This window comes from Bacillus sp. 1NLA3E (genome assembly GCF_000242895.2).
Taxonomy (GTDB): Bacteria; Bacillota; Bacilli; order Bacillales; family Cytobacillaceae; genus Bacillus_BU.
Genome location: NC_021171.1, coordinates 749,728 through 1,211,100, shown reverse-complemented (window position 1 = coordinate 1,211,100; position 461,373 = coordinate 749,728). Strand labels below are relative to the sequence as shown.

Genomic DNA, 461,373 nt, shown 5'->3' with positions numbered 1-461,373 from the left:
TGTATTTAATGGCATTGGATAGGAGGTTATCCCAAACTGTATTGAGCAAGGATGGATCACCGATCATCTCTATATCCGGCAAAGAGTAGCCGAGCATAATCTCCTTGTCACTTACTGCCCATTGATAGTTTCGCACCAATTTGGTCAATTGCTGGCCGAGGTTAAATGGTACTTTCTTAAGAATATCCTCGTTTCTATCTAATGAAGCCAGAAGCAGCAATTGTTTTGTTAAGGTGGAAAGCCGTCTAATTTCACCGTTAATGATGGATACATATTGGGATCTTTCTTCTTTACTTAAAGAATCAGTTTCTAATAGGTTTGTATATCCTTTTATGTTAGATAGCGGGGACTGTATATCATGAGAAATATTCGAAATAAATTCCTTCCTCATCTCATCCATTTGTTCCAACTTTCGTGCCATCCGTAAAAAGCTATGGGAGAGTTCCCCTAACTCGTCATGGCGGGTCACATCCAATTTTACATTAAAATCACCATTTGCCAGTGATTTTGTCGCTTTTGTCAGGTTAGAAATCGGTTTTACTAAATATTTTGTATTAATAACAACCATAATGATGGTCAACGTAATCGCTATTCCAATAATCCATCCAAATAAAATGTGCATCTCGTTGAAGAGGAATTTGATGTCTGGCCTGATAAAAAGAGCAAAAGTTTTTCTGTTATATTTTAATGGCACGCCAATAGTATTATTTAGTTCATTGGCAAAAAAGCCTGTAACAAATGTTCCCCGTGGAAAATGAAGCATACCGTGAAAAATATGGCCGTTTATTACATCCTGTTGAGTTGAAATAGAAAGACTTTTGTTCCTGAAAGGTTCGCCAAAAAAAGTTCTGTTTCCGCCGGTTTCAACCAAGCATATTTGATATCCAACTTTAGTAATGCTGGCCAAATACTCTGTTAAGCTTATTTCTGGATGACTTTCAGCAAAAGCAGCAATATCTAATGCGACTTTTGTATTTTTATTGTCATTATAAGGTTTTAGCTTCTGTTGATAATAGGTATTTGAAATGACAAAAGCTAAGAGAAAGCTAATAAACATCATTCCAATCGTTATGACAATAAATTTCACATATAGTGTTTTCATTTACGTTGGACCTCCAATGAATATCCAACCCCGCGTACTGTTTTTATTTGAAAATCATCCGTTAAGTTAGAAAAACGTTCCCTTAATCTTTTTATATGAACATCTACCGTTCTCGCATCTCCTTCATAATCCAAGCCCCAGATTTGTTCTATCAGGTGTTCTCTGGAAAACACAAGTTTAGGATTAGAAGTTAGATAAGATAAAAGCTCGAATTCTTTTAACGGTAAGAGCAAGGTACGCTTCCCTACCTGAACTTCATAGCTTTTTTTGTTTATCGTGGTATTGCCAATTTGTAGTATGGATTCATCCTGCTGGTAGTCATATCGTCGCAGCAATGCCTTAATCCGAAAGATTAATTCTTTTGTTTCAAATGGTTTTACCAGATAATCATCCGTTCCGGCTTGAAATCCTTGCTCCTTATCCTCAATTTCGCTTTTAGCTGTTAAAAGGATCACTGGAATATCATACAGTGTTCGAATCTCCTTCGTTAGGGTGTAGCCATCCATAAATGGCATCATCACATCCACTATGGCTAAATCGCAGGTAGCCTTCTTGAGTATTTCTAATGCTTCCATCCCGTCTTTAGCCTGGAATACATTATATCCTTGTTCAGATAAGTGAATATCTACAAGTTTTAAAATATTGATATCGTCATCCACAATTAAAATATTTGTCATATAATTTTCTTTCTCCTACACTTTTTTAAAAATCTGCCCATCACTCATTTTAATGATATGGTCAGCAAATGAAAGCATTTCTTCGTCATGTGTTACTATTAATGTGGCAATATTGAGTGTCTTTGTTAAATTACTGATTAATGTCATCACATCTTTTGACCTTTTTGAATCCAAACTTGCAGTTGGTTCATCTGCAAAGAGAACTTTGGGTTTATGGATAATGGCACGGGCAATAGCAACCCGCTGCTTTTCACCGCCTGATAATGAAGAGGGATAGGCATTTTTTCGATGGTCCATTTCAACCAATTTTAGGATTTTATCAATTTCTTTTTTTTGTTCCCGTTTTTTCATTTTCGATTCAGATACATCCAACATGAGTAACAGCTGCTCCTCTACTGTAAGAAAAGGCACCAGGTGAGCAAATTGAAAGACGAAGCCAAATTTGCTTGCTCGGATTTTTCGAACTTGTTCTGAATTCATAGAAGTCAAGTTTTTCCCTTCGAAGATTATCTGTCCATCTGATGCAGGCTGGAGTCCTGCAGCTATAGTAAGGAGCGTGCTTTTACCGGAGCCTGATGCCCCCACTAAAGCGGTTACCTCACCTTCTCGAAGAAAAAGGTTCACTCCTTTTAGGATTTCTTCGGTCACTTCTCCATTTTTATAAGATTTTTTAACATTATCTATTTTAAATATCATGTTAAACCTCTCCTTGTTGAATAGCTTGTAATGGTTGAATTGTTTTAACTTGTAAGCCGGAAAGCGTTGCGCCAACAAATCCTATAATTAGGAAGACGATCGACAATTGAGCTGTTGTTTCAGTGGTTAAACTAAACGGTATTCCTTTAGGTGCTACCTTATTAAAAATTTGACTGAGGGAAATGGATATACTGAGTGCAATGACGGTGATAAACACCATTTGCGCCCACATTATTTTAAACAGCGTACTTGTTTTTACACCTATCGCCTTGAGAATACCGTATAAACCAATCTTTTGAACATTCATCATGTAAAAAAAGATGGCAAACAACATTCCACTAATGACAACTAAAAACCAAATAATCATATTAAGGGACATCTGTTCTGATTTATAACTCGAAATGGTATTAAGGAATTGATTATTCGAAAAGGATTCCATACCAGAGAATGTTGGGACTGTACCCCCTTCAGGTATAAAAATCAACTGCATTTCGTCGGTTCCATAAATTTCTTTATAGTCCTCCATACTGATATAAGCTACAGCTGCATGGCTGTATTTACTGTTGTTTACAAAGCCTTTTACAACAAACTTGCCTTTGTATTGATTATTGGTTAAAGAATCTCCAATTTTGATACCATCGTCTTCCATTGACTTGTCGAGTACAACTTCCCCTTTTTCTACATTTTTAAACCACGTAGATTTGGTCGCTGTCACGAAAGCGAAACTTCGCTGCTTACCATCACGATCATTTAAAAACCCCATTTGAATGGAAAATGCCGCGGCATCCTTTTGTTTGCTTAAAATTTGATTTTGAATACTGTGGTCTATTCTTGACATGCTATAGGTCTGATTGGCTTCCTTCGTCATATAAAATTGTCCATCCGGCAAATCCTTTATTAAACCAGCACTGTCAAGTGATAATCCATTTGCCAAACCGGATATAATAAACGTTAATAAACTAACGAGAAAAACAATGGAGCCTAAAATCAAAAATCTTGCTTTACTTTTCTTCATTTCTTTCCATGCAATGTTCATCTTCATTCCTCCAATCTTTATTACACCCTTAGTTTAAGATCGGTATATGAACAGAAGATGAACGGAAAATTACATTTAAGCAATAGGTAAGCCTTTGATGTTATCTCCAGCTTTTCCCTTGCCCCACACGGAACGTGATAGTTTCCTATCATTCCGCGTTCCATCTAGCGATTTGTACTAGATTATAAGTTCCTTGTTACCCATCAATTAAGAGATTGGTTCTATTCCGCATTTTTCGCGGTAAGTATTAATCTTCTGGACCGTCGGTCCAGAAATACCAAGGTTCGATATGAGTATAGTTATCGTCGTTTTTTCCGTCATATGAATTAATTTATGTACATCTTTATGGAGAATGCGAAGGTTTTTGAATTGGTCGCTTCCATCGAGATGTACTGGGAAATAATGATGACAGTGAACTTCGTTAGCATAAAGGAAGTTGCCTGTGATTTCACATTCCCCCATTGTCATACTGTATCGACTTATCCGATTATCCATGTATTCAACACTTCGTGTTAGAATCTTTGATTTCAAACAGTATTTTTATATCACTTATAGTTTTACCATCTATTCCCGCAGTTTTTGAATCTTTATTAGATTTTATAATTCGATAGGACAGTAGAATATTTTCTCTTGAAGTAATAATGTCATATAATCGGTTAAAAGATTCTTTGCGAGTGGCTCTATCGTATAAATCTGTAATAGTTTCTGTCATACCGTAGTAATCCCAATATCGTAGAGCTTGCACTGTGGCACCCCTCCTCTCCGAGGTGATGTTCCCACGTTCATACCCGATCGGTGCAATGCACTTTAGGAAAATAATCGTTTGATTTCGCTAGACTCGGACTGTTCCTCCACTCCCATTACAGAAGTTTCATAGGTCGTGCCCCTACCCTCACAAGGATAAATGTATTTCGGCTTAACCTTAGAACAACCATTTCAGGTGACAGCTCTTGTTTCAATGTTCCTTGCTTTCCGCGTTCCTTACAACCTAGCTATCCTTCCTAGACGTAGGTGCTTTCTATAAGCCTGTGAGCTGGATATCGCCATAGTTCGATATAGCGTGTTTCAGAGGGCGCATTTTTACTCCACACCACTCACACCATCGCTAGATGGTTCATAGGTTTCCGTATGTTCAATCTTTAGACCCTTACTTTCGAAAGTTCGTCAGTCCCTATTGGTGGAACGATTCTCACCATATCTAGTTTTTCAGCCGCCCGGCATATCCATTGGCATGGCATCACTAAAAAAAAAGTAAGGCTTTAGCCTCTGTTCTGCCGACTCCACCTGGCTTCATACCCCATAATCTATAAATTATAACGCATGCAGGAGTATTGTCGGGATGGTTTAAGGAGACATGGTTCCGTCATTCCCATCCTCAGTTGTAAAGTTGAGATTTAATAAACAATAAATCTCCGGTTTTTCACACTATAGTGCTTATGACAGAACACGTCGCACGCGCCCGATTGTTGAATATAAAAATACAAAAGAGATATAAACATGGTTTCTCGGTAATTGTACTTAAGCCCCCTTTACTCTTCACTATTTTCACAATCTACTCTTAGTTTAGCAATTCTAAAGAGGCTTGATAACATTGGCTTAATATTCTTTGCTATAATAAACACAGATAATTGTGGTAGGACTGAGGTGAATCAAAATGTTTTGGACTCCATTATTTGAAAATGATGTACCAGTAGCACTCTTCTGCTCTTAATGGAGTGAAGGTGACTACATCTCTCCGTTAGGGGCATTCTCGACCTAAACAAAAGACGGAGGGTACAAAAAAATGAAAAACACCTTATTAGGTTCTTTATATTTAATTTTAGCTTCAAGCATTTGGGGTGGTATGTACGTTGTTGTTAAAGTTGTAGTATCGGTCATACCTCCACTAGAACTTGTTTGGATGCGTTATTTAGTGGCGTTTGTCGCACTTCTCGTGATCGGTTTCATAACAAGACAAAAATGGCGTATTGAAAAACGTTTTGTCTTTATAATCATAGCCATTGGAATCATAGGTAATACCATTTCAATTGTTGCTCAGGAAACTGGTACTATGCTATCCACAGCACAAATGGGAGCCATTATAACTTCTTCAACACCAGCATTTATGGTTATTTTTGCTCGCTTAATCCTTAAAGAACGGAAGAGTTTAAAAAAGGGAATCTCTGTTTGTTTAGCGACAATTGGAGTGCTTCTCATTGTTGGAATTAGTGATGTGAATATGTCCAGTTCACTTGGAGGTATAGCACTACTTATTGCAGCTTTAACTTGGGCACTCATGTCAGTACTTGTAAAGCTTTTGCCGAGTGATTATTCACAAATTGTGGTAACTACCTATTCCATCTTGGTAGCATTAATCGTGTTAACTCCTTTTGTATTGCCACGCTTACACGAAGTTAATTTCTCTCAACTGACTCACCCGACCATTTGGGGAGGAATATTGTATTTGGGTATTGTCTCAACGGCAAGTGGATTTCTACTATGGAATCGTGGATTACAAATGCTTAACGCCTCAAGTGGGGGGATATTTTTCTTCTTTCAACCCGTGGTTGGAACATTACTTGGATGGCTTATTCTAGGAGAGACCATAGGTGTAATGTTTTGGATAGGTTCTATTCTAATTTTCACTGGTGTTTTATTCGTAATCAACGAGAAAGAATAGTATTTAAAAACCCCTTCAGCAGTAACTGAAGGGGTTTGCTTGTGAAACAGGATTTTTTTCATATTTATTTCTTATCACTACTCATTATTCATGAATAAATAAACTTGCCTTTATTCAATAAATGGCCCATAACAAAATAAGCGTATCTCTTGTTTGAGAAATGCGCCCGATTACTGAGTATCCTACAACAATAATTTTAGTAGATAGCTGCATATGATATTGCACAAAAACCCCCGATAGAATAAGAAATATTACACAGTTGAACCCAACTTTGATTCAAAAGGGCAAGCATATTATATGCTTGCCCTTCAGATTGTCGAGAAAGAGTATTTTTCTCGGCAATTTTTTATTTAGCCTGCTAATTGGCCGGTTGATTTCCGCTCCAAGTGCTCGCTTTCCGCGGGGCGGGCGCTGAGCCTCCTCGGCGTTACACGCCTGCGGGGTCTCACCTGTCCCGCTGCTCCCGCAGGAGTCGAGCACCTTCCGCTCCAATCAACCTAAAGTAAATCAACTTGAGGTATTGCCACACACTTTTTCTAGCCTAGACAAGTGTGTGGCAATCTTTTTCATATTTTGGCAAGCTGCAGTAAGCAACACCTGCTCGCTCGCATTCCTCAACCCTCGCAACCTACAATAGCGAAGCCCATGCAGTTCTTTTGAATCTGCAAAGCTTCGCTCAATTTTTTCTTTCCTAAATTTATAAAGCATTTTTCCTGATTTTGATAGACGATTGAGCCGCACCTTCTCCTTATATTCTTCCCATACATGTCGGGTGACGACCTTCGTCTTGTTTTTTGATCTCGTACATTCCTTCAACAGAGGACATTCTGCACATTTCTTTGGGTTTGACTTATATTCACGATATCCTTCTCTTGTAGTCGTGCGATACACTAATTCCTGTTCATTTGGGCAAGTATATAGATCTCTTTTTTTGTCATATTGAAATTTCCATTTTGGAAATAAACCTTTAGTTGGATGATATCTTCTATGCGCAATAACCCCAAAAATATTTCGATCATGGAGCCCTTTACAAATAGGATTTGTAAGAAAACCAGAGTCTAATCCGACTGCTTCTACTTTTAATCCAAATCTTTCGATTTGACGGTCCAAGCGAGAGAGGTAAGGGACAGAGTCATGGACATTTCCTGGAGTTACGTAGGCATCCGTTATAATATTAAACTTCATGTCTGTTGTACGGTGGTCCAGATAACAGAACATTTCCTGCTTATTTTCCCTGGACATGAATCCACACTCAGGATCCGTTGTACTTTTTCGGATCACTTTTGTCTCTGTCACCTCCTCTCGTTCTTTTAAAGCTTTTTTCCGTGATTTAGTCTATCATCCTCAATTGCTTTATTCAGCTCATCTATGTACTCGCGAGTTTCCACTTCAACTTCCTCACGAGTGAATTTATTCTTATTGGCGTTCGCTTTAAGATGAGTCGAGTCCGAAAATAAAACACGCCCACCAACCATCTTATGGTTTATGGCTTTATGGACAATTTCATCAAATATTTCTTGAAAGATGTTTGTTTCCTTAAAACGTGTTCTTCGATTCCAACTGATAGTTGAATGATGAGGAACTGGGTCATTTAGCTTCAATCCTAAGAACCATCGATAAGCAACGTTAGTTTGAATTTCTCGTTCCAATTGACGTTCCGAACGAATGCCATAAAAATATCCAATAAACATCATCTTGAAAAGCAGAATTGGATCAGTTGGACGACCGTTATCTTCTGAGTAATAGGGCCGAACCTTTTCTCCAACAAATGAAAAATCAATATATTTATCCACCTTTCTTAAAAGGTGATTTTGAGGCACCAAATCTTCGATAAAAACAAATTCAGCTTCATTTTGAACAGCTTTTTTGGGTTTGAACATTCTATTCACCGTCCTATTCTTGATAAGAATATTATACTATATTACCGCGGTAAATTGTTAAAGTAATTAAACAAAATAATAGGCTGTCGAGAGTTTCTCGACAGCCTGAAGGGCAAGCATATTATATGCTTGCCCTTACTCTTTTATCAAATGAGAAGTAGATTTTACTTTAAAAATACTTATTACTTATGTCAAAAGAAGATGTTCTTAATAAGCTAAAAGCCAAAAATTATTTGAACTTATTAAGAACACTTTTCTAGCTATAAAAAGTAAAGTTTGAAATACGAGAATAAGATTATTCAAAGTACATCCCTCCACATTAAGTTTAGTGTTAAATACAACACTAAACTTACTTTTTACAAATCAGCAAAAATTATTTATAAAGTGTATTAATTATTCAATTCTTTTTTATTTGTAAGTTTGTCTTTATCAAGTGTTCCTGGTGGTTGTTCTAACCATTCATTACTAATCATGATATCTGCCCCATCCTTAGCAAATTGAGCAATTTCAAGTGATAATCGTTCATAATTTAGAAGAAGGTCACTTCTTTGACTTGCAGCTGCTGCAGTTGCATAATTTCCTGTTCCTGCTGCACTCATAAAGCTCATATGAAACATGGTTAACTTATCCGAAAATGGTGGCGTTGTTGAGTCAGTAATTGCAATATCCGATGATGCAGGTGCCTGTATATCGTTTTTAACAAGGATATTTGTAAATATTTGAATATGCTTTTTTGAAATATCTCCTCCCCTTAACATCCATTTTTGAATATCTTCTCTTGGAGATATTTGGGCAAAACTTTGTGCAAGTTTACTTCCTATAATATTTGTTTGAATATTCATGAATAAATGTGATATTTCAACGGCGTTTAATGGTCTTTGTTTGCTAAAAGGAGAAAGTCCACTTAAATACCTTTTACTGTCTATATAGTCCGTTTTGGTTGGATATGCAATATAAGGAGCCCTAATAAATAATCCTTTTGAAAGAAGAACTTTTGAACTGCGCTCAAACAATTCCGATGTTTCTGTCAGACCTTCTCTGTAAAATGCTCTTATATCATCTCTAGCACTCATAGAAACAAATCCACTATATCCAAACAGTCCAAGCTTTGCCATATGGTTTAAATAGGTTAGCATAAAAGGATCTGTAAAGAGACAGGAAGCATTTAAATTCACATCATTATCATAAGTAAATCCTGTTGGCGTTGGAATCTGTTCTTCTTGGAATATGGTTGTTAATTTTTCGATATGAGTAGCTGAAAGGTCATATGTATATTGAACAACAGCTTTTATTTCTTCATCTTCTACGGTTTTCAGAAAATAGCCTAAGACACATTTGGACATACTATCATTCATATAGCTAGTCCAAATTGAAGCTATTTCAGCCGAAGTAAGTTGAGTGTAATGTTCAGTCATAATTCGTTACCTCCAAAGAATATTTTCTAGGCATAGATATATTCTTTGCAAATAACCGTACATTATGAAAAGGTCAAGGAAATAGTTTCTTGGCTTTTCTATTAATTCTTGTTTTACTTACCCGTAAGTTAGAGCAAATCTTCATAATCCCTTCAAACTTTAATATAATATCTGATTTTTTTAAAAGGTTTTGTACAACAATCTGGCCCTAAAATGAAAATAGACGCTAATCCTTATTAAAGGAGTCGAGTAGAAGGGAGCCTTTCTACCTTACGATAAATTGTACTCCATCCCCTCACAGAACCGTGCTTGCACTATTAATGCACACGGCTCCTCCTAGTCATCATTCACAGAATGTAGCTAATCTCTTTTCTTAAATCATATATATTCACTTTAATTCTTGGTGAAGGTAGTGGATATTTATCAAGAAATAGTCTGAATTTATCCCATGTAAAGGATTTCCTTTGACTTCTTCTATTGAGCCATTTAAATAGTAAGTTCTCGATTTTGTCTTTGAAGTTGCAAACATTTTTGGTATTATCAGTGATGCAATAATAGTTGTAATAACCTATAAGCGATCGTCGAAATCTATCCATGATCATATGAATATCTCTATTTCTATTCTTCTTCAGCCATTCTTTAGACTCTTTTAATTTACCTTGGACTTTCTTGCTACTCGATTTCCGTTTCACCCGAAATTTCCCTTGTTTACTTTTCCCACAATAGTGTGTAAAGCCTAGGAAATCAAAGGTTGCTGGTTTACTATTTCCCTTTTGCTTTTCATATTTCTCGGCAAACCGCCCGAAGGGAATAATTTTGGTTTTATCCTCGGAAATTTCCAAGTTAAATTTCTTTAATCTACATTTCAATGATTGGAAGAATTCCTGAGCTTCGCTCTGATATTGAAAACAGCACACAAAATCATCTGCATACCTTACTATATATGCCTGTCCCTTGCATTGTTTCTTAACCTTTTTCTCAAACCATAAGTCAAGGACATAATGGAGATACACATTGGCTAATACCGGAGATATAACTCCACCTTGCGGTGTGCCATTGTCTGTTTTGTATTTCTTACCTTCCTCCATGTATCCACCTTTAAGAAACCTACCAATTATTCTTAGTAGATTAGGGTCAGCAATTCGCAGTTTTAAGAACTCCACCATCCATTTGTGGTCAACGTTGTCAAAGAATCCCTTAATATCGACATCTACTACATAATTTACTGATCTCTTTTCAATATAAAAGTTCAGTATTTTCAAAGCATCATGACAACCACGATTAGGTCGAAACCCAAAGGAACAATCTAGAAAATCATTTTCATAGATGGTATTTAGTATCTTTGTAATGCCTTTTTGAACAATCTTGTCTTCATGTTCCGGTATTCCTAATGGTCTTTTCTTGTTTGAATTGAGCTTCGGAATATACATTCTCCTTACAGGAACAGGACGATAGCTTTTGCTTTTAAGCCGACTTACTAACTCCTCTATGTTTTCTTCTAAATTTTCACCGTATTGCTCTTTAGTTGTACCGTTAATCCCGGTTGCTTTCCTATTGGGTAGTTCATGATGACATTGAGCTAGTGCTTGCTTATTTAGTAAATGTGCAAGTGATGTGAATTTCATTTTAGGATTAGACTTTGTTAATTCTGCTATCCTTAGTAGTTTTGTTTCCATTTAGTATACCTACCTCTGTGTGTAGTAAATGTGTCTCTAGTAAGGGCGATAACTAGGTAGCAGCCTTTCCTCCATCGGCATTACCCAATTTCATTGGTACTACGCTGCTATCCGACTCCCTACAACGGCATTTGGTTTCCTTGCTTTTTATCGCTTGTAAACCATACTCTTCTAAAAAAAAGAAAAGACCGGTAGGGTCTCCTGAGTTGCCGTATCATATCAATGTATAACGTGCCAAGGTCTATGACTCCAGAGAGGTTTTATCTTTCTTGCCTTTAACGAAAGATAAAATGTAGCTTTCTGCAGCGCTTAAAGCATCAGCCCTCTCAAATTACAAACATTATGGAGCTCAATCCCTTCAACCATTTGGCTTTCGGCCCGCCACCTAACTGTCTACGCTTAAAAACTAAAGTTACCTTTAGTCCTCCAAGACTCGCTACGAGTGAATGGCTAGTTCTTACTCGACGGGAATCCCACCCGTTATATGATACGACCTAGCTCAGCCGCACAAGCACCCGTTTGTTTAAGTACATTCCTTCACAATCTCGTTTTTGGTATAAAAAAATGCGACCTTCATCTTAAAGAATCGCACCTTTCGATTTAATATTAATTTAGGAAGCTCCTATTAGAAAAATTGATTAACTACAGATACCTTTTCTTAAACTTAAAGCACAAATACTCAATCCCATTCCTACTAACAGGAAAAGAAAGTTAAAAGAAATAATCTTAGGATTTTGAGCAAATTCACTTCAAAAATAATTGTAGTTGAACCAGAAGACGGATGTTAGTCAGATTGAGATAACATTTTAATAAAGTATTTGGGGGATTCAATAAACCCTTGTCGCAGTTTTTAGTAATCCTGTTGATTAAGCAGTTACACTTACATTACTTAATCATATGTATATTGGGAAAGCCACTTTATTCGGAAAATTGTGCGTGGTAGTCCAATTTTGAGAGGGGTCATAGGGTGTCAAAAAATACTTTCGATTTTATCGTGATTGGGGCCGGAACTGCAGGCGGAGTAATTGCAAAAAAATTATCGGATGACGAAAGTACATCTGTACTTGTCCTTGAACCAGGAACAAATATGGTTAAAGAACTAAGCAGTCCTTCTGGTGCAGTTTCAGGTATTTTAGCATCTGATAATAGGCATTCCTTTAATATATTTACAAATGCAGAGCCAAGTATTGGGGGTCAGCAGCTTAGAATATCAAGCGGCAGAGCGATCGGGGGAAGCTCAGAGCATAATGCCATGTATGCAGTACGGGGAAGCAGTAAACTTTATGATGAGTGGGCAGACACTGTTGGATCTCAATGGAGTTATAACAATGTCAGTTCTTTATTCATAAAAAATGAAACTTATACAGGAAAGACGCAAGAACCCGAAGAACGCGGAAGAAAGGGCCCCATTTTTGTCAGGCAGCAAACCATTCCCAAGGATGGGCTTTCCGTTACGTTGGCAAAAGCAGCATCAGATGTATTAAATATTCCCATTGTTGAGGATTACAATACTGGTATAAGGGATTGTACATTTTTCAAATCACAATTTTTAAATAAGGAAGTGAATGGACAGTTCGTTCGCTCCTCTACTGCCACAGGATATTTAAACAGAAAAATTGTGACACAAGGAAATGAGTTCCATCCAGATGAAGTTGGAGTTGGCAGCAGAAATTTAATTATATTGGCTAAAACAACAGTGAATAAAATTCTATTTGAACAAGATAGAAAAATTCAAGTTGCCGTGGGCGTTGAATTTGTCAGAAACGGTAAATCAAATAGAGCATTCGCCAAAAAGGGGATCATAGTTAGTGCAGGTAATTTTTCCTCAGTTATTTTGCAACGTTCTGGAATTGGAAATCCGGCAGATTTAGCGAAAGCAGGTATTGAAACACTTATAAACAGCCCAAATGTGGGGCACAACTTTCAAGCCCATTTTACGATTGGAATGGGAGTAGAAGTAAAAACTAAGCGGATTTTAGAACTCATGTCTGCAGACCCAGACAATCCATTTCCACTGGGTGCTTTTAAAGGAGACGGTAGAAGTGGAGGCCGCCGCCTTCAAATATATGGATCCCCAACACCAACGTTTCTCCCCACTCAAGATGCACTGGCCAATAATTGGGGGTTCGATCCTAAAAAGCAGAGCAATATTATGAGCATTGGCCTTTTCGACCTAAACCCAAAAAGCAGGGGTACTATATTGGCCGCACACAGCGATCCTGAGGCCTATCCTTCCATCGACCTTAATCCGCTTGGAGATCCTGATGATCTGGATTTCATGGTTGATCAGTATATTGAGACCTTCCACATTATGAAGAAAGCACGTGAACTCGACCCTGAAGGCATTTACAAGGTCGTATACCCACCTGAAAAAATCTTTGAGATAAGCAATGAGGAAGAACAGCGTAAAAAAATAGAAAGTTACGTAAGGGCTTCTTATCGCAATATCTTCCACTTTGGAGGTCAATGCAAGATGGCCAGGAGTATTCGTGACGGCGTTGTAGATGGATATCTGAATGTCTTTGGCACCAAGAACCTGAAAGTCGCCGATCTTTCCATCTCCCCCATTTTACCAGATGGCAACACTTCCATGCCTTCTCAAATGATCGGTTTAAATGCAGTTCGATTTATTCGTGAAGAGTCTTCCTAATAATTAATGATACATTAGGTCATAAGTTTGGCGATATTCTTTTAATAATAGAAATAAGTAAACGATCACAAAATTCTTTAAATACTCAAGATATCCTTCGCTGATTATGCACGTTGCCGTTCTAAATCGAGCGAAGCCCAATAACTTAGGGGCAGGTGAGTAGCGTTTTTTGTTTACTTACTGCCCCTTAGCCTACTTGGCTTTGCCAATTTTGTTTGCCTGTCGCCCACCCTTCACGCTGTCAAAAATTAAAATTGAGAGAACAAAGAAGGCTAAGTTATGATAGCAACAATGATATTCCATTCCTTCATATATACTGCTCCTTAGTAGAATAAGAAATAAAAAAAGAGCTGCCCCAGCACCGCTTGTCATGAATTCAGCCCCTATATTGTTATCAGAAATTTAAGTTTACTTATTACTATTACTTAAATTCTATGTCCAAACCATTTTTCCTTCTTCAACTAACCTGTCCTTATATTCAGTATGATTTTTTACCGTATTCATCGTAAATAAAGAAACAAAAACAGCCTATTTTCTATCATTGTTTACTTATTATCTTCAGTAAGTAATTATAGTTTTCAACGTAAACAAAGATAGGACTTTACTTGGAGTGGTGGGTATGATAGGCTCGTTTGCCTGGTAAAACCTTGGCTTCATCCTTTTAAGACAAATCTTACCCACAGAGGCTCCAAGTCAAGTCCTTAACCACTTATCTATGCTTTCATGTAAACAAAGATAAAAGGTGCATTCTATCAATCTTTTTAGGATGATACTGTATATAAGGATCAGGTTAGTTGAAGTGAAAATCCTCACAATCACTTCACCCATCACGATTTTCTTTAAATATGTTATTCAAGAATATGGCCCTAAAATGGAAAAAATCACTTTCCTTATTATAGGAAAGCGCCCTTTTCTTGAATAAGAAAGAAATCAGGCCCTGCCCCTAACTGACAATCTTATAATATTCTCTTGCTGTTAATCTATAAACCAATGCGTAAAATGCGGCAAAGATGAGAATGGTTGCTGCTGTACATAGGACGAAGAGTCCGATGTTTGTTAAGTTTAACAGCGCCAATAGTTTCGTAATGACTTTGAAGGCAAAGGCGATGTGAATAACGGCTGAAACAAGCGGTAGGAAAAATACAATCAGTACTTGGCTCTTTATCGACTTTTTAATTTCGTCTTTACTCAAGCCTACTTTTTGCATAATCGCGAATCGTTCTTTGTCATCATAGCCTTCTGATATTTGTTTATAGTACATAATTAAGACGGTGGCCATGATGAATAACGTGCCAAGGAAAAGACCGAGGAAGAAAAGGCCTCCGTATAAGGAATAAAATGATTCTCTTGATGCCTCTTTCCCTTCCGCAAGTGCATCGATGGACAATTCATTCAACTTTTGTGATAAAGCTTTTGTTAAGGCAATCTCATTTTCAGGGCTTCCTTCAGCGTCAAAGCCGTAATAAAAAGATAAATCCTTCCATTCAATCGCATTCATTTCTTCAACAGGGTATAAAGCTGTAATCGTTTCTTCATCTTTTACAACGACGACATAACTGTCTGTCATCATAGCCGATGCATCGCCATTGATGGTAAAGTCTTTTAACTGTTCTTTAATTTGGAATTCCTGGCTTGCGATTGTCATCGTTTTTTTAACCGGGTCTCCCCTAAAGGTGTATAAGAGTACCTCATTGTCTTCTAGGGTAACCGAAAGATTCTCCAGCTGGTTGAACTCATCAAGCGGGATTAGTTCTATCATGGAAATATTTATAAATTTCTTCGTGGTTGTGCGATCTGTTTTAAATGTGTTTCCCACCCTTAGTGTTGGAAAGGCTGCCGAGCGATAAGACACTTGGCCCTTTAATTTGATTTGGTATTTTCCTGCTTCTTCATGGACCATTTTTTCCACTATTTGTGCCTGTTCTTCTGATAGATTACTGGCTGAAATATTAATCTCTTTTGGAAAGCGATTTTTCAACAAATCTTCCATCCCAATATACAGGGACACTGTGGTTGACAACATGACCAATACCATGGTTGAAAGAATACAAATATTGGCTAAGCCTATTGCGTTTTGTTTCATCCGATAAATCATGCCGGATACACTGATGAAATGCTTTGTTTGATAATAAAATACTTTGTTTTTTCGTAATAATTTTAACAAGGCAATCGTGCCGGAGGTAAACAAGGCGTATGTCCCGATAATGACGAGCAACACGGCAAAGAAAAATTTATTTAACACAGCTAATGGTGATTCGGTTACCAGTGCGATATAGTATCCGGAAGAGAGTGTTGCCACTCCGATTAAGACGAGAACCCATTTCGTTTTTGGTTCTTTTTCACCGGCCTGACCGCCTCGCAGCAATTCAATCGGTTTTGCTAGGTGGATATGCCGTAAATTATTGAGAAGCGTTAGGGTAAAAATGCCAAAAAAAAGGACCAAGGTAATTCCGATTGATTTTACCGAAACAAAATACGAAAGCGGCACTTCGAAACGTAAAATGTTATTTAAAAGCAAAAACATTAACTTGCTTAAGACCATTCCGCTTACTGCCCCCGTGATCATACTGATGACAGTGACGAAAAAAGTCTCCCATATAATCACTCTGGCAATGTGCTTTTTCTCCATTCCAAGTATGTTAAATAACCCAAATTCCATTTTCCGTCGTTTGATTAAAAAGCTGTTGGTGTAAAACAAGAATATAACTGAAAAGATCCCAATGACAATGTTGCCTAAATTTAAAATCTGGATTAAAGACTCTCCGCCGGACATTTCTTTCAGCCCCGGATTTCCGGACATAAAATGCATGATATAAAACATCGCAATCGTACAGATACAGGTAAGAATATAAGGGATATACGTTTTCCGGTGTTTATTAATATTAGTTAGGGCCAGTTTTGGATAGAAAAATTTACTCATTTCTGCCACCGCCCGTTGCAATGATATTTAATGTATCCGAGATTTTTTGATACATCGCTTCATTGGATAAGGACCCTTTATAAATTTGATGGAACACGGCTCCATCTTTGATAAACAGAACGCGGCTGGCGTGGCTTGCAGCCTTTGTACTGTGGGTAACCATTAGAACCGTTTGGCCTTCATGATTGATTTGTGAAAAAATCTGCAGTAGGTCATCAGAGGCACGCGAATCCAAGGCACCGGTCGGCTCATCGGCTAGAACGAGCTTCGGATTCGTAATTAAAGCTCTCGCAACTGCTGCCCGCTGTTTTTGACCGCCGGATACTTCATACGGGAATTTTGTTAAGATATCCATAATCCTTAATTTTTCCGCAAGGGGCTTTAAGCGCTTGCTCATTTCACTGTAGGATGTACCGGATAATACGAGCGGTAGAAAGATATTGTCCTGCATTGAAAAGGTATCGAGTAAGTTAAAGTCTTGAAAAACAAAACCGAGATTCTGCCGGCGAAAGGCAGAAATATCTTTTTCGCTGATGGATACGATATCTTTACCATTAAGTAAAACTTCGCCGTTGGTCGGTTTGTCAAGTGCTGCTAAAATATTTAATAGCGTTGTCTTTCCGGAACCGGATTCGCCCATAATCGCAACATATTCCCCTGCTTCAACTGAAAAGCAAACATCTGTAAGTGCCTGAACATGATTGCCGCCGAAACGGGTTGTGTACACTTTTTTTAGATTTTTCACCTCTAGTAATGTCATGAAAAATTCCTCCGTCTCTCGTTTATTTCCATGTTTAGTATAGCAATGGAGTAATAAACGCAGACATCGTTTTGGCTTACAAATAAGCACTCAAACTTACATTATTGTAAGATTGAATAATTTCCGGTCTCATTCCACCCCGATTTCCTTCGTCTCCAAATCAATGATGACCTTTGTTCCTTTTCCCACTACTGATTCAATGGCGATGCCGTGGGATAATTTGGTCAATATTTGTTTGCATAGATACAAGCCAATCCCCGTCGATTGTTTTAAAGCGCGACCGTTGTAGCCGGTAAAACCTTTATCAAATACCCGTGGCAAGTCTTCTGCGCGAATGCCGATGCCAGTATCTTCCATGATCAGTCGTTTATTCTCCATATAAATCGAAATAGAGCCTGTGTTTGTATACTTCAACGCATTGGAAAGAATCTGCTCAATTACAATGAGCAGCCATTTTTCATCTGTTAACACGGTACAGTTTACATCCGAATAGTTTAGGGCAATTTTTTTTCGGATAAACATTTTGGCATTTTTTCGGATTGCTTGTTTGACGATCTCATCAACTTCATATTTTTTAAAAACAAGATCATTGGACATATTTTCTAAACGAAGATATTGCAGGACAAATTGAACATATTGTTCTATTTTAAACAATTCCATTTCCAACTCGGCAGTTTGGTCATTTTGTTCCGATTGGAGAAGCAGGCGAGTCGCAGCAATCGGTGTTTTGATTTGATGGGTCCATTGGGTAAAATAATCCACTAAATCCTTCTGTTTATTGTCAGCTTGAACGGTCAATTCGTTCTTATTTTTCGTTACAATTAGCAGCAGTTCTTGATATAGTCGTTCAATTGCATTCTTTGGGGCAGGCAATTGGCCGATTTGCACCATAATGGTCTTTTTTGCGTATTTTAGCATTTTGTATCGCTTTTTAAATTTAATAAAATCAACAATAAAAAAGATGAGGGCAACATACAGACATAAAAGGGTGCTGTAGAGGATAGGCTCGAGGGGAAGATGACTAAGCAAAAAAACAATCGCAAACATAAGGACAAAAAGGTTGAACAAGACTATCGGTTTCCAGTTTTTATATAAATATAGAAGAAATAAGTTTTCGTTACCATTTTTCATATCAGTCCACCAAATAGCCGAGTCCTTTCTTTGTTTTAATAAAATCATTCAGCCCGATTGCTTCTAATTTTTTTCGGAGTCGATTGATATTCACCGTCAGTGTATTATCATCAATAAAACTGTCCGTTTCCCACAGCCGGGTCATCAGGGCATCTCTTGACACAGCCTTGCCCTTATTTTCAAGAAGAACGTGCAAGATTTTTTGATCGTTTTTGGTTAAATCAATCTTTTGCCCATTAAAGGTAAGCGTCGCGTCACTTGTGTTCAGAATAGCCCCCCGGTGTTCCAGCAAATTGGTTTGTCCGGTAAAATCATAGGTGCGTCGAAGTAAAGCTTGTACTTTCGAAGTTAGAACGTTTAAGTCAAAAGGTTTGGCAATAAAGTCATCTCCGCCCATATTAATCGCCATGACTATATTCATATTATCGGAAGCAGAAGAGATAAAAATAATCGGCACCTTGGATACTTTGCGAATCTCATTGCACAAAGTAAACCCATTCACAAAGGGGAGGGAGATATCCAATAAAACCAATTGCGGATCAAACGAAACAAATTGAATCATAACATTTTGGAAATCCGAAACGTATTCCACCTCAAATCCCCACGACTGAAGGTGGTTCTTTACCGTTCTGGCAATGACCATATCATCTTCTACAATGAATATTTTGTACATAATCTTAGCTCCACTCGTAAGTAAGTTTTAATTGAATCCTTATTGCTAAATCAATCCAGTTACAATATACTTTGACGTGATATAAAGGGATCTGTGCTCTTCTTCACTACTATTTGATTAATAAATATTTTGGTTATAACCAAAAAGGTCAAAGTATAGGATGCCTCTGTTCTTATTAACAATGAACTTCCCATTTAACTGGTGCTATTTCGCAACTTTAATTATTTTAATTTTACAATCAATGCCACATTTATTCTACAAAATGGCCCAAAAATGCAAAATAACGAAAGTCCTTGCTGAAGGATTGCGCCCGATTGTGGAAGATTAAGGTATATTATTGCCTTAGCTTGAATAACCATGCTGAATTGATATTCAAGAAATGCACCCAAATATTAATTATTTAAAGCTTGTTCAATATGTGCCAAATGGTGATTACCATGCCATGCGTAAAGTGCGATACTTTGTTCAATTCGCATTTTACTACCATCAGGATACTGATATGTACGCTGTAATTGAGTAGCTGTTAGATTTTTAAGTAAATATGTCCAGCGTTCATGTAGACTATCTAATAGCTGTAATGAAACTTTAATAGGTAACTCATAATCTATTAGCTTTGCCCATTCACTTTCTTCATACGTTTTGACCACTGGATTTTCTTCTGTCAAAGCTAATTTCATTCGTATATAACCATTTAAATGGCTATCGATAATATGGTGAATAACTTGACGTACATTCCAGCTATTTTCTCTATACGTTTTTGTTAATTTCAATTCATCAAGGGATACAGTTAACGCATTTAAACGACTAGGTAGTGTGGTCATTTCTTTAATCCACATTTTAATATCTTTTTCTTGTACTTCATTAGGACAATCGAATTGTCCAATTGGGTATCTTTTATCCATTATAAATCCCCCTCACTTTTCTGCCCCTTTAGCTTAATAACAATTATTTCAAATTACCATCATTTTTACAATAGGCTACTCAATTATATGGTCCAATACAAACAGACACCTTCTTTTTAAAGAAAGGCGCCCGATTGTGGAATAAGAGAATTCATTTCTTACTCTAAATACTCATCACTTAGGCTAGGATGTAAAACCTTTGTCATTCTCCTGTATTAAGCCTTTTTAAGCCAAGGTATCAGATAGGGAAGCATCTGTGGCTATTAAGAATTGTTTCGCCGATAATTCCGTGTTGTTACGCGGAATCTTTTATTATTTCCGACAATCTTTTGATCAATTACCTTTGCTTCAAGAACATTCGTACCAATTAAACAGTTTTTTGATACGATAAATCCTTTAAAACCAGAGAAAGGCGTGTGAGACCGAGATCTCACACGGCTTAATCAGTATTTGTTTTGACAAGATGATGAAATTATTATATTCACACAAAATTATTTGCTTGTAACAGTTACCGTATTTCCTTGAGATAGCGAACGGTACCTAACAATGTTCGCTATCAATACTTCCTTAGTTCTTGATAAGATCCATGACATCTCGTCTCATGGTTTGCTGAGCCACTTCGGTTGGTTTCCCCATACGAACTAGCATTTGAATGACTTTTCCACCTGGTGCATATTCCTTATGGATTTTCGTATACGGTTCCTTCATTTCTGGGTACTCTTCCAACACTTGACTTGGCGGCTGCATCACAAAGCCCATATTATGTGCTTCCAATATGAGACGACTGTAGAGCATACCTGCTTTTACCTGATTACTACGGCTATTATCTTTCGTAATAATCATCGCATAGGTTGGTGTATGTTCCACGGCAATCTGTGTGGACTTCTCAAACAAATCAGCTGATGCTTTCTCATTGTTGATGGAAGGAAACATGGTGATCATTCCTTGCATCACATTTTTCTTCAATCCTGTAATTCCTTCCCCTTCCAATGAAAATCCATATCTGTACTTGTTCTTTTCATACTCATTCGCCCGAAAAATATTTGCAGATTCTTCATTAATTCGATGTACAGCAGACTCAATTTTAGCCCCTTCCATAGCGTATTGACCAAGTCTATCTAAATTCTCTTCATCTTGAAAAATTCCTAATGTCACACCTTTTGCATCAGAGATATCTTGTAGCTTATTTACTTGGGCTTTCGTTAATGGCGTTGTCTCATAGGCTCCTCTGTTTGTATCTGGAAGAAATATGTATGGATAAAGTTCATTATTTATTGGTTCCACTTTTGTCAGAGAAATTTTTGCAACTGGTTTTGTATCCATGCTTTCTTTTAGGTTCGCTTCATCATAATTGCCGTTTGGAAAAAGAACGATGTCTGTGTGAAAGCCTATTTGATCACCTGCCTCTTTCACATATTCTAAAAAAGCCCCTTGTGTCACCATCGTTTGACGAGCATAAGGATCCACTTGTGGAGCTAACCGATTTGAATCGGCATACAGGTAAAAGACATTCGCATCTTTATGATCCAGACGTACAATCCATGGCTGCATATTATGTCCATTCGCAGCTAGTACACCATGGGCAGCAAGGCGTACTCTTATATCCTTAAATTGTTGTGAATAGGTAGTCTTCCATGGATCTAAATATTGTGTAGTCGAAAAAATGCCACTTTTTATCATTAAAACAGAGAAAATACCTACGATGATCACGGCAAAAGTTAAGAAAAACATAGTCATCATCTTTAACCCTTTCTTTTTCATTTTTCACAATCACATCCTTAATTTTTAATAGATGTAAGTAGTAATTCAAACGCTTCAGGTATTAGCTCTTCGGAATTTCTATGGTGATAATGTTTGATATAATTAGCTTTCTTCTTCGCTACATTAAAGACTCCAATTGTAGATGACCATAAAATCAAAGCCGTATTTAAAAGATCCAAGTCTTTACGTATGGAACCTTCCTCCACTCCCTGTTGTAATGTCGTCATCAAAAACCTGAAAATTTTCTCTCCTTCGGCATAGCATTCTTCTCTCGATTGATCGGTGATCCCTTTTTCAAAATCTCGTTCACTCGTTTCATATTCCACAATTGCCTCAAAATAGTTTGGTTGTAACTGGCTAAATGTTAAAAGAGTTGTTCCGATTTGTCTTAATCGTTGCAATGAATTCCCACCCAGTAATGTGTTGAGTTCTTCTTCTAACATGGTATTTAATAATTTCCATCCTCTAATCATAATTTCAAAATAGAGTTGCTCTTTGCTTTTAAAATAAACGTACACCGTTCGTTTGCTAAACTCTGCTTCTTTCGCTACATCGTCCATGGTCGATGTAGCATATCCCTTTGTAAAAAACACTCGTTCTGCCGCTTCAATAATATCGTTCCTTCGAATTTCCTTTTCCTTTTGTTTTCGTTCAGATACTCCCATTTACACAGCCCTTTCACCAGAATGATATAAAGTATACTATCAGTTTACTTTATATCATTATAGTGCATACAACAATACATATCACCAAAATTACACATTTTTTAATCCATTTTTTAGTAGACTATGTTCTTTAACTCTGTTTATTAGGGCTAATTACGGGATTTTACACGAATGAGCCCTAATCAACAATATTGTTTAACATAGCCTTTTAATTAAAGAAATATATAACCTTTATTTAACTTTCCTGAGATGTTAATTTAAGTACAAAACTCCACAATCTACGATCATCATAAATTTCCATTTGTTTTCGCTAGTTCCTCAATAATTTGGCCCTAAAATGTAAATAAGCGCTTCTCCTTGTTAAAGATTAGCGCCCGAATGTTGAAGACTGATGAATTTATTTCAACTGGTGTTTATACAGAACTTTTTAGAATCAGATGTTTAAAACACGTTTTACTCTATGTAAGCCACTAACTCACATACCCTAGGCTCTTATTTTTTCAACGAAATAATCCTTGAATGATTACTCATAAACTACATATGCATAAATTAGCACCAAATGTAAAAGAGGTGGTATATATGAGTAATTCTCAACAACCTGAAGTAAGACCCTACCTGATTACAAAGACGTTAGTTCCTGAAAATCAGGAAACACCTATACATTTTATTAATGGCGATATTGTTAGTAAAAGACTGTTTTATAGAAGAAATCATTTTCCTTATCCCAGCTTTGCGTCTTCCTTTTATTTTCTTCCAATTGAGGGGCTAGTGCATAATCCAAAAGTCTTTTCATTACAGGAAATTTACTCATTGCCATCTAAAACGATAAAAGTGGTTTTAGAATGTTCTGGTGATAAGCGTGAGTTATTTAAACCAAAAGTTTATGGAGAGCAATGGGGAAAAGGTGCAATAAGCCAAGGGATTTGGAAAGGTGTACCTTTAAGATCCTTATTGGAGTACACAGGATTACTTGATACAGCCAAAGAAATTGTTTTTGAGGGGCATGATTATGGAGAAAGACCTGATTCTAACCAACTATTTAGTTTTTCAAGGAGTTTACCCATAGAAAAAGCCCTTGATCCAGATACCATTATTGCTTATGAATATAATAATCACCCCATCCCCTTCAAGCATGGTTTTCCGCTTAGATTAATTGTTCCTGGATGGTATGCAATGGCATCTGTAAAATGGGTTAAAAAAATTATTGTGATTGATAAGGAATTTAAAAGACCTTTTCAAGCTGTTGATTACGTTTACTATCCGAACAAAGAGAACGATAGTGGAAAATTCCCTGTTACGACTATCAATGTTAACTCAACTATAAAATATCCTTTAAATAGGCAATTATTGCCTTCAGGGGTGTATGATATTAATGGAATTGCATGGACAGGTAAAGGTCATATAGCAAAGGTGGAAATTAGTTTTGATGGAGGCCAAACTTGGGATACATGTCAACTAACTTCATCATCCGAGAAATATGCTTGGGTATGTTGGATTTATAAATGGGAGGCACTTAAAAAAGGCGAATATACCATACTTTCCAAAGCGACTGATTCTAAAGGCAATGTTCAACCATTAGAGCCGATGTGGAACAGAAAAGGTTATGGTTACAACGCCTTAGATAGTATAAAAGTTAAAATTGAGTAACACACATGTTTCGCTTAATAATAATGAGTCATACTCTATTCACTGTAAACTCTTCTCTATAGGGGTTTTAATGCCTATAAAGGGTTAGCAAAAACGCCAATCCCTTATCTATCATGGGTTTGGCGTTTGTTCTTTTTTATCGTTTATGCTTGATTTTATACATCGTTGATGAATCAACGTTTTCGGCTTCTGAAGAAGCCTGGCAGCTGCATAAAAAAGTGGGGTTTTATGCAATCTTTTCGTTCGCTAAACCTCCCTATTAGTTCAATGGGAAGGAATTATTTATTCAACAATCGTATTCGAATGCGAAAAACTAGTAATATGCCAAACGTTGCTGCTGTAACAGAGTTTGCGAAAGAATTAGTACTAATATAAAAAATTTAACAAACAAATAAATGGCTCTTCACCTAAAAATGCCCACATATGATGGGCATTTTTTAGGCGAAGAAATTAGAAACAGTAAAATCCGAAACAAATTTTTCTGTTGATACTTTAATAATAGAAATAGTGATTATACATGAAATTAGTTAAATTATAGTTGCTATTGACGGACAAAATAATTAACACTGCTAGAGATTTTTTCTAATATGGTGCTGGTCATGGTGGCGATAAAGGCACTTCCGATAATATCAGATGGATAATGATGCCCTACCCAAATACGGGAGAAGCCCGTCAATACTGATAATACCCACATGACTGAACCGAGGACACGGTCATAAAGAAAGATAGAAGTAGATATAGCAAATACTAGCAAAGTATGTTTACTTGGAAATGTAGAATCCATTTTTGAAGGAATAAGTATGCCGACACGATGTTTCACAAAAGGACGTGGTTTAAAATAAAACAATTTAATTAAAGTATGAATAAACAATGTAATCCCCATAGATTTCACCGCATTATAAGACACTTTTTTGTAGGAATCATTTCTAAACCACATGAAAATCAATACAAAAATAAATACATAACGAATTTTATTTGAAATCAATATCATCAGCAAATCCATTGGAGAACAACGTCCAGAAAACCGATTGATTAACTTAAATACTTTATTGTTCATAAAAAATATCTCCTAACTTTATAGATACAAATAAAATTCCCAACTATGAAAGAAAGTATGTAAAAATCAAAGAATGGGAATTAGCTGTAATAAGCCCGTACTAATGTATTCCTAAGATCAAATTGCTAATACCAAAGCATTCTAAGGTATTCCACAATCTGGCCCTTTAACGGAACAACCGCTTTTTTTGTTTCTCTATAAACATCTCTACAGATTGTATCTAAAGGGGTAGAACATCACATCTTTTTTATTACCATCTCGACATAATTCAAAATATCGCGTCTTTTTTTTAAACATCGTAACTTTATTTAATTAACAGAAATAAGAACGAACATCGCCTAACACGGGATTTTGGATGTTTGAAACACAATGACTCAGTTCCACATCACTCTACGATTAGTTGGAATCGTCATCACCGTTTTAAGGATACAAATATGTTTCAGGAGCTTTTTGATGAGATTGTTCATCTGCCCATAAATCATAAGATGGTTGGCGGCCGTGTGTTATTTACAGATTCTACACATTTAAAGGCAAACGCAAATAAACACAAGTTTAGAACAAGAAGTAGAAATGGTACTTGGGAATATTTTGATGACTTAAGCAAGGCAAAAGAAGAGGATAGAATCAAACACGGAAAATGCATTTAAAAGAAAAGGAGAATCGCTTATCTAAATCTGGAAAAATGCTTTATAAATTTAGAAAAGAAAAAATTGAGCGCGGCTTCGAGACCCAAAAGAGCTAAATGGGCTCGGCTACTGCCGTTTGCGGGAATTGAAGAATGTTAGTGAACTGGCTCTCCCTACTACAGCCTGCAAAAACAAAAAAAATTGCAACACATTTAGCCAGTTTGATAAGGTGTGTTGCAATTCTTTAGGTTGATCTGCCCCTTGTTAATAGGAGCGGAAGGTGCGAAGACCCCTGCGGGAGCAGCGGGACAGGTGAGACTCCGCAGGAGTGGAAGCGACGATGAGGCTCACCGCCCACCCCTAAGGTCCGCGAAGCACCTGGAGCGGATATCAACAGGTCCGTTAGCATAGACAATCTCATATTAAAAATCGGCATTTAATGTCTAACAAACTGAAATATTGCCGAGAAAATAAACTTTCTCGACAATATTAAGATGGAAAGGCCCCATCTTTTTATATTTGCTTTATTTTTTCAAAAAGCTCTGATTTTTCTTCATTAGTTAGCATTCTTTCAGCCATCGGAAACAGGACATTTTCTTCTTTAGAGAAATGGTCAACAAGTGTTAAGTAGGCATTTTTCACCAGACTGCTATATTCCTTCATTTGCTGCAAGCTTAATTGCTCCGATTGAATGCTTGTCTTCTTTAAAAATCTTCCAATCAAAGATTTTGCCTGTTCATGTTCATATTCCATAACTGCAACAGGTCCCATTCCGACTCCTAAATAAGTTTCCATCATTCTAAAGAGGACTTTTTCTTCTCTTTCTGAATGTGGACCAAGCTCTGCCATAAATATCTCCACTGCAGGTGTTAATTTTGAAAAATTCTCTTCTGCATTTTCATTCTGATCTATTTTTGAACATAAATGGTTTAGTCCGTGTAGTTTTTCTAAAAGTGGAATATGCTCCCCTTTTAGTTGAGTAAGCCCCTCACAAAGTGACTCTGCCCCATTGCTATTAAATGAACTCATACATCCTTCCATTCTCTCGTACCCCTTTCATTTATCATAATTAAAAGTATAAACAAGTTTGAAATTATACGTTGTGATTGTCATCACAAAACAATTTTATCCTTGAACGAAACGATTATTTTTATTCATGACAATTTTTCAGAAAGGTTAGATTTGGAATTTTTGTATTTACAGAAAAATTTAACGATTTTTGATTTAACTTATTCCCTGCGCTCATATAATATAAAATATCAAACTAAATAAGGGGGAAACCGAATGCATTTTGGCGCTTATCGAGAGTTTTATCCAAAATCATTAATATCCATGGGGGAAAAAGATCGTTCGAAAATAAATGATCATGAATTAAGATTAACGCACTGGCTCGTTTCACTCGAAGGGTACCCGAGAACCGAAGATGAATATTATTTATGGGAGGTATCCATCTATCCTTCTGACTTTGAAGGGACCTTTAATTGGAATACCCCCCTATATAGATCTTCCCTGTACGAAAATTTCGACGAAGCATACGAAGCGGCAGTATGTTTAGAGCAAAATTGTCAAAATTCTGAAGTATCCATGATTGACTACATAGAAAAAATAAACTAATAACTGCCTTACTTCCCTTCTTTTTCACCTCACTTGTGAAATTTCATACATACTTTTGAACAAAAAAAACTAACTCCCCTGACTGCCAATGCAGTGTAGAAAGCTAGTTTCAGAAGCTTTGATTATCCTTTTACAGAACCTGCCAATAACCCTTTTACAAAAAACTTCCCTAAAAAGATATAAACAAGCAGTGTTGGTAGTGCTGCAAGCAGTGCACCAGCCATCTGGACATTCCATTGAACAATTTGTGATCCAGATAAATTTTGGAGGGCCACCATAATTGGTTGTTGATCCGATGTAGTGATGGTAACCGCAAACAAAAATTCATTCCAAATATTTGTAAACTGCCAAATGGCCACCACCACAAATCCTGTAGCTGAAAGTGGCATCATAATATGACGGAAAATTCGAAGGAAACCAGCACCATCGATTTTTGACGATTCAATCATCTCATCTGGAATCGAAGCGTAAAAATTCCTGAACATTAATGTGGTGATTGGAATTCCATACACAACGTGTACAAAAACAAGTCCTGTAATCGAATTATACAACCCAACATTTCTTAAAAATTGAATCATCGGAATTAATATACTCTGATAAGGAATGAACATCCCAAACAATAAAAAGGTAAAGATCGTATCTGAGCCCTTAAACTTCCATTTTGAAAGGACATAACCATTTAAAGAGCCTAATAAAGCAGACAAGAGTGTCGCTGGAATCACTAAGTAAAAAGAGTTTAATAGATTTGGTGCAAGCTTAGTAAAGGCCATTGAATAGCTACTGAAATCTAGAGTTGATGGAAGCTTCCACATTTCCGCTAGTGTAACTTCATCAAGCGACTTAAGACTAGTCACTACAATTACATAGATGGGCATTAAATAGAACAAACTCAAACCGATTAAAAGTACGTATAAAATGGATCTTGAAACGGTTCGAAGTGCCATTATGATTCCCCCTTCCTGCTTGAGATAAGGTACGGAACAATGAAGATGGCAACTGAAAGAAGCATGATGATGGCGATGGCCGCTCCATTCGCATAATAATTACCACGGAAGGTGGTTTCAAACATATAAACCCCTGGAACATCTGTAACAAAGTTTGCTCCTGGTCCCGTCATGGCATATATTAAATCGAAAATCTTTAATGATATATGGGCCATGATAATAATTACACTAACAGTGATCGGACGTAGTAAAGGAAAAATAATTTTCCGGTAAATTTGAAACTCCGATGCCCCATCCATACGTGCAGCTTCTCTCACTTCATCGGGAATTCCTCTTAATCCTGCTAAATACATAGCTACAGAAAAACCGGTCATTTGCCATACTGCAGCAATCACAACTGCAATAATGGCCACTGGAATCCCAAATTCAATTTTTCCCCATTTTAATCCAGCAAGGATAGTCGTATCTGTATACCATCTTGAATCAAGTCCGAATTTGGACAAAAATAGGTTAACACCTGTTGAGGGATTCAGAATCCATTGCCAAACGACCCCTGTCACAACGAATGATAAAGCCATAGGGAAAAAGAAGATATTACGGAATAAGGACTCTGCCCGTATTTTTTGATCTAATAGTATGGCCAGTAATTGTCCGACAACAATGACCGTCCCGATAAATAGAATCGTAAAGATTAGCGTATTCCTCAAATCAGCCTGAAATCTAAAGTCTTGAAATAAATATAGATAATTTTTAAAGCCTGCAAATGAAAAATCAGGAACAAGTGAGTTCCAGTTACTTAATGACACATATCCTGTCCAACCGATAAAGCCGTAGACAAAAATTGCAATTAATATAATCGAAGGTAATATGAATACAAAGGCGAGAGCTTGGTCAAGCGAAAGCTTTCGCTTTTTTTGGGGGATTTCGTTTGAGGTGTGGACCTTTTCTGATCGACTAGTTTGAATTTGTTCCATCTGCTACCCCTCCACTTATTAGAAAAGCGCAAGCGCCCTGGTTTGCGCACGACAGGACTGGAGCACACCGACTGAGATAAAGGAAACACGAAGAGCTAAAGCGATTCGATGTTGACTTATCGTAGGGAGGTGGGTGAAGTCCACTAGTCGCTGGGCGATGGAGCTAGACACTCATCTAAGTTCAAAATTTTATACTTTTTTACCTTATTAGAAAAGCGCAAGCGCCCTTTTGAGCTAGACAATCCTCTAAGTTTAAAGTTAAACTTTCATAATTAATGAAAAAGAGGAAGAGAGTTTTCTCATCCTCTTTTTCCAATCATTACTTCAACTCTTGTGCTGCTAGTTTTAAAGAATCAATAAATTGACTTGAATCTTTTTGAGTAACAAAGATATTAACCGCTTGGTTTACTTTTGTTAAGAATCCTTCTGGAGCTGCTGAGCCATGAGCTAAGCTTGGTGCTAATTCAGCTACTTTGAAGTCTTCAATTGTATCTTTTCCGTATTGATCATACTTAGAAACATCAGCATCAACACGTGCAGGAATAGATCCTTTTAGTGGGTTAAATGCATCTTGTCCTTCAACAGAACCTAATACTCCAAGGAATTTTTTGACGTCTGCTGAATTTTTGATTCCTTTTGGTAATCCAAAAGTATCAGTAATAACCATGAACATTCCGTCAGTACCAGGAGTGGTAATATACCCGAAATCTTCATTTACTTTTAATTTCAAGTCGTTAACCAAATATCCTTTAGCCCAGTCGCCCATTTCAGTCATAGCAGCATCACCGTTGGCTACTAGCTGAGTAGCATCCTGCCAGTTACGTGAGCTATGGTCTTCATTGATATAGCCAAGCATTTTTTTATAAGTTTCAACTGCTGATTTAACCTTTGCATCATCGAATGCTAATTCACCTGTCCATAATTGCTTGTAACCATCGGCTCCAAGCGTACCTAAAAGGACATTTTCAAATAACATTGTTGCAGTCCATGGCTCTTTATCACCAAGTGCTAATGGAGTTACACCTTTTGCCTTAAGGGCATCAGCAGCTTTGAAAAATTCTTCAAAATTTGTTGGTGGAGTTACACCATTATCCGCAAAAACTTTTTTGTTGTACCATAGCACGTTGCCACGGTGGATGTTTACCGGTACGGAATAAATGTTTCCATCTTTACTTACCATATCAATTAAAGATTGAGGGAACTTGTCCATCCAACCTTCTTTTTCATATAAATCGTTTAGTGGTTGCATTTTGCCAGCTGCCACCCAACCTGCGTTCAATTCTGCTCCACCATGTACTTGGAATGTTGCTGGAGGATCGTTCCCTTGCATTCTGCTAGCTAATACGGCTTTCGCATTTGTACCAGCGCCACCAGCTACTGCAGCATTTTCAATCGGAATGTCAGGATATTTTTCCTTAAATAATGCTAGTAAAGCTTTTAGCCCATCTTCTTCACCGGCGCCTGTCCACCAGCTAAAAATATCTAATTTCGTTTTTTCGCTGTCCTTCGTGTCCTTTTTGTCTGAAGAACTCGAATCTGACTTAGAATTACAAGCCGCTAAAGAAAAAATAAGCATTAACACAAGTCCTAATAGTATCGCTTTTTTCTTCACACTTCGTTCCCCCTATTTTCCTATTTAAGCGCTTTCTTATAAAATTTAACATATTATCTCATCTAACTTACTAAGATCTTCCTGTACTATTTTGTGATTACCTGCATTATATTGCGAAAAGGAAAATAATAGGGGATATTATATTTGATTATTCTTTCGGTAATCACTTGGAGATAAACCTGCATACTTTTTGAAAACACGACTAAAGTAATTTGGGTCTTTATAACCCACTTCAAAACATATTTCCTTTAACGATTTTTCAGGGTCAAGCATATGTCGTTTTGCATGGTCAATTCGAATTTCTGTCAAAAAATCAATAAAGTTTAAACCAAAATGCTCTTTAAATAGCTTACTAAAATAATAGGGGCTTAGTTTAATATTTTCGGCAACCCCTTCAAGTGAAAGTGCCTCCTGATAATGTTCTTCAATATACTCCTTTGCTTTATAAAGAAGCCCTTTTTCATGATGGTGTTGGTGATTGTGGACTTCCTCTTGGTTGACTCCTTTTTCTCTATTCACCAAAAGATTAGCGATATGGTTAGCCCTAATAAGCTGATCTTCTAGCATTTTCTGTTCCTGCTGTTTTAGTTTTTCGTCAATAATTTCTTCTTTTAATCTACAAAATGCATCTAAAACATCCATTTGTCTACTTGGTTTTAAGATATATTCCTTCACGCCTTGGCGCATGACTTCTCTTGCGTATTCAAACGTATCAAATGCTGAAACCATAATGAACTTTGTCTTAGGTGCAAATCTTTTTATTTGTTTGACGGCTTCAACTCCATCAATCCCTGGCATTTTTATATCCATAAAGATTATATCTGGTCTAATCTCCCGTGCTAACTCAATGGCAATGCGACCATTTTGTGCTTCTTCAACCATTAAAACATCCGTATCATGCAAGTAAATCATTTTCTTAAGTGCTTTCCGTTCTAAGCTTTCATCGTCAACAATTAACACCTTTAACAATTGGCTTCCCCCGTTCTGAGATTATTCGGGGCATTTGGTATGAATATCCGAAATGTAGTCCCTATGCCTACACTTGACTCAATTTCCATTATATCCATCCGTTGATAAAACAACTGTAATCGTTTTATAACGTTTTTAACACCAATGCCAGTTGAATGCCCTGTCCCTTGTATTGGCTGAACAAATTCTTCCTTTTCGATTCCTTCTATATACTGAACCAGGCGCGCTTTTATATTTTCATCCATTCCAACCCCATTATCCGTTACCTCAATGACAATTCGATCATTCTGACTTACTATCTTTAAATGAAGTTTTCCGCCTTGTTCATATGATTCCACACCATGGATAAAGGCGTTTTCGATTAATGGCTGGAGAATTAAACAAGGTATTTCACGATCTAAGCATCTTTCATCAGCAGCAATTTTAAAATCAATCCTGTCAAAAAAACGTGCTTGCTGAATATAGAAATACTCCTTCACAATTTTCATTTCATCTCGAATGGTTGATGGCCTGTTTAAATCACTAAGGTTATATCGAAGTAAGGTAGAAACTGATTCAATTAATCTAGATGTTTGTGTCGCTTCTTCCAAGTATGCTGTCTTTGAAACAGTGTTGAGTACATTAAATAAAAAGTGAGGATTAACTTGACTTTGTAGACTCTTAAGCTCTAACTCTTTCAAAAGGGTATCAAGTTTAGATTTTTGTTGAATTTCTGAAACCAGTACTCTAATATTTCCTCTCATTGTATTAAAGGTTTCTGTCAATAGTTTCAATTCATCGTTTGAAGTATGATGAACATCTTCTCCGTCAAGCCTTCCGTTAGCGATTTCTTTGGCGGCATTTGAAAGCCGTCTAATCGGCATGGTTATTCCACCTGATATCCACAAAGCAAGCATGGCACTAAAAATTAAGGTGGCCGAAAATAAGGCAATCCCTATTAAACTCTGATAATGGTTTCTTTCTTTCATTTTTTGATAAAAATCTTGATAGTTTGAAAACTCGGTATTGATCAATGATAGAGTGGTCTCTTGAATAAACCCAGAAATCTTCATCGCCTCACTTAAGTGAAGGGAGTAATGAATGATATCGTCCTGATGAAGAGCTACAATCGTTTGATCACATTCTTCAATAAAGCTATCAATGGTGTTTTGATAATTTCTTACGGTAATCTTACTCGTGTGCTGATTTAACTCCATTAAGTTTTGTTTCTCTTTCAGAAGTTGCTTTTTCTCTCGGTAATAATCATGTAAAAATGACTGATCCTTTTCAATGACATAACCATTTAATTTTTCAATGACTAAATTTGTTTGTTGCGAAATATCATTTAGGATGAGGAACCTAGAAAAGCTGTTATCATATTCAGCAATGATTTTTTCACTGCTTTTGTACATAAACAAGGTAATACCACTTAACAATACGACTAGTATTATAAAATATAGAAGGAGCTTGGTTTGGATTCGAACTATTTTCATATGTTATCAACTTTTCCCAGGTATTAACGGAAGGTCTTCTTTATGAATCACTTTCGTTTCAGTTAAATTGACTTTTGGGATTTCCTTTCCTTCTAATTGCTGGACCATCATTTTTACTGCCCTATACCCCATTTCATAGGGTTCTTGAACAATTGTTGCATCAATGACTCCTTTATCCAGATAGGTAATGGTTTCAGGTAATGCATCAAAGCTGATTATGTATATTTGATTTAATAGTCCAAGTTGATCAACCGCTTTTTCAATCCCGATTCCATCAAGGGCACTTGTTCCAAAGAAAGCATTGATTTCGGGGTGTTCCTTCAAAAGTTTGAAAGATTTATCTGCAGCTTCTACTCTTGTAATATTTGATTCTTCTATCGCAATAATTTTGATTCCTTTGTTGTATTCAACAGCATCCCTGAATCCTTGCACTCTAAGCTTCTGGTTAGCAGCAGTAAAACTCCCAGTAACGATTCCTACTTTTGCTTTTCCACCAGTACCCTCAATTAAAGCTTTTCCAGCTAAGAAACCGGAATAATAATTGTCGGTGCCAATATAGGCTACTCGGTTGCTTTGTGCAGCATCAGTATCTACGGTAATGACAGGTATACCTTTGTCCATAATTTTATTAATTAGCGGTGTTGAGAGCTCTTCACTCAATCCTTGCATCATAATTCCATCCACCTTGGAGGCAGCCGCCATTTCAATTAATTTGATATGTTCCTCCAAGTTTGCTTGTTTTGGGCCTTGATATTCTAGTAAAACGTTAGATTCCTTTGCTGCCTTTTTTGCACCTCTTTCGATTAACTTCCAATAATCATTATCGAGCTCCTCTGGTACAAGAACGATATGATGCAGGTATGTTTTTTTGTCTTTATCTTTTACTTGTTTTTCCGCATGAAATTCCAGCTTATAGGCAAAGTAACCTGAATAAATGAAAAGGATGAGACAAAGAAAAATGCCGAGTGTGTAAAAGAACTTTGCATACATATATATGTCCTCCGAATATATGAAAGCGTTATATTACTATTATATAGAAGTAACACAAAAAAATGGAATAAAAAAACATCATTGAGAGGTGAGCATATATTCATCCCGAAAGTCGGGTATTTTACCCTGTAATTTTGATTTTCGGGGTAAAATGTTGAAACATTTATAAGAAAAAAACGCTCGGAGCTTCCGAGCGTTTCTCTTTATCGATTATTGCGTGTAAACCTATTATGCTAATCTGAAAATAATTCCGTGGCCACCCTTTGGGTATTCCCATTTAATATTTTGATAGGGACAACCAATTCTACAGCTTCCACACTCATGACATCCCTCATAACCAACATGCATCCTGATATCTTCCCATTTATATACCTCTGCTGGGCAAAACACTGTACAATACTTTTCAGGGCACTTTGTTAAACAAGTATCATGATCCAGAACGGTTAAATGAGATTTTGTATCCGCCTTAAACCGAACCAAATATTGTTTCTCTTCAATCGTCTTCGTGGACATTATTTCACCGCCTTCCAAGCGCGATATATGTCTTGCATTACTTTAAAGCGGCCTCGTTCCTTCGTCATACTGCGAAGGATTTCTTTTTGTTTATCCCGTTTTGGCGTACCATCCACTGTAAAGAATTTACTTGCAGCTTGATTCATCATGGGAAGATATTCACGGAAGTATTGCGGGTAATTTTCAAATGTATGAGCAGCATCTTTATATTTTTCTAAATCCTTCATAATGAAGCTTTCATACAAAGCTTCTTTATAGCTACTTAGCCCTGCTTCACTGAAATCATTTTCGTGTTTAGCTTTAACAATCGCATGTGCCGCCATCTTCCCAGACGACATGGCCATATTAGATCCCTCACGATGAATCGCGTTTACTAGTTGCGCAGCATCTCCGACAACCAGCACACCATTACCAATGACTTTTGGAACTGAATGATACCCACCTTCAGGGATTAAGTGAGCCAAATATTCTGCTGACTCTCCTCCTTCTAGGAACGGTTTTACCATTGGGTGAGTCTTTAAATAGTCGAGCAAATCATAAGGTTTTAGTTTTGCTTTAATCATGCTTGACAGGGTTGTTCCTACCCCGATATTTAAACTCTCCTTATTTGTATACAAAAAGGCCGTTCCTAAATTCCCTTTGGTGGAATCTCCAAAAATTTCGATTGTACAGCCCTGATTTTCTTCCAAATTGAACCGATCATTTATTTTTTCCTTAGGGAGGTTGACCACTTCCATTACTGTTAATGCAACTTCGTCTGGTCGGAATTCTTTATGAAAACCAAGCTGTTTACCTAATAGAGAATTGACCCCATCTGCTAGTACCACAACGTCTGCTAATATTTCCCCGTTAGGGCGATCTGTCTTAACACCAATAACCTGACCATTTTCCACAATACATTCTGTGACGACCGTTTCACATATTAGCAATGAGCCAACTTTTACTGCTTGGGCAGCAAACCATTGATCAAAGTGGGCACGCAACACCGTAAAATTGTTGTATGGTTCTTGCGCCCATTCAAGCCCTTTATATCCAAAGGAAAGCACGGATTCCTTATCCATCATCCAAAACTTTTGTTCGACAACAGGCCGTTCTAATGGGGCTTCCTTCCAAAACTCTGGAATGATTTCCTCCATTTGTTTACGATAAAGGACCCCACCCATTACATTTTTACTCCCTGGGTATTCTCCACGCTCAATATGCAATACTTTTAAGCCATTCTTAGCACATGTATAGGCACATGAGGTCCCAGCAGGTCCAGCCCCAACAACGATGACATCAAATTTTTCAGACATAACTCATCTCGCCACCCTTTTCAGTCCGAATTTGCTTAAACTGTTTAATCAACTGAGGGACAATTTCTAGGGCATCGCCAACAATTCCATAGGTGGCCACTTCAAAAATTGGCGCATTCGGATCTTTATTAATGGCAATAATTAATTCGGAATTTTTCATCCCAACAATATGCTGAATTGCACCTGATATCCCAATTGCAAAATAAATTTTGGGAGTAACCGTCTCTCCTGTCTGTCCTACCTGCTGCTCATGCGGAAGCCATCCCGCCTCTACCACATCCCGTGATCCACCTACAGATGCTCCAATTGTATTCGCTAATTCATGGATAAGCTCGAAATGTTGCGCGTCAACTAAACCTTTTCCACCCGCAACAATCACATGAGCATCGGCCAGATTTGCCTTATTTGTGACTTCCTTCACAATTTCTAGCACCTTTGTCCGCATTTCATTTTCAGTTATTGAAATATTCTCTTCGATAATCTTTCCCTGTCTTTTAGCATCAGGGTCTAACGCCTTCATCACTTTCGGTCGAACGGTCGCCATTTGTGGACGATGTTTTTTACACAAAATCGTTGCCATGATATTACCACCAAATGCCGGGCGGCTTGCTTCCAGTAATCGTTTTTCCAAATCGACATCTAAAATGGTTGTGTCCGCGGTCAATCCTGTTGATAAATCAGTGGCCACAGCGCTTGCAAGGTCCTTCCCATTTGCAGTTGCCCCATATAAAAATATTTCAGGCTTATATTTTTCGGCGAGTAGTATAACTCCCTTCATATAAGATTCTGTACGATAGTCCTTTAAAACAGGATTATCTATGATATATACTTGATCAGCACCATAAGTGATTACTTTATTAGCTAACGTCTTTACCCCTGATCCCAATAAAATACCACTTAGCGGAACCTCCAACTTATCAGCAAGAGTCCTTCCAGCCCCTAATAGCTCTAGTGATACCCCTTCTATAACTCTATTACTATGTTCAATAAATACCCAAACACCTCGATAATCATTCATCCCTTAACCCCCTCCTTTCAAAAAACCATTTATTTATTTTTAGCTGTATTTAATTGTAATAAATCCTTCTTTTCCATTAATAAAGTCATTAAGGCAGTCACTTGTTCATCAACTGTACCTTCTAACATTTTCCCTCCTTCAAGTCGGGGTGGAGTAAACATTTTTCCAACAATTGTAGGTGATCCCTTTAAACCTAACTGGGCTTTATCAACATCTTTCAAATCATTTACAGTCCATATAATCGCTTCATACCTAGCAGCATTAATCATATTTTGCATCGGAGCATAATCAATATCATTTATTTGTTTTTCCACGGTTAGTAGGCAAGGGAGGCTAGTTTTAATAACCTCATACCCGGTGGTTACTTTTCTTTTTACTATGACCGTTTTAGTCTCGGGATTTACTTCCGAAACTTCAATGACATTCGTAATTGGTGGTATGTCAATCCGGCGGGCTATGCCTGGACCCACCTGTCCCGTATCCCCGTCAATAGCATGTTTGCCACAAATCACAAGATCTACTGGTAGTTCCTCTGATATCCGTTCAATTGCTTTTGATAAAGCATAGCTGGTTGCGAGTGTATCAGCACCAGCAAAAGCTCGATCAGAAATTAAATAGCCCCTATCCGCACCAATTTCAATACTTTTCTTGATTACTGCTGTTGCTTGAGGGGGGCCCATTGATAAAACAGAGATTGTCCCACCAATGTTGTTTTTTATCTGGACCGCTTCTTGGACCGCATGGGCGTCATATGGATTTAAAATAGCTGGTGCACTTCTGCGGTCTAGCGTATTCGTCTTAGGGTTAATCTTAATAATTTTCGTATCTGGTACTTGTTTGACACAAACCAAAATATGCATGAAAAAGTGTCCCTCCTTTTGAACAAAGCGGTTTATACGATATATGATTCAAAATAAAAGGATAGTACAAACTTTTTCATTATCTGATAAATAATCAAAAGGAAGAATCGAAGGGAAGTATGTCTATAAGGTTTTAATCGAGGGGGGCATTCCTTATAAGGGGCATATTAACGGAAGAATTTTAACAATAATAGACTTTGTTCTACTCAATCAAGGAAGACATATTTCCCATGCCTTCCTTGATATACTACCAACATTTTGGGATTCATCAGGATGTGTTTGGATTCAAAATGTCCCATCATTACTGTATCGGAATTTCTTAGAATCTTGTTTCTAAAATGGCAAAATTCTATTTTTTAAAAAATACCACCATTTCAAACTTCGACCAATACGCTCGGCAACAGCATCATCATCGTTCGAAGTACTAATTTTTTCCCCTCCTGTCGTTTTGGACTTTTGTGGATTAACTTTTGATATTGGAAGATTAATTGGTCTAGCTCTTGACTACGTTTAACCGTTTCTTCATCCCTTAGTCCATTTTTCTGTGCAGAATCTAACAACTTCGAGCGTCTTTCATTGATTTCATCTAATAAATTCTTATTCTCCTGGTACAACTCCTATTTCCTCCTAATCCAATCCCATATCGAATCATTAAAAAATCTCTTTGACACGATGAATTATCACAATAATTCGAATGTTTGTAAATAGAATCGCAAAACTAGACATTTTTTTCTCGTAAATTTTTTTTTCGACATTTTTCCGATGTCCATTAGGAGGTTTTTCTCCCAAAAAAGAATATAAAAACTCAATCCCCTTTTTAAAAAATATTTATATCAAAAATATAGTGGAAAATCTAGTCACTAATGATATAACTTTAATAACAGCATATAAAAGGAAAATTCAAATTATTAGGCTCTGTTATACTAGAATGTTGATTTCTGCTCCAGGCGCTACGCTTTCCGCGGGGCGGGCGGTGAGCCTCCTCGGCGCTTAGCGCCTGTGGGGTCTCACCTGTCCCGCTGCTCCCGCAGGAGTCTTCGCGCCTTCCACTCCAATCAACATTGTGCAAAAAATCAACATTGAGCTTTAACACAGCCAATTATTAAAGGGGGTTCATTTTTTTTGAAATTAAAAGTGGCGATGCTACAAATGAATATCGAGTTTGGAGACATCGATAAAAATTACCATAAAGCCGAACAAATGATTAATGAAGCTTGCGAAATGTACCAACCAAATGTAATCGTTTTACCAGAGTTATGGACAACTGGTTATGATTTAATCAACATAAACGAGCTTGCTGATCCAAATGTTGAAAACACAAGCCATTTTCTCAAAGAATTAGCAAAAAAATATAATGTTAGTTTTGTCGGGGGCTCCATTGCAAATAAAACTGAATCTGGAATTGAAAATACCTTGCTCGTAATTGATCACAGAGGTCATTTTATTCATAAATATAGCAAGTTGCATCTATTTAGGCTGATGGATGAACATCAATATCTTTCTCCAGGTCGCTATATGGGGCTGTTTAGATTATTCGGGCACCAGTTAGCAGGAGTAATTTGTTATGATATTCGCTTTCCTGAATGGATTCGTTCTCATACGGCACGAGGAGCGGAGGCACTTTTTGTTGTGGCGGAATGGCCAATGCCACGCCTTGCCCATTGGCGTGCCCTATTGATAGCCCGCGCAATTGAAAATCAATGCTATGTGATTGCCTGTAATAGATCTGGAGACGATCCAAATAATCACTTTGCTGGACATTCTATCGTCATTGATCCATGGGGAGAAATTGTAGCAGAGGCTGATGACACGGAGTCCGTATTAATTGCAGAAATTGATTTGCGGAAAACAAGAGAAGTCAGGGAAATGATCCCTGTTTTCTCCGATCGTAGGCCTGAATATTATCAATAATACTCTTAAGAAATGTTGATATGATCAAAATTGAAAGCAGCCTTTTAAAAAAATGAAGCTACCATTTTCTGGTAGCTTCATTCCTATTTTTTATTCCAGGAGTTTCAATTTATCTTAGCCCATAATTTGTTTATCATCCTGGAGTTAAACGGCCAAAAACCGATAGCATCGATGGCTACCTGCTTAAAATATAAATATTAATAGAATCTTTATAAAGCCCCTTCAAGTTTAAGAAGTTTCTCTTTCAAATCCACTCTCGTACCTGCATATCCAGTTAGTGAATTATTTTTGCCTATTACTCTGTGACACGGAATTATGATTGGGTATTTATTGGCCCTGTTAGCTTGTCCAATTGCTCGAACAGCTTTGGGATTATCAATTGAAACTGCAATGTCCAGATAGCTTCTTGTCTCACCAAAGGGGATTAAACACAATTGCTCCCAAACAGCCTTTTGGAAATTAGTGCCCTCAACTTCAAGGGGTAAATCAAACTCTTTTCGGTTACCAGCAAAGTATTCGTGCAATTGCTTTGAAGTTTCAAGCAAAGCTGGATGGTCAGGTTGGTAAGTGATGTTATTGATATCCTCATTCTGATGAAAGTCCTCTTCGCCCATATGAATAACGGTTAGCACATTCTTTTCGGCAACCATAAATAATTTACCAATAATGGAATCGATGTATGAATATGTTCGCAAAACGTTCTCCTCCTTACTTTCTCTATGATTATACTTCTTCGAATGGCTACTAAAAAGGGGTAATTTTTTTATACTTCATCCTCAATAATTAAAAAACTGGTCCATTCGCAATGAGCAAATGGACCAGTTAGGTTATACTGTTCTATTATAATAATGGAGTTTCATGTTTAGCCTTTAATTTTTGCCATCTTCTATCCACTTCTACTTCAAACTCTTCAAGCAGATGCTTATTATCTTCTTTTAAAAGATGCTTTGTTTTACCCATGTATTTTAACCATTCTGAAACTGGAATTTTTTTCTTCTTAGCCTCAGGATCATAGGTAATTGTCGTTTCTCCCTGCTCCACTTCATAAAGCGGGAAGAAGTTGGAGTTAACAGCTGCTTCAACAATAACATTTCCATAACGATCGTCTGATTTCCAGTTTAACGGACAAGCAATTAAAATCTTGCCATAAACAGTACCAACATTTTGGGCGTACCATTGAGCTTTAGCCGCTTTTTTGAGTAAATCTTGTGGGAATGCTTCAACACCAGTAAATACGTACGGGATATTAGTTGAGGCCATAATTTGCGCCGTATCCTTATGGTGGAAGGTTTTCCCTTTTTGGGTTTTCCCAATTGAAGAAGTACTAGTCATATGACCTAAAGGTGTTGAGTAAGACATTTGTGATCCTGTGTTCATATAGCCTTCATTATCATACTCAAGCATAATCAAATGGTGGCCTCGAAGTGCTGTACCAATCGCTGAACCCATACCGATATCCATACCACCATCGCCTGTAATCATAACGAAGGTCGCATCTTCAGCTACTTCTATTTCACCGCGACGTTTTAATTCCAAAAATGCTTCAACTGTACCCGACAATGTTGCTGCACCATTTTGGAACAAGTTGTGAATCATCGTTTGTTTATGAGAAGAATATGGATAGGCAGTCGTTGTTACATAAGCACAGCCTGTTTGATAAAGAACGACAACATCGCCTTCAATTCCTTTGAAGAACAATTCAAGTCCACCGAAAATTCCACAACCTGGGCAAGCACCATGACCTGAAGCTAGTCGCTTAGGTTTAGCAGTAAGTGCTCTTAAAGGAGGAATCTTGACCTTTAATTTATGTGTCTCTTCATCTTGTGTAACCTGAATAAGTCCTGTTTTATAAGCATCGCCATGTTGTGGCTCGATAACCGGCTTTAGAACTTTTTCTGGCGTACCTGGAACATGTCCATAATAATCAAAAGGCTTTTCAGCATAACCTTTATCCTTTGCCTCAATTGCCATGTTGAAAAAGGCTTCAGCATCATCTGCATAAAAATCTTTTCCACCAAGTCCAAATACTCTGCTTAGGACAACTGTTTGATTTTGTTTATCTTCTTGAAGTGCTGATTTCACTTCATGTGTTAAGTTAGGACCATTAGCACCATAAGAATCGGCACGTTCACCTACAAGTAATGCTTTCACATTCTTTAATGCTTCACGAATTTCCTTAGCTGGAAATGGCCTGATAATGTTCGGGCTGATAACCCCTGCCTTGATGCCTTGTTTTCTAAGTTTATCGGCAACATCCTTTGCAGATTCACCAGCAGAGTTTAATAGGAACAACGCTACATCGGCGTCTTCCATTTTGTATAAATCAAGGACGCTATATTCACGACCTGAAAGTTTCGCATATTCAGCAGCTACTTCTTGGTAGACTTCTCCTGCACGATAAATCGCTTCCGACTGTTGGAAGTGATTGCTCATTAAGTCGTTCCCATCCATATGGGCACCTATTGTAACAGGCTTTTTAGGATCTCTAGCAAAACTATAATCTGTTGGACATTCCCCAACAAACTCTTGGACTACTTTACGGTCTTTAAAGAACTCAACTTTACGCTTTTGATGTGAAGTGAAGAAACCATCATAAGCTACAATTACTGGTAGTCTCACTTTTGAGTGTTCAGCAATTTTTAATGCCATAATATTCATATCATAAACAGCTTGAGGTGTTTTAGCTGTTAAAATTACCCAACCAGTGTTAAGGGCATAGTATAAATCTGAATGATCACCACGGATATCTAGCGGACCGCTGACCGAACGTGTAACTAGATTCATAACCATTGGAAAACGAGTTCCCGCTTGAACTGGAAGTTGTTCTATCATGTATAATAATCCGTTGGCACTAGTCGCATTGAAAACACGTGCACCGGTTGCAGCTGCACCATAACAAATCCCCGCAGAACCGTGTTCACCATCGGCAGGAATAAGTTTGATGTCGTGTTCCCCACGTGCTTTCATCATATCAAGGTATTGGGCGACCTCAGTTGATGGGGTAATTGGAAAATAGCCCATAATATGATAATTAATTTGTGCTGCAGCCATCGCTGCCATTTCATTTCCTGATTCAAAAGTTACTACTTGTTCCTTCACCATATCTGTTGTTACATTTGCTTTTGATTTATTATCTTCAAGAATAGCCATTATCTCACCCCTCCAGCAACGTAAGGAAAGTTTTGTTTCACACGATTTTCGTCTGCATATCCAATCATTTCACGAAGATCACCTAATGCAGTGGTAGGACAAGCTTCCACACATTTTAAGCAGCCTTTACAATATTGATAATCAATACCTTTTAGGAACATTTGTTTACGGCCACGCTTGTCTTCGCCTTCTTCCCAGACAAAGCAATAATCAGGACAAACAGTGTCACAAGCTGCACAATGAATGCATTCTTCAAGTTCAAACTTAGGCAGGAACCCTTGACGTGATCCACTTAGATCCTTAAAAATGCTATTAGCTTGTGAAACCATCACTCCGCCAATTTCCTGAGTCATATACCCTAATAATGGTAAAGGACGTTCAAACTTCTTCCCTGTCACATCTTCAGGAGCCTCAAGAGTTTTAAATTCCACTTCGTTGTAACCGCGATCAAAAGTTCGAATATTAGGTTCCACCAAATGTGGATATTTCTTCTCAAATGTTTTTCGGATAACCTTGCGCATTGATTCAGGATCTAAAAAGTCGCAGATTCTGAACATCGCACCAAGCATTGCCGTATTAACTTTCGTTTTTTCCTCTACTGCAATCGTAAGTGCGTCAACAATAGCTAAAGTACCGTATTGGAGATGCAAATCAGTTTTAATATCCTCAAAATCTCTTGTTGAGTTAACCAACACGATTCCGTCTGGTGTTAACCCGCTTACTACATTAACAGTTTTATATAATGCTTCATGGAAAACTCCAATTATATGTGGTTGTTCGATAGGACTATGGTCTCTAATTTCGACATCAGAATCACAAAAACGCACAAAACTTTTAACAGGTGAGCCCTTCTTTTCGGATCCATATGAAGAAAAGTTAGAACCATTTAACCCAAGACCCAAAACACCAGCCTCAGCTAACATTTTCCCCGCTAAATTTGCACCTAAACCCCCAATTGATTCTAAGCGAATTTCAAAAAATCCAAGATCATTTTTTTTCGGTAAGATTGACATGTTCTCCCTCCCAATATTCATAAAGCATATAGAAATATTTTCACAAATTACAATATTTCTATTAGTATTGTATTGCAGTATTTATATTTTAGCTGTGACAAAGATAACATCTATAAAAAAATTATAACACACGTTTTTGTATAATGGAATAAGTCGTTATTTATTACGGTAAAAACGATAGAAATTCATTATATAACAGCAGTTACTTTGTGGTATAACAGGTAGAAAAATGCATTATTTTGTTGAATTATTTATTCCCATTTCATTTTTTCATTTTTTTACCAGATTAAATTGTTATGATAGAAGAAGAACGGAAACATCCGGTTAGCCACGGATAGATAAAAATAAACTTTTTTTCGAAGTAGAGGTGGTTTTACTTGAATATTTTACTTGCAGAAGATGATGAGCGGCTTGGGAAATTAGTCCACCATATGTTAAAAAAGAGCTACACCTTGTTGATTGGGTAAAAAATGGGAACGACGCTTACGACTATGCTTGTTTATCCGTTTATGATGTCCTTATCCTAGATTGGATGATGCCAGGTAAAACAGGAATTGAAGTTTGCAAATTGGTTCGCAAAAATGGCTATCAAGGGGGAATTCTATTTATTACTGCAAAAGATACCATTGAGGATATGGTAGTAGGGCTGGATTCGGGTGCGGACGACTATATTATTAAACCCTTTCAATTTGAAGAATTACTTGCCCGCTTAAGAGCGGTATCGAGGAGAAAAGACAAGATTATTGAAGATATCTTCGAGGTGGGTGACCTTACACTAAATCTAACTACCCATATTGTGACTAGACAATACGATGTCATCGACCTTTCAAAAAAGGAATATCACCTACTTGAATTGTTACTTAGAAATAAAAATCAAGTCATTTCCCGTGAGATTTTATTTGAAAAAGTATGGGGATTTGAGACGTTCGTTTCAGAAAATGCCTTAGATACATTAGTGAAACTATTACGAAAAAAGATTGATTTACCTGGGGAACCCTCAGTGATCCAAACCATAAGAGGAATTGGGTATTTAGTGAGGGATCCTCATGTTTAAGGATGTAAAAAAGAAATTAACTCTCCTTTATACTTTTTCCTTGCTATTTTTACTAATTTTATTTATTACTGCCCTTTACTTTTTCATTTCGCATGAAATTGAATCGAAGGAACAAGAAGAACTTAGGCACTACCTCGATAAGGAGAGAGGGGATTTCCTCGATGATGATGATTATCATCACGATGAAAATCACAAACTAGAATTCGATCCTGATAAAAAAATATTTTTCTACGTCTATACGGACTCTAACAAATTTCTTTCAGGAGAAGAAACAATAGCGGGCCTTTCTTCAAAAATCAAAAAAATTAACTCAGAGGAAAAGGGTTCTCCTTCTCTAGTCATCACTGACAAGTGGCAGGATACGCATTATATAGTAATTAAAGAATCTCTTCAGCTCAAGCATGACTTGAACGCGAATGTTTATATTGGTATGGATATCACCAACGAAAAACACTTAATTCAAAATATTACCTGGCTCTTAATTGCCTTAACCATATTATTTAGTATCCTTTTTGGATTTCTAGGTTATTATCTTGCGGGCCAAGCGATGAAACCAATTAGGCAAGCTTTTGAAACTCAAAAAAAATTCGTATCCGACGCATCTCATGAGTTACGAACACCATTAAGTATTTTTTATAGTTCAATTGATTTATTAATGAGGGAAGAGAAAAATAATTTAAGCCCTTTCGGTCAAGAAGTACTCCATGATGTTAAATCGGAAACGGAAATGATGAATAAGCTGATTAGTGATTTGTTGTTTTTAGCAAGAAGTGATAATCGACATTTTCATATTGAAACTGAAGAAATGAACCTATCCCTGCTGCTTCAGTCGCTTTGTCGAAAGATTTCTTTAACGGTACCGCCTCATATTGATTTTAAAGAACAAATACAAGAAGACATCCATTTTCTTGGGGATGAGGTGAGAATTCACCAACTAATCTATATATTACTAGATAATGCGTTTAGATATACCGTACAGGGGCATGTCATACTTGCTTTAAAAAAACAAGCAGATTCTATTATCATAACGATTGAAGACTCTGGCAATGGTATTCACAAAAACGATCTTCCACACATATTTGACCGTTTTTACCGTGGTGACACTTCAAGGGTGAGAGATGGATCGGGATTAGGGCTTTCGATTGCAAAATCGATTGTTTTAGCACATGGGGGGAATATTACCGTTAAAAGTGAACTAGGAGTTGGGACAATTTTCACAATTGTTTTTAATACAACAAACTTAAAATGATCATCCTAAAAAACAAAAAAACGCAGATCCTACTGCGTTTTTTTAGTTACGCTATTATTTTGATTGATTGACGCTGATTCCATTCCTTTACCTATTCCGAGTAACATAATCATGATAACCGAACCGATATATATGCTTGCTGCCCATATCTCCGAAGAATCAGTGCCAATCATTAATCCGTGAAAGGCCATTAATATCCAAGCAGGGATAGCCAACAGATGTACTTTTTTCCAAACTGTTCTCCCTAATTTTTTTATAAAGAAATCTGAGGATCCAATTACAATTAAAAACAGATAGAACGACAGGGTTCCTAATCCTGAATAAAAGGGTTCATTTTTCGAATAAAACGGAATGATGATACTTAAGATGGGATACTGCACATATTGATCCCAAAAAAGCATCATCATATGAAACACGATACCAAGCAATCCTATCCATCCGCTCGTTTGGTGAAGTAGTAACAAGTCACCTTTTCTTTTTTTAAGCGAAGAGAACGATTGTAAAAAGCCCAAGGCAAGCGAGACAGTCAATAAAAAGTAACTCAATAATCCAGAAACCCTAATTAGGTTCCATGTTGAAAAATATTCATTAAACACGGCTTTTCCCCCTTAAGTTATGATTAAGTTCCCATCACGTTGAATAAGAACAGCTTTATAGTTAGAGTTGATATCAGATAGTAGTTTCTCTAAAGCAGGACCATTTTCCATAAAACACAGCTTTGCACAAACCTCAGCATCTAAACAATTCGAAGTGACAACTGTCGCCTGAACGATTCCCGTGTCTACTGGTAAACCTGTTCGCCCATTTAAAATATGATGTTTCATTTCATTTCCTTGTTTCCAACTCCGGTAGACAATATTAGAGGTAGCCACACTGCCATTTTTTAAGTTGATTTGTTTGATTTCCTTGTTTTGATCATAAGGATCCGCAATTCCAATTTCCCAGTCCTTTTCACCGTTTGACCAAACCGATATATCTCCTCCCCCATCTACGATTCCATAGGTAGCATCCGCAAATCGTTGTAGCCAGTTAGCCGCCGATTCGACCGCATATCCTTTGCCAATTCCACCTAAATCCACCTTTCCTTTAGCTACTCTGGTAACAGATAATTCAGCTTTGTTAAATTCAAATGGGGTTGGTTGGTTAGCATCGGATTGAAAGCCGGTCCGTTCCTTTGTTTCAGCCTTTTCAAACGGAAATGAGCGATCATATCCATGAAGCTGAATTTGCTCCATTAAGTAAGGTGAAAAAAAGCCCCTTGTTTTCTGGTGATAATCATCTGACTTTACTAAAATATCAAAGAGAGGAGGAGATAAAACCAACGTTTCGCCTATCTTTGTATCGTTAAGAAGTGACAATTCGTTATCTCCTTGAAATCTGGACCATTCTTTCTCAACATACTCGAACCAATTAATGATGTGATCTTTCCAATTCATCATGAGACTATTGGAAATTGATACGAAAAAATTTGTATTCATCGCTTGAAATGCTAGCTCGTTTCCTGATTTAAGATCTGCTTGATTGACGATCACTTTGTACAGCTCCTGTCCCTTGTGTTCCGTCACTTATCGTAAAATCAGACCAATCTAACTTAACTAGTTCTTTTTCCTTGTCATTCATTGATGCATACACCTTGGACTCAACATTAAAAGCATTCCCGTTTTTCGTCCCATTGTTTGCATCACCACTCCCGATTTGGCCTAATACAAAAGCAGAAAATGCTGTTCCGGCTAATCCAACAATCCATTTTGATTTCGTTGTTTTTTTCATTTTTATTCCACCTTTATTTTTAAATTTTTTCCAAAACAAGAATTTGTTCAGCTTCATTCCATAACACACGATAACCCATGGCATTTCCAACTACACTAATGGGAATATACAATGATTTTTCAATATACTGCGTCTTAATCGGCATTGGTGTTTTATTTTGATTTTCGTAAGCTGCATTGGATCCTGCTCTGACAATTAACTCAGTATCCGTATTTTTTAATACCAAAATTCGGCTTTTTGGATAATAAGAGGTCTTAGCTGAAATTAGTTTTGCTAGTTTTTCACCTGAAACTAAAAGTTGACCATCCTGTGGAATGACGTGAATACTATTGGCAACACCATCAATCGTTACTTTTACATCAGCAGGTGTTGAAATTGGAAGTTGAGTGTCTTGGGTTGATACCGCCTCTCTCATCCAAAAGTTCCAATACCCTGTTTGTGCAGGTGTCTGCTGAACTTCTCCACTAGTTCCACCCTCATAGCCATCTTCGTTTTCGTAATCTCCATCGTCATCTTCATCATCACCATAATGGTCATTTTCTTGATACCGTTCTTCATAGGATTTTGAATGGTCCCCTTTTTCATCATCATCATGATCTGCCAATACTCCGACCCCTGATGAAAAGGCTCCTAACATGAGGATGGTAAAAAAGGAAAACCATTTAACTTTGTTCTTTTTCATTTTTCTCCCACCTTTTTCTGGTTTATGTTGTCAGTTTAGACACCTTTTCTGGTAAAAATCTGAAAAGGATTCGGGAAAAGGACATTTTTATAAAAAAAGCTCATTACTAAAAGATTAAGCCATTCTCATTTGAGGTATAAGCAAAGGAGAAAGTGGTTATTAAAACAACCATAAAAGCAGTGCGTTTCTCATACGGAATCACACTGCTTTCTATCTCAGTTTTAAGTAGATTATGTTTATATTAATAGTATTGGTTTTCTTCAAATACCGGGTCCAGCTGGATTAACAAGAAGTGCCGTGACAATTTTCATATATGCGGACATCCTTTCCGTTATTTTGACAAAAAGTGTTGTTTTGATAGGCTAACCAGACATTAGATTCCCTATTTGTTGATAAGTGAGCATTATTCATTTGTTTTTATGTAAATAAGATATCCCATGGAGCTCTGTCAAGAAAGTGGACACCTAAATAACGAAACTTAATTAATATAGTGTTGCAGTAGCCTCTTCTTCACTTTTCAAATGATAGATGATTCCGTGAAAGCATCAAGCCAAAACCGCTTGACCCTTTCACGGAATCATCTGGCTAGTCGCTAAGTGAAGAAAAGGCAGCTTACTGCTTTTGATTGGTGTTCTACCCTTTATTAAGCCTTCCCCTGCAGTATTGTTGTGAATACTGCACTGGTGATACATATCCAATTGAACTATGAATTCTTTTACGGTTATAGAAAAATTCAATGTAACGATAAATCTCGGTGTAAGCTTGATCTTTAGTTTGAAATTTTCTACCTCTTAATAATTCTTTTTTAACCAGACTAAAGAAGGATTCTGCACAAGCATTATCATAACAGTTTCCTGTACGACTCATGCTCGCCTCCATTTTATATTCCTCAAGTCTTTCCCGGTAATCCTTAGATGCATACTGAGACCCACGGTCTGAGTGGTGAAGCAAACCTTTTTCTGGATTTCTTAACTTATAAGCGTCTTCTAAAGCATCAAGAACTAATTGAGTTTCCAGATGTCCATAAAGGCGCCAACCTACTATTTCTCGAGTGTACAGGTCAAGTACAGTAGCTAAATATAAGCGTCCTTCCCGACAAGGAATATAAGTGATATCTACTACCCATACCTTGTTTGGTGCTGTTGTAGTGAATTCTTGATTTAATCTATTAGGTGCTACAGGGTATTCATGATTCGAATTTGTTGTACAAACTTTAAATTTCTTGGAAACACAAGATCGTAAACCTAGTTCCTTCATGTAAATACTAACTGTTCTTTCCGTGATATTATATCCTTCTTTTAGTAATAACTTAGTAATTTTCGGACTACCATATACACTGTCGGAATCATTATAATAGTGTACAATACGTTCTTTAATCCGTTCCCTTTGTACTCCTTGTTGACTCGGTTTATGATTTCTCCATTTGAAATAACCGCTCGTGGATACCTCTAACACTTTACACATCTTCACCACCGAGAACTCCGAGCGATGGTCTTCAATGAATTGAAACCTCATGTTCTTGGTCTGCTGAAGATGTGCACCGCCTTTTTTACAATGGCCAATTCTTCTTCTGTGACAGCTAACTTTTTGTCTTTTTCCTTTAATTCACGTTCTTTTTCTTTCAATTCTTGTTCTAGCTTTTTTATTCGTTCTTCAACCGCCAAAGGTTCATATTCAAATTGACGATATTTTGTCATCCAGTCATGTAGGCAGCTAAGCGGAACTTTTAACTCATCCGCAATATCTCTCATAGTCTTTTTTTGTTGTTGTTCTTGTGCAAACTTAACTGTTTCTTTTTTAAATTGTTCACTATAACTCTGACGTTGGTCACCCATGGAAACCCCTCCTGGTAAATATCATTATTGCCACAAATGATTTCCGTTAAAGGGGTGTCCACTTTTTATTCTAGTTCCACCATGTCCGCTAAAGTAGAAAAAAGGGGAATAAATCAAAAATAAGGTCACTTATGTCCGCTAAAACTTATTTAGTGAACTTCAAACGAAGTTCCCTATTTTTATGCATTGGCGTATGAAATCACACACAAAGACCACAAGACATAAATTTTTATTATGGTGTATGCTAATTGATATTTGATTTAAGGTGCTATTTTACACTTATTTACGTAAATCGAGCTTATTAAATCAATTAAAAGGCAGAGCAAATTTAACTGTTAATTGCTCTGTGAAATAGGCCACTTTTGTATATATTTTTGGTGTTGCGGGTACCCCAAAAGAGAGCGGCTTACTTAAGGAATGTTGTTTTTTAAATAGGTTTTGTGGAAAGAAAACAACTAAAAACAAAGTTGATTGGAATGGAAGGCGCGAAGACTCCTGCGGGAGCAGCGGGACAGGTGAGACCCCGCAGGCGCTTAGGCGCCGAGGAGGCTCACCGCCCGCCCCGCGGAAAGCGAAGCGCCTGTAACGGAAATCAACATTCTAGTTTAACAGAGCCAAAAAAAAAGAGCCTTCAGTTATCGTGCCTCTGCACGATAACTGAATAGCTCTTTAGCTCTTAATTATTTATTAAATATCCTCAACGACAATATAAGTTGCTCTTACCGGTCCATGAACCCCAACAACAAGATTCAACTCAATATCTGCTGAGTTACTAGGTCCTGAAATGAAGTTAATGCATGAAGCGATATGTTCCCCGTTCTTAACTTTTTCACGTAAAATTCTTGCCGCCTGCGTCATACGTGGAACAATACTGCTTTTTGGCACGATTATAATTGAATTAATAGGCAGGAAGCTAACGTTCCTTCCTTTTCCTTTATCACTTAACAATACAACAGTACCAGACTCTGCGAGAGTAATATCACTTACTGTAAGCCCAATATTAGCTTTTTCAACAAACTCAATGTTTGCTTTTCCTTTTGCAGGGTCCCAAGTTTGGATGTCAATCTTTTCGTTTGGCCATTCCTGCTTCATTAAAGGATCTAAACCATACTCTGAAAAACGCACATCATCCCAAGCTGAAATAGGTCCGCCACCGTAGGCTTTCACTGTTTCTTTAAGTGTAGAAGCTAGTTCTTTTTTATTGGTAGTTACAAAAGTTGTATGGATGTTTTTGCATTGCTCTCTTAATACATCAACTAATTCCTCTTGAGTTGCGTCTCGTAACACTTCATTCTGAGGACTAAACTTATATTTTGGAATTTCGACTTCTGATTTCACTGTTTGCCGACCTAGACGTTTTGCGATAGTTTGTAAAAAAGCATCACGATTTTGAATTGTCCCCTGCATTATGCTTTTCCTCCTTTTTCCCTAGTTTTCCACCAATCCCGGAATCTCTCTTTATTTGGTGCAGGGAAATCACGCATCTCCGTCCATGCCTTTAAAGGTCCTGGACCTTTGGTAATTTTTTCACCAACCGTGAAGGGATTCATGGCAGCAGGTGCGAACTTAGTTCCAAATTTGTATAGTGCTGGGGTGGCTGCTCCAAAACCAAATGCTTTCATCAGTAGTTTTTCAGCAATAGGAGCTCTCCCATCCCGCTCTACTATAATTTGACGATGCTTATGAAGGAGCGTATGCAGCGGAATCTTCACTGGGCATACATCTGAACATGCTCCACAAAGTGTTGTCATATATGGAAGTTCTTTAAATTCATCATATCCTCCAATTAGCGGAGTTAATACTGCTCCAATTGGTCCTGAATAAATGGAATTGTATGAATGTCCACCTACATGACGGTATACTGGACATACATTGATACAAGCAGCACAGCGAATGCATTGTAGTACTGATTGGAAATCTCCACCAAGGATGTCTGAACGACCATTATCAACAATAACTAAGTGGAATTCCTCTGGTCCATCGATATCACCTTCATCACGAGGACCTGTTTGAACTGTGATATAACTGGTCAGCTTTTGACCAACTGCACTACGCGTTAACATTCCTACAAGGACTTCCATCTCTTCAAAAGTTGGGACAAGGCGTTCCATCCCCATTACAGTAATTTGCGTTTTTGGAAGTGATGTAACTAAATCTGCATTTCCTTCGTTTGTTACTAAGCTAATCGAGCCTGTTTCCGCCACTGCAAAATTACATCCAGTAATTCCGATATCCGCAGTTAAATACTCTTGGCGCAACATTTTACGAGCGTGAGCTGCAAGTTCCTCTGGTACTTCTGTCCCCGTGTACCCGAGTTTTTCAGTAAATACGTCCCGAATTTGTTCTTTGTTTTTATGCAAAGCAGGGACAACAATATGGGATGGTGGATCATGATCATCTACTTGGAGTATATACTCGCCAAGATCTGTCTCTACTACGGAACAACCGGCATCCTCCAAGGTTTTATTTAAACTAATTTCCTCCGTTACCATTGATTTTGCTTTTACTACTTTTTTAGCATTTTTGCTCACCACGACATTGCGGATATAATCATTGGCTTCTTTAGCGGTCTGTGCAAAAAAAACATGTCCACCTCTTTTGGCAACATTCTCACTTAATTGGAGTAAGTAATAATCCAAGTTTTCCAATACATGTTGACGTATTTCCTCACCATGGGAGCGCCACTCTTCCCAATTCCCTAGTTCTTCGGTAGCATTTCTACGGCGAACACCCATACTATTCTGGGCATTCGAAACTGCTCCACGCATAAAGGAATCATTGATTCCCTTATCTAGGCGCTCTTTTAATTTTTCCTCGCCAATTTTCATTGCCATGTTTTTTGCCTCCTTCTGTTACAAAGTCTGTGTCATTCTCACTAACAAAAATTAATTGTGTTTGTTATCTCATATTTAACAATTCGGCAATATGCATGACCTTAATTTGCTTCCCTTTACGATCAACTCTACCCCTAATATTCAATAAGCACCCTTCATCTGCGCCAATTAGATACTCTGCTCCAGTTTCTTCAACATGCTGTACCTTTTCATCTACCATTTGCTCGGAAATATGTTGCATTTTTACAGCAAATGTACCACCAAACCCACAGCATTGCTCCTTACCTGGAAGTTCAGTAAATTTAAGTCCCTTCACATTTTCTAAAAGAACCATTGGAGGACGCTTTACCCCAAGAAGTCTCGTCATGTGACAAGATGTGTGATATGTAACGGTTGCATCAAATCGAGCTCCAACATCCTCTATTTTTAATACTTCAACGATAAATTGTGTTAATTCGTATGTCTTTGCTGCAAGTTTTTTCGCTCTTGGCTCCCAAACCGGATCCCCTTTGAAAATATGTGGGTATTCTTGGAACATATATGCACATGAGCCAGATGGGGATACGACAACCTCTGCATTTTCAAAGGTTTCAATCATCTTTTTCATTGCACCTTTTGTTTGTTCTACATAGCCGCTATTATAAGATGGCTGACCACAGCAGACTTGCGATTCTGGGAAATCAATTTCACACCCTAAACGTTCAAGTAGTTCTACAGTTGCTTTTCCAACATTACTTCGGAAAAGATCCACTAAGCAAGTGGCAAAAAGGGTTACCTTCATTTTTTCACTCCTCTAAAAATAAATATTAAATTTCCTTACTCAACGATATCAACAGGTCATCCGACGACCTTATTAATGCATGTACTATTAACACTAATAATACTATATTAACATAAGCATTTGAAAGGGCTTTCATTAAAAAAGATAAAAAAACCCGAAAGACTCCCCTTTTCCAAAAGAGCTTTTTTCGAGTAAATTAGATACAAGTCATTTTGCTGCCACACTAAAAAATTCTTTTAGTATGACCTCCACCCTTTCTAGATGGAACATCATTGCCAATCTTGCCTTTTCCTCATCCTGACTCAAGATTGCTCTATATATTGCCAAGTGCTCTTCGTATAAATTCTCAATGGTAGATTGATCTTTATATAGCAATAAACGTCTAGTTTCTCGCATGGTTTCAACCATTAAGCCAGATACATTATTTATTAAGCTTACCAATAACGGATTTCTAGTTGCTGATGCCAATGCAAAATGAAACTGGAAATCTGCTTTTTCCCCAAGCTCTTCATTCCCATTTGCATTTTCCATATCTTGAAGTGCTTGCAACATGGCTTCTAAGTCTGCTTCACTTCTCTTTTTCGCTGCGGCAACAACAATACCGTCCTCAAGGATTTTACGTACCTCCACAAGATTCCTGACATCATCCTCATTCATCAAGATAGCGGATGTTAAAGGAGAAGAAATTAAAGTTGGTTCAAATTCGCGTATATACGTCCCTTCACCCTGTTTCATTTCAATAAGACCCATTGCTTTTAATGCAGTTAATGCCTCTCTAACTGCCGATCTACTAACACAAAAATTTTCTGCAAGTTGTTGCACAGAATCTAGCTTGTCTCCTGGTTTTAATTCACCCGATTTAATCTTATCATGGACAGCATCTGCAACCTCTTCATAAATTTTTGTTTGTTTTATTTGTCTATACTTCATAAATCCCCCTTCTCTCTGAATAAAACTTACTAAAATATCTATAAAAATATGTAAATATATTTTTCTGATAATAGACTCCAAATCAAATTATACTGGAGAAAAGACGAGTGGTCCAAAAATACCCTTTAAAAAAAATAAAAAAATATGTTGTTTTTTCGACAAATACACCCTATAATTCGACTTAAATAGTCATCATCTAATCATCCGATGACCAAACATCTTAGATTTTGCATAATGTTGAAAGCGTTTACCACTATTTACTGAAAGGAGATAAGTTTTAAGTTATTGGGGATTAATGGAAAACCATTTTAACTACTGGGGGAATACCATGTTCACACAAAATTTTACTGCTGTTGGAGATAATCTATTATTATCTGCTTTGGTTGCTCTTATTCCAATACTTTATTTCTTCTGGGCATTAGCCATTAAGAGAATGAAAGGGTATGTTGCAGGTCTAACAACTCTTTTAGTAGCAATAATCGTTGCCGTATTAGCATTTAAAATGCCAGTTGGTATGGCCGTTATGTCCGCTTCACAAGGGGCAGTTTACGGAATTATACCAATCGGCTGGATTATCGTAACATCAGTTTTCCTTTATAAAATCACAGTAAAAACAGGTCAATTCGATATCATTCGTAGCTCTGTACTTTCAATTACTGAAGACCGTCGTTTACAAGTATTATTGGTAGCGTTCTCATTCGGAGCATTCCTTGAAGGTGCTGCTGGATTCGGTGCACCGGTTGCAATTTCTGCTGCACTACTTGTAGGACTTGGCTTTAACCCACTTTATGCTGCAGGAATGTGTTTAATTGCCAACACAGCTCCAGTAGCGTTTGGTGCGATTGGTATTCCGATCATTGCAATGGAAGGTCCTACTGGTATTGCAGCTATGGAAATTTCAAAAATGGTAGGACGCCAATTACCTTTCCTTTCTGCTTTTATTCCTTTGTTCATTGTTATCATAATGGCTGGCTTTAAACGTGCACTAGAAGTTTTACCAGCAATTCTAGTTTCTGGATTCTCTTTTGCAATAACACAATATGTAACTTCAAACTTTATCGGACCAGAACTTCCAGATATTTTATCAGCACTAGTATCCCTATTTGCTTTAGCAATCTTCTTAAAATTTTGGAAACCAAAAACAATCTTCCGCTTTGCAGCTGAGCAAGAAATGGCAGCTACATCGGCTACTGCTAAAAAGGTACAAGAAACAACTCAAACCTATACTGGCGGACAAGTTTTTAAGGCTTGGTCACCATTCTTAGTATTAACTGCTATTATATCTGTATGGGGTATTCCAACTATTAAACTAGCATTAGCTGGTCACTATGAAGGGACAAATGCAGTTCTTAAAGCTGTAAATTCAATTGGTCATGCTTTAACATTTATGCCTGAAGTACCAGGATTAAATAACAAAATTATGAACGCTACTGGCGTACCAATTGCTGCAGTTTATAAGATTGAAGTATTAGCAGCTGCTGGTACAGCAATCCTAATTGCATGTATCATTACAAAATATATTACAAGTATTTCTTGGAACAACTGGTTTGTAACTTTCGGGGAAACTTTAAATGAATTAAAGTACCCAATCATTACAATTGCATCTGTTGTTGGATTCGCTTATGTAACCAACGCTTCTGGAATGAGTACAACACTTGGTATGTCATTAGCTAAGACTGGAAAATTGTTCCCATTCTTCTCGCCTTTACTTGGCTGGCTCGGCGTATTTATTACTGGATCAGACACATCTGCAAACCTTTTATTCGGAAATCTACAAAAGATTACTGCAGAGTCAGTAGGTATGCACCCAGTATTAGCACTTGCAGCCAACTCTTCTGGTGGTGTAACAGGAAAAATGATTTCTCCACAATCAATTGCTGTTGCATGTGCTGCTGTAGGATTAGCAGGTAAAGAAAGTGAACTATTACGATTCACGCTAAAATATAGCTTCATGCTTGTCTTGATAATATGTGTAATGACTTTCTTACAAAGTACTGTTCTTACTTGGATGATTCCTTAAGCAACAACATTTATTAAAAGCGTTCCCTTTCCTAGGGAATGCTTTTTTCTTTTGGAGTGGGTTTCAATATATCAATATCGTTTATAATAATCTATAATAGCAGGAGTTTAAAAATGTTTTAAAAAGGGGCACCAGCTTTTATGAAAATTATTTGTACCACTCTTAATGCGAAATATATTCACACCAATTTGGCTATTCGATACTTAAAAGCCTACTGTGAACCCGATTTCAATGTTGAGTTAACTGAATACACGATTAAAGATCCAACATTGAGTATCGTAACAGATTTAATCCAAAAGAATCCCGATATCATTGGTTTTAGTTGTTATATTTGGAACATCGAAGAAACGATAAAGGTTATTCAAATGATTAAGAAAATCAAGCCAAGTCTCCGGATCGTCGTTGGTGGACCTGAGGTATCCTATGATGTTGATGAATGGATGAACCATGTATCTGTCTTTGACTTTATTGTTATGGGTGAAGGAGAAGCAACGTTTAAACAATTGCTCTCACATATTCATAACTCTATTGGATTTGAAACCGTTCCTGGTCTAGCCTATCGTGAAGACAATATTGTAAAAATAAACAGAAATCTTAATAAAATTGACCTAAGCGAGATTCCATCTCCTTTCCGCTTCGAAGAAGACCGCCCAAATCTTTCAAAACGGGTGGCATATATCGAAACAAGTCGTGGCTGTCCATTCAGTTGTCAATTTTGCTTATCGTCAATCGAGGTAGGCGTTCGTTACTTTAACCGTGAAAAAATTAAAGAGGACCTCCGTTATTTAATGAAACACGGAGCGAAAACAATCAAGTTCCTCGACCGTACCTTTAACATAAGCAGAAGCTATGCCATGGACATATTCCAATTTTTAATTGATGAACATCTTCCTGGTACTGTGTTTCAGTTTGAGATTACCGCCGATATTATGCGCCCAGAAGTTATCCAATTTCTTAACGAGTCTGCACCTCCGGGTTTATTTAGATTTGAAATTGGTGTTCAATCAACAAATGATCTGACTAATGAACTGGTAAATCGAAAACAAAATTTTGACAAGCTTACAAGAACGGTCACGATGATCAAAGAAGGTGGAAAAATCGATCAACATCTTGATTTAATTGCCGGACTTCCTGAGGAAAATTATGAAAGCTTCCGGAAAACCTTTAATGATGTGTTTGCCCTTCGCCCTGAGGAGCTTCAACTTGGTTTTTTAAAAATGCTGCACGGTACTGGTGTTAAACGTAATGCTAGTGAACATCAATATATTTATATGGACTTTCCTCCATATGAAATTCTTGGAAATAATGTCCTCCCCTTTGAAGATATCATTCGAATTAAACAAGTAGAGGACGTACTTGAAAAATATTGGAACGACCATCGCATGGATTTAACGATGGAGTATCTGGTATCAAAGGTTTTTCCATCACCATTTGATTTCTTCCAACAGTTTGGTTCCTATTGGGATCAACAAGGATGGTCTCGGATTGGACACCAATTAGAGGACCTATTTAAAAGATTGTACCAGTTTCTCAAAGATCAACAGCTTAAAGATTTAAAGATTATTGAGGGATTAATGAAGTATGATTATTTAAGCAAGCAAAAATATAAACCTAGAAAACCATGGTGGGAAGAACGGCTGTCAAAGCAGGATAGGACGCAGGTTTACCAATCAATCCTTACTACTCCAGAATTATTTGGACAGGAATTTATTAAATTGAATCTACCTGAAAAAGATCTCTATAAACTTACTGTCATTGAAGAACTGAACTTTAATTTACATGAGTATCTAATCTCTGGTGATATTCACGAAGGACATTTCACATTAATGGCCTATTTTCAACCAGAAACTGCAAAATCATACCTTTTCACAGGTAAAGTATTGAATTAAACATGAGGGTCTGAATCCAACCAATTCATTATTGGGGGTCAGACCCTTTTTTTCGCATTATTTTATTCGATTGGCCTAGTGTTGTGTTTCCCCTTGCCTTGCAGGCCTTTTTTAGAATTTCGATTGGCGCCTTTCATTGGTTCCTCACCACCTGAAAACTCAGCGGAAAATTCAGCTTCCTGATTATTTTTATGGGGGGTTTTGCTATATTTTTCAACTGCATTTACTTCAGCTTTTCGTTTTGCCATGTCTATTCCTCCTTAAATTTTTACTCAAGCTTATTTTCCACTCTTAAAATAAATAAATGCATTGTAAGTTTTCTACTTTTATCCAACAAAGCTCAGTAATAAATTTGTTTAAATAACAAAAAATAATTTAAAAAGGATGGTGAAAGATGAAAAAGAAAATAGAAAACGAAAAAGCACTTAAAAGCCTTTGTATTGATGAAACCATGCCACACCAAATCAATGCACCAAGCTTTAAGAACACAGGAATAAAAATGCAACCTCCCTTCGTTAATTCTTTTGGTGTCATAATCGGTGATAGCCTCTATTCCTCTCCAAATTCACCGTTAGAAAACTGGAGTGAAAATGTAGACCCAGAAATTATGTCAGGGGACGAATGGGTTCACCCAACCAATGATATTGGTTGGAATACAGCAGAAAATCGGGAATTACTTGAAAGCAAACAAAAACCACAAGCATCTCCTTTTATGCACCCCACCAAAGATGTTAGTCATGGGAAGGACTAAATCAGTTGTAAATTACTAAAACTGCCCGTAGGTATTTACCTACGGGTATAAATATGGGGTATCTGTTTTTCTTTTTGGCTCTTTTCTAAAAGATTGTTGTTTTTTAATAGGTTTTTGGAAAGAAAACGGTTGATAAAGAAGTTGATTGGAGCGGAAGGTGCGAGACTCCTGCGGGAGCAGCGGGACAGGTGAGACCCCACAGGCGCTTAAGCGCCGAGGAGGCTCACCGCCCGCCCCGCGGTTTGCTGAGCATCCTGGAGCGGAAATCAACCACACTTCTCTTTTAATAAATAGCAACAAAGTTTACGAAAACAGGCTTCTTTTTAGAAATTAAAAGCAATCGCAAAATAATTCTTATATAATGATTGTAAGTGAATAGACATTAGGGGGGAGACTATGTTATTCCCGGAGATTGCTGAAAAAATTGTTAAGGATGTAAAAAGACTCATTAATGAAGATATCATTGTTGTCAATACGGAAGGGATTATCATTGCTAGTACCGAACATAAAAGGATCGGAGCGTTTCATCAAGGAGCCCTCCTAGCTGCAGAACGGAAAGAAAAAATAGTGATAACAGAGGAAGACCAAAAAACTCTTATTGGGGTCAAAGCAGGAATCAACCTACCTGTCTTTTTTCTTCGGGATGTAATCGGCGTAATTGGAATCACTGGCGATCCCGCCAAAGTTTCACCCTTTGGTGAACTTATCAGGAAAATGACCGAAATGATTGTAAGTGAAAATTATTATTCAGAACAACTTGAGCTTCAATCGCGAACACTTGAAGCATTTGTTTTTGATTGGATTCAAAAACGGGAATGGGATTCCGTCTTTTTACATCGAGCAAAACTGTTAAACGTGAATCTTACTTTTAATAGACAAGCGATTATGATTGAGTTACATAAGTATGAACACCTTAACCATCGTTACATTTACAGTTCTTTTTCAAAGTGGCATAGTACAAATGCGGATGACATTTTCATCCGGTGGGGCAACAATCGGGTTTTAATCCTTCGGGGATCTCCAGATAAAGAAACAAGGGACCAAGTTATGAGTTACATTACTGCTTTTCAAACCTTTTTTGAAGAACATCTGCATACTCCAATGTCGATAGGAATTGGACAGAAAGTGTCTTCTCATGAGATAAAAATTTCTTATGATCAAGCTGAACGTGCGTTAAGATCCACTAGTAAGCAAAACAATATCGTTTTCGATGAAGATTTAACAATAGAAATGATTCTCGATGAAGTTAGGTATGATACAAAAACAATCTTTGTAAAACGAACAATTGGACCAATTGTAGGTGATGAAGAATTGTTATTAACAGTACAAACACTTTTTGAACAAAATCATTCCTTGAAAAGAACGGCTTCTGCCCTTCATATTCATATCAATACGCTTCATTATCGTTTAAGGAAAGTATATGAATTAACTAAACTTGACCCATCTAACATACATGATTTACTAATTTTATTTTTAAGTTTGCAGTTACTAGATGAAACAACAAAAAAAAGGCCTATCTAAGCCTTTTTTTTGTTGTTTCATCCATAGCAGAGCCAGTTTCTTTTTTCTATACTTATTATAGTAAAAACATTTATTAACACAGGCATATTTGTAAGCGCTTAAATAACAATTGGGGGAATTTAAATGATTTCTAAAGATGTGGCACAGAAATTAGCTACGATCGTAGGAGCAGAAAACTACGATGATTCAAATGTTGGAAGGCTCTCTTATTCTTACGATTCAACGCCAAACAGACAGGCAATGCCTGATGCGGTAGTTAGTCCCCGTAACACAAAAGAAGTTTCAGAAATTGTGAAAATTTGTAATGCGCATTCCATTCCCATCTACGCTCGTGGCACAGGCACCAATCTTTGTGGTGATTGCACGCCAACCCAAGGCGGAATTGTTATGCTATTTAAACATATGAATAAAATTATTGATTTTGATTTAGAGAATCTAACGATTACGGTTCAGCCTGGAGTTATAACAATGGATATTATTAAAACAGTCGAAGCAAAAGGCTTATTCTATCCACCAGATCCAGGTACGGTAAAAGTTTCGACTATCGTAGGAAACATTGCTGAAAATGCCGGCGGACTTCGCGGTTTAAAATACGGTGTTACACGTGATTATGTGATTGGACTGGAAATTGTATTAGCAAACGGTGATATTATCCGCACAGGTGGTAAATTAGCAAAAGACGTTGCCGGATACGATTTCACACGTCTTATGGTTGGGTCTGAAGGAACTCTGGGTATCATTACAGAAGCAATTCTAAAGGTTGTTCCAAAACCAGAAACGAAAAAGACTGCTTTAGCGTTGTATCAAGACGTTGAATCTGCCGCAAAGACCGTTTCAAAAATTATTGCAGCAAAAATTATCCCAACTACCTTGGAATTCCTTGACAAAGCAACTTTAGAAGTTGTTGAAGATTATGTAAAAATCGGACTTCCAACCGATGTCGAAGCCGTACTTCTAATCGAGCAAGACGGACCAGCAGAGGTTGTGGCTAGAGATATGGAAAAAATCGCCGAGATTTGTAAAAACCAAAATGCAACATCGGTACAGGTGGCAAAAGATGACGTAGAAGCAGATAAGCTTGCTACTGCCCGTCGGACAGCATTATCGGCATTAGCTCGGTTAAAGCCAACAACCATCCTTGAAGATGCAACTGTACCAAGATCTGAAGTAGCAAACTTAGTTAAAGCCATTAATGAAATCGCTAAGAAATATAATTTAAAGATTTGTACGTTCGGTCACGCCGGTGATGGAAATTTACACCCAACCTGCCCAACTGATGCTCGTAACCATGAGGAAATGGAACGTGTGGAAAAAGCCTTTGCAGAAATCTTTGAAGCAGCTGTTAAACTTGGTGGCACTATTTCCGGTGAGCATGGGATCGGCACTGAAAAAGCTCCTTTCTTAGAGTTAAAAGTAGGAAAAGCAGGACTCGCTGCAATGAAGGCAGTTAAGGATGCACTTGATCCGAACAACATTTTAAATCCTGGAAAAATCTTCTTAGAACAAAGTCGAAATCGAGTGGTGATCTCAAAATGACAACAAAACAAGAACAAGAAGTCATCCAGAAAAAATTCAAAGAGAGTATGAATGAAGATGATCTCTTAAATTGTATGAGATGTGGGTTTTGCTTACCATCTTGCCCAACCTATATAGATTCAGGATTCCAAGAATCTCATTCTCCACGTGGAAGAATTGCACTAATGAAAGCCGTTGTAGATGGACTCATTGAACCTGATGAGGACTTCGAAAAATCAATGAACATGTGTCTCGGCTGTCGAGCTTGTGAACCTGTTTGTCCTTCTGGAGTAAATTACAGTCACTTACTAGAAGAAGCACGCGATATCATTGCTCAAAATAAAAAGTTCTCCATGCCTGTTCGTGTGGTTCGCAAAATAGTATTTGATAACCTATTTCCAAAACGAAACTATATGAGAAACTTTGTTACTTTAATCGGATTATATCAACGCACTGGACTTCAAACAGTGGCAAGATCGATTGGTGTGATGAAATTATTTCCTGATACGATTGCAACAATGGAAAGAGTCTTACCTAAAATTGCAACGCGTAAGGAAATGCTAAGTCGCCCTAATCTGCATCCCGCTATTGGAACACAAAAGAAACGTGTAGCATTTTTCACCGGCTGCTTAATGGATACAATGTTTTATGAGACAAACAAATCAACTATTGAGCTTCTCCAGCATGCAGGATGTGAAATCGTTATCCCTGATGATCAGACATGCTGTGGTGCTTTACATGGCCACTACGGAGAGAAGACTGGCTCTAAAGATTTAGCTAGACAAAATATTAAATCATTTGAAGATCTTAATGTAGATTATATTATTACCAATGCAGGCGGTTGTGGTGCCTTTCTCATCGAATATGCTCATGTATTACATGATGATCCTGATTTTAGTGAACGTGCAAAAGATTTTGTCGCAAAATTAAAGGATGTATCTGAAGTTTTAGTTGCACTTGATTTCCATAAAAAGGAACTAAGATTACCATATCAAATCATCACCTATCAAGATTCTTGTCATTTAAAAAATGTTATGAAGGCCTCTGAGTATCCACGCATATTGTTAAAAGCGATCAAAGGGGTAGATTATCACGAAATGGAAGATGCAGGTCGTTGCTGTGGATCGGCTGGTATCTATAACATTATCCAATCGGAAGTTTCGATGAAGTTCCTTGATTATAAAATGGATAAAGTTAGGGATACACAGGCAACAACAATTGTAACCTCAAACCCTGGTTGCCTTCTACAAATGAAGCTTGGTATTGAAAGAGAAGGACTAAGCAAAACATCTCAAGGTGTTCATATCGTTGATTTATTACTTGAGGCATTTGAGTATAACCCAAAAAACTAAAAGTTCATAAAATATTGGAAGATTCTAGCCATATCAGATAACCTTTTCCACACATGGATTTGATTGATTAAATCAAACTATGGATACAGAGATTTAGTCTCTGCACTATGCGTAAGGAGTTGAAGACTATGGCTAGAAGCAGCAATAAACTATTAGTTCCTGGAATTGAACAGTATTTAGATCAGGTTAAATATGAAATTGCCCAGGAATTTGGCGTCACATTGGGGTCAGATACTGTTTCAAGAGCAAATGGTTCAGTTGGAGGAGAAATTACGAAACGTCTTGTTCAACAAGCTCAAGCACAATTATCTGGGGGCAACAAATAGGATTTACCAATATAATGGCAAAAAAGTCCGGATCTGATCCGGACTTTTTATTTTCATTTATCTTTTTTTTCATTTCCACCATTCCACTGTTCATTCTTTTTGAAGGATTTTGTTTCCACATTATTGCCCTGATTCTGTTTTATTTGATTGTTTACAGCGGAATTACCAATTGATTTGTTTCTACCTTCATCTTTTTCAAAATTCCCTTTGTTCCTTGTATCAGAATGATTCATTTGATTAGAATCATTAGATAGGTTTGGTGTTTCTTGTCGATTTTTCAATTGTTCCTGTATTGGATTTTGCGTTTGTTCTTGTTTTTGATTTTCCATTTGTTCTTTTTCGGTTTCTTGAGTATTTACTTGCTGATTCTGTTTCGTTTCTTTCTTTTTTTCTTTCTTAATAGGGGCAGGTTGTTTGAATTCGCCTAGAGTAACTCCGTGTTCTTTCGCCTTTTGCCTCTCTTCATTTGTCCCATTAACGACTACTACGGTCGTCTCATTTTTGACAGCCTGCTTTCTTACCTCGGTTATTTCTTCTTTTAATTGCTGCTCGGATTCTTTGTCTTTTTTCAATTTTATTGTAGAACTAATAACAACTTCACCATCGCTAACGCCCTGCTTTTCCATTTCTTTTAAAATGTGACCAGAGACCGAAGCTAAGTCCTGTTTCTTCCAATTAGTTATTTGATTGGCAATCTTTTCACCCTGTTTATTATATGGAGTGATTTCAATAACTTGTAGTTCTTTATTAACCGCTAACTCGATGCTTGATCCATCATCGATAGACATGTAGGCATATACTTGATTGCTTTTATATACTGGGAACAAGCTGGCGCCTCCAACCAAAATGGCCATAACAGCTGCCGTTAATGCTTTTCCTTTAAAGGATGTTAATGGTCTAAAAAGTGGCAATGATTTTCTGGACTTTTCAACAAATGGCAGAAACTGAATTTCTTGACCAATCTGATAGGGATAATCTTTATTTTGGGCACGTAGAAACTGTCCGTCGGGTGTTAATAAAGTTAAAAAACGCTCATCTATTTCTAATATAATTCCTGTTTTCACTCCTCTATCACCCCTTTGATATAGTCCCGTAAATAATGAAAATCCCCAGTTAGAATAATCGCCATAGCGATGATATATTTTCGATTCCGTTCGATGGTTTTTCTACTTGTATGAACAAGATTTTCCAATTCCTTAATCGGCAGTCTTTTTTTCTCCCATAAAATCATTGATAGGTCCTTGCTTTCAACCAAGATTTTTGCAATTGTCATTGCATTTTTCCTAGCATCCGCATGCTTTGGCGATTGTTCCATTATTTCTAGAAATGAAAGATCAAAGGACTGGAGTTTCTGCTGAAATTGGACTATTTCTTCTCGACGCAGAAGTTCATCATTTTTTTTGTTGTGATGTTCAATCGAAAGTTCATTTTCAATTGAAGTTCCACCTACTGTTTCCTCATTTAGGGAATCTTGTCCAAAATCTAATCGCAAATTGTTTTCTTTAGAGTTTTTCCTTATATAGTCAATGATTCTTCGCTTTATGATTACTTCAGCAAAACTGAGTAACGATCGCCCTTTTTCAGGGCTAAATTTCTCAATCGCTTCATTAAATGCTATTAACCCAATACTAAACTCATCATCTGATTCACGAATATATCTTTTACAAACAGATGATACAATTTTCGCAATAAAGGGTTTATAAGAGTCAATCAGTTCATTCTGCAGAGTGCAATCACCTTGTTGAATTAAACAAACGGTCTCTTCTAATGTCCTTCTGGGATTCTTCTTGATGAATAATAAACCAAGCACACAACTCACCTCTCTGACCCAAACAATTATACCATACGATTCTTTTTTCAAAATAAATAGGGTCAAAGATCGAATTTTTCCTGTCCTCTACTCGGGACCTTCGTTAATAAATTTCGTGTTGTGTTTAAACGGTTATGGGGGTATCAGAAAGTAATTTTTTTAGAAATATATACCACAAAATTTTTTAAGTGCGTTTTTCTGAGCTTTTAATGATCAATCTTCTTAATATGAATCCGATTAGTAAACCTGGTATGAGAAAAAGGATTGGCAGAAATACTGGTCCAAGTAAAATCCCGAAAATTTTTAAACGTGGAGACAACATCAGTCCGACCGTTATAAAAAAAGCACTGCATACAAAGGGCAAAAATGACCATTTTTCCATATCAGGCATAGAATACCGATACGCATCCCAGAGAGAAAACATATAAAAACACGGATAAAACATTAACCACTGATAATTTGCCATAGATATTGCCCTATCAATTTCCCATAAGAAACTAGACATGATTACCACGTTAAAATTGCTTTTCATATTGATTAACATTTCTGATACAATAAAAAACAACCCTTTTATCAGTTGCCCTGAGAGAAGCTGGCTGAATCCAGGCATCGCAATGTTCCATAAAATAGCTTCTACTTTCCCTTGATTTTTCATAATGTTCGGAAGTCATGAATCAATTTATGTTGATAAAACATGGGCAGAGAAATTTTGTATACATGGATGTGCGTTCTTTCCATCTAATTACTACCTCCATATCTCGATAAAGATAGAATGTACAAAAAGAGATGAATGTATAAGTAAAATTTTTACATTTTTTCTCAAAGTTAATAAAAAAAGGCTCAGTCCGCTCATAAACCTATTCTAAGGTTTATAAAGCATTCTGAACCCTTTTTCGTGACTATTGTTGCATATCCATTGGATTATATAGTTTTACAGCTGGATTTTTATCTTGGAACCATCTAAGTGCAAAGTCATTTTCAAACAAAAATACCTTATTGTCAAAACGATCTACACATAGAAGACTTCGAGAACTTGAAAGATTCTCATTGATATCTTCATTTTCGATCCAACGCGTAATTTTTGAACCCAATCGTTCCATGATAACTTCAGCGTTATACTCATTGCGCATCCGATGTTCAAACACTTCAAATTGCAATTGTCCGACAGCTCCAAGCAAGTAATCATCAGTTTTTACAGTTTTAAATAACTGAATTGCCCCTTCTTGAACAAGTTGCGCAATCCCTTTATGGAAGCTCTTCTGTTTCATGACGTTTTTGGCAGAAACTCGAACAAAAAGCTCCGGAGTAAATTGTGGAAGTCGTTCATATTGAAACGACGTTTTACCTTCTGTTAACGTGTCCCCAATTTGATAGATTCCTGTATCATATAAACCAATGATATCACCACTAACTGCCTCATCCACTGTACTACGGTCATCAGCCATGAACTGAGTTGATTGGGATAGTTTAATCTGTTTTCCTGTCCGAGATAATTGAACAGCCATCCCTCTTTCAAACTTTCCTGAACAAATTCTTAGGAAGGCAATACGATCCCGATGAGCAGGGTTCATGTTGGCTTGAATTTTAAAAACAAATCCAGAAAATTCATCCGTTAGAGGATCGACTTCTCCTACTGTTGATTGTCGAGGCTGAGGTGATGGTGCAAATTTCAAATATGTTTCCAAAAAAGTTTGGACTCCAAAATTGGTTAAAGCACTTCCGAAAAAGACCGGAGTTAGTGTTCCGTCTTTAACTCGTTCTTGTGAAAAATCATTTCCTGCTTCATTTAAAAGCATAATCTCTTCGAGCGTTTGATCGTATAATCCAGACTGTTTTAATGGGTGATCTCCGGCTATTTCGCCATCGTCATTCAAACTAATATATCGATCTTTGTCGTCAACACGGAATTGTTCAACGCGATTATAAAAGCGATCATAGATTCCAAGAAATTCTTTCCCCATGCCAATCGGCCAGTTCATCGGGTAAGACTCAATTCCGAGCACTTCTTCAAGCTCTGCTAAAAGCTCAAGTGGCATCTTACCTTGACGGTCTAATTTATTAATAAATGTGAAAATCGGAATTCCCCGCATGCGACAAACTTTAAAAAGTTTGATGGTTTGATCCTCAATCCCTTTTGCTGAATCGATAATCATCACAGCACTATCAACAGCTGTTAGGGTCCGATAGGTGTCTTCACTAAAATCTTGGTGTCCAGGTGTATCAAGAATATTGACTCTAAATCCTAAATAATCAAATTGCATTACACTGGATGTAACGGAAATTCCTCTTTGCTTCTCAATTTCCATCCAATCACTGGTTGCAAATTTTCCAGTCTTCTTCGCCTTAACAGTTCCTGCATCACGAATTGCTCCGCCGAACAATAATAGTTGCTCCGTTAACGTTGTTTTCCCGGCATCAGGGTGAGAAATAATCGCAAATGTCCGGCGTGATAAAACTTCTTCCTTTAATTTCTTATTCATTGTATATGTCCTCTCTTTTAACCATCAAAATCTTAGCCATTATTTCAATCTTAACGTTGATATGGAAAGTTTGCAATCTCACAACCCATAGCTTTTACCTGTTTGTTTCTATATTATATTATAATTTATTAATCCCTATATCCTCAAGCCAAGAAAGGCACCGATAAATGCAACCAAAACAGAACAAATGATATAGAATAATGCTAAGCCGGCCCGCCTTTCTATAAATAACAATACTACCTCATTTGTAAAAGTAGAGAACGTCGTAAACGCACCACAAAACCCAATTCCAAATATATAATAGCCGGAATTCCCCAAAACTCCAGCGTTATGTAAATTCACGAGCAAACCTAATAGAAAAGATCCTAAAATATTGATGATCCAAGTTGCTATTGGAAAGAGGGTGTTTGTTTTTTTGTTTATCGTATTCCCTAATATAAATCTTGCTCCTGCACCGATTGAGCCACCTATGCCGATAAGCCACATCATGCCAATCTTCCTTTCCTTGCCAAAGCAAGTAGACCAAGTTTATATCCAATTAGGGCAAAGCAAATTCCAGCAACCAAACTAATGAATCCATATCCAAGTGCTAATCCAAGCTTTCCTTTTTCAAGAAGATTCAGCGTTTCAACAGAGAATGTTGAAAACGTTGTAAAGGAGCCGATAAATCCTGTACCAAAAAACAAAAATATTCTCGGATATTGGTCTCGATAGTTTGCAACTAACCAACCTAATAAGAGACTGCCAACGAGGTTTATGATTAAGGTTCCAGTGGGAAAACCGTAGGTACTATGTAAAAAACTCCAATTTCCAAGCAAAAATCTGCTAATAGCTCCCAAAAACCCACCAAACATCACTAAGATTACGTTCATAGCACTCACACTTCCTTAAACACAAATAGGTGCCTGACTCTCCCTTTAAGTTTCAGGGGTGTCAGGCACCGTTTTATGTGTATTTTAAAGGGATTTCCAACCATCTGGAAACGCCAAACAATGTTAATTGCTCTTTATAAATAGGGTCACAATCTTCTAGTAAACAGATTCGAAAGACCTCGAAGCCTTCAGTTTCTCGCACCTTTTCCTCTATCTTTCGTTTTGCAGAGGAAGTAGTAAGCTCACGGACTTTCTTGGGTTCTAACGGAATCACTACCACCCCATTATTCACCTTTTGTTTTAAATTTGCTTTAGAGAGAGCCAGCTTATTGAAAACTCGGTTGACCTTCCAAAGGTTAATACCTTCAATTTTTTTCCAAAACATATTTCTTACATCTCTCCATTCTCATTCACCTAACTAGTTGTCACATATATAATTCGGAGTTGCGCTCGGTTTTATGTCGGTTTTTTTGATGTTATTTGTCGCTTTATAACTCAATTTGTCACTCTAATTTCATATTTTAGTACATTTATCAAATGAATGATACCCTTTTTTTGATTAATCATGAATTCCTAAAGCAATTTTTGCATACCGTGACATTTTTTCTTTTGACCAAGGTGGATTCCAAACAATTTGCACCTCTATACCTCTTAGCTCTTTTATTGATAAAGACAGTTTCATCTTTACATCACTAATAATTTGTCCCGCCATTGGACAGCCCATTGAAGTCATCGTCATTTCTATTTCAACATCATTTTCTTCACTTACCCGAACATCATAAACGAGTCCTAAATTTACGATGTCTATCCCCAGTTCAGGGTCTAAAACCTCTTCCAGCTTTTCATATATTTGTTCAATCAGCTTTTCACTCATGTGTTTTACCTCCAATAATCATGAATCAGTTTTTATTTTTGGCGTAACTTTGTTGCTATACACCAACAGGGAAGTGCGGTTGATTTCCGCCCAGGATGCTCGCGCACCTTAGGGGCGGGCGGTGAGCCTCCTCGGCGCTTAAGCGCCTGTGGGGTCTCACCTGTCCCGCTGCTCCCGCAGGAGTCTCGCACCTTCCGCTCCAATCAACTTCTTTATCAACGGTTTGCTTTTCACAAAACCTATTAAAAAAACAACAGTCTTTTAGAAAAGAACCTTATTTTTAAATTGTCTTCTAAGGCTATTAATTTGTTTAAGAACTATTATCATCATAATCTCCTTAGCGCTGCGGAGGAGTGACTAAAATCACTATTTTCATTTTATACAAAATACAAAACAAATAGGCTGACGAGTTTCTCCGTCAGCCCATACGTTTATTATTTAATTAATTTTTAAAACAATAATTCTTTGATCGCTTTAACAGGCATTTCTTCACCTGTCCAAATTTCAAATGCTCTTGCACCTTGCCATAACATCATGCCAAGACCATTAATTGTGCGACAGCCCTGTTCTTCAGCCATTTCCAGCAGTCTACTCTTTTTGGGAATATAGACAACGTCGGATACAATCAGGTCTTGATGTAACATGGATGGGTCCTGAATGACTGACAGCCCCTCCAAAGGTTTCATCCCGACTGACGTAGCGTTAGTAAATATACTGCTAGTAGCGATTTCTTCGCGTAATTTAGCTGCATCATCTATATCGAATATTTGTACTTTACAGTTTGTCTTGTTAGTAATATCTCTCGCAGTTTGTTCTGCTCTGATGAAAAATTCATCCTTTTTGTTAAAAATCGAGATTTCTTTCACTCCATCTAAAGCAGCTTGAATGCAAATCGCAGTGGCCGCACCACCAGCACCGGCAATCGTCATTTTTTTCCCGATTATATCAATATTGGCTTCGGTTAAAGCCTTCATATAACCTATTCCATCAGTAATATGACCTGTTAGAACACCACCATCATTAACCACCGTATTTACAGAACCAGCAAGCTCTGCAGCAGGCGACAACTGGTCTAGGTACTTACACACTAATGTCTTATTTGGCATCGTAACGTTAAATCCACGGATATTCAAAACGCGAAATCCTTTTATAACGTCTGGCAATTGTTCATTCTCAACATCAAATGCCAAATAAACATAATCTAAACCAAGTTTAGCAAAGGCTTCGTTATGCATCGCAGGTGACAAACTATGTGAAATCGGTGTTCCTAATAATCCTATTAATTTTGTTTTACCAGTAATTCGTGCTGTCATCATAATCATTCCTTTGAGTGCAACTAAAAATTGGCAGGAGAATAATTCCTCCTACCAATTTTTCATAAAAGTTTATTGGATGTCAAGTGTGTTGAAAACTCCTGATTTAAAAAACCTCTGCAAACACTGGTGTTTCAGCACTACTCTCTCTACTTGGAGTGGTTTCTTCCTTAAAGGCACCAATTTTTTCTAGTGTTGTTAGGATGTTTCTTCCTTCACGAACTCCATCCATGATTTTTCTCGTTGCCCAACTGTCGCCAATATTAACAACCTCTACATTTTTATCCGCATAGTAGGCTTGTAATTCATTTAATCCAGGGTTTTCTGGCTTCATTCCTAAGCAAACAAATCCATAATCAAAATCAATCATTGAATCCTGACCTTCGAATTTAACTTTAAAATGATCCTCAGCTACTTCAGTTAAGGCAGTTTTGGTATGAACACTGACATTCTTCTCTTCTAACATCGTCATCATCGAAAGTCTTGTAATGACATCTAAATCTTTTCCTAACAATGGCATCATTTCGACGATAGAGACAATTGCACCTCTTTCAGCGAAGAATTCAACCACATCTAGACCAACAGCGCCACCACCAATAACAGCAACCTTTTTACCTTCAACATTTGGGAATTGATCTATTTTATTTAACAGTCCAAAGATTGAGTGTACATTGCCACCCTTATCAATAATTTCTAACAAGCCTTTGATTGGAGGAAGTAATGGTTTTGATCCAGTCGCATTGACTACAACATCAGGGTTGAAACTTTCCACTAAGTCAATATCTGCTTTCGTATTCATAAAAGTTACCAAGTTATCAAGTTTTTCACTTCTTTTAACAAGGTAGTTAGGGAAGTCTTCAATTCTTTTTTTATCAGGAAGTCTGGAAATTTCTCTCGCTAGTCCACCTAAATATGATTTTTGTTCGACTAAGAATGTTTTACAGCCTACTTCAGCTGCCGTACAAGCGGCTTCCAAACCTGCTGTTCCACCACCAATGACGACAACAGTTGTTGGTCTCTTTACTTTTCTTTCTTTGTATACTTCCCCATAAAACAAATCAGGATTGATGGTACATCTAAGTGGCCGATTTAAACCGATCCGGTGACCGGCACAACCTATATTACAAGACACGCACTTTCTAATCATGTCTTCTTGGCCCTTTTCAACCTTCGCTACCCAATTTGGATCAGCTATTAAACCACGACCCATTCCGATTAAATCAGCTGAACCTTCTGCTAAAATAGCCTCGGCGATTTTAGGATTACGGATGTTCCCCGTTGCAATTGTTGGCTTATTAAATTTTTCTTTTACTGCCTTTGCCATATACGAACGCCAACCATCTGGAAAATTCATTTGATCAATTTGATATTGTAATGTGTCATTTAAAGCCGCTGATACGTTAAAAATATCTACTTCATCATTTAGAAACTCCAAAATGTTTAGCGTGTCTTCTAATGTGTTTCCACCCTTTACAAAGTCATCTGCACTAAATCTTAAGCTAATTGGGAAAAACGGTCCAACCTCTGCTCTGACCCGATCGATTACCATCCTTGTAAATCTAGCCCGGTTTTCGTAGCTGCCACCAAATTCATCAGTCCGATTGTTATAGACCGGTGATAAGAATTGGCATAGTAAGTAAGAGTGTCCTGCATGGATCTCAATAGCATCAAAGCCTGCAGCTACTACTCTTTTCGCGGCCTTACCATATTGCTCAACGATTTCGAGAATTTCTTCCTTCTCTAGAGGTCTTGGAATGGCACCGCCAGATTTTGAAGGAATATTTGAAGCTGAAACGGGCTGTCCACCGATTCTTTCAGGAACTGCAGATGCACCTGAATGATTAATTTGGATCGCTACTCTTACACCGTGGTTGTGTAATTTTTCTGTCAACCGATACATAGCTGGGATAAACTTATCTTGATCAATTCGAATCTGAGTTGTCCCATTAGAACCCTGTGGAAAGGCAACGCATGCATTTTCGATAATGATTAAGCCTGTCCCACCCTTTGCTCTTTGCTCATAATATTTTATATGTTGGTCATTAAATTCACCATCTGCTCCAGCAAAATTGGTTCCCATTGGCGGCATTACAATACGGTTTTTAATTGTCATTCTTTTAACTGTTAGTGGCGATAAAATAGTCTGATACTCAGTCATTATTTTTCTCCTCCAAATGGATTATTTTGAATAAAGGTTTGTCAATATTGTGAACTAATTCACAAATAGAAACGTAATTTGTTACCCTTTTCACATATAAATACACGAATAATATTTTCTTTTATAAAGAGACTGAAAATATGAAAATAGTCCATGTTAATCTCTTCACAAAGCTTCTATAGATTTATTATATTTCCTCTGTTATCATAAATCTAATTCATATTTTAAGCTTTATTAATAGAAATTAACTATGCTTTTGCATCCACGAAAATACAGGCCAATCATGAAAAGAAGGGACTTTGAAAAGATGAATTTAAGACAACTTCAATATTTTAGGGTACTTGCCAAAATGGAGCATATTACGCAAGCAGCAGCTTCGCTATCGATTACCCAGCCGAGCTTAAGTCATGCTATTTCTGAAATGGAAAAAGAATTGGGAACCTATTTATTTGAAAAACAAGGTCGGAATATTCGCTTGACCAAATATGGCCGTTTTTATCTCACCTATGTAACTCGAGCATTGGACGAGCTTGAAAAGGGCGAAAAGAAATTACGAGAATTGACAAGTCCGTCGCTCGGCATGATTGATTTAGCCTTTATTTATACATTAGGACCCGGTTTTGTTCCAACCTTGATCCAGTCCTTTTCCGCTCAAGCAGACTTTAAAGATATTTCTTTCTCATTTCATCAAGGGACCACAAAAACCATTATTAAAGACTTAAAAGATGAAAAATTCGATATAGCCTTTTGCTCGTTTGTTGAAAATGAGCCAGACGTCGACTTCGTTCCGCTTGTTGAACAGGAGCTCGTTGTCATTGTCCCACTCAATCATCCACTTGCGGCCAATGAAAGTATTGATTTAAGTGAAACTGCACCATACCCTTTTGTGTTCTTTAATGAAGAAAGTGGTATTCGGCCAATTATTGATAGTCTATTTGCTAAAGTCGGCTTCACACCCAAAATTGCGTGTAAAGTCGAAGAAGATAATGCGATGGCAGGCCTTGTATCAGTTAATTATGGAATTGCTGTTATTCCCCGTATTTCATCGTTGAAATATTTCGATGTTAAGGTTTTACCAATCACAAACCCGGCTCATCAGCGCTTTATTTATATTGCCAGCATCAAGAATCGCTATCTATCCCCCGCCACTTCACAGTTTCGCAATTATGCGATCAACTACGGCAAAGAGGTATACTTACAGATGGGCAAACACGTTTAAGAACAAAAGCAGAAACGCCTTGCCCAGGGGCTTATGACCCTAGGCGCTGAAGCTGGACGAATGGAAAAAATCCGGTGCCTAAGTTGGGCGCCGGATTTTTTCCATTACAACGGTCGAAAACCGCAAATTGATCATTCTTTTCCTTGAATAGCCGATTAAGCCACATCACCAACTGTTACATTTTTGCGATAAAATACCTTAATAAAACGATATTTAACCAATACGGCTAAACAAATGCCAATGAAATTAATAAGGATAGCAAACAAAAAGATTCCTGATACATTCCCATTTTTCAAAATGAAGCCGGTAATTAAAGGGATTATGGTATATGCAATGGATGTTGATGTATAGATGAAACCTGTTATTTGGCCCTTCCTTTCTCCGAAGAATTCACTCATAACGGTAAGTGCTAGTTGCAAAACTCCGGAAATAGAAAAACCAATTGTAAACGAACTAATGATTACACCTATAGGTGACTGAAAAAAGAATAAAGAAATTAAAGCTAATATGGATATAACGGGATAGATAAGTACTACGGTTACAGGCTTTACGATTTTGTGTAAAATCAGTGTTAATGTAAAAACAGAAACTAGTGAACCAATGCTATAGTAGGTAAGCAATTTCAACGAAGCTGCCTCATTCAGGCCGATTACTTGTTGACCAAAGGTTGGCAACCAAAGTTGGACAATATATAATAACGCAGGTCCAGTAAACCCGATTAAAATTAAGCAAAGTCCCTCTAACCAAAATCTTGGTTTGCTCACATATTCTTTACCGTGATCCTGAACATTCTTCTTTTTTATAACTTGGCTAGTAAGACACGGAAACTTCTTTTTAGAAAGATAAAAAATATTAATGAAATAAATAAGGGCTGGTATGAAAAAAGAAACTCCATAAAAAATACCATGGTTCATAAAATAAACGACCATTAGTGGTAATATAATTGCTCCGATTGAAATAAATCCTCTAACTAAGACAGTTGCAGCACCTGCAGACTTTGGAAAAATCTCCATTAAAGCAGGATAGGTTCCTGAATCCATGCATGCATTTGCTACTCCAGCTAATGCGGCGAATATTGCCGCAACTGTTACATTAGGACTAAAAGGAATGCCAACCAAGAAAATGACCATTAAAGCACATGAGGTAATAACAAATGGTTTCCTCCCAAATTTATCTGATAAAACTCCGGAAATGTACAATGTTAATAAACGGCCCATTCCAATGGCTGCGACTAGAAAACTCACACCCGATTTATCTGTATTTAATTGCTCAGTCAAAAAAGACATATGAGAAGCTAAAATTATATTAACCATACCGTAAACAAAATAATTAAGGTACAGACTTGAAACAGTGCCGATATATTTATTTCCCCTCATAGCCACGTTCTCCTTTAAGTCCAATTTAATTACTACCACCATCTTAGGATTAGTTTTACTACAAATCATTCAAATTTATATACAATATTATGTGATAAAAACCACAATACTATATATAACATATCAAGCATTTTATATCATAATCCTTGTTAAAATAATCATCAAAATTACATCTCTGTGAATTTAGCTAGCCCAGACACAGAATAGCAATAAAGTTCTTTTTGAAAATCCAACATTATCATTTTTAGATTCATTTTGTGAATAAGTGAGCAAGGTTATGTAAAAGCTAATGAGGCACTTTTGGTCTGACCCATCTCGTAGACTAAAAGTGCCTCACCTAACCTAATATTCTTAAGTTAATTAGGAAAATATTAAGCGCTCATCTTAACTTGGTTAGTTTCCTTTTTAAAAACTTTACGATATCTCACGTTTACTACAATCGCTAATAATGTCCCTACAAAGGCAATTCCTGCATCAAAAACAATGATGTTTTCAACACTAGTTCTTGAAATGATACCTGTAACAACAGGAATTGTAAAAGATGCTAAACTTGATGCTGTATAAACGATACCCGTAATTTTACCCTTGCTTTGATTAAAGAATTCAGTCATAACAGTTAATGCTAATTGAAGAACTCCACCTGCTGCAGAGAAACCAATAACTGCCGCACCAATCACAACCATTGTTGGTGTTTGGATTTGCCAAATAGCAATCAAAGTAATAAATGAAATTAATGGATAGATGAACACGATTGTCACTGGTTTAACTAGGCTCTTTACAAGATAAGAGGTAAGGAAAACAGATGCTAGTGATCCTAAGCTGTAATAACTAATCAATTTAAGCGCCGTTACTTCGGCCATACCAACTACATCTTGTCCGTAGGTTGGTAACCAAACTTGGATGAGATAGAATGTTGCTGTTGCAGTATAACCAATTAGAATGATGCACAAGCCTTCTATCCAAAATTTTGGTTTGGATGCAAAAATAGTTTCAGTGCTTGCACTGTCCTTACTATTGCCATCTTTTATATGACTTGGGAAAGGCATCTTAGTAAGGAAAATCCCATTTAGGATAAATATAGCCACTGGGATTAAGAACGAAATACCATAATACATATCATGGTTAATGATAAAACCGATAATCATCGGAAGCGCAAATTGTCCTCCTGAAATAAAGGCTTTGATGATGACGTTAGCTGTTCCTGCTGTCTTAGGGAATGACTCCATTAGTGCCGGATATGTTCCTGAATCTAAGAGAGAGTTGGCGATACCAGCCATAATCGCAAAGATGAAGGCCACTTCAACACTAGGGCTGAATAAAATTCCAACAAAGAAAACTGCATATACACCCATACCTATAGCAACAAACGGCTTTCGACCGAATTTATCAGATAATGCACCTGATACAAACAATGCAATTAAGCGGCCGATCCCTAAAGCGGAGATGACGTAAGCTACTCCTGCATTATCTGTGTGTAACTGACCCGTTAAAAATTTCATATTTTGGGCTAAGATAATGGCGCCCATTCCATGTACAAAATAGTTTATATAAAGAACGATTGCCGTTGGTAAGTACCTGTTTTTCATGGTGGTACAACTCCCTTTTCATTTTTTATTAGGATAAAATAGTTATAATTGCAGACTAGCTTTAATCCAGAGGGAAGTATGGCTCCCCTCTAAATCGGGGTGTTGCGAATAAATTACTCTATAATTTCAAATTCCCTCGTGATACTTTTCACAAGAAAATTTTGCAAAAAAACCTTATTGTTTAGGCTGTGTTAAAGCTTAATGTTGATTTTTTGAACAATGTTGATTGGAGTGGAAGGCGCGAAGACTCCTGCGGGAGCAGCGGGACAGGTGAGACCCCGCAGGCGCTTTAGCGCCGAGGAGGCTCACCGCCCGCCCCTAAGGTGCGCGAAGCGCCTGGAACGGAAATCAACATTCTAGTTTAACAGAGCCATTGTTTAAAACATTTGCTCTTTGACATATTCAACTGGCATTTCTTGTCCTGTCCAAATCTCGAACGCTTTAGCTCCCTGCCACAGCATCATACCTAGGCCGTTAAGTGTTTGGCAGCCAACTGTTTCAGCCATTGCTAACAACTTAGTTTTACGTGGGATATACACAACATCTGATACGATTAATTCAGGTCTAAGCCATGATGCGTCTTGAATCAGGCTTTCACCCTCTAAAGGTTTCATGCCAACACCTGTTGCATTCGTTAAGATATCACTGCTGGCAATTTCTGCTTTTAATGTTTCAACGTCTTCAAGGCGATAAACAGTTGCCTTACAATTAATTCCTTTTATTTCTTCATTGATGATCTGGACATTTTTTTCTGCTCTTGCAAAAAATTCATCATCACGGTTAAAGATCGAAATCTCAGCTACGCCGTCTAGTGCAGCTTGGATGGCAATGGCTGTTGCTGCTCCGCCTGCTCCAAGTAAGGTGATTTTCTTCCCTATTACATCAATGCCAGCTTCTTTTAAACCACGCATATACCCAGTACCATCTGTAATGTGACCAATTAACTTGCCGTCTTCGTTTACTACTGTGTTAACTGCGCCTGCAAACTGAGCAGCCGGTGAAAGTTCATCCAGTAGTGGAAGAATTTTTGTTTTGTTTGGCATGGAAACGTTAAATCCTCTTACATTTAGAGCCCGCATTCCCGTTACTACATCGGCAAGTTGCGCATTACCAACCTCGAAAGCCATGTATGCGTAATTTAGACCTAATTTTCTTAGAGACATGTTATGCATTGCCGGTGATAAAGAGTGTCCAATCGGTGTAGCAAGAAGTCCTAGTAATTTTGTTCTTCCATCAATACGTCCAAGATCTGCCATGATAGTTCCTCCTAGTTTTCTTAAGTTAAGCATGTTTTGTGAATGATTTCACATTCATATCCAAAGTGAATTATTTTTCTATCACTCACTATGGGGGGGAATTTAAGTAATTCTGATTGTTGTCGTCTTGACACCTTGAGTATAAGGGATAGAAATCTATAATGTCTAATCGAATAAAACATATTTATTGATAGTTTTTATCTATGGATTATAGAGGATTATATAAGACAACAACCGAGAATTCGACCTTATCATTTCCAGCTATTAAAGAGAGGATAGCCGCTTTTTTAATAGATTCCACTGTCCTCCCTCATCAAAAATTACATACTTTTGTGTAAAATTTCGAGAACCGTTCTTAAATCTGAAACTGGAATTTGACCTGGAGCTGAAGCTGACTTACCTGCTCCAAACGTGAATGCCGAACCAAAAAATTCGCCAGCCAAACGACTAATTACACCAGTACCTGCCATCGACATCGTAATGATTGGGCGATCAGCATATTGTGTTTTCATTGTGTTTGTTGCGTCCATTAATGTAATCACATCTTCTACACTAGTTGGCATTACTGCAATTTTCGGAATATCTGCTCCATACTCTTGCATTTTGCGTAGTCTACTTACAATTTCATCCTTTGCCGGGGTCTTGAAAAAGTCGTGATTTGACATAATGACAAAAACACCGTTTTCTTTAGCAGCCGAAACAAGCGATATAACATTCTTTTCTTCATTAAATAATTCAACATCAACTAGATCAATATTTTTCGTTTGGATTGCTGTTTGATTTAACTCTACATAAAACTGATCGCTTATTTCTTTGTTTCCGCCTTCTTTATGACTTCTGAAAGTAAATAATATGAGTGTTTCAGAAAATACTTCGCGAAGCTTAGTTATCATATTTGTAACGGCTTCTAAGCTTTCAACGTGTTCATAAATATCGACACGCCATTCCACAACGTCGGGCTGAAGAGACTTCACTAATTCTGCCTCTTGGATAATTTCTGCTTCTGATACTCCAACAAGTGGCACGATAATTTTGGGGATTCCTTCGCCAATCGTCATATTTTTTATTGTTAATGTACCCGTCATGATATTCACCCTTTGCGATTTAAATAAAAAAAACATTATTTTGCATCCAATAAAATACTTTGTGAAATATATTACAATCTCATTATGCAATGACTTAATTTCAAAGTCTAATTAATATTTTACGTTAAATTCATAGAAAAAAACTATATATATAAAAAAAGAAATAATCATCCTACCTAATGACTGTAGTGACAATTATTCCTTAAAAAGATAGCGTTTATGGTGATTTTTTTGTTCACATCTTATCCAAAGCTTTTTGAACAATTTTCAATATGTTACGTTTTATGTGCACATATGGTTATAACATATGTATGATGTTTAATTTAACTCCCAGGCCAACTTTAAGGAATCGACTATAAATTGTGCTACTTCTTCAACATCATGGTTATCAGTTTCCACTTTTGAATGGTGTACCGCATAGATTTCTTGTCTTTTATTAAAAAGCTCTTCAATTTCATCAATAGATTTCCCCTGTAATACTGGACGGCTATCAATAATCAAGCTGATCCGGTCCTTCCAACTCTCCCAAGACAAATCCAAAAAGAAAACAATACATTTAGACAAACATACTTTTTTGATTTCTTCTTGTAAAAATGCACCACCACCTAGTGATAGGATTTTCAATTTTTGGTCACACAAACTTGTGATGAGACTCTTTTCTCTTTCCCGAAAAGCCTTTTCACCGATCTTTTCAAAAATTTGTGAAACCGGCATATTATATTCTTTTTGAATTTCTTCATCGATATCGATAAAATCTCGATAAAGTTTTTTGGCTACCAGTTTGCCTATAGTGGTTTTTCCAACCCCCATGAACCCTATAAATACAATACTTCTTTCTCTCAAAGGTACTTCACGATTTACCAAGATCAACCAACCCTCCTAATATAACAACCAATCTACTACTGTTTCTCCTCAAGCAGTTGATTCGCATTAAAATCTTTAACATCCTTCTATTTTCTGCCTTTATTATACATCAGTCTTTTAGTCACTTGTTCAATAATTATGATTTATTTGTCGATTTATTGGAAATATGCAGTTATTTTAGAATATAATCCTCAAATTCACTCAATAAGGAATTTTTGGACCTTATTTTTTTGATTTTCAAAAATAAAAGCACTTAAATTATTTCAAGTGCTTGACGATGCTAGGTTGTGCCTATGTCATTTCGATCCGCTGCTTTTGGTGGTTGTTCAAACCAGCCGTTATCAATCATTAATTGTGCTCCTTCATTAACATATAACCCTACTTCCAATAGAAATTTACCGTACATAGCCCCGATGTCATGTCTTCCGTTAACAGCCATTGAATTTCCATAGGCACTGATCCGTATTGAGAACATGTCTACTTTATGAAACAACATTAATTTATCTGAAAAGGGAGAAAATGTTGAAGTTGTCACGAGTGTATCCAAAAGGGGCGAAGAGGGTAAATCCTCTTTCGTCAGTTTCTGCGAGCAAAGCTCAATGTGGTTGGCAGTCATATCTTTTCCCTTCCATAAATATTTTCGTAACTTTTCCGATTTGGCTACTTGACCAAATCCAATTAATAAAGCCTTGCTAGTGGTATTGTTTTCGATATTATCGTACAAATGGGCAATTTCCAAAGCATGGAGTGATCTCACATTCCCCAAAAATCCGGTTAAATAACTTTGTTTTTTTACAAAATCCACCTTATCCTGGATCGGGATATTCGGTGGTTTTGATAAGAAGCCCTTGGTGATTAATAAATCGTTTATTTGATTTCCCAGTGTTACAGTCGCTTCAATTACATAGGTAAAAAAATCTCTAATATCTACTCTCGCCATTAACGGGACGGCTATTGCATAGAGGCTGAGCCCTGCTTTTCCCGCATATTTTAAATAATGAAGGTAAAATTCATCAGAAAATAACCTCGGAGCATCCAGATTTACATCTCCTTCAGTAAATCCAAATGGAATTGGATGTTGGTCATTAACTAGTATTTCTTCAATTGTTTTTAGAAAATCTTCACTTAAATTGAGCGCGTTTTCTAAAACCTTTTTTATTTCTTCATCATCGACATGCTGAAGAAAATACCTTAAGACGTATTTGGACATACTATTCCCCATGTAAGTAGCCCAAAGTTTACCGATTTCTGCTGAATTTATCACTTCATTTGTATCTGGATGGGTTGTTCTTCTCGTCACTATTTTTTTTGGTCTTATAGTATCCATATGCTAAAATCCCCCTGTGTAGGTTTCATTTAGCTTTTGCCATTTAAGAATCGTTCATTCATAAATACTACAGCCATTAAATAAAACAAGCCACAGACTCTTGTCAAACAAGAGTCTGTGGCTTGTTCTCTATATGAATTGGATTGTAACTTACACCCTTTTTGTGCGTTAAACTTCCGATTGTTCCCTGTAAGAACAGTCCACGTGAATCACCTATTTTGCTTTCACATCTGGTTGATGAATCCCAAATGTATTTCCTTCGGTATCTAAATAGTATCCTTGCCACGCCATTCCAGGCAGGGCATATTTATGCATTGCTACCTTGCCACCATTCTCAATAATTTTAGCTTCAGTGACATCGTAATTTTCCACTCCCATTGTACAGGCAAATGCATTTAAGGCTTGGTTTGTTTCCGGCGGAGCACTTTGACGCTGCATCAATGCACCATTGATTCCAGGTTCATTTTCATTGCCAGTCACTGCGCCAAAGTAAGGCATACCTGCATAATCGCTCCAATCTTGAAATGACCACCCGAATACTTCTCCATAAAACTTTTTGGCCCGTTCCATATCATTCACATGAATTTCGAAATGAATTAGTCTTCCCATAATGACCTCCTAATTTTTCACAAGAATGAACTATTCCCATAATTCATCTAGTGTATTTGCTTCTTTATGAAGTGACATCTTGATAAAAAGCAGACAATTTCCAAAATAAAGAAACACTTGCTGATATCTATCATGAAGAAACTTTTCAACTTGAGCCCTAGTCTTATATATATCCTATTATAGGGATATTTATGGAAACTTATCAATTTTTTAGATGCTGATGATTTTGCATACTTTTATAAGGTCAGGTCATTATCAAATGCCAGGAACGGTTTCAGAACCTTGCCGAAAGTTCTAATCCTGCAATCCCGAAGCCACCAGGTCCAGAGTGAGTAGAAATCATAGCACCTGCTTGAATCCATTTTACATTTTTGAATCCAGTTTCTTTGGCGACTTCATCCATCCGCTGTTTAATCCTTTCATCGAGGCCGATTGAGTAAAGAAAATAAAGATGTTCTCTATCAATGTCGTAATCATTTAAATAATCGCGCATGAGCTTTTCGGCAACTCCGCTCATTTTCCCACGATATTTTTTAGTTGAAACAAGCTTTCCTTCAATTAATTCGATGCATGGCTTTATTTTTAACAAAGCCCCTCCAAGATAGGCAATATTACTTACACGTCCACCCGCTCTTAAAAATTCTAAACTGCCTGGAATGAAAGCTAGCCTTGATTTAGGAACCGTTGACTCTATTTTTTCTACTAAGCGAACTGGTTCAATCGTAGGTTCTTTCTCTAACAAAGTAGCAGCATACATCACAATGGCTGTTAATCCACCTGTAACGTTCAAAGCGTCAATTAGAAAAAGGTCTTCAAAATCTTCTGCTGCGATTATCGCATTTTGAAAGGAAGAAGATGCCTTTGACGTATAACCAATATGTATAATGATGCAATCGGGAAAATCAACTTTTATCTTATTAAAAAACTCATGATATTCATGAGCATTTGTGGACGTTGTAGAGGGTATTTTTTTTGTACGATCATAATAGTCATAAATATCAGTTACCGGTAAAGAGCCATCTAAATAATCCTTTCCATCCATGATGATGTGCATCGGAACTACTTGAACAGCATATTTGTCAGCTAACTCACCTGGTAAATCCGCTCCACTCTCTGTCGATAAAATAATCCTTCTCATTGTACGCCCTCCATTCATATAACTCAGCATTACTGTTCGTGCTTCATTATTATGACCTATCCTTACTATACATTAAAAAGAAAAAAGGTGTCAGGCACCGTCCATTAAAATGGAAAGTACCTAACACCTTTTTCAAGCGTAAAACTTCAGATTGTCACCTATAAGAACCGTCCTGATGAATCCTGTGAATCCTTTCTTGTGAATAGATTCTTAACTGCATCTGGAAGAGCCATCATTGCTGGAACAAAGACAGGAAGTAATACAAAACAAAGGATGACCAGGCCAGTAATAACCGCAACCGCCAGTTCAGATAAAAGCACGATACCAGCAGGCATAAGTGTTGCGAAGGTACCTCCTAGGATGATCACTGCTGAAATAATCACACCACCTATATTCCTTGAAGCCAGCACGATCGCCTCTGTAGCCGACATGTGAGGATATTCCTTAAACCGCATCATTAAGAAAATACTATAGTCCACTCCCAAGGCGACAATGATGATAAAGGAGAAGAATGGCACGAAGGAAGAAATACCTTCCAGCCCCTTCAAATCTAAGAAAATATAATTGATGATGAACATCGCCGCATAGTATGCCCCGACAAGGGATGCCGTGATGAAAACAGGTGTCCAGAAAGATCCTATGACAAAGAACAATACAAGCAAGACACCGATAATGACAATCGCGGTTGTTTTATTCAGATCTCTGGTCAATATATCATTCATATCGTTTGTTGTCGCACTTGGTCCTGATGTCCCACTCTTAGCATTCGAGAGAACGGTACCCTTAAGTCCATTGGAAACCGTTTTATTGATTTTTTCTATCGTCTTTAAAGACTTCTCAGAATAAGGGTCATTATTCAAAACAATCGTCATTTTTGTGATTGTTCTATCCTTGGACATGAACATGTCGAAGGATTTTTTAAAGTCCTTGTTCGTCAACGCTTCCTTTGGCATAAAGAAGGTTTTATTTGAATTAAGTTGAGTTAAGTAACCATTCGTTTGTCCCAGTCCGTCAGAGATTTGCTTTAACCCGGTGTTGACATCTGACAGTTTTTCTCCAAAAACACCGAATCCATTAAGTCCGTCTGCAAGCTGTTGCTGACCCGATTTCATCTTGCCTAGCCCATCATTGACACTGTTCATATTCGTTACGATGGTGCCAATTCCTGAAGAGGCTTGACCGAGACCAGATTCAAGTTTTTTCAATCCATCTGCCATTTGCGCTAAACCGCTGCTCATGGCGGTCAGATTTATATTTGCTGTACCAAAACCAGCCGTTACGGCATTATAATTCGCATTTAATATTTGGATACCTTCAGGTGTAATTTGACTTAATGAATCTGTTAACTGCACGATAGTTTGCTTTAATGCCAAATAATTAGCATCACCCTCTGAATTTGGATAACTGCTGCCTAAGGCTGTTACCATTGATTGCATTTGTGACAGCGCACTTTTCACTCCAAGAAGGGCCTGTGCCGCATCTTGGTAGTGAGTCCCCATCACTAAATACCCAGCCTGCATCTTCCCATAATTTTCAGCTAATAAGCTAACACCACTGCTCATCTTGGAGAGATTCGTTTCAATGGTCGCAATCCCGTTAGTAATCGTTTGTGAATGACTAGACCCATCATCGATACCCGTTTGGATTTGTTTCAATCCATTGGTTAATGGCTACCATACCACCTTGTAGCTTTTCCATTCCATCAACCATTTGGCTGACTTTGGAAAAGTCTGCTGATTGGAGTCCGTCTTGTGCTTGTTTTAAACCATCATGAATTTGATCCACACCATCTTGTGTTTGGGATATCCCATCCGTAACAGACCCCATTTGATTGTCGATGTAAAAACCATCAATTTGCTTACCTTGAGGTTGAGTAACAGAAGAAACCAGCTTAACCCCATAAATATTCTTCAATCTTTCCGTTACATCATCAATGACTGCAAGTGATTGATTATTATCAAGTGCTTTGCTAGTTTCAATCACTACAGTAGCAGGCATTGCCTGGCCTTTGCCGAAATGGTCCGAAACTAAATTAATCGCTTTGGAAGATGGATATTTATTTCCAAGTTCCCCAACAGTATCAAAATTAAGCTTTTCCTGTTGCATAAACACCACTGGACCTATGATCAAAAGGATGATGACCGTAGATATAATCGGATGCTTGACAGCAAAGGAGGAGGTTGTTCCCCAGAACTTATTTTCTTTATAACCTGTTACATTCTTTGAAGGCCAGAAAAGTTTTTTGCCCAACACCTTCATCATAAACGGAGTTAGGGTCAAAATTTCAAGCAATAATATACTTACCCCAATGACAACCACAACACCGGAACGATAAATTGGTGATTCTGCGAAAACGAGAGCAAGGAAAGCAATAAATACAGTCAGTATGCTGTATGCAATGGTTTTACCTGCCGTTTTATAAGTATTTAAAATTGATTCATCTACCGAATGACCATGGGATAGTTCTTCCTTAAATCGATTAAAAAGTAGGATGTTGTAATCAGTACCGATCCCAAAGAGGATAAGGATTAGGAGCATTTGGGTAAGACTGGTTATAGGAAACCCAGCTTTATCAATTAATTGAGCGGCAATTCCCATCGAACAAAGATAAGCAATGGCTACCGTCACCAAGGATATCAAAGGTGTTAAAACTGATCTGAAAGTAAGGATAAGAACGACTAAAATAAATATTACGGTTAAGGCCGCACTCTTTTCGACACCCGCTTGTGTTGCCTTCAAATAATCATTATTGATAAACTCTTCCCCGCTAAGATAGTATTCAGCAGGTACTTTTTTTAGCTTGCTGTCGAACCTTTTCTCGATATCGTCAACTTCTCTTCCTTTTTTATCAAGCTTATAGCTCACCATAAGGGTGGTACCATCTTTCGAAACTAAAGAGCTTTTTGCATCAGGCATACTGAAAGGATCAATGATGCCCGCAATACCAATCTCTTTGCTGCTATCGCTAATTGCTTTTACAGCATCACCGATTTTTACCATATCGTCATCTGAAATCTTGTTTTTATCATAAAAAACGATAAGGCTGTTGATCCCCTTCGTTGTATCCATCTTTTTCAAGATGTTATCTGCAATGGCTGAGGGGCTGTCATTACTCGTTCCTTGCTGTCCTTTAAGCCGTAGTATGGCATTGATATCTGGCTGAATTACGGTTAGCACGATTGTTGCAATCAGCCATATTGATAGGATGGCCCAACGGCCTTTTATAATCTTTCTCACCTTACATCCTCCGTTTTCATATTATCTGTTATTTTTGCTTGTTTGTTTTTTCAGGAAAGTACACAACATCAAAGAAGTCAAAATGGTCCATTCCATCTGTCTCCATTTTTTCCTTAACAGCAGAAACCAACAATTGCATTCCTTGTTCGACAGTCTCCTGTTCGGTAGGGGTTAATAGACTTAAAACACCTACGAATGACTTATTTGCAATTTCTGATATGCTCTCATGTATTCCTTCGGATAATTCGTTAGAAAGTGAAATCTCCACTGAACGCTTATCCTTTGGGTTAGTCGTTTTCACGAGAAGACCTTTCGCAGTAAGTCGTTCAACGATATCTGAAACTGTACTTTGGGTCATTTTTAAGTTTTGAGAGAGCAGTTTGATACTGATTGCCTTATGAGAAAACACTTCCCCAATTACTCTCGCTTGAGGAATTGTAACGCCATGCTCCTCGGAATGTTTCTGAATACTTTTCATCATAAAACGTTGTAAAAATTCAATGGATTCTCGAATTAATTCCGCTTTTTCCATCTTCTTGGTCAACCCCTTTCACAAAACATCGAATACGATACATTCAACACGATACATCGCATACGATCTATATTATGATTTAGGGACGGTTCCACTGATTCTATAAGCCATTTCAAAAACAAGCATTCTAAAAATTCATTAGCAAAAAGGACATAGTCAATTGTGAAAAAAATACAAAAAAAGGTGTCAGACCCACCCAGAAAATTGGATGGTGCCTGACACCTTATTTTGCTTTATGCTGCTTTTTGGATATCTATTTTTTTACCTTTTTTACGCCATTCCTTAAATTCAGCTGCTGCTGTGAAAAGTACGTCTGTGGATGAGTTAAGTGCGGTTTCAAATGAGTCTTGTAAAACGCCTATAATAAAGCCGACACCAACAACCTTCATTGCAACATCATCTGGGATTCCGAATAAACTGCATGCTAGAGGAATCAGTAAAAGAGAACCACCAGCAACCCCTGAAGCACCGCAAGCACAGACAGCTGACAGTACACTGAGGATTATTGCAGTAGGAATATCCACTTGAATGCCTAGTGTATGAACTGCAGCAAGGGTCAAAACAGAAATAGTAACAGCGGCACCAGCCATATTGATGGTTGCGCCTAATGGAATGGATACTGAATAAGCATCCTTATTCAAACCTAGTTTTTCACATAATCTCATATTTACAGGAATGTTGGCTGCAGAACTTCGTGTAAAGAACGCTGTAATACCGCTTTCCCTTATGCATTTAAATACAAGTGGGAATGGATTTTGACGTATAGTTGCGAACACAATAATAGGATTTACTACAAGTGCTACAAAGAACATACATCCAATTAATACTGCAAGTAATTTACCATAACTTAGTAAAGACTCTATTCCATTTGTCGTAATAGATTCAAATACTAGACCCATGATTCCTAAAGGGGCAAATCTGATCACCCATGTAACCATTTTGGATACAGCATCTGAAAAATTCGCAATTAGAGTTTTTGTAGAATCAGCGGCATTTTTTAGAGCAAAACCTAGAAGTACCGCCCAAGCTAAAATACCGATATAGTTAGCATTATAAATAGCTTTAACTGGGTTATCGACAACGTTTAACAGTAATGTTTTGAGTACCTCTACCACACCGCTTGGAGCCGTCACATCACCTGCACCCGTTGCAAGTGTTAAGGTTACAGGAAACATAAAGCTTACAATAACTGCAATTAAGCCAGCTAAAAAGGTGCCTAAAAGATAAAGGCCGATAATCGTTGACATATTCGTTTTCTTACCACTCTTGTGTTGGGCAATGGCCGACATAACCAAGAACAGCACTAATACAGGTGCAATTGCTTTCAAAGCCCCTACAAATAAAGAGCCAAAAATCACAACTGGTTTTGCAGCAGCTGGGATCGTTATAGCCAGGATAATTCCAATAATCAACCCTACAATGATTTGTTTAACCAAACTCACTTGATTCCACTTTTTCATTAGTACTTTCATTGATCGTTCCCCCACTAGTTTTTATCTAACTTTTATTCGATTTGTCCACGTTCCATTTATCTAGACTAGCGATTTTCTCCTTCGAGGCTCCTAAGAGTCTTTCCAAAGGTTCATCCAATAACCATCATGAATTCAATAGGGATTTGGAATTTGTTCGGTTGATGACCATTTTCATCAAATTCCATTCCATAAACACAACTGTCTTTCTAAAGCATTATAATGAGTTTTTAGATATATTACAATATTAATATTTTTATTGTTTAATGTTGGAAGCGTTAGAATATTCCCATAAATATTAATATTTGTTGAGGATTGAGATATTTCAGAACGAGTAATTATTATTCAAAAATAATTTATCACTCTCGGAAACAAAGGGATTTTTATACACTTGGTAAAAGGGAAAGGTGTCAGTACATGTACCTGAACATAATATTCCACCAACTTACTAGTAATGAGCAAAAAAGCAGTCCCTCTTTAAAGAGAAACTGCCTTTTTTAATATATGTTGAACTAGTACCCTGTTCCAAGAAAATGTTACACATTCTGACAAGGAATCCTATTTTTGATTAATTTTAATTCTCTGTTTGAGAAATTTGGCTAACAACTTGTTTCAAAGCCGTGCTGATTGTGGTTGCTCGATGACCAAGAAGTTTTTCGAAATCATTGCTCTCAAAATCTAGTGTGCCTTCCCGAATGCTTCTTTGGATGTCAACAAGTATAGAAATAACGAAATCTGGTAATCCAACATTTTTCATAATACCAGCATATATGGTATCATCAACCTGTTCCACAGGTACTTCTTTCCCCAGTACAATGCCAAGAGCGGATGCCAGTTCTTCTTGAGTCAATGACTTACCTGATAGTTCGTAGATTGTATTTTCATGTCCATTACCAGATAATACCGTTGCCGCAGCTTCTGCATAATCTTGTTGCAGTGCCCAGCCTACCTTGCCGTTTCCTGCTGATGTTACCCAAGGAGCTCCTCCAATGACACCTTGAATGCTTGGAATTTCATTCTCCATGTACCAGTTATTACGTAAAAAGGAGTAAGGGATACCTGTTTTTAAGATTGCCTCTTCTGTTGCCTTATGGGTTGGGGCGAATAAGTTTTTACTTTCCTGTGCATTCGCTATGCTGGTATATGCTATGAATTTAACTCCAGCACGCTCTGCCGCGGCCACTGCGTTGGAATGCTGACGAATTCGTGTTTCATTGTCTCCATCCGCAGATATAATTAATAAGCGATCAATACCTGCAAAGGCAGAATCCAATGTTTCGGGATAATCAAAATCTCCGTGTCGAACATCTACTCCACGAGCCCGAAACCCTTCCGCTTTCTCTGGTTTACGAACACTAACCGCCAATTGACTGGCTGATACAGTCTTCAATAACGTTTCTACAACTTTAGTGCCAAATTTCCCTGTTGCTCCTGTTACTAACATTTTCATTGTCTAATTCCTCCCTAAACGATTTATTGAAAATTAATAAAGTTTTAATTAAGTTATAACCATTTTGATTACCTGTAATCATTTTAGTTACAATTAGAGTTTTTGTCAATACATTTAAATAACAATTTTTTGATAGTATACCCAAGCTTTAGAGAATAATAAGGTTATCCCTTTTTAATTTGGCTCTGTTAAACTAGAATGTTGATTTCCGTTCCAGGCGCTTCGCTTTCCGCGGGGCGGTGAGCCTCTCGCTAAAGCTCATGCGGGGTCTCACCTGTCCCGCTGCTCCTGCAGGAGTCACGCGTCTTCCACTCCAATCAACATTGAGCATTAACAAAGCCTTGAATTTAATAATGACGGGTTAGTTCATCTGACTATTTAAACTATATTGTCAAATGCTCAATTAGCGTTAGATAACCAAAATCTTCTTCAGGGACATCACCGGGTATAAAGGAGATTCTAATACAATAGGTATAACTTTGAATTAGAATAATGGGGGAAAAATGATAACTGGCAACGTGTGCAGTTTTTTACATATCTAGTGATTCTTTTAGAAAGGTTGTTAAATATTCAATATTGGTTATTTTTTTATTGCATTCGCTGCTATCAGCACATATAAGATTGCCGATGGCCTTGTAATAATCCGGGTTATTAGCTTGTTTCGCTTTTGTTATTGTGGAAAAAAACGCTACCTCGCCAAATTGATTACAGAAGGAACAAAGATTTTTTTTACTAGTTGGTGTGAATTTACATTCAATTCCGGACATTTTTCCATCCATCTCATATACAATAAATTTTCTATTGGATCTTAGATCGTTCCAGCTTAAATAGGTCAGTTGGCTGTGGTCTATTTGTGAAAAATCAGGCAGTCTTAGTTTTTTATTCTTTGGAAACATTTTTTTCAGTTGCTGCTCGGTGATTTTTGGAAAGGGAAGCAAAAAGTCCGAAAGATGCTGGATATATTGCTCATACTCATCATCTGTTTTCAATCTAGAAAGATCCACCATTTCTTGTTGTTCAGGTGATGCATTTGGAAAGAGGTCCAAGATTTGGCATTGGCTAAGTCGATCACAGCAGCCAAAACATTTGGAGGTACATGCTTTTGGGCGCTGTCCTTAATAAACGCAATCTGTTTTTTTATAAAATTTAACTATTCATTTTTAATAAATTTTTCGATCATTACCTGGCTCTCCTAACATTTTGCTGACATCTCTTATTCTTATTTTTTACAATATAGCAAGCTTTTAAAATGGAGAAAATGACTTAGAAACGATTTTTACATAAAAAAGCACTGATGAAGAAATTTTTCATCAGTGCTTATGTCTATTTTTTATGTGAATAAACAATTTTCTTAATGGTTTGGGTTGATAGGTAATACTCATTAGCTATTTGCTGGATACTGCTGCCACTAATATAAGAGTTTCTAATGGTGGCATTTCGGCGATCCAGCTGCCGTCTCCCACCACTAGATGTACCCCATTTCCGATACTCCGTTTCCGGTTTCGGAATGTATGGGGTTTCCCCCACGCAAAGCTTATCATTATAGCGGAATTCCCTTTTTGGTTAAATCGTTAGCCTTTTTTTATTAGTATATTTCCTCCAGGGTTCATCAATTCAACATCCTTGGACTCATCACGCTAGCGGGGAGAATTTATTCAAACAAACTAATCTGCTCCACCTCTTTCGCCCTAAACACAGCCTTTTCTAACATTTCATCTTTCTCGACCTTTGCATCCTCTTTGATTTGCTGCTCTAGCTGAATGTATTCATTCGTTCCAAAAACATTTTGCCTGATTTTTATCATGTAGATTAAATTAAAGCAGTTCAGGATTGAATTCTGTTTTAAGTCAGTCAAACAAATCAATTGGGTATGATACTTTTGGGCAATTTTAAACAGTGGTTTCAGCAAATGCTCTGACGAGATCGGTCCATACGGGTTATCCATAATCAATACCTTCATATCGGTATTCCGCTGGTAATCATCTTCAAACTTCATACTGATCCGAGTATATGACATAAGCGCAACAAGGACTGCAAAAAAAGAAACAAATCGCTCGCCCCCGGAGTTTTCCTTCATTACCTGTTCCCATGACTTGTAGCCACTGTTATTTACGTTAATATCAATTTTGTAGGCCATTATTTTCAATCTCCCAAGGTCTGAGAGAACGTTCAACAACTCTTTTGTGGACATATATTTACTAATTGCATAAGAAGCATAACGATTTCTTTCAATATGGCTTTTCGTAAGGTTTTTTCCATAAGTTAGGTAAATTCAGCAACTTTTTCATGAGATCATTGGACAGCAGAATTTTTCAGGACCGATACTTCTGCAGATAATTTGTTTATTTTGTTGAATGAGTAGTTGCCAATAAAATTACAATAAAACAACCTTACCAAAGTGCTTTTTACTTTTTATTGCATTCCTTGTGTCAATGATTAGATTCGATTCTTCTAAAATCATGTCATAATCAATATATGAATGATCAGTCAAGATCAATATGCAATCAGCTGCTTTAAGTTTTTCGGAAGATAAGGGAGTCGATTGGAGTTCTGCATTCTTAACATATAATTGGGGGATAAATGGGTCGTGGTAATCAACATTCGCTCCTAGTTCCATTAAGCTTGTAAGAATATCTAGTGCTTTTGATTCTCGTATATCATTTACGTCTTTTTTATAAGTGACGCCAATTACAAATAAATTGGCGGTTGATAATGGTTTTTTTATGTGTTTTGCAATTTTCTCCAAAACAAATTGGGGCATTCTTTGATTTATTTCATGAGCAACTTTAATTGATGCCAATTCGGAATGATGTTTTTCTGCTTTCCATAATAAATAGAGTGGATCTACTGGAATACAATGCCCGCCAATTCCTGGTCCCGGGAAATATGGAGTGAAACCAAATGGTTTTGTACTGCATGCTTCTATTACTTCCCAAAGATTGATCTCCATTTTATCGCAAAACATTGCTAACTCATTCATTAAAGAAATATTTAACAGTCTCTGGGTATTCTCAACGAGCTTACTCATTTCCGCAACTTTAGGGGATGAAACTGTTACAACACTTTTAAAAATAGTTTCATAGATACTTTTGGCTCTTTCAGTACATTTTTGGGTGACGCCACCAACAATTTTAGGAATTTGATGTAAACCGAATTGCTTCTGCCCGGGATCAATTCGTTCTGGTGAGTAAGCAACAAAAAAATCATTTCCTATAGTAAATTTCTTATTTTGGCTGATTAAAGGCACAATGATTTCTTCGGTAGTGCCGGGATAAGTTGAGCTTTCAAGGATGACTAATTGTTCATTTTTTAAAAAAGGTAATGACTTTGAAATGGCATTTTCGATGTATGAAATATCTGGTGTATCATCCTCTGATAAAGGAGTAGGAACGCAAAGAATAATCGCTTCAGCATTTGAAATGGCCTCATATGAATTGCTTACAAAAAAGTTTCCGGTTTGTACCATTTTTTCTATATCTTTATCTTTGAAATCACTTAAATAACTTTTGCCATTATTAATGGCTGCAACTTTTTTTACATCATAATCTATACCGTAAACAACGTGTTGATTTTGTAAAAATAATTGGGCGAGGGGAAGACCCACATACCCCAAACCAATAATAGCAATTTTACTCAAAATTAAGATCACCTTCTTCAATTTTTAATTGCTCCAGCAATTTACGGTTTTTCCCGCCATCATTAAAGCCACCCCTTATGCCTGCTTTTGATAGGTAAAAGTGAATAGCCTCCAGATGATCACCGAATACTAAATCATCATCCAATTGAATTCCTTCTTCCCTTATCGCATAAGGCGTTGAAATTGTATAACCTGCAGTTATTGCCTTTGTATAAGCCAACGCCGGAATCATAAGAGATTCAGTTCCAATATGTTCGAGAACTTTTCTGTTCAAAACATGAGGTGTGCTGTATAGAGAAATATTTAATAAGGAAGGCTTTTTTAAAACCGTATTTAGAAAACTTTTAATGATGGTTTGTTGACATATAGGATACATCGATTCAAGGAAATGGGAGTCTTTATTTAAAACAATGCCGTCACCTTTTTCTGCTTCAGAATAAAAGTTCAATACTTCCCCGGTTGTTAAAGACTTATCGCCTTCTATGAAAAGGATGTTTTCACCAAAGGTGTTATTGGCACCTATTGCCCTTGACATAAACGGCTGGTATTTTTCAGGAAGTTCAACCAGAGTAACTTGTTCTATTTCTTTATACTTATTTATTGAATACAGATCATTCTTTTCAATAAGCAGGACAATGTCTTCCACATTAGCATGAAGTAATTGCCGGATGTTTGTCTCTAAGTTTTTCTTTTTCGATTCTGCTGAGATAACTGCACTTCGTTTTACTTTAGATTGTTTCTTAAATTGGAATGGATCATAATTTTTAATGGCAGAAAAGTCTCTTTCTCCTGTAAAACCGCCCCTTCTTCCTCTCTTGTTAATAAGCAGGTTCAGAGCGGATAAGTGATCTCCTACAATCCGGCTTGTTGTTTTTGCATAGGGTGAATTTTTTTCTCTTGTTTTATGTGCTTTTCTGACTGGGTTAAGACCGACTACATTTACTTTGATTGGGACTGTTATTTTTAAATTTTGCAGGACAGCCATCGCTTGAGCTGTTGGCGGGTCGGTTAAATTCCACCAGCCAATTTTATGAAGGGCTGACTTACTTATTGCATTGGGTATAGCAACAAAGGAGTTCACAAGCAAGTCTTTCTTTTTCATTAAACTATTTAAGGCAACTTTACAAAGAGAGGTTGTAAAAATTCTCTTTTTTTTAATAAGGATGTTTAAATCGTTTAAGGCAACATCATAACCATTTTCTATAGCGGTAATAAAGGGTTTTAATTTTTCAGCCTTTATAACCATGTCACCATCCAAAAAAAGCAGAATGTCTCCTTCCGCTTTTAAAGCGCCTATTGACTTGCCTACATTGATCCCTAATGATTCAGAAAAATGAATGACCTTACAATGAAGATTTTTTGCAATTTTTCCTGTATCGTCGGTTGAGCCGTTCACCACAACAATAGTTTCATGAGGGTTTAGTTTTTTGATTTCATTGATTAGTCCACCAATTGTTTCTTGTTCGTTTTGGGCTTGAATAATAACAGATACTTTTGAGTTTTTTTTGGGAACACCCATTTCAATCTCCTTTCTGTTCTTTCAGAAATATAATATGGACAAAAGTGAAATTGGAAACGGCTTTCGCGGAGGGAATATGCTATTGAGTTTCTTTTTTTAACAAAAGAAATAACCTCTCCTAAATTTCGGAGAGGTTATGATTTAAAATTGAACATTAAACCGTTTCATATACCAATCATCATCATACTTGCGTTTTTTTAAGTAACGTTCCCGCTGTTCCAAAACATCGCTTTTTAACACTTCTTCTACGATTTTAACTGCGTTCGAATGTTTTATCAGCTTTTTACATTTTTCAATTCTTTCTTCGTTAAAATGGCTGTAAGCCATTCGCATGAAGTTATAATTGACATCATTCCATGTAAACTTAAAGGGTGATTTCTTTCTAAAAATATGGCGAATTTTTACTTCAGGTAAAACGAAACATTTATAACCAAATAACCATAGTTTTAAAGAGATATCATCATCGTTCCTTCCCCACACCCGAAATCCTCTTTCATATCCTTCAATGTCATCAAACACTTTCTTACTCATCGCCAAACATCCTGAAGCTATAAGAGGGGATGCAAATAGTCCTCTTTTTCCAATATTCCACTTGGGGTCTAAATTTTCATTCCATGTATAACCATATCCAACTTTGTTAGGACTATCGGCGCTGGCAATGCCTGGATTTATGGCATCAGCGATTCCTGCCCTTAAAGGTTCTAATAATCTATCCATCCAGTAATCTTCAAAAAACAAATGAGCATCGCAAAATATAACATACTCTCCTGTGGCTTGCTCACCACCGATGTTTCTGGCTAAAGCAGCTCCTGCATTATTGGCATGAACCAGTTTGATTTTTTTATCCTGGGATTGTATTAAATAATCACAACAACCATCTTCTGAGTTGTCATCAACAACAATGATTTCGTAAGGGTAGTCTGTTTTAGTTTTATATAAGGAGTTGATTGTATTTTTAATATTTTCTCCTTCATTTTTCACTGGAAATACAATAGAAACAAGCGGCTTTTCTTCATCTATACCCATGATAACACTCCTTTTACCATCGTCTTGAATATATATATGTGCCCGAAATAACAGTGGTGTGAAAAAAAGTCCATAATTTGCTAAAAGTAGATATATATGCCTATTCAAATTTTTTGTTATTACATATGGTAAATGGACAGAGTATTGAGAAAAAGTCCCTGAAAAGATAGGCAAAGGAGAGTGAAAATATATGGTGTGTGATATTAAGTTATCAGGAATGGTTGGCAGTAGGGAAATCCTTGCAAAAATTGAAGCTACAGTTAATGATGACGGTTCATGTATCAAATTTGTGGTAACGAATAATACTTTAAAACTGAATTCAAATGATCCAAACGAACCAAGCCCCCTAATTGACCAATTTTTCTTTGATTTTTATGGGCCGTTTATTTCAGTTGCCGAATCAAGTGTCAGTCCGGCTTCATGGGCTTTCGGTTATAAAAATGGCGGGTTTATATCTCCAATGGATTGTGGAGATTATAGATATAAATTTTTTACTAATGACAATGATCATAAACTACGAATAAACGAATCCGGAACGTTTGAAATCTGTGTATCAGCCGGAACTTTCTCAGAAAAATTGTTAAATGGTAAACGTGTTTGTGCTCGGTTTCAAAGAGTATTAGGTGGAGGGCAGTGTGCATGTACTAGTGGCTGTGCTTGGGGTGTGTGGGAATGCCTTGAAGTGACAACAATCGCCGCGACGACAACAACCGCCGCACCGACGACAACGGCTGCACCAACAACAACCGCCGCACCGACAACAACCGCCGCACCGACGACAACGGCTGCACCAACAACAACCGCCGCACCGACAACAACCGCCGCACCGACGACAACAGCTGCGCCAACAACAACAGCTGCACCAACGACAACCGCTGCACCGACAACAACCGCCGCACCAACGACAACCGCTGCACCGACGACAACGGCCGCACCGACGACAACAGCCGCACCGACGACAACAGCCGCACCGACGACAACAGCCGCACCGACGACAACAGCCGCACCAACGACAACAGCAGCGCCGACGACAACAGCCGCACCGACGACAACGGCCGCACCGACGACAACGGCTGCACCAACAACAACCGCCGCACCGACAACAACCGCTGCACCAACGACAACCGCTGCACCGACGACAACGGCCGCACCGACGACAACGGCCGCACCGACGACAACAGCCGCACCGACGACAACAGCCGCACCGACGACAACAGCAGCACCAACGACAACAGCAGCGCCGACGACAACAGCAGCGCCGACGACAACGGCCGCACCGACGACAACGGCCGCACCAACTACATCAGCCGCACCGACAACAACAGCAGCACCAACGACAACAGCCGCACCGACAACAACGGCAGCGCCGACGACAACAGTCGCACCAACGACAACAGCCGCACCGACAACAACGGCAGCGCCGACGACAACAGTCGCACCGACGACAACAGTCGCACCGACGACAACAGCCGTACCGACAACAACAGCGGCACCAACTACAACAGCCGTACCGACAACAACCGTGGCACCAACTACAACAGCGGCACCGACAACAACGGCCGCACCAACAACAACAGCGGCTCCAACTACAACAGCGGCACCGACAACAACCGTGGCACCGACAACAACCGCTGCACCAACGACAACCGCAGCGCCGACAACGACAGCAGCACCGACAACAACAGCGGCACCAACTACAACAGCGGCACCGACAACAACGGCCGCACCGACAACAACAGCGGCACCAACTACAACGGCAGCGCCGACAACAACAGCAGCACCAACAACAACAGCGGCACCGACAACAACGGCCGCACCGACAACAACAGCCGCACCAACTACAACGGCAGCGCCGACAACAACAGCAGCACCAACAACAACAGCGGCACCGACGACAACAGCGGCACCGACAACAACGGCCGCACCGACAACAACAGCCGCACCAACTACAACGGCAGCGCCGACAACAACAGCAGCACCAACTACAACGGCAGCGCCGACAACAACAGCGGCACCGACGACAACAGCCGCACCAACGACAACAGCGGCACCGACGACAACAGCGGCACCGACGACAACGGCAGCACCGACAACAACCGCAGCACCGACAACAACCGCTGCACCGACAACAACCGCCGCACCGACGACAACGGCAGCACCGACGACAACAGCGGCACCAACGACAACAACGGCACCAACAACAACCGCTGCGCCACCACAACCGCCGCACAAACCAAAGCCGCCGCACAAACCAAAGCCGCCACACAAACCAAAGCCGCCACACAAACCAAAGCCGCCACACAAACCAAAGCCGCCACACAAACCAAAGCCGCCACACAAACCAAAGCCGCCACACAAACCAAAGCCGCACTAACGACGACCGCAGTTCCGACAACAACTGCCGCACCTAAAGAAGAGTGTTCGGAAAATAACGAATAAGATCAAACTATCTTAATAGAAGGTAATCAACCACATCTAGGACTGGAGATTAATAATTATGACAAAATGCTTTGCTTTTGCAAAGTGTTTTGTTACTTCTTTAAAATTGCATTTTATAACGAAATTCAGATTTAGGTAGTAAAGTATAATAAATTTTTAGACAAGTAATTGGAGGGAAATATATTGATATTAATTACCGGATGTGCAGGTTTTATTGGTTTCCATCTAACAAAAAGACTTCTCGAGGATGGCTTCGAGGTCATCGGTATTGATAATTTAAATGACTATTATGATGTCTCTTTAAAAAAATCGCGTCTCAACCTATTATTGCCTTTTAGGAGTTTCACTTTTAAAAAAGTAAATTTGGAGGATAAACAAGAAATATTCGAAATATTCAAACACCATCAGCCTTCAGTGGTTATTAATCTAGGCGCCCAGGCTGGAGTACGATACAGCCTGATAAATCCCCATGCTTATGTAGACTCTAACATTACTGGATTTTTAAATATTTTAGAAGAGTGCAAGCGCATAAAGGTTAAGCATCTTATTTACGCTTCAACAAGCTCAGTTTATGGAATAAACGACAAATTGCCATTTGCCACGGAACAACCTGTGGACCATCCTATCAGTGTATATGCAGCCACCAAGAGAGCAAATGAACTATTTGCTCATACTTATAGCCATTTATTTGGACTGCCTACTACTGGACTGAGATTCTTCACAGTATATGGACCATGGGGAAGACCGGATATGGCATTGTTTTTATTTACAAAATCAATTTTAAACAATGAGCCAATAAAAATTTTTAATTATGGACTTATGAAACGTGATTTTACTTATGTTGATGATATTATTGAAAGCATCGTTAGGTTGATCCCACTCCCACCTGTTCCAAATAGCAGCTGTAATTTACAACCTAACCAAAGTAAAGCGCCGTTTCAAATTTTTAATATCGGAAATAACAGTCCTGTAAATTTAATTAAATTTATTGACGCTATAGAGGAAAAATTGGGCATGAAAGCCAAGAAAGAATTTTTACCCCTTCAGGAAGGGGATGTTCCTGAAACATTTGCAGATGTTGAGGATCTATATAGTAAAATCAATTTTCGTCCAAAAACATCGGTGGAAGAAGGAATTGGAAAATTTATTGATTGGTATAAAGATTATTATTAAGTAGTTTAGATTTTCAAGATTCCAATGAAAATGCGGACAATAATTATTAACATAATTACTTTAAAAAATGCTTTACCTCTCTCCATTCGATTATTTCTGAATATAAATAAGTAAATAATCATCCCAGGAGTGAAATAATTGAAAAGAGCAGTTATTGTTTTTTTAGAAAATAGAAAGAGATTGTTGCTGCAGTTTAGCTGGCTTTATACTTCACTTAAATACATTCATTCAGTGATGCTGAATTGGTCGTATTTGGGACAAAGGATGCTCTTCTAAATATTCCAGATGATTGTATTAAAATTGAAGTTAAAAAAGCCAGTGAACCTCCAGAAGTTGCAAAATACCAGCGAATTAATTCGATTCACTACTATATTGACCCGCAAATAGATATTTTAAATCAATATGACTATATTTTAAGAACCGATGCCGACACATTCCTGACACCAGCCTGGAATCAGTATTATCCTGAACTTTACACAACCGGAAAAGGCGGCTATGTTTCTACAAGTGAAGTAAAAGAGAACATAAAACGAGTTGCTGAAATTCGTGGCTTAATACACAAAGGACGCCATAATATTGGAGCAGCTCATTACGGTCCGCCTCATGAGGTTATCAGGGTATCGCAACAGGCCGTTAAGATAGCAAAGTATTTACTAACCCATGACTTTAAAGATCAAAAGGGGAAATGGCCAGGGTGGTATGGCGGCGTTATCAATATGTACAGTAATGAAATTGCGATGAATCACTACATTCCAAATTTCAAAATAGATAAAATGAATTTGGTTTTTCTCAACACTTCATCTGATTCGGTGCATAATCATGCTCACATCCATTGTTGGCATACGAAAGACATTTTTTCTAAATTTCGATTTGAACGCGGTGAATACGATCGTATCAGGAATGAAGAATTTAGATATTGATAAAGTGAAAGATTATTGCCTCTATCTTGCTTTCAAAGCAAGGAAAAACAAAATTTGATTAACTTAGTTTTTTCAAAAGAAAAAAGCTTCTGCTTACAGTGAAAAACTGTAAATCAGAAGCTTTTTATTCATTAGATCATTTGGGATAAAAATAACTTTAAACAACAGGGAATTATTAACATTCTTCTAGACTGATAATATTTCTTCAATCATTTTTAAAAGCTCCTTAGCGCGTACTGCAGAAGAATGCCTGTCATGCACTAACTTGTAACCATTCTCAGCTATTCTTTCTCGCTCTTCATCATTAAGCAAATAGTATTTAGCTTTCGCAACAAAATCATGTTCGTTAATTGCTACAAAATTTTCACCAGAACGGAAACCTAAATCATAAAGGTCAGGGGAGTCTGGTGCAAGTAAGAGAGTCTTACAGGCAGGAACTTCAAAATACTTTGCTACTACATATTGAGTTATCGAATCACATGTAAAAAAAACTTTAGCTCTGTTTATTTCCCTTGCATATCTCTCCCTTACAAAAAACTTTTTATTGTCATTTACTATTCTTTGTTTTGGGGGTGAATGATAGATGAAATTCGGATGATTTGATAAGGTTTTTAGTATTGTATTTCTTAATGGATACCATTTTTTCGATGTATTCCCCATCATAAGCATATCAATATCTTTAGGATGATTATAATCTTTAAATATCTCAGTATTAACATGGTTGGGTAACCATTTCGTCATATTTTTTAATTGTGGAAACTTTTTGCGGAAATTATCTTTAAAACATGTAAAGATATGTTTAACATTGTCATCAATTACATACTTTGGTAGGTTGTTAAGGTTATGAAGGTCCCTAATAAATATACCATAAGGTATTTTTAATGAACTTAATCCAGTAATAGGAGGAGATATTTGTGAACTTGACTTATAATTCAGTATTAGAATAAAATCTGGAACGAATCTTATTTTATTAAGAATATCATGTATATTTCCAGGTTCATGCCAAATTTCTAAATCAGTTATTTTAGACAATTCTACCCCAAGGAAATATTGTTTAGGGTTGCCCCATTGGCTAAAATCCCCCATTATTAGTAATACTTTAAGCTTATTCATTATAAAATAAACCCTTCCTTCAAAGTTTATAAATAGTTAAAAAAACTCTTCCCATTCTTTCCAGCAAACACCCCATGTCCATTCTTGAAGGATACTTTCTCAAATTGATTGTCCCATCTTTTTTCGTTTGTCAGGATTGTTCATTTGTCCTCTCAAGTTACTTGATCGCGAAATTTCAAATCAAATTGCAGGTTTTTTGTTGGTAATTTCATCATATCTTTCGCGCGATGGTGAAATGCCTAGCCAGGTTTGTCAGGAACTAATAATACCTTTCGAACATTTTTTTTTTCTGATTCAAAAAAATTACTCCCTTCAATAGAAAAGGTTACGCAAATATTTATGGTATGATATTTTATTCATTTAACCTTCAATAAGTACTAGGAGAAACATACAAATCCTTTTATTTAGATTAAAAAAGCGGCTGTCAATAAGTTATTAACAGTCGCTAGTTCCTAGTTTGATAATTTGTTTAAAAATAAAATATATTATTCTCATAAAGTCGGTAAAGCCTGGGGATCAAGCTTTTGTTAAAACATGGGTTGAAACAAACCAAGGATTAAAAACGGTCTATGGTTTTCAAATTGTAAACGGTGGAGATGAAATATACACAGAAGGGACAAGTCACTCATATTGTTGTAAAAAAAGACCAGGACAATTTCAAACCTGTTAAATTTAAAAAGGCTTTCCCCGAATGGTTTCAAAAATATGAAGAGATAAAGAGGAAATGAACTAAATCATTTAAGAAAAAAAGCGATTGCTTTAAAAGGCAATTGCTTTTTTTCTTAATGAACGACAAATGCCATTTGCACCGGACCACTCTGTGGACCATCCTATAAGTGTTTATGCAGCTACTAAGAGAGCAAATGAACTTTTTGCTCATACTTATAGCCACTTATATGGGCTGCCTACTACTGGGCTAAGATTCTTCACAGTATATGGACCATGGGGATTACAAAATCAATTTTAAACAAAGAGCCAATCAAGATTTTTAATAATGGGATTATGAAACGTGATTTTACTTATGTTGATGATGTGGTTGAAAGCATCGTAAGATATAAAGTAAATTAATTTTCCAATATTCACATAAATGTAGAAAATATTTGCAAACAAATTTTTTTTAAAAAACCGCTTTTTTCTTTCGCGATTCGTTTAATTCTGAATATAAATAAGTAAATAATCATCCCAGGAGTGAAATAATTGAAAAGAGCAGTCGTTGTTTTTTTAGAAAATAGAAAGAGATTGTTGCTGCAGTTTAGCTGGCTTTATACTTCACTTAAATATATTCAGTCTAATGATACCGAATTGGTTGTATTTGGGACCAGGGATGCTCTTCTAAATATTCCAGATGATTGTATTAAAATTGAAGTTAAAAAAGCCAGTGAACCTCCAGAAGTTGCAAAATACCCGCGAATTAATTCGATTCACTACTATCTTGACCCGCAAATAGATATTTTAAATCAATATGACTACATTTTAAGAACCGATGCCGACACATTTCTAACACCTGCCTGGAATCATTATTTTCCTGAACAATACACAACCGGAAAAGGCGGCTATGTTTCTACAAGTGAAGTAAAAGAGAACATAAAACGAGTTACTGAAATTCATGGCTTAAAACACAAAGGACTCCATAATATTGGAGCAACTCATTACGGTCCGCCGCATGAGGTTATCAGGGTATCCCAACAGGCGGTTAAGATAGCAAAGTATTTACTAACCCATGACTTTAAAGATCAAAAGGGTAAATGGCCGGGGTGGTATGGCGGTGTTATCAATATGTATAGTAATGAAATTGCAGTGAATCACTATATTCCAAATTTTAAAATAGATAAAAAGAATTTGGATTTTCTCAGCACTTCATCTGATTCGGTACATGATCATGCGCACATCCATTGTTGGCATACGAAAAACATTTTTTCAAAATTCCGATTTGAACGCGGTGAATACGATCATATCAGGATTGAAGATTTAGATGTTGATAAAGTGAAAGATTATTGCCTCTATCTTGCTTTTAATGCAAGGGAAAGCCAAATCTAATTGCGACAGGAATGAGAATAAGATTATGAATGAAACAAAGACACCTGTTAGAAAGATTTTATTGGTACCCGACAATCCTGGATGGGCATTTGATAATCGAGCTAAGAAAATTATTAGCTTACCGACAAATAACCTACAATTTGAAATAAAATATTATAAACAAGTAACGAAAAAGGACATTAATGAATATGATCTAATTTATCCGATGTCAGTTGGGAAAGCCAAAGGTCTCCATCAAAAAGGGATTCCTGCCAATAAGATGGCTGCGGGCCTTACATCTGTTCGGCAATTTAAGCGGCATATGACGAGCAAAGGTACCTTTAAAAATGATTTTATTACCTTTTTAAAAGGGTTAAGGGGGGTTAATTCTCTTTCAGATGAATTATTCCAACATTTTACACCTTACCGCAAAATTATTCATACTAAAGTAGGTGTTGATGAAAACCAATTTACACCATCTAAACTCCCAATTTCTAATTCTTCGTTTACTGTGGGATGGGTGGGGCGAATTGACGGACCCGGACATCGCGAATTTGAAGGCTATGATATTGTTACTTCCGCAATACATGGATTAGACATAAAGCTTGATATAAGAACATTTACTGAAAATTATGTCCCGTTAGAAAAAATGACGGAATTTTATCAGGGATTGGACTGTTTTATTTGTTCGAGTAAATCGGAGGGCCATCCTAACCCGGTTTTTGAGGCTGCTGCGTGCGGAGTTCCGATTATTTCAACGAAAGTCGGGTCTGTTCCCGAGCTTATTAAATCACATGATAACGGAATTATCGTTAAAAGAGACCCTCAATCAATCCGAGAAGCAATTCAATATTTAATGAATCATCCTGATAAACAGAAATCGATGGGACAATCTATTCGGAAAACAATTCTAAAGGAATGGACATGGAAAACGTGCTGGAAGGAATGGGAAGATTTTTTTACATCCATTTAGAGTTTTAAAAAATTTGAGAACGGTTCATTATACTGAAAAAAGATGGCTGTTTACAATTCTAAAGACAGCCTTATTTTATTTACTCAACTTTCGCAGACTGAAATAGGCAGGTATGCCTTGATATAGTTAGGTAAGCCCGCGATCCATTGTTGAAGTTGACTTTTAATTAACTTTTGAATTTTTTTGTTACTCTCTTTAAGGGTATCTTCAAGAAGCTCGATTAATTGCTGAAGCGCAATTGCCCAATCGAGGTCACTGATTTCATCACAAAGTTCATAAAACATACCGCCTAATGTTCTTTGGTCCGTACTACATCTGTTTTGCCAGGACAGAACAATACATCGTGCAAAAACTATCGTTGTATGACTAATTAAGGAATCATAGGAACGACCTTGAAACTCCTTTTGGAGTTTTAATAGGGATTTCGTTGTTTTGAAAAACACTTCAATGTCCCATCTCATTCCATAAATTCTGATGATTTCTTGGTCACTTAGCGTGCAGTCTGTACTCAGAATCGCTAACCATTCGCTCTTTTTATTACGGTTTTGAACGAATACCATTTTAACTACAACTCCATTGGCTTGGGTAGTATGAATGGAGCGAAGAATCCCTTTTTTTCCTTGAATAGGTGCTGCCAAACGATAGAGTTCCTTTAAGCTGACACGCTTATCATCTACAAGGTAACGTTGTTTTAAATTCTTAACCATGCCAATTACATCAAGCCCCTGCTCTTTGATGTTCTTAATAAGTGGTTGATGGGTAAACCAAGTATCCATCAACACATATGAAGCATCAATCCCAGCGTTCAATGCACGTTGAATCATATAAGGAATTTGTTCTGGAGCAGTTTGTTAGGCTTCAAGACGGCGTTTGTAGCCGGTGCTTCGCTTGTCGATTTTACTTGATATTCCGTTAATTTGGCTTGTTTTAGAGCTCAATAAAGAAAAGTCCACAGGAATGAACGTTGCACCATCTGACCAACCAAGGGTAAGCATACGGAAGCCTTTATAAAAGCGCATTTTTTGAGAGGCATGATCAAAACAACGAGCTAGTAATTCGACGGATTTACTACGATTTCGATCATAAGAAGAATCATCTAATACTAGGACCTTCGGTCTTTCATGATTCGAGAGTTTAGTTACTTTTCCAATTGTGTGAACACTAAGAAACAGTAAAAATCTACGCCACGCAAAGGTGGACTGATTCAAGAAACGATAGACGGAGTCCTTAGCAAGAAAATCTGCAGATTTTCTACTTTCAAGCGTCCGATACCAATTCTTATTTTCAAAGATCAAACAAAAAATTAATTGAAAAAGATAACCACAAGAAAAGCCCAGAGACTTTGTAATACCAGCTTTTCTTAGATGCTTTAGTACCTGTAATCCTTTAAATGTGGATGTTAGTTCATTTGGTAGTTGCTTATTTTGACCATTATTCGATATCATATAGGAGGCACCTCTTCTGTATGGTATTGTGATTCTCGACAAATCAACTATACCAAACGAAGAGGTGCTTTTTCATGCCTATATTTAAGGGCAAGTACTATATTTCAACAACTCCGACTTTACAGACATTTAAGCTTAGCACATTTTTCTAGGTGCGAAAGTTGAGTTATTTAAAAACCTATTTTTTCTAATTAATTCAAGACAAAGTTTTTCTTTCTCTGACAAGTGATCCATACAACAGACCATTAATTTGAATTTCAAATTTTTGCTATGATATAGAAAGGTCCATATAAAAACATACTATTCCAATAATTCGCGAACGTTAGTCCTACACTTTGTTATTAAATCGTGCATAGAATAAAAGTAATTATATTTCCAATGAGGTGTAATACCTTTGAAAATAGAATTAAAGCATAATGCTGCTTTGCTGAGTTTTAAAAAAAGGCTGGTGAACAATAAATGGTAAAAATTCTATATGTTATTAATCAATCAAGTGATGGCGGCTCACAGACTACGACACGGAATCGCATCAATGCATTCAGAAGCAGAGGATTTGAGGCAGAAGTATTTTTTACGGTCCGTGGTGACGGCGCAAAAATGTTTAGAGAAATTGATCATTATTATATTGAAAATACTAGCCATTTTCAACAAATGATTGAAAAAGGAGGTTATGATTGTATTATTTTCGTTTTATCTCTTGACTATCTTAAATACCTGCCAAAAAACTATAAAGGAAAGATAATTTATGAAATTCGCGGTTGGAGCAATGGTGTAATAAAACGTCTTAAGAAAAACAATATAAGCAAATCTGTTGATGCAATTGTGTGCATTGCCAAATATTTGGAACCATTAGTGAAACCATACTTGAGTGAGGATGTTCCGATATTTATAGATGGAAATACGGTTGATCCAATGTTTCATTATCTAGAGGCTTCTAAAAGAAGCTGGACAAAACCACCAAAGCCTATTGAGGGACATCCCGTTATTGCTTTTGTTGGAAGAGTAGAATTCACAAAGAACTGGAGAGAATTCGTCAAGATTTATAGGAAATTAGAGAAAAAATATCCGGTCGAAGCTTGGTTTTTAAGTAATCCAAAATATTCAAACAGTATAAAAGATTTGCATAAGGAATGTTCAAAGCATCAATTAAAATATAAAGTGATCCATGTTTTTAATGAAAATATGCCTGAAATTTACTCAATAATAGCTGACTCAGGCGGCTGTGTCCTTTCAACATCTTTGCGAGAAGGGTTAGGAAATTCGATATTAGAACCGATGGCATGCCAATGTCCAGTTGTAAGCTCAGACAGACCAGGGAAAAATGAAATTATTATAAATGAGCATAATGGCATGCTATATAAACTAGGTGATATTGATATGGGTGTAGACTGTACAGAAAAAATTTTAAAAGATATTCCGCTTCGAAATAAAATTATTCAAAACGCACTAGTCACTATTCAAAATGATTATAATCCAAATGATTATGTTGACCGTTATGTAAATATACTTTCAAAAATATAATGGACAAAAAATGATCATTAATTTATACAGTGCTTTGTAATATTAGGCAGCCTTATATCCGAATTTTTTTTGGATTATAGGCAGCCTAATTTTTTTGAATTCTTTCTTCATTGTGTAAGATAGATAATGGTCAATGTCTTTACTAAAAATTATTCAACAGTTGCTTAATCATCTTCTAGGGGAAATGCATGGATACTGCAATCATTGGTCGTACATTTTCCAGAATTATTTAAATCAAATACCCACCGATGCCTTGGACAAATGATTTGTTTACCAGCAATCCATCCTTGTGAAAGATCTCCTCCATCATGTGGACAATAGCGATTAATTGCATACCGGGTTCCATTTGCCTCAACCACAATACGTTCTTTATTGAATTCATTAGCTAACACCTTTTCACAAAAAGGATTAATATCCTCTGCTTCATTTATTAAAAATCCATGCATTAGTGCTTGAAATATATCAGGCTCCCGATTTAATTTCATACGGAAAGACAGCATAAAATCTTCCCAAGTTAATTTACTGTCAAAAATACGGGCTATGTCCCAGGAATTTATTCGGATAGAATAATATTGTTTATCTTGAATATCTTTTACAAATTCAAGTTTTTTTTCAGGGAAATTGACTCGCAGAACTTTGTCTGGCTGGTCATTTAAACAAAAATAAAGGGGTACGGTTATACGCTTATGCAAATGTAAATGTTTTAATTTTTCTTCCAATTCTTTTTGGAGTTTACTCCATATAACTTGGGGATCTATTGTTGAATAAGTTTTTTTCCTTGCTTCAAAAAAACTTTCAAACTTGGCTGCATATTCCTTTATGTAGCTTTCAACATTGGCTTCATCAACCCGTTCTTTTGAAAGATGGATGAAGTTTCCTGATTTTACATCTAAAATATCGCCAGGCATAATATTAGGTGTTTCGAGGGTCATAGTCTTTAATCGTTTCTTTAAAAATCCAATCACTTCAGGAGCACGAGGGAAAATATTAATCGGTTCAAAATTCAATTGGAATAAAGTTGGATCAAGGAAACACGGCGGCCCTGCGGATGGCAGCCACAAACGAGGTTTTACTGTTTCAATCGACCGGGCAACAGCTTCAAACTTACTGCGGACCTTTTTTTTAGAAATTTTCCCATATTGTTCTTTGGAATATTCATAGCAGGTTGGATGCCAGATTGCCCCTGAAAACTGGGTGGTAAATACATCAACTTTTCCTTCGTTTTTTATAATTTCAGGAAGTCTATCCATTATTTTACAGTCATTGAGATTAAGAAAAGAACTTGTGTTTGTTTTTACTAAAATGGATGAGTCGCGATTGACTTCCGTATCAATTAAGTACACTTTTATAGACCCGTCTTTAATTAAGACTTCTTCTTCATTGGCACAACTTATGACTTTTTTACAATTGTAATCTTTAAAAATTCGACGTAATTCAGCTCTTCGAAATTTTGCAATAATAAGTGTAAAATCCCGATTTTCAATACTATTTAAAAATTTTAGATCAAAATGATCCTTATGTTCATGGCTAACATAAATATAGCGATCTTTATTTGTATTATTTAACTTTTCCTGAACATAGGCCGCAAGGTGATGATTTTGCGGAAATTGGAACCAGGACCCTTCAAAAGCACCCGTCGGTGAAAGCCATGGATCCATTATAATGATTGTTTTCTCCGTCTCAACACAGAAGCCTGCATGTCCTAAATACGTTATTTCCAAAAGAACGACCCCCTTCTATTTACAAATATACAAATCATTTATATGCGTATAAAAGAGAATATATTAATGATATCAAATAATCTGGCATTATTTTTAGTCTGAGGTTGTTAGTACTTTTAGTTAGTATCCGCTTTTCCGACTGTTAAGTGTTTCAATTTTGTCTGCCCCCCCATACGTTAAAGCGTTAATATATTTCCTTTATTCCAGACAAACGGATGGAGTAAATAATTCCAACCGATTTCTCAGGCTGCTCTTTAATAATTTTCTTCAATAATTGGACTACCTCAATTGCCTCAATTAAGTTACATTGATTAATCCATTTCCCATCGCATTTTTCATTCTCTAATATAGGAACTGCCTTAGTTACACCTTCTGAACTTCCCGGAAAGCCTCGTTTGTTTAATTGCACGTAAATTAAATAAAAGGCGAATATAGAATAATAGAATAATAAACTTATTACCTTATCAATATTTCACCATGTACCCAGTAGTGGCAAAACAAAAAATGAGTTCCAAACCCATTAATAAGGATTTAGAACTCATAATTTTATAGTTTATAAATCAGATACAATGATATAAGTTAAACGAATAGGTCCATGTACACCCCATACCTTGTTTAACTCAATGTCAGAGGAACTACTTGAACCACAAATAAAGTTAATGGCTGCAGGATTTATTCCTTGTTTTGACATTTCATGAAGTTTTTGCATTCCTTGTGTTAAACGAGGAACAATTGTACTTTGCGGTACAATACAAACATAATTTAAAGGCAGGAAGTTTGACGATCTTCCTTTTCCCAACTTATCAATGACAGTGTAAGAAGCAGTTTCAGCAAGTGAAAGATCACTAATACACACGCCATAAGACGCATTCAATGCCTTATCTATATTTTCACGGCCTTTTTCATCAGTCCAAACATACGCATCTTTCAACACATCATTTAGACCCCATTCTGCAAAACGTTCATCGTTCCAAGCGATAATTGGGCCCGTTCCATGTTCAACTAGTTTCTCAGCCACAGTTTTTGCAAGATCTTTTTTCTCGATAATAAAAGAATCAATCTTACCACCCGACCCAGCTTTGTTAACTTGAGCATTCTTATGGAATTCTTCAGCTAATTGTGCTTGAGTAAAGCCTTTATAAATTTCAAGTTGAGGTTTGCTTGAAAATTCAGGATGTACAACATCTTTCGGCATTTCTCGACCAAGTATGTTTGAAAGGTTAGAAATAAATGACTCTCTATTTAAAATTTGTCCTTTTATCATTATTTATTTCCTCCTTTACTTCTAGATTCATACCAATCTCTGAAACGTGTTTTTTCCAATGCTGGCAGGTCACGTTTGTCTGTCCAACCTTTAAGAATACTTACACCTTTTTTAATTTTTCCATCTACCATCAATGGTTTTGTCATGAATGGCGCAACACTTGTTCCTAGCTTGTACATCCAAGGACGGCTTAGAACCATACCTGCTCCAGACATACTCGCACCCCAGAATGCAGAAGCCTTCTTTTCTTCAGCTAGTACACGCTTGTGCTCATGAATTAATGAATGCAACGGGATATTAGATGGACAAACTTCTGTACACTCACCACAAAGTGAACACATATATGGTAGTTCTTTGAAGTCATCATAGCCGGCAAGTAGTGGCGTTAATACAACACCAAGTGGTCCAGAATAGATAGCATTATAAGAGTGTCCACCAACTTGTCGATATACTGGACAGGCATTTAAACATGCAGCACAGCGCATACATTGTAATACTTCTTTGAATTGAGACTTTAATACTTCAGAACGTCCATTATCAACGATCACCACATGAAATTCTTTAGCACCATCCGCAGCACCTTCTTCAGTAATCCCGTTTACAAATGTCGTATAGCTTGTACTTTTTGCCCCTACTGCACTTCTAGCTAATAAGCTAATACAGATATCTGCATCTTCATAGGTAGCGACGATACGTTCCATACCCATTACAGCTACCTGTAACTCAGGTGCTGATGTACAAAGATCGATATTTCCTTCATTACTGATTAATGTAATCGCTCCAGATTCAGCAATAGCAAAGTTACATCCGTAAATTCCCATATCAGCCGTTACATACTCATTACGCAGTTGAGCACGAGCGAATGCAGCTAAGTCTTCTGGCATATCTTTGCCAGTATATCCATTCTTGGCAAAAACATCACGAATTTGGGTTTTGTTTAAATGTAAAGATGGCACTACCATATGTGAAGGTGGATTCCAGTCATCTAATTGCAAAATGTATTCAGCTAAGTCAGTTTCTTTTACATCTACCCCAGCATCAATCAATTCGTGGTTAAGTCCAATTTCCTCTGTAACCATCGATTTAGCTTTTACAACTTTTTTAACGCCTCTTTCTATTGCTAGATTAGTAACATACTGAGAGGCTTCCTTAGCATCCTTTGCAAAAAATACGTTACCTCCATTTTTGATAACGTTTTCAGAAAATTGATTTAGGTAGAAATCTAAGTTTTCAAGAACGTGGGCACGAACTTCTCCTGATAGTTTTTGCCACTCACGGAAATTACCATCTCCCAATTGTGACAGCACGTTCTTTCTATTATTATTAATTAAATCTTGAGCTTTCACCATTGCAGCACGCATGAAATCATCGTTTAGATTCTTTTCAAGATTTTTCTCAAAACTTTGGTTATTAATCTTAATTCCCATTTTGGCTCTCCTTACTATTTAGAATTTAGCACTTCAGCAATATGCATTACTTTGATATTTGATCCAAGTCTACTTAAACGTCCACCAATATTCATTAGACAAGCGAAGTCTGCACCTATCAAATAATCAGGGTTAGCTTCTTGGATGTACCTTGCTTTTTCATCAGCAACTTCAGCTGAAATATCCCCCATTTTAACAGAGAAGGTACCACCAAACCCGCAACACTTGTGCGAATTGTGGAAATCCACTAATTCTAGACCTTCTACTTTCGAAAGAAGTGTTAATGGCTGTTCTTTCACTTTTAAAAATCTTGCTGTATGGCAGTTGTGGTGGTAAACAGCCTTTCCAGGAAGTTTCGCAGAAAAGTCATCTAGATTAATAACTTCAATTAGAAATTGCGATAATTCATATGTTTTTGCTGCAACTTTTTCCGCTCTTTCTTTCCATTCTTTATCATCAGCAAAAATATGTGGATATTCTTTTACAAATGAAACACAAGAACCTGAAGGTGAAACAATCACCTCAGCATGTTCAAACGTTTCGATAAAGTGCTTAATTGTGTTTTTTGTTTTCTCTACGTATCCAGTGTTGTACGTAGGTTGCCCGCAACATGTTTGGTTCTTAGGATAATCGATCTCATGCCCCAGACCTTCAAGTAATTCAACAGTAGCTTTACCGACATTCATTGCCATAAAATCAACAATACAGGTTGTAAATAATGTTACTTTCATATCAAATCTCCCTTTGATTTAATAACTATCTTCATTTATTCACCTGTTAATAAGGTCATCTGATGACCTGGTAAAAAAATAAGAAAACCTTATTATACAACGTTATTATACAATATAAATAACTTTTCTGTATATCAAAATTCGACAATCTTCGTAAAAGCTCTAGATAATTAATTAATAGAGAAACCTCGCCAAATATGTGGTGAGGTTTCTTTGTTAATATGCTCTTTTCAGCAACCGGACGGTTCTAATGTGCACATTATATTTACAGATAGAATTAGACTTCAGTCATCATTTTCAAAAAACAAATGATTGACCCTTTGGTTTGATCCTTCTCATTTGTAAATCTATTCCTTCACCTTTTTTTAAAATTGAATAGTATTAAGCAAAGGCTTTTTTACACCACAGTGGAGGAGATAAACTTGAAGGCTGGGAGTCAAAATGGAATGGAAATTGGAATATATTCCTTAGCGGATTTATACCCGGATCCACAAACAGGTAAAACCAGCAGTGCAAAGCAGAGAATTGAAGAAATAATAAAAGCAGCAAAAATGGCAGATGAAGCTGGACTGGATGTATTTGGTGTGGGAGAACATCACCGTTTAGATTACGCAGTGTCCGCACCGGCAATCGTCTTGTCGGCCATTTCACAAGTCACAAAACAAATTAAATTGACAAGTGCGACGACAGTATTAAACACGATAGACCCTATTCGTTTATTCGAGGATTTTGCAACACTTGATCTTTTATCAAATGGCCGTGCTGAAATCATTGCTGGGCGTGGGGCTTTTTTAGACTCATTCCCACTTTTCGGTTATGATACAAAAAATTATGATGAATTGTTTGAAGAACACATTGAGCTTTTACTAAATCTAAATGCAAAGGAAATGGTTACCTGGAATGGTCGCTATCGTTCTTCATTAAAGGATGCGGAAATTGCACCGCGACCTGTTCAACCAAAAATTCCAATATGGGTAGGTGTTGGTGGGTCTTTGGAAAGTGCAGAACGAGCAGGGAGATTAGGCACTGGCTTAGCAATAGTGTTACTTGGCGGTGATCCAAGCTTATATAAGCCGCTTGTTGATCAATACCGAGTAACAGCTGCTCAAACTGGTCATGCTCTAGAAAATTTGAAGGTGGGAGTTACGGGGCACGCTTATATTTCAAAAACGAATCAGCAGGCAATAGAAGAATATTACCCGTATCATTCAAATTATTGGTTCCACCTTAATCGTGGGCATGTGAAAAATACTACTTTTTCAAGAGCTGATTTTGAACTGCTATCTAGAAAAGAAACAGCCCTTTTTGTTGGAAGCTCTCAGCAAATCATCGAAAAAATTATGTGCCAATACGAGTTGTTTGGTCACCAGCGGTTTATGGCGCAAATGGACATAGGTGGTATGCCCTTTAAAAAAGTTGCCGAAAACATTGAGCGATTGGCAACAGAAGTAGCGCCCGTTATACGAAAAGAAACAAGGAAATAGTATTTCAACTATGTCGCTTATGTAAATAACCCTACAGCAATAATATATTTATGGATGTCTGGAGCGTATTCAGATAAGAATCTCTCGCATTTTTCTCATAAATTGCAGATATCTAGAAATTAGGCTTAATAAGGATAATCGCTGATTAGGTTATTTCAACACTAAATTCGTAACGCACTCCACATGTCTCGAATGCGGAACTATGTTAACTTCTTGTATTGCTAATCGCTTTATCTGTACTACATCCATAAAGATCACTTTAACAACAAAAACTTTGACCCTTTACTGTCACCAAAGCTTTTGTTTGTCATCAATAGAATAAATACCACAAAAAAAATCCTAACATCAAATTGATGTTAGGATTTTTTTTGATGACCTGTGAGGGATTCGAACCCACGACCCCTTCCCTGTCAAGGAAGTGCTCTCCCACTGAGCTAACAAGTCATAATATAAGGTACACCTTTTTCAAAGGTACATTTCTTATTATAAGGAAATTAGGGATTATGTCAACATTTTTCAGGACGAACAATGGGGACATTTGAACCTTTAGTAAACTCCCTTGGTTGTGGTAAAATCTCTTGATCTATTTGCCCCATTCTTTCTCACATTTATTTATATATCATGTATTAATCGCTCAAGACAGTGCAGACTATTTTCAGCTTGGAAAAATCGGGAAGTTCGCCGATGAACTCCATCAAAATTAGCGAAATTTAATTATCGATTCTTGGGTCCTGTAACAGGACTACCGCGATATGATTTATTTTAAAAATTTGATATAATGTTTTCCATAATACAATCAAAGCTTCCGCTTTATTTCGCTCTTTCAAAAGCTTTTTAGAAAGTAACTTAGCCCTGCTGCATAAGAGTTCACTAACTGGAGGTAATGTTATGAAATTTGGTGTCGTTATTTATCCATCGAAAAAATTGCAGGACTTAGCAAATTCTTATCGTAAAAGATATGACCCGCATTATGCATTAATTTCTCCTCATCTAACCTTAAAAGAACCTTTCGAATCAACCGAAGAACAAATTAAGGAATTAGCCCTAAGGTTAAAACAGATTGCCGAGGGCACAACACCTTTTCCACTAAAAGTGTTAAAAACAAGCTCATTCAAACCTGTAAATAATGTCATCTATTTTAAAATTAACCCGAATCCCGAATTAGAAAAGTTGCATACAGAGCTCCATACCGATTTTGTTGGTGAAAAGCCTGAATACAACTTTGTCCCACATATTACGATTGGCCAAAATCTGTCCGATGATGAACATTATGATGTATTTGGTTCACTTAGAATGCTACAAATAAATCACGAGGAAATGATAGACCGCTTCCACCTACTTTATCAACTTGAAGATGGTTTTTGGACTGTCTATGAAACATTTCGTTTTGGAAAGGAATAAAGTGTATGACTGTTAAAGTTGTCGCAACTGAACAAGAATTAAATGATGCTTACTCGATAAGAAAAAAAGTATTTATTGAAGAACAACAAGTTCCACCTGAAGAAGAAATTGATCAGAATGAAGCAGAAGCAACGCACTTTGTCCTTTATGAAAATGATCAACCAGTTGGTGCTGGACGGTTCCGCGTCCTAGCAGGCATCGGAAAGGTTGAACGAATTTGTGTTTTGAAGGGCCAACGCAATACTGGTGCCGGGAAAGAACTCATGAATTTTATTGAGAAATATGCGCAAACAAATGGCATATCAAACTTAAAACTAAATGCCCAAACCCATGCGATCCCTTTTTATAGCCGCTTAGGCTATAAAACTATTTCTGAAGAATTTTTGGATGCTGGTATTCCTCATAAAAGCATGAAAAAGATCTTATAATCCGCTACAAATTCCGGCCCTATCTTAGCAGGGCTTTTTTGTTTGCCAACTTTTCACCCTTTTGATTCCAGTAAAATTTTGATATGATTACCTTTGTGTTTAAAATTTTATGTTTTTTTATTTAATAAGAGGCTGTGTTAAAGCTCAATGTTGATTTTTTTGAACAAAGTTGATTGGAGTGGAAGGCGCGAAGACTCCTGCGGGAGCAGCGGGACAGGTGAGACCCCGCAGGCGCTTAAGCGCCGAGGAGGCTCACCGCCCGCCCCGCGGAAAGCGAAGCGCCTGGAACGGAAATCAACATTTTATTTTAACAGAGCCTATTTTATAAGAAAAGCTCAAGCGCCCGTTTAGCGACTTTGTATGCAAAAGAGGTAACCTCCTATGAAAACTGCCATTTTCCTTAAAGATAAAATCCATTTAAATAAAACAAACCGTGAAGAATATCAAAAGATTTATGATGCCGGAAAAAAGGGCTCACTAACTTGTCCAAGTTGTGGGGACAAAGTGCGGCTCTATTTGGGAATTATGGAAGAACCTCACTTCTTTCACGTTCTTCCTGATCATAAAAGCTGCGCTGACCAACCTATTATCGAGGAGGTAGCACCTGTAAAAGTAGAATCAGTCTATACTGAACAAAATGGATTTAGAATACCTGTTTCCCGCTCCATTCAGACTACTGCAACGGCCACGCGTGAGGTTATTTTAAAAAAATCCCGTGCCTTGAAAATAGACAAACCATTTGTTTCATCCCCACCATTTAGAATAGAACATGACCACTCCTATATACACGCGCTTGCCAAAAGTGGCTTCAGTCTCGACAGGAGCCAAGCAAAGGCTGTCTCCTATTCAGACGGGCCCATCCTCGTTCTTGCCGGGGCAGGGAGTGGGAAAACACGAGTGTTGACGGCTCGTACTGCCTTTATGTTAGAAGAGAAAAAGCTCAATCCTAGTTCGATTATGCTGGTAACCTTTACGGCAAAGGCTGCTGCTGAAATGAAAGCTAGACTCCATCACTATCCAAATATTTCTGGAAGACAGATTCAACAACTAGTAACTGGTACTTTTCATAGTATCTTTTACCGAATTCTCTCATTCCATGCTCGTGAAAGATGGGATGCTCGGAATCTATTAAAACGAGATTGGCAACGGGAACAAATGCTTAAGGAAGCTGGTCGGACCCTCAATCTAGACGAAAAGGAGTTTTCTTATGACTTGGCGCTTCAGAAAATTAGTTATTGGAAAAACAATCTAGAATTTCCTGATACAGTGAAACCTGAGGGCGATTGGGAAGAAAAAGTGGCCTTCTTGTATAAACAATACGAATTAAATAAGCAAAATCACCAGCTGTTTGATTTTGATGATATGCTTATCGGCTGTTTTCAATTATTCCAAGCAGATTCTTCCTTACTAGAAACCTATCAAAATCGTTTTCAATACTTTCTGATTGACGAGTTTCAAGATATTAATAAAGTTCAATACGAACTGATTAAATTGCTGTCGGCAAAATCAAAGAATGTCTGTGCTGTTGGTGATGATGATCAATCCATTTATGCTTTTCGTGGAAGCGATCCATCTTACCTCTTAGAGTTTGAACGAGATTTTCCAAACGCAAAGTTAGTTGTTCTTGATCAAAACTACCGTTCTAGTCATGAAATCGTGTCTGTAGCCAATCAGATCATTAGTCAAAATAAACGCCGAAGAGCAAAATCGATGGCAGCTCAATACTCGCATACCCAGACTCCTGTTAGCTTCTTTCCTTACGATGAGGAAGAAGAGGCTACCATGATCCTGACTGATATTTTAGAAAAAATAGCCCATGGAAAACGGCCCAGTGATTTTGCGATACTATTCCGGACCAACACCGGAAGCCGTGCCATGTTTGAACGGCTTGTCTCTTCCAGTCTTCCCTTTAAAATTGACCAGGATATTGAGTCCTTTTATGACCGCTTTATTGTAAAAGGGATGCTGGCATTTTTAAAGTTAAGCCTGAACGAAGATGATCAAAATGCCATTAAAGCGGTCCTTCCAGCCCTGTTTATCAAACAAACCGTATTCCAAGATATTAAGGCAGAAAGTATTTTACAAGATTGCTCTATGCTAGAATCATTGTCCCATTTGAAAACTGCCTACGCATTTCAAGCAAAAAAATTAAAAAAGCTTATCCCTATTCTTCGTGGTTTATCTTCACTTTCACCGACTGTGGCGATTGAAATGGTAGAAAAAGAGCTAGGTTTTCAGGACTTTGTAAAGAAACGAGGCAATGAAGGCAACCAACTCGACAAAGGCTCCGATGACATTCGTGATTTGAAAGTTGCTGCAAAGAACTTTTCTAGTATTCTCGATTTTCTAGAACACACCGACCATATGAAGGCTATGAACAAGGAAATGAAACAAATCTCAAAGCAAGTCCAAGATGCCGTCACCTTAAGTACGATCCATCGAGCCAAAGGATTAGAGTACAATACTGTGTATGTTTTAGGTACTGTTGATGGTTCGCTCCCACATGATTACTCGTTAGAGTCACTTCGAAATGGGGATTCATCAGCTTTGGAAGAGGAAAGACGGTTGTTATATGTAGCTGTTACAAGGGCAATGGAAGCTTTGTATTTGTCTATTCCCGAAAGGTTACGAGGAAAAAAAGCTAATCCTTCCAGGTTTTTATCAACACTTAGATAAGTAAGGGGTCTGACTCCCACCAATATTCAGGTACCTTTTTATTTGAAGGTATCTGATATTTTTTTGTCATCAGTTGTGGGGTCTGACCCCTTTAATTTACTACTTTTTATTGATCATTTTTGAAATGGTATTAAAATCTAATGATTTACCATCTTTAATAATCGATTGAACAATTTTATCTTCCATATCTCTTGAAACTGATTTTCCAGCGATTTGAGAGACCTTCCGGATTACGCCTCTAACCGTCTTTTCATCTTTAAAATTAGCATGCTGCAAAGAGTTGGCAAGATCCAAAATATCCTTCATATTGACGCCTGTTTTCTTTTCAACGTTTTTAAAGAAACCATTATCCATGCTGAAACCTACGCCTCCTTCTTAAAACTCCTTTATATACTATGAAGGAAGGCAACGAATGGTGATTTTCAAAATAGATCAATTTGTTATTTCAATATAATAAAACCAATAATCGGTGTAACCAACCAATACTTTCAAAACCATCTGCTTATCCAAAAAAAAAAGGCTGGCTTAAAACATCGATCTCCCTAAAGTACTACCGTTGCCTCATCACATAAGGCACATAAGTGCTTTAATAAAGGAAATAACCAGTTTAAAAGCCAACCTCTTCCCTATTGCGGTCTAGCCTCTACATATTAATAGAAGCTTGCTCCAACAATGATTAACAAGATGAACAATACGACGATTAGAACGAAAGTCGAACCACCGTAACCGCCTCCGTATCCGTATCCGCCATATCCGCCATAGCCACAGTAACCAAAGCCCATAGATTGTCACCTCACTTTACTTTGCTCACTTATAACATATGTAAATAATTCAAAAGTGATATAGGCGAGCTCCTTAAAATGAGCCTTTTTAGAGATGAAAAGTATTTTAGCCCTTTGGTTTGAAGAACAGAGCACCGATGAAACCAAATACGATTGCAGCTGAAATTCCTGAGCTTGTTACTTCAAACATTCCTGTTAAAACACCAACAATACCATGCTTCTCTGCCTCTTGAAGGGCACCAAGCACTAAGGAATTACCAAAACTGGTAATCGGAATGGTCGCGCCAGCCCCCGCAAAATCGGCTATTGGATCATAAAGACCAAACCCACCTAATACAGATCCAATAACCACTAATAAACTTAAAGTATGGCCAGGCGTCAATTTTGCAACATCAAATAAAAGCTGACCAAATACACAAATGAGACCTCCAATCACAAAAGCCCAAAAAAACATTGCCAGCATCTAGGTTCCTCCTTTTGAACTTAGTTTCCTATTTCAATTGACACCGCATGTGCTATGCATGGGATTGTTTCATTCTGTTGAAAAGATATCGGAGATAATAGTGCACCGGTTGCTACGACTAATATTTTCTTATAGATACCTTTTTTCATTTCATTCAACAGATGACCATAAAATACAGTCGCTGAACAACCTGCACCACTGCCACCAGACATCACAGGCTGATTATCTTTATAAATCATTAAACCGCAATCCCTAAATTGTTCCTTTGAGAGCATAACTCCATTTTTGGTCAGCAAGTCGAAAGCCGTTTCATGCCCTATTCTGCCAAGATCACCCGTTACAATTAAGTCATAATAAGAGGGGGATAACTGTAAATCTCTAAAATGAGCTGCAATCGTATCTGCCGCAGCCGGTGCCATCGCTCCCCCCATGTTAAAGGGATCTGTCAGCCCCATATCTACCACTTTGCCAATCGTTGCCGATGTCGTCACTGGATGATCATTCTTATTTTCATCTAAATTTTTTGCAAGAATTGCTACACCGGCACCCGTAACGGTCCACTGGGCAGTCGGTGGCTTTTGGCCACCATATTCAGTTGGATAGCGGAACTGTTTTTCCACTGCAGCATTATGACTAGATGCACCAGTTAATATGTAATCTGCTCCTTGATAATTTACGAGAAAAGAAGCCAGTGCAAGCCCTTCCATTGAGGTGGAACATGCTCCAAATATCCCCATGTAAGGTACCTGAAAAGTTCTCGCGGCAAAACTTGTTGGAGTAATTTGATTAATTAAGTCCCCACCAATAAAAAACTGCAGCTTATCCTTTTCTAAATTGCATTTTTGTAATGACCTATTGATTGCTTCCTCGATTAAAAGGCGATGTGCCTTTTCATAAGAATCCTGTCCCATCCAAAGATCTTCGTGAAGGTAATCGAAATCATTGGCCAAATTCCCATTTGCTTCAAATGGACCTCCAGAAACGCCGGTGGAGATAATCGCTGGTCTATTTTTAAAAATCCAACTTTGTTTTCCTTTTAACATTTAAAAAACCCCCAAAATGTCCAGAAGAGTTTTAATTAAAGCGACAACAAAAGCAGAAAATACCCCAAATAAAATTACCGATCCCGCCAGTTTGAACATATTACCACCAACCCCAAGTACATACCCTTCTGTCCGGTGCTCTATCGCTGCTGAAATAACAGCATTACCAAACCCAGTCACGGGTACAGCACTGCCCGCCCCTCCAAATTGAGCAAGGTGATCGTAAACTCCAAACCCTGTTAATAACATTGCTAAGAAAACCATTGTCGCAACAGTAGGGTTTCCTGCCGTTTGCTCGGTAAAGTTAAAGAAATAGATATAGAAGTAGCTAATTGCCTGTCCAATCACACAAATGATTCCACCAATTAAAAATGCTTTTAGACAATTTTTTAATACTGGCCGTTTTAATTCATGCTTTTTTTGTAGCTGCTGATATTGCAGCTGCTGTGGTGTAAGTTTTTTTTGTTTTTTTCCCAAAACCTGTCTCCCCTTTTTATGTTAATTCCTTTTTCAAAGTAATGATTTCTTGGATTCTTTTATTCGCTTTCTTATCGGAAAAATCCGGTTTTTTCTCATCATTGATGAGTTCAATCACTTCAAGAAAAATCTTATAATCACTCGAAATGGTGAAATCCTCTTTAGGAAACTTTTTTTCGAGCTTTTGATTAATCTCTTTTTCAATTTGCTTCATTTTAAACCTGTGAAGATGTTTGACTTTGTAAGCAACAATTGTATCTTTTCCTCCCTTAATAACGGCTACATCATAAATAGGCTCAATCGATATAATCTCTTTCCTCACTTTCTTTAGTGTTTTCAGGTCCTTTGTGTTTTTTTCATCTACTACTGTTGGTGTAGGATGGATTGTTTTAAACAGGGCTAATTTTGTTTCCTTGCTTTTGTAATGACTGCAACCCACTAAAGAAAGGTTTATGATGATAACTGCTACGAGAATCTTATAGCTACAATTCAATTTTTTTCCCATAAAGCGTCCCTTCCTATTTTGAAATAATTGCTTTTACTATTTTCCACGACTTAAAGGAAATTTATGAAAGTATTTACAATCGATTTGCACTTTCTTTTATAAAATAAAGGATCGTTAAACTAGAATGTTGATTTCCGTTCCAGGCACTCGCTTTCCTCGGGCGGGCGGTGAGCCTCCTCGGCGCTAAAGCGGAGGCCACTGAAAAACATACGATTTTTACGTCTGTAAATAAATTTTGGTACAAAAAAGGCAATTTATCGTCTGTTTTTGGACGAAAAATTGCCCTTTTCCTTATCTTTTTTTATTCTTTTTCATTGAGGAGTTTTAGTATTCGTTTAAGGTTGACAGCGAATATCGCTGTAGCTCCCTGAATCTTCATGCCTAATAGACCCGCAGATGATGCAATATCATACCCGTGTCTATGTTTCAACTCACTATTTTTCGCTTCAATTTTATAGCGAGATTTCGCTAACTCTTTAAATTCTTCTGTGTTTTGAAATGCCTCCTGATCGGCATGTTCTGTTGATTTGATTGTCACAGAATAAGATTTACTTTTCGCTCCTTCTTTATAACAGCCATCATGAAAAGGGCACACTTTACATTTTTCAATATCAAAAAAGTATTTGATTCTAGGGTTTTTATCTTGTCCCTTTCGTCCTTCATATTTCCTTCTATTAGCCATATGCCCTGCTTTACATACATACATTCCTGCATCTTTATTAAATTCAAACTCTTCTTCTTTTGTGCGTCTGCCATGTGTAATATGCGGATGTAATTTGGAAACAAGTGCTAATTCATTTTCTTTCGCGAATCGAATATTATCTTTCTCAGAGTAGGCTGTATCTCCAATGATTTTGTCAATTTTCATTCCAGTTGCTTGGCTTTTTTTTGTTAAATCCCGCAGATATTTTCCATCACTTTTTTCACCTGTTGTCATAACTGCCGCTGTAATAATCCGTTCATTAGCCATCGCGTAATGCGTTTTGAACCCAAAAAAAGAAGAGTCCTCTGTTTTGTGTCCGACCCGTGCGTCTGGATCATTTGAATAGCTAAGTTGTTCTGTATAATCTTCTACGATCTCTTTTAGAACATTTAATTTTTCTTTGACCGCAGGTACCTTAGCGATTTGTGGTTCTTTTTCGACAACAGTAATGATTCGACGACAATAATCTAATTCATCGGTTACTTCAACAGAAGTTGTTTTCGCAGGGAATTTTTCCTTCATGGATTCATCAATTCGATACACGGCTTTTCGAACATTTTTCGCTTTCTCTTGTAAAAATTCCTTCGGAGATTTTTGGTTATAACGCGCTTTCGTATGTGTGGAATCCACGATAATGGTTTTACTTTTTATGATTTCTTTTTCCAGAGCAATCTCAACTGTTTTGCCAATGAGCAAATCTAATAAATCCTCATCTTGAAGACGGAGTTTACGAAATTTCGTTAAGGAACTAGGATCAATCACGGAATCTTCTGGTGCCATATCCAGGAAATATTTAAACGACATATCATATATTGAACGTTCTACTACATCCACATCAGATAGATCAAATATCGATTTTAGTAATAAATATTTGAACATGCGAATCGGTGAAATGGCATTTCGACCGTTATCAAGACAATATTTCGTTTTTAATTCTTCGAGAATAAATGAAAAGTCCACTAGTTCATTGATTTGGCGAAGCATATTACTTTTTGGCACAACTATTTCGTAGATTGCCATGAATGGGCTAAGATTAAGTGTTTCTTGATTGGAAATCATCGGGATACCACCTACATACATTTAATATCGTTATTATAAGGCAAAAAGGCAGTTGAAAGTTTGGTTTAATCAAACTTTCAACTGCCTAAATTAAAAACTTGGACTTTTTCAGTGGCCTCGCTAAAGCGCCTGTGGGGTCTCACCTGTCCCGCTGCTCCCTCAGGAGTCTTCGCGCCTTCCACTCCAATCAACATTGTGCAAAAAATGAACATTGAGCTTTAACATAGCCAAAATAAAAAAAACCGGTTAATCCGGTTTCCAATCAATTTTTCGAGGACTTTTTCACCTTTGTGCAGCCACAGCCCTTTTTCTTTTCTTTATTATTTTTACTTTGCTTCAAGCTATTGTTATTAATGAAAGATGTTTTCTTTGCTTGCATTCTATGTCCCCCTACTATTTGATTCCTACTACAATTAGACTATGTGAAGAATGATTGTCCATGTAATTCATTTGCCTTTATTAAACAAAAAAAACCAAGCCATTGGCTGGCTTGGTTTTCATTATTATTTTTATAAAGCGACAATATGGTAACCGGAATCTACATGGATGTTTTCGCCAGTAATCCCGCGTGACATGTTACTGAATAAGAATACCGCAGTATCTCCAACTTCTTCAGGAGATGTTGCCCGGCGAAGTGGTGCACGCTCTTCAATATGATTTAAGATCAAGTTAAAGTCACCAATTCCTTTAGCAGAAAGCGTGCGGATTGGTCCAGCGGAAATCGAATTGACTCGGATTCCATTTTTCCCTAAATCACTTGCTAAATAACGGACACTTGCATCAAGAGACGCTTTCGCAACTCCCATAACATTATAGTTTGGCAATACTCGCTCTCCACCAAGATAAGTAAGAGTGACAATACTTCCGCCCTCAGTCATTAAGCCTTTTGCTTCTTTAGCAACAGCAGTTAATGAATAAGCGCTGATGTTATGAGCTAATAGGAACCCTTCCCGAGTGGTGTTCATATAGTCACCCTCGAGCTCTTCCTTGTTAGCATAAGCGATACAATGAGCCACACCATGAATGGTACCGACTTGTTCTTTTATCGACGCAAAGCATTTTGCAATTTCTTCATCAGCCGTTACATCACATGATAAAAGCAGTGAATTAGCCCCTTCAAGAGTATCAGCTAATTCTCTTACACCTTTTTCAAATCTTTCGCCTGCATATGTAAAAATTAATCTGGCTCCCGCTTCATGTAAAGAACGAGCGATCCCCCAGGCAATACTTCTTTTGTTAGCCACTCCCATAACTACATACGTTTTACCGGATAAAGAAAGAGACATTTATTATCCTCCTATTAATACATGATATTAGTACCTAGTACTAATTCTACTATATACTGTTAAAAAAGAAAAGAGATATTTCTATTTCCGCTCCTTTTTCATAGTTTTCATGATACTCCTTATTAACACTATTCACAAAACTCTAGCTCACGCTTAAGTTGATCAACATACTTCTTAGAGCCTGTTACAACCAGATGATCATTAATTTGAAGTTCGGTATCACCGTGTGGAACTAAAGAATCCTTCCCACGGAAAATACGAACGAAAATAACATCCCCGGTAAATGGGAACATTCTGAGCTCTATACCAGCAAACTCCTCATTTAACATCGAAATTTCGTATAAAGAGGTATCTTGGTTTGTAAGGATTTTCATGACACTTGGCGATTCTATTGTTGCCCGTAACAGGGTTTGTTGTGCAAGCAATACCGAAAAGAATTCAATCTCGAAGTCTTTTAATTCTTCCTGCACATTAGGGCTTTGAATGCTAGCAATAACGCGGTTGATTCCTGTTTGCTTCAATGCTTTTGCCAAGGTGGCGTTTGTTCCTTGATCACTTGTTAAAATCACAACCGTATCAGACTGAAAAATATCAGTTTTGGCTAATGTCTCCAAGGAATAGTCATCAATCTCAATGATTTCAAATAAAGAATCTGCAATTTGCCTACTTGCACCCTTCTCTTGCATTGTGTGATACAAAACTGGAGCATATAAGGAGGATTCAAGTTCCCTTGATACTTGAAGTGTTAATTGGTTTGCACCGATAAAGCTTACTTTAATTTTTTTCCTTTGTACCGCTTCCTTTGGAAACAATTTTTTAAAAACCATTGGAGTGAAAATGGCTGTTATCACGGCTACTAAAATTAAGGTACCACTCATTTCAGACGTGATTGCTCCCAATCTCTCGCCAATTGTAGCGGCTGCAATCACTAAGGAAAGCGTGGAAGTTAATAGAAAACCTGAAGCCATTAAAGTTCTGGTATCGTACCAAAACTTTAAAAAAAGCACCGGGATAATCTTTGAAAATAACAAAGCTAATAGGAGTAAAGGAACCATTAAAAGCATTTTTGGGTCACCCAGCAATAACCAAAGATTCAGCTTTACTCCAACCATTACAAAGAAAATAGGAATTAAAAATCCATAGCCAAACGAATCTAGTTTATGAACCATTTCCTGGTTAGGCGATAGTAAAGAAACAAGTACTCCCGCAAGAAAGGCTCCGAGAATATTTTCTGCTCCAACTGTTTCAGAGAGTGCCACCAAAAAAATAATCAGTGCGAAAACTGCACGGGTACCAATCTGTGTTGTTCCCTTCGACATCTTCTCAAGAAGCTTATTATTTTTAAATCTTTTCCCAATAAAAAAGAGAACAACTCCAGCTCCGAATAATACAAGCAACAACCATGTATTGCCCTTACCACTATCATAAATAGATGCAAACACCGCAAGCAATATCATCGTAACTAAATCAGCGATTACCGCGACTAGAAGGATTATCTGTCCAATTACCGTTTTCATAAGATGGGCTTCTTTTAGCGTTGGAACGACAACACCTAATGAGATCGTTGAAATTATTAATGTCATTAAAAAGGCATTTTTAATAAATCCGGCTATTACAAAGAGATAAGATAAAACAAATGAAACAATAAAAATTCCGATAAAGATGATAGAGGCCACCAAAAAACTATTTGGTTCCTTTTTTCCACTAGGAAGGATAACGCGTGCCTTCTTACCTGAAAAAGCCGTGAAATCAATCTCCAGACCACTTAGGAACATTAAAAATATAAAGCCAAGCGTTGATAAAGTTTCAAGCCACATATCCTCGTGAACAATATTGAAGCCACTCTTCCCAATTATTAAACCAATCAAAATCTCTGCAACCACGACTGGAATGATGATTAGCTTCAAGCGGTGCTGCATGATTGGCGTCAAAAAAGCAAATATAATCACTATAAAAAGTGAAATAAAAGATGCCTGATTTTCCAAATCCCATCCCTCCTAAATTTGGTAAACTTAAAATTGACGCTACCATCTTATTATTTAATATAATTATGCAAATAATGAATATTATTATGGTTAATTATTCTTCTTACTATTTAAAATGGATACGTTTTTCAACATTCTCTTAGAACGATTTAGAAGGAGTAATACAAAATGAAATTAGATATTATCGGAGATATACACGGCTGTTTCATGGAATTTAAAAAGCTAACAGGATTACTTGGTTATGATTGGGATAAAGGGATTCCAATCCATAACCAGGGGCGAAAGCTGGCATTTGTAGGTGACTTGACGGACCGAGGACCTCAATCATTAAAAATAATTGAAATTGTTTGGGAACTAGTTGTTAAAAGAGACGAAGCCTTTTATGTCCCAGGTAACCATTGCAACAAATTATATCGTTACTTTTTAGGAAACAAAGTACAAATCACCCATGGTCTTGAAACCACAGTTGCAGAGTACAGCGATCTAGACTCCAGTCAACAACGGGAAATTCGTAAAATGTTTATCGACCTATATGAAAAAGCTCCATTATATCAGGTATTAGATGAGAAAAGATTAGTGATTGCCCATGCTGGAATCAGGCAGGATTACATTGGTAAAATCAATTCAAAGGTCCAATCCTTTGTGTTGTATGGAGATATAACTGGGGAGAAAAATCCTGACGGTTCCCCTGTACGACTTGATTGGGCAAAGCACTATACAGGCCCAGCCAGCATCGTTTATGGGCACACTCCGGTACGAGAAGTGAGAAGCATCAATAATACGTTTAATATTGATACTGGTGCTGTTTTTGGTGGAAAGCTGACTGCATTGAGGTATCCGGAAAAAGAAGTGGTATCAGTACCGTCTTCTTTACCCTTTTTTCCTGAGAAATTTAAGAGTTTTGAATAAGTACTATTTGGAACGACTCAGCCAAATGTACTTCAGCCGAGTCGTATTTTTCCAATTATTAATTATAGAAGTGCTTTCATATCGTTTGGCAGTGGTGAAACGAATTGATACTCTCGCTCGAAAAAGGGGTGGTAAAAAGACACTTCTCGGCAATGGAGAGCTTGTCTTTTGATGAGATTGGTAGGTCCACCGTAAAGGTCATCTCCTAAAAGCGGATGACCGAGATAGGACAAATGAACTCGAATCTGGTGAGTCCTGCCTGTTTCTAGCTGAAGCTGTAAATGGGTAAAAAGCTTGTTGCTATTTAAAACCTTAAAATTAGTGCAGGCATACTGACCATCTGGATGCACTTCACGCTCGATAATACTATCTTTTTTTCTAGCTATTGGCTCAATAATCGTTCCGGAATCTTCACTAAAGGTTCCAGCGACAAAGGCTTCGTATATCCGCTTTACCCCACCTTTTCGCTGCTGTTGGCTAAACAGATGGTGAACATGACGATGCTTCGCAATCAAAACGAGGCCTGACGTATCACGATCAAGCCGCGTCACAATATGTGCAGTCGCATTGATTCCTATCTGCTCGTAATAACCTATTAGAGCATTTGCCAAGCTACCAGAAGGATGTTCTCGGGAAGGAATAGAGCTCATTCCGGCAGGCTTATTGACAACTAAAACATATTGATCCTCATAACAAATAGAAAGGGGAATATTTTCTCCCCTTATCCCTTCACTAGGTTCTTCTTTTGGAAAAATTACCTGTAGGACATCGCCAGAATTCAATCGATATCGTACATTCATATTTTCTCCGTTCACAAGAATATTTCCGCCCTTAAATTTAATATCTGTTAAAGACGTTTTCGAAATATCTTGATCCTTTAAATAATCTTTAATGATGACCCCAGCAGTCTCAGGGGTAATGTGCCAAATGATGCTAAATCTTTCATCCATGGTGTGTCCTATCTTTCTTCTTGAATATTAGTCAGATACAAAAGAATCATGGACTCTTTTCCAAAATGGAAATGGTCTGAATCTTGCAAAACGAATTTTTTCGTCAGCGACGCGATATTGAATCGATTTGACATCTTTGTGTAACAGCGTCAGGTGATCAACAGTTATTTCAAAATCAGGCCCATTTACTGGCTTTAATCTACAAGTATGATGTGCCGGTAAAATAAGTGGTGAACCGATTGTCCGGAAAACCCGATTATTTATGGAAGCCATTTCGGTTAGTTGTAGAGCCGATATAGATGGATGCAAGATAGCCCCGCCTAAAGCCTTGTTATACGCTGTACTACCTGATGGCGTTGAAACACATAACCCATCCCCACGGAAACGTTCAAACTGCTGCCCACGAATCTCAACGTCCATGACCAGTGTCCCTTCAACACTCTTTACTGTTGATTCATTTAACGCTAAATAACGTGTTTCCTTTCCACCATGCTGATACCTGATGATAGCCTCAAGCAAAGGGTACTCCACTACTTGGTACGGAGTTTTAGCAATCGCAATCACTAGCTTTTCTATTTCTTCTGGCACCCAATCAGCATAAAAACCTAAATGTCCGGTATGAATCCCCACAAAAGCTGTTTTATCAAGGCGGCTACTGTACCGATGGAACGCATATAAAAGGGTTCCATCTCCCCCGATTGAGACGACAATGTCAGGTTCATCTTCATCATAAATCAAATCAAAATCCTGTAAATAGGTCCTCATTTTATGCTTTAATGTATCTGACCTTGAATCCCCTTTTGAAGTAACCGCAAATTTCATCCTAAACCCCTCATTTACTATACTTTGACTGTTTTAAGTTAACTGCCTTTTCCCTCTTGATGGAGGTCTTTCTTAAAAGTAAAAAATACTTGTGCTTCCTGAATTTCTCCTCGAATCAGAGACATTTCTTCATCTAGGCGAAATGCGGCCTCAGCTGCTCTTTGTAACCTCATTCTAATATCCTTAGGAAACTGACCTTTATATTTATAATTTAATGAGTGCTCTACCGTTGCCCAGAAATTCATCGCTAGTGTCCGAATTTGGATTTCAACTAATATTTTTTTCTCACCTGAAATAGTTTGAACGGGGTAGCTAATCACAACATGATAAGAACGGTATCCACTTACCTTTTTGTGTGAGATATAATCTCTTTCTTCGATAATTTCAAAATCATTTCTTTGCCGCAAAAGCTCTACCACTTTTTTTATATCATCGACAAATTGGCACATCATTCTTAAGCCAGCAATGTCCTGCATCTCCTGTTCAAGTTTGTCTAAAGGAATGCCTTTTTGATTCGCCTTATCCAATATACTAGCAAGCGGCTTTACTCTTCCTGTAACAAACTCAATCGGGGAATGGGATGTATTAAGTTCAAATTGACTTCTCATTCCACGAAGCTTAACTTTCAATTCTTCGACTGCTTGCTTGTATGGAGCTAAAAAGTGGTCCCAATATTCCAAAAAGCCTCACCTCACCACGTTATAATCCTTGGTTTTATTTTTATTTCGATATGTAAATTCCCCAAAAAGCTTATTAAAGTTATGTCATATTGTAAGGATGTAATTTGTCTATCAAGCACTAACCTTACCACTTTCATATTTTATCATATTTTTTTGATGAATCCCAAAATTGAACTCATCTTAAAAAGAGGAGATAATAAAATAATCAACTAGTGAAAGGAAGAGAGACTTGTCACAGCATTTAGAAATTGAATTTAAGAACCTCCTGACTAAGCAGGAATATAATCACTTAATTGAATTTTTTAAGGTGGATAAAATAAACATTAAGAAACAAATAAATCATTACTTTGACACTGCATCTTTTCTGTTAAAAGATGCCCAATCAGCTTTACGGATCCGTGAAAGAGGAGATTGGTACGAAATGACCTTAAAGCAGCCAGCACCAATTGGGCTACTGGAGACGAATCAAATCCTCCAAAAGCAAGAGGCCGCTAAACTGTTAGATCACCATATATTTCCGGATGGGCCGATTAAAGACAAGCTTTTATCGATAAAAGTACCCGTAGAACTCCTCCAATATTTTGGTTCTTTAACAACAAACAGGATAGAGTTCGCTTATAAAGATGGATTACTCGTATTAGACCATAGTTATTATTTGAATGCAGAGGATTTTGAAATTGAATATGAGGTAACCAATCCCGATATTGGCGAGATGGTTTTTAACGAGCTATTGCATACTATGAAAATCCCCAGACGCAAAACAGAGAATAAGGTTCAGCGTTTTTACAATCAAAAATATCAGTCCTAAGAGTACACCATTTTTCCAAATCAAATGATCAAATTCATTTTTTAAATGTATCTCCGACCTGATTACTGGAAACATGCCGAGTTTTTGTGTAAATTAAATAGGTAGGTAATACCCAACACATAAAAAAACATGACAAAGCTATTTGTTTGAGATATAAAAACAGCGTTGATACAATGTAGGTAGTAAAAACTCGCAAAAGGAGCCAAACATTATGGTCGAAAAATTGCCCACTCCCTTTGAGGCCATCGGTCAAGAAAAGCTCCATCAATTGATTGATGCATTTTATCACCGTGTCAGAAAACACTCTGATCTTATACCTATTTTCCCAAATGACCTAACAGAAGTAGCAAGGAAACAAAAGCAGTTTCAAACTCAATATTTAGGCGGTCCCTCCTTATATTCAAATGAACATGGGCACCCTATGATGCGTGCACGTCACATACCATTTGAAATTACTCCAAAAAGAGCTAAAGCTTGGCTCTCTTGCATGAGTGAGGCCATGGATGAAGTTGGTTTAGAGGGCCCTTTACGACAAGAGTATTATTCTAGACTTGTTCTTACGGCTCAGCACATGATAAATGCGCCAGACTCTGAAAGTATGAAAGGTGAGGAAATGTGAATCAACAAGGTCCATTCCATAATAACTACGCTCCTTCCCACTTCTGCTTGAACGGCGAGAAGAAACCGATAGAGATCTATATGTTTGTTGACCCACTTTGTCCAGAGTGCTGGGCTCTTGAGCCAATAACGAAAAAACTGCAAATTGAGTATGGAAGATACTTCTCAATCAAGCATGTTTTGAGTGGTCGGCTAGCTTCTTTAAATTTAGGAAAAAAGAGTAAATATGAAAACATTGCTGATCTTTGGGAAAAAACAGCCAGTCGTTTCGGAATGTCTTGTGATGGTAGCTTATGGCTAGAAAATCCGATATCATCCCCTTATTTAACTTCGATTGCTATAAAGGCAGCTGAATTACAGGGGCGGAGATTCGGTAATCGTTTTTTACGGAAAGTCCAAGAGGTCTTATTTTTAGAAAAGCAAAATGTTTCGGATTTTGATGTCCTTATCGAATGCGCACGCAGTGTTGAATTAGATGTGGAAGAGTTTATTAGCGATATCCATTCTGACATTGCTTCAAAGGCATTCCAATGTGACTTAAAGATTACGTCTGAAATGGAGGTTTCTGAAATCCCCACACTCGTTTTCTTTAACCAAAACATTGAAGAAGAAGGCATCAAAATATCTGGATATTATCCATACGAAATCTATGTTCAAATTCTTGAGGAAATGCTTCAACATACTCCCGTCCCTGCTAATCCTCCGAGTATCGAAAGTTTTTTGAGATATTTCAAATTGGTTGCTACAAAGGAAATTGCCGTTGTTTATAATATGACGATTAGTGAAGTTAATCGGGAAATGAAGAAACTGCAATTAAAGCAAAAGGCTGAAAAGTTTCCCGCAAAATACGGAACCTTCTGGAGATCAATCGAAGAGTGAATGAAGAAAGACAGCCTGACTGTTTTTCTTTTCACGGAAGAGATATTTCTATTAAAAAGAAAAAAACCTTACAGTCTTGGGCTGCAAGGTTTTTTCTGTTATTTTACGAACAAAGGGGATGGGAGAAATTTTTTCACGGTCAAACAAAGGGGTATATGTTTGCTTGTGATCAACTTCATGTTAAAAATATATCACGAAACAAACACACCCTCAATAGGTGTAAGCCTCATTTCACAGGATTGTCAAAAACTAAGAATGAATCTGTCACAGCCGCATAAGTTCATAAGAAAAGCGGAAGGCCCCTTGCGTCTCAACTTGATTATCATTAATTATGGGGGGGTGGCAAAATTGAGGAAACTAACTGTCTCAATCTTGGTTGTGTTTATCTCTTTTGCATTCGGTTATAATCTGCTTGGTCTAATGGGGCTAGTTCCACTTTTGTTAAGCTGTCCGCTACTATTTCTTTCATTATTCTTATTGCTTGCCTACATTAATGATCGAAAAAAATTCAGGGGGTTCTAAGTAAAGACTTTGTTAATCCTGGGATTTTCTTACAATAGGCTCTTTTAGTAACTATGGAAGGGGGCTGTCGTTTTGTCTTTTAGGTTTAGTTACTCTAGGCTAGTGTCGAACCCTTTTTCTCACTCTTCCGTCACTACACCCCTGTTTCTGTTACCGGTCCGGCCCTTTTTCCAGTGAAGTAGCGACCGAAAAAATGAAAAGAACGTCAAATGGTAACTACTCTAGTACAGTAGTGCCCGAAAAAATGAAAAGAGCGTCAATTGGGTAACTACTCTTGTGCAGTAGCGACCGAAAAGATGAAAAGAGCGTCAATTGGGTAACTACTCTAGGGCAGTAGCGACCGAAAAGATGAAAAGAGCGTCAATTGGGTAACCACTCCATCTTCGGTCACTTACTCCCCTGTTTCTGTGATCGTTCTGGCTCTTTTTCCCTCTCTTTGGTCACTACAATACAACCCAGTCGAGTGATGAAGGTGAGAACTGTTAACCTTTTTAGTCACTTTAAAATAGTAATAAAAAGGGATGAGCCCAAAAACAAGCTCATCCCCCTTCATTTTTATTAGCGTTTTAACAATAAATTTTCCATCTCTGTCAACTTTTCTTCAAATACTTTGCATGCTTCGGCAATTGGTGTTTTACTTGTCATATCAACACCGGCCTTTTTCAATACCTCAATCGGGTAATCAGAGCTACCTGACTTTAGAAAATCCAGATAACGAGTGACAGCTGGTTCGCCCTCTTCAAGAATTTGTTTACTCAAAGCAGTTGCCGCACTGAAACCAGTAGCATATTGGTAAACATAATAGTTGTAATAAAAATGTGGAATCCTTGCCCACTCTAAGCCGATTTCTTCATCAATTACGATATTTTCTTCACCATAATATTTTTTATTTAATTGATAATATTCTTTTGTTAACAGATCGGGTGTTAACGGCTCGTTATTCTGAGCCTTTTGATGAATCAAATGCTCAAATTCAGCAAACATCGTTTGACGGAAAACAGTTCCCCTGAACCCTTCCAAATAATGATTGAGAAGATATAGGCGTTTTTGCTCATCTTCTGTTGTTTTTATTAAAAATTCATTCAACAATGCTTCATTACAGGTCGAGGCAACCTCCGCCACGAAAATAGAATAACTACCATAAGGATATGGTTGAGTTTTCCTTGTATAATAACTATGAACAGAATGACCAAACTCGTGGACAAGTGTAAATAGATTGTTCACATTATCTTGCCAGTTCATTAAAATATAAGGATTTGTTCCATAGGCACCAGAAGAATAGGCGCCACTGCGTTTCCCTTTATTCTCATGGACATCGACCCAACGATTCTCAAAACCTTCTTTTAAAACATTCAGATATTCTTCACCTAATGGTGCCAACCCTTTTAAAATCAGATCCTTAGCCTCATTATAACTAATTTCCATTTTCACATTTTTCACAAGTGGCGTATACAAATCATACATATGCAGCTCGTCTAATCCCAAGGCTTCCTTACGAAGCTTAATATAGCGATGTAACAATGGCAAATATTCATGGATCGTCTCAACTAGGTTTTCATATACTGATTCTGGAATGTTATTAGCAGAAAGCGCTGCATGTCGTGCTGATTCATACTTGTGCACTCTTGCGTTAAAATTATCCTTTTTCACTGTACCACTAAGTGTACTAGCAAATGTATTTTGGAAATCCCCATATGTTTTGTACACAGCTTTAAAAGCATCCTGGCGAACACGACGGTCCTCGCTTTCAAGGAAACGACTGTAACGTCCATGAGTGACTTCTACCTCTTCGCCATTTTCATCCTTAATACTAGGGAATTCGATATCCGCATTATTTAAGACACCAAAAGTTGTACTAGAGGAGTCTAACACTTCCCCTGCTTCAGCTAATAGCGCTTCTTGATCTGCTGAAAGAATATGGGGACGCTGAAGATTGATTTCTTCTAAAGCATGTTCATACAGTTTTAACTCTGGCTTTTCCTCTAAAAAACCCTTCACCGTCTTTTCATCAATTGATAAAATTTCCGGAACAATATAGGCTAGTGCACTTCCTGCCTGAGAATATAGATTTTTCATGCGATCATCTAGACCCTGATAAAAGGAATTTGTTGTATCTTGATCATAGCGCATGTGAGAATAGGCATATAATTTGCCTAAGCGTTGTAATAATTGGTCTTGTAACGATAGCGCCTTATATAATTGTTCAGCACTTTCATGAAGTTTTCCAGCAAATTCCTTAACACCTGGAATCAGACCCTTTACCTCTTGAAACTCTTTTTCCCATTCCTCATCGGATGTAAAAATGTCCTCTAACTTCCAGGTATCATCAATCGCGATTTCACTTCGTGCAGGTAGTTTGGTTACCTTTGTGTCTTGTTCCATCCTTCAACCTCCATTCAAATGTCAAATTAACGTATGAACCCTCTTGTCTTTATTCTATTTCCTTTAGGCAATTCCTTCCAAGCAATCAAAATTACTCCTGTTTATTGTATGTTTTCTATATAAATCATAATCATTGACTGTTAAAATTGAAAAAATATTTGTATTTTTTATAGAAAGAAAACTCGAGCTTTTCCTGTTCCATTACGTTGGTGGCTATTTTCAACTCGTTATTGATCTTAAATGTTGTATCATTTACTCTTGTCAAATATTCACAGTTAACCAGTAGATTTAAATATTCTAAGACCGCGTTTGAAGCAGTCCCCTTTCCGATTGGCAGGGTTCTAAGGCAAATTTGCTTCTTCCATATTCTTTTTTTGAAGGCTTGATTAATCGAGTAAAAAGAAATGGTATCACCCTTAGAGTGCCCTTGTAATCCGTCAAGATAGACAAAGCCTTGCCAGATTACAGGAGGTGTCCTAATAAAGGTACTGTGGGAAACGGGAAGTCCAATTTCTGGAGGTAAAAGAGAGATATAAAGGTGATTAGAATAAAGTTCCTTGAGAAATGGATCACGAAAGGCTTGAGGGTTTTGAGAGTAATAAAGTTTGAAGTTTTTTATTTCCTTTTGCCAAGTATCTGATGAAGGAGAGGAATGTATTTGAGGCATAAGGAATTGATCAAGATCTACATAATCTAGTCTGGGCATCCATATAGAGGATAAAGCATTTCGGACGGTAGTAGGGATGATTTGATTTAAAAAGATAAATTGATTAACATTCGGACAATAATATCTCATCAATGATTGTCCATCTGTAGCAACTGTAGCTAAATATTGAAAGTCTGAGAGGGATACAATTGAGGAGCTCTTACGGGAGAAAAAATTACCACCAAGAATCCAAAGAGGAGAATAATGATTCTGTTGGTAGGCTTTTGTCCTTTTAATAAATAGATCTTCAGGAATGACTGAGCATTGATACTCAAGTGCATATCTTTTCTGCTGATAGATAAATCTTATATCTGGCCTTTGTTGAATACTTTCATCATATACCTCAAGCTCTGGTTCAAGTCCGTTTGCCTTTAACCAATGGTAAAGTTTCTGTTTCCCAGCAAGATGATAGTCTGATTCGTTTTCATACCTCAAACAACAAGCGCTATCCCGGTAGTGTGCAAAATGAGAGATTTTTTTCATCCCTATTTTTAAAATAACCTTTTCCTTACAAGTAGGACAAAAAAAATATCCCTTTTCCCTTAGTGTACGTAATCCCTGCTGATATTTGAAATCTGCCAAACAAATCAAGCTACCGTTTTCATCCAAAGCGGTCAGCAATTTGACCAACCTCCTTTCATAACTATCCAGTTCGACAAAATTTACGTAATCCCTTTTGGAAAGTAATCAAAAAAAAATAAGACTGACACAAAATATATGTGGTGTCAGCCTTATTTTTTATCTGTATTAAAGTAAGGGCGAAAGGAGCCTTGAAGTAGATTCAAGCAATTTTAAGCCAAAATTTCTATTAATAAAGGCTGCATAATCGATCTGCTCGGATTCCTCTATGTCTTTAATATAATCATCAACAAGCTTCTGAATACTACTAGTCCGAAATAGAAAGGCATTTACCTCGAAATTCAGATGAAAGCTCCTCATATCCATGTTCGAGGTTCCAATCGAAGCAAGCTCGTTGTCTACGATTACTATTTTGCTATGCATAAATCCTTTTTCATATTCAAATATTTTCACCCCTGCTTCTAACAGCTCTGGAAAATAGGACCGAGAAGCATAAAATACAAGACGTTTATCTGGTTTTTTAGGCATCAAAATTCGAACATCAATCCCACTCAAAGCAGCAATTTTAAGCGCAGAAAAGATATCCTCGTCAGGGATAAAATAAGGTGTTGATATCCAAACCGCTTTCTTTGCGGAGGTAATCATTGAAAAATAGATATTTTTGATGACACTTACTTCATTATCTGGTCCACCTGCAATTAATTGAACACCACCATGGTTATTTTCCTGAAGCCTTGGTGATAGATATTCAGCAGTTAAAAAGCTTCTGTTGGTCATATAATACCAATCCTGTAAAAAGATTAATTGAAGAGTTCTAACGGCTTCTCCTATGACCATCAAATGGGTGTCACGCCAAAAACCAAAGTTTTGATCACGCCCTAGGTATTCATCCCCAATATTCAAACCTCCGACAAAACCGACTGTACCATCAATTACAATGATTTTCCGGTGGTTCCGAAAATTAAACTTACTGTTTAGAAAGGGTAATCTCACCGGCCCAAACGCTATCATCTCGACTCCAGCAGCTCTTAATTCTTTTACATAGTGCTTTGAGAGCATCCAAGAACCAACTGCGTCGTATAAAAAGCGAACTTTAACCCCTTGTTTTGCTTTTTCAATTAACAAGTTCTTAAGTTGATTTCCAATGAGATCATCTCGAACAATATAGTATTCAAGGTGAATGTGGTGAGTTGCAACCTTCAATGCCTCAATCATCCGTTCAAAGGTATTTGAACCATTTGTTAATACTTCTGTTTCAGTTGAAAATGAAATAGGGCTATTCCCTAATTTTTGCGCTAAAGAAAAAAGCTTTTGCTGGTGATCCCCCATAAGCCGAATTTTTCTTTCACTAGCAGGATCAATGTCTCCTTCAACTTTTAAAAATGCCTGTTTATCTTGGAAATATTTTTTTCTAAACATTTTTTCCTTGTGATAATTTCTCCCAAACAACAAATAAAAAACAAACCCTACTAAAGGAAAGCTACCCAAAACCACCAGCCACGTTAAAGTTTGTGCCGGATGGCGATTTTCTAAAAAGATAACAAATCCGATAAAAACAACCGATAGTGTAATGATCACACTAAAATACTGAACAACTAAATCCTGAAAATGCTTATGTAATAGCAACCAAATACTAGACAAAATTATGATGAAAAAAGTGACTCTCACTGTATTTTTCATTTGTATCACCTACCAGATTTCCCATACTCCCTTTAGTTAAAACCAAACTCTTTCTTATTATAAAAAAAAAACCGATTCCAATACTGAAATCGGCAGGTTATTTAAGAGAAGTGTTCTCTTAATACTTGAAAAACATTTTCACCAATAATAAGTCGACCGTATTCCTCAACCCGATGGATGGTCAAAGCGGATTCATTGGCAAATTCAAGGAGGATACTTAACTTGTCATCAATATCTTCTTCTTCAAATTGATCTTCAGGAAATTCAACAAATAAGTAATATTTATTTTCAAAAGAATAGAGCTTTGTAGGTAAGTCATCAATTCCAGGACTTTTAGAAAGCGAGATGACATCCTCAAAATCAGCAAAAGTGAGTAAGAACTCCAAATCCCCTTCGAATGATTCATCTTCCTCATCTGCATCACTTTTTGGATTAAAATGTTGGTCAAGCAACTCCTCGATTCGATCGTCAACCGGAATGTCTTTTAGCTTTTCGCCTACAGGTACTTCCAGCTTTTGCCCGTCTTTAGAAAGATGAGCTCTAGTCACCAACACTTCCAAACCCTTATCTAATGCCTGTACCTGAATCCATAAAGGACCCTCTACACTAAACTCCTCTTCTTGATGAACTTCATCCATCATTTCCCAAAAGAGTTCTTCGCTCCGCTCGCGATTATACCAAATTTCTTCACGGTCAAAGCCTCTTTCCTCTATATCAACATAAGAAATATAAAATTTTACGGTATTCTCATTAATTCGCTCTATTTCCATCATTACGTCTCTCCCTTCTGTTAAAGGAATGAAGGGAATGAATACCCCCATATAACGATTATGCACCCTTCCTTGCCTTTTTAAAAAAGGCTGATAACAAATCGTTTACATATGAATTAATTTTTCACCTTGTACTTATATTTTATGATAAAAATTAAGATTAGGGAAATAAAAACTATAGTTTTTCAAAAAACCATTATTAGCCTATAGCATCATATATATATTGTTTATATATTAACAAAAAAACAAGGCAATCACAATTTTGAAATCCTAATAGTTTTGTTGAACAAAAAAAGGCTGACAGTGTCAGCCTTTTCGATTTAATTTACAAGACGTTGAGCTTCGCGCAATTGAAAGGTGCGAACCTTTCTTGGAAGGAATCGACGGATTTCATCTTCATTATAACCAACTTGAAGACGTTTTTCGTCAATGATGATTGGTCGACGAAGTAGACCTGGATTATGTTTAATCAATTCAAATAAATCCTGAAGTGGCATATTTTCAACATTTACATTTAACTTTTGAAATGTTTTAGATCTGGTTGAGATGATTTCATCTGTTCCATCTTCAGTCATTCTTAAAATCTCTTTTATCTCATCAATTGACAAAGGTTCAGAAAAAATATTTCTTTCCCGATAAGGGATTTCATGTTCTTCTAGCCATGATTTTGCTTTTCTACATGATGTACAACTTGGTGAAGTGTATAATGTTACCATACAAATTCACACTCCCTTTATATTTGACATATCTTGTTAATTGTATGTTAAAATTACTTTATAGAAAATCCCAGATAAAAATTACTTTAAATAAGAAATTTATAATGAAATTATACACCAATCAAGTCAAATTGAATACCCCTTTTTCAAAAATCATTTATTATAGAATATAAATAGAGCCTTCTATTATAGTTAACGTATATAATACGAAAAGGTTTCATTTTTTTTGAATTATTTTTGATATTTTTTATCAAATGCGATTTTCCTCATAGACATATCATTAAACATATAAATGATTCATCTGATTATTATTGTATTCATTTTCGTGTTTTTTTACCCAATGCTCACTAACAAGTGGGAAATTTACGTTTTGATTCTCAATTACAATTTCGCATTGAAAATAAGACTACATAAAAAATAAAATTAAATTATTAAGTATTTCCTGCTATCTTTATAATCCAGCTTCTTTTACAATAATAGTAAAGACTAATAAAACTACGCATCCTAATTAGGGGAATAAAAATGGGGGTTTATCATGGTAGCTTACATAATTGATTTCACAATTGTTGCGATCCTGGTTATCGGCATAACTGCAGTGATGGGTGTCGTTACCAATGGTATTGGAATTAAATTGTTCAGCAAGAAGCAAAAATCCCAGTTTGTTGATCAATCTAACAAAGTTCAAATTGGTTGGAAACAAGTTGGTGGAGGTAAATAAGAAAAGCGCAAGCAACCACTTATTGGCTCGAGCTAGACACTTTTTTATGGACATAATTACATGATATTATCTAAAGAAAAACGATCTCAATAATTGAGATCGTTTTTCTTATTGCTTATAATTCGCTTTGAAATCTACAAATTCCTTCTCAGAGCAGTATACAAAGTGGCCTGAGTGGACTTCCCGCATTTCCACCTTTTCGTTATCTCCATAATGGTGAGTACTAGGATCATATGAATGTCGACGCCGTGTACGCTCCGTCTCTGGATCTGGTAGCGGAATCGCAGATAATAACGATAACGTATAAGGATGAAGCGGATTTTTATAAAGTTCTTCCGCGGTAGCTAATTCTACTAATTTCCCATAATACATGACACCAATTCGGTCACTAATGTATTTTACCATCGACAAGTCATGAGCAATGAATAAATAGGTCAACCCTTTTTCACGTTGAAGTTTTTTCATAAGATTTACAACTTGTGCCTGGATCGACACGTCTAGAGCGGAGATCGGTTCATCAGCAATAATGAATTCTGGTTCAACAGCCAACGCTCTAGCGATGCCGATCCGTTGTCTTTGTCCACCAGAGAACTCATGTGGATAGCGATTTGCGTGTTCTTTATTTAATCCAACTGTTTCTAATAGTTCATACACCCTTTCCATCCGTTTCTGTTTGTTATCCGCTAAGCCATGGATGTCTATCCCCTCAGCGATGATATCAGAAACAGTCATCCGTGGATTTAGTGATGCATATGGGTCCTGGAAAATCATTTGCATTTTCCGATTAAAAAGCTTCAATTCTTTATGATTCTTCTTACCATGAACGTCTTTTCCATCAAATAAGACTTGTCCACCAGTTGCATCATAAAGGCGGATAATGGAACGTCCTGTTGTCGATTTACCACAACCTGATTCCCCAACTAACCCCAAAGTTTCGCCTTTGTATATATCAAAAGAAACATCGTCAACTGCTTTGACAAGATCTGGTTTACCTATATTGAAATATTGCTTTAAATTTTTAATCTCTACTAGTTTTTCTGCCATATTATTTTACCTCCCCTACCAAAATCGGTTTATCAAAATTGGAGGCCATCTGGCGAATCCGTTTTTTCACCGTTTCTGGTGGTTCAACCTTTGGCGCATCTGGATGAAGAAGCCATGTACTAGCGAAATGTGTTTCAGAAATTTGATACAACGGTGGTTCTTCTTCAAAATCTATTGCGAGTGCATAAGGATTTCTAGCTGCAAAAGCATCTCCTATTGGTGGATTTGTTAAATCCGGAGGTGTTCCTGGTATCGCCGCAAGCTCTGTTTTCTCATGATTATCAAGGCTAGGCATAGATGCTAATAAGCCCCATGTGTACGGATGGCGAGGATCGTAGAAAATTTCATCTACCGTGCCCAATTCGACTATTTTTCCTGCATACATGACCGCAACCCGATCTGCCACGTTTGCGACAACTCCGAGGTCATGAGTAATGAAGATAATAGATGTCTCCATTTTATTTTGTAAATCTTTCATTAACTCTAATATTTGAGCTTGAATCGTAACATCTAGTGCAGTTGTTGGTTCATCAGCAATTAACAGCTTCGGACTAGCGGCAAGTGCAATCGCGATCATCGCCCGTTGTCTCATTCCACCCGAGAATTCATGTGGGTATTGATTTACCCGTCTTTCAGCCATGGGGATTCCTACTAAATGAAGTAACTCAACTGCACGTTGCTTTGCAGCAGCGGTTGACATATTCTGATGTTTTAATAGGACCTCCATAATCTGACGTCCTACCTTCATCGTCGGATTTAAAGATGTCATCGGGTCTTGGAATATCATACTGATTTCCTTACCGCGTATTTTTTCCATTTGTTTATCTGTTTTAGGTACAATGTCGTCACCATTAAATAGAATTTGCCCACCTTTAATTTTACCAGGCGGCATCGGAATCAACTTCATGATGGTTTGCGTCATAACTGACTTTCCTGACCCTGATTCCCCAACAATTGCAAGTGTTTCGCCTTTAATAAGGTCAAAGCTAACACCGCGAACAGCTTTCACTTCTCCTCCATATGTTTGGAATGAGACCTCTAGATTTTTTACTTCCAATATTTTTTCCATATTCTCACTCCTTATTTCCGTAATCTTGGATCAAGCGCATCACGTAATCCGTCCCCAATAACGTTAAAAGCAAAGATTGTTAAGCAGATAAATGTCGCTGGGAAGAATAAGCGCCATGGGTAGTATTTAATTGCGGGTAATCCATCTGAAGCCATAGTTCCCCAACTCGCTAACGGTGGAGTTAAACCTAAACCTAAATAACTTAAGAAAGACTCTGTAAAAATTGCCGAAGGAATAGATAATGTCATCGTAACCAAGATTGGACCCATTGTATTAGGAATTAAGTGTCGGCGCATAATACGTGGTAACCCTGCACCAAGTGTTCGTGCTGCAAGAACATATTCCTGACTTTTTAAAGACAGGACTTGCCCCCTAACAATCCGTGCCATGTTAATCCATCCTGTAATGGTCATTGCTAGTATCATTGTCGATAAGGATTGACCAAGAACTACCATTAATAATATGACAAGAAGTAAATAAGGTACTCCATAAAGAATATCCGCTGTTCGCATCATAAATTCGTCAACACGACCGCCTTTATACCCAGAGAAGCCCCCCCAAAAAACGCCAATTGTGAAATCTACTAACGCTGCTGCGATACCAATAAATAGGGAAATCCGTGCCCCTTCCCACGTTCGGGTGAACATATCTCGTCCAAGATCATCAGTTCCAAACCAATGCGCTGCTGATGGGGCTTTGTTGGTATTCATTAAATCAGTGGTTCTGTAGTCAAATCCAGTCATATATGGTCCAAAAGCAGCCATGAATAGGAGTATGATTAGTAACACAACTCCAAACAAAGCCAACTTGTTTTTTCGAAAACGAATAAAAACATCTTTCCAAAAGGAAAGGCTTGGTTTTGAGATTTTCTCTGCATCAGATATTCTACTGCCCACTAATTGAAATTTATCTTTTGATAGTTGTTGCATCGTTATTCTCCTTTCTTCCCGCCAGTCAATTTAATCCGCGGATCTATGAATCCATAGGCAATGTCGACAAGAAGAATAGACATTAGTAATAAAATGCTATAGAAAACTGTGACTCCCATGATAACGGTATAATCACGGTTAGCAATGCTTAAAACAAAGTGAGAGCCTAACCCGGGAATCCCAAATATTTTTTCAATTACAAAACTTCCTGTGATAATTCCTGCTGATAACGGACCCATATAAGATACTACCGGTAAAAGAGCATTACGGATGGTATGCTTAATTGTTATTACACCTTGGCTCAATCCTTTTGCTTTTGCTGTTTTTATATAATCATTGCTCAATACCTCTAACATGCTAGACCGTGTTAAACGGGCGATAAAGGCCATTGGTGTTGATGCTAATGCCAACGCAGGAAGAATAGAATGCATAAAGGTCTCCCATCGAGCGACTGGAAAAAGACCTAATTTAATTGCTAAGAAATATTGTAAAATGGTTGCCATGATAAATGATGGCACAGAAATCCCCATTACAGCCACAATCATTGCCGCATAGTCCTGCCACTTATTATGTTTTAGCGCTGCGATAACTCCAAGTAAAACACCAAATGCAAGCGCAATGAAAATTGCTTCTGCCCCAAGTGTTAATGAAACTGGAAAACCGTCATTTATCAAATCATTTACTGTTCGTGCCTTGTATTTAAAGGAAGGCCCCAAATCCCAATGAGCAATTTTGACTAAATAATCTCCGTATTGAACATACCATGGCTTATCAAGGCCATAATGAGCATTAAGGCTTGCTTCAATTTCAGGAGGCAATTGTTTTTCTGATGTAAAAGGATTACCTGGTGCTATTCTCATAAAGAAAAACGTTGCTGTAATAATGAGGTATAAGGAAATAATCATATACAACAATCGTTTTGATATATATTTTGCCACTAGATACACCTCCATTATTTTCTATATATCTGTAATCAGAAAACGAAGGTATATGGGAAAAACCCATATACCTTGTTTTAACTCTTTGATTTTTGGCTATTTGTTTATTCGAAATAAGCCCATTTTAATTGGATATCACCAAGTCCAGAAATAACGACACCTTTTAGGTGGTCATTTTGAACCCAAGTATCTGTATAGAAGTAGATTGGCGCAACTGGCATATCATCGATAAATATTTTTTCAGCATCTTTTAACAATTGAAAACGCTTGTCAGGATCTGCTTCTTTCGAAGATTTATTAAGTAGCTCTTTAAAATCTGCATTTTCCCAGAATGTATCGTTATTACCACCGTTTTTATCTTTGTATAATTCAAGGAAGTTAATCGGATCATTGAAGTCACCTAACCAACCCATACGACCAATTTGATAATCCCCAGAATGAAGTTTGTCAATATAAACCTTCCACTCTTGGTTATCAAGAGTGACATTAACTCCAAGATTTTGCTTCCACATATCTTGAATTGCTTGAGCAATTTTTTGATGTCCTTCATTTGTGTTGTAAGATAGAGAAATTGCAGGTAAATCAGCTGCACTCTTAAGGTTAAGTTCTTTTAATCCTTTTTCTAAGTACTCCTTAGCCTTTTTCACATCGTTATCTTTAAAATACCCTTTTGTGTTTTCTTTAAACATGGATGGAGGTACTGCCGCCATTGCTGGGATTTCTCCACCAAGAGAAACATTTTCAACAATTGCTTTACGATTAATCGCATAAGCGAAAGCTTTACGAATGTTTTTGTTATTAAAAGGAGCTTTTTCTGTGTTGAATTTGTACCAGTAAGTACCAGCTATTGGTTGGGATTTTAACTTCTTATCTGCTTTTAATTGCGGAAGCACATCGGTTGGAAGATACCCTAATGGTTTTCCTGCCCAATCCAACTCGCCGTTATCAAACATTGAAAGCTCAGTGTTTGCATCAGTAATCATCGTCATTTCAACTTTTGTAAGCTTAACATTTTTGGCATCCCAATAGTTTTCATTTGGCTCAAGGACAATTTTGTCACTGTGAGACCATTCAACCATTTTGAATGGGCCGTTTGATGTATATTTATCACCAGCATCAACATGCCAGTTTGGATTATCTATTGCAATTTTACTGTTAACTGGGAAATATGTGTAAAATGCAGTTAACTCTAAGAAGTAAGGAGTTGGATTTTCAAGTGTAACTTCCAAAGTTTTGCTATCTATTGCTTTAACCCCAACAGCGTCAGCAGTTCCAGTACCTTCGTTAAAAGCTTGTGCGCCTTTAACGTAATACAACTGATAGGCATATTGAGATTCGTTTTTAGGATCTAAAGCCCATTTCCAGGCATAAACGAAGTCTTCTGCAGTAACAGGGTCTCCATTAGACCATTTTGTATCACGTAGTTTAAACGTATAGGTAGTTAAATCTTTACTTGTTGTGATTTTTTCAGCCATAGCTGGTTGTGGTTTTCCTTTAGCATCAAGGCGAGTTAAACCTTCGAATGTTTGGTGTAAAACACCGCCTGATGTTGAATCGTTTGCCAATCCTGGGTTTAAGGAGAATGGCTCTGTTGAAATGTTTAAATGCAATTCTTGTGGAACATCCGATTTAGTTCCATTAGAATCTTTTTTGCTGTCAGCATTATCTTTCCCACCACATGCAGCAAGGAACATGCTGAGTACTAATAACATACTAAAAAAGACTAATAATCTTTTCTTCACGTTTTGACCCCCTCTTTTTTTATAGGCAAACGGTCCTCACACTGTCCTTTCCTCTATAAACAATTGTACGCCTCAGGTATATTTATATAATAATCTGTCAATTTTAGTTAAAAAAGAGACAATAAAAAAATAAGTTTATACTCTTTTATGAAGAGACCCTATTGATGTCTGAAAATACTTCCTCAGACCCTCTCTACAACTACATTAGTTATAAACTCATTTTATTAAAAATACTTGATATATACAGTTTTGACAGAAATGTGACAGGCTTGGTATGTACCCATTTGTTAGGTTTATTATAAATAGTTTGAATTCTGATTGCAAGTCCGATTTCAGTGAACACTTTGCTAATTTCTACAAAACATGCAAAAAAACCAAGATTAGTCATCAAAATTCGACAGAAATATTTATTATTCCAACAAAATAAAATTATTTGCCGTTTAATTTTTCACTACCAATAAATTTTGTATTCCGAAATTTATTGGTAGCCTCTATTGATTTTAATAAAAAATTGTTATAATTATTATTAGTAATGAATAGTCAAATGTGGAGAAATGGACCATTTGTCCTTATTCAGATAGGATGAATGGTTTTTTATTGTTAGAAGGAGGAATATCTTAATGAAAACGATTTTTTCTGGGATTCAACCAAGTGGCACAATTACCCTTGGAAACTATATTGGTGCAATGAAGCAGTTTATTGAGCTTCAAAACGAATACAATTGCTTCTTTTGTATTGTTGACCAACATGCTATTACCGTCCCGCAAGATCGATTAGAACTAAGAAAAAACATTCGGAGCCTAGCTGCCTTATATATTGCATGTGGAATAGATCCTGATAAAGTAACATTGTTTATTCAATCAGAGGTTCCAGCACATGCACAGGCTGGTTGGATGATGCAATGCATATCCTATATCGGTGAGTTAGAGAGAATGACACAATTCAAAGATAAATCAGCTGGGAAGGATGCTGTTTCTGCGGCATTACTTACATACCCACCACTTATGGTGGCGGATATTTTATTGTATAGCACGGATATTGTCCCTGTTGGTGACGATCAAAAGCAGCATATAGAATTAACTCGTGATTTAGCCGAGCGTTTCAATAAAAAATATAATGAAATCTTTACCATCCCGGAAATACGGCTTCCTCAGGTTGGTGCAAGAGTCATGTCGTTACAAGAGCCAAACAAAAAAATGAGTAAATCCGATCCAAACAAAAAAGCGACGATCACCATGCTTGACGATCCTAAGCAAATTGAGAAGAAAATAAAAAGCGCCGTTACAGATTCTGAGGGAATCGTGAAATACGATAAAGAAAACAAACCAGGTTTATCCAACCTGTTATCGATTTATTCAATTCTTTCAAAGCGGTCTATTTCTGATTTAGAAGCCGCATATGAAGATAAAGGATATGGTGAATTCAAAGCAGATTTAGCTGAAGTCGTTGTCAGTGAAATCGAACCCATTCAACGTAAATATCACGCTTTAATGGAGTCATCAGAGCTAGATGAAATTTTAGACCGTGGCGCAGAAAAGGCAAATTTTGTTGCCGGAAAAATGTTAAAAAAGATGGAAAATGCAATGGGACTTGGGAGAAAAAGAAAATAGTAGCAATAAAAAGCAAGAAACTGTCTGCGCTTTTGGCTGGACAATAACTAAAAAAATTGAGGAGCTGTTTTTAACAGCTCCTCAATTTACTTTTGGGCCATGCTCCATTTCCCATAACTTTTCAAAAAATGGTTGGCCTTTGACGATATTTTCACAAAACTTTTGATGTTTGCTTGTCCAACCGTATTTAGTCTCTTCAAATAGTTGAACCCAGGCTTCTTCAAAGGTTAGCATTTGGATCTCAGAATATTGCTCAGGGCGCCACTCTGTAAACCAATACCGGATTTCAGCAACATTTTTCGATGAATATAAATGATCCAATGCCATAAATAACAATTGCTTTAGCTGACGTTCCTTTCTCGTTAATCCCCTCATTAATTCTGGCTCTGGAGATAGAATGTGGAAATCCTTATTAAATTCTTTTTGATCAAATGAATAGTTAATTACATCTTGATTTTCTAGCATTTCATAGGCAAGCTGTTCTTGTCTTGGAATAATTCTGCTTTTCCTAATTGGAATATTATACCCCATTGTATCAACTGCTAAGATTCCAGACCCATCTGAAATAACAAAACAGTGGTCAAGCTGAATGCGTTCATGATTTTTTCGTAAATAGGCTTTTTGATAAACATCATGAAGAAGCTGTTGCGGAAGCTCTGACAAATCGTTTTCGATAAAAAGAAAAAGAACTGGATCAATTTTTAGCAATGGTACTTGGTCGAGCAGTTCAACTGCATCGTCTTTGCGCCATTCGTGGAAATGACAGATATTATAACCGTTTTCTTCCCCTTCGAACCAGTTCACCCAAACATCATGAAGATACAACATGAATTTACCCCTCTCTTCAAGAAACTGTTTGTCAATCAGTATGGTCAGAAAACAGTTAAATTATTCCTTATTCCCTAGGGTTTTACAGAATGATCTTGCCCATTTATAAAATATATGATGGATGTTTATTTATATGAAGGCTGTGTTAAAGCTCAATGTTGATTTTTTACACAATGTTGATTGGAGTGGAAGGCGCGAAGACTCCTGCGGGAGCAGCGGGACAGGTGAGACCCCGCAGGCGCCTAAGCGCCGAGGAGGCTCACCGCCCGCCCCGCGGAAAGCGAAGCGCCTGGAGCGGAAATCAACATTCTAGTTTAACAGAGCCTATATGAAAAGAAACACCAAATAATGGTGTTTCAGAAATCCTTGAAGTTAAACAAATGTCGAACTTAAAAAATCATCAAAATTTAGTGTAAAGGATGATCCTGTTTTCATGTTTCTACTTTGTTTGTATTTAGCAATCATCGAGTATCCTGAAGCATATCCTAACATTTCTGGTACTCCTCTTCCCCCGAAAAGCAAATGATCGTGTTGGGAATGGTCTTTTTTCACTGATAAATTCTTTGCTAAAAAACGTTTCCAATAACTAATAATTTGTTCATCCGAATACAATTTGCACCACTTTGCAAGGTACTCTTTACCGCAGTTTTCCTCAACTGCATGTTCGGCAAGTCCTTCAAGGACAATTGAATCCAAAAGGGTGTAATCCTTTATATCCTTTTTAATATAATTCATCCGACATGCATGGTGATATTCATGAACAAAAATAGCTTCGATTTCTTTATTATCAAGTTCTGGGGTTAGAAAAAGAAACAACTTATCAGGAAAGGTTAGACCAGACTTCCTGTTTCCATTATCATTGCGGTTGCCAATTTGACCGAATGAACGATAACGATCACCTAGTGGGAATATATAGATAGGGATATTAGGTCCTCGCCACTTGAGCCGATATTTTTTATAGATTCCTTCAACAATGCCCCAAACATCATGTTCTTTCAGTTCTTCAAAATTTCTTTTACTTTGTTTAGTCGGCTTGTACATTCCATATTCTATTAGATACCGATAAAACGAACGTGGGTCTTCATCACTTTTTTCATTTAGTGTTTTTTTGCACATTTCAATGGGATTTGCAAAGTACTCCTCTATCCATTCGTCAGTTCTGATTACCCCCATTTATATCTCCTCCATCATTGATTTTATTAATCAGCTTATGATGGCAAGGAAAATTGCGTGCAAAGACCCATTCGTTCTTTATTCGAATATTCCTATTTAGTTACAATAACAAAAAATAGGCTGGTGAAGGAAATCCCTTCAGCCAGCCTATTTTTTTCGATTTTTAAGAAAGGACTTTATTAGCCTTGATACTTTTTAAATACAATCGATGCGTTATGTCCGCCAAAACCTAGTGAATTACTCATAGCAGTATTAATTTCTTTTTGTCTTGCCTGATTTGGTACATAATCGAGATCACATTCTGGATCAGGAGTTTCTAAATTAATTGTTGGAGGAATCGTTCCCTCTTTAATGGCTAAAACAGAAAAAATAGCTTCAATACCACCAGCCGCTCCTAATAAGTGACCAGTCATCGATTTTGTCGAGCTCACTGGAACATTGTAAGCATTCTCTCCGAATACCTCTTTTATTGCCGCTGTTTCATACTTATCATTGTACCCAGTGCTTGTACCATGAGCATTGATATACTCAATATCTTCTGGAACTAATCCACCGTCGGCAATAGCCATTTTCATCGCACGTGCACCGCCTTCTCCACCAGGAGCAGGCGCTGTAATATGATAAGCATCACCAGTTGCACCATAGCCAATTATTTCCGCATATATTTTTGCACCTCTAGCAAGAGCGTGGTCAAGCTCCTCCAATACGACAATTCCAGCACCTTCGCCAACAACGAAACCATCACGATTTTGATCAAATGGTCGACTAGCTGTTTTCGGATCTGGGTTTGTAGAAAGTGCAGTGTTGGCACAAAAACCAGCAACCGACATTCTGGTAATTGGTGCTTCTGCCCCACCAGTTACCATTACATCTGCATCCCCTCGTTGGATTACCTTAAATGCATCCCCAATCGAGTTAGTTCCTGTTGCACACGCAGTAACCGTACAGGAATTAATCCCTTTAGCACCGAGCATAATCGAAACCTGTCCGGCAGCCATGTCCGGAATAATCATCGGTACAAAGAACGGACTTACTCGTTTGTAGCCACGATTAAGAAACGTTTCAAACTGATTTTCGAATGTTTCCATTCCACCAATTCCTGAGCCAATCCAAACACCTACGCGTGGGGCATTTTCGTCAGTAATTGTTAAGTTGGCATCCTTTACGGCCATCGTCGATGCAGCCACTGCATAATGGGTAAAGCGATCCATCTTTCGTGCATCCTTCTTATCCATATATGCTTCTATATTAAAATCCTTTAACTCTGCAGCTACTTTAGCTGGATACTCATCTGCATTTAATCTTGTTAGCGGGCCAACTCCCGAAACTCCTGCAATAAGATTTTCCCATGTCGTTTCTACGTCATTTCCTAGCGGAGTAACCGCTCCGATGCCTGTAACGACAACCCTTCGTTTTTCCATTCCTGTAGCATCTCCTTTTCTAAGTATATTGCAGAATAAATGGTATGATTTTAGTTAGTTCTTATTTTCCCCAACGTAGAGTAATTGCTCCCCAAGTCAAACCACCACCAAAGCCGACCATTACAAGTAAATCGTCATCTTTGATTTTTCCGTTTTCAAGTTCCTCTACAATCGAAATAGGAATCGAAGCTGCAGAAGTATTGCCATATTTATGAACAGTTTTCGACATTTTTTCTTCTGGAAGATCCAACCGCTGTCTTGATGCTTCCATGATCCGAATGTTTGCTTGATGTGGAACAAGCAAATCAACATCCTCTTTGGTTAATCCAGCTTTCTCCAATACATTTGCTGCACTTTCACCCATTTGTCGAACAGCGAATTTAAAAACCTCACGGCCATTCATGATGATATATTCGTCTTGATATAAATGTTTTGCTCCTGTTCCATCTGCACCAAGCTCAAATGATAGGATTCCTCTTCCTTCAGAAACAGGTCCCATAACGACTGCACCAGCGCCATCACCAAATAATACTGCAGTGTTTCGGTCATTCCAATCGGTAATTTTCGAAAGCTTCTCGACACCAACAACTAGAATGTTCTTATACACACCGCTTTCAATGAACTGCTTCGCCGTAACCATCCCGTACATAAATCCGGCACAGGCTGCACTGATATCCATCGCAGCGGCTTTTTTTGCACCCAAACGCTCTTGCAGAATGCAAGAAACCGTAGGAAACGGTTGATCAGGGGTAACGGTTGCCACTAAAATTAGGTCAATCTCTTCCGGTGAAATATTAGCATCCTCAATCGCTTTTAGAGCTGCTTCATATCCCATGTCTGATGTGTTGACAGAATCATCAGCGATTCTCCGTTCTTCAATCCCCGTCATGGTACGGATCCATTCATCTGTTGTATCCATTCTTCGTTCTAGTTCCTTATTGGTCAAGATTCTATCTGGCAAATATCGACCTATTCCCTTTATCCCTGCGTTCATGGAAACAACTCCTTTTTTGATACATTTATAATGATATTAAATAGTATTTTTTATTATCAATTATTATGACTTGGTACTAATTTTATCAAAACTGAAACTTCTTTTGCAACTTTTTTTTACTTAGCCCCCGTACTCAGCCATTCTTCTCAGTTTTTATCAGCACATAACCATACAAAATAATCCTTTATTCATAAATTAATAATAAACCTTTTTAAAGGGAGGTACCATTTTTTATGGAAAACAACCATCAAGAAAGAAAAAGTCAGCTTCAGGGTGACCCTTTTTCCAAGCTAATGTTTGGAGAACGGAAGATAAAAGAAGAAACAGATTTGAAAGAAGAAACTAGTTTGGAAAATACCATTGAAAAAGCCATCGCAAAATATTTGGATGGTGTAAATGTTGATGAGTTATTTAAAACCATCGATTTATTTATGACATCAACAACACAGCTCAAACCTCTATTCAATAAAGTTAGCCCCCATATCATGAAATTAATTAAGAAAAAGTGAAGAGGCGAAGATTCATCACTAGGCTGGCGAGAAACTCTCGACAGTATATCACCTAAATTTTTATGAATAATTATTAATAAATAGGCTGTTCAATAGGTCTGTTGATTTCCGTTCCAGACGCTTCGCTTTCCGCGGGGCGGGCGGTGAGCCTCCTCGGCGCTTAAGCGCCTGCGGGGTCTCACCTGTCCCGCTGCTCCCGTAGGAGTCTTCGCGCCTTCCACTCCAATCAACAGGGCGGTCCCAATATAGACCTTCCACTCAACCGATAAACAATAAAAATAAATGGTAAAATCAAAGTTTAAGCCAAAGTGAATATGAATTTGTGTCTATTGATGAATTAGTTCCAGACGATCACCTTCTTCGTTTGATTGACTAATATATTTATTTTTCGTTTCTTCTTGAAAAGGTCCTCCTTATTATAGCGATGATAACGCCCCCTACTGTTCGATCCCCTTATTCTTTTTAAAATGATGTTTATTAGTTATCTTTATGGCATGACTTAAACAAGACAATAGAAGAGGATAGAATCAAACACGGAAAAAAGCCATTAAAAGAAAAAGGGAAAGTGACAAGGAAATTCGAGATAGTAAATGGCTTTATATATTTGGAAAGAAAAAATAGAGCGAAGCTTTGCAGACTCAAATGAGATGCATGGGCTTCGCTACTGCCGGTTACGGGGATTGAAGAATGATAGTGAACAGACTTTCCTTACTGCAGCCTGCCAAAATATAAAAAAATTGCAATACATTGAGGGAGGCTGGATAAGGTGTGTTGCAATTCTTTAGGTTGATTGAAGCGAAGCACCTGGAGCGGAGATCAACAGTTCCCTTAGCATAGACAATCTCATATAAAAAAAATGGCATTTAATGTTCTAACAAAATGAAAAATTGCCGAGAAAATTACCTTTTTCTACAATCTGAGGCTGAAGAGTCAGCCCCTTTCTTTTTTTATTACTCTCATACTCCAGATAAAAGCCGCATTAAATGTAATTGTTGTTGGGTTAAACCTTGCTCAAATCCGATACTTTCACACACCTCAACCTTTATAATATCAGAGGATATAATTTCCCTACCAAGTTCACCCTTTTCATAAATATCGGGATTAATTTCCAGAAAATCCGCGCATTTTTTCCAGTGACTCGTAACTGCACTTTTTAGCAAACACGTTTGAATCTCGTCATCTTCTACAATCTTCATTATTTCGTCGACCGCGTCTGTAATATAGATTGCGTCAAACACCCATTCATTTTCACTTAATTGAAGACCCTGTCTCTCCCCCACTTCATTTAAAAAAACCTGCTGAAAAACATTTTCCATTGGCTGCCAAGGTCCATATAAAGTGGGCAAATAAATGGTTTTCGAACTTAGGTGACTTCTGTCAATTTCTTCTAAAATCCGCATGATAACCTGTTCTTCTATTTCCAAGTATTGGACTGGTAAAATAACAACGATTTGTGTATTTTCCATTTCTCGTTTCGCATGAACTTGTGCAAATGCTAATTCAATTTGAGCTTTTATATTCTTTGGTTCATTTTTTAAAAATAAATCAAACAGAGAAATAATGATTATTCCGCCCTCACCATTTTGAGATGACTGAGCCCATTCCTCAAAACTTAATTCTTCAAAATTAGCATTCCTGCCAACCGTAAACCGCTTTTCTTCTATAAAACGGTCTTGACCACTGTCAAAGGGAATACATTGAACAGTATTCCCTTTATCCAGAAAAGCTGTGCAAAGGTAAAAACCTAAAAACCCGTATCCTCCAAAAATCACTGCCTTGTCCATCGCATAGCCTCCCTGAACAATCTCATAGTATCCTATGCGCAAGGAGAATTATTTATATCATTTCTTATCATTTGGTTCTTCTGCCTATAGAATAATTTCATAAGCCTTAAACAAGTTAATTAGATATTTATTTAGTTCCGACTTTTTTTCTGGAAGCATATAGCATATAGAAACTGATTTCCCCTCTTCTTCCCATCTTGTGCTGAGTTGGCTTGAAAGTTCAGATTGTTTATAGGAACGATTTCCCGACAAAATATGAATGATGTTAAGCGGACAATTTAAAGGAACATTCGGTTGAATATCCATGTTAAGAAATCTTTTTTCAACCTCTTTAACATCCAACCCATATGAAATGGCAATTTCTTTGAGTATTTTTTTGTAAAAAAACTTGTTTTCTTTTTCGTGTTCCAATTGATCTTTTAATGTGAAGACTGGGTTAAGCAACTCAACAGAACGAATTCCCTGTCCCATTTCCTTAACTAATTTTAACGCAACAAGTGCGCCCATTCCTTCAGCTAAAATATGGATTTTCCCATTTAATATCTCAGTCCTCATCATGTAATCATAAAGTTGCTTTGCTAATCTTACAGCTTTATCGCTCCCCCAATTTTTCCCATACAGATTAGAATAAAATACCGTGTATCCAGCTTGCTTAAAATGATTGATTAATGCTAGTCTTCCTTCATTTTGTGTCCAAAAGCTGTTTTCTTTATCTACAAAGCTTCGTTCATCACCAATTATAAGGATACCGAAACCAGTAGGCTGTTGAGGATAATGAACAACATTCCATTCGGTATCCAATTGAAAGTTTCGGTTCTCCATTAAAAAAACCCCTTTATCCATTTGTACATAATAATGTATGAATTTTCAAAGGAATTGATAAGGAGGTTCGCCTATCTTTCCTTTATTGTCGTTAAGGCCAAAGTGTCAGAAAAATTGCGTTTATTATTTTGGATGGATATGGTAAGATGTAATGAGGAATACATATAGTTAGAGGTGATTTCTTTGAGATATTTTTGGACTTTTTTCTGGACAGCCATTCTTGTTCAAATGGTCGTGTATGTGGGTAGCTCCATGATTGGCACAGAATTCGATTTTATGACTGGTGTTATCTTAGCTATTCCAGTCACTGTATTACTAATTGTGATCCCAATGATTATTCCTAACGATCCAGTTGGAAAAGAAGGAACACATTAAACACAACGCTCTTTATTTTTGAGCTTGTTTGAATTATTTTTCCAAAAGAAAAAGCTGACCCTAGAGTCAGCTTTTTCTTTTATTTTTCAATTTCTAATGATCCATTCTTTAGAACAATTTTGGCTTCTTTACTACTAAATAAATCTCCAGCAATAATCAGCTTCGCTAGCTTGGTTTCAACTTCGCGCTGAATAAATCGTTTTAATGGTCTTGCACCATAAACTGGATCAAACCCGTTTTCGGCAATAAACGTTTTGGCTTCATCAGTAAGCCGTAAGTTTATTTGTTGATCAGATAATCGTTTTTGTAAATCAATAACGAGCTTGCTAACGATTCCTTTTATTTCACCCAATCCTAACGGTTTAAACAGTAAAGTTTCATCTACACGATTTAGAAATTCTGGGCGGAAATGATTTCTAAGCGTCGCCATCACTTTTCCCCTAGTCTCTTCAGAAATATTTCCGTCTTTCATGGCTTCGTCGATTAATAAATGGGAACCAAGATTACTTGTCATGATGATTACTGTATTTTTGAAATCAACTGTTCTGCCATGTGAATCCGTAATTCTTCCATCATCAAGCATTTGCAGTAGAATATTAAATACCTCTGGATGTGCTTTTTCAATTTCATCTAGCAAAATGACTGAGTATGGTTTGCGCCGCACTGCCTCAGTCAATTGTCCACCTTCCTCGTAACCGACATATCCAGGAGGTGCCCCAATTAACCTAGAAACAGCGTGTTTTTCCATATATTCCGACATATCAATTCGGATCATTTGTTCCTCGCTATCAAACAATGCATTAGCAAGCGTTTTGGCTAGTTCTGTTTTACCGACTCCAGTTGGTCCAAGGAAAATAAATGAACCAATTGGTCGATTAGGATCCTTGATTCCGGCACGTGCTCTTAGTACGGCATTTGCAACAAGTTCAATCGCTTCATCCTGGCCAATCACCCGTTCATGAAGAATGCTCTCAAGGCGTAACAGCTTTTCCCGTTCTCCCTCAACAAGCCTCGTTACTGGAATACCTGTCCAGCGTGCCACAATTGAGGCGATTTCTTCTTCGGTTACTTCTTCTCTTAAGAGTTTTGATCCTTTATGGTCATTTAATTGCAATTCAAGCTGTTTTAATTCCTTCTCAGTTTGCGGTATTTTCCCATACCGCAATTCAGATGCTTTATTTAAGTCATAATCGTTTTCTGCTTCCTCAAGTTCTCGACGCAACTTTTCGAGCAACGCCCGCTGGTCACGGACCTTCTGAATTCCGTCCTTTTCAATTTGCCATTGGGCCTTCATACTATTAGCCCTGTCCTTTAAGTCAGCCAACTCTTTCTTTAAAATTTCTAAGCGATTTTGACTTTGAGGATCATTTTCCTTTTGGAGTGCAGCCTCCTCAATTTCAAGTTGCATCACCCTACGTACCACTTCGTCAAGTTCAGTCGGCATCGAATCAATTTCCGTACGGATCATAGCACACGCTTCATCAATTAGGTCTATTGCTTTATCCGGAAGAAACCGATCGGTAATATAGCGGTCTGATAAGGTCGCAGCGGCTACAATGGCTCGGTCGTGAATATTCACGCCATGGTGAATTTCAAATCGTTCCTTTAACCCTCTAAGGATTGAAATGGTATTTTCAACATCTGGCTCTTGAACGATGACTTGTTGGAAACGACGCTCAAGGGCTGGGTCTTTTTCAATATATTTTCGGTGCTCATCTAAGGTTGTTGCTCCAATACAGTGAAGCTCACCTCGTGCAAGCATCGGTTTCAGCATATTACCTGCATCCATGGCTCCTTCTGTTTTACCTGCTCCAACGATGGTGTGAAGTTCATCAATAAATAATAGGATTCTTCCTTCACTTTTTTCCACTTCATTTAAAACAGCTTTCAAGCGCTCTTCAAACTCACCTCGGAATTTGGCACCAGCAATGAGCGCACTCATATCTAGAGCAAATATGGTTTTATCCTTTAGCCCTTCTGGAACATCCTTGCGAACAATCCGTTGCGCAAGCCCTTCTACAATGGCCGTTTTCCCTACCCCAGGTTCACCAATCAACACTGGATTGTTTTTCGTTTTCCGGGAAAGAATTCTGATCACATGACGAATTTCATTGTCACGCCCAATGACTGGATCCATTTTCCCTGTTTTTACTTCTTCTACTAAGTCTCTACCGTATTTTTTTAATGCTTCATAGGTTGATTCAGGATTTTGTGAGGTCACCCTTTGATTCCCCCTTATCTCTTTTATTGCTACTAATAGCTTTTCCTTTGTTACTCCAAGCCCCGCTAAAATTTTTCCTACTTCACCGCGAACAGTCATGGCACCAAGTAAAACATGTTCAATCGATAAAAAGTCATCCTGGAATTGTTTCATTTCCTTTTCAGCTTCAGTTAGGATTTTTTGCAAGTTTGCGGTAATATACAGATTCCCTTGAGCAACACCGGTACCTGTTACCTTTGGCTTTTTTTCTAGTGCTTTTGCTAATTGGCTCTTAAATGCTTCCACTGGACATTGTATTTTTTCCAGTACTGACGATACTAAATTATTCTCCTGCTCGGTGATGGCCAAAAATAAATGAAGATCATCTACTTCTTGATGTTCATTTTGACGGGCAAGTGATTGGCCTGACAATATTGCTTCTTGTAATCGTTCTGTCATTTTGTTAATATCCATATCAGTTTCCTCCTCGACTTTGACCTTTCCTGACCTTTGACTTTATTATATTCCTTTTTTTCATATAAGAAAAGCCATCCGCTGCCGGATGGCTTAAAATTTTTTCAACATAGATAGATGTTTAGCGCTAGGGCGCCTGCGCTTTTCTTATGGTCGGCGCTGGTAGGACCAGATGCGATCGTCATTCGAGTTTTCTGGGAACTTATCCCCTGCTTTTAATCTGACTCTTTTTGGATTGTTTACAGTACTTCCTGAATCACCAATTTCAATATAAATCCCATTATTCGGTGCTTTTTGCCCCGACTTAAATTGTCTATTTTGCCCCATCTTCCTAACCTCCTTGAAAATGTTTCACTCACTATTATCTCCTAAGTTAAATTGAACATTACTTGTTGTTTTTATCCAAAAAAAAAGCTATCCGCCAAATTTGAGTTTCTATCCGCGAAATTTGGGCTCTAATCCGCGAAAAAGTTTTGCCAATCCGCGAAATTTGGACTCCAATCCGCGAAAAAGGCTTGCCAATCCGCCAAACCTCAATTTCCAAACTGCCGTCAAAATAAAAAACGAGGCCACCTCCACAACAATGGAGGTAGCCTCGTTTTATCTAATTAGTCTTTTAGGATTTCTAATAACAAAGCTTTTTGAGCATGTAGTCTATTGCCTGCTTGCTCAAATACTACAGAGTTAGGTCCGTCAATCACGCTTGCGGTCACTTCTTCTTCTCTATGAGCCGGTAAGCAGTGCAAGAAAATATAATCTGATTTTGCATTTTGAACTAACGCATCATTTACTTGGAAGCCAGTAAATGCTTTTAGTCTTATTTCATTTTCTTTCTCCTGTCCCATGCTAGTCCATACATCGGAATACACTACATCTGCATCAGTGATAGCTGCTACAGGGTCGGTGGTAATAACAACCTTCGCGCCACTTTCAGCTGCAAATTGGTTTACCGCTGCAGTTACCTCAGCATTTGGTTCGTAACCTTTCGGAGAAGCAACCGAAATATCCATTCCCATTTTTGCACAGGCAATCATTAATGAATGAGCCATATTATTACCATCGCCGATATAGGCTAACTTCAGTCCTGCAAGCGTCCCTTTTTGTTCATAAATTGTTTGCAAATCAGCCAAGGCCTGACAAGGATGATATAGGTCAGTTAGACCATTTATTACCGGAATGGAAGCATGTTCAGCTAATTCCTCAATGATAGAATGGGAAAAAGTACGAATCATTATGGCATCCAAATAGTGCGATAACACTTTAGCTGTATCAGAAATTGGCTCTCCTCTTCCGATCTGCAAGTCCTTACTATTCATTACAATTGCTTGACCGCCTAATTGAAGCATTCCCGCCTCAAAGGAAACTCTCGTTCTTGTCGATGACTTTTCAAAAATCATTCCCAAAATTTTTCCTGCCAACGGCTTACCATGATCAGACCCAGCAAGCTTTTCGCTTTTTAACTGAATTGCTTTATCCAATAATAATTTAATGGTCTCTGACGAGAAATCCATTAAAGTTAAAAAATCATTCCCTTTTAGCTTATTATTTATTACATCCGTTTGAATCATCCTACGGTCACGTCCTTATTAATAGTTTGATGCCAATGGCCAATCGGTTGAACATTCCAGTCCTCAACAGCTACGGCAGTAAGAAAAGCTTTCATTGTTTCTTTTTCAGTGAAGGTTGGAATTCTGTTTCTTGTTGCTTTTTGTCTTGCTAAAATATCAATAGCCTGCTTTTGGGTATCGTAGAAAGCGACTGTATTTTTATCAGTCAACATTTCTTCTAACATATCGGTTTGGACCACCTCAATATTTACCTTTTCTGCAAGGGCTTTTAATTCAGTGATATCATCCAGGTTGCTACATATTAACTTTCCACCTTGAATTTTCTTTCCAACATTAACATGAAGCCATTTAGCTAATCCTTCTTCGAGGTTCTCAGCAATACTAATACCTTCGCCAGTTGATTTCATTTCCGGCCCAACTTTGGAATCTAATCCTCTTAGAGCGTAGTTTGAAAACACTGGGTACTTAATACAAGTGAAAGGCAGCTTAACCGTCTTATACTGTTCAGAACTATTCGACAATAATAATTTCCCAAGCAATATTTTTGTTGCAATTTGGACTAAAGGTTGACCAGTCACTTTACTAACAATTGGCACCGTTCTGCTTGCACGTGGATTCACTTCTAATACCAATACATTTTCTCCATCAACGATAAATTGGATATTCATTAATCCTTTGTATTGCAGCTTCTTCACCATTTTTCCTGCGTAGGAAATCATCAACTGTTCAACTGCTGTTGAGAAACTTTGTGCAGGAAGAATTGCCAAACTATCCCCAGAGTGAACTCCAGTTTTTTCAATATGTTCGACAATCGTTGGAACGAAAATATCCACTCCATCCGCTGCTAAATCAAGTTCCGCTTCCTGAGCGTAAATGTATTGATCGACCAGAATCGGATAAACTACACTTCCACTAGCCAAGGTGCTTTCCAATTCTTGCTGATTTTTAATGACTTCCATTCCTTTACCACCAATGACGTAAGAAGGTCTAAGCAAGATTGGGTAGCCAAGATTTTGGACTGCTTCAAGCAATTCAACTTCGTTGTTAGCTATGTCTCCTCGAACATGTGGTATTTCCAATTCATCAAGTAGACTATAGAACCGTTCACGGTCCTCTAAGAAGTCAATCATTTCTGAGCTTGTTCCTAGTAAATTTACCCCAAAATCCTCAAGTTCCTTTGCTAAATTTAAGGATGTTTGGCCACCTAATTGAACAATTACATCGGTAATTCCTTCTGCATCCACTACATTTAAGATCGATTCAATCGTCAATGGTTCAAAATAAAGCTTATCTGCTGTCGCAAAATCCGTACTCACTGTTTCTGGATTGTTATTAATCATGATTGTCTCGATATTTTCATCTTTTAATGCTAACACTCCATGAACGGAACAATAATCAAATTCAATTCCCTGCCCAATTCGTATCGGACCACTCCCAATAATAAGAACCTTTTGTTTGTTTGAAGGAGTTTGTTCATTTTCACCATCGTAGCTTGAATAATAATAGTTAGAAATAGAGTGGAATTCAGCTGCACAAGTATCCACCATCTTATAAGCAGGAAGGATTCCCACCTCTTTTCTTAATTTTCTAACCTGAGCTTCGGTTATTCCCCATTGTCTAGCTAAGTAGTGATCACTGAAGCCCTTTTTCTTATATAGTTGCAATGCTTTCTTCGTAATCGACTGGGAGTCTGTATTGATAATTTCGCTTTCAAGGTCTATTAGCTTTTTAAAGCGAATCAAATAGAACAAATCGATTTTCGTCATAGCATGCAAATCATGAATATCTACTCCACGGCGTAGTAGTTCAAAGATGATAAATAATCTTTCATCTGTTTGCTCCTTCAACATTTGGGTTAGTTCCTCTAGTGATTTTTCGCCTAATATTGGAAGCGCTAAATCATCATTATCTATTTCCAGCGAATGAATCGCTTTAAACAAGGCTCTTTCTAAATTTCGATCGATTCCCATCACTTCTCCGGTTGCTTTCATTTGTGTTCCAAGCTTACGGTCTACTTGCGGAAATTTATCAAAGGCCCATTTAGGAAACTTAACAACAACATAATCAAGTGCAGGTTCAAAGCTGGCAAACGTTTCTCCTGTTACTGGATTAATTAATTCTGAAAGAGAATAACCAACTGCTAATTTTGCCGCCATTCTGGCAATCGGATATCCAGTTGCTTTCGATGCAAGTGCTGAGGAACGACTTACCCTAGGATTGACCTCAATTAAATAATACTGTTTGCTATTTGGGTCTAAGGCAAATTGGATATTACAACCACCAACGATTTTTAGTGCCGAAATGATTTTTATTGATGCTGAACGGAGCATTTGATACTCATCATCTGTCAACGTTTGAGATGGAGCCACGACAATCGAATCCCCAGTGTGAATTCCTACTGGATCGATGTTTTCCATATTACATACTGTAATACATGTATTCATCGAATCTCTCATCACTTCATATTCTACCTCTTTATAGCCAGCAATGCTCTTTTCAATTAAACATTGGTGTATAGCACTTTCCTGCAAACCACTCGTAACAAGGCCGATAAGTTCTTCGTGATTGTTTGCAATTCCTCCACCTGTTCCACCAAGTGTGTAGGCAGGACGAATGATAATAGGAAAGCCAATTTCCTCTGCGAAGGAAACTGCTTCTTCATGACTATGAACGATAGTACTATCTGGAACAGGCTCCCCTAATTCGTTCATGAGCGTACGAAACGCTTCACGGTCTTCACCTTTTTTTATAGAATCTATTGAAGTACCAAGCAAATTAACTCCATATTTCTCAATAATCCCCGCTTCACTAAGTGCGAAGGCTAAATTCAAGCCTACTTGCCCGCCGATTGTCGCCAACATTCCGTCAGGACGTTCCTTGGCAATAATTTTTTCCAAACTTTCTACTGTGAGCGGTTCAAAATATACGGAGTCCGCACAAAACTCGTCAGTCATGATGGTAGCTGGATTATTATTAACTAGGATTACTCGATATCCTTCTTCTTTTAGGGCCATGCATGCTTGGGTTCCTGCATAGTCAAATTCTGCAGCCTGCCCAATAACAATTGGGCCGGAACCAATTACTAGGATTGATTGAATGCTTGTATCTTTAGGCATAAGTCACAACTCTCCCGTTATTTGCTTTCACAATTTCTATAAATTCATCAAAGATGTATTCGCTGTCGCTTGGACCCGGGTTAGCCTCAGGGTGAAACTGAACGGTCTGAAGTGGTAGAGTTTCGTGTACCATTCCTTCGATAGAGCGGTCATGCAGATTATAAAAACGAGTTGATAGACCTGTTCCTAATAAACTTTGTTCATCCACGACATAACTATGGTTTTGTGAGGACATGAACACTTCATTTTTGTTTAGATCACAAACTGGGTGATTTGCTCCACGATGACCGAAAGCAAGCTTGGTTGTGTCTGCACCTAAGGCTAATGCCGATAACTGATGCCCTAAACAAATTCCTAATGTTGGAAAAGCTGAAACAAGTATTTTTATTTTTTCCAGTTCATCGATTAAATCCTTTGGATCACCAGGCCCATTTGATAATAAAACCCCATCAGGTTTAAGTGATAATATTTTGTTATAGGTTGTGTTGTACGGGACAACGGTTACTTGGCAATTTCTCGCTAATAGCGCTTTAATAATTGACTGTTTACATCCAAAATCAACAAGGACAATGTGATGTTGACCTTGGCCAAAAGTTTTGATTTGTTTAGTTGATACTTCCTGAACCTTGTTTTTTGCAGGTAATCCCAACTCTAATTTCATACCCTTTTGTTTAGAGAGGATTGCAGGCATGGATCCTTTGTCACGGATGTTTTTCACAAGCGCCCTTGTGTCAATATTATCCAATAATGGAACATCCCATTTTTCCAAGTATTGCTTTAATGTAAACTTTGCTTGATAGTGAAATACATCGTCATTTGCTTCGTATACGATGACACCAGCAACATGAGGTTTTTCACTTTCAAAATCGGCTTCATTGATACCGTAGTTACCGATAAGTGGATACGTAAAGACAACAATTTGATCTTTATATGAAGGGTCTGTTAACACTTCTTGAAACCCTGTCATTCCTGTATAAAAAACAACTTCACCACTAATTTCATTTGACGAAATATCAGTAATCCAATTTCCCTCAAAAATTTCCCCGCTTGCTAATTTTAAAAAACCGCTCATATTGTGCACCTCGAAGATTTTTGTATAAATATATCATAAAAATTAATATTTATACATTAAATTTTAAAGAAAACTCGCCGTCTTCCATCCAAAATAGCGGCATGGCAGGGGCGAAGTCGTGAATAAACTAAAAATTTTTATTTTACTAATTTTATGCTTTAACAGTACTTTCAGCCACTTTTTTCATAAAAGTAGCTAAACACTTAACAGCTTCGTCCATTTCAGCTACTGTAGCCGTTAATGGTGGTAATAAACGAATTACTTTTTCACCTGCTTGTAATACAATCAGTCCGTTATTTCGAAGTTCTGCGAGTAACGGCGCTACACTAAAGTTGCACTCAATCCCGATTATGAGTCCAAGTCCGCGAATGTCATTTACGATTGGTAATTTACCAAGCTTCTCTTTTAATTGATTTTGTAAGTACTGACCTTTTTCATTAACTTCTATTAAGAATTCCTCTTGAAAAATCGTGTCCATTGTGGCGATTGCAGCGGCAATGGAAACTGGGTTCCCGCCAAAGGTAGAACCATGACTACCTGGTCCAAAATGTGTCCCGAGGTCTTTCTTACCAATTACAGCGCCAATTGGGAAGCCACTTCCTAAACCTTTAGCTGAAGTTACGATATCAGGTTGAAGTCCAAAATGTTGAAAAGCAAACGGTTTGCCAGTTCGACCAAGTCCAGTTTGAATTTCATCAATCACTAACAATGCACCGTATTGCTTGCAAAGGTTCTCGACATCCTTAAAGAACTGTTGATCACCTACATGTATGCCGCCTTCTCCTTGAACTACTTCTAGCATGATTGCTGCGACATCATCACCCATAACGCTTTTTACAGCTTCTATATCATTATATGGAACATAAACAAATGTTTCGAGCATTGGCCCATAACCATGCTTAATTTTTTCTTGACCAGTTGCTGACATCGTAGCAAAAGTGCGCCCATGGAAAGAATTTAAGAAGGTAATGATTTTTGTTCTACCTGTTGCTTTTCTTGCAAGTTTAATGGCTCCTTCATTTGCTTCCGCCCCACTGTTTGAGAAGAAAACGAGATCCATTCCTGCACCCTGTGCTAAAGCAGTAGCCGCTTTTTCTTGGTTAGAATTTGCAAAGAGATTCGAGACATGCCAAAAATGGTCCAATTGTTGTAAAACAGCATCTTGAACATTTTTCGGTCTATGCCCTAAATTGCACACACCAATTCCAGAGGTAAAATCCAAATATTCCTTGCCATTAATATCGGTCATCCAGCAACCTGCAGCAGATGCAGGCTCTATTTCCCAACGGCCGTATGTTTGAAATAAATTGCTCATTTTATCATCGGCTCCTTTTTCGAAATACTTGTACCACGCCATTCACCATTAAAGTAAAATTGGTTTTTCCCGGATACAATCATCACGCTTTCGACCCCTTTTTCGACAGCTGCAAGAGCAGACTGAACCTTTGGAATCATTCCACCGCTAATTTCTTCACTCTTTATATATGCGTTTATTTCATTCTCAGTTAGTTTCGGAACGAGCGATCCTTCAATCAATACTCCATCTACATTCGTTACAAATAGACATTGCTCAGCATCTAGAGCTTTAGCCACTGCCGCTGCTGCGTAATCAGCATTGATATTTAATTTTTCACCCTGAGCTGATATCCCAACTGGAGTAATCACAGGGATGAAATCTTCATTTATTAAAATTTTTAAAAGATCAACATTCACATTGATAATCTCACCAACGAATCCAAGTTCTTCTTGATTAATGAAAGTTGCCATAAGTAGTTTTGCATCACTTCCATTAATTCCTATCGCGTTGAACTGATTCATCTCCAGCAATGAGACTAGCTTTCTATTTGTTTGACCTGAGAGAGTCATTTCAACAATTCTCATTGTATCTAATCCAGTTTTCCTCAGTCCATTACAAAACTCGGGTTTAACGTGATATAAGGCCAACATGTCGTTTATATCAGGTCCACCACCATGAACAAAAACAAGTTTGTACCCCTGTTTTTGTAGCTCAGCTAGACTTTCAAAAAAGGATGCAGACAATTCATCTAATACACTTCCACCGCATTTCACAACGACAATCTTCATTCTACTCTCTCCCTAGCATTACGATCGATAACTGGCATTAATTTTGACGTAATCATAGGATAAATCACAACCCCATGCTTTCCCATTTCCATCTCCATAATGGAGGTCAACAAATATTTGAATAAAATCCCCACTTAAATATTCCTGAGCCTCTGCCTCGGAAAATTTACAAGGTTCACTATTTTCTAACATTTTAATCGATCCAAGTGCTATATCAACTGTGTCCGGGTTAAGACTTGCATGAGTCTGACCGATTGCACAGATAATTCTTCCCCAATTGGCATCCGCACCAAAAATAGCTGTTTTTACCAAATTAGAGCCAATTATTTGTTTGGCTACCCAACGTGCTTCATCGTTGCTTATAGCCCCGTTCACGACAACTTCAACCAATTTAGTTGCCCCTTCTCCATCCTTAGCGATTTGTTTAGCTAAGCTTTCACAGCCCATTGCTAACAGCTGCACAAATGTCCCCCACTCTGGATGTTCAGGAGTTAACGGATAATTTTCTGCCATTCCGTTGGCCATGACAAGAACTGTATCGTTGGTTGATGTATCCCCATCAACAGTTATTTGATTAAAGGTTTGATCTGTTACTGATTTTAAGGCAAGTGATAAATACTCTGAAGAAATAGCCGCATCTGTCGTTACAAATGCTAACATAGTTGCCATATTTGGGTGAATCATGCCTGATCCCTTTGCAGTTCCGCCAACATGGACCGTCTTTCCATCAATAACAGCTGCGTAACCGCATGTTTTCATGACCAAATCTGTTGTTAAAATCGCCGTTTGAAAAGCCTCAGCATCCTGAATCGTTTTTCCAGGCGTGACAAGTGCCATCCCTTTTGCTACTTTCTCCATATCTAAATATTCACCAATGACACCAGTAGAGGCTACAGCAACATGCTGTTCTTTTACCCCTAATTTCTCAGCGGCCAAGGCTCTCATCTTTATGGCATCCGCATAGCCTTGTTTACCTGTACAAGCATTTGCACAGCCACTATTTACGACAACTGCTTGCAGAATCCCTTCGCTTGCGATGCTTTCCTGAGTCACCTTAATAGGCGCTGCTTGAAATTGATTGGTTGTATATACAGCTGCACAACTAGCCATTTTTTCACTATAGATGACACCTAAATCTAACTTGGTATAACGAATTCCAGCGGCTACCGCTGCTGTTTTGAATCCAAGTGGTGTAAGAATATTTCCGTCTTCAACTTTTTTGATTTTATCTATTTCAGATAAAATTTGCATTTGTGTTACTCCTCCTTAAGGGAACAAGGGGATAAACTCTAATCCCATTCTCTCATCTAATCCGTTCATTAAATTTGCGTTTTGAATCGCCTGGCCCGCTGCACCTTTAATCAAATTATCTATCACTGATACAATTGTTAATCTACCAGTTCGTTCATCTACATCTAAACCAATATCACAATAATTTGAACCGCTCACATCATTTATCGCCGGGAAATTCCCTTTTGGCCTTACTCTTACAAATGGACTATCCTTATATATCTCTTGATATATTTCAATAACATTTTCAGTACTTATCGCTTTAGTTAGTTTTACGTAAATCGTTGACATAATCCCCCTTGTAATCGGTAACAAGTGAGTACTAAAACTAATAGGTGCTACAGAATGATTCCATTCCTTTAATTGCTGCTCTATTTCAGGGATATGCTGGTGTTGATTCACTTTATAAATTTTTAGATTTTCATTAATTTCTGAGAATAAAAGATTCTTCGAAGCCGATCTACCCGCTCCTGAAGCACCAGATTTTGCATCAATGATAATTATGTTTGGATCAATGATATTTTCCTGTACAGCAGGTGCAAGACCAAGTAAAGTTGCTGTTGGAAAACAACCTGGATTTGATAATAATCTAGTTTCCTTTATTTTTGACCTATTCCATTCAGTTAAACCGTACACTGCTTTAGAAAGTAAGTCATCATTTACAGGCTCGTGTTTATACCATTTTCGGTATTCATCACCATCAGTTAACCTCAAATCTCCAGATAAATCAATAATTTGAATCCCTGTTTCCACAAAGGCTGAAACAAGTTTGCTAGAAACTCCAGATGGAGTTGCAAGAAACACAATGTCTGAATGCTTGGCAATGTCTTCAGGGTCAATATTTTTCAGTGTTATATCTGTTAGTCCATTAAGGTTGGGAAATTCCTCAACTAATGGAATTTCGTCTCGTGTCGTATGAACTGAATGTATATTGAATACAGGATGTTGATACAATAGACGAAACAGTTCACCACCGCCATATCCTGTTGCCCCTATAATAGATACATTCATTTTACTCCTCCTAAAATCATGCATAAATAATCATATCTTTTTATAATTATAAGTTATTGATTCTACTATTATAAAAACTTAACAAGATAAAATCAATAACTTTTTAATATTGTGTGAACGTATATCAGATAGATTGATTATTTATTACCGTTTACAATATAATTATGTTAAAATAGCACAAAATTTTTTTATGAATTGTAATCTGTAAAAGTCTCCTGTTGCAGCTACGTTCATTACTATTTGGGTATAAAAGAATTCCTGCCATACAACAAGTAGTTGAATCGCGATTTAATTCGCATTTAAAAGGTGGTCATTACATGCAAACAATTTTAGATATGTCCGCAGGTCTAACAGAATTGTTTCAATCTATACATCATATACAAAGAATGGAAAAAGGGTCGCTACTTTTTCAAGAGGACTCCTTCACAAATGAGCTTTACATTGTTCAAAGTGGTTTGGTTCAAGTTAGTAAGGTTATTCCTGACGGTCGTGAGCTTACTTTACGCATGTGTTCAAAAGGTGATTTAGTCGGAGAGCTCGCTTTATTTAATTCAACTCAACGGTATTTGTTGAATGGAAAAGTAATCGAACAAGGAGAGGTTGCGGTCATATCTAAGGATCAATTAGAGGAAAATCTTTCAAAAAACCACAATCTTGCCCTTGAATTTATTAAATGGATGAGCCTTCAACATCAAAAAACACAAACAAAATTTCGTGATTTAATTTTACATGGTAAAAAAGGGGCCATGTACTCAACCTTAATCCGCCTTGCCAACACCTACGGTAACAAAAACTCGGACGGTATTACCATTAATATTCCTTTAACTAATCAAGAATTAGCTAACTTTTGTGCTACATCCCGTGAGGTAGTCAATCGCTTGTTAAGTGAACTTAGGAAAAATCGAATTATTTCTGTTGAAAAAGGGCTGATTACGATTTTCGATTTGAACTATTTAAAAGGAGAAATTGATTGCGAAAATTGCCCAATCGAAATTTGTAACATTTCGTAATTATAACAAAGGAGGATGAACCAAGCGTTCATCCTCCTTTGTTGTATACATTAGATTATTTATTCACTTAGAGAAGAATGGCGACAACAATTACCATAAAGAAAATGGCGGCATTCACGATTTCATATATCCCGACTTGCTTTGCAGAGTATGGTTTTCCATACATATAGAGGGCTCGAAATAAGCTAGGGATAAAGGCGATTGCCACTACCCATTCACCAAGTAGTACCCATAGCAATGGCACGACAATATGAAAGATCCAGGAAATCCATTTGAAGGCTTGATTTTTCTTTTCTCGGATCATCGTTTTTACATAAAAGGTGCACCCGGTGAAAAATAACACCGATGCCGCAAATACAAGAATCGTATCTTTACTAATACTTCCAGCGTAAAAATAACTACTTGCTAACCCAGCTATTGAAAAAACAAGGATGGCACTTACATCATTTAAAAAGGCCCGATCCTGATTTTTGCTCGAAAAATAGGCATTAACCATAAAAAACGGAATCATTAGCAGACCAAAATAAATCATGGCTGGTCTTGAATACAAGACAATAAGTAATAAAAGAATGGCAGGAACTATATAAATAACAGCCCATTTTGTATAAAAGGGAATCCTTTTCTTTTTAAATAACAAGAGCAATGGATACGTGGCCAGATATAAAAACAACCAACCAAAAAAGAAAGGAATATGTTGCCATAAAAAACCGGTTGCCGCTACACCAAGCCAAAATGGAATAATCAACATTGCCCATGCACCATGCTGCTTTGGTAAAAATAACTGCATGTTACCCACTCCTTCATCTTTCCTGACTTAACTATATGAAAATACCCATTTTCAATAAGTGAACCTCGTCACACCAAAATAAAAAAATGAAGGCAAAATCCTACATCGCCTTCATTTTGTAATAATTCACTTTGATTGATTTTTTGTTTTTGATAAGGAAATTGTTAAATACTCCAGCAACCACTTTTGACCTTTTTCATCATTAATATGGAAATATGGAATATTTCTTTTTAGATCTGGGATAATTGCTGAATCCCAATAATAGGCCACCACAACATTGTTGATTTTATCCACAAGTTCATGGTCCTTTGGATCTCGTAGCAACAACACCTTGGGAAAATCAGCATGCTTATAACCTTCAATTAAAATAAAGTCGGGCCCGAATGAGGAAAGAAGTCCAATTTGTTCTTCAAGGGGCCAAAATGGTTGCTCAGCATGTAGAATCACACGCCCTTCTCCCTCAACAATGGATGCTACGGCACCCGCGTTAATATGCCGACTGGAATCTTTCCCAGTTAATAAATCAGGCTGACCTCCATGCCCATGGTGTTTTATCGTGACAACCTTCCATTTTTCAGAAGATAATTTCTCTATAAGCTTGGTCAGAAAAGTCGTTTTTCCACTGTTTGAATAACCTACAACTTGGAAAATGACTGGATTACCATGGCCATTTACTTCCGATTGTGTCTTCAAGAAATAAGACCTCCACTTCTGTGCCGGCCTCATAACCCCTCGTTCCCCCCGGTAAGATCATTAATGAATTAGCTCCCGCTAGACTCATCACAATATTTGATTTATCTAAACCGCTCGGTACGACTGTTAAACGACCATTTTTGATCGTTACGGCACTTCTAACAAAGCGCGTAAATGGATTTGCTTTTGGAAAATCCGCCTCTAAAATGGCCATTTCTTTGCGAAGATGTGGTTTTTCTGAGCATAACATCGTGCGAACGATCGGACGAGCAAATAATTCAAAACCGACATAACAAGCAGATGGGTTACCAGATAGTCCAAATAGAAGCTTCCCATTAAATTGGGCCACTGTTGTCACACTTCCAGGTCTCATCGCTACCTTGTTGAAGAGAACCTCGGCACCTAATTTTTCATAAATGGCTGGCATAAAATCGAAATCGCCGACGGAAACTCCACCGGTTGTCATTAGCATATCCACTTTATTTAAAGCTTCCGAAACGGCATTAAAACATGTATCAAAATCATCAGGGAGTTTTCCAAAATAAGCCACTTCAGCCCCTGATCGGTCAATTTGTGCTGAAATCATAAAAGAATTACTATTACGAATCTTACCAGGAACTAAGGGCTCATCCACTTCAAGTAACTCTGTACCTGTCGCAAACAGTCCAATGACAGGCTTTTTGGCAACTGGAACTTTTGCATATCCAAAAGTGGCAAGCATCGCTTGTATCCCTGGATTGATGAGAGTTCCTTTTTTAACGAGGACCTCACCCTCCTTGGCATCTTCCCCCCGGTAAGATACATTATCACCTTTTTTATATGAACGCTTAACAGACATAAATTTTTTCTCTTCCCGCTCAATGTCCTTTGCAAGCTCTAACATTACCACCGCATCACAGTCAGCAGGCATCTGTGCTCCAGTCATTATTCTGACAGCTTGGAATGGCCCTACATGCATAGAGGATATACTCCCTGCCCCAATATGATCGATGACCTCAAATTCAACCGGATTCGTTAAGGAGGCTTCTTTTGAATCCTCAGAGCGAATGGCAAAACCATCATATGGTGCGCGATCAAAATGCGGAACATCGGTTGTTGCTGTTAAATCTTCCGATAAATAGCGATTATGACTTTCAAAAATCGAAACGTATTCTGTTTTACCTTTAATATTAAAATTCATCACTAGCTTAACCGCTTCCGCAATTGGAATCGGGATTCGTCTATCTAACATTCATTTCAGCTCCTATGTATGAGAGTTCACTATTATGTATCAAAAAAAGCTTGTATTACTCAATCTGCCTTTTCATTATAATCTTATCCAAATTGACTGCAACATAAAAAACATCACAAACCTCTAAATCTTAACGTGATAACCTTCAAATTTTTTTCATATCGCCACATGTTTTTTAAAACACTCTTTGAGTGTGATTTATGTCACCAACTCACTTCTTCGTTTCCTTTATGCTAATGATAGAAATAAAAACATTAAACCGATGGAACAAATAAGGGGGAACCAATAATGAGTATGCCTTTCACAGAAGCTTCATTAGTAAGAGATGTTGTCAACGAGATTCCAAAATCAGCTGACCTTTTTAAACGTTATCGAATTGATTTCTGTTGTGGAGGAAATCGTCCTATTTTAGACGCAGCAGCTGAATTTAATATTGATATGGAAACATTAATGGCGGAGTTAGCAGTAGTTTACGAAAAAAGCCAAAACGAACCAACCGACTTAGAGGTATGGACAAATAGTGATTCTAGCACCGTAATAAATCATGTAATTGAACAGTACCACCGCCCGTTACAAGAAGAACTTACCATGTTAAGCCCTTACGTAACAAAAGTGGCTAAAGTGCATGGTGACTCCCACCCAGAACTCCTTAAAGTGTATGAACTCTTTTATGAGTTTAAGAAGGAGCTACTTGAACATACTGCAAAAGAGGAAGCGACCGTTTTCCCAATGCTTTTAAAGCTCGATGAAGCAGAAGGTGAAGAGCGCCAAGCGATGATAAACGAAATAGTAGAACTAGAAAAAGAGCATGATCATGCTGGCAATATCTTAAGAGAATTACGTGAAGTCACTTCAGACTATATCCTTCCAATGGATGCTTGCGGAACCTATACTCTTGTTTACAAACGCCTTGAAACGCTAGAATCTGAAACTTTCATGCATGTTCATTTAGAAAATAATATTTTATTTCCTAGATACCTGTAAATCAACCTATCAAAAGGGCTGCGAATCATATTCGCAGCCCTTTTTTTTGATCTATATTTTTTTAAAATAGGCTCTGTTAAACAAAAATGTTGATTTCCGTTCCCGTCACTCGCTTTCCGCGGGGCGGGCGGTGAGCCTCCTCGGCGCTTAAGCGCCTGTGGGGTCTCACCTGTCCCGCTGCTCCCGCAGGAGTCTTCGTGCCTTCCACTCCAATCAACATTGTGCAAAAAATCAACATTGAGTTTAAACACAACCTTAAAGTAAAAACAATTAACCGCCAATATATGACATTTCGATTTTTTTTCGTGATTTTCGCGTTTCTTCTGTACGTTCATCAGAATAACGATCAGAACGATGATTCCAAATATCCTTGATTCGTGCTTCTAAGTCCTCATCGCTTACTCCGGCTCTCATGAAATCTTTAATATCATGACCGTTACCATTAAATAAACAAGTGAAAACTTGTCCATTTGCAGATAATCTGGCACGAGTGCAAGTTGAGCAGAAGGACTCAGAAACAGAAGTAATAAAACCTACATAAACGTCCGTGCCTTTATAGCGATACCGTTTCGCTACTTCGCCATAATATGCCGCGTCTAACGGTTCAAACTCAAAATGTTCATCTAATATCTCAAAAATTTGTTTTTTGGTAACAACGTCATCCATCTTCCAACCATTTGTGCTACCAACATCCATAAATTCAATGAAGCGCAGCTCTAAGCCTTGTTCCTTACAGAATGTAGCCATAGGAATGATTTCAGAATCGTTTAATCCTTTTTTAACAACCATGTTGATCTTTACGCCAAGACCAGCGTTTTTAGCAGCCTCAATTCCCTTAAGAACCGGACCCACACCAACATTTCTACCATTAATCGAACCAAATAGTTCGTCATTTAAACTATCTAAACTGATATTTACCCTTTTAAGACCAGCTTTCTTTAGCAAAACTGCATACTTGGGTAATAAAACACCATTCGTTGTCAAAGCAATATCCTTAAGTCCACCGATATTGGATAGCATTTCAACCAGTACAGGCAAATCTTTTCGAAGGAGAGGTTCCCCTCCTGTTAAGCGAATCTTTTCAACACCTAATTTGATAAAGATGCTAGCAAGACGATTAATCTCCTCGTATGTCAGCAACTCTGATCTAGGTAAAAAGGCAAAATCCGGACCGAACAACTCTGCGGGCATACAATATTGGCAGCGGAAATTACAGCGATCGATAACGGAAATTCGAATATCACGTAGCGGCCTATCAAATTGATCTTTTACTTGTTGTTTGGTCATATTTTTCAACTCCATATACATAGAAGTCCTTAAAAATATTGTAACAGTGCTAACGATTATTGGACTGTTAATTATCTCACAAAAATAACGTTTCGTATATATTATATTTCTTACATTACATTAGGGACAAATGTTTTCATATTACAATTAACGCTGTTAATATTTTGAATATAATTGTCGAATCTGTGAATTTCCAGTAAAAAAAACCTGAATTAACACGAATTACGACTTGGAAATCTTTCATTTACACTATCTCGATGCTAGAATTAGGGGAAAATAATCGATTTTTTCTAGGTGAATCTCTTTATATAAGGGTGATAATGATGACTAATTCTGTTAAAGCTACCCATTCCATTCAAATAAAAGAATTACTACTTTTTGCAGACCGTACCATCCAAACTAAAAAAGGAACTTATCTGTTCCAAGAAGGGATGCAGGCCGAGGAACTATATGTTGTCATTTCAGGGAAAATTCAAATAAGCAAGATTACCACCGATGGACGTGAGCTTTCATTAAGAATCTGTGGCGAAAATGATTTATGTGGAGAATTAACTTTGTTTACTGACACACCTAAATATCTACTCAGTGCTCTGATTCTTGAAGAAGGAAAAGTTGCAGCCATTAAGAAAGCTGTACTCGAAAAAGAAATTTTTCAAAACAGTGCCCTTGCATTTGAATTTATGAAATGGATGAGTGACCATTTTCGTAAAACCCAAACTAAATTTCGTGACCTTGTGTTGAACGGTAAAAAAGGGGCACTATATTCTACCCTCATCAGAATGACCAATAGTTATGGAATAGAAAAACAAGATGGAATCCTTATTGATTTACCATTAACAAATCAAGAGCTTGCTAATTTTTGCGGAACATCCCGGGAAAGTACAAATAGAATCTTAAATGATTTGAAGCGACATGACATTATCTCTGTAAAAAAAGGGAAAATCTTAGTTCAAGACCTTCAGTATTTGAAGAAAGAAATCGGCTGTGAAAACTGTTCGGCTGTTTACTGTAGTATAGAATAAGAAAAGCACAAGGCACCTTGCGCTATACAATAAATCGCAATTTAATCTTATATAGTTGAAAGAGGTTGGGCTAAGCCCAGCCTCTTTTTATTTTTCTAATACTTCTTCCTTTTTACGCATTGCCTTCGGGATATAAACACAGAATGGTTCACTCTCTAAATAGTCGCCAGTCATCGCATAGGCCCGTGAACGTGAGCCACCACAAACGTGTCGGAATTCACACTGACCACATTTTCCTTTATATTGGTCTGGGTCCCTTAAAGCTTTCATGACTGGAGAATCACGATAGATTTCGGCTAATGGCTGCTCACGAACATTCCCAACTTTAATTGGTAATAAACCACTTGGGTAAACATCTCCAATATGAGAGATAAACATAAAGCCGTTCCCATCATTCACTCCTTTTGGTGCTCTACCTAAACCATCAATAGATCCAGTTAAACCTTGCTGTGTTAATGCATCTAAATATTCGATTTCTTGTGGTTTTTCTTTTGCTTCTTTCATTTTCTGCTGGATCACAACACGGCGATAATGTTGCGCTGCCGTTGTTTTTATATCAAAAGGTACTCGTTTACTTAATTGATATAACCATTGGAATACTTTTTCGTGTTGAACAGGAGAAATCATATCGCTCGTTTGTCCTCTTCCAGTTGGAACAAGGAAAAATACACTCCATAGCACGCACTCAAGGCTTTCCACGACTTTCGCCATTTCTTCCAAATGATCAATATTATATCGTGAAATAACCGTATTGATTTGTACTGGAATTTCTAATTCATGCAAATATTTAATTCGTTCAATCGTTAAATCATATGATCCTGCTGTTCCTCGGAAATGGTCATGGATTTCTGCAGTCGGTCCGTCCAAGCTGAATGCCCAACGAGCAAGACCAACTTCCTTGGCCTTTTCAATTGCTTCCTTTGTGACGTTAGGGGTAGCACTTGGAGTCATTGAAACACGAACACCTTTTTTAACTGCATAGTCTGCAATGTCAAAAACATCTTCTCTCTCCAAGGGATCTCCACCCGTAAATACTAGCATTGGATTATTCATTTCTTTTATTTGGTCAATCAAAGCTTTGCCCTCTTCAAAGGATAACTCCCGTGGATCTCGTCTATATTGTGCTTCTGCACGACAATGTAAACATTTTAATTGGCACGCTCTAGTTAATTCCCATATAACAATAAAAGGATCACGATTAAAATCACGATTAAATCCCATAATTTAGCGCCTCCTAATTTCCAATTCAATCAACTCGCAAATGTATTATATGTCACTTTGAAACTAACAAAAGTGAACTACCTCACATAAATTGATGAAATCCAAGAGACGCTTTATTTTATGGCTAAAATGTGACGGATTATTCGTATTTAACTAGTCGCAATCCTATTAAAAAGAAGAACGCGGTAAAACTTAATAGGGCTAAGGAATCCTTTATTAACGTTTCTGTATGCAAACTCCCACTAATAATTTCTTTAAAGCCCGACATCGCCCAGCTCTGTGGAACTCCTAATGAAATTTTCCGCATAAGCTCCGGCACAATATCAAGTGGCCAATATAAGCCTCCAAGCATACACGTGCTAACAATTAACACAGCGCCAATTGCAGCCGCCTGTTGTTTTGTCTTGACTAGCCCTGCAATCATTAAACCAAAACCAACCACACATAAAATTACGAGGGAAGCGAACGGAATCATATAAGATAAATCTCCCCATGTTGAGTCAAACAAAAGGCTCATCGCTACCATCAGCGTGGCAAACTGAACCCAACCCATCAAAAAATATGAGACTAAATATCCCAGGATGATTTGAAGTTTACTTGCTGGGGTAGTCAAAAGCCTCGACCATGTTCCCCCTTTTCGCTCGTCTAATATGGTTGAAGAAGCCCCTGACAGTCCAAACATCATAAACATAATCGCAAAGCCAACAAACATTAAATTTACCGATTGTTTCAATTCATCATTTTTTTGGACGATTTCCTGGTCGATTTTCACACCTTTACTGCCCGCGACAGCTTTAAGTAAAACTGGGACAGCCTTCTCATCCATCCCTTTTACAGCTTGATAAGAGTTGTTCACCATCCGTGCTGTTCCTTCCAAATGCGGAACCAATCCAAGGTAAGCTTCCGATTTTCTTTGAACGATGGTATCCAACACAGGTTTATTCTCAGTTAATCTTTTTCCAATATCGTCTGGAATGATAATTGCCGCAACAGCATCCTGATTGAGGACATTCTGCTTCGCCTGTTTTTCCGAAACCTTCTTCCATTGATAGTTGTCATTCTTTTCTAACAGGTTTACCACTTGAGAATTTACCTCGCCTTTATTTGTAACAATGTTGACAAGGGGTTTAGTTGTTTCTGAATTTGTCGCCATTCCTCCAAAAATAATGCCAAATACGATTGGTAAAACGAACATAAGCACAATGGAAGATGGGGTCTTAAAGAACTCTTTTAAATGGATCGAAGCAATCGCAAAAATACTACGCATAACTACCTCTCCTTTCGGTTGAAAGGCGTATCAAACCAATAGCAAAAAAGATGAAACCAAGACCAAATGATAAAGCTATAGAAGGAAGAACTTCCAAGAACGAGGACCCCGACATCAGATCCAAATAAGTTTGTAATGCCAGACCATTTGGTAGAATCTTCGTCACCGTTGCCACCCAATCTGGGAAAACATATATTGGGACCATACTTCCCCCTAGTGCTGCCATTATTTGAGTACCTAGACTTCCGGCAACATTGAAGGCCTTTTCTTTCTTGATGAAGGAACCAACTAATACTCCTAGTCCGCAAGCACTTATCACGAAGCTAAAGGTCATTAACATAATCCCAGCAATAGAGTCTCCCCAATCTACTCCGTAAATGAGCTTAGTTCCAATGATAATGATCGTGGCCTGGACTAAACAAACGATAATTAACCCGACCATTTTACCGGCTAGATAATTGCTATAGCTAAGCTTAGAAACAAGTAACCGTTTATATACTTCTTGTTCTTTCTCCAGAATCATCGCCGAAACCCCTTGAACCACGGTCATTAATAAAAACATGACCCCCATGGCTGCTGCATAATATTGAAACGAACCAACTGGTTTTACATCGGCACTGATGGATTGTTCATGAATAAAAGACTTATTTATTTGTTCTTCGGCATTAGGCTGGTTTTTATTTTGGTTTCCGTTAGGTGTAGTACCAGCTTGGGATTGAACTGATTGTGCTAATTTACCTGCCTCGGTTTGAAATGCTACTGTCTGGGTGAACTGATTGATCACACTTTCCACGATTGTTGCTTTTATCCCTGGATTTGGGATGGTAATGAGGTTGACTTTCGATTGTTGTCCCGACATCAATGTGTCCGTGAAATTAGAATCGATCACCATTCCAACAGAAATTTTGTGGTTTTTTATTTGTTCTATCATTTTGTCTTTTTCTAAATATTTAATGCGAACCTGCTTTGATAAACCTTTGGCAAAAACGTCATCAGCTAATACTTTTCCAAGTTGACCTTCGTCTAAATTTACAACACCAAGGGTAAACTTTTCGATGGTAACATCTTCATCACTCATTAAATTCCCAAAGGCTGCCCCTAAAATCGAAATCAACAGAAGTGGCATCATGATGAGGGTCAAAAAAGCCTTTTTATCACGTCCAACTAGCAACAAATCCTTAACAGCAAGCCACCAGAAACCCATGATCATCCCTCCTAATCTCTAAGGCTTCGGCCGGTTAAATGCAAAAAAACACTTTCAAGGTTTGGCTCTACAATATCAACTGAATTAATCTTTGCACCAATTTTTGTCACTGCCTGAATAAAATCGCTTAATATGATTTGAGGTTCTTTATGAAAGACCATTAATTGATTACCCTGAATGCTTATATCTTTTTCAGAAAAAATGTTAGTTAATGGTTGAAGTAATTGATCCGATTTCGCTGTTTCTTTATTTAAGGTTAAAATAATTCGCGAACGGTCCCCAATTGTTTCTCTTAGCTCTGGAATTGTCCCACATGCAATCAGTTCGCCATGGTCAATAATACCAATGCGTTTACAAAGGTATTCAACTTCCTCCATATAATGACTCGTATAAATAATCGTCATTCCTTTATTGTTTAAACTCTTAATTGTTTCTAAAATATGATTCCTCGACTGTGGATCAATTCCAACCGTTGGTTCATCCATAATCAGTAACTCGGGATGATGTAAAATGGCTGCGCCAATATTAACCCGTCGCTTCATTCCGCCTGAAAAAGTTTCCACTTTATCCTTCGCGCGGTCAGAGAGCCCAATAATCTCAAGGACTTCCTCTACCCTCTTATCCAATTCTTTTCCCGATAATCCGTACATTCGTCCCCAAAACTTCAAATTTTCCTTTGCCGACATGGTCTGGTAGAGGGCAATATCCTGCGGAACAATCCCAATCCATTTCTGAGCTTGCTTGGCATTTTTAATCACATCAATATCTTTTAGCTTGATCATTCCTGAGGTGGGAGAAAACAAACCTGTGATCATATTGATAATCGTTGATTTTCCGGCGCCATTTGGACCAAGCAAACTAAAAGATTCTCCTTTTTCGACGGTAAAAGAAACCCCTTTTACCGCTTCAAAGTCTCCAAAGTTCTTTCGTAAATCACTTACGGTCAGCATGTTCACTCATTTTCACTCCTTACTCCATTCATCATTCCTTACCCTATTACCATACCGAATCGGTACAAGTAAATATATAGTTTATTGAAAAAAGTATGAACATTTTGCAAATTACCCCTAATTTTAAAAGCAAAAAAGGGACTCTAAAATTAGAGATCCCTTCCATTACTACTATTACTGTTGTTTTCTTTTATGAAATCGTTATAACTTCATATTTAGCTGCCAGCTCAATAAAATGTCCCATACCGCTTATCTTACCGGCCACTAACTTTTCTTCAAGTTGATAGTGATCGACACACGTTTTACATGCAAGAATATCTACCCCTCTTGCTTCAAGTTCTTGTAAATGTACCGACACCAAGGATTCGTCCGTAAGTGTAAAAACACCACTATTCATAAAGAACACTGCTACAGGAACATCATCCCGTTGTTTCAGTAGTGTAAAAAATGTCTCAAGTATTCCCTCACCCAGTTCTTCGTCACCTTTGCCAAGTTGATCAGAACTAACTAATATAATTTTGTTGTTCATGCTAATCTCGTACACCTAAAGCTATTTTTGCATACCGTGACATCCGATCCTTTGACCAAGGAGGATTAAACACAATATTAACCTCAGTTTCCTTAACTTCTGGGATATCAGCTAGTGAGCTCTTTACTTGATCAACAATCGTCCCAGCAAGTGGACACCCCATTGCCGTAAGCGTCATCGTTACCGTCGCTTTTCCGCTTTCATCCAGTTCTATATCATAAACAAGTCCTAAATTAACGATGTCTATACCTAACTCAGGATCAATTACTAATTCTAAAGCACCCATCAAATTTTCTTTTAACGCTTCATCCATTATGTTCACTCCTCGCATATAATAACAAACTGCAAAAATGGCAAGTCAAAAAATTTATTATACGCGGATTGTATTTTTTTACAAACCAGTCGTAAAACTGATAACATAAACAAAAACATATCCACGTTTATAAAACATAAAATTAGTTTACCATGTTAACAATTTTTTCCCAAGCTTAACACTCAGATCACAACAATGTAAAAGAACTAGGTTACACTTTATAATACGGAAAATACATCCTGGATAAAAAGAAGGAGAATGTATGACAAACAAACATCTAATTGCATTAGATCTCGATGGAACTTTATTAACCGATGATAAGAGAATTTCTCTTAATACAAAAGAAGTCATTCGCAAGGCTCGTGAACAGGGGCATATTGTGATGATTGCAACAGGAAGACCATATCGATCAAGCGAAATGTTTTACAGGGAGTTAGAACTCGATAGCCCTATCGTTAACTTTAATGGGGCATTTATTCATCATCCTAATGATTATCGCTGGGGGATTTACCACTCACCAATGGATATTAAGGTGGTAAAGGAGATCGTTGATGCGCTTGATTCCTTTTCATTTCATAATATTATTGCTGAAGTCATTGATGAAGTCTATATTCACTATCATGATGAAAAAATACTGGAGATTTTCCAACTGGGAAATCCAAACATTACCACGGGAGACTTGCGGACATTTTTAACTGACTCCCCAACTAGTTTGTTAATTCATACTGAAGAAGACCAACTTAAGCAGATTCGTCACCACCTGTCTACCGTTCACGCAGAGGTGATTGACCACAGAAGCTGGGCCGCTCCATGGCATGTTATTGAAATTATTAAATCTGGCTTGAATAAAGCGGCAGGGCTTAAAGTGGCCTGCGATTATTATAATATTCCACAAGATCGAGTTATTGCTTTTGGTGATGAGGATAACGATTTAGAAATGTTGGAATTTGCAGGACGTGGAATTGCTATGGGAAATGGTATTGATGCTGTAAAAAATATTGCCAATGAAGAAACCCTATCGAATGAAGAAGACGGGGTAGCAATTTATTTAAACGAATTATTGAATTTAAAGGCTTTATAGACGATTACCTTCCCTATTTTTTCCTTTTTAATCTTACCTCTTGAGGAGATACTATGAAAGAAGCATAATGAATGCTTCAAATCAAGCTCGGTTGGAGGGATTCTAATGGGTAAACGGAATAAATCACGACGATTTGTGCAACAAGGGGCAACAACAGTCTCCCAGCATGCAAACCGTATCCCTTATCACACCACCTACGCTGAAGCTGAAGCTCAAAAAATGGCAAATGTACATGATTCTTCACTTGGAGGAATATAAACATGGGTAACCGACTATTTCAAGAAGCGAGGAAATTTGTAAGTTTAGCCAAGTCAGCGGATCCAAATGATCAGCAAACTGCAATACCTAGAGCAAAAAATGCTTTAGAATCTGCCTATGCTAATTCCACGGTTGCTGAACAAGCGCAGCTTCACGTATTACAAAACGAGCTTGAAAACCTAACATAATCATGGGGAAGGAGAGGCTAACAAATGGCAACTGCCACTTCGTTAGCCTCTTTTTTCGTTAATAGAATTGCTGTAATATAACGGGAAAAACATGAATCAGTTCTCCACTCTTTTTTTCTTTTTCAAATAAATACATCGCGACCGTACCATTGTCAGGAAGTACGTTTGCTGGAATGGTCACTTTTATTTCGAATCTTGACCACTTTGGAAATGCCTTTCTGGAAACAACACGAGTTTCTGAAATAAACTCACGATGACCATCTTCGACTACGTAATAAAAGTATCCTTTTGTTGTTCGTGCTTCCCCTTTAACAACATAAGTCCCGTCACGTCCGCTCACTTTTACATGACGAAAAATAGGGTTATTTTTAGAAAAATAAAGATCGTCTAGTGTTTTAACAACCCCTTGTCCGCCACCATTTTCATTTTGCCCGTCAACATTAAGTACTGGAACCAGCATGAAAAGAATAAGCATATATAAAATCCGTCTAATCATTCGATCACCTCTCAATTAATCTTTTCGGAAAAATCCATAAATCCCAGTGGTTTGCATAATATTCGTAAATGCACCCGGGTCTACCTCTTTAATTATCTTTTCCAAATCAAACAGTTCATATCTTGTAATGACGATCATTAACATTTCCTTAGGTTCGTTCGTATACCCCCCTCTTGCTGAGACAGTGGTCATACCACGAACGAGCTTGGAATGAATGGCTTTTTTTAGCTGGTCAGCATTCTTGGTAATGATTAAAGCTGTAAGCTTCTCATGTCTTGTATGAATCGTATCGATTACCCTTGTTGATACATACAAAGATACAAGGGTGTATAAAGCTTTTTCCCATCCGAAAAGATAACCTGCCGTTCCTATAATGATGGCATTTAAGGTGAAATAATATGTACCCACAGGTTTATCCTTCATTCTCGATAGGATCATGGCGATGATGTCCATCCCCCCCGTTGATGCACCCATTCTCAGGGTAATACCAACACCAACAGCAGAGATCACTCCGCCAAAAGCAGCATTTAATAAAATATCAGAAGAAACCTTCTTAACAGGGATAAAATCTAGAAACAAAGACATCAGCACCACACTGATGAAGCTATAGATTGTGAAGGAGCGCCCAACCTTTTTCCACCCAAGGATTGTTACAGGAATATTCAAGAGCAGCAATAAAAATCCCATCGATAAAGGATACGGAGTGAAATGTCTTGAAATCTTTGAGATTAGTTGGGCAGCCCCGCTAAAACCGCCAGAATAAACATTAGCGGGGATTAAAAAATAGTTCATAGCAACGGCATTTAATAAGGCACCCATACACACGGCAATGATTTTTTTCAATTGACTTAAAGCCATTACATTACCCCTATCTGTTTATCGTGAGATTGTTGTTTTTTTCCTACAAAACCGATACACTAAATATAAATATCTAAGATGAAAAGCAGGTGAAAAGATGTCGTTAACCATCATAACTGACAGCGTCTCTGATTTACCGATCACCTTTTATGAAGATAATGATGTTGTCCTTCTTCCATTAAAAGTTGAACTAGAAGACAAAGAATACGATGATCAAATAGAGATTGACCCTAACACAGTTTATCAAGCCATTCGTGCCGGCAAGATTCCAAAAACCTCTCAGGTTCCGCCACAACGTTTCAAGGATTTGTTTACGGAAATGGCGATAAACAAGCAAGATGGGATCTATATTGCCTTCTCCTCCCAACTATCTGGTACCTATCAAACAGCTGTTATGATTCTTAATCAAGTCAAAGAGGAGTATCCTGATTTTAATTTAACGATTATTGATTCAAAATGCGCCTCCCTCGGGTTAGGCTTAGTTGCCGTTGAGGCAGTCCGTTTAGCTAACGAAAATGTCTCAAAAGACGAACTGGTAAAAAGGCTTCAGTTCCACGCCTTTCATATGGAGCACTTGTTTACGGTTGAGGATCTAGACTATTTAGCTAGAGGCGGCCGAGTCTCAAAAGCAGCTGCTTTTGTTGGTGGACTCCTAAATATAAAGCCATTATTAAATGTTGAAGATGGAAAACTTGTCCCGTTAGAAAAACTTCGCGGCAAGAAAAAATTATTACACCGTGTCATCGAACTAATGAAAGTGCGCGGAAAAGGCTTTGAGCAACAAATCGTTGGGATTAGCCATGCAGATAATGCTGAAGGCGCCCAGGAAATCCAAGCCATGATCCAAGAAGAATTACATCCAAAACAAATCATGGTATCTTCGATTGGTTCTGTGATTGGAGCACATACTGGTCCAGGAACCATTGCAATCTTCTTTCTAAATAACATTCCATCTTAATGACATTTACATACTCTTTTCATATCTGACGAAAACTAAGGTGATTGAATTTATTTGAAAGGAGTATGAATATGTCTCATACATCTGATAACGACAAAAAGGCGAAGGATAATCAAGCCTTACGCCACGAAAAGAATATGATGCGTGAAAAAAACCGCAAAGCCGGAAAAAATCAATATTCCAAAACAACAGACCACCTATAAAAGATCCTTTTTCAAAAAAAAGAAGAGGCGACTCAGTTCGAGTCTTCCTCTTCTTTTTTAATATAGGTCCAGTTATCTTCTTGGTACACTCTGCCAGCCTTCATCAATTTCCCCAATGCCCGTTTAAACGCTGCTTTGCTTAAATTGAAACGCTCAGTAATTTCTTCTGGCAAGCTTTTATCACTATATGGCATAGCCCCGTTCCGTGACTCAAGGTATTGGAAGATGGCTTCAGAGTCCTTATCCAACAGATCTTGTTTTCTAGGTAACAAGGAAACATTGATGGTCCCATCCATTTTGACGTCGATGACTCTTCCCTCAACTTTTTCACCAAGACGTGGTTCCCTTTCCCGCTGTGATTCATGGATAAACCCTTTATAACCTTCTGCCGTAAACAACCAGCTGGCTACCTTCGCTGTTCGGTAAATATAGCCATGAACATTTTTATTAAAGGCGGTTTCCGTCGCCTCAACCGCTTTTTCTTCCATGATTGGGTCGGTTGCAAGTTTTGCATAAAGTCGCTGATTTCGATTAACCCTGATTGTCACATATAGTAAATCACCAACCATCGGCCATACATCCTTGTGAGCAGGTAAATCCTCTTCCCCCAGTAAAAGGTCCTTTTGGATTCCAATATCCAAAAACATCCCAATTCCAGGCTGAACATCCACTACTTTAACCCATTCATAATTCCCCACTGTTACTAAAGGAATTTTATCAGTTGCCGTAAGTCGTCCCCTTGAATCTGAATAAAGGAATACTTTTACAGTCTCATCAATAAAATATTGACGACTCGTTTCTTTTCTATGCAATAAAACATCTTCAGTGCCATCAGTTAAAAAATAACCAAATTCTGATTCGCGTGCAACTGTTAGTTCCAATACATGACCTACATTTTCTGCTAAAGGCATGTCTTTTCCTCCAATATGTTCACTTTAATATAATTCCTTAAGTTGTTTGAACTGCTATATTTTACTATAATGTAGACGTAAAGAAAAATGTTTTCGGAGGTTTTTATGGCAAAAGAGAGCTCTTTTGATATTGTGTCCCAAGTTGAATTTTCTGAAGTAACAAATGCAATAAGTTTAACGATGAAGGAAATCACAACCCGTTATGATTTTAAAGGCAGTAAAAGTACTGTATCTCTCGACAAAGAAGAGCTAGTTCTTGTTTCCGATGATGAATATAAACTTGACCAGCTCAAAGATGTTTTACTTGGAAAATTGATCAAGCGAGGCATTCCGATTAAAAACCTTGATTACGGAAAATTAGAAGGTGCTTCGGGCGGAACGGTTCGTCAACGGGCCAAACTCGTCCAAGGAATCGATAGAGAAAATGCCAAAAAGATTAATACCATTATTAAAAACAGTGGTGTCAAAGTTAAAAGTCAAGTCCAAGATGACCAAATTCGCGTCACTGGGAAAAACCGTGATGACCTGCAACAAATCATTGCCGCCGTTCGCGCTGCGGATCTTACAGTAGAAGTACAATTTGTTAATTATCGCTAATTAGCAACAAGACCGGGCACAATATGCCCGGTCCTTTTTGTTATTTAGTTTGACGTTTTTTTCTGGACCTTTTTATTAAAATAAACAAAAATCCAATAAATAAGAGATAAACAATTCCCATGGCGATAAGATAGGGAATATTGAGACCACTTTTTTCAGCTAGCTCATAAACCTCTGCCACATCTCGGTCAATGATAATTTGATATTTTCCATTTTTACTTTTTACTAAATCACCGTTCAAATAGCCACGCAATTCTTTGTCCTTCGGAAGTTGGTCGGTATCAAGAATGACTTTTTGTGACTTGGAAGTATTATTGATGGCTACGACAGTCACTTCACCTTTATATTCACGTTTATAAACCGTCATCCCATTTTTAGTATAAAGAGGCTCGATCCTCCCTTTTGTTAGCGAAGGAAATTTATTCCTTACCTCACCAAGCTTCGTAATATACTCAACTAGATCCTGATCAGTTCTAAAATCCATTTGGCCACGATTATCGTCGTTTTTACCCCCTTCAAGGGCAATTTCACTACCATAATAGACAATAGGAATCCCTGGTGTGGTAAAAAGGTATGTTAGTGCAAGCTTCCACCTTGAACCAGGATGGATGTTATTTAGGACTGCATCGTGGGTAAATCGCGTACTTCTTTGATTGTCCATGAAAGTACCCATCAAATTCGGTGAATCATAAAGCTGTTTATTTTTTTCTAATATGTTAAAAAGCTCTTCTGTTGATTGGTCTGGCTTGGCGAAAGAATTCCTTAACACTCCATTTGAGGCGTAGTCAAGAAAACCGTCGATGCCTGTTTTGCTGTACGCACCAACTTCACCTGCGTTTGGAGCTTCAATATCACCAAGGAGAAATAGATCAGGTTTTACTTTTTTTGTTTCTTTAGAAAAATTTGTCCAGAAACTAGTGGGGACATTTGCAGCATGGTCTAGTTTATACCCATCTATGCTTGTCTCTTTCACCCACCATTTGGCCACATCAATTAAATAAGCTTGTACAGCAGGGTTTTCCTGATTTAAATCTGGTAATCCATCAATCCAGTCAGTTTCAATATTTTTACCTTCTTGTTTTTCATGAAACCAATCTTGCTTAGTAGGGTCTTGTAACCACGGGTTGTGAGGACCAACTGAATTGGCTGGAAACTCGACAATCACCTTCATATCCCGCTTATGCGCTTCCTTAACGAGCTTCTTAAAAGAAGCTAATGTGCCAAATTGCTCTTCTGGCTTATAAAAATCCTTAACCCAATACCCATGATATCCGTTTTCCTCATTATCAAAAATCGGCGAAAGACATATGGCCGTAAACCCCATGTCTTTTATGTAATCAAGTTGCAGGGTAACCCCTTTAAAATCACCGCCGTGGTACGCTAATGGATCTTTGGCATTCACCGCTTCATCATTGCTTGAATCCCCATTATTGAAGCGATCAATCATCAAATAATAAATTGTTTCTGCTTGCCAGTTATCTTCTTTTTTTTCAACCGCTCCCACTTGAAGGCCGTAAAAAAGAAGAAACGGGATTAAAATGAAAGGAAATACTCTCTTTTTCAACTAACTCCGCTCCCCCTTGAAATAAATTAGATTTATGATTTATTCATCATTCATCTGAATCTTCTCAATTTTTACATACGCCTTTAGATTATCTGTTTGTTTGCGGACAGTCAAACAAGATGCAACAATGGATGAAAATGTCGACGGTTGCTGTTTATTTTTTCAAAAAAAGAGGGAAAGTGAAGGAATTTCCTTGTACTGTGCCGAAGGTCTTTTATGTCCAAAGAAAGGAGAATGATGTTATTTGATACATAAAAAACGGAAAAAACCTCGAAAACTCGAATTTAATGAAGCTTGCTTGTGCCGAACCCCCGTTGGTCATCCCCAAATTCCAGTCATTTTAAAAGACATTGCCCGGAAAGAAGCCGGATACTATGGTGAGCAAAGGTTAGATACCATTTTAGAATATCTCCCTGATAAAGATTACCACATATTTCAAGGCATTCGGTTAGCCAACGAAAAAGGATTCCAGTTTCAAATCGATGATTTAATCCTAACTCCAACCTATATACTAATAATTGAAGCGAAAAACATGGCCGGAAAATTGGATTTTGACCAAACTTGTGATCAGTTGGTTCAAAATGATGAAATTGGTTATGAGGATCCCATTTTGCAGGCCCAGTTTCAACTTCGTGAATTTAAAAACTGGCTTAGAAAGCATCAATTTCCGGATTTGCCCATGGAATATCTAGTCATGATGAGCAATAAAAACTGTGTGTTAAAGATAGAACCCGGGAGTGAAGCCCAATATCGAGTTTGCCGTGGCCGGAGTGTTATCCATCGGATTGAGGCGTTCACAAGGAGATATCAAACGGTTAAGTACCCTCCAGAAATGATTAGAAAGCTGTGCAAGCTATTGCTGAAAAAAGATATTGAACCATATTATGACATTGAAAAAATTTATAAAATATCGAGGTCCTCGCTGCCTACAGGTGTTCAATGCCCCTCATGTAAGTGTTTTGCGATGGAGTATAAGCGCGGTTTGTGGCACTGCTCGACATGTGGTGTGACATCTCGAAATGCTCACATTAAGGCGTTAAGGGATTATTACCTTCTTATCGGTCCAATGATCACAAATCAACAATTGCGGGAGTTTTTGCACCTGAATTCACCAGATATAGCACAAAAAAAGTTTAAAAAATTGAATTTGCCTTCTTCGGGTAAAAATAGACATCTTGTTTATCAGCTTTCTTTGGAAAAATTACACTAATTTTTATTCTATCCGCCAAGTTTTGGGGCCAATCCGCCAAGTTCGTGGTCCTATCCGCCAAAATCAGCCGCCAATCCGCGAAATTCGGGCTCCAATCCGCGAAAAAGGCTTGCCAATCCGCCAAAGCATTTTTTCAAGTCCAAAACCCGCTAGCAAGCCACAGCCAAACAAAAAAAGCAGGGCCAGACATAGACCCCAGTTAACTTTCCACAATATTAATCCCATAATCTTTAAACCACACATGAATTTGAAATAAATGCGCCAACAACTGCGGCCCTGTCATCAATTGTCCGAACCACGGAACCGTAAAGGCAGAACCTTTCGTCTCAATAATCTCCTTCAGGACTTTCGGATCAAAAAACTCATGCAACGCAGAACTTTTATCACTTAATGCATCTGCCAGTAATAGATTGACCTGTTTTGTATATTCTGGATGATGTGTTTTCGGGTACGGACTCTTCTTTCGATACAAAACTTCATCTGGCAATAATCCCTCTAGTGCTTTGCGTAAAATTCCCTTTTCGCGATGACCAAACGTCTTCATCTCCCAAGGAATATTCCAAACATACTCGACTAAACGATGATCAGCAAACGGCACACGAACCTCTAAGCTGGCTCCCATACTCATGCGGTCCTTACGGTCAAGCAACGTCGTCATAAACCAAATCATATTCAAATAAAACAGCTCACGCCGCTTGGCATCCTGTTCATTTTCATTGTCTAATCTTGGCGTTTCAGCAATTGTCTCAGAATACCTATCCATGATATATTCAGGCAACATCAGCCTCGACTGCCATTTTCCTCTCAAAATTCCTTGTCTCTGGTTAGCTGAGCGCATCCACGGAAAACCTTGACGATTTAAATCATCATCTCGATAAAACCATGGGTAGCCGCCAAATATTTCATCTGCACATTCGCCTGAAAGACTGACAACGAAATCCTTCTTAATTTCCCGACAAAACCATAACAATGAAGAATCAATATCAGCCATCCCCGGCAAATCTCGAACATGAACAGCTTCAGTCAGGTGATTTGCCAAATCAATTTGTGAAATGATGTTGCTATGATGTTTCGTGCCGTAAGACTTCACCATTTTTTGAATAAATGCAGAGTCCGAATTTGGCTGAAATTCATTTTCTTTAAAAAATAAATCATTTCCCTCATAATCAATCGAATACGTGGAAAGCTGCCCTTTGCCATCCTGTTCAAATTGCTTTGCAGCAATGGCTGTTATGGCGCTGGAATCCACCCCACCTGATAAAAATGTACACAGGGGAACATCTGAAACTAACTGACGTGTCACCGCATCTGTCACGAGAAAGCGGACCTTTTCAATCGTCTCTCCTAAGCTATCACCATGTTCTTCACTTTTGACATTCCAGTAGCGCCACACCTTCAAGCCATTTACTGTTAACAAAAGGGCGTGACCTGGTCGCAGTTCTTTCACACCTTTAAAAACTCCAACCCCTGGTGAACGAGATGGACCCAACCCAAAAACCTCCGAGAGTCCCTCACGATCTACTTCAGTTTTCAAATCCGGATGAGCCAGCACAGCTTTTAACTCGGAACCAAACACAATCCCACTACCGATTTCAGCAAAAAACAGTGGTTTTACTCCTAAGCGGTCTCTGCCTATAAATAATTGCTGCCTGTTTTCGTCCCACACCGCAAAGGCAAAAATTCCATTTAAGTATTGAACACATTCTTCTTGCCACTCTATATATGCTGAAAGTAAAACTTCAGTGTCCGAATGCCCCTTAAAAGAATATCCTTTTATAAGTAGCTCTCTACGTATTTCCTCAGTGTTGTATAGCTCTCCATTGTAACAAATGGTGTAACGGTTTCCGGATTTCTCCTTGGTCATAGGTTGCTTTCCGCCCTCAGGGTCGACAACAACTAATCGCTTGTGACCAAACCCGGCATGAATATCTGTCCAAACATTCGTATCATCCGGTCCTCTTTTTGCCAGTGTTTCAGCCATTTTCGAAATAGTTGTTGTCTGTTTTCGAATGTCTTGATGATAGTCAATCCAACCTGTTATCCCGCACATTATTTTTTCATCCTCTCTTCCCATTTAAGGCTTTGTTATTGGAATGGTTTTATCTTATGCAAACCTAAAGAAATGGTTATTTTTCAAAAATAGCCTTTGTTGTTATAAAAAGTGGGTAAAGTGTCTAGACAGTAAAGTGAGGTGCTATTCACGGAGGTTAATCATGAATCGACAACAACGAATAATTTTATTAGAAGGGCAACCTAGAGCCTTTACAATGGGAAGTATTGAATATATTAACGATCAATGGGTTTTCTTTGATGATGAGACAGAAGAAGCCTCATTACTAGATGACAATCTTCACCAAGAAATTGAAATATTCCAAAACAAAGTCTGGAGAAAAGGAATTTTATTTGAGGAAGGGAAAGTAGGATTTGCCGATGATGTCCTCACACTCAAAAATCATGATAAAATTAGGGTGAGAAGGCATCTTGTTTATTCACTGGAAAGATTGTTAGAGGAGCTACATGATGAAGCTTTGATCCATTTTGTGACAACACTTAACTCATTAAAGTTTTCTATTTATGATTGCATCTATTGCTATAACCATTTGACATTTCTAAATAAGGAGCAGCCTAATAGTGGTGTTAATTTCATCGTTTTTGATAATCAAGAACACATCTGCACCGTCCAGCACCATTTTAGCTACTTTGAAAAGATTAGTGACAGGTTTGAATTCACCTTAAACAGTGGCAAACGGTTAATTATCGAAAAAATTTCCTAACAAAATACATGTTACGTGTCTCGGGTTTCACCAATAGAAAAACAGGCTGTCCACAAAGGGAACAGCCTGTTTTTCTATTATTATAGGAAGTTAAAACCTAACGGCAATGAAAATCCTAAATATAATACTAGCAAAAAGGCAACCACAAATTGAATCCAGAATGGTGACGTTTTTACCTGCTTCGCTGATTTAATTAGGATTAATTCTAAACTAGCAATAATCCAAAGGCCACCTGCTGCTTTTAAAATATATAGTCCACTAATGTTAGTGATACTAAATAAAAGCATGAACCCAGTTAATAAAATTAAAACATAGAACAATCTTAATACCATATGAACGATTTTGGCGCCTTTTTGTTTTCCATTTTTTTGTAGGCTTAACGCGACAAAAAATAATATGATTGATAAAAACCAGGCAGTAATATGTGCGTGTATCATAATTTTCCTCCTTATATCCTAAATAATGACACCATCATATCATATTTTTGACAAAATAACTAAATTAAGGTGTTTATATTGTTTACTTCTTTCCTATTTTCTTAGTTTTATAACCTTCATATAGGTGAAACAGCGCCAGATCCATTCCACGGGTCCGACAGAGAATCTCTTTAGCCACAAATTGCTTGTTATTATCTGCCCGATAAAAATAATAATCACGAGAATGGTACCACTAAATAATGAAATCTTCCCATAAAAACCAAACCCATAGCTATAAAAAATACATGTTGAAATGATCGACTGAAATAAATAGTTGCTGATCGACATTCTCCCTACTGCGGCAATAGGACTGAGCCATTTTGTCATTTTCTCATGTTGGGTTATTTTGATGATGGCAGCTCCATAGAAAATGGCTAAACAAAGACCTCCAATACTTTCTTGTGTATATTGTGCCCATGGATTCCCTTCAAACAAGTAGGGAACAAACTTAAACATCAGTCCAAGACTAAGCATCAAATACATCATTTGCGATATTCTTTTAAACGATCTTTCCAGCAACTTCTGTTTAGCGAACCCGGCTCCGATTAAAAACAATGGGAAGATTGATACAAGCAAAAATGGGATATTCCCAGTGTTATTTGTCACCATCCAGTCAGTTATTCGCATCTTTGTTATTTCGCTAATAGTTCCTTGTTGGTAAATATGAAGAGAATGTTGGACTGCCCTCGGGTCAAATTGATTGGTCATGTCCTTGTTCATGAACCAAGTACTGACAAATAGCCATATTTGTAGAAATAATACCGGAACCCCATACAAATAAAGTCCACTAGAGAGCAAGGATCGTTCAGGTAAGGTTACAAAAAAAATAAAAATAAAACCTAAAATCGAATATTGAATGAGAATATCCCCATGCCAAATGAAAAATGCATGGATGATCCCCACAACTAATAAAAAGAATAATCTCCGTAATGCCAAGACGGTAAAATTCATACCTTGTCCTACTACTTTTTCTCGAAACAGTACAAAGCTATATCCGAATAGCAGCGCAAATAATGGATAAAAGCTCCCCTCTGCAAACACATCTATGAACCTATAAGTATACTTTTCTAGCCCCTGGTGCCACCTAGTATGAGGATCGACGTAAAGAAGCGGTGAGTGGAATGACATCATATTGACTAAAAATATACCAAAAATTGAAATTCCTCTGATGATATCTATAGCAACAATTCGATCCCTTTGTTCCGTTTTGCAACCTGAATTTTGAGACATCGCCGCCCTCCTTATCTAGAGTGATATATGCCTATATCATTATATCAAAAAACAGGATGGCCCCGCAGTTACCGCGGGCCATCCTGTTTTTTTCATTAGTTTACAAATCGAGTTGGGCTTTCATTCCCATTACTTTTCCAGTAGTCATCACGTAAATGAACCTTTTGAATTTTTCCAGAAGCAGTTTTAGGCAATTCTGTCACAAACGTAACTCCTGTAACCGCTTTAAAATGTGCGAGCTTTTCTCTAGAGAAGGCAATGATCTCCTGCTCTGTCAAACTAGTATTCTCCCTTAATACAACAAATGCATGAGGAGTTTCGCCCCATTTCTCATGTGGAACCGCAATAACAGCTGCTTCAACAATAGATGGATGCTCGTAAAGGACGCCTTCTACTTCAATAGAAGAAATGTTTTCTCCACCGCTGATGATAACATCTTTTTTCCGGTCAACGATGTCAATATTGCCATACTCATCAACATTCCCCATATCACCAGTATAAAGGTAACCATTACGAATCGTTTTCATTGTTTCCTCTTCATTTTTCCAATATCCTAACATAACCCCATTACTTCTAATTACAACCTCGCCAATTTCTTTTCCATCGTGAGCAACCTCTTCACCATCTTCGTTGACGATTTTTACCTCGCAACCAATCATGGAATGACCAGCTTTTGCTTTCATCCGGTACTGATCTTTAACAGGAAGATCCTTTAGGTGTGAACGAATGGTTGATACGGTGCTTAATGGTGAGGATTCTGTCATTCCATATACTTGAATGAATTCCCAGCCAAGTTCTTTTTCTACTCTTGTGATAAATGCAGGTGGTGGAGCAGATCCGGCAATCACAACACGGACAGCTTGGTCAATTTGTGGAACATTTTTTTCATAGAATTGAAGAAGAGAATTTAAAACAGTTGGTGCCATATGCATTATTGAAACTTTATGCTTTTGCAATGCAGCAAAAATAGTTTCAGCCGTAGTCTTTCTTGAGCATACTTGAGTAGCACCATTAGCAGTGTAATAAAACGGTGAGCCCCATCCATTCACATGGAACATTGGTAATACATGTAATAATACATCTTGATCGGATACCCGTAAATGATGCATTGATGTTAAGGCGTGAATATAATTATTACGATGTGTTAACATAACACCTTTTGGATTCCCCGTTGTTCCGCTTGTATACAATAAGCTACAAACATCATCCTCATCCAGTACTTCCCTCTTAAATGGCAGTTCAGATTGGTTAGACAACCATGCGTCGTAATCAAGTTCTGGAGTGTCCTTTTCTTTATAATGAACAACGATTGCTTCGACAGTAGTCAATTTATCTTTAATCGGCTTAATTAAAGAATAAAGATCCTCATCGACAAACAATATTTTTGACTCACTATGGTTTAAAATAAACAAATAATCATCTGGCTTTAAGCGAATATTCAATGGGACCATAATCGCACCTAATTGGAAAACCCCATAAAAACCTTCTAACATCTCTGCTGAATTTGGTGCTAAATACGCAACCCTGTCCCCTTTTTGAACACCGAATTCCCTTAATCCATGTGATAATTGATTTACTCTACTGTTTAACTCTTCATATGTAAATACTCTTTCGTCACTTATAATAGCTGGTTTTGGTCCGTATAAAGATACGGCACGGTCAAGAAATTGTGTTAATACTAATGGTACATTCATCCATTCCACCTCAATTGATTAAATTTTCAAAATATAATTTATTTTAACACAATTCTGTCTTTATTGACAACGTGTTTTAACATATTTTTTCTGTTATCCAACATTTTTCTGTAACGATAAGAAAAAATAGGCATTTTAATCACAATCCCTCACTTTGAAACATACGATATAAAAGAAAGGGTGTTATGTATGCCAGCAATAGTTGGAGTGGTTCAAGTAGCTTCAATCGGAAGTAGTGCCGTGTTGCATATTGGAGATGTCTATAAAATTATGCCGATTACATCCGCAAAGACGTTCTCTGGTGCCGGTTCCTTTAATACTGGTGAAGCATTACATGTTAATAACCATTACAGTTCTACAAATACGTTTGATCAGGATTTACTTGATCAAGGTAATTTCTTTAACATGTAGGTGATGATATGAACTTTTACATCCAACAGAACATCAATATTAATTTTTTGAAAATAGATGGAATAACCAACTCATCCGTCTTGCAAATTGGCAGCGCCGGTATCATAAAAGCTTCGTCACACCTTTACAATACTGGCGGTTTTACTGGGCCTGCCCCTACAGGTCAAAAAATCTCAGAGAGTTTAATCCAATCCCCTTCTGTCCCATTACATTCTGCAGGAAGATAGGGTAGCATTTCACCAAAAATAGGAATCTGTAGGTGCGAGGTGGTTTCATGTATCAACAGTTTTACTATTATCTACAACAGCTGCATTCATCAATGACGAGACAAGAAGGAAGAATTCAATATCTTGAAGGATTGGTTACTGAATTAAAAAAAGAGTTGGATGAACTGAAAAAAAAGCCTGCCATCTGTGTTGATAAAATCGAATATAAATTTGATCAATTAAAAGTAGAGTCATTAGCAGGAACATTAAATATTGGGCTAAATCCTTCAGATCTTCAAGGGATAGAAAGCTTCGAAGTTCCCAATGGTACGGGGCCTAGTACCGGGGGTGTTGACCCAAAAAATCAATTTAGGAATACAATGGAAATTGAAGACGAAATTTACCAGCATTTAGAAACAGATTTACCCCAATTAATTCAAAATGCAGAAACAAGAGTGAACAGAAAGCTAGGAGAAGATTACACCGATTTTATTAAAGAAGATATAAAAAAGCAGATCCCTGCAAGGATCCAACATTACCTGCAGCATGCGCCTTTTAGAGGAAATGAGCAGGAAAAAGAGGCCTGGAAACAAAACATCATTGGGCAAATTCTTAAGGAAATGGAAAATGGAATATGTACATTTTTAACGAATCTACCCACTAAATGAAGGGGGAATAGTAATTGGACTTTCATGTATACAACCGAGATGTATGTGTCCAAAACATTAGAGTCATTGGGGTTTCGAGTTCCTCCCTGTTAATGGTTGGAGATGCCGACACGATTCAATTAGCTTCAATATTTGACACACCGGCCGAATCATTAATTATCGGACCTTTAGTTCCGCTCGCCAAGGGAGCAAGGTAGCATGGTCGGGCGGTCTTCTTATGTCGATTCCCTCAAGATTATCACAGCTTTATTTTCTTCTGTCATTCAGCTTGGAGATTCATGCTATATCCAAGGTTTCACACGGGCAATTGCAGTTCAGCGCCAAGAAGAGCTTTTTTTTGGAAATGAAGGGGATTTCGCGGCATTCCCAATTTTTTTCGATCCCATTCCTTTTCAACCGATTACTGAAAATCTTGCGATGCAAACCTATAATCCACTAAGTTCTATAATAAAAGTGAATAATATCCATGTCATCGGGGTTTCGGCTTCTTCTTTCGTTCATGTTGGAAATAGTAAGACCATTCAAATGGAATCAAGAGTTAAACATATTCGCCAGCTTTTGAGTGAACAAGGTTCTGGAAATACCCAGGTTAATAAATTGGGGGTCAGGTAAAATTATCGATTTAATTCGATGATAAACAGCGTTTTTTTTAAAGGAGTTTTAATATGCCATCTTTCGTAGGACCAGTTCAGATTGTAAATGTAGGTGGAGGAATCGTTCAATTTGGTGATACGGCGATCATTTCCCCAAAAAGTAATTCAAAATCAAATTCGGGATCTGGAGCAGCAAACACGGGAGGATTTATAATCACCAATAACGGGATTAGTGGAAGTAACGTCCTTGACACCAATCTCATTGATCAACCGACAATTGGAAATAACTAAATAAACTTAATTAAAGGGATCAGACACCACTTCTCCATGTTTACAGATGTCATCTCGACATGGATTTTGTGGAGTCAGACCCCTTTATTACTCTTAATCGATCTTCAACAAATGGCCGCCGTCAAAGAAAAATAAGAACTTCTCCTCGACAGGTTTCTTTAATATTTGTTCAACCGCTTTGGCGTATAAGTTGATTTGAACTCTGTACCGCTCTGCTAACACTGGCATCGCTTCTTCAAAGCCACCCTTGAATCGGTCAGTAATCGCATCTGTTTTATAATCAAGCAACACAACGCCTTGCTCATCCTCAAATAAACAGTCGATAATCCCTTGGACGAGCACCTGTTCATCATCTTTCCCATTCCAATCGGCATAAACCCGAGATGCAGGAATGGACAAGCTGAACGGAACTTCGCGTTTAATCCTACTAGCATTTGCAAGACGATTACCTAACTCAGTTTGGAAAAAAGCAACAATACGGTCGGCATCAATCACTTCTTTTTGCTCAATTGATAAAAGTTCATTTTCAACCATTCGATCCAATAATGCATGAATTGCAAAATCATTAATCGCTTTGGTAAAATCTACATGCTGCATCACCATATGCATCGCCGTTCCCCGTTCGGCAGGCGTCAAGGCTTTATCCTGCATGAATCTAGGCCTCTTAAACAGCGGTTTTGAAAATTTATGCTGCAACTCAGTGCCACTACCATGATTAAAAATCTCCTGTTGCCGCTTTATTTCCGATACTGATTGTTTAGAAAGATGTTTGGATGCTTCGATATGCTCATATTTCCAGGAAAGCTGTTCCTTCACAATTTGGTAAGCATCAGTTGAGATCGGCGTTCGGATCCCTTTTTGAACAAAGTCCATCACAGTTTGCTCTTCCTCATTGCTTTTCTCTTCAATAGCCGCTACCTCATCTGCTGCTATATTAACAATCTTCCAATGTGAAGCGTGCTCACAAATCTCACTTGAGACTAATGCAGGCGGGCTTTCTTGGTCAGCTGAGGTGGTTAAAGCTTCACAATCATGATGACGAATAAGTGCTGGGCCGACCCAATCTAAGAATGCTGAGGCTGTTGCCCGATCGTACTCAGGTAAAAGCCAGTCTTGGTGTTCTTTCAGTTGCATCCACTTGTCAATCGATTTCTGTAAATCCTTTACAGACGCTAACAAATAAAGCTTTTCCTTCGCTCGTGTCAACGCAACATAAAGGACACGCATTTCCTCAGCTAACATTTCCATTTTCTTTTTTCGTTTAAATACCAACTGTGGTAATGAAGGATAGGAAATTCGTTTTTCAATATCGACGTATTTTGCGGCAAATCCAAATTCCTTATCTAGCATATACGGTTTTCTTATATCCATCATATTAAATTTGCGATTGAGCCCAGCCATGAAAACCACTGGGAATTCCAACCCTTTACTGCTGTGAATCGTCATGATGCGGACAACGTCCTCTTGTTCACCAAGAGCATGGGCAGCACCAAGGTCATTACCACGATCCCTCATCCGCTCGATGAAACGTAAAAACCGAAACAGTCCTCTAAATGACGTTGCTTCATATACTCTGGCTCGGTCAAACAAGGCCCGCAGGTTGGCTTGCCGTTGTTTGCCTCCTGGCATGCCGCTAACGAATTCATAAAATCTTGTTTCACGTAATAACTGCCAAATGAACTGGGACAAGGCTCCTTGCCGTGCCCTCGTTCTCCAGTCTGTCAATCGCTCAAAAAATGGCCGAATTTTTTCAAACAGCTCCTCCTGATTTTCCGAAGGCTTCTGCTGACAAAATAAGGCGAAGGCTTCATAAAATGTCCCGCTTTTCTGATTGATTCGAATTTCAGCTAGCTCAGCCTCAGTTAAGCCGACGATTGGCGACCGTAATACAGCTGCTAGCGGGATGTCTTGATATGGATTGTCAATGATTTTTAATAAAGACATCATAATCGCCACTTCTGTCGCCTCAAAATATCCCGATGATAATTTAGCATAGACCGGAATTCCTTGCCGTTTTAATTCCTCAAGCATATGTGGAGCCCATGTCATCGAGCGTAGCAAAATAACGATATCCCTGAACATCACTGGTTTTGAAGAATTGGTTTTTGCATTATAAACTTGCTTTCGTTCCGCGAACATTGTTTTTATTTTTATAGCGATCATCCTAGCTTCGAGTTCCGATTGTTCAAGATCATTAAGATCAAATCCCGAATCGCTACTACCTTCTTCTGGTGGTTCTAAACTTTCGCTCTTGTCCACCTTGTCCGCTTGATCGATTAAGATGAGTTCAATAGGAAAATCTCCCTCAACTGGATAGTTTGCACCAAGCTTCAATTCAGCGGCGTCATCATATTTGATTTCTCCAACCTTTTCACCCATTAGCTGTTTAAATAAATAATTAGTGCCGTCGAGAATTTCCTTACGGCTTCTGAAGTTCTGGGCTAGATCGATTCGAAAACCACCATCCGTTCCATCCATAGAAAACCGCTGGTACTTTCCAAGAAATAAATTGGGTTCAGCTAGGCGGAAACGGTATATCGACTGCTTCACGTCACCAACCATAAATAAATTCCCTGATTCCTCTTTGCCTTTTGTCACGAGCTGTAGTATCGCTTCTTGAACCATATTCGTATCTTGGTATTCATCAACCAAAACCTCTTTAAAGCGATTTTGGTAAAATAAAGCAGCCTCCGATGGCATTCTTGAGCCATCTTCCGCAAATTTTTCGGTTAGTAAATCCAAACAGTAATGCTCTAAATCAGAAAAATCAACCAGTCCCTTTTCCTTTTTCACCGCCGAAAAACGGGTCGAAAAAGAATGAACAAGCTTTACAATCGTTTCGATATAATGCCTTACTTCCTGCATATCGTTCAGAAAGCTTTGAGGCCTCCTGGAAAAAAGTTCTGCTTGAATATCGGTAATAATTTTTTTAGCCCTTTTACGTAAGTTTTGGGCATTTTCCATTAAAATCGGATCATATTGATCCCCTTTACAAGTTTTTGCTCTTGAAAAAGGGACCGTTTGAATCAATGAATATAGTGCATCCCATGATTTACTTTTTGCAGCTAACAAAGTATCAACATATTGGATATCAGCGGTAAAGTTTTCTGCCCTTGGCGCCGGACCCGCTGGTAGCATGGTGAGATTCAGCCCTTGCTGGAGCAATTGCTTCGAACCTTGGAGCTGTAATTCGATATCTTCAAGCAACACCTGAATAAACGGGAGGTTCTCGATTTGAGACGTCTCATCAACCTCATACATCGTTATCATCGATTTCAAGTAGTTTGTAGGTGATGAATTGGCCATGGCAAAATCATATACATCGTGAATGATAGTTTGTAGTGCTTGATCACTGCGATCGTTTGTAAATGAATCCACTAAAGCGAAAAAAGCCTCATTGTCGGCATTGGCATACTCTTCCTCAAATAACTCATCGATCACTTCATCACGCAGCAGTTGCGCCTCGGTTTCATCGGCAATACGAAAACTGGGATCTATATCAATTAAATAATAGTATTTTCGAATGACATCTAAACAGAAGGAATGCAAGGTTGAAATGGATGCCCGATTTAATAACGTTAATTGTTTTCTAAGATTAACTGATTTTGGATCAGCCTGAATTGCTTTCTCCAAGGCCTCCCCAATTCGATGCCTCATCTCCGCAGCCGAGGCATTGGTAAACGTCACGACCAAAAGTTCATCCACATTTACCGGATTCTCTGCCGAAAGAATTCTCTGAATCATTCGTTCTACTAAAACCGCCGTTTTTCCCGACCCAGCTGCTGCGGCAACGAGGATATCTTGGTTTTTTGCATAAATTGCTTTCCACTGGTCATCTGTCCAATTCACTTCATCAGGTTTTGGAGGTATGATCGATTGAACCAAGTGATGAATCCTCCTTTTGAATGGATTCGAGTATCTCTTCTTTAGACATATTTGGCAAATTCCGATACTCGTTATTTTTTATCGAAGGATCAAAGTGACAAATCGATTTGAATGAACAAAAAGTGCAGGCTGATTTATTAGTTGTTTTATACGGAGAAATAGACACTGCCCCATCAAGCATTTGGTTACCTGATTTCACATAAGTATCTCTCACATACTTTGTTAACTGTTCGAATTCGCCACGATTTACTACCTTTGATTGCTTCCTCAAGGTCCCGTCCTTATTTATCCCCACCGGAATCATGTTTGACTCTCCTGATTCCAATGTTTGATCCATTAAATGAATGACATTTTGTTCACCAAGTATGAGTCCATTCATTTTAAATCGTTTAAACATTTCTCGTTCGATATCATCTAAAGACAGCATTTTCGTCGTTTGAATAATCGGATTGTGAACATGAAAATATAACACTCCCGCTGGTGATGCATCCGTACCAACTAATTGCTGGGAATGAGTAATAATGATATCTAGGTACGTTAACATTTGCAGCGATAACCCATAATACACTTCACTTATATTCAATTCCCGTTCACTTGATTTATAATCGATTACTCTTAAAAAGACGTTTTCACCGTCATTAGCTTTATCTACACGGTCAATCCGTCCGACTAGCTCCATCTTCGTTCCATTCTTCAATGAAAAACTGATCGGTGGAAGGTCACCCTTTGGTCCGAAACCAAGCTCAAGACCAACTGGAGAAAATCCACTGACTTTCGCATGCTCGCTCAAGACATAGGTCGCTCTACTGATAATTTTTTCAAGCTTTCGTTTCAAATACACATTTCGATTTGAACTAAGCAGAATTTCATTTTGTAGCCTAGGTGCCAACATTTCCACTGCTTGCCCAGCCATCGCCTCACACTGGGTCCTCGTGATTTGCGACCACGATAAATTTTGTTGATTAACAGTATCGGAAATTTGCTTTAAAGCTGCATGAAATAGTTCACCGATATCAGGGGCATCCAAACGGAATATTTGGCGATCCCGCAACTTTAACCCATGGTGTGCAAAATGGGAAAACGGACAGCTATGAAACATTTCCATCCGCGACACGCTCGCTTGAATTAGGTCACCGTAGAGTTCATGGCTGACTTGCTCTGGAAGCTTGCTTGTCTTATTATCATAAAATAAACTCGATAAGACCTTGGTTGCCGTTGTTCGCCATTGATCATTTTCCATATAATAGTTATATACGTCCCACCAAAAATCGTAAATCGGATAATGTTGCTGCTTTAATTGCAACTGCGCCGTCAAATAGGTAAGCGTTGTATTTTCATTGCTTACATACGCAAGTTGCTCCATTTCGGACAATTCAGCGGGATCTGCGACAAATAAATGTCCAATTGCCTGTGGAAACAATTCATGCATTCTTTTTATATAAGGAGAGGGCATTAACGCTTTTCCTTCTTCATTAGCGACCGGATAACTTAAGAACAGCACTTCCGATGGCAAGGTAAACGCCTTATAAGCAAGGAAATTTTCATCGAGTAAGCGGGTCCGGCTCGATGGAGCAATTTTCAAACCATTTGCTAACAAAGCTTCTCGATCTTCATCTCCAAAAATTCCCTCATCAGTTAACTTTGCCGGCAAAACACCTTCATTTAAGCCAATGATAAAGGCGGCCTTAATGTCTTCAAGCCTTGACTTCTCCAGATCAGCTACCACTACTTGATCCATTGCCGGTGGTACAAGGGAAAAGCGTAGCGATTCAATCCCTGATTCGATAATCACTGCAAATTGTTTAGCCGCTATTTTTTCATTACCTAGCATTTCGACAAATTGATCGATTAACTCGATTACCGCATCCCAAACCTGATCATGCTCTCGCGCCTTAACCAGATTCCCTTTTGCCTCTTCATCCTGTTTCCAGCGTTCAAGCTTGCGCGGAATCTCTAATTCTTCTAAAAATAAATATAATGCCTCGCTTAACTCCATTCCGGTTTTAGCCTTTTTCAATCTTCGGGAGAGACGCAACAATGGGCTCGTAATCATTCCCCTTAACTCATTTAACTCGTCCTCGATTTTCTTCTCGGAGTCCGTTTGCGGTAGACTTTCAAGCTCTAAACCTCTAAATCTTCGGTATGTCCATTGCTGCTTTCGCGTCCATTTATCGCCTTGAATCCCATAGGCTAATACATAGTTCTCCAATTTGTCCATTTTTTCACGAAGTTTTAATAGATTCATATCAAATGGGAAAAGGAGTTCGGTTTTAACGGCACGAAAAATTGGCTCATAGCGCCAATTCCCATTGAGGATTTCCAGACTTGAGCGGAGAAGTTCGATTACAGGATGATGCTGCATCGATGTCTTTTGATCGATGTAAAATGGAATTCCACAGTCAGCAAAAATGACTTCCAAAACATCATGATATTCATGACTGTTTCTCGATAATATTGCAATTTCGCGGTAACGATAGCCATGTTTACGAACGAGTTCGGTTATTTTTCGAGCGACTCCTTCCATTTCTGCTCTTCTGTTCACCGCTTGTGCGATGTGAATCGCTGTTTCACCCCTGTATTCCTGTACAGGCAACAAATCAAAATATTTTTCAAGATGGAAAAAAGAGTGATTTTTCCAGCGTAATAGCTCTGTTAACAATATCGGGTCTTCATAAGGGATTCCCTCGGCTCTAACCATGTCGTGCAGAGTTTGACACGTGTCACCCGTCATGCGAAAAAGATGAAGCTCCTCAGGAAGGGATTTCGTAAAGGGTTGATCCAACGTTAACGAAATGGTCACCCGTTTGCAATGCTTCATCAATTGCTCAATCACCATATATTCAATCGGTGTAAAGCTGTAAAAGCCATCTATATAGATTTCCGCCTCTTGCAAAAATTTTGATGAAGCTGCCTTCTCTGCTAGGAGACGAAAATAATCTTCGGAATCAATATATTTATCCTGTAAAGCCTCTTCAAAGTGTTGATAAATCAATTCAAGGTCGCCTAGCTTGTCATGAAGTGATTTTTGCTGGGCCATTTGTCCGGATTTTTCGGCAAGCTCTTCCGGTTGAATGCAATAACGCTTAAATTCTGTTAACAATTGCTCCATTTGCTCGATAAAACCATTTTTATCGGCAGCTCGTTTAAACAGTGTAAGTTCGTCCTTCTTTTCTTCAATAATCTTTCGAATCAGCATGCTGATTCCGGTGCTATTCAAATGGTAACGATTAAACCCGCCCGTCTCTTGGAGAACTCGCCATGCTAAACGGGTAAAACTATATACTTGGGCGCGAATCATTCCGCCAAGCTGAGGTGAAGTTGACAGCCGATGCTCGGATAAAAAAGTCATTTGCTCTGGCACTAAATAAATAATTGGAGGACCACCGGGATCAACCGTCAGCCTCTCCCTCATTTCGTTTAGGCATTTTTGAGTCTTACCGCTACCTGACCGCCCAATAATAAATCGAACAGACATTGTTTGAACCTCCTTTGCCTAACGATTTCTAAATTCTATCTGTTATTTTACCATAGTTAAGTTGAATGATAGATAGATTGGATCGCGTTAAATAATGTAAGAATTAGAAAAGCGCAAGCGCACGGTTAGCGACTTTTGGACACAGAGCACACCGACTGAGATTTCTTTTTTTAGAAGAAAAGATCGCGTGATATTATTTTTATGCTTGGTAGAGGGATTTGATGAGTTAATAGCGAATACTCGCTTTATAAAAGGGGGGAATGAAATGAATAGCCTAACATCAATACCCAATATCGGGGAAGTATTGGCTCAAAAATTGATAGATGTGGGGATAAATAGCCCAGAAAACTTAATTGAAGTAGGGAGTAAAGAGGCTTTTATTCGCATAAAACATGCTGACGATTCAGCATGTATCAACATGTTATATGCTTTAGAAGGTGCGATACAGGGCGTTCGTTGGCATAGCTTATCTGATGAAACGAAACGAGAGTTGAAACAATTCTTCAAGGCACTTTAATTAAACGGCTTTCCCGTTAATGAGAGAGCCATTTTCACAAAAAAGGGTCCATTTTAGAAGAAAATAAACTTGAGAATCAATCGAAAAATACTAAATATCTCTTATAGTTCCAAAATTGTTTGCGAGTATAGCTAGTCTGAAGTCTCTTCTGTTCCATCATAGGAGTCCATGAAATTAGTATTGAAAGCATTTTTCAAATTAATATAATTACCTAATATGATCGAAGTAAACGGCAGCAAAAGAATGGTCTTTCCCCAGAGCCCCATAGGAAGATCGGCCATCCAGACCTTTTTATCCACCTTTTTTATAAATGCTAGCTTCCCAATGATCTGTTCTTCAGTAACGGGTTGATCAAAACTAAAATTTGTATCACCTTTAAATAGATAGTGTCGTTGTTCCTTGACTAGTTTTGTATGGAAAAACCGATGGGCAACCAATTGTCCAGTCTCCGAATAGTATAAAACGATGTCACCCTTGATTAATTTAAACGGTTCACAGTAGACAAAACGGCAAATATTCCCCTTTTGGATCAATGGAAACATGCTGTTTCCTTCAAATTCCCAATCGATGAACCCATGGTTCCTGATATTTTTTTTGAATAAAATAATGTTTTCTTTATCAAACAACATTTTTTATTAATCCATATTCCATTAATTTTAATAAAAATACTTCGATATTGCTTTTTTTATTTATAGTATCAGAACCATACTTTTGTTGTATTGCTTTACTCAAAGACTCAACCGTTTGTACCTCACCGAGCAATGACCAACAATATCCACCCTGCTCATTTAATTTTGTCACGGTGGATTCATCCGTATTTAATACAATCAACTCATCATCAGAATGAGTAGTTTCATAATCGCTTTTTCGAATAAACTGCTTCATTATGATATCAGCTCCTAGAATGTTCATCTATTGGAATGTAGCCCATATGATATAACAAAATTATATAGTCCATCTTTCCCATATTATAATGGAGTGGTTGTTCTTTTTAAAGAATTACTCTTCGACAATAGAACTGATATTTTGGATTTTGAACGGATTTTTTGTCTTATTAGAGCGGATTTTATCAATTGAAGGAAATCACACATAAATCGTGGGAATTGGAGAATTAAACAGAAAAGCCCCTTTTATTTAGGGCTTTCTAGAGAGCAAATGATCTCTTTTTAGAGAGAAACTTCATTTTTATCCTTGTTAGGTAGTTGAGCTACTTTTCTTAATAATTCACCAAACCGAGAGTCTTTCTTGGTGAAATAATTGTTACGAATTAGCCACCAGATAAAGAAAATCCCAATTGCATCTTTCAGAAGATCATCTAATGAGAATGATCTAAACGGAACGTAAATTTGATGAATTTCATCAACTAAACTATAAAGGAGTGCTACGGTTATAGCCAAACGATTCTGCCACTTCCCTATCTTACCAAAACTAAGGAACGCAAGAAAAATAAAAAGGTAGAGCAAACCAAATTCAAACAAGTGAGCAAATTCTAAACTAACCCCAATGATCAAAACGACCGCCTTATTTAAGGTATCGGAAAGTCCAGCAACTGTTTCAGGGTTAAAATAGCTCGACTGCAGCCATATGAAAACTATATAGACTATCGGAAAAGCTCTTAAAAAAACACGTAAAATTGATGTGTACATAAGAAAATCAATCCAATCTTTATTATCCATAGTATTCTTAATCGGTAAGTTACATCTTCCGATTGAAAAGGAAACAACTTTATTATTAGATGATTAACAAATAAATCATTTTATAATCATCCTTGATTACAAGAGATTATATTTTCGCATTAACTAAGATTAATTACCAGTTGCATTTCCATGAATATCTGAAATAAAGGCAAGTTTCAATTTTAGGACCCCTTTGTTATTTACTTTAACATTATAATTCTCCGACAATACGGCGTTTGTGTCATTATAATGTAGCTTTAATTTGGTTGTTTAGCAATTGACCAAATATACTTTTCTTTTCTTTTGCAAGTTGAGCATATTCTCCTTTTTGAATTACTTCCCCTTCCTCCAAAACAATAACTTGATCTGCATTCCTTATGGTAGATAAACGATGGGCAATAACAATAATCGTCATCTTGCCTTTAAGCCTTTCTAGTGCTTCCTGAATTTTCGCTTCATTTTCAGTGTCTAGTGCACTTGTTGCTTCATCTAAAACAAGAATGGATGGATCCCGAAGAATCGCTCGAGCTAAAACAAGTCGTTGCCTTTCACCCCCAGAAAGTCTAATACCACGATCCCCTATTAAAGTATCAAGTCCTTCCGGCATCTTCTTAACAAATTCCGCGGCAGAGGAAAACTTCAATGCATCCCACATTTGCTCCTCATTTGAATTTGGTTTAACAATCTGCAAGTTTTCCCTTATACTCGCATTAAATAAAAAAGGATCTTGTGGGACATAACTAATGGCCTGCCTTAATGACAAAAGCCTATCACTCGATAGAGGTTTTCCGTCAATTAAGACTTCCCCTTTTTCTGGCATGTTTAAACCCATTAATAAGTCAATTAAAGTACTTTTCCCTGCACCTGAACGTCCTACAATTGCTGTCATTTGATGTGATGGAAGGAATAGATTTATGCTCTTTAAAGCATATACGGACACGTTTTGGCTATAACGGAAATCTACATTTCTGCATTCAATCCCCTTATTTATATAAAGGGGTTTTATTCCCTTTATATCCGCTGAGGAGAACTCTCTTGCTGTATTACATTCATTTTGTAAATCAGCGACAGCCTTATAAGAAGGAATTTTCGCAGCTATTTGCTCTAAAAATGCTTGAATTCCAGCAACCCTTGGCCACAATCTTGAAAAAATAATAATAATTAACATTAATTGACTTGGTTGAGCATTAAATATTTTTACAGAAATATATATAAAGACTGCAATGAAAATCGCAGAAGCAAATTTATAGTAAAGTTGGGATTTTGTATTCATCTTTGCAAATTGAACTTGTTCCTGCTGCATACTTAGGGTAACAGAGCGATACCAATTCATTCGAGATTCTTCTAGGGAATTACTTTTTATATCTTTAATACCATTTATCTGGTCAGTAATTCCTGCTAGATAGTTTTTTCCCAATTCAAAATTTCTGCCTCCTAACGCCATCGACCTTTTAAGGAAATTACGTGAAAATAAGATCAAAACTAATCCGCTAATTAATACAAAAATGGTGATTTTAGGAGAGAGCCAAAAGGCAAGACCTATTTGGATAAAAGTAAAAATAAGAGCAGCAATAAATTGTAAAAATGAGTTTGTTCCTGCACTTGCACTAGCAATTTCTGCAGTTAATAAATTAATAAGATCAGACTTCCTTTTCTTCACAAAAAAATCCCAATTTGCATGGAGCATGGCATCATATGTCTCTACCCGCAAATGTCGAAAAAAACCATGCTGAATAATGGTATTTCGAATGGTTATTTGACGTTGCAATATATTTTGTCCTATCACCAACAATACATAAATACCTAAAATCAATGGTAATCCCAAATAATTAGGAACCAATTTAAGTAATTCGAAAAGTTTCGAAACCGGTGTTCCAACAATATCAAAGCTTAACATCCCACTCATATTTACCATTGGAACTAAAAATAGGATTCCAATCCCCTCTAGTAAACTAATGATGATCATTCCAACAAGATTGATATATAGCATTTTTCCTGAATACGTATGTAGTTTCTTTACAAAGAATAATATTTCCTTCATAACAACCTCCTTTGAAGACTAGTTTCCTCATTTAATTCAATAAAAGTAATGTCCTAGGAAAGTATTAAGATTGTTGATTGATTTTTATCCGCTATTACTTTCTGTTTGGAGTATATTCAAAATAACTGATGGCAACTCATGAGCTGTAAAGTGCGAAACAGGTCGAATTAGTTGGTGAAGTTTAATTTGGTTAGCTATTTGGGTAGACATTTCAAAATGCCAATTCATAAGCCGTAAAGGGGCGAGCAAAAAATTTCGATACGTATGATAATACAAGGTATGTAATCTCCCAAGTCCTTTAATGGGACGAAGATCGATCTCCTCACTCTCTGTTTTAACTAATTCAAATACACCTGCAAGAGGAAAAGTGTCAGAAGTAAATTGCGAAGACACAGGTACTGCGAATTTAGTTTCTCGCTCAAATAAAGGGCGATACTGATGAATTTGCTTACCAAATTCATTTAAACTTTCTTGCCAAAGTTTTTGTTGTGGATAGGATGGAGCAACCATCGGCATCCCATCCTGCGACAGCGAAACAGCAATCACATCGTCCGTTAGGAGCTGGTACCCTCTATGTAAAAATGCAGAAGCAAGCGTTGATTTCCCTGCACCTGAATCACCAACAAACGCATATGCCAGTCCATCAATAACGATTGCACTGCCATGCAAGGGAAGAATTTTCTTTTGCAATAATATCGCCCCCATACATGTACCAAGAATAAATAACCTAATTTCATCCTCGTTTGAACTAGCCATTGGTGAGACAATAACCTTACTCCCATTTTGAACAGAAAAGATAGCAATATCCGGAATTTGAAACAAGACAAAGTTTTCTTTCATGACGAAGGTCTCATTTGGTACATCAAATTCCGCCCATAGAACAGATAAATCACCTATCTCAATCTCAACATCTGCTAAACCCTTTTCTATCTGTTCACCCAATAATGGTAATTCAGGTAAAAGAATTTCACTAGTAATACTTAATCCAAAAGCTTTGTACATGACTTTTTCTAATGTATTTATCATACTCCCCCCCCAATTTACTGTTAAAATATTTGTTTAAAAACCCTTATACAAAATAGTTCGTATAAGGGCAGGAATTTTTAAAAATTAGGAACACATATTTGATTTGTTTGATCTTCCATCATGTGTCTCAAAGTTTTGGTTATTCGTACAATAACTATCATTTATTGCATTTCCTGGCCCACCCATTGTTAAATTTACGTCAAGAATTTCAAGTTCTGGCTTTTTCCACTCCTTTTTCATGATCATCACCTCCTCTCAATTATATTTTTTAATAAACCGATACACGATTAAACTGTTGGTCACAATTCTAAAATTGTCATCAAATAACAATTCAGAACTGGGATGTTTACTTATCCTTGTAATGGCATGCTTTAACACATCTATATTTAGAAATTCCGAAACTATAGGGTCCCTAGTAATCTCATGTAGTTCTTCAATAAAAATATCCCAATTTGAAGCCATACGATGGATAACATCAGCACCTTGTAACCCTCGACTTTGTTGGTTTAATCTAACTTTATCCGGAAGAAGATTTTTGGTAGCTCTTCGAATAAATGATCTTTCCAAACCACTATTAACATATTGATCTTCCGGTAGGGATAAACAAAACTGTATGACTCGTAAATCGTTTGTAGGGTCACGATCCCATAGACCATATCGTAGAGATAATTTTGTTCCGACTGTTCCACTTTTACTCCAATAAAATAGTTGTTCAAAATGCCTTCTTCTAGCTTCATTAGGATTTTCAGCAGATGCCCCTGTTATATCTATATGAAATTCGGTTAGCTTTTCAAAAATATTCGTTCTTTCTGCTAGTGATGGGTTCACTAAGGACTTAAATTGAATATCATTTTTAGTTGTCCTCGACAACAACTGGTATATGTTTGGGAATGCTTTTTTTACAACTATGGGAAGAATGTGAGATTTTCCAGTATTAAAGTTTTCACAGAACATACCTAAATCACGATAAAAATGAATCCATTTCAGCTTTTTTAAAAGAGAAGCATAGTAGTTTAGTGTCAATGTTTGAGAACCCCAGGAAATAGAATAATTCCCCCTTGCACCGTTTAACATAACTTTTATTCCTTGTTGGTTCGCTTTTTCATTGATTCCTTTTAACCAAAAAGAGTTACTAAAAAATTTATAAGGCATTTCCATTATTGAAAGGAAATCATCTACATCAGTTAGGGGGCTTTTTCCTTCAAAGCTCAAGTATTGGTCTGAAATATTCCCAACATGATTTACAGTTTCTTTTATAAAAGGTCTTTCATCAGGAATATAATAATACGGTGTCCAATCTACAAAACTAGCTTCTGGAATGTAGCTAAAGGTATGTAGTTTCTTCTTTTCCTTTTGAAGTTCTTTTGCAGCAAAGCTAACGACTGAACCTGAATCCATGCCTCCACTTAATTGAGCTCCAACCTCACCATTGGTACGGATCCTTGACTTTACCGCTTTTTGAAACACTTCGTGAAATGCTTCTTCATATTCTGAATCAGAGTTGAGTTTTATTTTCGATTGGCTTGTAATGGTGCTATATCTTGAAAGGACTACCCTATTTTTCTGGATAGTAATGCTATGTGATGGAGGAATTTGTTTGATCCCTTTATAAACTGTGGAAATAGTATCAACTGAATCCACCATTCCTGGAATTGTAAGGAACTCAGCTAACCAGCTTTCATTCAGTTTTTTATCTATATAAGGTAACTTCAACAAAGGTTCAATTGTCGTAGAAAATGCAAAACGGCTTTCGTCTCGGTAGAAATATAAAGTCCTAGTACCCGAGAAATCTCTGACACCAAAGAGCTTCTGTTCTTTCTCATCCCATATCATAAAGGCAAAATCACCGATTAAATGCTTCGCAACAGCTTCTCCCCACTTGCTGTATGCTAATAAAATTATTTGGCTATCAGGTATTTCTTTTCTTTGTGATTGATCTACTAGTAATTTATCCAGAAGTTCATCTCGGTTATCTATGATCGCATCAGCTGTAATGGCTAGCTTTCTTTCATAATCAAAATAAGGTAATTTCTCACCAATCGATTCAGGAGTAATCCATTGGGCATGGCAGCCCAGAAAAATATTTCTATGATTCCAAGTATGAATATAATCTGAAGGATATTGATGAAGTGCATTCATTAAATCCCTGGTTTGTTCTGTTGAGATTGGCTCCCCATTAAAATGATATATACCAGTTATTGCACTCATATGGTCCTCCGATTGTTCGTTCAATAATTCATTACATTAATGTAATTACGCCTTTAAGTCCCTAAAAAGAACAAAACTTGTACATATTCCTTATTATACTTAATATCAAGTTCTTAATAAAGAACATTTAAGAATAAAATACCTGCTTTTTTCTTAAGTGTCAATCCTAAAAAATTAAAAATCCACTTTAAAAGTTGAGATAACAAATGTCATCCAAAGTAACCACGCTATCTACATTACTTTTTTGGTAAGCGTAAAATAATCCCCACCTACAAAGGTGGAGATTACGTTGTTATTATTTAGTTAACTTGTTAAAGACTATGCAAGTGATAGGAAGTGTCGTTGACCAAGGAAGTAATTGATCTAAGGCATTTTCGTCTGTCGTAACCAAATTGGGAAGTTGCTCAAATAGATAGCGAAGATAGTAATATGGATTTAATCCATTTGCTTTAGCGGTCTCCACAATACTGTAAATAATGGCGCTTGCCCGTGCACCTCTCGGTGTATTACTGAAAATCCAGTTCTTCCTTCCAATCACAACGGGCTTGATTGAGCGTTCACTACGATTATTATCTATCTCCAATCGTCCATCTTCTAAAAAGGCAACTAATTTATCCCATTGATTGAGACAGTATGTAATGGCTTGTCCAAGTAGACTTTTAGGCAGTACTTTCTGTTCTTGTATTTTTAACCATGACAAAAAACCATCCAGTAATGGCTTACTTTGCTTTAAACGCTCATCAAAACGATTTTCTGGTGTTGAATCCTTTAGTTTTTTCTCAATAGCAAAAAGTTGGTTACAGAATTTTAGACCTTCTTCTGTAGCTACCGGTTTCACACTTTTGGCTGGCAATGCTTTTAATGCCTCATCGAACTTGCGCCGCGCATGGGCCCAACATCCTACAAGAATATCTATTTTCAGAAGAAGATCATGCATCCGATCAGTCAATTTACTTAACCATTGACCTGCTCCATAAAGCATCCAATTAGCCATCGTTTGGCGAGACAAAGAAATGTTGGGTTAAAATCCGGGTTCACTTCAATGAGGGCCTGACCCACTCTTACCTTTAAGGTTTCATTTTTATTATTGGATAATTCATCTTCAATAATCATAGAAACCCATTTTGAATTAGTTTCTTGAGATTTACTTGGATTATCGATTTTCTTTAACCAATATTTTAACTGATGGTAATTTACATTGTTGGTTTCGCACCACTTGGTATGGGTCTGTCCACTAGCTTTTAAATTAGCGATCCGTCGTTCCCATTCCTTTCGCAATTCTGTATCTGCCATTTTGGGCACAAAAAAACCTCCTCAAACTTTGATTTGAAGAGATTATCTCATAATCTAGAATTGGATAGTATGTGGGTATGTTTTGACGCTTACGTAGCAACGAACATATAGGCCTTTATCTTTTCCCCGGTATCCCTATCGATAATAAAGGCTGTGGATCCTGCCCAGTCGACTTCCATGATTTCACCTGGTTTTCTACGAATGCGCAAAGTAGCTTTGTACTTATCTGCGTAATTGCTATAATGACGCAAAAAACTACGATAAGAGTAAGGGATTTTTTGATTCGCCCTACATTCGGCCTCATACTCATAGTGAAGAAGCGAAAGTGTCACATTAGGCTTTGCCAATTCTTCATGGATGTATTCAAAATTCAAAGGATGTCGACCTGAAGCTTCTAGCGTCTTCTCAGGAAAGAGAAATTCCTCTATCCATTTATCCGTCATTTCATCCTCTAACGGACAGATTAATCCCTTCTTTTCTGCAAGGCCGATGACCTCTGTTACTTTTTGACGAGAGTTTCCAGTACTTACAGAAATGCCTCTTAAGCTGATCCCCTCATCATGTAATTCCAATATCCTACGATAATGGATCATAAAAAAAATACCTCCCATATAAATAGTGTCATACCGTTGGTATGCACACTAATCATACAGGAAGTACTTACTGGTAAACGCCTTGTCACAAAGTGGTAAATTTCTTGTCACTAATTGGTACAAACAATGTCACTAGTGGTACATTTCGTTGGCGGTAATCAGGCAACAAAATACCATTCTTTTTAGGAACAATAATTATTAAGGAATTTTTCTATTACTTTTATAATTTCTTCCTTCTGAGAAAACCCTACAGTTTTATAAATGTACATTTTTTTAAATGTACAAAACCCGTCCAATCAGCCAAATGAAACAAGCCATATAATATTTAATAAACTAATATAGGGAGTGGTTAACTTGTATCATATTGAGCTTGATCGGTGGAACATCAAGCAAGGAATACCTTCTAAACCTTACACTAATGCAGATTATACAAATGCTGATGCAAACATCCAAGGGATAAATAATGCGATCCAATATGCTTCTGCCAATGGTTTTACTACAATTGTTTTACCGAGAGGAAAGTATGCAATTTGTTACCCAAGAGAGATAAAAATGGTTAGTAATGTAACCTTTGATTTAAACGGTTCCACACTTAAAGTAATTTATGACTCTGATCATAAATCTCCATTTGATAACAGAACAACTACAGATTTTTATAATTTTAAAGGTAATAGCATTGTTTTTGATAACGTTACTAACACCCACCTAGTTGGCGGAACAATCATAGGATGCAGAGATGACCGAAGTTTTCAAAATCCTGGAGAGGCAAAAATGGAGCATACTTATGGTGTTGTATTTCAAAAAAGCACAAGATATTCCTCCATTAAAAATTGTATTGTTAGAGACTATATGGGAGATAATATTACTTTTTCAAGTTCAGCTATTCGAGAGATAGCCGTATTAAATGCTTCATTAAATGCTCTAGACTACATGACAGGTCAAGTAAGTCCTTCAACCAATTCATTAGTAACAGATTTCATTAATATACCAACTGGTGCTGAATTTTCCTCTTTCGAGATTGCAGGATTTGGTTATACTAGATTGACAGCATTAAATTCAAAAGAAGTAGATGTTTTCTTTTATAGGGCCGATAACAGTTTTATTGGTGTTGTCAAAAAAAGGAAAATATATACAGGTATTTCGATCCCTCTGGGTACTACGAAAATCAGAATGCTTTTTTCAAAAGAAACAAATTCATCTAAAAATTTACAAATCACATTAAAATTCGGATTAATTCCCCACCACAATTTAGTAGAATATAATGAAGTATTTAATGGTCACAGAGGTGGCATTACACTTGGAGGAAGTTATAATATTGTTCAACATAATGTTGTAAGGGACAATGGAAAGGGTAATAATAGTTTCCTAGATGGAAAACCTGTATTTCCTTATTCGACTAGGTATGCTATAAACCAAGAAGATTCATATGGAGATAATTGTGTTATTAGAAATAACTTTATCTATGGCAGTAATCATGGAATATTAGTTGGATGTTACTCCATTCAAATAGAAAATAATCACATTTATAATATAGAGTCCATTGGGATAAACCTATATAGCTTACTTTACGCAAACATTAGGGGGAACATAATATATAACTGTTCATATCCACTTGGATTTATGACTTCTAACTTCAACAATGCATATGTGAATATTAGTGAGAACAGTATAAATGGAGGCAATTTATCTTATCTAAATACCAATAACTCTTATACGATAAATGTTTCAAACAATAACTTTGTAGACATAATATATATCAATTCAGGAAATAGCAACGAAAATAATATATTCAGAAATAACCGATTCAAATTCGAGAACATATCCAGTACTCCGATTTTAAATGTAAATAACATGGATACTTGTTTTTTTGATTCAACATCAGTTAGAGAATTGATATTTAGAGGGTATCAACTTAGGGATTCTATTTTTAATAATATAAAAGTTAATATTCAAACTCGTAATGGAGCAGCCAAGAGTGAAAAGGTTTCAATAGAAAATTGTGAGTTTAATAATAGTATTTTAATAAATCATATTTATGGTACAAAAGATAGAGAAGTAAATATTACTAATTCGATATTTATAGACTCAATTATTAAAGTTGGAAATATAAACACTGCAGGGTCATCTGCAACAACAATATTAGAGAATTGTCATCTAGTAGCAAACACAGTGGGAAATCTATTTGCAACAGACTCAAACCAACCAAGTGCCATGATTAAATTAAACAAATGTAATATTGAGATTTTTAATCCGAATTTCTCTTATCTAATTGATCACGACAAACATGTAAATGATGTAGTTACATTCTTTATAAAAGAATGTAACTTTAAATATACTGGTACTTCTCCATTAAGTCTTGTTTATTATGATAGTGTCAGTCCTATGATTAAATTTATATCTGTAGATAATGTGTTTACTAACACCATTCTCCCATCTAAAGATCCTGAAACTTATGTTGATTATGATATTAGTACCACATACAAAACCAACGTAGCATTGCAGTTAAATGGTGATATGTACTCTACAATAGTTAATCATAATTTAAGTACACTTGAACCTTTTGTATTAACTGTATCCGACTCTGGAAATATCGAAAATTTAATCATATCCATAATTGATAACAATTCGATCGAAATAAAACATAAAGTAAATATTAATTTATTAGTTATAATAAAAAAATTGTAGTAGAATTCTAATCTTAAACAAATATGCACACTATTCAAAGTGATTATAACTCTGCTTTTTAAAAAACCTGTTCCTTTTATAATCAAGAACAGGTTTTACTGTCATTAGTTTCGTATTCCTGAAAATTTTTAATTACATAAAAATGTAATTAAATTCCTAAAATGGTCAAAATAATAAATAAATAGTAGGGATAACTTATCCATTTAAATCTCGCCATATTATTTTCTTATCCACTGAACATCAAACAATAATTTACCTAGTAATTTACTTAACTAATAATTTAATAGTATATTTTTAAGAACATTGTATCCCTTCAAATAATGCAAAGGATTTTGATAACACAGAAAAATATGTTAATTAAATATATTAATAATTTTTCTACAAAATTGCGTTACCTCTTTAAGTTTTAAATAAAACTCTTTAAAATTATTAAATCAAACTGTTATCATAACTAATAGTTAGAAACAATCTTTGTCAATTATTTTAACCTTTTCACTAACTGGCTGAGTTTATTTTTATTTTTAACCTAGGAATTACTCTACTTAACATTGTTTTTATATAAATAAACTCTTGACTCTTATAAAAGAGTACGACATATATTATATTTGGTACAACAATACAGATAATTCCTTTTCCAACTAAAGATAATAAATTTCCATTAGGTATAAGTGATTTACATATGAATGTTGTAACAAATCCAACCACAATTGTAAGCACCAGATAATAAACATATTTTTTAAAATATAGCCATACTGAAACATTAAAAACATATTTATATACAAGACGAGGTACATTCCAAAAAACAATACACAAAGTACTTAATAGCGTTCCAATAAAAATTCCCGGTAAGCCTATAAAATTAACTAAAATTATTGACGCAGCTAGATTTATGACAGCTTCAATAAGTGGAACATATTTGTCCTGAACAAATATTCCTGCCTTATTTTTAAAAGTTGATATTGATCCCCTCAGGCCAATTAGATAAAAGTTAATTAAAATAATAATAAATGTTAATGAATCTAATAAATATTCCTCACCAAGCCACCATCTAATAAAAGGGTTTAGTAAATTATATAAAAAAATAACACTAATTGAATAAATCCAAAAGTTAACCAAATAAGTTATATTAAATATTGAGAAACTCTTTTCTTTACTTTCAACCGCAATTAAATTCCCCACACTCGCACCAATTCCACCTAATATTGATGCTATTAAAGCTGTAACCTGGCCTAAAATCATAGTATAGTTGGAATATTGCCCCACAGTAACAATTCCAACATACATTGAAATAAGTATATAGTCCGTTCCATTTACACAAAATGAACCAATGTTGTGTAAAAATAAAGCTTTAATATTTTTCACTAGATTTTGTTTCTCTCTATTATTTAAATAGTGTTTTTCTGTAGTCTTAATATAAGAATATCTTTTACCAACAAGACGGCCATAAATAATTGTTTGTATTCCAAAAATAGTTAAATCTATTAATAAAAAAAGAAGGTAATTTTTTGTTAGGATTAATACCACTATTTTTGCTATAGTCATAACTATCTGAAATATTGTGTTAATATTTGTTAGAATATATCCCTTTTGATCAGCATTTATTAAAGACACTCTATGTGCATTCAAGTAGGTAAACAAATTTTTGCTAACAAATATAAAATATGCAACACTTAAATAGGGAATAGTTTCACTTTCTCTAATAAAAAAGTCTAAAAATGGAAACAAAATTAGACTAAGAATAAGAATGATTAAAGCCAAAATACTATATGCTTTTTTGTATAATTGAATAAGTGCAATAATACGAGGTCGATCATTTTCCGCTAGGGGCTTATATAGATTATAAACAATGCTAGTTCCAATTCCGCTTTCTACCAATGCTAGCATTGCCAATATATTTGTAAGTAATCCATTAATCCCTAAATATTCTGCTCCTAAACTATCTAAAAAAATCTTTCTTGAGATAAAACCCAAAATAGCAATTATTATTGATGCTAGAATACCAGTGGATATATTCTTCAAGGAGTTTGATAATCTCATTTTAATACAATTCCCTTACATAAATTTTTTATACTAACTTTAAGTTTTACCACTCCTGTAAATAACTTCTCACTTTTAAATTTACAAATACTTATTAAAAATCTGTAATATATACTTGGAAAATTAGAACTGGTTAAGTGCTTTTTAAATTCATTATCATTAATTATTTTAATTAATAAATCATCCTTTTTAGACTGTGATAAATTACTGTTTACAATATCCTGCATGAAGTTTAAAGTAGTTATAATAAATTCACTATTTAAATTATCGACTACGTTAACTATATTGTATTTATCACACAAAGATAGGCCAAAATTTTTATTATCCAAAATATAGTCATAATAATCCTCTCTAAATTTCCGTGTTAAGGAATTTCCTTTTCTAATAAAGTAGTTGTAAAGAGGTTCTTTTACAAAAACTAACCTATTTATATGAGTTAATAATATTAAATTTAATCTTGCATCTTCACCATGATTTTTGTTTTCATCGAATCTAAGTTCATATTGATCAAAGAATTTTTTTTGGTATAATTTATTAACAACAGAAAGAATACTATAATATTTTTTACGTAGAATTGATGGTATAATTTTTTCTTCTATATTTTTTTTATCAAGAATATTTCCTTCCAGCCAAACAGTTGAAATTGAAATAGTGCCCTCAACCTCATTAAAAGATCTAATAGGACAAACAACAATATCTGCCGAATATTTAATAGCATGCTCAAACAAAACCTGGTACATATTTTGTTCTATAATATCGTCTGGATCAATAAAGGTAATGTATTCACCTAAAGCGGTATCTATACCTACATTACGAGCAGACGATACTCCCCCATTTTCTTTATGAATCACTTTTACTCTACTATCTTTTTGTGCATATTCATCACAAATTTGCCCACAATTATCAGGTGACCCATCGTCAACAAGGATTAGCTCAAAGTCCTTAAATGTCTGTGCGAGTATGGAATCTACACACTTATGAATATATGGTTCCACTTTATATACTGGAACAATAATACTTATTTTAAGGCTCATACTTTTAAATCCTTTCTAGTTAATAAAATCATAGAGTTTTTTTATCTCCTCTTTTGTATCGAAATTACTATTTGATAAGTTTTCATGCAACATATCTTGTACTATTTTATTATCTAAAAGATATTTAATTTTTATATACACTTCTTCTTCATTACAACCAACTATAAAACCAGTATTGCCGTCCTCAATCTGTTCATAAGCTCCTATAAAATTGGTTGTAACAATGGGCTTAGCTAAACACTTGGCTTCCGCTAAAGTAAGACAATACCCTTCATGTCTTGATGTCTGGACATATATATCTGCTTCAGCCATATATGGGTAGGGATTGGATTTTGCTCCCAATAAAATAAAGTCTTCTTTTAAACCATACTCTTCTATTAAAGTTTCAAATTTTTTTCTGTAGTTTCCGTCACCAACACAATACCACCTTACATCGTATCCATCTTTACGCAACCTAGATAAAACTTTAATTGCAATATCCTGACCCTTTTCCCTTGAAAGCCTTCCAACTGTTACAATCTTTGTCCCTTTATAGCCCTCATCGAACTCCATCGTTTCTTTGGACATATAATTTATTAAATCATTTGGAACTATGTTTAAAAGAACCTCTACTTTTCTTTCAACTGTTGGTACCTTTTCGATTAAGCATTTCCTAGCCTCTTTTGAAACGACAAATATTTTATTAAAGCTTTTATACAGTCTGTTATATAATTTCTCGTTAATAAAATGCTTTGAAACATCAAAATGAACCCACGATATTTTTTTCGTTGCTTTGACTTTATTGGCTATATAATAATCAATCATATCTGTTGGCCCTTGAAACGCTATAGCTACATCATAAGTGTTCGTATTGATCGGAACATTTTTAAAAACTTCCTTATAGTAAAGATATCTATTATTGAATTGCTTAGATATAAAATAAGAACATAGAAATGTTAGAATTTTTGTATAGCTCTTATTGATGTAATAATCTTTAATCGTTTGCTGAGGAGGTTGCATGATTATCGGTTTAACATCTTTAAACCAAGCTGTTTCCTCCATTTTTACCCAATTAGGTATATACTCTAAAAACCCACCTTTTTTTTCTAAAACTAAAATAGTAATATCATATTTTTCTTTTGGTATAACTGATAGCAGGGAAAGTAGTGATTTTTCTACGCCACCTATATTTATGCTGCTCAGCATAAATAAAACTTTCTTTTTCAATTTCACCACTCCTATCTGCTGTATATCGAAAACCCTTATGTTTAAGCATCAAAAAATAAGACTCATTCTATCAAATTACCATTTGAGTAATTTTTTGCATGTCATTATTTGTTATAACATGTTCATTTTCTATATTACTTTTTATTGTATTTCTTAAACTTTGATCAATAATTATTTGTTTTATAGCTTCATAGATTTGTATCTTGTCACCTTCTACAACTAAACCATTATGTTTATGCAAAATCTGCTCATTTGCCCCTGTAAAATTTGTACTGATAATTGGGCAGTTAAAACATCTAGCTTCTGCAAGAGTTATACAGTATCCTTCATGACGTGATGGCTGAACATATATGTCACATTGTTTCATGAAGGGATATGGGTTTGCCTGAGAACCTAATAAAATAAAGTCAGCCTCAACCTTATAATTTTTTATCAGTTGCTCATAGTCACTTCTTGCATTCCCTTCCCCAACACAGTACCAGCGGACATTAAATCCTTCCTGTTTCAGTCTTGCTAATACAGGAATTGTTAAATCCTGACCCTTTTCTTTACTTAATCTACCAACTGTTAGGATTCTTAACCCTTCATAATTATCTTCAAAACCATTTCCCTCTTCAGCCATTTGAATAACATTTTTATAAGAAACTATATTATAAAATGTTTCGGTTTTATGTTTTAGTGACGGTAATATTTTGTTCAGTTTCTCTTTTCCTTCTTTAGAAACAACAAAGATTTTATCAAATTGACTGTATATTTTTTCAGCAAATTTTACATTAAATCCTATTTTATTAACATCAAAATGAATCCATTGTATTTTCTTCTTTGCACGTATTTTAACTGCAATAAAAAAGCTTATGAAATCCATCGGACCTGCATAAGCTACTGCAACATCATATTCAGTACTAGTTTTTGGATTGTTTCGTAAAATATAATTAAAGAAAATACTTCTGTTATTTTGAACTTTAGATATCAGATAAAGTAGTATGTACATGCAAGCTTTGACTATTTTCCACTGCTTAAGCAGATCTTTAAATACTATTTTTGGAGGATCATTAAGAAACCTTTTAATATCTCTATAACCATTTACATATTCAACCTGAACCCAATCAGGTATAGAATTCAAAAATCCTCCATATTTTTCTAACATTAAGATTGTAACGTCAAATTTTTCTCGTGGCATTTCAGAAATCATATTGAGTAGGGCCTTTTCCGTTCCACCAACATTCATATTGATTACCATGAATAATATGCTTTTTTTCATTGGCAATCCTCTCTTTCTCTTACCTTATATTTAAATCTTAAATTGCCTCTAATAAAGAATAAACTTTTAATAACTCTTCCTCAGTACCTTTTTTTTCGCTACGTAAATTATTATAAATTTTATTTCTTAAATCCTTATCTTCTATTATTTTCTTTATGCCTTCATAGATACTGTTTGGATTCATATTAACTATCACACCATTTTCATTTTCCTTAAGTTGGTTATATACCACTGTAAAATTGGTTGCCACAACCGGCTTTTCTAATATTTTAGCTTCGGCAATTGCTAATCCGTATCCTTCATATCTTGAAGGTTGAACATAAATATCACAGTTTCTTATATAAGGATAAGGGTTATGATGGACACCCAGAAAAATAAAAGTATCTTGTAAACCATACTTTCTTACCATATTTTCATATGTCGCCTTCTTTTCTCCTTCCCCTAATACATACCATTTAAATTTATATCCCTCCTCTTTTAATCTTTTACAAGCTTCAATAGCTAAATCATAACCTTTGACGTCAACTAACCTACCAATTGTTAAAATCCTTAGGCCATTATAGTTATCCTTGAAACTAGATTCTTCTAAAGCCAATGATTTAATTATTGTGGGAGAAATAATATCATAAATAACTAAAGTTTTTCGCCCGGCACTAGGCATTTCTTTAATAAATACTTCTCTGTTATAGTCTGATACAGCAATTACCTTATCGAATTGATCGTAATATCTTTTATCAAACTTCTTATTATATGATGCGACCTTATAATCCGTATTCACCCAACAGTATTTCTTTTTTGCTATAACTTTTTCTGCTACAAAATAGGTGGGGACTCCTTGACTATAAGCAATTGCACAATCATATTCATTATTAACTATATCTATTCGTTTCGATAGATTTTTCCAAATTATTTGAGCGCTATGCATTTTTCTATTTTTAATTGGATTTCTAAGAGACAACGATGTTCTTAATCTTGATGATAACTGTTTAAATTGTTTATTTATGATTAAATGTTTTATACCTTTTTTTTGTTTTTTTATATAATCAGGAACATCAACAATATTTACTTGTTCCGGTAATAAAGGTAAATATAGTCCTTCAACAGAAAGCATTAATATATCAACCTGATATTTTTCATAGTCAAATAATGTTAACAGTGACAATAAACTTTTCTCTGCTCCTCCACTATTTAAAGAATCAATGACAAAGAGTATTTTTTTCATTTGAAATTCCTCTCATTATTCTTTTAGTACTATAATTTTATCCAGATACTCTTTTGAAATCCTAATTTTATTATTTAATATATTTCTACATTCATTAAAATTAACGTTTTCAATTATATTAACAAATTCATTATCAGTTTCCTTAACTAGCCTATCACTTAATTTTAAATCATCTAATAAATCCCTCATCCTTGTGTTTATGGATTCCTTTCTATTCACTATTGCAAAGTTCTTTTTAAATATAATTGAGAAAACTGCTGCGTGAAAAGAATTGGATAAAACAAAATTTGCATTTTTCACTAGTGAAATAAATGTTTCAGGGCCAACAAATTTAAAATATTTATCTGCATACTTCAAATTATTTGGATTTATGGAGTATATTTTAAATCCCTTTTCTTTTTTCAACTTTATTGCTATTTCCTTAATTAGTTCACTATTATCAAAATCATAAATTAAGATATACTGTTCATTAAATTTTTCTGTTCCCATTTTATCCCATTCATCTCTATCTAATAAAAATACAGGGTCAACAACATTAACCCCCCTGTTAATTTTTAGTTCTCTAATAATATTAACTCCACTTTTTTCCCTAACACCTATGCCATCAAGCTTTTCTATTCTTTCTTTTAATATTGACTTTAATTCTTCTGATACAGTATCTGTTGCAAAACTTGCTGCATAAGACGCTTTTATTTTACCTTCAGGTACGAAGTCTAAGTAAAATGCTGGGTCTTTTCCATTCTTATGAAGAGTGTTCCAAATTTGATCACTTCCACAAAGATAAGCATTTGCTTCAGGTAAACTTTTCTTTAAATCCTCGTTAGAACTATAACGAGTACTTGTTAGATTTAAATATTTAGATTTAAATTGATCAAAAGCTTTTTTTCTTTTTAACTCCGGTAATCGAATTGGTATTTTAATAGCTAGATAAATCCATTTTGTAAGAATATTTTTTTCCCATTTTGGATTACTAACATTAAACAGGTTATAATGATTATTTAAATAATCTGGTTTATAGTCAATTATCTCAACATCATGGCCACACCTCATCAAGTACTTCATTAATGCAAATGCCTGTAATGAGGCTCCATGATTGTACACATCATGACACGTGATAGTACAAACTTTCATTTATTTATATCCCCACTTATGTTTCATTTATTAAGAGTAAATTCACTATCGTTAAGAGTCTACTTAAGAGACTAAAAAGATTTAAAAAGTATGCGGTTTTGTATTTTAAATAGAAATGATTACCTAATTAATAAAACAAAATAATGTTGATCCTATAAGCTGATGACACTATATAATTTTTTTAGTTCATAGTCATTACTAAAATTATAATTTTTATTATAATTAATTAGTTTCCTTCTTAAATCTTCATTCATATATATTTCTTCAACTTCAGAAGCAATTGACTCCACACTCAAATCTTTACAAATAACCCCGTCTACACCTTTTGCTACTTGGCTTCCCGCTGTTGAATAATTCGTAATAATTATAGGCTTTGCTAGGATTTTAGCTTCTGTAACTGTCACTGCTTTTCCTTCATAACGTGAAGGTTGTATATACAGATCACATGCTTTAATAAACGGATAGGGGTTAGTTCTCTTCCCCAATAAAATAAAACTTTCTTCTAAATCATTTTGTCTGATTAATTCTTTTATTTTTGTTTCATCTCCACCATATCCTACAACATACCAGGCAATATCGTCATAACCTTTTTCCTTTATGAGCTTCATGGCTTTTACAGCTTTATCGATTCCTTTTGCATGTGTCAATCTCGCGACTGTTAAAAGTTTAAATCGATTATCACTTTCCATTGGGTTATCCAATCTTTCTTTTCCCATTTTTCTAATAAATTCAGGAGAAGTAATATTTTCTACAACAAAAACTTTTGATTCTAACTCTTTATATTTTGCAAGAAAGGCATTTTTGCATGCTTCAGAGACGGCTATTATATGGTCAAATTGATGCCACATTTTTAAATCCATGTCTATATCAGTTTGAATTGTGGAATAGTCCGTATGAATCCAAGCAATTTTTTTCTTTGCCTTTACCTTTTCAGCCACAAAATAATGCGGCCATAAATAGCTAATAGCAACATCATACTCTTTTTCCATTCTTGGTAGGAAAGGGAGAGCATACTTCCACATAATTTGCATTTGATAATATCCAGGTTCATCAATCTTTTTTCTTTTTTGATAAAAATTAGTATTTATTTTTGAAAAAATTCTTGATATTCCTAAACCAATATGGCCATCTTTAAATATTTCCCTTATCGATTTTCTAAAAGTTGTGTATTGAGGCATTTCCTCTAATAAATTTGGGTTACTTGGTAACAATTTCATAAAGTCTCCTTGATGTCGATAGAGCATCAAGTCTACCTTATATTTAGTGTAGTCAAAACTCTCCAACATATTAATCAGACTTCTTTCAACTCCCCCAACTTCCATATCAAATGATGCAACTAATACGTCCTTCATCATAATCACCTATGTTCTTGAAACTATGTTTCTTAACCTTGCAATATTTTCTCCACCAATGGTTTTAGCTACAATCATTTTAAAATTACTTTTTAACCTTGATTTTAACGGAAGCCAACTTTTATAAAAATGATGCATGGCATAAGTATTCTCTGTAATAAAATTTCGGCAGTTAATATAATCATAGGGCGAAAAGTAGGGCTGTGGAAAAAATGTTGCTATTCCTGGCATTTCTTGAAATGTTCCATCCATTTTCAGACCTTTGTTTTTTAGAATTTCAGTGATGATGGCGACATTTGTTAATTCATTGTTCGTACCATTCTCATTAAACTTTTTCCCATTATATGAATCTAGAAAAATCTTTATTAACGAATTCCCTTTTGAAGCCCCAATTGTACTTGTTGCAATGAAGTTCTCTTGCTCAAACCCCCAAAATGAATCATGGTGCAAAAGAGGATCAAAGCTTTTAAAGACTTCAACATCGGTATCCAAATAAATACCACCATAGTAATATAATGCATGGACTCTTACGTAATCACTTACAAAGGCAAATTTACCAGAACGGTAAGCCTCTTTTATATATGAATTTACATTAATATCAAAATTCTCTTCACTCCACTCAACTAATTCATAGTCAGGGAGATTTTTTTTCCAGCTTGCTATACACTTATTCACAATTTTAGGTTTCTCATTTCTTCCAAACCAGCAATAATGAATCACCTTGGGAATTTTAACAGTCTTCATTTCGTCTTCCCCTTAAAAAATAAACTGGGTTATTTTTAATAGCTATTCCAACTTCTAATTATTTCTTAGCTGAGTACTCTTTCTTCCATCTAATAAATTCAACAAAACTTCTAAATTCTTTAATCTGTTCTTTTTCAATACCAGACTCTTTTAATTCATAAATAAAATCAATCCACTCTTTTTCTAAACCCTGTTTTGTATCATATTTTGAATCTGCCTTTATTAGTGTTTTTAAATCTACATTCAACACTGCTGCAATTTTGTTCATAACTTGTATAGATGGATTTTTATTTAAATCTCGTTCAATATTACTTAAATAAGATTTTGAAATGTTAGCTCGTTCTGCCAGTTCAGTTAGTGATAATGCTCTTTTTTTTCGGATTTCTAAAATGTTTTTCCCAATCATGAATTAATACCTCATTTATCATAAGAACTTGAACTTGAAATTTAATTTATTATATTAGTTTTGATTAGATGCTTTTCTTATACAATGAATGACCCGTTGCTGTTCTTCTTCAGACATATTGGAACCTGATGGAAGACAAATTCCTGATTGGAATATTTCCTCAGACACATTTTGAAAATCTCTGTGAGGGTAATATTTTGCACCCCTAAATAATGGCTGCATATGCAATGGTTTCCATACAGGACGTGCTTCGATATTTTCTATAGCTAAATATTTAATCAATGAATTCACAGATATGCCCGATTCATTTTCATCAATTGTAAGAGCTGTTAACCAGCGATTGGAATAGGTGTTTTTTAGTTCTGGCATAAAGTTGAATCCCGGTAGATGAGCGAGTTCTTGATAGTAGCAATTAAATTTACTTCTTCTTGCTTTAACTCTTTCATTTAGAACTTCTAATTGCGCTCTTCCAATTCCGGCCAATATATTACTCATTCTGTAATTAAAACCTGTCTTGCTATGTTGATAATGAAGCGCCGGATCTTTAGCTTGTGTAGCTAAAAAACGTGCCTTTTTCAATGCTTCAATATCATTTGAAACCAACATACCACCACCGGAAGTAGTGATAATTTTATTGCCATTGAAAGAGTAAATCCCATATTTACCAAATGATCCACTAGCTATTCCCCTGTAAGTGGAACCAAGTGATTCCGCAGCATCCTCTATAATCGGTACATCGTAGTGATTACAGATAGACAAGAGCTCATCCATTTTTGCACTTTGGCCATATAAATTTACAACAATAACTGCTTTAGGCAAATTCCCTTCTGTATTTGCTTCTTCTAATGCGAGCTTCAAAGAATTAGGAGACATATTCCAGGTTTCAGGTTCTGAATCAATAAATACCGGTTCAGCTCCTTGATAAACGATAGGGTTTGCACTCGCTATAAACGTAAGACTGGAGCAGAATACTGTATCACCTTTTCTCACATCTAATAAAGAAAGAGCCAAATGGATCGCTGCAGTTCCCGAACTTACCGCAACAGCTCCTTTGGCTCCTATATAACTAGCTATTTCATTTTCAAATGCATCCACATTGGGTCCTAACGGGGCGATCCAATTTGTTTCAAAAGCTTCATTAATATATTTTTGTTCATTTCCACTCATATGAGGCGACGAAAGATAGATTTTTTTTGTTGAAATAAGATTGCCCATTTATACACCCCCTGAAGTTTTTTTCAATTTTACCTTAGCAGGAACACCAACGGCTGTACAAAACGACGGGATACAATTTATGACCGTCGCACCTGCTCCAATTACCGACCATTCTCCTATAGATAAATTAGGAATTATAGAAGCCCCTGCTCCAATATGGACGCCCTCTTCAATTTGGACAGCGCCTGTAAGAGTAACATTTGGGGATACGTGAACAAAATCCCCAATTACATTATCATGTTCGATGACAGTACTTGTATTAATAATTGAATGTCTTCCTATCTCGGTATCTGCTTGAACAACAGAATATGCCATAATGACAGTTCCAGTTCCAATTTTTGCACTTGGACTAATTATTGCTGAGGGATGTATCAGTGTAATATATGATTCCTCTGAAAAGCCAAGTCTTTCTACGATTTTCTTTCTTATCTTGTTATCCCCTATTGCAATGATAACTTTTATGTCTTTAAAATAATCTAGTAGTTTTTTTACCATTATCACTGGTCCAAAAAACGTATTATCCTTTACCGTTAAATCTATGTGCCTATCATCAAAATATCCAATAATTGAGTGTTTTTTTGATAAAGAAAGCAAATCTGTGATAACTTTACTGTGACCCCCTTGACCGATGATTGCAATATTCATCCCCCGCCTCCTTTTGCAATATTTTTAGACCCTTTGTAGGCATCAATCGTTGCTTTTCCAGGCTGATTAATTCCATCCGATTTTATTACCTTATAAACTGTTAAAAATAATATCTTGAGGTCTAGTAATAATGATTGATTTTGAACATACCAAACATCCAATATAAATTTTTCTTCCCATGTAATTGCATTTCTTCCATTAACTTGTGCCCATCCTGTTATTCCAGGTCGGATATGATGCCTTGTTGCTTGTTCCTTTGTATACAATGGAAGATACTCCATTAACAACGGTCTAGGTCCGACAAGACTAATATCCCCTTTGATTACATTAATTAGTTGAGGCAATTCGTCCAAACTCCATTTTCTTAGGAACCTACCAAATGGTGTAAGCCTCAAATGGTCTGGCAACAAATTCCCACCACTATCACTTTGGTCAGTCATGGTTCGGAATTTATAAAAATTAAAAGGTATTCCGTTTAAGCCGGGGCGTTGTTGTTTAAAAATTACTGGATTCCCAAGTTTCAATCTCACTAAAATTCCAATCAAAAGTATTATTGGTGAAAAAAGCGTAATTAATAATAAGGAACAAATGAAATCTAACAAACGTTTCATTTTTCGCATCTCCAAAACCTAAATTTCTTAATTTCAATATATCTCTTCTTAAACTAAAATCTCCCCGCTTTGTATTAGGCGAGGAACTTCTTTAGTTTCATATTCATTTGGATTATTTGATTGCCAGGCCATAAATCCTCACACATTTCTTCAATCCCTTTTTCAGCTACCTATCCTAATTTACGCTTTACCTTTGTTGAATCAGCGTACCAGATTTCCTTATCAAATTGTTTTTAAAAATTAATATAATTACTTTCGTATATAATGCTCAATGAAACTATTTGTTCGTAAGCATAATAAATGAGATAAGAAAATATTATTCCGTAATAAACTAACTTTTGATTTGATTCATGGAACAGTTTTACGATCCATGAAACTAATATCAGATTGTATAGTCCAAAATAGATATTAAACCTTGCAAAGATCCAGTTCTGTGAAGAAATAATCATAAATACAATACTTATTATTGACATATTTACAATAAAATCACTTTTGGGCCAGAGTTCTCTTAATTTATCTCTTCCTAAGAAAGCAACAATAACCGGCGCAGCGTTAACAATTACCCTTATTGTGCTAGCTCCACCTTCATCAAAATCACTATAATGCCCATATTGTGTATTACCTAATGCTGAAAAAAGCATCTCCGAAAATACGTTAAATCCCAGAACAATCAATATTGACAAGGCTAATATTGAAAATGTTACCTTGGTCCATGCCTCTCTCCTCACAATAAAATATATAGGAAGCAGGACTAATGCACTTTTATGAATAGTTGATGCTAATAAAATGATTAAGGCATATTTCCCGAAGTTACCATTTAGGATATATTTTGTTGCCATAAATGCAATAGCTGCTGCTAGGTATTGCCGTATGCCATTCATAGATGTTGTGAACATTCCAGACGTTATAAATACAAAGGAGCTTAATTCAAAAAACCTAGAATATTTATATAGAACACAAATGATTAAAAAGTTGGTTATTAACGCTGTAGTAAAAATGAGAATTTGTGGATCAGGTGATATTTTTTGTAAATACATTTGTAGTAGGTTAAATCCAAAGTCACCAGCAGGATCAATATCCTTCCATGAAAAATGAGTAATTTCATAGGAATGCATATAAAAAAAAGTATCACCAATATTTTTACGAAGACCTGAAACAATGACTAATGAAGTAATCACAAAAAATGCAAAGAGTTTATTTGGTCTAATTGTCCTCAAATCATCTATTGCTTGTGTAGAAAAATACCTTGATAAAAAAGAAAAGACATACACAATTGAAAGATTAATCCACATAATGGTCATGGGCTTTTCCTTTCAAAATAAACTTAATCATTTTTCATTACAGTTGTTTTATTAGTTCTTTGAATATAAAAAAACAATCCTATTCCAAATGGGATTGAAAATAAAGTGGTAATAAATCTAGGTGACTCAAGTAAAAATTTTTTATTTCTAATCATGATATTACTTGATACATAATGAATAGACTCCCGGAATCTGTCCTTTAATGTAGGGGCATGCTTCATTGCTTCTTTTCTAAAAAAAGAAAACCCTTTTGGATTCTTTTTATATTGATTGATAATATTCATACTCGAACCATCTTCCAAATACTCGACGTGGCAAAGAACTTCATTCATTATAAGCAAGGGGACCTCTTGATCAATTAAGATATATTTATAACTCAATGGACAGTACTTTTCCCCAGGAAATACTGGGTAAGGAGGGACTTTCTTAGTTAGTTCTGTTCTATATACCAATTTTTTATCACCTTTAACTTTGTAGATCTCATATAAATTAGTTAATGTCGTTTTCAATAAGTTATCCGGCATTTTTGTACCAATAATTTCACCATTTGGTTTTGCATCCAATCCAACGATTCCTGCAAACTCCTTGCAACCATACCTCTTCCAAAACGAAACGATTTTATTAACTGCATCATCAGGCATATAATCATCTGAATCAATACAGACATTCAGCTCTGTTTCAATAAGTTCGTAAGCCTTATTATGTGCACCATGCATACCCTGATTTTCCTGAAAACAATATTGAATCGGAATTGAACCTTCTAATATCCATTTCTCCACTAACTCTTTTGTATAATCAGTTGAACCATCATCAATTATTAACCAAATAAAATCCTTACTTGTCTGCCTTTTCAAGCTTTCAAAACACAAATGTAGTGTATACGCGCGGTTATACGTTGGCGTAAAAACAGTTAAAGTAGGCTTCACTCCCTCACCCCATTAAAAAATAATTTATTCTATCTCTAAAGTGTAATATTTTGAATAATATTCTGAAAGCCAACTTGACATTGCAATTGAATCATAACCTGATTCTCTAATTTTCCCAGAAGTATCTTCATGTTCAAAAGAAGATGATAGTATATGTGACGCCCACTCCTCCGGGGGTTTTCTTAAACTTAAAAAGTCTATTCTACCGGTGATGTCACATTCTTGTGTAATTGTATTTGACACAATGCATTTTAATCCAGCCGCTTGCGCTTCTATTAACACAACTGGTAAACCCTCAAATAATGATGGGAAAAGAAACAGGTCCATTCCTTGTAATAGATTAGGGATATCACTTCTAATTCCTAAGAATTTTACACTTTCGGATAACCCTAAACCTTCTACTTTATCTTCAATCTGTTTCCTTAGGTCTCCATCACCTATTAAGATTAGTACAGCATCAGACCGCTTTTGATGTACTGCCCTAAAAATATCTATTAGGAATTCATGATTTTTTTGCTTATTAAACCTTCCAATATGTCCTATTACTAGTTTGTTAAGAAGACCAAGATCTTCCCTAATTTTTCTTCTTGTTGAATCTTTCAAAACAAACTCTTTGGTATTTACCGCATTATTTAATACAAACATATTTTTTGATTTTGCTATTTTATTACCAAAAAGCCACTGTCCTGCTTTGTTTGAACAAGCAAAATAGTGGGTTGGATTATTTTTCATATGGTACCTAGCGTATATACGAAATGGAAATTTATAATCTATTTCTAAATCACTTAAATGACTATGTGCAATTCGACACGTTATGCCTGCTTTTTTCGCTGCTCTTAACACAAAACTACTATTTTCGTTAATATGGGAATGAACCACTTTGTATTCAGAGTGACTAGCAAAAAAATCTTCAAGCCTTTTGAAATATAACCGGTAATTTCCTGGTTTAATTTGAGGCATTTTATAAATTTTCCCGCCAAGCTTTATTATTTCCTTATCATAATGACCTTCATCATCACGGTGAACCATGAAGTCAAACTGTATTTTTTCACGATCAATCTGTCTATAATAATTCATTAACATCGTTTCAAGACCGCCACGATTCATAACCGTTACAACTTGAAGTATTCGAATGGGACTCAATAATCTACCTCCTATCTGACAGTCCTTCTCATCAACTCAACTGCATTTAGTAAAATATAAAAGCCTATAGAAAATCTATACTTTGCAAAACTAAAAAAAACTTTCCAAATCATCGGAAAGTGTGATAAATCAAAGTGACGGAAACTTTTTTTGATTTTTTCATTATTAAGTATGGTATCAATTTTTTTTATTTTCTCATATTGGTTTGACTTATTATTTTTACTTATTGTATTTAACCCTAATCCCATAGTATTAAGGCAAATCCTATTATTTAATGCTAATTTATACTCTTGAGGTAAATTTTTTTCATTTAAAAAATTGGTAATTCTCTTATATAAGCTAAACCATTGGCTCAGTAATTCTGGCTTATAGTTTGAGGTTAATGAACTACTATTTTCACGCCAATAGTGATAAAAGGGCTTATTAATAAAAACAAATGAGTTAGAATAATAAAATGCTTCAATATTAAATAATGAATCCTCATTTGTACCAATTTCTTTTAAATCTATAAACGATAGCTCATTATTTTTAAGTAAATCAGTCTTATATATTTTTGACCAGACTGTACCCCATGCATCTAATAATTCAGGGTTGGCAACTTCATTTTCTAGCGGACCAATTAAACGTCTCATTAGTTTCGATTTTACTTCTTCATTATTGTAGATTACCTTTTCAGGAAGATTAAAATTCTTCTCTTTAGAGTGATTTCCAAATTCACGGAGATATGAGCACATAACGATATCCACTTTTTCAGCAATTGCGGAATTATACATAGTTTTGTACATATCCGTTTCTACCCAGTCATCAGGGTCAACAAATCCGATATATTCCCCACTCGCCAAGGACATCCCAACATTTCGAGCAGAGGATACTCCGCCATTAAACTTATTAATTATCTTTATTCGATCATCTTTTTCAGCATACTGCTCAAGGATAGTTACACTTGAATCGGTAGACCCATCATTTACCGCAATGATTTCAATTTCAGGTAAAGTTTGAGTGAGCAAACTATTTAGGCATCTGCTTAAATACCTTTCAATATTATATATAGGCACGATTATACTTACTTTTGGCTTCATTCATTTCCTCCAACATGTAGCTAGTGTATATTTTTACTAACTCCAAGCCGACTTGATCTAAAGAAAATATCTTTATTCTTTTTTCACTTTCAATCCCCATTTTTTTACATAAATCTTTTGATTGATACAATTCAATTAATTTATTTCCAAAATCAATCATATTATTTTTGGGTATTTGAAACCCATTATCGCTATCTTTAATTAGCTCATTATGTCCTCTATTATCACTTGCCACAACCGGAAGACCACAAGCCATCGCTTCCATTATGTTTACCGGAAGACCTTCTCTTAAGCTTGAAGCAACTGCAATATCACACATATTGAGGAGCTCTCCAATGTCCTTTCGAAACCCAAGAAAATCAACCATTTCTTTAACATCCAATGTTTTAGCTAGGTCTCTACACGTTTCTAATAATGGGCCTTCACCAGCTAACAAAAGTTTTGCGTTTGGTGTTTCTTCTTTTATGAATGCTAAAGCTTCAATTAATAATTTTTGATTTTTATTGTGATTAAATTCAGCAGCATAAAACATCAAAAAATCATCAGGTTTAAAACCGTGTTTTTCCTTTAATTCGTACTTTTCCTTATTGGTCACAGGTTTGAATTGTTCAGTATTTACCCCAACTCCATGAACATGTTTTATCATTCCCGCCTTAAATCCCCTGTTTATCGCGCGCTGATAATCCTCTTGATTGATCGTGATTAAACAATCCGTAAAACGGGACATAACTTTTTCAATCGGATAATAAATAAGCCAATTGATAAGTGGAGCTCCTTTACAAAAATGAAACCCATGAGCGGTATAAATCACTTTCGTACCATGCTTCCTTGAAGTCCGTGCAGCCAGTCGTGCCAGCAATCCTCCCATTGGAGTATGGCAGTGAATAATTGAATACTAGTTTTGATTTATTATAGTCTTCAAGCTTTTATAGGCAAAAAGATTCTTTTTCTTGAATGGCGATCTTTGAATCGGAATATTGTACTTTTCATCAACAAAAGGGAGCTCCATGTCACCATTAGCAGCAACATGAACCTCCCAGCCTTGTTCTTTAAACCATTTTAAATATGGCAAATGAAAAGCATGAAAATGATAATCAACTGTAGCACAGAACAGTACCCTATTTTTCATTATTCATCATCCATCCTCAGCTATTTAATTAGTTCTTTATTGACAACTGAAGAAAGGTATTCTAATAATTTATTTCTTAAATCCTCACGCTGTAATGCAAATTCAATTGTGGTTTGAATGAATCCCATTTTTTCACCAACATCATATCTGATTCCTTCAAAATCGTAGGCAAAAACTGCTTCATATTTGTTTAGTTCAGCAATCGCATCTGTCAGTTGGATTTCTCCACCTGCTCCTGGTTCTTGTTCACCTAATATTTCGAATATTCTTGGGTTAAGGATATATCGTCCTAAAATAGCAAGATTTGATGGTGCTTCTTCCTGGTTTGGCTTTTCAACCAAGCTCCTAACACGATGGAAACGGTCTTCAATGACATTTCCATCGACAATCCCATACCTAGAAACTTCATGGTCGGCAACGGTTTGAACTCCCAGGATGGATGCATTATATCTTTCGTATTGGTCAATTAACTGTTTTAAACACGGCTTTTCTGCCTTGACAATATCATCGCCTAATAATACTGCAAACGGTTCGTCTCCGATGAATTTCCGAGCACACCAGATTGCGTGCCCAAGCCCCTTAGGTTCCTTCTGGCGGATATAATGAATGTCGACAAGCTTAGAAGATTTTTGAACTTCATTCAACAGTTCAAATTTTCCCTTTTCATACAGGTTTTGTTCTAATTCAAAGGAATGATCAAAATGATCTTCTATTGCCCTTTTTCCTTTCCCAGTAACGATAATGATGTCTTCAATTCCCGATTCGATCGCCTCTTCAACGATATACTGGATCGTTGGTTTATCGACGATTGGAAGCATTTCTTTTGGCATCGCCTTTGTAGCAGGGAGAAATCTTGTTCCAAGTCCTGCCGCTGGTATAATCGCTTTCCTTACTTTCACTAATTTTCACTCCTTTTAACTAGGAATTGTCATGATTGGTTGCGACTGAGTAGCAACTCTGTTATTTGCTAAATTCAACAGTTTCTCCCTCAATGCTTCTTTATCCATGTTTGAATAATTGGCGATCAATTCTTCAATTTCATTGAAGAACAGCTCTGCTGTCTTTCCTATATAGATTTTTGGGTAAACTTGTTTATCATGAACTTCATCATCCTTTAGAAGCTCTTCAAACAACTTTTCACCAGGGCGAATTCCTGTAAATTCTATTCCGATTTCTTCAATATTATTCCCCGATAGCTTGATTAAGTTTTTGGCCAAATCAACTATTTTTACGGGCTCACCCATATCCAAGATGAAAACTTCCCCACCTCTTGCCAAGGATCCTGCTTGAATAACAAGTCGCGACGCTTCCGGAATTGTCATAAAGTAGCGAACCATTTCTGGGTCTGTAACCGTTATTGGTCCACCCTTTTCGATTTGTTTTTTAAATAGTGGAATAACACTTCCCCGGCTTCCTAGAACGTTTCCAAACCGTACTGCAACAAATTTTGTTTTACTATTCTTGTCCATGTGTTGAATAATCATTTCAGCTAACTTTTTCGTAGAGCCCATTACACTTGTTGGGTTTACTGCTTTATCTGTAGAAATCATCACAAATGTTTCCACTCCGTGCCAACTTGCCGCATTAGCAATGTTCATCGTTCCGATAACATTATTCTTGACGGCTTCTTCTGGATTTCGTTCCATTAACGGTACATGCTTGTGAGCAGCTGCATGGTAAACAACATGGGGCTGATATGTACCCATCACATCCATCATTTTTTTTGCATCTTGAAGATCGGCAATTTCAGTAATAAATTCAATTTTTGTAATACCGAAAGTTTCTTTTAGTTCCATCTCAATAGAGTAAATACTATTTTCTCCATGTCCTAGTAACACTAATTTTCTTGGAGTGAAATTTGATATTTGCCTACAAATCTCTGACCCAATTGATCCTCCTGCCCCTGTAACTAATACAACCTTATCGGTGATATATTCCGAAATACTCTCAATATTTAGATCTACCGGGTCTCTTCCTAAAAGGTCCTCTACTTGGACATCTCGAAATTGATTAACTGATATTTTCCCAGTTACCAAATCTTCAAGCATTGGTAGAATTTTCGTTTTTGCCTTTGTCTTTGCACATTCTTGAAAAATAGAATTTAACTCTTTTCGATTTAGAGAAGGAATGGCAATAATAATATTATCGATTTCTAGCTTTTTAACTGTTTTCTCAATCTCATTTACACCACCAACAACTGTTATCCCAAGTATTTCTAGTTGGTGTTTCTTTTCATTATCATCAATAAATGCTACAGGTATTAGATTTGCTTCAGAATTTTTTATTAACTGCCGTGCAACCATGGTTCCAGCAGAACCAGCACCAATAATCAAAGTACGTTTTTTATTTTGATGTGTATCAATAATTGTATCTCTCATGATTCGCCAACAAAATCTGGATCCACCAATTAAGAGAATATGTAGAGACCAAGTAACTGTTAATAAACGAAAGTATATTTCTCCTACCATCACTTGTTGAACAATAGCTGCTACCATAATAGAAAAAGTTACTACTTTAAAAATAATCAATAATTCCCCTACACTGGCATACTCCCAGGCCTTTTTATAAAGTTTATATACTAATGAAAAAAGATGATGACTCAGTAAAATGGCTATTGAACTAGCGATTATTGGAATAGTAATCACATTCAATGTTGCATTTACCAAAAATCTCCCAACAAAAATTGCAGTTATGACAATACATGAATCTATAATCATAAACAGTGATAATCTTTTTTTATATGTCATACTCTCCCCCTCATATGTGATCTATCTGTAATGTCCGGATTTCCCTACTGCCTCTTCCTTTTCAGATATCACCATATTTTTGTAAAAAAACCTTTAATAAAATGTTCTCTAGTGAAAACACATTATTAAAGGTTTTAATTAATAATTAGGGCATTTAACCCCGCCTCACATCACACTCTTGACGACCTGCGTCTAAGGTTTGTTAAACCCACAGCATGACCGAGTACCTCCATTGATAACGATAAGGAGACATCACCAGTTACACCTCTTAGTTCTTAATTAAGAACAAAAAGACTGTTAATTACCTAGTTTTTGGTTTGTCAGTACTTAAATATTTCTATTATCTATTTACTCATTCAAAATCACACCTATTATTTTTGCTTTGGCAAATGCTAACTCTTTTTTTGCTTCCAAAGCATCTTCAAGTTGTGTCCTTCCACGATTAATCACAAGAATGACTCCATCACAATGATCCGCTAATAGCTTAGAATCGGTTACTTCGAGAACTGAAGGTGAATCTATAATGACAAGATCATAGGATTGATGGGCCATTTCTAATAGTTCCTGCATCATATATGAACCTAATAATTCAACAGGATTAAGTGGTAGCGGGCCACTTGTTAACACCTCTAATCTATCGATATCAGTGGTGGTTACAGCTTCCTCTAATGGTACTCTACCTGAAAGTACATTCGTCAAACCCAATTTATTTTGACTTCTAAAGAAGATATGTGCGCTTGGGTTTCTTAAGTTTGCATCAATAAGAAGCACTTTTCTCTTCTGGGATGCTAACGAGATCGCCAAGTTCACTGCTGTGGTTGATTTACCTTCTCCACTATTTGGCGAAGTGATTAAAAAAATGCGATTTCCACCACTTGCTGATGATAAAGTAATATTGGTTTGAATTGTCCTAAACTGTTCAGAAATAATAGATTCCGGATGAGTATGGGCAACCAAATTTCGTTTATTTCCCGCATCTATGGTTCTTCGTTTATTTAAGGCCAATGGTTTCACCTCTTATCTCTAATTCCGAATAACTATTGTTTTTTTTTTTAACATTTTTATTATTCATTTTCGAAACTGTTCCTATTACCGGCAACCCCAATAGTTCTTCAACCTCATATTCTGACTTGATTGAATCATCCAAGGAATCCAATAAAAGTACCAAACCAATTCCGATAATTAATCCCAGAACAAAAGAAATCATAATGGTTCTATTTTGATTCTCATTTATAGGAAATGGAAAAACCTTTGCATCCGATAAAATAGTTACTTTATTGAAGTCAATAATATTAGGTATTTCATCCTTAAAAACCTTTGCTGTGGTATTAGCTATTTTTGCTGCTTGATTAGGGTCCGAGTCTACAACTGAAATACTCACTACCTGTGAGTTATCAATACTTGCTACCGTAATTTGTCCAGCAAGCGCTTCTGATGATCTTTCAATACCCAGTTCTTTAACAACTTTTTCCAAAACCGTTGAATCCTTAATAATTACCTGTAATGTCTTCCGATATTCGGCATCTGCATCAATAATAATCTTCGTAGATGATTGATATAAAGGTGTGGTGAAAAAGGTACTATAAATGGCACCGGCACTTGTAGCAAGAAGGGTGATAAGTATAACGATCCAGAATCTACCTTTGATCACATGATATAGTTCTTTTAAATTAATTTCCTTGGCTACTTGTTTTTGTGAGTAATTAGTTGGATTTCCCCTCATCGAACCACCCTTTTGGCTAGACTTTGATTTAACATATTTTAATTGATTTAATTTACCGTTAAGTTCTAAATAATGAACAGTCACAAGAAAAAAATAAGAATTGCGTTAATTTATAGTAGCTCATTATTTTCACAGTAATAACCCTCAAAATAGTTATAAATGTAAATATATAACATACCTAATTTTAGTTCTTTATAAAGAACGTGTCAACGATATATTATGATTTATCCGCCTATATATTTTATGACAAATTCTCTATGAAACTAGCAGGTTTTTCATAGACCAACTTCATATTGTTTATCGAGTAGATTTCGAAATACGCCTTTTTTTTCTTTAGCAAGCTGACTGAATCCACCACTTTGGATTACTTTCCCCTTATCCAACACGATCACTTGGTCTGCATTTCGTACCGTGGACAATCGATGCGCGATGACAATGATAGTCATCGACCCCTTAAGCTTTTCTAATACTTTTTGTATTCTTTTTTCGTTTTCTGTATCGAGTGCGCTTGTGGCTTCATCTAAAACAAGAATTGATGGTTTCCGTAATAATGCTCTTGCCAATACAAGACGTTGACGTTCCCCACCCGACAGCCTTATTCCTCTATCACCAATCATTGTATTTAACCCTTGAGGTAGTCTTCTTACAAAATCATCGGCAGCTGACTTTTCTAGCGCTTCCCAAATCATAGCTTCACTTGCTTTGGGTTCCATCATCAGTAAATTTTCTTTAATACTCGCATTAAATAGAAAGGGATCCTGCGGAACATAGCTGATTATTCTTCTAAACGAAAGTAAATTCCCACCTGAAAGTGGCGAATTATCAACAATAACTTCTCCTTGTTCTGGTTGATTAAGTCCCATCAATATATCAATTATGGTGCTTTTCCCAGCCCCAGAACGACCAACAATTGCTGTCATTTCATTTGCTGGAATTGTTATGTTTATATTTTCGACAGCATAAGTTAAATTATTTTTATTGTACCTAAAAGATACATTTTGACATTCTATACCCTTTATAATTTTTAAAGAGTCAGCATTTCTGTAACTTGCCTCATTTTTTATTTCAGTAGCTTCCTTACTTTCATTTTGTAAATCTAATAATGCATTGAAAGCTGGTAAGGTTGAAGCCAATTGTTCCAAACTGGACTGTAGCCCAGTTATCCTCGGCCATAGCCGAGAAAAGACGACAAGTATTAAAAGAAATTGCCCTGGTTGAGAGTTAAATATTTTCACCGAAAAAAAAATAAACACGGTTATTAATATAGTTGATGCCATTTTATAAAACACTTGTGAATTAGTTTTCAATTTAATATATTCAATCTGTTCATCAAACATACCTCGGACCACAGTACCAAGCCATGTCAAACGAGAATCTTCGAGAGTATTACTTTTTATATCTTTAATCCCATTCAGTTGATCTGTTATTCCTGCAAGATATTCTTGCGCTAACAAGGAAGTTTTCTTACCAAGATTTTGGGATTGTTTTATAAATTTACGTGAAAACAATGCCAATACAAGACCACTTATTAGAACAAAAAGTGTCATTTTTACTGATATCAAAAACGCAATAAATATTTGAATAGAGGTAAATATTATCGATGATAGAAGTAATATAAATTGGTAAGTTCCACCGGCTACACGAGCAAGTTCAATAGTCATAATGTTTACTAAATCGGATTTTCTCTTTTTTGTGTAAAAGCCCCAATTAGCATGTAATAGAGAACTATAAGTCTCCAATCTCATTTTGCCAATAAAACCTTGGCAGATTTTAGCATTCCTTATTGTTAATTTTTGATCAATCAGGTTCTGAAAAAAAATCAATAAAATATAGGAACCCAATATCATAGGTAACCCAAACTTTAACGGGAACATATCGAGGATACCAAAGAGTTTATTTAATGGAGTCTTGCCAATATTAATATCTACGATTCCAACGAAACCCAGCATTGGGACTAATAAGAAAATACCAAAACCTTCAAAAAAACTTATTAATCCCATTCCTAATATATTCCAGACCATTACTCGCCCCGAATAGGAATGAAATTTTTTTATAAAATAGAGAAACGCTGTCATGATATTTTATCCTCCCTATGATAAAACCTGTTTCCTTCTTTTTCTCCATGCCCATAAGAATGGACGCAAAGGAAAGTATAAAAAATGGAGGAGCTTTGGCAATGGTAATGTTTGGGCATCTTCAGGATATGGGAAAAGAAAACTCAATAAAAATAAAATCTTTTGCTCAAGCGACATTACTAAGAATAAATATTTTTTGTGATAAAGGGATACTTCATCAGGAAGAGGCTCGTTATGCAAATTCACAATATTCCTTACGTAAAATAATGCACTTTTCGCCAACTGATTTGACCTTCTTCGCTCCGCCAAATATTTCATCTCTACTGGGATTTTCGTAAAAAATAACCGTGAACATAGATTAAGAGCCTGACCTCCAAGATGCGAGTAATTATACCTTCTAAGTAGAATTTTTTCTTTCTTCCAATCCATTTCTTTTTTTAATAACATATCAATATCTTCTAACCACCGTAATCTTGACCAGCCGTGACGTGCTCCATGTGATACAAGGAATAAAAATAAATCCATATTTCCTAAAATATAAATTGGCTGATTGGTTGTAATAGAGCTTATTGCTTTTCTTTCCCATAATTCATTAAAGCTTGGTTCCCTTCCAGGGCCAGGATTTAATCTCCAATGTATTTCAACCTTAATTTTTTTCTGGGGATGAAAAAAGGTAAAATGATGATGTCTCCATTTCCAATCATTCAGAACCGATAAGATGTACTCATCCTTTATGTAGCCAAGTGTCGAAAGCATTTCTTCAGCTATTCCTAAATCTTTTATTGGTATGAGAATATCTAAATCTGATGATGTTCTAAGGGAAATATCCCCATATAAATGGGTAGCAAGTACGGGGCCTTTTAAAAAGAGAGTTTTAATGTTTTGGTCAGTAAATACTCTGGATAGTTGCTCTGTTTCGCCACTAAGCTGGAGCATCCTAAAGACATTCTTCTGATATTGAAAACGTAAAGCATTAATCACTTGTTTAGGAATATATTCCGGATTTATTTTACGTACTCTGTTGTAAATAATTGGAAATACTCGATGGTGAATAGTAAGTTGGATAAAATCATTCCAATTTATATCAGAAAATACACTTCTATTTTCATCGATTTTAATCTCGTCATCGGAGGTATGCAATAAAAACAGGAGTAAGCTTAATTCATTAGAAATTTGATCTATATCTTTTTGATTATTGATTTTCATCGTTATTTCCTCTTATTTCTTTGTCAATAATTCGATTAGCAAATTTGGTGACAACTGTAAATTTCTCCATTCCCTCAACTCCAGTAACATAAAACGCCCCACTTCTAAGCCAAGCATGTGCGATCATTTTTCCTTCTTCATCCTTTGCTGTCCCAAAATAAAGTGTACTTTCAATTCTACGCTTTTGTAACATCTTCATTCCGGCAATTGCTTTAACAAGGCATTGGCTTTCCCAAAAAGTGTAAATACTCATTATATGTATAACGTCTGAAACATTTTGTAGTGTCTCTCGGTTTTCTCGTATATTTTCTAAAGTAGTTTCCTCCATTTGAATTCCCAATGAAGGAGCTAATTTTTTAAATGGTATTATTTTAAGAATTCGGGCCCAGGCAAGATAAAAGAATGCTTCATTAAGCATTTTTCTTTTTCTACTATCTAAAGAAACTAAAGTTTTCACCTTTTGCAAAATAAGCACCATCCCTCCTCCTTAACTACCCTAATTCTTATTCAACTATTTGCACTAAACCCTCTTTATATAAGGTGTTAACAAAAGAAAGAACTTGTTGTTCACATTCATTGGGTTCAACTTCATATACTGAAAGTAAATTCGCTATCAAAATATCAATTTTAATTTCACTTTCCATTAAACCCCAAATATTCCCACCCAATTCCCCAAGATTATAGTACTTCCCATTTTCAATATTAAGCATTACCTTTTCTCCATCCATGTCACTTACTAAATTCCCAGGGCTTTGTACAACCCTGCTTGTTAATATAACTTCCTTTGATAAGAGCATATTTATCCTTCCTTTTCGATCAAGTGTAATATGTTTGTTACAAGTTCATCTGCTGTAAACCGTACATTTGGCCGTTGCAATTGATATAAATGTATCCTTTTTAGAATGTTTGCTGATTCTCTAAAATGCCATTCAATTAGGTCAAGGCGAGGAATTAATGTCTGTCGGAATGTATGGTTGAATAGAGTACTGAAGCGTGCAAGAGACTCTATTCGGTTTAGAGAAATATTGCTATTTTCTGTTATTACTAATTCAAATACCCCTGCAAGTGGCAAAGCCTCATCCAAAAAGCTAGATTTGACTGGCACAGCAAATTTAGTTTCTCTTTCAAATAAAGGACGATATTCTGTTGTCTTCATTCCAAATTCCTGTAAACTTTCCTGCCATAATTTTTGTTGAGGATAAGATGGAAATACGTAAGGGATCCCTTCTTTTGATAGTGAAACTGCAATAACATCATCGCTTAGAAACTGATATCCTTTTCTTATGAAAACAGAAGCGAGAGTTGATTTACCTGCACCAGATTCACCTATAAAAGCATATACCTTACCATCAATTGCAATTGCACTCCCATGTAATGTCAAAACCTTCCTCTGCATTAAGAGAATTCCCATACATGTGCCAAGGATATATAAACGAATTTTATCTTCCTCATATCCTTTTATAGGTGAAACAATTACTTTATTCCCTTCTTTTATGCAAAATATAGCAGTATCTGGAACATGGAACATCACCAAGTTATTGTTATTATCAACAAAATATCCACCTTTTTTTAATATTGACCATTTTGAGGAAAGATCTGAAACCTCCACACTTACATCATGTTTATCTTCATCTGTACTGAGTGGAATTAATTCAGGTAAAGGAATTTCACTCCTTATTGCAAGACCGAAAGATTTATAGAAAAAACATTTTAAAGTTTCAATCATCTTCTTCCTCCATCTATCTACTGAAAAAAATTTAAAAAAGCCCTTATACTATGTAAAATAAAATGTATAAGGGCCGCAGTGATTAATAAACGAAATTAACTATAATGCACCACATCATTAAGTGGAGCATCTGGATCTGGTTGAACTGCATCAGGAATTCTAATTCCTGGTCCTGCCATTGTCATACTGACATCTAACACCTCTAGAACTGGTTGTTTCCATTGCTTTTTCATGAAATCACCTCCCTTCAAGCAGATTTTTTTATAAAACGGTAAAAGATAATACTGCGCATTAAAATTCTAAAGTCTGCTTCGTAAACATCACTTGGGTTAGGATTATCCCTTAGCCTTTCTAACGCATTCTCTATGATGGACAAATTTAAAAACTGTCCAACAACTTTATCTTTACAGAGCTGTTGAATCTCCTCTACAAATATATTCCACGAAGGCAGCATACGATTAATTCCATCAGCCCCCTGTAGACCTCTCTTCTTTTGATTTAACCTTATATTATTTGGTAAGTAATTCTTCGTTGACCTACGAATCAAGGAACGATCTTGACCATCCTGGACGTATTGATCTTCAGGCACAGATAAACAGAACTGGATGACACGGAGATCATTTGTCGGGTCTCTTTCCCATACCCCGTGCTTTAAAGACAACTTAGTTGCATAAGTTCCATTAATAGCCCAGTAATATAATTGTTCGAACTGTGTTTTTTTCATATCAAAAGCGTTTGGCAGAGCAGTACCTGTTATATCAACTTTTTGTTCATGAAGTTTTTCTAACACCTTCATTTTTTTTGCAAAGTCTGGATTAATGAGCATTGGATAAGAATAATCACCCGCCATTGATTGGTGGAGAAATGGAAATGCCTTTTTTCCAACGACAGAAATGATTCGTGATTTCTTCCCCCCTAACCTCTGACTAAAATAATAGATTTCCCGAGAAAGTTTAATTAGTTTTAGCCTTTTTAAAAGCAGAGCTTGGTATTCTAATGCGTGTCCCCAAGAGATCGTCCAATTTCCCCGTTGGCCATTAAGCAGTACACCTATTCCTTGCTTTGATGCTTCTTCATAAATTCCTTTAAGCCAGTAACTGTTTTCATAATACTTATAAGGCATCTCCAAAGCATCAATCCAATCATCCACTTCTGAGAGTGAACTTTTCTCATTGAAATCTAGATAATTAGGTTTTATATTACCTACAAAATCGACCGTCGATTGAATAAAGGGTCTTTCATCTGGTATTCTACTAATATCCGTCCAATCTTCAAATCCTTCAACAGGCACATAACTAAACGAATGCAACTCCTTATTCTCACTTCGTAATGCATTTGCCGCAAAACTAGCTACCGAGCCCGAATCCAACCCACCACTTAGATGGGCTCCAACTTTTCGGTGGGTACGCAAGCGGTCGGTTACCGCACGTTGAAATACTTCACGGAAGGCTTCTTCATATTCTTCATTCGAGTTTAATTTTAGTTTCTTGCCTTCTTTGAGCAAACTATATCTTGTAAATATTACTCTGCCATCTTTCACCCTCATTGAATGTGAAGGTGGGATTTGTTTAATATTTTTGTACACCGTCGAAAAAACATCTACCGATTCAAAATTAAGGGGTATTGCTAAAAACTCTGCCAACCACTCCTCATTTAGCTCCTTTTTTATAAAAGGAAGTGTTAATAGGGGTAACATAACTGTACAGAAGGCAATCCGGTTTTGCTCTTGATAATAATAAAGCGTCCTAGTCCCAGAGAAATCCCTGGCCCCAAACAGTTTCTGCTCCCTCTTATCCCAAATCATAAAAGCAAAATCGCCGACTAAATATTTGGGGCTGTCTTCCCCCCATTTATAGTAAGCCAATAAAATCAGTTGACTATCGGTCATGGTTTTCCTTTTTGTTCGATCTACATTTAGTAAATCGAACAACTCATTACGATTGTCGATAATTGCATCCGCAGTAATAGCAACTTGTCGTTCTGAGTCGTAAAGCGGTAATCTTTCGCCTATGGATTCAGGTGTGATCCACTGGGCATGGCAGCCAAGGAATACATTATCCTTATACCACGTCTGAATGTCATCAGCAGGAAACTTCTGCAACTCCTTCATCATGCAAAGGCCATGTTCATGTGGTACTGGTTCTCCATTTACATGATAAATACCGGTGATGGCGCTCATTTTTTTCCTCCTGTAAAATCGCAACGGTCCGCAACTTATTATTAAAAATTTTATTTATATGTATTTATAACAATCACTTATATAAGAATTAACTCCAAGTTAATAATATTAACCGTTCTTTTTTAAGAACATTTATAACAAAAAAATAGTAAAGAACTCATAGGAAGAGGATTCCTATGTATCATTTACTGATGATCTAATTAAATAGCTTTACAATGTATTAATCATTAATCTGATAGTCACTTATTCTATATAAAGAACATATCCTAAAAATAAAATATCATCTATCCTTTTGAGTGTCAATAATTTCTGGTACTTTTGGACCCTTATATAATCCTACAAAATGTGCAAGGCTGTCGAGACTCCTCGACAGCCTTAAAATAAACATATTCTATTAAGCTTCTTCTCATTTCTCTAACAACCCATACTTCCGCTTAAAACGTGATAAACTCTTAAACCAAACTTTCCCAAACAACAGAATAAAGAACACATTTGAGATTGAATGCATGAAATCAAATAAAGCACTTCCAGCAAAGTAAGCAATGGCCGCCTTCAAACTCAATTCATTACCGTATTGACTTAGGGAAAGTAGACCCCAAATATTCATAATCCAGCCGAATAAAAATCCCCATACTGCTCCAAAAAGAATTCTTCCCCAGGTGGAATTCAAAAATTTTGTTTTCCCCAGTAAACCGGCCGACCAGCCCACCAAACCCCAGGCCACCATTTGCCAAGGTGTCCATGGGCCTTGACCGAGGATCATATTGGAAGCAAGCGCGGCCACTGCACCAATCATAAAACCACTTTCAGCTCCAAATACCAAACCTGACATCATGATAACAAAGGTTGTCGGTTGCACACTTGGAATACTTGCAAACGGTATCCGGCCAACTGCTGCAATGGATGCCAAAACGGCTAGAAGGACTAGTTCTCTTGCATCTACTTTCCTACTTTCAAATCGAGAAAACAAAAGAAGAAACGCAGATAAGATCATTCCCACACTAATCCATAAATAGCTGTCACCCCACCAAATAGTTAAGACTAAAAATAGGATAACCACCAAGGGGAAGCCAACCTTTTTCAATGCACTTTTGTTTTGCATGCCGAAACGGCCTCCTCTAGTGTCATAATCTGACTTTCGGGGATATGGCGAAATAGTCTTTGGATCATAGTCGTATAAAAGAAATTCCCTTTGAAAAACTCGCTTGGCGAACCCTCAGAGGTAATCTTCCCTTGAAACATCATTCCACATTTCGTCGCATGCTGTGCTGCAAATTCTACATCATGCGTTGACATTAATATCGTTGTGCCGCCCTCCTGTAAACCTTTGAGAATTTCGGCTAGGTTGGCCTTGGAAACTGGATCGAGGCCCTTTGTCGGCTCATCAAGTAGCAACACTTCTGGATTTCTTATCAACAAACAGGCAAGGGCAGCTTTTTGTAATTCTCCCCCACTTAAATCATATGGATGCTGATTTCGTAGATGAGCGATCCCTAATAAATTTAGCAGACGTTCAACCTCAAAGAAATCCGTTATTCCCCATTGCTTCAACGTCTCGTTAATTTCTTTTTCGACAGTGTCTTGAATGAAAAATATTTTTGGATTTTGCGGTAAATATCCTATTTTTTTTATGAGATCATTTTTCGACCAAGTTTTTAAGGGTTTTTCATGAAAAAACACTTTCCCTTGAGATGGCTTAAGAATGCCACCAATTAGTTTGAGGAGCGTTGATTTTCCTGATCCATTCCCTCCAAGGAGGGCATATGTTTCTCCCTTTTGTATTGAAAAGTCTAATTCCTTTAAAACCATTTCATCATCTTTGCTATAAAGAAATGCCAGATTTTTAGCTCGAATCAACTCTTCCTTCGCATCTGCCACAACAGATGAATCGGAAGTACTCAAATCAATTAGAGCATTTTGTTGGAACCACCTTTTCCCCTCTTTAACAGTAAGCGGTGGATTTTTTCTATTCTCATTCTTTTCGATGCTCAAATAAAGAGATGGAATGCTTGGTACATAGACACGATTAGAGGAATTCCAAAGCATTTCCATCATCTGCTTTGGTGCGCCCTCATGGGTAATTTTACCTTGTTCCATCATGACGATTTTATCAGAAACCGTGAACAACTCTTCTAACCTGTGCTCAGCTACCACAATCGTCATCCCAAACTCATCATTCAGTCGAACGAGCATATCAAGTAATTCTCTTGCACTAACCGGATCAAGCTGTGCCGTTGGTTCGTCTAAAAGAAGAATGTTTGGTTGCATTAACAAAACTGATGCTAAATTAATCTGTTGCTTCTTTCCTCCCGAAAGCTCATGAGTTTTACGATCTAAAAGGGATTCCGCACCGAAGAAATGGACCATTTCAGCTACTCGGCTTCTCATTTCTGTTGTAGACAATCCCATGTTTTCAAGCCCGAACACGATTTCTTGGAGGACATTCTCAGCTACAACCTGGTTCTCTGGATCTTGAAAAACAAAGCCAATTTCATTTGCCCCAGCATCAGACTCTTGTCTTGATCGTCCATTAATAATAATGTCCCCTTTTAACTCACCGTGGGGTCTTATTTCTTTTTTCAATAGCCGCAGTAGTGTGCTTTTCCCACTACCTGAAGCTCCAAAAAGAACAACAAATTGACCCTTTTCAATTTGGAGGGATAGATTTTTAAGGGCTGGAGTTTCCGTTTCTGGATATGTAAAAGTTATATTGTTTAATTCAATTTGCGCCATCGAATGATCCCTCCTATATCAACAAAAAGTGGAAATCCTAAAAACAATAGAAATTCACCCATCAAAATCAAATCCATAACCGAAAGACGAACCGACTCCATCATTGGATATATCGTTAAAAAGCCGTGACCAGAAAAACGCCCATGTAACGTAAAAATAAAGATCATCAGTAAATAAATCATAGCGACCGCATCCGTCTTTTTAAATCTGAAATATTCATAGGTTGAGCGACTGCCCTGCCCGTACCCTCTGGCATTCATCGAATCGGCAGTTTGAATGGCTTCTTCTAGTGAATATGTTAATAACACTTGAACATATAATAAGCCGGATTTTGCTCGATTTTTCCATGAACCGTTCAAAACAGAAATCCCTTTACTCGTTTGAATCGCTGAAATTTCTGCAAGCCTTCTTCTCATCAGCGGGATAAACCGCAGCGTTAACATCAGTAAAACAGCAAATTGCGGCAGAAACTTGGAAAATAAATAAAATATTTTATTAGGGGTCATGATCTCATTGTAGGATACAAATAAAGCTACAACACCAATTATTGATAAAGCTGTCGTAACACCATACATAACGGCCTCTAAGGTAAACCGGTGTTGAAAAATCTCGAACAATACATGACGGCCTCTTTCAATAAAAAAAGGATTAAAAACAATAATAATCAGGCCGCTTGCTATCATAAAAAAAAACCATCGCTGCAAGCTTCTGCAGCGATCTTGAATAAAATGAATAGCAAAGATCATAACCAATCCCATCGATAGGATGATTGGATGAAAAAGTAGCATAATGAGAGAAAGAGCACCCACGTAATAACTGATTGCGACAAGTGGATGAACATGTGTAAAACTCTTTGTTAGGTTGTTCCTTCGCTTAACCTCCAACGTACGCCCAAACAATTTGGTCACCGTCTTTCACTGCTGCTTTTCCAGCACTTTCTTGAACCATTATGCCATTAAGTTTATAGGTCCAACCGCTTTGACCAGGATAGTCACCTTCATAAATACCATCAATTGCCTCAACATAAGTTGAACCATAATCATTTCTAGATTCAACTGATATATTTTCACTTTTTTCAATCTTAAGAAGCACGTCCATTACAGTATCACCTGTATTAATATCCACTTTTGTGGCACCTAAAATATTTCTCCGGTCTTTCGGGCCAATAATAGATATCGTAACAGTATGTGTAGGTTCCGGATTACTTACGGCTGCAGGTGCTGCAGGTACTGGATTAGCAGCTTTTGGTGTTGGTACAGGTGCTGTTTGAGCATTGTTTGTTACAGTTTGATTATTGGTAACTGTCTTCTGAGATGGTGTATTTGTTGTAGTTGGTTGGGAAGTATCCGAAGTATTTCCACTCCCAGCAACATTTTGCTCATTACTTGAATCTGTTCCTGTTGAAACTGCTTCTGTTTGAGCAACTTCGGCTTCAGCAGGATCCCTCTTCTCTTCTTTTGCTTTTTTTTCGGTTTTCTCTATCTTCTTTTCTGAAGCTTTCTGAGTAGAATCAGCTGCCGTTCCACAGCCAGCTAAACTGAAGGCAAGAACAAATGCTAGAAAAAACAAAGCGACTCTATAATAGCGATTCATCAAAGCTCGCCTCCCTTGTTTTTTGTATAAAAAATGTTTAAGCGCTCTTTCTTTTTCCCATAACAATAACTGCTACCATGCCTACCATTAAGATTAGCATCCCGTAGAAAATAGTGTTGTACATATTGGTTGCCGTGTTCGGTAGAAGCTTCCCTTCTGGAGATTCTGTTTTTGCATCCTGATTAAGCGCTACTGTTGTCGGTTGTACTGCTGCAGGACTTTCGGGAGCTAAAGTAAAATTATATAATGACCCTTTTCCATTTCTATATAGCTGATATGCAACTAAAGCCTGAAGGCTTTGGCTTGAAGCAAGCATGTTTATTCCTTTGCCATGTTTCCATTCAAATCCATTATCTCCAACTTTAAATGATAAAAGGTATGATACTATGCTAGTACCACCTTTAGTAAATGTTTCTCCATTTGGATCTATACCTAAAGCTGATAAAGCAATAATCACTTGAGCTGCAGTATTGCTGTTGTCAATTTTTCCGCTCAGATAAACGGATGATAGATTTTCAACACCCTTATTCACTGCTTCGCTAACACCAGCTTGATCCTTGTATGGAGAAAGGGCTTGTAATACCATTGCTGTAATATCAATATCTGCATTTGCTCCTGACCAGCTACCATCCTTATTTTGACTGTCTAATAAATAGTTCACTAATTTTTCTCTTGTCCATGTAGCAGTAGCAGGAATTTCAAAATTCATACTATCTAACGCAATCAGTGCATAGGCAACTCCGTTCAATCCAGGTTTTACAACGTCACCAGTATAAATTGAAGAGATTAAATTGTAGCCGCCTATATTGGTTGGGTCTCCACCTGCTGCAACAATTCCTAAAATATAACCTTCTGTATCTAAAATATTTCTAATGACACCTTTCTTGTCTATAACAAGTTTTGTCACATTATCTAAATAATTTGTTGGAATACTTTTTCCTAATTGCCTTAAGACAACCGCTTCTTTTTCACCAACATATTCATCAGGGAACAAAGTCAAAGTGGTATCAATTGCATTTTGAAGCGTTTCGGATGCAATCGGTTCACTAGGTGGTTGATTATTTTCATTTCCCGTGTTTTCATTCGGTACTCCGTCCCCATCACCTTCATTATCGGATGGTTGCTCCCATGATTCATATTGAAAGGTTATTTGGTCATTAGGTTGAAGAAAATAGCTATCTGCTCCTGTAGAAGCGTATTCATCATTCACATAAAAAGCCCAGTAATATGTACCTTCTGCATTTATATTATTAATAGAAAGAAAACCATCTTTATCAAAAGACACTCTCTCTTTGCCCATTAACTTCTGTAATAATTGTAATGCGCTTACTTTACCTACGAATGAATTATATTTAGATTCGTTAATTACTTCTTTATTTTTACCAATTACTTTAATGGAAGCACTGACAGGTTTATTCCAATCCTCATAGCGGAAAGTATAATGATCTCCATTTTGAGCAGTATAACTTCCTGCACCTAAATCAGAAGAAAAACCATTTACATAAAAAGCCCAAAAATAAGTATCCTCTGGACCAGGAGCTAAACCTTTAATTTCGTCGAGCGATTTTCCCCAAGCTGTATCTGAAGTTACCAAGTCCCCACCAACAGCGCTACTCAAAATATCCAAAGCCGTTGCATTTTCCGCAATTGGAACTGGTTGATTATCCACCATAGTTCCGGCTGCCTCGTCCCCAATAACCGTTACAGACGCTTTATTCTCTCCTTCAGCCGCAAAAACTGGTGCTTGAAAGCCGCCAGCTATTAAAGAAAATAAAAACACTGCAACCAATAATACGTTCATCTTTCTACTAACCAACATATCCGCTTCTCTCCATTCTCTAAATATAAAAAATCCATAAAAAAATCCTCCCTATATTAAGGAGGAGGTTTGTTTTAGTTAAGCAGCAAACAAAATAAATGTTCCTGACTTAACACCCTCCTATCCACGTAGGCCGCTGGTGTAAAAAACAGGCAGGTTTCCTGGCTCATGATCATCACTCCCTATGCCTTCCCATCAAAAAACGACAGTGACATTTTATAGGTTGCTCCCATTTACAGTGGCGGGACCGCGTTGGCTTTCACCAAACTTCCCTATTAAGCACAAAATCTATTTTTCAATAGACCATTGCACCTGTTTATACCAATATTAATTTTATGTCACTCATCATTATACAAATTGTCCAATCATTTGTATATGTATTTGGACTTTCATTGTAATATTTTCTGATTTTTTAAAAAGTAAGTCAGTTTATGGTACAGTCCTAATTTTTCCAAAAGTAATAAAAATTTCACAAATCAACTAGCTTAATAGAGGTAAGATATAGGCAAACTAGGACTTTTAATAATAGGAGGGACATGGGATGAAAAAGGTCTATCCCTTATTCGGAATTTTAGCCCCTTTATTGTATTTAGTTGCTGTCATTATTGGTGGGTCTCAGCTCGAAAGTTACAGTCACCTTTACAATACAATTAGTGAAATAACTGCTTCTAATGTTGAATCGATTCCGAGTGTACAAATTCTTTTCGCTATCTATAATCTATTCATTATTGCATTTAGCGTTGGCATGTTTTTATGTTTAAAAACGCCAAACATGAAGAAAATAAAAACGGCTGCCCTAGCTCTTTTCTTTGTTGGATTGACAGGTGGCGGAATGTATTTTTTCCCCCAAGACCCTCGTTTTGTTGAAATGACCTTTGGAGGAAAAGTGCATTTAGGTTTGGCAAGTATTTGTTCCTTATTAACCATGTTATCAATTATTCTATTTGGGATGGGTGTGAAAAAGGAAGCAGCCCTATCCAAATTGCGGACATACTCCTACATATCCTTCTTTATCGTGTTTATTACTGGGGGGACAGCGGCAATCAGTGTAGCCAATGATTCAGATTTCGGCGGATTATTCGAGCGGCTTACGATCGGGAGTTATCTGCAGTGGGTGCTAGTCGTGTCGATCCAACTCTTTTTTCTTAACTGGAAAACCCGTAAAAGTACAAAAACCTCTAGTTTAAATAAACTTAATATATAAGCATTCAGCCGAAGAAGTTTTCGGCTGATTTTTATGTTCCTACCACTATATATGTCAACCTTTTGATTTTTTTAGTTGACAAAAAATAAACTTTCGCATTATTCTTTATCTATAAATAGATTTTGGGGGATATAGAAATGAATAAAAAACTTAGAGCAATTGATTTAACTATGGTAGGAGTTTTTGTTGCCTTAATGGCTATCGGCGCAAACATTACATCGTTTGTTCCGTTCATGGTTATTGGCGGGGTGCCTATAACTTTACAAACTTTCTTTGCGATTTTAGCTGGAGTCATACTTGGGAGCCGCCTTGGAGCGATTGCCTTAACAGTGTATACATTTGTTGGACTTGTAGGTGTTCCTGTCTTTGCTCAATTCGGGGGTGGTTTTGCTACGATTGTTAAGCCAACTTTCGGATTTATTGTTTCATATATTTTAGTTGCTTATGTTTGCGGTAAAATTGTTGAAAAGAAACAAAGTTTACCTACATTTATCACTGCAGCATTAGTTGGATTAGTCATCAACTATGTTCTTGGAACAAATTTAATGTATTATGCATACAAGTTTTGGGCTTCTGCCCCAGAAGGATTCACATATAAAATGGCTTGGATGTGGATGGTCGTTCCATTGCCTAAAGATATTATCCTAGCAGTTTTCGCCGGTATACTAGCTCATCGCCTTGAGAAAACAGTTCTTTCAAAAGGACAATTTAAACATATGAAAAGGGTCTCCTAAGATACTATCTTAGTTTGAATCCCTTCATCATACCAAAACCGCATCCCCTACCCGATGCGGTTTTTTTATAACTTCTTCGGTTCATTCATCGTTTAATACTCTAACATCTACCTCAACTGATAATGTTTGTTTCGAGGTACCGCTATACACTCCTTTAACAGGGACGATATCGTTATAATCTCTTCCGTGCCCGATTTTCACATAGCGCCAATCCATTAATCCATTATTAGTAGGGTCAAAACCTAACCAACCAACTCCTGGTACGTAAGCTTCTACCCAAGCATGAGAGGCTTGGGTAAAATCAGCGTGCCCTCCTTGCAGATCACCAATAAAATGGTAACCACTTATATATCTTGCTGGAATACCTTTCATTCGGCAAACAGCAATCATTAAATGAGCAAAGTCCTGGCAAACTCCTCTTTTCAGCTTTATTGTTTCTACTACTGTTGTATGTACGTCTGTTGCTGTAGGGTCATATGTAAAGGTTGAGTATATCGTAACCATAATATCCCTTAAAAGTTGATACACACTTCCAGAAGATTCAAGGTCCGGCAGGGTGTTTGCGAATTCCTTCATCTCAGGTGTTGGAAGTGTATATGAAGTACCTAGCAGGTATTCTGCAAAAGTATTTTCAAATAGCTCACTATAGATGATTTCTATTTCTTTTTCGAGCGGTAAAAGACTACCCTCCGTTTGAGCGATTTCATGTGTCACGACAATTGATTGTGCTTTTATGACCAACTCACGATGTGGTTTGTTAACGGTAAAGGAATGAACTATATTCCCAAAATAATCCTCATGGGAAAATAGTTCCGCTTCTGGTATGACTGAGATTATTTGCTTCACACGGGATTGCCGCGAATCGGTTCTCGGCGTTAACCGAATCTCATTGACACTGTCCTCCACTGATTCCTTGTATGTATATCTTGTTAGATGAAATATTTCTAGTCTCATACCATTTCAGCCACCCTGTTGGGAAAGCAGTCTACGACTTCCTCCCCTCTATCATAAAAAAAACATTTTTCAAGTTCCTGGCCGATGTGATTGCAGCTAGCGAGAAGTTCCGTCAGAAACGCCCGGTGCATCGGTTTTTCCTTATTGCCTAGGCAATTAAACAGCAACACTCTTTGGCGTTTGACGAGACGAATCACTTTGGTAATGTGTTCTAATTGATGCTCAACTTGAATTTCCTTTAAATACCGTTCAAGTTCTGAAAGCGAAAAAGAAATTGAACGAGGAAAAACAGTATTTAAAACAAGGAATTCAATGACCGTTTCTAGCTCCACTTGGTTTGCGTGAAATTTACGGAAGGCTTCAAAACCATCTACGCTTTCTAACACAGAATTCAAATGATAATATGCATAATCACTTTCGTTTGAATTCTCTTCTTCTAATGACAAAAATAACTTCTGGATAATCCGAACAGTATTTTCGGTTCTTTCGAGGAGCTTGCCAGCTTGGAGAAATCTCCATTCAACTTCGTGCAACATTGATGAATCTGTAACTCCATTAAAGAGTGATACCTCATTGCGAACTCGCTCCAAAAACAGAAATGGCGATTGTTCCAAGTCCTTCTTTTGTTTTTGCTCCAACAACCAAAGGTAAAAGGAGTTAATGGTATCCCACATTTTAGCCGAAGTTTGCTGTCTTACTACTCTCACATTAAATCTTGCTTGGTTTAAGGAATTGAAAATCGAGTTGATATTTTCTTGATCAATCGTCACATATTCAAGGATTTTATTGACATTTAAACACATATCATTAACTTGCTCTGAAGCAACATCACTTAGAATAGTAGAAAACCGTTCTTGAAGGTCATTCCTATTTGTCTCTTTCCCTAGGTGATTATGATGAGCATAAAGGGTAACATCCATTAAACGCGCAGTGTAATCTATTCGTTCAGTGTAACGACCAATCCAATAAAATGATTCAACCACTCTATTTAACATGTCAATTCCTTCTTCCTTTAAAGTTTAGTATAAAACCCAAGTATCTTTACTTCCTCCACCTTGAGATGAATTTACCACGAGGCACCCTTCCTTTAATGCCACTCTTGTGAGACCACCAGGAACAACCTCTATATTTTTTTCTCCCATAAATGCAAATGGTCGAAGATCAACATGTCTACCTTCAATTTTTCCGTTTATGAGTGACGGGACACAAGAGAGATTAATAGTTGGTTGAGCAATATATTTTTCTGGAGATTGAATAATTTTATCCCTAAATTCGTCTATTTCTTTATTAGTAGATCTTGGACCAATCAACATCCCATACCCGCCAGATAGGGAAGTTTCCTTTACCACCATTTCAGATAAATGATCTAATACATACTCCATATCCTTTTTTCGTGATAAAACAAAGGTCGGAATGTTATTTAGGATTGGTTCTTCGTTCAAATAAAAACGGATCATCTCGGGAACATAGGAGTATATCGCTTTGTCATCTGCTACACCGGTACCTGGTGCATTTGCAATTGTTACATTGCCAGCACGATAAGCATTCATAATTCCAGGAACACCTAATACAGAATCAGTACGAAAACTTAGAGGATCAAGGAAATCATCATCAACACGACGATATACAACATCCACCTGTTGAAGTCCTTTCATTGTTTTCAAATAGACTTTTTGATTGATGACTTTTAAATCCTTGCCTTCAACAAGAGGAATGCCCATCTGTTGTGCCAAAAAGGAATGCTCAAAATAGGCGGAGTTAAAACAACCAGGCGTTAACAGTACAACAAACGGGTCTTTTTTATCGTTTGCAGATATGCTGCGTAAACCCGATAGGAGGGAATCTAAACTGCGATCAATGGGACGGATATGATGTTGAAAAAATAAATCTCTAAATAGACGTTGCATCCAAGCGCGGTTTTTATAAACATAGGATAATCCTGACGGTGTGCGTAGGTTGTCTTCTAATACAAAATATTGTCCGGATTCATCTCTGATAAGATCTATGCCGGAAAGTGGTATATAAACATCTCCTGGAACTTTCACACCCACCATTTCTGGCAAAAAATAAGGGTTGGAAAGGACCATTTTTCTTGGAATGATTCCTTCGCGAAGAATGGCTTGTTCATGATAAATATCGCGAATAAATTGATTTAAAGCTGTTACTCTCTGTTTTACCCCTCGTTCAATCATATTCCATTCATTTGCTGGAATAATCCTAGGAATGATATCAACAGGAATAGTCCTTTCTAATGAATCTCCTTCGGCATCATCGTACAAAGTAAAGGTAACACCTTGTTTCATCATTTGTGATTGCATCGCGTGCTGTAAACTATTCAATTCATTCTCGCTCATATTAGATAGCTGTTCATGAACATGTCCATAATGATTTCGAACATCACCTTTTTCATTGAACATCTCGTCAAAATATGATGTGTAGTTGTATTTTGTAAACACGATGATCATTCCTCCATCTAATCTTTAATTTATTGAGTAAACCAATATTAATAATCGGAAATTAACACGTTAAAAAACTCAATGTCATAGTTTCTAACAAACACTACATCATTTCACTTTAAATAATCTCTAATAACGGTTATGTACTATTCGTCTCTAGTGATAATAATTAACAATCAATGTCAGCTTTCCTAACAAATGATACTCCGTTTTACAGGAACTGTCAATGTCTTTAAATTAAATTTTCTGTAAATTTGTAAATTCAAATAGATTCCCTGTTTAGGAACCTTTTGACTGAACCAAATGAATGAACAATGAAAAAAACGATCTGATTTCGGGAAATCAGATCGTTTTTTTTCGGTCATTATTACATTTTTATTTGTACAAGATGTCATCCTTTAGGCTCGCCACTTTGCTTAAAGCTTGATCTATGTCAGCTTCATTTACCCCAAAATGGGCTAGAGCATCATGAAGGTGGTTGGCGATTGCTTGGAAATGGTTTGGTTGTAGATTCATTCCCCCATGCGCCTTTGCCATCGATTGACCAGAGTATTGGTTTGGACCACCTAATGCAAAGCTAATAAACTTTGCTTGGTGGGAAATCTGTTTTTCCATATCGGTATTTTCAAAAAATTGATTTACCGTATCATCCTTTAAAACAAGGTCGTTATAAAAATAATCCACCACTTTGTTAATCGCTTCTTCTCCGCCAACTTTTTCGTAAAGACTTTGTTCCATTTTTTGGCCCCCTTTCAAAATACTTACAAATTACATAGTTCCACCTGATGTTCTTTTATATTCACCATTATACATTACATTTTTATTTACATGGGGACTTATCCCTGTTTATACAATATCTACACGTTATCACAAAAAACCTCCAATGGGAGGTTTAGGTACATCAAAAATTTGCGGGCAATAACTTCAATGTCATCCAATATTTTTTACATATTCCAATCCGATTTCTTTAAGTCTTTTTTTATCAATTTTCCCAACTGGAGTTTTCGGTAAATTTTCCACAAAAATAAACTTCCTTGGAATTTTATATTTTCCTAACTTGAATTCACAGTAATTAATCAATTCCCTAGATTGGATTTGCTGTCCCTTCATTACAACAAACGCAGTCACAGCCTCTCCCCACTTAACGTCAGGTAGACCAATAACAGCTACCTCTTCAATATCAGGATGTGAAACCAACCAGTGCTCCACCTCTTGCGGGTACACATTTTCACCCCCAGTAATGATCATATCTTTTTTTCTCCCAACAATATAAAAGAAACCTTGCTCGTCTCTTTTGGCCAAGTCTCCGGTATGAAGCCAACCAGCTTGAATCGCTTCCTTTGTCGCATTCTCATTTTTCCAATACTTAACAAACACATGTTTTCCATTAATCAGTAATTCTCCAACTTCATTCGCTTCTGTTTCACAACCCTCCTCGTTTATAAGCTTAATCGAGTTAAATAGCATCGGTTTTCCTACAGAACCCCTTTTTTCATCCGCAATCACTGGATCGATAAAAAAGTTGTTAGGACCTGCCTCAGTTAAACCATACCCTTCTCTAAAGGCAATCCCTTTTCTTTTAAAAACTTCGTAAATATCAAGTGGACATGGAGAACCCCCCGAAAGAAATGACTTAATGGAAGGAAACGTACTATTTGCAAATTCTTCTGTTTGGAAGAGCATGTGATACATTGTGGGCACAAAAATCACGATGCTGCACTGATATTGATTAATATATTGGATTGACTGGACTGGATCAAATCCATCCGTAATGACTACTTTTCCACCTATTAATAAAAGCGGAATCGATAGTACATTTAATCCCCCCGTGTGAAACATCGGCATACTGGTCAATGTGACATCTTCCTTGGTTAAGTTCCAACTCAATACGGTATTGATCCCATTCCACAAAATGTTTCGATGCGACAGGACCACTCCCTTCGGCCTACCTGTCGTTCCACCTGTATAGATCATCGTAAGTGCGTCTTCCTCTGATTTTTCTGTCGACTCATCCAGTAGCGACTGCTGCATGAGAATATCATCAAAGCCTCGATCATTTATACAAAAGGTCTTTTCTATATCTGTACCTAACTCTTCGATTTTGTCTTTATATTCCGTGTGGTATCCAATCAGAACGGGCGAACTATCCAGCAAAATGTACTTTAGCTCGTCGTTTGATAATCTCCAATTCAAGGGAACAAAAATTACTCCTATTTTGGCACAAGCAAACAGGATATCAAAGTAGGCAATGTGATTTGGGGATAAGAGGGCAATCCGATTGCCTTTTTTAACTCCATTTTTTTTAAACCAAGATGCTAGCGCGACTGCCCGAAGATTTACTTCCTGATAAGTCCAAGCTCTATTTTGTTTAGCATCTATTATCGCATCTACATTTGGCATTAACCTTGCTTTGCTGTCAATCCAATCAATCTCCCAACTCACTGTGATCTCCCCTTCACACTTAATACTTTTATATTAAAAAAGAGAAGTTACAAGTGAGTTACACAAAGTTTTTCTTTCTGTACTAGTGTAGAGCCGTGGGACTCGTTTGCCAATTAAACAAACAACCTCATAATTAATCGTCCCCATCAGTTTGGCGATTTCATCGACCGATTGAAAAGTATCACCATCACATCCAAAAATAGTCACAACATCCCCCTGTGTGCAACCAATTAGGTCAGAAACATCAACCATTGTCTGGTCCATACAGACACGTCCTGTAACCTGGACTTTTTGACAATGTAGTAGAAATTCCCCTTTGTTTGAAAGAAGCCTAGAAAGCCCATCAGCATATCCAATTGGTAACGTAGCGATCATGCTGTTTTGTGTTGGGATACTTGTACAGCCATAGCTGATTGGCTGAGATATTGGTACCTTTTTCAGCGAGGCTATTTTCGTTTTTAATGACATGGCCTGCTTGAGATTAATATTATGATCTCTCAAAGATGGGTCTGGATATAGACCATAAATACCTATTCCCACCCGGACCATATCTAAATGTTTATCAGGAAATTTCATCGTAGCGGCAGTATTACAGCAATGTTTCAATGGAATATGAATAAAATGTTGATTTAAATAAGAAATCACTGAAATAAACAGCTCATATTGCTTATTTGTATATGTTTGATCCACGCTATCAGCATTGGCAAAGTGGGTAAATATCCCTTTGAGAAAGACAAATGGAGAAGCACCGGCCTTTTCAGCCAGTAATAATGCATCTTCAGCTGATTGAACACCAATTCTTGACATACCAGTATCTACTTTTAAATGAATCGAAACCGGCTTTTGAAGCTGCTCAGCTTGAAAAATGATTTCATCAAGAACATCTATAGTAAATACAGTTAAATCGATGTCGAACAAGATTGCCTCCTTTATCGAACGAATCGGTGTATATCCTAGCACAAGAATCGGAGCTGAAATTCCCACTCCCCGCAATTGCAACGCTTCATCCAATAACGCAACAGCTAAGTAGTCTGCACCTGCTTGTAGAACTGTTTCAGCCACTTCGGCTGCACCATGGCCGTATCCGTCCGCCTTGACCACGGCCATTAAATTTACTGATTTCCCTATGAGGTTTTTATATTGTCCTATATTGTGCTTGATTGCATCTAAGGAAACTTCCACCCATGTATCTCGGTAACTTGCTTGAACACTCACCAGACATTCCTCCCAGGGCTCTTCGATTTATGTATGAAAAATCCCCCAAGAGAATTCTTGAGGGAGGGTATAAATTTAGTTAATGACTAGCTCTTTTGCAAAAGCTTTTTCCACCGTTACATAATCGTAGCAAAGGTCCTTTGCCACAGCTTCATAGGTAATTTCACCAAATGCTACATTGACCCCCAGCTTTAAGGCAGGATTTTCTGCGATAGCCTTAAGCACACCCTTGTTTGCAATTTGTAATGCAAATGGAACAGTTGCATTTGTAAGGGCCATTGTTGATGTTCTCGGAACAGCACCTGGCATGTTTGCAACAGAATAATGAACCACACCATATCTTTCAAATGTAGGATTGTCATGTGTTGTAACATGATCACTTGTTTCAACAATCCCACCCTGGTCAATGGCCACATCGACAATCACAGAACCTGGCTTCATTGCTTTTACCATTTCTTCTTTAACTAGTTTAGGAGCTTTAGCACCTGGAATTAACACTGCACCAATTACTAGGTCAGCTTCAGCTACTGCTTCAGCAATGTTAAATGGGTTAGACAATAGTGTTTTTATTTGATTTCCAAAAATATCATCTAATTGACGCAAACGGTCAGCGCTTAAATCAATGATCGTTACATCTGCACCAAGACCAATTGCCATTTTCGCAGCATTTGTTCCGACAATTCCACCGCCAATAATCGTAACTTTCCCACGGCTTACTCCAGGAACACCAGCAAGTAGGATTCCTTTACCGCCATTTGTTTTTTGTAAGAATTGGGCACCAATTTGTGCTGCCATCCGACCTGCTACTTCACTCATTGGTGTAAGTAATGGTAGAGTTCGGTTTACGGAAACTGTTTCGTATGCAATGGCAATAACGCCACTTTCTTTAAGTTCTTTTGCTAAAAATGGCTCTGCCGCTAAGTGTAGGTATGTAAATAATATTAGACCAGGACGGAAGTATACATATTCGCTTTCGAGCGGTTCCTTCACCTTCATCACCATTTCTGAGTTTGCCCATACATCTGATGCAAGTTCAACTATTTCTGCACCTGCAGTTGCATAATCCCCGTTAGTGAAACCGCTGCCAACACCGGCATCTTTTTCAACTAACACTTTATGTCCTACATTAACAAATGAGATAACTCCTGCTGGAGTGATAGCCACTCGATTTTCATTGTTTTTTATTTCCTTAGGTACACCGATAATCATATTAATACTTCCCCCTTTGATTACTTGTTGTGTGTTTCTCTGTGATTTAAGAATAAAAGATATTAAACACTTTTTCATTGTTTAGAATGGAAAAAGGAAATATCAATTTTTGTGATTTTACACAAATGGTTATCATTCCTCTTATTAAAAGGCTGTTTTCGTAAACTCTGTTGCTATTTACTTAAGAGAGGAGCGGTTGATTTCCGCTCCAGCTGCTCGCTTTCCGCGGGGCGGGCGGTGAGCCTCCACGTCGCTATAGCTCCTGCGTGGTCTCACCTGTCCCGCTGCTCCCGCAGGAGTCGAGCACCTTCCACTCCAATCATTTTCAACGGTATACATTCAAAACTCGTTTAAAAACAACAATCTTTTAGAAAACAGCCTATTAAAAAGTAATTTGTCTCTAGCAGTTACAAATCAAACTCATAAAAATTTTTCGAGCTTGAGGTCTAGGAATAAAGTAAACTTTTGATTAGCATCTTTAAGGTTTATCTCCCCAATTTCCGCTATCCTCTTTAACCGGTAATTTAGAGTGTTTATATGAACGTTTAATGCTTTTGACGCTTCATTCACATTGTTATCTTTGTTTAAATACACATCTAGGGTCTCAACAAGATTACAGTGATATTTTCGGTCATATTCATGAAGCATTTTCAAAGAATAGTTTACATATTGGTCTTTCCTCGTTTTTTCTAACAATACATCGATATATTGATAAATACCTAAATTTTGATAACTATGGATTTTACTAGTTTGATTTGGGAACTTCCCTTTTACCGATAAGACAGTTAATGCTTCACGATATGATTTCTCGATTTTTTGATAATCGCTAAATATTCCACTAAAACCTTGAACAATCGAGCCTACTCCAAAACGCTCATTCATTCTATGAACAAACCATTCGCAAAATTGATTCATCTTTTGAATTGGTTGCTCAATTTGCTGTATTGAGATCAGCAATACCAGCTGATGATGATCTATTGTATGCAATAAAATTTTGGGTTCTTGATTTGTTTTTAATAGATAGGCAATTTGTTTCTCTTCCTCTCTAGCTATCTCTTGTGAAAATTGAAATGCCACTACCACAAATTGAGAAGCCGGGACAATTTGGAGTGAATGAAACTGGTTAATAATCTCTTCGTTTGAACGGAAATGGCTAGTTAGTAATTGCCAAAAAAACTCTTGAAATCGTTCTTCTTTTTTATTTTTTCGAGTCTGCACCTGTAGTAGTCTATTTTTCGTTGCTTCTGCTGCTCGTTTTAATAAAGCTAGGTGGTCATCATTTAAAGCTTTATCGACCTCCAATGCCCAAATAAAGCCGAGTACTTCTTGGTTTTTCCAAATTGAAACGGCGACTCGATCCCCTAGACCAATTTCATTCATTGTCTTGACACGGATTGGTTCTCGACTATTTAGAAGAGCAGGAATGATTCCTTCCTTCCAAAGATTATTAATGACCTTTTCAGGCACACGACGTCCTATGATTGTTGAAATTCTAGCTGAATCTGTTCGCTCATCATGTGTGCTATACGCCAGTAAGCGATGGTTAGCATCTTCAATTGTAATCGGACATTGCAACGCCTCACTAACGACATCAGCAAATTCCTCTAAACTATCAAAACTGGCACGAAAAGGATCATTACTCATTAATGCCCCACAAACCTTTCTGTATTAGGTCTTCTTCCTTTAAAAAATGGCTGTGTTAAAGCTCAATGTTGATTTTTGGCACAATGTTGATTGGAGTGGAAGGCGCGAAGACTCCTGCGGGAGCAGCGGGACATGTGAGACCCCGCAGGCGCTTAAGCGCCGAGGAGGCTCACTGCCCGCCCCGCGGAAAGCGAAGCGCCTGGAGCGGAAATCAACATTCCAGTTTAACAGAGCCAAAAAAATTAAAGATTGTGTATCATTTAACAATTTTGTAGCATTCCACAAAATTATTTTAAAATATTTTTGTAATTATACAATAACAATTGTTATATAATATGTTAAGCTGTTATATAACAAAACTTATAAAACAATATCTTTACTATAAGGAACGTGTTTTGTAAGCTATATAAATAGACAGAAAGGAGCTTTCTTTTGATTATTGATTGTTATATAAATTCTACTAAAAAATAATTTATATATTATTCTATTTTATCTTTTTAACTAGGAATGCGGAATAAGATTTGCTTGAAGCAAATATATCCAGTCACCAAAATTATCATTTTTAAAAAAAAGAAAGTTATTCAATCATCAACAAGTGGGGGTAGATTTAGTGAAAAAAGATCAGCAATCATCAATTGGGTTACACAGGGGACTGGAACAACGACATATCACACTCATGTCTTTAGGAGCCGCCATCGGAGTTGGACTTTTTCTGGGATCGGCAACTGCAATTAAGATGGCTGGCCCTGGAATTATACTGGGCTATGCATTTACAGGGATGATCATGTTTTTCATTATGAGAGCTCTAGGTGAGATGGCCATTCAGAAACCTGTTGCAGGCTCTTTTAGTCAATATGCACGGGATTATTTAGGAAATTTGGCAGGCTATATAACAGGCTGGAACTATTGGTTTTTATGGGTGGTAACCTGTATGGCTGAGATTACAGCAGTAGGGATTTATATGGAATATTGGTTTCCTGATATCCCACGTTGGATTTGGGCACTTTCTGCATTAGTCATTATGGCATCCGTTAATTTCTTAGCAGTAAAAGCTTACGGTGAACTTGAATTTTGGTTTGCCTTAATCAAAATTGTTACGATCGTATTTATGATTATTGTAGGACTCGCAATGATTACATTTGGGATTGGTAATGGCGGAATCGCAACAGGGATTAGCAATCTTTGGAACCACGGAGGAGTACTGCCAAACGGGATTACCGGGGTATTGATGTCATTGCAAATGATTATGTTTGCGTTCTTAGGGATTGAGATGATCGGCATTACTGCAGGTGAGGTCAAAAATCCCGAAAAAACACTTGCACGTGCCATTGATTCAGTTTTTTGGCGGATTCTCGTTTTCTATGTCGGTGCCTTGTTTGTCATCATGTCGATCTATCCTTGGACTGAAATCGGGTTAAAAGGAAGTCCATTCGTGTTAACCTTTGATAAGCTAGGTATTCCTGCAGCAGCTGGAATAATAAACTTTGTTGTTTTAACAGCAGCTTTATCCTCTTGCAACGGTGGTATTTTCAGTACTGCCCGTATGCTGTATAACTTAGCTGAAAATAATGAAGCACCAAAGTCTTTTGGAAAATTAAACAAAAATGGTGTTCCGAGTTTTGCTGTTATTGTCACTGGGGCTGCCTTATTAATTGGGGTTATTCTAAATTATTTAGTACCTGGAAAAGTATTTACTTGGGTAACAGCCATTTCAACATTTGGTGCGATTTGGACATGGGCAATGATTTTAATATCACAAATGCGCTATCGCAAAAGTTTATCTCCAGAGGAATCCCGTGGGTTGAAATATAAAATGCCACTTTATCCATTCACTTCCTACTTTTCCTTGGCTTTCTTACTCTTGGTAATCGGGGTAATGGCTTATTTCCCAGATACAAGAATTGCCCTCATAGTCGGACCGCTTTGGTTAGGAATTTTAGTAGCAGCCTATTACGGTACTGGCTTACACAAGAAAGGTAAAAAGGAAGAAAACACAATACAAGAACAGGTGGGATAAGCATCAGGGTTGCGTCCTGCTCCTCTCTTTTGGAATACCCACACAAACAAAAACATATATAAAAGTGACCCATTTAGCAGAGCAGTTAAATTGCTCTGCCTTTTTTTGATTTAATAAGCTCTATTTAGGTAAATAAGTTAGTTCATTCATTGAGCGGACATAAGTGACCTTATTTTTGATTTATTCCCCTTTTTTCTACTTTAGCGGACATGGTGGAACTAGAATAAAAAGTGGACACCCCTTTAACGGAAATCATTTGTGGCAATAATGATATTTACCAGGAGGGGTTTCCATGGGTGACCAACGTCAGAGTTATAGTGAACAATTTAAAAAAGAAACAGTTAAGTTTGCACAAGAACAACAACAAAAAAAGACTATGAGAGATATTGCGGATGAGTTAAAAGTTCCGCTTAGCTGCCTACATGACTGGATGACAAAATATCGTCAATTTGAATATGAACCTTTGGCGGTTGAAGAACGAATAAAAAAGCTAGAACAAGAATTGAAAGAAAAAGAACGTGAATTAAAGGAAAAAGACAAAAAGTTAGCTGTCACAGAAGAAGAATTGGCCATTGTAAAAAAGGCGGTGCACATCTTCAGCAGACCAAGAACATGAGGTTTCAATTCATTGAAGACCATCGCTCGGAGTTCTCGGTGGTGAAGATGTGTAAAGTGTTAGAGGTATCCACGAGCGGTTATTTCAAATGGAGAAATCATAAACCGAGTCAACAAGGAGTACAAAGGGAACGGATTAAAGAACGTATTGTACACTATTATAATGATTCCGACAGTGTATATGGTAGTCCGAAAATTACTAAGTTATTACTAAAAGAAGGATATAATATCACGGAAAGAACAGTTAGTATTTACATGAAGGAACTAGGTTTACGATCTTGTGTTTCCAAGAAATTTAAAGTTTGTACAACAAATTCGAATCATGAATACCCTGTAGCACCTAATAGATTAAATCAAGAATTCACTACAACAGCACCAAACAAGGTATGGGTAGTAGATATCACTTATATTCCTTGTCGGGAAGGACGCTTATATTTAGCTACTGTACTTGACCTGTACACTCGAGAAATAGTAGGTTGGCGCCTTTATGGACATCTGGAAACTCAATTAGTTCTTGATGCTTTAGAAGACGCTTATAAGTTAAGAAATCCAGAAAAAGGTTTGCTTCACCACTCAGACCGTGGGTCTCAGTATGCATCTAAGGATTACCGGGAAAGACTTGAGGAATATAAAATGGAGGCGAGCATGAGTCGTACAGGAAACTGTTATGATAATGCTTGTGCAGAATCCTTCTTTAGTCTGGTTAAAAAAGAATTATTAAGAGGTAGAAAATTTCAAACTAAAGATCAAGCTTACACCGAGATTTATCGTTACATTGAATTTTTCTATAACCGTAAAAGAATTCATAGTTCAATTGGATATGTATCACCAGTGCAGTATTCACAACAATACTGCAGGGGAAGGCTTAATAAAGGGTAGAACACCAATCAAAAGCAGTAAGCTGCCTTTTCTTCACTTAGCGACTAGCCAGATGATTCCGTGAAAGGGTCAAGCGGTTTTGGCTTGATGCTTTCACGGAATCATCTATCATTTGAAAAGTGAAGAAGAGGCTACTGCAACACTATATTAATTAAGTTTCGTTATTTAGGTGTCCACTTTCTTGACAGAGCTCCATGGAATATCTTATTTACATAAAAACAAATGAATCACGCTCAATTATCACCAAATAAGGAATCCAATGTCCGGTTAGCCTTTCAAAACAACACTTTTTATCAAAATAACGGAACAGATGTCCGTATATATTTCCCACGACACTTTTTGATAAACTATCCGGACCTGTTAGTCTTTCGAATAGTGCATCAATGCTTTCCAGACAAAATTTTATCGGCCGCTTTTCATTTTTTATCGACCAATCGCCAATTATTTCCAAATTTCAGGTTAATTTCAACAATTTACAACCACTAAAACATATTTACAACCATTTCTAAAGAAAAAGTTTGACAAATTTGTGTCAATTGATAGAATATTCATTATAAGGAGTTGATGATCAATGTCAAATGGTTACTTAAAGACCTTAGAAAACTTCAAAAGAGCTGCAACATGTGGGATCATACTCGGCTTTGTGCTATTTATTACCGGAATATTTGCAAACGCTTTCAATGGAGGTTCCTATGCAATATCAGCCGCAGGGATTGGCGTCACAATTGCCTCCATGGTTTTATTCGGATTTGGCATGTGCTTAAGCCTAATGGAAGAATTAAATGAAAAAAATCCAAGAACATATCCCTGAGAAAGAGCCAGTTCCTAGTCTTATTTTTCACACACAAAAAAACAAAAAATAGGCCCTGCTCTATGGTCCAGAGGAGACGGGCCCTTATTGGTAAATTGCAGTCTACATCATGATGCCGCCATCAACATGCAAAACCGTTCCGTTGACATAGTCCGATTCATTTGATGCCAGATACAGATAAGCATTGGCAATATCATGTGGCTTGCCAAGCTGACCTAATGGAATAGTGGTCCGTAATTGGTCTAAAATTTTCTCTGGCACCGTAGCCGTCATACTAGTTTCCATGAAACCCGGAACAACCGCATTGACCCTAATCCCTTTGCGCCCTAGCTCTTTTGCCCATGTTTTCGTCATCCCGACGACACCGGCCTTTGTGGCTGCATAATTTGTTTGCCCAATGTTCCCATATACACCCGACACCGAGGAGGTGTTAATAATTTTCCCCCACCCCTGTGCAACCATCGTTGGGACAACCGCTTGTGCACAGAGGAAAACACCCGTTAGATTCACATCGATTACTTTTTCAAAATTCTCAAGGGTCATTTTTGCCAGCATCGCATCCCTGGTAATCCCAGCATTATTGACCAAAATATCAATTCGTCCAAACGTATCTAAGACGTTTTTAACCATTGCATTCACGCTAGCCTGATCAGCAACATCCACTTGGAAAAAGTCAACCCGATATCCTTTGTCTGCCAGTTCTTGTGCTTTTGCGTTCCCTACCTCTTCATTGAAATCTGCGATGGCCACACTCGCGCCTTCTCTCGCAAAAATTTCTGCCGCTGAAAGCCCAAGTCCGTTTGCTGCACCCGTAATAATCGCTACTTTTCCTGATAATCTCATTATTCTCCACTCCTAGTTTAGAAATTTAGAAACTCTGAAATCACACTAAGCAACTGCTCCAAATCATCAACCAGCGGAGAATGTCCGCAATTCTTTAACTCAACAAATCTCGCATTTTCTCCTAAATCAGCCATTGTTTCCTCTGCCATATCTGCATTAATCACTAGGTCATGTTCACCTCGTAAAATCAAAACAGGTATCGTAATCTCTTTGGCCTGGTTGGTTCCATCTGCTGCCAAGTTATTGATATGACTTATATTAAATGTATTGAGGGCATGATAGACTTCAGCAAGATTTCGCTGCGTCATCATATCATCGACATATTCCTCGTACCGCGGCGGTTCAGGCTGATTTCGATCATATATGATTCCATTCCAAATCGCCTTCAGCACTGCCTTGTTTCTACTATCGTAAGCCGACTGGATAGGGATTGTTCTGATCGGATCAGCTTTAATTTGCTCCATTGTGGTTAATCGCTTATTTACATCGGGAACCCCCCATACATTTACCCCAAAAAATGGATAACCTCTTGTGGAAACTGAATCAAGAAGTATCAGTTTGTCAACATAGCCTGGGTTATCGATAACAAATTGCATCCCAACTCCACCGCCAGTTGACCAACCAACAATTGAGAAATCCTTCAAGTCAAGCGTTTCAACAAATTGCTTCAAATCATCAGCAAAATCCTTTAGGGAACGAATAGGTTTGTGATAACTTGATTCGCCAAATCCGCGCAAATCGGGAGCGTATAACTTAAACTTAGCATCCATATTTTCTAAAACCAAATCCCAGTGCTTGGAGGAGGTCATGTTTCCATGAATTAGTAATACCTTTTTCTTTCCCCCTTCCCGTTCCCGGTAGGCAATCGTTTCTCCATTCGGTAAGTCTACTTTCTTGATAGTCATATTTATCAACCAATCTCCCCCTTCCCCCAGCGTAGAGTGGTTGCTCCCCAAGCATAGCCAATTCCGGCACTAACTAATACAACCACATCGCCGTCTTTTATTTTCCCAGCCCTTTCAGCCAGCTCTAGCGACAAAATTTGATCAATTTGGCCAATGTGGCCATATTCCTCTAAATAGATTGATTGATCCATAGACATGCCTAACTCCTGTAATACATATTCATGAGCAGACCGTTTCATGTGAAGGAGACCAATGTAGCTAATGTCTTGCTCGTTATAGCCACTTTTCATAAGTGATGCTCGGATTACCTTTAAAAAATTATCCATTGATTTCTGCTCGAGTCGTTGCTTCATACCCTCTGGATCTAATACATCCAACATTAATAAATCAAGATTCTCTATAGTAAGCGGATTTTTTGTTCCGCCAGCTACCACAACTACATCCTCAGAAAAAGAGCCATCGGTAATGATGTGGGAATCCAATACAAGATTCTGATCATGACCTTTTTTTAATAAAATAGCTCCTCCACCAGCACCGAGGTTAAACATAAATCTGGTTCGCTGATTATCATAATTAATAAAATCACCATTGCGGTAACCCCCAGCAAGCAGAACCGTTTGGATTGCGGGATCACCAGCCATCAGTGAATTCGCCAACTTCAGAGCCATGATTGTCGTTCCACATCGGAGAGCAATATCAAAAGCCCAAGCATTAACTGCTCCAATTTCTTCTTGCATTTTAATCCCTGCAGTCCAAAGTGGATATTCCTTATGCTCTTCACCAATGTAAATAATGACATCAATTTGGGCTGGGTCAATATTCGCCTTTTTAATGGCCATTTTGGCGGCACGGATTCCCATTTCACATGTATGATCGTCGAGACCCGGAATATATTTACGTTTTATCCCCATTTTATCCTCAACTATATGGACGGGAATCCCCGCCCTATCCGCAATTTCCTTACCGGTCATGGTCCGTTCAGGTAAATAAATTCCTGTACTGACAATCCCGATTGTCATTGGCCCCACCTCTTTTTTCATTTTCTTTGAGCATAATAGTCAACCTGTTATTTCTACCCAGATACCTTTTGTTCAGCATTTAATGATGGCTGCTTTTTTCGCCGGAATTTTATCAACTGTAACGTTCCGACAATACCAAGCGGAAAAAACATGACTACTAAAATATAGATAATTCCGAAGAAGATGATCCATCTTTCAAAAATCCAGTGCGTTTTCGCCAACTCGGTTAACCAATGATGCGCGAATTCAATTAGACCTGCACCTATTACAGCCCCGATCAACGTACCCACTCCACCAATGATGGTCATCAATAGAGCATCAAGGGTAATGTCCATCGAAAAAACACTCGTATTAACAAACCGCAACGATACAGCATAAAAGCTTCCGGAAATTCCTGCTAAAATACCAGATACAACACTGGCAATAATTTTATAATGGACTACTTGAAACCCTAGTGATTCTGTCCGTTTCTCATTTTCCCGAATCGCCTGAAGGACTCTTCCCACTGGGGAGTTTGTAAATCGTTTTAACAGCATAAACACGAGCAACATTGTCATTAAGCTAATGAGATAAAAATCAGTCCGATCCGTTAATAACTCCGGAACTCGGAAGGTAAATCCATCATTTCCAGATGTTAGCGTCCGCCATTTTTCAGCTGCCACTAAAAACAAACCAGCCAGAGCGAGAGTCAACATAGCATAAAAGTGGCTTTTAAGCCTTAGGGACAATAACCCGACAAGCCAACTTACCACACCAGTCAAAATGATCGTGGTAGCAATAGCCATCCACATATAAAAGACAGACGGTTCAAATTTCTCCATGAAAATCCCCATCGCATAAGCCCCGATGCCAAAATACATCGCGTGTCCGAACGAAACAATGCCAGTATAACCAAGAAGAAGATCGTAGCTCATCGCAAAGATAGCAAAGATAAAGATTTGTGTAAGTAAGATAAGTAAACTTCGGGATTCATAGACAAACGGAAGGATGAGGAGGAATAATCCACAGAGCATAATAATTAGGCTAGATCGGTTGCTTGTCATCCATTTCATCGATTTCATCCTCTCATACCAAACAGTCCTTGCGGCCGAAAAATTAACACAATTGCCATGAGCAGCATGTTCGTTGCCAAAGCGAGATCAGGAACATAATAAGCCATGAACGATCCTAATAGTCCAACAAGAATGGCAGCTAAAATCGAACCCGAAAAACTGCCCATTCCACCGATGACAACAACGATGAATGCAAGAATTGCGAATTCCATCCCCATATCGGCATGAATCACCCCAGAATACGGGCCAAGTAAAACACCGCCTAATGCAGCCATTCCTGCTCCTATCATAAACACGAACATGAACACCCTCTGAATGTTAATTCCAAGCGCCTGCACCATCTCTTTATTCATGACACCTGCTCGAACAATTAGACCAATCTTTGTATTCTTCAAAACATACTGGATAAGCAGGTAGATAAAGCCACCAACTACTATGATGAAAGCCCGATATTTAATAATAACCACACCACCAATATCCCAGCTTCCAGCTAAGTAATCAGGGGGTGAGGCCGCTATTTGATTAGGTCCCCAGACAACCTTTAGCATTTCTGATAAAACCAGCATCAAGCCGAGGGTAATCAAAATTTGTTGAACATGGTTACCATAAACAGGTTTGATAATCCATTTCTCTGTAAAATAACCTAAAATAAATCCAGTCAGAATAGCCCCGATAATCCCTATGAGAAAGCTTCCTGTCGTCGTATAAATCCAGATGCCGCTATAGGCTCCCCATGCAAACAGACCTCCGTGAGCAAAATTCAGGACATCCATGAGACCGAAAATTAACGTTAAACCTGCAGCCAGTAGAAAAATCAGCATCCCTGTTGCTAATCCGTTCAAGGCAAGGTTGACTAATACCTCCATTCCTCTCCTCCTTTCTTAGGCAATTCCTAGGTATTTTCGTCGTAACTCTTCATCTTCTTTTAACATAGTCATCCTGCCCTCAAGAACGGAGCGACCATCATCGATAATATAGAAACGATCGCCGATCGTACTTGCCATCAGATAATTTTGTTCGACAAGAATGATCGTTGTTTTTTCTTTTAGCTTATTGAGCGATTCCATCACTTTTTCTACAACAATTGGAGCTAGGCCCTTACTTGGCTCATCGATAAGTAGCAAATCATTTTCATTTACATAATCTCGAGCGATTGACAGCATTTGTTTTTGACCGCCGCTTAACAGTCCACCTTGCTTCCTCCAAAACCTTTTCAAGTCTGGAAAAAGCTCTAACACGGAGAATAACCGTGCTTTTGTTTCGTCATTTTCGTTTCTCATTGCCACCTTCATGTTTTCCTCTACGGTCAAGTCAGCAAATATCCCCTGATCCTCCGGAACATAACCGATTCCCTTTTGAGCAATCATGTACGTGGGAAGCTTTTGAATTTCTTTATTTTTAAAAACAATCGATCCACTAGATGCAGTATTTAAACCCATAATTGTCCTCAAGGTCGTCGTTTTCCCCGCTCCATTTCGCCCGAGCAAGACCGTTACTTCTCCTGTTCTCACTTCAAAGGAAACGCCCTGTAATATGTGAAATTGATTGATATACGTTTCTACGTTAGTTAGCTTTAATAGGACGCTCATCGTATAGACCTCCTAAATAAGCGGATTGAACCGTTTCATTTGCCATGATGTCCTTCGGAGTTCCATCCGCCAACAATCTTCCATTAAATAAAACCATGATCGAATCAGATAGTTCCATGATCATATCTATTTTGTGTTCGATTAACACGATGGTTCGATTACCCGTTTGTTTGATCTTTTTGATGACCTCAAGGATTGCTGGAACTTCTTCTAGTGACATCCCTGCTGTTGGTTCGTCAAGAAGGAGCACTTCTGTATTCAATGCGAGCAACATGGCAATTTCTAGCTTGCGTTTTTCTCCGTGGGACAATGTGCTAGCAATTGCACTATTTTTATCGGCAAGTAACACTAGTTCAAGCCACTGGGTTGCTTGCACTTCAAACTGCTTATATTTTTTATAATGGGTTATCATGTTGTAGCGAACTTGACCTTGTGATTGGACGGCAAGTCGAACATTTTCAAGCACTGTTAAATTTGGGAAAACATTGGTAATTTGGAAGGAGCGTCCAATTCCCAAACGAGTTCTTTGGGTGGGGGACAAACGAGTAATCTCCTTCCCCTGATAAAAAATCTTTCCTTGGGTTGGCATCAACTGGCCACTCAAAAGGTTGAAAAGGGTTGTTTTCCCTGCCCCATTTGGACCAATAATCGATTTGAAATGGTTTTTTGGAACTGAAATACTAACGCTATCCACAGCCTTGTGCAGACCAAATGAAATAGATAAATCCCTGGTTTCAATTATCGCTGACAATATTCATCACCACCTCTTATTAGAAAAGCGCAAGCGACCTGGTTAGCGCATGACAGGACTGGAGCACACCGACTGAGATAAAGGAAACACGAAGAGCGCAAGCGATTCGATGTTGACTTATCGTAGGGAGGTGGGTGAAGTCCACTAGGCGCTGGGCGCTGGAGCTAGACAATCGTAAACAAAATAGAAGTATGAACTTCGGTAACGGTTCTACCGAAGTTCATATATCAAATTTTTTTATTTAATGGCTCTGTTAAACTAGAATGTTGATTTCCGTTCCAGGCGCTTCGCTTTCCGCGGGGCGGGCGGTGAGCCTCCTCGGCGCTAAAGCGCCTGCGGGGTCTCACCTGTCCAGCTGCTCCCGTAGGAGTCTCGCGCCTTCCACTCCCATCAACATTGTGCAAAAAATCGATATTGAGCGTTAACACAGCTTATTTATTTCTAATCGGTGGAGCTGTTTCATTCGGTGATAATTCTCGGATTAGTTCTGGAACAGGATAGGATACTCCCTCTTTTTTCACTAATTTAATCGCATATAGGGTTTGGAGTGCTTGATGATCTTCCGGTCGGAAGGTCATTTTTCCTTTTGGTGTTTGAAAACTCATTCCTTCCATCGTTTTAATCAGCTTATCGGTATCTGTGTTCCCATCCGTTTTCTTGATTGCATCGACAATGGCAATGGCTGCACTCATCCCGCCTGGCGTAAATAGATCAGGGACCTCTCCGTTAAAACGCTTTTTATGTTCATCAACAAGCCATTTGTTGATATCATTTTTTGGTAGGTCATGATAGTAAACGGTGAATCCTTCCATTCCAATCAGCGGTGCCATCGTGCCTAATGCCGCAATATCCGGTGCACCTGTTGAGATTTTAATTCCCTTTTCTTGAACCTTCATATCAGCAATTTGATTCCATGGCGAATTTGCTCCAGCCCAGATAACAAATAAATAATCTGGCTTAGAATCAATTATTTTTTGAATGTTTGATGTAAAATCAGTCGCAGCAGGATCTGCATACTCTTCTTGAACAATTTTGGCACCTAACTTTACTGCCGCTTCCTTAAAGGCCGCAACCCCATCACGACCAAACGAATAATCTGGAGCTAAGGTAGCAATTTTCACACCCTTCTTAGCAATGGCAGCCGCTCCGGCTACCGCGTCCTGTGAGGAGTTCCGAGCAGTCCGGAAGATATATTTGTTAAACTCTGAACCGGTGATGCTATCGGCTACTGCCGGTTCCACGACCATAATTTTTTTGTATTCTTCAGCTAATGGTAAAACAGCAAGTGTGTCACCTGAGCTTGAGGATCCAACTAGGAAATCAACCTTGTCTTCTTCTAATAGCTTTGTGGCTTTTTGAACAGCCACTTCAGGTTTGGTTTCCGTATCTTCTTTGATAAACTCAATTTTACGTCCTGCAACCTCCATTTTTCCATCGGTTGCATAATCAAGGCCTAACTCAAACCCTCTAAGCGTTTGTTTTCCGTATGATTCCAATCCTCCTGTTAATGAGGCGAGAACACCAATTTTAATCGGTTGTCTCTTCTCTCCCCCACCCTTATCAGAATCACTACTGGTTTTACTTGAGCTACAGGCACTGGTGAAAACCATTAAAACGGCAAGAAAACTGGCGAATATAATACTGCGGGACTTCTGCTTCAATTCTTTCTTCCCCCCTGTTCATTAGTTAACGGAGTCAACCCAAGCTGTAACCTAATCATAGGGAGTGGGAGTTACAAATGAGTTACATCAGTGCATAATATTTTTTAAATAAAACATAATAATTAAGTGTAAAAATTTAAATTTGGAGGGATTTTTCATGCAAAATCAACAGGGACAAACTCATATAAATATGCATACGGGGAATATACCTCAACAGCTAAATCATGGCGGTCATGAAGTGATAGATGTTCATGAAGTTTTATCGGGGGTGGTTGGAACCTTAAATCAATTTACCTTATTGCAAAAATATGTAAAAGATCAGGAATTACTGGATATTATGAATCGCCAATATCAATTTATCCAAAATGAATACAATATTACGGTAGATTGTTTTAAATCAGGCCAAGATCCAGCCCAACCAACCTCTAGCTATAAAATGAATCAAAATAACGATTTTATTTATGGTTTAACACCTACACAACCTAAAAAGCCCATTCTATCGGAAATGGAAATGTCTGAAGAATTGGTGGCTGGATGTATACTTTCATCTCATAAAAACAATGCAACGGCCAAAACCATGGCAGCCTGTGAAACAACTAATCCCGTTGTTCGCCGTGTCTTAGCGGATTCAATTCCAAACTGTATTGAAATGGCCTATGAGCTTGCTATTTATCAAAACAAACATCACAGTTATCAGGTTCCACAGTTTTCACAGCAAGACATGATGCAAATTGTGAATTCCTTCGCACCAGCACAGGGACAACCAGCCAGCAATCAATTACCTCATTAATAGAGAAAAGCCAGGCTTTAAATTAAAAAGCCTGGCTTCATGTTAGCCAATTTCTGCTGCTAGAATCATCTCATACATATGAACAGTTGGTTCGAGTGGTGTTACTCCAAGCTCACTCTCAAGCGTTTCATAGCATTTTTGATACCATTTAATCGCTTGCGGGCGATTATTTTTACGGTAATAGCTGTACATTAACAGTCGATACGCCTCTTCCCACGTCCGATCCTTCCCCACTATGATCTGGCACCAATCAATCGCTGTATCATAATCCTCTTTCCGAACGTAAAGTTGAGCTAACTTTTCAACTCCTCTTAAATAAAAACCAAGTAATCTATCTCTTTCATTTGTACACCAGTCATCGTAGCGGCGCTCAAGTAAAAAATCCCCAGAATAATATTGCAGACCTTTCTTTAAATAGGTCATCGCTTTTTCAATATCTTTTTCTTCCAGTCCAGAAATCATCCACTGTTCAAACATCTCAGTGTCCAGTTCTAAACCGGCATTTGGATTCAAACCGTAAGCAGCTCCTTCTCTGATAATAAAAAAGGAAGTTGCCCTTGCTTTCCGTTGTGGTTCAAGCACATGGTTCAAAGCATTTAATGCTACTTTAAAATCTCTTGCTGCATTCTTTTCCTCTTGGTCTGGCCACAATATTTGGTAAATTTCTTCTTTCGGAATCGCTTGTCGTTTATTTGTTATAAAAAGCTGAAACAATTCTTTTGCTTTCCCTCTTTGCCAGCCCCGGTCCTCTATTTCTTTTGCACCAAGCCAAACCCGGAAGTTGCCTAGCGCTTGAATTCTGAGTGTATAGCCTGGATGGGACTCCATTTGCACCAGGTTAAGATCATGCAGATGCTTTGCAACATACTGTGGTGCAATCTGATGTTTCTGTGCTTCAATTAACAATGGGGCAATCACCTGCATGTCACTGGGCCCAAATATTGTACGGTTGTGCAGAAAAAATCCATAATCTCCATGCTGAACTTCTTTTAAAAAAGAAGAAAAATTCTCAATAAAACACTGTTCTTGTCCTGTTTGATAATAAAGCGAAGCTAGCCAAAAATGGCTTAACATCTGTCCGTATTCATCCTCACAATGCTTAAACATCATTTCAGCCTTTGTTAGATAGCGAAGCGATTCCGATTGGTGGTTACTATAGAAGCAAGCAGTTCCGATTGCTAAGTTGATGAAGGAAGATAACCAGGCATCCTTTACCCTTTCCGTTTCTTGTAAGGCCAGTTCACCAGCGTCAAGAGCACGGTGATATTCCCCTTTACTACCATACAAATAGCAGAGTCCCATTAAAGCTTCAGCTTTTCCTTTCTCAATCCGAAGACTATCCATGATTTCCAAAGCTGTTTCATAGCAGTCAACCGCTAATTTCGAATCATATTTATTGATTAGTTGGACGGCATGCCCCATTCGAATCCAACCACAAGCCTCCACGAAGGGCGCTTTCATATTCAATCCGTGGTGAATCCCCTGCTGCGCTAAAGATTTCGCTTCTTCTCCATCACCGGTAAATGCCGCAATAAGGGACAGAAGTAGTTCAGTTTCACGATGAGATTGAGGCAAGCTAGACTTCCCAATGTCGTTGCCAAGACTTTCAGTCTGTAAGGTTATCCGTGCTTTTTCAAATTTTCCAGTTCGTAAATATAATCTTGCTTCAAGACTTCCATCAGTGAAAGGGATCTTCAATCCTTTAGCCCGTCGAAGCCACTTTTCAGCTTTTCTTCCATGACCTAAATTGATTAGATTTTCGGCAAGTAATTGATACAATCTGGTGATTTCCTCTTTAGACTCCTGCTCACTTGTTTCGAGTAGATTAATCGCTTCATATAACAATCGCTCTGCATGATGAGGTTGAATGGTGTCTAGATAAATCCTCGCTTTTCCTTCCAACGCCTTGCTTTTCCCGATGATATCATTCTGTTTTTCAGCCACAAATACGGCTTTTTGATAACATTCCTCCGCTTCTTTATAACTTGAGCGATAGCGGAGAATTTCTCCTTGTAAAAACCAAAGGGTACATGATAAATCCTTTTCTGGATTTGGAATCCAGACTAACCTTTCAAGTAAAGCCTCAAGTTTTCCACTTTCAAGTAATTTTAAACCATACTCCTGTAAAATAGCGGCAACTGCTGTTGTTTGATTGATCTTTTCATAATGAAGGAGAGCTTCTTCAAGCATGTTATTTTCTGCAAAAAAGCGTGCTGCTCGTTCTTGCAACAAGTGGTAGCTTTTTTGTTGATTTGTCCTAAGTTGCTCCTCTAAAAACTCTCTAAAAAGAGCATGATAACGGTATTGTTTGTCCGTTATTTTTTGGATAAATAAATTTTTATGGCTTAACTGCTCTAGTAAGCTTTTGGAATTATTTATACCCATCACCGCATTGCAGACTTCTTCTGTCATTTCCTCCAAAATTGAAGTCCCCTCTAGAAATTTCTTAATTTCAGGTGACTGATTGGCGAAAACCTCCATTGCTAAGTATTGGAATAAATCGGTCAGAGAACGAGAGTGTTGACGAAATCCCCCACTCAATTGGTGGTAATCATGATTTTGACCGGCGATCATTCCTAAAGCAATGACCCAACCTTCCGTCAGCTGATAAACCCGATTTAATTCTGTTTGGGGCAGTGTCATACCAAAATTTTCGTTTAACATTAACTCCACTTCTTCCTGTGAGAGAACCAAGTCATCCTTCGTTATTTCCAAAACAGACCCTTCAGCCTTCATCTTCGTAATCGGCTTCCACATAGGACGGCTTCTGCTTATAATGACTAGATGGAGGTTCGCTGGGATATGTTCTAACAAGATTTCCATCCATCGATTCACATTAAATGATTGTTCAATTTGGTGAAAATCATCAAAAATGATGAGTATTTCTCTTTTTATCGAAAGGACTTCATTAATAAACATAGAACAGAGAACATTTAATTCTTGTTCGCCAATATATCGGTCCATTTCGTTTATGTAGGTTTCTAATTCAATTCCAAATTCGGAGGTGTTTGTTCGAATCGAAGCGACCAGATAAGATAAAAACGGTAATACATCCTCATCAGTTGCCGAGATAGAATACCAGCAACAATTGTATTTTTCATCTGTTACATATAAAGCCAATGACGTGCTTTTTCCATAACCCGCTCCGGCGTGGACAATCGTTAATGGATGATGAGGGATCGCTTTTAGCTTCTTTGTCAGCTTCGCTCTGCGAAGATCGGTGTTCTTTATTGCAGGAATCATTAGCTTTGTTTGAATAAGCGGAATTGAATTCAATCCTTACCCTCCTTTCATTATTCAAAATAGTCACAATATCGTAACATATTATTTACAAAAAAATGGTCGAAAAAAGAGGGAATAGTTTGTCATATAATGTAAAAAAATCGACAACTTCATTTCAAAATTGGCATTAATAAATATGAGTATTGATATTTACCCATAAAAAAAGGACCCCAAACAGGTCCTGGTACTCCTTAATGGATAATCTTCCCTTCAATAAACTTTCCATAATCAGGAATCGCCATTCGATCAAATTCATTCGCCAGCATTGTTAAACTGTTTGACAATAATTCACCAGTCATCGGTAAACCATGACCAGTCACAGCAACAAAAGGGTTCAATGCTGCTAATTTTTTAACCGATTCCCATGAGGCTTTCCAGTCTGTAGTAAAGTATCTAGGTGGTCCGCTGATTTCTTGTTCCTGTGTTAAAACTTTATATAGATACTCTTGTTTGACCGTTACAAAGGCATCACCAGCGATCAATGTTTGATCTGCTTCTCTATATAAAGATACATGCCCAGGGGTGTGACCTGGAGTGTGAACCCAGCGAAATCCTGGCATTTTAGGTACACTCCCATCAAGCGGGAGTTTTTCTACGTGTTTAGCTAAGTTAATCGGTTCATTGGGGAACATCGAAGACATTTTCGCTACCATTCCCCCTTCAACAGTTGGGTCTGGTTCTGGATAACTCATTTTGCCTGTTAGGAATGGTAATTCTAATTCATGTGCATAAACAGGAACTTTCCAATGGTCTATTAGCTCTAGGATAGCTCCAACATGGTCAAAATGCCCGTGTGTTAAAATAATCGCTTTGGGACGATTGTTGGTACCGAAACGTTCCTCTGTAACTGATATTATTTCATTTGCTGAGTGGGGCATTCCTGCGTCAACCAATACAAAATCCTTTGTTTCTGGACTTCCAACTAAGACAATGTTAACAATTTGGATCGTGTAGCAAAATAAATCTGGTAATACTTGGATTCCAACCCCACTTGCGACGGAAGTGGCAGGAATATACTTATAATCACTACCATAATGCATATCCATATCCATATCCATATATACTCCACCTTATAATATTTTAGGTTTTGTTAACCAGCCTGTTGATTTCCGCTCCAGGCACATAGCCATATTTTAAATAGTACATGGATATTGTCTCTCTAAATTAATTTATTATCATTAGCGACCCGAATAGCTTTTCCAAGAAAAAAACAGCGTCAGATTCGCTCCAACACTGTTCCACTTTTCTTTATAAAATGGCGCTGTCAAACTTGGGTGTTGATTTCCGCTCCGGGCGCTCGCTTTCCGCGGGGCGGGCGGTGAGCCTCCTCGGCGCTAAAGTGCCTGCGGGGTCTCACCTGTCCCGCTGCTCCCGCAGGAGTCTTCGCGCCCTCCACTCCAATCAACATTGTGCAAAAAATCAATTGAGCTTTAACACAGCCTATTAAATAATCCAATAATTTATGTTAAAACGACACAGCCACTTCCTTCAGTGGCCAGTAGCGAAGATCAACCTTGCCTACTACTTGTTCGACCTTGATAAATCCAAAGTGTCGACTATCCCAACTACCAAGGCGGTTATCTCCCAACACAAACAATTTTCCCTTTGGTACGGTTTTTTCACCGGTGATCTCTTTTAGAGTAAAATCACCTGTAAGACGACTTCCGAGCGTTTGATGCCTATATATATTTAAAAATGGTTCTGCTATTTTTCGACTATTAATGTATAGATGATCATCTTTGTATTCGATTTTATCCCCAGGAAGTCCGATAATTCGCTTTACGTAGTCCTCTTTTTCATTGGCGTGAAACACAATAACATCAAATCGATCCAAATCACTTATTTGGTAACCAATTTTATTGACGACAAGCTTATTGCCATCTTCTAATGTAGGCATCATCGATTCACCCTCAACCACGTAATTGGAGAAGAAAAAAGTCCGAATGAATGCAAAAATAATAATTCCAATCGCTAATGCCTTGATCCATTCCAAACTCTCATTTTTTATTTCTTCTTTCACGAAATCTCCTCCATCCACTTTTAGAATTTACCCATTTTCTCTATCCTCGACTATGCTCTCTTTTTACACTTTTATTTAATCTTACTTCTATTCTCTTCCCTACATACCAAAGAATAAAGATAACAACGCTGACAAGGATCGTACGAATCGGTTGGGTAATCAATGCGCGAAGATCATACCCCACAAAGCTAATCGTAAATATCATCACCATTTTTCCAGTGATGACCGCCAACATATATTGAGCAATACTAACTTTTGATAAGCCGGCAACAATATTGACAAGCGCCGAGGGCGTAAACGGAAAACACAAAAGAAGAAATATGGGTCCAAAACCATGTTGTTCTACCCAGTTCATTAATTTCTGAACCTTAGGGTGTTTATGCAAAAAATGCAAGAATCTCTGTTGCCCAAATTTTCTAAAGAACAAAAAGACAAAGATGGCACCGACACTTGCTCCAGACCATGACAATAAAAAACCAATCCATAGACCAAAAGCATTTGCGTTCGCCATAACCAATATTACTAATGGCAAAAACGGAAAGAATGCCTCAAGCATCGGCAATAAAATCCCTGGAAGTGGTCCAAAAGATCGATATTCTTGAATTAAAGTCATGATATTTTCCATCGTAAACCATTCTTTAAACGCCTCAAAGTTCATAGACTACGTCTCCTTGTAAACCACTGCAAAAATAAAACAAAAAATTTTTTTCAGCAAGTCCTTTTACTTTATCTTTATTCTACACTTATTTCTTTTAGATGAAAATTTGTCCGTACACTTGCTTATTTCTGAATAAACTCGTTAATGGCTTGCTTATTTTTTTCGAAATCTAAACTTAATACCAACCCGATCCCTGAAATGCGTTTATCCACATAGGAGCCATCAACCGGAATCCGAAGTGTTTCAATCGTCCCTTTTTTGGTTAAGAAACCTTTCCCAATTCCAAACATATCCGTCGTAGCTAAGTTGGTATTGACAAACGGTGTAACCACTCCAATTAATTTTGGAAGCTTCGGTATTGTGCCGAGGCTTGTGAACTGGTCAGCAAGTACTTTTACTACTTTCTGTTGACGTTCCACTCTACCAAAATCTCCAATTGCATCATGACGAAAACGGACATAAGCAAGCAAATGTTCTCCATCAAGCTTTTGCACACCCGGCTCAAGTGTTACATCAATGTATTCTGACATCTTTTTTTCCACATCAATCTCTACTCCTTCAGGGAAAGCTTCATCCACTAATTGAACAAAGCCCTGGAAGTCAACAATCGAATAATATTGTAAATCTAGGTCAAAATTTTCCTTAATCGTTTGGCGTAGCAATTCCGGTCCACCAAATGCAAATGCAGAGTTAATTTTATTTTTTCCATGCCCGGGTATATCTACATAGCAATCTCGCATGATTGATGTTAATTTAAAGGTTTTTTTATCTGGATGATAATGGGCAATCATGATTGTATCCGCACGTGATGGTTCTTTTCCACGGGCATCACTTCCAATCAACAGAATATTGGTTTCGCCAAATTGATCCCGTTTTCCGTTAAATTGGTATTCTGCTTTTTCGACTTGGGACTTTTTCTGAGATTCCAATACCCCTTGCCGGAATTGAAAATAGAAATAGACTGCTAATCCAAGTAATAATACTAGGAAAAAAGCAAGGACTGCTCTCCACCCTTTCTTCTTTTTTCGCTTTATCGATTGGTTTCTCTCATATCTCATGATTTTAGCCCTCTCATTTTACTTTTTCTTTCATTATAGTATGACTTCTTGTTCCATCAAAAATTTTCCTGTCTAATTTTTAATTTTTGATGCAAAAACAATATTTATATAGCTAGCAGTTTGATTTATAGGAAAAACTAAAAAGGGCTTGAATTTATTTTGTATTTTTTGTATGATAATAACGAACAAACGTTCTATTTTTCCTAAGGAGAATTTAAAATGACCAGAATACCTGAGGAAGAAAGAGACTTACTGGAAAAAGCGATTTATTTGCCTATGGTGATTACCATTTTGAACCGGGACCTTACGATCATTGACAAGAGCCCTTTTAAGCTAAAAAAACCCTACTTAATATTAGTAGAGGAAACACTTAAGGTGATTCAAAGGGAGATGGCTGATGTGAAGCGTTTGATGAAGCAAAAGCAATTGAAGGTGGAGGAAATTCACCGTGATGATGCCTTTACCATGTTCATGTTTCTCTACAAGGGCTTTGAGGAACACCATAACTATTTTAATCCAAGAATCCGCAATAAGGTCCAGGAGTTATTAGAATTTTACTTATATCGCCGACATCTTCCGCAACCATCTAGCTAAATGGCATGTTCAGCAAATAAAATAGAAGCATGATCCATTGGCGGTCCATGCTTCCATAATGTTTTATGTAAAAGGCTTAATGATTATCGTAATCCTCGTACCCTTCAGACGCTTCAAAATGCCGATGGTTACGGGGTAAATAAAATGATTTTCGATCAATATCTTCGATTCTTTGCATTAATTTTGTCCGTAACAAAGCAGTTCGCAAAAGTTGGTTTTCAAATGAGGCATAGGAAATAGGAAGGACGTAGGATTCTTTATTTCGGAAGGTAACAAGGGTGGTATTCGGCTCTAACCGTTTATGAGATACTACGTGTTCATGGGAAATCCAAATACATTGAGAATTTTGTGGTGAAGTTGTTGGAAAAAAATAAATGAAGTTTGTGGGGTCAATGGTGATTGGAACTTTGTGGGTAACTCCAATTAACTGCTTTGTTCCAGAAATTCTTCCTTCATAACTAGAACCAAAATATTGACAGCTTTTTTTAATGATATCGATTGGTCGAAAGGGGTAAAGAAATTCATCCTTGAGTTCAATTATTTGAGAATATGTTTTACTGCCATAAGAAGTAGGCGTTATCATCATTGTACATGGATTAATTTCATATTCTTCGATAATCCCCGTCATTTGTTTATTCATTTTTTCATCTCCTTTTTACAGTTATACTTCATCTTATCATTTCATTTCTATTTTTCCGTTGTATTTTAACAAAATTCTTAATTTATTCATAATTCGAGCTAAATATTTTTTAAATTTTCAAAACTTTTCATTGATTCTTTTGTTAAAACTCCATATAATAGAAAAAAGGTTGCAGGGGTGATTTCGATGAAAGAGAGATCCTATTCAGAGTTAATGAAGTCTGGTGCCATGAATAAGAAAAAGTCTAGTGAGTCTTTTGTTTTGGAATTGTACGTTGAAATGCTACTGTCCGAGGTGCTTTTAACTACTCAAAAGGAAAAATTGCTGACCCTTATCGATCAGGCCATTGATGACCGCAACCAAGAAGAGTTTTTTAATTTATCAACACAATATCGCGAACTAACAAAACAGTTTGGGACTTAATAGCTAGGCCCCTGTCGATTCGACAGGGGCTTTTTTTTGTTACTTATTGGAAGTCTTTTGATGTTGGATTTCATATTCCTCAAGCCTTGAAATTCGTTCTAACATCGTTGGGTGGCCATAGCGGAAAATTTTCACCAGTAGGGGTGGATTCACCTGACTCAAACCGGACTTTGTAAGTTTCTGAAACGAATCAATTGCCGCTTCACTATTTTTAGTCATATGAATCGCATATCGATCTGCGCGAGTTTCTTGGTAGCGAGAGACCAAATTACTAAGCGGGCTTGAAGCAAACATCAGCATCGATAAAATCATCAGAAAAAGTGGAAAAGAACGAATGTCATTTACCGCAGCAATCTTTAATTCTTTCCCCCATTTTGATACTCCCCAGTTCATCATTCGGTAAATTAAATACAGTCCTAAAAGAGACATTAACAGGTACCCAGCAATTCCGAAATAAACATGTTTTTCGACATAATGGGCCATCTCATGAGCCATAATGAATAAAATTTGATCATCATTCAAACGCTCTAAGGTTGTATCCCAGAGGACAATCCGTGAATTTGATCCGATTCCTGTTACATAAGCATTGAGCGAATTCGTTTTTTTAGACATATTGACCTCAAAAACATGCTCTGCGGGAATCTTGGCTTTACTGGCGAGATCTAATATTTTTGCCTCAAGTTGTTTATCTTTTAATGGGTAAAAATCGTTGTACAGTGGATCAATCACCACAGGCTGCAGAAACATCATAAACAGTGTAAAAGGAACCGATAAAAGCCAGCCATAAAACCACCATCGTTTCGTACTTTTCTTCATAAGCCAATACAAAACAGTAACAATGATGAACATTGTTAAGTAATTAATCCAGAAATCAATGAGTTCGTCCTTCATCCATGATGCAAAGGATTGGGTTGAAATATTGTATGTTTTGGAAAGAGAATAGCTGATATAACTTAATGGAAATGTTGCGATATATGAAAAGAAGGACAGCCAAATTACATAAATGGCTGTTTGGGCTATTTTATATTGTGATGATTGCTCTGCCCACCGTTTAAATGCCTTTGATAAACCAAATAACAAAATCAAAAAATAGATAAGCCATTCAAGCGGTGTTGATAAAAAAAATAGCAAATTCCTTGTTTTTGAATACTCCTCAGTAAGCATTAACTCTCTTCCATTTAGGAATGTAGCTGGATCTGCCTTTGTTCCCTGGTATTCAAACGGCAAGCTTGTATCCGCAAAATGAAACAAATACAAATAAGCCAATAATCCATATACAACATATAGTAATACGGAAAAAACGCCCATTTTACGCACCAATCGCAATCCCCTCCTGAAGTACAACCCTTTCATTACTATGTTTAGTATGAAAAAATACAAATAGAACAACATCTTGTATTACAAAAAAGTAGGCTCTGTTAAACTAGAATGTTGATTTCCGTTCCAGGCACTCGCGCACCTTAGGGGCGGGCGGTGAGCCTCCTCGGCGCTTAAGCGCATGCGGGGTCTCACCTGTCCCGCTGCTCCCGCAGGAGTCTTCGTGTATCCGCTCCAATCAACATTGTGCAAAAAATCAACATCGAGCTTTAACACAGCCAAAAAGGAAAGACAATTATAGCTTGAACCAACTGGGTAGAACATATGAAAAAAAACTGCCGGAGTTTCAGATTCCGACAGCCGTTATATCAAAAGAATAAAGAATAAACGGATAGTATAGCAATTGAGCCTAAGACAACTATAATAACATTCGCTCCTAGAAAAGCGACCAAAAAAGCAGCCGTGGCTCCGATCAATCCATACCATAAATCTTTTTGAATAAATAAAATCCCAGGAAAAATTAGCGCCCCCAAAGTGGCATAGGGTACATTTCGTAAAACACCTTGAATAAAAGGTGGCAATACCCTTCCTTTGAATAAAACAAATGGAAGCATTCTCGGGATGTACGTCACGACCCCCATCCCCACAATCATCCAGATAACTCCATTATTCAAGTCCCCGTCCCCCCTGGCCTAATTTTATAGAATTGACAACTTCAATGATGATGGCTGAAAGAAGAGTTGCCACCACAATTGACCACCCCGTTGACAGCCAATCACCTAGAGTGAAAATAGTATTAAAGGAAGCCGCCAGCACAGCTAAATAGACCACTTTCACACTTTTCTTTAATGAAGGAACTAATAATCCGATGAACATTGCATAAAGGGCAACTGACATACTTTCTTGCAACGTTTTCGGTAGATTAGCTCCAATTGCATATCCAATCCCTGAATTTATAACCCAACTAAGGTAGGCAATGGATGTTAGTCCAAACATATACCCAGTTGTCACAGTGTCCCGATTGGTCGCAGCCACAGAGAAGGTTTCATCGGTGATCCCAAAGGAATAGACCATTCTCTTCCCCATTTGGTCATCCTCTGCCATTTCATTTAAAGAAGCGGACATGAGGAAATGCCTGATATTTACAATAAGCGTCGTTAAAATGATTTCAAATACTCCTGTACCAAGTGAGATTAGACTTAATGCTATGTATTGCGATGCTCCTGCGTAAACGATTAAACTCATTAAAACCGTTTCAATCAATGTTAACCCAGTTGTTTTAGCGAGCAACCCAAAAGTAAGTGCGATTGGAAAATAGCCAATCGCAATACTAAACCCTGATTGTAATCCCTGTTTAAACTGGGATGATTGTTTATTCATCACCATTTCTGACATTTTATTTATTCACCGCCTGAAAAATTATTGCTTTATACTTATACTTCATGTTGAAATAGAGATATTAGTTGTTCGAAAGTTTTTTTACTTATTATACATCTAAGAAATACGTCTATGTCTACAAAAAATTCAAACTAATAAATTATTAAATATTTTACTTATATAATTCCTGCAGGGTGATTATTATTTTTATTTTGGCTCTGTTATACTAGAATGTTGATTTCCGTTCCAGGCGCTTCGCGCACCTTAGGGGCGGGCGGTGAGCCTCCTCGGCGCTTAAGCGCCTGCGGGGTCTCACCTGTCCCGCTGCTCCCGTAGGAGTCTTCGCGCCTTCCACTCCAATCAACTTTGTGCAAAAAATCAACATTGAGCTTTAACACAGCCTTTATTTTTAGAAAGAGGTCAGAAAAATGAGATTAAAAGAAATTGGCGCATTGTTTGCTCTTGCCGCGCTTTGGGGAGCTTCGTTTCTTTTTATCAGGATTGCGTCTCCTGAAATTGGTCCACTCTTTACAATTGAGGCACGAGTAACCATCGCTGGGTTAGCATTATTTCTCTTTGTTTTACTAACCAAACGTTCCGCTAATTTTAAACAATGGTGGAGGCAATATCTTATTATTGGGGCATTAAATGCAGGAATACCGTTTACTCTCATTGCCATTGCAGCGATCCATTTAAACGCATCGATCATGGCTATTGTTAACGCGTTGACTCCATTATGTACAGCATTGGCCGTTTGGATTTGGCTGGGAGAAAAACTTACCTTTAAAAAAAGCATTGGAATGTTAATAGGCGTGATAGGAGTTGCCATATTAGTTGGCTGGAGCCCAATTCCTTCAACAAAAGAAGTGTTTCTTGCGATTGGTTGTAGTATTTTATCAACCATCTCTTATGGCTTCGCTGGAGTCTATATTAAAAAGACTTTTACCACGGTTTCACCATTATCACTTGCGACCGGTCAACAAATCGGTGCAGCCATTGTGTTGTTGCCGTTTACGCTATTTTATTTACCAACCTCAACGGAAACATTTTCTATAGTCGTCATTTTATCGGTAGTTGGGTTAGCACTGTTCTGTACATCGATTGCTTACCTTTTTTATTTTTACCTAATTGAAAGTGTTGGACCAACAAAAACACTTAGTGTAACCTTCCTTGTTCCGTTGTTCGGAATGCTGTGGGGTTTCGTTTTTTTACATGAAAAAATAACATTTGGAATGATGATTGGGCTACTTGTCATATTGAGCAGTGTTCTATTGATTTCAGATGTATCGTTCGGATCGAAGCAAAATTCGGTAAAAAGAGTGTCTTAATGTCTACGGATGGTAATAGAGGAAGGGTGGTACTTAAGTCAATTCAGCTTAGGTACCACCCCTATTTCAATTAGTTTGGTTTTTTACTCAACTTCCGGAAACCATCCTGGCGAATGAATAATTACCTGCCATAAAGGATTTGGAATCTCTAGTCGCTCCTGTGCTCCTTTATCAATCTTCATTTCGATTTGGTCTTCCGTACCGTTCTCCACCTTTTGAACCCAATCAGGATCAATGATGAGTTCGCGTCCTAAGGCAATTAGAGCCACACCAGTTTGAAAAGCCTTTAAGGCGTCGTCCGCACTGAGAATAGAACCAACGCCTATTACTGGCACACGCATTCCAATCCGCTCTAATATAATTTCAATTCTTGAACGGGTATCCTCAACTCCTCGTCTTGGAACAGACCAGAAATCAAGTAAGGAAACGTGCAAATAATCTAGGTTTTTCCCAACTAAAGCATCGACCAGCTTTAACGTATCAGCCATTGTGATTCCAGGTGTTTCAGGCTCTTCGGGGGAAAAACGGTAACCAACGAGGAACTCGCTACTTGCATGCTGGCCAACCACTTTCTTTACTTCATCAATAACGGCGAGTGGAAAAGACATCCGTTTCTCGACACTTCCCCCCCAATTATCTTCACGCTGGTTGGAATGTGGCGAAAAAAATTGCTGTATAAGATACCCATTAGCACCATGAATTTCGACACCATCAAATCCTGCTTCAATAGCCCGACGCACTGTTTCACCAAAAGCTTTGATAATTGATTGAATCTCGTCTTCAATCAAAGCACGAGGGACTTTTCGATTAGGTTGTTCTGAAACAACTTCACTTGCGCTAACCACATCCCCATTGGGAACTAATTCAGACGGACATTCACGTCCTCCGTGGAACATCTGCAATATTGCTTTGGCTCCTTGCTCCTTTATTGCAGTAGCTAAACTTTTTAAACTTGGGATCATTTCATCGCGGTCGCCAGCGAATTCACCGGGGAAACCTTTACCATTTGGTGTCACAAATGTACATGCTGTTATCACCATGCTGACCCCTTTGGAGCGACGAGCATAATATTTAACCTCAGCGTCTGAAACTGTACCGTCTTCATTTGAAGAAAAGTTTGTCATAGGCGCCATGACAATGCGGTTTTTTAACTTTAAGCCATTTGTGAAGTTGAACGATTCTAAAAGTGGACTATATTTTTGGTTCATTTCTACTGTTCACCTCTATATTTTCTATTCGACCATTTATTAACCCATTGCCTGACCATTAAAGGCTCCCTTTATAAATTCCCAGCAACCTCGTACCCTTCAACCCGTTTTATCATTTTTTTTCCTTCCTTTGTCTTCCGAACACTTTATTATATTCAAAAAATAAATCTATTATTGATTTATCTCGTTTCCAACTTAATTTAAATCCACCGCAATATCAAACATGTTGACTTCAAACCATTCATTATTATTGATAAATTTAGCAATAATGAAAACTATCGAAATATATTGACACATCCATTTGATTCTGATAAATTATTTTTAAATAATAAATTCGATGATGAGAAGAGTAAGATGGGATCGCTGTTCCAAAGAGAGTCGGCACTAGGTGGAAGTCGATGTTCAGTACCTTTCCGAAGATCATCTCTAAGATGCAAAGCTGAATCTAGTAAGCTTTGACGGGTTTTCCACCGTTACATTGGAACACGTATGATGGTACGTTGGTCTTGAGAGCCGCATGATTGTTATCGATTGCTGCGGAATTAGGGTGGTAACGCGAGTACAAACTCGTCCCTTGTTTGAGGGACGGGTTTTTTTATTTGGCTCTTTTCTAAAAGATTGTTGTTTTTTTAAGGTTTTTGGAAAGAAAACCGTTGATAAAGAAGTTGATTGGAGCGGAAGGTGCTCGACTCCTGCGGGAGCAGCGGGACAGGTGAGACCCCGCAGGCGTAAAACGCCGAGGAGGCTCACCGCCCGCCCCGCGGTTTGCTGAGCACCTGGAGCGGAAATCAACCACACTTCTCTTTTAGTAAATAGCAACAAGTTTACGAAAACAGCCTTTTATTTTTATTAAAAAAGTGGAAGCGAGTCGTTCTGTAAACTGTGCGTTTGGACGCTTGCGAAAGACAATTATCATGTTAAAGGAGAGTTTTTATGAAGAAATTTGATAGCTTTTTTATCGGCCTATTTTTATTTTCGATGTTTTTCGGAGCCGGAAACCTGATCTTCCCTCCATTCTTAGGAGCACAATCAGGAACTTCTTTTTGGTGGGCTATCGCAGGCTTTGTCCTTACAGGAGTCGGATTGCCACTTGCAGTATTACTTGCGATTTCCCTCGTGAAGGGCGGGGTCAGAGAGATTGGCAATCGGGTTCATCCAATTTTCAGCACTGTTTTTATGGTTATTGTTTATTTGTCGATTGGGCCATTCCTAGCGATTCCGAGAAATACCACTGTAGCGTTTGAGATGGGCGTTGTACCCTTTATTAATCCATCATGGAATTCGACATTGGTTTTGTTCTTATATTCAGCGTTGTTCTTTTTGCTCGTGTATGCAATCAGCATGAATCCAGCAAAGCTAGAAAAATATATGGGGCGCTGGATCACACCGATTTTGGTTACAGCCATCGTTGGATTATGTATTGTAGGATTTGTAAAGTTGGATACCCCACTTCAATCTCCAATAGGCGATTATCAGACGGGTGCCTTTTTCAAAGGATTCTTGGAAGGATACAACACAATGGATGCCTTAGCATCATTAGCATTTGGAATTGTCATTTTAACTTCAATAAAACAAAAAGGGGTTAGCGATGACAAGCACTTAACAAAATACACTTTAAAGGCAGCGCTAGTTGCCGGAGTATTACTATCTATTGTATACGTTAGCATCGGCTGGATGGGCGTAAAAATGGCAAGTAATGGTACCTTTGAAAATGGAACACAACTTCTCGCTTCCACTTCAACCCTTTTATTGGGAAAAAGCGGAACAGCATTGCTTGGGTTTATTTTTACATTAGCTTGTTTCAACACTGTTGTTGGATTAACAACAGCCTGCGGACAGTATTTTTCCAATCTGATTCCTAAGATAAGCTACAAAACTGTAGTATTAATTGTTACGCTTGTTGGATTTACACTGGCAAACCTAGGATTAAGCCAAATTCTTAAGGTATCGGTGCCTTTCCTTGTTACAGCTTACCCTCTAACAATTGTCTTAATCATACTTACTTTCTTCAACCGTTTCTTCACAAACACAAGAGTAGTTTACGGAAGTGCGATGTTATTCACTGGTGTATTCGCAGTGTTAGGTGGATTGAGTGCCACCGGCATGAATTTAGGTGTGCTTCAAACGGTCAAAGAGGTTCTTCCATTTTCATCCGTCGGATTAGAGTGGATTGTTCCTGCCCTTGTTGGTATAGGAATTGGAATGCTACTCAGCAATTTCAGTAAATCCGAACCTGACCCAGCAGTAGAATAAAAGAACTATGCTGCATTAATGCGTTATTGTAAAAGACGGTGCCTGACCCCCGATGCGTTAAAGTATTAACGCATCGGGGGTCAGGCACCAATTTTTATTCTAGACGATTCAAGATTTTAGAAACTAAAGTATCCAGTGGATTAATTATGGTCTTACATGTCTCATTCTCAAGCTTTTTAACCGCCTCAACCATCGATAATTGTGCAACGGAAACCACTCTATTGTCATCTTTAACCTCTTGTTTAAGATACCTATATACTTCATGAGTATACTTTTCTTTTTGTCCCTTCATGATTAACTCAAACGAATTTTCAATTACTTCTACCTCAATATCTAAAGAAAGTTGCCTGCTAGAAGCATATTGTTCTAGACGCTCCATGGTTCCCGCAACTGTTGCAGGATTGGTAAAAAGGATTTTATGTGGTAGCCTGATTTTACAGATATTCTCAAAGAACGGTTCATCTATTTTTATAATGGGAATTGATATGGGGTAAATTTCTTCCTGCAAGATAGCAATATAATTAGTACAAGTAATGAGGATTGCATCGACATTACACTGAGCAATCCATTCTAATTGCTCCCTTACCTTTTTTCGCGCGGGGACTGCCTCTAAATTATTATTTGCTACTAATTGATACATCAATCCTGGATCAACGAAATGGACCATTTCAACCATAAATGAGGAAAGGGCACTTTCGATATATTCAATATTTGAATGGTGGGCATGAAGACAGCCTAGCCTTTTTATTTGCTCCTCGTTTTTTTTCATACTTATAAAATTTCTCTTAAACTATACTTTTCCACAAGGGAGTCTGGTGCCATTTTTACTATTCTCTCTAGAACAAATGTGACAATAACAAGATCGTCAACGATTCCAAACAGTAATAGATAATCTGGAATTACATCAAATGGGAAAAAGACGTAGATGAGTATCAATGACACACCAAGTACTTTTTTATAAAGCTGAACCTGATTTGTAAAAAAGAAATCTTTTAAAAACGGGATGAACTTCCAAAATTTCAAAATAAATTTGAGCCTCTTTAGATATTTAAACAATGTTAATCACCTTTTTATTTATTTTATTGTGCATGGAAGATTTTAATTTCACTAAAAACTTCTTTCCTCAATTATTAATTATCCATCGAATAATAATCAACTTTCATGCTCTATATATACAAAAAGAGCTGCTGAAAATAGCAACTCTTTAGCCTTACATATTCACTTTTCCTACCTTAACTTATGATAAACCCAATCTTTCCTAATTGTTCTGCTTTATTCATTCGCTCAAAAGCTTGTCCGAATTGATCTAAAGGATATACATGATCAAGAGCTGGTTTAATTTGATACTTTTCGATAAATTGAATCATTTCTTTATATTCTTCACCACTCCCCAATGTTGAGCCGAGAAGATTCAACTGTCCGTAGAAAAAACTACGGAGATTAATTTGCACTTCATCCCCTGCTGAAGCGCCAAACGTAACGATGGTTCCTCCTGGCCGAAGTTGTTCGAGTGACTTGTTGAACGTAGCTGCGCCAACGCATTCAATTACAAGGTCCATTTTTTCTCCGGCAAGCGCTTTGCTCCAATCAGCATTACTGTCAATTGCTTTCTCGGCACCAAGTTCCAGAGCTTTCGCACACTTTTCCTTTGAGCGGGAGGTAACATAAACGGACGCTCCAACTGCTTTGGCAAATTGTAATAATAACGTCGCAACTCCGCTACCAATTCCAGGAATCAACACCTTCATCCCCTGCTTAATTTTACCTCGTGTAAACAATGCTCGGTAAGCAGTGAGAGCTGCCAAGGATACAACACCAGCTTCTTCCCAACTTAAATAGGCAGGTTTTTTTACAACATTTTCGGCTGGAACCACAACCTGCTCAGCAAACGTACCATGGAAAGGTAGACCAAGAATCTCAAAACCCGGGGGTGGGGCATCGCTTTTTTCCTTCCATCCCAAACTCGGGTTAATCATCACCTCATCCCCTATTTGAACGTTTGCAACTCCTTCACCAACGGAATCAATAATTCCTGCTCCGTCTGAACCAATAATTAACGGAGGATCTGTTGGTTGATGGCGAGTTAGGGTAAATAAATCCCGATGATTTAAACCTGCTGTTTTAAGTTTTACCCTTACCTCTCCAACTTTAGGCTGGATTTCTTCTATTTCACGATATGTAAGCCCTTCTATTCCTGTTTTTTCAGCATGAACTACAGCTTTCATCTAACCACTCCAATATTATTTTTAGTAGGTAGTGTTGAAATACATAATTTTTTTTACTATATCTAGAATACCAAAATTATTTCGTAAGCAGAAATAGGTAAGAAACTTTTTCCTAAAAAAAACAAAGAAAATACTTTTTTTCCATTAAGACGTCACAAATATGCTGGACCAAAATATCTGGATTCTAGGAGGACCAACAATCATGCGAATAAGGAATAATTAAAAGGTGACAAGGAAAACTTATCTGTTAGGAGGTGTTAAATTATGACAGGATCGGGTTCTTTTAATAAAAGAAAGCTATTTCGCAAGGATGAGTTTCCAATTCAGTTATCATCTTCTCTTAACAAAAATATTGATGAACTAAAAATGATTTTCGAATCGTGTGATGATATTGTTTTCCATTATATCGAATTCAGCAAAATATCTGGATGTTTAATCTATCTTGCCGAGATGGTTAACCATTCAGCGATGTTAGAGATTGAACAAGGGTTTTCCTCGTACACAGAAATAATGCATTCGAAAAAAGCTATTCCAGCATTTATCAGGAATCGTTTCTCCTTCCTCCGGATGACGGAAATAAACACGGTGCATGAAGTTGAAGACCATATTTTAACTGGTAATACCGTTTTAATAATCGATGAAATGGAAGAGGCATTTGTATTTCGATCTAATACCTCACTAGGACGAGAAGTGAGCGAACCTCTTACCGAACAGACGGTAAGAGGCCCCAAAGAGGGTTTTGTTGAAGATATTCATAAAAATGTGATGTTAATCCGAAAAATAATTAAAACGCCATCATTGAAGGTTGATTACTTAAAACTCGGCGAAAAAACCAACACTACAGTAAGTGTCATTTATTTAAAAGGGATAGCAAATCAGGAGATAGTCCAAGAAGTTCATCAACGTTTATCACGAATTAAAATGGATGGCATCTTGGAAAGTCAGTATATTGAATCGATGATTAAGGATTCTCCTAGATCACCCGTACCAACCGTGTTCAGCACAGAACGGCCAGATCGTGTTTGCGGAGGGTTACTAGATGGAAAGGTAGCTATCCTTGTTGACGGAACCCCCTTTGTGTTAACAGTTCCGGCCTTGTTTGTCGAATTTCTCCATTCTAGCGAGGACTACTATGATGGGGCTTTGGTTGCAACTATCTTACGTTGGATTCGATTTCTTGGTCTGTTTGTCACGCTTATTTTACCAGCGTTTTATGTTGCTTTGACAACATTTCATCAAGATTTGTTACAAAGTCCACTATTAATTCGGATTGCAGCGGGGCGGGCAGCCTTACCGTACCCTGTATTAATTGAAGCAATCTTTATGATAATAACCTTTGAACTTGTTCGTGAAGCAGGCTTAAGAATGCCTAGAACATTCGGTGGCGCCACTGTGACAATATTAGGACTCGTCATAATCAGCCAGATTGCTATCGAGGCTGGAATTATTGGCCCCCTTCTTGCTGTCGTTGTTTCCGTAGCGGCCTTAACATCATTTATTTTACCGAATTACGCCTTTCATCAAATCATTCGCTTTTCCGGAATGCCTTTACTGATACTTGCTGGTTTTTTCGGGTTTATGGGAATTATTGTCGGACTTATGTTTGGATTAACCTATTTAGTGAGTTTACGCTCTTTTGGTGTTCCTTACTTCTCTCCCGTTTCTCCAGCACGAAAAGAAAGTTGGAAGGATGTTTTCATTCGAGCACCATGGTGGGCAATGGAGACACCTCCAGTTGGCCTCGGTCTTGAAAATGTAGTGCATAAAGGTGAAAGCCATTTTGCACCATCTCCGCAAAAAAAGGAGGACGGTGAGTAATGAAAATAAAAATTTTACCCATATGGAAACAAAGACTTTTTGTTATCCCTATGTTTTTCATCCCTCTCCTTCTGTCTGGATGTTGGAGTGCAGAAGAAATTAATAACATCGCTATTATGAATGCTATTGGGGTTGACTTCAATCATGCTGGAGAGTATGAAGTTACAAGTGTCATTGTAAAGCCAGCTGTTCTCTTCTCACAACCATTAGTGGGAGGAACAGGAGGGAGTCAGCAAAATCCATTTTTAATTGAAAAAGCGACAGGAAAATCATTATTGGAAGCAGTTGGAAAACTCTCAAAAACTATTTCAGCCAAAATATATTTTGGTCATGTAGATGTTGTTGTTTTCGGTGAAGAGATAGCAAGGAGAAAAATGGAACCGACTTTAGATTTTTTCCATAGAGAAAATCAATTTCGCCCGAATATCCAGCTGCTTGTATCCAAAGGTAAGGCAGCTGATGTAATTAATACTGCTCCTCAGTTTAATATAACATTTGGGAGGGAAATCTTGGGTTTAAAGGAAAATAATCGATATGTTGCTACTAAAATGGTGGAAGATATAAGCCAGTTCATGAAGAGATTTAGCAGTGATACATCGGACCCAGTAACAGGTGTTGTGACTACAGCTGATAAGCTTGGAATAACTGCAAAAGCGGAGAATCTGGATTCACAAAATAAGCAACAGAAGAAAATACAAGTTATCAGTTTGGATGGAACTGCCGTTTTTAAAGGTAGTAATTTAAAAGGTTTTTTGAGTGAAACTGATACACGAGGTTTGCTTTCGATACTAGGAAAGCTTAAAAACGAAATTTTCGTAATAAATTGTGGGGGGAACGATAAAGGAAATGTCAGTGTAGTTATAAACAAAACTAATTCTCAAATCATTCCACATATAAATGGGAAAAATACAAATATGACCATAAAGGCTAACGTTGAGGCTAATATTCGAGAGGTGACATGTTCAAATCTTAATGTAACTAGTGACCAAATCGATCATCTTAATCGACAATTAGAAGATTCAATTAAAAATGAAGGTACAAAAGTATTAGAAAAAGTACAAAAACAATGGCAAGCAGATATTTTTGGCTTTGGAGAAGCAATCTATCGGACATATCCACATGAATGGGATCAAATGGCACCTAATTGGCGAAAAGGTGGACTTAAAGATTTGGATGTCGAGTTAAAGGTTACTGCTAATATTTCAAGATTTGGCTTATATAAAGATCCAAGCAAAGCAAATGAATCGAGGTAGTGTATGAATATATTATTAAGTTTATTATTCATCGTCATAGTGGTGCTTTCGTTCTTCCCTCATGGATATTTTGTATGGAAAAAGAAAGATTATAAAACTTTTAAAGTCCAAGTCTGGATCATTGGCCTCGCCGTCCTAACAGGTATATTATTGATTTCCGATTTCCACGGACCATCCATTGCAAGCACAATAAATAAAATGAGTCCTCTTGGAAAATGATTGGAGGTTCGAAGCATGATTGAACGGGGTAGAATTAGCAATATCCAAGCAGCGATGCTGGCCATCACATCCCTAACCATTATTGGTCATTTAGTTATCCTTACAGTGATTTTCGCCCAAAGTAGACAAGATGGATGGATTGCAGCAATTGTAGGTACCATCCTAGGGCTCCTCGGAATATTAGTGTTAGTAAAATTATCGCAAAGTTTTCCAGGTTTGACCTTAATTGAAATCTTGTTTCAGCATTTTTCTTGGTTTGGAAAATTACTAGGGATTCTCTATCTCATTTATTTTTATATTATGGTCATCTTAGGTACGAGACTGTTTGCAGAAGCATACAAAAGGATCATGTCTGAAACACCAACCGCGGCATTTATTATTGTAATTCTTTTATTGACTGCCTTTATCGTTTATCTCGGTTTGGAAACCCTTGGAAGGCTGAATCAAATTATGTTACCGGTTCTAGTAATGGCAGCAATAGCAGTGGTCTTTTTGACTATGGGTGAGAATAAGGACTATTCTAATTTATTACCGATAATGGGAAATGGGGTCCGTCCTGTTGCAATTGGCTCACTCACGGTGATGGGATGGTTTGGCGAATTTGTCATTATGGGCATGATTCTCCCCTATGTCCAGCGTCCGAAAAAACTTGTTAAAACAAGCGTTTGGGCTGCAGTGATTACCTTAATCTTTCTCCTTGGGCCAATCACTGGACCAATTGCTTTATTCGGACCTGTGGAAGCAGCAAAAATGACCTTCCCAACCTTTTCAGAAGTCCGTTACATTGCGGCAGGTGAAGTAATCAATCGATTTGATACAATTGCTATTCTGTTTTGGACGGTTGGATCAATGATTCGAATATCAGTATTTTTTTACGGACTAAGTTTAGGAATCGGCCAAGCACTTAAGTTAACATCGTACCAACCTTTAGTCATCCCATTAGCATGGCTCATTGGTGTAGGAGCGTTATTTTTCGCAAAAAATTATGCGGAATTTAACGAATTTCTGTTTCAATCCTACGTTCCGCTTAATATCATAATGGGCGCAGGGATTCCTGTAATACTATTCCTAATTACCCTGGTTTTCCACATGAACAAAAAGAAACAATCCACCTAATTACTGTTTGATAAAGTTTCTCTATTTAAGTAAGAAGCCCCTACCAAGTATTTGTTAAGTACCTAGTAGGGGTCTCAATTTTACATCTTTATAAATTACTTACATAATATTACCTATTTGAAAATTCTAAGCTTCAAATTCCATCTACTCTAAATAAATACATCCAATATTAATACTATTCCAAACGCCACGAACGATAGGATGGTTTCCATGACTGTCCATGTTTTCAATGTATCAGGGACCGACATATTAAAGAATTCCTTAATTAACCAAAATCCTGAATCATTTACGTGAGAAAGCATGATAGAACCTGCTCCAACTGACAGCACTAATAATTCAGGACTTACACCAGGCATTGTTGCCGCAATTGGAGCCACAATACCTGCTGCTGTTGTCATCGCAACTGTCGCAGACCCTACAGCAGCGCGAATTAACCCAGCGATTAAGAATGCTAACACAATAGGAGACAGATGGGCATCTGAAGCAAAATGAGCAATTGCATCTCCTACACCGCTAGCCGTTAACACTTTATTAAATCCGCCCCCTGCCCCGATAAGAAGAACGATGGATGCTACAGGCCCCAGGCAATCGTTTGTAAATGTTAAAATGTCCTTGCCACTAAATCCACGTGCAAATCCAAAAGAATAAAATGAAAAGATAAGTGATAATAAAAGTGCTACAACTGGACTTCCGATAAAATCAACTACTTGACGGAATGTACTTTCAACCGGGTAATTAAGATCTACGATTGTCGCGAAAAGCATTAGGATTACAGGAAGCAAGATCGTAAATAGAGTAATGCCAAAGCCTGGTAGATCCCCTTCTTTTCGTTGAGACTTTGTTAACTGGTCTACAAGACTACCAGAAGGCTCTACTTTGATTTTTTTTGAAATATAAGAACCGTAAATCGGTCCTGCTACTGCTGCAGCAGGTAATGCTACAATCATTGCTAGAAAGATTGTTTTTCCTAAATCCGCATGAAAAATGCCAACTGCTAGCATTGCTGCAGGATGCGGCGGAACCATACTGTGTACTACAGCAAGACCGGCAACTAATGAAAGACCTATTTTGAGCAATGAAGTCCCCGTGTGCTTAGCAATAACAAATACGAGTGGTATTAACAGAACAACTCCAACCTGGAAAAATACAGGAATACCGCAAATAAGTGCCACGACCATCATAGCCCAGTGAACATTTTTCTCACCAAAAACTTTTACTAGTGTTCTAGCAATTCGCTCAGCTCCGCCTGATTCTGCCATCATTTTCCCGAGCATCGTTCCAAGACCAAGGACTATAGCGATAAAGCCTAAAACACCGGCCACTCCTTCTTGAAAAGAAGTTACAATATCAGGAAGCTTCATTCCCGAGATTAAGCCCATAAACAACGCGGCTACGATAAGTGCCACGAATGGGTTAGTATTAAACTTAGCTATTAAAACGATTAACCCTACTATTGCAATGATTGCATAAAATAATAGACTAGTTTCATGAGACATTCCAAACAAAGAATCCATTACTCTTCCCCCTAGATGTACGAATGGTTCCAAAATAAAATGTGCTTATTATAAAATATCATACAAACTTAATTCAACAATTCTTAATTTACTTATTTAAAATTTCAGCAACTTCTCTAAGAGTATCCTTCGTTCCTACATTACCAGGGAAGATAACATATGCGATTCCAGGAAATTTACTTTCATTTCCTGTGGTCCAAACTGGAATACCCGGCTTAATTTGCCCAGCCACAGTTGCTCTTTTTACTGCAAGACCTTTTGTTCCAATATCGCTTGAAGTGATCCCACCTTTAGCAATCAAATAGCTTGGTCTCACTTCTAATCTTTGAACAATGCTTGTAACCGCATCAGAAATTTTCACCGAAAGCTTCAACTCTTCTTCTTTCTTTCCTATACCAAGATCAAGTCTTTCTCTCTTTGTGTAAACGGCTACATTTTTACCCGAGCAAAGGAGGCGTTCACATGTCTCAATAATTCTATCAACTTCTGTTTGGAATTTTTCAGGCTCCAAAACAAGATGAACATTAAACTCAATAAATTCAATGAAATCACATTTTTTCAGTTCTTCCAACTGCTCAGTTGTCTTTTTTACATGAGAACCAACAATGATAAGTCCACCATTATTAGATTCTTCTCTCATAAGCTCTGTTCGTGAAAGTAAGCCTCTATCACTAACGCCCCCAATAACTTTTGTTAGCGCAGCGGCACTTCTAAACATAAAATTCTTACCCTTATTCATCGCCTTTATTAAAGCAATGACGAATATCTTTACATCGATATAATCGATCGCGTTTACGACTACTTTATTAAAATCATTTACCTCTAGTAATTGGTTCGTTATCTTGTCAATTTCAAATGCTCTAATGCTTTCTAGAGAAATATAGGTTGTGTTTTCAGCCTTGAACTCACCATTTGATTTTTCCTCCACCCATTCACCTAAATGGGACTTTGTATAACCAAATGTACGATCCTTTGCAAATTCAGTTTCGCCTGCTGGCACCAAATAATCTTCATATTGTACATAATGGACATTTCCAATCGTGAATCGGCCACCCTCTTTAAAAAATGGTAGAATCACTTCTCCATCAAACTTAATTTCAGAATTTGATTCGATCGTATCCTTTAAGACCTTTGTTTCAAGAGGATAATGCCCTCTTAAAGTCGAATCGCCACGGCTAATGATGATAAATTCCTTATTAAGTTTCTTTGCAATCTCTAAAACATTTGCTGCAATTTCTTGATGAGCTTTTTCGGTTTCCGCTGCCGTAAATCCTCGAGAATTGGTCAGCAGGAAAAACATTGAGTTATCCTCCAAAAAGCCCTTTTCAATATTATCTAATGACCAATCAGTATAAACGGAAATATTATGAACTGTTTGAACACCAGTCGGATCATCATCAAGTACAATGATTTTTTTATTAAACTCAGCTAATTCTTTATTTAGCACTTCATTTACAGCGCTTTCATTTACTTCTGGAATGTTTGAAAAAGCTTCAGTCGCTAATATTTTGCCATTACTCATAGTTTAAGAACCCCTTACTTCGACATTCGCAAGCTTTTCATAATACTGGACAATGCCACCATGATCATCGCCTGCTTTTCCATCTACCTTCAATGCGTGGAAAATTTCTAAAAGCTGGCTTGATAATGGGAGTGGAACTCCGATTTCATGAGCTGTTTCCATTACATTTGTTATATCCTTTAGGTTTATATCAATTCTTCCACCTGCAACGAAATTTCTTTCAAGAATTAATGGAACTTTTGCATCAAGTACGGCACTGCCTGCAAGTCCACCCCTAATGGCTTGATACATTTTATTTATATCAATTCCTGCTTTAGCTGCTAACACAAGGGCTTCGGACATTGCAGCAATGTTTAAATTAACGATAACCTGGTTTGCTAGTTTCGCGGTTGTCCCGCATCCATTCCCACCTACTAAGGTCACATCTTTTCCCATTCCATAAAGAACTTCTTTTATACTTTCAAAAACCTCTTCCTTACCACCTACCATGATTGCTAAGGTACCATCGATAGCTTTTGGTTCTCCTCCGCTTACAGGTGCATCAAGCATTTCAATCCCCTGTTTAGCAAGTTCGTTTGCGATTTCCCTTGAAACAACTGGTGTAATCGAACTCATGTCTATCACTACTGTGCCTTCTTTAGCACTTTTAATAATCCCATTCTCACCTAAAACGACTTCTTTAACATGCTTGTTCGCAGGAAGCATCGTAATAATGATATCACTGTTCTCCCCAACTTCCTTTGGAGATGAGGCAGCAGTAGCACCCTCGTTCACCAATGATTTTACAGCCTCTTGATTAATGTCACATACAGTTACACAATGACCTGCTTTGATTAAGTTTAATGCCATTGGCTTCCCCATAATCCCTAAGCCAATAAATCCAATTTTTTTCATGATTCTTCCCCCATAAAATTAGAATTTAGTGCTGATCCAGCCCCAACGATGAACACGCTTACAAAATATCTTTTTTAAAGACAAGTAATTGAGTGTCCAAAGCCTATAATGGATCCGCTTTCACAAAAGACCACCAAAATCATCAACGTATACTTTTGCACTAATTTTGTATACATTTATTATGATTTTGTATACATTTATAATATAATTTTTTTCCTACCCTGTCTACCCTATATTTTTTGAAAATTAAATTTGGTATGATTAAACTTAAGTATTAGGTAATAAAGAGGTGAATTACTTGCAAGGGAATACTGAGAGGTCTGGACCTGCTTACCATCAATCCTATGAAATCATTCGCGACAGGATCTTAAATGGTGAACTTCCTGGAGGAACGAAAATAGTAGAGGAAAAACTTGCAGCTGACTTGGGATTTAGTCGAACACCAATCCGGGAATCAATTCGTCGATTAGAAAATGAGGGACTTATTGTTAAAAAAAAGATCGTAAAGCCTTCGGAAGTAGATTTACGCAACATGTTTCAGGTCCGTATCCTGTTGGAAGGGCATTCTGCTAAGTGCGCTGCATCCTATCTTCCTGAAAATGAACTACAATCTCTTAGGGAATGTGTGGAGATAGGCAAAACGGGGTCATTTGATGAAATTATGAAAGCAAACGAGCGTTTTCACGAAATTATTGTCAATGCGAGTAATAATCCAGTCATGATCGATATCATTGATCGGATGAAGTCTATTATTTACTTATTTCGTAGAACAGTGGTTTTTTATAACCGGCCGTTCTTAATTGAAGAACACGAAAATATTTACGAGGCCATCAAAGCTAGAGCTGGACAAACGGCAGAACAACTTATGCAGCAACATCTTGAACTTGATTTAGATTTTTGTTTACATTTATTAAGTAATAAAAAAGGGTAAGTTCATATTGAACTTTCCCCTTTTTTCATTATCTTTCATATATTAACCTATACAAGCTCTTCTCTCCTTTCATACTCTATACAAGATAACTTGAAAGGAGGGAATTTTATGTCATCTTCACATTCACGTTCACATTCACGTTCACATTCATCTTTATCCTCATGTCAAAGACTACTAATATCATCGGAGGAGAAGTAATCACTGCTGCTCCTGTATGTGTTGTCCAACGCCTTCGTAATATTGATGCAACTATTTTAGGTCGTCGTACCCGTTCTCCTTTAGCGCTCCCATTTGCTCTCTCATTCGAAAATAATATTGATGGTAGAACTCTTAATCTTGGAGAAACCGTGATTCTTCAGGAAGAAATCAATCGATTTTTAACAGCTTTACGTAGAAGAGGCATTATCGTTACAGCTGTCCACAATCACTGGCTTTTTGAAAATCCTCGCTTAATGTATATGCATTGGGAAAATGTCGGCGACCCAGTTAAGTTTGCTAGAAACAGTATCGAAGCTGCAAGAGAAGCTCGCTTATTTTAATTAGCGGCGATCCGTCCCCTTTCCAAAAAAAGACGCATGTCCACCCATTAGGATTGGACATGCGTTTTTCGTTATTTTTATTTGTAGATTTTAAATTAGTACAGCTCGATCGCTGTTCATCTTTTCACCGCGAATACGCTGGAATTCCTCAAGCAATCTCTCAATCGTCAAATCCTTCTTCTTTTCCTCATCTGCTTCAAAAATAACCTGACCTTTATCCATCATAATCAATCGATTGCCGAGATCAAGTGCTTGCTGCATATTATGGGTTACCATCAAGGTTGTCAGTCCATACTCATTAACGATTTGCTTTGTTAACTGTGTTACCAATTCTGCACGTGATGGGTCAAGTGCCGCCGTATGTTCATCCAATAAGAGTATCTTAGGTTCTGTGAAGGTTGCCATTAATAGTGACAACGCCTGACGCTCACCACCTGATAACAATCCAGCTTTTGCTTGAAGTCGGTTTTCTAAGCCGAGGTGTAGCATTTCAAGCTTTTCTTTAAAGAAATCACGTCGTTTTTTTGAAAGGCCCCTTCTCAATCCCCGCGTTCCCACCCTACAGTAGGCAATCGCTAGGTTTTCTTCAATGGTCATCTTCGGTGCTGTACCTGCCATTGGATCTTGAAACACGCGCCCTATTAATTTAGAGCGAGTATGTTCTTTTACATTCGTTACGTTTTTTTCGCCAATCGATACTGAACCAATATCTGTGATTAGTTTCCCAGAAATAATATTCATTAAAGTGGACTTTCCAGCACCATTGCTACCAATTACTGTGACAAAATCACCCTTTTTTAAGTGCAAGCTAACATGGTCCAGGGCAATTTTCTCATCTGGTGTTCCTTCATTGAAAACTTTAAATATCTGATTTAATTGCAGCAAGGTGATCACCACTTTTCTCTACTGGACTTTGATTCTTTTTTGCTTCCATCAGCCGTTTGCGCTTTCTTTTTCTTTCACGCCCTGAATCTAAAAATTTAGGTATAACAAGCGCAATGATAACAATGCAGGCGGTAATTAGTTTCATATCACCTGTATCAAGAAATTGAACCCTAAGAGCAAGCGTAACGATAATCCGATAAAGAATGGCACCACCAATTACAGCAAATGTCGTTCTTACAATACTCTTGGTACCGAAAACAGCTTCCCCGATAATAACTGATGCTAGTCCGATAACGATCATCCCTATTCCCATTCCGACATCACTAAATCCGCCGTATTGGGCAATCAATGCTCCAGATAACGCAACTAATCCATTAGATAAGCCTAGACCTAATGTTTTTAAAAAATCGGTATTCGCAGAAAAACTGCGAATCATCGTTTCATTATCACCTGTAGCTCGAAGTGCCAATCCTAGATCAGTTTTTAAAAACCAATCAATCGCAAACTTCACCAAGAACGTAAGAAGGAGCATGGTCACCAAAATTCCCCAAGTCCTTGGAATATAATTACCCAAACCAATGCTGTTAAACAAAGATTGAATTCCAGAATCAATTCCGAGTTTACTCCAGGTATCATTAATCTTGGTAATGACTGTTTCCTCTTGTAAAAGTGGAACATTAGATTTACCCATAATACGAAGATTTATGGAGTAAAGAGCAATCATCATTAAAATCCCCGATAAAAGTGGATTAATTTTCCCTTTCGTATGGAGTAATCCCGTCAGTAAACCAGCCAATACCCCTGCTAATAAGGCGGCGATTGTGGCAATAACCGGATTGAATCCCTTAACAATTAGAACTGCGGCAACAGCAGCCCCAGTTACGAAACTTCCGTCTACCGTCAAATCTGGGAAATCTAATATTCTAAAAGAAAGGTATACTCCTAAAGCCATCAGTGCATAAATAACACCTGCTTCTACAGAACCAAAAATGGCGGTAAACATATTATTCTTCCTTTCTATCATGACTGTTTCTATTTTTGACTGAACCTGCTGATAGTCGTTCACCATTTATCATAGAGATTAAATAATCTGCTGTGTCACCATTAATATCTCTTTGAAAAATTACTCAGTAAATTCAGCAATATTATTCCATTCATCTTTAATCTTAATATTCATTTGTTTTGCTGCTTTTTTATTGATTAATAGTTTCAATTTTTGTGGGTATTGTACCGGTAGTTCACTTGGCTTTTTCTCGCCTTTAAGGATTTGAGCAGCCATAACACCTGCTTCATAGCCAATATCATAGTAATCAAAACCATATGCTGCAAATCCACCGCGTTTTACGGAATCAAGTTCACCTACAAACAAAGGCATCTTATTATCATTTGATACTTTAACAACAGATTCTAGGGCAGAAACAACTGTATTATCAGTGATGATGTAAATCATATCAGCTGCTCCAACAAGTGATTCAGCCGCTTGTTTTACTTCTGCAGAAGTAGCCACTGTAGCCTCAACCAACTTTAGATCTGTACCCTTCATTGCTTTTTTTACTAAATCAATTTGGGCAACGGAGTTTTGCTCACCAGCGTTGTAAATAACTCCAACCCTCTTCTTATCAAATTGTTCACTCATGAATTTGATAGTATTAGGGATTGCATCTGGATGAGTATCGGTTGTTCCAGTGATATTGTTTCCTGGTTGGTCCATTGCCTTTACTAGACCAGCTCCGACTGGATCGGTTACCGAAGTAAAAATAATTGGAATATCCTTTGTAGCATTTAAAGCTCCTAATGCACTTGGTGTAGAATTAGCAAATATTAAGTCAACTCCGTCTCCGACAAAGTTATTAGCAATGGTTTGGTTATTATTTTGATCGCCTTGAGCAATTTGCACATCATACTTTACGTTTAAGCCTTTATCTTTCATTGCCTTTTTAAAACCATCATATGCTGCATCTAGTGATGGATGCTCAACAATCTGAGTAACCCCAACATGATACGTTTTTTCTGTACCTTTGCCGGCCTCACTTTTTCCATTATCACTCGTACTCTTTCCACAACCAGCTAATAGTAAGCTACCGATTAGTCCTGCTACGACGAAACCTTTTAAGCTTTTCTTCATAACCTTTCCCCTTTCGTGTATATGTACTTCTTCGCATAACCGCTTTTATGCACTAAATTATATCGCTAAACTATTTTAAATAGCAAGTATTTTTAGACATTTTAAATAGTTTAATATAATTTCTGTGACAAATCGAGGATATTTTTCTTTATTAACACGGTAAAATGCGGGATACCGCTCTTTATATGAAAAATAGCCCTTGCCCTTAACGGCTAGATTATTCCAGAGCGGCATCCCGAGTTTATGTTCAGTTACTTTTTCTGCAATACTATTGTTTTCAGTGCTCTTCTTAATATTTTTCCAGTGGTATTTTTAGGAAGTTCTTCTAAAAACTCTATTGAGCTTGGAATTTTATACTTGGCTAAATAAATTTGGCAATACTCGAGCAGGCTAGCTTCCGTTAATGATAGGTTCTTACTTACTACAAAACATTTTACAGCCTCCCCAAAATCGGGGTCAGGAACACCCAATACAGCTACTTCAACCACATCTGGGTGATTGTATATTATTTCTTCAACTTCCCGAGGATACACATTGTACCCACCGACTAAAATTAAGTCTTTTTTACGGTCTACAATATAGATATAACCTTCGTCATCCATTCTTGCTAAATCCCCTGTGTATAGCCAACCGTCTCGAATTGTAACCTCAGTTTCTTCTGGCATTTTATAATATCCCTTCATTACATTAGGCCCGTGAACAATTAGTTCGCCTACTCCACCGTTTGGGACCTCCTCTCCTAACTCGTTCACAATTTTATTTTCAACATTCATAATCGATGTTCCAATTGACCCCGGTTTCCGTGGGCGGTCAAGTGGATTGAAGCAGGTTACAGGTGATGCCTCAGAAAGGCCATACCCTTCTGAGATAACCACTTGAAACTTTTTTTCGAAATTTTGCAGTAATGCAACTGGCATCGAAGCACCTCCGGAAATACAAAGGCGGAGCGATTGGAAATCAGATGCATTGCTTTTTGGATACTGAAAAAGAAAATTGTACATGGTTGGGACTCCTGCAAAGACAGTTGGCTTGTACTTTTTTGACAAAGAGAAAATTTCCTGTGGACTAAATTTTGGAGCAATTAACAAAGTTCCACCTTTCATAAGTGGAGCATTTAGAGCAACGGTTAAACAAAACACATGGAACATTGGCAGTACTGTAATGACACGGTCATCAGCATTTATTCGCAAATAATCGCCAACATCTACGGCATTGCTGTATAAATTTTGATGCGTCAGCATGGCTCCTTTTGGTTGCCCAGTGGTTCCTGAAGTATATAAAATTACTGCAGTATCATCATCTTGTAGTTCAGGCTTATCAAAGTCTAATGTTCCTAGGGAAAGGATAGCTGTAAATGTTTTTAATTTTTCATAAATCGCATAAGACTCGATATTTGAGGTGTTTTCAGATGTTTCACAAATGATAAAATGAGCCCCATTCGGAAGCTTTTCTTGCATTTTTCCAACTAACGGAAGGAATGAATCTACAGCAATCACCACTTTGACATCTCCATTAGAAAGAATATAGCCAATCTCATCAGGGGTATAAACGGGATTGATTGGTATAACCGTTGCTCCAAGTCGCAATGCTCCATAAAAGCTAATGATAAAGTGCGGAGAATTCCCTAATAACAATCCAACATGATCCCCTTTTTTTATGCCTAAGGCCCTCAGTCCTCCTGCAAATTTCGTTACAGCAGTGTCAAGCTCTGCATAAGTGCATGAGCGATCATTATAAATATACGCGTTTTTCTGCGGCCATTTTCTTGCTGTATCAGACAATCGTGAAGATAGATTCATATTTCTCCTCCCCTTCGCCAAGTCATGAATGAGCATTCATTCATTAAAAATTTATAATTTTCTAAATTTAATTATATTAGATGACCTACGAATATTCAAGTAAGCGTTTACATTTGGCTGTGTTAAATTAGAATGTTGATTTCCGCTCCATGTGCTCGCTTTCCGCGGGGCGGGCGGTGAGCCTCCTCGGCGCTAAGCGCCTGCGGGGTCTCACCTGTCCCGCTGCTCCCGCAGGAGTCGAGCACCTTCCGCTTCAATCACATTGTGCCAAAAATCAACAATGAGCTTTAACACAGCCTACATCTTAAAGTTAAACAAAGCTGACTGTTCCCCTTCTTTGTTGAAAAACCCGGTGATTTAAAGGCACCGGGTGATTTTTTAATAGATTAAATTAATAAAATCTAGAATGGTAATATTTCCAAAGTAGTGTTTAATATCAATATCTTCAAGTGCATCTTCGATTGTGCCACGGTCATATCGCTGACCTTCTAAGCGTTGTTCAATTTCGTTTACATCACCGACTCCAAAAAAATCACCATAAATCTTACAGTTTTCAATAATCCCCTTATTAACCTCGAATCTAATATCAATTTGTCCTACCGCAAAACGATGAGAATGCTGCAAATTAAATTTAGGAGACTTCCCGTAATTCCAATCCCAGTTTTGATAACGCTCTTTCGACAACTGATGAATTTTGTCCCAATCCTCTTCCGTAAGTATATATTCTGGAATTTCAGCCACTTCACCAAAAATACTTTGCAATAACATCAGGCGAAATTCCTCGATAGAGATCTCACTACTTAAGAACTCAGAAATATTGGCGACACGACTGCGGATTGACTTGATTCCTTTCGATTCAATCTTATCCTTTTTTACATTTAGGGCAGAAACAACACTTTCTATTTCTGAATCAAACAAGAGCGTTCCATGGCTAAACATTCTCCCTTTCGTCGAAAACTGGGCATTTCCTGAAATTTTCCGTCCCTCTACCACAATGTCATTTCTTCCACTTAGCTCAGCATTCACACCAAGATTTTTTAAAGCAGCCGTAACTGGTTCAGTAAACTTAAGGAAATTATGAAAGCTATCGCCATCATCTTTTGTAATAAAACTAAAATTCAAGTTTCCTAAATCATGATAAACAGCTCCGCCACCGGAAAGGCGACGCACAATGTGAATCCCATTTTCTTCAACGTATTTAGTATTTATTTCTTCAATCGTATTTTGATTTTTCCCGATGATAATCGATGGTTCATTTATGTAAAACAAAAGATACGTTTCGTTGATATCTAAATTTTTTAAGGCATATTCCTCTATAGCCAAATTAATCCGCGGGTCGGTGATTCCTTTATTATCAATAAACAACATGATGCTCACTCTCCAATGTAGATTTAGCAATCAGATTTTAATTGCCATGTCCTGTGCTGCTAAATGAATACTCCCTAGATAAAATTGAGATGCTTCGCTCACAAGTTGATTGAGATTCCCAAAGTGAGGAAGATGGGTCAAAACAAGTTGCTTTACATTTGCTCGATCGGCAAGAGTACCCGCATCAATGCTTGTCATATGCCCCGCTGTTTTGCCATTTAGATCGCCATACAAATTACATTCACACAGCAACAAATCTGCTCCTTGGCTAAATCCAATCAGCTCATCTTTAAATGAAGTATCAGCGGTATAGACGACTACTTTCTCTCCAGTTTGAATTCGCATCGCAAAGCAAGGAACTGGGTGTTCTGTTTGAAAAAAGCGTATATTAAACGGACCCACTGTCAAAGTTTCGTTTGACTGATAGCCTATTCCTTTGGTAATTTCCTTGAAAGTCAATTTAGGGAATTCCTGTTTGTTTAAGGTATGGCCATATATCGGTAAGCATGGTAACGGTTCTCCTAAAATAATACCTTGAATAAGCCGTGCATGCTGTAAAACACCAATATCAGCAATATGATCCGCATGATAGTGAGACAAAATCACTCCATCTAGTTCACTGGGTTTAATCAAGTTTTGCAGCTTAGACAGTACCCCACTGCCACAATCAATTAGTAATCGAAAGCCATCATGTTCAAGGAGATACCCCGAGCTTGCCTCGTTTGCCTTAGGATATCCACCCCAACAACCCACTATTGTTATTTCCATTATCACACCACCAATTAGAAATTCAAAGCCAATATCATTAATATACTCCATTAAGCCTAGTTATTTAAACTAAACCTCTCTTATGGTCTGAAAAAAAGGAGATGGGTAAAATTGTATTATTACAGATATCGACTCACGCTTTGTGTTGCGATACAATCAATTTACATTTTATATTTCTTACACTTAGGGAGGAAATTAAACAATGATCAAAAACGCCTTAGAATTTTTCAAAAATTTACCGCCCAAAAAATGCACCGATTGCGGAGAAATCATCGAAGAACAACATGAATGTTATGGAAACCAATGTGAGAAGTGTTTACACGTCACAACTGCATAGATAACAAAACCCCAGCCATAGAAAATATGGTTGGGGTTTTTGTTCTATAAGGTAAGAAAGTATAAATTTTTAATTCTTATTCAGATACCGCTGAATAGCGGTGCTTATGAAAAGTTGTGAAGTAGGTTATCGTTCCCGTGATAAACAGGAGTATGAAGACCAATAGGATTCCAACATTTTGCCACATAAACGAAAAGTCTCCACTTGAAATGACCTGTTTAAATCCCTGTACAGTATAGGTCATAGGTAAAAAGATATTAAAATGTTGCAAGAATCCCGGGATTAATTCTAGCGGGAACGTACCTGCACTTGTGGTAAGTTGAAAAATCAAAATCAATATCGCTACAAACCGACCTACATCGCCCATCGTTGTTACTAAGACCTGGATTAATGTAATAAATGTTAAACTCGTTACGATAGCGAATAAAATAAATAATGGGACACTTTGAACCTTAATCCCTAGTCCAAAAATTAGAACTCCCACTGCCAGCAAAGCTTGGATTATCCCGACAATCGAAATTACAGAAAACTTACTAGTAAACCAGCTTAATCCATTTTTCGGGATACCCACTGGATCTCGTAATGGGAATACAATCGAGATCATAAGCGCTCCAACAAATAATCCGAGTGAGAGGAAATATGGTGCAAAGCCTGTTCCATAGTTAGGAACTTCGTTGATTTTTTCATTTTTCACTTTCACTGGTGCAGCAAACATTTCATACGTTTTGTCATTTGCGTTAACTGATGTTGCTTGTTGGGCTCCATCACCCAGTTTCCCCGCTAATTCATGAGTTCCATCGGCTAATTCAGAATTACCGCTAGATAATTGTTCTGCACCATCCGTTAATTTTCCGGCTCCATCTACGATTTGCGTCGTTCCATCAGCGAGTTGGGTCACCCCACCTGATAATTCTGCTGTACCTTGAGCCAATTTCATTGACCCCGTACTTGCCTCCGCAAATTTTTCACTAAACGTCTTCATTCCTGTATTAAATTCTTGTTGCCCAGAGACAAGTTTTGTTGCTCCAGCATCAAGCTTCACGCCTGCATCAGCAAGTTGATGAACTCCTGCCTGAAGCAACTTTTGGCCTGCTGAAAGATTACCCAACTGATTGGATATTGTTCCAGCTCCATCTGCAAATGCCCCTGCATATCCAGCTAGCGTAGCATTTCCAGCAGATAATTGTTTACTACCATCTGCCAATTTTCCAAATGCTTCATTGAGTGCTGATTGTTGTTCAGGCGATAATTGACTTAAAACAGGGGCCAATTGTTGCTGTAGCCCTAAAATCCCTAGATTTATTTGACTAGCTGAACTTGACGCTTTCGAAGCTTCGGCTTGCCACTGCTGTAAAGAGCTGGACAAGGTTTGCGCTCCAGTTTGAAGCTTGGCGGTGCCATTCACAATCGCCGGGAGATTCCCCTCCACCTGCTGCAAACCGGATTTGGTTTGAGAAATGCCGTTAGCCAGATCTTTATCCCCAGCCAATAACTGCTCTGAAGCGGCTTCGAGCTTGCCATGACCTTCTTGTAATTGGTTTAAACCCGAAGATAGTGTTTTAGCTCCCTCAGCGACTTCCTTCGAACCAGAATTGGCTTTTGCCATTCCTTTATTGAATTCAACTGATTTACTTGCCAACACAGCTAAATTGTCATATAGAGTTTTTGAGCCATCCTTTAGTGTTGATGCCCCATCATCAATTTGTTTTGCTCCATCACTGGCAGCAACCATACCGTCAGCAAGTTGACCGACTTTATCAAACATCGTTTCTGCGTAAGTTTCTGAAACCTTTTGCGATAACGATGCTTTAATCTTTTCAATGGCGGTTCCACCAATTTGGGCCGATAGAAAGTTATAGCTTTCATTCGGAACATAGACAAGATCTAATTTTTTAGGATTCTCATCTAATAAGGTGGTGGCATTTTTTGAAAAATCACTAGGAATTTCAATCATCATATAATACTTTTGTTTCTTTAAATCTTGATAGGCCTTATCCTTGCTGTCTACTACTTGAAATTGAAACTCATCACTCTTGGCAAGCTTCTTGGCAAGTTCGTTACCAAGCTTAATCTTTTCCCCATCAAGAGTTGCTCCATTATCCTCATTAACAACGACAACAGGAAGATCACTTAAATGCTCATATGGATCCCAAAAAGCCCATAAAAACATTCCCGCGTATAAAACAGGTATAAACAGAATAGCGATTACTGGAATGAGAAGTTTTTTGTTTCGGAAGATGGAAATCCACTCTTCCCTTACTAGATTATTTTTCAAAACTAAAGCCTCCTATAAACTTTTTGACTGTTTCGTTCATTTAGTCATTCATGAGCTAAAAACAAGGACCATCTAATTAACTAGATAATCCCTTTATAACAAAACGCTTAAATATTTTAGCAATCTCATCCTTCGAAAGCGGGGCATGTTTTTTTTCCCAATCAAAAATCAAGGAAATATAAAGCTTAATGATCATAAAAGCAGTTAATTCAGGATCACACTCCTGAATATCCCCTCGTTTAACTCCGTCAATAAGCTTTTCCTTAATGTAATTGATGATGGTTAATTCCACTTTGTCAATTACTTCTTGTACAGCAGGAGTACCCATATCCCTTTCTTCCTGAAAAAGCTTGATCATAAGCTGATGTTTGTTGCGAAACTCGATCATTTTATATAAGGCACGATGAACGACCTCGTGGAAAGCAAGAGAATGGTCAAACGACTCATCCGCGGCGGCTTTCATCTCAAGGATTAATCCTTTAATGATTTCGTCAAACAATTCTTCCTTATTTTTAAAAAAGGTATAAATTGTTCCTTTCCCAACGTTGGCGAGCTTGGCTACTTGGTCCATTGTTGTAGCCTTATAACCAAATAATGAGAATGATTTTGTTGCTGCGTCCATAATCATTTGCCTGCGATCTAATACCATCTAGAGCACCTCGCTTTATAAAAATGACCAAATGAACAAATCAGTCATTTAGTATACATTTAATTTATCAAAACAAAATATTAATTGCAAGAGTTATTTTTTTTATAAGGTTGTGTTAAAGTTCAATGTTGATTTTTTCACAATGTTGATTGGAGTGGAAGGCACGAAGACTCCTGCGGGAGCAGCGGGACAGGTGAGCCCCTAAGGTGCGCGAGTGCCTGGAACGGAAATCAACATTCTAGTTTAACAGAGCCTTTCATAAAAAAAAAGCAACTGCCAACGAGTACAGTCGCTTTATTACCCGATTATTTTTTTAAATATTGCAGTACTTTTTCTACTGCTTCTTCAGCTTGATCAATACAATCGGGAACTCCAATTCCTTTATACGAGCTACCTGCTAAAAATATTCCTGGAAGCTCTTCTTCTACATGTTTATTGACTGTTTCTACTCTGGCTTTATGTCCAACTGTGTACTGGGGCATTGAATCCTTCCAGCGTGTAACCACTGATAATTCTGGACTTGCGGTGATGTCCATTGTTTTACTTAGGTCGTCCAAAACAATATTAATAATTTCATCATCCGATAAATCTACAATTGTCTCATCGCCTGGTCTACCAACATAACACCGAATTAGTACTTTGCCTTTTGGTGTGGTATGTGGCCATTTTTTATGTGTCCAAGTACAGGCTGTTATGGTAAAATCACTGTTTCTAGAAACAACAAACCCCATTCCCTCTATATCTTTTTTGATCGCATCTTGTGGGAAAGCAAGTGCAACTGTTGCAACAGAGGTGGCAGGGACGTCTTTAAATACTGAGAAATATTCATATTGTGAAAAGATTGATGCGCAAGTGAGATGCGGAACTGCTACCACAACGCTGTCAGCCTTAATCTTTTCTTTGCTATTTAGCTCAATCTCGTATACTTCCCCAACCTTTGTAATGGCTTCAACTCGAAATCCCTTCATGACAGAGTTTGGAAGTAACTTCGCTTCAGTAGCTTCGATTAATGATTGCAAACCAGTCGATAACGTTACAAACATTCCCTTTTTGCTAGAGGAATTGCTTATGTTTTTTGACTCTGCAGCTGCACTTTTCCTCATCCCAAGGATTAAGCTACGATGTTTTTGTTCAACCTGGTAAAATTGTGGAAAAGTCGACATTAAGCTTAAACGGTCAATATCACCAGCATATATCCCTGACAACAATGGCTCAATTAAATTCTCTAACACTTCGTCCCCTAATCTACGTCGAAAGAAATGTCCAAGAGACTGGTCTTCCTTTGCACAAGATCGTGGTATGAGCAAATCGGCGGCAGCTCTCATTTTACCCATTACAGAAAATAGCCGCGTTGTAATAAAAGGACCCAGTTCTGTTGGTATTCCCATAATCGATCCACCTGGCATGGGAAACAAGCTTTCATTCGCTAAAATAAACGACTTGCCTGAGGAATTATTAACCAATTCCTTGTCAATTCCCACTTCCTTTGCTAGGCGCGAAACGCTTTTCTTTCGTTCAAGGATCGAGTCTGGACCTCTTTCAATCACATACCCATCTTTTACAACGGTCTGAATTTTCCCCCCAAGGCGGTGGGTCGCCTCTATCAGTTTCACTTCAAAAGGAAGGTTATGATCAGCGGCATGCTTTTGTAGATAGTAGGCTGTTGAAAGTCCCGTTATTCCGCCTCCGATGATGACCACCTTTTGCTTTTCTTCAAACATGGTATAACGCCTTCTTTTCGGTTAAATTGATGAGTGAACAGATAATTTGTTTAAGACAACTGTTGCCAGAGCATCAATAAACTCAGGCTGGGAGTTAGGCATTTCTGGTCGATAATAGCTTGCACCAACCTTATCTGTTACTGCTTTACATTCAATATCATTATCATAAAGGACTTCTAAATGGTCCGCGACAAAACCGACAGGTGCGTAAACAAAAGCTTTGTAACCTGCTTTTTCAAACAAGTCTATTGTTAAATCTTGGACATCTGGTCCTAGCCATGGTTCAGGAGTTTTGCCAGCGCTTTGCCAGCCTACCGTATAATTTTTAACATCTGCCTGTTGGGCAATAAGCTCAGCTGTTTCCTGGATTTGTTGTGGATAAGGATCTCCTAATTGCACAATTTTTTCAGGTAAACTATGAGCAGATACGATTAACATGGCTTGGTCTTTTTCCGATTCAGTCATTTGGTTAAAAGTGTTGCGAACCTTGGTTGCCCAATAGTTAATGAACTTCGGCTCTTTATACCAGCTTTCGACCGATACAATTTTAAGTCCCCCAAGCTTTTCCGCTTCTTCCTGGGCACGACCATTGTAAGATTTTATGCTAAACGTTGAAAAGTGAGGAGCGAGCACAAGGCTTACTGCCTCCGTAATTCCATCTTCATGCATTTCTTTTACTGCATCTTCAATAAATGGCTCAAAATGCTTGAGTCCAATATACATTTTAAATTCTATTTCATCCTGAATATCGTTCAACCGCTCTGCTAGCTTTTGGGCTTGATCTGATGTGATTTTACCTAATGGAGATATTCCTCCAATGGCTTCATATCGATTTTTTAAATCCTCAAGCATTTCAGGTGAGGGCTTACGACCACGCCGTATATGTGTATAATAGCGTTCAATATCCTCTTCTTTAGTTGGCGTGCCATAGGCCATTACAAGAAGCCCGATTTTCTTTTTTGTCATATGTCTCCACCTATTCTCAACTTTTATCTACAGAGTATTTTCCCAGAAAAGAATGGATTTTACCAATAAAAAACTTTCATTTAGAAAAGTAAGCCCCTTATAAGAGTCTAAGGAATCCTTCATACTGAGGAAAATCGCTTAGAATCCTAGGGGGCTTTAGTTTAGAAACAATATTATTTTATTAGGATTAACCTCTTAATTTTGCTGCAGAATACTCATGAACAAAATTTGTTAATCGTGTTAATGTATCCGGATTCACTTGTGGGAATACACCGTGGCCAAGGTTAAAAATATAACCAGGTTGAGCCATACCTTGATCCAAAATAGCCTTTGCTTTTTCTTCAATGACTTCCCATGGTGCTAAAAGGATGGCAGGGTCTAGATTCCCTTGAACAGTTTTATTGACCCCCATTTGACGTGCTTGTTCAATTGGTAAACGCCAATCCAAGCCGACAACATCAAGAGGAAGATCATTCCATTCTAATGCTAGGTGACTTGCACCAACACCAAACATAATTAACGGGACACCTGTTTCTTTTAAAGCAGTGAAGATGCGATGCATGACTGGTTTAATGAAATAACGATAATCTTCAGCATTTAACGCGCCAACCCAAGAATCAAAGATTTGAACGGCTTTAGCTCCAGCGTTTACTTGTGCTTTTACATAAGTAATCGTTGTTTCGCCCAGCTTGTCCATTAAGGCAAACCATGCTTTAGGTTCTGAATACATAAATGCTTTTGTTTTATAATAGTTTTTAGATGGTCCACCTTCGATCATATAACTAGCAAGGGTAAAAGGTGCTCCAGCAAATCCAATTAAAGGTACAGACAATTGCTCTTGTGTAAGAATTTTGATTGTCTCAAACACATAAGGAAGGTCTGCTTCAGGATTGATTTCACCAAGCTTTTCAACGTCTGCTAATGACCGGATAGGATTGGTAATGACCGGACCAATACCTGATTTTATATCCACATCTACACCAATTGCAGGCAGTGGAGTCATAATGTCTTTATATAAAATAGCTGCATCCACATTATAATTATCAACAGGTAGTTTAGTTACATACGCACACAATTCGGGTTGGTGAGTGATTTCAAACAAAGAGTATTTTTCTTTGATTTTTCTGTATTCAGGTTGTGAGCGCCCTGCTTGACGCATGTACCAAACTGGAACATAATCTGTTTTTTCTCCTCTAGCTGCTTTTAAAAATGTTTCGTTGATTACTTTCGCCATTAACATTTTTCCACCTTTCAAAACTGTCTATTTCTCATTGTAATATATATCATCATAAAGAAAAACTTATAATCCAATTGCGACTGCATAACTGTTTCAAATATAGCCTTTTCTATAATGGATGTATAGGTTGCGTTTTCAAATGTCAATAAATTGACGTTTTTCAATTAAGCTTTTTTCATCAGAATTACACTTTTTAAGAAGGAAGGATATCGAGTGGTGCTGAATTAGTAATGAATGGGTTGAATTTTTCAGAAGAGGTGAACTGGAATGAATGTATTTATGACAAACGGTACTCTTGATTATCTACTAAAAATTAAAGAAAGTCACAGAAATGACTCAATGCTCCTTATGGTAAGAGAAGATGCGGCGTTACTTCTTCATGAAACAAGCGGTGAAACTGTCTTTAAAGAACCGCGAAGCTACGAAACAATTGAAGCGATTGGAACATTTGAAAACGCTGGTTATGTCGTCATGAATCATATTCCCGTTACAGATGAAGGGCGCCCGATATTTGAGCATCGTTTTAAAAACAGGGACGGTTCGATTGATAACCAACCTGGATTTGTCGGTATCCGTGTTCTGCGTCCACTTTCTTCAGATACTTATGTGATTTTAACTCTTTGGAAAAATGAAGCGGACTTCGATGGCTGGAAAAAGTCTAGTGATTTTGGTAAGTCCCATCAAAAGGGTGGTTCAGGTCCGGAAGGTGTTAAACCACCAAGAAAAATTTTCTCTGGAGCTTCTTACGTTACTAAATATTATATTCCGATTGAAGAGTAATTAACAATTGAGCGAGAAAGGATGTGTGCCACAATTGGCTCACATCCTTTCTTTTTAATTCACTTATTCGGGCTATTTGAATGTTTCATTGTCCTAACTTTGCCCTTGTCGTTTTTTCTCATTTTGCTCCGCTCACATCTTCCTGATGAATACATATTCTGTATTAAATCCGACTCCAGGCGACAGCCTAAGCGGATGAGGAAGGGAGAGAAAAATATGGGCGTTGAATTAACAGCGCTGCACTGGATATATGTTACGTTTATCGTTTTTATTATTGGATTTATGGTCATGAAGCGTGACACTACACTTGTTTGCATCATCGGAATATTTTTAATTGCCATTACAGCAACTGGTTCATTAAGTGTTTCTGTGAGCAGTATTTTTAGTAGTTTTATTTTTGCAATAACTGAGCTACTTTCCACTATCCTCGTTATTTCCATCATCGTTGCCATGAGTAAAACATTAACCACGACTGGTATTAATGATGTCATGATTTCCCCTTTCACTAAATTGATTCGAACCCCTACGCTTGCCTATTGGACAATTGGAATTGTCATGATGGTCATTTCTTGGTTCTTTTGGCCATCACCTGCTGTTGCCTTATTAGGGGCTGTCTTACTTCCAGTTGCACTTAGAGTGGGGTTGCCAGCTTTAGGAGTTGCCATGGCGATGAACTTATTTGGCCATGGGATTGCATTGTCAGGTGATTTCATTATCCAAGCCGCACCAAAGCTAACAGCTGATGCTGCCGGACTTCCGGTTGGGGAGGTAATGGATGCTAGTATTCCTCTTGTGTTTGTAATGGGACTTGTCACGACGATTGCAGCGTTTTATTTTTTGAAAAGAGATATGAAATTAGGGAAGCTAGCGGCACCGGTGTCCGAAAACAACCAAGTGTCGTTTGACGCGGAGAAAGTGGATCAAAGTCTATTATCCTTAAATCAAAAACGATTCTTTGCGCTATTAATTCCTGTTTTGTTTGCCTTAGATGTTGCGGCAATGTTTATGATGGACTTACAAGGCAGCGATGCCACAGCATTAATTGGCGGAACGTCAATCTTTATTTTGATACTTATTACCTTGGTAAGCCACGGGAATAAAGGACTTGAAAAAACAACGAACTATTTAATAGAAGGTTTTCAGTTCGGATTTAAAGTATTCGGGCCTGTTATTCCGATTGCTGCCTTCTTTTATTTAGGTGATTCGGGATTTACCACCATCATTGGTGACTTTCTTCCGAAAACCTCACAAGGAATTGTCAATGACCTTGGCGTTGCACTGGCAAATGTTGTTCCATTGAGCAAAGAGGTGGGCGCCATCACACTTACCGTTGTTGGTGCGATTACTGGTCTAGATGGTTCAGGATTCTCAGGAATTTCTTTAGCAGGTTCAATCGCCAGTTTATTTGCGACCGCAATTGGAGCAGGAGCCGCAACCCTTACCGCATTAGGACAAATTGCTGCCATCTGGGTCGGAGGCGGTACACTTGTTCCATGGGCGTTAATTCCTGCCGCTGCAATCTGTAACGTCGACCCTTTCGAACTGGCACGTCGAAACCTTCTCCCCGTTACCATCGGACTTGTGGTTACCACAATTGTCGCGATGTTTTTAATATAGTAAAGCAGAAAAGAGTGCCTGACCCCCATTGCTTTAAAGCAATGGGGGTCAGGCACCGTCTTTTGTTGTAACGCGGTAAAGCAGTCTGGTAGGAAGTTGGTTTAATATTACTTGATTAGTATACTTTGATAAACTGGTTTGCTGGACGCGCAAGACCAAGGTTATCTCGTAATGTGTTCCCCGTATATTCGGTTCGGAATAAGCCACGTCGCTGCAGTTCTGGTATGACAAGATCAACGAAATCATCTAATCCTCCTGGTAAATATGGTGGCATAATATTAAAGCCATCTGCTGCCCCATTGTTGAACCATTCCTCTAACTGGTCAGCAATTTGTTCAGGTGTACCTAATATTTCTCGATGACCGCGCGCCCCAGCAATATGTTGGTATAATTTCCGAATCGTCAATCCCTCTCTTTCGGCTAAATCTTTGATAAGCTGAAAGCGACTTTTCCCTCCATTAATTTGTTCTAGTTCCGGTAATTCGGGAAGCGGGCCATCAAGAGGATAGCCTGATAAATCAACCCCGATCATGGCTGATAGAAGACCTACACCCGCTTCAGGAGGAATCAAATCCTCAAGAAGAGCTTTTTTCTGTTTTGCTTCTTGCTCCGTTCTCCCAATAATCGGGAGCACACCTGGCATGATTTTCAACTCATCATGTGAGCGTCCATATTTAGCCAGCCTGCCTTTTACATCCCTGTAAAAAACTTGTGCCTCCTCTAACGTTTTCCAAGCGGTGAAAATAACTTCTGCAGTTTGCGCAGCCAATTCCTTGCCTGCTTCTGAAGATCCAGCTTGAACAACAACTGGATGACCTTGTGGTGATCTAGAAATATTTAACGGACCTTGAACTGAGAACCATTTCCCTTTATGGTCCAACTGGTGCACCTTATCAGCATCGGCAAAAACACCTGATACTTTGTCAACGACAAGCGCATCGTCCTCCCAACTATCCCAGAGCTTTGTGACCACATCTACAAACTCAAGAGCCCGTTCATAGCGCAATTCATGTAATAAATGATCTTCGCCACCAAAGTTGTTAGCCTCTGCTTGAGATTGAGATGTCACGACATTCCAACCTGCACGCCCCCCACTTAAATGGTCTAATGAAGCAAATTTACGTGCAACATGGAATGGCTCATTAAAAGTAGTGGAAACAGTTCCTACCAAACCAATCTTTTCAGTGACCGCTGAAAGGGCAGACAAAAGTGTAAACGGCTCGGGACGAACAGTAACTGTCTTATCAGTTGCGGCTGCTGAGAGTCTTCCAGCTGCATAACCATCTGCTAAAAAAATCATGTCAAACTTACCCCGCTCAGCCGTTTTTGCTAGTTTCTTATAAAAATCAAACTTTAAAACGTTATTGGCCTGAGCCTCTGGATGGCGCCATGCTGCCACATGATGCCCTGGAATCATAAAAAATGCACCTAATCTTAATTGTCTTTTTTCATTTCCCATCTGTAATCACTCCTATTAAATTTATTTTTCTCGGTAATATGGAAGGAATCCCTTTAGAAACAAAATGATTTAACCTTGCTGTGTAATTTTCCAAGCAGTAAAATGATTTTCTAATTTAACAAGTGTTAAATTAAACAGCAGACCTAAGCCTGAAATGGTAATAATGCCTGCATACATATTTGGAACTTGAAAATTATACTGTGCGTAATTAATTAAGTATCCTAAACCAGCTTTAGCGCCCACCATTTCTGCGGCAACTAATACGAGAATCGAACTTGCTCCCGCTAGACGAATACCAGTAAAAATGGTCGGTACGGAAGCCGGTAAAATAACTCTTTGAAACAGTCGTATTGGAGACAGTCCCATCGATTTAGCTGATTTTATTAATAATGGGTCAACATTTTTTACCCCGCTGATTGTATTAAGGAGTAGTGGCCACGAGCAGGCATAGATGATGATGGAAACCTTTGACGTTTCGCCTATCCCTAAAATCAGAATGAAGACAGGGAGTAATGCCAACGCTGCCGTATTCCGAAATAACTCCAACAACGGCGTGATCAATTCAGACAGCGGTTTGTACCAACCAAGTAGGAGTCCTAATGGTATGGCTAATAGTAAGGCCACAGAAAACCCGAGTAAGGATCTGAACAGGCTTGCTTGCAAATGTGACCATAGCTCACCTGATAATAGCAATAACCACCAAGCCTGGATTACTTCCGAAACCGGAGGTAAAAAAGTCCGATCTACAAGACCAATACGAGGAAATGTCTCCCAAACTAGCAATAATACAAAAATGGCAATTAAACTTTTAAACAGCCTCTTTAACGGGGTAAACGACAGAGTAAAAACCTTTTTATTTTGATTTTTTGATAAAGTAATGGATTCGCCAATACTAGCCATGATTGATCACCTCTTTTTTTGGATAGCCCGAGGGCAATACCGCTAATCGCTTATTTCGCTCAAGTTCTTGTGCTTTCAACACTTCTTCTCGAAGTAGGTTCCAAACATCATGACGAATTTTTGCAAACTCGGGATCAGCTCGCAGATCTTCCTCCCCTGTTCTTGATTCAAGCGGAATATCAATAATTTGTTTTATTTTTCCAGGGCGAGAAGTCATAACTGCTACCCGTTGACCTAAGTACACCGCTTCATCAATACCATGGGTGATAAATACGATTGTTTTTTTCGTTTGCTCCCATATCCGTAGCAATTCGCTTTGCAATGTTTCTCGTGTTTGTGCATCCAAAGCAGCAAACGGTTCATCCATCAACAGGACATCTGGATCATAAGCCAAGCTTCTGGCGATAGCGACGCGCTGCTTCATTCCTCCTGACAGTTCATGTGGAAATCGATTTTCAAAGCCGCCCAATCCAACTAATGAGAGAAAATGTCTTGCTTTTTCTGAGCGCTCCTTTTTTTGTACACCTTTTGCTTCCAAACCAAATTCGATATTCTCTTGTGCAGTTTTCCAAGGGAATAAAGCGTACTGCTGAAATACAATTCCGCGATCAAGGCCAGGTCCTTCAATCTGCTTTCCATCCAATAAAATCTTACCTGTTGTAGGTTTCGTTAAACCGCCAAGTAAATCAAGGAGCGTTGATTTTCCGCAGCCACTTGGACCAACAAGTACCATGAACTCCCCCGTTTTCACCTCGAAATTTATATTCTCGAGTGCCGTAAATTGTTCTTGAGTATTTTTCTTACCCTCTTGCTTGATTTGAAACACTTTGTTGACATGTTGAAAACTGATTTTCGTACTCATCCTCATCCCCCCCTTGTATCATGTTTTATTTTTGATAAGGATTGAATTCATTCGAATACAAATCCTTCACCTTGATTTGCCCCTTTTTCAATTGGCCTTCTTTAACAAGCCAATCAACCCAGACACTAAATTCTTTATCACTTATCAAACCGCCCTCTCCTGCCACACCAGTGCTTTTCCAAAATTGTAGATTGGAAGGATCTTCATTACGTCCCCTTTCCTTGACTATTTTTTCATACCTTGCAATTACTTCATCACGGGGAGTTGTTTGGGCCCATTTAATGGCTTTTGCAGTTGCCTCTACAAATTTATCCGCAGTATTTGGATTGTTTTTCAAAAATCTCTCAGTCATCACGATACTACCTGCCGTAAATTTTCCAAATAAATCATAGTCACTAAATAATGGATGGATCCCACCTCGTTCCAGCGCTTTGTCTCGCAAAATTCCACCAAGAACAGCAACATCAATCTGCTTCTGTCTTAATGATTGCTCAGTGTTAACAGGTGGAAGTGCTACTAACGTTACTTGCTTTATCTCATTGTTAGTCAAACCATTTCTGTGCAAAAATTCTTTTAACATGAATTCATGATGGGCACCTAATGTGTTCATTGCTACCTTTTTTCCAATCAAATCGCGAGCATCTTTAATCGGACTACCGTCTAACACATAGAATCCGCTATACGTTTCTTTATCAACACCGTAATAGCCAATTACCGATTTTATTGGAGCATTTGCCGCTTTCAGTTTTGCAATCGCTCCATTAAAAGCACCGCCGTAATCAACATCACCTGTTACAGCTGACTGAATATCTTGGGGTCCGCTAATTGTATTTCCAATCCATTTAAGCTTAATTGGAGCTAAGTATCCTAAGTCCTGAGCAAGTTCGGGAAAGGTCACGTTGCCGACTGAACCTTGATAACGCAGCTCCAACGTTTCATATTTATTTGAGCCGGAGGCTTTTGTGATTTGTTTATTTCCGCATCCTGAAATGAGTACGGTGACTAGTAGGATTGAGATAAGGATTGAGATCCTCTGAATAAATTTTTTCTTTTTTAACGAATTCATTTTCTATTCCTCCTAAACTCTTCTATCCATGATCGAGTTTGCTTATTTTCTAAAAAATAGGCTGTGTTAAAACCCATTGTTGATTTTGCACAATGTTGATTGGATCGGAAGGTGCGAGACTCCTGCGGGAGCAGCGGGACAGGTGAGACCCCACAGGCGCTTTAGCTTTGATGCGGCTCACCGCCCGCCCCGCGGAAAGCGAGCACCTGGAGCGGAAATCAACAGACAAGGTTAACACAGCCAAAAAATAAAGAGGTCTATAGAACAGATTCTATAAACCTCTAGCTGCCTAGTCGGTAATTAACCTTATTGACTTTACATAAGCCTGAGATAATTAAGGAAGGCCAACATACTGATGTGGACTCATCATTTGGATTACAACCTATAAAAACCACCTTCTCCTAACTTGGAATAGTAAAAGAGGCTTTTACAACAGAATTTATCTGTTATAAAAGCCTCTAGTCAACTAGTCGACATTTTCATAATGAGTAAATGTTTACGAATTTTCTTCATCCGCCACCTTGTTTACTGATTAGGTTTTTATTTTTTACTATTCCTACAGTTTTAATGTGATTAAGAGCATATCACGGTATTATTTCCAATGTCAACCAATTTTCGGACATTTGTTTTTAAATAAAATACTAGTAAATTTTGGTATTTTAACCCCTTGACAGCTTACTTTGCAGGATTTATTATAATGACTAAACCGATCGGATTAACCAACTTTATCTATCGTTACGATGATGCCGACCAGTCACCTGGAGGCCAGAGCAAATGCTCTGGCCTCCTTTGTTTTATCCAAATTATATCGGGAAAAAAGAAAGGATGATTTTTAAAAGAATATGCTTGCACAGCATAAGAAATCCTTTGTTACTAAGAAAAAATTAATCACAGCTTGAAAAAATGAGGAGGTAATTCGGATGAGTGTAATTGAAAATCGCACAGAGTCGAAAAAGGGATTAGAGGTTAATCCAATCGCAGGGCGGATAGGTGCTGAGATAAGCGGGATTCAGCTATCCGCGAATTTAGATAACGCCACAGTTGATGCTATCCGCAAAGTTTTATTACAGCACAAAGTCATTTTCTTCCGTGGCCAAAATCATCTTGATGATCAGGAACAGGAAGCATTTGCTCGTTTACTTGGTAATCCAATTTCCCATCCCACCGTACCAATAAAAGAAAATACAAATTACGTGCTTGAACTTGATTCTAACGATGGGGGCCGTGCCAACTCTTGGCATACAGATGTTACATTTGTCGATGCCTACCCACAAATCGCTATCCTACGGGCCGTTGTTACTCCATCTGCTGGTGGTGACACAGTCTGGGCAAATACAGCAACCGCTTATCAAAGTCTTCCGCAAGAATTACGAAACCTTGCCGATAAACTTTGGGCCCTTCATACCAATGAATATGATTATGGTAAAAAGAGAGACAACGTATTACCAGAAATAGAAAAACGACACCGTGAAGTATTTACTTCAACAGTGTATGAGACAGAACATCCTGTCGTACGCGTTCATCCTGAGTCAGGAGAACGCACACTTTTGCTTGGTCACTTCGTTAAGGAATTTGTTGGCTTATCAAAATCAGATTCTGCTCATTTATTTGCATTATTTCAAAACTATATTACACAACTAGAAAACACCGTTCGTTGGCACTGGAACGCGGGAGATGTTGCAATTTGGGATAATCGAGCAACACAACATTATGCGATTAATGATTACGGTGATCAACATCGAATTGTTCACCGTGTCACCGTAGATGGCGATGTACCAATCAGCATCGATGGCCGCCGCAGCATAACACGTAAAAAAATCGCTAACACTTCACAACGTTAATGCATTAAGCGGTGCCTGACCCCCAGTGCTTTACAGCGTTAAAACGAGAGGATTTACCCCAAATTAATTATTTACAGTTTATTCCATTATATAAAAATAATGTTTTTTGAGGATAATTATATAAATACCCTCAAAAAATGTAGATATCTGTCGAATACCTATAAAGGAATTTTTTATAGGTATTTTTTTCTTTATGGAGGATGGATTATGAGTAATATTTTAAAAACAAGAAATCAAAGGATTGCCGAAATTCGTAAAAAAAAGGTGAGACTGCGCAATCAAAAAATGGCAACCCTGACAGTTGTAGGAGCTATTACAGCACTAACTTTAATGGGGAGTAAAGTAAACGCCTGTAGTGCAGATTATACCGTTAAGAAGGGCGATACTCTTTACGGACTTGCAAAAAAGTATCAAATCAGCATTAATCAGCTCATGGATGTCAACAACTTAGCTTCAGAGAAACTATTTATAAACCAGCAATTGTTGGTCCCTGACGAACACCTCTCTACTTCCCACACGGAAGAAACGTCCGGGCTTTATACGGTCAAAAAGGGCGACACTCTTTACAGCCTTTCAAAAAAATATCAGGTTAGCACAAACCTATTAATGGTGGCTAACGGCTTATCATCAGATAAAATAAAAGTCAGCCAAAAATTACTTGTACCTTACAATGACCAGACCCCCTCTTCTGAAGAAGTAACTGGCAATTATTTTGTCAAAAAAGGAGATACACTTTTTTCCTTGGCAAAAAAATATGATACTAGTGTAATTGAATTGAAAAAGGCTAATAACCTTCGTACTGATAATCTTTATATTGGTCAACAAATTTCGGTTCCTTCAGAATCTCATTCTCAAGAAGAAGAGGAAATATATACGGTTGTTCCAGGTGATTCGCTATCAGGAATCGCCAGTCGCTTCGGAGTAACAATGGCAGAACTAAAAAAAGCAAACGTTCTTCACCAGAACATGGTCCTAATTGGACAAAAATTACATATTCCAGGAACAGCTAATTACTTCGAAGCTACAGTTGTGGGAGCCGCGGATCCTTTTTCAGTAGAATTCGAGGAAAATGGGGAACCACTCGTATTAACTGTTCCCTATGGTACTGCAACTGATTATCAGAAAAAATCAGGACAAAAAGGTACTATCATATACAAAAACGGTGCTCTTATTTCATTTTTATAACCAAAAATCTTATAAAAAGAAGCTGACTAACTTGGTCAGCTTCTTTTTATATTAGGGAGTTTTAACATTTGCAATGCAATTTATCGAGAACCAAAATGGTGCAGATACTCTCCGAAATAATTATGGTAAAATAATACTTTTAATAAAAATAATGGGTTAAAAGTATATTTTTACAAATTAATCAGAAAAATGTATAATAATGTCGAATACATATAAAGTTTCAAAAGGTTTCTTACTTTTATTGGGGAATAGGAGAATGAACTTGATTAGAAAAAGAAGAAAACAAAGAATGTCAGAAATTCGCAAAGAAAAAATGAAAGCACGTAATCAGAAAATGGCAACTGCTACGGTAGTTGGAGCCATTACTGCACTAGCACTGATGTCCACAAAGGCAGAAGCCTGTAGTACTGATTACACTGTAAAGAAGGGGGATACTCTTTACAACCTATCAAAAAAATATCAGGTTAGCATCAATCAGCTCATGGATGTCAACAACCTAACTTCAGAGAAACTACTTATAAACCAGCAACTGTTGGTACCTGCCGCACTTCATTCTTCTCACTCAGAAGAAATGTCTGGACTTTACACTATCAAAAAGGGTGACACTCTTTACAGCCTATCGAAAAAATATCAGGTCAGCACAAATCTACTCATGGTGGCCAATGGCTTATCATCAGATAAAATAAAAGTTGGTCAGAAATTATTAGTACCCTACGATAACAAAACAGCAGCGTCTGATGAGCTTGCCGGCACTTATTTTGTCAAAAAGGGAGACACTCTTTTTTCCTTGGCAAAAAAATATCAGACTAGTGTAATTGAATTGAAAAAGGCTAATAGCCTTCGTACCGATAACCTTTATATTGGGCAGAAAATATCGGTTCCTTCGGAATTTCATTCTCAAGAAGAAGAGGAAATATATACGGTTGTTCCCGGTGATTCGCTATGGGGTATTGCCAGTCGCTTTGGTGTAACTGTTGATGAACTAAAAAATGCAAACGTTCTCCACCACGACATGGTCCTAATTGGACAAAAACTACATATCCCAGGAATAGCTTATTACTTTGAAGCTACCGTTGTGGAGGCTGCTGACTCTTTTTCAGTAAAATTTGAACAAGATGGGAAACCACTCATATTAACTGTACCCTACGGTGCTGCCTCTGAATTTCAGAAAAAATCTGGACAAAAAGGCACTATCATATACAAAAACGGTGCTCTTATTTCATTTATATAACCAAAAAATCTCATAAAAAATAAAGCTGACCAACATGGTCAGCTTTTTTGATTAGGGAGTAAAACCTTAACATTTAACATTCGTATTGCAATTTATAAAATGAAAGGGAGGTTTTTTAGAACTTAAGTTTTGTTTGCCTAGGGCTTTTCGGAATGGAATTTTCCTTACTGCTCTAAGCAAGTTGAAAATCGAGGTTCCTTTTAGTTTTCGATTTTCAGGTGTTGGGCTTTTTCCGAACCCAGTTATATTAATTTATTTTTTTCTAAGTGATAAGTTGACGGATAAGAGTCGTTAATTTTTGCTTTTTGATTAACAACTTGTTGCCTTCTTGACTTTATAATAATAATTGCGTATGTAGATTTTATGAGGAAGTTATGTAGAAGTTATGAAGATTAATTTTTATAAAAACACTAATGATAAAATATAGATCATAAGGGAGAGATCAACATGGAAAACACCATCTTACTTGTCGATGATGAGAGAATGATTGTTGAAGTTCTTGAGGCTTACTTACTTAAAGAAGGATACAAGGTTTATTCTTCAGATAATGGGGTTGATGCGTTAAGAAAGGTAGATTCGGTTAAGCCAGACTTAATCGTCCTTGATTTAATGCTTCCAGACCTATCAGGCGAAGAAATTTGTCGACTGATTAGAAAAGAATCAGATGTTCCTATCTTGATGCTAACTGCAAAATCAGGTGAAGAGGAACGGATTAACGGAATTGTAATGGGTGCCGACGATTATGTAACTAAGCCATTCAGTCCAAAAGAGGTTGTTGTTAGAATTCAAGCCATTTTAAGAAGAGCTAATAAACAGCATCCACAACAAACTGAAGAAAACATCCTATCCTTTAATCATCGTGAGCTCGTTCTTGATCTCACTAAAAAGGAAATTCTTTTTCATGATGAAAGTATCAATGTTACCCCGATTGAATATAAGCTACTATCCAATATGGCGAAAAACCCAGGACGTGTCTACAGTAGAATGGATTTACTTGAAAAAATCCAAGAAGACGGAATATCTTATGAAGGTTATGAACGCAGTATTGATACCCATATTAAAAACCTTCGAAAAAAAGTTGAATTGGACCCACGTGAACCGAAGTATATCCTGACTGTTTTCGGAATGGGTTATAAATTTGGAGGAGTGCAGGATGCTAAAAACGCTTCGCTCTAAAATTCTCTTTTACTTTCTATTAGTTTCTTTGTCAGGAATTTTAATCGTAAGTTTTAGTATTCAGTGGGGGTTTGAAGCTAGCTTTAATCATTATATAAATCAAAATCGGGTAGAGAGCACCAACCAGCTTGTCAAAGCATTAAAACTCGAATATAAAGAAAATGGTGCGTTTACTGGTGAACGAGTGACACAACTTCTTTATCAACAAGCAACGACAGACAGTCTTTATTATAAAATTTATTCACCCGACGAAATTCTGTTGATTGATTCTACCTCTATTAGCACAGATGGGATTCCCACTGAAAGCGATGGGAGGACAAATCCCTACCAAGAAGATAATTGGCAGACATCTATGGAGCTAATTAAAGTAAATGGGAAAACAATCGGAATTATGAAGGTATACTATCCAAAAGGATTTATTGATAGTGAATCAGTCTTTCTGCAAACAATCAAGAAATATCTCATGATTGCAGTTGCCATTACGATTCTTTTAGCACTCATATTTAGTATGCTTTTTTCTAAACGGCTTACATCTGGAATGAAGAGTTTATCAGCAGCTGTGGAAGAACTAACCAAACATAAAAAAAATGTTAGAGTTCCGCTAGACAATCTGTCTGAGGAAATGAAGCAGCTTGGAATTGCCTTTAATGAACTTGCCATTTCACTGGAAAAGGAAGAACGATTACGAAAAGAATTTACCGGTGATCTTGCCCATGAGCTTCGCACACCGCTTGCCACACTTAGAAGCCAAATCGAAGCTTTCCAAGATGGTATTTGGGAGCCTACTCCTGATCGGCTTCAACAAAGTCATAGCGAATTAATGCGCTTGGTTCGACTTGTTAATGAACTTGAAAAATTGCTAGCAGCAGAGAACCCACAAATTAAACTTAATAAGACGGTCCTTGAAACGGGTAAGCTACTATCTTCAATTCAAAACTTACAGATACCCATTTTTAAGCAAAAAGGAGTCAAGCTTAATATTGTCCCACCTCAAGAAACAATTAACTTTAGAGGTGACCTGGACAAGGTGACACAGATTCTCACAAATGTGGTGAACAATGCTTTAAAGTACACACCTGAAGGAGGAACTGTAACTATATCTGCTGTTCGTGACAATGAGATGGGTGGTTTTGAAATTAGGGATGAGGGAATCGGAATGGCGGCAGAGGATCTCCCGCATATTTTTGAACGATTTTATCGAGGTGATAAATCGCGTGCAAGAAAAACGGGAGGCGTCGGAGTTGGCCTTTCCATTGTTAAAGCTCTCGTAGAAGCCCATAAAGGGATTATTACTGTTGAAAGCGAACTTGATGCAGGAACAACCTTTACGATTTTATTTCCACTGGGGTAATCTTCTCGAAAAAGCCGATATACTCGAGCAATAAGAAAGCTGAGCAACCTGGGATTTATTTTCCCTCTTGATCAGCTTTTTTATTTTATGCTCCCATCCAAATCAAAAGGAGAGCAACCGATAATAATCCGGGGCTTGAAATGTCCTAAATCCACAAGATTCATAAAGACCTAATGCACGGGCATTCTTCGCCTCCACTTCAAGAAAAATAGGTAAGCCTTGTTGATATTCTTTCATGACGACCTTTGATAAAGCTTTTCTTCCAATTCCACTTCCTTGGTTTTCTGGAAAAACAGAAAACCCGAAGATCCATGCCTCACCATTAATGTGGGAGACTCTGATTTTCCCTACAGTTTCACCACCAAAATCAATCATATAAAACTGCTGTAGTTTTTCCGCCTTAAGCCTTTGGTTAAAATTTCTTGCTTCATCTTCCGTAAACCCAAAGCATTGAACATCCAGCCTAATCTCCGCTTCATAATCACTTTGATTGGCAGGTCTTACCTCCAAACCATTGCTATCCATCAGCACAGTTTCGTGCCATTTCATCTGATGCTCGGTAAAAACATATTTATTAGAAACGCTTTGGAAAAATCCTTTTGCAGACTGAGAATTCGCAGGGGTGTTCAAAAGAATCTCTGAGAATTTTCGATTCTCCATCACTTTTTTAGCTTTCATAAGAAGTTCAGTGAAAATACCTTTTCTTCGAAATTCAGGGGCCACCATTCCACATAATTCAACTTTGTTTCCAAATCCATAAAGCCCAAGAAACCCTCCTAGCCTACCATTTTCGTAATGGAAGAAATCATTTTCATCTCTTTCATTACGAGTTTGTAGCATATCCCAATTCAACTTTAATTGAATCGGTTCCTTTGACTCACACTCTTGTTGAAGCACCTCAATCTCTATTAACTGTTTTCTTGTTAACACACTTTCGCCTCCTCTAGGTGATCCCCGGCACTTTACCGCGTTAATGCGAAGTAAGGTGCCTGACCCCCGGTGCGTTACCGCATTAACGCGCCGGGGGTCAGGCACCAAAAAAATTATTGTTTCATTTTTGGATCAAGAACATCACGCAGTCCGTCTCCCATTAAATTAAATCCCAAAACCGTTAACATGATGGCGAGCCCTGGGAAAAAGAGAGTCCATGGGGCTTGAACAAGATACTGCTTAGAATCTGCAAGCATTTTTCCCCATTCTGGTGTTGGCGCTTGGGCGCCTAAACCAAGAAAACCAAGGGCAGCTGCCTCAATAATAGCTGTTGCAATTGCCAGTGTACCCTGAACAATGATGGGTGTGATGCTATTAGGGAGGATATGATGTAGTAAAATTCTTGAGTCCTTCATTCCAACCGCTCTTGCTGCCATGATGTATTCCTCTTGCTTCACACTTAATACTTTAGAACGAACAAGTCGGCCAAAATTTGGTATGTTAATAACTGCAATTGCAATTAACGCATTTTGAAGTGATGGACCTAAGATCGCCACAACCGCAATCGCTAATAAAATACTTGGGAAAGCGAGCATTATATCAAATGTTCGAGATATAATCGTATCCACCCATTTTCCATAATACCCAGCTAAAATACCTAATAATGATCCAATAATTGATGAACCTAAAACGGAGAAAAAGCCCACCCATAAAGAAATTCTTGATCCATATAGAATTCGAGAAAAAATATCACGACCAAAGTCATCTGTTCCAAACCAATGCTCACTCGAAGGTGCTAACAATCTATTGGTTAGCTCCTGTTCTTGAAAGCTGTACGGTGCTATAAACGGCGCAATAATTGCCAGAATGATAAAAAACAATACAATTCCCAGGCCGGCTAAGGCAAGTCGATTTTTACAAAAGGATAACCATGCTTCTTTCCACGGTGAAACAAGTTCTTCCTCTGCCTCGTTCGTCATCACTAATTCCGTTAGATTCTTTGCTAGTTCAGCCACGATATATCCCCCCTCTTCAATTATTTATTGTATTTAATTCGTGGGTCCACAACAGCATACAAGAGGTCAACGATTAAATTAATCATAACGAACATAGCGGCAATAATTAGGATACCTGACTGAATAACCGGGTAATCGCGATAGCCAATGGCCTCATATAAATATCTTCCAATTCCTGGCCATCCAAATATGGTTTCAGTCAATATGGCTCCACCAAGCAGCAATCCTGTTTGTAATCCAATTACCGTAATGACAGGAATAACAGCATTTTTTAATGAATGCTTATACACGACCCAAAACATTTTCAATCCTTTGGCTCGGGCAGTACGGATATAATCTGACTGCATAACCTCCAACATTGTTGAACGAGTCATTCTGGCAATAATCGCCATTGGAATCGTCGCTAGTGCCATGCTTGGTAGAATAAGATGTTGAATTACTTGAAAGAACTGATCCGTTCTCCCTTGTATTAATGTATCCACCAAATATAAATTCGTTATCGCCATGATCGGGTCCCTTACATCTTCACGGCCTGTTGTTGGCAACCAACCTAGCTCAATCGAAAATGTCCACTGTTCCATTAATCCAAGCCAAAAAATGGGCAAAGATACCCCAATTAATGCTAGGATCATAGCTAAATAATCAAACCATGACTTAGAAAACCATGCACTGATGATACCTGCATTTACGCCAATAAAAATGGCAATCAACATCGCTACGACTGTAAGTTCGATAGTTGCAGCTAAATAAGGCCATATCTCTTGATTAATCGGACCACGTGTTCTTAATGATGTCCCTAAATCACCATGCAAAAGGGATTGTATGTAATCACCATACTGAACATACCATGGTCGATCCAATCCTAATTCTCTTGTTAAAGTTTCAATAGCCGCTTTGGTTGCCTTCTGGCCGAGAATAACTTGGGCGGGATCTCCAGGGATCGCATGAATAATGGCAAAAACCACTAGAGTCATTCCAAGTAAAACGGGAAACAATGAAAATATGCGACGTACCGTATAAGAAAACATATGTTCACCTCTTTTTTACAAGCTAGCAAGAGTTTATCTATAAATAATGACTATGTAAGTTCAGTTACTGGCAAAGTTTTAACTAGTTACTATCAAATATTCAGCTAGCAAAAGGGGAGTCAATGCTCCCCTTTCGGTTGTGCTTATTTAAATTCAACTTTTGTAAGAGCTTCAGAACCTGTTGGATGTGGTAGGTAATTCACCATATTTTTCGCTCCAGCTAGGAGTGGTGTTGAGTGTACTAGTGGAACCCATGGTGCATCATCTTTAATAATCACTTGAGCTTGTTTGTAAAGCTCATTTCGTTTTGATTGATCTGCTTCTGATTGTGCCTGGATTAAAATATCGTGTAATTCGTCATTGCTATAGAATGAGTAGTTGTTGCTTCCAATGCTATCTTTGTCAAGCAATGTGTATAAGAAGTTATCAGCATCACCATTGTCACCAGTCCACCCTAACATATAGGCAGGGAATTCACCTTTTGCTGCTTTATCTAAATAGGTAGCCCAGTCAACAGATTGAATTTTTGCTTTTACTCCAATTTTGCTAAAGCTTTCTTGAATAACTTCGGCAATTTTCATACCTTCAGGCATATAGGGACGAGCAACTGGCATAGCCCATAAATCCATTTCAAATCCATTTGGATATCCAGCTTCTTTTAATAAGGCTTTGGCTTTTTCTAAATTATATGGATAGTCTTTTACATCTTCATTGTAACCTTCGATTGCTGGTGGCATTGCATTTACTGCAGGGATTGCTTGACCACCATAGAAGGCATCGATGATTGCTTTTTTATCAATAGCATAGTTGAGCGCTTGACGGACAAGCTTATTATCAAACGGCTTCACAGTTGTTTGAAATCCAAGATAACCAACGTTCATTGAAGGACGCTTAATTACTTGTAAATTGCTATCACTTTTTACACCAGCCTCATCAGAGTTGTTTAATCCATCCATGACGTCAATCTCGCCATTCTTTAAAGCATTCAAACGCGCGGAGTTTTCTGGAATAACACGGAAGATTAATTTATTCAACTTTGGATAGCCCTTTTGCCAGTAATCTTCATTTTTTTCAAGAACGATGCGGTCATTTTGCTTCCACTCTACAAATTTGAATGGTCCTGTACCCACTGGATTATCTCTGAATTTATCACCGTATTTTTCAATTGCAGTAGGGCTAGCAATACCAAAACAGGACATCGCTAAATTCTTTAGGAACGGAGCCTGTGGTCTAAATAGAACGAATTGGACAGTGTGGTCATCTAAAGCTTTTACTTCTTTAATAACATGGCCTTCTTCTCCTTTAAAGCCACCAAACATTGTGTAATAAGGGAAGTCATCAGAATTCCCATTCATCCAACGATTGAAGTTGTAGACAACCGCATCAGCATTGAAGTCTGTTCCATCATGGAATTTTACACCTTGACGAAGATTAAATGTGTAAGTTAGACCATCAGCTGACACGTCCCACTTTTCTGCAAGGGCAGGGTGTAGGGTTGTGTCCTGCTCCCCATATGCTACTAGGTTTTCAAAGATATTAATGGTTATCTTAAATGTTTCACCTTCGGTTGATGTAATCGGGTCTAGTGATGTTGAGTCGCCGCCACGACCATATACGAGTGTATCCTTTTTACTACCGTCATCCGACGACTTTGAATTACTGCTTGTGTCTTTCGACTTGCTACATCCCACTAGAAGCATACCGATTGCTAGCAACGCAACTAGCATCAGCTTTAATGTTTTCTTTGTCATAAACATCTAAACCCCCGTTTTTTATTTTTCTATCATGAATGCCTCATGCTACTCACTAATTAAGTGGCATGCCACAAAATGACCATTCAAACTGCGATATTCTGGTCTAGTAATCTTACAAATATCCATACAATGTAAACATCTTGTATGAAAAGCACAGCCAGAAGGTGGATTTGCAGGGCTTGGCAGTTCACCAGAAATCATAATGCGTTCCCTCTTTATGTCGGGGTCGGCAATTGGAACAGACGCTAGAAGAGCTTGGGTATAAGGGTGTTTAGGTTTGTCGTATAATTCTTCACCCACTGCCAACTCTATTAATCTACCTAAATACATGACTCCCACCCGATCACTTATATGGCGCACAACGCCTAAATCATGGGCAATAAATATGTATGTTAATTGAAATTCCTGCTGAATATCCTTCATCAAATTGAGGACTTGAGCTTGTATGGACACATCTAGGGCTGATACCGGTTCATCAGCAATAATAAGTTTAGGCTTGGTCATCAGGGCTTTCGCGATGCCAATTCTTTGGCGTTGCCCTCCGCTAAACTGATGGGGATATCTGCGGGCATGATAGCTGCTTAAACCAACTACCTCCAGCATCTGCTGTACCTGTCTTTTCCGCTCTTCTTTCGAGCCAATCCCATGAACAATGAGCGGCTCTTCTAAAATGGCTTCAACTGTATGGCGAGGATTCAAAGAAGCATAAGGGTCTTGGAAAACCATTTGAATGTCTCGACGAACTCTTCTCAATTCTCCCTTAGACATACTTGTAATTTCTTTATCTTCAAAAGTAACTTTTCCTGCACTGGCCTCAATCAAACGCATTAGTAGTCTACCAGTGGTCGATTTTCCACAGCCACTTTCCCCGACAATGCCTAAAGTTTCTCCCCTGTTCACATAAAAAGAAACATCATCAACAGCTTTGACTTCGCCTTGCCTTCGGCCAAAAATACCTCCTGTAATCGGGAAATACTTTTTTAATCCACTAACTTCAAGGAGTCGATCTGACATGATCACGGGATCCCCCTTCCGTTTTATGTAAATAACATCTGACCTCATGGCCTGCTGTTTTCATCGTATATAATTGTGGTGATTTTTCGAGGCATTGCTCGAATCTTTCCTCACATCTAGGGGCAAATGAGCAACCTTTTTTGATGGTCCCAGGTCTTGGTACATTCCCAGGGATGCTATAAAGACGATCTTTCTTACCGAGTAAATCAGGAACAGATTTTAGCAGTCCTTTTGTATATGGATGCTTCGGTTCTTTTAAAATTGTATGCACATCACCATGCTCAACAATTTGCCCACAATACATAACGAGAACCCGGTCACAAATTTCTGCGACAACACCTAAATCATGGGTGATTAAAATGATCGAAGTGTTCATTTTTTCATTTAAATCCTTCATCAATGAAAGAATTTGTGCCTGGATTGTCACATCAAGAGCAGTGGTTGGCTCATCAGCAATTAAAATTCTTGGATTACAAGCCATCGCCATTGCGATCATTACCCTTTGCCGCATTCCTCCAGAAAGCTGGTGCGGATACTCTCCTACGATTGCTTCTGCCCTTGGTATTCCAACTAATTTCAGAAGTTCAATACTCTTATTTTTTGCTTGGGCTTTTGACATTTTTGTATGTAAACGCAATGCTTCAATGATTTGATCACCAATTGTAAAGAGTGGGTTTAACGATGTCATAGGTTCTTGGAAAATCATCGAAATCTGATTCCCACGAATTTTCCGCATTTCTTTATCAGAGTAAATAAGTAAATTTTTTCCTGTAAATAAAATTTCACCGTTTTCAATTTTTCCAGGTGGTATGGGGACTAAACCCATTGAAGCTAAGGCTGTCACGCTCTTTCCACTTCCCGATTCGCCCACAATGCCAAGAATCTCTCCTTCTTTTAACTCAAAACTGATATCATCGACTGCTGGAATTAATTTTTCTTTTGAGAAAAAGGAAACCTTCAGCCCTTTAACTTCTAATATTGGATTTGAGGACATTTTGTCACCTGCCTATGTTTGCTAGTTTTACAATTATTAAAATATAATGAAATTTAAAATTATTATGACATAAATTTGAATGCTTTTTTATCGAAATAGGGTGAAAATTTCAAACATTTTATGACATCTGTCCATTATTGATTCAACGCTTTAAAGCAAACTAACATCAATTATCAAAATAATGATTTTTCTCCATACAAAAACTGACCTCATTGATAAAGGTCAGTAATAATTTTTCTAGTATACTTTTTAGTGTTTTTTTCTATCTATATATCCTTCATAAATATAAAAAATCATGTATACCCAAATATACCCCCAAGCAAATCCACCAAATACATCCGATGGATAATGTACCTGTAATACGACTCTACTTGCTCCAACAAGGAAAATTAATATGGTAAGCAATATTCCAATTATCCATTTAAATGAAGAAGTGTTTATTTCTTTCATGATAAAATAAGCGACAACCATATATAAGATAATTCCAACCATCGCATGTCCACTTGGATAACTATAACTATTAACCTTCACTAGATGTTCAAGCGAAGGCCTTGGACGATCAATAATATTTTTTATAAGTTGATTAAGTTCATTTCCCAATCCCACTCCAACCACGACCACTACAATCCCAGCAAAATCTCTTTTCTTAAACCACAACCACAGAATTAAACTGATTGACACAACTCCTATTCCAATTTTAGAGCCGAATATGGTCATCAGTTTAAAAAATGAATGGGTCCGTTCTGGAAAAACACTAAAAAACACCGCTGTTGCGCTTCGATCGAAAGCAAGAGATCCGCTAACTACCACCTTATATGTAAAAAAGAATGCTATAGCTGCGAAAAAAAGTAGCATGATAAATGCAATTTTCGACTTTCTCATTAAGACTGTTTCCTCCATATTAATATTAAAAATTACTGTTCTCATAATTTGAATCCTCCATTGCTAATAAGTCAATGGAGGGCTTTTCAATATTCTCAATCTGTAGGCGTTCATTGTCGTTTCACCTAGTTGATCTAGAAGACGATAATTGGCTAATGCACCGACAATTAAACCAATTCCTGGAACCATCTGCAGCATTTTTACAAAATCAATATAATCCCGATATTCCTGTTGGAATTGTCGCCAATCGAGCTGCCTTAATCGCTCTTTTTCAAGTTCCCAATCTTCAATAATGGCAAGTGTTTCTATCCTTGTTTCGTCACTAGAAAAAGCCAATTGAAATACATAAAGGATAAACATTCGTTCTTCATATTTTGTCGTGTCAAAACCGTAAATGGCTGCCGCTTCGAATAGAAATTTCATTTTAATTGAAAGTAGTAATGGAAAGTCTGCTAATCCAAGTAGAATTCCCCCAGCACCAGTTCCCGCCCCTTCGAGCATTGCTGTTTTTCGGAATGTTTCCAGCTTTCTATTCATTTGTTCATCCATTTCGAATAGAGAAAAACCTGTTGTTTTTCCTTTTTTGGTCATAAAATCCGAGCCGACCAGCGTTGCTTTCACTAAATTTTTGATGCTATCTGTAATAATTTGATGAGCCTTCTCGGGGATGATTTCATTCATTCTCATTTGAGCTTTTTTAGTTATTCGATTTAACACTGAAGAACGTTTTGAAAGTTTCCGTTTCCATTCTCTAACTTCTCCATAAGCTTTCAATTCATATTCATTCATAATAATCACCCTCTCATATATACGTATAGAAAAAGAAGAATATTTTAAAAAAATCCCCCTTTTTGAAAAAATCAAAAGGGGGAAATCATTATGATAGCTTCAATCTCTTTTTGCTGAAACTGAAAACAAAGTAGAGACTAAAGACAATTCCACAGACTAGTGAGGCTAGGCTTACGACAACATCGCCTTTCAATAACAAAACAAACGACATGATCACACTATCGAGGAACAAAATCACAAATAAAAGTTTCAAAAAGGATTTTTCCTTCAAATGGTTATCTATAGGATATAAGGAAACCCAAATTTTATTTTGATGATGATTTGCCAATGGTAACAATTGAAAACCGATCAAATAAATGAACAGCAGTACCAAAAGGATTTGACCAAAACCAAACGAAACTAAATATAAAGCAGCTGCACCGATCACCGTTAATCTTACAAACAAACCAAAATAATCGCCTGCCCGTAAAAATGATCTCATATAAAGAAATAAATAGGTATTACCACTTCTAAACGAAATCCACCCTAAAATCCAATCAAGCCATCTCCGCCGCTTTACCCTGTCCTTAAATTTAGGCACATCCGTAAACAAATTGGCAATTCGATAAAAGGAAGTCATTCTCTTTTCCTCAAGATCAATCAAGTACTCCCACTTCAGACCCATTTCTTTCGTTTGCATCCGGAATATACCAAAAATAATGATCAAAATGAGGATCATCCCACCCATCCAAATAATCCCGTTCGTAAATAGGAAATATAAAGATAAGACATTCAAACAGTAGCGAACGACGGTATCAGCCAAGTGAATCTGTGGATTAACATAATGCTGAATTTGCCAACGCTGTAGAAGATTCCAGAATTTAATCAAGGCAATTACACGTAAAAATATGAAAAAAGACTGAAAGCTTCCTTGATATACTTGTACATAAATCGGCATAAAAATCGCAAGAACCATCAAAAGAATGTAAATTTGGATGACAAAACTAATGCTGATTGATTTTTTGAAATAACTAGAAAGCTTACTCTCTAGAGGGAGCAAAAATATTCTGTCCGCCTCGAGCAGGAACGTATAGATTGGACTATATGTTAAAAAAATCCCGATGATTGTTGCCATTATTAAAGCCGCAGGAAAATCTGGTTGCAGATTCTTTACGTATTCCTGATAATAATATGCCCCGCTCCCTAACAAAAACATGAAAACGATAACTAGATGTCCTGTAAAAATATAACGGAGATAACGCGCTAATTCCTTACTTGTCCATGCCAACCTTTCTTTCCACAACTTGCCTTCATCAAACATAATCTTCTTCCTTTGTCAGTTGAATATATAGATCATCCAGACTTGAGCCAGGCATTCTAAATTGCTCTTGTAGCTCCGATAAAGTTCCTTGGGCCTTAACCGTCCCATTATGTAAGATGATGAACCGATCACAGTACCGTTCTGCAGTAGCTAAAATGTGAGTGGACATCAAAATTCCAGCCCCACTCTCCTTCATTTTTTTCATTAAATCAAGTAAGGATTGAATCCCCAACGGGTCCAAACCGAGAAAGGGCTCATCTACAATATATAAATTTGGCTGGACAAGAAAAGCGCACATAATCATCACTTTTTGTTTCATTCCTTTTGAGAAATGAGAGGGAAACCATTTTAATCTTTTTTTCATCCGAAACTCCTCGAGCAGAAAACTTACGCGCTCCTTATAGACAGTCTCTTCTAAACCATATGCCATGGCCGTTAGTTTTAAATGCTCTTCCAAAGTTAATTCATCATATAAAATGGGCGTTTCCGGAATAAAACTAAATTGTTTTCGATAATTTTCTTTATTTTTAGTAAAAGTACTTCCATTTATCGTAATTTCTCCACTTTTAGGCTCCATCAACCCGATTACATGCTTAATGGTTGTACTTTTTCCAGCACCATTTAAACCAATTAAACCGACCAATTCCCGAGCTTTTACTTCAAATGAAACATCTTTTAAAACAGGATTCCGGGTATACCCTCCTGTTATATTTTGAATTTTGAGCAAAGACATATCCAAACGCCCTTCCCTTATGTGTTATGTTCATTTTACCAAAGTTCCCCTTCATTCCATACTATCTTTTATCAAGGTTCATCAAGCTAGATAATTTTTTATTACAAGAAGGATATTCTTTTCAAAATTGGGACATTCTAATTTATGAAGGGGTAAACATTCAATGTGGCGTTAAATTCTCCATAATCGGATGAGGTGGTTGTTAAAGACCCGTTCATTTACCTTCGTTAGTATCAGGACTTTCCGTATAGGGGATGGTTATATTGCACACATGTGCTAAATTTACGTCAATACACCGAATCATATTTGTGCATTAAAACTCACATTTTTAAATGAGGTGTTTGTTAAAGACTCCATCAATCCACTTTAATACGTTGAGAAAACTTATAAAAGTTAGGGGATGGTTAGCTTGAACAACGTAAACAATCAGTCCATTTCCGGAACACTTTTCATTCATTTTAAAAAATAAATGAGGTGTTTGTCGCAGAAACTAACCTGAATTAAACGATGTGATGAAATACCCCCCTTCAGGAGGCAGGATTCCAAGCGGATCCTGTCTTTCTTTTTGGAATTGGTATTATTTATGGTAAAATACTCATAAATGATGCAACAGTAGAAAGGGTGTAGAATATGAGTGATTGTATTTTTTGTAAAATTGCCAATGGTGAAATTCCGGCGGCGAAGGTCTTTGAAAATGAACATGTTTTTGCCTTTCTCGATATCAGTCAAGTAACCAAAGGACACACTTTAGTCATCCCAAAAATACATAAAGAGAATGTGTTTGAATTGACTCCAGATATTGCCAAAAACGTTTTTGAGGCTGTCCCAGCCATCACAAATGCGATTAAAGAAGAATTTAATCCAATCGGCTTGAATGTCGTAAATAATAATGGCGAATTAGCAGGCCAATCTGTGTTCCATTTTCATATCCATTTGATTCCAAGATACGGTCAAGGGGACGGATTTGGAGCTGTTTGGAAAACTCACGATGAAGATTATACTTCCAAGGACCTGCAAGACATCGCTTCAGGCATCGGCAAACATTTATAATTCCATCATTAGATTGGACTTCTAGCAATATTTAGAAGTCTATTTTTTGTGTAAATATAGCGTTTTGTCCCTTTTCCATTAAAAAAGTTTAATATTTTTAATTTTCTAATGACGAATAATCTCTTTTTTTGGTACGATAAGAGCATGAAATTTGTCACAATTAATAAAAATATAGGAGGAATAATGATGAAACGCGCCTACAATTTTAATGCGGGTCCAGCCGCTTTACCACTAGACGTATTAAACAAAGCCCAACAGGAGTGGTTAAACTTTAATGATTCAGGCATGGCCGTGATGGAGTTAAGCCATCGCAGCAAAGATTACGAAATGGTCCATAATAAAGCAATAGGACTTCTTCGTAAGTTACTTTCGATCTCAGATGATTATGAAATCCTATTTTTACAAGGTGGAGCAAGCTTGCAGTTTACCATGATTCCTATGAATCTCCTTCCAAAAGAGAAAGTTGGAAATTATGTATTAACAGGCTCATGGTCCGAAAAGGCTCTAAAGGAAGCAAAAAAATTAGGCCAAACGGCCGTTACCGCATCTGGTAAAGAAAACAATTATCGTTCCATTCCAAAGCTTGATAAGGTTGAACTTGACGACAATGCTGCCTATCTCCATATTACTAGTAATAATACGATTTACGGCACTCAATGGCATAACTTCCCAGAGGTTGTGGGTGCTCCATTAATCGCTGACATGTCAAGCGATATCCTGTGTAAGCCAATTGATGTAAATAAATTTGGACTTATCTATGCTGGCGCTCAGAAAAACCTTGGTCCTTCAGGCGTAACTGTCGTGATCATCCGAAAAGATTTGTTGGCTCAATCAAGTGATGACCTCCCAACTATGTTGAACTATCAAACTCACGCCGGTAATAATTCTCTTTATAACACCCCACCAACATTAGCAATTTATTTATTATCATTGGTTTTAGAATGGGTGGATTCTTTAGGTGGAGTCGCTGAGATAGAGAAAATGAACGAAGAAAAGGCAAAAGTTCTATACGATGTAATTGACGGAAGCAATGGCTTTTATAAAGGTCATGCAACTCCGGATAGCCGTTCATCAATGAATGTTACTTTTACACTAGCAACAGAAGAAGCAACAACCGCTTTTCTAGCACAAGCAAAAGAACTTGGCTTCGTCGGGTTAGCCGGTCACCGTTCTGTCGGTGGTTGCCGTGCCTCCATTTATAACGCTGTTCCATTAGACCATGTTGTGAAATTAGCGGAATTTATGAAGTCATTTCAAGAAAAATTCGAATAGGTATTTTATACTATCTTTTTTATGATAGTATGCTATAATTGCATAAAGCTTTTCGCTGTAGGCAATGAGTGCACTGCAGGAGGAGTCGTAAACTAAATTAGTTGAGAAAAGTTGAGGAGAGATGAGAATTGAATACGAAAAACCTGGTTGCCTTATCATTATTAGTTGGAATTGGTGCTGTATTACACACCGTAATCCCCGGATTTTTTCTAGGTATGAAGCCTGATATGATGTTAACAATGATGTTTTTAGGGATTTTCTTATTCCCTGACAAAAAAAGTGTACTTCTATTAGGGTTAGTCACTGGAATAATTTCTGGTTTAACAACCACCTTCCCTGGAGGTTTGTTTCCAAATATTATTGATAAAGTAATTACATCCTTTGTTGTTTTCGGGTTGTTTCTAGCAGTTGCTAAATTCAAAAATTCACTTATTAGCATTGCAGTGTTAACAGCTATTGGGACAATTGTTTCTGGTATTGTTTTCCTTGGATCAGCAAGTCTCATCGTTGGTCTTCCGGGTCCATTTGTTGCTTTATTTGCAGCAGTGGTTCTTCCTGCGGCAGCATTCAACACCGTTACAATGATTGTCCTATATCCGATTGCTTCATCGATTGTTAAGAGAACTACTGTTTCAAAACACTCATTTAATTAAAATATCTATTTATCAGAACCCGTTTATTAAACGGGTTCTTTTTTCTTATTTTAAGGCTGTGTTAAAGCTCAATGTTGATTTTTTGCACAATGTTGATTGGAGCGGAAATCAACATTCTAGTTTAACAGAGCCTATTTTAATAATGTTAGAATTTACCCTCATCGCTATCATTAAATGAACTGATAAAAAAGGAAACCAATCAGAAAAAAAAGGACTCCGCCAACTCCGAGAGCCCCAGCCTTTTGCCTAAGCAATTGTTTTGGGGGATATACTCCCGATTGTTGGGATTTTAATAGAAAATGAAACATCCCAACAATCAATATCACACTGATTGCAAACAGAAAAAAGATTACACCATTCAAAAAAACCACTCCTTTTTTGTTGGTCACTAGTTGGTGTGTTTAATTATATTTATGCCCTTTACTTCCTCCCTATGAGGAGTTAAAAAGTTCAAATTTACAGTTTGAGATTAAATTTTATATAAAAGTAAAAACAAGTGTGACATAATTCATAACCAAAAAGAAGGAATTTTGACTTTTAGAACGAATTTGAATATAATGTGAAAATTTAAAAATTTTACAATGTTTGGCAAATTAATGGGTAAGTAAATATAATATTTCTAAAAATTATGTATATTTACTTTATTAATTTTTGTTTTATTGGCATAATATCATTAGAGAAATAAAAAAGTAGGTGAAAATGGGGATGGCAGAAAAACAGTATTCAATTAAGGAAGCATTGCTATTTAGTCAAAGGATTGCCCAATTAAGTAAAGCGTTGTGGAAGTCTGTGGAAAAGGACTGGCAACAATGGATAAAGCCTTTTGACCTAAATATTAATGAGCACCATATTTTATGGATTGCTTACCATTTGCATGGGGCTTCTATCTCGGACGTTGCAAAATTTGGGGTAATGCACGTTTCAACAGCTTTTAACTTTTCAAAAAAACTTGAGGAAAGGGGTTTACTGAAGTTTTCCAAAAAGGAAAGCGACAAAAGAAATACGTATATAGAATTAACAGAAGCAGGAGAAAAGATTTTACTAGATTCAATGGAAAGCTACGATCCTAAACAGAATGCTACGTTTACAGGAGCAATGCCATTAAAAGAGTTATATGGGAAATTTCCTGATATTATCGAAATGATGGCAATTGTTCGCAACATTTACGGTGATGATTTTATGGAGATTTTTGAGAAATCCTTCAATAATATTGAACTTGATTACACCGAGGAATCTGGGAAACTCAAAAAAAGAGAATCCAATACCGAAAATGGAGAAACAAATATCGAAAAAGAATACGTCTAATTAGATATACTTCTTAAATTCTGTCATTAAAGGCGTAAATAATTGTTGGGCAAGACACGACCTAATCACGTCTTCAGCTTGGAGGTTAGGATGTAGGTTGACTTTAAATTTATCAAAAAGCGGATTGAAATGAACAAAGCCTTCCGCTTTCTGTTCTTTCAAATCATTGCTCAATTGATCACAAAGTTTAAAGAAGGCATCTACATCCGCTTCCCTCAACGATTTTTCAATAACAAGCTTAAAAAATTGTAGTTTCGTATCACTCAGCATTTTTAATAGCAGCTTTTGATGGTATTCTAACTGGACTATTTTATCTATTAGTGCATTATATGTCATAAAAATTTACCTCTTTTCACCCGTTAAAGGACTCTTTTTAAAACTATGAACTCTTTAGTTATAACACAGAATTACCAATTTTTTCACTATGTATGTTTATTTACCTTGTAAGTTCTGCACGTTCAATTACACTATTAGTACCTTGATCACTTTCTTTTTTTTATACGTTATTGTAAAATACATACAAACTAGATTACTTGGGGAGGGAATCATAATTGATCTCCATTTTTATTTTGCTTTCAGTTTTTATACTATTCTACATAAATACCCTTACTAATTCGCTTTGTTTACAAAAGGATATTCCTACGGAACGTCAACCTACAGTCTTTCGAACCATTAATATATTAACCACGGTATTACTGATTTCTTCCTATGTAGAAATCCTATTTGCATAAAAATTAATTAGGCGGTGTGAGCACTAGACATCGTTAATTTATTGAACAAACTGGTATATTTTTGAATCAAATTTAATAAAACAATTAATTTAGCAGCGCTCCCATTTTCCAAAAAAAATAGAGGCTGACCCTAATAAAATTCTGAATCCAACAACCGAACACGGTACTGTTACAAATACAAACGTGTCATCTTAGGAAACAGATCATTCATTAAACGTCCGCCTCTTTATTATTTTTTTTTCTAAAAAATTAAACTTCTACATTATGTTTATAACCAAGACGCACCAATAATGATTAAAAGAATGAAGAGTACCACTAAAAGGGCAAACCCTCCACCATACAATCCAGGTCCTCCGGACATCACAATTCCTCCTTTTCAAGTAAAACATGGGGCCACATTACCCCATGTTTACCGTTAATGAATTAAAGCCAAGCTGCGCCAACAATGATCAATAAAATAAATAGTACAACGATTAATGCGAAACCGCCGCCGTATCCTGCACCCATGTTAACACCCCCTTTGAGTTTGCTACCTTATACTATTCAAAATGGGACCATTTCGTTTAGGCACGTATCCTGATATACCTAATTTTCTATTGATGAGAGTTTTCTTACAACTGAAGGTCGAATACCTCGGTTAACATGTTTGAATCGTCTCGGCCTTGGAATCATTACCCCCTTTTTTCTCTTCGAAATTATCATATGTTGGCCCGTTGTTTTTGCCTAAGATAAATACCTATATTTTTCAATTTATTCACAGAGATTTAAGATAATAATTTTTCTCTTATTTCTATTTGTGTTATAGTAAAACCTGTGGTCAAAAAATCACAGAATTTACTAATTAGGAGTTGTTCAACATGAAGAAATGGGTATTAGCCCTTTCATTGGCGGCAGGCGTTATCGGATTAACTGCTTGTAGCAGCAATAGTTCAGATGTTGTAGTAAAATCCGATGCTGGTAACATTACGAAGGACGAGCTTTATGTAGCAATGAAGGATCAGTATGGTCAACAGGCTCTACAAGAGCTTTTATACACTAAAGTCCTTTCAAAAAAATACAAAGTAACCGACACAGAATTAGACAAAAAGGTCAAAGAAATTAAAGACCAGGCCGGTGCAAATTTCCAAATGCTTCTTGCTCAAAACAACATTAAAGATGAAAAAGAATTAAAAGAAGTGTTAAAACCTCAGCTTTTGATTGAAAAAGCAAGTTTAAAAGAAGTTAAGGTGACTGATAAAGAACTTCAAGCACATTATAAATATATTAAGGCACGCCATATTTTGGTTGCTGATGAGGCTACTGCAAATGAAGTAAAAAGCAAGCTTGCTGCAGGCGAAAAGTTTGAAGACCTTGCTGCGAAATATTCAACAGACCCAGGTTCAAAAGATAATGGGGGAGATTTAGGTTGGTTTGGTGAAGGCGCTATGGTTCCTGAGTTTGAAAAAGCAGCCTATGCCCTAAAAATTGACGAAATCAGCGCTCCAGTTAAATCTGAAAATGGATGGCATGTTATCCAAGTAACAGATAGAAAAGATAAAAAACCATTAAAAGAAATTAAAGATGATTTAACCTATGAAATTAAGCAATCTAAGTTAGATCAAACTACAATCCAAAAGGTAATTGATAAAGAGTTAAAAGCAGCAAACGTTAAGATCCAAGATAAAGATCTTGAAGGCGTTTTAACTCACGGAACAACCACTACTAAGTAATATAAAAACCGGGTGCCTTTTATAATAGGCCCCGGTTTCTTATTTTTTCCTAATATAATCCCACTGACTTAACATCCTGCTCAGCATCCTTAAAATCCTCAACATCCTGTTTTCGCTCTTCCTTTTCCTTTTCGAGCCGTTCCATAAAAATTTCGCCTTCTCGCTGGATGTTTTCTTGCTCCATTATTCTTTCTTCTTTACCGGTTTTAATCGCCATAAAAGCGCTCATTAAGATCCCAGCTACCACGAAGTAGACCCAAAATGGGATTGTCATTATTTTCACCCTCTTAAGCATAGAATGGTTGTCCTATCTTTTCTTCCATTCTATGCTCTACAAGTAAAAATATTCCACCTTACACTTCGGATGAAAATACAACCGGATAAATTTTATTTATGAAAGGTCGGTTTATAAAAAGAGCGATTGTCTAGAGCAAATACTCGTTCAGTAAATTCCCCTGGCTTCACTCTGTCAAGAGCCCGATCAAGCATATTCATCTTGGCATCAATATTATCAATATAATGAAGAATTTCAGCTTCTTTTATTAATGGTGGTTTCGGACTCCCCCACTCCGCTTTCCCATGATGGGATAACACTAAATGCTGGAGAATCAAGACTTCTTCACCTGAAATCTGGAGCTCATCGGCTGCCTTTCCAATTTCATTTACCATAATTGAAATATGTCCTAATAAATTCCCTTCAACCGTGTAAGTCGTGGAAATGGGACCCGAAAGTTCGAATACTTTCCCTAAATCATGAAGAATGACTCCCGCATACAGGAGATCCTTGTCTAAGCTTGGGTAAAGACCCGCAATAACTTTAGCTAAATCCAGCATACAACAAACGTGATAGGCAAGTCCCGAAACAAATTCATGATGGTTTTTCGTTGCAGCCGGATATTTCATAAACTCTTGGTTATGTTTTTTTAACAAATGCCTAGTGATTCGTTGGATATTTGGATTTTTCATTTCAAAAATATATTGAGTAAGCTTCCCTCCCATTTCATCTACGTGAACTGGAGCAGTCACAAGAAAATCTGCTAGTTTAACTGAATCCGTAGGCAAAGAAGGCTTGATTTGACGAATTCTCAACTGATTTCTGCCACGATAGCTTAATATATCACCAGAAACCTTAACAATATTTTCTGTAGAATAGTTCTTCTCATCCGTCTCAGAAGCATCCCAAAGCTTAGCCTCAATTTCTCCACTTTGATCTTGCAATATTAGCGTTAAAAAAGGCTTCCCGTTGCTAGCAACCCCTTTTGTCACATGTTTTATCAACAAAAATACATCAACTTGTTCCCCTACATCATATTGCAATATTCCTTTAGTCATTAGCCCCTCACTCCCATCTTTAAAAATATTATATCATAGCCTTTTCAATATATATTTTTCCTCAAATATCCATTTACTATCTAGTAATAGGATAACTGTGAATTGATTGCTCCCTCTTTTAAAACTGCATGGAGGTGCTTAAATGCTCCTTGATTTCAATCACCTTCCCCTTATTAAAATAAGGCAGAAGATGGCGATGACAGGTAAAAAATAGAATTTGATGGCCTTGTAACTGGTTTAATAGTTGAATAACCTTCCCGGTACGAATATGATCAAAATTAACAAAACTGTCATCAATTATGATCGGGAACTGATATTTTTCATATAAGGTTGTAGCTAATGCCAGTCTCAATGAAACATAGATTTGCTCTGATGTTGCTTGGCTCAATTCATTTGGTTCATATAGAGTATGATCTCGGCTTTCAATTACAAAACTGCTTCCTTCCTTTGGGGTATGAATCCGAATATAACGATCTTCAGTTAAAAAACGAAGGAAGGTTTCGGCCTTTTTAATCATTTTTGGTAAGCGCTGATTTTTATATTGCTCCACTGCTTTGCTAAGGAGATCTTTTGCAATAGCATAGCGCGCCCAAATCTTGGCATCATCATTCAATTCAGATTGTTTGTGCTTGAATTTATGCAGTAGCTCAGCATAGGTCCCACCATCTTCAAGTAACACAATTTGATATTTAACCTCTGCCAATTGTTCTTGAAGGTTCATGAGTTGCTGCTGACACTCTTCTTGTTGGCCAAGAAGTAAGTTTAGTTGTTGGTCAGGATTGTTTACGGATTTTAATTCCTCTCTATCAATTAAACTAATGGAGGAAGACGCTAATTGCCGCTGAATTTCATTCAAACGATCGGCAATCCCCCTTTTTCTTTCAGCAATGGCCCCTTTATTTCGAAAATCCGCTTCTGATTCAACCTTTGCCTGCTCGAAAAGTCGTGAAATCTCTTGCCTTAACTGCTCTTTTTCATGAAGATTTTGCTTATATTCATCGATCAAATCAGCCAACTTTTTTCTTCTACTTTCATAATGAATCTGCATTTCCTGATGTTTTTTAAGCTCTTGCCTAAGTAAATAAGCCACATTTTGAAGTTGAGGCGGCTCTGTTAGTAAAAATTGTTTTGCCAAGTCTCTGATTCGAACTTCAATCTCCAACAGCTCTGCAAGAACCAACTTTTCCCGATCTCTTACTTTCCTTTTTTCCGCAAAAACACCTTTTAGTTTTTCAATTAAGAGAAAAGCATCGTGAACATAGGTTAAGGCAATGTCATTCGGAATCCCTAGTTCTTTTCCTAAATCAACAAGCAGGAGATGATGTAACCGCGATTCTTGTTCCCACAACTCATAAGATAAAAGGATTTTTTCATATTGGTCATTTCTTTGATCCCATTTTATTTTGAGGATGTTTTGCTTTTCCCTAAGCTGATTGTCCTCAGCCAATTGCTGGACGATGGAATCTAAACTTTTAGTCAATGTACTATCAAGCTTATTTGTCAACACGGTTTCTTTTTCTTTTAATGTGGTTAACTCCGTTTGGAAATCACCTTTTCGTGCTGAAGGCTTTCTATTTCGAAAAATGAATAGATAAAGGAATCCAGCCATAGCAATTGCGAAAACAACCCATTGCTTCTCCACAAAACCCCAGCCTGCTAAAAGAGCAAAGATTCCGGTTAACACCACCAATTGAAGTAAACTTTGTCGTTTATTTAATTTGCCCTGCTGTGTTTCCTGAATCTGCAAGTTATTTATCATTCGTTTCTGATTCTGTATTTCAGCTAGCTCTTTTTCGTATTGGCTTCGGTTCTCAGCTAAACTTTTTTGCTGAAAAACTTCTTCTCGTTCCATGTCTGATAATAAAATTTCATTATAATGGCCTATTTGCGCTTCCATTTCTTCAAGATCCTGCTTTGTTTGTTGAAATTGTTCATCAAGCTCCTGCTTTTTCTCTTTTAATCGCTGTTCCTTTCTTTGTGCATCAGCCGTTTTTTCTCTCATAAACACACTTGTATCACTATTTTTCACCATACTTTCATCAAGAGCTATATGGAGATTCTGCTGTAATTCAGAAATTTGCATATGTAGCTCGGTTAAGTTTAAGGCCAGTTGATTACTTTCCTGCTTTAATTGCTCGTAAAGAGGAAGATTTTCGACTGCCGTATAAATGGCTACTTCATGTGCTAACAACTCAGGATTAGGTTCACTATTTTTAATTTCATTTTCTAAATCCTTGATTCGTGAAGTTAAGCTTCCTAGTTTATTCTCATATGGAATGAGCATTTTTTTTAAATCATCAAGATGACTAATTCCATCGTTTGGAAATTCGGTATTGGCTATTTGCACCCATTCATCCTGAAGAGCGTTTTCTTCATTTATGAATGGTAACAGTCGTTTCCATTCCTGCATCCTCGTGAAATGGCCTTGTAGCTCGCTCGTTTGAAGTTGTAATTGAGCTAACTTTGCCTCTAATGTTTCTTTTTCTTCAAGGTACTGCCAATACTGGTCATTATGCTGCTCAGCCTTTTTTAAATCCTGAGAGAGTAGCTTAATCTCCGCCAACTTTTCATTTATTAATGGCTTTTTTCCACTTTGCTTATAAAGTGAATCTAGCCGCTTCTGGAGAAAGGTTTCCGTTGCTAACAACCTGTCCGTACCAAGTGTTCCTGTTGAAAATAGGAATTTGCCTAAATCTCCATTTTTCATTTGTTGAATATTTTGCAGTCCATGGAGATTAAAGGAGAAAATCGATTGGAACAGGTTTTTATCCATATTCGACAAGAGTTCCTTCAATAGCTCTTCCCCACCTTGGGTGCCATCTTCCATCAAAACTTTCACATCGCCAGTAGACTTCCCTTTTACACGCTCAATCACTGCCTTCCCTGATGGAAAAGTGGCGATTAACTGACCACCATACTTAGCCAATTTTTTCGGTTCATATCGCAATTCTGTTTGCTGCCTTGTCGGAAATCCGAACAATACGCTATGAATGAATGACATAATGGTTGATTTTCCAGCTTCATTTTCACCATAGAAAATATTAAGATCATCTAAATTTTTCACGATGAAATCTTCCAATTTACCGTATCCATATATATGGATTTCATTGATTTTCAGAATCATTCCCTCCTCTCTTTATCCTTTTTTTAATAATTGAACTAAAATACTTTCCGCATCCTTTATAAGTTGTTCCTGTTCATGATCAGATAATAGTGTGACATATTTTCGTGCTGAGGAATGTTGATATAATGGTGACAAGCAATTCTTACTATTTTCATAATGATCCGTTGACTGAAATAGTTCAGAATAAAAATCTGCTTCTCCAATCATTTGTTCCCGATTCCATTGATTTGCCTCTTCTATGAATAAATCAACTGGCCATACAAACATAGACTCTTCGTCTTTTTCATCATCCTGTAGAGTTTCTAATAACTCTTCACTGGACAAAAGTTCTTGTTGAGTTTCCATCAAGGAAACATTTTTCAGCCTAATCGTTACTAGGATTCCTTGTCCTTCTTTTCGCATCTCTGAGATAATATTTCTTGATAACCGATAAAGATCGTCTACACTATTTGCAGATGTAGCATCACCTTCAATATCTTCCCATAGGACATCAGATGAGGAGATAAACTCGAGGCTTGTATTTGCTTCTGTTAAGGTGACAAGATAACAGCCTTTTTCCCCAGTCTCCTTACTATGTCTTCCTTGAATATTTCCTGGGTAAATAACCGGGGGGTCTTCGGATAAATGGGTACGCTTATGAATATGTCCCAACGCCCAATAATCAAATTGCTTTTCAAGCAAATCTGATAGAGTAAACGGGGCATATCGACCATGATCACTATTTCCTTCAAAATGCCCATGTAAAATGCCAATATGAAAATCCGCGCCTTCTTCCTTTATGTAATCGTCAATTCTTCTTTCTAGAACATGACGGCGCGGATAACTGAATCCATATAAGGATACTGTAGTCTTGTCTTTTGTCATGAATGTTTTTATTGCTACATCAGCCGGGAAAATATAAGCGTTTTGCGGCATTTGGATGTTTGCCCATTTCCCTTCAAGATGATCATGATTCCCATGTACAATGAAAACAGGAATTTGCTGAGCGTAAAGTCTTTCAATTTGCTTACGAAAGCGGGTTTGGGCTCGAATACTGCGATCCTCCCCATCAAATAGATCCCCTCCTAAAATAACAAAGTCAACTTGGTGCAAAATCGCTGCATCGATAATTTTTGAAAATGCGGTAAATGTGCTTTCCTGAAGCCGAGTAAAGATTGATTGGGGTAAATGTTTTAATCCCACCATTGGGCTATCCAAATGAAGGTCGGCTGCGTGAATAAAAGTTACTTTTTTCATTTTCCCCTCCGATTTTTGGTGTTATAGTGTAGTCACCTATTTTTATGTATCAGTATTTTTTACTTTTCTCCATTTTAGCATCTGGTAAAAGCGAATGCACGTTCTACCGAAAACTATTTATCAATTGAACACCAAATAAAAACTTAGCGTATCTCGCGTTAATTTGTTATAACGTTATTAATATATAGGCTTTTCAACAGGTCTGTTGATTTCCGTTCCAGACGCTTCGCTTTCCGCGGGGCGGGCGGTGAGCCTCCTCGGCGCTAAAGCGCCTGCGGGGTCTCACCTGTCCCGCTGCTCCCGCAGGAGTCTTCGCGTCCTCCACTCCAATCAACAAAGTTGATCCAATACAGATCTTCCACTCAACCAATAAATAATAAAAATAAGTGGTAAAATCAATGTTTAAGCCAAAAGCGTCTAACCAAAGTGAATATGAATTTGTGTCTATTGATAAATTAGTTTCAGACGATCACCTTCTTGGCTTGATTGAAAAATAATCGATTTTTCGTTTCTTCTTGAAAAAATCCGTCTTTATTATAGCGATGATAACGGAAGCCCTACTGATCCCCTTATTCTTTTTACATAATGTATATTGGTTATCTTTATGGCATTCGTTCTGAACGTCAATTAGAAAGGGAAATAAGAACAATTGTCGCCTACCGCTGGTTTTTAGGTTTGAAATTCAAGGACTCGGGAATATTTTGATGACCTAAACAGGCAATAGAAGAGGATAGAATCAAACACGGAAAAAGCCATTAAAAGAAAAGGAGAATCGCTTATCTAAATCTGGAAAAATGCTTTATAAATTTAGAAAAGAAAAAATTGAGCGAAGCTTCGCAGACTCAAAAGAGCTACATGGGCTTCGCTACTGCCGGTTACGGGGATTGAAGAATGTAAGTGAACAGGCTCTCCTACTGCAGTCTGCCAAAACATAAAAAAAATTGCAACACATTTAGCCAGGTTGGATAAGGTGTGTTGCAATTCTTTAGGTTGATTTGCTCCTTGTTGATTGGAGCGGAAGGTGCGAAGACTCCTGCGGGAGCAGCGGGACAGGTGAGACCCCGCAGGAGCTTTAGCGACGAGGAGGCTCAGCGCCCGCCCCGCGGAAAGCGAAGCACCTGGAGCGGAGATCAACAGGTCCCTTAGCATAGACAATCTCATATTAAAACGGCATTTAATGTTCTGACAAAATGAAAAATCACTGAGAAAATAACACTTTCGACAATCTAAGGCTGTCGAACTAATTCGACAGCCTTTTCTTTAAGTCCTTATACAATCTAATAAAAAAAATCCGAAGTTTATTTGTTTTTCGATAACTGCAAAGCCTTTTTTATATCTTTAAAAGAGGTAGATTTCCCATACATTAATACTCCACCCTTATATACCCGTGCACCAAAGATCGCTAACACGATAATAGTGAGAATCAAGATTCCAATCCCCAGCATTGCTTCCCAAATCGGAATATTTAACATTCCGACTCGAAGGAACATCAGCATTGGGGTAAAGAAAGGAATAAACGAGGTAACCTTAACAAATGTTGCCTCTGGTTGCCCCAGGCCAAACATGGCCATCATAAACCCAGCAACCACCAATAACGTCATTGGTGTAATAACTTGTTGGACATCCTCAATTCTGCTGACAAGCGATCCCAAAAATGCTGCCAAAGTAGCATATAGGAAATAGCCAAGGATGAAAAAAATTACGGCATAAATAATAGTTGCGACCGGAATCTCCCCAAAACCAAAAAAGTCAAAGAACCCACCTTGTAATTCATCTAGGTTTTGCTTCACTGAAAAATATCCTACTGCTAGTGATAAAAGGAGTTGGGTCAGGCTTAGTAAACCAATACCCAATATTTTGGCAAACATCTGTGTTATAGGAGAAACACTAGAAATTAATATCTCCATTACACGCGATGATTTTTCCGTTGCAACCTCGGTCGCAATCATATTTGCATACATAATAACGGAAAAATAAATAATAAACAGTAAAAAGTAGACTAGTCCTCTAGCTTGGTTTAATTCCTGTTCTGTCTTTGCGTTCTTTTCTAAGGCAACCTGATTGAAGGATACTGGGTCATACAGCTTTACAAGTTGCTGTGGAGTTAAATTAATCTGTGATGCTGCAACTGTAACTTTGATTTGTTGTAAATAACTTTTCAGCTCGGTGGCTGTAGAAGAATCGGTAATACTCATTGCTTCATAGGTTGCTTTTGGAAGCTTATCCTCATTAAAACTGAGTCGTAATACTCCCTTGTACGTCCCCTTTTTAACCGCCTTTTCAGCTTCTGTTAACGATCCTGAAAACTCACTTAGCTTTAAGTCTTTATTTACTTCTTTCAAATGTTGTTTAAGTGGTACAAACAGTTGACCTGTTTCATCAATGACAGCAATTTTATTTTGATCATTTTTGTTAAAAAAATCGATGACTTTTGGCATATTTGTTAAGGCAATGATAATGACAATGGTAAAAGCAGAAGTTACCAAAAACGACTTCGTTTTAAGCTTTGATAAAAAAGTGTGCACTAAAATAATAAAGAAACTATTCATAAGAAGCACCCACTTTCTCAATAAAGATATCATTCAAAGAAGGCTCTTCTAACTCAAACTTGCGAATGAATCCTTTTCCAACAATCTCCTTTAGAATCCGATCTGCGACCTCTTCCCCTTCCACTTGCAACCGAACACCTTCAGCCGTTTGTTTGTATTTCAACACACCTAAAGATGAGGACAAAAAGTCCATGGGAAAATCAGCATGTATGATGATATTTTTTTTTCCAAAAGCACGCTTTATTTCTTTTAAATTCCCTTGAACAACGGGACTCCCCTTCTGGAGAATACATAGATGTTCGCACATTTCCTCTACATGCTCCATTCGGTGACTGGAGAAGACAATCGTGGCACCAGCTTCCTTCAACCCCAGTACTGAATTTTTCAGTAGTTCAACATTGACCGGGTCCAACCCGCTAAATGGCTCATCAAAAATTAATAATTTAGGTTTATGTATAACAGCAGCAATGAATTGGATTTTTTGTTGATTTCCTTTCGATAGCTCTTCCACTTTCTTATCAGCATATTCAGGAATTTTAAATCGTTCTAGCCAATAGGTTAGCTCTTTATTTGCGTCAGCCTTTGACATTCCCTTCAGTCTCGCCAAATAAATAAGTTGCTCACGAACTTTTAGCTTAGGATACAATCCCCTTTCTTCAGGTAAATACCCAATCAGACTGCTGACCGAATAGTCGATTGGTTTACCACCCCAAAGAATATTACCTTCATTAGGCACTAGCAAACCTAAAATCATTCTGAATGTAGTGGTTTTCCCAGCCCCATTTGCTCCAAGAAATCCGAACATTTCTTTCTCCGGAATGGTTAACGACAGGTTGTCTACTGCTGAAAAATCGCCAAAGCGTTTGGTTACATGATTAATATGTAAATCCATTTAATTACCTCCTTCCATTCATCTCAATTATACGAAACTATTTATAGAAAAGATTCATTTCATTAAAATCTTTGCCAAAAATTTAAAAATATGTAAAAATAAAATATAATCATCAGAATATTCTAATAAGGGGCGCTAATAATGGTAGCTTACAAACTCACCGCTTTTGATCCAAATGGTCATAAACTGATAGATGAATCATTTAATGCAAACAATGAGGAGGAGGCGAAACGACAGGGTGAACAACTTCTTAAAGAAAAGGACCTTATTGATAAAACTCACCGCTGCACCTCTTCAGCTGGAAAGCTAATCCTGTTTCATCCGTAAAAAAGCAAAGAGCCCAAGCGCTCTTTGCTTTTTTTGTAGTTAGGAACTATATATGTGGAGTTATCGGCCAATAAACTTTGGCTGACGTTTTTCAACGAACGCAGAAATTCCTTCCTTATGATCGATGGTTTCACGCATTTTTATCTGAGCATTCTTTTCTAATTCCAGTACCTTCAACAACTCAGGTCGATTATTTTCAGCAAATATTTTCTTGGTCTTAATCATTGCTTGAATCGGCTCGTTTAACCATTCCTCAACTTTTGCCTCTAAAGCAATATGTATATTATTTTCAACCACTTCATTAATGATTCCAAACCTTTGAGCTTCATTAGCAGACATTTTTTCCCCTTTCCAAATGATCTGCTTTGCTTTTGATTCTCCCACAAGCTTCTCAAGGAAAAAATGAGCTCCCCCATCAGGTATAAGTCCAATTTTGATAAAATTCATGGCGATTTTACATGAGCTATCTGCCAAAATATAATCCGTTGCTAGTGCAAGACTCAAACCCAGACCAGCTGCTGCACCCGTAATGGCACTGATAGTAAGCTTTGGTAAACAATAAAGAGTGATTACTAATTCACTAATGGTTTCCATCACCGAAAGGAAATCGCTTTCATCAATATCCATAAGCATTGTTTTAATATCCCCACCAGCAGAGAATACCGGCCCTGCTCCGGTTAACACCACGATATCAAGATCATCCGATATGCTTATTTCCTTCAATTTAATAGCAAGACACTTAATAAGATCTTTATTTAACGCATTTAAAGCTTCTGGCCTATTCAATTCTACTGTCGCAACTCGGCCATTTACAGTAACATTAACCGGCTCAATAATAATCCTTCCCGTCACTGAAAATCCCCCCCTTTATCTTCAACTATCATTATAAATGGAAGTTGTACGAGATGGTAAGACTTTTCTAAAAATTTTATACAATTATTTTACTTGATAGAATTTTAGCTTCGAAAGGTACCCCACAACAATAGGGCTCCCCAAATCCTGTTTACCAGGTTATGGAAGAGCCCCGTTCACTATTTAATAATATTCATTTTTTTGAGAAACTCAATTGGCTGCTGTTTTCGAAAATGTTCTTTTACCATGTACGAAATCCCTTGTTCATTTTGGGACCTGGTAATCCAGTCTGCTGCTTGTTTAACGGCTCCAGGCGCATTCCCCATCGCCACTCCTAGTCCAGCAGCCTCGATCATTGGAATATCATCCAAGTCAGCTCCAATTGTCACCATCTCTTTCCTCGAGATTCCGAGCTGTTCTCCTAAATAAATGAGACCATTCAGCTTTGAAACTCCAGACGGTACAATATCCAACCGTAATGGGTCTAACTCGGTCATATCTACCTCAGTAAACATTTGCGATATAGCTTTTTTCCCATCTTCAAGTTCTTCTTTGTTTTCGAAAAATACCTCTATTTTCGGAGGAGCAATATGTTGTTCGACAATGCTTTCACTAATACTGTCGACAAATTGGTGAGCATATAGTGCAGGTTCTCCAGAACTACTAAACACTGTTTTAGCTAATAAATTATGATTTGTTTTTGATTTATTAATTAACGAGAAACGTTCATGAAGAATCCTAATTTGACATGAGAGTCCTTCAAGAAACCGGACTATCTCATAGGTTACTTCTTCAGGAATCCTTTTAGCGAGAATCTGTTTTTCTACTGCATTAGCAATATAGCCACCTCGATGTGTGACTAGCATTGACGGAATTTTTAATGTTTTAGCTACCCTACTAGCTGATGGGAAACTCCGTGATGTCACGAGGGTAACATATATACCTTTTTGCATGACATACGCTATTGCCTCTTTAGAAGAGCGGTGAAGTTTTCCATTTGACTGCAGAAGTGTCCCATCAATATTTAAAGCAAGCAATCGGTAAATCATTGATTGGCCCCCTATTCTAAGATGTAAGTGTCTTATAAAGATGTATGAATAGGGGTGAGCAATTAGAACTTTGCAGTGATTATTGATGTGTGCTGTACAATTCCTCCAACGGCTTCATAATTACTTTATTAAGGTCTGCAATGACCATACTCATCCGCTGTTCAGCTTCCATTAATCCAGCAATTTTTGGATGTTGTTGCACTAATTCTACCGTTCTTTGAGCCTGTTCAATTTCTTGTTGAGAAATTTCCTGACCCATCATCTGTTTTTGCTGTAAATTTAGTTGAATTGTACGAAAACTTTCAAACATTTTTTTTGCTGCTTCATCAGCGTAAACATCCTGATACATTTTTTGTAATCGTGCATATTCATCACTCTGACGAACTGCCTTCTCTAATTCATAAGCGGCATCATACAAATTAACGGCCATAGCAATCTCTCCTTTTATTAAACAATCCATTTTACTATACCAAAGCATGCCTCTAATTGCGATATGATCAAGCTTTTCATTACTGCTTGAATTTTATCATTATATGAATGGACTCCCCGAAATATTATCGATGATTGAAAGGATCAACATTATGGGTGACGCACAATATGTTTTTTAAGTTCATAGGATACCATATCAGCTTTTGCCCATGTCAATTTCAAAGTACCGAAAGAGAGGAACCGATATGATGAGGAAACAATACCAAATTGTCATTGACCAAAACTTAAGTAACACAGTTTATCATCCTTCTGGACTTAAAAGCGAAGTCCAGATTCAAAGAATTTCCTTTGGTAGTAAGATGATTGAAGTCGAGTGCCTTCCCCATCCTGACCAGAAAGATCTACTTGTAATCAGCGAGGATGTCCAAGATGCCCTTCTCTTTCCAGATTTCCAATTACCACTTCATGTATTTGTTGATAATGGTACCCTGTTTCTTGGTCCATTAGTTGGTATTTTCACCTGTGGTTTTACTCCCTATCCCTTCCGACCAATTGGTGAACGTAGCGCTATCTTCGCCAAACTCCTGTCGACAGCGAAATCAGTCGGGGCCTTACCATTTGTTTTTGGGGAACAACATATAGATTGGGAAAATGGACAGATTAATGGTTTCTTTTATCATCAAAACAATTGGAAAAGAATGGACATCCCATTTCCGAATGTGATTTATGATAGATTGCCAAACCGACTTAGTGAAAAACTACTTAAACCTAAGAATATTAAAGAACGTTTACAGGAGGAATATTTAATTCCTTGGTACAATCCTGGCTTTTTTAACAAATTAGATATTTACGAGCGCCTTTATCAGAATGATGTTGTATCCAAATATTTGCCTGAGACCCTTTCGTTTCAATCCTTTTCTACGATAGAACGAATGTTAGCAGATTATGGTCATGTTTTTATCAAACCAAAAAACAGTAGCCTTGGGCAAGGCATTCATCAAATTATATTTAACAAAAAAAATAATACTTATTTTTGCCGCTATCAAGATGATCAAGGAGTAAATAAATTAACCAAGTTTAAGAGCTTGGAAAGCCTTGTTAAAAACATTTTCCCCAAGAAAAACCTAGCAACTATGCTTGTTCAACAAGGGATTCATTTAATGAGAATGGATCAACGTCCGATTGATTATCGAATCCATACTAATAAAGATGAACTTGGCAAGTGGCAAGTAACCGCGATTGCAGCGAAAGTGGCAGGACATGGAAGTGTTACAACTCATCTTCAAAGTGGTGGAGAAATAAAAACTATTGAAGACATATTTCCTGATCAAATTGAGCGGCAAAAATACTTGAACAAGTTAAATGAAGTTGTTATTGATATGAGTATCGCGCTTGAACAACAAGTCCAAGGAATTATCGGAGAAGTTGGTTTTGATGTAGGAATCGATCGAAATGGTGATGTATGGGTATTTGAAGCTAACTCCAAGCCTGGAAGATCAATATTTAATCATCCACATTTAAGAAAGTTTGAGGTGCTATCAAGAAAACTCTCCCTAGCATTTGCTGTTTTTTTATCAGAACAAGCAATAAAAAATCCTGAGGAAATATTTAAATAAGGCTTACTTTTTTTGCCCTCGGAGTGACCGTAGCAGCTATCTTTTTGGCTTTTCGGTCACTTAAATACTTATTAATTGCGTTTGCTAGGTCCAATCCTTCAAAATATAATAAGAAGGAGGCGAAAAAATTGATTAATCACTTTCAATTTCAACCACTTTTCCAAAACAGTCAATTACCAGGTTGGAAGTTTTCATTTTTCTTTAAAAAACAGCAGTTCTCTGGAATCTACAACCAAACAGGAAAAATCGAATGGACCTCGACAGCTCCAGCATCAGAAGACCAAGAAATGCTTGTTTCCCAAATTCATGAATTAATGCTTTTTCATGTATACGATAATTAATCACAGAAAATGTAAAATGGAATTAGTTTCAAACATCATTTCAATCAGGAGAACAGACAAATGTTAAATAAACTTGCTACTCTCTACATAAACACCGTGGTAAGCTCCAACCCTCTTAATGATGGAAAATCTCTTTGCTACCACTGGTTTCGAAATCTAGAAAAAGGGAATTGGTTTGGGATTCCTAAGAACGAAATAGGCGATTCGGAATTAGCAGTTTTACAAACATTATTTGATTATATACCAATTTTGCCTTCCCCATTCTTCGGTTCTTTAGAAGCAAAAAAGTGGCAGCAATTTTTATTTTTAAAGGGAGATTCACCCATTACATATGGTCAGATCATACGAATTAGTCAATTTTCTTATTCAGGTGAAAAAATCCTTCTATCTGAATTGGAAGCAGCATTAAAGGGGTTTTTCCATAATAACACAATAATTGTATGGCAGGATCCCTTTAATGGATTGATTATCGAAATCAATCCACATCTTTTTGAGAATGATTTTGAGTCAATTGTCCAAACCTTAGAAAGTGAATTTTTCATCAATCCCTATTTTTATGTAGGAAGGCACCGTCCGTTATCAAATGAAACTCCGGTCATATTTTCAGATGAGAGTAAAATGTTTGAAAAGGGAAGATCACTTCTTCCTATGGAAAGAGTGTTAGGATTTGAAAAATTATTTCCTTTATTTATCACATTGCAATTATCAGATGAACTCCAAAAAATATTGCAGCGAGACCTATTGCCTGTTTTCTCAGAAGACCATGAGATGCTCGTTACGATTAAAGCATTTATTGAACATAATTTAAACGTGACGTTAACCGCAAAAAAATTGTTTATTCATCGAAATTCATTGCAATATCGATTAGATAAATTTACGGAGAAAACGGGTATAAACTTAAAGAGTTTTCAAGGTGCTGTTACTGTCTATCAAGCATGCTTACTTTTTGAATTATCTTAAGCCTTTTTGCAGTTCGCCTAAATTGTAATCAATTCTTTGTGCGAACTGCCCATATGTCTTCTCGAAGTATTTCGTTACACTATGATTAGAAAGCGAAAATATTACATATGGGGGAAGAACTAATGGCAGAACTTAAGCTAGATCATATTTATAAGGTTTACGATAATAAGGTCACAGCAGTAAGCGATTTCAATCTCCTTATTAAAGATAAAGAATTTATAGTTTTTGTAGGCCCATCAGGATGTGGTAAGTCTACCACGTTAAGAATGATCGCTGGTCTTGAGGAGATCTCTAAAGGTGATTTTTATATTGATAATAAACGAGTTAACGATGTACCACCAAAAGACAGAGATATTGCGATGGTATTTCAAAACTATGCACTTTATCCTCATATGACAGTTTATGATAATATGGCTTTTGGATTAAAGCTTCGAAAATTCCCGAAAGTTGAAATAGACAAACGAGTCCGGGAAGCAGCAACCACACTTGGTCTAGAAGAATACTTAACCCGTAAACCAAAAGCATTATCTGGTGGTCAACGTCAACGGGTTGCATTAGGACGAGCCATTGTCCGTGATGCCAAAGTATTCTTGATGGATGAACCTTTGTCTAATCTCGATGCAAAACTTCGTGTCCAAATGCGGGCGGAAATTGCCAAATTGCATCAACGGTTACAAACCACTACTATTTATGTTACTCATGATCAAACAGAAGCAATGACCATGGCAACACGTCTTGTCGTGATGAAAGACGGTATCATTCAACAGGTTGGGGCACCAAAGGATGTTTATGACTCACCTGAAAATATTTTTGTTGCTGGTTTTATTGGATCACCAGCGATGAACTTTTTCAAAGGAAAAATTGAAGAAGGCTATTTCAATGTCGGCACTGTGAAACTTGCGATTCCTGAAGGGAAAATGAAAATGCTCCGTGACCAAGACTATATTGGGAAAGACATTGTCTTTGGAATTCGTCCGGAGGACATACATGATGAACCAATTTTTATTGATGCATCTATAGGCTCGAAGATTTCCATTCAAATAGAAGTTGCCGAATTAACTGGAGCAGAAACAATGATCTATTCTAACCTTTTAGGACAGGAATTCATAGCACGTCTTGATTCACGAACTAACTTTAAACCTGGGGAAATGCTGGAACTTGCATTAGATATGAATAAGGCACATTTCTTTGATACGCAAACAGAATTAAGAATTCATTTATAAGCTCATGGGCCAATCTTATTCAAACAATAGGAAGACTGCGCCTTGCGTTAGAGACTAAAAGGAAGCAGACTAACAATCGATAGTTAGGATTAGAACCACATGCCTGACTGCGAATGAAGTCTGCTTCTTTATTCCTGAATGAATTGAATCTCGTTTCTACCACATAACAGACAACTCATTAAATGCGGACATTTGCTTCCAGAAAAAGTATTAGCATATCCATCTTCCAGCTTCAGTTCATCTATTTCCATATAGGCACTATAATCATCATAAAAGTCCATAATCCTTCCACTGTCATCCATAACCTTGCCACAAGAGGGACAAGTAACAGTAACTTGCTCAAACCCATTGCAAATTGGACACATCCCCATTAACTTCACCCCCCCATTTACGGTTATTATTTATATTGTTTCACGAGTTCGAAAGCATATGTATAATTAATTTTCCTAATGGGAAAAATTGCCGGTAATCGATCAGAATAATCCCCTCAAATAAAACCATAATAGTGAGTATACAACGAATAAATTATTTCTCCGATGGGTTAACCAAAGTGGAGCAGACATAATATCTGCTACTGGTGCAAATCCAGCCTACCCAACCATATTAATTAAAATTTTATGAGGAGATGATATTTAATGAGTAACCGAAGCAATTCCTCAAACAACTTACTAGTTCCTGGAGTAGAACAAGCGCTTGACCAAATGAAGTATGAGATTGCATCTGAATTTGGAGTCCAATTAGGTGCAGACACAACGTCGCGGGCTAACGGTTCTGTTGGTGGAGAAATTACAAAGCGTTTAGTTCAAATGTCTCAGCAACAACTTAGCGGTCAGTTTTAAAGTTCCTATTTCCAAAAATTGAATAAATATGGCAAAAGCCCCATTCTTTCGAGAATGGGGCTTTTCTAAAAAAAAGACTGCATGCAAATGCAAGCAGTTTATGAGGGTTTTTTAATTATGGAATAACTGATAAAATATACTAAAACCATTAAACTTGCGATTGCAAGCGTAATTGTAAATTGTTCCACGGTCATCCCTCCTAATTTTTATTTTTTCTGACAAATAAACAATTTAAATATATCATAACGAAATAATTATCAAAGGGATATTTGGTAATTTTCGTGTCTAGGGTGTGAACATTTCGTGAACATATGTGTTTTAGGAGCAAACGGAAGAGTGGGTTCTATCATTTTATCAGACGCACTGGAAGCAGGATATTCTGTCCAAGCTTTAGTGCGCAATCCAACATCCATTTTAAGTCATAAACCTTACCGTAACATAATTTTGGGAAACGTCCTAAATGATGCAGATTTAGATAGGGCCATGGCGGGAACTGATATTATCATCAGCGCATTAAGTACCGATGGGAGTTCCACTTTATCTCAAAGCATGCCGAAAATTATTGATAAAATGGAAATCCATAGGATCAAACGAATTATAACAATTGGGACAGCAGGTATTTTACAATCACGGAACGAACCAAACCTATACCGCTTTCAATCAAATGAATCTAGAAATAAGTCCACTTTAGCGACTGAGGATCATCTTCGTGCATATCTTCTGTTAAAACAGTCTAATTTGGATTGGACTATCGTATGTCCAACTTATTTACCATCCGGAGAAAAAACAGGAAATTATCGATATGAGCGAGATGTTCTTCCCCTACATGGTCAATCTATCTCAACCTCCGACACAGCTGATTTTGCTATTAAACAAATCCATTCAAAGCAATTTCTTAAAACTAGAGTGGGTTTAGCTTATTAAAACGAAAGCTGTGTTAAAGCTCAATGTTGATTTTTTGCACATGTTGATTGGAGTGGAAGGCGCGAAGACTTCTGCGGGAGCAGCGGGACAGGTGAGACCCCGCAGGCGCTTTAGCGCCGAGGAGGCTCACCGCCCGCCCCTAAGGTGCGCGAAGCGCCTGGAGCGGAAATCAACATTCTTGTTTAACAGAGCCAAAACGAAAAAAACTCCAAATCTGGAGTTTTTTTTGTTCGACTTATTATTAACCTAATAACTTTTTTCATTTTGCGTTAATTCTGCAAAACAAACCTTAGCAGCTTGTTCATCAAAACTACTGAAAACTCGATAATAATTTTGGTCAAGAATACGATAATGCAAGCTAAGAATATTTTGCTGGAGTATGAACTGTTTTTCTTTCGCAATCTCTCTCCACCAAATTTTCCCACCTAATGTTTTTTCTTTTCGATAATCAATGCCTTCTCTTGCAACCGTTTCTAATACTTCAAGCGGGTCACTACCAAATAAAAATTGGACAGTTTCTGTTTCGCGGAAAAGTGCACACACCGTTACAACAGTTGCCCAATTTGCATTTGCACGACCTTTTTCAATTTGAACGAGTGTTTTTTTTGAAAGGCCAATAATTTCAGCCATTTTATCCTGGTTATATCCTACCTCTGCTCTTATTAACCTTATTTTTTCCGATACTCTTAGGATAATCTCTTCCTTTGTCACAACTAGGTCATCCCTTTAACTCTTTTGGTGTAATTTTACACCAAATCAATACAATTTAATACATCACTTTCAACTGGCAACAAAATATTCATATTTGGCATATCTAAATCGATTATTTTTTCAATTTTGTTGTTTGACAGTCCTGACTTGTACAACCATCACTTAAAGAGCATGCGGCGCACTTTCCTTGTTTTGACCTGTTGATAAACCGTACCAAAGCCCAAATCGCATATCCAAAAATAGCTCCACCAATAAGCAAATTAACAATCATTTTAAACTCTCCCCCATTTAGGGCACTAAAACCCAAGCAGCCTTCCGCCCTGATAAATGACTAATGATAATAGATACGCAATAATTAATGCATAACCCATTGAAAAAGCTGTCCACTTTTTGGACCCAGTTTCTTTATAAATGGTAGCAACTGTTGCTAAACATGGTATATATAGTAATATAAACGCCATAAAGCTGTATGCTGCTAAAGGTGTAAATTGTTGGGCCAAAATTCCTTGAAGACCGGCATCATTAGGAGCAAAATAAATGATATTCATCGTTGAAAGAATTGCTTCCTTTGCTAAAAAACCAGTAATGAGCGATGCTCCTGCCTGCCATGTTCCGAATCCAATTGGTGCAAAAATTGGTGCAAAAATCCCCCCAATTGTTGCTAAAAAGCTTTCATCCATATTAACATTCAAACCATTAGGCCCCACATAGGCAAGTAACCATATTAATACGGATCCCGCAAAAATGAATGTTCCAGCTTTTTTAAGAAAGTTTTTAGCTTTATCCCACGTACTTCTCCACAATGCTCTGACCTGTGGCATCCGATAAGGAGGCAGTTCAATCACAAAAAGTGAAGTCTCTCCTTTTAAAAAGGTTGAAGAAAAGATTTTTGCCAAAATCAGCGATACGACAATTCCCAATACATATAGAGATAAAACAATAAATGCCTTATTTTTTAAGAAAAATGCTCCAACAAACAGTGCATACACTGGAAGTCGGGCTGAGCAGGACATCAACGGTGTTAATAAAATCGTTAATAACCGTTCTTTCGGTGTTTCAATGGTTCTTGCCGCCATAATACCTGGAACGTTACATCCAAATCCGATCATCATCGGGATAAATGCTTTACCGTTTAATCCGACTGATTCCATCAGGCGATCCATGACCAGCGCAACCCTTGCCATATAACCCGAATCTTCTAATATAGAAATAAACAGGAACAGGATAAAGATTTGTGGAACAAAAACTAGAACACCACCCACACCGGCCACGATTCCATCTAAAACAAGGTCCCTAATAAAACTCGAAGTTCCGGCTACATTTAAAAGCGAATCAATACCAGACGTAATCGGTCCTGATAAAAAGGAATCTAATGCATCCGATAACGGAAAGCCTAACCAGTCAAACGTTAGCATGAACATCAAATACATGATCATTAAAAAGATCGGAATTCCTAAAATCTTATTTGTGACAACTCTATCAATCTTTTCAGTAAACGGGACAATTACTTTATCTGCCCGGATACTTGATGCCTTTACAATAACTTCAATTGCAGTTCTTCTCTTTTGATAGATATAATGTTCAAGAGAATTTCCTTTTATAAACCCTTTTACTGAAGCAACGAATTCAATAATTTGTTGTTCCCCTATGATTGAATTCAAATAGTTTTTCACATTTTCGTTACCCTCAAGCAGCTGAAGAGCTAACCATCTCGGTGAATGTGGTGTCTTCCCTTCAACTATTCTTGCAAATTCTAAAATAGACAGTTCCAATTCCTTCCCGTAATCTACGATATTCCCGTTGATATTGGACATTTCGCTATCTGTTGCAATTTGTGACAAAATATCGCAGCCGTTTCCATTCCGGGCAATTACAGCTACCACAGGTATGCCTAATAATGATGCTAAACTCTCTGGCTTAACCTGAATCCCACGATTTTTTGCTACATCCACCATGTTTAAGCCAATGACGATCGGTTTACCGAACTCAAGGATTTGGATAGTTAAATGCAAATTCCGCTCCAATTGTGAAGCATCTAAAATATTAAGAAATTTATCACAGGCGCCTGTTAACAAAAAGTCCGTAACGACTCCCTCATCTTTTGAAAGCGGGCTTAATGTATAGATACCTGGTAAATCTATTAATTTAGCATAACTATTTTTAAATTGACCTACCTTTTTTTCAACGGTTACACCGCTCCAATTCCCAACATACTCATACGAGCCCGTTAAGTTATTAAACAATGATGTTTTTCCAGTATTTGGGTTACCTAATAGAGCAATTTCCATATATTATACTCTCTCCACTCTTATTCGACATGCTTCCTTACGGCGAATGCCAACACACTGACCACATGATTCAACCATGTAGGGGCCACCGAATGGCATAATACATTTAATACTTACTTCAGACCCGTCTGTAATTCCAAGATCGAGAAGCCGTCTTCTTACTAATGTATCTGCACCTGAAATATCCATTATTTTTCCTTTTTCACCTGTTTTTAAATATCCGAGCATTTGATCACCTCATATGAATTAAAATCACAATCATTGATAACTATTCTCATTATAGCGCATGAATCATTAATTGAGAATGATTATCTTTAGTTATAACAAAATTTTTTAATTTTGGCTGTGGGAAAACTCACAATGTTCTATTGTTCACTTTATTTTCAAACTTACCATCAAAATGTTAGAAAACATAAACCGGTCACATCTATGTTTTTGTTAAATTTTTTAAATTTTCTCATAAATTATAAAGGACTTTGTCTTTTTTAATCGAATACTTTCATAAATATGAGATATGAACGAAGAATGGGTGATACAATCAAAATGATAACAGCACCAAATAAAAGACTATTAAATTTGTTGATAGATCAAAAAAATGGGATTTTTAGTGAGTGGGAAAATAGGATTCTTGTTCCTCCCGATGATTTTTTCAAAGAAAAAGTTAAACAAAACCGTGAATACATTTTCCAAAATATTATTAATCTGTTAACAAAATCTGAGGAAGATCTAGACAGGAATTTGCGTAGGATCGCGACGATGGTTGGGGAGGAACGAGTTCTAGCCAACAGTAATATTGGTGATTTCGTCTATAATGTTAATGTGGGCCGTTCTGTTCTATTTCAATATTTAAGTAAGATGCATGTAGATTGGTCAGATCTTCAAATAATAATAAATGAAATTAATGACTTTTTTGATAAGTTCACATTTTACGCTGTTTCATACTATACTGAGGCAAAAGACAAAATAATTGAGGAAAAAAATCAGTTTATTGACTCAACGCACCAGGATCGATTAACACTACTTGGGCAAATGACTTCAAGCTTTGTCCATGAATTTCGTAACCCTCTTACATCAATTCAAGGATTTATCCAACTTTTAAAATCTGAATATCAGCAAATGAAATATTTAGACATCATTTCAAGTGAATTAGAACAATTAAACTTTAGAATTTCTCAGTTTCTACTTCTTTCTAAAAAGGAAATTATCGGCAAAGAAAAATCTATCTTTTCATTAAATGCTTTGGTTGATGAGGTTTTAACTTTTCTGTATCCAAGTATATTAGATAGTAAAGTGAAAATCCTTAATAATCTAGATTTAGAAGGAGAGATTGATCTATTTGGTTATGCAGACGAAATACGTCAAGTATTCATTAACTTAATTTTTAATGCGATTGATGTACTCAGCCAATACCGTAGTGATCCTACTATCCAAATAAAGTGCTCCAGGTTAGAAAATAACCATATTAAAATACTCGTTTCAAATAACGGTCCAATGATTCCAGAATCAAATCTTAATACCATTTTCGAACCATTTGTCACCACCAAGAAACTCGGGACTGGATTAGGATTATTCGTCTGCAGGGAAATTATCGAAAAACATAAAGGCCTTTTATCATGTGTTTCTATACCTGAACAAACTAATTTTATTATTACCTTACCCGTTGCAATGTCTGCAAAGAACTAAAGTTTGCGCCTAAAGGAGTCACTGCCACTTATGTTTTCATTAAAGGTAGATCAGGAAATTGAACTTCAATTATTTCAGCTCCACCACTCAGATGAATTATTCCAGGTTGTTGATTTGAACCGAGACCATTTACGGAGGTGGTTGCCTTGGGTTGATAGCATGACATCTCCCATACAATATCATTCCATCATACCGATGTGGTTAAAACAATTTGCTGAAAATACCGGGGTTCATACTGGGATACGTTTTAGGGGGCAATTAGTTGGTACAATAGGTTTCCATCACATGGATTGGACCAACTCACAAACAAGCATGGGCTATTTCCTTTCAAAAAATGCCCAAGGCTATGGAATTATGACTAAATCAGTTATAGCCCTAATAAACTATGCATTTTTTGAGCTTGGATTAAATCGAATTGAAATTCGTTGTGGAGAACATAACCTTAAAAGTCGGGCTATCCCAGAAAGACTTGGGTTTACTATGGAAGGAATGATCAGGGATGGAGAAAAAATTCATCGAACCTTCCACAATTTAATGGTTTATAGTATGCTCGCTAACGAATGGACCAAACGATTATAGAAAAATCTAAATAAGTAAAATAAGGCATCGTAATTTTATGATGCTTTTTTTTGCATATTTTTTTATCAATATAACAAAAAAATAAATTCTTTGTAATTTTTTCATATTTTCATACATATCAAAATCTTTTTATCATAAACTATAGATAACATTAATCTCTGAAGGGTAACGTTTGACTGTATGGTTTAAAATCAACTATAATGAATAGTAATTTACTATTATTGGGGTGATATGTTGGGGTATTCTATCGTATCGGTGAATTAGCACTTCTTGCTAATGTGTCTAAAAGGACTATTGACTATTATACAAGTCTTGGAATATTGCATGCCGAACGTTCAAAATCGAACTACCGTATTTATAATGAACAGTCTCTTACAGACTTAAAGTTTATCGAAGACTGCAAAAAAATACATCTTCCATTGGAAGAAATTAAAAGAAAACTAGAAATTAATAAATCAAAAGAGATCAAAAGCTCTGAGGTTGAAAAGCATATTAGTGATGTAACGAAGCAATTGCACCAGCTTCATTCCGAATTGTCTGCTATTTTCCCTTTAATTCAACAATTAGAGGAACAGCAAAAAACGGCATTATCTAAAAAGCTGTCTGTTGAATGCTCAGCTTTAATGCAATCCCTTTTGAGTCTAACAAGTTAATTTTTTTACTTACTGGGAGGTGACTCCTTACTCGTTATTAGTGCGAGCTAAGGAAAATTATTTGGACATATTAAACTTGGTTTTAATAGCCATTTTAATTGCTTTAACGGCATTTTTTGTCTCATCAGAATTTGCCATAATAAGAATAAGAAGTTCTAGAATTGACCAATTGATTGAAGAAGGAAACAAGAATGCTATTGTTGCGAAAAAAATAATCTCGAATTTAGATGAGTATTTATCAGCCTGTCAGCTTGGGATTACGGTCACAGCTCTAGGTCTTGGTTGGCTTGGAGAACCAACTATTGAACGTTTGCTCCGTCCGTTATTTCTAGGATTAAATATTCCTACCTCCATTACACATGTCCTTTCACTCGTCATTGCTTTTACAGTCGTTACATTTTTACATGTGGTTGTTGGGGAGTTGGCTCCGAAAACATTAGCTATTCAAAAAGCTGAATTTGTTAGTCTCGTTACAGCAAAACCGCTTATTCTGTTTTATAAAGTTATGTACCCATTTATTTGGGCTTTAAACGGTGCGGCGCGAGTAACAACAACAATGTTTGGCTTGAAGCAGGTTTCAGAACATGAATTGGCCCATACCGAAGAAGAGCTTCGTATTATCTTGTCGGAAAGCTATAAAAGTGGTGAAATTAACCAATCAGAGTTTAAGTATGTAAATAAAATATTTGAATTTGACAACCGAATTGCTAAGGAAATCATGGTCCCGAGAACAGAAATCATTTCATTGTCTAAGGATGATACCTTGGAAGAATTCCTGAAGGTTGCTAAAATAGAAAAATTCACTCGTTACCCAATTATTGATGGGGACAAAGACCATATCATTGGAATGGTTAATATAAAGGAAATTATGACCGATATCATTACCAATCATGAGTTGGGCAAACAGACACTGGAATCCTATACTCGCCCTATTATTCGAGTCATCGACTCTATTCCAATTCATGACTTACTGTTGAAAATGCAAAAGGATCGGATTCATTTAGCAATTCTAATGGATGAATACGGAGGAACATCTGGTTTAGTAACAGTAGAAGATATTCTTGAAGAAATTGTCGGGGAAATTCGTGATGAGTTTGATATGGATGAAGTGGCAATGATTCGTAAAGTAAATGAGGATCACTATATCATTGATGCAAAGGTTTTGGTTAGTGAAGTAAATGATTTATTTGGACTTGAGATAGATGATGAGGATGTCGATACAATTGGTGGCTGGATTCTAACTGAAAATTACGAGGCCAAAGAAAGCGATATTCTGCATTATGAGAACTATTCATTTAAAATTCAAGAAATGGAAGAACATCATATTAAATACGTTGAAGTATTCAAAAATGTACCAGTTGGTGAAACTGTTCATCATTTACCATTAACAACAAAATCAGAAGTCCTATCTTAAAATGAAACAGAGGCTGACTCATCATAACGAGTCAGCCTCTGTTTGCTTAATTATTATGTGTACAACTCTCCAGTTGGATAGCTTAGTTTTGATTTTTCTCGTTTGGTAAAAGAATAGACTAACGTTAGTGGGCCTAACTTCCCAAAAAACATAATCAAAATCACGATTATTTTTCCTAGGATGGACAAGCTTGACGTAAAATTCATGGATAAACCAACTGTACCAAATGCTGAAATCACTTCAAATAGAATTTGGAGAAAAGTCCCCTTTTCAGAAATTGCCAAAACTATGGTAACAAGAAAAATAAACAAGATACTTACTGTTGTAATCGCTAATGAACGGATAATTGCTTCATCTCGAATCCTCCGATGAAGAATATTCGTTTCCTGTTTCCCTTTTAAGAAAGTGATAACCGCTGCACTAATAATGACAAAAGTCGTTAACTTAATCCCACCCCCAGTAGAAGTACTACCAGCACCAACAAACATGAGAAACATCATAAACAGGGCAGTCCCAGGCTCAAGTGAACCAATGTCGATTGTATTAAAACCTGCAGTTCTGGTTGTGATAGCCTGGAAATAGGATGCCCATAGTTTACTAGGAAAATCTAATTTCCCGAGTGTGTTTGGATTATGGAACTCGGCAAGCAAGATAAACAGAAACGCTAACAAGTTTACCACCAATGTACTAATCAACATGACCTTTGAATGCAAAGAAATCTTTTTGAAATTTTTAACAGTGACAAGATCAAAAATAACCGTGAACCCTAATCCACCAACAATGATTAACGAGGTTATCATAATATTTACAGTTGGATCATGGACATATCGAGATAAATTATCTGGCCATAAAGAAAAACCTGCATTATTAAATGCGGCAATTGTATGAAAGATCGCATAATAAACCCCTTTTCCAATTCCAAGATCAGGAATCCAACGCAATGATAAAATAATCACGGATATGATTTGAACAGTAAAGGTAAAAATAAGAATTTTTCTGACTAAGCGGACCACTCCGCCAACAGAGGGTTGGTTTAAAGCCTCTTGCATAATTAATCTTTGTCTTATTCCAATCCTTTTACCCAGCATGATCATGACAAGGACTGTAAATGTCATGATTCCCAATCCACCTAACTGCATAAGAAACATGATGACAATCTCACCAAATAATGTAAACGTACTCCCAGGGTCAATCGTCGCTAAACCCGTAACTGTTGCCGCAGACGCTGCCGTAAAAAATGCATCAACCCACGTTATACCCTTTTCAGTTGCCATTGGAAGTTTTAATAATAACCCACCTGCAAAAACCAATGTAAAAAAAATAATCGCTAGCATTTGTGGAGGATTTAGACTAATTGGTTTGTACCAATTTTTCATGATCATTGGCTACACCCTTTTTACTATGTTTAAAATAGTTTAAAAATAGCTAACAAAAAAGAAGGATGAGATTTACATCACTCTTCTATTAACGGTTTTAGTTTTCAATACTTCTACAGAGAATCAGGGTTTGTGTTTCCCCTTCTTTTAACTAAATAATAGATAATCCCTATAATGAGCGCCCCTATAATAGCTGGAACAATATATGGCTGTGCGAACCCTTTTATATCTGCCCAGTTTTTACCCAAGACTGTTCCCAAATACAAAAATAAAATGGTCCAAGGAATGATCGCTGCTAGTGTATACACAGTAAATTTAACCGGTGACATTTTGGCAATACCCGCAGGAATCGAAATAGCATGCCGGACAACGGGGATAAATCGTGCTGAAAAAATAACCCCAGTACCATATTTTTTAAACCATTCTTCAGCTAAATCAATATGCTTTTTATGAATCAAAATATATTTTCCGTACTTTTCTAGAAATGGTCGCCCACCGTAATAGCCTATCCAGTATAAAAATAGTTGTGCTATCGTCCCACCAATGGAACCTGCAATCACCGCTCCAACAAAGGATATTTTCCCTAAAGAAATTAAATATCCTCCATAACCAAGCACAATTTCACTTGGAATAATTTCAATCATTAAGCCAAGGGCTATTCCAAAATAGCCTAAATCTGTTAATGCTACTAAAATCGATAAAACAAAATCCGTCATTACATCACCCGTTGATTTAATTTTTAATAAAAAACCTAATAAGTTCAGTTTACAGGTGGAATTTTATTACTGCAACTTCTGAATGATTAAAAATAGGTTAAAATTCAATAATAAAAATTAAAAATAATATTAGAATAGTTTTTTCGCTTGAAATCGGTCGAATTGAGAAAATAACTTTTTTCGACAATCTAAAGAGGAGCAAATTTGCTCCCCTTCCGTGTTTATTTTTGGCTCTTTTCTAAAAGATTGTTGTTTTTTAAATAGGGTTTGTGAAAAGCAAACCGTTGATAAAGAAGTTGATTGGAGCGGAAGGTGCGAGACTCCTGCGGGAGCAGCGGGACAGGTGAGACCCCACAGGCGCCTAAGCGCCGAGGAGGCTCACCGCCCGTCCCGCGGAAAGCGAGCATCCTAGAGCGGAAATCAACCACACTTCTCTTAAATAGCAACAAAGTTTACGAAAACAGCCTTATTTTTTTACATTTAATAAACGTAGGCCGTTTAAGGTTACCAATAGGGTTGCCCCCATGTCTGCAAAAATGGCAATCCACAGCGTAAGCCAGCCTGGGACAACTAATAACAGTGCTAAAATTTTAACAGCTAACGAGAAGGTAATATTCTGTTTAATGATCATTAAAGCCTTTCTGCTGAGTTTAATTGTAAACGGTAGTTTGCTTAAATCATCACCCATTAAGGCAATGTCAGCCGTTTCTAGAGCGGTATCTGTTCCCGCTCCACCCATCGCAACTCCGACCGACGCGGCGGCAAGGGCAGGTGCATCGTTAATGCCGTCCCCAACCATTGCTACATTTCCATACTCAGCCCGAAGTTTTTTGATCATCGTTAGCTTATCCTGAGGGAGCAATTCAGCTTGGATATCTGTAACTCCAACCAAGGCTCCCACCGCCTTTGCTGTTCCTTCGTTGTCACCTGTAAGCATGAGCGTTTTTTTGATACCGAGAAAATGTAACTTCTGAATAATCTCGTGACTTGTTTCTCTCACTTCATCAGCAACAGCGATAATCGCCAATACTTGAGACTCATTTCCAAGAATCATTACAGTTTTCCCTTGATCTTGGAGGGAGCTAATTTCAGTTCTAATACTTCCCTTTATCCCATCCTCAAACAATTCCTCAAATAACTTAGGGCTCCCAACATAATAGGAAGTTCCCTTTATTATCCCCCTGACCCCTTTCCCTGTTAGCGAGGTGAACTCATCAACTTGGATATCTTGATAAAAGACAGATTGCTGTTCGGCTTTTTTCAAAATTGCTGAGGCAAGTGGATGTTGAGAACTGTATTCTAGTGCGGCAATTAAGGATAATAAAGTATTCTTATCAAGATTATTATAGGACATAAAATCGGTCACAATCGGGTGACCTTTAGTTAATGTTCCTGTCTTATCAAATGCAACGGCTTTAATTGCCCCTAGCACTTCTAAATATATCCCACCCTTAATTAATACTCCGTTCCGTGCTGCGTTTCCAATCGCAGTCACAATTGAAACAGGAGTTGAAATCACTAATGCACACGGACAACCAACGACTAACGCTGATAATCCTTGGTAAATCCACTTTTCCCAATCTGCACCAAACAGTAACGGAGGCAATACTGCCACACATAGTGCTACCAACATGATAGTAGGCGTATAGTATTTAGCAAATTTATCAACAAATGCCTGTGAGGGTGCACGTTCTGCTTGAGCTTCCTCGACAAGATGAATAATCTTAGCAATTGTGGTGTCCTCAACATGTTTTGTAACCTGGACTTCAAGTAGGCCTTCTTCATTTAACGTACCAGCGAATACTTCATCATCAACTGTTTTTGAAACAGGGACGGATTCACCGGTTATTGCGGCTTGATTAACCGTAGAGAGTCCCATCATTACAGTCCCATCCATCGCTATTTTCTGTCCGGGTTTTATAATCATGATATCGCCTATGTTCATTTCAGCAACGTTTATGAGAAATTCCTTCCCATTGCGACGAACTAGAGCTTCTTTCGGAGCAATATCCATTAATGAGCGAATCGAAGCCCGGGCTTTGTCCATTGAATATCGTTCTAGTGCCTCACTGATTGCAAACAGGATGACCACGATAGCTCCTTCACTCCATTCCCCGATAATCACCGCTCCAATAATGGCAATTGTCATTAGGGACCGCATATCAAACTCGAGGCGGATAAGGTTTTGAAAACCTGTCTTAAATAAAGGATAGCCACCCAGTAGAATTGCTATTAAAAAGGCTAAGATGGTTTGAGTGCTATCTTCCCCACTTATTACTTGAGAAATGTAACCAATCGCAATCAATACGATGGAGGTAAAAATTTTCGAATAAGCTTTAATGAACGGTTCTTTTCTTTGCTCTGGTAGAACCGTATTTTCTGGACTAATTTTTATATTTTCAAAAGCTCCAGCCTGTTCCAGCTCTTCAATTGTGGGATTCCCATAAACCGTAAGCTTGGCAGCGCCAAAGTTGACAATTGCATCTTCAACACCATCCAGGTGTTTTACGTTCTTTTCGAACTTTGCAGCACAGCTTGCTCAAGAAAAGCCTTGCACACGATACACTGTTTTATTCTGTTGTTGCGCAGTTGTTTCAGACACGTTCCTCCACCTCCTTTTGGTGAGAAAAGGTAACTTGGATCAATTGCCTTACATGCTCATCATCAATCGAATAAAAGACGAGTTTCCCCTCTTTACGGTATTTGGCAATTCCAAGCTTTCGGAGGTGGCGGAGGTGGTGAGAAGCAGTTGCAACTGATGAGCCTACAATATTTGCCACATCACATACACAAAGCTCAGGTTCGATTGACAATGCGTAGGTAATTTTGATTCTTGTGTCATCAGAGAGTGCTTTAAATATCTTTGCGACATCAATGGTATTATGCCCTTGAAGTGCCGCACGCACCCGATTTACTTTCGTTTGATCTACACATGTTACTTCACAAACATCATTCTCAAACAAATAAGCCACCCCATTTAACATTCAAATACTCGTTTGATTATATAATATTCAAATATCCATTTGAATGTCAACCAAACTGCAACATTTAGACAATCTCATTAAAAATTGGTATTTAGCTGAGTGATCATATGGACACTCTATCTTTGTTTATATTCTATCTTCTGGTTGTAGCGAACAATTGAATGTACCTTTTTCAATTTGAATCGTAGCATGTTCAATCCCGAACTGATCATGTAATTCCTTCGTCAATTTTTGAAGCATGACATCATTATCATCTATCTCGGATCGAACTAAATGAACAGTTAACACAGCTTCTGTCGTGCTCATTCCCCAAACATGGAGGTCGTGGACTTCTTCAACTGTTGGTATTTTAGATAAATAATCCTTAATCGTATTTACTTCAATTCCTGCCGGTACCGCATCCATTGATAAATTTAGTGACTCCTTTAATAATCCCCATGTTCCTAAGAAAATGACAATTGAAATCAACAAGCTGACTAGCGGGTCTAACCACAGCCATCCTGTCCATATGATGACAAATCCAGCTATTACAACACCAAGTGAAACTAAGGCATCGGCTGCCATGTGTAAAAAGGCTCCCCGAATATTCAAATCATGCTTACTTCCTGACATAAACAATAAAGCTGTTATGGTATTAATCAAAATGCCCACAAGTGCGACAATAATGACCGTTTTCCCTGCTACTGGTTGTGCGGAAGAAAATCGATGAATCGCTTCCCAGGCAATACCACCAATCGCTACCAGTAAAAATACTGCATTAAATAATGCTGCCAAAATAGAGCTTCTTTTATATCCATATGTTCGCTTTTCTGATGGTGCCTTTTTCCCAAGCCAAACCGCAATCCAAGCAATAACTAAACCAAGAACATCGCTAATATTATGACCTGCATCAGCAAGCAAAGCTAAAGAATCCCCCAATAAACCATAGATCACTTCGATAATAATAAAAATAGTGTTCAGAAAAATACCAAAACCAAAAGCAAATCCATAATTAGCTGGACTATGACTATGACTATGACTATGACTATGACTATGACTATGTCCATGGTGATGATCGTGCGAATGATGATGTGACATTTTTTTCTCTCCCATTACAAGTGACAGACTGTGAAGTTTCACTTTGACTCCCACTTCTCTATTTAACATTCAAATACCTATTTGATTATATAATATTGAAAAACCTGTTTTATTGTCAATCGAACTTCGCAATATTTAGAAAAAAAAACGAAAAGAGTGACCCATCAATTCGGGCCACTCTTCTCCAATCATCATATATATTTCCGATGAATCCCCTTACCATCATAAGAATACATCATCGTTCTACCTTCGATCATTGTCTCCATATGAACTGTTCTGCCCCAAAGCTGGTGAATATACGGTAACACCTTCTCTAAGTATTTCACATCTAGTTCAATCCCCTCAAACCAATGTTTTATATAAAGCTCACCATTTTTGGAATAGTCCCCATCATTTACCGTCAGATAAGGGAAACCTCCGTTCACTCGCATATTAACAAGCTGATCTCGTACACCTTCCCATTGTTTATCAACAATTTTATAATCCTTTCCTTGCTTCTGGAACAAATACATATCCTCACGCAGCACAAGATCCTTTGTTAAATAATTACGAAGAAAAGAAATATCTGACTCGATTTCCCTTACCTCGAACAATTTCTCCCGCCCTGACCCTGGTTTAACACCGTGCTTTTTCATCTCTTCATCTGGATTGTCATAGCGTTCTTCGATATCCTCTAATATTTTTAAGCCCAAATAATATGGGTTGATTCCTGTGCGAGATGGCTGTACCACACCAGCATTAAGCTTAGCAAATTCAATCGCTTCACCAGGTGTTAAATCCATTTCTCTTAGGATACGTTGATGCCAGAATGATGCCCAGCCTTCATTCATAATTTTTGTTTCTAGCTGAGGCCAGAAATAAAGCATTTCCTCACGCATCATCGTCAGAATATCACGCTGCCAATCCGTTAGTTCTCTACTATAACTTTCAATAAACAAAAGCAAATCCTTTTCTGGACGTGGGGGGAATTTCTTTTTCTTATTTGGCTGGTCCTGCCTTTTTTGACCTTTACTATCTAAATTCCAAAGATCATCATATTGACTTGCTCGCGGTTTATCTTCACTTTCTTCGTAATCCTCATCTTCCGACCAAGCAAGCTTAGGGCGCATGAGCGATGGATCAATATGCTCCTCGATGGCAAGGACTGCATCTAAAAACGTTTCCACTTCATCCTTACCATATAAAATCTCGTATTGACGGACTCTATCCGCTGTTGCAGCCATACTTTCCACCATATCGCGCTTTGTATTTTGAAACCGAATATTATTTTTGAAAAAATCACAATGGGCAAGAACATGAGCCACAATCAATTTATTTTGAATTAAAGAGTTTGAATCAAGCAAAAAGGCGTAGCAGGGATCCGAATTGATGACAAGCTCATAGATTTTAGATAAACCAAAATCATAATGAAGCTTCATTTTATTAAATTGTTTTCCAAAGCTCCAATGGGAAAACCTCGTCGGCATGCCATAGGCACCAAATGTATAAATAATATCTGAAGGGCAAATTTCATATCGCATTGGGTAATAATCCAAGCCAAATCCTTTGGCAATTTCGGTTATTTCCCCAATCGCATATTCCAATGCCTTACGTTCTGCTTTGTCCACACATCTCTCCCCCTTCTTCTCCTTATAACAATATATGAAGGAAAAAGAGGAATAATGAGCTTGTTTTACAATCACTCTTTTAAAAAGCAGGAAGTATGGAACTCCGATTATTGATTCTTCATATTCACAGCTTCATTAGCCAGTAAAATCCCAACTAATTCATTTCGTTTCCATTCCTCTGAAAAAACCGACAAGGGTGGGTTCGTCTCTCCTACAAGTGGACTGATCTCTAATGTCATTCCTGGCCGATGGAAATTGGTAATAAACCAATCGGTAAAACCTCCCCCAATCGCATTTTTTAAAGGGGTTCCTAGTGAATATCCTGTCAACAACGAAACCTTTTCCGCCAGTAACTTGTCTCGCCTCAAATAATCTCCATTTTTATATTTCCAGAAAATTTCTCGTCCTGACGAGTGATACGAAACAGCTATTAACGGGTTCAATTGTTTTGTGAACTCTGTTATCGCCCTTACTTCACTTTCCTGCTGAGATATTCTTCCTTTATATAATTCATACCAAGGAATTGGTGTCATATTCTTGAGATGATTCCAACCTTCAGGATATTGCCTATTTAGATCCACACCCAAACCATTTGCTTTCCATTTTGAGAAATCAGGGGAATAGCCGTTCATTTCAAATAACTTATCACTACTTCCCACGTCAAGTGCCTGCAAGCCCTGTTGTTGAATGGTAACACCATCAGGATTTAGCATTGGCACAAACCAAATTGAAATTTCATCAAAAATCCTTGTCGTAAAAGGGCCATATTGTTCTCCACTGTGATAAGCCTTCGCGTATTGTTCGAGCATTACCATCAACAATGAGGAGGTTAACCATTCACGGCCATGATGGGCACCAATCATTAAAATATTTTTTTCCCCTTTTCCAAGCCTCACTCCCCAAACATTACGCCCAAAATGGGACATTCCTATTTTTTTGATAGAAACCTCCTGTGGGTATATCTGATTTAATTTTTGTAAATCTGCGCTTAACTTTTCATATGTATAAACAGTATTAGAATGAACCACTTCGGCAACACCGCTCGCCGGATTATTAAACATTAACCATCCTAAGAAAAATAATAAGTACTTTTTTATCATAATTACCCCTTTTTTATTTAAAATCCCACGATTACTTCCATTTATGCAGAGAAAATCATATGTTCCAACAACACCAACATTTACTGCGGAATATCTGCGGAAATCTCCATAAACTATAATCAACTCCTAATAAGGAGGAGAGACATTTGAATAAAGTGGATTATGACCGCGCGTTATACTATACGCACCGATCGCAATGGGATAATTTATTGATTTTGATGGTGAGAACAAAGGACCAATTCCTTGCCAAAAAAATTGAGCATTTTTTACACGCTTATCATTTTGAACATGATTATAACGCTATCGAAAAATCATTACACACTTTGCTAAGATATATTGATCACGCCAATGAAACAGCTACAGCATTGGTATTGAAAACACCTGCCACAGTTTAACTTGAGGACCACTAAAAAAACACGGCATCGATTCGATGCCGTGTTCATTATTTAAGCAGTTAATCCTAGCGCCCTATCGTTTCGTCCATTTTTTTCTCAACGAGATCCATAAATTTTTGTTCAACTGCTTTAAGTTTTTTGGTACTTGCTTCAAGCGTTTTATCATTTACCCCAAAATAAAACTTAATTTTTGGTTCCGTTCCTGACGGGCGCAAACATACCCAAGAACCATCTTCAAAATGATATTTAATTACATTTGATTTTGGAAGCTGAATCGTTTCAGTGCTCCCATCAGACTTTTGTCTAACGCTCAGTAAATAATCTTCAGAAATTGACACCTTAAGGTCCCCCAAATTTTTAAGAGGATTTGAACGGAAAGCAGCCAATGTTTGTTGGATACGCTCGGTTCCTTCTTTTCCTTTTAATGTTAACGAACGTAAGCCTTCTTGATAAAACCCATACTTTTCAAATAAAGAAATGAGCGCCTCATAAAGGGACATTCCCTGTTGTTTATAAAAAGCACAAACTTCTGCTGCAAGAAGAACAGCTTGAATCGCATCCTTATCTCGGGCGAAATCACTAATTAAATAACCATAACTCTCCTCATATCCAAACAAGAACTGATATTCCTTAGTTGTTTCGTATTCATTGATTTTTTCAGCAATAAATTTAAACCCGGTAAGAACATCAATGGTATCGATTCCAAAAGAAGCCGCAATGGTTTTGCCTAGTTCTGAGGTCACGATTGTTTTTAGGACCACGCCGTTAGCTGGGAGGATTCCTTTTTCCTGTTTCTGTGAAAGAATATAATGAAGCAAAAGTGAACCAGTTTGATTACCTGTTAAAACAATATAATTACCCTGATTATTTTTAACAGCGATTCCGAGACGATCGGCATCTGGATCTGTCGCGATCAAAAGATCTGCTCCAATTTTCTCTCCTTCTTTAATCGCAAGTTCAAACGCTGCATGCTCTTCAGGGTTTGGGCTTTTCACTGTGGAAAATTCTGGGTCAGGAAGTTCCTGTTCTTTAACCACTGTAACATTTTTAAAATTCATGGCAGCTAAAGCACGTCGAGCAGGCTTATTTGCGGTACCGTGTAAAGGAGTGAAAACGATTTTTACATCTGATTCCTGAGCAACTCTAGGATTTTCAGAAATCGTCACTAGCTTTTCTAAATACGCTTGATCAATTTCCTCATCAATTAGGACAATTAAGCCCTTTTCTTTCAGATTTTGCTCATCCGCAACTTCAATTGTCAGTTCATTCTCTATTTCATTAACCTTTGCAATCACTTCATCTGCACTATGTGGAGGAAGCTGTCCCCCATCTGGACCGTACACCTTGTAGCCGTTATATTCAGGCGGATTATGACTAGCTGTTACAACAATTCCAGCAAATGCATTTAAATACCTTACCGCAAAAGATAACTCTGGGGTTGGTCTTAATTCGGTAAACACATATGTTTTAATGCCACGAGTGGCTAGGGTTTTTGCAGCCTCCATCGCAAACTCTGGAGATTTATGACGGGAATCATAAGCAATAACAACACCACGATTTTTTGCTTCAAGTCCATTTAATTCGATGTATGCTGCCAAACCTGCAGAAGCTTTTCGGACAGTATAAAGGTTCATTCGGTTTGTACCAGCACCAATAACTCCTCGCATTCCACCTGTTCCAAACTCTAGATCTTTATAAAAGGCGTCTTCGAGGTTCTGTTCATTTCCCTGTAATGCCTCTAGTTGAGCTCTCAGTTCTTGGTCCAATTGTTCAAATTGCAACCAATTTTCCGCTTTTACTTTCCAATCCATATTTCGTAACCTCCAATATATGTATTACACTTATAAATTTCGCTATTTTCTATCTTACTCCTTTAAAAGGCTTCCGAGTAATTATGACAACTTATGAAAATAGTCCCTAATATTCATTATACTTAACCTTTCGATTGTGAAACAACAGTATCTACATAAATAGTTTTTCCAAATTTATGGCTCCAAAGTAAAAAAATGTTTGAATTCAAGACAATATATTTTACATTTCATCCAAAATCACCCTATAATTCATTTGTAATTGATAATGATGGGAGCAAATGAAATGGCAAAGGATGAAAAAAAACAGCGTGAATCACTGTTATTTATAGCATGGGCAGCATCCGTTATCGCGATGTTTGGCAGTCTTTATTTTTCAGAGATTCTCAAATTTGAGCCGTGTAAGCTTTGTTGGTATCAAAGAATTCTCATGTACCCAATGGTGATTATTTTAGGCATTGCGGTCATTAGAAAGGATGATCGTATATCTTTTTACTCTATGATACTATCAGCCATTGGTGCTTGTATTTCCTTATACCATTACTCACTCCAAAAGGTCCCTTTCATGGCTGACCATGCAGTTACCTGCGGAAGAATACCATGTACAGGAGATTATATCAATTGGTTTGGATTTGTGACTATTCCGCTTCTAGCTCTTGTTGCGTTTGTCATTATTTTTATTTGTAGTATGCAAATTTGGAGACAAATAAGGGGGAGAGATTGAATTTGAAAAAGGTCATTATTTTTCTAATCGGAGTTATTGTTATATTTGCTGGTGCTTCTTTTTACACTAATATGAAAAATAAGGAAAAATCAGCCGATAATACTTCAACAAAGGAACAGCTAAGTGCCATTACAGGGGATCAAACGAATGAAACATCTAACAATCCAAATTTAATTTTGCCGGAAGATTTACAAAAAAAAATAGCTAATAAAGAAAATGCAACCGTGTATTTCTATAGTCCTGAATGTACCCACTGCCAAAAGACAGCTCCGATTGTGGTACCTTTAGCAAAAGAAATGGGTATACAACTACTACAATATAATGTACTTGAATATGAGCAAGGCTGGGACGATTATAATATCGAAGGAACACCCACGATTGTTCAGTTTAAAAATGGAAAAGAAACAGCCAGAATTGTTGGATATAATGAAAAAGAAGCCTTTAAGGCATGGTTTAATGAAAATACGATAAAATAGAGGCTGACATTGTCAGCCTCTTATTGTTTCCGTTATATTAAATATTGATTAGCAGCACTACTATAAATACTTAACATGTCTTCTCTCATGAATCGGAGATTTTTAAATTGATTATATTCAAACGGAAAATACATCCCCATTTCAGTTAACATGCTAGCATTTTTGTCAAAAATGCATTTATACTCGATTTGAGGCTCAATCATTTCTAAAATAGAAATAATTGTTTGTAAACAAGTGATGACCTTATACGCATCCCTTAAAGTATCAAATCCTGCGAAGTTACTTTGAACTGGCTGGAGTACTTTATTTTGCTCAAACCGCTTGATCTCATCATCAGAAAAGTATCGTGGAAAGATAACTGAATACATATCTTGAACAAGCTCCATTACCTTTTCTTCCTGCCCAGGAGTCGAAGCAAAAATAATTTTCACAAAAAAACCACCTTTAACAAACCATATATTCTTGTTAAACAGATACCATAAGAATAGCACATTTCGAAAACGATATAGCGTGGTAATTATAACCACAGTTTAGGTAAAGTAAAGCATTAACAAGGAGGTTTAACCAATGAACATTCAACGTAAAGGGGAATGGATGGAAATCATGACACCTTCCGAATGGAATGGGTACACAATAGATTACATCCTTCGAGATATCTGGCAAGGGCCTAAAAAGCAAATTCATCAACTTCGGACTGAAAAGGCTGTCCTCATAAATGGAACGCAAGCAAACTGGCATCAGAACCTCAAAATAGGAGATCGAATTCAGATTCAATTTTTTAATGAACAGGTTTTTGGAGTGATCCCGACTTACTTTGATATTAATATTCTATATGAGGATGATCATCTCCTTGTAGTCAACAAGCCTGGCGGTATGGACACACACCCTAATGAGCCTACCCAAAAGGATACACTCGCAAACGCAGTAGCTTATTATCTTCAAGCAAAGGGGGAGTTTAGAAAAGTCCTCCATATCCACCGTCTTGACCAAAATACTACAGGTGCTGTTCTATTTGCCAAGTATTCTTTTATAGGAGCCATACTAGATAAATTATTAGAAGAACGGAAAATTAAGCGGACATATTTAGCTCTAACTGATGGGATCATGAAGAAAAAGCAAGGAACGATTGATGCACCGATTGGTAGAGACCGGCACCATCCAACCAAAAGAAGGGTATCACCTACTGGGCAAAAAGCGGTTACCCATTACAAAGTACTCAATACCTTTCAAAATAAGAACTATTCCCTGATCCAATGTGATTTAGATACTGGAAGAACACATCAAATTCGTGTTCATCTTAGTGATATCGGGCACCCGATCACGGGTGATACATTGTATGGAGGAAATCCTATTTTCTTAAGACCGGCTCTCCATGCAGTTAACCTTACATTTATTCATCCCTTTACTGGAGAACCAATTGAAGTCTTAGCACCATTTTTAGATGACCCACCAATATTTCCGGGTATTTAAAAAAGGCTAACCGATTCAAGAGTCCCCATTTCGAGGTGACTCTTGATTTGGTCTAGTCTCATTTGTTTATTGAAAAGGCTTAATAGGCCTATAAAGTAAAGAAACGCTATCATTAGTTTTGCTCATACTTTTAAACTCCTTTGGGAACGTTAAACTTACATTCCTTTTAGTAGGTAGTTTCTTAATAATTTCTTTACAAAACAGTCTAATATTAAGATTTTGTAAATTTTGTTTACATACCCTTTTCTTTTTCGACAATTTTCAGCTACAATAATTCGGTTAGGATATTTTTATATTAGCAAAATTAATTGGGGGTACAACCATGGTTTTTAAAAAGAAAGATAAGTTCGCTATTATTTTATGTAATATTTCTGCAAATTTAAAAGAAAGCGCCGATTTTTTCGCTGACTATAAGCTTAAAAACGTTAGTGATTTAAAAATTTTCGCAGAAAAAATGAAGGAGTATGAAACAAAAGGAGATTCTTTCATTCATGAGGTAACAGTTGATTTAAATAATGCCTTTATTACACCAATTGAGCGAGAAGATATTTTACATTTAGCGATGAGCATGGATGATGTCCTTGACGGAATTGAAGGATGTGCTGCATTGTTTGAAATGTATTCCATAACTGAAGCTGACAACTTCATGATTAAATTTGTCGATGCGATCCGTAATGCTGCCATTGAAATCGATCAAGCAGTTGAATTGCTTTCAACAAAAAAACTGCTTAATATTAGAGACCATGCCATCAAAATTAAAGATTATGAATCAACCTGTGATGGGATTCTACGCCAATCGATTAAGCATCTATTTGCCACTGAAAAAGATCCTATCCGCATTATTCAATATAAAGAAATATATGAAACCCTTGAAGATATTGCTGATTATTGCCAAGCTGTAGCCAATACACTTGAAACCATTATCATGAAAAATGCGTAAGGAGCCGACTCAATGTTAATTATCACAATACTTATTGTTGTATGTGCCCTTGCATTTGATTTTATTAATGGGTTTCACGATACAGCTAATGCCATTGCAACATCGGTTTCGACTAAAGCCCTTAAGCCCAGACATGCGATTATTTTAGCTGCTTGTATGAACTTTCTAGGTGCTATTTCTTTTACCGGAGTTGCCAAAACAATCACCAAAGATATTGTTGATCCTTTTACACTCCATAATGGTCCAACAGTTATTCTTGCTGCTTTAATCGCTGCTATTATATGGAACTTACTAACTTGGTATTTTGGTATTCCAAGTAGCTCGTCTCATGCGATTATCGGATCAATTGCCGGTGCTGCTATTGCAGCTGCCGGGTTTAGCTCATTAAACTATGCCGGATTTATAAAGATCATTGAAGCATTAATTTTATCGCCAATTTTAGCATTTGCTGTTGGTTATGCTGTTTATACCATTTTTAAGATTGTTTTTAAAAATTTAAACTTAACGAAAACCAACCGAAATTTCCGCTTCTTTCAGATTGGGACTGCTGCCTTGCAGGCCTATACACACGGGACTAACGATGCACAAAAGGCAATGGGAATTATCACGATGGCCTTGATTGCTAATAACTATCAATCCTCCGACGATATTCAATTGTGGGTGCAAATTGCCTGTGCTATCTCCATGGGACTTGGAACATCAATCGGGGGATGGAAGATCATTAAAACAGTTGGCGGGAAAATCATGAAAATTCGCCCAGTAAACGGGGTAGCTGCCGATTTAACAGGTGCAATGATTATTTTTGGTGCAACGTATATTCATCTTCCTGTTAGTACAACACATGTCATCTCCTCCTCTATTCTAGGAGTAGGTTCCTCCCACCGTTTAAAAGGGGTTAAATGGGGAACTGCACAACGGATGTTGATTACCTGGGTTATTACCTTACCAATATCAGCATTAGTAGCCGGCTTAATATATTTTATATTAAATGCAATTTTTTAAAAAAGAAAGCGGCTGTCGGGAAACTCTCGGCAGTCTATTATTTTACCTAAAAAAATTAATAATTCACCGCGTTAATTTATTGAGATATTATTAATGATTATTTATTTATAGGCTCTTCAATAGGTCTGTTGATTTCCGTTCCAGGCGCTTCAAAACGGACGCCTACTGATCCCCTTATTCTTTTTTAAATGATGTTCATTGGTTATCTTTATGGCATTCGTTCTGAACGGGAAATAAGAACAAACGTCCCCTACCGTTGGTTTTTAGGTTTGAAATTCAAGGACTCAGGAATATTTTGATGACTTGAACAAAGCAATAGGAGAATCAAACACGGAAAAAGCCATTAAAAGAAAAGGAGAATCGCTTATCTAAATCAGGAAAAATGCTTTATAAATTTAGAAAAGAAAAAATTGAGCGAAGCTGCATGGGCTTCGCTCCTGCCGGTTACGAGGATTTAAGAATATAAGTGAACAGGCTCTCCTTACTGCAGCCTTCCAAAACATAAAAAAAATTGCAACACATTTAGCTAGGTTGGATAAGGTGTGCTGCAATTCTAAAGGTTGATTTGCCCCCTGTTGATTGGAGCGGAAGGTGCGAAGACTCCTGCGGGAGCAGCGGGACAGGTGAGCCTCCTCGGCGCTTTAGCGCCGAGGAGGCTCACCGCCCGCCCCGCGGAAAGCGAAGCACCTGGAGCGGAGATCAACAGGTCCCTTAGCATAGACAATCTCATATTAAAAATTGGCATTTAATTTTCTAACAAAATGAAATTTTGCCGAGATAATAACCTTTTTCAACAATAAGAGGGTGTCTACAGACACCCTCTTTCTTTTGTGCTTATTATTTTTTTATTACATCATGATCAACATAACGTGTGCCATTTAATTCACTTATCACGTTAATTGCAACACTTGCGCCATTACCTGCAGTGATAATCGTATGAACGCTTACACCAGCGATCGTTCCGGCTGCCCAAATTCCACTTTTATTCGTTTTACCATTTTGATCAACATCTACCACTGTTTTTATTCTTGGTTCAGTTCCAGCCTTTGTCACCACACCAATTTTTTCAGCAAGATCGGTTAATGCCCCAGTTGCTAAAATTACATGTTGAGCCTTATAGGAACCTTGTTCAGTTTGAATCACATAGCTTCCATTGTCTTCCTGAACATCTGTTACTTCCTCTTTTTTATAGTCAGCACCGAATTTAGTTGCTTGCTTTTGTCCAATCGCAAGTAATTCTGGCCCTTCAATCGCTTCAATCCCATAATGGTTTTCCATCCACGCTCTTGCCGTCATGCTTTTTCCATGGTCAAGTAAAAGTGTCTTTTTCCCTGCTTTGGCAGAAAATAGTGCTGCACTTGCCCCAGCGGGCCCCGCACCAATAATAGCTATATCAAACATAAAACACTCTCCTAGCGAATTATTTATTTATCCAATAAGATAAATTTAGATTAATATGAATAAATTGTAAAACCATCTGCTTATCAACTCATTTAGCTTACTCGCTTTTTCTAAAAATATGACTTTCCAGTCCGATTTGAAAGAACAACGCCATTGAACTACCCCTCCTTATCAAACCTTACGGTCTGATTGAAAAAGGGGATTCCTATGAACACCGAAGTATCCTTCAGTTATTTTAATAGGCTAGCCCCGCAGTCCCTGCGGTTAGAAGTCTTATGGCTTCATTTTTAAGATTGATACTTGCGTTAATATCTCTGTTCTCATGATAGGTATGGCATTTTGGGCATTCCCATTCACGTAATCCAAGATTTTTTACGTCTTTGTTTTGATAGCCACAACAAGAACAAAGTTGACTGCTGGCGAAGTTCTTGGCTACGGTTATGACTTGTCTACCGTACCATTTAGCCTTATATTCAATCATACTTTTGAATTGCGACCAAGATACCTCACTAATGGCTTTGGCAAGATGATGATTCTTTAACATGTTTGATACTGACAAATCTTCCATCCCAATAATGTCGTGGTTTTTGACAATTTGGGTGGAGATTTTGTCTAAATAGTCTTTTCTTGCGTTCGTTATTCTCTCATGAATACGTGCGACTTTTCTTTTGGCTTTGTACCAGTTCGCACCGCCTATCGTTCGTCTGCTCATAGTTTGTTGTGCTTTGACTAACTTTTCTTCTAGTGTACGGAAAAACTTTGGATTGGAATAGATCGTTCCATCTGAAAGAATGGCAAAGTTTTTAATGCCCAGATCAACTCCAACAACAGAGTTTGATTTAGATAATTCTGCTACTTCTATTTCTGTTCCGAGAGAAACAAAGTATTTACCAGAAGGATTTCGTCTAATGGTTGCATTCAAAATTCTTCCTTCTACTTCACGACTTTTCGAAAACGGACATGACCTAGCTTTGGTAATTTTATATAGTTGTTCATGACAGCTATATTCCCATTCGTCTGTTTAGTGGTATAAGATTGAACTCTATTCTTTTTTGATTTAAAAAGTGGTTGTTTATTCTGCTTTTTGTAATATCGACCACAGGAATCCGCTAAGTTCTCAACCGATTTTTGCAAAGCAATACTGTCGACTTCCTTCAAAAAAGAATAATGCTTCTTAAGTTCAGGCAGTGATTTTAATGTTTCATATTTGTTTAGGAATTGGCCCCTCCAGTTATTTATCGGAAGTTGACCGTTTTGAACCATTTCTTCGACAATATACCAATAAGCATCTTTTTCTTTTTGTTTGCCTAGAAAAAAATTGAAGACAAATCTTGAACATCCGATGGTTTTATTAATTAATTCAATCTGTTTTTTATTTGGATAAATACGAAATTTATAGGCTTTGTTGACCTGCATGAATCTCACCTCACTAAACAGGAACATTCGTTCTTATTATACCATGGTGAGGAACGTTTTGGCTAACGCCAACCGACATTCATCTCCCACCTACTCATTGGGCTCCTCCCTTCACATTCCTTGAGGTGGGAGTCTTCTGTCGGAGAACGATAAAAAATGAGGCTCTCCCCAAAGAGTCACCTCATTTTTATATGATATTAAATTTTAAAATTCATTTTAATGATGTTGGCCTTTTTTAACGTGTCATAAACAATTACCACTGCTGGTCCTAGAAACACTCCTACTATACCTAGCAACTTAAAGCCGATATATAAACTAATAAGTGAAGCAAGCGGGGAAATTCCCAAACTACTTGAGTACACCTTAGGCTCAATAATCCTTCTAACGATCGTGATTACAAAAAACAAGATGATCAGTCCAATTCCTAAAAAAGAATTATCTTGAAGAATAGCTACCACAGCCCATGGAACCAAAACAGACCCTGTCCCCAGAATTGGTAAAATATCTACAACGACGATTAACAATGAAAGCAAGGCTGTGTATGGAACGCGTAATATAGTTAAGCCGACAAAAGCCATAGTAAATGTTATAAAACTTAGGATAATTTGTGCTTTAATAAATCCTATACCAGCCTTGCTCAATTGGGTTGTAACTAAATAAAACTTCTTTTTCGTTTGGTCAGTTAAATAATTATCTAGCTTAACTTTCAACTTTGGAAGTTCAAGACTGATCAAAAATAGAGCCACTAAGTAAATTAAAAACTCGATTAAAAAACCTGGAATCACGGTTAAAAAATTTATAATGGCTTGAACCATTCCTTGCATGAATGAATCAAGCGAATTGATCGAGTTTTCTACAGTATTTTCAATTGACCCAATAACATCCTTTGGCAAACTCTGTGAGTATGACTCCCATTTTTTAATTAATGGTTTAATAGCAGAACGATAAAGATCTTTCACAAAGGTTGGGGTTTTCTCAGACAACGTCACAGTTTGGGTGGTTATAATTGCAATGGTATTATATCCAATTACCACAAGCATAAGCACGTAGCCTGTAAATACTGCAATAACCGATTGTAGTCTGCTGAATCGTAACTTTTCAATTAGCCAACTAACCAGCCCCTCCAGTAATAACGCTGTAAGAAGTGCAAAAATTAGTGGCAAACTATGCGGTAAAATAAAAATAGCGAGGACAACCCCTAAAAAAACAAAAATCCATTTTTTCCACATCAACTGCTAAACTCTCCTTATTTTATCCTCCACGAGGCTTCATTCTTAGTTAAAGGAAAAGAGATAGATATTAACTTTTTCCACTCGTCCAATTTATCCTCCTTTCATTTTACTATAAATTGCAATGGGCTGCCTTACCGTAATTGAAAAAACTCCAAGATTGTAAGCACTCTTTGATTTAAATATAAAATCAATATTGACCGCGCTGTTTTGTAACGATAGTATATATTTGTGACTATTTTAAAAATTAGGAAAACAATGAACCACTTCATGGATCATGCTAAATGACCACCCTTACTAAAATCACATGAAAGAGATGATAAAATTGTGGACCCCTAACACCTTTGAAAGAAAAATCTTACTTTATGCTGTTAGTGGCACATTATTATTTGTGCTATTTCATTTTTATTTTCTAGATATTTTCCCTACCTACATCCCAAAATTTTATACGAGCTTTCATATCATTCTAGAATTTTTTAGTATTTCTATATCGATAGCTATATTCACTTATGGGTGGAAAGTGTTCTCCTATACCAAATCCAGAAGATTAATATTATTATCCTTCATCTTTTTTACTATTGGGATCCTTGACCTCCTTCATACTCTTTCCTTTAAAGAAATGCCTTATTTTATTACAGAGGGTTCAATCAATAATTCCATTTGGTTCTGGCTTGTTAGTAGACTTACCGCTTCAATCTTTGTTACTATCATTCTCTTAATTCCTGACAAAAGAATGAAAAGGGATCCAAGGTTCCTACTTTTTTTCATTTCAATTGTTTATATTTCTCTTGTTGCCCAAACCATTTTTGCTTTTGAAGACAAGTTGCCATTAGTCGTAATAGAAAGAATTGGAACCACTCCTTTAAAAAACGGCATCGAGTATTTCGTTAGTTTTCTATATTTGGCCTCCATGGTCATAAATTTTGTTCATTACAAAAAAACAAAAAAAACTTCTTCTTTGTACATCTTATTGTCATTTTATTTTTTACTTATCTCTGAGTTAATTTTCACAATGTATCGAAGTGTTTATGATTTTGATAATTTTACTGGCCATATCTTCAAAGTAATCGGTTATTTTTTCATTATGAAAGGTTTTTACTTTTCAGCGATTAGCGAAGACAAAATTGCTGAGGAAAAAATTCGTCGTGCAAGGCAAGAACTGGACGATATCATCCGTGAACAGCAAGGCCTGATTTTTATATTTAGAAAACGAGGAAATGAATTTTTCCATACATTATGCAATGGTGAACTCCTTTATAAAATGGGATTAGATCCAAAAAAAATCAGGAAACAGAAATTAGAGGAAGTCCTTCCGTCAAATGCAGAGCATCTTTTGCACTATTATAATCTTGCCTGGAATTCAGGAGAAAAGGTTACCTTTGAAATGGACTATCATGATCTTTCCTTATTTTTCTCTTTAAAACCGATTTTTCTTGACGGTCAAGTTGTAGAAGTTATCGGATCGGCGACGGATATCACAAAAGTTAAGCATATGGAAGAGTTGATTCGAAGTTCTGAGAAGCTCGGGGTTTTGGGGGAACTTGCAGCTGGGATTGCCCATGAGGTTCGCAATCCTTTGACAACATTAAAGGGGTTTTTACAACTAATTAAAACTGATATTAGTGAACAAAACCAAACCTATGTAAACATAATGTTAGAAGAGGTCGACCGGATTGAACTGATTACCAACGAATTCATGGCTGTAGCAAAACCTCAAGCTTTGCATTATAAATCAGAAAACATTACCACCATCATCAACCAAGTGGTTGCACTTTTACAGCCACAGGCAATTATGAATAATATAGAAATTATTATTCACAAACAAGAACAACTGAACCCAGTAATCATTTGTGAAAAAAATCATTTAAAGCAAGTCTTTATTAATCTTATTAAAAACGCATTCGAGGCTATGCCTAAAGGCGGTACTTTGATGATTAAGATTGGACAAGAGGATTCAAACTATATTCATATCGATTTTATCGATACGGGTATTGGAATATCAAATGAGACACTAAAAAAACTTGGTGAACCTTTCTTTACTTTAAAAGAAGGTGGCAATGGGCTTGGTTTGATGATGTGCAAAAAAATGATTGAATCACATCAAGGGGAACTAAAAGTATCTAGTAAGCTTGGAATAGGAACAACATTTAAGATTATCCTCCCCATACATCGAGCTTTTGAGTAGTGGATGCCATACTTAAACAAAAAACAGGACCTAAGGATCCTCAGACTGTCGAGAAACTCTCGACAGTCTATTATTTCACCTAAAAACTTTAGTGATTAACCGCGTTAATTTGTTAATAAATAGGCTGTTCAATACGTCTGTTGATCTCCGTTCCAGGCGCTACGCTTTCCGTGGGGCGGGCGGTGAGCCTGGAGAGGAAATCAACAAGTCCGTTAGCATGGACAATCTCATATTAAAAATCGGCATTCAATGTTCTGACAAAAATGAAAAATTGCCGAGAAAATAAACTTTCTCGACAATCTGAGGACCTAAAGGATCCTGTTTTTTGTTTGGAAACTATTGAATGGATCTCCTGTACATGTATTGTTGCCATTGAAAGCGAATAAAGCAACCAACACAAAAGCCCAAGATAGCAACAAATGCAGCTATGCCGACCATAATTGTGAAAACGTAGGCTACAATGGTCCAGCCTAATAAGAAGCTTACTAAGCCTAACGCTAGACAAACAACGGAAATGACTTGATTAAACTGTTGCTGATTCCAATCTTCTGGAATATATTCTGAAGGTTGTTTTTTCAAAAATAATTTAGCAAATTTCATTACGGGATTAAAGCCAAAAAATAGGCCCATTAATCCAGCTAACAATGGAAATGCCAAGACCCATTCTTGACCAGATATTAAAGAAATGCATACAGATATAACTATAAACCACTGATTTGTACGGACAAGAGGTCGAGGGATTGATTTATCTTGTTTCTTCATTCATTTCAACTCCACATTAAACTTAAATTTAATCTAAAAACTTAAACCAACTTTTCTTATGGGGTTTATTAGATTAAGATTAAGTTCATTTTATCCCCTTTCCCCTCATTTGTGAAGTGTTTTCTTATGTTTTTCCGAAAATTATTAATATAACAAACTAATGGCAATGACTTCTATTTTCATCAGTTATTTTGTTGCTTCCCATCCTTTTGTTTTTTTTATGAATAGAAGAGACCTACTTTTGATCCTAAACCAAATCAATATCGGGCCTAAAAGGTTGAATCCGAATATGATTATGACGAGGGTCCAAATAAACCACACCGAGTTAATATGATTTATGCAAAAGCAATTGGTCTAACACAGGGTACCATATCACGTGAGGTAAGGAGCGATATGTGGATTTCAACGGGGCTCTCTGTTCTTCAGGGGATTCTGATCATACTCATTACAATCAATCGTAACGTTCCTTTGATATTCGCGAACTTCTCCCTACCTTTCAATCTGGGCTTCCAAAAATGCTTGAGGCAAGCCGCCACCATAATGCGTACTAGGCAATAGCTACGATGATGACGGCAAACAGGGTAAGTTTTTAGACAGTAACCAACAACATTTTGCGAAATTGGTTTAAATCGAAGCTGTTCCTGATATTGGTACTTCCAAAAATAGTTTTGTACCTTTTCCCGGAATGGACTGCAAATGAAACACTCCACCAACGGCACGAGCTCTTTCTTCCATGCTGAAAATCCCTACTCCTCTGGAAACTTGACTTGGTTCAAACCCTTTTCCACAATCCTCTACCGATACTATTACGGTATTTTCTAATTCCTTCAATGTGATCCATGCTTCTTTCACATCAGCATATTTACGGATGTTCGTTAAGGCTTCTTGAATAATCCGATATATCGTAAGTTCTTTGTTAATATCTAAGCGGTGATGCAGAAAACAATTAAAATGGACTTCAATATGATAAAAATTACTGTATCTACCCAAAAAGGAACGAATGGCTGGTACAAGTCCAAGATCATCAAGAACAGAAGGACGTAATTCCCATGAGATTTCTCTAACTTCCTCAATTAATTGCTTGGCTTCCCTCTGCATCTGTTCAATTAATGGATGATTAATCTGTGCTTGTAGCAAGTTAATGGTAATTAAATGACTGTATAAATTTTGGCCTAGGCCATCATGCAGATTTCTTGAAATACTTTTTCGCTCTTCTTCTTGAACATCAATAATTTTTGTCGCCATTTTTTGCAGTTCATCTTCAAATGTTTTTCGCTGTGTAATTTCATAATCAAGCGATAATTTCAAATCAACTAATTCCTGCATAGATCTCTTCAACTCTTCTTTTAACTCGAGATTTGCTAGCATTTCTTCCATATTTTTCGCAAAATCTTGAACAACCAATCGTTCATTTTCTAAGAAAGTATAAGAACTCCTTCGTCCAACCAACAACGCCCCTTTTGGGGAACTGTTTAGAAAAATGGGAACGGCATAGGTTGAAATTAGCTTTTCAGCCAGCATTATTGGATACTCAATTGCTTTACCTAAAATATGATTTGGAAAATGGTCAATCATCATCGGACTGCCTGTTGAAATCACTTTCCCAGCAATCCCTTTCCCATAGCGCACCGTGATTTTTTTATACTTTTCATTACGGTTACCAACCGCATAATGCCATCTAATATCTGGACCGATGGTATTTTGAATGGCCAACCCTACAAAATCACAGTTTATTTGATTCAAAAGTTGATCACAGGACTGTATAACAGCGGGATCATTATCTATCCCTTTCATCATAGTTCCGTTCCTCTACATTCCATACCCAAGAAGCCCCTTTTTTAATGCAAAAGCGACAAGTTCAGGTCTCGTTTTCATTTTCAGTTTCTCCATTAACTTTCCTTTGTGAGTTTCCACTGTTTTTACGCTAATCGTTAATTGTTCAGCAATCTCTTTATTTGAAAAACCTTTCGCAATGAGTGTTAGGACTTCCTTTTCTCGATCTGAAAGGAGGCCGTATGTATCCGTTTTTCCTTGTTTAACAGTCCCCATATACTCATTCATTAATTTCTTTGTAGCCGAGGGATTAAGATAGGCATCACCTTCAGCAACGGATCGTATTGCACCCAATAGTTCATCTTGAGGAGCACTTTTCAGAATACAACCAGCTGCCCCCGCTTGGATGGCACGGAAAAGATATTCTTCATCGTCATGCATCGTTAAAATTAAAATTGCCATATCTGGCTTCAGCTTTTTTAACTCAAAAGTTGCTGAGAGCCCGTCTTTACCATGTGGCATACTTAAATCCATCAACACAACATCTGGATTCAATTCAATCGCCTTTTCTATTCCTTCATTACCCTCGGAGGCATCACCGACTACTTGCATATCAGAGTGGTTATTTAGCAGCATGGATAAACCCATCCGTACAACTGCATGGTCATCTACAAGTAAAATTTTAATCAAGGTTAACCCACCTTTAATTGTTGCGTCATTTAGGATGTCTAACTTTTTCAACCTTTAAATAGACAATTGAATTTTCACTGAAGTCCCAACGCCCAGTTCCGATGTAATGGTACATTCACCACCGATTAAACTCATTCTTCCCCTCATGGCTTCTAATCCGAAGGAATCACTTATTTTATCATTTACATCGAATCCTCTTCCTAAATCAGTTATCTCTATTGTTAAGAACTTTTCTTCCCATGTAAAGCAAATCCTTGCTTCCGAGGTATCAGCATATTTGGCAATGTTCGCCATTGCTTCCTGACAAACTCTAAACAAGGCTATATTCTTGTCCTCTGGAATGGGCATCTCTTTCCCAATACACTCTACGGCTACTTCTACGCCAAACGTAGATGTATACAATTTCGTGTAATTTTTGATCGCCGGTAACAAGCCAAGCGTCGTTAAGGTGGGGGGATATAATTCTACTGAAAATAATCTAATCTCTTGAATCGTTTTTTCAAGTAGTTGGGCCATATCCTTTAAATACCTTTTCGTTTGCGGTTGAGCAATTCCTGCTTCAATTGCCTGTAAGCCTGTAAAGATACTATATAAAGTTTGGCCGACACCTTCATGAAGCTCCACAGCAACCCGCTTCATCTCTTCTTCCTGTGAACGAATAATATAAGAAGAAATATTGTTCGTTGGAATGGTCTCCATTTTTAATCTACCTCCATTATGCACAAAGTTCCTTTAGCTGCTGGAATTAATTAGACAAGCATACTTGGGCGCCTGAGGAATGCTCCTGGCGCCTAAGTATGGTCATCATATTTATGAAGCCTGTGAAACTGTTGATGCTATTTTTTTCCCATTTTTTTGATAGTAAAACCAGTTTAAAGCGATTGAAATAACGTAGAATGCAATAAAGAAATAAAAGGCTGTTACAGGAGTACCAGTTGTTTTCATAGACCAGCCAAAAAGCTTAGGGATAAAGAATGAACCATAGGCTGCAAATGCAGCGGCAAAACCAATCACGGGTGCTGCTTCTTTTACAGAGAAGATACTCGGAATCATTTGGAAGGTAGAACCCGAGCCTAGACCAGATGCTAGGAACAAAATTAAGAATGATACCAGAAAACCAGCAAAGTGCTTTTCATTTAAAAAGTAGATGACCCCGCTTGCGCCAATTCCCATTACAACTAGGACCACGGCGGTAACTTTTGCTCCGCCAATTTTATCTGATATCCAGCCACCAACCGGACGAGCAGCAGCCGCTAAAAATGCACCTAGGAATGCAAGTGAAATGTGCTCAGGAAATTGTGATTTTAATAATAAAGGGAATGCTGCAGAATATCCAATAAAAGATCCGAATGTCGCAACATATAACCATGTCATAATCCAAGTATGTTTCCGTTTCACAATTACAAATTGATCTTTAGCCGATTGCTTTGCACCTGGCAAATTATCCATTCCGAAATATGCAGCAATCGTCAAAATGATAATTGGAATCACCCAAATGAAAGCAGCATTGTGAAGCCATAATTTATCTCCACTTGCTAAAACCTGGGCATCACCTAAGAACGAAAAAGTACTTGTTGTGATAATAAGTGGGGTAACAAATTGGACGACTGAAACACCCATGTTGCCAAGACCACCATTGATTCCTAACGCAGTACCTTTTTCTTTTTTCGGAAAAAAGAAACTAATATTGGCTGATGAGGAAGAGAAATTTCCGCCTCCAAGACCACATAATGCCGCTAGTAGTAACATGATCGAAAAAGGAGTATCAGGGTTCTGAACGGCAAGTCCAATTCCAATTGACGGAATCAAAAGGACTGCTGTTGAAAACACGGTCCAGTTACGCCCACCAAATTTCCCAACTCCAAATGTATAGAAAAACCGCATCGTTGCTCCAACTAATCCAGGAATGGCAGCTAATGTAAATAATTGACTTTCTGTAAACGAAAAACCAATATCATTTAATCTGATTGCAACAACCGACCAAATTTGCCAAACGATAAATGCCAGCATTAATGATGGTACAGAAATCCATAAATTTCGATTAGCGTGTTTTTTTCCTCCTGATTTCCAAAATTGCTCGTTCTCCGGTTCCCAAGAAGTGATTCTTTGTGGATTACTCATGTTTATCGACCTTCCTAATAATGTATTTTAGTTCATTTTCATGGTCAAGGGCAGACCATTCATTACTTGTTAGAGTAATTTTTGAATGAAGTGGCACTGCAAAAAAGTGGATTTTATCGAAATAAATTCTTAGGTGCGTTTGATCAGGACATATATCCAATTTTTGAACAGTCTTTCTGACAAATGGAGCTCTTTCTTCACCTTGCTCATCTATAATGGCAACATCAACAGGTTCAGAAACAAATGACTGTAATGTATCGATATTAAAACGTTTCACAGCTTGTACATCCTCTCATCGCAGCTGGATATATAAAGAACTTGTACCCTTGTAGATACTGCCAAAATACCTCTCCTGCATGTTCTTCAAGAAATTGAACAGTTTCTTCTTCAGAAGACCAGTTGCTCATACCTTTTACTTCCGCCACGACCATCTCCGCACCCTCAACTGTTTTTTCTTCTAAATACCAGTTAAGACGTACTCCTTCAAACAGACTGGTAAGCATACTGTTGATATCTTTGGCGAAATTTCCAACTTCAGTTCTAATAAAGCAAAAATCGAGGTAAGTCTCATTGTTCATCAATTTTTCACGCCTTCCGCTTTTGATCACGTTTGTAAACGTATATCGCGATTGGAAACAACAGAATAATAATGATGCTAGAAATAAGGGCATTCAAATAATTTTGATAAAAATATTGATGGACCATATACTGAGTAAAAGCAAGATTGAGCAATAAGATTAAACAAAGTAAAACAACACTAAAGTATCTACGCTTCATACCGCTTCACCTTCACTGCGTACACAGCACCCTTTTCTACTTTTATTTGAATTTCAGGCAGTGGACGACGCGGCGGTCCCGCAATCGGTGAACCTGTTTCAACATCAAATTTCCCGTGATGGCACGGACAAATCATCTCACCCTCTTTTTTTACCCAAAAAACGGGGCAACGAAGATGGGTACATGCATTTTGGTACGCTACATACTTTTCATCTGACAAACGGATCAGAATGGCGTCATCATGTTCACCAGGAAACTTAAAATCAACGGCATCACCAATTGCTAATGCTTTTACATCGGTAATTTTTTTATGTTTATATTCCTTTTCACCCAGACCAACAAGCTCTTTGGCAGCTAGCCCTCCCCAAGGTAGGGACGAAACAGCAAATACTCCAGCTGCACCTACCAATGTTTTCATAAATCCCCGGCGATCGAGTTTTCGTTCATTATTTCGGTTTATATTATGAGTGTAATTATCTTCATCAAAGGGGATTTTATTATTTTTTTCTGTCATGCTAATCCCTCCTAAAACAACTTGGTAATTCCCTGTAAAATACCGGGAAGATTAACTCGAACATTCGTCTCATTTTCAAGATAAGGCGAACTTGTTACCCATTTACCATTATCCATATTGTAGGCTTGTTTCTTATTTTCTATTTCTTCATCTGTTAACCATTGCAATGTGTTAGTTGGACAAACACTTGCACACATTGGTGGAATCCCATCTTTACTGCGGTCGATACAAAGGTCACACTTATACATCAGGTTTTGCTCGGTATCAAATTTTGGAATCCCATATGGACAAGCAATCGTACAGTTTTGACAGCCGATACATTTTTCAACAAGTGCTGACAAGACTGCACCCGTTTCATGGATTTGAATCGCTTGAGCCGGACAGCTTCTTGCACATGCTGGGTTCACACAGTGAAGGCACATTAGAGGCATAGTCTGCCGATTAACAAGTGGGTTCACATCGTAAACGTAATTACGGTTGCGTTCTTCATGACCTCCACACTGTGTACAAGCAGCCAAACAAGAACGGCATCCGATGCAATTATCCAGTTCAATATAGAGCCTCTTTTTCATTTATTGCACCTTCATTTCTATTTTTTCAATCTGTGCAGCACACGCTTTAAACTCGGGCATCCGCGACATCGGATCAAGAGCTGGAATAGTTAGTAAATTAATCGATTGGTCATGACCAAAATGATAAGGAACAAATACAGTATCTTTTCGAATGGCTTCGGTAATTTTAACCTTGTAGTCTGCTTCTCCACGCCGAGTGAATAGCCGGACCACTTCTTCGTGTTCAATATTGTATTGAGCTGCAAGCTCTGGGTGTACTTCCACAAAAGGTTCAGGACACATATCACGTAAAAATGGAATTCTCCTTGTTTGGTTACCAGATAAATAGTGGTATACAACACGTCCCGTAGTCAGTCGGATTGGATAATCTTGGTCCGGCTCTTCAGCAGGTGGTCGATATGGTAATGCACAAATTTTAGCTTTACCATCGGGATGATAGAATTTCTTATCAAGGAACATATGTGGGGTCCCTTCATCCAATTCATCTTTACAAGGCCAAAATACGCCATCTTGTTTTTCGATCTTGTCCCATGTTGCACCATAATAATCGGCATACCCCCCCTTAGAGGCTAAACGAAATTCATCCGCAACATCCTTAGCAGTTTGTAAATGTGAAAAATACTTACCTCTACCAAGACGCTCAGACAATTCAACTTGAATTTGCCAATCTGGCTTTGATTCTCCAACTGGCTCTTGTGCTTTGTTGATTTTAATAATTCGGCCTTCCAGGTTGGTTACTGTTCCTTCATCTTCAGACCAAGTAACGGTTGGCAGTACCACATCAGCAAATTCCGCTGATTCTGATAGATAGAAGTCCACACAAACCATGAAGTCAAGGTTCTTCATCTGTTCTCGAACATAATTTAAATTGGGTGCAGATACGGCTGGATTCGAACATAATAAGTACAAGCCACGAATTGTTTTTTGTTCCATGAGCTCAAACATTTCATAGGCTGAAACGCCCTCTTTTGGCATTTCTTCTGGTGTGATTCCCCATACTTTACTGACTTCTTCAACATGCTTCGGATTATTGATTTTACGATAACCAGGAAGAGCATCTGCTTTCTGGCCATGCTCACGACCGCCCTGCCCATTACCTTGTCCAGTAAAAGTGGCAACGCCTGCCTTCGGACGACCAATTTTGCCGGTAACTAATGCTAGGTTGGTGTAGCCTGAAACATTATCAACACCCTTATGCTGCTGTTCAATTCCGCGAGCAAACATGACAATCGCATTCGGAGCTTTTCCGTAAATTTCTGCGGCACGAATAATTTTTTCAGGTGCAACACCAGTTAGCTCACTGGTATATTCCGGTGTGAATTGTTTCACAAGTTCTTTTGTTTCTTCAAAACCATTTGTATGATTTTTCACAAATTCCTCATCAGCATGGCCGTTTTCGATTAACAGATTTAAGATTCCGTTAGCAAGTGCAAGATCCGTTCCTGGCTTTAGGTCAAGATGAACATCTGCACGTCTAGCGATTGGTGTTTCACGAGGATCAGCAACAATTAAGTAACCACCGCGCTCTTGAACCGCCCAAACACGGAACATTGAAGTGGGGTGACATTCTGCAGTGTTACTACCAGCGATAAACAAGCAATCTGTTTCGTGAAGATCGGTCCATGGTAGCGTTGATCCCCGGTCAACACCAAAACTTCTTAAAAACCCACCAGCTGCACTAGACATACAGAAGCGGCCATTATAATCTATATAGCGCGTTTGCAGTCCGACACGGGCAAATTTCCCAGTTAAGTAGCATTTTTCATTTGTCATCGATACACCGCTGTAGACACTTAACGAGTCCTTGCCATAGTCAGATTGAAGCTCTTGAAATCTTTGGGCGATTAAGTCATAAGCTTCCTCCCATGTAGCTTCACGGAAGCCATCTTTTGTCCCTTTCAAAGCTGCGTTATCACGGATTAGCGGTTTTAAAATCCGATCATCATGGTTTGTTTGCTGGTAAGCTGTCACTCCTTTTGGACACATTTTCCCAACCGTAACTGGCCAATCATAACGAGGCTCAACTCCAATAATTTTGTTCGTTGCTATATTGACCCGCAAATTCATCCCACATTGCATTCCACAATAGCTACAGTGTGTTTTGATTAATTTTTCCCCTGGATGAATCACGTTTTCGATTTCTTTAAAAAACTTATCCCTTTGCATTTTGATTTGCCTCCTTTACCTTAACTTCATGGGTAGGAAATCCTGCGAACTGTGCAATTCGATATTTTCGACGACATGGTAAGCATAGCTCTGCTAAATGGGCTCCTTGACTTGTTTTGAACTCGATTTCGTTCACTTCTAAAACTTGAATGACATCCTGTGATTGTTCATTCGATACGAACTTCTCACCACAAACCTTACATTCCTTCATTGCTTGTTCTGCATAATGTTCTCGGTAGTTTTTTGCTAAAACACTCATTGGTCGAAACGGAATATGAGCTAACTTTCCGAAAGGAAGATAGATGAGTGTGATGATGACTGAAAATTGATGAATAATGGACATAATCGGTTGACCTGCACCATGTAAAAAGACGTTCATAAAGGTTAGTAATAATCCCGTTATGCTAATAAAAAGTAGTAAGTAAAGCGGTAAGAAATCATAAATGAAATTTTGTTCCGCTCGGGCTTGCATATTTTTTATCCTGCGGTAAAGTGCCATCGAAACTCCAGTAATGACCATCATTGCCGTAAAATTCAAGGCATTGTAGGATAGGAAGCCGATCATTCCATCAGCTTTTATTTTCATAACATCTATTCCCATCACTACAATCGTATAATAACCATTATCCTGCATCGTGAAGTACATCCAACCAAAGACGAGTGGAAAGGTCACAAAACACGAAAGGATACAACCCCAGCCTATTAAAAGATGCTGCGTCCAGCGGTAAATACCCCGATTCCAAATAAAATTGTATGTAGCTAAATGCTCTACTGAGGTTTTCGGAGTCGATTTTCTAAATATAAGTTTAAGACCCTTTTTGATGATTATTTTTGTGGGTGGTCTTTCTCCCCAGGCTATAAAACGATAAAAGAATCCACCTATAAATACAATGGTTCCAACCATGTATCCATATAGGTTCATATCAATGTGTGTAAACATTCTCGTTCCAACAAAAACTAAAATGATAAGTCCAAAAACAGTTAAAAACATAGATTTTGCAAAATGGGAAGCAAATGCATTCTGAAACGAATGCCCCGTTTCTTTATTAGGTGAAAGTTTTGCCTGCATCTTAAGTCCTCCTCAAAAAAAAAATACAATTAAATATATATTTATTGTACTTGTCGGATCTTGTTTAAGAATATCAGGGAACTTCCCTATCATCTGAGGGAAATTCCCCTATTCCAGGACATTCGTTCAAGGTTTGTACACAAGTAAAGGGAATCACGTGAGAGAATGTACTTTTTCAAGAAAAGAATGGATCCTCACACAAATAATTGACGAGTTCTAGGCATAAAAAAACAGGTGATCCAGTCGAATGGATCACCTGTTTTTTGTGCACACATCTCTATTTAATTAATGTCCTCCTAAATAAGCCATCTTTACCTGATCACTTGCATTAAGCTCCTCAGCAGTTCCAGACAGGACAACTCGACCCGTTTCAATAACATAGGCACGATGTGCAACAGAAAGTGCCATATTAGCATTTTGCTCCACTAACAAAATGGTTGTTCCATCTTTATTTATTTGTTTAATGATGTCAAAGATAGTTTTGACTAAAATCGGCGCTAATCCCATTGAAGGCTCATCCAATAGAAGTAGTTTAGGTCGTGCCATTAAGGCCCGTCCCATGGCGAGCATCTGTTGTTCACCACCAGATAAAGTACCTGCTTGCTGCTTACTGCGCTCTTTTAAACGTGGGAATAATTGAAATACTTTTTCAAAATCCGCTTGGATCCCTGCCTTATCATTTCGCAAAAATGCTCCAAGCTCTAAGTTTTCCTCCACACTCATATTGGCAAATACGCGACGGCCTTCTGGAACGTGCGAGATTCCTCGTTTTACAACTGTTTGAGCTGGTTTCCCAGCAATTGAAACTCCCTCATAAAGGATGTCCCCTTGCTTCGGTTTTAACAACCCAGAAATCGACTTGAGAAGAGTACTTTTCCCAGCACCATTTGCGCCGATTAAAGTCACGATCTCCCCTTGATTAATTTCCAGGGAAACTCCTTTTAAAGCTTGGATATTTCCATAATATACATTAATATCATTAACCTTAAGCATTTGCTGGAGCCTCCTCTCCGAGATACGCTTCGATGACTTTTGGATTATTTCTTATCTCGTCTGGTGTACCCTGAGCAATTAATTGTCCGTGGTCCAGTACATAAATTCGTTCGCACACGCCCATAACCAACTGCATATCATGCTCGATAAGCAACACAGTTAGTCCAAACTTTTCTCTAATAAAAGAAATAAGCTTCATCAGCTCATGTGTTTCTTGGGGGTTCATACCTGCTGCCGGCTCATCAAGTAATAAAAGCTCCGGTTGTGCAGCTAATGCTCTGGCTATTTCTAAGCGTCTTTGCTGCCCATAAGGCAAATTTTTTGCCTTTTCATATTTAAACCCATCTAAATTAAATATTTTCAAAAAATCAATTGCCTTCTCTTCCATTTCCTTTTCACCTTTAAAATGGGTAGGTAAACGGAATATAGAACTAAGAATAGTATGCTTGGCATTGGAATGGTAGGCAACTTTTACATTATCAAGAACAGATAGCTCGTCAAAAAGCCTAATATTTTGAAAGGTACGGCTGATTCCTTTGCGCGTGATCTTGTATGGCTTTAATCCATTCAAACGTTGCCCATTAAAAGTAATGTTTCCCTCGGTAGGAACGTACACACCTGTAAGTAGGTTGAAAAATGTCGTTTTTCCTGCTCCATTTGGACCAATTAAACCAACTAGTTCCCCTTTGTTTAATTCTGCATTTATCTCAGAAACAGCTTTTAACCCGCCGAATCGGATCCCAACACTATCAACTTTAAGCAATGATGTCTTTGTTGTCACTGTTTGGCCCCTCCCTCAACAGCTTTCTGCTTTTTAAAGAAAGATGTTAACTCTCTTGTACCTAGTAATCCTTGTGGACGATATAACATCATAACAATGAGGACCAGACTATATATAATCATCCTCGTTTCAGGATACTCCTGTAGGAATGTTGATACAAAGGTCAGTAAGATTGCGGCAATAACAGAACCGGACATACTTCCTAACCCACCTAGTACAACAAAAATTAAAATATCGAATGATTTTAAAAACCCAAAGTTAGTAGGCTGAATAATATAGAAGTTGTGCGCATATAAAGCACCAGCAACCCCTGCAAAAAATGCTCCCATTGCAAATGCTACAACCTTATAGTAAGTCGTATTTATTCCCATAGCATCTGCTGCTATTTCATTTTCACGAATCGAAATACAAGCTCGTCCATGAGTTGAATTCGTAAAGTTCGTGATGACAACAAGAGTCACCAACAGGCATATAAATACCCAAGGCCATGTTGTTAAGTGAGTAACTTGCATTCCACTTGCTCCACCAACATAAGGTATATTTAACATGGTAATTCGGACAATTTCTCCAAAACCCAATGTGGCGATTGCCAGGTAGTCACCCTTTAGACGGAGACTTGGAATTCCAATAATTAACCCTGCGACCGCAGCCGCTAGTCCACCAACAAGTAGTGCAACAGGAAAAGGTAAGCCAAGCTTCACAGAAATAATGGCTGAAGCATAAGCACCAACAGCGAGAAAGCCTGCATGACCTATCGAAAACTGCCCGGTAATCCCAATTATAAGGTGAAGGCTAACCGCAAGCATAATATTAATAACAATTGTAAAAAGGGTATTAATGTAAAATGAATTTAAATATTGCCCTGTAATTAAAAATTGAATCGTAATATATACAATAGAAGCTAACACGATTGATAGCCAAAATCCTTTTGTGCGTTTGATCGAAATCATCTATTTTCCTCCTCCCTACACTTTCTCTCTAACGTTTTTGCCAAATAGCCCGGATGGACGGAAAATTAAAATAAGAATAAGTACAATAAATGCAACACCATCGCGCCATAAAGAGTAGCCTAAAGCACTAACAAGTGATTCAATTGTGCCTAATACAAGTCCACCAACCATTGCTCCTGGAATACTACCAATTCCACCTAAAACTGCTGCTACAAATGCCTTTAAGCCTGGAATAACTCCCATTAAAGGCTCAATTTTAATATAATAAGTACCAAAAATGACGCCGGCTGCCCCTGCAAGTGCCGAGCCAATCGCAAACGTAGCTGAAATTGTTTTGTTAACATCTATTCCCATTAATTGTGCTGCTTCAGAATCGTAGGAAACAGCACGCATTGCTTTCCCAATTTTGGTTTTATGCACTACAAATTGTAGTAAAATCATTAACGCAATTGAAATGCCCAAAATAAATAAGGATTGACCATTAATGGATACTCCAAAAATATCAATATTCTTAGTCGGGAGAACATCTCCTGGATAGGCCTCGGGTTGAGCACCGCGTAAATAAATAGTTCCATATTCTATTAATAACGATACCCCGATTGCCGTTATCAGCGCTGCAATTCTCGTAGCATTTCGCAACGGTTTATAAGCAATTTTTTCAATTAGAACACCAAATATTGCACAAGCGGCCATTGTTAAAAGTAAAGCTGGGAAGAAACTTAAATGTAATATTGTAATGGAATAAAATCCAATAAATGCACCTACCATAAATACATCACCATGAGCAAAGTTAATTAATTTAACAATGCCATATACCATTGTATAGCCGAGCGCGATTAGTGCATAAATACTTCCGAGTGAGATTCCATTTACAAGTTGTTGAAATAGTTCCATTTCGCACTCTCCTTTCTTTTTTCCTTCAATCATCAAAAATAAATTCAGAATAGGGGGCATGCCCCCTATTCCATTTTCTAAATTACTTAAGGATTAACTTTAACCTTAAACTTTTGTTCCCCATTTTCATAACTTAGAATTGCTGCTGATTTTACTGGATTATGTTTGTTATCTAGTGTCATTTTTCCTGATACTAAAGCTAGACCTTTCGTTTCTTCAAGTGCCTTTTGAATTTTCGCAGGGTCTTCACTTCCAGCACGCTTGATTGCATCGGCTAGGAAATAAGCTGTATCATAACCAAGCGCATTAAAGGCATCTGGAGATTTGCCATCGTATTTTGCTTTAAATGCTTTAACAAATTCCTGAATTTTTGCATCTGGATCCCCAGAAGAATAATGGTTTGTAATATAAGTATTATTCGTTGCTGCCGTACCACCGATTTCAATTAGTTTCGGAGAATCCCAGCCATCTCCACCCATAAACGGTACGTTAATCCCGATTTCACGAGCTTGTTTTAAGATTAGCCCAACTTCTTCATAGTATCCCGGTACAAATACAAATTCAGGATTTTTCGATTTGATTCGAGTAAGAGTTGCACGGAAATCTGTGTCCTTTGCCACATAGGCTTCCTCTCCAACAATTTTCCCACCGTTTTTCTTGAACGATGCTTTAAAAGCATCAGCAAGTCCTTTCGCATAATCACTGGAATTGTCGATTAAAATTGCCGCACTCTTTACTTTCAATTCATCAGTGGCGAAATTTGCGGCTACTGTTCCTTGGAATGGGTCAATAAAACATGTTCTAAACACGTATTTATTTATTTTTCCCTTGTCAAAGGTAACTGTAGGGTTTGTCCCGGTTGGTGTAATCAAAGGTATTTTGTTTTCATCTGCAACTTGAACTTGAGCAAGTGTATTTGTACTTGTTGCTGCTCCAATAATTGCTACCACTTTATCCTGTGTTGCTAGTTTAATAGCGCCACTTGTTGCTTCTGCTGCATCAGATTTATTATCAACTTTAACAATCTTAAGTTGTTTACCGTTTACTCCTTCTTTGTTAATCTCATCAATTGCTAAATCAAGACCTTCTTCAATAGATTGTCCATAAGATGCCACTCCACCAGACAATTCTAAGTTCGCGCCAACTTTAATAGTTCCCCCACTATCCTTGCCGTCCGAACTTGAGTTACTAGCCTTGTCTCCGCTGCTACAACCGGCAATCAATCCAGTTGAAAGTAAAAGTGACATGAAAATTCCCGTTGCCTTTCGTTTGTTCATTAAATAGCCCCCATTTTCTCGATTTTTCAGTATAGTCAAAAAATTCAAGACAGTTAGCTAGAACCACTCCCCTTAAATATTATTTCAAAACAATAACCGATAAAAATAAATATTCTGAAAATATTGTACAAAATATTCTCCTTTAAGTCTAGTTATTCTTGCTAAATAATTTTAAGGAATTCATTTTTTAGACACTATTTATCCGAAATAAGACAGAATCAATGTGAAGAGAATCGCGAAAAAACGCGAATGAAATCGCTTCATTTTCTTGAATAATTTTTAAAAAAATTATAGAATTTCCTATATTAAAAAAACTATTTTCCGTTTAATAATGATGAAAAACATAATAAAAGCGGCAGCTAAAAACCGACAGGCTTTCCACCTGTCGGTTTTGTTAAGCATACATTTTTTCATCTTCCTGTTTGAAAAAACTCTTCATCGCATGGAAAACATCAGACTTTTGTTTGAGGATGTAATGTCGGAATTTTTCTTGTTTAATATTTTTATAAGCGGTCATTAAAGTAGAATGGCGGTTATACTGATTGACCTCGCCATATCCAAATATATTGGATACCTTCATAAGTTCTTCCACTAATTTCACGCAGCGAGCGTTGTCAGATGTTAAATTATCTCCGTCTGAAAAATGAAAAGGATAAATATTATAGCGTTTAGGATCATACTTCTCGTTCACAAGATCCAATGCTTTTCGATAAGCTGATGAACAAATCGTTCCACCACTTTCTCCTCTTGTAAAGAAATCTTCCTCCGTTACCACCCTAGCTTCGGTATGATGCGCAATAAATTCAATTTCTACTGTCTCATACTTGGTGCGTAAGAAGCGCGTCATCCAAAAGAAGAAGCTTCGCGCCATGTATTTCTCCCAAATCCCCATTGAACCACTTGTATCCATCATTGCCAAAACTACTGCCTTGGATTCAGGCTTAACCACTTCATTCCAAGTTTTAAATTTTAAATCTTCCTGATAGATAGGATGGAAGCCTGGAGTCCCTTGCATGGCATTTCGTTTAAAGGCTGTCATCATTGTTCTCTTCTTATCAATATTCCCCATTAAACCCGTTTTCCGAATATCGTTGAACTCAATGTTTTCGACAAGCTCTTCATTTTGCTCTTTACGTTGAAGGTTAGGAAGCGCCAACTGCTTAAACAAGGCTTCCTCCAACTCCATCATGGAAACCTCCGCTTCAAAATAATCCTCCCCTGGCTGATCACCTGCCCCTTGCCCTTTTCCTGGTCCCTTTTCAGAGCCTGCACCATCACGGGCAATGACATCACCAATTTTACTTTCACCATCACCTTGCCCAACATGTTTGTTTTTATCATAGTTATAGCGAATTTTGTATTCATCAAGAGAACGAATCGGTATTTTCACTACCTCTCGACCGTTGGACATAATGATACTTTCTTCTGTAATTAAATCTGGTAGATTGTTTCGAATCGCTTCTTGTACCTTTTCTTGGTGACGCTGTTGATCATCGTGGCCTTTGCGGTGGAGGGACCAATCTTCTTTGGAAACAACAAACGGTTGATTATCAATTTCGGTCAATTTTACCCCTCCCTAAATTATTTTTTTGATTCACAAAAATCCTTTCAGTGGCATACAATAACCCGAGTCTGCCTGTAAAATTAATAGAATTGTGGATTACTCTATCCTATGCAAGAAAACCAAATAATTTACTAATAATTACTACAATAATGAGATGGCCCATCACATTGGACAATCTTAGTCCTCCTCACAAAAAATGGGAAAAACTGATGTTTTTAATGAATCATCATGTATTCAACATATTCTATTTTCTACACTCATAAAATGGACAAGGAGAGGTTGGCTAAGGAGGAGATACGCATTGGAAAATATGGTTGTTACTATTATGGTTGATTTCATAAAACGATGAGTAAAACAATTTTGACATACTACTGTCTTATATTTGGTGCAGTCTTACAAGGCATGGCCATGTCCCTATTTTTGTTTCCACACTCCATCCCCTCTGGAGGTGCAGCAGGCATAGCGATCCTGATGAACCATTGGTTTGATCTTCCACTCGGATTCGCTTTATGGCTTGCAAATATTATTTTTTTGCTCTTTGCGGTGAATTATTTTGGCTACACTTGGACATTTCGAACGATTATCTCTGTAGCAACAACCTCAACGACAGTAAGCGTTTTAACTTCTTATTTTCCACATATACATGTACATATACTACTTGATATGGCATCGGGAAGTATCTTGTTCGGAATTGGCGTTGGTTTGCTCATCCGTGCAGGCGCGTCTAGTGGTGGAATGGTGATTCCAGCATTAGTTATTGCTTCCTATAAAAATTGGAGTCCTGGAAAGGTCATGATGGGCATTAATTTCTTTATTTTTTTATTAACCTCACTTGTGATTGATTATAAAATTGTTGTATTTGCAATCATTTGCCAATATATATCTACCAACATTATTGATTATATTTACACGTTCAGATTTCAAAGCCTTTATGAGCTTTCATATAATTGGCGAAAAATGAAATAAAGATAAGCTAAGGGAATCCTTAGAGGATCCTCTTAGCTTGTAAAAAAGAGAAGATTTTCTTTACAGATTGATCGATACTCGTATTACTTGTTTCAATGATGATTTCAGGAGACAGAGGCGCTTCGTAAGGCGAGCTTATTCCAGTGAAATCATGAATTTCTCCTTTCCTTGCCTTTTTATACAAACCTTTTGGATCCCGATTTTCGCAGATGTGAATAGGACAATTACAATAGATTTCAATAAACTCATTGCCTCCAAACATTCCTCGGACAAGGTCCCGATCTTCTCTAAACGGAGAAATGAAAGCAGAAGATACAATTTGCCCACTTTCAACAAACAACTTTGCCACTTCACCGATTCTACGAATATTTTCTTTCCGATCTAGTTTATGAAAACTTAAATCCCTGTTTAATCCGTGACGGATGTTATCCCCATCTAACACAAAGCTTCTTAACCCGTTTCTGAATAATTCCTGATCGACTGCATTTGCCAAGGTCGATTTCCCCGATCCAGATAACCCTGTAAACCACAGAACACAACTTTTATGACCATTCAAACGATGGCGGTCCTTTTTGGAAATAGTTGTATTGTGCCAAATGATGTTTTCCAGCTTCTCCATTTGCTACACCCTTAAGTTTTTAATATACAATTCTTGCATCCCTTGAATCAGAATTTCAACTACCTCTGGACGACTAAATTCTTTTGGAGGTTTCACTCCGTTTTGCAACATTCCTCTTACTTTTGTACCTGATAAAATGACATGATTTTGTTTATCGTGAGGACATGTTTTTTCAGATGCCATGTTTTCGCATTTTTCACAATAAAAACTATGCTCAAAAAACAGCGGCTGAATTCCTAACTCATCCTCGTGAAAGTAACTAAAGATCTTTTGAGCATCGTAAGTACCATAATAATCCCCTACACCAGCATGATCTCTTCCGACTATGAAATGAGTACATCCATAGTTTTTGCGAACGATTGCGTGAAAAATCGCTTCTCTTGGTCCGGCATAACGCATGGATGCTGGGAATACCGACATGAACACGCGGTTTTTTGGATAATAGTTTTCTAGGAGAACTTGATAGCTTTTCATGCGAATCTCACTTGGTATGTCATCCGGCTTCGTTTCTCCAACAAGCGGGTTTAAGAACAAACCATCCACTAACTCTAATGCCGACTTTTGAATATATTCATGGGCGCGATGAACCGGATTCCTCGTTTGAAATCCAACAACCTTTTTCCAACCCATTTTCTTAAATATTTCTCTTGTTTGTTGCGGATCTAAATAATAGCTTTCAAACTGTCCCTTCTCTGGAAAATTAACCAGTGTGACCGGACCGCCTAAGTAAACGTCTTGTCGCTCGAACAACTTCTTTACACCAGGATGAGCCTTTTCTGAGGTTCGATAGACGAGTTCAGCTTCCAATTTTTTATCTGGGGAATATATTTCCTCTACCTTCATCACCCCATAAATGGTTCCGTTATGAACTAAATTGACTTCTTCCCCACTTTTTAGTTCAGCTGCTTTATTTGTGCTTACTGCCAATGTGATGGGGATAGACCAGGGAAGCCCACTTGATAGCCTCATTTTTTGAACAACAGTATCATAATCCTGTTTACCCATAAAACCCTTTAGTGGGCTATATCCACCATTTGCAATCAGCTCAAGATCACTCAATTCCATTTTATCAAGTTCAACAATTTTTCGAGAAATATCAATTGGAAACAAAAGATCAATACGCTGAACTAGATTCCCTCCATGTGGTTGGCTAAGACTCACGAAAATTCCCCCTTACTGATTTGGTCCATGTATCAATATTTTTATGATAAATGAAGTCCGCATTCTGTCTTATTTTGACCAGCCCATCTGCCGGAACGGATATCACCTTTTCCGGTTACCCTCATGGTACATGGCTCACAACCAATACTTGGATAGCCCTGATCGTGCAAAGGATTATATTCGAGTTGATGTAAATCGATATAGGTCAGCACATCATCCCACGTCCAATGGATAAGCGGACAGACTTTTACTTTTTGAAATTTTTCATCCTTGTTAATATATTGTACATTACTCCTTGTCGGGGACTGCTCTCTCCTTAAGCCAGTTATCCAAGCCAATGAATCTGTTAATACATCTTGTAGCGGAACAATTTTTCTCATATGGCAGCACAGATTGGGGTTATCTTTCCATAATTCTTCTCCATACCACTTATCTTGATCTTGTAAAGTCATTTTTGGTTTTACCAAATCAATCTGCAAAGTTGGATAACGCTCTTTTACCTTTTCTATTAGGTCATATGTCTCCTTAAAATGAAGTCCAGTATCAAGGAACACAATCCGGGCTTCCTTGTTGACCTTATTGATTAAATCGATAAGCACTATTCCTTCAGCGCCAAAGCTACAGGCATACACAATATCTTTTCCATATTCACGATATGCCCATTTAATTATATCTAGATAATCTCGATTCTCTTTCAAAGTATGGGCAACCCTTTCTTCATTCCATGCTTCGTATGTGATCGTTCCGGACAATCCTATCCCTCCATTTCAACCTATATTCACTCTAATCATTAAATCGTAATGTAATGCATTCATTATTTTGAACTGCTATTTTGTTCATTTTATTAATATCGCCCTGTTGATAATAGGACAGAATGGCTCTCATCCATGATCCGTGACCAAATACTAAAATATTTGAATACCCCTGATATTTATCTAAAAAGGAAACAATCCTATATTCAAGATTGGCAATGCTCTCACCAAGAATAATTTCCCGTGGGTTTTCCACCCATTTGTCCCCATATTTTTCAAACAATTTCTCCCTAGGCACACCCTCAAACGGTCCAAAATCTAATTCATCTAATAAGCCCTCAGTTTCCGAATCAAATCCATATAATCGCGCCGTTTGTTGAGTCCTTTTTAAATTACTTGCCAAAACAATCTCAAACGGGGCGATTTCTTGCAAATACTTCTGGTTCCGTTTTATTCCAGCCTGATACATTTTAGGGTTATCTGAAATATCGATATCTTTTCTTCCTTGAAGCATTTTTTTCTTATTCCACTCCGTAGGAAGATGCCTAATTAAAGTAATGACCATTCACGATCCTCCATATAAAAGGTTTCACTTCGTAATCCACACCTTTGTGCTTCTAATACTAAAACATCCTGAATTTTCACATTCCCTAAATTAACGTTTGCTCCCAGTTGTTTAATAAAATACATTTGGTGTTTTGAAGTAGGGGCTTCAAAAATAATCCTTTTATAATCTATATCTTTAATTAGTTCATGAATAAGGTCATCTCTAATGTCACCATTTTTCCCGTATATGCCTGCCGTCCCGGAGTCTCTCCCCTCAGTAATCACATACTCACATCCAGCATCAAGGAAAAGAACCATTTCTTCCTTCCATTTTGAAATAGGTATTTCCTTTTCACAGTCTTTTGACCCTACCTCAGCAATAACATGGAACTCCTTTTTTAATTGTTTTATGAGGGAGAGACGCTTACCAATAGGAATGTCTAAAGTTCCATTTGAAACTTCAATCCATTCAATCCCTAAATGGTTTAAATAGTGAACATACTCGGGGATTTTATTTTGGTAGTAACATTTTTCAAATAAGGTACCCCCACAATAAGGTTTAATCTGATATTGCTTGTAAAGGTCGACTTTTTCCTGAATATTTGGAGTCACATATGCCGATCCAATTCCAATTTTTGCTATGTCAATTAAGCTATTGTATTCAGATAAAATATGCCTTAACTCCCCAACCGGAGTACCGAAATCAGCAATTGAAGTCAATCCAAAGGACCTCTCTCCTGAAGTCCTTTTTGGTAATTCTAAAAAATCCATTAGGGTAAACGCCTCCTCATTTTTCTAGGATAGATTATTCAAAAATTGGGTAAATGTGTAATGTTTAGGTTTTTTCCTTAGAAAATTAGGCATCAGCCTTTGTATAAAGTTCTAATCCATTTCAAACAATAGAAAAGCTTTCATTTTATTTAGTTAGGGGTGTTCATCAATTGTCAAAGCAAAAACCGAATGGTTTAACGATATTAGCAATTGGCTCCATCCCCATGATTCTAGTCTTGGGAAACTCAATGTTGATTCCACTTCTGCCAAAAATGAAAACAGAATTGGATGTCTCTCAATTTAAAATAAGCCTGATCATTTCAGTTTTTTCAATTGCTGCAGCGATATCCATTCCGATTTTAGGATATTTATCTGATCGTTTTTCACGAAAAGCAGTCATCATCCCTTCACTTATTTTATATGGTTGTGGTGGTTTGCTTGCTGGGGCAGCATCTGCGTGGTTTTCAAATGCATATACATGGATCCTGGCTGGGAGGGTTATGCAAGGTTTAGGAGCAGCTGGTACAGCGCCAATTGCCATGGCATTAACAGGGGATTTATTCAAGGGGGCTGAACAAAGTCGTGTTCTTGGTCTCGTTGAGGCCTCTAATGGGTTTGGAAAGGTCATTAGTCCGATACTAGGTTCTCTTTTTGCCCTTCTCTTTTGGTATGCAGCGTTCTTCGCCTTTCCCGTCTTCTGTTTAGCGTCAATTTTACTAACGATCTTTTTTATAAAAGAAAAGAAAGCAGAAAAAGAACCCCCTCCTTTAGGCAAATATGCAAAGGGGCTAATTTCCGTATTTAAATCAGAGGGACGATGGTTATTTGCGGCTTATTTAACAGGGGCAATTTGTCTTTTTGCTCTTTTCGGTATTCTGTTTTATATTTCCGACATTCTTGAAAAAGAACATCATATTGACGGGATTCTTAAGGGTAGTATTTTAGCGATACCATTGTTGTTTATGACGACTACATCGTATATTACTGGCAGTAAAATCGGAAAAAATATGCCTTTGATGAAAAAGTTAATTATTTTGGGATTGCTCCTAATGACTGCATCATTTGCTTCACTCATTTTCTTTGAAAGTTTAATTCCGTTCTTCTCAGTCCTGGTAGTTAGCAGTATTGGGACGGGTCTTGTTCTTCCATGTATCAATAGTTTTATTACCGGCTCAGTCCCAACGGATCGAAGGGGTTTTGTTACTTCACTTTATGGTTCAGTTAGGTTTTTAGGAGTGGCGATTGGTCCACCCATTTTCAGTACATTAATGGATTGGTCACGAACTGGAATGTTTCTTATAACAGCTGGATTAACCTTATTTGCTGCCCTACTAAGTCTTGTCCTTATTCATGTGAAGAAAAAAAAACCAGCGGAGGACAGTGATACATTATTTGAAAAACTTCAATTTTCTTAGTATAGCGGAAGCGCGTTTTTATTTTAAAAAAGGAGGTTTTCCTAAATGCAAATATACTTTTCACCTGAAGTCATCACTCCGGAATATCAAGTATTAAATGTCGTGGATTCCACTAATCAAGCAGTCGGAAATGTCGCCTTTCTTTTTGCAGAAAAAAAGCTTTATGTATATGGAATTTTGGAGGAGGAAGGGGTAGCCTCGGATTTTAAAGATTTGGTCAAACCATACCTTAAAGGGCTTTCAAAAGCAAAACAAGGAATAGACATTTATTCTTGTTTATATGTAGGGTGTAAAAAGATTAATCTAAAAGAGGAAGAATCCGAAAAATAAAAAGAAAAGGGCTAGCTATTATATGAGCTAGCCTCATTCGTATCTTCTTATCGATTCAACAAACTACCAACATAACGTAATAAATCATTTGCTGACGTTGAATTATATCCGTGCTCATCAATTAACCGAGCGACAACATCATTAATCTTTTTAAGATGTTGCTCATCAGGTGTTTTTGATGAAGTGGTGATCTTCACAACATCTTTAAGATCGGCAAATAATTTCTTTTGAATAGCTTCACGTAAGCGGTCATGTGAATTGTAGTCAAACCGCTTGCCTTTTCGTGCGTAAGCGGAAATTCTAATCAATATTTCCTCCCGGAATGCTTTCTTCGCGTTTTCAGAAATGCCAATTTGTTCTTCAATTGATCTCATTAGCTTCTCATCTGGATTAATTTCTTCACCTGTCAACGCGTCACTAAGCTTGGCTTTATTGCAGTACGCTTCAACATTATCTAAATAATTATCCAGCAACGTTTTAGCTGATTCTTCATATGAATAAACAAATGCTTTTTGCACTTCCTTCTTGGCGATATCATCGAATTCTTTCCTAGCCAAGGAAATAAAATTTAAATAACGTTCTTTCAATTCAGCAGTAATCGATGGATGCTGATCAAGCCCCTCTTTTAAGGAACGTAATACGTCTAGCGCATTAATTGAAGGAACTTCTTTTCGAATAATGGTTGATGAAATTCGATTAATGACATACCGAGGGTCAATTCCACTCATACCTTCATCCGCAAATTCCTTTTTCAGTTCAGCAAGGTCAGCCGAATTGAAGCCCTCAACATTCTCCCCATCATAAAGCCTCATCTTTTTAATTAAATCAATATCACCTTTTTTCGGCTCTTTTAGCCGGGTTAAGATCGTAAACATCGCAGCAACTTTTAATGTATGCGGAGCAATATGAACATCCGCAACATCACTTTCGTGAATCATTTTTTCATATATCTTTTCTTCCTGAGTTACTTTTAAATTATAAGGAATCGGCATGACGATAATCCGCGAATGAAGGGCCTCATTCTTTTTATTAGAAATGAAGGAACGATACTCTGTCTCATTTGTATGGGCCACGATCAGTTCATCAGCGCTTATGAGTGCAAATCTTCCTGCCTTAAAGTTTCCTTCTTGTGTTAATGATAACAAATGCCAAAGAAACTTCTCATCGCATTTCAACATTTCCTGGAACTCCATCATTCCGCGATTTGCTTTATTCAGCTCTCCATCAAAACGGTATGCCCGTGGGTCTGACTCTGAACCGTATTCAGCGATTGTTGAAAAATCAATGCTTCCTGTTAAATCAGCAATATCCTGTGATTTAGGATCAGATGGACTAAACGTCCCGATTCCTACACGTCGATCTTCTGAGAAAAAGATTCGTTCGACGATTACATTCTCAATGATTCCGCCGTACTCTTTTTCCAAACGCATTGAATTTAGTGGAGATAAATTACCTTCAATCCGAATTCCATATTCCTCAAAGAAATCCTGCCTTAAATGATGCGGAATTAAATGAAGGGGGTCTTCATGCATCGGGCAGCCTTTAATAGCAAACAACGCTCCTCTGTCAGTACGGGAGTATTTTTCTAGGCCCCGCTTTAACATCGTAACCAAAGTCGATTTCCCGCCGCTAACCGGCCCCATCAACAATAGAATCCGTTTTCTTACATCTAACCGTTTTGCTGCAGGGTGGAAATATTCTTCAACAAGTCTCTCCAAAGGCTCTTCCAGTCCAAATAGCTGATTGTTGAAAAATTGATATTGTCTCTTATTGTTAATCTCCTCGATTCCAGCATCCTTAACCATGTTATAAACTCTCGAATGGGCTGATTGCGCAACCCATGGTTTTTCCCTAACAAGTTCCAAATACTCCCCAAACGTCCCTTCCCACTTCAGCTTCTCTTCTTCAACACGATAGCTCTCGATTTTTTTTAATATATCCATATGGACCTCCCCAATAGCTTTTTCAGAGACGATTAATATAATCCTATGCTAATGCCCATATGAACATGCCTAATCACGGAAGGAAGGATGACCTTTTTGAACTTCTATTGAAAAAAAGATTAACCAATAAATACACCTTTCTAGCTCATCCTATTTATATCAAGCTGTAAATCTTAATTCGGAATATTTCATATAACGAAATATTTCAACATTTATTCACACTTTGATTATTTTACGCTATAATAAATTTTGATGGAATCTGTATTTTGGGATGGGAGGGTCATATTAACATGGGTACTTTATTTATTGTTTTAGTTGCAATTACATTCTTATCCGCCATTTTCACAGCAGGTTATAATGACAAACCGGGTATTAATAAGTAAGAAAAACTAAAAGCTCCCGTCTAGCGACTTACACTAGTTGTGGAGCTGGATAGTTAGAAAAGTTCATTGAAAAAGCTGCTATTTAGCAGCTTTTTCCTTTTCCAACTGTTATTCTAAGTTCATTTTGTTTGTCTCTACAAATTCCTTCATGTAGAATCCTTTTCCATTAAGCAAATGATAATAAAAAGGCAAAACAGCTTGCCCAGAAGACAAGCTGTTTTGCCTTTTTTTTTAATGATCCACGTGAACTGATAAAAGGTTCGGAAAGTTCTGCTGACGCAGTGCCTCATAAATCAGGATGGCTGCGGTATTGGATAAATTGAGTGAACGAATGTTTCCATTCATTGGAATCCTCAGGCAAACATCTTTATTTTTTTTGATTAATTCCTTTGGTAAGCCGGTTGTCTCTTTGCCAAAAATAAAGAAGTAATCCTGTTCGACATCACTATAATCAAACGTAGTGAAAGGCTTTTCCCCAAACTTTGTTACATAAAAAAACTTCCCATTGGGGTTGTTTTCAAAAAAGTCTTCTAATGAGTCATGATAAACGATATTAACGTACTCCCAATAATCTAATCCTGCTCTTTTCAGCATTTTATCATCTGTTGAGAAACCTAATGGACGAATTAAATGAAGCGAAGTATCAGTTCCCGCACAAGTTCGGGCAATATTTCCCGTATTCGCTGGTATCTGAGGTTGGTATAAAACAACATGTACTCCCACAATTTTCACCTCTAAAATTAAATCTACATGCTATTATACCACTCTCCTACACCGTTACAATAAAGTTATTCATCGCTAAGAATCGTGAAAAATTTGTACTTAATATTTGGAGTATAGGCAGTCGAGTCCTCATAAGCCCAGTAACGTTTCCTACTGTTATACGTATGAGCATTAACTAGAGGCATGCCCAATGCATCCTTTCCGGTAACAATCGTATTATGATCAAACCGACCATTCCCCTGAAAGTCGTAGCAAATAACATCGCCCAACAGCAATTGTTCAGCACTGTTTACTTCCCTTGCTCTTAAACCTATCTTTGATTCACTTAAATAAAGCTTTAGTGAATTCGCGACAGCCCAGCTAAAGCTCCAGTTTTTCCCTCTGAGCCACCATCCCATACGTCGATTCGGATACCCTCTCATTGGAGCACCACCCTCATGTAGACATTGTGAGATAAAATTTGTGCAATCCACTTCAAACTTTGTATAAGCAGGATTATAGCTGTTCCACCACTTCTCAGCATATTGTACAGCCTTCAAACGATTATAGTGATTTGACAGTCGCATTCCGTCTGGTTCAATTTGTTGCTCAGATAGAAAAACTGATTCAGGATGATTGAACACATTTGATTTAATTGTTATAAATGGTTCACTCCCACGTTTTGATCGATTTGCTTCAAAGGGATCAAGTTCAGAATTTGATTGATTCATTGAAGTGGTAAGCTGATTCTCTGAATTCGGTTCTATAACTGAATCATAAATAGGCTCTATCTCCACGTCTTCAATTACAGCGTTTCGATAAAAAGTGGCTCTTCTTTGTTCGACCTCTTCTTCGATAAAAAATTGTCCTTCTTGTTTGATAAAATATTGAAAATGAACAGAATAGTATACTTCTGTATTCTCATTTTTATTCTCTGTATGAGTTATATGCCCTTCTGCTCTAGCCTTCACAATTTCAGCAGACCGATTCGAGAGGCATTCCTTTTTTCTTTCAATTTTTTTACAATACTTTTTGCCTCGTTGCATATTTACACATTGCTGAACTCGCTTTTCTAATAATTTTTGCAGTTGCAATCGCATCCAAACCTCTCCCTTCATAAACATACTTATGAAGGTTCGGGAAATTTATCCCGTTTTACCTTTCAATTGGAACCTGCTATATCTATATTTTCACCATGTTCGGTTAGCGGTTGGTTTATCCCCTAGCTTGTAGTGACCTTTTGGGATGATTTTTGCTCCGTACGGTCACTACTTCTGGCTTGTAGTGACCCTTTGAGATGATTTTTGCTCCGTACGGTCACTACTTCTGGCTTATAGTGACCTTTTGGGATGATTTTTCCTTCGTACGGTCACTACTTCTGGCTTGTAGTGACCCTTTGAAATGATTTTTGCTCCGTATGGTCACTACTTCTGGCTTGTAGTGACCCTTTGAGATGATTTTTGCTCCGTACGGTCACTCAACAGTGCGATTAGCCAAAAAGACAAAAAGTGAGCTCTAATTGATACTTAAAGAGCAGGCATCCTCAGAACTCAGAAATAGTTTTAAATTCACAATAGAAATTTACAAAGCCTTAAACAAAAAAAAGATAGACCTAGTCCATCCTCTTTTGGTTTGCATTTATTCCTTTTTCAATCTCAGTTAAAACTTCAGCATCTTGCTCAGTCTGTTTTGCCTTTTGCAGTATATCCTGTACCAAAAGACCGCCGATTTTCCCAAGAGACCAGGCTGCTGTTCCCCGCATTACCGGGCGGGGATCTTTTGCTAATACTTCAGCAAGCTCTGGAACTGCTGTTGAATCTTTAAAGTGAGCAAGAGCAATCATCGCATTTCGTTGAATCGGCTTTTTCCCTCGCCATGAACCTGACAAGTCACCAAACTTTTCTTTGAACTCTCGATTACTTATCGTTAACAGAGGCTTCAGCAATGGTTTTACTTGTTCGGGATCAGCCTCCATTTCCTCGTGAAAATGAAAATCTTTCCCTTTGTTCTCAGGACAAGCAGTTTGACATGAGTCACAGCCATAAACCCGATTTCCGATTTTGTCACGGAACTCTTCAGGTACGAACCCCTTTGTTTGGGTTAAAAATGCAATACAGTGGTTAGCATTGATTTGACCACCTTGAACGAGTGCTCCGGTTGGACATGCATCAAGGCATTTAGTGCATTCACCACAGTGGTCTTCCATTGGCGTATCTGGTTCAAATGGGATATTTGTAATCATTTCACCAAGATAAACGTAGGAACCGAATTCGGGTGTAATAATCGAACAATTTTTCCCGCTCCAACCTAACCCAGCCCGTTCGGCTACAGCACGGTCTACTAGTTCCCCAGTATCCACCATCGATTTACATATTGCCTCGGGAACTAACGAAGAGATAAAGATTTCCAGCATTTTCAGTTTTTCTCTTAAAACTATATGGTAATCGGTACCCCATGAAGCGCGGCAAAAGATTCCTCTTCGTTCACCCTCCTTACTTTGGACACGGTGACTCATTTTTGAAGGATAGGCTAAAGCAATAGAAATTATGGAACTCGGATTATTTAAGAGAAGGGCAGGATCTGTCCTTTTTTCAATATCAGGCTCTTCAAAGCCTGATTGGTATCCTAATTCGCGTTGTTTTAAAAGTCGGTTTTTTAATTCATCAAAAGTTGAGGCAGTTGTAAAGCCAATTTTATCAATTCCGATCGATTGGCTATATTTGATGATATCTTTTTTTAAAGCTTTGACGTCCATCCTAGTCCCTCCTCTCTTTATCCTTAGGCTCTGTTAAACTAGAATGTTGATTTCCGTTCCAGGCACTCGCTTTCCGCGGAGCGGGCGGTGAGCCTCCTCGGCGCTAAAGCGCCTGTGGGGTCTCACCTGTCCCGCTGCTCCCGCAGGAGTCTTCGTGCCTTCCACTGCAATCAACATTGTGCTTTATCACAGCCTATCCTTAAAAAATATTAAAAAACGCAATGCTTCGTTCTCTATGAAACGAAACACTGCGTTATAAGCGTATGTATGGAGCGGGTGATGGGAATCGAACCCACAACAACAGCTTGGAAGGCTGTGGTTTTACCACTAAACTACACCCGCAAATATTTTTGTCGATTTTTAAAACATTAATACAATTTTTATGTTGTAAATTGTCGTTTCAAAGAACCAACTTCCTTATAATACACAGTTTTTTCAGCTACGTCAAGGTGTTTTTGTTAAATTTCGTCGAAACTTTGTGTTTCATTATAGCAAAAATCTCATCGTCTTTTTCAAAATAAAAAGGCTATAAACATGTAATAGCCTATGTTTTAACTTTTTCCTTTGTTTAATAGCCATATTGTATTATTGCGAGCTTATTTTTAGCGAATCTATTATACAAATCAGTATTTACAGAAGCAGCGATGTTTTGAATCATTTTCACCGCTTCGGAAATAAATGGACCTTTATTCAACATTATGCAATCAGCCCTTAATCCCATATAAGCATCCGTTAATTCAGTCCTCGTCGGTATTCCCTTTTTTGCTAGGCGGTCAAGAACTCCAGTTGCCCAAATAACAGGAATATGGCTAGCCTGACAAAGCCTTAAAATGCTTTCTTGTACATGTGTTAGTTCCGTATAACCTATTTCAACAGCTAAGTCTCCTCTAGCAATCATCACACCAAAAGAAGCAAAGTTCAATCCCTCCATCATGATTTTAGTTAAATGAAAAACGGATGCTTTCGTTTCAATTTTTGCTACAACTCCAATTTTTTTATCGGTCAAAACCTTTAAATGATCCCTAAGTTTGATCAGATCCCTTGGATGGTGGACAAAAGATAGCCCTATGATATCTGCAAGCTCACAAAGAATAGGCAGGATACGAACATCATCTTCAGTTAAAGAAGGCACATTCAGATAAACCAATGAATCAGGAAGATTCACTCCCTTACCTTCTTTTAATTTGACGATTTCTGTTTGTGTATCAATAATTTTAATCTCAATATAATTTTCTTCCCTCGTGCAGACCTCTCCGAAAACCTTACCATCGTCAAAATATGCCCGATCACCAATTGTAACATTTTTCAAAGCTTTTGGAGAAGTAATGGAAATTGCTACTGGTTCAAATTCAGTTTTTGGATGTCCTAAAAAGGTGGGATCTACGTTAATCCTGAGAGTATCCCCTTTCATTACTTTCAAAGTGTTGTATTCTGGGCTAAATCTACCAATTCGGATTTTTGGTCCTGCAAGATCCATGTAGATTTTACAAGGAAAAGTATAGGAAGGATCTTCTTGAATTAACATCTTTTCAGCAAACCTTACTTGCTCTACCATTTGATTCCAAACATTAGGATGATCATGAGCGCAATTTATTCGCGCAACCCCCATTCCCGACCGTAATAAGTCCATAAAAACAGCAGGATTGTCTAGCATAGAACAATCAAGCGTAACCATGACCGTTGGAGAATTACCATCTGACCGAACTCCAAAAAGACTTCGACTTCTGCGTTCCTTAATACTCTTTGCTTCTTCTGGATCCATATTGTCGAATGTTTCATTTGTATTTGGATAATGTATGTTATTAATCATTTTTTTCAGTGAAAATAATACGTGGGGATGGATATCATTGAATGAGGAGAGCCCTTCAAGCATTAGTGCCTGATCTAATTCTTTAGTTCTTAGTTTTTCTAATGCAATATAGGCACTTATATTTTGACCGCTCATCGGTACCTTTTGAATGGTAGTAAACTGAGCATTCGTTTCATTTACCTTTTTCACAATTTCATTGTACAGATCGATAAGTTGATATTTCAATTGTACTCTAGAGTTTATTGTTTGTGTTTGATCATAATTAACGTTCTGCAAGGGTTTCACCTCTTCTATACCTACCTAAAAGACATTTTATGAAGTTGGAAAGAAAAGGTGTGAAGTTAATGATCAACAGTTTTTAAGCCTTGTTTTAACCTATAAGGAGAGATGTAAATTAAAAGCGGAGCATAGTCCACCCCGCTTTTTTAAAAATTAATCATCGTAAGGTTTTCTCAATATATCGTTGTTCTTCCACAGGTGTTAATAAACGACTGGCTTTACCAACATTACCATGAAGATAATCCCAAATATTATTATGTGCCCTTACTGCATTACTAAAATCTCCATGTGTCCATGGTTCGAGAGTATCTAATAACATAGACTGAATTTCATAATCGGCAAATTCTTTTTCTTGTACCACATTATATAATTTCAGAACCTTATCTTTGGTAATTTCGGTCGAACCCCATTTTTCTTCTGCTGCCACTTTTTGATGAGTCATCCCATGTACTTCTTGAAGGAGCTGAGCTTCACTCTTTTTTTCGTACTTAGGCATTTCTCCTTGGGAAGTACTAGCTTCAAATCTTTTTTTTAGTTCAGCTTTTGCTACTGCCTGGTCTTGCGGGCTTGCGTTAATATCACTTACAGTTGCCAAACTCCACTTATCAAAGTTAATATAAGCAGCGGTAAATGCTACTGTTAGTAGCCCAATGCCTATTATAATAAATTTTTTCAAAGCTTGTACTCCTTTCACTTTTAATTTTTCCTTAATTAAGGTAAACCCTTCAATTATTTTTATTGTTAAATTATACAATAATTTTGGGATGCCTAAGCAAATTAACGTTCTCTTTTTTAAAAGTCCATTGCTTGAGCAAACAAAAAGTAATAAAAAGAACAGCAAAAATCACTGTACAGAGATGGAGTGACCGATAGGGAGTCCAACAAAGAACTCCTACTTTTGATAGTCTCAATAAGAGCGAACAATGCCGGAAAAAGTCCTATATATTCCTAAAAAACGGCAAATAAAAATCCCTTGTGATTTACAAGGGATTTTTATATTATACCGGTGGTCGGGGTCGAACCGACACTCCAGAAGGAACACGATTTTGAGTCGTGCGCGTCTGCCAATTCCGCCACACCGGCGCGGTATTAATTTGTTTCTATGCCGAGGACCGGAATCGAACCGGTACGGTAGTCACCTACCGCAGGATTTTAAGTCCTGTGCGTCTGCCAGTTCCGCCACCCCGGCGAATTACTTAAATAGTAAACTATAAGAAATTGGAGGCGGCAACCGGATTCGAACCGGTGGTAAAGGTTTTGCAGACCTCTGCCTTACCACTTGGCTATGCCGCCATAATGAAATAAATATTGGAGCGGAAGACGGGATTCGAACCCGCGACCCCCACCTTGGCAAGGTGATGTTCTACCACTGAACTACTTCCGCGAAATGGCTGGGCTAGCAGGGATCGAACCTACGAATGACGGAGTCAAAGTCCGTTGCCTTACCGCTTGGCTATAGCCCAATATTCATGATTATTTTGTATAATGGGGCGACTGATGGGAATTGAACCCACGAATGTCGGAATCACAATCCGATGCGTTAACCACTTCGCCACAATCGCCATTATAATTAATTGGCAGGGGTAGTAGGAATTGAACCCACACCAAAGGTTTTGGAGACCTTCGTTCTACCTTTAAACTATACCCCTAAGTTATTAAATGGTGGAGGGGGACGGATTCGAACCGCCGAACCCGGAGGGAGCGGATTTACAGTCCGCCGCGTTTAGCCACTTCGCTACCCCTCCACATATAAAATTAAATTTTAATAGATAGGTGTTAAATCTTCTTACCGTATACCTCATTAAAACCAGTTGGTTTATCTGCATGGTGCCGGCGAGAGGACTTGAACCCCCAACCTACTGATTACGATTCAGTTGCTCTACCAGTTGAGCTACACCGGCATTGCTTAAAAAAATTAATGGTGGCTCAGGACGGAATCGAACCGCCGACACAAGGATTTTCAGTCCTTTGCTCTACCGACTGAGCTACTGAGCCAAACAACTTAAAAAATATGGCGGTCCGGACGGGACTCGAACCCGCGACCTCCTGCGTGACAGGCAGGCATTCTAACCAACTGAACTACCGGACCAAATTGCGGGGGCAGGATTTGAACCTGCGACCTTCGGGTTATGAGCCCGACGAGCTACCGGACTGCTCCACCCCGCGACAATAAAAAAGTAAAGAAATTTATGGTGGAGGATGACGGGCTCGAACCGCCGACCCTCTGCTTGTAAGGCAGATGCTCTCCCAGCTGAGCTAATCCTCCACATATGGTGACCCCTACGGGACTCGAACCCGTGTTACCTCCGTGAAAGGGAGGTGTCTTAACCACTTGACCAAGGGGCCTAAAAGATAAATTAAAGTGGCGGAGAGCAAGGGATTCGAACCCTTGAGGCAGTTACCCGCCTACACGCTTTCCAAGCGTGCTCCTTCGGCCACTCGGACAGCTCTCCAAAAATGGCTCCGCAGGTAGGACTCGAACCTACGACCGTTCGGTTAACAGCCGAATGCTCTACCACTGAGCTACTGCGGAATAATAATAATGAAACAGCCCGGCAACGTCCTACTCTCACAGGGGGAGATCCCCCAACTACCATCGGCGCTGAGAAGCTTAACTTCCGTGTTCGGTATGGGAACGGGTGTGACCTTCTCGCTATCGCCACCAGACTATTATTTTCATAAGACATTATTTATTATAATGACTTTTTGAAGTTTTGCAAGAGAAATTTTCATTCCCTCAAAACTAGATAATGCAGAAGAAGTTGTAAAACTAATAACACCGTTTTTGGTTAAGTCCTCGATCGATTAGTATCAGTCAGCTCCACACGTCACCGCGCTTCCACCTCTGACCTATCAACCTGATCATCTTTCAGGGATCTTACTAGCTTGCGCTATGGGAAATCTCATCTTGAGGGGGGGCTTCATGCTTAGATGCTTTCAGCACTTATCCCTTCCGCACATAGCTACCCAGCTATGCCTTTGGCAAGACAACTGGTACACCAGCGGTGCGTCCATCCCGGTCCTCTCGTACTAAGGACAGCTCCTCTCAAATTTCCTGCGCCCACGACGGATAGGGACCGAACTGTCTCACGACGTTCTGAACCCAGCTCGCGTACCGCTTTAATGGGCGAACAGCCCAACCCTTGGGACCGACTACAGCCCCAGGATGCGATGAGCCGACATCGAGGTGCCAAACCTCCCCGTCGATGTGGACTCTTGGGGGAGATAAGCCTGTTATCCCCGGGGTAGCTTTTATCCGTTGAGCGATGGCCCTTCCATGCGGAACCACCGGATCACTAAGCCCGACTTTCGTCCCTGCTCGACTTGTAGGTCTCGCAGTCAAGCTCCCTTGTGCCTTTACACTCTACGAATGATTTCCAACCATTCTGAGGGAACCTTTGGGCGCCTCCGTTACTCTTTAGGAGGCGACCGCCCCAGTCAAACTGCCCACCTGACACTGTCTCCTACCCCGATCAGGGGTATGGGTTAGAATTTCAATACAGCCAGGGTAGTATCCCACCAATGCCTCCACCGAAGCTAGCGCTCCGGCTTCTACGGCTCCTACCTATCCTGTACAAGCTGTACCAAAATTCAATATCAGGCTACAGTAAAGCTCCACGGGGTCTTTCCGTCCTGTCGCGGGTAACCTGCATCTTCACAGGTACTATAATTTCACCGAGTCTCTCGTTGAGACAGTGCCCAGATCGTTACGCCTTTCGTGCGGGTCGGAACTTACCCGACAAGGAATTTCGCTACCTTAGGACCGTTATAGTTACGGCCGCCGTTTACTGGGGCTTCGGTTCAAAGCTTCGCCTTGCGGCTAACCTCTCCCCTTAACCTTCCAGCACCGGGCAGGCGTCAGCCCCTATACTTCGCCTTGCGGCTTTGCAGAGACCTGTGTTTTTGCTAAACAGTCGCCTGGGCCTATTCACTGCGGCTCTTCAAGGCTATTCACCCTAAAGAGCACCCCTTCTCCCGAAGTTACGGGGTCATTTTGCCGAGTTCCTTAACGAGAGTTCTCTCGCTCACCTTAGGATTCTCTCCTCGCCTACCTGTGTCGGTTTGCGGTACGGGCACCTTTTATCTCGCTAGAGGCTTTTCTAGGCAGTGTGAAATCAGGAACTTCGGTACTATATTTCCCTCGCTATCACAGCTTAGCCTTCACGGTAACGGGATTTTCCTCGCTACCAGCCTAACTGCTTAGACGCGCATATCCAACAGCGCGCTTACCCTATCCTTCTGCGTCCCCCCATTGCTCAAACGATAAAGAGGTGGTACAGGAATATCAACCTGTTGTCCATCGCCTACGCCTTTCGGCCTCGGCTTAGGTCCCGACTAACCCTGAGCGGACGAGCCTTCCTCAGGAAACCTTAGGCATTCGGTGGATGGGATTCTCACCCATCTTTCGCTACTCATACCGGCATTCTCACTTCTAAGCGCTCCACCAGTCCTTACGGTCTAGCTTCAACGCCCTTAGAACGCTCTCCTACCACTGACATCTAAGATGTCAATCCACAGCTTCGGTGATACGTTTAGCCCCGGTACATTTTCGGCGCAGAGTCACTCGACCAGTGAGCTATTACGCACTCTTTAAATGGTGGCTGCTTCTGAGCCAACATCCTGGTTGTCTAAGCAACTCCACATCCTTTTCCACTTAACGTATACTTTGGGACCTTAGCTGGTGGTCTGGGCTGTTTCCCTTTTGACTACGGATCTTATCACTCGCAGTCTGACTCCCACGGATAAGTCTTTGGCATTCGGAGTTTGTCTGAATTCGGTAACCCGATGAGGGCCCCTAGTCCAAACAGTGCTCTACCTCCAAGACTCTTACAACGTGAGGCTAGCCCTAAAGCTATTTCGGAGAGAACCAGCTATCTCCAAGTTCGATTGGAATTTCTCCGCTACCCACACCTCATCCCCGCACTTTTCAACGTGCGTGGGTTCGGGCCTCCAGTAGGTGTTACCCTACCTTCACCCTGGACATGGGTAGATCACCTGGTTTCGGGTCTACAACCACATACTCATTCGCCCTATTCAGACTCGCTTTCGCTGCGGCTCCGTCTTATCAACTTAACCTTGCATGTAATCGTAACTCGCCGGTTCATTCTACAAAAGGCACGCCATCACCCATTAACGGGCTTTGACTACTTGTAGGCACACGGTTTCAGGATCTATTTCACTCCCCTTCCGGGGTGCTTTTCACCTTTCCCTCACGGTACTGGTTCACTATCGGTCACTAGGTAGTATTTAGCCTTGGGAGATGGTCCTCCCTGCTTCCGACCGGATTTCTCGTGTCCGGCCGTACTCAGGATCCACTCAGGAGGGAACGAAGTTTCAACTACAGGGTTTTTACCTTCTTTGACGGGCCTTTCCAGACCTCTTCATTTACCCCGTTCCTTTGTAACTCCATGTTGAGTGTCCTACAACCCCAAGAGGCAAGCCTCTTGGTTTGGGCTATTTCCCGTTTCGCTCGCCGCTACTCAGGGAATCGCATTTGCTTTCTCTTCCTCCGGGTACTTAGATGTTTCAGTTCCCCGGGTCTGCCTTCAATACCCTATGTATTCAGGTAAAGATACTACTCCATTACGAGCAGTGGGTTTCCCCATTCGGAAATCTCCGGATCAAAGCTTACTTACAGCTCCCCGAAGCATATCGGTGTTAGTACCGTCCTTCATCGGCTCCTAGTGCCAAGGCATCCACCGTGCGCCCTTTCTAACTTAACCTAAAGGTTAATCTCTTATTATATAAGAGAGAAAAAAACTAATGTGGTGTTTCTCGGTCTTACAATTCTTCTTCTTACGATTATCTAGTTTTCAAGGAACAAAAAAGCTTTAAGAGATTGCTCTCTCAAAACTAAACAAACAAACCATCAACATCACATCACTATAAGTGTTGTGTTCCGATTGTCTTTACGACAATATCCTTAGAAAGGAGGTGATCCAGCCGCACCTTCCGATACGGCTACCTTGTTACGACTTCACCCCAATCATCTGTCCCACCTTAGGCGGCTGGCTCCTTACGGTTACCCCACCGACTTCGGGTGTTACAAACTCTCGTGGTGTGACGGGCGGTGTGTACAAGGCCCGGGAACGTATTCACCGCGGCATGCTGATCCGCGATTACTAGCGATTCCAGCTTCATGTAGGCGAGTTGCAGCCTACAATCCGAACTGAGAGTGGTTTTATGGGATTGGCTCGACCTCGCGGTTTTGCAACCCTTTGTACCACCCATTGTAGCACGTGTGTAGCCCAGGTCATAAGGGGCATGATGATTTGACGTCATCCCCACCTTCCTCCGGTTTGTCACCGGCAGTCACCTTAGAGTGCCCAACTGAATGCTGGCAACTAAGATCAAGGGTTGCGCTCGTTGCGGGACTTAACCCAACATCTCACGACACGAGCTGACGACAACCATGCACCACCTGTCACTCTGTCCCCCGAAGGGGAACGTCCTATCTCTAGGAGTGTCAGAGGATGTCAAGACCTGGTAAGGTTCTTCGCGTTGCTTCGAATTAAACCACATGCTCCACCGCTTGTGCGGGCCCCCGTCAATTCCTTTGAGTTTCAGCCTTGCGGCCGTACTCCCCAGGCGGAGTGCTTAATGCGTTAGCTGCAGCACTAAAGGGCGGAAACCCTCTAACACTTAGCACTCATCGTTTACGGCGTGGACTACCAGGGTATCTAATCCTGTTTGCTCCCCACGCTTTCGCGCCTCAGCGTCAGTTACAGACCAAAGAGCCGCCTTCGCCACTGGTGTTCCTCCACATCTCTACGCATTTCACCGCTACACGTGGAATTCCGCTCTTCTCTTCTGCACTCAAGTTCCCCAGTTTCCAATGACCCTCCCCGGTTGAGCCGGGGGCTTTCACATCAGACTTAAGGAACCGCCTGCGCGCGCTTTACGCCCAATAATTCCGGACAACGCTTGCCACCTACGTATTACCGCGGCTGCTGGCACGTAGTTAGCCGTGGCTTTCTGGTTAGGTACCGTCAAGGTACCGGCAGTTACTCCGATACTTGTTCTTCCCTAACAACAGAGCTTTACGACCCGAAGGCCTTCATCGCTCACGCGGCGTTGCTCCATCAGACTTTCGTCCATTGTGGAAGATTCCCTACTGCTGCCTCCCGTAGGAGTCTGGGCCGTGTCTCAGTCCCAGTGTGGCCGATCACCCTCTCAGGTCGGCTACGCATCGTCGCCTTGGTGAGCCGTTACCTCACCAACTAGCTAATGCGCCGCGGGCCCATCTGTAAGTGTCAGCCGAAACCGACTTTCAGCTTTTCCTCATGAGAGGAAAAGGATTATCCGGTATTAGCACCGGTTTCCCGGTGTTATCCCAGTCTTACAGGCAGGTTGCCCACGTGTTACTCACCCGTCCGCCGCTGATATCAGGGAGCAAGCTCCCATCAATCCGCTCGACTTGCATGTATTAGGCACGCCGCCAGCGTTCGTCCTGAGCCAGGATCAAACTCTCCAAGAAAGTTGATTGACTCATAAAAGTTACGTTGGCTAGTGTCATGACCGAAGTCATTCACACTATAAAAAAATTTATTGTTGACGTTTGTTTGTTTAGTTTTCAAAGAACAATTTGTTTGTCGTCTCTCAGAGGCGACTTTATTAATATACCATGCAGTGTTTGTACTGTCAACACCTTTTTAAAACCGCCAACCGCGAATATTTTTTCATTTTGTCTATTTCGTTCGCAGCGACGGTTATAAATATAACAAGTAATTTTAAAAAGGTCAATACTTTTTTTATTTTTTTACAAACAGATTTCTCAAACCTTATAGTAGCGATGAAACACTCCGTAACCTTTCGTTTCTTTTGTAACGACAGTGATATATTTTTTTTCGATCAAAAATTCAAGTAAAACACTTAAATCAACAGAATAAAGACTTAGTTCAGGATGATTAATCATTTCATCAAAAGTCCAGATTTCTTTTTCATTAAGTGTATCAATGATATGGGCAGCCCCAATTTGTGTTCGGGAGTGAATGAGAAATTCGCTCGCTAAAAACAGTAATTCCAGTCTTTTTTCAATTGTTTCCTCACTAGTGATCAGTTCCTCGTAAAGCTTATAGATCTGTGGTTCAATCTGTTTCACTTGATTCCAAACTGTCATTTCCGGATGAAATCCATTTTCAATAACTGACAATCGCGCTAAATGGTGCAGCGAATGAACGATATGATTATAAGCATCCAAATTTTGACCATTTTCAAAAAAGGATTTTCCATCCATATAGCGCCGTATTAATTTAGCAAACTCAATTCCCATTTTTATTTTCCGTCCATAAAACGGGAATTCCCTTAGCTCAACTTTCAAATTGTGGATGAAGTCATTTCGATCAAATAGAATTTGTCCATTAAAAAGCCATTCGAGAACTTTACGATTAGATCCTAATAGAAGCCAATCATTCAGCTGGGTCTCACTAACGATATTTAATGCGGCTTTTTTATCTTCATAACTATAGTGTTTAACAAATAAAGGCTGTTCCGATTCTTTTACGATAATCAATAAAACGGTGTCAAATGTATCCGTTATTGGACTGGCATTTTCTCTCTTCTCTATCATCAACACTCCAAGAGTATTAGCCTGACTTGCACGTTCCTGATATATCGGCCGAAGAATGTGTTTCATGATCATTCCTCCATAAATTTAGATAGCGTATATAGTTCGACAACACAAAAGAAAATCCTCCTAAATCAAGGACATTTTCAGTGTATACAATCATTACCACATTAAACCATGCTAATGCTATAATAAGTTGAAGCTTTAGGGGGGACCAAATATGGGGAAAATATCTAGTAAAATCAATAAAATTCGCACATTCGCATTAAGTTTAATTTTTATCGGGTTTATCGTCATGTACGGGGGTATTTTTTTTAGAAATTCACCAATTTTAATGACCAGTTTTATGCTGCTAGGTTTATTATTTATCATTGCTAGTACCGTTGTTTATTTCTGGATTGGGATGCTCTCGACTAAGTCCGTTCAAGTTGAATGTCCTAGCTGTGGGAAAACAACTAAAGTACTTGGCCGAGTTGATATGTGTATGTATTGCAATGAACCTTTAACCCTTGATAAGAATCTTGAGGGAAAAGATTTTGACAAAAAATATAATCGAAAGAACTCATAATTAAGAAAAGCGTAAGGCTATGGAGCTAGACACTCAGCTATGTTCAAAATTTCGATTCTTTCTTATCCATTAAAAAAAGGCTGCCAGATTTCAGCAGCCTTTTTTTATATTAATATTTTTAGTGGACTTCCTTAGCCGAGCAATCAGGGCAACTTCCGTAAATTTCCATTCGATGGTGACTTATGTTAAATCCTGTTACGTGTGAAGCTAATTGCTCAACTTCATCCAATCCCGGATAATGAAAATCAACTATTTTACCGCAACTTTCACAAATAACATGGTAATGATGGGTAGTTACAAAATCAAATCGACTAGATGCATCTCCGAAAGTTAATTCTTTTACAAGACCAACTTCACGAAATACTCGCAGATTGTTATAAACTGTAGCTACACTCATATTTGGAAATTTCCCTTCCAACGCCTTATAAATATCATCGGCAGTTGGGTGCAACATCGAGTTTATTAAATATTCAAGTATCGCATGACGTTGCGGAGTAATACGTACTCCCGTCTCTTTTAAGGTATCCAACGCTTCTTTAAGCGGATTTTGTGACACCGTCATGCACCTCTTTTCTAAAAGAATTTTCATATTATAATCTTTATAATTAGTGTACTCAATACCAAATACTTTTGTCAATATAACAACCTTTAATATAGATATTCAAATAATATTTAGTCGTTGTCTTTATGTAGTGTATGTTCAATTGCTCCCAATTGGAAATTAACATATCTTGCCGTAACGAACAATAAATCAGATAAACGGTTCAAATAAGCTAATACTAGTGGATTAACCTCATCTTCAATCCTAACGGAGCATCTTTCTGCTCTTCGCGCAATGGTTCTCGCACTATGAAAAGCCGCTCCAGAAGGGTGCCCTCCAGGGAGAATGAAATTTGTTAATGCCGGTAGTCCGGAATCCCACTCATCAATTAGCTTTTCCATTTCTTCAAGATCTATTTGTAACAGCTTCCATTTAACATCTTTCCCTTGAGGAGTTGCAAGTTCTGCCCCTACATGGAATAGAATAGTTTGTATTTTATGATATGCAGTTTCGATCGATTCTTTCGCTTGAAAATTTTCCCCTTTTAAATAACTTAACGCAAGTCCAATCATTGAATTGGCTTCATCACAAGTCCCATATGCCTCAACTCTGATATCATCTTTTCGAACCCGTTGTCCATAAACCAAGGAAGTTGTACCAGCGTCACCTGTTTTTGTATATATCTTCAAAGTAAATAACCCCTTTCACTACCTGATACTCTTTAACTTATCATAACATCTGAATCCAACAGAATTCATTTATTTAATACTGTAGAAGAACAGAAAAAGAAGCGAATCACTATCGATTCGCTTAAAAAACATCTGAGGAGGTATGCCCTAATAAAATAATATTCAATTTTCAGATAATTGAATTGGACAAAAGCCTTTCTACTTAAAAATAGGCTAGCTTTCTATTACTTTTGCTGTTTTCAATTATTATTCAAATATATAGAATGAAAATCGATGGTTAACACACCAACAATTTTATAAATTTTCCATAATATATTGAAGAGCATCTTCAACATGCCCTTTTACTTTTACCTTACGCCATTCCTTTGCTACAATACCATTTTTATCAATGATAAAAGTTGTTCGCTCAATTCCCATGTATTCTTTTCCAAAGGTTTTCTTTAATTTCCAAACTCCGTAATTCTCCGCAACATGATGGTCTTCATCTGCTAACAATTGAAACGGCAATCCATACTTTTCAATGAAGGTTTCATGCCTCTTAAGTGGGTCAGGACTCACTCCGAGAATCACTACATTTACTTCTTGAAATTTTTCGTGGTAATCGCGGAAATCACATGCTTCAGTAGTGCAGCCTGGCGTCATGTCTTTAGGGTAAAAATAAAGAACGACATTTTTACCACGAAAATCGGATAATTTCACCGTTTTCCCATCGCTTGCCAGTAGTTCAAATTCAGGTCCTGGTTGACCAACACTAAAAGACATAAAAAAACCCTCCAACTCTATAAATATCTATATTTAGACTATCCCATTTTTTGTTAAATAACAAATGATTTGTATCGTTATCTATCTCTATCGAAAACGGCTCGGGCAACAAAAGCTGCCGGAATTGTATAACCAATCAGCGCCTCTAACACAGCTATCACCCTCCCTATTCCAATTGGGGCAATATCCCCATAACCAACTGAGAACAAGGTCATCCCACTAAAATATATGAAGGTTTCTAGTCGAGAGAAAAAATCAGCGCCTATACTTCTTGTCTCTTCTATTAATAAAATGTTCCCCTTCATATCGAGCAACATATAAATAAGGCCGAAGCCGATCATTATGGTTGCATACACCATCGCTAAAAATATAAAATTTTCTAAGGAAACATACTTTCCTGCTATTTTATAAGGCAAAAACAACGATCGCAAACTCATTCCAATACTGAAAAGAACGAAAATGAGCATTAAGTAAAAGGTCATGGAATACTCTCCTCTATCTTCCTCAATAAAGAATACGCTCCATTCACCTTCTATATACCCGCCTGTCTAACAAAAAGTGTGCAGAAAAAAGGCAAAAAAAGGAATCCTTTTTTTGCCAGCACTTCTATCTAAGTTAATTTCCCGCACCTCGATAACGCTTAATGCCCTCATTCCAAACAAATATTGATGCACCAAAAAAAACCAAGCCAATAATGGGCGTAATATAAGCATAGTTATACCACTCACTTTTGCCAAGAAAAAAGGACGCAGGGTACACGCCAACAAACGCAAACGGTAGGATCCAAGTTAAAATAAAACGAATCACTTTATTATAAATATCAACAGGGTAGCGCCCATAATTGCTAATATTGTACATCATCGGCATAATCGACGACTGAGCATCAGTCCAAAAGCTAACACAAGCAATTAACACGAAAATACCAGCATAGACCAGAACTCCCCCTACCACAAAAATGAAAAAGAGAATCGGGTCAAACCATCGTATTTCTAATCCTATCATCCTACCTGCATAAACCATGACGGCTATCCCAGTTAACCCACCGAATAACGCCTCCAATTCCATCCGTTCCAATATTATTTGAAATAAACTATGAATCGGTCTCGTTAAGATACGATCAAGCTCGCCCTTCACTATATACCTTTCATTAAAATCCCATATATTAAAGAAAGCCGAAAAAAGGGCCGATGGAATCAGAAAGAAGCCATAAATAAAAATAATTTCCTCACGGCTCCATCCAGCCAATAATTTGGTGTGGCCAAATACAACCAAAATAAACACAAAATTCACGGCTTGATTTAAGAAATCCGTAAAGATTTCTACAAATAAGTTCGTACGATATTCAAATCTAGTTTTCAAATATTGGGCGACATATTGAAAAAACATCGATAAATAAAACATCCGTCACCCTCCTTGAATAACTAATTGTTTTTTTGCCAAAACCCACAATACATAAATGGGGACAATTAAGATGGCTACCCAGATTGCTTGGGACAAAATCGCATCCATTGCTTGTCCGTTCGAAAAGCCACTAGTGAAAATCATACTAGGAAGATAACTAATCCCTTGAAATGGAAGGTATTTCATGATTTCCTGTGCCCAGCCTGGGAAAAAACTAATTGGTAGCAACAGTCCTGAAAATAGGTCGATTATTACCCGTTTCGCCCTAATTAATCCTGAATTATTATACAAGAAAAAAGTGGCAATTCCTGTTAATAAATTAATTTGCGTATTAATGAAGAAACTAAGCAAGATCGAAACAAAGAATAAGCCTAGGGTTGAAAAAGAGACCGAAAAATCTAACCTAAAGATTAACGCCACAATCACCATGCCAGGAAGTGAGAAGAAAAACATTCGAAAGATGCCTTCCCCTAATCCCTGCATGACCTTCATCGCTAAATAACTATAGGGTCTAATTAGTTCAACTGCCACTCTTCCCTCCATAATTTCCGTCGCCATTTCCCGATCAATATTATTGAAGTAGAAGGCTCGCGCCATCCAAGCGACGGCGATATAAGTTGTCATCTGGGCCACAGATAATCCTTGAATTTCGCTCTTATCGCCATAAATACCTGTCCATAAAAAATAATAAGCACCAATATTTATACTATAAATGAGAATCCCTGTGTAATAGTTGGTCCGATAAGCAAGCATCATTAGAAAGCGAATGCGGATCATTTCAATATATTTACCCACCCGACATTCCCCCTTTATACAGAGCCTTTTTCATATATGTTGCGGATAATTTCTTCCGTAGATGGCTCATTTATTTTAAGATCCTTTATTTTGTAATGAGCGACGACTTTTGCAATGACCTGGGAGATAAGTTCATCATTATCATCAATGTGAACGGTAAAGGTTTGTTTTTCCTCATCGACTTGCCATAAGACTGAGAAATCAAGTGTCAAAGCCTGTAATGCAGTCAATTCAACCTTTTGTAAAAATTGAAATTGAATATCCTTTCCTTCTCCCCATTCTCCTTTTAAGCTTTTTAAGGCACCGTCATAAATAATTTTTCCTTCATCGAGCATGATAACTCTTTCACATAGGGCTTCAATATCCGTTAAATCGTGAGTGGTTAACAATATAGTTGTGTTGTATTTTTGGTTAATCTCTTTTAAAAATTCACGTATTTTCATTTTTACCAATACATCCAAGCCGATGGTCGGCTCGTCTAGAAATAAGAGTGGTGGATTGTGGATAAGCGCAGCAGCAAGTTCACACCGCATCCGTTGTCCTAATGATAATTTTCGGACTGGTTTATCCAAAAGCGGTTCAAGATCAAGTGTTTTGATGATATGTCCCATATGCTCGTCATACTGTGCATCGGATACTTTATAAACCTTCTTCAAAAGACGAAAAGATTCTTGAACTGCAATATCCCACCATAATTGAGAGCGCTGACCGAATACTACTCCAATTGTTTGAACGAATTTTTCGCGTTCTTTATGCGGGTTCATCCCATTAACGGTAACAGTCCCTGAGGTAGGGGTTAGGATTCCCGTTAACATTTTAATTGTTGTTGATTTTCCAGCACCGTTTTCACCAATATATCCAACCATTTCCCCTTGCTTTATTTGAAAATTGATGCTGTCAACAGCTGCAACGACTTTATAATTACGAGTAAATAAATCACGAAAAGCGCCTTTTAATCCAGATCGACTTGAATAAGCGTTAAATTCTTTGCGCAAATCGCGAACGATAATTGCATCCTTCATATTTTCTCCTCCTGAACTCAATGCCCTAATTAGTTAGTGTAGCGAAACATGGTGATGAAAACAACTATCAAGATACCTTTTCAATTGTTTTTGAAAAATAGAGAAAATTGGAAAACCCGACCATCCAACTCGAATTTTCTGTTAAAATAAGAAGGGCAAAAAGAACTAGGAGGTACAATCATGCATTTTACGAATTCTGAAAGGTTACATAAAGAAGCATTGGAGCATATTGTTGGTGGTGTTAACAGTCCATCTCGTTCTTATAAGGCAGTCGGCGGCGGTGCTCCCATCGCAATGGAAAGAGGTCAAGGTGCCTATTTCTGGGATGTCGACGGAAATCAATATATCGATTACCTAGCAGCTTATGGCCCAATCATTACTGGTCATGCTCATCCACATATTTCCGAAGCCATCAAAAAGGCTGCAGATTCAGGTGTTCTCTATGGCACTCCAACACCACATGAGGTGAAGTTTGCTAAAATGCTAAAAGAGGCCATCCCCTCAATGGAAAAAGTTCGCTTTGTTAATTCAGGTACAGAAGCGGTCATGACCACCATTCGTGTTGCACGTGCATTTACAGGTAGAGATAAGATTATTAAATTTGCTGGATGCTATCATGGACATTCAGACCTAGTCCTAGTTGCAGCAGGATCTGGTCCATCTACACTAGGTACACCAAATTCCGCAGGAGTTCCAAAAAGTATCGCTCAAGAAGTCATCACTGTTCCATTTAATGATATTGAGCCTTTAAGGGCCGCACTTGAAAAATGGGGCAATCAAGTCGCTGCCGTATTAGTAGAACCAATTGTCGGAAACTTTGGGATTGTTGAACCGAATCCAGGATTTTTGGAGCAAGTTAATGAACTTGTTCACGCTGCAGGCGCTCTTGTGATTTACGATGAAGTTATCACAGCTTTCCGCTTTATGTATGGAGGTGCCCAAAATCTGCTGGGCGTCAATCCTGACTTAACTGTTTTGGGTAAAATTATCGGTGGGGGTCTACCTATAGGTGCCTACGGCGGACGAATTGATATTATGGAAAAAGTGGCACCGCTTGGTCCTGCATATCAAGCAGGGACAATGGCCGGTAATCCAGCTTCAATATTGGCGGGAATTGCTTGCCTTGAAGTTTTACAACAAAAAGGGGTTTATGATTATTTAGATCAACTTGGCGCACTACTTGAAGAAGGAATATTAAATGCTGCTAAGGAAAATCATATCCCGATTACGATTAACCGACTTAAAGGTGCTTTAACGGTCTATTTCACATCCGAAAAAATTGAAAATTACGTTCAAGCAGAAAATACTGATGGTGAGATGTTCGCAAAATTCTTTAAGAATATGCTTTATCAAGGTATCAATCTTGCTCCATCAAAATACGAAGCTTGGTTCATAACCATTGCACATACAATGGAAGATATCGAAGCGACTATTCATGCGGTACAAAATGCATTTTATCAACTTTCTAATGAATAAATATACACCAAGAAGTTCAAACCAGGAGTTTCCAAAACTCCTGGTTTTTCTTATCCGCCCCTCTGATAGCGCTTTCAAAATACTATTATTCTATAAATATCCACTTTATTTACTACACTTACCAATGCATATTCCATTGATTTCTGAAAATTCCTATGATAATATAAAAATAATATTGTATTCATAATGCCATAATTTCGTCATGCTTGAAATATGTATTTTACACTGTTATTTCAAGCGTTTTTAATTTGTTATTTTAAATTTTGAATAGATCATTATTTTTCACAGGAGGTGAAACGGCTTTATAAGGAATTTCTTTAATGAAGCCGAAAAACATGAATCAGATTTGGAGTCCATCTCTATTTAAAGATTTTTCAAAACAAGAACATGATGCCTGCGGAATTGTCGCAAGTCTCGAAAAAAAGAAAACACCTACAAGGGAAAACATTTTCCATTGTATAGATGCTCTTGTCACAATGAATCACCGTGCAGGATTTATTAACGGTGAAGGTGATGGTGTAGGAATTCACATGGATATCCCAACTCAACTATGGGAAGAAAAATTAACTAGCGTTGGGAAAGACCCAGAAATCACCAAACATGAAGCTTTTGTTGTTGGACACATTTTTATTACGAAAAACGCTGGACCAAAGGCTATTTTATCTGATCTTCAAGCGAAACTCGCTGCTAATAATTTCGAGATTCTTTTTGAATCAGATAAAGTAACTGACTCAGCAGCATTAGGTCCAATAGCCATTCAAGAAAATCCTGTTTTTTGGCAATTCGCTTGTCTTGCACCAATATCCGGAATGGAATTATCAAAAAAACTGTTTGAACTAATTGTTGAATTTGAGTTAAATGAAGCAGTCCATGTTGCTTCTCTTAGTCAACACCATGTCGTATATAAAGTGATGGGTGCAGGTGATATTCTTCCTAAATATTACCAAGATCTTGCAAGTCCACTTGTAGCGTCTACAATCACACTTGGTCATAACCGCTATTCGACTAATACTTTATCAAGCTTTTTCCGAGTTCAACCATTTAGTGTTTTAGGTCATAACGGAGAAATCAACACAATCGCAAAATTGCGTGATGAAGCTAGAATGATCGATGTTCCTCTTGTAAAAGATGGAAGTGACTCACAGGATTTAAGTAGAATTATTGAAACATTAATCTGTAGAGATGGTTTTTCATTATTTGAAGCATTGGATGTCCTGTTTCCTCCAATCGTAAACGAAATAAAAGCATTTTCGAAAGATCTTCAAGATCTTTATACCTATATTCGCGAAGCGTGGGGACATTTTGCCCAAGGACCAGCGGGAATCATTTCTCGTTTTGGTGATGAAGCCGTATTTAGTGTAGATTCACTTGGACTTCGACCGCTATGGATGCTTGAAACAGAAAGTTCTTACCTATTCTCGTCTGAACCCGGTATCATTCCGACAACTGAATATATGAATGATCCTAAGCCACTTGCACCAGGCGAAAAAGTTGGTTTCAAATGGAAAGATGATGTGCTGGATGTTTATTATTTAAGCGAATATCAAGCTGAAGTTTTAAACCGTTTTTCCAGTCGTATCAACTTTAAGGATGCACGCAAACGAATTTTGCCTCCAAAGCTTGATAAAACAGTTTCTTTTAACTATCCTAGCAAAGTTAACAATGGACAGTACACAGCTTTTGGCTGGGAAAGAGATCATATTCAATTAATTGAACAAATGGCTGAAAAAGGAATCGAGCCGATCCGCTCACTTGGACACGATTCGCCTCTAGCTGCACTTAACCTTGGTCGCAAAAATATCTCCGACTTTATTAAAGAGAGTGTGGCTGTTGTAACAAACCCAGCGATTGACCGTGATCGGGAAACAGAGCATTTTTCTACTCGTACAATCATTGGACACCGTCCAACTCTGTTTAGCAAAGAAGAAACAGATGCAGTCATCGAACTAACAACACCTATGTTAATTGAAGGGAAAGTTGGATTTGACTGTTCAGAAGAACTAGAACAACCTAGCTACGACCAACTAGTTCAATTTTACCAAGATAAAAAACTAGTTACCTATTTATCTACAACATTCAAAAAAGGCGAAACTATTCAAGCGGCACTAACCCGACTTACTGATGCAGCGATTGAAGCGGTCAAAGCTGGAAAAACCTTGTTGGTTTTAGATGATGCCAAGGCTCATCAACAGGACTCTTTCTGGATTGATCCACATCTTGTTACATCTGCAGTTGACCAAGCGCTCGTTGCTTCCGGTTTGAGAAGAGAATGCTCACTTCTCCTTCGTTCAGCAGCCATTCGTTCACTGCACGATATTATGATTGCAATCGGCTTGGGCGCCAATGTTATTAGCCCTTACTATATGTTTATGACAATTCATGATGAATCCTTAACACCAGTGAAAAATTTATATACCGCATTAACTAAAGGTGTCGAAAAAGTCATTTCAACAATTGGTATTCATGAGCTTCGTGGATACGGAAGACTATTTTCTGCAATTGGATTAAATGATGATATTGCTAGTTTCCTAAAAATGACTAACTTCTTTGGATCAAAGGATCTAGCCTATAATTTAGATGCTATGAAAGAAGATTCCTTATTAAGAGCAATTGACTATCATAATGAAAATGAACGGATTGGAAAAACATTTAACTTGTTCCCAAGAATCTGGAAGGCAATCGGTGAGATGGCTTCTACTGGAAGTTATGATGCCTACCGCGAAAAAATTAGTGAGCAAGAAGTTCAAAATCCAATTACAATCCGTCACTTAACCAGTTTGAAGAAAGCCAATCCTTCATTCTCTGCCAATGAAGTTGATATTCGTGTAGGAGAGCATGACCTACCGTTCATCATTGCATCAATGTCATTTGGTTCCCAGAATGAGATTGCTTTCCGTGCTTATGCAGAAGGAGCCAACCGTTTGAATATGGTGAGCTTAAACGGTGAAGGCGGAGAAATTAAGGATATGCTTGGAAAATTCCCTAAAACCCGTGGTCAGCAAGTGGCTTCTGGTCGTTTTGGAGTAAACGCTGAACTATTAAACTCTTCAAACTTGCTTGAAATAAAAATAGGTCAAGGGGCAAAACCTGGGGAAGGTGGACATTTACCTGGTTCAAAAGTAACAGCTAAAATTGCTGAAGCCAGAAATGCCACGATTGGTTCGGATTTAATCTCTCCTTCCAATAACCATGATATTTATTCGATAGAAGATTTAGCTCAAATGATTCATGAGTTAAAAACTGCTAACGATAAAGCAAAAGTTGCTGTTAAAGTTCCAGTCGTTCCTAATATCGGAACCATTGCTGTTGGAATCGCCAAGGCTGGCGCCGATATTATCACCCTAAGTGGTTTCGACGGTGGAACGGGGGCTGCAAGAATCCATGCCCTTCAACACGTTGGTTTACCAGTAGAAATTGGCGTTAAAGCGGCTCATAATGCATTATTAGAAGCTGGCCTTCGTCAGCACGTTGAAATTTGGGCAGACGGTGGAATTAAAAGTGCACAGGACGTATTAAAAGTCATGTTGCTTGGTGCAAACCGAATTGGTTTCGGAACTCTCTCGATGATTGCCATTGGTTGTACGACTTGTCGCGGTTGTCACTTAGACACTTGCCATGTTGGAATTGCCACTCAAATCGAAACAGAAGCACAAGCTCAAGCACACGGTTTACGTCGATTTGTTCCAAGACAATCAGAATTAGCCGTTCAAGGTGTTGTTAATTTGTTCACTGCCTTTGGAAATGAACTTAAACAATTAGCAGCTTCGATCGGAATTAGAAATTTACAAGATGCCGTTGGTCGTTCTGATCTACTCGAACAGTCCAAAGGGACAGATCAACTGGATCTAACTTACTTATTAAAAGCCATTGATATTAGTCAGCTTAGTGCTAAAGAAGCGATCGCATCAATAGAGTCTTCTCAACTCCAAGTGGCTGTTGGTGCAGAATACTTGGATGCAGTGGAAGCAGATCTTCGACATTCACGTGAATTTAATAATGTTAGCTCAGAACAGCGTGTCCTTGGTAGCCGTGTTGCCTGTCATCGTGTCCGCGGCCGCTTAGACGGATCTTATCATCAATTACCACCCGTTCATCTCCAGTACAAGGGATCAATTCCTGGTAATGGACTTGGAGCATACAACTGTGATGGTATCAACATTGAAATCAGTGGAGGAGCCCAAGACGGCATCGGTAAAACGTCCTTCGGTGGTAGCATCCAGATCTTTAAATCAAAAGGAAAAGACGGTAAATTCTATAACGGCTCTGTAGGAAAAGGCTTTGGTTACGGTGCTCAACAAGGATTGCTTGTCGCTCAAGGTGACGCCGATGCCCGTGCCGGAATTAGATTATCCGGCGCCGATATCATAATCGGTGGACAATTGAAAAAACCAATTCCCAAAAAGGAAAATGGTAATATTGGTACAAATGCCAATATTAAAGGCTTTGCCTTTGAATATATGACAAACGGAAGAGCTCTTGTTCTTGGTGATCCCGGACCGTGGATTTGTGCAGGTATGACAGGTGGAGTTATATACCTACGTCACCAGCCAGAGCTTGGATTAACAAAAGAAGCCCTACAGCGCAGAATCGCTAAAGGCGCTAAAGTATCTGTATTCCCATTATCCACAAAAGGAATTAATGATGTGAATGAATTACTTGGCAAATATGTTCAGTCCTTAAAACAACAAGGTCAATCTGAAGAAGCAGCAAACCTAGTGCTTCTATTAGAAAATCCTGAAGAAAACTTTGTTCAAGTTGTCCCAATTAAAGAACAAGCTGATCCATCTGTATCAACAGAGTGATAAAGAAAAGCAAAAGCGCCCGCAAATAGCGGGCGTTTTCCTTTTCTATACATATAAATTTACTATTTTAAAAAAATCCCTTGAACTTCATAATTAATCATTGTATAGTACATAATTGTTCGGTAAAAGGAAAAACGTAAACAGTAAGGCGAATTCTACCTGTTTAAATGAAAAATGTTTTTAGAAAGGATCCTACTATGAAGCTTGGTGCCCGCATATTTAAAACGGGAATCGCAATTATTCTTGCACTTTTTATCGCAAATCTGCTCAATTTCTCTTCCCCTGTTTTTGCTGGAATTGCTGCAATCTTTGCCATCCAGCCTACTATTTATCGCTCTTATTTAACAATCATTGAACAGATCCAAGGAAACTTAGTTGGGGCACTCCTAGCTATCATCTTTGTTTTGTTATTCGGAAATAACATTTTCATTATTGGCTTGGCTGCAATCATCGTAATCACAATTAATTTGAAGTTGAAAATTGATAAAACAATTGGTCTCTCCCTAGTTACGTTATTAGCGATTATGGAAACGCCTGGAGATCAATTCATTCAATTTGCCATCATTCGCTTTGCTACGATTATGCTTGGTGTCCTCTCCGCATTTGTTGTGAACTTAGTATTCTTACCTCCCAAATATGAAAATAAGCTCTACAATAGGATTACCGATGTAACTGATGATATTATACGTTGGATTCGCCATAGCATTCGTCATGCATCTGAACACCGCTTATTAAAACATGATATTGAGACTATAAAAGATGAAATGATCAAACTCGATCAACTTTATTATATGTACAAAGAAGAACGGAATTATTTCAAAAAAGCAGGTTTAGTAAAATCACGAAAGCTAGTTGTCTATCGTCAGATGGTTTCCACTTCAAAACGAGCTTTAGAAGCCTTAAAACGCCTCCATCGTTATGAAAATGAGCTCTACCAAATGCCACAGGTGTTCCAATATGCAGTCCAATCTCAACTTGATTGCCTCATAAATCACCATGAGCAGCTACTTCTGAAGTTTATTGGAAAAATAAAATCGGGCGGGATTTTTGAAGAACAGTCCTTATGTCTGAGCAAAAAAGAATTATTTGATTTATTTTTGGCACAGCAACAGGAAGTTGAAGACCCTCAATCCCCGATGCTTTTCCATTCAATGCAGGTGATTGCCGTAATCATTGAATATCGTGAACAAATTGAACACTTGGAAACTCTTATTAACAGCTTTCAAGCCTTTCATAAGCGAGATAATGAAGTCTCAATTGAAGAGGAAAAAAATTAATATAGGCTGATTCAATATATTTGGTTCTCATATTTTTTTGAGGTCCAAATTCTGAATCAGCCTATTTAGTTCTTAATACGGAAATTGCGTGGAATAGTTATTAAATTGTTGGAATGCCTGATCGATTTTTTGTTGTTCTTCAGCTTCTAGCTTATACCAACCGTTCTGAAACATTAAGTTATAGAGGTCTCGAGAGCTTTGGTGCGTTTCTGTCAGAATCTGTAACAAGTCCCCATGAAGCTGAATGTGACTAGCTTCACGAACTGCACTGTTTAAGCTGTCTGTTAAGTATTTGCATGTACTTAAGCCATCGTTAATAAAATCACGATCATTCATTTCTGGACCCTTTACTTGTGGCAATTGTCCTGATTGTGGATTTGCGATTTGATTTTGCTGGTTTTGCATCATTCAGCCTCCATTGATTAATGCTATCTATTGAACCTGTTGTGGGTTAGGCAGATTCGCTAGTGCGTTATTATTATTAACTTGAAGATGTGATAATAATTTTTGGAAATGTCTTTGGTGCATTTGCCCCACTTTATTAAGAGCCTGCTTTATTTCAGAGTTTTGCACCTGTTGTGCGAGAAAATGGAATTTTTTAAACGCGAGAAGTTCCCATGATAATGCATCCTTTATATAGAGCAAATCCTTTGTTGTGATCGCTCTAGGAGGACTTGAAATTGGCACTTGATTCGGCATATAATTACTCCCTTCATATTTGCTCGTAACATAATATAGAATGAACAATTGTTCGATAAACTATGCTTAAAAAAAAAGAGCTCAAACCGTTAACTAACGGTCTGAGTCCCTTCTACTTCTCTTGGCTCAAGTTGTTGTACTTGGAATAAATTATAATAATTGCCCTTCTTCTTCATCAATTGTTCATGGCTACCTATTTCAATTATTTCACCGTGTTCAATTAACACTATTCGATCAGCATGTGTAATGGTTGATAATCGGTGAGCGACAATAAACGTTGTCCGCTCCTTCGCTAGTTTATCCAGCGCCTCCTGAATTAAATGCTCACTTTCTAAATCAAGAGACGAGGTCGCTTCATCAAGGACTAGTATCGGCGGATTTTTCAAGAATACCCTAGCAATCGCAATTCTTTGCTTCTGACCGCCAGATAGTTTTACTCCTCTTTCACCAACTTTTGTTTGGTAACCCTCAGCCAAGTTCAAAATAAATTCATGAGCATTTGCTGCTTTTGCTGCTTCTATCACTTCGTCTTCTGTAGCAGTCGGTTTTCCAAGTAAAATATTGGTCAAGACAGATTCACTAAATAAAATATTATCCTGTAAAACCATACCTATTTTATCACGAAGGGAGCGGACCTTAAAGGAGGTAATATCAACTCCATCAAGCAAAATCCTTCCTTTGGTGACATCATAAAAGCGGGGTATTAAACTAATCAAAGTCGTTTTACCACCGCCACTCATCCCAACAAGAGCGATTGTTTCTCCCCTTTTAACATCAAGATTCAAATTCTTTAAAACGGGTTCTTCATTCTCATTGTAAGAAAAGTCTATATGATCAAAGATAATATTTCCTTGCACATTCTGACACTCAATTGAGTTGGGTGCGTCCTCAATGTCATATTTTTCATCGATAAATTCAAAAACACGGTCCATTGACGCGATTGATTGGGTGATCGTCGTTGAAGAATTTACTAATCTTCTTAATGGACCATATAGCTTATCAATATAGGCTATGAACGCAACCATTGTACCTAAGGTTAGGTCATTTTGAATGACTTCATAGGCGGAGTAGCCAATCACAATGATCGGTGCGATGTCGGTAATGGTATTAACAACAGCGAAGGACTTGGCGTTCCACTTGGTATGGTCTAATGCCTTCGTTAAAAAGTTGCGATTTTGTTTATCGAATTGGCCTTGCTCGAAGTCCTCTATCGCAAAGCTTTTTATAACGGGCATCCCTTGAACTCGTTCATGCAAATAGCTTTGTACCTCTGCTAGAGCCTGAGAACGAGCCCTCGTTAATCTACGAAGGTTCCCGAAAAAGTACCGAACAGAAAAGGCGTAAAATGGAAAGAGAACAAGAGAAACAGCTGTCAGTACGGAGTCCATTGAAAACATGATGGCAATCGCAATGACAATCGTTGCAATATCTAACCATAAATTCATTAAACCTGATATGACAAATGTTTTGGTCTGTTCCACATCATTGATGACCCTCGAAATGATTTCACCAGATCTTGTATTAGCATAATATTTGAAGCTTAACTTTTGAATATGAGTAAATAATCGATCTCGAATGTCATAGAGGATTTTGTTTGCTGTCCATTGAGCGAAATATTGTCGATAATACTCAACGGGTGGACGAAGAATAACAAAAACAATGATCATGACTCCCATAATCATAAATAACCTATCTAGTTTAACTTGATCACTTAATACCTTACTTCCGATAATATCGTCGACTACATATTTTATTAAAATAGGAATGATAAGGGGGATGACAAACTTCAAAATCCCAATCAAAACAGTTCCGAATATTTGAAGTCGATATGGTTTTACAAATTGCAAATATCTCCGGATGTTACCCAAATTTTTTCACCCCTTATTAAAACTGGTAAATCTATTTCCATTCATAGGAAAACCTGTTGACCATCATCAACAGGTTGTTGACACTTATAATTATTTTACCATTACCTTCTGTAGGTCAAATATCTTTCATACCAAATATCAATGAAATCTGGTGCAAATGGACCTTTTCTTTGGCGAATCCACTGTATTAACTCATTCACGTTTCTCTTTAATATTACATCTATAATATCGGGATATTTCATTTCCTTCCGATGGCGTTCATATTCGTCCTCATCAAGCAAATTAAAGGTCATATCAGGGAATACTTTTATATCTAAATCATAATCAATATACTTTATCGAATCCCCATCAAAAATAAACGGAGAGCTGATGTTGCAATAATAATAAATACCGTCTTCCCGAAGCATCCCAATAACATTAAACCAGTATTGTGAATGGAAATAAACTACAGCAGGCTCCCGGGTAATCCACGTTCTCCCATCGGACTCCGTTACCATGGTTCGATCATTTCCACCAATCACTAAATTCTGAGTCCCTTTTAAAATGGTTGTTTGATCCCAGACGCGATGGATGTGCCCATTGTGTTTATAGCTATGAATTTGTACTGTTTCACCTTCGATGGGTACGCCCACTAATCTCCCCTACTTTCATCCCGGACGCTTTGTGACCTATCAGCTTTATAAAAATTTCTATTTTTAGAAAAAATAAAAAGGCAACAAAGAACTATTCCTATTTTCTACTATTATAACGGTTAAACATGAATTTTAAAACAAAAGAGCCATTGAAAATGCTCAATAGCTCGATTTGTATGTGAATTTTTTATTACAAGTGCCTGATTAACATGTAACATTCATGATTTGGTATGAACGAATCACTTCCTCTATTTGTTGTTCAAAAACGTTATGAACCTCCTTTAGCTCATTCTTCAACCGGCTGATTTCGGACTGAGCATCTACCAATTTAGTCTCTTCATGCTGCTTTTCTAGTTCTTGTTCAATTTCTTGGCATCTTTCTAGTTTTGACTGAAGATTTAGCAAATGATCCATTGTTTTCATTTGCTCCGAAACCAAACGGTTAAAGTCCGTCATTTTCCTCCACCGTCCTAAAAAATAAGATTTGTTATTATGTATTCGTGTTTTTCTTGTGATTCCCTTTGACTACTTATGTTGAGAATCAGGTAGTTTTGTCGAAAACAAAGTTGACCCGCTGATTTTAAATTTTTTTATCGTAGGCTCTGTTAAACTAGAATGTTGATTTCCGCTCCAGTCGCTTCGCGCACCTTAGGGGCGGGCGGTGAGCCTCCTCGGCGCCTAAGCGCCTGTGGGGTCTCACCTGTCCCGCTTCTCCCGCAGGAGTCTTCGCGCCTTCCACTCCAATCAACATTGTGCAAAAAATCAATTGAGCTTTAACACAGCATTATCATAAAAAAAGAAGGCACTCTTTCGGTTAGAAGAGTGCCTTCATCGTATTAGCTTTGGCTTCCAAATTGGCCAGAGTTTTTAGCCTTGTTAGCTTGAGATTGTTGGTTTTGTTGTCTTACTTCAGCAGCATTTGTTTCGCTCGCAAATTCTGTACCGAATTGACCAGCACTAGCACTAGAACTAGCTCCTGCTCCAGCTTGTGCAGATTGAGCGTTTTGCTGTCTTACTTCAGCAGCATTTGTTTCGCTCGCAAATTCAGTGCCAAATGCTCCAGCCCCACCTTGTGCAGATTGAGCGTTTTGTTGTCTTACTTGCTGAATGTTAGTTCCAGCTGAAGTTTTGTTTGGTTGTTGATTGAAGTTTGCCATTGTTATCACCTCCACGACTATTAATGTATCCAGCCGTAGAGGTAACTATTCTACTATTTTTTTCCATTTAATGTTTTAGGTAGGAATAGTTGACTTGCAATATTAGATGAGTAAGGAAATTCCACCATCCACAATAATTGTTTGTCCTCTAATCATATCTGCCTGTCCAGAAAGTAAAAACACAATCGTATTTACTATATCTTCTATTTCCACCATTCTTCCTGCTGGTGTTTTCCTTTTTGCTTTTGCTAGCATTTCCTCACGATTTGGGAAATGTGTTAAGGCATCGGTATCAATTGCCCCACCCGAAACTGCATTCACAACAATGTTTTTTGGAGCGAGTTCAATTGCTAAATATCGAGTTAATGCTTCAACAGCAGCTTTTGATACTCCAACTGTTGTATAATTCTCAAAATAACGAATCGACCCTAAAGAACTAATGCTGACAATTCTGCCACCATTGTTTTTTTCCATCAGCTTGGCAGCTTGCTGCGCACAAAAAAGAAGGGCCCTACTGTTGATATTTAATGTCCAGTCCCAATGTGATTCCTCGAGCTCCATTAATGGGCGCATAACCCCCGATGCAGCGTTACTTATAAACACATCTAACCGTCCAAATTCCTGGTCTATTTGCTCAAACATCGCTTTAATTTTATCAACATCACCGACATTTGCTCTAACAACTAGAACTTTTCTTCCCATTGCTTTAATTTCTTCAGCAACCTCTAACGCTGCGCTTTTACTTCTTGCATAGTTAATCACAATATCATAGCCCTCTTTTGCAAGGCGTAGTGCTGTTGCCTTTCCAATTCCTCGGCTACTTCCAGTTACGAGTGCTACCTTTTGACTCATTCTTAATTTTCCTCTTTTCTAAGTACATTTGTATATTTATTTTAGCTTTTCCCGGTATAGATAACAATCAAAAGTACAAAACTAACCCGACTATCTTTTTTGGAGGTTATGCAAATGTATGTTGGTCGGGACATGACAGAATTACTTATGATGTCTAAATCAGAATGGAAAGAAAGTGAACTTGCCTTTTTCCACCATTCCTTACAACAAGTCGTTCCATATTTGAACGTCGAGGGTCAAACGATTCATCGTGAAATAATAAAGGAAATCGAACGGCGTGGTGGGCTTAGACACCACGAAGCAGATTATACACACGGGACAGAAATTACTTATGATTAATACGATGACTTTTAATGGTCTCATCATTCATAGTCGAACCCTTTACCTTCCTCCATTCAAAAACAATTGGAACATTTTTTGATGGGATACAGGGAAGGCAAACTCGGTAAGCTCTTCTACAGAAACAAGGCGAACATGAGAGGTTTCCTGTACTTCTGATTTTAATTCACCAGCGAATACATGGATATTCCATTCTAAATGGGTAAAAACATGGTCAATTTGTCCGATAAATTCTTTGAGATCCACCGCTACTAGATATTGTTCTTTAAAATAATTATTTAGTTGCTGTTTTTCGTTTTTAAAATGAAGATTGATTTCCATATTAGGGAATTCCCATAGATCAGCCAATAACCCCTCACTTGGTCGTTTATGAATCAAAATCTTCCCCTGTTTATCACGAAGGACTGCTGCAGCAAGTTGAACAAGTCGCTGCTTTTTCTTTTTGGTTTTTATCGGTAGCTCCTCTTGTACTCCCACTGCAAATGCCTGGCAATAATCTTGTACTGGGCATAACAAGCAGGATGGGGAAGTTGGTGTGCAGATTAGGGCCCCTAATTCCATTAGTGCTTGGTTAAAAAAAGAAGGATTCTCGTGGGAAATTAGGTTTCGTACCGCCTGTTCAAATATCTTTCTTACTGAAGGCTTGGCGATATCCTCCCGAATTAATAATATTCGCGACAACACTCGCATAACATTTCCATCCACTGCAGGTTCAGGAAGCCCATAAGCAATGCTTAGAATAGCACCTGCGGTATATGGTCCAACCCCTTTAAGAGATGCTATTTCGGCGGGAGTATTTGGTACTATTCCATCATATTGTTCATAGACCTCCTTCACTGCAGTATGGAGATTCCTTACCCGGGAATAATAGCCGAGTCCTTCCCATGCCTTTAATACTTTTTCATCATGAGCCACAGCAAGCGCTTTGATTGTCGGAAACTGCTCCATAAACCGATTATAATACGGAATAACCGTATCAACTCTTGTTTGTTGAAGCATGATTTCTGAAACCCAAACTCGATACGGGTCTTGATTTTCACGCCACGGCAGCTGTCTTTGTTCTTTATTAAACCAACCAATCAGATCTACTTGGAATCCTTCAGTATCGAATTGTTTAAGATTATCCATGTTGTTGTCGTTCACGTTTTTTTCCTCCGTGTAAATGAAAACATTTATTTTTTTATCGCAGATTGATATAAAAAAAGCCCTTTTTTAAAACCCTATAATGATTTATGAAATAAGAAAGACCAAGTTGCATACTCTATAAAGTAAAACTTTCAATATTGAACCATAACTCTATATATCATGTTAAAAACCAAGCGTTCTAGCTGTGAAAAAGGGATAATTATTGTTACACTTAATATATAGGAACTTATTACGAAAAGCGCAAGCGCCCTGGTTAGCGCACGACAGGACTGGAGCACACCGACTGAGATAAAGGAAACACGAAGAGCGACAGCGATTCGATGTTGACTTATCGTAGGGAGGTGGGTGAAGTCCTCTAGGCGCTGGGCGCTGGAGCTAGACAGTTATCGAAGTTCACTTTCTTACTTTAAAATAAAAGGAGGTCTTCCCTTTTGGATACAGGTACTCATGTAGTGATGGGACTAGCACTTGGGGGATTATCCACATTAGACCCAGCAATTGCTGGAAGTACAGCAACTGCGACGAGTGTCTTTATTGCTACAATTATTGGCTCTCAAATACCTGATATTGATACTGTCTTAAAGTTAAAGAATAATGCAGTCTATATCCGCAACCATAGAGGAGTTACCCATTCCATTCCAGCAGTATTATTATGGCCACTGATCATCACTGCTTTCATCAATCCAATTTTCCCAGAGGCCAACCTACTGCACCTTTGGATGTGGACCTTTTTGGCAGTTTTTCTCCATGTTTTTGTAGATATATTTAATGCATACGGTACGCAAGCATTACGACCGTTTTCTAGCAAGTGGCTTGCTTTAGGTGTTATAAACACATTTGACCCGTTTATTTTCGGTATTCATGTTGCTGGTTTATTATTTTGGTTGTTTGGTGCCAATCCTGGCTATACTTTCTTGGGCATCTACGCAGTCCTAGTCGCTTATTATATTATAAGGTATCAGGCGAAGCAAAAGGTCTTGTCTGAGGTAAAAAAAATCATTCCAGATTATACCGAAATCATTATTTCGCCAACCATGAAATTTAACCAATGGAGATTGGCGATTATGAATAAACACCAATTTTTTGTAGGTAGAGCACGGAACAACCATGTAAATATTCTTGATCAATTCAACCGTGTTCCTGTACCTGATTCTCCGGTTTTAGAAGCGGCGAAAAAGGATAAAAACCTTTCTGCATTTCTTTCATTCTCCCCTGTTTACCGTTGGGAGATGGATGAGTTTGATGAATCTTATGAAGTTAGATTTATTGACCTACGCTATAGGAGCAAAGATCATTACCCATTTGTTGCAGTGGTTCAATTAGATTTAAAGCTTAACATTATCAATTCCTATACAGGATGGATTTTTAGTGAAGAAAAGCTTAGAAAAAAGTTAGATGTCCTTCCTAGTTAAATCGAAAAAGGAAACACATTGTATGTATAAGTCCAGATAGAAGTTTCACAAAAATAAAGCGATGCTATGTTAGCATCGCTTTATTTTAATGGAGCATTCTTGGATTTTCATGTAGATAATC

The 461,373-nt window shown here is 37.6% G+C and carries 420 protein-coding genes, 18 tRNA genes, 3 rRNA genes, 13 pseudogenes, 1 riboswitch and 1 other annotated feature (2 of these 456 cut by a window edge); of the genes and pseudogenes, 120 read left to right on the top strand and 334 right to left on the bottom strand.

What is annotated here, in order from left to right:
* The 6 genes from B1NLA3E_RS05870 to B1NLA3E_RS05845 form a co-directional block, all read right to left on the bottom strand.
* Positions 1-1,102, bottom strand: the 5' portion of a protein-coding gene (locus B1NLA3E_RS05870) for a HAMP domain-containing sensor histidine kinase (protein ID WP_015592916.1). Its footprint begins 278 nt before the window's first position; only the first 1,102 of its 1,380 coding nucleotides appear in the window; it begins with the start codon at positions 1,100-1,102; its stop codon lies off the left edge, out of view.
* A complete protein-coding gene (locus B1NLA3E_RS05865) occupies positions 1,099-1,779 on the bottom strand; it encodes a response regulator transcription factor (protein ID WP_015592915.1) in 681 nt (226 codons plus the stop codon). The genes B1NLA3E_RS05870 and B1NLA3E_RS05865 overlap by 4 nt, the downstream gene beginning before the upstream one ends.
* Before the next feature lie 15 nt (positions 1,780-1,794).
* Complete coding sequence (locus B1NLA3E_RS05860) at positions 1,795-2,475, bottom strand: ABC transporter ATP-binding protein (RefSeq protein WP_015592914.1); 681 nt, start codon at positions 2,473-2,475, stop codon at positions 1,795-1,797.
* A gap of 1 nt (position 2,476) precedes the next feature.
* A complete protein-coding gene (locus tag B1NLA3E_RS05855; protein ID WP_015592913.1) occupies positions 2,477-3,511 on the bottom strand; it encodes an ABC transporter permease in 1,035 nt (344 codons plus the stop codon).
* 207 nt (positions 3,512-3,718) lie between these two features.
* Positions 3,719-4,006, bottom strand: coding sequence for an HNH endonuclease (locus B1NLA3E_RS05850; protein ID WP_041580338.1), 288 nt, complete (start codon positions 4,004-4,006; stop codon positions 3,719-3,721).
* A gap of 4 nt (positions 4,007-4,010) precedes the next feature.
* The gene (locus tag B1NLA3E_RS05845) at positions 4,011-4,256 is read right to left on the bottom strand and encodes a hypothetical protein (RefSeq protein ID WP_041580337.1); all 246 of its coding nucleotides are present in this window, start codon (positions 4,254-4,256) and stop codon (positions 4,011-4,013) included.
* A 1,038-nt stretch (positions 4,257-5,294) separates the two neighbouring features.
* Here B1NLA3E_RS05845 and B1NLA3E_RS05840 point away from each other — a divergent pair.
* Positions 5,295-6,170: a DMT family transporter gene (locus tag B1NLA3E_RS05840; protein WP_015592912.1), complete on the top strand. Its 876-nt coding sequence runs from the start codon at positions 5,295-5,297 to the stop codon at positions 6,168-6,170.
* 507 nt (positions 6,171-6,677) lie between these two features.
* Here B1NLA3E_RS05840 and B1NLA3E_RS23215 read toward each other — a convergent pair.
* From B1NLA3E_RS23215 to ltrA, 3 genes are all read right to left on the bottom strand, one after another.
* Positions 6,678-8,050 (bottom strand): IS1182 family transposase gene (locus tag B1NLA3E_RS23215; RefSeq protein ID WP_144061434.1). Its coding sequence is split into 2 segments (ribosomal slippage): positions 6,678-7,486 and positions 7,486-8,050, totalling 1,374 coding nucleotides; the frame shifts between segments, so codons are not numbered across the junction.
* 389 nt (positions 8,051-8,439) lie between these two features.
* Positions 8,440-9,465 (bottom strand): DUF3231 family protein, encoded by a 1,026-nt coding sequence (locus B1NLA3E_RS05825; RefSeq protein ID WP_015592910.1) that lies wholly within the window; start codon positions 9,463-9,465, stop codon positions 8,440-8,442.
* A gap of 347 nt (positions 9,466-9,812) precedes the next feature.
* Positions 9,813-11,141, bottom strand: a complete 1,329-nt coding sequence (gene ltrA, locus B1NLA3E_RS05820) for a group II intron reverse transcriptase/maturase (RefSeq protein ID WP_015592909.1) — start codon at positions 11,139-11,141, stop codon at positions 9,813-9,815.
* A 967-nt stretch (positions 11,142-12,108) separates the two neighbouring features.
* Here ltrA and B1NLA3E_RS05815 point away from each other — a divergent pair.
* Complete coding sequence (locus B1NLA3E_RS05815; protein ID WP_015592908.1) at positions 12,109-13,791, top strand: GMC family oxidoreductase; 1,683 nt, start codon at positions 12,109-12,111, stop codon at positions 13,789-13,791.
* Between the two features lie 943 nt (positions 13,792-14,734).
* On the opposite strand, the gene B1NLA3E_RS05805 is transcribed toward B1NLA3E_RS05815, so the two are convergent.
* From B1NLA3E_RS05805 to B1NLA3E_RS05775, 7 genes are all read right to left on the bottom strand, one after another.
* Positions 14,735-16,711, bottom strand: a complete 1,977-nt coding sequence (locus B1NLA3E_RS05805) for an FtsX-like permease family protein (RefSeq protein ID WP_015592907.1) — start codon at positions 16,709-16,711, stop codon at positions 14,735-14,737.
* Positions 16,704-17,471 carry an ABC transporter ATP-binding protein gene (locus B1NLA3E_RS05800; protein ID WP_015592906.1) on the bottom strand — a complete coding sequence of 256 codons (768 nt, stop codon included), beginning with the start codon at positions 17,469-17,471 and terminating at the stop codon, positions 16,704-16,706. The genes B1NLA3E_RS05805 and B1NLA3E_RS05800 overlap by 8 nt, the downstream gene beginning before the upstream one ends.
* Positions 17,472-17,600: 129 nt before the next feature.
* Entirely contained in the window at positions 17,601-18,602 is a 1,002-nt protein-coding gene (locus tag B1NLA3E_RS05795; RefSeq protein WP_015592905.1) for a sensor histidine kinase, read from the bottom strand.
* 1 nt (position 18,603) lies between these two features.
* Positions 18,604-19,275, bottom strand: a complete 672-nt coding sequence (locus tag B1NLA3E_RS05790) for a response regulator transcription factor (RefSeq protein ID WP_015592904.1) — start codon at positions 19,273-19,275, stop codon at positions 18,604-18,606.
* 392 nt (positions 19,276-19,667) lie between these two features.
* Complete coding sequence (locus B1NLA3E_RS05785) at positions 19,668-20,177, bottom strand: YfiT family bacillithiol transferase (RefSeq protein ID WP_015592903.1); 510 nt, start codon at positions 20,175-20,177, stop codon at positions 19,668-19,670.
* Positions 20,178-20,744: 567 nt separating this feature from the next.
* A complete protein-coding gene (locus B1NLA3E_RS05780; RefSeq protein ID WP_015592902.1) occupies positions 20,745-21,938 on the bottom strand; it encodes an Acg family FMN-binding oxidoreductase in 1,194 nt (397 codons plus the stop codon).
* A 17-nt stretch (positions 21,939-21,955) separates the two neighbouring features.
* Positions 21,956-22,603 carry a TetR/AcrR family transcriptional regulator gene (locus B1NLA3E_RS05775; RefSeq protein ID WP_015592901.1) on the bottom strand — a complete coding sequence of 216 codons (648 nt, stop codon included), beginning with the start codon at positions 22,601-22,603 and terminating at the stop codon, positions 21,956-21,958.
* A 579-nt stretch (positions 22,604-23,182) separates the two neighbouring features.
* Here B1NLA3E_RS05775 and B1NLA3E_RS05770 point away from each other — a divergent pair.
* Complete coding sequence (locus B1NLA3E_RS05770) at positions 23,183-24,250, top strand: sulfite oxidase (RefSeq protein WP_041580333.1); 1,068 nt, start codon at positions 23,183-23,185, stop codon at positions 24,248-24,250.
* Between the two features lie 228 nt (positions 24,251-24,478).
* The gene (locus tag B1NLA3E_RS25190) at positions 24,479-24,625 is read left to right on the top strand and encodes a hypothetical protein (protein ID WP_187292155.1); all 147 of its coding nucleotides are present in this window, start codon (positions 24,479-24,481) and stop codon (positions 24,623-24,625) included.
* A 166-nt stretch (positions 24,626-24,791) separates the two neighbouring features.
* Here B1NLA3E_RS25190 and B1NLA3E_RS05765 read toward each other — a convergent pair whose 3' ends face one another.
* Entirely contained in the window at positions 24,792-25,307 is a 516-nt protein-coding gene (locus B1NLA3E_RS05765; RefSeq protein ID WP_015592899.1) for an undecaprenyl-diphosphatase, read from the bottom strand.
* 359 nt (positions 25,308-25,666) lie between these two features.
* Here B1NLA3E_RS05765 and B1NLA3E_RS24685 point away from each other — a divergent pair.
* Positions 25,667-25,945, top strand: a pseudogene (locus tag B1NLA3E_RS24685) (transposase); the annotation flags it as partial.
* A 501-nt stretch (positions 25,946-26,446) separates the two neighbouring features.
* Here B1NLA3E_RS24685 and B1NLA3E_RS05755 read toward each other — a convergent pair.
* Positions 26,447-26,974 (bottom strand): hemerythrin domain-containing protein, encoded by a 528-nt coding sequence (locus B1NLA3E_RS05755; RefSeq protein WP_015592897.1) that lies wholly within the window; start codon positions 26,972-26,974, stop codon positions 26,447-26,449.
* Positions 26,975-27,217: 243 nt separating this feature from the next.
* Here B1NLA3E_RS05755 and B1NLA3E_RS05750 point away from each other — a divergent pair, with 243 nt between their 5' ends.
* Positions 27,218-27,547, top strand: a complete 330-nt coding sequence (locus tag B1NLA3E_RS05750; protein WP_015592896.1) for a hypothetical protein — start codon at positions 27,218-27,220, stop codon at positions 27,545-27,547.
* Positions 27,548-27,669: 122 nt separating this feature from the next.
* Here the strand turns inward: B1NLA3E_RS05750 and B1NLA3E_RS05745 are convergent, their stop codons facing one another.
* The 11 genes from B1NLA3E_RS05745 to B1NLA3E_RS05695 form a co-directional block, all read right to left on the bottom strand.
* Complete coding sequence (locus tag B1NLA3E_RS05745; protein WP_015592895.1) at positions 27,670-28,491, bottom strand: carbohydrate ABC transporter permease; 822 nt, start codon at positions 28,489-28,491, stop codon at positions 27,670-27,672.
* Positions 28,491-29,465 carry a carbohydrate ABC transporter permease gene (locus B1NLA3E_RS05740; RefSeq protein ID WP_015592894.1) on the bottom strand — a complete coding sequence of 325 codons (975 nt, stop codon included), beginning with the start codon at positions 29,463-29,465 and terminating at the stop codon, positions 28,491-28,493. Before B1NLA3E_RS05740 ends, B1NLA3E_RS05745 begins: the two co-directional genes overlap by 1 nt.
* Before the next feature lie 319 nt (positions 29,466-29,784).
* Positions 29,785-31,041 carry an ABC transporter substrate-binding protein gene (locus B1NLA3E_RS05735; RefSeq protein WP_083935174.1) on the bottom strand — a complete coding sequence of 419 codons (1,257 nt, stop codon included), beginning with the start codon at positions 31,039-31,041 and terminating at the stop codon, positions 29,785-29,787.
* Between the two features lie 174 nt (positions 31,042-31,215).
* Positions 31,216-32,037 carry a response regulator transcription factor gene (locus B1NLA3E_RS05730; protein WP_328285162.1) on the bottom strand — a complete coding sequence of 274 codons (822 nt, stop codon included), beginning with the start codon at positions 32,035-32,037 and terminating at the stop codon, positions 31,216-31,218.
* 2 nt (positions 32,038-32,039) lie between these two features.
* The gene (locus B1NLA3E_RS05725; protein WP_015592891.1) at positions 32,040-33,518 is read right to left on the bottom strand and encodes a sensor histidine kinase; all 1,479 of its coding nucleotides are present in this window, start codon (positions 33,516-33,518) and stop codon (positions 32,040-32,042) included.
* Positions 33,519-33,524: 6 nt separating this feature from the next.
* Positions 33,525-34,508 (bottom strand): sugar-binding protein, encoded by a 984-nt coding sequence (locus B1NLA3E_RS05720; protein WP_015592890.1) that lies wholly within the window; start codon positions 34,506-34,508, stop codon positions 33,525-33,527.
* A gap of 228 nt (positions 34,509-34,736) precedes the next feature.
* Positions 34,737-35,021, bottom strand: coding sequence for a ferredoxin family protein (locus B1NLA3E_RS05715; RefSeq protein ID WP_041580332.1), 285 nt, complete (start codon positions 35,019-35,021; stop codon positions 34,737-34,739).
* Positions 35,021-36,316, bottom strand: a complete 1,296-nt coding sequence (locus B1NLA3E_RS05710) for an FAD-dependent oxidoreductase (RefSeq protein WP_015592888.1) — start codon at positions 36,314-36,316, stop codon at positions 35,021-35,023. The genes B1NLA3E_RS05715 and B1NLA3E_RS05710 overlap by 1 nt, the downstream gene beginning before the upstream one ends.
* Positions 36,309-37,334, bottom strand: coding sequence for an electron transfer flavoprotein subunit alpha/FixB family protein (locus tag B1NLA3E_RS05705; RefSeq protein WP_015592887.1), 1,026 nt, complete (start codon positions 37,332-37,334; stop codon positions 36,309-36,311). Before B1NLA3E_RS05705 ends, B1NLA3E_RS05710 begins: the two co-directional genes overlap by 8 nt.
* A 29-nt stretch (positions 37,335-37,363) precedes the next feature.
* Complete coding sequence (locus B1NLA3E_RS05700) at positions 37,364-38,194, bottom strand: electron transfer flavoprotein subunit beta/FixA family protein (protein WP_015592886.1); 831 nt, start codon at positions 38,192-38,194, stop codon at positions 37,364-37,366.
* Positions 38,195-38,568: 374 nt separating this feature from the next.
* Positions 38,569-38,808, bottom strand: coding sequence for an aspartyl-phosphate phosphatase Spo0E family protein (locus B1NLA3E_RS05695; RefSeq protein ID WP_015592885.1), 240 nt, complete (start codon positions 38,806-38,808; stop codon positions 38,569-38,571).
* A 508-nt stretch (positions 38,809-39,316) separates the two neighbouring features.
* Here B1NLA3E_RS05695 and B1NLA3E_RS05690 point away from each other — a divergent pair.
* Positions 39,317-40,105 carry a carbon-nitrogen family hydrolase gene (locus B1NLA3E_RS05690; RefSeq protein WP_015592884.1) on the top strand — a complete coding sequence of 263 codons (789 nt, stop codon included), beginning with the start codon at positions 39,317-39,319 and terminating at the stop codon, positions 40,103-40,105.
* Positions 40,106-40,314: 209 nt separating this feature from the next.
* On the opposite strand, the gene B1NLA3E_RS05685 is transcribed toward B1NLA3E_RS05690, so the two are convergent.
* The 3 genes from B1NLA3E_RS05685 to B1NLA3E_RS05675 all read right to left on the bottom strand — a co-directional run bounded on the left by B1NLA3E_RS05685 (position 40,315) and on the right by B1NLA3E_RS05675 (position 44,268).
* The gene (locus B1NLA3E_RS05685; RefSeq protein ID WP_015592883.1) at positions 40,315-40,800 is read right to left on the bottom strand and encodes a methylated-DNA--[protein]-cysteine S-methyltransferase; all 486 of its coding nucleotides are present in this window, start codon (positions 40,798-40,800) and stop codon (positions 40,315-40,317) included.
* A gap of 145 nt (positions 40,801-40,945) precedes the next feature.
* Positions 40,946-43,255, bottom strand: coding sequence for a transketolase C-terminal domain-containing protein (locus B1NLA3E_RS05680; RefSeq protein ID WP_015592882.1), 2,310 nt, complete (start codon positions 43,253-43,255; stop codon positions 40,946-40,948).
* Entirely contained in the window at positions 43,255-44,268 is a 1,014-nt protein-coding gene (locus B1NLA3E_RS05675; protein ID WP_015592881.1) for a 2-oxoacid:acceptor oxidoreductase family protein, read from the bottom strand. The genes B1NLA3E_RS05680 and B1NLA3E_RS05675 overlap by 1 nt, the downstream gene beginning before the upstream one ends.
* Before the next feature lie 511 nt (positions 44,269-44,779).
* Here B1NLA3E_RS05675 and B1NLA3E_RS25960 point away from each other — a divergent pair.
* The 3 genes and pseudogenes from B1NLA3E_RS25960 to B1NLA3E_RS05665 all read left to right on the top strand — a co-directional run.
* Positions 44,780-44,920 (top strand): annotated as a pseudogene (locus B1NLA3E_RS25960) (response regulator); the annotation flags it as partial.
* Positions 44,903-45,322 carry a winged helix-turn-helix domain-containing protein gene (locus B1NLA3E_RS25955; RefSeq protein WP_442852660.1) on the top strand — a complete coding sequence of 140 codons (420 nt, stop codon included), beginning with the start codon at positions 44,903-44,905 and terminating at the stop codon, positions 45,320-45,322. The pseudogene B1NLA3E_RS25960 and the gene B1NLA3E_RS25955, both read left to right, overlap by 18 nt.
* Positions 45,315-46,571 (top strand): sensor histidine kinase, encoded by a 1,257-nt coding sequence (locus tag B1NLA3E_RS05665; RefSeq protein WP_015592879.1) that lies wholly within the window; start codon positions 45,315-45,317, stop codon positions 46,569-46,571. The genes B1NLA3E_RS25955 and B1NLA3E_RS05665 overlap by 8 nt, the downstream gene beginning before the upstream one ends.
* A gap of 29 nt (positions 46,572-46,600) precedes the next feature.
* On the opposite strand, the gene B1NLA3E_RS05660 is transcribed toward B1NLA3E_RS05665, so the two are convergent.
* The 10 genes from B1NLA3E_RS05660 to B1NLA3E_RS05615 all read right to left on the bottom strand — a co-directional run bounded on the left by B1NLA3E_RS05660 (position 46,601) and on the right by B1NLA3E_RS05615 (position 55,403).
* Complete coding sequence (locus B1NLA3E_RS05660; RefSeq protein ID WP_041580331.1) at positions 46,601-47,167, bottom strand: ferric reductase-like transmembrane domain-containing protein; 567 nt, start codon at positions 47,165-47,167, stop codon at positions 46,601-46,603.
* Between the two features lie 12 nt (positions 47,168-47,179).
* Positions 47,180-48,103 (bottom strand): FAD:protein FMN transferase, encoded by a 924-nt coding sequence (locus B1NLA3E_RS05655; RefSeq protein ID WP_015592877.1) that lies wholly within the window; start codon positions 48,101-48,103, stop codon positions 47,180-47,182.
* Positions 48,078-48,341 (bottom strand): hypothetical protein, encoded by a 264-nt coding sequence (locus B1NLA3E_RS05650; RefSeq protein WP_041580330.1) that lies wholly within the window; start codon positions 48,339-48,341, stop codon positions 48,078-48,080. The genes B1NLA3E_RS05655 and B1NLA3E_RS05650 overlap by 26 nt, the downstream gene beginning before the upstream one ends.
* A gap of 19 nt (positions 48,342-48,360) precedes the next feature.
* Positions 48,361-49,023 carry a copper amine oxidase N-terminal domain-containing protein gene (locus B1NLA3E_RS05645; protein WP_015592875.1) on the bottom strand — a complete coding sequence of 221 codons (663 nt, stop codon included), beginning with the start codon at positions 49,021-49,023 and terminating at the stop codon, positions 48,361-48,363.
* A 633-nt stretch (positions 49,024-49,656) separates the two neighbouring features.
* The gene (locus tag B1NLA3E_RS05640) at positions 49,657-50,538 is read right to left on the bottom strand and encodes an IS3 family transposase (RefSeq protein ID WP_015592685.1); all 882 of its coding nucleotides are present in this window, start codon (positions 50,536-50,538) and stop codon (positions 49,657-49,659) included.
* The gene (locus B1NLA3E_RS05635; RefSeq protein ID WP_015592686.1) at positions 50,535-50,858 is read right to left on the bottom strand and encodes a transposase; all 324 of its coding nucleotides are present in this window, start codon (positions 50,856-50,858) and stop codon (positions 50,535-50,537) included. The genes B1NLA3E_RS05640 and B1NLA3E_RS05635 overlap by 4 nt, the downstream gene beginning before the upstream one ends.
* A 687-nt stretch (positions 50,859-51,545) precedes the next feature.
* Positions 51,546-52,265 carry a LutC/YkgG family protein gene (locus B1NLA3E_RS05630; protein ID WP_015592874.1) on the bottom strand — a complete coding sequence of 240 codons (720 nt, stop codon included), beginning with the start codon at positions 52,263-52,265 and terminating at the stop codon, positions 51,546-51,548.
* Positions 52,265-53,692, bottom strand: coding sequence for a LutB/LldF family L-lactate oxidation iron-sulfur protein (locus B1NLA3E_RS05625; RefSeq protein WP_015592873.1), 1,428 nt, complete (start codon positions 53,690-53,692; stop codon positions 52,265-52,267). The genes B1NLA3E_RS05630 and B1NLA3E_RS05625 overlap by 1 nt, the downstream gene beginning before the upstream one ends.
* A gap of 64 nt (positions 53,693-53,756) precedes the next feature.
* Positions 53,757-54,473: a (Fe-S)-binding protein gene (locus tag B1NLA3E_RS05620; RefSeq protein WP_015592872.1), complete on the bottom strand. Its 717-nt coding sequence runs from the start codon at positions 54,471-54,473 to the stop codon at positions 53,757-53,759.
* 207 nt (positions 54,474-54,680) lie between these two features.
* A complete protein-coding gene (locus B1NLA3E_RS05615) occupies positions 54,681-55,403 on the bottom strand; it encodes a FadR/GntR family transcriptional regulator (RefSeq protein WP_041580329.1) in 723 nt (240 codons plus the stop codon).
* Between the two features lie 328 nt (positions 55,404-55,731).
* On the opposite strand from B1NLA3E_RS05615, the gene B1NLA3E_RS05610 reads away from it, so the two are divergent.
* Positions 55,732-57,423: an L-lactate permease gene (locus tag B1NLA3E_RS05610; RefSeq protein WP_015592870.1), complete on the top strand. Its 1,692-nt coding sequence runs from the start codon at positions 55,732-55,734 to the stop codon at positions 57,421-57,423.
* Between the two features lie 140 nt (positions 57,424-57,563).
* Positions 57,564-59,312, top strand: a complete 1,749-nt coding sequence (locus B1NLA3E_RS05605; protein WP_015592869.1) for a B12-binding domain-containing radical SAM protein — start codon at positions 57,564-57,566, stop codon at positions 59,310-59,312.
* 62 nt (positions 59,313-59,374) lie between these two features.
* Here B1NLA3E_RS05605 and B1NLA3E_RS05600 read toward each other — a convergent pair whose 3' ends face one another.
* Positions 59,375-59,560 (bottom strand): hypothetical protein, encoded by a 186-nt coding sequence (locus tag B1NLA3E_RS05600; RefSeq protein ID WP_015592868.1) that lies wholly within the window; start codon positions 59,558-59,560, stop codon positions 59,375-59,377.
* A 146-nt stretch (positions 59,561-59,706) separates the two neighbouring features.
* On the opposite strand from B1NLA3E_RS05600, the gene B1NLA3E_RS05595 reads away from it, so the two are divergent.
* From B1NLA3E_RS05595 to B1NLA3E_RS05570, 5 genes are all read left to right on the top strand, one after another.
* A complete protein-coding gene (locus tag B1NLA3E_RS05595) occupies positions 59,707-60,063 on the top strand; it encodes a DUF3905 domain-containing protein (RefSeq protein ID WP_015592867.1) in 357 nt (118 codons plus the stop codon).
* A gap of 396 nt (positions 60,064-60,459) precedes the next feature.
* Positions 60,460-61,584 carry a CdaR family transcriptional regulator gene (locus B1NLA3E_RS05585; RefSeq protein ID WP_015592866.1) on the top strand — a complete coding sequence of 375 codons (1,125 nt, stop codon included), beginning with the start codon at positions 60,460-60,462 and terminating at the stop codon, positions 61,582-61,584.
* A 123-nt stretch (positions 61,585-61,707) separates the two neighbouring features.
* Complete coding sequence (gene glcD / locus B1NLA3E_RS05580) at positions 61,708-63,120, top strand: glycolate oxidase subunit GlcD (protein WP_015592865.1); 1,413 nt, start codon at positions 61,708-61,710, stop codon at positions 63,118-63,120.
* Positions 63,117-64,451 (top strand): (Fe-S)-binding protein, encoded by a 1,335-nt coding sequence (locus B1NLA3E_RS05575; RefSeq protein WP_015592864.1) that lies wholly within the window; start codon positions 63,117-63,119, stop codon positions 64,449-64,451. The genes glcD and B1NLA3E_RS05575 overlap by 4 nt, the downstream gene beginning before the upstream one ends.
* Before the next feature lie 128 nt (positions 64,452-64,579).
* Positions 64,580-64,777, top strand: a complete 198-nt coding sequence (locus tag B1NLA3E_RS05570) for an alpha/beta-type small acid-soluble spore protein (protein ID WP_015592863.1) — start codon at positions 64,580-64,582, stop codon at positions 64,775-64,777.
* Between the two features lie 53 nt (positions 64,778-64,830).
* On the opposite strand, the gene B1NLA3E_RS25185 is transcribed toward B1NLA3E_RS05570, so the two are convergent.
* The 10 genes from B1NLA3E_RS25185 to B1NLA3E_RS05520 all read right to left on the bottom strand — a co-directional run bounded on the left by B1NLA3E_RS25185 (position 64,831) and on the right by B1NLA3E_RS05520 (position 74,284).
* Complete coding sequence (locus B1NLA3E_RS25185) at positions 64,831-65,841, bottom strand: anti-sigma factor domain-containing protein (RefSeq protein WP_015592862.1); 1,011 nt, start codon at positions 65,839-65,841, stop codon at positions 64,831-64,833.
* Complete coding sequence (sigI, locus tag B1NLA3E_RS05560; protein ID WP_442852659.1) at positions 65,838-66,596, bottom strand: RNA polymerase sigma factor SigI; 759 nt, start codon at positions 66,594-66,596, stop codon at positions 65,838-65,840. The genes B1NLA3E_RS25185 and sigI overlap by 4 nt, the downstream gene beginning before the upstream one ends.
* A gap of 175 nt (positions 66,597-66,771) precedes the next feature.
* Entirely contained in the window at positions 66,772-67,242 is a 471-nt protein-coding gene (locus tag B1NLA3E_RS05555; RefSeq protein ID WP_015592860.1) for a hypothetical protein, read from the bottom strand.
* A gap of 244 nt (positions 67,243-67,486) precedes the next feature.
* Positions 67,487-69,067, bottom strand: coding sequence for a peptide chain release factor 3 (locus tag B1NLA3E_RS05550; protein WP_015592859.1), 1,581 nt, complete (start codon positions 69,065-69,067; stop codon positions 67,487-67,489).
* Positions 69,068-69,202: 135 nt separating this feature from the next.
* Entirely contained in the window at positions 69,203-69,556 is a 354-nt protein-coding gene (crcB, locus tag B1NLA3E_RS05545; protein WP_015592858.1) for a fluoride efflux transporter CrcB, read from the bottom strand.
* Positions 69,553-69,939: a fluoride efflux transporter CrcB gene (gene crcB, locus B1NLA3E_RS05540; protein ID WP_041580327.1), complete on the bottom strand. Its 387-nt coding sequence runs from the start codon at positions 69,937-69,939 to the stop codon at positions 69,553-69,555. Before crcB (B1NLA3E_RS05540) ends, crcB (B1NLA3E_RS05545) begins: the two co-directional genes overlap by 4 nt.
* A gap of 73 nt (positions 69,940-70,012) precedes the next feature.
* On the bottom strand, positions 70,013-70,324 hold the full coding sequence (locus B1NLA3E_RS05535) for a hypothetical protein (protein ID WP_015592856.1): 312 nt from the start codon (positions 70,322-70,324) through the stop codon (positions 70,013-70,015).
* Positions 70,325-70,498: 174 nt separating this feature from the next.
* Positions 70,499-70,813, bottom strand: a complete 315-nt coding sequence (locus B1NLA3E_RS05530) for a metal-sulfur cluster assembly factor (protein ID WP_015592855.1) — start codon at positions 70,811-70,813, stop codon at positions 70,499-70,501.
* A gap of 449 nt (positions 70,814-71,262) precedes the next feature.
* A complete protein-coding gene (locus B1NLA3E_RS05525) occupies positions 71,263-72,126 on the bottom strand; it encodes a shikimate dehydrogenase (protein ID WP_015592854.1) in 864 nt (287 codons plus the stop codon).
* Between the two features lie 106 nt (positions 72,127-72,232).
* Entirely contained in the window at positions 72,233-74,284 is a 2,052-nt protein-coding gene (locus B1NLA3E_RS05520; RefSeq protein ID WP_015592853.1) for an NAD(P)/FAD-dependent oxidoreductase, read from the bottom strand.
* A 307-nt stretch (positions 74,285-74,591) separates the two neighbouring features.
* On the opposite strand from B1NLA3E_RS05520, the gene B1NLA3E_RS05515 reads away from it, so the two are divergent.
* Positions 74,592-75,503 (top strand): LysR family transcriptional regulator, encoded by a 912-nt coding sequence (locus tag B1NLA3E_RS05515; RefSeq protein WP_041580326.1) that lies wholly within the window; start codon positions 74,592-74,594, stop codon positions 75,501-75,503.
* Positions 75,504-75,658: 155 nt separating this feature from the next.
* Here the strand turns inward: B1NLA3E_RS05515 and B1NLA3E_RS05510 are convergent, their stop codons facing one another.
* From B1NLA3E_RS05510 to B1NLA3E_RS25180, 20 genes and pseudogenes are all read right to left on the bottom strand, one after another.
* Positions 75,659-76,879 (bottom strand): MFS transporter, encoded by a 1,221-nt coding sequence (locus tag B1NLA3E_RS05510; RefSeq protein WP_041580325.1) that lies wholly within the window; start codon positions 76,877-76,879, stop codon positions 75,659-75,661.
* A gap of 371 nt (positions 76,880-77,250) precedes the next feature.
* Positions 77,251-78,465 carry an MFS transporter gene (locus B1NLA3E_RS05505; protein WP_015592850.1) on the bottom strand — a complete coding sequence of 405 codons (1,215 nt, stop codon included), beginning with the start codon at positions 78,463-78,465 and terminating at the stop codon, positions 77,251-77,253.
* 377 nt (positions 78,466-78,842) lie between these two features.
* Positions 78,843-79,721 (bottom strand): shikimate dehydrogenase, encoded by an 879-nt coding sequence (locus B1NLA3E_RS05500; protein ID WP_015592849.1) that lies wholly within the window; start codon positions 79,719-79,721, stop codon positions 78,843-78,845.
* Positions 79,722-80,041: 320 nt separating this feature from the next.
* Positions 80,042-80,842 carry a type I 3-dehydroquinate dehydratase gene (gene aroD, locus B1NLA3E_RS05495; RefSeq protein ID WP_015592848.1) on the bottom strand — a complete coding sequence of 267 codons (801 nt, stop codon included), beginning with the start codon at positions 80,840-80,842 and terminating at the stop codon, positions 80,042-80,044.
* 282 nt (positions 80,843-81,124) lie between these two features.
* Entirely contained in the window at positions 81,125-81,673 is a 549-nt protein-coding gene (locus B1NLA3E_RS05490; protein WP_187292180.1) for a shikimate kinase, read from the bottom strand.
* A 277-nt stretch (positions 81,674-81,950) separates the two neighbouring features.
* Positions 81,951-82,997 (bottom strand): DUF3231 family protein, encoded by a 1,047-nt coding sequence (locus tag B1NLA3E_RS05485; protein WP_015592846.1) that lies wholly within the window; start codon positions 82,995-82,997, stop codon positions 81,951-81,953.
* Between the two features lie 213 nt (positions 82,998-83,210).
* Positions 83,211-83,606, bottom strand: coding sequence for a VOC family protein (locus B1NLA3E_RS05480; protein WP_015592845.1), 396 nt, complete (start codon positions 83,604-83,606; stop codon positions 83,211-83,213).
* A gap of 274 nt (positions 83,607-83,880) precedes the next feature.
* The gene (locus B1NLA3E_RS05475; RefSeq protein WP_015592844.1) at positions 83,881-84,744 is read right to left on the bottom strand and encodes a DegV family protein; all 864 of its coding nucleotides are present in this window, start codon (positions 84,742-84,744) and stop codon (positions 83,881-83,883) included.
* A gap of 158 nt (positions 84,745-84,902) precedes the next feature.
* Positions 84,903-86,399 carry an MMPL family transporter gene (locus B1NLA3E_RS25555; RefSeq protein ID WP_236619610.1) on the bottom strand — a complete coding sequence of 499 codons (1,497 nt, stop codon included), beginning with the start codon at positions 86,397-86,399 and terminating at the stop codon, positions 84,903-84,905.
* Positions 86,371-87,981: an MMPL family transporter gene (locus B1NLA3E_RS25550; protein ID WP_236619609.1), complete on the bottom strand. Its 1,611-nt coding sequence runs from the start codon at positions 87,979-87,981 to the stop codon at positions 86,371-86,373. The genes B1NLA3E_RS25555 and B1NLA3E_RS25550 overlap by 29 nt, the downstream gene beginning before the upstream one ends.
* A 28-nt stretch (positions 87,982-88,009) precedes the next feature.
* Entirely contained in the window at positions 88,010-88,513 is a 504-nt protein-coding gene (locus tag B1NLA3E_RS05465) for a MarR family winged helix-turn-helix transcriptional regulator (protein WP_015592843.1), read from the bottom strand.
* Positions 88,514-88,746: 233 nt separating this feature from the next.
* Positions 88,747-89,985, bottom strand: a complete 1,239-nt coding sequence (sstT, locus tag B1NLA3E_RS05460) for a serine/threonine transporter SstT (protein WP_015592842.1) — start codon at positions 89,983-89,985, stop codon at positions 88,747-88,749.
* Between the two features lie 571 nt (positions 89,986-90,556).
* On the bottom strand, positions 90,557-91,432 hold the full coding sequence (locus tag B1NLA3E_RS05455) for an SDR family oxidoreductase (protein ID WP_015592841.1): 876 nt from the start codon (positions 91,430-91,432) through the stop codon (positions 90,557-90,559).
* A 530-nt stretch (positions 91,433-91,962) separates the two neighbouring features.
* Positions 91,963-92,421 carry a FusB/FusC family EF-G-binding protein gene (locus B1NLA3E_RS05450; protein ID WP_236619608.1) on the bottom strand — a complete coding sequence of 153 codons (459 nt, stop codon included), beginning with the start codon at positions 92,419-92,421 and terminating at the stop codon, positions 91,963-91,965.
* Positions 92,422-92,755: 334 nt separating this feature from the next.
* A pseudogene (locus tag B1NLA3E_RS25545) lies at positions 92,756-92,968 on the bottom strand (CD3324 family protein); the annotation flags it as partial.
* A gap of 115 nt (positions 92,969-93,083) precedes the next feature.
* Entirely contained in the window at positions 93,084-93,569 is a 486-nt protein-coding gene (locus B1NLA3E_RS05445; protein WP_015592839.1) for a hypothetical protein, read from the bottom strand.
* A gap of 237 nt (positions 93,570-93,806) precedes the next feature.
* Complete coding sequence (locus B1NLA3E_RS05440) at positions 93,807-95,069, bottom strand: nucleotide sugar dehydrogenase (RefSeq protein ID WP_236619607.1); 1,263 nt, start codon at positions 95,067-95,069, stop codon at positions 93,807-93,809.
* Positions 95,062-96,588 carry a glycosyltransferase family 2 protein gene (locus tag B1NLA3E_RS05435; protein ID WP_015592837.1) on the bottom strand — a complete coding sequence of 509 codons (1,527 nt, stop codon included), beginning with the start codon at positions 96,586-96,588 and terminating at the stop codon, positions 95,062-95,064. The genes B1NLA3E_RS05440 and B1NLA3E_RS05435 overlap by 8 nt, the downstream gene beginning before the upstream one ends.
* Before the next feature lie 141 nt (positions 96,589-96,729).
* Entirely contained in the window at positions 96,730-97,614 is an 885-nt protein-coding gene (locus B1NLA3E_RS05430; protein ID WP_015592836.1) for a glycosyltransferase family 2 protein, read from the bottom strand.
* Between the two features lie 609 nt (positions 97,615-98,223).
* Positions 98,224-99,954, bottom strand: a complete 1,731-nt coding sequence (locus tag B1NLA3E_RS25180; RefSeq protein WP_041580323.1) for a hypothetical protein — start codon at positions 99,952-99,954, stop codon at positions 98,224-98,226.
* A gap of 279 nt (positions 99,955-100,233) precedes the next feature.
* On the opposite strand from B1NLA3E_RS25180, the gene B1NLA3E_RS05420 reads away from it, so the two are divergent.
* Both B1NLA3E_RS05420 and B1NLA3E_RS05415 read left to right on the top strand, forming a co-directional pair.
* Entirely contained in the window at positions 100,234-101,226 is a 993-nt protein-coding gene (locus B1NLA3E_RS05420; RefSeq protein WP_051120195.1) for an NAD-dependent epimerase, read from the top strand.
* 242 nt (positions 101,227-101,468) lie between these two features.
* Complete coding sequence (locus B1NLA3E_RS05415; protein WP_015592833.1) at positions 101,469-102,146, top strand: DUF7164 domain-containing protein; 678 nt, start codon at positions 101,469-101,471, stop codon at positions 102,144-102,146.
* A gap of 186 nt (positions 102,147-102,332) precedes the next feature.
* Here the strand turns inward: B1NLA3E_RS05415 and B1NLA3E_RS05410 are convergent, their stop codons facing one another.
* Positions 102,333-103,259, bottom strand: a complete 927-nt coding sequence (locus B1NLA3E_RS05410) for a glycosyltransferase family protein (RefSeq protein ID WP_015592832.1) — start codon at positions 103,257-103,259, stop codon at positions 102,333-102,335.
* A 793-nt stretch (positions 103,260-104,052) separates the two neighbouring features.
* Here B1NLA3E_RS05410 and B1NLA3E_RS23665 point away from each other — a divergent pair.
* From B1NLA3E_RS23665 to B1NLA3E_RS05395, 3 genes and pseudogenes are all read left to right on the top strand, one after another.
* Positions 104,053-104,312: pseudogene (locus B1NLA3E_RS23665) on the top strand (NAD-dependent epimerase/dehydratase family protein); the annotation flags it as partial.
* A 144-nt stretch (positions 104,313-104,456) separates the two neighbouring features.
* Positions 104,457-105,296, top strand: coding sequence for a DUF7164 domain-containing protein (locus B1NLA3E_RS05400; protein WP_015592830.1), 840 nt, complete (start codon positions 104,457-104,459; stop codon positions 105,294-105,296).
* A 25-nt stretch (positions 105,297-105,321) separates the two neighbouring features.
* Positions 105,322-106,248 carry a glycosyltransferase gene (locus tag B1NLA3E_RS05395; RefSeq protein WP_041580321.1) on the top strand — a complete coding sequence of 309 codons (927 nt, stop codon included), beginning with the start codon at positions 105,322-105,324 and terminating at the stop codon, positions 106,246-106,248.
* A gap of 83 nt (positions 106,249-106,331) precedes the next feature.
* On the opposite strand, the pseudogene B1NLA3E_RS05390 reads toward B1NLA3E_RS05395, so the two are convergent.
* Positions 106,332-107,693 (bottom strand): annotated as a pseudogene (locus B1NLA3E_RS05390) (IS4 family transposase).
* Between the two features lie 459 nt (positions 107,694-108,152).
* Here B1NLA3E_RS05390 and B1NLA3E_RS05385 point away from each other — a divergent pair.
* The gene (locus B1NLA3E_RS05385) at positions 108,153-109,214 is read left to right on the top strand and encodes a glycosyltransferase family 4 protein (RefSeq protein WP_015592828.1); all 1,062 of its coding nucleotides are present in this window, start codon (positions 108,153-108,155) and stop codon (positions 109,212-109,214) included.
* 164 nt (positions 109,215-109,378) lie between these two features.
* Here B1NLA3E_RS05385 and B1NLA3E_RS05380 read toward each other — a convergent pair whose 3' ends face one another.
* The 4 genes from B1NLA3E_RS05380 to B1NLA3E_RS05365 form a co-directional block, all read right to left on the bottom strand.
* Positions 109,379-110,935: a Rieske 2Fe-2S domain-containing protein gene (locus B1NLA3E_RS05380; protein WP_015592827.1), complete on the bottom strand. Its 1,557-nt coding sequence runs from the start codon at positions 110,933-110,935 to the stop codon at positions 109,379-109,381.
* Positions 110,936-111,488: 553 nt separating this feature from the next.
* Positions 111,489-112,199 (bottom strand): LutC/YkgG family protein, encoded by a 711-nt coding sequence (locus B1NLA3E_RS05375; protein ID WP_015592825.1) that lies wholly within the window; start codon positions 112,197-112,199, stop codon positions 111,489-111,491.
* Entirely contained in the window at positions 112,199-113,626 is a 1,428-nt protein-coding gene (locus B1NLA3E_RS05370) for a LutB/LldF family L-lactate oxidation iron-sulfur protein (protein WP_015592824.1), read from the bottom strand. The genes B1NLA3E_RS05375 and B1NLA3E_RS05370 overlap by 1 nt, the downstream gene beginning before the upstream one ends.
* 14 nt (positions 113,627-113,640) lie before the next feature.
* A complete protein-coding gene (locus B1NLA3E_RS05365) occupies positions 113,641-114,357 on the bottom strand; it encodes a (Fe-S)-binding protein (protein WP_015592823.1) in 717 nt (238 codons plus the stop codon).
* A 422-nt stretch (positions 114,358-114,779) separates the two neighbouring features.
* On the opposite strand from B1NLA3E_RS05365, the gene B1NLA3E_RS05360 reads away from it, so the two are divergent.
* On the top strand, positions 114,780-115,841 hold the full coding sequence (locus B1NLA3E_RS05360; protein ID WP_015592822.1) for an LLM class flavin-dependent oxidoreductase: 1,062 nt from the start codon (positions 114,780-114,782) through the stop codon (positions 115,839-115,841).
* 372 nt (positions 115,842-116,213) lie between these two features.
* Here B1NLA3E_RS05360 and B1NLA3E_RS05355 read toward each other — a convergent pair.
* Positions 116,214-116,285, bottom strand: a tRNA-Val gene (locus tag B1NLA3E_RS05355).
* A gap of 444 nt (positions 116,286-116,729) precedes the next feature.
* Here B1NLA3E_RS05355 and B1NLA3E_RS05350 point away from each other — a divergent pair.
* The 3 genes from B1NLA3E_RS05350 (at position 116,730) to B1NLA3E_RS05340 (ending at position 120,346) form a co-directional block, all read left to right on the top strand.
* Complete coding sequence (locus B1NLA3E_RS05350; RefSeq protein WP_015592821.1) at positions 116,730-117,242, top strand: YjcG family protein; 513 nt, start codon at positions 116,730-116,732, stop codon at positions 117,240-117,242.
* 5 nt (positions 117,243-117,247) lie between these two features.
* Positions 117,248-117,670, top strand: coding sequence for a GNAT family N-acetyltransferase (locus B1NLA3E_RS05345; RefSeq protein WP_015592820.1), 423 nt, complete (start codon positions 117,248-117,250; stop codon positions 117,668-117,670).
* Between the two features lie 381 nt (positions 117,671-118,051).
* The gene (locus B1NLA3E_RS05340) at positions 118,052-120,346 is read left to right on the top strand and encodes a UvrD-helicase domain-containing protein (RefSeq protein ID WP_015592819.1); all 2,295 of its coding nucleotides are present in this window, start codon (positions 118,052-118,054) and stop codon (positions 120,344-120,346) included.
* A gap of 99 nt (positions 120,347-120,445) precedes the next feature.
* Here the strand turns inward: B1NLA3E_RS05340 and B1NLA3E_RS05335 are convergent, their stop codons facing one another.
* The 9 genes from B1NLA3E_RS05335 to B1NLA3E_RS05300 all read right to left on the bottom strand — a co-directional run bounded on the left by B1NLA3E_RS05335 (position 120,446) and on the right by B1NLA3E_RS05300 (position 128,649).
* A complete protein-coding gene (locus B1NLA3E_RS05335) occupies positions 120,446-120,700 on the bottom strand; it encodes a stage VI sporulation protein F (protein WP_015592818.1) in 255 nt (84 codons plus the stop codon).
* Between the two features lie 296 nt (positions 120,701-120,996).
* Positions 120,997-121,128 carry a YjcZ family sporulation protein gene (locus tag B1NLA3E_RS23655; protein WP_083935055.1) on the bottom strand — a complete coding sequence of 44 codons (132 nt, stop codon included), beginning with the start codon at positions 121,126-121,128 and terminating at the stop codon, positions 120,997-120,999.
* Between the two features lie 106 nt (positions 121,129-121,234).
* Positions 121,235-121,591, bottom strand: coding sequence for a stage V sporulation protein AE (gene spoVAE / locus B1NLA3E_RS05330; RefSeq protein WP_015592817.1), 357 nt, complete (start codon positions 121,589-121,591; stop codon positions 121,235-121,237).
* A gap of 20 nt (positions 121,592-121,611) precedes the next feature.
* The gene (spoVAD, locus tag B1NLA3E_RS05325; RefSeq protein WP_015592816.1) at positions 121,612-122,634 is read right to left on the bottom strand and encodes a stage V sporulation protein AD; all 1,023 of its coding nucleotides are present in this window, start codon (positions 122,632-122,634) and stop codon (positions 121,612-121,614) included.
* Positions 122,635-123,111 (bottom strand): stage V sporulation protein AC, encoded by a 477-nt coding sequence (spoVAC, locus tag B1NLA3E_RS05320; RefSeq protein WP_015592815.1) that lies wholly within the window; start codon positions 123,109-123,111, stop codon positions 122,635-122,637.
* A 16-nt stretch (positions 123,112-123,127) separates the two neighbouring features.
* Positions 123,128-123,616, bottom strand: coding sequence for a YhcN/YlaJ family sporulation lipoprotein (locus B1NLA3E_RS05315; RefSeq protein WP_015592814.1), 489 nt, complete (start codon positions 123,614-123,616; stop codon positions 123,128-123,130).
* Positions 123,617-123,917: 301 nt separating this feature from the next.
* Positions 123,918-125,378 carry an IS1182 family transposase gene (locus B1NLA3E_RS05310; RefSeq protein WP_015592366.1) on the bottom strand — a complete coding sequence of 487 codons (1,461 nt, stop codon included), beginning with the start codon at positions 125,376-125,378 and terminating at the stop codon, positions 123,918-123,920.
* 509 nt (positions 125,379-125,887) lie between these two features.
* Complete coding sequence (fabI, locus tag B1NLA3E_RS05305; RefSeq protein ID WP_015592813.1) at positions 125,888-126,664, bottom strand: enoyl-ACP reductase FabI; 777 nt, start codon at positions 126,662-126,664, stop codon at positions 125,888-125,890.
* A 128-nt stretch (positions 126,665-126,792) separates the two neighbouring features.
* Entirely contained in the window at positions 126,793-128,649 is a 1,857-nt protein-coding gene (locus B1NLA3E_RS05300; RefSeq protein ID WP_015592812.1) for a monovalent cation:proton antiporter family protein, read from the bottom strand.
* Between the two features lie 168 nt (positions 128,650-128,817).
* Between B1NLA3E_RS05300 and prpE the strand changes: the two genes are divergently transcribed.
* Positions 128,818-129,558, top strand: a complete 741-nt coding sequence (prpE, locus tag B1NLA3E_RS05295) for a bis(5'-nucleosyl)-tetraphosphatase PrpE (protein ID WP_015592811.1) — start codon at positions 128,818-128,820, stop codon at positions 129,556-129,558.
* A 62-nt stretch (positions 129,559-129,620) separates the two neighbouring features.
* Here the strand turns inward: prpE and B1NLA3E_RS05290 are convergent, their stop codons facing one another.
* Genes B1NLA3E_RS05290 through B1NLA3E_RS05280 form a run of 3 tightly spaced genes read right to left on the bottom strand, consistent with a single transcriptional unit; the run spans position 129,621 to position 132,010 of the window.
* A complete protein-coding gene (locus B1NLA3E_RS05290) occupies positions 129,621-130,508 on the bottom strand; it encodes an RluA family pseudouridine synthase (RefSeq protein ID WP_015592810.1) in 888 nt (295 codons plus the stop codon).
* A 27-nt stretch (positions 130,509-130,535) separates the two neighbouring features.
* Positions 130,536-131,330 carry an NAD kinase gene (locus tag B1NLA3E_RS05285; RefSeq protein ID WP_015592809.1) on the bottom strand — a complete coding sequence of 265 codons (795 nt, stop codon included), beginning with the start codon at positions 131,328-131,330 and terminating at the stop codon, positions 130,536-130,538.
* Positions 131,331-131,368: 38 nt separating this feature from the next.
* On the bottom strand, positions 131,369-132,010 hold the full coding sequence (locus B1NLA3E_RS05280) for a GTP pyrophosphokinase (RefSeq protein WP_015592808.1): 642 nt from the start codon (positions 132,008-132,010) through the stop codon (positions 131,369-131,371).
* A gap of 229 nt (positions 132,011-132,239) precedes the next feature.
* On the opposite strand from B1NLA3E_RS05280, the gene B1NLA3E_RS05275 reads away from it, so the two are divergent.
* From B1NLA3E_RS05275 to B1NLA3E_RS25175, 5 genes are all read left to right on the top strand, one after another.
* Complete coding sequence (locus B1NLA3E_RS05275; RefSeq protein WP_015592807.1) at positions 132,240-132,818, top strand: CYTH domain-containing protein; 579 nt, start codon at positions 132,240-132,242, stop codon at positions 132,816-132,818.
* A gap of 211 nt (positions 132,819-133,029) precedes the next feature.
* On the top strand, positions 133,030-133,437 hold the full coding sequence (locus B1NLA3E_RS05270) for a globin domain-containing protein (RefSeq protein ID WP_015592806.1): 408 nt from the start codon (positions 133,030-133,032) through the stop codon (positions 133,435-133,437).
* On the top strand, positions 133,434-134,315 hold the full coding sequence (locus tag B1NLA3E_RS05265) for a ClpXP adapter SpxH family protein (protein WP_015592805.1): 882 nt from the start codon (positions 133,434-133,436) through the stop codon (positions 134,313-134,315). Before B1NLA3E_RS05270 ends, B1NLA3E_RS05265 begins: the two co-directional genes overlap by 4 nt.
* A complete protein-coding gene (locus tag B1NLA3E_RS24660) occupies positions 134,312-134,593 on the top strand; it encodes a hypothetical protein (protein WP_144061429.1) in 282 nt (93 codons plus the stop codon). Before B1NLA3E_RS05265 ends, B1NLA3E_RS24660 begins: the two co-directional genes overlap by 4 nt.
* Positions 134,594-134,663: 70 nt before the next feature.
* A complete protein-coding gene (locus B1NLA3E_RS25175) occupies positions 134,664-134,837 on the top strand; it encodes a hypothetical protein (protein ID WP_041580928.1) in 174 nt (57 codons plus the stop codon).
* A 558-nt stretch (positions 134,838-135,395) separates the two neighbouring features.
* Here B1NLA3E_RS25175 and pepF read toward each other — a convergent pair.
* The 5 genes from pepF to spxA all read right to left on the bottom strand — a co-directional run bounded on the left by pepF (position 135,396) and on the right by spxA (position 141,670).
* Positions 135,396-137,219 (bottom strand): oligoendopeptidase F, encoded by a 1,824-nt coding sequence (pepF, locus tag B1NLA3E_RS05255; RefSeq protein WP_015592803.1) that lies wholly within the window; start codon positions 137,217-137,219, stop codon positions 135,396-135,398.
* 130 nt (positions 137,220-137,349) lie between these two features.
* Positions 137,350-138,546 carry a competence protein CoiA gene (locus B1NLA3E_RS05250; protein WP_015592802.1) on the bottom strand — a complete coding sequence of 399 codons (1,197 nt, stop codon included), beginning with the start codon at positions 138,544-138,546 and terminating at the stop codon, positions 137,350-137,352.
* 126 nt (positions 138,547-138,672) lie between these two features.
* Entirely contained in the window at positions 138,673-140,184 is a 1,512-nt protein-coding gene (cls, locus tag B1NLA3E_RS05245; RefSeq protein ID WP_015592801.1) for a cardiolipin synthase, read from the bottom strand.
* Positions 140,185-140,285: 101 nt separating this feature from the next.
* The gene (gene mecA / locus B1NLA3E_RS05240) at positions 140,286-140,954 is read right to left on the bottom strand and encodes an adaptor protein MecA (RefSeq protein ID WP_015592800.1); all 669 of its coding nucleotides are present in this window, start codon (positions 140,952-140,954) and stop codon (positions 140,286-140,288) included.
* A gap of 320 nt (positions 140,955-141,274) precedes the next feature.
* Positions 141,275-141,670, bottom strand: a complete 396-nt coding sequence (gene spxA / locus B1NLA3E_RS05235) for a transcriptional regulator SpxA (protein ID WP_015592799.1) — start codon at positions 141,668-141,670, stop codon at positions 141,275-141,277.
* A 535-nt stretch (positions 141,671-142,205) separates the two neighbouring features.
* On the opposite strand from spxA, the gene B1NLA3E_RS05230 reads away from it, so the two are divergent.
* Positions 142,206-142,388, top strand: coding sequence for a hypothetical protein (locus tag B1NLA3E_RS05230; protein WP_015592798.1), 183 nt, complete (start codon positions 142,206-142,208; stop codon positions 142,386-142,388).
* Positions 142,389-142,496: 108 nt separating this feature from the next.
* Here B1NLA3E_RS05230 and B1NLA3E_RS05225 read toward each other — a convergent pair whose 3' ends face one another.
* The 5 genes from B1NLA3E_RS05225 to B1NLA3E_RS05205 all read right to left on the bottom strand — a co-directional run bounded on the left by B1NLA3E_RS05225 (position 142,497) and on the right by B1NLA3E_RS05205 (position 148,110).
* The gene (locus tag B1NLA3E_RS05225) at positions 142,497-143,432 is read right to left on the bottom strand and encodes an ABC transporter ATP-binding protein (protein ID WP_015592797.1); all 936 of its coding nucleotides are present in this window, start codon (positions 143,430-143,432) and stop codon (positions 142,497-142,499) included.
* A 1-nt stretch (position 143,433) separates the two neighbouring features.
* Positions 143,434-144,501, bottom strand: a complete 1,068-nt coding sequence (locus tag B1NLA3E_RS05220) for an ABC transporter ATP-binding protein (RefSeq protein WP_015592796.1) — start codon at positions 144,499-144,501, stop codon at positions 143,434-143,436.
* Positions 144,502-144,512: 11 nt separating this feature from the next.
* Positions 144,513-145,430 carry an ABC transporter permease gene (locus B1NLA3E_RS05215; protein WP_015592795.1) on the bottom strand — a complete coding sequence of 306 codons (918 nt, stop codon included), beginning with the start codon at positions 145,428-145,430 and terminating at the stop codon, positions 144,513-144,515.
* A gap of 2 nt (positions 145,431-145,432) precedes the next feature.
* On the bottom strand, positions 145,433-146,368 hold the full coding sequence (locus tag B1NLA3E_RS05210) for an ABC transporter permease (protein WP_015592794.1): 936 nt from the start codon (positions 146,366-146,368) through the stop codon (positions 145,433-145,435).
* 104 nt (positions 146,369-146,472) lie between these two features.
* On the bottom strand, positions 146,473-148,110 hold the full coding sequence (locus B1NLA3E_RS05205; RefSeq protein ID WP_015592793.1) for a peptide ABC transporter substrate-binding protein: 1,638 nt from the start codon (positions 148,108-148,110) through the stop codon (positions 146,473-146,475).
* A 620-nt stretch (positions 148,111-148,730) separates the two neighbouring features.
* Between B1NLA3E_RS05205 and trpS the strand changes: the two genes are divergently transcribed.
* Positions 148,731-149,720 carry a tryptophan--tRNA ligase gene (trpS, locus tag B1NLA3E_RS05200; protein ID WP_015592792.1) on the top strand — a complete coding sequence of 330 codons (990 nt, stop codon included), beginning with the start codon at positions 148,731-148,733 and terminating at the stop codon, positions 149,718-149,720.
* 81 nt (positions 149,721-149,801) lie between these two features.
* On the opposite strand, the gene B1NLA3E_RS05195 is transcribed toward trpS, so the two are convergent.
* From B1NLA3E_RS05195 to B1NLA3E_RS05180, 4 genes are all read right to left on the bottom strand, one after another.
* Positions 149,802-150,548 (bottom strand): YjbA family protein, encoded by a 747-nt coding sequence (locus B1NLA3E_RS05195; RefSeq protein ID WP_015592791.1) that lies wholly within the window; start codon positions 150,546-150,548, stop codon positions 149,802-149,804.
* Positions 150,549-150,920: 372 nt separating this feature from the next.
* A complete protein-coding gene (locus B1NLA3E_RS05190) occupies positions 150,921-151,721 on the bottom strand; it encodes a DUF2268 domain-containing protein (RefSeq protein ID WP_015592790.1) in 801 nt (266 codons plus the stop codon).
* A gap of 179 nt (positions 151,722-151,900) precedes the next feature.
* Positions 151,901-153,142: a beta-ketoacyl-ACP synthase II gene (gene fabF, locus B1NLA3E_RS05185; protein ID WP_015592789.1), complete on the bottom strand. Its 1,242-nt coding sequence runs from the start codon at positions 153,140-153,142 to the stop codon at positions 151,901-151,903.
* 61 nt (positions 153,143-153,203) lie between these two features.
* Positions 153,204-154,136, bottom strand: coding sequence for a beta-ketoacyl-ACP synthase III (locus B1NLA3E_RS05180; protein WP_015592788.1), 933 nt, complete (start codon positions 154,134-154,136; stop codon positions 153,204-153,206).
* Positions 154,137-154,369: 233 nt separating this feature from the next.
* On the opposite strand from B1NLA3E_RS05180, the gene B1NLA3E_RS05175 reads away from it, so the two are divergent.
* The gene (locus tag B1NLA3E_RS05175; RefSeq protein ID WP_015592787.1) at positions 154,370-154,645 is read left to right on the top strand and encodes a hypothetical protein; all 276 of its coding nucleotides are present in this window, start codon (positions 154,370-154,372) and stop codon (positions 154,643-154,645) included.
* A gap of 608 nt (positions 154,646-155,253) precedes the next feature.
* A pseudogene (locus B1NLA3E_RS05170) lies at positions 155,254-155,430 on the top strand (transposase); the annotation flags it as partial.
* A gap of 171 nt (positions 155,431-155,601) precedes the next feature.
* Here B1NLA3E_RS05170 and B1NLA3E_RS05165 read toward each other — a convergent pair.
* Together B1NLA3E_RS05165 and B1NLA3E_RS05160 are read right to left on the bottom strand one after the other, a co-directional pair.
* Complete coding sequence (locus tag B1NLA3E_RS05165) at positions 155,602-156,429, bottom strand: NAD(P)-dependent oxidoreductase (protein ID WP_015592786.1); 828 nt, start codon at positions 156,427-156,429, stop codon at positions 155,602-155,604.
* Between the two features lie 84 nt (positions 156,430-156,513).
* The gene (locus B1NLA3E_RS05160) at positions 156,514-157,251 is read right to left on the bottom strand and encodes a hydrolase (RefSeq protein ID WP_041580319.1); all 738 of its coding nucleotides are present in this window, start codon (positions 157,249-157,251) and stop codon (positions 156,514-156,516) included.
* A 174-nt stretch (positions 157,252-157,425) separates the two neighbouring features.
* On the opposite strand from B1NLA3E_RS05160, the gene B1NLA3E_RS05155 reads away from it, so the two are divergent.
* Positions 157,426-157,626 carry a YjzD family protein gene (locus B1NLA3E_RS05155; protein ID WP_442852650.1) on the top strand — a complete coding sequence of 67 codons (201 nt, stop codon included), beginning with the start codon at positions 157,426-157,428 and terminating at the stop codon, positions 157,624-157,626.
* A 79-nt stretch (positions 157,627-157,705) separates the two neighbouring features.
* Here the strand turns inward: B1NLA3E_RS05155 and clpB are convergent, their stop codons facing one another.
* The 9 genes from clpB to argC all read right to left on the bottom strand — a co-directional run bounded on the left by clpB (position 157,706) and on the right by argC (position 170,442).
* Positions 157,706-160,300, bottom strand: a complete 2,595-nt coding sequence (gene clpB / locus B1NLA3E_RS05150) for an ATP-dependent chaperone ClpB (protein WP_015592783.1) — start codon at positions 160,298-160,300, stop codon at positions 157,706-157,708.
* 147 nt (positions 160,301-160,447) lie between these two features.
* Positions 160,448-160,627: a YjzC family protein gene (locus B1NLA3E_RS05145; protein WP_015592782.1), complete on the bottom strand. Its 180-nt coding sequence runs from the start codon at positions 160,625-160,627 to the stop codon at positions 160,448-160,450.
* 281 nt (positions 160,628-160,908) lie between these two features.
* Positions 160,909-161,868, bottom strand: coding sequence for an ornithine carbamoyltransferase (gene argF, locus B1NLA3E_RS05140; RefSeq protein ID WP_015592781.1), 960 nt, complete (start codon positions 161,866-161,868; stop codon positions 160,909-160,911).
* Complete coding sequence (locus tag B1NLA3E_RS05135; RefSeq protein ID WP_015592780.1) at positions 161,865-164,984, bottom strand: carbamoyl phosphate synthase large subunit; 3,120 nt, start codon at positions 164,982-164,984, stop codon at positions 161,865-161,867. Before B1NLA3E_RS05135 ends, argF begins: the two co-directional genes overlap by 4 nt.
* Positions 164,977-166,056, bottom strand: a complete 1,080-nt coding sequence (locus B1NLA3E_RS05130; RefSeq protein ID WP_015592779.1) for a carbamoyl phosphate synthase small subunit — start codon at positions 166,054-166,056, stop codon at positions 164,977-164,979. The genes B1NLA3E_RS05135 and B1NLA3E_RS05130 overlap by 8 nt, the downstream gene beginning before the upstream one ends.
* Positions 166,057-166,207: 151 nt before the next feature.
* Entirely contained in the window at positions 166,208-167,371 is a 1,164-nt protein-coding gene (locus tag B1NLA3E_RS05125; protein WP_015592778.1) for an acetylornithine transaminase, read from the bottom strand.
* On the bottom strand, positions 167,368-168,141 hold the full coding sequence (gene argB / locus B1NLA3E_RS05120) for an acetylglutamate kinase (RefSeq protein ID WP_015592777.1): 774 nt from the start codon (positions 168,139-168,141) through the stop codon (positions 167,368-167,370). Before argB ends, B1NLA3E_RS05125 begins: the two co-directional genes overlap by 4 nt.
* An 18-nt stretch (positions 168,142-168,159) precedes the next feature.
* The gene (argJ, locus tag B1NLA3E_RS05115; protein ID WP_015592776.1) at positions 168,160-169,392 is read right to left on the bottom strand and encodes a bifunctional ornithine acetyltransferase/N-acetylglutamate synthase; all 1,233 of its coding nucleotides are present in this window, start codon (positions 169,390-169,392) and stop codon (positions 168,160-168,162) included.
* 15 nt (positions 169,393-169,407) lie between these two features.
* Positions 169,408-170,442, bottom strand: coding sequence for an N-acetyl-gamma-glutamyl-phosphate reductase (gene argC / locus B1NLA3E_RS05110; RefSeq protein ID WP_015592775.1), 1,035 nt, complete (start codon positions 170,440-170,442; stop codon positions 169,408-169,410).
* 317 nt (positions 170,443-170,759) lie between these two features.
* On the opposite strand from argC, the gene B1NLA3E_RS05105 reads away from it, so the two are divergent.
* Complete coding sequence (locus tag B1NLA3E_RS05105) at positions 170,760-171,452, top strand: Crp/Fnr family transcriptional regulator (protein ID WP_015592774.1); 693 nt, start codon at positions 170,760-170,762, stop codon at positions 171,450-171,452.
* A 67-nt stretch (positions 171,453-171,519) separates the two neighbouring features.
* Here B1NLA3E_RS05105 and B1NLA3E_RS05100 read toward each other — a convergent pair whose 3' ends face one another.
* The 3 genes from B1NLA3E_RS05100 to B1NLA3E_RS05090 all read right to left on the bottom strand — a co-directional run bounded on the left by B1NLA3E_RS05100 (position 171,520) and on the right by B1NLA3E_RS05090 (position 174,163).
* Positions 171,520-172,239, bottom strand: coding sequence for a YwiC-like family protein (locus B1NLA3E_RS05100; protein WP_015592773.1), 720 nt, complete (start codon positions 172,237-172,239; stop codon positions 171,520-171,522).
* A gap of 126 nt (positions 172,240-172,365) precedes the next feature.
* Positions 172,366-172,932, bottom strand: a complete 567-nt coding sequence (gene mobB, locus B1NLA3E_RS05095; protein ID WP_015592772.1) for a molybdopterin-guanine dinucleotide biosynthesis protein B — start codon at positions 172,930-172,932, stop codon at positions 172,366-172,368.
* Complete coding sequence (locus tag B1NLA3E_RS05090) at positions 172,898-174,163, bottom strand: molybdopterin molybdotransferase MoeA (protein ID WP_015592771.1); 1,266 nt, start codon at positions 174,161-174,163, stop codon at positions 172,898-172,900. Before B1NLA3E_RS05090 ends, mobB begins: the two co-directional genes overlap by 35 nt.
* 288 nt (positions 174,164-174,451) lie before the next feature.
* Here B1NLA3E_RS05090 and ric point away from each other — a divergent pair, with 288 nt between their 5' ends.
* Positions 174,452-175,147 carry an iron-sulfur cluster repair di-iron protein gene (gene ric, locus B1NLA3E_RS05085; protein WP_015592770.1) on the top strand — a complete coding sequence of 232 codons (696 nt, stop codon included), beginning with the start codon at positions 174,452-174,454 and terminating at the stop codon, positions 175,145-175,147.
* A gap of 270 nt (positions 175,148-175,417) precedes the next feature.
* On the opposite strand, the gene moaA is transcribed toward ric, so the two are convergent.
* The gene (gene moaA, locus B1NLA3E_RS05080) at positions 175,418-176,434 is read right to left on the bottom strand and encodes a GTP 3',8-cyclase MoaA (RefSeq protein ID WP_015592769.1); all 1,017 of its coding nucleotides are present in this window, start codon (positions 176,432-176,434) and stop codon (positions 175,418-175,420) included.
* Between the two features lie 323 nt (positions 176,435-176,757).
* Between moaA and B1NLA3E_RS05075 the strand changes: the two genes are divergently transcribed.
* Positions 176,758-177,456, top strand: coding sequence for a Crp/Fnr family transcriptional regulator (locus B1NLA3E_RS05075; RefSeq protein WP_015592768.1), 699 nt, complete (start codon positions 176,758-176,760; stop codon positions 177,454-177,456).
* An 87-nt stretch (positions 177,457-177,543) separates the two neighbouring features.
* Here B1NLA3E_RS05075 and B1NLA3E_RS05070 read toward each other — a convergent pair whose 3' ends face one another.
* The 6 genes from B1NLA3E_RS05070 to B1NLA3E_RS05045 form a co-directional block, all read right to left on the bottom strand.
* On the bottom strand, positions 177,544-178,677 hold the full coding sequence (locus tag B1NLA3E_RS05070; RefSeq protein ID WP_015592767.1) for a TIGR04053 family radical SAM/SPASM domain-containing protein: 1,134 nt from the start codon (positions 178,675-178,677) through the stop codon (positions 177,544-177,546).
* Positions 178,678-178,816: 139 nt separating this feature from the next.
* Positions 178,817-179,944 (bottom strand): ABC transporter permease, encoded by a 1,128-nt coding sequence (locus B1NLA3E_RS05065; RefSeq protein ID WP_015592766.1) that lies wholly within the window; start codon positions 179,942-179,944, stop codon positions 178,817-178,819.
* On the bottom strand, positions 179,937-181,148 hold the full coding sequence (locus B1NLA3E_RS05060; protein ID WP_015592765.1) for an ABC transporter permease: 1,212 nt from the start codon (positions 181,146-181,148) through the stop codon (positions 179,937-179,939). Before B1NLA3E_RS05060 ends, B1NLA3E_RS05065 begins: the two co-directional genes overlap by 8 nt.
* A gap of 11 nt (positions 181,149-181,159) precedes the next feature.
* Positions 181,160-182,098, bottom strand: coding sequence for an ABC transporter ATP-binding protein (locus tag B1NLA3E_RS05055; protein ID WP_041580924.1), 939 nt, complete (start codon positions 182,096-182,098; stop codon positions 181,160-181,162).
* Positions 182,099-182,288: 190 nt separating this feature from the next.
* The gene (locus B1NLA3E_RS05050; RefSeq protein ID WP_015592763.1) at positions 182,289-182,627 is read right to left on the bottom strand and encodes a DsrE family protein; all 339 of its coding nucleotides are present in this window, start codon (positions 182,625-182,627) and stop codon (positions 182,289-182,291) included.
* A gap of 1 nt (position 182,628) precedes the next feature.
* Positions 182,629-182,940, bottom strand: coding sequence for a metal-sulfur cluster assembly factor (locus tag B1NLA3E_RS05045; protein ID WP_015592762.1), 312 nt, complete (start codon positions 182,938-182,940; stop codon positions 182,629-182,631).
* Positions 182,941-183,202: 262 nt separating this feature from the next.
* On the opposite strand from B1NLA3E_RS05045, the gene B1NLA3E_RS05040 reads away from it, so the two are divergent.
* From B1NLA3E_RS05040 to B1NLA3E_RS05035, 3 genes are all read left to right on the top strand, one after another.
* Positions 183,203-184,021, top strand: coding sequence for a Cof-type HAD-IIB family hydrolase (locus B1NLA3E_RS05040; protein ID WP_015592761.1), 819 nt, complete (start codon positions 183,203-183,205; stop codon positions 184,019-184,021).
* A 105-nt stretch (positions 184,022-184,126) separates the two neighbouring features.
* On the top strand, positions 184,127-184,279 hold the full coding sequence (locus B1NLA3E_RS25170; RefSeq protein ID WP_187292153.1) for a hypothetical protein: 153 nt from the start codon (positions 184,127-184,129) through the stop codon (positions 184,277-184,279).
* 2 nt (positions 184,280-184,281) lie between these two features.
* Entirely contained in the window at positions 184,282-184,467 is a 186-nt protein-coding gene (locus tag B1NLA3E_RS05035; RefSeq protein ID WP_015592760.1) for a DUF3813 domain-containing protein, read from the top strand.
* 58 nt (positions 184,468-184,525) lie between these two features.
* Here B1NLA3E_RS05035 and B1NLA3E_RS05030 read toward each other — a convergent pair whose 3' ends face one another.
* A complete protein-coding gene (locus B1NLA3E_RS05030; RefSeq protein WP_015592759.1) occupies positions 184,526-184,963 on the bottom strand; it encodes a Gmad2 immunoglobulin-like domain-containing protein in 438 nt (145 codons plus the stop codon).
* A 15-nt stretch (positions 184,964-184,978) separates the two neighbouring features.
* Positions 184,979-185,821 (bottom strand): YitT family protein, encoded by an 843-nt coding sequence (locus B1NLA3E_RS05025; RefSeq protein WP_015592758.1) that lies wholly within the window; start codon positions 185,819-185,821, stop codon positions 184,979-184,981.
* A gap of 97 nt (positions 185,822-185,918) precedes the next feature.
* Here B1NLA3E_RS05025 and B1NLA3E_RS05020 point away from each other — a divergent pair, with 97 nt between their 5' ends.
* A complete protein-coding gene (locus B1NLA3E_RS05020; RefSeq protein ID WP_015592757.1) occupies positions 185,919-186,779 on the top strand; it encodes a DegV family protein in 861 nt (286 codons plus the stop codon).
* 71 nt (positions 186,780-186,850) lie between these two features.
* On the top strand, positions 186,851-186,982 hold the full coding sequence (locus tag B1NLA3E_RS23645; protein WP_083935051.1) for a DUF3941 domain-containing protein: 132 nt from the start codon (positions 186,851-186,853) through the stop codon (positions 186,980-186,982).
* Between the two features lie 32 nt (positions 186,983-187,014).
* Here B1NLA3E_RS23645 and B1NLA3E_RS05015 read toward each other — a convergent pair whose 3' ends face one another.
* On the bottom strand, positions 187,015-187,893 hold the full coding sequence (locus B1NLA3E_RS05015) for a CvfB family protein (protein ID WP_015592756.1): 879 nt from the start codon (positions 187,891-187,893) through the stop codon (positions 187,015-187,017).
* Positions 187,894-187,998: 105 nt separating this feature from the next.
* On the opposite strand from B1NLA3E_RS05015, the gene B1NLA3E_RS05010 reads away from it, so the two are divergent.
* Positions 187,999-188,490: a YajQ family cyclic di-GMP-binding protein gene (locus B1NLA3E_RS05010; RefSeq protein WP_015592755.1), complete on the top strand. Its 492-nt coding sequence runs from the start codon at positions 187,999-188,001 to the stop codon at positions 188,488-188,490.
* Between the two features lie 40 nt (positions 188,491-188,530).
* Here B1NLA3E_RS05010 and B1NLA3E_RS05005 read toward each other — a convergent pair whose 3' ends face one another.
* Positions 188,531-190,054, bottom strand: a complete 1,524-nt coding sequence (locus tag B1NLA3E_RS05005; protein ID WP_015592754.1) for an alpha-amylase family glycosyl hydrolase — start codon at positions 190,052-190,054, stop codon at positions 188,531-188,533.
* Positions 190,055-190,298: 244 nt separating this feature from the next.
* On the opposite strand from B1NLA3E_RS05005, the gene B1NLA3E_RS05000 reads away from it, so the two are divergent.
* Positions 190,299-191,264, top strand: coding sequence for a nuclease-related domain-containing protein (locus tag B1NLA3E_RS05000; RefSeq protein WP_015592753.1), 966 nt, complete (start codon positions 190,299-190,301; stop codon positions 191,262-191,264).
* Between the two features lie 199 nt (positions 191,265-191,463).
* On the opposite strand, the gene asnB is transcribed toward B1NLA3E_RS05000, so the two are convergent.
* Entirely contained in the window at positions 191,464-193,314 is a 1,851-nt protein-coding gene (asnB, locus tag B1NLA3E_RS04995; RefSeq protein WP_015592752.1) for an asparagine synthase (glutamine-hydrolyzing), read from the bottom strand.
* A gap of 163 nt (positions 193,315-193,477) precedes the next feature.
* On the opposite strand from asnB, the gene B1NLA3E_RS04990 reads away from it, so the two are divergent.
* The gene (locus B1NLA3E_RS04990) at positions 193,478-194,038 is read left to right on the top strand and encodes a DUF2777 domain-containing protein (protein WP_015592751.1); all 561 of its coding nucleotides are present in this window, start codon (positions 193,478-193,480) and stop codon (positions 194,036-194,038) included.
* 80 nt (positions 194,039-194,118) lie between these two features.
* On the opposite strand, the gene B1NLA3E_RS04985 is transcribed toward B1NLA3E_RS04990, so the two are convergent.
* The 3 genes from B1NLA3E_RS04985 to B1NLA3E_RS04975 all read right to left on the bottom strand — a co-directional run bounded on the left by B1NLA3E_RS04985 (position 194,119) and on the right by B1NLA3E_RS04975 (position 197,438).
* The gene (locus B1NLA3E_RS04985) at positions 194,119-194,475 is read right to left on the bottom strand and encodes a YisL family protein (protein WP_015592750.1); all 357 of its coding nucleotides are present in this window, start codon (positions 194,473-194,475) and stop codon (positions 194,119-194,121) included.
* A 93-nt stretch (positions 194,476-194,568) separates the two neighbouring features.
* On the bottom strand, positions 194,569-195,744 hold the full coding sequence (locus B1NLA3E_RS04980; protein ID WP_015592749.1) for a DUF418 domain-containing protein: 1,176 nt from the start codon (positions 195,742-195,744) through the stop codon (positions 194,569-194,571).
* A 95-nt stretch (positions 195,745-195,839) separates the two neighbouring features.
* Complete coding sequence (locus B1NLA3E_RS04975; RefSeq protein WP_015592748.1) at positions 195,840-197,438, bottom strand: long-chain-fatty-acid--CoA ligase; 1,599 nt, start codon at positions 197,436-197,438, stop codon at positions 195,840-195,842.
* A 189-nt stretch (positions 197,439-197,627) separates the two neighbouring features.
* On the opposite strand from B1NLA3E_RS04975, the gene B1NLA3E_RS04970 reads away from it, so the two are divergent.
* From B1NLA3E_RS04970 to B1NLA3E_RS04945, 6 genes are read left to right on the top strand one after another with little or no spacing between them, the layout of a single operon-like run.
* A complete protein-coding gene (locus B1NLA3E_RS04970) occupies positions 197,628-197,849 on the top strand; it encodes a spore germination protein (protein WP_015592747.1) in 222 nt (73 codons plus the stop codon).
* Positions 197,850-197,857: 8 nt separating this feature from the next.
* The gene (locus tag B1NLA3E_RS04965; protein ID WP_015592746.1) at positions 197,858-198,076 is read left to right on the top strand and encodes a spore germination protein GerPB; all 219 of its coding nucleotides are present in this window, start codon (positions 197,858-197,860) and stop codon (positions 198,074-198,076) included.
* A 47-nt stretch (positions 198,077-198,123) separates the two neighbouring features.
* Positions 198,124-198,723 carry a spore germination protein GerPC gene (locus tag B1NLA3E_RS04960; RefSeq protein ID WP_015592745.1) on the top strand — a complete coding sequence of 200 codons (600 nt, stop codon included), beginning with the start codon at positions 198,124-198,126 and terminating at the stop codon, positions 198,721-198,723.
* Positions 198,724-198,737: 14 nt separating this feature from the next.
* Positions 198,738-198,920, top strand: coding sequence for a germination protein GerPD (locus B1NLA3E_RS04955; RefSeq protein WP_015592744.1), 183 nt, complete (start codon positions 198,738-198,740; stop codon positions 198,918-198,920).
* Between the two features lies 1 nt (position 198,921).
* Complete coding sequence (locus B1NLA3E_RS04950) at positions 198,922-199,335, top strand: spore germination protein GerPE (RefSeq protein ID WP_015592743.1); 414 nt, start codon at positions 198,922-198,924, stop codon at positions 199,333-199,335.
* A 53-nt stretch (positions 199,336-199,388) separates the two neighbouring features.
* A complete protein-coding gene (locus tag B1NLA3E_RS04945) occupies positions 199,389-199,607 on the top strand; it encodes a spore germination protein (RefSeq protein WP_015592742.1) in 219 nt (72 codons plus the stop codon).
* A gap of 93 nt (positions 199,608-199,700) precedes the next feature.
* On the opposite strand, the gene addA is transcribed toward B1NLA3E_RS04945, so the two are convergent.
* Positions 199,701-203,492 (bottom strand): helicase-exonuclease AddAB subunit AddA, encoded by a 3,792-nt coding sequence (addA, locus tag B1NLA3E_RS04940; RefSeq protein WP_015592741.1) that lies wholly within the window; start codon positions 203,490-203,492, stop codon positions 199,701-199,703.
* A complete protein-coding gene (addB, locus tag B1NLA3E_RS04935; protein ID WP_015592740.1) occupies positions 203,461-206,967 on the bottom strand; it encodes a helicase-exonuclease AddAB subunit AddB in 3,507 nt (1,168 codons plus the stop codon). The genes addA and addB overlap by 32 nt, the downstream gene beginning before the upstream one ends.
* Before the next feature lie 265 nt (positions 206,968-207,232).
* Here addB and B1NLA3E_RS04930 point away from each other — a divergent pair, with 265 nt between their 5' ends.
* On the top strand, positions 207,233-207,484 hold the full coding sequence (locus B1NLA3E_RS04930) for a TfoX/Sxy family protein (RefSeq protein ID WP_041580317.1): 252 nt from the start codon (positions 207,233-207,235) through the stop codon (positions 207,482-207,484).
* 131 nt (positions 207,485-207,615) lie between these two features.
* On the opposite strand, the gene B1NLA3E_RS23205 is transcribed toward B1NLA3E_RS04930, so the two are convergent.
* The 10 genes and pseudogenes from B1NLA3E_RS23205 to B1NLA3E_RS04885 form a co-directional block, all read right to left on the bottom strand.
* Positions 207,616-208,113, bottom strand: coding sequence for a S24/S26 family peptidase (locus tag B1NLA3E_RS23205; RefSeq protein WP_015592738.1), 498 nt, complete (start codon positions 208,111-208,113; stop codon positions 207,616-207,618).
* Positions 208,103-208,369 (bottom strand): PqqD family protein, encoded by a 267-nt coding sequence (locus tag B1NLA3E_RS04920; protein ID WP_041580316.1) that lies wholly within the window; start codon positions 208,367-208,369, stop codon positions 208,103-208,105. Before B1NLA3E_RS04920 ends, B1NLA3E_RS23205 begins: the two co-directional genes overlap by 11 nt.
* Positions 208,370-208,650: 281 nt before the next feature.
* Positions 208,651-209,130 (bottom strand): VanZ family protein, encoded by a 480-nt coding sequence (locus B1NLA3E_RS04915; protein ID WP_187292152.1) that lies wholly within the window; start codon positions 209,128-209,130, stop codon positions 208,651-208,653.
* A gap of 274 nt (positions 209,131-209,404) precedes the next feature.
* Entirely contained in the window at positions 209,405-211,201 is a 1,797-nt protein-coding gene (locus tag B1NLA3E_RS04910; RefSeq protein ID WP_015592735.1) for an ABC transporter ATP-binding protein, read from the bottom strand.
* A gap of 84 nt (positions 211,202-211,285) precedes the next feature.
* Entirely contained in the window at positions 211,286-212,227 is a 942-nt protein-coding gene (locus B1NLA3E_RS04905) for an aldolase (protein ID WP_015592734.1), read from the bottom strand.
* Positions 212,228-212,311: 84 nt separating this feature from the next.
* Positions 212,312-212,467 (bottom strand): paeninodin family lasso peptide, encoded by a 156-nt coding sequence (locus B1NLA3E_RS24650; protein ID WP_144061426.1) that lies wholly within the window; start codon positions 212,465-212,467, stop codon positions 212,312-212,314.
* A 15-nt stretch (positions 212,468-212,482) separates the two neighbouring features.
* The gene (locus tag B1NLA3E_RS04900) at positions 212,483-214,435 is read right to left on the bottom strand and encodes an asparagine synthase-related protein (protein WP_015592733.1); all 1,953 of its coding nucleotides are present in this window, start codon (positions 214,433-214,435) and stop codon (positions 212,483-212,485) included.
* A gap of 295 nt (positions 214,436-214,730) precedes the next feature.
* Positions 214,731-215,450: pseudogene (gene tnpC / locus B1NLA3E_RS04895) on the bottom strand (IS66 family transposase); the annotation flags it as partial.
* Positions 215,390-215,728: an IS66 family insertion sequence element accessory protein TnpA gene (gene tnpA / locus B1NLA3E_RS04890; protein ID WP_051120192.1), complete on the bottom strand. Its 339-nt coding sequence runs from the start codon at positions 215,726-215,728 to the stop codon at positions 215,390-215,392. The gene tnpA and the pseudogene tnpC, both read right to left, overlap by 61 nt.
* Before the next feature lie 89 nt (positions 215,729-215,817).
* Positions 215,818-216,321: a hypothetical protein gene (locus B1NLA3E_RS04885; protein ID WP_015592730.1), complete on the bottom strand. Its 504-nt coding sequence runs from the start codon at positions 216,319-216,321 to the stop codon at positions 215,818-215,820.
* A gap of 354 nt (positions 216,322-216,675) precedes the next feature.
* On the opposite strand from B1NLA3E_RS04885, the gene B1NLA3E_RS04880 reads away from it, so the two are divergent.
* Positions 216,676-219,006 (top strand): right-handed parallel beta-helix repeat-containing protein, encoded by a 2,331-nt coding sequence (locus B1NLA3E_RS04880; protein WP_015592729.1) that lies wholly within the window; start codon positions 216,676-216,678, stop codon positions 219,004-219,006.
* Positions 219,007-219,501: 495 nt separating this feature from the next.
* Here B1NLA3E_RS04880 and B1NLA3E_RS04875 read toward each other — a convergent pair whose 3' ends face one another.
* From B1NLA3E_RS04875 to B1NLA3E_RS04715, 33 genes and pseudogenes are all read right to left on the bottom strand, one after another.
* Positions 219,502-221,043 carry a lipopolysaccharide biosynthesis protein gene (locus tag B1NLA3E_RS04875; protein WP_041580315.1) on the bottom strand — a complete coding sequence of 514 codons (1,542 nt, stop codon included), beginning with the start codon at positions 221,041-221,043 and terminating at the stop codon, positions 219,502-219,504.
* A complete protein-coding gene (locus B1NLA3E_RS04870; RefSeq protein WP_015592727.1) occupies positions 221,040-222,077 on the bottom strand; it encodes a glycosyltransferase family 2 protein in 1,038 nt (345 codons plus the stop codon). Before B1NLA3E_RS04870 ends, B1NLA3E_RS04875 begins: the two co-directional genes overlap by 4 nt.
* Positions 222,078-222,092: 15 nt before the next feature.
* On the bottom strand, positions 222,093-223,289 hold the full coding sequence (locus B1NLA3E_RS04865) for a glycosyltransferase (RefSeq protein ID WP_015592726.1): 1,197 nt from the start codon (positions 223,287-223,289) through the stop codon (positions 222,093-222,095).
* Positions 223,290-223,353: 64 nt separating this feature from the next.
* On the bottom strand, positions 223,354-224,544 hold the full coding sequence (locus B1NLA3E_RS04860; RefSeq protein ID WP_015592725.1) for a glycosyltransferase: 1,191 nt from the start codon (positions 224,542-224,544) through the stop codon (positions 223,354-223,356).
* Between the two features lie 37 nt (positions 224,545-224,581).
* The gene (locus tag B1NLA3E_RS04855) at positions 224,582-225,766 is read right to left on the bottom strand and encodes a glycosyltransferase (RefSeq protein ID WP_015592724.1); all 1,185 of its coding nucleotides are present in this window, start codon (positions 225,764-225,766) and stop codon (positions 224,582-224,584) included.
* A gap of 15 nt (positions 225,767-225,781) precedes the next feature.
* Positions 225,782-226,897 carry a polysaccharide pyruvyl transferase family protein gene (locus B1NLA3E_RS04850; RefSeq protein ID WP_041580314.1) on the bottom strand — a complete coding sequence of 372 codons (1,116 nt, stop codon included), beginning with the start codon at positions 226,895-226,897 and terminating at the stop codon, positions 225,782-225,784.
* A 152-nt stretch (positions 226,898-227,049) separates the two neighbouring features.
* Entirely contained in the window at positions 227,050-228,249 is a 1,200-nt protein-coding gene (locus tag B1NLA3E_RS04845; protein ID WP_041580313.1) for a glycosyltransferase, read from the bottom strand.
* Between the two features lie 9 nt (positions 228,250-228,258).
* Positions 228,259-228,993, bottom strand: a complete 735-nt coding sequence (locus tag B1NLA3E_RS04840) for a glycosyltransferase family 32 protein (protein WP_015592721.1) — start codon at positions 228,991-228,993, stop codon at positions 228,259-228,261.
* A gap of 58 nt (positions 228,994-229,051) precedes the next feature.
* Positions 229,052-229,399: an XRE family transcriptional regulator gene (locus tag B1NLA3E_RS04835; RefSeq protein ID WP_015592720.1), complete on the bottom strand. Its 348-nt coding sequence runs from the start codon at positions 229,397-229,399 to the stop codon at positions 229,052-229,054.
* 54 nt (positions 229,400-229,453) lie between these two features.
* Complete coding sequence (locus B1NLA3E_RS04830; RefSeq protein ID WP_015592719.1) at positions 229,454-230,614, bottom strand: DegT/DnrJ/EryC1/StrS family aminotransferase; 1,161 nt, start codon at positions 230,612-230,614, stop codon at positions 229,454-229,456.
* Positions 230,615-231,259 (bottom strand): acetyltransferase, encoded by a 645-nt coding sequence (locus B1NLA3E_RS04825; RefSeq protein WP_015592718.1) that lies wholly within the window; start codon positions 231,257-231,259, stop codon positions 230,615-230,617.
* Positions 231,256-231,870, bottom strand: coding sequence for a sugar transferase (locus tag B1NLA3E_RS04820; RefSeq protein ID WP_015592717.1), 615 nt, complete (start codon positions 231,868-231,870; stop codon positions 231,256-231,258). The genes B1NLA3E_RS04825 and B1NLA3E_RS04820 overlap by 4 nt, the downstream gene beginning before the upstream one ends.
* Positions 231,871-232,103: 233 nt before the next feature.
* A complete protein-coding gene (locus B1NLA3E_RS04815; protein ID WP_015592716.1) occupies positions 232,104-233,171 on the bottom strand; it encodes an EpsG family protein in 1,068 nt (355 codons plus the stop codon).
* 23 nt (positions 233,172-233,194) lie between these two features.
* Positions 233,195-234,097 carry a glycosyltransferase family 2 protein gene (locus B1NLA3E_RS04810; RefSeq protein WP_041580312.1) on the bottom strand — a complete coding sequence of 301 codons (903 nt, stop codon included), beginning with the start codon at positions 234,095-234,097 and terminating at the stop codon, positions 233,195-233,197.
* A 24-nt stretch (positions 234,098-234,121) separates the two neighbouring features.
* Positions 234,122-235,240, bottom strand: a complete 1,119-nt coding sequence (locus B1NLA3E_RS04805; protein ID WP_015592714.1) for a glycosyltransferase family 1 protein — start codon at positions 235,238-235,240, stop codon at positions 234,122-234,124.
* Positions 235,241-235,251: 11 nt separating this feature from the next.
* On the bottom strand, positions 235,252-236,319 hold the full coding sequence (locus tag B1NLA3E_RS04800; RefSeq protein WP_015592713.1) for a glycosyltransferase: 1,068 nt from the start codon (positions 236,317-236,319) through the stop codon (positions 235,252-235,254).
* A pseudogene (locus B1NLA3E_RS04795) lies at positions 236,282-237,448 on the bottom strand (glycosyltransferase family 4 protein). The gene B1NLA3E_RS04800 and the pseudogene B1NLA3E_RS04795 overlap by 38 nt, the downstream one beginning before the upstream one ends.
* Before the next feature lie 20 nt (positions 237,449-237,468).
* Positions 237,469-238,347: a UTP--glucose-1-phosphate uridylyltransferase GalU gene (gene galU / locus B1NLA3E_RS04790; RefSeq protein ID WP_015592712.1), complete on the bottom strand. Its 879-nt coding sequence runs from the start codon at positions 238,345-238,347 to the stop codon at positions 237,469-237,471.
* Positions 238,348-238,362: 15 nt separating this feature from the next.
* Positions 238,363-240,195 (bottom strand): polysaccharide biosynthesis protein, encoded by a 1,833-nt coding sequence (locus B1NLA3E_RS04785; RefSeq protein WP_015592711.1) that lies wholly within the window; start codon positions 240,193-240,195, stop codon positions 238,363-238,365.
* Between the two features lie 348 nt (positions 240,196-240,543).
* The gene (locus tag B1NLA3E_RS04780; protein ID WP_051120126.1) at positions 240,544-241,200 is read right to left on the bottom strand and encodes a CpsD/CapB family tyrosine-protein kinase; all 657 of its coding nucleotides are present in this window, start codon (positions 241,198-241,200) and stop codon (positions 240,544-240,546) included.
* A complete protein-coding gene (locus B1NLA3E_RS04775; protein ID WP_015592709.1) occupies positions 241,187-241,918 on the bottom strand; it encodes a YveK family protein in 732 nt (243 codons plus the stop codon). Before B1NLA3E_RS04775 ends, B1NLA3E_RS04780 begins: the two co-directional genes overlap by 14 nt.
* A gap of 275 nt (positions 241,919-242,193) precedes the next feature.
* Entirely contained in the window at positions 242,194-243,993 is a 1,800-nt protein-coding gene (locus B1NLA3E_RS04770) for an ABC transporter ATP-binding protein (RefSeq protein ID WP_015592708.1), read from the bottom strand.
* A gap of 15 nt (positions 243,994-244,008) precedes the next feature.
* Positions 244,009-245,199, bottom strand: a complete 1,191-nt coding sequence (locus B1NLA3E_RS04765; protein ID WP_015592707.1) for a nucleotidyltransferase domain-containing protein — start codon at positions 245,197-245,199, stop codon at positions 244,009-244,011.
* Positions 245,186-245,677 (bottom strand): lasso peptide biosynthesis B2 protein, encoded by a 492-nt coding sequence (locus tag B1NLA3E_RS04760; RefSeq protein WP_015592706.1) that lies wholly within the window; start codon positions 245,675-245,677, stop codon positions 245,186-245,188. The genes B1NLA3E_RS04765 and B1NLA3E_RS04760 overlap by 14 nt, the downstream gene beginning before the upstream one ends.
* A 25-nt stretch (positions 245,678-245,702) precedes the next feature.
* A complete protein-coding gene (locus tag B1NLA3E_RS04755; RefSeq protein ID WP_015592705.1) occupies positions 245,703-245,996 on the bottom strand; it encodes a lasso peptide biosynthesis PqqD family chaperone in 294 nt (97 codons plus the stop codon).
* Positions 245,997-245,998: 2 nt separating this feature from the next.
* Positions 245,999-246,925: an aldolase gene (locus tag B1NLA3E_RS04750; RefSeq protein ID WP_015592704.1), complete on the bottom strand. Its 927-nt coding sequence runs from the start codon at positions 246,923-246,925 to the stop codon at positions 245,999-246,001.
* A 95-nt stretch (positions 246,926-247,020) separates the two neighbouring features.
* Positions 247,021-247,158, bottom strand: coding sequence for a paeninodin family lasso peptide (locus B1NLA3E_RS24645; protein WP_041580310.1), 138 nt, complete (start codon positions 247,156-247,158; stop codon positions 247,021-247,023).
* A gap of 14 nt (positions 247,159-247,172) precedes the next feature.
* Positions 247,173-249,104 (bottom strand): asparagine synthase-related protein, encoded by a 1,932-nt coding sequence (locus B1NLA3E_RS04740; protein ID WP_015592703.1) that lies wholly within the window; start codon positions 249,102-249,104, stop codon positions 247,173-247,175.
* Positions 249,105-249,510: 406 nt separating this feature from the next.
* Positions 249,511-250,206, bottom strand: a complete 696-nt coding sequence (locus B1NLA3E_RS04735) for an ECF transporter S component (protein WP_015592702.1) — start codon at positions 250,204-250,206, stop codon at positions 249,511-249,513.
* The gene (locus B1NLA3E_RS04730) at positions 250,185-251,837 is read right to left on the bottom strand and encodes an ABC transporter ATP-binding protein (RefSeq protein ID WP_015592701.1); all 1,653 of its coding nucleotides are present in this window, start codon (positions 251,835-251,837) and stop codon (positions 250,185-250,187) included. The genes B1NLA3E_RS04735 and B1NLA3E_RS04730 overlap by 22 nt, the downstream gene beginning before the upstream one ends.
* A complete protein-coding gene (locus B1NLA3E_RS04725) occupies positions 251,819-252,745 on the bottom strand; it encodes an energy-coupling factor transporter transmembrane component T (RefSeq protein WP_236619605.1) in 927 nt (308 codons plus the stop codon). Before B1NLA3E_RS04725 ends, B1NLA3E_RS04730 begins: the two co-directional genes overlap by 19 nt.
* Positions 252,711-253,430, bottom strand: a complete 720-nt coding sequence (locus B1NLA3E_RS04720) for a DUF4430 domain-containing protein (RefSeq protein WP_015592699.1) — start codon at positions 253,428-253,430, stop codon at positions 252,711-252,713. The genes B1NLA3E_RS04725 and B1NLA3E_RS04720 overlap by 35 nt, the downstream gene beginning before the upstream one ends.
* A gap of 37 nt (positions 253,431-253,467) precedes the next feature.
* Entirely contained in the window at positions 253,468-255,249 is a 1,782-nt protein-coding gene (locus tag B1NLA3E_RS04715; RefSeq protein WP_015592698.1) for a DUF4430 domain-containing protein, read from the bottom strand.
* Between the two features lie 134 nt (positions 255,250-255,383).
* A riboswitch (cobalamin riboswitch) is annotated at positions 255,384-255,580 on the bottom strand.
* Positions 255,581-255,790: 210 nt separating this feature from the next.
* On the opposite strand from B1NLA3E_RS04715, the gene B1NLA3E_RS04710 reads away from it, so the two are divergent.
* Both B1NLA3E_RS04710 and B1NLA3E_RS04705 read left to right on the top strand, forming a co-directional pair.
* The gene (locus B1NLA3E_RS04710) at positions 255,791-256,453 is read left to right on the top strand and encodes a DUF998 domain-containing protein (RefSeq protein ID WP_015592697.1); all 663 of its coding nucleotides are present in this window, start codon (positions 255,791-255,793) and stop codon (positions 256,451-256,453) included.
* Between the two features lie 137 nt (positions 256,454-256,590).
* A complete protein-coding gene (locus B1NLA3E_RS04705; RefSeq protein ID WP_015592696.1) occupies positions 256,591-257,187 on the top strand; it encodes a biotin transporter BioY in 597 nt (198 codons plus the stop codon).
* 81 nt (positions 257,188-257,268) lie between these two features.
* On the opposite strand, the gene B1NLA3E_RS04700 is transcribed toward B1NLA3E_RS04705, so the two are convergent.
* The 8 genes from B1NLA3E_RS04700 to B1NLA3E_RS04665 all read right to left on the bottom strand — a co-directional run bounded on the left by B1NLA3E_RS04700 (position 257,269) and on the right by B1NLA3E_RS04665 (position 266,843).
* Positions 257,269-258,141 (bottom strand): transglutaminase family protein, encoded by an 873-nt coding sequence (locus B1NLA3E_RS04700; RefSeq protein ID WP_015592695.1) that lies wholly within the window; start codon positions 258,139-258,141, stop codon positions 257,269-257,271.
* Positions 258,138-259,136 carry an alpha-E domain-containing protein gene (locus B1NLA3E_RS04695; protein WP_041580309.1) on the bottom strand — a complete coding sequence of 333 codons (999 nt, stop codon included), beginning with the start codon at positions 259,134-259,136 and terminating at the stop codon, positions 258,138-258,140. The genes B1NLA3E_RS04700 and B1NLA3E_RS04695 overlap by 4 nt, the downstream gene beginning before the upstream one ends.
* Before the next feature lie 24 nt (positions 259,137-259,160).
* Complete coding sequence (locus tag B1NLA3E_RS04690; protein WP_041580308.1) at positions 259,161-260,606, bottom strand: circularly permuted type 2 ATP-grasp protein; 1,446 nt, start codon at positions 260,604-260,606, stop codon at positions 259,161-259,163.
* 366 nt (positions 260,607-260,972) lie between these two features.
* Positions 260,973-261,335: a group I truncated hemoglobin gene (locus B1NLA3E_RS04685; protein ID WP_041580307.1), complete on the bottom strand. Its 363-nt coding sequence runs from the start codon at positions 261,333-261,335 to the stop codon at positions 260,973-260,975.
* A 192-nt stretch (positions 261,336-261,527) separates the two neighbouring features.
* Positions 261,528-263,039, bottom strand: a complete 1,512-nt coding sequence (locus B1NLA3E_RS04680) for an acyl-CoA synthetase (protein WP_015592691.1) — start codon at positions 263,037-263,039, stop codon at positions 261,528-261,530.
* Positions 263,040-263,072: 33 nt separating this feature from the next.
* On the bottom strand, positions 263,073-264,254 hold the full coding sequence (gene alr, locus B1NLA3E_RS04675) for an alanine racemase (RefSeq protein ID WP_015592690.1): 1,182 nt from the start codon (positions 264,252-264,254) through the stop codon (positions 263,073-263,075).
* Positions 264,255-264,329: 75 nt separating this feature from the next.
* Positions 264,330-265,463 (bottom strand): alanine dehydrogenase, encoded by a 1,134-nt coding sequence (gene ald, locus B1NLA3E_RS04670; protein WP_015592689.1) that lies wholly within the window; start codon positions 265,461-265,463, stop codon positions 264,330-264,332.
* 420 nt (positions 265,464-265,883) lie between these two features.
* On the bottom strand, positions 265,884-266,843 hold the full coding sequence (locus B1NLA3E_RS04665; RefSeq protein ID WP_442852658.1) for a PucR family transcriptional regulator: 960 nt from the start codon (positions 266,841-266,843) through the stop codon (positions 265,884-265,886).
* 898 nt (positions 266,844-267,741) lie between these two features.
* Here B1NLA3E_RS04665 and B1NLA3E_RS04660 point away from each other — a divergent pair.
* The 4 genes from B1NLA3E_RS04660 to B1NLA3E_RS04645 all read left to right on the top strand — a co-directional run bounded on the left by B1NLA3E_RS04660 (position 267,742) and on the right by B1NLA3E_RS04645 (position 271,429).
* Positions 267,742-269,124 (top strand): amino acid permease, encoded by a 1,383-nt coding sequence (locus B1NLA3E_RS04660; RefSeq protein ID WP_442852657.1) that lies wholly within the window; start codon positions 267,742-267,744, stop codon positions 269,122-269,124.
* Positions 269,125-269,416: 292 nt separating this feature from the next.
* On the top strand, positions 269,417-269,740 hold the full coding sequence (locus tag B1NLA3E_RS04655) for a transposase (protein WP_015592686.1): 324 nt from the start codon (positions 269,417-269,419) through the stop codon (positions 269,738-269,740).
* Positions 269,737-270,618: an IS3 family transposase gene (locus tag B1NLA3E_RS04650; protein WP_015592685.1), complete on the top strand. Its 882-nt coding sequence runs from the start codon at positions 269,737-269,739 to the stop codon at positions 270,616-270,618. The genes B1NLA3E_RS04655 and B1NLA3E_RS04650 overlap by 4 nt, the downstream gene beginning before the upstream one ends.
* Before the next feature lie 571 nt (positions 270,619-271,189).
* Positions 271,190-271,429, top strand: coding sequence for a hypothetical protein (locus B1NLA3E_RS04645; protein ID WP_015592684.1), 240 nt, complete (start codon positions 271,190-271,192; stop codon positions 271,427-271,429).
* Positions 271,430-271,531: 102 nt separating this feature from the next.
* Here the strand turns inward: B1NLA3E_RS04645 and fabG are convergent, their stop codons facing one another.
* The 8 genes from fabG to B1NLA3E_RS04605 form a co-directional block, all read right to left on the bottom strand.
* Positions 271,532-272,272, bottom strand: a complete 741-nt coding sequence (gene fabG / locus B1NLA3E_RS04640; RefSeq protein WP_015592683.1) for a 3-oxoacyl-ACP reductase FabG — start codon at positions 272,270-272,272, stop codon at positions 271,532-271,534.
* 17 nt (positions 272,273-272,289) lie between these two features.
* The gene (gene phaZ, locus B1NLA3E_RS04635) at positions 272,290-273,177 is read right to left on the bottom strand and encodes an intracellular short-chain-length polyhydroxyalkanoate depolymerase (protein ID WP_041580913.1); all 888 of its coding nucleotides are present in this window, start codon (positions 273,175-273,177) and stop codon (positions 272,290-272,292) included.
* A gap of 5 nt (positions 273,178-273,182) precedes the next feature.
* Positions 273,183-274,196 (bottom strand): 3-oxoacyl-ACP synthase, encoded by a 1,014-nt coding sequence (locus B1NLA3E_RS04630; protein ID WP_041580303.1) that lies wholly within the window; start codon positions 274,194-274,196, stop codon positions 273,183-273,185.
* A 53-nt stretch (positions 274,197-274,249) separates the two neighbouring features.
* A complete protein-coding gene (locus B1NLA3E_RS04625) occupies positions 274,250-275,248 on the bottom strand; it encodes a branched-chain amino acid ABC transporter permease (protein ID WP_041580302.1) in 999 nt (332 codons plus the stop codon).
* A 5-nt stretch (positions 275,249-275,253) separates the two neighbouring features.
* Positions 275,254-276,114: a branched-chain amino acid ABC transporter permease gene (locus B1NLA3E_RS04620; protein ID WP_015592679.1), complete on the bottom strand. Its 861-nt coding sequence runs from the start codon at positions 276,112-276,114 to the stop codon at positions 275,254-275,256.
* A gap of 15 nt (positions 276,115-276,129) precedes the next feature.
* Positions 276,130-276,837, bottom strand: a complete 708-nt coding sequence (locus tag B1NLA3E_RS04615) for an ABC transporter ATP-binding protein (protein WP_015592678.1) — start codon at positions 276,835-276,837, stop codon at positions 276,130-276,132.
* Positions 276,812-277,588: an ABC transporter ATP-binding protein gene (locus tag B1NLA3E_RS04610; protein ID WP_015592677.1), complete on the bottom strand. Its 777-nt coding sequence runs from the start codon at positions 277,586-277,588 to the stop codon at positions 276,812-276,814. The genes B1NLA3E_RS04615 and B1NLA3E_RS04610 overlap by 26 nt, the downstream gene beginning before the upstream one ends.
* A 431-nt stretch (positions 277,589-278,019) precedes the next feature.
* Positions 278,020-279,198: a substrate-binding domain-containing protein gene (locus B1NLA3E_RS04605; protein WP_051120191.1), complete on the bottom strand. Its 1,179-nt coding sequence runs from the start codon at positions 279,196-279,198 to the stop codon at positions 278,020-278,022.
* A 208-nt stretch (positions 279,199-279,406) separates the two neighbouring features.
* Here B1NLA3E_RS04605 and B1NLA3E_RS04600 point away from each other — a divergent pair, with 208 nt between their 5' ends.
* Positions 279,407-280,039: a spore coat protein gene (locus B1NLA3E_RS04600; protein ID WP_015592675.1), complete on the top strand. Its 633-nt coding sequence runs from the start codon at positions 279,407-279,409 to the stop codon at positions 280,037-280,039.
* A 42-nt stretch (positions 280,040-280,081) separates the two neighbouring features.
* On the opposite strand, the gene B1NLA3E_RS04595 is transcribed toward B1NLA3E_RS04600, so the two are convergent.
* The 5 genes from B1NLA3E_RS04595 to B1NLA3E_RS04570 all read right to left on the bottom strand — a co-directional run bounded on the left by B1NLA3E_RS04595 (position 280,082) and on the right by B1NLA3E_RS04570 (position 287,057).
* Positions 280,082-283,315, bottom strand: a complete 3,234-nt coding sequence (locus B1NLA3E_RS04595) for a BTAD domain-containing putative transcriptional regulator (RefSeq protein ID WP_015592674.1) — start codon at positions 283,313-283,315, stop codon at positions 280,082-280,084.
* A 197-nt stretch (positions 283,316-283,512) separates the two neighbouring features.
* Positions 283,513-284,373 carry an MBL fold metallo-hydrolase gene (locus B1NLA3E_RS04590; protein ID WP_015592673.1) on the bottom strand — a complete coding sequence of 287 codons (861 nt, stop codon included), beginning with the start codon at positions 284,371-284,373 and terminating at the stop codon, positions 283,513-283,515.
* 413 nt (positions 284,374-284,786) lie between these two features.
* Entirely contained in the window at positions 284,787-285,341 is a 555-nt protein-coding gene (gene lepB / locus B1NLA3E_RS04580) for a signal peptidase I (protein WP_015592672.1), read from the bottom strand.
* A 40-nt stretch (positions 285,342-285,381) separates the two neighbouring features.
* Complete coding sequence (locus B1NLA3E_RS04575; RefSeq protein ID WP_015592671.1) at positions 285,382-285,999, bottom strand: TVP38/TMEM64 family protein; 618 nt, start codon at positions 285,997-285,999, stop codon at positions 285,382-285,384.
* A gap of 122 nt (positions 286,000-286,121) precedes the next feature.
* The gene (locus B1NLA3E_RS04570; RefSeq protein WP_015592670.1) at positions 286,122-287,057 is read right to left on the bottom strand and encodes an LCP family protein; all 936 of its coding nucleotides are present in this window, start codon (positions 287,055-287,057) and stop codon (positions 286,122-286,124) included.
* Positions 287,058-287,276: 219 nt separating this feature from the next.
* Here B1NLA3E_RS04570 and B1NLA3E_RS04565 point away from each other — a divergent pair, with 219 nt between their 5' ends.
* Positions 287,277-287,651: a hypothetical protein gene (locus B1NLA3E_RS04565; protein ID WP_015592669.1), complete on the top strand. Its 375-nt coding sequence runs from the start codon at positions 287,277-287,279 to the stop codon at positions 287,649-287,651.
* Positions 287,652-287,727: 76 nt separating this feature from the next.
* Here the strand turns inward: B1NLA3E_RS04565 and B1NLA3E_RS04560 are convergent, their stop codons facing one another.
* Complete coding sequence (locus tag B1NLA3E_RS04560; RefSeq protein ID WP_015592668.1) at positions 287,728-288,291, bottom strand: competence protein ComK; 564 nt, start codon at positions 288,289-288,291, stop codon at positions 287,728-287,730.
* Between the two features lie 186 nt (positions 288,292-288,477).
* On the opposite strand from B1NLA3E_RS04560, the gene B1NLA3E_RS04555 reads away from it, so the two are divergent.
* Positions 288,478-288,714 (top strand): IDEAL domain-containing protein, encoded by a 237-nt coding sequence (locus tag B1NLA3E_RS04555; protein ID WP_015592667.1) that lies wholly within the window; start codon positions 288,478-288,480, stop codon positions 288,712-288,714.
* Positions 288,715-288,753: 39 nt separating this feature from the next.
* On the opposite strand, the gene B1NLA3E_RS04550 is transcribed toward B1NLA3E_RS04555, so the two are convergent.
* From B1NLA3E_RS04550 to B1NLA3E_RS04540, 3 genes are all read right to left on the bottom strand, one after another.
* Entirely contained in the window at positions 288,754-290,034 is a 1,281-nt protein-coding gene (locus tag B1NLA3E_RS04550; protein ID WP_041580299.1) for a M48 family metallopeptidase, read from the bottom strand.
* 365 nt (positions 290,035-290,399) lie between these two features.
* Entirely contained in the window at positions 290,400-290,684 is a 285-nt protein-coding gene (locus B1NLA3E_RS04545; RefSeq protein WP_442852656.1) for an AzlD domain-containing protein, read from the bottom strand.
* Between the two features lie 13 nt (positions 290,685-290,697).
* The gene (locus B1NLA3E_RS04540; protein WP_015592664.1) at positions 290,698-291,426 is read right to left on the bottom strand and encodes an AzlC family ABC transporter permease; all 729 of its coding nucleotides are present in this window, start codon (positions 291,424-291,426) and stop codon (positions 290,698-290,700) included.
* A 410-nt stretch (positions 291,427-291,836) separates the two neighbouring features.
* Between B1NLA3E_RS04540 and B1NLA3E_RS04535 the strand changes: the two genes are divergently transcribed.
* A complete protein-coding gene (locus tag B1NLA3E_RS04535) occupies positions 291,837-292,736 on the top strand; it encodes a DMT family transporter (RefSeq protein ID WP_015592663.1) in 900 nt (299 codons plus the stop codon).
* A gap of 83 nt (positions 292,737-292,819) precedes the next feature.
* Here the strand turns inward: B1NLA3E_RS04535 and B1NLA3E_RS04530 are convergent, their stop codons facing one another.
* Complete coding sequence (locus B1NLA3E_RS04530; protein WP_015592662.1) at positions 292,820-293,944, bottom strand: NADH-dependent flavin oxidoreductase; 1,125 nt, start codon at positions 293,942-293,944, stop codon at positions 292,820-292,822.
* A 328-nt stretch (positions 293,945-294,272) separates the two neighbouring features.
* Positions 294,273-294,522: a binding site (T-box leader), on the top strand.
* Between the two features lie 355 nt (positions 294,523-294,877).
* Between B1NLA3E_RS04530 and brnQ the strand changes: the two genes are divergently transcribed.
* Positions 294,878-296,197, top strand: a complete 1,320-nt coding sequence (brnQ, locus tag B1NLA3E_RS04525) for a branched-chain amino acid transport system II carrier protein (RefSeq protein ID WP_015592661.1) — start codon at positions 294,878-294,880, stop codon at positions 296,195-296,197.
* A gap of 94 nt (positions 296,198-296,291) precedes the next feature.
* Here brnQ and B1NLA3E_RS04520 read toward each other — a convergent pair whose 3' ends face one another.
* The 3 genes from B1NLA3E_RS04520 to B1NLA3E_RS04510 form a co-directional block, all read right to left on the bottom strand.
* Positions 296,292-296,966, bottom strand: coding sequence for a hypothetical protein (locus B1NLA3E_RS04520; protein ID WP_015592660.1), 675 nt, complete (start codon positions 296,964-296,966; stop codon positions 296,292-296,294).
* Positions 296,967-296,968: 2 nt separating this feature from the next.
* Positions 296,969-297,253 carry a YkvA family protein gene (locus B1NLA3E_RS04515; RefSeq protein WP_015592659.1) on the bottom strand — a complete coding sequence of 95 codons (285 nt, stop codon included), beginning with the start codon at positions 297,251-297,253 and terminating at the stop codon, positions 296,969-296,971.
* Positions 297,254-297,429: 176 nt separating this feature from the next.
* Positions 297,430-298,422 (bottom strand): zinc-binding dehydrogenase, encoded by a 993-nt coding sequence (locus tag B1NLA3E_RS04510; protein ID WP_015592658.1) that lies wholly within the window; start codon positions 298,420-298,422, stop codon positions 297,430-297,432.
* Between the two features lie 264 nt (positions 298,423-298,686).
* Between B1NLA3E_RS04510 and B1NLA3E_RS04505 the strand changes: the two genes are divergently transcribed.
* From B1NLA3E_RS04505 to B1NLA3E_RS04490, 4 genes are read left to right on the top strand one after another with little or no spacing between them, the layout of a single operon-like run.
* Positions 298,687-300,240, top strand: a complete 1,554-nt coding sequence (locus B1NLA3E_RS04505; protein ID WP_015592657.1) for a spore germination protein — start codon at positions 298,687-298,689, stop codon at positions 300,238-300,240.
* A complete protein-coding gene (locus B1NLA3E_RS04500; RefSeq protein ID WP_015592656.1) occupies positions 300,240-301,493 on the top strand; it encodes a Ger(x)C family spore germination protein in 1,254 nt (417 codons plus the stop codon). The genes B1NLA3E_RS04505 and B1NLA3E_RS04500 overlap by 1 nt, the downstream gene beginning before the upstream one ends.
* Before the next feature lie 3 nt (positions 301,494-301,496).
* On the top strand, positions 301,497-301,712 hold the full coding sequence (locus B1NLA3E_RS04495; protein ID WP_015592655.1) for a hypothetical protein: 216 nt from the start codon (positions 301,497-301,499) through the stop codon (positions 301,710-301,712).
* A 15-nt stretch (positions 301,713-301,727) separates the two neighbouring features.
* Positions 301,728-302,828, top strand: a complete 1,101-nt coding sequence (locus tag B1NLA3E_RS04490) for a GerAB/ArcD/ProY family transporter (protein ID WP_015592654.1) — start codon at positions 301,728-301,730, stop codon at positions 302,826-302,828.
* Positions 302,829-302,977: 149 nt separating this feature from the next.
* Here B1NLA3E_RS04490 and B1NLA3E_RS04485 read toward each other — a convergent pair whose 3' ends face one another.
* The 3 genes from B1NLA3E_RS04485 to garR form a co-directional block, all read right to left on the bottom strand.
* On the bottom strand, positions 302,978-304,342 hold the full coding sequence (locus B1NLA3E_RS04485; RefSeq protein WP_051120124.1) for a GntP family permease: 1,365 nt from the start codon (positions 304,340-304,342) through the stop codon (positions 302,978-302,980).
* 88 nt (positions 304,343-304,430) lie between these two features.
* Positions 304,431-305,864: a four-carbon acid sugar kinase family protein gene (locus tag B1NLA3E_RS04480; RefSeq protein WP_015592652.1), complete on the bottom strand. Its 1,434-nt coding sequence runs from the start codon at positions 305,862-305,864 to the stop codon at positions 304,431-304,433.
* A 3-nt stretch (positions 305,865-305,867) separates the two neighbouring features.
* Positions 305,868-306,761 (bottom strand): 2-hydroxy-3-oxopropionate reductase, encoded by an 894-nt coding sequence (gene garR / locus B1NLA3E_RS04475; RefSeq protein WP_041580298.1) that lies wholly within the window; start codon positions 306,759-306,761, stop codon positions 305,868-305,870.
* 295 nt (positions 306,762-307,056) lie between these two features.
* Here garR and B1NLA3E_RS04470 point away from each other — a divergent pair, with 295 nt between their 5' ends.
* A complete protein-coding gene (locus B1NLA3E_RS04470; RefSeq protein WP_015592650.1) occupies positions 307,057-307,689 on the top strand; it encodes a GntR family transcriptional regulator in 633 nt (210 codons plus the stop codon).
* Positions 307,690-307,850: 161 nt separating this feature from the next.
* Positions 307,851-308,228 (top strand): DUF1259 domain-containing protein, encoded by a 378-nt coding sequence (locus B1NLA3E_RS04465; protein WP_015592649.1) that lies wholly within the window; start codon positions 307,851-307,853, stop codon positions 308,226-308,228.
* 90 nt (positions 308,229-308,318) lie between these two features.
* Here B1NLA3E_RS04465 and B1NLA3E_RS04460 read toward each other — a convergent pair whose 3' ends face one another.
* The 6 genes from B1NLA3E_RS04460 to B1NLA3E_RS04435 form a co-directional block, all read right to left on the bottom strand.
* Positions 308,319-309,113, bottom strand: coding sequence for an ABC transporter ATP-binding protein (locus B1NLA3E_RS04460; protein WP_015592648.1), 795 nt, complete (start codon positions 309,111-309,113; stop codon positions 308,319-308,321).
* Positions 309,088-310,116, bottom strand: coding sequence for an ABC transporter permease (locus B1NLA3E_RS04455; protein WP_041580296.1), 1,029 nt, complete (start codon positions 310,114-310,116; stop codon positions 309,088-309,090). The genes B1NLA3E_RS04460 and B1NLA3E_RS04455 overlap by 26 nt, the downstream gene beginning before the upstream one ends.
* Before the next feature lie 120 nt (positions 310,117-310,236).
* Positions 310,237-311,238 (bottom strand): ABC transporter substrate-binding protein, encoded by a 1,002-nt coding sequence (locus B1NLA3E_RS04450; RefSeq protein ID WP_015592646.1) that lies wholly within the window; start codon positions 311,236-311,238, stop codon positions 310,237-310,239.
* A 251-nt stretch (positions 311,239-311,489) separates the two neighbouring features.
* Positions 311,490-313,037, bottom strand: coding sequence for a fatty acid--CoA ligase family protein (locus B1NLA3E_RS04445; RefSeq protein WP_015592645.1), 1,548 nt, complete (start codon positions 313,035-313,037; stop codon positions 311,490-311,492).
* A 378-nt stretch (positions 313,038-313,415) separates the two neighbouring features.
* Complete coding sequence (locus B1NLA3E_RS04440) at positions 313,416-314,405, bottom strand: lipoate--protein ligase (protein WP_015592644.1); 990 nt, start codon at positions 314,403-314,405, stop codon at positions 313,416-313,418.
* Positions 314,406-314,435: 30 nt separating this feature from the next.
* Entirely contained in the window at positions 314,436-315,173 is a 738-nt protein-coding gene (locus tag B1NLA3E_RS04435) for an MBL fold metallo-hydrolase (protein ID WP_041580911.1), read from the bottom strand.
* A 202-nt stretch (positions 315,174-315,375) separates the two neighbouring features.
* Here B1NLA3E_RS04435 and yhfH point away from each other — a divergent pair, with 202 nt between their 5' ends.
* On the top strand, positions 315,376-315,510 hold the full coding sequence (gene yhfH, locus B1NLA3E_RS23625) for a protein YhfH (protein WP_015592642.1): 135 nt from the start codon (positions 315,376-315,378) through the stop codon (positions 315,508-315,510).
* A 76-nt stretch (positions 315,511-315,586) separates the two neighbouring features.
* On the opposite strand, the gene B1NLA3E_RS04430 is transcribed toward yhfH, so the two are convergent.
* The 5 genes from B1NLA3E_RS04430 to hemE all read right to left on the bottom strand — a co-directional run bounded on the left by B1NLA3E_RS04430 (position 315,587) and on the right by hemE (position 322,355).
* Complete coding sequence (locus B1NLA3E_RS04430) at positions 315,587-317,785, bottom strand: YhgE/Pip domain-containing protein (RefSeq protein ID WP_015592641.1); 2,199 nt, start codon at positions 317,783-317,785, stop codon at positions 315,587-315,589.
* A gap of 76 nt (positions 317,786-317,861) precedes the next feature.
* Complete coding sequence (locus B1NLA3E_RS04425; protein ID WP_015592640.1) at positions 317,862-318,434, bottom strand: TetR/AcrR family transcriptional regulator; 573 nt, start codon at positions 318,432-318,434, stop codon at positions 317,862-317,864.
* Between the two features lie 305 nt (positions 318,435-318,739).
* Positions 318,740-320,155 (bottom strand): protoporphyrinogen oxidase, encoded by a 1,416-nt coding sequence (gene hemY / locus B1NLA3E_RS04420; protein WP_015592639.1) that lies wholly within the window; start codon positions 320,153-320,155, stop codon positions 318,740-318,742.
* Between the two features lie 21 nt (positions 320,156-320,176).
* Positions 320,177-321,121, bottom strand: a complete 945-nt coding sequence (gene hemH, locus B1NLA3E_RS04415) for a ferrochelatase (protein WP_015592638.1) — start codon at positions 321,119-321,121, stop codon at positions 320,177-320,179.
* A 187-nt stretch (positions 321,122-321,308) separates the two neighbouring features.
* The gene (gene hemE, locus B1NLA3E_RS04410; RefSeq protein ID WP_015592637.1) at positions 321,309-322,355 is read right to left on the bottom strand and encodes a uroporphyrinogen decarboxylase; all 1,047 of its coding nucleotides are present in this window, start codon (positions 322,353-322,355) and stop codon (positions 321,309-321,311) included.
* A 270-nt stretch (positions 322,356-322,625) separates the two neighbouring features.
* On the opposite strand from hemE, the gene B1NLA3E_RS04405 reads away from it, so the two are divergent.
* Both B1NLA3E_RS04405 and B1NLA3E_RS04400 read left to right on the top strand, forming a co-directional pair.
* Complete coding sequence (locus B1NLA3E_RS04405) at positions 322,626-323,138, top strand: antibiotic biosynthesis monooxygenase family protein (RefSeq protein WP_015592636.1); 513 nt, start codon at positions 322,626-322,628, stop codon at positions 323,136-323,138.
* 216 nt (positions 323,139-323,354) lie between these two features.
* Positions 323,355-324,755 carry a hypothetical protein gene (locus B1NLA3E_RS04400; protein ID WP_015592635.1) on the top strand — a complete coding sequence of 467 codons (1,401 nt, stop codon included), beginning with the start codon at positions 323,355-323,357 and terminating at the stop codon, positions 324,753-324,755.
* 115 nt (positions 324,756-324,870) lie between these two features.
* Here B1NLA3E_RS04400 and B1NLA3E_RS04395 read toward each other — a convergent pair whose 3' ends face one another.
* From B1NLA3E_RS04395 to B1NLA3E_RS04380, 4 genes are all read right to left on the bottom strand, one after another.
* Positions 324,871-326,214, bottom strand: coding sequence for an LLM class flavin-dependent oxidoreductase (locus B1NLA3E_RS04395; protein ID WP_015592634.1), 1,344 nt, complete (start codon positions 326,212-326,214; stop codon positions 324,871-324,873).
* Positions 326,215-326,283: 69 nt separating this feature from the next.
* Positions 326,284-327,114, bottom strand: coding sequence for an ABC transporter permease (locus B1NLA3E_RS04390; protein ID WP_015592633.1), 831 nt, complete (start codon positions 327,112-327,114; stop codon positions 326,284-326,286).
* A complete protein-coding gene (locus tag B1NLA3E_RS04385) occupies positions 327,107-327,976 on the bottom strand; it encodes an ABC transporter ATP-binding protein (RefSeq protein WP_015592632.1) in 870 nt (289 codons plus the stop codon). Before B1NLA3E_RS04385 ends, B1NLA3E_RS04390 begins: the two co-directional genes overlap by 8 nt.
* 25 nt (positions 327,977-328,001) lie before the next feature.
* Positions 328,002-329,042: an ABC transporter substrate-binding protein gene (locus B1NLA3E_RS04380; protein ID WP_015592631.1), complete on the bottom strand. Its 1,041-nt coding sequence runs from the start codon at positions 329,040-329,042 to the stop codon at positions 328,002-328,004.
* A gap of 920 nt (positions 329,043-329,962) precedes the next feature.
* Here B1NLA3E_RS04380 and B1NLA3E_RS04375 point away from each other — a divergent pair.
* From B1NLA3E_RS04375 to B1NLA3E_RS04355, 5 genes are all read left to right on the top strand, one after another.
* Positions 329,963-330,883, top strand: a complete 921-nt coding sequence (locus B1NLA3E_RS04375; protein ID WP_015592630.1) for a TauD/TfdA dioxygenase family protein — start codon at positions 329,963-329,965, stop codon at positions 330,881-330,883.
* A gap of 207 nt (positions 330,884-331,090) precedes the next feature.
* A complete protein-coding gene (locus tag B1NLA3E_RS23200) occupies positions 331,091-332,068 on the top strand; it encodes a LysM peptidoglycan-binding domain-containing protein (protein WP_015592629.1) in 978 nt (325 codons plus the stop codon).
* A gap of 256 nt (positions 332,069-332,324) precedes the next feature.
* Positions 332,325-333,299, top strand: coding sequence for a LysM peptidoglycan-binding domain-containing protein (locus B1NLA3E_RS23195; protein WP_051120123.1), 975 nt, complete (start codon positions 332,325-332,327; stop codon positions 333,297-333,299).
* A gap of 447 nt (positions 333,300-333,746) precedes the next feature.
* Complete coding sequence (locus tag B1NLA3E_RS04360) at positions 333,747-334,475, top strand: response regulator transcription factor (RefSeq protein WP_015592627.1); 729 nt, start codon at positions 333,747-333,749, stop codon at positions 334,473-334,475.
* Positions 334,453-335,826 (top strand): ATP-binding protein, encoded by a 1,374-nt coding sequence (locus B1NLA3E_RS04355; protein ID WP_015592626.1) that lies wholly within the window; start codon positions 334,453-334,455, stop codon positions 335,824-335,826. The genes B1NLA3E_RS04360 and B1NLA3E_RS04355 overlap by 23 nt, the downstream gene beginning before the upstream one ends.
* Before the next feature lie 102 nt (positions 335,827-335,928).
* Here B1NLA3E_RS04355 and B1NLA3E_RS04350 read toward each other — a convergent pair whose 3' ends face one another.
* The 10 genes from B1NLA3E_RS04350 to B1NLA3E_RS04305 all read right to left on the bottom strand — a co-directional run bounded on the left by B1NLA3E_RS04350 (position 335,929) and on the right by B1NLA3E_RS04305 (position 346,266).
* Positions 335,929-336,756: a GNAT family N-acetyltransferase gene (locus tag B1NLA3E_RS04350; RefSeq protein WP_015592625.1), complete on the bottom strand. Its 828-nt coding sequence runs from the start codon at positions 336,754-336,756 to the stop codon at positions 335,929-335,931.
* A 113-nt stretch (positions 336,757-336,869) separates the two neighbouring features.
* Complete coding sequence (locus B1NLA3E_RS04345) at positions 336,870-337,736, bottom strand: ABC transporter permease (protein ID WP_144061552.1); 867 nt, start codon at positions 337,734-337,736, stop codon at positions 336,870-336,872.
* A 56-nt stretch (positions 337,737-337,792) separates the two neighbouring features.
* Complete coding sequence (locus B1NLA3E_RS04340; protein WP_015592623.1) at positions 337,793-338,800, bottom strand: ABC transporter permease; 1,008 nt, start codon at positions 338,798-338,800, stop codon at positions 337,793-337,795.
* A 143-nt stretch (positions 338,801-338,943) separates the two neighbouring features.
* Positions 338,944-340,551, bottom strand: a complete 1,608-nt coding sequence (locus B1NLA3E_RS04335) for an ABC transporter substrate-binding protein (RefSeq protein ID WP_015592622.1) — start codon at positions 340,549-340,551, stop codon at positions 338,944-338,946.
* Between the two features lie 48 nt (positions 340,552-340,599).
* Positions 340,600-341,568, bottom strand: coding sequence for an ABC transporter ATP-binding protein (locus tag B1NLA3E_RS04330; RefSeq protein ID WP_015592621.1), 969 nt, complete (start codon positions 341,566-341,568; stop codon positions 340,600-340,602).
* Positions 341,549-342,562 (bottom strand): ABC transporter ATP-binding protein, encoded by a 1,014-nt coding sequence (locus tag B1NLA3E_RS04325; RefSeq protein WP_015592620.1) that lies wholly within the window; start codon positions 342,560-342,562, stop codon positions 341,549-341,551. The genes B1NLA3E_RS04330 and B1NLA3E_RS04325 overlap by 20 nt, the downstream gene beginning before the upstream one ends.
* A gap of 249 nt (positions 342,563-342,811) precedes the next feature.
* Positions 342,812-343,489 carry a phosphatase PAP2 family protein gene (locus tag B1NLA3E_RS04320; RefSeq protein ID WP_015592619.1) on the bottom strand — a complete coding sequence of 226 codons (678 nt, stop codon included), beginning with the start codon at positions 343,487-343,489 and terminating at the stop codon, positions 342,812-342,814.
* Positions 343,490-343,507: 18 nt separating this feature from the next.
* A complete protein-coding gene (locus tag B1NLA3E_RS04315; RefSeq protein WP_015592618.1) occupies positions 343,508-344,233 on the bottom strand; it encodes an EcsC family protein in 726 nt (241 codons plus the stop codon).
* Positions 344,234-344,321: 88 nt separating this feature from the next.
* Entirely contained in the window at positions 344,322-345,533 is a 1,212-nt protein-coding gene (locus B1NLA3E_RS04310; protein ID WP_015592617.1) for an ABC transporter permease, read from the bottom strand.
* Positions 345,526-346,266: an ABC transporter ATP-binding protein gene (locus tag B1NLA3E_RS04305; protein ID WP_041580295.1), complete on the bottom strand. Its 741-nt coding sequence runs from the start codon at positions 346,264-346,266 to the stop codon at positions 345,526-345,528. The genes B1NLA3E_RS04310 and B1NLA3E_RS04305 overlap by 8 nt, the downstream gene beginning before the upstream one ends.
* 630 nt (positions 346,267-346,896) lie before the next feature.
* Here B1NLA3E_RS04305 and B1NLA3E_RS04300 point away from each other — a divergent pair.
* From B1NLA3E_RS04300 to B1NLA3E_RS04290, 3 genes are all read left to right on the top strand, one after another.
* Positions 346,897-347,316: an HIT family protein gene (locus B1NLA3E_RS04300; protein ID WP_015592615.1), complete on the top strand. Its 420-nt coding sequence runs from the start codon at positions 346,897-346,899 to the stop codon at positions 347,314-347,316.
* Positions 347,317-347,502: 186 nt separating this feature from the next.
* Complete coding sequence (gene serC / locus B1NLA3E_RS04295; protein ID WP_015592614.1) at positions 347,503-348,588, top strand: 3-phosphoserine/phosphohydroxythreonine transaminase; 1,086 nt, start codon at positions 347,503-347,505, stop codon at positions 348,586-348,588.
* 128 nt (positions 348,589-348,716) lie between these two features.
* Positions 348,717-349,241: a tryptophan transporter gene (locus tag B1NLA3E_RS04290; RefSeq protein ID WP_015592613.1), complete on the top strand. Its 525-nt coding sequence runs from the start codon at positions 348,717-348,719 to the stop codon at positions 349,239-349,241.
* A gap of 170 nt (positions 349,242-349,411) precedes the next feature.
* Here the strand turns inward: B1NLA3E_RS04290 and B1NLA3E_RS04285 are convergent, their stop codons facing one another.
* Positions 349,412-349,612 carry a hypothetical protein gene (locus tag B1NLA3E_RS04285; RefSeq protein ID WP_442852655.1) on the bottom strand — a complete coding sequence of 67 codons (201 nt, stop codon included), beginning with the start codon at positions 349,610-349,612 and terminating at the stop codon, positions 349,412-349,414.
* A 334-nt stretch (positions 349,613-349,946) separates the two neighbouring features.
* Here B1NLA3E_RS04285 and B1NLA3E_RS04280 point away from each other — a divergent pair, with 334 nt between their 5' ends.
* Complete coding sequence (locus B1NLA3E_RS04280; RefSeq protein ID WP_051120122.1) at positions 349,947-350,546, top strand: HTH-type transcriptional regulator Hpr; 600 nt, start codon at positions 349,947-349,949, stop codon at positions 350,544-350,546.
* Here B1NLA3E_RS04280 and B1NLA3E_RS04275 read toward each other — a convergent pair whose 3' ends face one another.
* Positions 350,547-350,882 carry a YhaI family protein gene (locus B1NLA3E_RS04275; RefSeq protein ID WP_015592610.1) on the bottom strand — a complete coding sequence of 112 codons (336 nt, stop codon included), beginning with the start codon at positions 350,880-350,882 and terminating at the stop codon, positions 350,547-350,549.
* A 215-nt stretch (positions 350,883-351,097) separates the two neighbouring features.
* Here B1NLA3E_RS04275 and B1NLA3E_RS25540 point away from each other — a divergent pair, with 215 nt between their 5' ends.
* A complete protein-coding gene (locus tag B1NLA3E_RS25540) occupies positions 351,098-351,277 on the top strand; it encodes a hypothetical protein (protein WP_083935050.1) in 180 nt (59 codons plus the stop codon).
* Positions 351,278-351,545: 268 nt separating this feature from the next.
* Here the strand turns inward: B1NLA3E_RS25540 and B1NLA3E_RS04270 are convergent, their stop codons facing one another.
* Complete coding sequence (locus B1NLA3E_RS04270) at positions 351,546-351,638, bottom strand: YjcZ family sporulation protein (protein ID WP_041580294.1); 93 nt, start codon at positions 351,636-351,638, stop codon at positions 351,546-351,548.
* 62 nt (positions 351,639-351,700) lie between these two features.
* Positions 351,701-351,784: a YjcZ family sporulation protein gene (locus B1NLA3E_RS23610; RefSeq protein WP_064503397.1), complete on the bottom strand. Its 84-nt coding sequence runs from the start codon at positions 351,782-351,784 to the stop codon at positions 351,701-351,703.
* A gap of 350 nt (positions 351,785-352,134) precedes the next feature.
* On the opposite strand from B1NLA3E_RS23610, the gene B1NLA3E_RS04265 reads away from it, so the two are divergent.
* Positions 352,135-352,986: a peptidylprolyl isomerase gene (locus B1NLA3E_RS04265; RefSeq protein WP_015592609.1), complete on the top strand. Its 852-nt coding sequence runs from the start codon at positions 352,135-352,137 to the stop codon at positions 352,984-352,986.
* 49 nt (positions 352,987-353,035) lie between these two features.
* On the opposite strand, the gene B1NLA3E_RS04260 is transcribed toward B1NLA3E_RS04265, so the two are convergent.
* From B1NLA3E_RS04260 to B1NLA3E_RS04245, 4 genes are all read right to left on the bottom strand, one after another.
* The gene (locus tag B1NLA3E_RS04260; RefSeq protein WP_041580293.1) at positions 353,036-353,260 is read right to left on the bottom strand and encodes a sporulation YhaL family protein; all 225 of its coding nucleotides are present in this window, start codon (positions 353,258-353,260) and stop codon (positions 353,036-353,038) included.
* Between the two features lie 113 nt (positions 353,261-353,373).
* Complete coding sequence (gene yhaM, locus B1NLA3E_RS04255; protein WP_015592607.1) at positions 353,374-354,318, bottom strand: 3'-5' exoribonuclease YhaM; 945 nt, start codon at positions 354,316-354,318, stop codon at positions 353,374-353,376.
* 118 nt (positions 354,319-354,436) lie between these two features.
* On the bottom strand, positions 354,437-357,442 hold the full coding sequence (locus tag B1NLA3E_RS04250; RefSeq protein ID WP_015592606.1) for an ATP-binding protein: 3,006 nt from the start codon (positions 357,440-357,442) through the stop codon (positions 354,437-354,439).
* Positions 357,443-357,454: 12 nt separating this feature from the next.
* Positions 357,455-358,678: a metallophosphoesterase family protein gene (locus tag B1NLA3E_RS04245; RefSeq protein ID WP_015592605.1), complete on the bottom strand. Its 1,224-nt coding sequence runs from the start codon at positions 358,676-358,678 to the stop codon at positions 357,455-357,457.
* Positions 358,679-359,263: 585 nt separating this feature from the next.
* Here B1NLA3E_RS04245 and B1NLA3E_RS25950 point away from each other — a divergent pair.
* Together B1NLA3E_RS25950 and B1NLA3E_RS25530 are read left to right on the top strand one after the other, a co-directional pair.
* Positions 359,264-359,383 carry a transposase gene (locus tag B1NLA3E_RS25950; protein WP_236619604.1) on the top strand — a complete coding sequence of 40 codons (120 nt, stop codon included), beginning with the start codon at positions 359,264-359,266 and terminating at the stop codon, positions 359,381-359,383.
* Between the two features lie 83 nt (positions 359,384-359,466).
* Positions 359,467-359,672, top strand: a pseudogene (locus tag B1NLA3E_RS25530) (transposase); the annotation flags it as partial.
* 304 nt (positions 359,673-359,976) lie between these two features.
* Here the strand turns inward: B1NLA3E_RS25530 and B1NLA3E_RS04240 are convergent.
* Positions 359,977-361,227, bottom strand: coding sequence for an ABC transporter permease (locus B1NLA3E_RS04240; RefSeq protein ID WP_015592604.1), 1,251 nt, complete (start codon positions 361,225-361,227; stop codon positions 359,977-359,979).
* On the bottom strand, positions 361,220-362,119 hold the full coding sequence (locus B1NLA3E_RS04235; RefSeq protein ID WP_015592603.1) for an ABC transporter ATP-binding protein: 900 nt from the start codon (positions 362,117-362,119) through the stop codon (positions 361,220-361,222). Before B1NLA3E_RS04235 ends, B1NLA3E_RS04240 begins: the two co-directional genes overlap by 8 nt.
* A 141-nt stretch (positions 362,120-362,260) precedes the next feature.
* Between B1NLA3E_RS04235 and B1NLA3E_RS04230 the strand changes: the two genes are divergently transcribed.
* Entirely contained in the window at positions 362,261-362,446 is a 186-nt protein-coding gene (locus tag B1NLA3E_RS04230; RefSeq protein ID WP_015592602.1) for a YhzD family protein, read from the top strand.
* 60 nt (positions 362,447-362,506) lie between these two features.
* Here B1NLA3E_RS04230 and B1NLA3E_RS04225 read toward each other — a convergent pair whose 3' ends face one another.
* From B1NLA3E_RS04225 to B1NLA3E_RS04215, 3 genes are all read right to left on the bottom strand, one after another.
* Positions 362,507-363,298: an enoyl-CoA hydratase gene (locus tag B1NLA3E_RS04225; RefSeq protein ID WP_015592601.1), complete on the bottom strand. Its 792-nt coding sequence runs from the start codon at positions 363,296-363,298 to the stop codon at positions 362,507-362,509.
* A 179-nt stretch (positions 363,299-363,477) separates the two neighbouring features.
* Positions 363,478-364,347, bottom strand: coding sequence for a Cof-type HAD-IIB family hydrolase (locus B1NLA3E_RS04220; RefSeq protein ID WP_015592600.1), 870 nt, complete (start codon positions 364,345-364,347; stop codon positions 363,478-363,480).
* 79 nt (positions 364,348-364,426) lie between these two features.
* Entirely contained in the window at positions 364,427-364,777 is a 351-nt protein-coding gene (locus B1NLA3E_RS04215; RefSeq protein ID WP_015592599.1) for a YlbF family regulator, read from the bottom strand.
* Between the two features lie 247 nt (positions 364,778-365,024).
* Between B1NLA3E_RS04215 and B1NLA3E_RS04210 the strand changes: the two genes are divergently transcribed.
* The 4 genes from B1NLA3E_RS04210 (at position 365,025) to B1NLA3E_RS04195 (ending at position 368,916) form a co-directional block, all read left to right on the top strand.
* The gene (locus tag B1NLA3E_RS04210) at positions 365,025-366,392 is read left to right on the top strand and encodes a YheC/YheD family protein (protein WP_041580903.1); all 1,368 of its coding nucleotides are present in this window, start codon (positions 365,025-365,027) and stop codon (positions 366,390-366,392) included.
* Positions 366,393-366,520: 128 nt separating this feature from the next.
* The gene (locus tag B1NLA3E_RS04205) at positions 366,521-366,733 is read left to right on the top strand and encodes a DUF5342 family protein (RefSeq protein ID WP_041580292.1); all 213 of its coding nucleotides are present in this window, start codon (positions 366,521-366,523) and stop codon (positions 366,731-366,733) included.
* A gap of 60 nt (positions 366,734-366,793) precedes the next feature.
* Entirely contained in the window at positions 366,794-367,693 is a 900-nt protein-coding gene (locus B1NLA3E_RS04200; protein ID WP_015592596.1) for a PucR family transcriptional regulator, read from the top strand.
* A 122-nt stretch (positions 367,694-367,815) separates the two neighbouring features.
* Positions 367,816-368,916: an ABC transporter ATP-binding protein gene (locus tag B1NLA3E_RS04195; protein WP_015592595.1), complete on the top strand. Its 1,101-nt coding sequence runs from the start codon at positions 367,816-367,818 to the stop codon at positions 368,914-368,916.
* Positions 368,917-369,044: 128 nt separating this feature from the next.
* On the opposite strand, the gene B1NLA3E_RS04190 is transcribed toward B1NLA3E_RS04195, so the two are convergent.
* Positions 369,045-369,287, bottom strand: coding sequence for a hypothetical protein (locus tag B1NLA3E_RS04190; RefSeq protein ID WP_015592594.1), 243 nt, complete (start codon positions 369,285-369,287; stop codon positions 369,045-369,047).
* A 264-nt stretch (positions 369,288-369,551) separates the two neighbouring features.
* Here B1NLA3E_RS04190 and B1NLA3E_RS04185 point away from each other — a divergent pair, with 264 nt between their 5' ends.
* Entirely contained in the window at positions 369,552-369,755 is a 204-nt protein-coding gene (locus B1NLA3E_RS04185; protein ID WP_015592593.1) for an alpha/beta-type small acid-soluble spore protein, read from the top strand.
* A gap of 303 nt (positions 369,756-370,058) precedes the next feature.
* Positions 370,059-370,679 (top strand): NAD(P)-dependent oxidoreductase, encoded by a 621-nt coding sequence (locus B1NLA3E_RS04180; RefSeq protein WP_041580290.1) that lies wholly within the window; start codon positions 370,059-370,061, stop codon positions 370,677-370,679.
* A gap of 246 nt (positions 370,680-370,925) precedes the next feature.
* On the opposite strand, the gene B1NLA3E_RS04175 is transcribed toward B1NLA3E_RS04180, so the two are convergent.
* The 4 genes from B1NLA3E_RS04175 to B1NLA3E_RS04160 all read right to left on the bottom strand — a co-directional run bounded on the left by B1NLA3E_RS04175 (position 370,926) and on the right by B1NLA3E_RS04160 (position 373,906).
* Entirely contained in the window at positions 370,926-371,390 is a 465-nt protein-coding gene (locus B1NLA3E_RS04175; protein ID WP_015592590.1) for a helix-turn-helix transcriptional regulator, read from the bottom strand.
* A 112-nt stretch (positions 371,391-371,502) separates the two neighbouring features.
* The gene (locus tag B1NLA3E_RS04170; protein WP_041580289.1) at positions 371,503-371,661 is read right to left on the bottom strand and encodes a FeoB-associated Cys-rich membrane protein; all 159 of its coding nucleotides are present in this window, start codon (positions 371,659-371,661) and stop codon (positions 371,503-371,505) included.
* Between the two features lie 25 nt (positions 371,662-371,686).
* Positions 371,687-373,678, bottom strand: coding sequence for a ferrous iron transport protein B (gene feoB / locus B1NLA3E_RS04165; RefSeq protein ID WP_015592589.1), 1,992 nt, complete (start codon positions 373,676-373,678; stop codon positions 371,687-371,689).
* A 3-nt stretch (positions 373,679-373,681) separates the two neighbouring features.
* Positions 373,682-373,906 (bottom strand): FeoA family protein, encoded by a 225-nt coding sequence (locus B1NLA3E_RS04160; protein ID WP_015592588.1) that lies wholly within the window; start codon positions 373,904-373,906, stop codon positions 373,682-373,684.
* Between the two features lie 315 nt (positions 373,907-374,221).
* On the opposite strand from B1NLA3E_RS04160, the gene B1NLA3E_RS04155 reads away from it, so the two are divergent.
* The 4 genes from B1NLA3E_RS04155 (at position 374,222) to B1NLA3E_RS04135 (ending at position 378,007) form a co-directional block, all read left to right on the top strand.
* The gene (locus B1NLA3E_RS04155; RefSeq protein WP_041580902.1) at positions 374,222-375,361 is read left to right on the top strand and encodes a sensor histidine kinase; all 1,140 of its coding nucleotides are present in this window, start codon (positions 374,222-374,224) and stop codon (positions 375,359-375,361) included.
* A gap of 30 nt (positions 375,362-375,391) precedes the next feature.
* Positions 375,392-375,940 carry a GNAT family N-acetyltransferase gene (locus B1NLA3E_RS04150; protein ID WP_015592586.1) on the top strand — a complete coding sequence of 183 codons (549 nt, stop codon included), beginning with the start codon at positions 375,392-375,394 and terminating at the stop codon, positions 375,938-375,940.
* Positions 375,941-376,191: 251 nt separating this feature from the next.
* Positions 376,192-376,593: a MerR family transcriptional regulator gene (locus B1NLA3E_RS04140; protein ID WP_083935049.1), complete on the top strand. Its 402-nt coding sequence runs from the start codon at positions 376,192-376,194 to the stop codon at positions 376,591-376,593.
* 61 nt (positions 376,594-376,654) lie between these two features.
* Positions 376,655-378,007: a hemolysin family protein gene (locus B1NLA3E_RS04135; RefSeq protein ID WP_041580899.1), complete on the top strand. Its 1,353-nt coding sequence runs from the start codon at positions 376,655-376,657 to the stop codon at positions 378,005-378,007.
* A gap of 53 nt (positions 378,008-378,060) precedes the next feature.
* Here B1NLA3E_RS04135 and B1NLA3E_RS04130 read toward each other — a convergent pair whose 3' ends face one another.
* The 7 genes from B1NLA3E_RS04130 to B1NLA3E_RS04100 all read right to left on the bottom strand — a co-directional run bounded on the left by B1NLA3E_RS04130 (position 378,061) and on the right by B1NLA3E_RS04100 (position 386,867).
* Positions 378,061-379,389 (bottom strand): TrkH family potassium uptake protein, encoded by a 1,329-nt coding sequence (locus B1NLA3E_RS04130; RefSeq protein ID WP_015592583.1) that lies wholly within the window; start codon positions 379,387-379,389, stop codon positions 378,061-378,063.
* 107 nt (positions 379,390-379,496) lie between these two features.
* A complete protein-coding gene (locus B1NLA3E_RS04125) occupies positions 379,497-380,099 on the bottom strand; it encodes a DedA family protein (RefSeq protein ID WP_015592582.1) in 603 nt (200 codons plus the stop codon).
* Positions 380,100-380,565: 466 nt separating this feature from the next.
* Positions 380,566-382,701, bottom strand: coding sequence for a heavy metal translocating P-type ATPase (locus B1NLA3E_RS04120; protein ID WP_083935048.1), 2,136 nt, complete (start codon positions 382,699-382,701; stop codon positions 380,566-380,568).
* Entirely contained in the window at positions 382,694-383,083 is a 390-nt protein-coding gene (locus B1NLA3E_RS04115) for an ArsR/SmtB family transcription factor (protein ID WP_015592580.1), read from the bottom strand. Before B1NLA3E_RS04115 ends, B1NLA3E_RS04120 begins: the two co-directional genes overlap by 8 nt.
* Before the next feature lie 126 nt (positions 383,084-383,209).
* Positions 383,210-384,160 carry a cation diffusion facilitator family transporter gene (locus tag B1NLA3E_RS04110; protein WP_041580288.1) on the bottom strand — a complete coding sequence of 317 codons (951 nt, stop codon included), beginning with the start codon at positions 384,158-384,160 and terminating at the stop codon, positions 383,210-383,212.
* A 191-nt stretch (positions 384,161-384,351) separates the two neighbouring features.
* Positions 384,352-385,767 carry a SpoVR family protein gene (locus B1NLA3E_RS04105; RefSeq protein WP_041580287.1) on the bottom strand — a complete coding sequence of 472 codons (1,416 nt, stop codon included), beginning with the start codon at positions 385,765-385,767 and terminating at the stop codon, positions 384,352-384,354.
* Between the two features lie 107 nt (positions 385,768-385,874).
* The gene (locus B1NLA3E_RS04100) at positions 385,875-386,867 is read right to left on the bottom strand and encodes a M14 family zinc carboxypeptidase (protein WP_015592577.1); all 993 of its coding nucleotides are present in this window, start codon (positions 386,865-386,867) and stop codon (positions 385,875-385,877) included.
* A gap of 146 nt (positions 386,868-387,013) precedes the next feature.
* Between B1NLA3E_RS04100 and B1NLA3E_RS04095 the strand changes: the two genes are divergently transcribed.
* Positions 387,014-387,262 (top strand): YhdB family protein, encoded by a 249-nt coding sequence (locus B1NLA3E_RS04095; RefSeq protein ID WP_015592576.1) that lies wholly within the window; start codon positions 387,014-387,016, stop codon positions 387,260-387,262.
* Between the two features lie 65 nt (positions 387,263-387,327).
* On the opposite strand, the gene B1NLA3E_RS04090 is transcribed toward B1NLA3E_RS04095, so the two are convergent.
* Positions 387,328-389,073 (bottom strand): phospho-sugar mutase, encoded by a 1,746-nt coding sequence (locus B1NLA3E_RS04090; RefSeq protein WP_015592575.1) that lies wholly within the window; start codon positions 389,071-389,073, stop codon positions 387,328-387,330.
* Positions 389,074-389,356: 283 nt separating this feature from the next.
* Between B1NLA3E_RS04090 and B1NLA3E_RS04085 the strand changes: the two genes are divergently transcribed.
* Together B1NLA3E_RS04085 and B1NLA3E_RS04080 are read left to right on the top strand one after the other, a co-directional pair.
* The gene (locus B1NLA3E_RS04085; RefSeq protein WP_015592574.1) at positions 389,357-389,794 is read left to right on the top strand and encodes a disulfide oxidoreductase; all 438 of its coding nucleotides are present in this window, start codon (positions 389,357-389,359) and stop codon (positions 389,792-389,794) included.
* A gap of 2 nt (positions 389,795-389,796) precedes the next feature.
* On the top strand, positions 389,797-390,270 hold the full coding sequence (locus tag B1NLA3E_RS04080; protein WP_041580897.1) for a thioredoxin family protein: 474 nt from the start codon (positions 389,797-389,799) through the stop codon (positions 390,268-390,270).
* Between the two features lie 32 nt (positions 390,271-390,302).
* Here B1NLA3E_RS04080 and B1NLA3E_RS04075 read toward each other — a convergent pair whose 3' ends face one another.
* Entirely contained in the window at positions 390,303-390,701 is a 399-nt protein-coding gene (locus tag B1NLA3E_RS04075; RefSeq protein WP_041580286.1) for a YhcU family protein, read from the bottom strand.
* Positions 390,702-390,837: 136 nt separating this feature from the next.
* Here B1NLA3E_RS04075 and B1NLA3E_RS04070 point away from each other — a divergent pair, with 136 nt between their 5' ends.
* The 5 genes and pseudogenes from B1NLA3E_RS04070 to B1NLA3E_RS23580 all read left to right on the top strand — a co-directional run.
* On the top strand, positions 390,838-391,740 hold the full coding sequence (locus B1NLA3E_RS04070) for an RluA family pseudouridine synthase (protein WP_015592571.1): 903 nt from the start codon (positions 390,838-390,840) through the stop codon (positions 391,738-391,740).
* A gap of 322 nt (positions 391,741-392,062) precedes the next feature.
* Entirely contained in the window at positions 392,063-392,680 is a 618-nt protein-coding gene (locus B1NLA3E_RS04065; RefSeq protein WP_015592570.1) for a DUF47 domain-containing protein, read from the top strand.
* 12 nt (positions 392,681-392,692) lie between these two features.
* The gene (locus tag B1NLA3E_RS04060) at positions 392,693-393,682 is read left to right on the top strand and encodes an inorganic phosphate transporter (RefSeq protein WP_015592569.1); all 990 of its coding nucleotides are present in this window, start codon (positions 392,693-392,695) and stop codon (positions 393,680-393,682) included.
* Between the two features lie 155 nt (positions 393,683-393,837).
* Positions 393,838-393,966: pseudogene (locus tag B1NLA3E_RS23585) on the top strand (transposase); the annotation flags it as partial.
* Between the two features lie 74 nt (positions 393,967-394,040).
* Positions 394,041-394,246, top strand: a pseudogene (locus B1NLA3E_RS23580) (transposase); the annotation flags it as partial.
* A gap of 273 nt (positions 394,247-394,519) precedes the next feature.
* On the opposite strand, the gene B1NLA3E_RS04055 reads toward B1NLA3E_RS23580, so the two are convergent.
* The 4 genes and pseudogenes from B1NLA3E_RS04055 to ytvI form a co-directional block, all read right to left on the bottom strand.
* Positions 394,520-395,083, bottom strand: coding sequence for an FAD-dependent oxidoreductase (locus tag B1NLA3E_RS04055; protein ID WP_015592567.1), 564 nt, complete (start codon positions 395,081-395,083; stop codon positions 394,520-394,522).
* 235 nt (positions 395,084-395,318) lie between these two features.
* Positions 395,319-396,250: pseudogene (tnpB, locus tag B1NLA3E_RS04050) on the bottom strand (IS200/IS605 family element RNA-guided endonuclease TnpB); the annotation flags it as partial.
* 140 nt (positions 396,251-396,390) lie between these two features.
* A pseudogene (locus B1NLA3E_RS25945) lies at positions 396,391-396,499 on the bottom strand (helix-turn-helix domain-containing protein); the annotation flags it as partial.
* Between the two features lie 197 nt (positions 396,500-396,696).
* Positions 396,697-397,728 carry a sporulation integral membrane protein YtvI gene (gene ytvI / locus B1NLA3E_RS04045; protein ID WP_015592564.1) on the bottom strand — a complete coding sequence of 344 codons (1,032 nt, stop codon included), beginning with the start codon at positions 397,726-397,728 and terminating at the stop codon, positions 396,697-396,699.
* 307 nt (positions 397,729-398,035) lie between these two features.
* Between ytvI and B1NLA3E_RS23190 the strand changes: the two genes are divergently transcribed.
* Positions 398,036-399,913 carry an MASE3 domain-containing protein gene (locus tag B1NLA3E_RS23190; protein ID WP_015592563.1) on the top strand — a complete coding sequence of 626 codons (1,878 nt, stop codon included), beginning with the start codon at positions 398,036-398,038 and terminating at the stop codon, positions 399,911-399,913.
* 336 nt (positions 399,914-400,249) lie between these two features.
* On the opposite strand, the gene B1NLA3E_RS04035 is transcribed toward B1NLA3E_RS23190, so the two are convergent.
* The 18 genes from B1NLA3E_RS04035 to yhbH form a co-directional block, all read right to left on the bottom strand.
* Positions 400,250-400,675: a DUF4395 domain-containing protein gene (locus tag B1NLA3E_RS04035; protein ID WP_015592562.1), complete on the bottom strand. Its 426-nt coding sequence runs from the start codon at positions 400,673-400,675 to the stop codon at positions 400,250-400,252.
* A gap of 624 nt (positions 400,676-401,299) precedes the next feature.
* Entirely contained in the window at positions 401,300-402,472 is a 1,173-nt protein-coding gene (locus B1NLA3E_RS25525; protein WP_015592561.1) for a GAF domain-containing sensor histidine kinase, read from the bottom strand.
* Positions 402,473-402,484: 12 nt separating this feature from the next.
* Positions 402,485-403,138: a response regulator gene (locus B1NLA3E_RS04025; RefSeq protein WP_041580285.1), complete on the bottom strand. Its 654-nt coding sequence runs from the start codon at positions 403,136-403,138 to the stop codon at positions 402,485-402,487.
* A 54-nt stretch (positions 403,139-403,192) separates the two neighbouring features.
* Positions 403,193-403,837: a sensor histidine kinase gene (locus tag B1NLA3E_RS04020; RefSeq protein WP_015592559.1), complete on the bottom strand. Its 645-nt coding sequence runs from the start codon at positions 403,835-403,837 to the stop codon at positions 403,193-403,195.
* A 111-nt stretch (positions 403,838-403,948) separates the two neighbouring features.
* Complete coding sequence (locus B1NLA3E_RS04015) at positions 403,949-405,259, bottom strand: NarK family nitrate/nitrite MFS transporter (RefSeq protein ID WP_015592558.1); 1,311 nt, start codon at positions 405,257-405,259, stop codon at positions 403,949-403,951.
* Positions 405,252-405,536, bottom strand: a complete 285-nt coding sequence (locus tag B1NLA3E_RS04010) for a hypothetical protein (RefSeq protein WP_015592557.1) — start codon at positions 405,534-405,536, stop codon at positions 405,252-405,254. The genes B1NLA3E_RS04015 and B1NLA3E_RS04010 overlap by 8 nt, the downstream gene beginning before the upstream one ends.
* The gene (locus B1NLA3E_RS04005) at positions 405,523-405,837 is read right to left on the bottom strand and encodes a hypothetical protein (RefSeq protein WP_015592556.1); all 315 of its coding nucleotides are present in this window, start codon (positions 405,835-405,837) and stop codon (positions 405,523-405,525) included. Before B1NLA3E_RS04005 ends, B1NLA3E_RS04010 begins: the two co-directional genes overlap by 14 nt.
* 7 nt (positions 405,838-405,844) lie before the next feature.
* Positions 405,845-406,036, bottom strand: coding sequence for a hypothetical protein (locus tag B1NLA3E_RS23565; protein ID WP_083935046.1), 192 nt, complete (start codon positions 406,034-406,036; stop codon positions 405,845-405,847).
* Positions 406,026-406,550, bottom strand: coding sequence for a Rieske (2Fe-2S) protein (locus B1NLA3E_RS04000; protein ID WP_015592555.1), 525 nt, complete (start codon positions 406,548-406,550; stop codon positions 406,026-406,028). Before B1NLA3E_RS04000 ends, B1NLA3E_RS23565 begins: the two co-directional genes overlap by 11 nt.
* A gap of 11 nt (positions 406,551-406,561) precedes the next feature.
* Positions 406,562-407,122, bottom strand: coding sequence for a 4Fe-4S dicluster domain-containing protein (locus tag B1NLA3E_RS03995; protein WP_015592554.1), 561 nt, complete (start codon positions 407,120-407,122; stop codon positions 406,562-406,564).
* Entirely contained in the window at positions 407,123-409,288 is a 2,166-nt protein-coding gene (locus B1NLA3E_RS03990; RefSeq protein WP_015592553.1) for a molybdopterin oxidoreductase family protein, read from the bottom strand. It lies immediately after the preceding gene.
* A complete protein-coding gene (locus B1NLA3E_RS03985; protein ID WP_015592552.1) occupies positions 409,275-410,357 on the bottom strand; it encodes a hypothetical protein in 1,083 nt (360 codons plus the stop codon). Before B1NLA3E_RS03985 ends, B1NLA3E_RS03990 begins: the two co-directional genes overlap by 14 nt.
* Before the next feature lie 285 nt (positions 410,358-410,642).
* Entirely contained in the window at positions 410,643-411,350 is a 708-nt protein-coding gene (locus tag B1NLA3E_RS03980) for an ABC transporter ATP-binding protein (protein ID WP_015592551.1), read from the bottom strand.
* Positions 411,343-412,131 (bottom strand): ABC transporter ATP-binding protein, encoded by a 789-nt coding sequence (locus B1NLA3E_RS03975; protein ID WP_015592550.1) that lies wholly within the window; start codon positions 412,129-412,131, stop codon positions 411,343-411,345. The genes B1NLA3E_RS03980 and B1NLA3E_RS03975 overlap by 8 nt, the downstream gene beginning before the upstream one ends.
* Positions 412,128-413,081, bottom strand: a complete 954-nt coding sequence (locus tag B1NLA3E_RS03970) for a branched-chain amino acid ABC transporter permease (RefSeq protein WP_015592549.1) — start codon at positions 413,079-413,081, stop codon at positions 412,128-412,130. The genes B1NLA3E_RS03975 and B1NLA3E_RS03970 overlap by 4 nt, the downstream gene beginning before the upstream one ends.
* Positions 413,082-413,096: 15 nt before the next feature.
* On the bottom strand, positions 413,097-413,975 hold the full coding sequence (locus tag B1NLA3E_RS03965; protein ID WP_015592548.1) for a branched-chain amino acid ABC transporter permease: 879 nt from the start codon (positions 413,973-413,975) through the stop codon (positions 413,097-413,099).
* Between the two features lie 86 nt (positions 413,976-414,061).
* Positions 414,062-415,252 (bottom strand): ABC transporter substrate-binding protein, encoded by a 1,191-nt coding sequence (locus tag B1NLA3E_RS03960; RefSeq protein ID WP_015592547.1) that lies wholly within the window; start codon positions 415,250-415,252, stop codon positions 414,062-414,064.
* Positions 415,253-415,646: 394 nt separating this feature from the next.
* Positions 415,647-416,816 (bottom strand): sporulation protein YhbH, encoded by a 1,170-nt coding sequence (yhbH, locus tag B1NLA3E_RS03955; RefSeq protein ID WP_015592546.1) that lies wholly within the window; start codon positions 416,814-416,816, stop codon positions 415,647-415,649.
* A 345-nt stretch (positions 416,817-417,161) separates the two neighbouring features.
* On the opposite strand from yhbH, the gene B1NLA3E_RS03950 reads away from it, so the two are divergent.
* Positions 417,162-417,782 (top strand): YitT family protein, encoded by a 621-nt coding sequence (locus B1NLA3E_RS03950; RefSeq protein ID WP_041580284.1) that lies wholly within the window; start codon positions 417,162-417,164, stop codon positions 417,780-417,782.
* Positions 417,783-417,801: 19 nt separating this feature from the next.
* Here the strand turns inward: B1NLA3E_RS03950 and cysC are convergent, their stop codons facing one another.
* The 5 genes from cysC to B1NLA3E_RS03925 are packed head-to-tail and all read right to left on the bottom strand — an operon-like array spanning position 417,802 to position 421,631.
* A complete protein-coding gene (gene cysC / locus B1NLA3E_RS03945; RefSeq protein ID WP_015592544.1) occupies positions 417,802-418,401 on the bottom strand; it encodes an adenylyl-sulfate kinase in 600 nt (199 codons plus the stop codon).
* A gap of 3 nt (positions 418,402-418,404) precedes the next feature.
* Positions 418,405-419,562: a sulfate adenylyltransferase gene (gene sat, locus B1NLA3E_RS03940; RefSeq protein WP_015592543.1), complete on the bottom strand. Its 1,158-nt coding sequence runs from the start codon at positions 419,560-419,562 to the stop codon at positions 418,405-418,407.
* A 41-nt stretch (positions 419,563-419,603) separates the two neighbouring features.
* The gene (locus B1NLA3E_RS03935; protein WP_015592542.1) at positions 419,604-420,314 is read right to left on the bottom strand and encodes a phosphoadenylyl-sulfate reductase; all 711 of its coding nucleotides are present in this window, start codon (positions 420,312-420,314) and stop codon (positions 419,604-419,606) included.
* Positions 420,315-420,345: 31 nt separating this feature from the next.
* The gene (locus B1NLA3E_RS03930; RefSeq protein WP_015592541.1) at positions 420,346-420,879 is read right to left on the bottom strand and encodes a histidine phosphatase family protein; all 534 of its coding nucleotides are present in this window, start codon (positions 420,877-420,879) and stop codon (positions 420,346-420,348) included.
* Positions 420,864-421,631, bottom strand: a complete 768-nt coding sequence (locus B1NLA3E_RS03925) for a phosphosulfolactate synthase (RefSeq protein WP_015592540.1) — start codon at positions 421,629-421,631, stop codon at positions 420,864-420,866. Before B1NLA3E_RS03925 ends, B1NLA3E_RS03930 begins: the two co-directional genes overlap by 16 nt.
* 224 nt (positions 421,632-421,855) lie before the next feature.
* Between B1NLA3E_RS03925 and B1NLA3E_RS03920 the strand changes: the two genes are divergently transcribed.
* Together B1NLA3E_RS03920 and B1NLA3E_RS03915 are read left to right on the top strand one after the other, a co-directional pair.
* Entirely contained in the window at positions 421,856-423,046 is a 1,191-nt protein-coding gene (locus B1NLA3E_RS03920) for an MFS transporter (protein ID WP_236619635.1), read from the top strand.
* 45 nt (positions 423,047-423,091) lie between these two features.
* A complete protein-coding gene (locus tag B1NLA3E_RS03915; protein WP_015592538.1) occupies positions 423,092-423,376 on the top strand; it encodes a hypothetical protein in 285 nt (94 codons plus the stop codon).
* 47 nt (positions 423,377-423,423) lie between these two features.
* Here B1NLA3E_RS03915 and B1NLA3E_RS03910 read toward each other — a convergent pair whose 3' ends face one another.
* The 27 genes from B1NLA3E_RS03910 to B1NLA3E_RS03780 all read right to left on the bottom strand — a co-directional run bounded on the left by B1NLA3E_RS03910 (position 423,424) and on the right by B1NLA3E_RS03780 (position 439,883).
* Positions 423,424-425,319 (bottom strand): PrkA family serine protein kinase, encoded by a 1,896-nt coding sequence (locus tag B1NLA3E_RS03910; protein WP_015592537.1) that lies wholly within the window; start codon positions 425,317-425,319, stop codon positions 423,424-423,426.
* A 614-nt stretch (positions 425,320-425,933) separates the two neighbouring features.
* Positions 425,934-426,425: a tRNA (uridine(34)/cytosine(34)/5-carboxymethylaminomethyluridine(34)-2'-O)-methyltransferase TrmL gene (trmL, locus tag B1NLA3E_RS03905; RefSeq protein ID WP_041580283.1), complete on the bottom strand. Its 492-nt coding sequence runs from the start codon at positions 426,423-426,425 to the stop codon at positions 425,934-425,936.
* Positions 426,426-426,490: 65 nt separating this feature from the next.
* The gene (locus B1NLA3E_RS25520; protein WP_041580281.1) at positions 426,491-427,504 is read right to left on the bottom strand and encodes an amidase domain-containing protein; all 1,014 of its coding nucleotides are present in this window, start codon (positions 427,502-427,504) and stop codon (positions 426,491-426,493) included.
* A 512-nt stretch (positions 427,505-428,016) separates the two neighbouring features.
* Entirely contained in the window at positions 428,017-429,159 is a 1,143-nt protein-coding gene (gene queG / locus B1NLA3E_RS03895; RefSeq protein WP_015592534.1) for a tRNA epoxyqueuosine(34) reductase QueG, read from the bottom strand.
* Positions 429,160-429,427: 268 nt separating this feature from the next.
* Positions 429,428-429,501 (bottom strand) — tRNA-Gly (locus B1NLA3E_RS03890).
* A gap of 226 nt (positions 429,502-429,727) precedes the next feature.
* Positions 429,728-431,245: a pyruvate kinase gene (locus tag B1NLA3E_RS03885; RefSeq protein WP_051120119.1), complete on the bottom strand. Its 1,518-nt coding sequence runs from the start codon at positions 431,243-431,245 to the stop codon at positions 429,728-429,730.
* 160 nt (positions 431,246-431,405) lie between these two features.
* On the bottom strand, positions 431,406-431,924 hold the full coding sequence (locus tag B1NLA3E_RS03880) for a DUF6241 domain-containing protein (RefSeq protein WP_041580893.1): 519 nt from the start codon (positions 431,922-431,924) through the stop codon (positions 431,406-431,408).
* A gap of 325 nt (positions 431,925-432,249) precedes the next feature.
* Positions 432,250-432,331, bottom strand: a tRNA-Leu gene (locus tag B1NLA3E_RS03875).
* 20 nt (positions 432,332-432,351) lie between these two features.
* Positions 432,352-432,437, bottom strand: a tRNA-Leu gene (locus B1NLA3E_RS03870).
* Positions 432,438-432,467: 30 nt separating this feature from the next.
* Positions 432,468-432,541 (bottom strand) — tRNA-Cys (locus B1NLA3E_RS03865).
* 16 nt (positions 432,542-432,557) lie between these two features.
* Positions 432,558-432,632: transfer RNA gene (locus tag B1NLA3E_RS03860), tRNA-Gly, on the bottom strand.
* A 4-nt stretch (positions 432,633-432,636) separates the two neighbouring features.
* Positions 432,637-432,711, bottom strand: a tRNA-Gln gene (locus tag B1NLA3E_RS03855).
* A 23-nt stretch (positions 432,712-432,734) separates the two neighbouring features.
* Positions 432,735-432,810 (bottom strand) — tRNA-His (locus B1NLA3E_RS03850).
* A 13-nt stretch (positions 432,811-432,823) separates the two neighbouring features.
* Positions 432,824-432,897 (bottom strand) — tRNA-Trp (locus tag B1NLA3E_RS03845).
* A gap of 11 nt (positions 432,898-432,908) precedes the next feature.
* Positions 432,909-432,993 (bottom strand) — tRNA-Tyr (locus B1NLA3E_RS03840).
* 80 nt (positions 432,994-433,073) lie between these two features.
* Positions 433,074-433,149 (bottom strand) — tRNA-Thr (locus B1NLA3E_RS03835).
* An 18-nt stretch (positions 433,150-433,167) separates the two neighbouring features.
* Positions 433,168-433,243 (bottom strand) — tRNA-Phe (locus B1NLA3E_RS03830).
* A 17-nt stretch (positions 433,244-433,260) separates the two neighbouring features.
* A tRNA-Asp gene (locus B1NLA3E_RS03825) sits at positions 433,261-433,337 on the bottom strand.
* 3 nt (positions 433,338-433,340) lie between these two features.
* Positions 433,341-433,414 (bottom strand) — tRNA-Met (locus B1NLA3E_RS03820).
* Between the two features lie 24 nt (positions 433,415-433,438).
* Positions 433,439-433,514: transfer RNA gene (locus B1NLA3E_RS03815), tRNA-Val, on the bottom strand.
* Positions 433,515-433,519: 5 nt separating this feature from the next.
* Positions 433,520-433,594, bottom strand: a tRNA-Glu gene (locus B1NLA3E_RS03810).
* Positions 433,595-433,611: 17 nt separating this feature from the next.
* Positions 433,612-433,701, bottom strand: a tRNA-Ser gene (locus B1NLA3E_RS03805).
* Between the two features lie 5 nt (positions 433,702-433,706).
* Positions 433,707-433,781: transfer RNA gene (locus tag B1NLA3E_RS03800), tRNA-Asn, on the bottom strand.
* 17 nt (positions 433,782-433,798) lie between these two features.
* A 5S ribosomal RNA gene (gene rrf, locus B1NLA3E_RS03795) occupies positions 433,799-433,915 on the bottom strand.
* Positions 433,916-434,033: 118 nt separating this feature from the next.
* A 23S ribosomal RNA gene (locus B1NLA3E_RS03790) occupies positions 434,034-436,971 on the bottom strand.
* Positions 436,972-437,175: 204 nt separating this feature from the next.
* A 16S ribosomal RNA gene (locus B1NLA3E_RS03785) occupies positions 437,176-438,725 on the bottom strand.
* The 16S, 23S and 5S rRNA genes sit together here with 16 tRNA genes alongside, the layout of an rRNA operon.
* Positions 438,726-439,022: 297 nt before the next feature.
* The gene (locus B1NLA3E_RS03780) at positions 439,023-439,883 is read right to left on the bottom strand and encodes a nucleotidyltransferase-like protein (RefSeq protein ID WP_015592531.1); all 861 of its coding nucleotides are present in this window, start codon (positions 439,881-439,883) and stop codon (positions 439,023-439,025) included.
* A 151-nt stretch (positions 439,884-440,034) separates the two neighbouring features.
* Between B1NLA3E_RS03780 and B1NLA3E_RS03775 the strand changes: the two genes are divergently transcribed.
* A complete protein-coding gene (locus B1NLA3E_RS03775; protein WP_015592530.1) occupies positions 440,035-440,382 on the top strand; it encodes a YgzB family protein in 348 nt (115 codons plus the stop codon).
* A gap of 118 nt (positions 440,383-440,500) precedes the next feature.
* Here the strand turns inward: B1NLA3E_RS03775 and perR are convergent, their stop codons facing one another.
* The 7 genes from perR to B1NLA3E_RS03740 all read right to left on the bottom strand — a co-directional run bounded on the left by perR (position 440,501) and on the right by B1NLA3E_RS03740 (position 445,592).
* A complete protein-coding gene (perR, locus tag B1NLA3E_RS03770; RefSeq protein ID WP_041580892.1) occupies positions 440,501-440,944 on the bottom strand; it encodes a peroxide-responsive transcriptional repressor PerR in 444 nt (147 codons plus the stop codon).
* A gap of 110 nt (positions 440,945-441,054) precedes the next feature.
* Positions 441,055-441,612 carry a cob(I)yrinic acid a,c-diamide adenosyltransferase gene (locus B1NLA3E_RS03765; RefSeq protein WP_015592528.1) on the bottom strand — a complete coding sequence of 186 codons (558 nt, stop codon included), beginning with the start codon at positions 441,610-441,612 and terminating at the stop codon, positions 441,055-441,057.
* 294 nt (positions 441,613-441,906) lie between these two features.
* On the bottom strand, positions 441,907-442,374 hold the full coding sequence (gene bcp / locus B1NLA3E_RS03760; RefSeq protein ID WP_015592527.1) for a thioredoxin-dependent thiol peroxidase: 468 nt from the start codon (positions 442,372-442,374) through the stop codon (positions 441,907-441,909).
* 77 nt (positions 442,375-442,451) lie between these two features.
* The gene (locus B1NLA3E_RS03755) at positions 442,452-442,856 is read right to left on the bottom strand and encodes an ion channel (RefSeq protein WP_015592526.1); all 405 of its coding nucleotides are present in this window, start codon (positions 442,854-442,856) and stop codon (positions 442,452-442,454) included.
* A gap of 133 nt (positions 442,857-442,989) precedes the next feature.
* On the bottom strand, positions 442,990-443,775 hold the full coding sequence (locus B1NLA3E_RS03750) for an ABC transporter permease (RefSeq protein ID WP_015592525.1): 786 nt from the start codon (positions 443,773-443,775) through the stop codon (positions 442,990-442,992).
* Positions 443,776-443,778: 3 nt separating this feature from the next.
* Positions 443,779-444,570, bottom strand: a complete 792-nt coding sequence (locus B1NLA3E_RS03745; protein WP_015592524.1) for an ABC transporter permease — start codon at positions 444,568-444,570, stop codon at positions 443,779-443,781.
* Positions 444,571-444,584: 14 nt separating this feature from the next.
* Positions 444,585-445,592, bottom strand: a complete 1,008-nt coding sequence (locus tag B1NLA3E_RS03740) for an ABC transporter ATP-binding protein (protein WP_015592523.1) — start codon at positions 445,590-445,592, stop codon at positions 444,585-444,587.
* Between the two features lie 180 nt (positions 445,593-445,772).
* Between B1NLA3E_RS03740 and B1NLA3E_RS03735 the strand changes: the two genes are divergently transcribed.
* The 3 genes from B1NLA3E_RS03735 (at position 445,773) to B1NLA3E_RS03725 (ending at position 453,147) form a co-directional block, all read left to right on the top strand.
* Complete coding sequence (locus B1NLA3E_RS03735) at positions 445,773-447,068, top strand: glutamate-1-semialdehyde 2,1-aminomutase (RefSeq protein ID WP_015592522.1); 1,296 nt, start codon at positions 445,773-445,775, stop codon at positions 447,066-447,068.
* Positions 447,069-447,388: 320 nt separating this feature from the next.
* Positions 447,389-451,870, top strand: a complete 4,482-nt coding sequence (locus tag B1NLA3E_RS03730; RefSeq protein ID WP_015592521.1) for a glutamate synthase-related protein — start codon at positions 447,389-447,391, stop codon at positions 451,868-451,870.
* Between the two features lie 197 nt (positions 451,871-452,067).
* A complete protein-coding gene (locus B1NLA3E_RS03725; RefSeq protein WP_015592520.1) occupies positions 452,068-453,147 on the top strand; it encodes an FUSC family protein in 1,080 nt (359 codons plus the stop codon).
* 72 nt (positions 453,148-453,219) lie between these two features.
* Here B1NLA3E_RS03725 and B1NLA3E_RS03720 read toward each other — a convergent pair whose 3' ends face one another.
* The 7 genes from B1NLA3E_RS03720 to fabL all read right to left on the bottom strand — a co-directional run bounded on the left by B1NLA3E_RS03720 (position 453,220) and on the right by fabL (position 458,355).
* Positions 453,220-453,555, bottom strand: a complete 336-nt coding sequence (locus B1NLA3E_RS03720) for a spore coat protein (RefSeq protein ID WP_015592519.1) — start codon at positions 453,553-453,555, stop codon at positions 453,220-453,222.
* 24 nt (positions 453,556-453,579) lie between these two features.
* The gene (locus B1NLA3E_RS03715) at positions 453,580-453,846 is read right to left on the bottom strand and encodes a hypothetical protein (protein WP_015592518.1); all 267 of its coding nucleotides are present in this window, start codon (positions 453,844-453,846) and stop codon (positions 453,580-453,582) included.
* A gap of 89 nt (positions 453,847-453,935) precedes the next feature.
* Positions 453,936-455,714, bottom strand: a complete 1,779-nt coding sequence (locus B1NLA3E_RS03710; RefSeq protein ID WP_041580279.1) for an ABC transporter ATP-binding protein — start codon at positions 455,712-455,714, stop codon at positions 453,936-453,938.
* Between the two features lie 101 nt (positions 455,715-455,815).
* Entirely contained in the window at positions 455,816-456,346 is a 531-nt protein-coding gene (ntdP, locus tag B1NLA3E_RS03705) for a nucleoside tri-diphosphate phosphatase (RefSeq protein ID WP_015592516.1), read from the bottom strand.
* Positions 456,347-456,550: 204 nt separating this feature from the next.
* On the bottom strand, positions 456,551-456,802 hold the full coding sequence (locus B1NLA3E_RS03700) for a YgaB family protein (RefSeq protein ID WP_015592515.1): 252 nt from the start codon (positions 456,800-456,802) through the stop codon (positions 456,551-456,553).
* 380 nt (positions 456,803-457,182) lie between these two features.
* Positions 457,183-457,503 (bottom strand): gamma-type small acid-soluble spore protein, encoded by a 321-nt coding sequence (locus tag B1NLA3E_RS03695; protein ID WP_015592514.1) that lies wholly within the window; start codon positions 457,501-457,503, stop codon positions 457,183-457,185.
* Positions 457,504-457,605: 102 nt separating this feature from the next.
* Positions 457,606-458,355: an enoyl-[acyl-carrier-protein] reductase FabL gene (gene fabL, locus B1NLA3E_RS03690; protein WP_015592513.1), complete on the bottom strand. Its 750-nt coding sequence runs from the start codon at positions 458,353-458,355 to the stop codon at positions 457,606-457,608.
* Positions 458,356-458,469: 114 nt separating this feature from the next.
* Here fabL and B1NLA3E_RS03685 point away from each other — a divergent pair, with 114 nt between their 5' ends.
* A complete protein-coding gene (locus B1NLA3E_RS03685) occupies positions 458,470-458,694 on the top strand; it encodes a hypothetical protein (protein WP_015592512.1) in 225 nt (74 codons plus the stop codon).
* Between the two features lie 42 nt (positions 458,695-458,736).
* On the opposite strand, the gene mutY is transcribed toward B1NLA3E_RS03685, so the two are convergent.
* Positions 458,737-459,822 (bottom strand): A/G-specific adenine glycosylase, encoded by a 1,086-nt coding sequence (gene mutY / locus B1NLA3E_RS03680; RefSeq protein ID WP_041580890.1) that lies wholly within the window; start codon positions 459,820-459,822, stop codon positions 458,737-458,739.
* Positions 459,823-460,271: 449 nt separating this feature from the next.
* Here mutY and B1NLA3E_RS03675 point away from each other — a divergent pair, with 449 nt between their 5' ends.
* Positions 460,272-461,252: a metal-dependent hydrolase gene (locus B1NLA3E_RS03675; protein WP_015592510.1), complete on the top strand. Its 981-nt coding sequence runs from the start codon at positions 460,272-460,274 to the stop codon at positions 461,250-461,252.
* 85 nt (positions 461,253-461,337) lie between these two features.
* On the opposite strand, the gene B1NLA3E_RS03670 is transcribed toward B1NLA3E_RS03675, so the two are convergent.
* Positions 461,338-461,373, bottom strand: the 3' end of a protein-coding gene (locus tag B1NLA3E_RS03670; protein ID WP_041580889.1) for a YfhJ family protein. It continues 234 nt past the right edge of the window; the window shows 36 of its 270 coding nt (coding positions 235-270); the start codon falls outside the window, past its right edge; the stop codon is at positions 461,338-461,340.

Bases quoted from the DNA above. Each gene is read 5' to 3' on its own strand.
- B1NLA3E_RS05865 (WP_015592915.1), bottom strand. From the start codon at position 1,779: ATGACAAATATTTTAATTGTGGATGACGATATCAATATTTTAAAACTT.
- B1NLA3E_RS05860 (WP_015592914.1), bottom strand. From the start codon at position 2,475: ATGATATTTAAAATAGATAATGTTAAAAAATCTTATAAAAATGGAGAA.
- B1NLA3E_RS05855 (WP_015592913.1), bottom strand. From the start codon at position 3,511: ATGAACATTGCATGGAAAGAAATGAAGAAAAGTAAAGCAAGATTTTTG.
- B1NLA3E_RS05850 (WP_041580338.1), bottom strand. From the start codon at position 4,006: ATGGATAATCGGATAAGTCGATACAGTATGACAATGGGGGAATGTGAA.
- B1NLA3E_RS05840 (WP_015592912.1), top strand. From the start codon at position 5,295: ATGAAAAACACCTTATTAGGTTCTTTATATTTAATTTTAGCTTCAAGC.
- B1NLA3E_RS05825 (WP_015592910.1), bottom strand. From the start codon at position 9,465: ATGACTGAACATTACACTCAACTTACTTCGGCTGAAATAGCTTCAATT.
- ltrA (WP_015592909.1), bottom strand. From the start codon at position 11,141: ATGGAAACAAAACTACTAAGGATAGCAGAATTAACAAAGTCTAATCCT.
- B1NLA3E_RS05805 (WP_015592907.1), bottom strand. From the start codon at position 16,711: ATGAGTAAATTTTTCTATCCAAAACTGGCCCTAACTAATATTAATAAA.
- B1NLA3E_RS05800 (WP_015592906.1), bottom strand. From the start codon at position 17,471: ATGACATTACTAGAGGTGAAAAATCTAAAAAAAGTGTACACAACCCGT.
- B1NLA3E_RS05795 (WP_015592905.1), bottom strand. From the start codon at position 18,602: ATGAAAAATGGTAACGAAAACTTATTTCTTCTATATTTATATAAAAAC.
- B1NLA3E_RS05790 (WP_015592904.1), bottom strand. From the start codon at position 19,275: ATGTACAAAATATTCATTGTAGAAGATGATATGGTCATTGCCAGAACG.
- B1NLA3E_RS05785 (WP_015592903.1), bottom strand. From the start codon at position 20,177: ATGGATAAAAGATACCCAATTGGACAATTCGATTGTCCTAATGAAGTA.
- B1NLA3E_RS05780 (WP_015592902.1), bottom strand. From the start codon at position 21,938: ATGAAAAAGAAAGGGTTAAAGATGATGACTATGTTTTTCTTAACTTTT.
- B1NLA3E_RS05775 (WP_015592901.1), bottom strand. From the start codon at position 22,603: ATGGGAGTATCTGAACGAAAACAAAAGGAAAAGGAAATTCGAAGGAAC.
- B1NLA3E_RS05770 (WP_041580333.1), top strand. From the start codon at position 23,183: ATGAGTAATTCTCAACAACCTGAAGTAAGACCCTACCTGATTACAAAG.
- B1NLA3E_RS25190 (WP_187292155.1), top strand. From the start codon at position 24,479: ATGCAATCTTTTCGTTCGCTAAACCTCCCTATTAGTTCAATGGGAAGG.
- B1NLA3E_RS05765 (WP_015592899.1), bottom strand. From the start codon at position 25,307: ATGAACAATAAAGTATTTAAGTTAATCAATCGGTTTTCTGGACGTTGT.
- B1NLA3E_RS05755 (WP_015592897.1), bottom strand. From the start codon at position 26,974: ATGGAAGGATGTATGAGTTCATTTAATAGCAATGGGGCAGAGTCACTT.
- B1NLA3E_RS05750 (WP_015592896.1), top strand. From the start codon at position 27,218: ATGCATTTTGGCGCTTATCGAGAGTTTTATCCAAAATCATTAATATCC.
- B1NLA3E_RS05745 (WP_015592895.1), bottom strand. From the start codon at position 28,491: ATGGCACTTCGAACCGTTTCAAGATCCATTTTATACGTACTTTTAATC.
- B1NLA3E_RS05740 (WP_015592894.1), bottom strand. From the start codon at position 29,465: ATGGAACAAATTCAAACTAGTCGATCAGAAAAGGTCCACACCTCAAAC.
- B1NLA3E_RS05735 (WP_083935174.1), bottom strand. From the start codon at position 31,041: ATGCTTATTTTTTCTTTAGCGGCTTGTAATTCTAAGTCAGATTCGAGT.
- B1NLA3E_RS05725 (WP_015592891.1), bottom strand. From the start codon at position 33,518: ATGAAAATAGTTCGAATCCAAACCAAGCTCCTTCTATATTTTATAATA.
- B1NLA3E_RS05720 (WP_015592890.1), bottom strand. From the start codon at position 34,508: ATGTATGCAAAGTTCTTTTACACACTCGGCATTTTTCTTTGTCTCATC.
- B1NLA3E_RS05715 (WP_041580332.1), bottom strand. From the start codon at position 35,021: ATGTCCACGAAGACGATTGAAGAGAAACAATATTTGGTTCGGTTTAAG.
- B1NLA3E_RS05710 (WP_015592888.1), bottom strand. From the start codon at position 36,316: ATGTCTGAAAAATTTGATGTCATCGTTGTTGGGGCTGGACCTGCTGGG.
- B1NLA3E_RS05705 (WP_015592887.1), bottom strand. From the start codon at position 37,334: ATGAATGATTATCGAGGTGTTTGGGTATTTATTGAACATAGTAATAGA.
- B1NLA3E_RS05700 (WP_015592886.1), bottom strand. From the start codon at position 38,194: ATGCATATTTTGGTTTGTGTCAAACAAGTACCAGATACGAAAATTATT.
- B1NLA3E_RS05680 (WP_015592882.1), bottom strand. From the start codon at position 43,255: ATGGCTATTCTTGAAGATAATAAATCAAAAGCAAATGTAACAACAGAT.
- B1NLA3E_RS05675 (WP_015592881.1), bottom strand. From the start codon at position 44,268: ATGTCAATCTTACCGAAAAAAAATGATCTTGGATTTTTTGAAATTCGC.
- B1NLA3E_RS25955 (WP_442852660.1), top strand. From the start codon at position 44,903: ATGGTAGTAGGGCTGGATTCGGGTGCGGACGACTATATTATTAAACCC.
- B1NLA3E_RS05665 (WP_015592879.1), top strand. From the start codon at position 45,315: ATGTTTAAGGATGTAAAAAAGAAATTAACTCTCCTTTATACTTTTTCC.
- B1NLA3E_RS05650 (WP_041580330.1), bottom strand. From the start codon at position 48,341: ATGAAAAAAACAACGAAATCAAAATGGATTGTTGGATTAGCCGGAACA.
- B1NLA3E_RS05645 (WP_015592875.1), bottom strand. From the start codon at position 49,023: ATGAAAAAGAACAAAGTTAAATGGTTTTCCTTTTTTACCATCCTCATG.
- B1NLA3E_RS05640 (WP_015592685.1), bottom strand. From the start codon at position 50,538: ATGAGGTTTCAATTCATTGAAGACCATCGCTCGGAGTTCTCGGTGGTG.
- B1NLA3E_RS05635 (WP_015592686.1), bottom strand. From the start codon at position 50,858: ATGGGTGACCAACGTCAGAGTTATAGTGAACAATTTAAAAAAGAAACA.
- B1NLA3E_RS05630 (WP_015592874.1), bottom strand. From the start codon at position 52,265: ATGCAGGGGACAATTCAAAATCGTGATGCTTTTTTACAAACTATCGCA.
- B1NLA3E_RS05625 (WP_015592873.1), bottom strand. From the start codon at position 53,692: ATGGCAATGAAAATTGGCGAGGAAAAATTAAAAGAGCGCCTAGATAAG.
- B1NLA3E_RS05620 (WP_015592872.1), bottom strand. From the start codon at position 54,473: ATGAAGGTAACCCTTTTTGCCACTTGCTTAGTGGATCTTTTCCGAAGT.
- B1NLA3E_RS05615 (WP_041580329.1), bottom strand. From the start codon at position 55,403: ATGAAGTATAGACAAATAAAACAAACAAAAATTTATGAAGAGGTTGCA.
- B1NLA3E_RS05610 (WP_015592870.1), top strand. From the start codon at position 55,732: ATGTTCACACAAAATTTTACTGCTGTTGGAGATAATCTATTATTATCT.
- B1NLA3E_RS05605 (WP_015592869.1), top strand. From the start codon at position 57,564: ATGAAAATTATTTGTACCACTCTTAATGCGAAATATATTCACACCAAT.
- B1NLA3E_RS05600 (WP_015592868.1), bottom strand. From the start codon at position 59,560: ATGGCAAAACGAAAAGCTGAAGTAAATGCAGTTGAAAAATATAGCAAA.
- B1NLA3E_RS05595 (WP_015592867.1), top strand. From the start codon at position 59,707: ATGAAAAAGAAAATAGAAAACGAAAAAGCACTTAAAAGCCTTTGTATT.
- B1NLA3E_RS05585 (WP_015592866.1), top strand. From the start codon at position 60,460: ATGTTATTCCCGGAGATTGCTGAAAAAATTGTTAAGGATGTAAAAAGA.
- glcD (WP_015592865.1), top strand. From the start codon at position 61,708: ATGATTTCTAAAGATGTGGCACAGAAATTAGCTACGATCGTAGGAGCA.
- B1NLA3E_RS05575 (WP_015592864.1), top strand. From the start codon at position 63,117: ATGACAACAAAACAAGAACAAGAAGTCATCCAGAAAAAATTCAAAGAG.
- B1NLA3E_RS05570 (WP_015592863.1), top strand. From the start codon at position 64,580: ATGGCTAGAAGCAGCAATAAACTATTAGTTCCTGGAATTGAACAGTAT.
- B1NLA3E_RS05555 (WP_015592860.1), bottom strand. From the start codon at position 67,242: ATGAAAAATCAAGGGAAAGTAGAAGCTATTTTATGGAACATTGCGATG.
- B1NLA3E_RS05550 (WP_015592859.1), bottom strand. From the start codon at position 69,067: ATGAATAAGAAATTAAAGGAAGAAGTTTTATCACGCCGGACATTTGCG.
- crcB (WP_015592858.1), bottom strand. From the start codon at position 69,556: ATGATGTGGCTTATCGGCATAGGTGGCTCAATCGGTGCAGGAGCAAGA.
- crcB (WP_041580327.1), bottom strand. From the start codon at position 69,939: ATGAACGTAATCTTAGTGATGTTTGGTGGGTTTTTGGGAGCTATTAGC.
- B1NLA3E_RS05535 (WP_015592856.1), bottom strand. From the start codon at position 70,324: ATGTTTTGGAAAAAAATTGAAGGTATTAACCTTTGGAAGGTCAACCGA.
- B1NLA3E_RS05530 (WP_015592855.1), bottom strand. From the start codon at position 70,813: ATGAGTGAAAAGCTGATTGAACAAATATATGAAAAGCTGGAAGAGGTT.
- B1NLA3E_RS05525 (WP_015592854.1), bottom strand. From the start codon at position 72,126: ATGACAGCACGAATTACTGGTAAAACAAAATTAATAGGATTATTAGGA.
- B1NLA3E_RS05520 (WP_015592853.1), bottom strand. From the start codon at position 74,284: ATGACTGAGTATCAGACTATTTTATCGCCACTAACAGTTAAAAGAATG.
- B1NLA3E_RS05515 (WP_041580326.1), top strand. From the start codon at position 74,592: ATGAATTTAAGACAACTTCAATATTTTAGGGTACTTGCCAAAATGGAG.
- B1NLA3E_RS05510 (WP_041580325.1), bottom strand. From the start codon at position 76,879: ATGAGGGGAAATAAATATATCGGCACTGTTTCAAGTCTGTACCTTAAT.
- B1NLA3E_RS05505 (WP_015592850.1), bottom strand. From the start codon at position 78,465: ATGAAAAACAGGTACTTACCAACGGCAATCGTTCTTTATATAAACTAT.
- B1NLA3E_RS05500 (WP_015592849.1), bottom strand. From the start codon at position 79,721: ATGGCAGATCTTGGACGTATTGATGGAAGAACAAAATTACTAGGACTT.
- aroD (WP_015592848.1), bottom strand. From the start codon at position 80,842: ATGTTTTTTTTATTTAAATCGCAAAGGGTGAATATCATGACGGGTACA.
- B1NLA3E_RS05485 (WP_015592846.1), bottom strand. From the start codon at position 82,997: ATGGATACTATAAGACCAAAAAAAATAGTGACGAGAAGAACAACCCAT.
- B1NLA3E_RS05480 (WP_015592845.1), bottom strand. From the start codon at position 83,606: ATGGGAAGACTAATTCATTTCGAAATTCATGTGAATGATATGGAACGG.
- B1NLA3E_RS05475 (WP_015592844.1), bottom strand. From the start codon at position 84,744: ATGAGAAGGATTATTTTATCGACAGAGAGTGGAGCGGATTTACCAGGT.
- B1NLA3E_RS05465 (WP_015592843.1), bottom strand. From the start codon at position 88,513: ATGGAAAAAGCGGAATTAATTCGAGAATCCATTGAATTTTTACAACGT.
- sstT (WP_015592842.1), bottom strand. From the start codon at position 89,985: ATGAAAGTACTAATGAAAAAGTGGAATCAAGTGAGTTTGGTTAAACAA.
- B1NLA3E_RS05455 (WP_015592841.1), bottom strand. From the start codon at position 91,432: ATGAAAATGTTAGTAACAGGAGCAACAGGGAAATTTGGCACTAAAGTT.
- B1NLA3E_RS05445 (WP_015592839.1), bottom strand. From the start codon at position 93,569: ATGGCCTACAAAATTGATATTAACGTAAATAACAGTGGCTACAAGTCA.
- B1NLA3E_RS05435 (WP_015592837.1), bottom strand. From the start codon at position 96,588: ATGGGTGTTCCCAAAAAAAACTCAAAAGTATCTGTTATTATTCAAGCC.
- B1NLA3E_RS05430 (WP_015592836.1), bottom strand. From the start codon at position 97,614: ATGGGTATAGATGAAGAAAAGCCGCTTGTTTCTATTGTATTTCCAGTG.
- B1NLA3E_RS05410 (WP_015592832.1), bottom strand. From the start codon at position 103,259: ATGAATAAGCTTAAAGTATTACTAATAATGGGGGATTTTAGCCAATGG.
- B1NLA3E_RS05395 (WP_041580321.1), top strand. From the start codon at position 105,322: ATGAATGAAACAAAGACACCTGTTAGAAAGATTTTATTGGTACCCGAC.
- B1NLA3E_RS05385 (WP_015592828.1), top strand. From the start codon at position 108,153: ATGGTAAAAATTCTATATGTTATTAATCAATCAAGTGATGGCGGCTCA.
- B1NLA3E_RS05375 (WP_015592825.1), bottom strand. From the start codon at position 112,199: ATGATAAAAGGACAAATTTTAAATAGAGAGTCATTTATTTCTAACCTT.
- B1NLA3E_RS05370 (WP_015592824.1), bottom strand. From the start codon at position 113,626: ATGGGAATTAAGATTAATAACCAAAGTTTTGAGAAAAATCTTGAAAAG.
- B1NLA3E_RS05365 (WP_015592823.1), bottom strand. From the start codon at position 114,357: ATGAAAGTAACATTATTTACAACCTGTATTGTTGATTTTATGGCAATG.
- B1NLA3E_RS05350 (WP_015592821.1), top strand. From the start codon at position 116,730: ATGAAATTTGGTGTCGTTATTTATCCATCGAAAAAATTGCAGGACTTA.
- B1NLA3E_RS05345 (WP_015592820.1), top strand. From the start codon at position 117,248: ATGACTGTTAAAGTTGTCGCAACTGAACAAGAATTAAATGATGCTTAC.
- B1NLA3E_RS05340 (WP_015592819.1), top strand. From the start codon at position 118,052: ATGAAAACTGCCATTTTCCTTAAAGATAAAATCCATTTAAATAAAACA.
- B1NLA3E_RS05335 (WP_015592818.1), bottom strand. From the start codon at position 120,700: ATGGATAATGGTTTCTTTAAAAACGTTGAAAAGAAAACAGGCGTCAAT.
- B1NLA3E_RS23655 (WP_083935055.1), bottom strand. From the start codon at position 121,128: ATGGGCTTTGGTTACTGTGGCTATGGCGGATATGGCGGATACGGATAC.
- spoVAE (WP_015592817.1), bottom strand. From the start codon at position 121,591: ATGCTGGCAATGTTTTTTTGGGCTTTTGTGATTGGAGGTCTCATTTGT.
- spoVAD (WP_015592816.1), bottom strand. From the start codon at position 122,634: ATGTTAAAAGGAAAACAAAGTTGGATTTTTAAAAATAGACCAGCGATT.
- B1NLA3E_RS05315 (WP_015592814.1), bottom strand. From the start codon at position 123,616: ATGGGAAAAAAATTGAATTGTAGCTATAAGATTCTCGTAGCAGTTATC.
- B1NLA3E_RS05310 (WP_015592366.1), bottom strand. From the start codon at position 125,378: ATGATTTCCAATCAAGAAACACTTAATCTTAGCCCATTCATGGCAATC.
- fabI (WP_015592813.1), bottom strand. From the start codon at position 126,664: ATGTCTCTTTCTTTATCCGGTAAAACGTATGTAGTTATGGGAGTGGCT.
- prpE (WP_015592811.1), top strand. From the start codon at position 128,818: ATGAAATTAGATATTATCGGAGATATACACGGCTGTTTCATGGAATTT.
- B1NLA3E_RS05290 (WP_015592810.1), bottom strand. From the start codon at position 130,508: ATGGATGAAAGATTTAGCATCATTTGGCACATTACCCCTGAGACTGCT.
- B1NLA3E_RS05285 (WP_015592809.1), bottom strand. From the start codon at position 131,330: ATGAAATTTGCGGTTACTTCAAAAGGGGATTCAAGGTCAGATACATTA.
- B1NLA3E_RS05270 (WP_015592806.1), top strand. From the start codon at position 133,030: ATGGTCGAAAAATTGCCCACTCCCTTTGAGGCCATCGGTCAAGAAAAG.
- pepF (WP_015592803.1), bottom strand. From the start codon at position 137,219: ATGGAACAAGACACAAAGGTAACCAAACTACCTGCACGAAGTGAAATC.
- cls (WP_015592801.1), bottom strand. From the start codon at position 140,184: ATGAAAAATACAGTGAGAGTCACTTTTTTCATCATAATTTTGTCTAGT.
- mecA (WP_015592800.1), bottom strand. From the start codon at position 140,954: ATGGAAATAGAGCGAATTAATGAGAATACCGTAAAATTTTATATTTCT.
- spxA (WP_015592799.1), bottom strand. From the start codon at position 141,670: ATGGTAACATTATACACTTCACCAAGTTGTACATCATGTAGAAAAGCA.
- B1NLA3E_RS05230 (WP_015592798.1), top strand. From the start codon at position 142,206: ATGGTAGCTTACATAATTGATTTCACAATTGTTGCGATCCTGGTTATC.
- B1NLA3E_RS05225 (WP_015592797.1), bottom strand. From the start codon at position 143,432: ATGGCAGAAAAACTAGTAGAGATTAAAAATTTAAAGCAATATTTCAAT.
- B1NLA3E_RS05220 (WP_015592796.1), bottom strand. From the start codon at position 144,501: ATGGAAAAAATATTGGAAGTAAAAAATCTAGAGGTCTCATTCCAAACA.
- B1NLA3E_RS05215 (WP_015592795.1), bottom strand. From the start codon at position 145,430: ATGCAACAACTATCAAAAGATAAATTTCAATTAGTGGGCAGTAGAATA.
- trpS (WP_015592792.1), top strand. From the start codon at position 148,731: ATGAAAACGATTTTTTCTGGGATTCAACCAAGTGGCACAATTACCCTT.
- B1NLA3E_RS05195 (WP_015592791.1), bottom strand. From the start codon at position 150,548: ATGTTGTATCTTCATGATGTTTGGGTGAACTGGTTCGAAGGGGAAGAA.
- B1NLA3E_RS05190 (WP_015592790.1), bottom strand. From the start codon at position 151,721: ATGGGGGTAATCAGAACTGACGAATGGATAGAGGAGTACTTTGCAAAT.
- fabF (WP_015592789.1), bottom strand. From the start codon at position 153,142: ATGGAAAAACGAAGGGTTGTCGTTACAGGCATCGGAGCGGTTACTCCG.
- B1NLA3E_RS05180 (WP_015592788.1), bottom strand. From the start codon at position 154,136: ATGAACGCAGGGATAAAGGGAATAGGTCGATATTTGCCAGATAGAATC.
- B1NLA3E_RS05175 (WP_015592787.1), top strand. From the start codon at position 154,370: ATGGAAAACAACCATCAAGAAAGAAAAAGTCAGCTTCAGGGTGACCCT.
- B1NLA3E_RS05165 (WP_015592786.1), bottom strand. From the start codon at position 156,429: ATGGACAAGGCAGTGATTTTTGGAGGATACGGGTTTTTAGGTTTTTAC.
- B1NLA3E_RS05160 (WP_041580319.1), bottom strand. From the start codon at position 157,251: ATGGAGAACCGAAACTTTCAATTGGATACCGAATGGAATGTTGTTCAT.
- clpB (WP_015592783.1), bottom strand. From the start codon at position 160,300: ATGGATATTAACAAAATGACAGAACGATTACAAGAAGCAATATTGTCA.
- B1NLA3E_RS05145 (WP_015592782.1), bottom strand. From the start codon at position 160,627: ATGGGGCAAAATAGACAATTTAAGTCGGGGCAAAAAGCACCGAATAAT.
- argF (WP_015592781.1), bottom strand. From the start codon at position 161,868: ATGATTCAAACGGATGTAATAAATAATAAGCTAAAAGGGAATGATTTT.
- B1NLA3E_RS05135 (WP_015592780.1), bottom strand. From the start codon at position 164,984: ATGCCTAAAGATACAAGCATTCAATCAATCCTAGTAATTGGTTCCGGC.
- B1NLA3E_RS05130 (WP_015592779.1), bottom strand. From the start codon at position 166,056: ATGAGCGGTTTTTTAAAATTAGCAAGCGGGGAAATTTTTGAGGGAAAT.
- B1NLA3E_RS05125 (WP_015592778.1), bottom strand. From the start codon at position 167,371: ATGAGCAATTTATTTCAAACATACGGCCGTTGGGAAATAGAGCCTGCA.
- argB (WP_015592777.1), bottom strand. From the start codon at position 168,141: ATGAAGATTGTCGTTGTGAAATGCGGTGGAAGTGTATTAGATGAATTG.
- argJ (WP_015592776.1), bottom strand. From the start codon at position 169,392: ATGCAAATTTTATCTGAAATAGATAAAATCAAAAAAGTTGAAGACGGA.
- argC (WP_015592775.1), bottom strand. From the start codon at position 170,442: ATGAATGTATCTATTATAGGGGCAACAGGATATGGCGGTGGTGAACTG.
- B1NLA3E_RS05105 (WP_015592774.1), top strand. From the start codon at position 170,760: ATGCAAACAATTTTAGATATGTCCGCAGGTCTAACAGAATTGTTTCAA.
- B1NLA3E_RS05100 (WP_015592773.1), bottom strand. From the start codon at position 172,239: ATGCAGTTATTTTTACCAAAGCAGCATGGTGCATGGGCAATGTTGATT.
- B1NLA3E_RS05090 (WP_015592771.1), bottom strand. From the start codon at position 174,163: ATGTTAGATAGACGAATCCCGATTCCAATTGCGGAAGCGGTTAAGCTA.
- ric (WP_015592770.1), top strand. From the start codon at position 174,452: ATGAGTATGCCTTTCACAGAAGCTTCATTAGTAAGAGATGTTGTCAAC.
- moaA (WP_015592769.1), bottom strand. From the start codon at position 176,434: ATGACCAAACAACAAGTAAAAGATCAATTTGATAGGCCGCTACGTGAT.
- B1NLA3E_RS05075 (WP_015592768.1), top strand. From the start codon at position 176,758: ATGACTAATTCTGTTAAAGCTACCCATTCCATTCAAATAAAAGAATTA.
- B1NLA3E_RS05070 (WP_015592767.1), bottom strand. From the start codon at position 178,677: ATGGGATTTAATCGTGATTTTAATCGTGATCCTTTTATTGTTATATGG.
- B1NLA3E_RS05065 (WP_015592766.1), bottom strand. From the start codon at position 179,944: ATGCGTAGTATTTTTGCGATTGCTTCGATCCATTTAAAAGAGTTCTTT.
- B1NLA3E_RS05060 (WP_015592765.1), bottom strand. From the start codon at position 181,148: ATGGGTTTCTGGTGGCTTGCTGTTAAGGATTTGTTGCTAGTTGGACGT.
- B1NLA3E_RS05055 (WP_041580924.1), bottom strand. From the start codon at position 182,098: ATGCTGACCGTAAGTGATTTACGAAAGAACTTTGGAGACTTTGAAGCG.
- B1NLA3E_RS05050 (WP_015592763.1), bottom strand. From the start codon at position 182,627: ATGAACAACAAAATTATATTAGTTAGTTCTGATCAACTTGGCAAAGGT.
- B1NLA3E_RS05045 (WP_015592762.1), bottom strand. From the start codon at position 182,940: ATGGATGAAGCGTTAAAAGAAAATTTGATGGGTGCTTTAGAATTAGTA.
- B1NLA3E_RS05040 (WP_015592761.1), top strand. From the start codon at position 183,203: ATGACAAACAAACATCTAATTGCATTAGATCTCGATGGAACTTTATTA.
- B1NLA3E_RS25170 (WP_187292153.1), top strand. From the start codon at position 184,127: ATGGGTAAACGGAATAAATCACGACGATTTGTGCAACAAGGGGCAACA.
- B1NLA3E_RS05035 (WP_015592760.1), top strand. From the start codon at position 184,282: ATGGGTAACCGACTATTTCAAGAAGCGAGGAAATTTGTAAGTTTAGCC.
- B1NLA3E_RS05030 (WP_015592759.1), bottom strand. From the start codon at position 184,963: ATGATTAGACGGATTTTATATATGCTTATTCTTTTCATGCTGGTTCCA.
- B1NLA3E_RS05025 (WP_015592758.1), bottom strand. From the start codon at position 185,821: ATGGCTTTAAGTCAATTGAAAAAAATCATTGCCGTGTGTATGGGTGCC.
- B1NLA3E_RS05020 (WP_015592757.1), top strand. From the start codon at position 185,919: ATGTCGTTAACCATCATAACTGACAGCGTCTCTGATTTACCGATCACC.
- B1NLA3E_RS23645 (WP_083935051.1), top strand. From the start codon at position 186,851: ATGTCTCATACATCTGATAACGACAAAAAGGCGAAGGATAATCAAGCC.
- B1NLA3E_RS05015 (WP_015592756.1), bottom strand. From the start codon at position 187,893: ATGCCTTTAGCAGAAAATGTAGGTCATGTATTGGAACTAACAGTTGCA.
- B1NLA3E_RS05010 (WP_015592755.1), top strand. From the start codon at position 187,999: ATGGCAAAAGAGAGCTCTTTTGATATTGTGTCCCAAGTTGAATTTTCT.
- asnB (WP_015592752.1), bottom strand. From the start codon at position 193,314: ATGTGCGGGATAACAGGTTGGATTGACTATCATCAAGACATTCGAAAA.
- B1NLA3E_RS04990 (WP_015592751.1), top strand. From the start codon at position 193,478: ATGAATCGACAACAACGAATAATTTTATTAGAAGGGCAACCTAGAGCC.
- B1NLA3E_RS04985 (WP_015592750.1), bottom strand. From the start codon at position 194,475: ATGATACACGCACATATTACTGCCTGGTTTTTATCAATCATATTATTT.
- B1NLA3E_RS04980 (WP_015592749.1), bottom strand. From the start codon at position 195,744: ATGTCTCAAAATTCAGGTTGCAAAACGGAACAAAGGGATCGAATTGTT.
- B1NLA3E_RS04975 (WP_015592748.1), bottom strand. From the start codon at position 197,438: ATGAATGTACCATTAGTATTAACACAATTTCTTGACCGTGCCGTATCT.
- B1NLA3E_RS04970 (WP_015592747.1), top strand. From the start codon at position 197,628: ATGCCAGCAATAGTTGGAGTGGTTCAAGTAGCTTCAATCGGAAGTAGT.
- B1NLA3E_RS04965 (WP_015592746.1), top strand. From the start codon at position 197,858: ATGAACTTTTACATCCAACAGAACATCAATATTAATTTTTTGAAAATA.
- B1NLA3E_RS04960 (WP_015592745.1), top strand. From the start codon at position 198,124: ATGTATCAACAGTTTTACTATTATCTACAACAGCTGCATTCATCAATG.
- B1NLA3E_RS04950 (WP_015592743.1), top strand. From the start codon at position 198,922: ATGGTCGGGCGGTCTTCTTATGTCGATTCCCTCAAGATTATCACAGCT.
- B1NLA3E_RS04945 (WP_015592742.1), top strand. From the start codon at position 199,389: ATGCCATCTTTCGTAGGACCAGTTCAGATTGTAAATGTAGGTGGAGGA.
- addB (WP_015592740.1), bottom strand. From the start codon at position 206,967: ATGTCTGTTCGATTTATTATTGGGCGGTCAGGTAGCGGTAAGACTCAA.
- B1NLA3E_RS04930 (WP_041580317.1), top strand. From the start codon at position 207,233: ATGAATAGCCTAACATCAATACCCAATATCGGGGAAGTATTGGCTCAA.
- B1NLA3E_RS23205 (WP_015592738.1), bottom strand. From the start codon at position 208,113: ATGTTGTTTGATAAAGAAAACATTATTTTATTCAAAAAAAATATCAGG.
- B1NLA3E_RS04920 (WP_041580316.1), bottom strand. From the start codon at position 208,369: ATGAAGCAGTTTATTCGAAAAAGCGATTATGAAACTACTCATTCTGAT.
- B1NLA3E_RS04915 (WP_187292152.1), bottom strand. From the start codon at position 209,130: ATGTACACATCAATTTTACGTGTTTTTTTAAGAGCTTTTCCGATAGTC.
- B1NLA3E_RS04910 (WP_015592735.1), bottom strand. From the start codon at position 211,201: ATGAAGGAAATATTATTCTTTGTAAAGAAACTACATACGTATTCAGGA.
- B1NLA3E_RS04905 (WP_015592734.1), bottom strand. From the start codon at position 212,227: ATGATAAATACATTAGAAAAAGTCATGTACAAAGCTTTTGGATTAAGT.
- B1NLA3E_RS24650 (WP_144061426.1), bottom strand. From the start codon at position 212,467: ATGAAAAAGGAGTGGAAAAAGCCAGAACTTGAAATTCTTGACGTAAAT.
- B1NLA3E_RS04900 (WP_015592733.1), bottom strand. From the start codon at position 214,435: ATGAGTGCAATAACTGGTATATATCATTTTAATGGGGAGCCAATCTCA.
- tnpA (WP_051120192.1), bottom strand. From the start codon at position 215,728: ATGGCAGATACAGAATTGCGAAAGGAATGGGAACGACGGATCGCTAAT.
- B1NLA3E_RS04885 (WP_015592730.1), bottom strand. From the start codon at position 216,321: ATGATCCATTATCGTAGGATATTGGAATTACATGATGAGGGGATCAGC.
- B1NLA3E_RS04875 (WP_041580315.1), bottom strand. From the start codon at position 221,043: ATGAGATTATCAAACTCCTTGAAGAATATATCCACTGGTATTCTAGCA.
- B1NLA3E_RS04870 (WP_015592727.1), bottom strand. From the start codon at position 222,077: ATGAGCCTTAAAATAAGTATTATTGTTCCAGTATATAAAGTGGAACCA.
- B1NLA3E_RS04860 (WP_015592725.1), bottom strand. From the start codon at position 224,544: ATGAAAAAAAGCATATTATTCATGGTAATCAATATGAATGTTGGTGGA.
- B1NLA3E_RS04855 (WP_015592724.1), bottom strand. From the start codon at position 225,766: ATGAAAAAAATACTCTTTGTCATTGATTCTTTAAATAGTGGAGGAGCA.
- B1NLA3E_RS04850 (WP_041580314.1), bottom strand. From the start codon at position 226,897: ATGAAAGTTTGTACTATCACGTGTCATGATGTGTACAATCATGGAGCC.
- B1NLA3E_RS04845 (WP_041580313.1), bottom strand. From the start codon at position 228,249: ATGAAGGACGTATTAGTTGCATCATTTGATATGGAAGTTGGGGGAGTT.
- B1NLA3E_RS04840 (WP_015592721.1), bottom strand. From the start codon at position 228,993: ATGAAGACTGTTAAAATTCCCAAGGTGATTCATTATTGCTGGTTTGGA.
- B1NLA3E_RS04835 (WP_015592720.1), bottom strand. From the start codon at position 229,399: ATGATTGGGAAAAACATTTTAGAAATCCGAAAAAAAAGAGCATTATCA.
- B1NLA3E_RS04830 (WP_015592719.1), bottom strand. From the start codon at position 230,614: ATGGGCAATCTTATTTCAACAAAAAAAATCTATCTTTCGTCGCCTCAT.
- B1NLA3E_RS04825 (WP_015592718.1), bottom strand. From the start codon at position 231,259: ATGAATATTGCAATCATCGGTCAAGGGGGTCACAGTAAAGTTATCACA.
- B1NLA3E_RS04820 (WP_015592717.1), bottom strand. From the start codon at position 231,870: ATGAAACGTTTGTTAGATTTCATTTGTTCCTTATTATTAATTACGCTT.
- B1NLA3E_RS04815 (WP_015592716.1), bottom strand. From the start codon at position 233,171: ATGACCATTATGTGGATTAATCTTTCAATTGTGTATGTCTTTTCTTTT.
- B1NLA3E_RS04800 (WP_015592713.1), bottom strand. From the start codon at position 236,319: ATGAAGCCAAAAGTAAGTATAATCGTGCCTATATATAATATTGAAAGG.
- B1NLA3E_RS04785 (WP_015592711.1), bottom strand. From the start codon at position 240,195: ATGACATATAAAAAAAGATTATCACTGTTTATGATTATAGATTCATGT.
- B1NLA3E_RS04775 (WP_015592709.1), bottom strand. From the start codon at position 241,918: ATGAGGGGAAATCCAACTAATTACTCACAAAAACAAGTAGCCAAGGAA.
- B1NLA3E_RS04770 (WP_015592708.1), bottom strand. From the start codon at position 243,993: ATGACAGCGTTTCTCTATTTTATAAAAAAATTTCATTCCTATTCGGGG.
- B1NLA3E_RS04765 (WP_015592707.1), bottom strand. From the start codon at position 245,199: ATGAAAATCAATAATCAAAAAGATATAGATCAAATTTCTAATGAATTA.
- B1NLA3E_RS04760 (WP_015592706.1), bottom strand. From the start codon at position 245,677: ATGGTGCTTATTTTGCAAAAGGTGAAAACTTTAGTTTCTTTAGATAGT.
- B1NLA3E_RS04755 (WP_015592705.1), bottom strand. From the start codon at position 245,996: ATGCTCTTATCAAAGGAAGTTATATTAACAAGCAGGGTTGTACAAAGC.
- B1NLA3E_RS04750 (WP_015592704.1), bottom strand. From the start codon at position 246,925: ATGATTGAAACTTTAAAATGTTTTTTCTATAAATCTTTCGGTCTTGCA.
- B1NLA3E_RS24645 (WP_041580310.1), bottom strand. From the start codon at position 247,158: ATGAAAAAGCAATGGAAACAACCAGTTCTAGAGGTGTTAGATGTCAGT.
- B1NLA3E_RS04740 (WP_015592703.1), bottom strand. From the start codon at position 249,104: ATGAGCGCCATCACCGGTATTTATCATGTAAATGGAGAACCAGTACCA.
- B1NLA3E_RS04735 (WP_015592702.1), bottom strand. From the start codon at position 250,206: ATGCAAAACAAAAGTGCATTGAAAAAGGTTGGCTTCCCCTTGGTGGTT.
- B1NLA3E_RS04730 (WP_015592701.1), bottom strand. From the start codon at position 251,837: ATGGCGCAAATTGAATTAAACAATATAACTTTTACATATCCAGAAACG.
- B1NLA3E_RS04720 (WP_015592699.1), bottom strand. From the start codon at position 253,430: ATGAATCGCTATTATAGAGTCGCTTTGTTTTTTCTAGCATTTGTTCTT.
- B1NLA3E_RS04715 (WP_015592698.1), bottom strand. From the start codon at position 255,249: ATGTTGGTTAGTAGAAAGATGAACGTATTATTGGTTGCAGTGTTTTTA.
- B1NLA3E_RS04710 (WP_015592697.1), top strand. From the start codon at position 255,791: ATGAAAAAGGTCTATCCCTTATTCGGAATTTTAGCCCCTTTATTGTAT.
- B1NLA3E_RS04705 (WP_015592696.1), top strand. From the start codon at position 256,591: ATGAATAAAAAACTTAGAGCAATTGATTTAACTATGGTAGGAGTTTTT.
- B1NLA3E_RS04700 (WP_015592695.1), bottom strand. From the start codon at position 258,141: ATGAGACTAGAAATATTTCATCTAACAAGATATACATACAAGGAATCA.
- B1NLA3E_RS04695 (WP_041580309.1), bottom strand. From the start codon at position 259,136: ATGTTAAATAGAGTGGTTGAATCATTTTATTGGATTGGTCGTTACACT.
- B1NLA3E_RS04690 (WP_041580308.1), bottom strand. From the start codon at position 260,606: ATGATCATCGTGTTTACAAAATACAACTACACATCATATTTTGACGAG.
- B1NLA3E_RS04685 (WP_041580307.1), bottom strand. From the start codon at position 261,335: ATGGAACAAAGTCTTTACGAAAAAGTTGGCGGAGAAGAAGCGATTAAC.
- ald (WP_015592689.1), bottom strand. From the start codon at position 265,463: ATGATTATCGGTGTACCTAAGGAAATAAAAAACAATGAAAATCGAGTG.
- B1NLA3E_RS04665 (WP_442852658.1), bottom strand. From the start codon at position 266,843: ATGAATGAAATTGGTCTAGGGGATCGAGTCGCCGTTTCAATTTGGAAA.
- B1NLA3E_RS04655 (WP_015592686.1), top strand. From the start codon at position 269,417: ATGGGTGACCAACGTCAGAGTTATAGTGAACAATTTAAAAAAGAAACA.
- B1NLA3E_RS04650 (WP_015592685.1), top strand. From the start codon at position 269,737: ATGAGGTTTCAATTCATTGAAGACCATCGCTCGGAGTTCTCGGTGGTG.
- B1NLA3E_RS04645 (WP_015592684.1), top strand. From the start codon at position 271,190: ATGTCAAATGGTTACTTAAAGACCTTAGAAAACTTCAAAAGAGCTGCA.
- fabG (WP_015592683.1), bottom strand. From the start codon at position 272,272: ATGAGATTATCAGGAAAAGTAGCGATTATTACGGGTGCAGCAAACGGA.
- phaZ (WP_041580913.1), bottom strand. From the start codon at position 273,177: ATGACTATCAAGAAAGTAGACTTACCGAATGGAGAAACGATTGCCTAC.
- B1NLA3E_RS04630 (WP_041580303.1), bottom strand. From the start codon at position 274,196: ATGACAATCGGGATTGTCAGTACAGGAATTTATTTACCTGAACGGACC.
- B1NLA3E_RS04625 (WP_041580302.1), bottom strand. From the start codon at position 275,248: ATGAAATGGATGACAAGCAACCGATCTAGCCTAATTATTATGCTCTGT.
- B1NLA3E_RS04620 (WP_015592679.1), bottom strand. From the start codon at position 276,114: ATGGAGGTATTAGTCAACCTTGCCTTGAACGGATTAGCAACAGGGATG.
- B1NLA3E_RS04615 (WP_015592678.1), bottom strand. From the start codon at position 276,837: ATGAGCGTCCTATTAAAGCTAACTAACGTAGAAACGTATATCAATCAA.
- B1NLA3E_RS04605 (WP_051120191.1), bottom strand. From the start codon at position 279,198: ATGGTTTTCACCAGTGCCTGTAGCTCAAGTAAAACCAGTAGTGATTCT.
- B1NLA3E_RS04600 (WP_015592675.1), top strand. From the start codon at position 279,407: ATGCAAAATCAACAGGGACAAACTCATATAAATATGCATACGGGGAAT.
- B1NLA3E_RS04590 (WP_015592673.1), bottom strand. From the start codon at position 284,373: ATGGATATGGATATGCATTATGGTAGTGATTATAAGTATATTCCTGCC.
- B1NLA3E_RS04575 (WP_015592671.1), bottom strand. From the start codon at position 285,999: ATGAACTTTGAGGCGTTTAAAGAATGGTTTACGATGGAAAATATCATG.
- B1NLA3E_RS04570 (WP_015592670.1), bottom strand. From the start codon at position 287,057: ATGAGATATGAGAGAAACCAATCGATAAAGCGAAAAAAGAAGAAAGGG.
- B1NLA3E_RS04565 (WP_015592669.1), top strand. From the start codon at position 287,277: ATGACCAGAATACCTGAGGAAGAAAGAGACTTACTGGAAAAAGCGATT.
- B1NLA3E_RS04560 (WP_015592668.1), bottom strand. From the start codon at position 288,291: ATGAATAAACAAATGACGGGGATTATCGAAGAATATGAAATTAATCCA.
- B1NLA3E_RS04555 (WP_015592667.1), top strand. From the start codon at position 288,478: ATGAAAGAGAGATCCTATTCAGAGTTAATGAAGTCTGGTGCCATGAAT.
- B1NLA3E_RS04545 (WP_442852656.1), bottom strand. From the start codon at position 290,684: ATGATTGTGGGGATGGGGGTCGTGACGTACATCCCGAGAATGCTTCCA.
- B1NLA3E_RS04540 (WP_015592664.1), bottom strand. From the start codon at position 291,426: ATGTCAGAAATGGTGATGAATAAACAATCATCCCAGTTTAAACAGGGA.
- B1NLA3E_RS04535 (WP_015592663.1), top strand. From the start codon at position 291,837: ATGAGATTAAAAGAAATTGGCGCATTGTTTGCTCTTGCCGCGCTTTGG.
- B1NLA3E_RS04530 (WP_015592662.1), bottom strand. From the start codon at position 293,944: ATGAACCAAAAATATAGTCCACTTTTAGAATCGTTCAACTTCACAAAT.
- brnQ (WP_015592661.1), top strand. From the start codon at position 294,878: ATGAAGAAATTTGATAGCTTTTTTATCGGCCTATTTTTATTTTCGATG.
- B1NLA3E_RS04520 (WP_015592660.1), bottom strand. From the start codon at position 296,966: ATGAAAAAAAACGAGGAGCAAATAAAAAGGCTAGGCTGTCTTCATGCC.
- B1NLA3E_RS04510 (WP_015592658.1), bottom strand. From the start codon at position 298,422: ATGAAAGCTGTAGTTCATGCTGAAAAAACAGGAATAGAAGGGCTTACA.
- B1NLA3E_RS04505 (WP_015592657.1), top strand. From the start codon at position 298,687: ATGACAGGATCGGGTTCTTTTAATAAAAGAAAGCTATTTCGCAAGGAT.
- B1NLA3E_RS04500 (WP_015592656.1), top strand. From the start codon at position 300,240: ATGAAAATAAAAATTTTACCCATATGGAAACAAAGACTTTTTGTTATC.
- B1NLA3E_RS04495 (WP_015592655.1), top strand. From the start codon at position 301,497: ATGAATATATTATTAAGTTTATTATTCATCGTCATAGTGGTGCTTTCG.
- B1NLA3E_RS04490 (WP_015592654.1), top strand. From the start codon at position 301,728: ATGATTGAACGGGGTAGAATTAGCAATATCCAAGCAGCGATGCTGGCC.
- B1NLA3E_RS04485 (WP_051120124.1), bottom strand. From the start codon at position 304,342: ATGGATTCTTTGTTTGGAATGTCTCATGAAACTAGTCTATTATTTTAT.
- B1NLA3E_RS04480 (WP_015592652.1), bottom strand. From the start codon at position 305,864: ATGAGTAATGGCAAAATATTAGCGACTGAAGCTTTTTCAAACATTCCA.
- B1NLA3E_RS04465 (WP_015592649.1), top strand. From the start codon at position 307,851: ATGTCAAAGACTACTAATATCATCGGAGGAGAAGTAATCACTGCTGCT.
- B1NLA3E_RS04455 (WP_041580296.1), bottom strand. From the start codon at position 310,116: ATGTTTACCGCCATTTTTGGTTCTGTAGAAGCAGGTGTTATTTATGCA.
- B1NLA3E_RS04450 (WP_015592646.1), bottom strand. From the start codon at position 311,238: ATGAAGAAAAGCTTAAAAGGTTTCGTCGTAGCAGGACTAATCGGTAGC.
- B1NLA3E_RS04445 (WP_015592645.1), bottom strand. From the start codon at position 313,037: ATGAATCTATCTTCACGATTGTCTGATACAGCAAGAAAATGGCCGCAG.
- B1NLA3E_RS04440 (WP_015592644.1), bottom strand. From the start codon at position 314,405: ATGTTGTTTATTGATAATAAAGGAATCACCGACCCGCGGATTAATTTG.
- B1NLA3E_RS04435 (WP_041580911.1), bottom strand. From the start codon at position 315,173: ATGGAAATAACAATAGTGGGTTGTTGGGGTGGATATCCTAAGGCAAAC.
- yhfH (WP_015592642.1), top strand. From the start codon at position 315,376: ATGATCAAAAACGCCTTAGAATTTTTCAAAAATTTACCGCCCAAAAAA.
- B1NLA3E_RS04425 (WP_015592640.1), bottom strand. From the start codon at position 318,434: ATGGTATTAGATCGCAGGCAAATGATTATGGACGCAGCAACAAAATCA.
- hemY (WP_015592639.1), bottom strand. From the start codon at position 320,155: ATGTTTGAAGAAAAGCAAAAGGTGGTCATCATCGGAGGCGGAATAACG.
- hemH (WP_015592638.1), bottom strand. From the start codon at position 321,121: ATGACAAAAAAGAAAATCGGGCTTCTTGTAATGGCCTATGGCACGCCA.
- hemE (WP_015592637.1), bottom strand. From the start codon at position 322,355: ATGGCGAAAGTAATCAACGAAACATTTTTAAAAGCAGCTAGAGGAGAA.
- B1NLA3E_RS04405 (WP_015592636.1), top strand. From the start codon at position 322,626: ATGAATGTATTTATGACAAACGGTACTCTTGATTATCTACTAAAAATT.
- B1NLA3E_RS04400 (WP_015592635.1), top strand. From the start codon at position 323,355: ATGGGCGTTGAATTAACAGCGCTGCACTGGATATATGTTACGTTTATC.
- B1NLA3E_RS04395 (WP_015592634.1), bottom strand. From the start codon at position 326,214: ATGGGAAATGAAAAAAGACAATTAAGATTAGGTGCATTTTTTATGATT.
- B1NLA3E_RS04390 (WP_015592633.1), bottom strand. From the start codon at position 327,114: ATGGCTAGTATTGGCGAATCCATTACTTTATCAAAAAATCAAAATAAA.
- B1NLA3E_RS04385 (WP_015592632.1), bottom strand. From the start codon at position 327,976: ATGAGTACGAAAATCAGTTTTCAACATGTCAACAAAGTGTTTCAAATC.
- B1NLA3E_RS04380 (WP_015592631.1), bottom strand. From the start codon at position 329,042: ATGAATTCGTTAAAAAAGAAAAAATTTATTCAGAGGATCTCAATCCTT.
- B1NLA3E_RS04375 (WP_015592630.1), top strand. From the start codon at position 329,963: ATGAGTGTAATTGAAAATCGCACAGAGTCGAAAAAGGGATTAGAGGTT.
- B1NLA3E_RS23200 (WP_015592629.1), top strand. From the start codon at position 331,091: ATGAGTAATATTTTAAAAACAAGAAATCAAAGGATTGCCGAAATTCGT.
- B1NLA3E_RS23195 (WP_051120123.1), top strand. From the start codon at position 332,325: ATGAACTTGATTAGAAAAAGAAGAAAACAAAGAATGTCAGAAATTCGC.
- B1NLA3E_RS04360 (WP_015592627.1), top strand. From the start codon at position 333,747: ATGGAAAACACCATCTTACTTGTCGATGATGAGAGAATGATTGTTGAA.
- B1NLA3E_RS04355 (WP_015592626.1), top strand. From the start codon at position 334,453: ATGCTAAAAACGCTTCGCTCTAAAATTCTCTTTTACTTTCTATTAGTT.
- B1NLA3E_RS04345 (WP_144061552.1), bottom strand. From the start codon at position 337,736: ATGACGAACGAGGCAGAGGAAGAACTTGTTTCACCGTGGAAAGAAGCA.
- B1NLA3E_RS04340 (WP_015592623.1), bottom strand. From the start codon at position 338,800: ATGTTTTCTTATACGGTACGTCGCATATTTTCATTGTTTCCCGTTTTA.
- B1NLA3E_RS04335 (WP_015592622.1), bottom strand. From the start codon at position 340,551: ATGACAAAGAAAACATTAAAGCTGATGCTAGTTGCGTTGCTAGCAATC.
- B1NLA3E_RS04330 (WP_015592621.1), bottom strand. From the start codon at position 341,568: ATGTCAGATCGACTCCTTGAAGTTAGTGGATTAAAAAAGTATTTCCCG.
- B1NLA3E_RS04325 (WP_015592620.1), bottom strand. From the start codon at position 342,562: ATGTCCTCAAATCCAATATTAGAAGTTAAAGGGCTGAAGGTTTCCTTT.
- B1NLA3E_RS04320 (WP_015592619.1), bottom strand. From the start codon at position 343,489: ATGAGAACAGTAATTTTTAATATTAATATGGAGGAAACAGTCTTAATG.
- B1NLA3E_RS04315 (WP_015592618.1), bottom strand. From the start codon at position 344,233: ATGAATGAATATGAATTGAAAGCTTATGGAGAAGTTAGAGAATGGAAA.
- B1NLA3E_RS04310 (WP_015592617.1), bottom strand. From the start codon at position 345,533: ATGTTTGATGAAGGCAAGTTGTGGAAAGAAAGGTTGGCATGGACAAGT.
- B1NLA3E_RS04305 (WP_041580295.1), bottom strand. From the start codon at position 346,266: ATGTCTTTGCTCAAAATTCAAAATATAACAGGAGGGTATACCCGGAAT.
- B1NLA3E_RS04300 (WP_015592615.1), top strand. From the start codon at position 346,897: ATGAGTGATTGTATTTTTTGTAAAATTGCCAATGGTGAAATTCCGGCG.
- serC (WP_015592614.1), top strand. From the start codon at position 347,503: ATGAAACGCGCCTACAATTTTAATGCGGGTCCAGCCGCTTTACCACTA.
- B1NLA3E_RS04280 (WP_051120122.1), top strand. From the start codon at position 349,947: ATGGCAGAAAAACAGTATTCAATTAAGGAAGCATTGCTATTTAGTCAA.
- B1NLA3E_RS04275 (WP_015592610.1), bottom strand. From the start codon at position 350,882: ATGACATATAATGCACTAATAGATAAAATAGTCCAGTTAGAATACCAT.
- B1NLA3E_RS04270 (WP_041580294.1), bottom strand. From the start codon at position 351,638: ATGTCCGGAGGACCTGGATTGTATGGTGGAGGGTTTGCCCTTTTAGTG.
- B1NLA3E_RS23610 (WP_064503397.1), bottom strand. From the start codon at position 351,784: ATGGGTGCAGGATACGGCGGCGGTTTCGCATTAATCGTTGTACTATTT.
- B1NLA3E_RS04265 (WP_015592609.1), top strand. From the start codon at position 352,135: ATGAAGAAATGGGTATTAGCCCTTTCATTGGCGGCAGGCGTTATCGGA.
- B1NLA3E_RS04260 (WP_041580293.1), bottom strand. From the start codon at position 353,260: ATGACAATCCCATTTTGGGTCTACTTCGTGGTAGCTGGGATCTTAATG.
- yhaM (WP_015592607.1), bottom strand. From the start codon at position 354,318: ATGACTAAAGGAATATTGCAATATGATGTAGGGGAACAAGTTGATGTA.
- B1NLA3E_RS04250 (WP_015592606.1), bottom strand. From the start codon at position 357,442: ATGATTCTGAAAATCAATGAAATCCATATATATGGATACGGTAAATTG.
- B1NLA3E_RS04245 (WP_015592605.1), bottom strand. From the start codon at position 358,678: ATGAAAAAAGTAACTTTTATTCACGCAGCCGACCTTCATTTGGATAGC.
- B1NLA3E_RS25950 (WP_236619604.1), top strand. From the start codon at position 359,264: ATGTATATTGGTTATCTTTATGGCATTCGTTCTGAACGTCAATTAGAA.
- B1NLA3E_RS04240 (WP_015592604.1), bottom strand. From the start codon at position 361,227: ATGAATAGTTTCTTTATTATTTTAGTGCACACTTTTTTATCAAAGCTT.
- B1NLA3E_RS04235 (WP_015592603.1), bottom strand. From the start codon at position 362,119: ATGGATTTACATATTAATCATGTAACCAAACGCTTTGGCGATTTTTCA.
- B1NLA3E_RS04230 (WP_015592602.1), top strand. From the start codon at position 362,261: ATGGTAGCTTACAAACTCACCGCTTTTGATCCAAATGGTCATAAACTG.
- B1NLA3E_RS04220 (WP_015592600.1), bottom strand. From the start codon at position 364,347: ATGATTTACCGATTGCTTGCTTTAAATATTGATGGGACACTTCTGCAG.
- B1NLA3E_RS04215 (WP_015592599.1), bottom strand. From the start codon at position 364,777: ATGGCCGTTAATTTGTATGATGCCGCTTATGAATTAGAGAAGGCAGTT.
- B1NLA3E_RS04210 (WP_041580903.1), top strand. From the start codon at position 365,025: ATGAGGAAACAATACCAAATTGTCATTGACCAAAACTTAAGTAACACA.
- B1NLA3E_RS04200 (WP_015592596.1), top strand. From the start codon at position 366,794: ATGTTAAATAAACTTGCTACTCTCTACATAAACACCGTGGTAAGCTCC.
- B1NLA3E_RS04195 (WP_015592595.1), top strand. From the start codon at position 367,816: ATGGCAGAACTTAAGCTAGATCATATTTATAAGGTTTACGATAATAAG.
- B1NLA3E_RS04190 (WP_015592594.1), bottom strand. From the start codon at position 369,287: ATGGGGATGTGTCCAATTTGCAATGGGTTTGAGCAAGTTACTGTTACT.
- B1NLA3E_RS04185 (WP_015592593.1), top strand. From the start codon at position 369,552: ATGAGTAACCGAAGCAATTCCTCAAACAACTTACTAGTTCCTGGAGTA.
- B1NLA3E_RS04170 (WP_041580289.1), bottom strand. From the start codon at position 371,661: ATGATTGTTAATTTGCTTATTGGTGGAGCTATTTTTGGATATGCGATT.
- feoB (WP_015592589.1), bottom strand. From the start codon at position 373,678: ATGGAAATTGCTCTATTAGGTAACCCAAATACTGGAAAAACATCATTG.
- B1NLA3E_RS04160 (WP_015592588.1), bottom strand. From the start codon at position 373,906: ATGCTCGGATATTTAAAAACAGGTGAAAAAGGAAAAATAATGGATATT.
- B1NLA3E_RS04155 (WP_041580902.1), top strand. From the start codon at position 374,222: ATGATAACAGCACCAAATAAAAGACTATTAAATTTGTTGATAGATCAA.
- B1NLA3E_RS04150 (WP_015592586.1), top strand. From the start codon at position 375,392: ATGTTTTCATTAAAGGTAGATCAGGAAATTGAACTTCAATTATTTCAG.
- B1NLA3E_RS04130 (WP_015592583.1), bottom strand. From the start codon at position 379,389: ATGATCATGAAAAATTGGTACAAACCAATTAGTCTAAATCCTCCACAA.
- B1NLA3E_RS04125 (WP_015592582.1), bottom strand. From the start codon at position 380,099: ATGACGGATTTTGTTTTATCGATTTTAGTAGCATTAACAGATTTAGGC.
- B1NLA3E_RS04115 (WP_015592580.1), bottom strand. From the start codon at position 383,083: ATGTTAAATGGGGTGGCTTATTTGTTTGAGAATGATGTTTGTGAAGTA.
- B1NLA3E_RS04110 (WP_041580288.1), bottom strand. From the start codon at position 384,160: ATGTCACATCATCATTCGCACGATCATCACCATGGACATAGTCATAGT.
- B1NLA3E_RS04100 (WP_015592577.1), bottom strand. From the start codon at position 386,867: ATGATAAAAAAGTACTTATTATTTTTCTTAGGATGGTTAATGTTTAAT.
- B1NLA3E_RS04090 (WP_015592575.1), bottom strand. From the start codon at position 389,073: ATGGATTGGAAAGTAAAAGCGGAAAATTGGTTGCAATTTGAACAATTG.
- B1NLA3E_RS04085 (WP_015592574.1), top strand. From the start codon at position 389,357: ATGGCAAAGGATGAAAAAAAACAGCGTGAATCACTGTTATTTATAGCA.
- B1NLA3E_RS04070 (WP_015592571.1), top strand. From the start codon at position 390,838: ATGAACATTCAACGTAAAGGGGAATGGATGGAAATCATGACACCTTCC.
- B1NLA3E_RS04065 (WP_015592570.1), top strand. From the start codon at position 392,063: ATGGTTTTTAAAAAGAAAGATAAGTTCGCTATTATTTTATGTAATATT.
- B1NLA3E_RS04060 (WP_015592569.1), top strand. From the start codon at position 392,693: ATGTTAATTATCACAATACTTATTGTTGTATGTGCCCTTGCATTTGAT.
- B1NLA3E_RS04055 (WP_015592567.1), bottom strand. From the start codon at position 395,083: ATGTTTGATATAGCTATTATTGGTGCGGGGCCCGCTGGGGCAAGTGCA.
- ytvI (WP_015592564.1), bottom strand. From the start codon at position 397,728: ATGTGGAAAAAATGGATTTTTGTTTTTTTAGGGGTTGTCCTCGCTATT.
- B1NLA3E_RS23190 (WP_015592563.1), top strand. From the start codon at position 398,036: ATGAAAGAGATGATAAAATTGTGGACCCCTAACACCTTTGAAAGAAAA.
- B1NLA3E_RS04035 (WP_015592562.1), bottom strand. From the start codon at position 400,675: ATGAAGAAACAAGATAAATCAATCCCTCGACCTCTTGTCCGTACAAAT.
- B1NLA3E_RS25525 (WP_015592561.1), bottom strand. From the start codon at position 402,472: ATGATGAAAGGGATAGATAATGATCCCGCTGTTATACAGTCCTGTGAT.
- B1NLA3E_RS04020 (WP_015592559.1), bottom strand. From the start codon at position 403,837: ATGGAGACCATTCCAACGAACAATATTTCTTCTTATATTATTCGTTCA.
- B1NLA3E_RS04015 (WP_015592558.1), bottom strand. From the start codon at position 405,259: ATGAGTAATCCACAAAGAATCACTTCTTGGGAACCGGAGAACGAGCAA.
- B1NLA3E_RS04005 (WP_015592556.1), bottom strand. From the start codon at position 405,837: ATGAACAATGAGACTTACCTCGATTTTTGCTTTATTAGAACTGAAGTT.
- B1NLA3E_RS23565 (WP_083935046.1), bottom strand. From the start codon at position 406,036: ATGAAGCGTAGATACTTTAGTGTTGTTTTACTTTGTTTAATCTTATTG.
- B1NLA3E_RS04000 (WP_015592555.1), bottom strand. From the start codon at position 406,550: ATGACAGAAAAAAATAATAAAATCCCCTTTGATGAAGATAATTACACT.
- B1NLA3E_RS03995 (WP_015592554.1), bottom strand. From the start codon at position 407,122: ATGAAAAAGAGGCTCTATATTGAACTGGATAATTGCATCGGATGCCGT.
- B1NLA3E_RS03990 (WP_015592553.1), bottom strand. From the start codon at position 409,288: ATGCAAAGGGATAAGTTTTTTAAAGAAATCGAAAACGTGATTCATCCA.
- B1NLA3E_RS03985 (WP_015592552.1), bottom strand. From the start codon at position 410,357: ATGCAGGCAAAACTTTCACCTAATAAAGAAACGGGGCATTCGTTTCAG.
- B1NLA3E_RS03980 (WP_015592551.1), bottom strand. From the start codon at position 411,350: ATGCTTAAGGTTAATGATATTAATGTATATTATGGAAATATCCAAGCT.
- B1NLA3E_RS03970 (WP_015592549.1), bottom strand. From the start codon at position 413,081: ATGATTTCGATCAAACGCACAAAAGGATTTTGGCTATCAATCGTGTTA.
- B1NLA3E_RS03965 (WP_015592548.1), bottom strand. From the start codon at position 413,975: ATGGAACTATTTCAACAACTTGTAAATGGAATCTCACTCGGAAGTATT.
- B1NLA3E_RS03960 (WP_015592547.1), bottom strand. From the start codon at position 415,252: ATGAACAAACGAAAGGCAACGGGAATTTTCATGTCACTTTTACTTTCA.
- B1NLA3E_RS03950 (WP_041580284.1), top strand. From the start codon at position 417,162: ATGAGTAAAACAATTTTGACATACTACTGTCTTATATTTGGTGCAGTC.
- cysC (WP_015592544.1), bottom strand. From the start codon at position 418,401: ATGGAGAAGCTGGAAAACATCATTTGGCACAATACAACTATTTCCAAA.
- B1NLA3E_RS03930 (WP_015592541.1), bottom strand. From the start codon at position 420,879: ATGGTCATTACTTTAATTAGGCATCTTCCTACGGAGTGGAATAAGAAA.
- B1NLA3E_RS03925 (WP_015592540.1), bottom strand. From the start codon at position 421,631: ATGGATTTTTTAGAATTACCAAAAAGGACTTCAGGAGAGAGGTCCTTT.
- B1NLA3E_RS03920 (WP_236619635.1), top strand. From the start codon at position 421,856: ATGATTCTAGTCTTGGGAAACTCAATGTTGATTCCACTTCTGCCAAAA.
- B1NLA3E_RS03915 (WP_015592538.1), top strand. From the start codon at position 423,092: ATGCAAATATACTTTTCACCTGAAGTCATCACTCCGGAATATCAAGTA.
- B1NLA3E_RS03910 (WP_015592537.1), bottom strand. From the start codon at position 425,319: ATGGATATATTAAAAAAAATCGAGAGCTATCGTGTTGAAGAAGAGAAG.
- B1NLA3E_RS25520 (WP_041580281.1), bottom strand. From the start codon at position 427,504: ATGCGATTGCAACTGCAAAAATTATTAGAAAAGCGAGTTCAGCAATGT.
- queG (WP_015592534.1), bottom strand. From the start codon at position 429,159: ATGGACGTCAAAGCTTTAAAAAAAGATATCATCAAATATAGCCAATCG.
- B1NLA3E_RS03780 (WP_015592531.1), bottom strand. From the start codon at position 439,883: ATGAAACACATTCTTCGGCCGATATATCAGGAACGTGCAAGTCAGGCT.
- B1NLA3E_RS03775 (WP_015592530.1), top strand. From the start codon at position 440,035: ATGGGGAAAATATCTAGTAAAATCAATAAAATTCGCACATTCGCATTA.
- perR (WP_041580892.1), bottom strand. From the start codon at position 440,944: ATGACGGTGTCACAAAATCCGCTTAAAGAAGCGTTGGATACCTTAAAA.
- bcp (WP_015592527.1), bottom strand. From the start codon at position 442,374: ATGTCTTTTAGTGTTGGTCAACCAGGACCTGAATTTGAACTACTGGCA.
- B1NLA3E_RS03755 (WP_015592526.1), bottom strand. From the start codon at position 442,856: ATGACCTTTTACTTAATGCTCATTTTCGTTCTTTTCAGTATTGGAATG.
- B1NLA3E_RS03750 (WP_015592525.1), bottom strand. From the start codon at position 443,775: ATGTTTTATTTATCGATGTTTTTTCAATATGTCGCCCAATATTTGAAA.
- B1NLA3E_RS03740 (WP_015592523.1), bottom strand. From the start codon at position 445,592: ATGAAGGATGCAATTATCGTTCGCGATTTGCGCAAAGAATTTAACGCT.
- B1NLA3E_RS03735 (WP_015592522.1), top strand. From the start codon at position 445,773: ATGCATTTTACGAATTCTGAAAGGTTACATAAAGAAGCATTGGAGCAT.
- B1NLA3E_RS03730 (WP_015592521.1), top strand. From the start codon at position 447,389: ATGAAGCCGAAAAACATGAATCAGATTTGGAGTCCATCTCTATTTAAA.
- B1NLA3E_RS03725 (WP_015592520.1), top strand. From the start codon at position 452,068: ATGAAGCTTGGTGCCCGCATATTTAAAACGGGAATCGCAATTATTCTT.
- B1NLA3E_RS03720 (WP_015592519.1), bottom strand. From the start codon at position 453,555: ATGATGCAAAACCAGCAAAATCAAATCGCAAATCCACAATCAGGACAA.
- B1NLA3E_RS03715 (WP_015592518.1), bottom strand. From the start codon at position 453,846: ATGCCGAATCAAGTGCCAATTTCAAGTCCTCCTAGAGCGATCACAACA.
- B1NLA3E_RS03700 (WP_015592515.1), bottom strand. From the start codon at position 456,802: ATGACGGACTTTAACCGTTTGGTTTCGGAGCAAATGAAAACAATGGAT.
- B1NLA3E_RS03695 (WP_015592514.1), bottom strand. From the start codon at position 457,503: ATGGCAAACTTCAATCAACAACCAAACAAAACTTCAGCTGGAACTAAC.
- fabL (WP_015592513.1), bottom strand. From the start codon at position 458,355: ATGAGTCAAAAGGTAGCACTCGTAACTGGAAGTAGCCGAGGAATTGGA.
- B1NLA3E_RS03685 (WP_015592512.1), top strand. From the start codon at position 458,470: ATGTATGTTGGTCGGGACATGACAGAATTACTTATGATGTCTAAATCA.
- mutY (WP_041580890.1), bottom strand. From the start codon at position 459,822: ATGGATAATCTTAAACAATTCGATACTGAAGGATTCCAAGTAGATCTG.